We start from the raw sequence: 461,373 nt of genomic DNA on the forward strand, positions 1-461,373 counted from the left end.
GCTTCCCAACCGTTTAGCTCCGCGAATTCGCCTTCTAATTCTGCAGCTCTCATACCATCTTCATCAGAGAAGTCTTCCTTCATATAGATGGCTTCTTTTTCCTGCATTACTTCATATAAACGGGTATGCCCCATAATGACTACTTTTAATACTTCATATTCCTCATATTCGAAGTGGTCCTGTTTTAATACAGCAAGACGCTCTCCAGACCCCATTGATACATGTCCGGTTTGGGATTCGATTTCTCCGGAGAGAATTTTAAGAAAAGTCGATTTTCCTGCTCCGTTTGCTCCGATAAGACCATAGCAATTTCCTGGATTAAACTTTATATTCACGTCTTCGAATAATTTTCTATCCCCAAAACGTAAGCTTACATCTGATACTTGAATCATATATAATACCTCCCAATACTCAATCTAAAAGATTATAACACGCAAAGGGTCTAAAAAGATAGAGGGGAAGTATACACGTGGTTCATTTTCAGGGATACAGGGAATATAGTACAAACATCTTCTATTATATGTATTGTTTTCATTTCATCATTTTCCCCTTGTAATGTAATATGTAAATAAGGATGGTGTATGTATGAAACTCTTGAAACGATTTAAATTTCTAGTTAATGTTCGAAAATCAGTTCCATTTTTAGTGGAATTTTTTCGCTCAAAAGATATATCAATTGTAAAAAAGGTTCTATCGATTGGACTAATACTGGGGTATTTTATCCTGCCACTTGATCTTATCCCGGATGTTTTAGTCTTATTTGGCATTATTGATGATGTAGCTGTATTCGCATTTATTCTACAATTAATCGTAAAGCTCGCACCTGAAAAGTTAAAAGAAAGATATGAAATCAAAAAACTCTGAAGGATTTATTGAAATGTTTAACAAAGGATAGGCCTCTATCATAGTTTGTAAGGACTATGTATAGGAGGAGATTTCTTCATGTATGACCACCGTGCTTTTTATCAATATGAAGAACAAAGACAGCTTGATCCACAATTGAGGCGAGATATTCAAAAAGCGATTAATGACGAATTTACAGCGATTTCTTATTATACTCAGCTTGCTGCAATAGCACCGGATAAATCAGCGAAACAAGCTATACTCAGTATTCGTCAAGATGAAATACGCCATTTTAATGCCTTTTCTCAGTCATTTTTGCAATTAACAGGAAGGTATCCAAAGATAGATATAGTGAATCCTAGGGACTTACCAACAAATTATCGTCAAGGTGTTCGTGAAAGTATAAAGGATGAGTCAGAAACTGTATCTTTTTATTTATCCATTGCGAACAGGTTAACAGATCCCCGTGCTAAGAGAAGATTTACAAGGGCTGCATATGATGAGCAGCGTCATGCAGAAATATTAAGAAAACTATAAATATAATCTATAACCGGAGAAGCCGTAAAATGGGCATATCTTTCGGTTTTTTCTTTTGATTTTTTAATGGAATTCAGCTAAACTAAACATATACGTAAATTCCAATAAGAAAGGTATGAATTAAAGTGGATTCTCATATTTCGAATTCAATCCCGAAGCCTTTAGTTTCTATAAATCAATGGTTTATTGTGATAAGTGTAGTTGTTTCCTGGTTAACAAATATGGAATGGTTATTAATCCTTCCTTTCATTGCCGGCCTTTCAGGACTCTTGTTTAGATTTAATCCCGTAATGCACGTAGGTAAACGATTCTTAAAAAAAGAAATGTCCAGTTATCCTCCTGAGGATTTTGATCAACAACAATTCAATGGTGCCATTGCAGTAGTTTGTTTAGGAAGTGCGTTCATCAGTTCATTAATTGGATGGAGCATTGGCTATTATCTATTTTCTGGCATGGTATTTTTAGCTGCATCTATCGCATTATTAGGTTTTTGTGTAGGGTGCTTTATCAGATTTCAATTTAAGAAATTTCAACACAACCGATCGAAAAGATTGATGAATAGGCCTAATTGACAAACTTTAAAGGAAACATTAAAATAAAGTTGTAACTAAATGAGGAATATTAAGGAGTATGTTGTATGTTAGGTGTCGTTCTTAACTAACCGTTAATAGAATACGGTCATTCATCGGTAAAGCTTAAAAATAGGCTTTCATTATGCTTATTTAAGTATGCCTTCTGAATGAAGTTAAGAACAATGGTCATAGCATACTCATACTTTTTAAAGTAGAGCTGTGTCTTTGTGCACAGCTCTTTTTGTGCATAAAGACATATCTTCCCTCTATTTAATAAGGTGATTTGTATAGTTGTAGTACTGACCACAATGGACATTGTTCGTTGTGGTCTATTTTTATTGGAGGAGATTACATTGAATGAAAAAACGATTCAAATTTTGGAATTTAATAAGATTAAAGAAGAACTAACTCATTTTGCTCTCACTCAAGAAGGAAAAGCAGAACTATTAAAGTTAGTACCTTCAACTCATAAACGTCAAATTGAAATGCGATTAGATGAAGTATCAGAAGCAGTGCTAATTTTAGAAAAAAGTGCCAGTGTACCAATCCATGCCTTAGATGGCGTTGAAAAAATTGTTTCAAATTTAAATAAAGGAGTACCGTTAAAGCCGGAAGGACTTACAAAATTATATTATTTTCTTGATGCTTGTAAGAAGCTGAAAAGTTACATGAATGATAAGCAATGGATTGCTCCAAGGGTTTCTGCATATGTGTATTCAATAGAGGATATTCCAGAAGTTGGGGATGAAATCAATCGATGCATCCGAAATGGAAGAGTAGATGATTATGCAAGTAAAGAATTACTGCGTATTAGAAAACAGGTCTCAATACAGGAAGACAGGTTAAAAGATAAAATTCAATCCATCGTGAAGTCAGCTAAATATAAACCATTTTTACAAGAGGCGATTGTCAGTCAACGTAACGGACGGTATGTAATACCTATAAAGAAAGAATATAAAAGTAAGTTAAAAGGATCTGTCTTAGATGCTTCCGCCTCAGGGTCTACCCTATATATGGAGCCTGAAGAATTGAGTAGTCAACAAGACCAGCTTCTTTTACATCAGATGGAAGAAGAACAAGAGATAGAAAATATACTGTGGACATTGACTGGTCTTGTTCAGGCATATGAGCCACAATTAAAGCTGGCGATTGAAACCATGATTCATTATGATGTCTTATTTGCGAAAGCAAAATACAGCCGATCCATAAATGGAGTAAATCCGATTGTAAATGAAAATCACATTATCAGACTGAATAATGCTATCCATCCATTGTTAGGTAGAAAGGCAGTGCCGTTGTCGTTAACTTTAGGAGATACCTTCCACGCCCTGATTATTACAGGGCCCAATACAGGTGGAAAGACAGTAGCGATAAAAACAGTGGGATTGTTGACTTTAATGGCTCAATGTGGTCTTCACATTCCTGCTGAGAAAGGAAGTGAAATCAGTATATTTCAACAAATCCTACTTGATATTGGTGATGGTCAAAGTCTTGAACAGAATTTAAGTACATTCAGTTCTCATATTACAAACATTATTGAAATTTTAAAAGATACAAATGATCGTACATTAGTTTTATTGGATGAGCTCGGTTCAGGTACTGATCCTTTAGAAGGGATGGGTTTAGCTACCGCCATATTAGGCCAACTGTATGAAAAAGGGGCTACAATGTTGGCTACTACACATTATAGCGAGATTAAAAACTATGCTGATGACCGTGAAGGATTTATTAATGGAAGTATGGAATTCAACCTGGAAACCTTAAAGCCTACTTACAAATTAATGGTAGGGAAAGGAGGAGAAAGTCAGGCTTTCTCTATTGCTTTAAAATTAGGTATGCACCCTTCTATTGTACAAAAAGCTCATCATATTTCTTATCGAGAAGAAAAGGACTACACCGTAGAAGATTTGGATATAACCACAAGAAAAGACCTTGAAAAACAAGTGATTGTAAACAAGCATAAACGTCGAAATCACTCTAAATCTGTTTCGAAGAATGAAAATATGAATTCTTCTATAAAGATATTCACAAAAGGAGACAATGTAAAAATTTCTTCAACGGGTGAATTTGCCATTGTTTATGAAGGTCCAGATGAAAAAGGGGATTATATTGTACAAACGAAAGGAAAAAAAGAAACGATAAACCATAAACGTTTGTCTCTTTATGTAACTGCGAGTGAACTTTATCCAGAAGACTATAATTTCGATATTATATTTAACACAAAGGAAAATCGCAAGAAAGATAAAATAATGGGTAAGAGGTATGTCGAAGGATTAACCATTGATCATGAAGACTAAAGCCTAATACATTCTTAACGTACCTAATAGAGAATTAGGTGCGTTTTTTTGATATTCGCTCTGTTAACAAGTTTGATTGGAGGCAAACAGGAAAGAACTTGCAAGTGCCGCTTTAAAATAGGTTCAACGTCTACCCTGTGAAAGTGTGCTTCCTTTAGCTACAATCAACCACTGCTATTCCAACTTAAATGGCTACAATACTTATGCAAACCGCCATATGATTATAAGTTAGTAAATAAATAAGATAATATGATTCCAAGAGAGGAAATAAATCCTACAATTGGACCTCCTTCTTCAAATGCTTCGGGAAGCATAGTAGATGAGACCATTGATAATAATCCGCCTGCTCCAAATGCACCAATCGCGTATATAAAATCTTGTGAGGCATTCTGCAAGAAGACATATCCACAAAGGGAACTAAGTGAGGATAGAATTACCACACTTCCCCATAAAAAAAGTATTTTCCTTGAGCTATATTCATCAAGTTTTAAACCAATGCTACTCGATAACGATTCAGGCAGGTTGCTTATAAAAATGGCCAAGATAAATACCCATTGAATAGATTGGTTGCCAATAAAGCTTACGCCAATAATGATTGATTCTGGAATGGCATCCATAATGGTCCCTATGTAAATGGCTAAACCTGAATGACCGTGAGGATTTTTTTTAGATCTTTTTCGTTCTTTACCACCTTTTTTTGATATGAAATATTCAAGGACGGTAAACACTAGAGCACCTATTAAAAACAATGCAGTAACTAATAGTAAATTTGCTTCCCCAGTTGATTCTCCTAATAAATCAAAGGTTGCCGAACCAATAATCAATCCTGTTCCAAAAGCCATAAAAGCAACTACTTTTTTAGGAATAGTAAAGAATATGCCCATTAAAGCTCCAATAAATAGAGACAAACTTGCTACTCCACCCCAAAATGCTGCTTGAATCATTTATTCTCACCCCTATATATCTAGTATGGATACAACTTGTCGTTACATTCATTCTAAATGTGATTTCCTCAAGAGGTATTTTTGAATATTTGTTGAATAGATTATTGCTTCAGTGGAGATAGTAAGGGGGAAACTATTTAGGAGGTATTTTTATGAAAAAATACGTGTTCACAGCGTTAATAGGTGTATTGTTTTTAGGAATCGTTTCTGGTTGTGGAACCAACGATAACATGAATGAACAAGGGTTGAATGAAAACAATAGAGATCTTCAGAATGTAAAATACAATAATAATCAAGGGAATCGTGATTATGTGAATTACGATGGAGAGATGGTAGAAGAAAATTATTCTATTTCTGATAAGGCCGCTAACAAGGTAGCTACTCTAAACCAAGTCGAAAGTGCATATGTCCTGACTACCAAAAGAAATGCTTATGTAGCTGCAGTTCTAGAAGACAGATATAATGGGGAAATCAACAACGAGTTAGAAAAGAAAATAGCCGATAGTGTTAGAAGTGTTGATCCAGGAATACAAAATGTTTATGTATCTACAAACCCTGACTTTATTGATTCTATGAGAGATTATGCTAACAAAGCAGATCAAGGTAAACCAATTAAAGGTCTTGGAGAAGAAATGGCGGATATGTTGAAGCGGGTATTCCCAAATAGAAAATGATTTTTTCAGTAACACCTATTAAAAGTCGGTGGAAATCTTTCATCGGCTTTTTTGTATGTTTGTAATCAGATCTGTATTTAATTGGATCTTTTGGAGAAGATTTTAAAAACGTTTTTGTTTCTATTTAAATAGCGGTGTATGATAGATTTAGATTAGTATTCATTATTTTCAAAATTAATGATTTATTTTAAAATGACTTCACACTCTATACATAAGCAGTGAAAAAAGATATATTTAGTGAATACAAACGTTGAGAAGTGAGAGAATTAAGCATAAAAAGCTTCACTTTAATAGGAGGAAATAGAATAATGTCTTCATTAAAACCAGGAACGGTAGTGGATTTATTTGTTGATCATGAAGTACCATATGGTTTCTTTTTAACAGATGAAACAGAGGATCGAGTTTTACTTCACCATTCTGAAATAACAGAAGAAATTTTTGAAGGAGATACTGTGAAAGTATTTCTTTATCATGATAAAGAAGTTAGGCTTACTGCAACCATGCGAATTCCAAAAGTACAGGTTGGGACTTACGGTTGGGCTGAAGTAGTAGATAAAAGAGAAGATTTAGGAGTTTTTGTAAATATAGGATTACCGAAAGATATCCTGGTATCAGCGGATGACCTTCCAAAGTTTCTTGAACTTTGGCCCAATCCAGGCGACCAGCTTTTCCTAACTTTAAATAGAGATAAACAAGACCGATTGTATGGACGTCTAGCAACTGAAAACATTATTGAACAAGTTTCAAGACGAGCACCTAGTGAAATGATAAAGGCCCAAGTTCAAGGTAGAGTTTATCGCCTATTAAGAGTAGGAACCTTCTTCTTATCCGAACAAGGATACAGATGCTTCGTTCATGAAAATGAACGAAAAGAAGAACCGCGTTTAGGAGAATTAGTTACGGGAAGAGTAATTGATGTAAAGGATGATGGGAACCTGAATGTATCGTTCCTTCCATTAAAACAAGACAAAATGGGAGAAGATGCGGAGGTAATCTTAGATTATTTAAATCAACGGAATGGGGCTATTCCTTATTGGGATAAAAGTCTACCAGATGAAATAAAAGACCGTTTTAACATGAGTAAGGCTTCTTTCAAGAGGGCTCTTGGTAAACTTATGAAAGAAAATCTTGTTTATCAAGAAGAGGGTTGGACCTATTTAAAAAAATAAAGAAGGGGAGTGCTGACCATTATAGGTTTGCACTCCTTCTTTTTAATTCTGTTATAACATGCTACCTTTACTGTCAGGTAGGATGACTTGTTTCTTCAAGGCTCTTATAGGAAGTAATGTCCCAATTAGCGCGATCAAACTACATCCGATCAATACATTCGAATACCCTGTTAGAGCTATTGTTGATAATAATCCAAAAACAATAAGATCCAAGCCTGAATCCACAATTGAAAGTAAGGAGATGGTCGTTGCCCTTACTTTAGAGGGGATCAGGTCATTACTTAGTTGTGAGTATATGGGATAGCGGAGAGCTCTTACCAGACGTAAGACAAAAAATGCACCAATAATCATCCACAGGGATGAAGCGAATATAGCTGAAACTATTAATCCGATAACGGCTAACATTCCTGAGAAGTTCATGAGTAGAACTCTTGAGAAATGAGCAGTCAACCAGCCAATCGAATGAGAAGCAATAAAACCTACACAAGCTGAAATTGCATATAGAATTCCTATTAAATACACTGGTAAACCGGCACCTTTTAATAAGGGTTGATCAAAATATCCATACACAGCACCAGCGGGAATAAATACTAACGTCACATTTAAAAACATAAGTAATAATTGAGGTGCTTGTTGAATAACACGAATACCACTTTTTAATTGCAAAAATGGATTTTTTTTAGTGAAAGAATCATTACCAGGTTGTTTTATTTTTAGAATTAAGAAAAATTCAATTATATGAAAAAATAATCCTAATATTATCAGAAGATTAAATTGTTGATTTGTCAAATCTTTAGCGAGTAATGATCCAAGAACAACAGCGATGAGCATGCTCACAAATGTAGCAGATTGAATTTTACCCATTGCCGAGTCCATGCGGTTTTCTTCTCCTGATTCTTTTAAAGAATCATAGATTAATGCTTCGTCTGCACCTGAAAAAAACGTAACAGAAAAGCCGTTAATAAAGCTATATAAGAAGAACATCCAAGGCTCATAAGTGAAAAGAAGCATTACCATACTTATGGTTTTTAAAACGGAGCCTACAAGAAAAGAAATTTTGGCACTGAAGCGATCGGCGAAAATTCCAGTAGGAACCTCACCTATTAAGACGGCACCGCTCCAAAACATTAAGACTATCAATATCTCAGATGAGTTTAATCCTCTCTCCATATAAAATAACGTTAATACAGGCTGTAAAAAGCTTATTGTACCAAAAAAAGATACCCAAAATAATATTCGTACATTATGACTTGCCAGTGATAGTTGATTGTTCATTATTTCTCCTACTTCCTTTATTTAATGAATATAAGAAGAAGGAGCCGCGTTTCATGTTAATATATAAGTAACTTAAACGTTCACTCCTCCTTGAGATGGTAAGAAAGCGATAGAGATTTTTTGCATAATATTTCCTCCTCAAATTAAGATACTCTTAGTTTACCAAAAGACATGTTCATAAGTAAGAGCTTTATATTCTCATTTTTTCTAAGCTGAATCTAAAAGCATAGAGGATTTTGGTAAATAAGTGACAAGTATAAGAAAATACTTTACATAATACTCTCAGGAGAATCTCTGTCGGTCCCATGAAAAGGGGAGACCTGGAATGGAATTCTTTGATTCTCAACATTTTTTATTAGCAACAATCATTATGAAAAGAGCTTTATAAAAGAACAGGTGGATTAACCAGTTTCTAATGAATGAAGGGGGATAAAAGGAATGTTCTTTCAGCTGAACAATCAACGATTTACCGTAAAGAAAGCTACTTTAGAAAACTTAGATAGTATTGAAAATTTACTGATTGAGGCTTCAAAATGGATTGAGTCAAAAGGGCTGTCCCAATGGAAATATTATTTGACGAATATGGAAGGGAATAGAAATGAAATTGTAGATTCCATAGAAAGGGGAGATACCTTTGTGCTTGCTTTTCAAGGTGAAGTGATAGGGACGTTAACATTAAGCGATTCTCCTACAGATTGGGATGTTGACATATGGGGAGACGAGGTGTGGGAAGAAGAGAGCGTTTACTTACACCGTGTTGTAATTAGTAGGAGGTTCAAGGGAAAGGGAGTTGGTCAAGCGTTTCTTCATTGGGCGGAATCCTTTTGTAAACGTAAGGGTGTAAAGAAAATTCGTTTCGATTGTTTATATAACAATAAAAATCTAAACAGCTATTATCAAAAAAGATACCCTCTAAAGGATATCGTCAATAAGTTTGGCCAACATAGTATATATGAAAAAATATTATAAGAAGAGGAACCGAGAAAGTCAGGCGATTGATGGCTATCTTGGTGGAGGACTTTCTCGGCTCTTCTTCTTAAATTGTACAAATTTTATAAATCTATTCACTATATGATTTTAAATAGCCCAATAGATGAAAAAACTAGTTTTGTTCAGACAGATGTAGATTTTTCTCCAGTAATGCTTTTTTTACAAGGCATTTTTTTCATTTCCTTTATCTTTGTTACTCTTAAGCGATTGTATCTTTGAATCAGCACTAGGGGAACGTTAAATGCAAATGCATATAGAAACATACTCCAAGCAATAACTCCTTCATTCACCCATAAAAATAATGGTGCAGGAACTATTTGAAGCCAATGAGAAATTTCCGCGCGATTCGTTTCCAAAAGGAATTTTTCTCGTCCAACCTCGGTATTTAGTCCAATCTTTTCTTTAGATATTCCATTTTGAAACCAACCACCAGCATCTGGTATATACTTCTTCCATTTCTTAACTTTTAAAATTTGATATAGCTTTACTGATTCAATGCTATGGATAGGGTGAAGGACCACAGACAACTTTTGAATTTGTTGGGATGTTAATCGGGAAGTGATGATTGAAAACGAAAGATGAATACATACCCATCCTATGATATTCAGTAGGATAATCACTTCATTTTTTCATCCTTCCCCTTTTCCACCAATACATATCGATCCTTCCACATTACCTTTTTTGTAATAAAACGTTGAATAAACGAATATGTGAATGTGAAAATAAAAAACAGTAAATGAAGGGGAAACAACAATGTATCGAAAAAGCTGAAGTTTCCAATCCTTCTCAACACAAAATATAAGTAAGATGATAGAAGTAAATATTGAAATAAAAACACATACGTATCTGTCCAGAGTAGAGTAGGAAAGTGTATGACAAAAGAGGTCATCAAACTAATCCATATTGACGTGAGTAAGAAGAGCATTACATTTGTCGTTTTTGCACCAGAAGCAATACTTTTTGACCAACCATGAATTAAATCCTTAAACCCCATTGAGTACATCCTCATTAAGATGGCACCTTTTCCACTAGCTGCTTCCACAGGTTCACCGAGTTTCTTGGCTCTCTTCATTAATGCGAAATGCTCTACCATATGTTCCTTTATTGCATAATGTCCTCCGACACGATAATAAGCACTTCTTGAACAAAGCATGCATTGACCAAAACCGCCTGAGGGTGTAAAAAATAAGGAAAGAAAGTGAGTAATTCCTGTTGAAGCAAAAATAATTAAGTGGAAAAACATAGAAAATGTTTCGTAGCCATCTTTCATTTTATGATAAGGGTGAATACTTAAAAACCCTTGGTTTAGCTGGTTCTTAAATGTTTCACAAATTCGTAGTAAACCCGTTGTTTCAAACCACGTGTCTGCATCTACAAATAATAACATTTCTCCTTCAGAAGCCTTCACTCCATTCCAGCAAGCCCATGACTTCCCGTTCCACCCTATAGGCAGTGGAGGGTTATCAACAACTCTCGCTCCATTTAATAGAGCGATTTCTTTTGTGTGGTCTGTACTGGAATCATCCACAACAATTACTTCTAACGGTTGAATTAGTTGGTTCTTGATACTTGTTAATAATTTTTCTATATTTTCTTGTTCATTTCTAGCCGGGATAATAATTGAACATTTCTTAACAAGATAGCTATTCTGTACATGAATCGTTTTTCTGACGGAAGATATTCTTGTAAATAGAAGAACTGTAAAAACAAAAGCACTTAGCCATATGAACATCTTTTCACCTGCTTCAATAATAGTATATGTAACGACATTTTAACCATTATTGTTGAGGAGAATACGTGTTGACTATTAATTAGCTAAGGATTCTTGGCAACTATACGTTCCTGGTTTTTATATTAAACATGAAAACCAGGGTTTGAAAAAGAATAGATTGGGCAGACTGAAATGCTGAAAAGATATTAATCAATCAATTCCAATATTAATAAATTCTCTTAAATAGGAGGCGAGGAAATTGAAAAAGAAAGTGTTGATTGTTGGTGGAGGATTAGGTGGAATGTCTACTGCAATCCGCCTTGCATCTGAAGGCTTTCAGGTAACCATTTTGGAAAAAGGTGATAGACTCGGTGGGAAATTAAATAAACGTGGAGGTAAAGGCTTTTCATTTGATACAGGACCTTCCATTCTTACGATGCCTTGGGTATTAGAGAAAGTGTTTGCCCATGCAAATCGGGATATAAATGATTACCTTGATATCGTTCGTGTGGAACCAGGATGGAGAACGTTTTTCGAGGATGGCAAAACATTAGATGTATCATCAGATTTACCTACTATGTTAAATGAAATGAAGAAGACCTCTCATGAAGATGCAAATAATCTATTTAATTATTTAAGCTATTGTGGGAAAATGTATGAACTGACAATGAAAAGCTTCTATAAAAAGAGTATTAATGGATTACAAGACTTACGATCTATGCATCCTGTGAAGGAATTACTTCAAATGGATCCTATGAAGTCAATGGATGCCGCTACTCGCCGATTTATTAAGGATAAACATCTACAACAATTATTTAATTTTCTTGTGATGTATATTGGATCTTCACCATACCATGCTCCTGCTATCATGTCACAGCTTACTCATGTTCAATTAGGCTTAGGCGTTCATTATGTTAAAGGTGGCATGTACAAAATAGCCGAAGCGATGGCAAAGGTGTTAGAAGAATTAGATGTTGAGGTGCGTTTGAATTGTGAGGTTGAAGACATCATAACGTCCAACAGTAGGGCAGAAGGAGTTCGGACAAAGATAGGGGAAGAGATTAAAGGTGATTTGGTTGTTTCAAATTTAGAAGCCATTCCTTGTTATAAATCTCTATTAAAGGAACATCATGAATCTTTTAAAGAAGTCCATGAGCTAAATAAATATGCACCCACAGTTTCAGGATTAGTTTTATTACTAGGGGTTGACCGCACTTATGATCAGTTAGCACATCACAATTTCTTCTTTAGCAAGGACCCGCGTAAAGAATTCAAACAAATTTTTGATGAAAAGAAATTAGCGGATGATCCAACAGTGTATATAGGGGTTTCTTCTAAAACCGATGAAACTCAAGCACCTGAAGGTAAGGAGAATCTATTTGTGTTAACCCATGTCCCACCTTTAAAAGAAGGAGAAGACTGGAGTATATACAAGGACAACTATCGAGAGAAGATAATAACAAAGCTAGAAAGAATGGGTGTATCAGATTTAAAGAAACATATTGAATATGAGTATACCTTTACACCAAATGATTTGGAAAATCTATACGGTGCGAACGGGGGATCCATTTATGGAACGGTTACAGACCGTAAGCTAAATGGAGGATTCAAAATACCAAATAAAAGTAGGATTCTTTCAAATATGTACTTTGTAGGGGGTTCTACCCATCCTGGTGGTGGTGTACCAATGGTTACATTATCAGGACAGCTAACAGCAGAATTAATAATGGAAGAACAAGTAAAAGTAAATCGTTTTATTGGATGAGAAAAAAGTGATCGCTTTCAGACAAGCGATCACTTTTTAAATTATTTTTATTCCTTTTTATTATCTGGTAAAGAATTTACGACATCTGAATTCGTAAGTTTCTCTGTTTCTTCATCAGGCACAGGATCAAAAAAGTTGACGGCTTTGCCTGGACCTTCATATCCCATAACTTGTTCTCTATCAGTAGAATTTGTTTTTTTCTTCATAAGAACACCATCCTTATCCAGTAGTGTGTCAGAAGGAGGTGATATTCATTCAACTATTTTTAATGATTCCAGTGACTAAGGATAAACTCATCCCTGCCTGATTTAGCACGATCCGATTTGTATTCATTTGGATTTTTTTTGTAAAATTTTTGATGGTATTCTTCTGCTGGATAAAAGACAGATGCAGGAAGAATTTCTGTTACGATAGGCTTTTTGAAGCGACTACTCGCGACAATTTCTTTTTTTGTATTTTCAGCAAGAATTTTTTGTTTTTCATTATGATAAAAGATGGCCGTGCGGTATTGATTCCCTCTATCATGGAATTGTCCGTTTTCATCAGTAGGGTCAATCTGGGGCCAGTATAATTCTAATAATTTCTCATATGGAAATAGGCTAGGATTAAAAGTGATTTGTACCACTTCATAATGTCCACTAGTACCTGATTTAACATCTTTATATGTTGGGTGTTCGATATGACCACCTGAATAGCCTGAGACAACATCGATTATTCCGGGCAATTCATCAAAAGGCTTTACCATGCACCAAAAACAACCGCCTGCAAAGGTTGCTAGTTCTAAATCATTATTCATGTGGGAAACCTCCTGTATAGCACCTATGCTACTCTAATGGATTAAAGAGATAAATAACATGAGAAGATTTTATCATTAATACGCAGATTTTGACAATCAAAAAAAACAATGTAACAACTATTTTTTATTTCTTTTAGATTATACCTATACTCATATTCCAAAAAGGTGTGATAGGTTAAATGGCATAAATAAAAAAGGTTGTATTAGATATGAAGATACTCCTCAATCTAAAACAACCTTTAATTATTTAATTTGGTATCTTACTGATCTCATTTATGGCCCAATCACACCATTCAATATACATTTTTGCGTAGCGTATCCCAAACTCTGCAGTTAGATAATCGCCAATGTGGTCGTAAGGAGGCGGGGCTGTTTGAAAAGATTGATCCTTCCAGAGCTGAGTTCCTTGGACGATGTTTTGATTGTGTTTTTTCATTTTACGGACAAGTGTAATGGCCTCTTCTTTAGAAATAACATGAAAGGCAGAGGCTCTGATAAGGAATTCGTCTTTAATCTTTGCTGGTTTGGATTCCTCGTGAATCAGCCATTGTATTAATTGACGTTCTCCTTTAGGTGTAATGGTGTATATTTTCTTATTCGGACTGCCTTCTTGGTAAACAACATCAAAGGTCGTTAAATCATCTTCTTCCATTTTACCAAGTTCTTTATACACTTGAGAATGAGTGGAACTCCAAAAATATATATGCTGTGTTTTAAAAGTATGAAATAGATCATAACCTGTTTGTGGTTTTTTTGCTAGTAACCCTAACAAAGCGTAACGAATTGACATGGTGAAAACTCCTTATGAATTATCGATCAATTTCTAAGAAACGGTTATTGAACTCGCCCGATAAACTTTATTATTTTTAGTATACCATGTAGAGAGTAACTGAGAGTAGCTCATTAAGAATAGAATTCACCTTGAGAACAAAGAATGATCTTAAAAAATCATTCCAAATAAATAGAAACTTATGTATAATGCAAATGAACGGAAAATTACATACTTTTGAGATTAGGTGAAGTGGAATTTGTATTTACAAACTCCTCTGCTTCATAATAGGGAAGTTGGTGAAAATCCAACGCGGTCCCGCCACTGTAAATGGAAGTGAGCTGTATAAAACCACTGTACTGTATTGAGTATGGGAAGGGTGCAGCACGCAATGACCATGAGCCAGGAGACCTGCCTAATGTCTTTAGCACCAGTACTACGCGGATAGGAAGGTGTAACATGCATACGGTTTTTTTGGTTGCATTTTACACAACATCTCTTACTGCTAGAGATGTTTTTTATTTGTCTAAATTCATACATTTAGATAATTTTTAAGTTTACATGTAGGATAAAAATTGATTTAGGGGGAAGTAAAATGAAACAGTCAGTTAACGTATTATTCGCCTTTTTATTATCTATTAGTTTATTGGCAGCATGCGGAAGTAATGAAAATGGTATGAAGGAGAAGGAACAAAAAAATGGAGAAGTAAATCAGGAACAATCATCTGAATCTGTAACTCTTAAAGACGCCTTAGATAACGAGGTTACCTTGGAAAAAAGACCGGAAAAAATCGTCTCACTAATTCCAAGTAACACTGAAATTTTATTTAACTTGGGGTTAGATAAAGAAGTAGTCGGTGTAACAGATTTTGATAATTATCCTGAAGAAGCAACAAAGAAAGAAAAGGTAGGAGGTATGGAATTTAATGTTGAAAAAATAATAAGCTTAAAACCGGATTTGGTATTGGCGCATGAGTCATCAGCAAAAAGTGCTGAAGAAGGACTGAATCAATTACGAAATGCAGGAGTAACTGTTTATATTGTACGGGACGCTGCGAACTTCGAAAAACTCTTTACTACAATTGAAAATATAGGAGTTCTTGTTGGGAAGAAAGAAGATGCAAATAAGACAGTTTCAGAAATGAAGTCCAAGCTGGAGGATATAAAAGAAAAAACCAGTACCGTGTCAGAGAAGAAAAAGGTGTATGTAGAGGTTTCTCCTGCCCCTGAAATATATACAACTGGGAAAAACACATTCATTGATGAAATTCTTTCACTTGTAAACGCTGAAAATGTTGTGACAGAAGAAGGATGGGTTCAAACAAACCAGGAATCTGTTATTCAATCCAATCCGGATGTGATCATTACTACTTATGGATATTATAGTGAAAACCCAAAAGAACAAGTAATGAGTCGAGAAGGATGGCAAGGTATTGCTGCTGTGAAACATGGAAATGTCTATGATGTTCATTCAGATTTAGTGACTAGAACCGGACCAAGATTAGGAGAGGGAGTAGAAGAAATTGCCAAATCGATTTATCCAGAGTTATTTACAGAATAAAATATGGATAATTTATGGAATGGCATGTGTTTTTCTATTGCTTTCACTTCTGGCAGGTATTTCAATTGGCACAATTTCCGTTCCTATTCGTGATATTTTCATGATTATTAGTGCGAAAATATTCCGCTCTGAATTACCACAAACGATAGATTCGATGTACACAAATATTGTTTTCTCTATACGTTTACCTCGTGTTTTATTAGCATTATTAGTTGGAAGCTCCTTAGCTATTGCAGGAGCTTCTTTTCAAGGTTTGTTGAGAAACCCGTTAGCTGACCCTTATACACTTGGTGTTTCCTCTGGGGCATCAGTGGGAGCCGTTATCACTCTGTTTTTTAATTTGAGTTTACCCGTAGTAGGTAAATTTTCTTTACCATTTTTAAGTATTATCTTTTCTATTTTAACTGTATTTCTTGTCCTATGGTTTGCCCAAAAAGTTGAAAAAACAATGAAGGTTGAAACAATTATCTTAACGGGAATCATCTTTAGTTCCTTCTTGGGTTCATTACTCTCATTAATGATTGCATTGACTGGTGAAGAACTCAGACAAATCATCGGTTGGTTATTAGGAAGTGTGTCCATGAGAGGGTGGGATTACCTATTGATTATTATCCCTTTCTTTTTAATTGGTGTCATACTCTTACTCTTCAATAGTAAAGAACTAAATGGGATGAGCTTTGGTGAAGAGCAGGCACAGCATATTGGGATTTCTGTTCAAAGAAGAAAGCTTGTTATCCTGATATCTGGAAGTGTTTTAACAGGTGCAGCTGTCGCTGTTTCTGGAACAATAGGATTTGTTGGACTTGTTATTCCACACTTCTTGAGACGGATTGCAGGACACGACCATCGTCATTTACTTCCTTTATCACTCATTGTGGGTGGTGGATTTTTGGTATTAGCTGATCTTCTTTCAAGAACAATCATTGCCCCTACTGAGCTTCCAATCGGTGTAATTACAGCATTAATTGGAGCACCTATGTTTGCGTATATTCTTTTAAAAAGAAGAGGTGTTTCATAATGTTAGATATAAAACATGTATCCGTGGGATATGACGACAAAAAAATAATCGACGATATGAATTTTCAGATTAAAAAGGGAGAATTTTTTGGTATTTTAGGACCAAATGGAAGTGGGAAAACTACATTACTTAAAGCTATGACGGGAATCCTTCCTCTGATTGAAGGAGAAATTTTTCTAAACAATAAAAACATACATCACTTCTCTTCAAAAGGTCTGGCAACTCATATGGCTGTTCTTCCACAGATTACATCAGAATCATTTTCTTATAAGGTTAAAGATACTGTTTTACTTGGGAGGTATGCTCATCAAAAAGGTTTCCTAAGGGGGATAAATGTAAGAGATAATGAAATTGTAGAAAACGTAATGAAGCAAACGGGCATTTTCTCTTTTCAACATCGCTATCTTCATGAGCTATCAGGTGGAGAAAGACAGCGTGTATTCCTTGCCCAGGCATTAGCTCAAGAGCCTAAACTCCTCCTTTTGGATGAACCGACAAATCATCTGGACTTATCCTTTCAAAAAAACTTGTTGGATTTGTTGAAAAATCAGACTATATATGAAGAATTAACAGTCATTGGGATCTTTCACGATTTGAACCTGGCAAGCTTATACTGTGATCGGTTACTGTTATTAGAAGAAGGAAAAACAAGATTGATACATCACCCTGAAGAGGTTTTAAAAGAAGAGCATATTGAAGCAGTTTATAAAACAAAGGTTCAAAAACATGCACATCCTATGATTGCAAAGCCCCAAATGGTGATTATTCCAGATGATAACGAAAAAGAAGATGTTCTTCTAAATGAAAAATACCTTCAAATAAATGAAGAGTATCTCTTTTACCATGCACCTAGTCCATTAAAATGCATGTCTTCTGGAATTATTGGAGCTGGAATTGGATGGTTTAGAAATTTTGTGAATCGACGTGTTCCATCTGAGTACGATTGTTCAGATTATCAAGAGGATATGAAAGCTTTTCTAAATCAACAACAAATAGATCCAACGTTTTCAGTTGGTATGATGACTGCATTGGATATTAAGGATGTGGTTTTCAAGCGTTTTCAATTAGATCATCTATCCATTTTTGTCATCGTAACTGCAGGAGTGGGAAATGCAATTGATGTTGCCACAAGCTATCAATACGATTCAAAGGCAAATCCAGGAACTATCAATACTTGGGTCTTTATAAATGGAAATCTTTCTGATGAAGCATATATCGAAGCACTTGTCACTTCAACTGAAGCTAAAGTCAGGGCACTTCAAGATATGAACATTAGAGATAGGAGAACGGGTAATTTAGCTACGGGTACACCAACTGACAGTATCCTTATTGCTTCTTCACAAAAAGGGCAGCTGGAACCCTTTGCAGGTCCAATAACAACCATTGGTAAGTTAATAGGAAGAGGTGTATATGAAGTAACAAAGGAAGCGATTGAAAGATACTTAAATAAAAGTTCATGACCAACATGCCTCTATCTTAATATGAAATCTACCTTCATAACAAATCAATACATTTTATCAGTTATATGATAAAATAACTTTCAAATAGTAAAATCATTTGAGAATTATGGTAGTTTAACCAAAAGAATAGGATTGCCAATGTCACCAATCTGTATTACTATTTCATACTATCATCATAGTTCTTGAATGACATAAAGAAGGTGAAGGAATGGTTTCACGTTTAGATCGTAAAGTGAAGAAGAAAAAACGCGGTAGAAAAATTGTGTTGGTTTTATTATTAATGATTATCAGTTTATTAGGATATTCAGCTTTTCAATTTTATCAAGGGTTTAAATTGGCTGATAAAGGTCAAGCCATGGAAGATTATAAATTTAATGGGGTGAAAGATGAAAATGGCAAAATTAACGTTCTGTTAATGGGAGTCGATAGTAGGGGAGAAGAGAAATCCCGAACAGATACTATGATGCTTGCTCAAGTAGACCCTAAAACAAACGAAACTAAGCTTGTTTCGTTTATGAGAGATATTTATGTTGAAATTCCAGGATACAAAAATTACAAATTAAACACAGCTTTTTATTTAGGTGGTCCAGAGTTATTAAGACAAACAATTAAACAAAACTTTGATATAGATATTCAATATTTTATGATGGTAGACTTTAAGGGCTTTGAACAGTCAGTTGATATTTTAGCACCAAAGGGTATTGAAATGGATGTAGAAAAAGCTATGTCTAAAAATATTGGTGTTTCTCTTGATCCAGGTGTTCAAAGCTTAAATGGAAAAGAACTTCTAGGTTATGCAAGATTTCGTGCAGACGAACAAGGAGATTTTGGTCGCGTAGAAAGACAACAAAAAGTCATAGCGGCTTTAAAAGAAGAAGTCTTAACAATCGATGGTGTGACCAAATTGCCTAAGCTTGCTGGATCGATCCAACCATATATTGAAACGAATATGAGTAAGCTTGATCAAATTTCATTGTTAAAAGATGTATTATTAAGTAATAGTGATGAAATTGATAAGCTAACGATTCCTGTTGAAGGAACATATGATTTTAATAGTTATAGTGGAGTCGGTTCCGTCATTGAGTTGAATTTTAATGAAAATATACAGGCACTAAAAGATTTCTTGAACGGAAAAAAAGAAGAAGCTCCAACTGAATAAGAATAAAGAAAGCCCATAAGATATTTGATGTCTTGTGGGTTTTTTTTGATGGCTCTTTTCGCAAAGATTGTTGTTTTTTACATGAGTTCTGCCCTGGCTTTGTCAATCAGTGTGTGCTGGATGGTGGGGGAAACTGCTCCGCTTTCCGCGGAAAGCGAGCATCCTGGAGTGGAAATCAACTACTACTCTCTTCTTTAAAATATCCTTTTGATAGAAGTATTAAATCCCTACCATATTATTTTCGAGTGCTGTACCTAAAAGCCACTTCTGATAGTGCAATAAATTCAATACAAGAAAGTACGACATGATCATCAGTAATAATGGAATTTCATGAAACCTCTAATGAATGAACCAAGATATCCTTCCAAGTATGCAAACTCTCAACGTTTTATCCTTAATCTTCCCGATGGTTTTCACCTTAACCTGGTTTATAAATAGAAGGGAAAATTCTGATTATAAGGGCTGAGAGCCAATATAAGGCCTTTAGAAGGAATCTGAATAACTGAAATGGTAATGATAGCGCTTCCACTAACTATTTCGACGATTTCCTTACTACTTCCTTTGATTCTCTTGATATCATTCATCAGCATGTTACGATTAATAACGTTGTGAACAAAAGGCGCAGCAACAATACATTTTTTATAAATCATCTATTAAATAATGAATAAATTTTAAAACTAATTTTATATGAAATGATGACATTGAAGTTAAACTAACAGGAGTGGATTTGATTGTTGAAAAATAAAACGATTGCTTTTCTAGGTGCAGGAAATATGGCGGAAGCAATGATTTCTGGTACTGTACAAAGCGGGAAAATACCTTCAAACCAAATAATAGTTTCTAATCGAAGTAATGAAGGTAGACTTCAAGAGATGAAAGCAAAATATAACATTACGGCAATGACAAAAGATAAGTTAAATTTTAATGAAATAGATATGTTAATCCTTGCAATGAAACCTAAGGATATCGATAAAGCTTTAGATTCAATAAACCATTTAGTAAGAAAAGATACAGTAATTATGTCAGTTCTTGCTGGAATAACGACATCTCATATGGAAGAACAGCTTCCAGGAGGTCAATCAGTTATTCGAGTAATGCCAAACACTTCAAGTATGCTTAAAGAATCTGCAACTGCCATTAGTGCAGGTAGATTTACTTCTGAAGAAGATATGAATAATGCAAAAGAGTTACTATCTACAATTGGTGAAGTATTTATTATAGAAGAAACTCAAATGGATATATTCACAGGAATTGCCGGTAGTGGTCCAGCTTATTTCTACTATTTAATGGAGCACATCGAAAAAACGGGTGCAGAAGCGGGATTAGATCCAAAGCTAGCTCGGAAAATTGGTGCACAAACAATATTTGGTGCTGCAAAAATGATGTTAGAGCGTGAAGAAACACCAACACAACTTAGAGAAAATGTAACATCCCCTAATGGAACAACAGCTGCAGGACTTGATGCACTAGCCGAGTTCGGCGGAGGTAAAGCCATCTCAGAAGCTGTAAAAGGAGCAGAAAAAAGATCTAAAGAAATCAGCTCTTCCTTACAGTCCAAACAGTTAGTAACCAACTAATCAACTAAAAATAACCCATATAAATAACCTCATTAAAACAAACTACCAACAAACAAGAAATACAAGTCCGTCCCTGCAAATGTAGTAGGGGGCGAGGGACGGACCTTTTTACTAGGAGTGATTTAATGTCCCAGAATAGTCAGAAGAAACGTATTGTTATTAAGATAGGAAGTAGTTCATTAACAAGCTTACATGGAGAAATGAGTCGTAGAAAATTAGAACGATTAGTAGATGAAGTTGTACGCTTAAAGGATGACGGTCATGAAGTATTACTTGTTTCATCAGGAGCCGTTGCAGCAGGATACCGTAAACTTGGCTGTCTAACGCGTCCTAGCTCTTTACCAGAGAAGCAAGCAGCTGCAGCTATTGGTCAAGGATTATTAATTGAAGCTTATTCTGATCTATTTATCTCTCATGGATACGTAGCTTCTCAAATTCTGATCACTCGTAGTGATTTTTCTGATGAAGATCGTTATAACAATGCCCGAAACACGATTAATGTATTACTCGAAAGAGGTATTATTCCAATCGTAAATGAAAATGATACTGTAACCATTGATCGCCTTAAATTTGGAGACAATGATACTTTATCTGCTAAAGTTGCAGCATTAGTGGATGCGGACCAATTAATTATTCTATCGGATATTGATGGTTTATATGATTCGGACCCTCGTAAAAATCCAGATGCCGTATTACTGGAAAGTGTTAATGAAATTACAGATAGCATTGAAGATATGGCAGGTGAGCCTGGCAGTTCTGTAGGTACAGGTGGAATGCGTTCGAAAATAGATGCTTTCAAAATAACTATGGCATCAGGAATTCCAGCTTTCCTTGGTAAATCTGGAAATACTGACGTAATCTATGATGCTGTTCAACATACAGCAAAAGGCACGTACTTTGAGTCTAAGGAAGATGCTGTTAACTTAGATTCTAAAAAGCAATGGATTGCATTTAATTCAGGACCTGAAGGCGTTATTACTATTGATTTAGATGCAAAAGAGCGCATTTTAGAACAGAAAGAAAGCTTAACGATTAATGACATCTATACAGTGGAAGGACGTTTTGACAAAGGAGCAGTAGTGAGAATCATTGACAATACTAAGGAAGAAATAGGTCTTGGAATGGTAAACTATCGCTCTGGTCAATTGAAAAATCCAACAGATATTCAAGAGGATCAAATTGCTGTTGAGATTGATCATCTCGTTTGTCATGTTGAGGTTCCAATTCCAGTCGGAGTCTAATAAGGAAATAAGAAGAAGGTAAATTGAATCATATACTTTTTTCCAACTTCCCTTTATAAAAATGATATTTGAAATATAAAATAATCAGGAGGAATTTGATGACTGTAACAATAGAAAAAACAGATGTAAAAAAACAAGCAATGCTGGCGAAGAAAGCTTCGAAAACACTTAGCCTATTAACGACTGAGCAAAAGAACAAAGCACTTCACATTCTTGCGGATCATCTAGAAACAAAGTATCAGTCCATCCTAGATGAAAATGAAAAAGATTTAGAGAGAGGTAGACAAAAGGGCTTTGAAGATGCCTTTATGGATCGTTTATCACTAACAAAAGAACGCGTCCAGGATTTCGCCGACGGACTTCGTCAAGTGGCCGAACTAGAAGATCCAACGGGTAAAGTTGTATCCGATTGGGACCTTGAAAACCAACTTCAGGTACAAAAGGTGACAGTTCCACTAGGCGTTATCGGAATGATTTATGAGGCACGACCAAACGTAACAGTAGATGCAACTGGTTTAGCACTTAAGTCAGGGAATGCTATTGTGTTAAAAGGTGGTTCAAATGCAATAACTTCTAATAAAGCAATTGTAGATGTTATGCATGAAGCTTTAGAGCAGACAGACATTCCAAAAGATGCTGTTCAATTCATTAACACAACTGACCGTGAAGCTACAAGTGAATTATTTACAATGAAAGAACAGATTGATGTATTAATTCCACGAGGTGGTGGTGCATTAATCAATGCCGTTGTGAATAATGCCACTGTACCTGTACTAGAAACAGGCGTTGGAAACTGTCATATTTATATTGATAAAGATGCAGATGTAGAAAAGGCTTTGAATATTCTTATAAATGCTAAGACGGACCGTCCAGCTGTATGTAATGCTGCTGAAACTGTCATCATCCACGAAGATTGGTTTAAAGAAAATAAAGATGCTTTTGTAAATAAATTAGACGAAAGCAATGTTACGATTCATGGTGATGAAAAGGTAGTAGAAGCCATTGCAGACGCGAAATTAGCTGGAGAAGAAGATTGGGCAAATGAATACCTTAGCTTAGATATTGCTGTGAAAATCGTTACATCTCTGGATGAAGCAGTAGATCATATCGAACAATATGGGACGAAGCATTCAGAAGCCATTGTGACTGAAAACAATGAAACAGCCAAGAAGTTCATGATGCTAGTTGATGCAGCTGCCCTTTATCATAATGCCTCTACTCGTTTCACAGATGGTGGAGCATTAGGGTTCGGAGCTGAAATTGGTATTTCCACTCAAAAATTACATGCTAGAGGACCAATGGGGCTACCTGCATTAACAACTGTAAAATATATGATGCATGGAACCGGACAAATCCGATAATTGTAAATGAACTATAACATAAGAAGACTCTTGAGGCTGATCTCAAGAGTCTTCTTTATGTTGGTTTATCCAAATGATTCCTCGTTGATCTTTTCATGTAGTCCACGAATCGTATGGATTTCTTGTTTGTAACAAAGCTTTAAAAGTTTTTCGAAGATTTCAGCCGTCATAATGGCATCATTTAGTGCGTGGTGACGATTACGGTATTCAATATTAAAACGTTGGACGAGATCGTCTAAGTAACAATCATCTCTATCTAGTAATTCATTTGCCAAAGAGAAGCTATCTACATATTCCGGGTCAAAGCTAGGAAGTTCCCATTTATTTACCCGTTTTTGTAAAAAATTGATATCAAAGCTCGCTGGATGAGCTACTAAAATTGTTCCTTTGCAATACTCTAAAAAACGCTCTAAACCAATGGGGAGAGTGGCACCTTTTACAAAATCCTTTCTTCTTAACCCGGTAAACTTCTTTGTACGTCTTGATACGGTTTGAAGGGGGTTTATGACTTGATAGAAGGTGTCTTTACTATAAGTTTTCCCATTGTGAATTTTAACAGCTCCAATTGAAATAATCTCATCACCTACTTCAGGGAAAAATCCAGTTGTTTCAAGATCAAAAATGGTGAATGTACAGTCTGACAAGTGCTTCCTTTGTAAAGTTGGTTTTTCTTCTTCAAACTCCTTAAGTGTTTTAGTTAATTTTTGATAGGAGGGCTTTATTTTCTCGCGTTTCACTTGGATTCTAAAGAAAAACTGCTGCCATAAATAATATTTTAATATTCTGTAGCCTACATTGATTCCGATTTCATTCATTAGACCACCCGGTTCCTATTAAAGCTTATTTCCATCACTTGTTGGAGACGGTTGGCTATTTGTATCGACTCCTTTAACTTTTGACGTTCTTCTTTCGTCAAAGTACGCATATCAATTTCGTTGCTTAATGGTAGTCCCTCGTTAAGCTGATGTAGGTTTTGTTGAGTTCGCATCGATAATAGAATATGCATAGCTGTTTTTACATTTTCAGCATCTCTGGGGTGAAATGCTTGCATATTTTTTAATGCTTGAAGTCTTTTAATGGTATTCACTTCTTTTACCCCGTATTTAACAGATTGGATGCGAACCATATTTACGATTTGAAGGAGCCCGGACTTCTTAATATTAAAAAGGTGGTTCTTAGGTTTGAGATTCACTCTTCCTAATGGCCCTACAGGGAGCTTAAACCGAAGAGCATCTTTTCTCAACAGCTGCTGCATATTCAATGATCGTTTTGATTTTTCAGCCAAGTAACTTCTTATCTCTTCTGCAATTGAATAGTCTCCATAAATTGGTCTGAAATCATAAAACATAGTAATATTTTGAACCTCTTGTGCATCAATTTCATGCAGCCACTGATCTATTGCTCTTTTCCAATCAGTGTAGGAGCGCTTCCATTTTTGCTCTTTAGCCATGATACCGCCTGTACATTCAGGAAAGCCGCAAGCTGCCAGTTTTAGATTCAATTTCTCAGTGAAAGCTTGAAAGTAATGATCAACTTTATCTAAATTTGTTAAGTGATTATAGTCATCTAATATGATTCCATTATCTTGATCTGTATGGAAACCCTGTTCACTACGTCCTTGACTGCCCATTACAATAAAGCAATAATTGATTGGTGCAGATCCATACCCTTCTTGGCGCATTTCTCTTTCGGATAACTGAATAATCTTACGATGTAGTCGATCATTATAATTTGAAATAACTTCACAAATATCGTAGCCCAAGCTATCTTGAAGAAGAAGATCACCGATAAATTGTTGGAAGGTTTTACTCTTTACCGTGGCTAATTTTACGAGCTCATCATTCGTGAGAGCTTTTTGTATTTTATAAGATAAGTCAAGATAGTTGGAATCCTGAATATTAAGGAAAGAGGTACTTGTTAATACACCAACCACAGCATCATTGCGAATGATCGGAACAAAGTCAACTTCTTCATGTTTAAAGTATGAGAGTGCTTCATATGCAAAAGATTCATCACGAATCCAAAATGGTTTTTTCTTCATCCAATCCTTTACCGATTCAGACAGGGGAGAATTTGTGATATAAGATAGAATTTCTCGTTGAGTTAAAATGCCAAGCATTTTATGGTTGTCATCAACGACAACCAAACCATATGTATCTTCATCCTTCATTTTCCTTGCAGCGCTTATGATCGTATCATATTCTTTAATAAATACAGGACGTTCCATAAGAGTGTGAACTTTTGTACGGAATAGTGTAATGTTTTCATCATCTGTTTCAGTAGCAGACTTAGTTTTTATTTCATCATATAAAGTCTTCATTCTATTTCCGATGCTTTCGAAAATGATTTTTGAAAAATCATTATTCCTTGTCATCACATCTAATAAATGATCTTTTCGGATACGGAAAACGTTGCAGTCTTCCATGGCCTGTACAGAAAAGGTCATTTCACCACTTGTCAGCATTATCATAATTCCAATTAAATCCCCTGGATAGTAGAACCTCAAAGAATATTGCTTTCCACTTGAGCGATGGAGAACATTTTTTGCTAAACCAGAAACGATAAAGTAAATATCGAGTTCTTCGACAGTTTCATCCTCATGAAAAAGAAATTCACCCTTTTTAAAAGTAGTGTATTTTGATCCTGAAATAATATCATGTAATTGTTCTTCTGTTAAAACGTCAAAGGGATAATGCCCCTGAATTATTTGAAGCAATTCGGATTGTTTCAAATTGATTCCTCCCGTTCCTACAAGTTCCATAGTACTCTAACATAGATTTCCCTATTTTGAAAACGATAAAACAAGGAATGCGAGGAGGAGGGAAGTCAAAAAAAGAACCCCGATGCGACAAGGCATGGGGGTAAATTCAAATTCGTTTTATGATGCTTTACGAGCTTTTAAATATTGTTTACTCTTATTTCGAAAAGGCATCCACCAGTTCCAATCCCCTAGGAGCTTCATTAAAGAAGGAACTAGGATCATACGAATAATGGTGGCATCTATAAAAATAGCGATGGCAATGCCAATCCCGATTTGTTTCACAGGCATAACACCCGTAAAAGCAAATGCCCCTGTGATAACAATCATAATTAGGGCTGCAGAGGTAATGATTTTACTTGTTGAAGTAAGCCCTTCAATGGTTGACAAAGTATTATCTCCTGTTTCCTGATAAATTTCATGAATTCTAGAGATAAGAAAGACTTCATAGTCCATACTTAATCCAAATACTAAACTAAAAACAAGAACCGGTAACACTAAAGCGATTTCCGATTGTGGTATCCCGAAAAGCCCACCTTGGAATATCCATACGAGAATTCCAAAAGTGGAAGTCAGACTGATCATATTCATTACGATCGCTTTTAAAGGAATAACTAAAGAACGAAAAGCGACCATTAATATAAGGTAAGTAGAGCCTAATATGACGATCAGACATAATCCAACTTTGTTATAAATTTCATCAAAAATTTCTTGGTTAAATTTCACTTGTCCTCCAAACTGCAAGGGGTGAGACCAGTCTTTTTCACTCCAAGCTCGAACAAGTTCTTGAGCTTTGCTCGAAGATGCATCGATTGATAAGTGAACGGGTAGAAGAGCCTTATTTTCTTTAATAAAATAATTTAAGGCTGGTTCTATCTTTTGAGAAGTTTCAGGTTTTTGAAGAGCTAGAAAAAGCTTCTCACTTGATTGTATGTCACTTACAGAAAAAATGGATTCAATTGACGAAACGCTGGATTCTGTTTTAAGTTCTGCGATTAATTGATCCAGCTCTTTAAGGCCTTCTTTGGATGTCCAACCATTTGGTCGTTCAGCTACAACATAAACTATACTGTTTTCATTGGTTTTAAATTCTTTTTGAATGGTATCAATCGCTTGGCGTGATTCAAAGCTTGTAGGGAGTGCCTCTGAATCTGGTATTGATAGCTTCATGGATTGAACAGGCAATATACCAATAGCCAAAACGGATAATGCTAAAACCGCTAACATAATAGGTCGTTTCATGACAAATCCTGAAAATTTTCTCCACTTATTTTGGTTACTATTTTTCTGTTTAATAATCATCCATTTATTTAGAGAGTGTCCAAGGACAAGAAGGACAGATGGAAGTAAGCTCAATGCAGAAATAACAGCTAACAAGACTACGACCATTCCACCAATGGCAATTGTTTGAAAGATATCAATTTGGATGATCAACATGGCACCTAAGCCGATAAAAACACAAACAGCAGAGAAGATAATTGATCGACCAGCTGTGCGTATAGTTGTTTGAATCGCGTCTCTGATAGAGGCCTTTTTTAATTCCTCTCGATAACGATTAATAAATAATAGAGAGAAATCGATACTTAATGCTAAGCCAATCATAGGAACAACATTTAGTAAGAAAACGGATAGTTCCACAGAACCGCCAACCAACGTTAATATGCCAAAAGCAGATACAACAGTAACTACACCAATCAATACCGGAACGATAGAAGCAATCACTGATCCAAAAGCAAATAATAGGACTATCATTGCAACAGGTAATCCAATAAGTTCTGCACGTTTTAAATCATTTTGACTAGCTTTGTTGATATCAGAACTAATGATAGAAGCTCCTGTCAAAGATTGGCCGGGGTTGTCATCAATTAATTGTTCAATCGTTTTGATCTCGTTAGAAATATCTGAATGATCAAATGCAAGGATAGCATAGGCAACATCCTTTTTCTTCAATTCATCGTTTTGAAGAGGGGATTGAATGGAGGCAGTAAGCTCGAGATTTTCAATTTCTTTTATTGTTTGTTGAATGGATTGATTGAAATCCTCCTTATTTTGAGAACTTTCTTTTTCCATTAACAATAGAATGGTTGACTCAGGGAAATCAAATGAGGATGACAGTTCTTCTTGAACAGATTCAAATTCTCCATCAGTTCTAAAACCATCTCCCCCTAAAATAGAAGGTAATTCAGTTGCAAAATAACCAAAGACTCCAGCTACAATTATCCAAAAAGAAATAATCCATTTATAAAAACGAGTAACTCCTTTTCCTAGAACATTCATTTTATCTCACACCTTTAACGTTTTTCTTGTATCAATCACGGGACATAATGTATAGGAAGAATGAATCACTAGTCTAGTTTAATTGGTAATGAGCAGTGGTGCAATAAATAATTGGTGAGCCTATGAAGAAAATGTTCAAATGAGCTGGTGCCCCTATATAATACAGAAGGGATGTATGGTTAATGAGATTAAAGCTTCATGGAGAGTATAAGTGTCCATTAATTTGCAGCTATATAAAATGAGGCTTCCAACAAATTTTTAAATAACTTATCAGCTTGAATAATGTGTCTAGAAGCATCGTCGCTGCATAGTAATATGGTTTTTGTGCCAGCTCTGCTACCAGCCTCTATATCAGTTTCACGATCACCAATCATATAAGAAGAGGACAAGTCTATATCGTATTTTTGGGCTAATTCCAAAAGCATCCCTGGTTCAGGTTTTCTGCAAGCACAGCCTTCATGTGGTTTGTGAATACAGCATGAAATGTCATGAATATTTCCACCTGAAGATTTTATTTCATCCACCATATAATCGTGGATGGATTGGAGCTGATCTATTGAAAGATACCCTAATCCAACTCCGCCTTGATTCGTAACAACAAAAATTAGATAGCCTGCCTGGGATAAAATCTTTATAGCTTCAAGGGAACCTTCTAGGAAATAAAATTGATGAGGCTGATTTACAAACCTTACTCTTGATGTCTTTACTTCGTTAATAACTCCATCACGATCTAAAAAAATAGCCTTATTCAACATTAACACCTCTCATTCGATTTATTTCAACATTTCTCTTAATTAAATGTCACATTATGCGGTTTCCGAGGAAATAATGACAGACTATTCTGTCATTTATCTGTGGGTAAAGGGACGGACCTCCAAATTGGAGGTCCGTCCCTTTCATTACATTTTTTTTATGAATACGACTTTTAGATAGTCAGCTTGTTTGTACTGGTTTATGGTTTTGAAGTCTTCAGGTAAAGTGTGTTCTTCGAGAATTTTGTAGGATTTATTCAATTCATTAAAGGCCTTATCAATGAATCCTTTGAACTTTTTCATATTAAAGGTACTGCAATTGGTTGAAGCTACAATCACGCCTTTATCCTCTGTTATGGAAATGGCTTCTTTCAGCAAGTCTTTATAGTCTTTTGCTGCACTAAACGTATGTTTTTTAGAACGGGCAAAGCTTGGGGGATCCAGAATGACCAAATCAAAGGAAAGTTCTTTTTTCACGGCATATTTAAAGTATTTAAATACATCCTCTACGATAATTTTTTGAGCTTCATAATCAATACCATTCACACTAAATTGTTCAATGGTTTTACTTAAGCTGCGATTAGCTAAGTCAACACTTGTCGTTTCTGTAGCACCGCCAAGTGCTGCAAACACAGAAAAAGCCCCTGTGTAGGAAAAGGTATTAAGTACTTGTTTACCTTCTGAATAGGAATCGCGTATTCGTTTTCTGACTTCTCGTTGATCCAGAAAGACCCCTACCATAGCTCCATCATTTAAGTAGATAGCAAATTGAACCCCATTTTCCTTCACTAATAAAGGGAAGGTAGGGCGATGGCCATCAACAAAATCATCTTCTTCAACGTATTTTCCATCCTCTGCAAATCGTTTTTTCTGATAAATTCCTTTGTAATCGGTTAATTCTTTAAGAGACTGAATGACATCTTCTTTAAATGTATAAGCTCCTTTTGAGTACCATTGAACTAAATAATATCCATCAAAATAGTCAATCGTGATGCCACCAAAACCATCGCCTTCACTATTAAACAAACGGAATGCTGTTGTTTCTTCATTGTAGAAGAAATGAAGTCTCTGATTAATTGCAGCTTGAAGTTTTTTGTAAATGAATTCTTTATTGATTTCTTCTGGTTCCTTCCAACTTAAGAGCCATCCAAGTCCCTTATTTTGCTTACCATAGTAACCTCTTGCAACAAAAAGACCTTTTGAATCAACTAGTTTAATAATTGTTCCTTCTTTTATTTCCTCATTATGTGGAAAAATAACATTTTCCTTATTTATTAAAGGGAAGCCTTTTCGAAATTGACTTATGTATTTAGAAGTAGTTTCTAACTGGATTTCTTTTCCCAAGTGAATCATCCTAACCTGTGGTTTTGTCATGTGTAGTATAGAGGTTAAAGAGAGAATTGGCAACTTTCCATTAAAACGAAAAAAACTTACCCAAAAAGGGTAAGCAATAAAGAGTTAGCTTATCTTCCCCAAAGGAAGTCACCAACATGACGGTCTACTTTAACGGTTTCATGTAATCCACTATGAGAAATAGAAGGATCATAAACAATTTTTGAATGGAACTCATTTTGTTCAAAGAGTTGTTCACTTCCTAAGGCACTTGCTACATTCACAACATCATCACCAGAACCTGCAATGGACAAGACTTGTATATTTGAAGGAATTGTATGACGGTTTATGAATAACTTCTTTAATGCACGTGACTCAGGTTTTAAGTCGATGACAGCGGATCCTGTGTTAATTTGATCATAAGATTCCTTCGTTACTCCTAAGAAGGGAGTGGCAATGGTAATAAATTTATGTGTTCTTGGAACCAACTTTTTATTAAAACTATTCTCTAGATATTTGGTAGAGGCTAAACCTCCCATTGAATGCCCTACGAGATTTATGTTATCAACTTGAAATTGTTGATGTAAAAGCTTCATTGCATTCTCTAACCATATAGCTTGTTTATCTAAAGATGAACGATTATTTTCAAAGATAACCTGAACGAGTGGAGGAGAAGAGGGGTTTTTAGGGATTATTCCCTTATATGAAACGTTTCCTTCTTCAGAAACGTAAATCTCAAGTGTCTTCTGTCCCCAACCATGCTGATTTTCAAAGCGATCAAGCATCGTTTTAAATGAATTATATGTTCCTTTGTAACCGTGTATAAAGACGGTAGGGTACTTCTCCACTGCTGACAAAGTTTTCTCGCTAGATTCTACGTTGGTGGTGCGGAAAATTGTATATATTGAGAGGAGAGTAAAAAGTACAATCCCTCCCCAAAAAAAGGTACGCTTATGTTTGATTGCCAAAATACATCGCTCCTTAAAGAGGTATATCTCTATTGTAAGGGAAATGTTTAGTATTGAACATGTTATAAATGAAATTATTTTGTCATATTACATGCAATTTTTGGCATTTTTAAGGATCAGTTAATACTTCTTGTTGATTTCTGGGGAAATGGGGTTGTAGGTAAATCATCTACTACTTTCTTATCTTTAAGAAAGCTTATAAAAAACCTATATTACAATAGATGTAATATAGGTCAAGGCAAATTAACGATTTAATTTACACCCAATCACCATTTCTGAAAATGGATTCGATGGAACCGTCTTCTTTTTCACCATCAATATTCAAGTCAGCAGAACCAATCATAAAATCTACATGAATCATGCTTTCATTAAATCCTACTTTTCGTAATTGCTCAGGACTCATTTCTTTGCCATTTTCAACACAAACAGATAAAGCTCTTCCAAGTGCAATATGGCAAGATGCATTTTCATCGAATAGTGTGTTGTTAAAAATGATATTCGTATTTGAAATAGGTGAGTTATGCGGAACTAAGGCTACCTCACCAAGATAAGAAGAACCTTCATCAGTTTCTAGAAGATTTTTTAATGTTTCATAGCCCTCTTCTGCTGAGAAATCTACTACCTTACCATTTTTGAAGGTTAAAGAAAAGTTCTTTATTAATGTGCCGCTGTAATTAAGAGGTTTTGTACTTGTAACAACACCGTTTACTCCTGTTTTTACAGGTATCGTAAAAACTTCTTCTGTTGGTAAATTAGGAACGAACGGAATGTTTTGATCATTTGTAAACTGGGCACTAATCCATTTTGTTTGCGGGTCAAATTCAATAGATAAGTCAGTACCAGGTGCTTTATAGTGTAGTTTCTTATATCCCTGCTCGTTTAAACGGCGAGCGTTTTTATTCAGTTCTTCAATATGTCTTTCCCATAAATCAACCGTATTGTCTTGATCAGTTCGTGTTGTATAGAAAATCTTATCCCAGAGCTTTTCTATTGAAGCTTCTTGGTCAAGATCAGGAAATACACTTTGAGCCCACTCAATTGTTGGGTAAGCCGCAATTAACCAGCTTATTTTCCCGCCACCAATATAAGTGGAAAAATCTTTCATTGCTTCGGCTGAAGCTTTGTTTAATATAGCGACTCTCGTTGGATCTGAATCCTTTAGAAGTGATGGATTTGGTGCAGCTAAATTTAGAACTGCAACGTTATTTTCCGCCATTTCAATAAAGCCTTTTGCCTTCCAATGTGGGAAAGCCTTTAATCCTTCTTCAGAAGATTTTTCTAATCTGATTTTTTTAATCTCTTCATCATAATAATCTGTCAGCACGTTTAATGCACCAGCATCATAGGCTTTAGCAGTTACATGACGAACGAACTTATAGGCTGAAATTGGAGCAGAGATTAATAACTCCTGATCTTTTTGTAAATTTAATCCTACGCGAACAATTAAGTCAGCGTATCTCTCTAAATTTTTATCAAATTGTTTAGACAAAGTAAATCCCTCCTTTTATATGTATACAGTTAATACTATATCTCTTTATTCAGAAAATTTCCATTTGTGACTTAAATTCGAAGGTATATTTATTGAATGAATTCAAAGACTAGATACAATAAGTATAAAAGGAAAGGGGGGAGTGGTTTATGGATGTTAGTCTACTTTGGAAAGCAGTAATAATTGTCATTGGAGGGACGCTGCTTTTAAGAATAGCAGGAAGAAAGTCTATTTCTCAAATGTCACTTGCTCAAGTAGTGATTATGATTGGAATTGGTTCTTTATTAGTACAGCCAATTGCAGGGGAAGGTATTTGGTCAACACTTATCGTAGGATTAATGCTCGTTCTCTCATTGATTATCATTGAGTATGCCCAGTTAAAAATAGATTTGTTTGAGAAATTCATTTCCGGAAGAGCAAAGGTTCTAATCAAAAATGGTGAATTACAAGTTGATACACTACGAAAACTTCGCTTTTCTGTGGATCAGTTAGAAATGAAACTAAGACAAAATCAAATTTCTTCTATTAAAGATATCAAGGAAGCGACTCTTGAGCCAAATGGACAGTTAGGGTTTGTCCTTAATCCCAATAAACAACCTGCTTCAAATGAAGATATTCAGCTATTAAGACAGGAAATATTTGCACTGAAACAACTCATCCTTAACCCTTCATGGAAGTCTGCTAATTTATCAGATTTTAAACCTAACCAACCAACAATGTCAGCATTGAACCCCAAAAATGAAAATGATTTGTTTAATGAAATTAGTTCCCAGTCACATTCAGTAGAGCCACCTGAAAATTTACAATAGTATTGAAAAGACTGGCCATTAATTATAACCATTCGAAATATGGATGATGATGGATTATTAGAAATAATGGAACAGTAATAAAAGAAAATGATTAAAGCATTACTGAACTTTAGGGGGCTATTATGAAATAAACGCATCTTAAAAAGAAAAGCTCAGAATTAATAGCTCTGAGCTTTTCTTGTGTGTGAGTTAATCTGAGAGTTCGGATGATATTTAGCTTGTTATTTTAAATTTTCCCCACAGTAACTGAAATACTTACATTATTGTTTACAGTCTTTAATGTGGATTATAATTTACTGCTAAACGGCGGGAAGTCTTCTTCTGGTGAGTTGATGACAACAACTCCCGCTAGTGCCATTGCAGTTAAGCTAGTTACAATCAATAGCTTCTTAAACTTTTTCATTTCATCACCTCCTAAAGTGAAAGCATATCTTCATAAATGGAATTGGCTTCATTTAAATGAAATGCAGCTTTTTTATATTTTCTGGCTTGCTGGTAATAATGTCCGAACAGTTTCGAGTATTCTGCGTAAAGAAGCGAATTCCCATTCTTTTTATAAAATGGTAATGAATAATCCTCCATAAATGATTCAAATCCTTTTGGGAAGTCATTTAAAGCATATTGATAGTATGATAATTGATAGAATTTTTCTGGGTAAACCTCTTTTGAACAAAGTTTAAGCCCCTCCGATAACCATGAGCCAACATGTGAGAAGTGATTTTTTTTATAATATTCTTTTACTAATGATAAGATGGAATTTAGTCTACCTTCAATATCACATTCTTTCAGTTGAATGCTCCGTGTGTAATGTTCAATGGCTTCTTCACTCTTATTCATGCCAGATTTTAAATAGCCCAGATTCTGTTCTACCTTGGCATGTAAACTAGTGTAATGGATAGACTGACTAATCATATTGGACCATTCATAATGCTTTAAAGCCTCTTCGTTATATCGAATTCTTCTAAAACAGATTCCTAACAACAAATGTACCTCAGCGCATCTTTTTTGAAAGTACACACCTTGAAAAATAGACAAGGATTGTTCACCATAATATATAGCGAGTCGATACTGATGAAGTCGGGTTAGGACTAAACTAAACAAATAATACAAATCTGCCCGTTCATCTTCATTAATAACATTACCAAGTACATAATAATTTTCTGCTTCTTTTAATTCATCTCTTGCCTTGTCATGATTTTGAAGTAAATAATAATAATTCCCTTTATATTTATGATAATAAAACTTTAATTTATCAGATAATTCTTTATAATTCGATTGGATTTCCACTATGAATTTAGATGCAAAGTTCATTTCTGAATGAATTAAATGAAATCGAATACAAAGCACTTTGTAAAATAATTGTGGCATCAATTCATCCGTATGTTCTAAACTCTCTTTTATCTTATTATGTATGGATTCTGCTTCTTTAAGATTGTTCCAGAGTAAAGATTGATTCCATTGGTCTAGTTGCTTGCTTAAATCGTTTTGGTTGTGCAGTAAACTAGATACTCCTAACCGAGAACATAGGAGCTGAATAATGTCATTAGAAGGAGTTATTTGATTGTTTTCAAGTTTTGAGAGGTACGATACTGATATAATTCCCTTTGAAAGATCTTCTTGTGTTAACTTTTTTCTAAGACGATGGTAGCGGATTTTTGCACCAATGGTCATTTCCTCTGTCTCCTCTATATGGTGTTACCCTTTATTTCAGTAATTTAATGAAGTAATTAACTAAAATAGTATCACAAAAAAAGGTGAAATGTTTAGAATATTCCTATAATTATATTTTTTGTAGGTATATTGTATTGTGTTTTTGGGGGCGTTCATTACTTTTGACATTTGTTTTGATGATGACCTTATGAGTCAATCCTCATCCACTTCAATCTTCACTCATACTCTAGAGTTTATGAATGCTCTTTTCGCAAAGATTGTTGTTTACAATAACATAATAGAGAGAGCTATGACGAAAAGTTCGTACAAGGATAAAAAATCATAGTTTGTTATACTATGGTCATTATGATTTATTAGAGGAGGTAGAAGAGATGATAGATTTAAGAAGCGATACAGTTACAAAACCTACAGAAGAAATGAGGTTAGCTTCATATCGTGCAGAAGTAGGAGACGACATTTATGGAGAGGATCCAACGGTTCGAAATCTTGAAGAAAAAGCGGCATCTATTTTAGGGAAGGAAGATGCACTGTTCGTTACAAGTGGTACGCAAGGTAATCAAATTGCTGTTTTAACCCATACGAGACCTGGTAATGAAATTCTATTAGAAGAGAACTCTCATATATTTTATTATGAATCCGGGGCTGTTGCAGCTTTGGCCGGTGTTCAAACACGAACACTTCCTGGTGTAAAAGGAGCGATGGATCCAGCAAATGTAGAAGCTTCCATTCGTGTAGAAGATCAGCATTTTCCAGAAACAGGATTAATATGCTTAGAGAACACCCACAATCGCGCAGGAGGAGCAATTATTTCTCCTCAAAATATGGAAGCTATATATTCTATTGGGAAAGAATATTCAATTCCAGTTCATGTAGATGGGGCACGGTTATTTAATGCAGCAAGTGCAAGTGGACGAGATGTTAAAGATTTCACAATTCATTGCGATACAGTGCAAATTTGCTTGTCAAAAGGATTAGGTGCACCTGTTGGCTCTATTATCGCAGGAGATAAAAATTTTATTAAAAGAGCTAGAAAATGGAGAAAGAGGTTAGGCGGAGGCTTAAGACAAGTAGGGATAATTGCAGCCCCGGGACTTGTAGCACTTACAACGATGAGAGAACGGTTGGAAGAAGATCATCAAAAAGCCAAAATTCTACAGGAAGCTCTTCAAAACTGTAAAGGGATCGAAGTCATAAATGATGTAGATACGAATATTGTTGTGGCAGATGTAAAGAACAGGGGAATCTCAGCAGAACAGTTTGTAATTCAACTAAAAGAAATGGGCGTATTGGCTGTTTCGTTTGGTCCAACATCAGTTCGGTTTACAACTCATTATGATGTTTCAATGAATCAAATAAAAGAAGTAGTGAAAATCCTTCAAAAAATGTAATAAATGATTTACATTTAATGATCTGCTTTTATCTATGAAATAAGCAAACTCCTTGGAGAAATAATGAACGATACAGTATTTTTGTGATAGATTTTCGAATGCTTTTAAGAATAGCAATACATAAGGCTCTTTTTTTGTTGCTTTTTAAGGTTAGAGTGGTGGTTGATTGCAGTTCAAGAGAGTTAGAGTGGTGGTCTATTTTTGCTTGATAATTAGAAATCCTGTCTATAAAAAAATGTTTTCTGTCACCATTAAGCACACACTAGTTGACAGAGCCTTATGTAGACCTAACATTTGAAAACAACATTCTTTGCGGTATGAGCCTTATAAAAAAATAAAAGGCTAATCCTACTTCATATAAAGAGGATTAGCCTTTTTGAAAAAATTAGTTGAAGCATTTATCAATAGGTTATTGATTGGAATCTTGTTTCAATTTTCCATGATGTGGATGCCATCTCATCATAAAATCATTTTCCTTTAATTTTTCATGCTTTTTTTCCAGCATTTTTAACATGGTATCACCTTGTTCTTTTGTGAAAACACCATATTCCACATATTTATTAATGAGTTCCTTTTTCGTTGCCAGCATTTCATCATGTAGTTTACTTAACTCTGATTTTTGCTCTTCAGTTAGCTTTACTTGGGGGTTTTGCTGCTCTCCCTCAGCTGTGGCGAAAGACCCTATGCCAAGGCTCATAATAAAGACAACTAAAATGGATAAAAAAACTTTTCGCATGAGTAATCCCTTCCTTTCTAATTTTCTCTGATATTCTTTCCGGATATTTAGCAGAATATGTATGAGTGGACGAATAAGATAGAAACTTGATACCATTATGACAAATCAATGATTGAAAGGTGCTAATAAAATGATAAAACAGTTTTTATCAAGCATTGGAATTGGACATGTAAAAGTGGATACGATTGTTCGTAATCCTAAAATCTCTCAAGGAGATGTGATAGAAGGGGAAGTAGTGTTACAAGGAGGTATGGCAGATCAACCCATCAACAATATACAACTCCTATTACTTCTTAAATATGAGGAAGATAAACAAGATAGCGACTTTTGTTTTCATGAAAGGGAAATTGAAACCATCATCTTAAACAAAATTGGTACAATTCATGCAGGTGAAGAAAAGAAGGTTTCCTTTCAATTTCCTACCCAGCATGACCACCCGCTAACTTCTGATGCAAACCAAACAGTCTTAAGAACAACTGTCGATATTCCACAAGCAGTCGACCCAACTGATGAAGATAGTATTATCGTTCGATAATGCTTGTTTTTACAAATTTATTTATGAACCCTACAGACTGATTCTTTAAGAATCAGTCTGTTTTTATTTTTCATGAATAATAAGTACCTTAGGGTTTTTGATTGAAGATGAGTGAATGTTCTTATTGAAATCAATACCAACGAATTGTAAGATAAAGTAAGCGTGTACATTCAAAATATTCAGAATTCATAAGTTTGTTTTGTGTACAGGCAAAAAAGCTATAGTTAAGGAGGAGTTTTATGGGTGGAATATGGTTGGCTATTATTGGTGGGATTGTGTTCTTTTTAGGATATCGGTATTATTCCAAACTTATTGCGGAACGAGTATACCGATTAGATCCAAATTACGTTACACCTGCTCATCAATATAAAGATGGTGTCGATTTTGTACCAACGAATAAGTTTGTTTTGTGGGGACATCACTTTACATCAGTAGCAGGTGCAGCTCCGATTGTTGGTCCAGCGATAGCAGTATACTGGGGATGGCTCCCAGCCTTCTTATGGGTAATATTAGGTACTGTTTTTGCTGCGGGTGTACATGATTTTGGTACTTTGGTTCTTTCCGTTAGAAATAAGGGGCAATCTGTTGGTTCGTTAGCAAATAAGTTAATTGGGAAAAGGGCAAAAGTTTTATTTCTGTTCATCATCTTAATACTTGTATTAATGGTAAATGCGGTCTTTGCATGGGTTATTGCAAATTTATTTATTACGTTCCCTGCAAGTGTACTTTCTGTCTTTATTCAAATCCCATTAGCTGTATGGATAGGACATGCCGTTTATAAACGGAATGGAAGTATGCTGTTACCTTCAATTGTTGCTCTTGCAGTGATGTATTTATCTGCAATAATTGCTAGTCGTGTAGGATTTCTCCAAATCGATCTAGTTAAATATTTCGGAGGGCAGGATGCAACTGGGGTGTTTGGATTAAGTACGACCAGCATGGCGTTCTTTGTATGGATCATCATTTTAATGATCTACGTATACATAGCTTCTACTTTGCCGGTTTGGAAGCTTCTGCAACCAAGAGATTATATAAATTCTCACCAATTAATTGTTGGACTGGGGTTATTATATTTAGGGCTATTATTTACTAATCCGGAAATTACAGCTCCTATGACCAATAGCTCAGCAGACGTATCCTGGTTCCCACTATTGTTTATCACAATAGCTTGTGGTGCAATTTCAGGATTTCATGGCTTAGTATCGTCAGGAACTTCATCCAAACAGTTAAATAATGAAACAGATGCACGATTTGTTGGGTATTTAGGTGCAGTAGGGGAAGGGGCATTAGCGCTTATTGCGATAATAGCTTGTATTACCTTCTTCCCAAATGTCGAGGAATTTCAAGCCACATATAGTGGATTTGCTGCTGCAAGCGGAGCTGGTTTGGGTGTTTTCATTAAAGGAGCTGGCCAGCTTGCAACGGGCGTTGGAATACCAGCTGATATAGCAGCGACCATTGTATCTGTTATTATCGTAAGTTTTGCAGCAACTACTCTAGATTCTTCCGTGCGATTAATGCGTTACATTATTGCCGAACTTGGTGAAGAGTACAATGTAAAGAAATTGACGAATACCCATGTAGCTACTTCAATTGCAGTAGTTTCCAGTGCTGCTTTAACTTTATTACCTCAAGGACCTAAAGGATTTGGTTCAGGTGGGTATCTGCTTTGGCCATTATTTGGAACTTCAAATCAGTTACTAGCTGGAATAAGTTTGCTTTTAATTACTATTTGGCTTAAACGACAAGGAAGGAATTATATTGCTACGTTGATTCCAATGCTCTTCCTTATGTTTATGACCTTGTGGGCAATGATTCATCAGGTAGTATTCGAGTGGTCAGGTTTCGGGGAGTCCGAAGGTAACATGCTTTTATTTATATTTGGTAGCATTATCTTGATTTTCACCTTATGGATATTGATTACAGCAGCTTCCACTCTTGGAAAGAAGAATGATGATCATACTCAATTTACGGCTTAGGAATTAATGTAATAGGTGACCAAAGTTATCTAAAGGGGCTTTCAACTATTTCATGTATTCTTTGATTGTTGCCGATGAAAAAAAGTGAAGAAGGATATTCCTTCACTTTTTTTCATTTTGTTAAATGAGGGAGGAGTGTCTATATGATAGAAATCATGATGATTCGTTCGGAGCTTGAAGTAGGAATGGGATGATGTGGAGGTATTAGTGGTGACGGGTTCATCACAATGGATCAAGATTTCTCACATCATGACCAGGAAAGAAAATCTCTTGCAAACTTATATTGCGAAACGATAGATAAGTATGAAGAGCACGTTTCAATGATGTATTGTGATCCTAGAAATGTGTTTACCATTCTCTTTTATCTAATTAAACACGTAGTTAATAAAAACATTACAATGTTAAGTGCATTGAAGAATCTCTTGTTTTGCATAAAGAGACAATCGGTATTCATAAACGGTTTATATATTGAAGAGTTAAAAGATTACCATTCTACTATTCAGAATTTGATAGAAGGGAGGAGATAGAATTGGATTCATCTTTGAAGAATAAACTGAAAAGGATAATCGAACTGTATGATGATATGATTCGACTTCCTCACAAAACGGAGATTGCAAGAGAACTTAGAGATGAAGATGATTTATTTTTACTACTGTTATACTCTGAAATGATTGGATTACCAAACCCTGTTTTCTATTATACTTTAGAGCTTTATCCTTATATGATTGAAAAATTCCATGAATGGCATCTAAGGATGGGTATGGAACATTCTCCTTTGGATGGAATGAGATGCTGTTAATGAAGAATCGAAAAAGGCGGTTTTAAAATGCTTGAACTAGAACACTCCATTATTTTTGTAGGTGGGAAGGGGGGAGTGGGTAAATCCACAACTGCTTCTGCACTTGCATTAATGTATGCAAAAATGGGAAAGAAAACTCTTATCATTTCAACCGATCCAGCTCACAACCTAGGAGATATATTTCATCAAGAATTAAATGGGAAGAAAACATTATTACTTGAAAACTTATGGGGGATTGAAATTAACCCTGAATCAGAAACAAAACAATATATTAAAGAAGTAAAGAGTAATTTAAAGGGGATGATAAAATCCAAAATGGTTGATGAAGTTCATCGCCAAATAGACATGGCTTCTTCAGCACCAGGGGCCGAGGAAGCTGCATTATTTGATCGAATGGTTTCAATCATATTAGAAGAAAATCTGCATTTTGATAAAATGATCTTTGATACAGCACCAACCGGCCACACTATTCGACTCTTGACCTTACCAGAGTTAATGGGAGTATGGATGGATGGGATGCTTGAAAGAAGAAAGAAAACCAACCATAACTATACACAACTATTAAATGATGGTGAACCTGTTGAAGACCCAATCTATGAAGTTCTTCAAAAAAGGAGAGAGAGATTTGCAAAGGTGCGCAGTATTCTCTTAAATAAAAAAGAGACGAGGTTTCTGTTCGTATTAATTCCTGAGCGACTCCCTATCCTGGAAACGGAAAAAGCAGTAGAGTTAATGTCCAAACATGGATTAGATATCCAAAGTCTAATAGTAAATAAAGTCCTTCCCGATGAAGCGGATGGTTTATTCCTCAAAAAAAGAAAAGAGCAAGAAAAGGATTACATACAGTTAATGGAAAAGAAATTCAAGAAGCAAGAATTGTATAAGGTACCTTTATTAGAGGAAGATATATGTTCAATGAAGCATTTAGAATCCATTGTTCACTATTTGAAAAAGGAAGTGCTAGGAGGGGTATAAGTGAGAGGAAATATTAATAGTGTGGATTTACCTTCCATTTTACCTTTGAAAAAGAGGGAAGAAACTCAAAATCGTTGGTTATTTCATCGTCTAAATACTTTATTACCCCAATTAATGAAGAAGAATAATCTTCATATGTGGATTGTAGTGGGAAGAGAATATAACGAAGACCCTGTATTAAAAACTCTGTATCCTTCATCCATCGATGGTTCAAGAAGACTAACCATTCTTGTATTTTATTTAAATGAAGATGATCACTTGAAACGATGCGTTATCCATCCTAATCCAAGTTTCGAACCTTTTTATGAGCGCATATGGGAACAAGAATACGACCAATGGGAGTCATTAAGAAGAGTAGTCGAAAAGGTGAACCCTAATTCAATTGGGTTAAATTACTCACACTCTCTTGCAGCTTGTGATGGATTAAGTCATTCCCACTTTGAACATTTGAGTATGGTGTTAGATGAGTTTACTGACAAATTTGTTAGTGCCCAAAATGTAATAATCGATTGGCTTTCGATTAGAAGTAGAAAAGAAATGATTGCTTATCCAATGATTGCAGAATTAGCAAGGGGGCTAGCTGAAGAAGCTTTATCAAATGCAGTTATACATCCAGGTATATCAACAACTGAAGATGTTGTAGATTGGATTCGTCAGAGAGTGCTCGATTTAGGAATTGAAACCTCCTTTTTCCCAACCGTTGATATTCAAAGAAGGGGTTCTGATAGGGACAGATTAGAAGGGGAAATCATTAGACAAGGTGATATCATTCATCTCGATTTTGGGATCCAGTATTTAGGACTCTCCACAGATACACAACAGTTGGCCTATGTTTTAGAGACTGGTGAAAAGGAACCCCCAGCAGGAATTCAAGATGCATTTAAAACGGCATTACGATTCGAAGATCTTCTATCAAATGAGATGAAAGCCGGTAGAACAGGAAACGAAGTATTTAAAAGAGCAAAGGCGAAAGCAAGAGAAGAAGAGATAGAGGCTATGATTTATTCTCATCCTCTAGGAGTTCATTGTCACGAAACTGGAGCAGTAATCGGTTTATATGATCATCAAGATGAAGTTCCCATTCGAGGAGATCTACCTTTAACATCGAATACTATTTATGCCATGGAATTTAATATTAAGCAATTTATTCCAGAATGGAACCAATTTGTCCCCATATATTTAGAAGAACCTGTGGCATTAATAAATGACAAAGTAGAATTTATGGCAAAAAGACAAACCACATTTTATCTTATTTAGTGATTATGTTTACAGTGGGGTATAAAAGAGTACAGTAGATGTCTTGATTCTCACTTACTCTTTTATATTGGCTTTCGGAAATTTTGTTGCTTTTGATATAGCGAATAGTGGCTGATTGTTATTGCATCGTGGCGTGAATTGGTCCTCCTTTGTCCTGCGGGGTCTCACTATCTAGCACCGGGCCTTAAGGCTCGTAGTCATAAGTCAATTCTGCCAAATAGGGAAAGCGCCTTTCCGACAGAATCGGCGTATGCTTGTCGACCCTGGTCAAAGCCCTCGTGCCGAAGCGAAGTATTCACCCTCACCATCTAGGACATATTTGTTGAACCATTAATAGACAACATGCTTTGCTAAAAGAGTCTTCATATTAGACTAAGGGAAATATATACGAAAAGAAATTTTAAAATACCCCTTGACTTAATACCTAGTAGGGTATATTATTGTGAATGTAGCAAGAAAACAACAGCCAATTGGAGGTGTCTTTATGGAATACAATACTCAAGTTAAGAATCGAATAAAACGTGTTGAAGGGCAGCTCCGAGGAATATTAAGAATGATGGAGCAAGGAGAAGATTGTAAAGATGTGATCTCCCAGCTATCAGCTGCAAAAACCGCTCTTGACCGTTCCGTAGGCTTAATTGTTAGTTTAAATCTTGTTGAATGCGTAAAAGATTCAAGAGAATCGGGAGAAAATACCGAGGAATTAGTAAAGGAAGCGGTAAATTTATTAGTGAAAAGTAGATAACTAAAAGTATTGACAACTTTTTTTATATCCTTTAGTATACCCTTATAGGTATTTTATTGATACTAACTATTTAGGAGGAATTATAAATGAACGCAGATAAAATTTTAGACGCAAAAGGGCTAGCTTGTCCGATGCCAATCGTTAAAACACGAAAAGCAATTAAGGAAATTGAAGCAGGACAAATTCTTGAAGTACAAACAACTGATAAAGGTGCCAAAAGTGATTTAACAGCATGGGCAAAATCAACAGGACATGAATTGATTGACTCAACAGAAGAAAATAACGTATTTACATTCTGGATTAAAAAAGGCTAAATTTTTTTGAGGGGAAACATACCCCTTATAGTATATAGGAGGAGAAAAACTAATGTCAGAAACAAAATCAACTAATATTATTCTTTTTAGCGGAGATTACGATAAAGCCATGGCAGCTTATATTATTGCAAATGGTGCTGCGGCATATGATCATGAAGTAACCATTTTTCACACTTTCTGGGGACTAAATGCTTTAAGAAAAGAAGAAATGGTCCCAGTGAAAAAAGGATTTATGGAAAAAATGTTCGGGAAAATGATGCCACGTGGCGCAGATAAACTAGGTCTATCAAACATGAACTTCATGGGAATGGGTCCTAAAATGATTAAAGGTGTAATGAAAAAACACAATGCAATGCCTTTGCCAGATTTGATTGAAATGGCTAAAGAACAAGATGTGAAGTTAGTAGCATGTACAATGACGATGGATTTACTAGGACTTGATAAAGATGAATTGCATGATGAAATAGAATATGCAGGAGTAGCTGCATATTTAGCAGATGCTGAAAATGGAAATGTAAACTTATTCATCTAAATTTTTTTAAATGAAAATATACCCTATGTGGTAATCGGAGGTATTTGAATGAATACTATTGAATCAAATTTCTTATTAGATGCAAAAGGATTAGCATGTCCAATGCCAATCGTAAAAACAAAAAAAGCAATCAATAACTTAGAAGCAGGTCAAGTGATCGAAATTCAGGCAACGGATAAAGGTTCTAAAGCTGACCTTGAAGCTTGGGCAAGAAGTGCAGGGCATGATTATCTAGGAACAGTTGAAGAAGGCGATGTGTTAAAGCATTTTATTCGCAAATCAAGTGGCGAAGATACAGCAGAAAGAAAACATGAAGCAGTAATAGATAATGATGAACTAGCCAGCAAACTTAATGATGATCAAGTAATTGTTTTAGATGTAAGGGAAAAAGCAGAATATGCCTTTAAACATATTCCAGGTGCTGTTTCTATTCCATTAGGAGAGCTTGAAAGTCGTTCAAATGAACTTGATAAAGATAAGAACATTTATGTAGTCTGTCGTACAGGTAATCGCAGTGATATGGCAGCTCAGCAATTAGCTGAAAAAGGATTTTCCAACGTCATCAATGTCGTTCCAGGCATGAGTGAATGGTCTTTTGATGTTGAATCGGATGTTAAGTAATTTAGTGAAAAAATGATTACAAATCGGAGGTTAGAGTTATGGCAGTTAGACCAATGAAGTCAAAAGAAGTAGCACAAAAAGTAACGAAAAAAGAAAGTCTATTTATTTTAGATGTTCGAAATGAAGATGCATTTCAGGATTGGAAAATTGAAGGAGAAAACTTCAACTATTTAAACATTCCGTACTTTGATCTTTTGGATGGAGTAGAAGAAATTTTAGATCAGCTACCAAACGATAAAGAGATTCTTGTTGTTTGTGCTAAGGAAGGATCATCTATCATGGTAGCAGAGATGCTTTCTGATGAAGGAAAAGATGTATCCTATCTTGAAGGCGGAATGAAATCTTGGAGCGAACACTTAGAGCCTGTTAAGGTTGGGGATTTGACCAATGGTGGAGAACTGTATCAGTTTGTAAGATTAGGAAAAGGATGCCTATCTTACATGGTTGTATCTGAAGGAGAAGCGGCTATTGTAGATGCGACTCGTATGACAGATGTATTTGTTAATTTTGCAAAAGAAAAAGATGTAAAAATTACACATGTATTCGATACTCACTTGCATGCTGATCACATTTCTGGAGGAAGAAAAATCTCAGAAGTGACAAATGCAACCTATTGGCTACCACCAAAAGATGCTGAGGAAGTTACGTTTAAATATTCAGCTTTAGAGGATGGAAATAATGTGAAGGTAGGGAACACAACAATCGATATTAATGCCTTATATTCACCTGGACATACGATTGGTTCTACATCCTTTGTTGTTGATGAAAAATATTTATTATCAGGTGATATATTATTTATCGATAGTATTGGCCGCCCGGATTTAGCTGGAAAAGCTGAAGACTGGGTAGCAGATTTAAGAGAAAGTTTATATTCACGCTACAAAAAGCTGTCAATGGAACTAGTTGTCCTTCCGGCTCACTTTATGATAATGGATGAGCTAAATGATGATGGTTCTGTTGGTGAAAAACTAGGAAAACTATTTGATAAAAATCACGGTTTAAATATTGATAACGAAGAAGAGTTTAGAAAGCTTGTTTCTGAAAACTTACCTCCACAACCGAATGCATATCAAGAAATCCGTGAAACAAACATGGGTAAAATCACTCCTGATGAAGAGAAACAACGTGAAATGGAAATTGGACCTAATCGTTGTGCCGTGCGTTAAGAGGAGTTGTAAGAAAAAATAGAGCATTTAACAAAATGGGAACCTATGAAATTGGTTCCCATTTTCATAGAAGGGGGAGTTAACAAATGGATTTGGCTTTTATTATAACCATTTTTCTCATCGGATTTATTGGATCTTATATATCAGGAATGGTGGGTATCGGAGGTAGCATCATTAAATATCCAATGTTACTTTATATCCCGCCATTGTTAGGAGTAGCCACTTTTTCTGCACATGAAGTATCTGGTATTAGTGCAGTTCAAGTATTCTTTGCTACACTTGGTGGCGTATGGGCATACCGTAAAGGTGGCTACCTAAATAAGAAACTTATCACTTACATGGGTGTAAGTATTTTAATAGGTAGTTTCGTCGGAGGATATGGATCTAAGTTTATGAGTGAAGCTGGAATAAATATTGTTTATGGTATTCTTGCGCTAATTGCAGCAATCATGATGTTTATTCCTAAAAAAGGTATTGACGACATTAAATTAGATGAAGTTTCGTTTAATAAATGGTTAGCAGCAGGACTTGCTTTAATTGTTGGTGTAGGTGCTGGTATTGTAGGAGCAGCCGGTGCTTTCCTATTAGTACCGATTATGCTTGTAGTACTGAAGATTCCAACACGAATGACAATTGCCTCTTCACTTGCTATCACATTGATATCGTCGATCGGCTCAACTATAGGGAAAATTACAACTGGGCAAGTAGATTATTTGCCTGCCATGATTATGGTAGTAGCGAGTCTAATTGCTTCGCCACTAGGAGCAATGGCAGGGAAGAAAATGAATACGAAAATATTACAAATGATTCTTGCGATTTTAATTTTAGGTACAGCTATAAAGATCTGGATCGACATTTTGTAAAAATCTAAAATGAAGGAAAGTGCTTGGCTATCTTTTCCTATCTAAGACTCTAGTTTTCTTTAATAAGAACAGTAGAGAACCTGGATGGAGGTGGTAGCTAAGCACTTTTTTGATTAGACTTTTATAAAAATTTTTGAATTATAGCCGATAAAATAAAGAAATTTCTGATTTTTTAAAAAGTCTTATGCAAAATAGTGAATTTTATGTAGAATAGTATATAAAGGTAATTTTAGTACTTTGGTAGGGAGGAGAGAAAACATTGTCTGATGAAGCTCAACGGAAGAAATGTCAATTATATGAATATATAAACCAAAAGCTTCAATCTAATCAAATCTCATTTACAAGTAATGCTGATGGTTTATTTGTTTTTGATCTAGATGGAACAATTATTTATACAAATGAATCGTGTCAACAGATCTCAGGACTTACTCCAAGCCAATTACAACACAAAAACTTCAAAGAGTTCTTACCCCAAAGGTTTTTACCCTCCACCATCAATCATTTTTCACAAGTTACAGAAGGAAGTATTCAAAATTTTGACTTGAAAATATATCATAAAGCAGGATATCCAGTTGAATTAAATATGACGCTATTCCCTGTTGAAGCTTGCAATGAAATTATTGGAGTTTATGGAATTGCTAAAAATATTTCTTCCATTAAATCAAACGAAGAACAACTAAAAAATAAAGAAGAGCTATATAGAAGAATGGTTGAACTATCTCCCGATACAGTAATGATTAATCGTAATGGAGTTTGCCTATACATTAATGACACAGGAGTAAAACTATTAAAGGCGAAGGATAAAAACGAGGTTATCAATAGAAATCTCTTGGATTTTATTCATCCTGATTTTAAAGATCAAGTATTGAAAAGGATAAACGTTTTAAATAAGGGGGAGTCTGTTTTACCACAAGCAGAAAAGCTAATTTGTTTGGATGGTACCGAAGTGGATGTAGAAGTAAAGGCCATTCCTACATATTTTGAAAATAAGCTGGCTTCCCATGTGATCATTCGTGATTTATCCGAAAGAAAAATAACAGAGGAACTGATGATTAGATCAGAGAAATTGTCTGTGGCTGGTCAACTAGCAGCAGGAATTGCCCATGAAATTAGAAATCCTATCACATCTATAAAAGGATTTATTCAATTAATGAAGCATGAGAGTTCCCCTAAGGAGTATTACTTTGATGTCATCACTTCTGAAATGAGCAGAATTGAACTGATCTTAAATGAATTACTTGCTTTGGCAAAACCTAAAGTGTCAGACATGAAGGAAATTGATTTATTAGTATTGATTCAACATGTTGTCACTTTGATTAATACAGATGCCATAATGAAGAACATTGAGATTATTTATAAATATGAAAAGCATACCTGTATCATCATTTGTGACGAAAACCAAATGAAGCAAGTATTTATTAACTTTATTAAAAATGCACTTGAAGCGATGGACGTCGGTGGAAAAGTAATGATTGAACTAGAAGAGGTTAACAATGAAATCTTCATCCGTTTCATTGATGAAGGTAGTGGAATTCCAAAAGAGGTATTAAGTCGGATTGGAGAACCTTTTTTTACAACCAAATCGAATGGTACAGGATTAGGTATTATGGTTAGTAAGCAAATTGTCGAAAATCATTTTGGGAAGGTAAATATTTCTAGTAATTCAAATGGTACATGTGTAGAAGTAGTGTTACCTCTTCCAGTATTAAGTCGATAAAGCTAAGGTAGGTAATGTACCTTCAGTTTTATGTTTTTATTCTGATTAGAATATAGAAACTCATTTTGATATAATAGTGAAAAGGTTAAGGTTATGTGACGCATGCAAATTTTTTTCGTCTAATAGTATAATAGAAAAAGTTCATGCATTCTACTATAATGTTTTTTGTGTGGACTTTTTAATGGTTCGTCTTTAATGATAAAACAAAAGGGAGTTCGACTATGAAAAAAAACTTAAGTATAATCATGCTTTTTTCACTATTGTTTAGCATCTTTACAGGATCAAATGTTTATGCATCGGATCACGATAGTATAAACGAAAAGTTCGGCTTACCAATTGTAGTGTACGGTGAGACACTTTCAGCTGATCAGAAAGAAAAAGTACAAGAAAAATTAGACATTCATCCAGGTGATCAAGTTGAAGAATTTACTGCCACAGGAGAAGACCTTGTAAATTATATTGAAGGTGAGAACAGAAATGCCAGAATGTTTTCTTCTGCAAAAATAACCAGACATGAAAAAGGAGAAGGCTTAACAGTAGACATTGTAACACCTGAAAATATTACAGAAGTGACCAATTCAATGTATGCAAATGCTTTATTAACAGCAGGTGTAGAAAATGCAACCGTAGAAGTCGCTTCCCCGGTCAAAGTGAGTGGACACTCCGCTTTAGTAGGGATTTATAAAGCATATGATGTAAGTGGAGAGAAGCTTGATACAGTTCGGATGGAAGTAGCAAATGAAGAACTAAATGTAGCTACTGAACTTGCAAAAGAAGCAGGGATTGACAAAGAGAAGGTCAGTGAATTATTAACAGAAATTAAGAAGGAAATTGCTGAGCAAAATCCTGCTACTAAAGAAGAAGTAGAAAAGATTGTAGAAGAAAAGTTGAAAAGCATGAATATTGAATTAAGTCCCGAGGATAGACAACTTTTAATTGATTTATTTGAGAAGATGAGATCACTGGATATTAATTTTGATAACGTTCAACAGCAACTTGAAGATTTAACAAAAGATATTCAAACAACGATAAAAAACCTTGTAAATGATGAAGGTTTTGGGCAAAAGGTATCGGATTTCTTTAGTGGATTATTAGAAGCAATAGCTAATTTCTTTAAAGCGATAAAAAATTTATTCTCCTAAATAAAAATCCTGAGACAGCATGCTGTCTCAGGATTTTTTATTCGAATAATGGAAATGAAAGATAGACCGTTGTTCCTTTTCCCTCTGTACTATCTAATTTCAAAGTGCCATTGTGTTTGTTCATGATTTCTTTCGCTATGGATAAACCTAGTCCATAACCGCCAGTATCTCTTGTTCTTGAAAGGTCTGATCGATAAAACCTTTCGCCAATTTGTGATAATGACTTAGCTGGGATTCCAATTCCCTTATCCTGAATTTCCACAACAGCTTGCCTGTTTGATTCATAGGTTTGTATATGGATCCTACTGTTTGTGCTGGAGTATTTTATTGCATTATCTAATACATTATAAAAAACCTGTAAAATACGGTTCGGGTCACCATCGATAATCAATTCCTCATCAAGCTTATGATGAAGCTGAATGCTCTTTGACTGTGCAAGTGGATTCATTAGGGTGATAGAATCCATAATGAGCTGCGATAAAACAACCGGTTCCTTTTCTAATGAGAAGGAGGAGTCTTCAAGCTTGTTTAACTCTAACAATTCAGTAATTAATTTTTGCATTCGCACAGCTTCATTTTGAATGAGGTGTAAACTCTCCTCTATTTCACTGGGATTGGTTTGAATTTTATCTGTTAATGCTCTTGCATAGCCGCCAATATAAGTAAGGGGTGTACGTAACTCATGTGCTACATTGGAAAGGAATTGCCTCTTACGAATCTCCTGATGTTGAAGGGAATCCACCATGCTATTAAAAGTTATAGCCAACTCTTCCATTTCGTCATCCGTTTTGACATTCAGTCTTTCACTAAAATCACCACGAGCTACTTTATTAGAAAACATTTGCATTTCTGCTACTGGCTTAAAAAGGGACCGTAAGGATGTATGAATGATAATATAAAGAATAAAATAGAAAATCAGCCCAGTTAGAACTAAAATAGGTATTCCTTTACTAAATACTTCAGTCATTTCTGCTAAGGGGGTGTAAATGAATAAATACCCCATATTCTTTTCTTCGTTCATAAGTGGAAAAATAGCTCCGATTACATTCCGATTAAATTCATTTACATAGCCTTCTTTTATTACATAATGACCTTCAGCTAATTGAGTTCTATCAGACTTAGTTAGGAAAGTTTGATGATTAATGTCATAAGGAAAACTATTAACTAATTCTTCAAGATTATCGTTTACAGTTACCTCGTAAGGAGATATGACATTATACCAAAGAATCTTATCTTTTACATTTCCACTAACATCACCATAGTGATAATGATCTGCTGTCCGTTGCCCTTGGTAGAGAAGGGATTGTTTTACAGTTCCAATATAAAGGTCCTTGTAAAGAAAATGAATAAACAGAAACGAAAAAACAATAGTGAAAAATAGAGTAATCAATAATAGTAGGGATACTTTCTTCCGTAACGAATAATTTCGAATCTTCATGACTTATCCTCAAATTTATACCCGAGGCCCCATACAGTTTCAATTAAATTTCCATGGTTCTTTAATTTAATACGTAAAGTTTTTATGTGTGTATCAACTGTTCGGTCGCTACCGGTATAATCATTCCCCCAAATTTGGTTTAAAAGCTGTTCCCGTGTATAGACCCTTCCTTTATTACGAGCTAGAAAAAGAAATAATTCGTATTCTTTCAAAGTTAATCGTAATGAAATGTCATGAATGCTAACCGTTCTGGAAGAAAGGTTGAACGTAACTGGTCCAAACTCTTCAGTCATGGACTGTTGTTCTTTTGGTAAGCCATATGACCTTCTTAGAATCCCTTCAACCCTAGCTAATAGCTCATCAGGATTAAAAGGCTTGACCATATAATCATCACTTCCAAGCTTTAGACCAGTCACTTTATCGTAATCATCACCTTTTGCTGATAAGAATATAAAAGGGGTATCACTTGTTTGACGAACTTCTTTGAGCAACTGAAAACCGTCCATGAAAGGCATCATAATATCAACAATCATTAAATCAACTTGCATTTTACTATGAATTTCAAGGGCTTTTATTCCATTTTCAGCCTGGAGGCAAACATAGTTTTCTTTATTTAAGTAAAGGGATAACAATCGTCTCATTTCCGGCTCATCATCTACTATGAGTACGCGCCACGTTTTCATATTCATACTCTCCTAACAATCAGTCTTAAATGTGTATTTTGACTATATTATAATGGATAAACGTGAAGTTTTTGTGTAGAAATGAATTTACCAAAAAAAATTCAACAGATACACAACCATATCTGAAGGAAATATAAACGTTGACAAAATACCCATATAGGTATATATTGAGGGTAACAGATTTTTTAAAAGAGGTGCTTAGATTTGGAATTTTTAGGATTGATCATTCTTGCCGTTTTTATACTTTTATATGTAATGAAAATGAAGCCAGGAAAGAATAGCAATCAAATATCAACAACTGAATTAAGAAAACTATTAGGAGATCCCAACATACAATTTATTGATGTGAGAACACAAGGTGAATTTAAACAAAATCATATAAAAGGTTTTAAAAATATCCCTCTACAAACTATTTCTAGGGGCTCTGAAAAATTATCCAAAGAAAAAGACGTTATCGTTATTTGTCAAAGTGGAATGAGAAGTGCGCAAGCTAGTAAAATTTTAACAAAGTCAGGATTTTCCTCAGTAATAAACGTAAAAGGTGGAATGAACTCCTGGAACTAACAAAGAATATGCAAAGTGTTAGGAGAGAGAGCAATGAAAACAGTCACAGTAAATGAAGTTAATGAAAAGCTACTTTTAGGTGAATCTCTAAATATTTTAGATGTAAGAGAAGTGGCTGAAGTGCAAAAAGAAAAGATTCCTTCTGCAGTGAATATTCCACTAAGATTATTGGAGTTTCGAATGAATGAATTGGACAAAAAGAAGCAGTATTATGTGATTTGTCAATCTGGTGGTAGAAGCAGTCAAGCCGTTCAATTTCTTGAGTATCAAGGGTATAATGTTATAAATATTAATGGTGGAATGCTTGATTGGAATGGAAGCATTGAATAAATAAAAAAGGGAACAGTACACTTGTATTGTTCCTTTTGATTTAGATGGGAAAAAAGACTCAATTTAGATACCCCTATCCCTATGTGGTTTGAAATTTGATTTTAAGGATAATGTACATTAATAAGGAAAAAATATTTCTAGGAGGTTTTTATAATGAATAACAGTTTCAAAGAAATAACTGCCAAGGAGCTTACAAAGAAAATCATCAGAGGTGAATCACTTTTTATTCTAGATGTTAGACCGAAAGATGCGTTTGATGATTGGAAAGTAGAGGGGAAAAATGTAAAAATCATTAATGAACCATTTTCAAAATTGAAGGAAGACATTTCTACTATTAAAACAAAATTACCTCAGAATGATGAGATATATGTAATTTGTGCAAAGGGGAATTCCTCCACCAAAACAGCTCAAATGTTAGTAGATGCTGGAATGGAGAATATTTACTCTGTTGATGGGGGAATGGAAGCTTGGAGTGAATACCTAGAGCCCGTGAAAATTGGAGACGTTCAAGGAGGGTCACTATACCAATTTGTTCGAATAGGTAAAGGGTGTTTATCATATGCTATCGTTTCAAAAGGAGAAATTGTATTTGTAGATTCCAGTAGAATCACTGATCAATACAAAGAATTTGTTCGTACAAATAATGGAACGGTTACGGCTATACTAGATACTCACTTGCATGCCGATCATATATCTGGAGGCCCCAAACTAGCTCAGGAATATAACGTCCCTTATTATCTATCACCTAAAGATGCTGAAGAGGTACAATTCCCATATGAAAAGCTAACGAATGAGACAGAGATTAAAGTTGGAGAGACTTCAATAAAAGCAATCTATTCTCCTGGTCACACAATTGGAAGTACATCTTTTATTGTAGACGATCAATATCTACTAACTGGTGATATATTATTTATCGACTCAATCGGTCGTCCTGACTTAGCAGGGAAGGCAGAAGACTGGGTAGGGGATCTTCGTAAAACTTTATATTCCACATACAAAACCTTAAGAGAAGAATTATTGGTTTTACCGGCTCATTTTATGAGTATGAAGGAAATGAATAAAGATGGAAGTATCTCACACAAACTTGGTGATTTATATAAAGAAAATCATGGTTTAAATATTGAGGATAATAATGAATTCCGAAAAACTGTAACAGAAAATCTTCCTCCTCAACCAAATAGTTACGAGAAAATCAGAGAAACGAATATGGGGAAAATGATACCTGAAGAAGAAGAGAAACGAGAAATGGAAACGGGTCCTAACCGCTGTGCAGTCAGGTAAATGAGGGCCTTAGCTTAAATAAATGTGGAAATATATTTTGAAATGTTAATTGTTGGCCACGACTTTCAAAAGTCGTGGCCAATCAATAGAAATAATCTTCTTACAGAGCAATAAAGCAAGGAAGTGGAAACAGTATGAATGATACAAGTGAATTTAAATACATTCAGCAGCATTTAGCAAATGAACGAACTTTTTTAGCCTGGATTCGAACGGCAATTGCAATTATAGGAATTGGTTTTTTAACCACAAGCTTACATTATAATTCTCCTCAAAGTAATCCATTACAAGATAAAATATCCCTTGCCATTAGTGGAGTAAGTCTTATTATTGGTTTATCGGTAATTATAGGATCTACTATGAATTACTACCGGACAAGAAAACATATCAATTCTCAGACCTATACATCAGCAGATAAATTTGTGAAAATGGTTGCAGCTGTTGCCACCATCATATTACTATTTGTGACCATCTATTTTTTATCAATGAAATAAATGACTCTTTTTTGCTACTTTTTATGATCAAGATAGAAGTGAATAGTAGTGAACAGAGATGCTAATAGATAAATTTAGATTAAAAAAAATCCACTTGAGAAAAAGCCATATAAAAAAGGCTGAACATTAGAACGTTCTAGTGTTCAGCCTTTTTTAGTATCTTAGCTTTGTTTTTGTTCGTTATAATATTGAACAGAAGTCATTGCGCCTTCACTTACCATAGAGTTGTCTTCAATATTTGAGGGATCTGGATTTCCACCCTTCTCAACAGGTAAATCCTCTTTCTTTCTCTTTTTTAATTTTGTTACGACGCCTTCCTTCATGTTGTGTAAATGGTTTCTATTTTCTTTTGATGATAATATCAATCCTAGAGATCCGGCAGTTACTGTTGCTGCACTGACTAATAAAGTTTTATTCATTTTCATTTCTTATTCCTCCTATCATTTCATTACGATGACTCAGTTTGAATATTTCTTTGTTAGTACGTTATTTTCCCGGAGTACAAAAAATTAAACATGTAGATATATCTAAATATTGGAAATGGATGTATGAAGGAGCTCAGGAGAAAGAGAGATGATAATGGACAAAATCCTGCATCTAGTTGAAAATATATCTACGAAGAAAAGGAGGATGGATACTTTGACGAAATTTAAAGATGAAAAAGCAGTCATAGGTTTCATTGGAACTGGTGTAATGGGGAAAAGCATGGTCAGACATTTGCTCCTTGGAGGATACGAGGTGGTCATTTATAATCGAACAAAGAAAAAGGCCGAGGATTTACTAAAAGAAGGTGCAAATTGGGGGAGTACACCTAAGGATGTTGCAGAACGTTCACATATCATAATCACAATGGTAGGATATCCTTCAGATGTAGAGAATCTTTACCTTGGAGAGGAAGGAATCATACATAATTGCAAAACAGGTTGTATATTAATTGATATGACAACCTCATCTCCAACACTGGCTAGGAAAATACATAAAATCGGTTCAGAGAGAGGGATATTCACTTTAGATGCACCAGTATCAGGAGGAGATATAGGTGCTAGAGAAGGTAAGCTTTCCATTATGGTTGGAGGAGAACTTGAGCAATTTGAAAAAGTAAAACCACTTCTTAACCTGTTAGGTACAAACGTCATATATCAAGGGGAGTCGGGGGCTGGCCAACATACGAAGATGTGTAACCAAATCACCATTGCTTCCAATATGATTGGTGTGAGTGAAGCACTCGTATATGCTAAGAAGTCGGGATTGAATCCAGATACTGTATTAAAGAGTATTACTTCCGGGGCTGCTGGAAGCTGGTCTCTCTCTAATCTTGTACCAAGAATGATTCAAGAAGATTTCACTCCTGGTTTTTATGTTAAACATTTTATTAAAGACCTCAAAATTGCCTTGGAATCTGCTAAGGAAATGGGAATTAAAACTCCGGGATTAGAATTAGCCCTTTCTATGTATGAAGAGCTGGCTCTAAAAGGTGAAGAAAATAGTGGGACTCAAGCCATCATTAAACTCTTAGAAGAGTAATATAAAACCAGGACCAATTTATTTATTGGTTCCTGGTTTTATATTTTTCCTATTAAATCGGGATCCTTTTTTATTCCTGACTGATTTGGTAACCAGTTTGCAGGGATACCTGTTCCTGTTTGCCTGGCAAATTGAATCCCTTGTAAAATCCTTACTATTTCAAAGATATTCCTACCCATTTCAGGTGGATTGATCCACCTTGATGATATCATTCCATCTGGATCAATGATGATAGTAGCTCTAAATGTCGCACCAGTACGTTCGTTTAAAACATGGTAGGCTTTACTAATTTTATGATTTCTATCACTAATTAAAGGGAAAACGATTTTGGAAGCCGAGGGAGAAACTTCAGTAAATACTTTGTGTGAATAAACACTATCGGTGCTAATGGCAAGTACTTGGGCTTGTAGAGTTTGAAATTGAGAATAAATAGCAGCGACCGCTGCCAATTCAGTAGGTCAAACAAAAGTAAAATCACTCGAATAAAAAAATAACACAACCCAACTTCCTTTGTATTGATCTAAACTGACCCTTCCAATTTTATTCGATTGATTAAAATAAGCTTCCGCAGTAAAGGAAGGAGCAACATCATTTGTCTGGGCACAAAAAGGCAAAGCACAGACCGCTTCACATGAATGACAATGTATCCCACTTGAATCACCCATCAAATCACCTCTCTTTCTAAAAAAAATAATGCAACCATAACAATTCAGCATATGCAGATCGTTTAAGAGTTATGTATGAGGGACGGACCTCTATTATTGTTTGATTTACACATGTATTCATAGTTCTTATAGATATTGGAATAATAGAAGTAGGATGAAAAAAAACAATAGAATACGACTATATAGAGGTAAGGTGAGCTCCATGAAAAAAATATCATCTAAACAAATACAAGGCATAATATATTTGATGGGATCGTTCATGACAGTTGTTGCAATCGTTGTCTCATACTTTCAAACACAAACGATTATCAAAGCAATCAAAAAGTACAGTCCCTATAACTAAGTTAATTAGTTGCATTATTTGAACTAACCTTAGACAATGAACATTAGGAACAACAAACTAAGGAGTGAAAAAATGAAACTAAAAGATAAGAAGATTATTCAGCTTGTCAGTGGTGATTTCGAAGACTTAGAATTGTGGTACCCTGTGTTACGACTTCGTGAAGAAGGTGCAACAGTACATATTGTAGGGGAGAAGGCAGAGGAAGAGTATATTGGTAAATATGGTGTTCCTATAACATCTGAATATTCCTTTAAGGATATAAACCCTGAAGATTATGACGCCATTTTAGTACCTGGTGGATGGTCGCCAGATAAGTTACGTCGTTATGAAGATGTGATAAAATTGGTACAGTCTATGAATAAAGATAAGAAACCGATTGGACAGATTTGCCATGCTGGTTGGGTGCTTATCTCAGCTAAAATACTTGATGGAGTAAAAGTGACAAGTACTCCTGGTATCAAAGACGATATGGAAAATGCAGGAGCATCTTGGATAAATGAGCCAGTGGTAGTGGATGGTCATATTGTCTCTAGTCGTCGTCCCCCGGATCTACCTGATTATATGAGAGAATTCATCGACGTAATGGAGAAATCCTAAATGTAGGAGGACTGTATAGGAAGATGCTTTGGGAATTGCTCCCTGGAAAGGGAGTAAACAAGGCATCTTTTTTTTTAGTCTATTTTCTTCAAAATCTATTCTTCTCCTTTTTTAGGATCGTTTACTCTAGAAAAAAAAGTTTGTTTGATTGATTGATGGGTTGTTATAGCTGCGCCAGTCGCGATGAACCCATTGGCAATTCCATTAAGGTCAAACCCTAAATGCCATACACTTGCAGCTACCCCTACAAGGAGTAGAATCCATATTATCAACCAATCAGGAATACGAGGCGTTTTCTTTAAAACAAATCCCAATACCCATAGAGCTGGAACTAAAATGGTCAGTTGAGGATGTATCGCAATACCATTAAGCATTTCACCAATCATAGTGTTACCTCCTATCATGTACATTTTTTAAATCATTTATCTGTATTAGTATATGAAGGGAAGAGGAAAGGTGAATGGACAAGTGTATACAATCTGAAAAATCACATCAATATAGCTAAAATATGAAAGTTTGTTGTGTGAATAAAGTGACATTAGAAATGTACAATGATATTATATTGTTTGACCTTATTATGAAGAGGAGTGTTAAGTATGGCGAAAAAAGGATACATACAATTCCAAACAGGTGAAAAAATTGAATTTGATTTATTTCCAAATGAAGCACCTGGAACGGTTGAAAACTTCGAAAAATTAGCAAAAGAAGGCTTCTATGACGGACTTAACTTTCACCGTGTTATTCCGGGGTTTGTAAGTCAGGGTGGATGCCCAAATGGAAGTGGAATGGGTGGACCTGGATATACAATCAAGTGTGAAACTGAAGGAAATCCACATAAACATGAAGCTGGATCTCTATCAATGGCACATGCAGGAAAAGATACAGGCGGAAGTCAGTTCTTTATCGTACATGATCCACAGCCTCATCTAAACGGAGTTCATACTGTTTTCGGAAAAGTAACTTCTGGAATGGATATAGTTAATTCCATGCGTAATGGTGATGTAATGGAAAAAGTAGAAGTATTTGACGCATAAAATCAGTCATGAGAGAGGACGGACCTTTGTTAAAGGTCCGTCCCTCTTCACTTGAAATTGTTTAGAAGATGTTGTATTATACTAAATACAGGCTGCGTTGTACGTAATCATAACGAAGTTTTAACCTTTAAACTGTAATAGGGAGTTTTACATCGAAGTTGGAATGTCAAGCCTCCTCGATTGAGGACGACAGGAATACTTCTGCAAACACCCACTTTGAGGAGTGGTGGTTTAAAACTTTCTTATCTCAAATTACGGCAACTGTGGCTCTAAAAATGTTATTTAAGTCAGTACCATTGATGGTGCTGACTTTTTATCATTAAATAGTAAAAAACAGCGGTGAAAAGGGAAAGTGTCCTTTTACCGCTGTTTTTTTATTGAATTCAAGGCCCTTCCCGTCCGTACATGGTTAAGTGTCCCGCAACAAGCGAATGTTCGAGAAGGGCATAAATAAGTGTATCATGAGATGATCTTTTCTCCAAATCATGCTCTTAATACAACAACGAATTACCATAATATTATTATGTAAACTTATTTACTTGAGAAACATCCTAGATATAGGATGCTTCCTCTTATTTTTTCATACTCTTCATAAATTCTTTCAAAACATTAGGTGTTTGCTTTACTTCATTGATTGTATTTGTAATTGCCAACTTTTTATCTTCAATGTCCTCTTGTATTTCTACTTGAGTAGCTTGTAGTTGATTGGCTTCTGAATTAATTCCATCTATACTGTTTTGGATGTTTAGTACAGTTTGATTCATATTGTTGATCATTGGTCTCGTTGTTTTTAATGTTTGAATCAGCGTGAAACTTAATATGATAATACTGATCACCACTAACCCGATACTCGCATAGACAATCCACATATTCATCATCTCCTTTTTAAACTGTTTTATTTTTATTTTCCCTAAAATTCAATAAAATAACGACAAGAGCAAATTTTGTTTACTATTAAATACATTACTAGTAACCTTATTGTAAGCAATTGATTTTGGTACTAAGTGAAAGGGGAGGACTTGATGATTAAAGGAATATTCTTTGATTTAGATGACACACTATTATGGGATTCCAGAAGTATTGCTGAAGCGTTTCAATCCACATGCCTCTACGCAAGTGAAAAGGTAGATTTGGATCCAGAACAACTGGAAATAAATGTTCGCATAAGAGCCAGGGAACTGTATTCTTCTTATGAAACATACAAATTCACGAAAATGATAGGAATTAATCCGTTTGAAGGTTTATGGGGAGATTTTGATGATGATCATCATGAGCAATTTAGTAAATTGAAAGAATTGGTACCTTCTTACAGGGAAGAAGCATGGACACAAGGACTCACCTCCATAGGAATCAATGATAGACAGTTAGGAAAGGAATTAGCTGAATATTTCCGTAAAGAAAGAAAAAAACGTCCTTACGTATATGAAGATACATTCTATATTTTAGACGCCTTAAAGGACAAGTATGACCTTATGCTATTAACCAATGGATCGCCTCAACTGCAGAACACAAAACTCGGTATAACTCCGGAACTCCAACCATATTTTAAAGAAATTATTATTTCAGGAAAAGTCGGAAGAGGGAAGCCAGAGACAGAAATGTTTCAACAAGCTCTTGAAAGCATCTCCTTACAGAATGATGAAGTCATAATGGTTGGTGATAATTTAATGACTGATATTCTCGGAGCATCCAGAATGGGGATAAAAACGGTATGGGTTAATCGGGAAAATAAAAAGCTGGACAAAGTCATCCCTGATTATGAAATCAGTCAGTTACGTGAATTGTTGCCATTAATCTCCCAATGGAAATAAAGAAAATCTTCACTTCATGAAGTGAAGATTTTTACTGCTTATATCATTCGCATTGCAAGTCTACGTACCCTTGCTTCTAACTCTCTAATATTAAATGGCTTTGTTAAATAATCATCTGCTCCAAGTTCTAATGCTTTAATAATATCTTTTTCGTTTTTTCGTGCAGTGAGCATGATAATCATGACGTTTCGATGAGGGAAATCACGACGAATTCTTTTTAATACTTCATATCCGTCCATCCTTGGCATAATGCCATCCAGTAATATAATAAAATTTCCTTCCTGCTTGAACCACTCATCTGTAAAAAAGGATTCACCTTCTCTAAAAGTTCGAATGTCAATAGAGAACCCATCAAAAGAAAATCGATTGAAGTAATCTTTTAGTACTTGCTGTATAACGGGATCATCATCAATAATTCCGATATGTAGAACTTTAGTCGTCGATTTAGATAAACGATTCCTTTTTTTTATTGTCCCAGCTGGGTCTTTATATGACTGTAATTGGTATTGCTCTACTATTGTGATTTTATTGTTAATCCTTATGAAAAGCTCTTCATCATCGATTGAGGACTGTAAATAGTCCACTATTCCAGATGAATAGGCTTGCTTTCTAAAAGTAGATGAATCAGGTCCGTTTATTAGAAAAATCGGCGTAATGGAATGATAAGCTTCTTTTTTTATATTCTCTATATTTATTTGTTTATTTTTAAAGGTGTGAAAATCAATCACAATACAATCAGGGTGATGATCCTTCAGTTTTTGGCTAATCTCTTCGCTATTATTGACAACATATACAACCCAACCATCGGATTCAAATAGACATTTCCCATGAGTTAGGGTGGATGTATTCTCGTCTATTAATACCATCAACTTACTTGTATTATTTCTTGTTGAAATCTCATTTGATTTGTCATTTTCCATTTGTCCTTGATTCTCAAAGAAGGAGAGAAGGGGCAAGGTGAATTTTTTCCATTTTTCCTTTTCCCATGTGCTACGTGAATTTTCGTCTAGATATCCTAGGAGTTCGTCTGCAATATTACTAAAATCAACTAGGCCAATAGTAGAAGCTGTTCCTCTAATGGAGTGTAGTAAACGGTAAAGTTCTGGACTAGAAATATATTCTCTTTCTTGCCAATTCAAGAGTGTACTCTTAATTTTCTGTATAAATAGTTGTTGGTATTTGTCCATCCTGTTTCACCTCTATGAAGTAAACTGAAATTATTTAGAAATTCCCTTTCGCGTCATTTCTCCCCAACCTTGCTGCTTGGTTAACACTTGCATAAACCCTTGTGCCCTCCACAAAACAGTAAGAGGACGATACCAAAACGTTTCAGATAATGCATAAAAGAATAGTTTGATAATATGGCTTACTTTTGGGTATTTCCTCAAACTCCACTCTTCTAGAAGAACGGCACTTATTGAAAGAATGGATCCATACAAAAATGCTAGAGAAAATAAAAGAATAGCAAGATCAATGTGAATGAAAGAAAATAACATGCCAAATATCAGAATAATGTAACCTAATAATTCAATAAATACACTAAAAAACTCAATGATAACAAAGTATGGCATCGAAACCATTCCCACTAAACCATACTTCGGATTAAAAATCATGGATTTATGAGTCCAAATAACTTCAAACAACCCCCTATGCCATCTATTTCGTTGTTTCTTTAAAGTCGAAATGTTCTCTGGGGCTTCTGTCCAGCAAACAGGATCAGGGACGTAGACAATTTTCTTTTTCTGTTTTTTTTCTTTTATAAGTCGGTGAAGACGAACGACTAAATCCATATCTTCGCCTACGGTATTCCTTCGATATCCACCAATGCTCAATAAAGATTCCTTATGAAAAATGCCAAATGCACCAGAAATAATTAACAACAAGTTGTGTCTGCTCAAACCAATTCTGCCCATAAGGAAAGCACGTAGATATTCTATTACCTGCATGGTTACAAATGGGTTTTTGGATAACCCAATCTCCATTACTTCCCCACGCTCAATCGTACATCCATTGGCAATTCGAATGCTGCCACCAACAGCTATTACTTCACCATTCGTATCAATGATTGGCTTCATAACTTTTAAAAAAGCATCTTGTTCTAATATTGAATCACCATCCAATGAACATATATAAGGATAATGAGAGAAGTTTATTCCTGCATTTAATGCATCTGCCTTCCCACCATTTTCCTTATCAACGAGAAACACATTCTCATAAAGGGAAGATTGATAAGTAGCTTTCACATCTTTTGTATCTAAAATTTTTCTTACTACTTTTTTTATTGGAGTCATTTCAAAATTCTCTATCATTACATTGACAGTATTATCCTTTGAACCGTCATTTACAACGACAATCTCAAATTGAGGATAATTAACACTTAATAGAGAGCGAACACTATTATAAATGCCAACTTCCTCGTTGTAGGCAGGCACAATAATAGTTATTGGCTTTGTATCAATTGAGTTTTCAATATCCTCATAAGGTTCCTTAGAATTTAGTTCATATTGACTTCGTAATTGTTTCGCTGAAATGATGAACATCACTATATAAAAAAGAAAGACCATACTCATATACCCTATAAATATCCAGGATAAGACTCCCATTAGTTGAACTATCATTCTTTATCCTCACTTCTTTCTAGCCATTGTAATGCCATATCCTTTGCAAAGGGATCTTGATGAGATTGAACAATATGTGTGAGAATGTAGTTCCCATCATTATATTGCGAGAGTGCTTCTCCGGCAGCATTGCGTACAAACCAACTCTCATCTTCTAATAACTGAATGAGAGTTGACTTTGAGCGTTCTTTCTTTATAGAGCCACAAAGTCTGGCAAAAATCATTCTTTCTTCCCAATTGGTCGATTTTGATAGTGGTAAAATTTTATTATAGTCATTCATATATCCTAATGAAGATAGGGTTTTCATAGTGGATAAACGCATCTCTAATGAAGGGTTATTTACTTGAGCTTCAACAAAAGGTAAATAATGTATGTCGTTTTGTTCTCCTATAAATTCAATTAATGCAATTTGAAAAGGCTCATAAAGCTTAGAAAAAGAGTCGATAAATGATATTAATACATTATCGTTCAATCTTCGTAATACTTCTTTATACTCAACTTTAGAAAAGGGATGTGGCGATACTAATAAAAATGATATTAATTTATGGTCTTGAAGTGATGCTAATGTTTTGATAATTTGCATTCTTTCAATAGCATCATTGTTACTTAATTCTTCAAAACGATTCCAAAGGTTAGGACGAAAGGTATCTATTCGGAAATCCTCTATTTGGAATAACGTATTCATACGAATGCTCCAGCGTGGATGTTTCATCCGAACAACATAATACTCTGATAAGAATTCTCTAGCAATAACCTGGGTTTTATTCTCCGTTTCTTCACTCTTCATAATCATTCCAAAATGATTCAACAGGTCTTCTAGTACCTCAAAAAAGAGGGGATCATTTTGTAGAATCCTGGTTTTGAATTCTACATTATGTAAAAAATGGTTCTGAAGATAAGGACTTAGTTTAGACTTTAATATTTCTTTCCTTCTTAATCGTCGGTTGTATTTCTTCTTTCTCAAGATTAAATAAAGAAGAAGTCCTGTAAGAATTGAAATCAGTAAAATATTCAATAAAATAATAAATAAAAATAAAAACTTCTCCATAACTCACGTCAACTTTCATACTCACATCATTGTTTTCATTACATATATACTTTATCAAATTTATTCCGATTTAGATAACCTCTATTCTCTAAAGAATAAAAATTCTTAAAGAATCATACTATTGGACCGATGTGAAAAAATTGACTGATGGAGGTAATCAAATGGGAGAAGCATTCCATACAATTTCAGTTCATGCACCTCAAGAAGAGGTCTGGAATTTCGTATGTGATATGAGTAGTTGGGCACCACAAGTACCAGGATACATTAGTCATTCTGTAATAAATACCTCAATATCCATTTGGGTTTTTACGATTCCCGTTGGATTTGTGCGTAAGAAAGTTCATATACAAGTAGAAATTATCGATTGGAGAGAGCCTTCAGGCATTGAGTTTGTCCTGGAAGAGATAAACGCTAAATTTTCAGGGAAAGGTTTTTTTCAAACTGAAAGGTTAGATTCAGATCAAACAAAAATAATAGGTTATTTACAAATAGACCCTAAAGGTTCCAGAAGAACATTATATGAACCATTTTTAGTGAAAGTACTTCCTCAACTAACGAAGGAATTAACTGAAAATGTTGGGACGGCAATTCAAAATAAATCAAATAGAAAAATAAATAGGAGTGATTCGAATATATAGCAGAACAGAAATTCTTATGTTTGTGCTATTATGAATAATTAGTGAGTATGGCAGTTGTTCATAATGACATACACTAGGAATACATACAACCATTAAGGCTATATATTTAAAGGGGTTTTACAATGAAGAAGCTTCACATACTACGAGAAGAAGCCGTTGAAGAAACGAAACGAAAAATAGAAGAAGATGTGAATTCTTATTTAGAAAGACATGAAGAATGTCCATCGTATGAAAACTATTTGTCAGAAAGAATCCATTTCTTTCAGCAAATGTGGACAAATGTATGGTTAAACAAAGTGACAAATGATGTTCTTCGCAGTCATAAAAAAGCATTTCTTCGAGAGAAAGGCTACGATGTTGAAGGAACAGATAAAAAGTTATTAAATAAATTATTTCGTAATGAAATAAGAAATTTTGAACCTTTTCAAATTGTTGATTGGATTAGGGAGAATTCACCTACTAGTGATGAGTGGCAGGAACGTCATCATATAGTGAGACAGCAATACATCGGCAGAGAGAGAGAAAAGCGTAAAGCTTCTATTCAAAAGCAAACACAAAAAAGAATCGTTGCATTTATGGAACAGTTCTTAGACGGAATGGAACTTTCCTTTTATCTTGAACTAAGATATCTATTTGCAAAGAAGCTTGTACATGATTTACAAACAAAGCATAAGTTCCGACATATCGAACCTTATATGCTAGAGGAAAAACTAGAGGAAGATGGACTGCTTAAAGAGGAGGATTTCAAGAACGTTTCTGATGTTTTTAAGGAATACACAGGAGCTATTCACAAAAAAAGTGAATATTGGCAAGGACAGGTATGGGAATATGAAACGTATTTTTATCCTTATGAACGATTCCTTAACTACCACACTGAGGACATTGTAAATAGACGTATTTTGGAAAACATACCCCATGATCTCTTCCAAGCATATAAAAGAGAATTCCATGAAGATTTTTCCATTGAAAAGCTGAATAAATGGAGTAATCCATTTATTCTTTTATTACAAACCGATTATTTAAATATGATTAAAGAAGAGTATGTAGAAGACTTACAGGTACTTATCGAAGTACCTTTTGACCCAAAGCTTCATTTGGTGATTTACAAAGAGGATGTTGCTAAGAGAGAGAGAAGAAAGGAAGAGGAATTAGCAGAATTAAAAAGAAAGCAACAAGAAGAAGAACGGATGATCGATGATATATTTGGTCGTGAATATAGTCCATTATTTAGAGGGGATATTCAATATATACTCCATATAGGGGAAACAAACACAGGGAAGACTCATCAGGCGATAAGCCGCATGAAGCGTGCAAAAAGTGGAATGTATTTAGCGCCTCTTCGCCTTCTAGCACTTGAAGTGTACGATAACCTAAATAATGAGGGTGTTCCATGTAATTTAAAAACAGGGGAAGAAGAAAAAGAAACCCCTTCTGCCAATCATGTTTCTTGTACAGTTGAAATGTTTCGGGAAGATGAAGAATATGAGGTCATTGTCGTTGATGAGGCACAAATGCTGGCAGATCAAGACAGAGGATTTTCGTGGTATAAAGCGATAACGAAAGCTAAAGCAAAAGAGGTTCATATTATAGGAAGTGAAAATGTACGTCAACTCCTTTTAGAATTAGTAGGAGAAGGTAACTTTCAGCTTCATCGATATAAAAGGGATATTCCATTAAAGGTAGAAGCGAAGGAATTTCAACTGCGACATACAAGGCAAGGAGATGCCATTGTTTGTTTTTCAAGAAAGAAAGTACTTGATACAGCATCAAGACTACAAAATTATGGGCATAAGGTAAGTATGATTTACGGAAGCATGCCCCCAGAAACAAGAAAAAAGCAGATGATGCAATTTATAAATGGAAAAACAAAGGTTATTGTTGCAACAGATGCCATCGGAATGGGACTGAACTTACCTATACGTAGAATTGTTTTTTTAGAAAACGATAAATTTGATGGAACTAGGAGGAGAAGACTTACTTCTCAAGAGATTAAACAAATTGCAGGCAGAGCTGGCAGAAAAGGAATCTATGATGAAGGTAAGGTAGCCTTTACGAAAGAAATTAGGGCAATGAAACAGCTTTTAGAACAGGATGACCAACCTTTAAAGACCTTTGCAATTGCCCCAACAAGTGGAATATTTGAACGTTTCCAACGGTATTACCATGATTTAGAGCGGTTTTTCCAATTATGGGACAAATTTGATAGCCCATACGGTACAGAAAAAGCCTCCCTCTTTGAAGAAAGAGAGCTGTATGAACTTATTCGAGGGACGGACATCGAAGCAAAACTTTCATTAAATGATCTTTACGGCTTTTTACACCTTCCTTTTTCAAAGAAAGAGAAGCAGTTAACTGAGCAATGGTTAGAGTATATGCATGCCATTGTCGATGGTGAAGAATTACCGGAGCCACAAGTAAAGAATAAAAACCTTGAGCAGAAGGAAGTCTCTTATAAAGCCGTTGGACTTCATCTTTTAATGCTCTATCGATTAGGGAGGCAGACGGAAGCGTTTTATTGGGAGCGAGTGAGGGAGGACATAGCAAATGGTGTTCAAGAGAGCTTACGAACAGAGGTTACAAGCATGACACGTACATGCAAACAATGCGGTAAGAAGCTGCCACCAACGTTTGGGTTTCCAATTTGTGATCGATGTCATGCCACAAGGGTAAAAAGACGTACAAGAAGATGACGATAAGCATATTAGAAGATAGACCAAGCTCTATTATGATAAAATCGGAGATGTAAATACTTATGATGAGGTGTTATCATTGAAAATTGAAGTATGGTCAGACTATGTATGTCCATTCTGTTTTATAGGAAAGCGTCGATTGGAAGAAGCCCTAAACAGTTTTCCTCATAAAGAAAACGTAGAAGTTGAGTATAAAAGCTTTGAGTTAGATCCTAATGCTGAGGTTCATTCACATTCATCCATATATGAACGTTTAGCAAAAAAATATGGAACCACTGTTGAGCAAGCGAAAGGCATGACTAAAAATGTAGCAGATCAAGCAGCAACCGTAGGGTTAACATTTAATTTTGACACAAATGTACCAACTAATACGTTTGATGCCCATAGATTGACAAAATATGCAAAGACTGTTGGGAAGGATGCTGAGCTGACTGAAAAGTTACTGCATGCTCATTTTACTGATTCAAAACACATTGGAGATAAGAATATACTTCTTAATATAGCGGAAAGCATTGGTTTAAATCGTCAGCAAGCTGAAAGTGTATTAAAAAGTAATGATTTCTCGGAAGACGTGCGTTTAGATGAAGAAGAAGCAAGACAGATTGGAGTGCAAGGCGTTCCGTTCTTTGTTATTAATCGCAAGTATGCTATTTCAGGCGCACAGCCTTCAGAAGTATTTTTAAACTCCCTCCAAAAGGTGTGGGAGGAAGAGAATGAATCATCTCCATTGCAATCTTTAGCACCAAGCAATGGGTTGAATTGCGATGAAAACGGTTGTGAAATACCCAAGAAATAAAGAAAAAAAGCAGGAGGAAGTTTCTTTTCCCCTGCTTTTTTGTCTTTAATTACTATAAAAGTTCTCGGTGAAATACGGCTGAGATTTTTCATTAAACGCTACACCTATTCCTAGATGTTCATATGTTTGCTGAAGGATGTTTTCTCGATGTCCTTTTGAATTCATTAAACCTTCATGAGCAAATATAGAACTTATCTGTCCGTAAGCTAAATTTTCTCCAGCTGTCCGAAAGGCAACTTGATCTTCTTCCATACGATTAAATGGTGATTGACCTTCTAAATTAGTATGACTGAAATAATTTTGTTCTGCCATATCAAGACTATGCTTTCGTGCGGTATCACGAACATGCTCGTTCCAGGAAAGGACATTCAAGCCGTGTTGAACTCGTGTAGCATTCGTAAGGTCGAATAGTTGAAATTCAAAGCCTTCCTTTAGCTCAGGACTAGAAGAGGTATAGAATGATTTCTTATTTTCCTCCAAGCTGTCTTTTAAAATTTGAATTGCTGTCACGGTATCATTTTCATGTTTATCATAAAAGATGGTTACATAGTTTCCATCTACTTTGTATAATTCATGTTCACCATTATTTTGCAGTTCATAAAAAGTCAGTCCTTTTCTAATTTTACTTAAGGGACGCCCAAGCTCATTTTGAACCGCTTCTTTTGAAACACCAAGCTTTATTCCTGATGAAGAAGAAAGAAGCTCCTGATTTGTATAAAGTCCATTCACTTGATCTTGTTCGTCATAAGAAACCATGAAAAAATTTTGGTAGTTTTCATGATAGGTGTACCAGGAGACTCCGTACTCATTTTTTGAAATTCTCTTAGAAGCGCCTACTTCTTTTTCAACGTCCTTTTTCGAATCTCCAAGTTCAACATTATAAACGGAAAACGTTTGATTACTTGGTGTGGACAAAGTAGGTTTTTCTATTTCATCGATTTCTTTTGAAGGTTTATTTTCCAAATTCCTAAAAGATTCGTCAATCTTTATTAGAAGTAAACTCACTTCATGGTACAATTGATCAAAAGCGTGTTGAACCTTCGGGTTGTTTTTTACTTCTTCTATCTTGGAGAGAACTGAATCAAATCCAGTTGCTTCTACCTTTTCCTCCCATATGGGTTTGGATATATAGGCAATGATAATGATCATTGTCAGTAATAATAGTCGTCTCAATATTTTAACACTCCATTCTATCATCCATTTTACCCAAAAAAGAATAGAAGTAAAAAGTGATATGTTTATTTAATTATGAAGTACCCAAATCCATACCTCTTCAATCAAAAGTTCTGTTTTAGTATGGAATTCAATGGGTAACATAAATAAATGAATAGATAAACTTCCAATACACTAAATTTACATATAAGGGGAAATGCAGAAATGAAACTATCTCATGAAGAAAGAATTCAACTACATGAATTTAATAACCTTACAAAATCATTAAGTTTTAATATGTATGATATATGCTATACAAAAACCCGTGAAGAAAGGGAAGCTTATATCGAATATATAGATGAACAATATAATGCGGATCGTCTTACCAAAATACTCACACATGTATCGGATATAATCGGTGCTCATGTTTTAAATGTTTCAAAACAAGATTATGTACCTCAAGGAGCTAGCGTTACCATTCTAGTGTCTGAGGGTCCTATTGTGGAAGTACCAACAGAGCATTTTGATGAATCACCGGGTCCACTTCCATCGACGGTTACTATGCATCTTGATAAAAGTCATATTACTGTTCATACTTACCCTGAATACCATCCCCATGAAGGGATTAGCACATTCCGAGCAGATATTGATGTTTCTACATGTGGAGAAATTTCCCCACTAAAAGCATTAAATTATCTTATTCACTCCTTCGATACAGACATCATGACGATGGATTATCGAGTTCGCGGATTTACACGTGACATTAATGGACGTAAATTATTTATTGATCATGATATTAACTCTATTCAAAATTACATCCCGGAAGAAATTAAAGATGAATACGACATGATTGATGTTAATGTCTATCCACAAAACATTTTTCATACAAAATGTAAATTAAAAGATTTCGATTTAAATAACTATTTATTTGGTTATACAAAGGACCGGTTGGCAGACGGAGAAGAAGAAGAAATTACGAATAAAGTTAAGATGGAAATGGATGAAATTTTTTATGGGAAGAACATGAATCGTTTGTAATCAATGATTAGAATGCACTGACATATTTCTTTATGTCAGTGCATTTTTATATTTTGATTATCATCTTGTAGAAGGGAAAGGTATATGAAATGAAGAATAGATAAGTATACCTAAATTCGAAGGAGGAAATAGAATTGAATTCACATGAAATTGAATATAAATTGCATGGAGATGACATGCAATTTGTTGAAATAGAGCTAGATCCAGGAGAAAGTGCCGTTGCTGAAGCAGGTGGAATGATGATGATGGAAGATGGTATTGGGATGGAAACCATTTTTGGAGATGGCTCTCAAGGAAAAGGTAATGGTGGCTTTTTAGGCAAATTGGTTGGAGCAGGTAAACGCGTACTAACGGGAGAAAGCTTGTTTATGACGGTCTTTACTAATGGAGGAATGGGTAAGAAACACGTTTCCTTTGCTGCTCCTTATCCTGGAAAAATCATTCCAGTTGATTTAAGTGAATTAGGGGGGAAAGTAATCTGTCAAAAGGACTCATTCCTTTGTGCTGCAAAAGGTGTTTCGGTTGGTATTGACTTCCAAAAGAAATTAGGGACAGGTTTCTTTGGTGGTGAAGGGTTCATAATGCAGAAACTTGAAGGAGACGGATTAGCCTTTTTGCATGCAGGAGGAACAATCCATAAAAAAGAGCTGCAACCTGGAGAAGTATTACGTGTAGACACAGGCTGCCTCGTTGCTATGACAAAAGAAGTGGATTACAACATTGAGTACGTTGGTAAGATTAAATCTGCATTTTTAGGTGGAGAGGGTTTATTCTTTGCCACTGTTCGTGGTCCGGGAACAGTTTGGATTCAATCACTTCCTTTCAGTCGATTAGCTGAAAGGATTTATGCGAGTGCTCCACAAGGTGGGGGTCGTCATACTGGTGAAGGAAGTTTACTAGGAGGACTTGGTGACTTTTTAAACGGAGACGATTAAGTTATTTATGTATAAGACAGCAGAGAGACATGCGCTGCTGTCTTTATTATCGACTTAAAACTAAAACTTAGGGGGAAATGAAGTGAATGAATTCAAGGTAGGACAAATCATTTGGCGAGACCTCACTGTTCAAAATGCGAGTGAAATTAAAGATTTTTATTCAGAAGTGATTGGATGGAAAGCTGAAAAACATGATATGGGAGGTTATCATGATTATGATATTAAAACTCAAGATCAAGATGAGGTAGTAACAGGTATTTGTCATGCCCGCAACTCAAATGAGAGACTTCCTCCCCAATGGTTGATGTATGTATATGTTGAGGATGTGAAAGAAAGCTCGAATAAATGTGTTAACCTTGGAGGGAAAATCGTTGATGGACCAAGGAAAATGGGAGATAGTGATTTTTGTGTGATTGAAGATCCAGCTGGTGCTGTTATTGGGTTGATGTCTTTAAGCACAGGCGATTGATTATTGCTTTTTGCAGCTAACCTTAACCTTAAGAGAATTTCATATTTGATTCATGTTTACGAGGGATTGTTTTTATTTGTCGCATAACTTTGGTTACGACAACTGGATTTCGCCTCTTTTTGTTCTCCTTACCACTTAAAAGTACGTAAACATTTTTGATTTCACACTAGAATGCCGCTTCATTGAGAAATCCTCCTTTTAAAAAACTATAGGTTGTTGATAAAAAGTATCAAAAGTTGATAATAAGTCTATGTTGTAGATAATACCCTCGATTAGTTGATCATATCTTTCCATAGTTCAGGGAAGTTGAAAATAAAAGTTCAAAAGTTAATAATAAACGTTGAAAATTTAATAATAAAAGTTCAAAAGTTGATAATATTTATTTAATGAGAGGTGTATTGCCTTGCAAAATTACATGTTTTTGGAGAAATATGACCTCATTAGGAATTGTGAACGTTGAACTTTATGCAAATTAGCGTTAAGATTGTGCTTTTTGTATGAATTTTGGTGTGGATTTGTCAATCAGTGCAGTGCAATGATGAGGAGAACTGTTTTGCTTGCAGCTATCGTTCGGCGGATTCGCTTCATTGTGCTGCACAACCTTACTTCATCAGGAGTCTGTTCAGTTCTCATCACCATCTATTAAAGCTTTCCTGAAAAGTTAAAAGCAGCAACAGGTTTTCGATAGTATAGAACCGGAAATCAACGACTATTAAAAAGGGTCCGTTTACTGGATCCTTTTTTATAATGGGATTAAACAGTGCTGTATTATAAATAAATAAAAACATAAGATAAATCAATATAATACCATGTCTTAATAAAAGTCCCTTGCTATTTTCACATCAAAGCTTCACTATAATAAACGAGTATTCATTCAAGAACGCAATAATAGAAAGTAGGAATTTTCATTGAACTCATTTTTAACTTTAGGTATTTCGGATAAGGTCAACAAAATATTGAAAAAAAGCGGAATTAACACTCCAACACCTATACAAGAAAAAGTCATTCCAACTCTCCTTAAAGGGAAGGATGTAATTGCAAAGGCCCAAACAGGTACTGGAAAAACATATGCGTATGTATTGCCGATGCTGGAGAAAGCTCAAAAGAATCGTCATCATATCCAAGGATTAATACTAACTCCTACGAGAGAGTTGGCGATTCAAATTACAAATGAGATTAAAAAAATAACAAAAGATATGAAGGGTTTCGAAGTTCTTTCGATATATGGTGGCAAGAGTCATGAAGATGAAATTGTGCAACTCCAACAAAATGCCAGTATTGTAGTAGGAACACCGGGTCGCCTTTTAGATCACATAAAAAGAGGAAATCTCCAATTATCCCAACTTACATTTTGTGTTATTGATGAAGCGGACCAAATGCTTCAGATAGGATTTTTGAATAAAGTAGAAGAGATAGTGAGAGAAACTCCACCTCAACGACAGACAATGTTATTTTCAGCAACTATACCATCAGAAATTAAAAAGTTGGCAACCAAGTATTTGAATAAACCTGAGTTTATTGAAATAGAGGGGGCTCAAGTTTCAACCTTAGTTAATCAATTTGCGATTTTTACCGTTGATCGGGCAAAGCAGGACACAGTCATTCAATTGATTGATGCCTTTCAACCAGAGAAGTCGGTGGTTTTTTGTCGAACAAAACGTAGAGTGTCAAAGCTCTATCAGGTTCTAAAATCCAAGGGTTATAAAGTTGATGAGCTTCACGGAGATATACCTCAGGAAAAACGAGAAGAAGTAATGGAACGTTTCAGAAAAGGTCAAGTACCGATTCTCATCGCTACTGATGTTGCTTCAAGAGGACTCGATATTGAAGGAGTAACCCATGTATTTAATTATGATATGCCGGAAAATGCCGAGAGTTATACTCATCGGATTGGACGTACAGGAAGAGCAGGTGCCGCAGGTGTAGCGTACACTTTGTATTCAAGCGAAGAAAGACCGTTATTGGATAAGATAGAAAATGCGCTGAATAGTCGCATTCAAAAACAAAATTTAGGTAATACCATCCCACTTAAAGATAAAGCCTCATCAAAAAGAAATAACAAGGGAAGAACTAAGAAAAATCCACCAAACACAAAAATAGTTTCAAAAAAGGCAGTGGATAAGAATAAAGCTTCTACCTATGTAAAAGAAGAAAAAACACCTTCGAGAGTAACCGAAGGAATAAAGCAGAACCCATCCTCCAGTACTAAAAAAAGAGATGGGAGAGGATTGAAAAGTCCCTCAGACGCTAAAGGTAAAATGAATAGAAAAAAATCAGTCCGTCAACAACAAGGTCGTAAAAAATAAATTTTTAAAAGCATGTGCTAATGAAGCACATGCTTTTATTTTACGATAATAAAAGCTACCCTTCAGTACTATTTTAAAATAATAACGGTTTTTTATACTGTTATTTCAATATAACAATAACCTAAAACCCCTTTTATGTTAGTATAACTATGGGTTATTTTTTATATAAAAAGGAGTTTTCGAGAATAAAATGAAGCTAGTATCATGGAATGTAAACGGAATTAGAGCTTGCGTGAAGAAAGGCTTTTTAGATTTTTTTCATGAAATAGATGCCGATATCTTTTGTATACAAGAATCAAAGCTACAAGAAGGCCAGATTCATCTGGATTTAAAGGGATACCATCAATATTGGAATTATGCCCTAAAAAAAGGCTATTCAGGTACAGCAGTATTTACGAAAAAGAAGCCTTTATCTGTTTCCTATGGTATAGAGAATGAAAATGAGCCTGAGGGTAGAATTATCACTTGCGAATATGATGCATTTTTTTTAGTAAATGTGTATACACCAAATTCCAAAAGAGATTTATCCAGGCTTAAAGAGCGTCTACAATGGGAAGATAGAATAAGAGAATATGTAGTAACATTAAATTCTCAAAAACCTGTTATTTTATGTGGAGATCTGAATGTGGCCCATCAAGAGATAGATTTGAAAAATGATCGATCTAACCGAGGGAATTCAGGATTTACAGAAGAGGAACGTGAGAAAATGACCGTTCTACTTAATAGTGGATTTATAGACAGTTTTCGGTATATGTATCCAACAAAGGACGATTCTTATACTTGGTGGTCCTATATGAGTAAAGTTCGAGAACGGAATATTGGTTGGAGAATTGATTATTTCATTGTTTCGTTGCAATTGAATGATCGTATACAAGAATCGATTATTCACTCAGATATTTTGGGAAGTGATCACTGCCCTGTATACTTAGAGTTGGACATGTAAATCAATAAAGATAATATAGAGTTATAAATATAGAAGAGGGTGTACAAATGTTAAAAAAACAAATGATCTTATTTATTGAGGAAGCTCGGGATCATAATCCTAATGGGGCTGTAAAATTGTTTCAAGAAGAGCGAGAATATGCTTTAAAGCATGAACTGATTAAATCTGAAGAAATAAATGAAGAGGGTGGGACTTCTCGATTTCAAGATGCTACGATCGAAAGGTGCAGTAAAGAAACAGAAGAGCTTTTAGGGAGAGAATCAGGAGAGTTTTTGGAGAAGCCTCTTACATACTTGAAGGAAAACAAAAACGAATTTGTTTATTTGGAATCACGATGGTTTAATGTCATTGGAGTGGAAGCTGTTTCTTTAGAAATGGATGATGTGTTTGGTACTTATGACGTGATGCTAGGGTTAAAGCTTCAAAAAAAATACTGTAATGCAATTGAACAATACCTAGATCAATCACTTCAAGGAGACTCTTCCACCTATGATTTATTGTTTAATGGTGAAGATGGACTATGGGATTTTAATTTCACATTAAATAATCATCCTGATTTTAAGGAAGACCTTAGCATGATTGAAGCCTATGAGATGATTTATCGCTTTCTATTTCAACTTGCAGAGAGCGTGGAAGCTAAGTAATACTTTATCCTGATAACCCGTTCGGTTGAGGGGAAATAAAGTGTAGTTCACGATCTAACCTGGTAATTAGCAGGCCTATTAGTAGGCCTGTTTTTTTATTGTATATTGGAATTATTTAACTATTAAATGTTATAATAAAGTGCAAAATTAAAATGATGTACTAACCTATGGGTTAGTAACAACAGACAGGGATAGTTGAATAAAGGGTATATTGCAATTTTTGCTTTTACAACGTTAAAAAAAGACCATTAGATCCACTCTGAAGTGAGAGGAACAATTAAATGAATTATTTTTGCTGGTTAAATATTTTTTCGATAGTTTGGATTTTATGGGCTATCCCTAGCTTTATTTACTTTCGGTACAAACATAGTGTTTTAATTAAGAGAACTAGAAAAAAATATCTATTATTCTATATTTTTTCATATGTCTTTTCTTTAGTCATAAGTACAATAATGTACTTTCTGCTTTTAAATGGTTTGGGTGAGAATCAATTGAATATGATGTCTTCCGCAGTACCAGTCTTGTTGATGATTGTCATAGTTATTTTAACATTTATGGTTTCTTATTATGCCTACCTTCAGTTTTCTGAGAATTTTGAAGGACATTCAATAAATAAACTATTCTTCTACTACATATTACTAATAACTTCATTTACCAGCTTATACGGAATTATTTTTGTGGTTGCTTTTGGATGACAACATTAAGAATAAATAGATTCATTTTAAATTCCATAATTGAAGTTCATGATTTTATATATAGAATTAACGAGAGAGTTGTTTAACAGGAAGATGCTCCATCCTGCTTTCTAGCCTACACCTCACCAATCTTTCTCCATATCATTTGTTATTATTTTGACTTTATGTAGTAACAAGAGAAAGGAAGAGGGACGGACCTCACTGAGGTCCGTCCCTCTTCCTTTACTAAGATAGTTTGCGTTTTTTTATTTCTTCTGTGACGACGAAGGCTAAATCGTCATTTCCGAATAAGGAAAGAACTCCGAGTAGAGTTGTATCTGGAATGTGTTCAGATTCTTCCTTGGAGACAGTTAAGTCAATTCCTTGTTTTAAAGCGGGATTTTCTTCTTGATTAGGGTAGGCATCTTTATAGAGCGTAAGAGGGTCAAGGTCATTATTCACACACCATTGAGCAAAAACAAGAATCATCATATTCTCATCTCTTTGATAATTTTCAATCATTTGTTCTTCCATGTTTTTACGATTCATTTCACTCGCTCCTTGTTCATTCATCATCCTCTTATTATATCGAATTTGTAACTCTATTCCTATGAATATGATAGAAAGGCAAAAAGAAAGAGGTTTGTTTTTAACTTTCACACATGTAGGTGTATAATAGAGAGAGGTTACATAAAAAGAAACCTCATTGTTGAAAGGAAGTATATGAATGAATATTATGAGCCACACTGCCGAGGAGCTTAAGGATCCTACGGGGATTTTACCTGGAGACCGTTATGAAGTACTTCTAACCGTCGAAGTACCTGAAGATGACGAATTATACTCTGAACAAGGTCTATATATAAAAGCTATTTTTCTCCGCGATGAAAATGTGAATCGCATAGTTCAATATCAGCTAGTAGAAAGAGGAACGGAAGCGCATCTTGATTTTGCTCTGGAGGAAGATGAGGAAGCTTTGCTTCTTACTTATTGCCAAGAAAACATTAAATGAAACTAAAACCCTTTGTATTCGTAGATATAAGAAAACGAATATAGAGGGTGTTTTTTATGAAAGAATTATTCTTTTCAGATAATTTTTTCTCAGCAGGGAAAACAGACATTTATAATGGTCAAAAAGAGATTGTCGGAGAATTGGATTTGCAGAGTGCACTTTCTTCAAGTCTTCAAGTGTTAGACGCTGAAGGTAGGAAAATGGTCGGTGGGAAATTCACTTTTTTCGGAAATAAGTGGATCATTAGCAATGAAGAGAGTGAAGAACTTGGATATTTAAAGATGAACCTTTCTTTCTTTACGAAGAAGTATCAGTATATAACCAATCATCGAGGGAATTACTCGATTGAATCGGAGATGTTTTCCAAACAATATGACATCTATGATGAAGTTAAAAACATAATAGCAACCTTTCACAAAGTTAGCGGCTTTTTTTCAACACCAGCTTTTCAATTACTGAATCATTCTCACAGCTTATCTTCTTTTGAATTAATTGGAATTGTAATGGGAATTAACGCCATTCAAAAAGCGAATAATGGAAGTGGTTAAATGAAGACCTTGGCTTAACGCTAAGGTCTTTTTTAGTGAGAATATACCAATAATTCGGTGATAGTATATGCTATACTTAAGTTAGCAATATGCTAGCAGATGATATCACTTTGATAAAGGAGGTCTCAAAACGTGTCTAAATCAGGAAGAATTCAACTTAATGTAAGGATTGATCATGAAACTTCAAAAAAATTGGATGAAATTGTAGACTACTATCAAAAAAATACAAAAATTGGTAGGGTGTACAAAGGAGACGTCCTTTCTGACATTATTCATAAGTCATATGAAATTATGGAAAAGCAAAAAGCGATCCAAAGCAGAAAGTATTAAAATTAAATTTTCAGTAAAATTAATTCTATAAATAATTTAAGGGCATTTCTTCCATTATATGAAGAGATGCTTTTTTAATGGAGTAAATTTTCTTCCCAAGCAACAAAGCTTTGAATTCAATTTTTATCGTTTATTTATCCAATTAGAAATCAAAATGAAGGGGTAACTGGTATGTCTACACTAAAACATTTACGGAATCAAATCGCATCCTATGAAAAATCTAATTTAAAAAGCAGTATTTGGCAGATCATCAATACCCTAGGACCATTCGTTTTTCTATGGTTTCTCGCCTACAAAAGCCTTTGGATATCATATTTTCTAACTCTCGCCATTTGCATGATTGCGGCAGCGTTTTTAATACGTACTTTCATAATTTTTCATGATTGCTGTCATCAATCCTTTTTTACTAATAAAAAAGCAAATGTCATTTTAGGTACAATAACAGGTGTATTAACATTAGTTCCCTTTGAGCAGTGGAAACACAGTCACTCCATTCATCATGCGACCAGTGGGAATTTGGATAAACGGGGTACTGGAGATGTTTGGGCGATGACCGTAAATGAATACAAGGAAGCTTCATCCATCACAAAGTTCTTGTATCGTTTATATCGAAATCCCTTTGTTATGTTTGTCTTGGGGCCCATATATATTTTTTTAATCGCTTATCGATTTAACACGAAGAATGCTCGTAAAAAAGAGCGAATGAATACATATCTGACAAACTTCTTGATTGTTGGACTGGTTGGGATTTTATGTTTAGTAATTAGGTGGAAAAACTTCTTGCTCATTCAAGGTCCTATTTTTCTAATTTCAGGATCTCTTGGGATTTGGCTATTCTATGTTCAACATCAATTTGAAGATTCCTATTTTGAGCCACAGAAAGAATGGAAATATATCAAAGCTGCCTTAGAAGGAAGTTCTTATTATAAGCTTCCAAAGATTCTTCAGTGGATAACCGGTAATATTGGATTTCATCATATTCACCATTTAAGTCCAAGAGTTCCCAATTATTATCTTGAAGATGTGTATAAAAATCATGCACCTTTACAAAAAGTTCCTACAATCACCCTCAGTACCAGTCTAGAATCACTAAAGTTCCGTCTTTGGAACGAAGAAAGTAAGACTTTTGTTAGTTTCAATGATGCGAAACGATTAGAAAGAGAAAAAAGTAAGGAAACAGAGCTCACTTCTCCATTAAAAACTGAATCTTAATAAACGAAGCGTATGAGGGGTGAGTGCCCTTATACGCTTTTTTGTAAGATTTTCAACAAATTATGTGATAAAATAATGAAAAAGTTAAGTCTGAAAATGAGGGTTTTATTTTGCAAATGCCAAAGAAATTTATCAATATTCAAAGGAATTCAGGAATATCTCCATATATCTGGAGTATCATCAGCATCTTGCCTTTTTATTTTATTTTCCAATCTTCTTCAACTATAGAAATTATTGTGGGGATTTCATTAACGATTCTATTTTTCATATCGCTACGCTTAGCTTTTCTTTCTAAAGAATGGCCGGTGTATTTATGGACATCTATACTAATTGCTATATCCATCACCATGACCATTCAGTTTGACTTTATATATTTTGCCTTTTATATTGCCTACTATAATGGAAATATAAAAAATCGCATTGCTTTCTTAACTCTTTATATCATTCATTTAGTGTTAACTACCGCTTCCATTAATTTTAATTTCGTCATTCAAGATGATTTATTTATGTCTCAGCTTCCCTTCATTTTAATTATTTGGATTAGTGTTATTCTTCTTCCATTTAATATTTATAATCGTAATAAACAGGGACAATTGGAGGAGCAATTAGAAGATGCAAACAAGCGAATTTCTGAGTTAGTAAAGCAAGAAGAGCGTCAAAGAATTGCCAGGGACCTACATGATACTCTAGGGCAGAAATTATCCCTTATTGGTTTAAAGAGTGATTTGGCAAGAAAATTAGTCTATAAAGATCCAGAACAAGCTAGAAATGAATTGAAAGATGTCCAACAAACGGCACGAACTGCTTTAAGTGAAGTAAGAACCATGGTTTCTCAAATGCGTGGGATTCGTTTAAAAGATGAGATTGTTCGCATAGAGCAATTATTGAAAGCAGCGGAAATTGAATTCATTACTGATAAAGAAGTAACTTTACCATATGCATCCCTGTTTTTAGAAAATATTTTAAGTATGTGTTTGAAAGAAGCCGTTACGAATGTGGTCAAGCATAGCCAAGCATCCTTTTGCAAAATATCCATCGATGAATCCGATAAAGAAATGACTATTATGGTAAAGGATGACGGGGTTGGGTTAGTAGATGATTATAAAAATTCGAGGGGCAGTGGACTCATCGGAATGAGAGAGCGATTAGAGTTTGTAAATGGAAGCCTCGATATTCAGTCTGATGAGGGTACAACACTGATCATGAGAGTTCCTAAAGTAATAAAACAAATGGATGGGGAGGGAATGAAATGATTTCTATTGTCATTGCCGAAGATCAAGGGATGTTACTAGGTGCACTAGGATCCCTGTTAAGCTTAGAAGATGATATGGAAGTAGTTGGAAAGGCGAGTAATGGGGAGGAAGCAGTTGCCCTTGTAGAACGCCTAAAACCTGATATTTGTATAATGGATATTGAAATGCCTAAAAAGACAGGACTAGAAGCAGCTGAAGAGATTAAGGGGAGAGGCTGTAAAGTAATCATTCTTACGACGTTTGCCCGCTCTGGCTATTTTCAACGTGCGTTAAAAGCAGGGGTAAAAGGATATTTGTTAAAAGATAGTCCAAGTGATGAATTAGCCAGTTCCATTCGGTTAGTTATGGATGGAAAGCGGATATATGCACCAGAGCTAATGGATGATGTTTACAGCGAATCGAACCCTTTAACTGAACGGGAAAGAGAAGTATTAGAACTTGTGGCCGATGGAATGAATACGAAGGAAATTGCCGATGAGTTAAGCCTCAAAACAGGAACCGTTCGAAACTACATTTCAACGATTTTAGATAAATTAGAAGTGAAAAACCGAATCGAAGCCATCACACAATCAAAAGAAAAGGGATGGTTTAAATAAAAGAGGATGTCTCCATTTGATCACTTGGGGACATCCTTTTTTGTCCCTTCCTTCTATTTTGACAACACCATAACAGTTATACTCTTAAAATATAAAAGAATTACTCTTTCAATCTACATATCTTTGTACACTTCATCATAATATACAGTAGACCTCGGTCTACTTTGCTTGAACACCAAAGAAAAGGGAGGGGAAAAAATGAACGTTTGGTTTGTCCTTTTAAACATTTTGATTTTTCTTGTACTCATTGGTGTCTTACTTATTTTGCAAAGAAAGAATGTTTCGTTTTCAAAGCGTGTTTTTGTTGCCTTAGGGTTGGGGATATTGTTTGGTCTGGGTCTTCAGTGGATTTACTCAGCAACAGATGAAAGCTTAGTCCAGTCAATAGAATGGTATAACATCGTGGGAACCGGTTATATTAAACTACTGCAAATGATTGTTATGCCGTTAGTTTTTGTTTCTATATTATCAGCTTTTACAAAATTAAGGAGATCACATAACTTAGGCAAGATTTCAGTCCTTATTATTGGCTTACTTGTTGGTACCACTGCTATCGCTGCAGCAGTTGGGATTGCCACAACATTAGGATTTGACTTAGAAGCCATACAAATAGAACAAGGGGATGCAGAGATTTCCCGTGGTGTGCAGTTAGAAGAACGTGCTGGAGCCCTTGAAGGCCAGAGCTATCCACAGAAGATTCTAGAATTACTTCCTGCCAATCCGTTTTTAGACTTTACAGGTGAAAGGGCTACCTCCACCATTGCAGTCGTTATTTTTGCAGCATTTATTGGCATTGCTTATTTGGGGGTACAGCGAAAAGAGCCTGAGGCAGCCGAGTTTTTTAAGAAAATTGTTGATGCTATTTATGCTGTAGTGATGAGGATTGTTACACTTGTTCTCCGTCTTACACCTTATGGAGTTTTAGCTATTATGGCAAAGACCGTTGCTCTCAGTAACTTTGATGCAATCATGAAACTGGGAGAATTTGTTGGTGCATCATATATTGCTCTTATCATAATGTTTGCTATCCACTTAATCATGCTTACCATTGCTGGATTAAACCCAGTTACGTATATAAAGAAAGTATTCCCAGTACTAGCCTTTGCATTTACATCTAGATCCAGCGCAGGAACGCTACCTCTTAACATTCATACTCAAACCAAGAAGTTAGGTGTTTCTGAAGGAATTGCTAATTTTTCAGGATCCTTTGGTTTATCAATAGGTCAAAATGGCTGTGCAGGAGTTTATCCAGCTATGCTTGCTGTCATGATTGCCCCAACTGTCGGAATTAACCCATTATCACCTTCTTTTATTCTGACGTTGATACTAGTTGTAGCCATTAGTTCCTTTGGAGTGGCGGGAGTCGGAGGAGGAGCTACCTTTGCTGCTATCCTCGTCCTTTCAGCTATGGATCTACCTGTTGCTTTAGCAGGGTTATTAATCTCAGTAGAACCACTTATTGATATGGGGCGAACGGCAGTTAATGTAAGTGGAGCTATGACATCAGGAATAATCACAAGTAAAGTGACTGGTGAATTGGACTCTGAAACGTATGATGGGGAACAGGAAGTAGAGGCATAATGAGCTTCAAAAGTAGATGGAAAATAGAATGATAGAAAAAGATAATATTATTTGGGAAGAGGCATTCGCAGTCACCTACTCTCTTGGTTAATTGAAGAGGGTAGGTGTATTCTTTCGTTTCAGCACCCTTGGGTGGAAAGTAAGCGAAATTCCTACTAATCAAGCTCCAAAAAAAAATTAATACGTAAATAAGAATGTAAACTTCAGAATTATCAGATAATTAAAAGGAGAAATGTAGTTCTTTCTAGAACATAATTAAATAGAGTTTAAAAATATTATGTTCACAATGTAAAGATAAAGTGACAAACCAAGGAGGAAAGATATGTACGCTACTACTGGAACAATATTTGATCAAACGGTAGAGAAATTTCGAAACAAAGAAGCTATATATGAAGAAAAAACTGGTAGACGTTTGACATATGGACAGTGGCAACAGGAGGTTCATCGAACAGGCAATGCTTTGATTGCTGCAGGAGTGAAAAAAGGTGACCGGGTTTCTACTTATCTGTTCAATACGTTAGAGTTGGCTACTCTTTATTTTGCTTGTGGAAAAATTGGGGCTGTTTTAAATCCTATTAACTTCAGATTAAAGGCAAAAGAAGTTGCTTATATTCTTCATGACGCGCAACCTAAGGTAGTTGTATCTGAAGAAGATTTATCAGAACAATTACAAAATATTGCTAGTGAATTTCCTCATATGATGTTCTGGTTTATTGGAGAGAATCGCCCTTCTTTTGGAGCAAATTTTAACGAAAAGATCCGTGAATATTCAACTGAATTACCTTCAATCGAAGTGAATGAAAATGACAGCTATGCCATTATGTATACGAGTGGGACAACAGGTAGACCAAAGGGAGTATTACACCGTCATCGAGATGTAGCCGAGCAAAGCTTAATTTGCTTATCCGTAATGAGTATACATCCAAATGATGTAGGTTTGGTAACAGCTCCCATGTTCCACTGTGCAGAGCTCCATTGTTGTTTTTTACCTCGGGTACAGGCTGGTGCTAAAAATGTGATTCTTCATCAATTTCAACCTCAAAAAGTATTATCAACAATTGAACAAGAAAATGTGACAACCTTTTTTGCAGCTCCTACTATGTGGAATATGATTTTGCAAGAGGGAGTTGAGAAATATAATACATCGTCCTTACGTGTAGGGTTGTATGGTGCAGCACCTATGCCTCCTGTTCTTGTAAAGGAGATTGACGAAAAATTGGCAATCGATTTAATACAAGCGTATGGTCAGACTGAAATGGGACCTGCCGTTACATTCCTCCTTCAGGATGAACAAATATCAAAGGCTGGTTCTGCTGGAAGAGCGGCATATAATCATGAAATCCGTGTAGTGAAACCAAATGAATACGGTCCATCTGATCCAGGTGATATTTGCCAACCGGGTGAAGTTGGAGAAATTATTGTTCGTGGTTCCTGTACGATGGAAGGGTATTTCAAACGAGAAGAAGAAACGAAAAGAGCTTTGTATAAAGGCTGGTATCATTCAAGTGATTTAGGGTATTTAGATGAAGATGGATATTTATATATTGCAGACAGAGTGAACGACATGGTTATATCTGGAGGGGAAAACATCTATCCCCGTGAAGTAGAAGATGCCCTGCACGCTCATAAAGATGTAGTAGACGTTGCAGTATTGGGTGAGCCTAGTGAAAAATGGGGGGAACAAGTGATTGCTGTTATTGTGTCCAAAACGTCATCCCTCACAGCAATAGAATTGGACTCATTCTTAAAACAAGGAGAGTTGTTAGCGGATTATAAGCGTCCAAAAGAGTATTATTTCGTAAACGAGCTTCCTCGAAATGCGAGTGGTAAAATTCAGAAATTCTTAATCAGAGAAGATTTAAAAGAAAAAAGACAGAGGGTATAATGAATGAAATTAAGTTTCTGATATTAAGTAAGTGAAATTTGCTATTGGATAGAAATTGAATGAATTTCTATAGTAAAGGGATCAATCAATAAGATAGAATCCCTTTTTTAGAGAAACAGTAAGCAATAGTAAAGTTTCATTTAAGATTCTTTCCAGCAAATTTGCATACCTTTCACTCATATTAGACAATATCGAATAATTTGTAGATAAATGGAAAGTATAAGTAATAGATAAAGATAATGAAGGAGGAATGAAAATGGAAACAAGTATGAGCGTGGATGAAGTGATGAACCAAATTGCCCAATTGATGGAAAAAGAAGGTCAACCCCTTCGTAAGAAACAAGTAAAAAAATCCAATCCAGAACTAATGAAAAATGCTTTGTACTATTTTCCAAATTGGGAATCCGCAATTGAACAAAGCAGTTAAATTTCATTGTACATAATGAAGGAGTCACTTTAAAAGAATTGAACATGCATGAATGAAGAAACCTCAAAAATTCCCTGGTAAGAAAGGGAGGATTTTTGAGGTTTTTTGTTGTCAATTTTAATTTTAATAGAGGACATTCTTTAAATAATCAAAGAATAACTTAGTAATAGAGTCAATCAAAATGAGTGATAAAAAATGAAGTGGAATGTTAACAGTATTTAAAGAGGGCGACACATGTTTTTCACATAGATAATCCTGCACTACGAATGGGAGAGATCGTGATGGATCTATTTAATAAAGCGAAAAGCGAAGTGGAGAAGATGAAAGAAGAGGTTGGGATTCCTCTCTCCATTTCATCTTACATGTTAAATGAAATCATCAAAAAAACAGACAAGATAAAAGAGACAAAAGTTCGAATTGCCAGAGGGTATATCATTATCACGGGAAAAGCTGAAATTGAAAAAATGTTTATTAAGAAAGAAATCTCCTTTCTTATTAAGTTAAAGCCTATACTAATGAAAAATAGGGAAATACAGTTCGAAATAATAAAATTCAAACCAATCAATCTAAATTTTCTAAACAGCTATATTTTTAATCAATCACCTCATATTCACTACCAACATATGAATATTTTTATTGATTTTAATAGTTGGGATATTGTGAAGAAGGTTCCAATTGGCAATATTAAAAAATACGAATTAAAAGAAGGGGAAATTATAATTACTTTAGGGATATAAATAATTGATTATAGAAAGATAAGTGAACGAAACCGTCAAAAAGTTTCGTTCTTTTCAATTGAAACTCAATGACCATTTTAAAAAAACTAGTTAAGTTCTGTTTTGGTTGTAATAAATGCATTACGATTTCAACATGCTTAGCTTAGTGTAGAAAAGATAATGAATCGGTGGATTCCATTGGTCTATTTTGATTGTGCCTTGTGTTTAGGTGGTGATAATCTAACATTCTTTTTAATTTAATAAGATTGCATTACGTCTTTTTTTTTGAAATAATTGGAATAATCGTATGAATAGGAGTTTTTTAAGAAGGAGTAAAGAATGATAAGCAATAAAAATCCAAATGGATAAACATTTCAGAATCATAGCATATCTGTTTATAAAACTTAAACAAGAGTTACGACTAACTGTAATAACAGTTACATAGAAAAGGAGACATTAATGAAACAATGGACTGACCAAATAAAACAAATAACAGAATATATTAATGAAATGATGAAAAGTCACCAGGGAGTTGGATTAAGCGTTGCCATCGTGAAAGACTCGGATTTTATCTATTCTAATGGCTTTGGATCTTCTCAAACCCATCCTGTAAACCAGCCTATGGATGGAAATACTTTGATGAGCATTCAAAGTGTATCTAAGAATTTTATGGCACTTTCGATTATGCAGCTTGTTGAAAAGAACCTGCTTTCATTAGATGATTACGTTGTAGATTATTTGCCATACTTCCGAACAAAAAATAAACTACATAGTGATACGATTACGATTCGGCACTTGTTATCACATACGGCAGGATTTTCTTCTAACTTAGGAATTGCCAATATGATTGCTCCAAATGTTAGAGAAATTTTTTCAGATACACCGACAGAATATCAAGAAGCATTAAATTATTATAATCTAACTGAAGAAGAGACTAGTAGAATCCAAACTCGAGAGGATATAACGAAGTGGTTTGGAAAGGTAGAGTTGGAGTATCCAGTAGGGAAGGGATGGAATTATTGTACAGATTCGTATGTAATCCTTGCCGACTTATTTGAAAAAGTGTCCGGTTACAAGTGGGAAACTTATCTAAATGATGAAATCCTGACTCCATTGAACATGAATCGAACAACAAGTTATTCACGTATAGTTGAAGAAGATAAGAATAGTGCAAGGTATTATTTAGGCAAGGATAAAATAGAAACGCCTTTTCCGAAAAACCAAATTTCTGCTCCAATTGGTTATTTATACTCTACGGCCAATGATTTAGGGGAATATTTACGATTTCATTTAAACAAGGAACAAAATATCTTAAGCTCAGATTTAATTGAAGAAATGCAAAATTCCATTCATTTAGTTAGTGAAGAGTGGCGATTTGGAAGTAAAGTTAGAAGCTACGGACTCGCATGGTTTATAGACAAATATCGAGGATTTAGAATTGTCGAACATGGAGGAGGGCAAATGGCTGTAAGATCACTGATGACAATGGTACCTGAACTGAATCTGGGTGTGGTGGTTTTATTGAATTTCGACGGGACTTTGCATCATGATATTTGTGATAAGGTTATAGATGTTTTTATAGACTCCCATTGATAAATAGTATTTTTTAGTAAGTTATTCCTAAAATGTTGTTTAACAATCAAGTGCGAATTAAAACATTCTATTGTAAATTGAATGACATTCGCATACACCTTGAAACTCCTTTAAAATATATATAAGGAAGGATGATTGAAATGAGAGAAAAAGATTTTAGTAGTGCAATTACTTTAAAAGAAAGAGCAGTGTCGTTTCTACAACTGGTAGCAGCCGGAAATGTACGCGAAGCATTCCAAAGATATACGGTTCCTGAATTTTACCACCACAATCCCTACTTTCGTGGAGATGCAGAATCACTTATGACAGCAATGGAAGAGAACGCAGCAGAGAACCCTAACAAGATTTTTGAGGTCAAACACGCTTTAGAAGAGGGAGAAATCGTTGCAATTCACTCCCTAGTGAAACAGAATAAAGAGGATATTGGAGCGGTTGTTGTTCACATCTGTCGTTTCCAAGATGAACGCATTGTTGAAATGTGGGATGTAGGTCAACCTATACCGGAGAATTCTCCTAATGAGAATGGTGTTTTTTAAATTCATAATATAATCTGATTGAGTGCGTGCCCCCTAAAGCGTTAAAGCTTCACGTGGGTTAGGCACTTTTTTCGGAATTTCGTATGTAGAAAGATTAATGTAGTGAAATTAGGACATTGAGAGCTTAATATATTTCATAAGCAACTGGTAGCAGGTCTATCCCTTCTTGTGGCCATCAAGTATAACCTAAATTAAGACTTTGGGGATTTTGAAGGTTAAAAGGGAATAAGATAAAAGGTTTGAAACTTCTTTTCCTTACTGCCGTATGTATTTGAAGGATAAAGTTCTAGGGGGAAGTAATGAGTTATTTTGAAAGGGTTAAAGAAATTCAGCAACTTCAGTGGGAGTTATTTATCGATTATTGGTATGTACAAATGGGTCTTCTTTTATTGGGAATAGCTTTACTTGTAGTTTGGGTTATAAAGAAATAAGTTTTTGGATTTCTCTTTAATCGATATCGGATTGTTGTGGAAGGAAGAGCCCCCATTAATAAATTTATCCTTGGAGGATTATTATGATAGTACTATTACTTATTGTTTTTAATGGGTTTATTGGATTTTTATTTATTCAATATTTAATAGACGCAATAAAAAGTGATGACAAAGAAGAATTTAAGACAAAAAAACTTAATGCTAGTATAAATTTTGTTTTATGGTCATTCACAACGATCTTTTTGATTGTCTTAGGAATAAGTGGATGAAAAAATAATAAGCTAATGAGAGCTCATCCAGAACTAGAAAAGCTTCTTTTTTGGCTCTTCTTTTTTATCGCCTGCCCCTTTAAAGAGAGAATTTTATAGCGGAAATCAATTACTATTTGTTTCTCTGAAGAGCCTTTTATTATGACAATTCCCTAACGTCAAATACATACATTTGAAATGATTGGAACTATTCCAACAGGTAATATCCTTGAGGAGGATTCTAAATGGAAATGAATTTAAGAGACAACCAGAAAGTAATTGTTCTTCCTTTCGAGGATAGGTACTTTAGCAAAATACAACAATTAAATAAAGAAGAAGGATGGACAAATTTAGTAGAAAATAATCTTAATACACTGAATGCATGGAGAAATTCTAATGTAGCATTAGTTGTAGTAAGGGAAGATGGTGAAATTATTGGCTATATTAGAGGCTTTACAGATGCCCATATAAGTTTATTTATTTGCGAAATGTTAGTTGATAAAAACTATCGTGGATATGGGATAGGAAAACAATTAATAACATACGTACACAATCTATATCCCAAAACAAGGATTGAAATGCTAGCCAATCGTTCATCTCGTACCTTTTATGAAAGACAAGGTTTTCGTGGTTTTTATGGTTTTAGGAAAACTCTAGGAGAATAATAAGAAAGTTCTCAATTAATAGGTTCGGGTACTATTGCTTAAGATTAATATATTGAAGCTTTATAGGTTTTCAATTAGAAATTGTTTCAAATGAAATTTAAGGTATTGTTGGAGGTGGTTAATATGGGAGCTTTAAAAGGAAAAATTGCCGTTGTCGCAGGTGGAACCAGAGGAGCAGGGAGAGGGATTTCTGTGAAATTAGGAGAAGCTGGAGCAACCGTTTATGTTACGGGAAGAACAACAAGAAAGAGTCAATCTCCAATGGGAAGGAAGGAAACAATAGAAGAGACAGCTGAACTAGTAACAAAGGCAGGTGGAATTGGGATACCTGTAAAGGTCGATCATACAGTTGAAGCAGAAGTCATCGGATTGTTTGATAAAATAAGAAAGGAAAATGGAAGACTCGATATTTTAGTTAATGATGTCTGGGGTGGAGATCCTCTTACAGAATGGGGTCTGCCGATTGGTGAACACAATTTACATAAGGGACTTCAAATGCAAAAACAGGCAGTAGAATCACATATCATGACTGCTCATTATAGTATACCGTTATTCAAAGAAAATAATGGTGGTCTTATTATTGAAATAACCGACGGAGTCGACTATAAGCCGAGAGGTAATTTTTACTATAGCCTAGCAAAAATTTCGAATATACATATCGCCCAAGCTATGGCAGAAGATCTAAAGGATAGTCGTATTACTTCTCTTGCTGTAACACCAGGATTTTTAAGGTCAGAAGCAATGCTAGAACTGTTTGGGGTTACAGAGGAAAACTGGAAAGAGGGGGCAAAAGTGGATCCTCACTTTATTGCATCTGAATCTCCTTATTACATAGGTGAAGCCATTCGTTGTTTAGCTTCGGATCCAGAAATATTTAATAAGACTGGAGGAGTATATAGTACCTGGGAACTATCGGAATTATACGGGTTTAAGGATATTGACGGTACACAACCCCACTGGGGAAATTACTTTAAAGAGAATGTTAAGGTGTAATTCTCAGTCATCTTCAATTAAGGGAGCTTATCCGGAACAGGTAAGCTTCTTTTTTACGGAAAATAGTTATTGAGTTCGTTAAAGTTATTTGAAATAATTGGAATTAAGAAACAGACAGTTTGTAAAAGAATTTAATAGAAAAGAGGAAGTCAAATGGAGCAAAGCACACAAAATGTTTATACCCCACCAAAACATATCGTATCAGCAGCTACTATTGTCATCAATGATCAAAATGAGATTTTATTGATTAAGAGTCCTAGAAATGGTTGGGAAATGCCGGGTGGACAGGTGGAGGAAGGTGAGTCTTTGAAGGACGGTGCCATTCGAGAAACCAAAGAAGAGTCAGGTATTGATGTTGAAATATTGAAATTCTGTGGGATTTTTCAAAACGTAAGCCAATCAATCTGCAACACGTTGTTCTTAGCAAAACCGGTTGGTGGAGAATTTGCAACCTCCTCTGAAAGTGTAGAAGTCGGATATTTTTCTATTGAAGAGGCCTTAGATATGGTAACGTTTAATAATTTCAGGGAAAGAATAGAATATTGCTTGAATGAAAAGACTCACCCTTTTTATATAGAATTTTAATCGTTTGAATATACCCTTCTTTATCATTGAGAATAAACACCTTTTAACAAAGGAGAATCCTTTTGAAACATTTAGAACAAAGATTGGTAAATAAAGATTTGAGCTTCTCAAAAAGGAGATCCTTAGCGGTACTCATGCAGGAAACATTTATAAAATTGAAGTTCTGGATGTAGATAATCAAAGTTTCAATTTAATATATAAAGAATTTGCAGCTGATCGAAAGAATGAAATGGAGATTTATACGAAGTTACATCACTTAATTAAGCCATTTAGTAAAGTGATTTCAGTCTGGGATTCTTCTCCACAAGCGATTCTCATGAATGATTTAAAATCAACACTAAAAGAAGATATTAGATATCAATCCGAAAAGGATAAGAGAACTCTTATTAAAAAAGTATTAAGGAGGTTAGCAGTTTTACATAGTACAAGTTTTAGTGAGACTGCTATAGATTTACCAAATTACCAAATAACCTCTCAATGGCACGAATGGTGTTCAGACCAATTGATTCGGCTATGCTCAAGAAATCATTGGGCAAATTCAAATTGGATTAAGGTAATAGATTATGCTTACGACCAATTAGATTTAACAAATTATAAGCAAAGTAGCCCTCAAGTCCTAACTCATGAAGACCCCCATTTTGAAAACATTTTTTATCGGGATGAGTGGGTTTGGTTTATTGATTGGGAGTGGGCAGCTATCGCTTCACCATTAAGAGACATAACGATACTTTGTCAAGATTTATATGATATAGGTTTAATTCAATTCGTAAGGGAATCTTATCAGGAAATTCTAAAGAATAACAAACTCCATATTCCTAGCGTAGATTACCTGCGAGATTTTAATTACCTATACATTCACCATACAACCATGATGTTAGCATGGGAAATCGAAAAGTATTTTCAAGGCCATACCACCGAAGAGCAGGTTCAAGTAATGATCAATTTTAAGATTAGAGAAATTAAAAGGATAACTAATGAAACATTAATTTTTTACCATTGAAAACAAGATGCTAATAATAGTGAATTTACAAGAAAAGAAGTGTGACAGCTGTGGATTATATTTTGATAAAAATGATTCTGTTATTATCTTTTTATTGGTTAATAATATATTTGTTTAATAGCGTAATGAGAAAGTGGCTTAATGTTGAAAAGAAGAAATGGTTTTCATATAACCATTTGAATGAAAAGCATAAGAAATTAGATTGGATGATTAGAATTACTTTTCTTCTTCTCCTCCTTATTAGCTTTTTTTATAATGTCACCCAAGATCCATTTGATAGAATCTGGTATTTAGAAACACATATCCTTCTTTTTGTATTCATTATTGCATCTGAAACGGTTAGAGCTGTTATGGAGAAGAGATATGCCGATAATAGAAATGATTATAAATTTACGATTTCTCAGTTAGCTTTTATTGCACTGTCGATCCTTCTATTTTATACAACTAATTTTTTTGGATTGTTAAATTAACAATAATTTCTGACAGAATTATCAACTTTAAGGTGGAGGATGAATGACTCTTTCGGGAATAGTCATAGCAGAGTTCGATGAGGAATGGACTGTGAAATTTCAATTAATAAAGCAAGTCTTAAACAGCTCATTAAATGATTTAATTATTGGCATTGAGCACGTAGGTAGTACTTCAGTACAAGGGCTTGGGGGAAAACCAATATTGGATATAGACATTGTAATAGAAAATTATGATGGTTTCCCTCAAGTTGTTAAAGAGCTGGAACTAATAGGCTACTATCACCAAAAAGAATGGAGCTTTCAAGGTAGAGAGGCATTCGGGAGAAAGGATAACACTACTCCTTGGGATGGGAAAGGTACACAGTGGGTGGAACATCACCTTTACGTCTGTAACAAATACAGTAAAGAACTTGCAAGACACATAGCCTTTAGAGATTATTTGCGAAGTAATCCACAAGCAATCAGTGAGTATGAAACAATAAAAATGAAATTAGTAAATACAGCAAAAGAAAGGACTTCTTATACTGAAGGTAAAAGTGAATTTATAAATAATGTATTACGTAAATTAATGGATTAATACAAGGTTACTTTTCTCTTACTGATTAAAGGGGAACGGTTATTTTTTTCCTGAAATCAAATTGTCGATTCTTCACTGATTAGTTCACGGCAAGTAATTTCCATGTGTGATGTATTACCTACTTAGGCCATTAAAGGCTTCTTTTTTTGTTCAAAAAAATTTTTATTGTAACTTTTGATTAAGTAAAGAGTCATTAATTATTGAGGGAGAGGGGGATGAAATGGCGGATCCGTTCAGTCAATTGTACGAAACGTATAAAAAGGATATTTTCTCATACTTATTAAAAAACACCAGAAACCCCCATATAGCAGAAGAATTGACTCATGATACATTCACTAAAGCCTTCAAATCACTTAAGAAATTCCGTGGGGAAAGCTCTTTGAAAAGTTGGTTGTTTACGATTGCCAGGAATACATATTTAAGCTATTACAAGAAAAATTCAACAAGGTTTGAATTAAGCCATGAACTTATTGATGAGCAATGGATGGGTAAGGGCGATGATTATAAGTCATTAGAGGAACAAGATAGTATTTCAGCCATTTTATCAAAGCTCTCTGAAAAGGAAAGAACGTTTCTCCTGCTAAGAGATCAACAGGGGATGTCGTATAGGGAAATTGCAAAAATAACAGACGACACAGAAGGGGCAGTTAAGGTCGGGATTTATAGAGCGAGGAAGAAGTTCAGAGAAAAATATAATAAAGAGTTTGGAGGTGTGTGATGTTGAAATATTCATGTGAACTTGTTCAGGATCTATATCCACTTTACGAAGCTGGTGATCTCAGCCCTTCGGTAAAAGAAGAAGTAGAAAAGCATTTACAAGAATGTGAAAAATGCAAATCAATTTATATGTCGGGTATAGGATTTAATGATGGTATTTCATTAAACGAAATAGAGTCCACAATTCCTGAATCTTTGGATAACCGCATACGTTTATCGATGAAGTTGAGAAGGATGAGAATTTACCTTATGGTACTAATTAGCGTACTCGTATTAATCATTGTGAATGTATATCAAAATCATCGCTATGAAGTGTCTTCTGCGTATCAAAATGTATACAGCGGAGCTGAAGAACTTAATCATATCATTCATTCTGTTCCTGAAACGTCCGTGGAAGAGCTGAGTTTCTTAAAAGACATGTATTCTGAAGGAATGTATGAAGGAGTCGGGAAATTAACCGATTCCTTGAATTGGTTTGAAGAAATAAAGCTTAAAGGTTCCACTTTATTTATTGAACAACAATCCTTTTATACAACACTGGATAACCTGTATTTAAGGAAAACGGATGGTAGATGGGATGATGTCGACCAAAAGACACATGACTTATTGATTCAATATGCGGAAGAATATATGCATGAAGTGGAAGAAGACTACGAGAAGTTTAACCACGGTTCCAGGTCCTATTTTGAAACTGTAGATGTGGAGGGCCTTAGTAGTCCCTTAGAAGAAATCAACGGGATTACTTACACTTACAATCGGTTTCACAAGCTACCATCTCAAGTTCAACCATTAGAAGAGAATGAATTGAAAAAGAGGATTGCCTTTGTAACTCAAGCTGATATTGAAGATGTAGCTTTAGAAAAGGGTCAAGAATATAGTTATAGATTTAATGTGAAGAATAAGAGTATAAGTGGAGAGGTGGATGCCTTTTCAGGTTATCCGACAGATTTAGATTACATTACTTCTCCACAAACAGAGGGGGAGCTTTTAAAAGTTGATCAGGTTCAAGAGAAAGTAACCCCATTACTAAAGAGGATTTATGGGAAAGAAAGGCAGTTTTTCGTCGAATACCTCGGTGAAAATGTGAACTATTCTAGTAACATTGATGATAAGTACTACACATTTGGATTTATGCCTATGTTTAAATCATTGCCTGTATACGCGTTTTCTGACAATACTAACATGATATATTTCGATGCAAGATCTGGAGAATTTATGATGATGAATAGTCTTGATGTTATACCGTTATCGTTAAATTTTGATACAAATGTTATCGGAAATATTTCACCAGAAGACGGTTTAAAGGAATTAAACAAAAAAGTAGAGATTGAAGATAAAAAGCTGGCAGAAAAACGACAATATACATTTATGGATACATTTGTGATCTATTCTTCAACCTCAGGCGGACTTGTCCCTGTTCATGCTTATGGACTAAGTGATCATGATTGGACTTGGAGGTATATCAATATCGAAACTGGGAAAGAAGAGCTACTCTATTTTGAACACTGAATTCTTTATTGAACAGTGAAAACAATACGTTATTTGAAGTAAAACTGTATAATAATAAATTAAGAGGTTTTGACGTGATGTCGAAACCTTTTTTTGGTATTTTGGAGGAATTTTACATTAATTGTCGAAATATTTACTAGTTGTCGGATGATTTATATTTATTTAAGATTTTTGGAATGTATGAAAGTAATTTACCACTAAATGAAACTATTTTGGATAAATATCTACTAGGATAAAAAGGTTGGTGTAGAATGATAGAATATTTTATAGATGGATCAACTAAAAACAACATGATTGGTGCAGGGGTTGTAAAGGTCAATGAATTCGGCTTTATTGAAAAGTACCACTTCAATGTAGAGCACCAAAAGCCTTCTTCACATATTGCTGAGGGCTACTCTCTTGAAAAAGCTTTAGAAATGATATTGGAGAAAGATGTAGATAGCAATGAATTAATTAATATTTACACTGATAATCAAAATTTACATCGCGCATTGGTATATAACGAAAACACAGATTTCAATAGTAGTGATTTTTTTGCTAAGCAAGTGACCAATAATTATTATCATCATTTAAGAAAATTATACTTAAAATTAATTTCAAGATACACCAATTCACCAATTTATCATTGTAATAAAACAAAAGAATCTAGACCGAAAATCAAAATATATTTTAAAGATTCACTCGAAGATAAGAGGTATTTACAGGATGCTCATCTCTTAAGCAGGGAGTATATAAATGAAGAAGTGAATTCCCTGAATGCACAATTAAAAGCAATTAGAAAAAACAATAAGTGGTATATACATAAAGATAATAAAGGTGTTATTGCTGTAAACAAAAGACCATTAATTGCTTTATCAATGGCATTAGAAACGATTGATAACAATATTAAAGATATTAAGTTGTGTGAAAAACTACAAACACTTATCAAAACTACTAATAAAAATAAACTTTCCAGTGGTTCAATGAAATCAGCAGTAAAAATAATAGAAAAGCATATTAATTAAGTGTGAATTTATTTATATTCTCATACAATCCGTACCAATGTTAGCTCTGGTACGGTTTTTATTTAACCAATTTCATTGTATGAACGGTTATGGAATGTAAGCAATAAATTACCACCGCCTGACCTCCACCTTATTTGTTACAATTTATATGGTATTATTACGGAGGTTAGTGATAAATGAAGAAAAAAGTTCAGATTCTATTTATGATTTCTATCATCTTTGTAGGCGGTTTTACAGCAGGAACTTTATTTGCAAAAAATAGTGCTAACTATGAGTCTGCAAAAATGGTAAAAACTGCAGAACAATCAACTAAAAAACCTTTTCAAAAAAACTTTCCTGAATTATCAGAAGCCCCATCAAAGGTGCTGATTGGCTACGTCCAGGATTATCGTGATCCAGATGCTATTGATTATTCAAAATTAACACATGTTATCTTTTCCTTTGTCCATCCTGAAAAAGATGGAAGTCTTTCTTTTAATGGTGAGGCTGCGTCAAGTAATTTGCGACGTATGGTTTCCAATGCACAGAAACATGATGCAAAAGCGTTTTTGGCAGTAGGAGGTTGGTTCCATATAAATGGTGGGGAATCCTATGAATATTTTAAATCAGCTATAGAAAGCCTATCTTCTAGGGAAAAGCTTGTGAAAGAGCTTGTTAGCGTAGCTGAAAGGGAAAATCTTGATGGAATTGATGTTGATTTTGAGCATCCCCGTTCTAAGAAAGATGCCCAGTATCTTGCCGCTTTTATAAATGATTTGAGTAATAAGCTTCATGCTGCGAATAAAGAGCTTTCAGTTGCGGTTCATTCGAAGATTCATAGTGTTACAGGCACTGTGACTGACTTTGTCGTTTACGATCCTTCCATGTTTAAGCAAGTAGATTTTGTTAATATCATGGCTTATGACGGACAGTGGGATGGCGGTTATAACGCGGCAAACTTATCCCCGTTTCCTTTTACAAAGAAAATTGTAAACTATTGGTCGTATCTCTTTGATGCTCATAGTATTTCAAGAGATAAACTGGTACTTGGAGTTCCCTTATATGGGCAGCCTGAAAATCCAGCAATTAAGCAGGTGTCCTATGAAGCTATAATTAATAACCGAAATCCGGAATATGCAGTCAAAGACAAGATAAGTATGAATGGTACAACATACTACTATAATGGTGAAGAAACGATGGAAAAGAAAACAAAACTGGCTTTAACCAACAGATTTGGAGGTATGATGATCTGGGAGGTTGGCCTGGATGCAAAAGGACCTTACAGCCTTTCAGGAGCGATTGCTCAAGCACTTGATAACGCAAAAACAAAACCTGAAAAGTACTATTCAGTTAAAAGTTCTGATTAACTGTTTGGCCTGACCATATTATCTTGTATCCCCTCCTTTTTTGTGAATTTGGAAAAAGGGGGGATAAATAATTGTTACATTAAGAAAATCAAGGTGATTCATACGGAGTCACCTCAGGTTGAGAAAAGCCGGTAATCTTCGAGATTACTGGCTTTGTTGTTGGAGAGACTGAGCTGAAACGATGTAATTGTATTATAAGGAGATTTGGGGCAAAAGGGACGGGTACATAAAAGGAGTCTCTTTTCCTTATTAACACACCGCCACCTGATTCCGTCCATTTCGTTTCGCTCTATACAGTTGCTCATCTGCTAACTGAATCATCTCGTCAATCGTGAGTAAGCTGAATGGGTGGCTGCTATAGAACCCAATACTCACCGTTAAATAAATGGAAGCTCCGCTATCAAGATGTAAACCTTCACGTCGAAATGCTTCTAGTAAGAGATCGGCCCATTCCAAAGCGTGGTCTTGATTGGTTTTTTCTAAGAATACGATGAATTCTTCTCCGCCGAATCGTCCCACAATTCCTAATCCCATTAGGACCTTCTTGATGAGATTTCCTGCAAACACAATTGCCTGGTCTCCGATTAAATGACCATATGTATCATTGATTCTCTTAAAGTGATCGATATCAATCAACAAGAGAGAAGCGGGTTCGCTCTCTATATACAACTCGGTTGCTTTCTCCAGGAAGTATCTCCGGTTTAACATTTTCGTTAAGTGATCATGCATAGCAGAACTCTTGAGCGATTGGAAGTCGTCTTTCTGAACGATTAATGCTGTGAACTGTTCAATGAATGCTGGGAGGAAGCTTTCCATTAATGAAAGATCGGCTTCTTCCAGAGGACTCCAGATTACGAACCTTCCAGTGTGTGATTGACATGAAATGGGGACAGTTAACGTAGAATCGTCCAGGATGTTAAAACCTGGAGAGCACCCATCCTGTATAGAGACATACTGCTCTACATAGAACTTCTCTAATTCGGCTGGCAAATTCACGCTCGAAATCACTCTCCACTTGTTGCCATCCTTAGATAGGTAAAAGCCTTTCTCAAAATGGGTGATTTCCATCAAACACGTTATCCCTTGTTTTGATAATGGTTCCAGCTCGTCCATGACTGACATCTGTTTGAAAGCATTTTGCAGCAGGGTTTGGGCATAATATTTTTTGGTTTCATGCTCTTTTTCCTTTCTCATCCTCTTGATTTTATCAGCCAGACCGAGAGAAAGCACCAATACTTCTACTACGGCTCCTACCTTAGGAGCAAATAATGTCAGGTTCGTTAGGGGAACTATTTTGAAAGCTGCCAAAATGTTGAGAAGAACTCCTATAAAGAGGAGAGCCCAAGCCGAAAGATAGAACTTTGCTTCTCTTGTTCTTAGTCTGACCTTAATGGCAATCGCTATCAGAAATAGTACGAATATCGTAGCCATGACAGTGCTGATCATGGTCATCGTACCAATCTTGAGGAAAAAGGGAAGAACCAAGCATAGTGCACAAAGCGTATTAAAGATTGTGACAATCTTATTGAGAACTGGAGCATTTATTTTTAGCTGTAAGAAATATTTTGCGAATAGAAGAGCGAACAGGGATGACCATATGATAAAGAAGGAATTCGATCTAAGGGCCCACCAGGGAAAATTCCCCCACACAAACTGAAAGGCAACTCCATCCCAGATTGCCTGCATCATCGTAAATCCAGACACAAATAGTATGTAATATAGGTAGCTTTTCTCCTTAAGAGAGAAGAACAAGAACGTATTATAAATTATCATGGCAAACATGATACCGTAGAAGATGCCGAGGATCGATTGATTCATATAATTGGCTTCCGAGAATGCAATAGGTTCCCAGAGAGATACTGGTGCTTGAAAGAAACTATCGGTCTCAATTTTCAAAAAATGGGCCGTGGAAGCTTTCGGCTGAAGATGCAGTGTGAAAACTAGATTACGATGTTTGTAGTTTCTTATATCAAATGGATAGCGATAACCGATTGTATCCTCTTCCACAAGTCGATCATCCTTGAGTGTGTACAATGTCACCGAGCTTAGGTGGGGCTTCTTGATTTCAAGGAGAAGCTTTCTTGAATCAACAGAGGCATTGGTCAGATCCATTTTCAGCCAATAGATTGTACCTGAGATATCGCCTGATGGATTCGTATTGGATAATGGAACAAATTCATAACTCTTTTGTAGGATTTGTTCTTCGGTTAACCCATCCTGATCGAAAAACACCTCTAACCTGTTGGACAGATCCAATTCTTCCATGTTTTCAGGAATGATGATCTTGTCCTTTGCATTTGCAGGAAGAACTGGTGCAAATATCATGGTAATAGTAACTGCTAAGAATAGCAGGGTAGTGTATTTTTTCATAAAAAAGCTCCTAATTTTACTTAATACTGTATGATTATAGCACAGACTTTTTATGAGAAAATTGAAAAAAGGAGAAAAAAATAATAAATTCACAAACTTTATTCCAAGGCTGATTGAAATGTTCCGTCATGATAGATAAAAAAACACCCATCCGATTCCGGATGGGTACATCAATACTCTTTATTACTTAATATTCTCGTCTGCATTTATGACAATTGCACTTATGTTGATGATGCTGAATCTTTTGATGGCAGCCACAGTGGTGTTCACGCTTTTTAAAGCATCCGCAATCACTATGATGGTGAGTTTTTTTATGACATCCACAGTCATGTTTGTCCTTAATTTTAAAGCATCTCACTTCTGCATCAGATTCTCTTCTTCCTTGTTTACCGCAATCTTCATAATCGCATGAACAGTGGGCGAACATCAAGTTGTCCCAAAAACGAAAACGTCGATGATGATCTGTTCTATCTCTTTCACACCAATTAAAAAATGGGAACCACATTTTAAATCCCCCAATCTTCTATAAAATTGTCGAAGGTAAACCTCGACTCTCTATATACTATGTAGCTTTGTCCAAGTCGATTGGGCAGAGGCCCCATTTTCTATGCGTTTTTATTAGAAAAAGAGAATTCAGATATTCATTATGACTTCAATAGAATACTATTAATATCCTAAGGGGTTTCTTAAAACGATTAAAGAGGATAATCGACTTTGTTCATTTGAAGCGCCATTTGGAGTTAATATAGTTTGAGGTTCAAGTTGGAATAGAAAGTAAAAGAGGGAGAATTTAATGCTTTTAAAGTAGTATCTATATATTTAGGTTGTCTTCGAAAACTTTGCTATGTGCATTTAGAGGAATTTATTGCCTTATATTACAAATTTTGAAATAATTAGAAAAAACGATTGGGAGAATTGTTTCTTCAATTTTTTCATTATCCAAAGGAGTGGGAAAATGGTTAATTTACAAGCTAAATACTTGAAAAGGAAATATTTAAGCGTTCTTATTCTGACTTTGTTATTTGTATCTTCTAGTTGTTGGTCTTCGGAAGTTAAAAATGATCGATTGACTGAGAACTCCATCAAGCAATTTATTTCAGAAAAAGGTCTAGAAGAACCCTTAGGAACAAATTTAATCAGTGACGATAGGGCAGTAGTAATATATATAGGGTATTTGTTTGAAGTATGGAAGAGAAACGATGATATACGAAGCAGAAAGGTTTCTTACACTAATAATAATGAAGTATCAATAGTAGGAAGTGCAGAAGGAAATCCATACATAGCAATTACTATATTAGATGAAAAAATCTTAAAAAAAGCAGAAAGAGTCTCTATACATTTTGAAGATGGATATGAGTTGAGTAGAGAAATAGAAGATAAGAAAGCCTTTGCAATTTCATATGATAAAAAACATAGTGAACAATATGTGGTTGAGTTTTATGATTCAAAGGGAGAGATTATATACTCAATATAATATTCTAGAGCTGGAAGAAAAGAAGATCTAATTGAAAGAAATGTCTTCAGTGAAGGAGTTTTTGATGAGCTTTCCTTATAATATAACAGGACGGATTTTGGACAAATCCGTCCCGACTTCATCTACTTTTCATTTGGATAATCACAATATTCAATGATCGTTCCTTCCGTATCAGCTGGATTTAAATAGATCAGTCTTCTGCCATGCTTGTTGATTCGAAGACTATCAGGTAAAGTACGTATTCCCTTTTGTTCCAGCTCCTCTAAAGCGCGATCCAAGTTATCCACCCGATATGCGATATGATGAACACCTTTTCCTTTTTGCTTGATAAACCGAGCGATAGGGGAAGTGACATTATTGGTTGGTGCCAGTAATTCTGTTCGGGCTTCATCCACCTCCATAATCGCAATTTCGCTCTCGACTCCCTTGGCATCACTTCTGTATCGGTCAATCAACTTCGCTCCAAGAACATCAGTATAGAACTGAATGGTATCTTCTAGGTTTCGAACAGCCACGCCGATATGGTCGATTGTCTTTTTCATGATCATTCTCCTTACTTAATGGGTGTGTTTATCTTAACATATCTTTTCTAAACAGAGAGAAGGAAAGACATTGAATCATTTTATCCCATAGTAAATAAAAGATTGTGAAAACTGTAATTTTTTGAAATAATTGGAATTGTATAAGGGGATATCAATAGTTAAGTACTTCATGATAAAAAAGTAGTCAGTCGGAGGTGAAATTAAGTGGTAAGAAGTAAAGTAGCACTCATTAGCTCATTCATTATTTTCCTTATATGTATGTATTTATATTTTCCTTATCCAAGTAATGAAATGATAGACGCGCGAATTATCTTTATGTCATTTCCAATCAGTAATCAAGATGGGTATAACACGCTTGGTATAGTTGGATCTGTATTGTTTATCATCGCCATGATTCTACTTGTCAGAGGCATCAATAAATACCATTTTCGAATCTTCCTAATCACTTTATTTAGCTACTCTTTTTTACCAGTATTAATCATTTTTATGTACCAGGAAACGATTGCTGGTGGAATATCAGCAATTTCTTACGATGGAAAGGGTACATGTGATTTTGAGCAGGTGAGTGAAGACGAATTATATGGGGAATGTAATCTCCGCATACATAACCGCAGTGGTAAAACAGTGTCATTTGAGTTAGAATTCCTGGATTCTTTATTAATGGAAAATGATACACGATTGGAGTCCCTCATGAATGTAAATGGGCCTCATCGTATAACAATAGAAGCCAATCGTGAAAAGACTATCCAGTTGAAGGAAATACTCAACTTATCGGATGTTCCAAATCATATTACTGGAGGAGGATCATCGATGATTCATATTAAATTAATTGATTCGGATGCTATTCGCATTTTGTAATAGACCTATTCCCTACCAAATTTAGTTTAAGCTAAACTGTAATGAATTATTACCTATACATACAATAAAGCTAGATAAGTATTTTTAAGGAGATAAGGTCCATGTTTAAGACTTTAAGAATTATTTTAGCACTAACCGTTATTTCTATGGGAGCTTTTACTTTACTCACAGATAATCATTGGCTGCAGCCATATATGTTCTTCATTCTTTGTTTAATGTTATTGGTTATGGGATTAGAAGAACTTCAAAAAGGAAGGAAAGCTTATGGCTATCTTAGCTTTTTTGTTTCTATGTTTCTAGTTATCGTATTATTCATCATTAAATGAGGCTATTCTGAATTTTTAACTCAGCTACCATGCGAAGGGAATTTTTGAAAACCACCATTTTTTCTTTCGAAAAATATGTGGAAAAACTGGTTTGGAATTTTTAAGTAAGGTGAATTGGAGGGCAAAGGAGAGATAGTGTGCTTTATACATTATTTACTGTTTTAATCACATTAGTTTTAGGTTTCATATTGTATCAAATTCCTTTAATACATAGTATCTTTGAACATCAAGACCTTTTTGGGATGGTTCAGATCTCAAACTTCATTATTTTGATTGTTATTTTATATTTGTTATTGAAAAGGACAGAGAAATAAAAAAATACTTAGATATGTATTGTTTATTTTGCGTATTAGCAGCTTTAACTTTCTTTTTTATCTTTAAAATTTAAGGAGATGAGCAATCATGAAGAATAAGAAGAAAATATTCCTTGTTATAATTGTTTCCCTGACCATAATTATTTCTCTTATTATATCAAAGCCATCCAATACTATGTTTGACGACTGGATCGTAGATGAATACCAAATAGAATGCAAAGGTCAAGAGTGCATATTAAACTCTAACAGATATAAGATTGCAATCAGAGAAGATCAAAATTATTTATTATTCAACAAAAAAGCCTCAAGTTAGAAAGAAGAGATGGATCTTTTCTGTTTGTAGAAGGTATTGGTATTTTAGGTACTTTTATTCTACAAACATTTAAACCATTATATTGAAATGGTAATGTATGTTTAACGGGCTGGAGTAAAAAGCTTTTGTACTAAGCTTCAAGGTTTAACGAGTACGAACTTGAAATAAGAGGTGAAAAAAGTGGAGAAGTTTGTGTTTATCTTCGGACCACAAGCAGTTGGGAAAATGACAGTTGGACAAGAGCTTTGCAAGATAACAGATTTAACATTATTTCACAACCATATGACGATCGATTTGCTTCATCCCCTTTTTGGATTCAGTTCTGAAATGTGGAGATTAGCAAAACTATTTAGAAATGAAGTTTTTGAAAGCTTTTCAAAGAGTGATTCATACGGATTAATCTTTACGAAAGTTTGGGATTTTAGTTCTGAACAGGAGTGGGAAGGAATCGAAAGAATGTGTAAGATTTTTGAGTCAAAAGGAATTGAAGTCTACTTTATTGAATTGGAAGCTGACACGAATGAAAGGTTAATCCGAAATAAATCGCCTCATAGGTTAGAGCATAAACCAACCAAGAAAAATTTACAGGAATCTGAAGAACATCTTCTATTAACCTTGGAAAATCTAAGGTTAAATTCATATGAAGGTGAAATCAGCAAGGCAAATTACTTAAGAATAAATAATACACACTTAAGTGCCAGTGCAGTTGCTGAAAAGATAAAAATGAAATTTAAGTTTTAGTGCATTTTCAGCAAAGTTAAGAGAGGGACAAAGCTGAAGATCAAATGTAATCTCAGCTATTGTCTCATTCAAATAGCAGCTGTTTAATCGGAAACCTAAAATTAGAATGAAATACTAATAATCTAAAATTTTTCTTGTGGACTTAATAGGTAATAGCCATTTAACGAAATTAACTTTAAATCTAATTAAAATATCTATATTACTGCTGACTTAGAATCATTATTTGAACTACCTAATTTTATTAAAAAGTCTTCTATTTCTTGTGTATCAACAGGATGAAACATGTGGGATGAATTTTCAAACCAGTACATTTCTTTATCCAAAGTTGTTTCAACCTCTTCAAGAAATCTCTTAACGGGTTTTCCGTCAACATGAAAATCATGTGTTCCATGTAAAAAATAGAGAGGGACCTCTATCTTTTTTATTAAATTTAAATTAACATTAGCAAAATCATTTATTAAAGTTTGGGTATATGTTAGTTGATAGGCTCGATAAAATGTATTAAAAATATCTTTTAAGGTGTAGTCAGACGAATTCAAAAAAAGTTTAAGTCCACCGAGCATTCCAGGGTGTTTCACAGTTTCATTTTCATAAATCATTGATTTATACTTCATTAGAATTGTACGAAATGATGTCCATTGCTTTACGTTCTTTACATAGGGGGGCTTTCCTATTTGCTCTAATTTCCTAAGTGTTTTTGTGTCATTTGATTTCTCTGCTTTATTCTTAACCCAGTCATAACAATGGGTATCATTTTCAGTCCAACTTAATAGTTGTGAAATTCCTATGTAAGCATGTAGTTGTTCAGGATACCTAGAAGCGATCGATAATCCAATCATAGAGCCCCATGAGTGAGCGGCAAGATAAATCTTTTCTTTAGTGAATTTCTCTTTTAAAATACCAATTAACTCATTACCGTCACTGATAAACTGTTCTACTCTTATTGTTTGGGGAGGGATAGTATGGCTATATGACTTTCCTGCCCCTCTCTGATCCCAGAAGACTAATACAAAATGTTCAACTAATTTTTTTGTGTTAGTTGCGATGGCATAATCTTGTCCGCGTGAAACCACACCAGGAACTGGCATACAAGGTCCGCCGTGAATAAATAACAATACAGGATTACTGGGGTCGACAGCTTGAATAAGTATAGACTGTTCGACTCCACCCAAATTAATTTTCTCAACAGTATCAATCCCTGTTGAAGGAATAATAAAATCCTTTTTCTTGAAAAACAGTCCCATTTTATCCCTCCTCTTTGAAATAATTATATATTATTTCATACTTTATTAGTTTAAATCTAAAAAATATATTTAATGATTAGAGTGGTGGGAATAGGAGGATAAACGTAAAGATATTTGGTGAGTTTCTATAGATAATTGAAGAGGAAAGATAAAAAATATTTTGAAGCAGTTGAAATTTCCTCTTTGCACCAAATCGGATAAGTGGCTGTTAACCGTCTTACTAAAGTTGGCAACGAAAGTAAATGTCAATCATGTTATTTATATCCAAAAAAGGGATTTTTAAGGTAGATGACGAATTCATTCAATTGAACATATAAAGGAGTGAAAACATTGGCTACTTGGGTTACCCACTTTAGGATTGCTGAAGAACTAATAAAAAAAGAAATTCCTGTCTCAAAAATAGAATTTTTGGTTGGAAACATTGGCCCTGATTGTGGGCTTATTGGAGAAAACGGTAAACCTACACCTCCTAAAGAGATTACACATTTTAAGGTTGAAGGTAAAATTAGCGCAAATTCTTTTTATTTACAATATCTCTTGGATGCAAATAAAAGATTATCTCATAAATTTTCTTATTATCTAGGATATTACATTCATTTAGTGACTGATGAGGAATGGATTAAACTCCTTGAGAAAAAGAAAAAGGAAAAAGTGTACCAGGATATACTGAATACCTCTGAATACGCTAAACTTGTGAAGAAAGATTGGTATGGGCTGGATTTTTTATATCTTAAAAATCATACCAATAGTATTTTCTGGACGGATTTTCAACACATAACTGACTTCCCAGAGTACCTGGATTTCTTTCGAACTGGTCAAACATTAGAACAGATTAAAAATATCACAAAGTTTTATCAAACTAGTACAATTTCAGAAGAACACGAGTTTATTTATCTTACAGCAGCTGAGGTTGATCAATTTGTAGAAGAAACTTTACATAAAGTCATGGAAATTTTAAAGTCTTTGGGTATTCAATCAGAGCATAAAACTTCAATTAGAATGCATTTTTAAATGAATAACATAGAAAGAACAAGCTTCAGGTGGATTGGAAATATTCATAGTGAATGTAGAAGGAGCTATTTATCGTAATGGTAAATGGCTCTTAATTTGGAGAAGTGAAAAAGAAGACCGAACTATTTGAATAAGAAGTACAACGAAAGAGGTAATTATGGCTAGAAAATATAATTTGTGGTCATTTTCTTTATGCTTATTAACTATATTGTTTTTATTGAACTTGATTTTTTCTGATTGGATAATATCTCCGCCTCCCTATATTCTTTGTTTACTTTCTGTAATCGCCTTTATACTAGGGATATTTGGTTTTAAAGATAAAACGAATAAGATATCGAAGTTTAGAAGTTGGTTTACTATTTTTCTTTCACCATTGCTTTCAATGGTTTTCTTTCTTGGAGTTCTCCGTTTTCTTTTTGTTTCAGAGGATTTATTTAAAACAACATATTCTCCTAAAAATAATTATAAAATAGAGTTTTATCTTAAAAATGGGGGAGCTACTACATCGTTTGCAGTAATAGGTAAATTAGATGGTCCTCTATGGTTTGAAATAACTATTTATGAAGACTACCGAATGGACCACGCTAATGTTGAATGGATAGATGAACATACTGTTTCGATAAATAATCATATATTGGATTTAAGAAAAGGGGAAACATATTCTGATTAAAGAATAGAATAATTCCCCATAACCTGTTAAAGGTATAATTGCTGAATATAGCAGTATTGAGCATATTAAAAAAGATTAATAATGTAGGAGGATACGTATGGGTTTCTTATGGGTAGGTTTGGGTATTGTCATAGCAGGTTATCTGATTGGTGATGGGTTGAAAAATGTAAACAACCCTAATGCAAAAAATATTTTAGAATCGTTAAATGAAAATGACGATCATGAATTGATTAAAGAGAGCGATGTGCATCATTTTATAGGTGTTACTAAGGAAGATGCAAAAAACATGATTAGTGAACACCCTGGTATTCCACACATTGTGTTAAACAATAAAGTGTATTTTCCGAAAGGTAAATTACGTGAATGGTTATTAAAGATTGGTAGTTAAACCTATCCCATCCAAGCGGATGAAAGGTTTGAATGAGATTGAGTAGTAGGGGAGAGATCTATTGCTGATTTTATTTGCATTATTTATTTTTTTAGTTGGGTGGTTTATGTTTGTTAATAATAAGCAAAATGAAAAGTCAAATTGGATTCTGTGCTCTTTAATGCTTTTAAGTCCGGTTTTGTTTCATATGATTGGACTTGCTTATGCAGGTTATCTTCATGACCAAGGGCAAGCATTTGGTTCAGCATATTTAGCTTTGTTATTGCTATTCAATAGCTTTTTAATGTTAGTAGTAAACATTATTATAACGATTAATAATAAGAGACGTACAAAAAATAGTTGAATACGATTATATTAAATACAGGTTTTTCTATTATGAATTGTTGTATTTTACCAGATGAAAAACTAAAATAATGGTAGAGATGTATTGAAAGGGGAATTAAGATTCTACATGTGGCAAATTCTGTAATGAATCATAATAAATAGATAGCTTTGTACCCTTAGGAGGGAAGAGTGTGTCTATTTATTTGAATAATAATCATTCCAGGGATGCAAGGTGTGGAGTTATATAATATCCATTAACTAGGAATATACTATTAGTGGGTATGTATCCTTTTCTATGAGGATCTAACTATCTACTAGCCATATCATCCCTATAATATGGGGGTTAAAATCATGAGTCATTCTCAAAATAAAATTGCACTAATTACAGGTGCAAGCATTCAAAATGATATTGGTACAGCTATTTGTCGTAAGTTAGCCTCACAGGGCATAAATATTTTCTTTACTCACTGGAATTCTGATTCTGAGTGGATAGAAGAATTTCAACAGGAAATTTTACGGATGGACGTCCGTTGTGAGGAAATAAAAATTGATTTATCAGATGCAAATGCTGCATTAACTATATATGAAGAAATGTCGGGTAAATTAGGATATCCTTCAATCTTAATTAATAATGGAGCTCATTCCACAAGTAATGATTATGTAACACTGGAAGCCAAAACGCTTGATGATCATTATGCGGTTAATATGAGGTCAACTTTTCTTCTTTGTGTTGAATTTGCTCGTCGTTTTAAAAAATCTAAATTAGAATCAGGAAGAATAATCAATATGACATCTGGGCAGGATTTAGGTCCTATGCCTGGGGAGTTAGCTTATGCAGCAACGAAAGGAGCTATTTCAGCTTTTAGTAGGTCGTTATCACAAGAACTTGCACCTTTAGGAATCACTGTTAATGCAGTAAACCCAGGTCCAACAGACTCTACATGGATGACGAATGAAATAAGAAATTTTCTTCTACCTAAATTTCCAATGGGTCGCATTGGTACACCTGATGACGTGGCACGAATCATTGCATTTCTGGCAAGCGATGAAGCTGAATGGATAACCGGACAAATAATTCATTCAGAAGGTGGATTTATTCGAGGATAGTTTAGATAAAACAAAATAACAAACTAAAATATGTACCAATGTATACACTGGTACATATTTTTTATCGATTTTGACCCAAATATAATAAACGTATTGGTGTATCAAGCTGAAAATAATGGGGGGGTGAAATAAGTGAATGTAGAAGTGATGAGTTTTAACGAGAGGCCAATAAATGCTACTGAACTTATCAAGCTTTATAGTAATGCAGGTTGGTGGGAGGAAAGAAAAGAGAGAGAGATTGAAGAAATGTTAAAAAGAGTTATTTCCGTTGGTGTATGGAAAAATAACGTTCTTATCGGGTTTGCCAGGGCGGTATCGGATGATAAATTTAGAGCTTACATAGAAGACGTTGTAGTACATAAAGACTTCCAAAAATTAGGAATAGGAACAAAGCTTGTCTCTCGATTATTAGGTGAACTTTCACACATTGATGTTATTAGCTTGTTCTGTGATGAAGATTTAATACCATATTATGAGAAAAGTGGCTTTAAAATTAGCAAGTCACAATTTGTAATGCATAAATAGGGAAGAATTAAATTTATCAAAAAATAAGCAAATTGCTGATAGTAAAGTAAAAACAACTAATAATCAACTTGAAATAATGTTGTTAAATTAAGGGGTTACCATAGTAATTTTAGAGTTACCAATAAAACTTAATAAATTGGAGTGACTTTGACATTGAGTATGAAAAAGAGGTTTGTTACACGTCTATATATCTCTATTGGAAGCTATATCGTAGTTGCTATCCTCTTATTTATATTTTTGATTAAAGTAAATCAGCAAGATAGTAATTTAAATATTCACGAACAGGTAAAAGAAATTGAAATCGTTACTTGGGAAACAGAGGAAAACGTCGGAATGATTGATGACAAGCAGTTTATCAACGAACTTATTGATGATTTAAATAATGCTGATACGCTCTCAACAAATGGATTAAAACTTAGTGGCTATCCGCCCTACAAACTATTATTTAAAAACAATGATGGACAAATTCTTCATAGATTGGGCTATTTCAAGTCATCAGTCTTAATGGGAATATCAGGACAGTATTGGGAAGCTAATAAGATCTACGGACTAGAAAAAGAAATCCCTTTTGAGTTCTCTGATTAAAGAGGTGGGGGCAGGATGGTTAAATAACCTGATGCAATCGAATGAAGTTATGGGAGTGCATTTATTATATCCAAGCCTTATTTACTTATCGTTTATAAGATCAATAAACAATTAGTTAGATAGAAATGCGATTTCAAGACTAAAAAGCAAAAATTAAGATATTGAGAGAATTAGAAGTAATTAACGGATACTTATCCATAATGAATAAATAGAATCTAATATAATAAATAGAGGGTTTAAGTGAAGTGATGAAATTACTAAAAAGAATGTATGTTGTTATGACCATAATGGTATTTGTAACTTTGACAAGTGAATATATATTGAAAGGTGAGTATTCAGTCATTGCAACCTAGCTTGTAGTTTTTCTATTTTCCATTGGGACTGTATTTTTTATTAATGCAAGAAATTATTTATCCAAGCGATAGTTTATGGAATCAAAAGCGGAAGTTCATTATTAATGTTTGTTAAAATTATCTTTAAATAGAGTCAGAAGGTACGTGTTTGGGTGTAAAGATATGTGGCGAGGGACAATTATGCATTGGTATTTGTATTTACTTATAGATATATGAAAATCCTGTTGTATCATAGCAACAGGATTTTTATGTTCAATATAAAGAATAGTGCGTATTTTTTGAATTGAATAAGAAGAAAATGTAGTATTCGTATATCTTACGAGTTGCTGCGGGAACTTTTTCAACTAATGGTGTAGGCTTTGATGGGGTTTCATGAATAATAAAAGGTGAAGCAAAATAGTATTATTAAAAGACTCATTGTACAAGACAGATTGTTGAAATGAGATTACTACTAAAGCTCTTGATGGGGGGCTGATTTATGTATAGGAATAAAAATGTGAATTTAGTCATTATATTGCTTATTTGCTTACTTATCATTAATATTGTTAGTGTAATTCTCCACGCTAGAATTCACATAGTATACAGTATGGGTATGGGCCATGTTTTCTTAATAGGACTAATCATTTTCCTTATTGTTTTTCTATATTTTAAAGGTTAGTTGAGCAAAGCCTAATTATATAAAGGTTCTAAATTTACTATGATATCGTATTTCACGCTTTAATAAGAACAAGTCCACTTTTGTTTATTATTTGAACTCGGCCTTTTTTATTTGTCATTCTCATTTATTCAAGGAAAGAAAAACTCCCAACCATTATGATCATCAAATCCATAAAGATTGTTCTCTTCTTAAAACCCAAAGAGCAGGTGAATGGAATAAGTGAACCCTTAAATTTGAGGGTTCTTTTTTTAGTAATGAAAGTTTTGTGACAACTGAAAATATTTACAGGTAATTTCCAATATCTTGTAGAAAAAGTAGGTATTAGAATTAACTATATGGGGTGTTTATATTTGCATCAGGTGAGCTTTTCACTAAAAAAAAATTCATATATATTACTATTTGGATTGGGCATATCAACCTTAGGAGACTTTATTTACCTCGTTGCCATTAATGTTTTTGTTTTAAAACTAACTGGCTCAGCTGCTGCGGTAGCTGGTTTATGGATTATAGGACCTATCGCATCGGTGTTAACGAAGTTTTGGTCCGGGAGCATGATAGATCGTTTAAACATTCGAAAAATAATGATTGTAACGGACATCATTCGCGCGATTTTGGTAGCAATTATTCCATTCCTCAGCTCTATTTGGCATATATATATATGTCTGTTCTTTCTCTCTATTTCAAAAGCTTTCTTTGAACCCGCAGCAATTACATATATAACGAATATTGTTCCTGAGAAAGGAAGAAAACATTTTAACTCTTTTAGAAGTTTGATTTCTTCAGGTGCCTTTTTAATCGGTCCTGCTATTTCTGGAGTATTAATTCTCATTAGCTCTCTGAATATATCAATATGGATAAATGCTATTTCTTTTGTTATTTCAGCTATTATGGTGTATTTACTACCAAACGTGGATACGTATTCTGATAAATCAGTACGAATAATTAGTTTGGACATATTAAAAAATGATTGGAAGGAAGTAATTAATTTCAGTCAAAGCAATTTCTTTATTGTGAAAGTGTACTTCTTAGCTCAACTTTTCATGGTTATCGCACTTGGAATGGATGCTCAAGAAGTTGTCTTCACTCAAAAGGTATTAAATTTATCTGAGACAGAATACGGGATACTCATAAGTTTAACAGGAGTTGGTTCAATTTTAGGAGCAACAACTGTTTCGATAGTTGCCAACAAGTTGTCTATAAAAGCTCTAATATCCCTTGGTTATTTTATGGTATCAGTTGGCTATCTGATCTATGCTTTCTCATTTTCATTTTGGACAGTAGCAATTGGATTTATGGTATTGGGTTTTTTCAATTCATTTTCCGGCACTGGATTTATGACTTTTTACCAAAATAACGTTCCAATTAAAATGATGGGGAGAATTTCTAGCATATACGGTATTCTTCAAAGTTTTCTTCAGGTACTTTTCATTTTATTGATTGGTTTTACAGGTGACATTATTCCGGTTCGGTACAGTATTATTGCTGCATCAACATTAATGCTAACGTTAAGTATTTGGCTTATTAGGTTAGTTCTTTTGACAAGCAATTCCGGGTATTTTGCAGAAGAAACAGAACGGTTCAAGAAGACTTTTAAACTTAGTTCATTTAAAAAATAATCTTATATTGGAGGATTGAAAAGGTTGATAAACAAATTAAAGTTAAGCATTTTATCTTTATTATTTGGAGCAGTATTTTTAGCTGGGTGTAATGAGAATGAAGCTAATATAATAGAAGGAGATAAACATATAACTACGGAGATGGATGAAGTCATTTCTAATTTTATTATTCAAAAAAACTCCACCTCATATTTTGGTACAGAAAAGCAATTTGAAGTACATAAAATATATGGGACGAGTGAATCAAATGGGGTCCTCAGTGTCTATATGTGGTCTTATTATGGTGGTTTTAATAAATCTACGGGAATAGAAAACCAAGCAGGTCATTCATTACCTGCCGTCATTCGGTTAAGTAAAAAAGAAGGAAATTATTCTGTTATTGAATATAAAGAACCTCAAGATGGTAGTTTGTATAATGCCTCATTAGAAAAAATGTTTCCAAACAAATACTTGAAATTCGCTAAACAAGACAGTGGAAATATAGGCGGTTTACAAAAAGCGATGGATAAAAAGGTGGGGAGATGGTTAGAGGAGCAGGAGGAATTGTGAGTGGGATAAGAAATTCTATAGTTACACAAACGTAGCAAAAGCTGGAAATCAGTCAGGGGAATCTTCAGTTTTTTCTTTATTCCGGTAATGAATAGTCAATTATGTGATTAGTTTTTCTGAATGCCCATTACGGAAATCGAAAGAATAGATTGTATATTGAAAATTGTAAAGGATGCTTACACCTGGATGGTAGTAGGTAACACCAAGAAAAAAAGCGGTGCATTAATTTGCGCCGCTTTTTACAAAGGAAGCTGAATTTTATAACGGAGGAAGATCAAACTTCCCTTCCTCAAACAACTCTTTTAACATATGCTTCGTATAACCTGCGGCTTGCGAAAATTGGATTTTCGCTGGCATTGGAGCTTCTTCTGCATCTACGACTACATCGATTATGCATGGCTTCTTTTGTTGGACGGCCTTTTGGAGAGCAGGCAGGATATCCTCTGGACGTTCTACACGGTATCCGACTCCACCACACGCTTCTGCATATTTTGCGAAGTCAGGGTTCTGAAGGTTTGTCCCGAATTCAATATTCCCCATCACTTCCTGCTCGAACTTGATCATGGCAATCTTATGATTGTTCAGTACTACGACGATGACCGGTAAGTCATACTTGACCGCTGTTACGAAGTCAGCCATCGTCATGGCGAATCCTCCGTCCCCGCAAATCGCAAAGACTTGTTTTTTCGGATAGGCGATTTGACCGGCAATGGCACCAGGTAGACCACAGCCAAGGGTAGCAAGCCAACTTGAAATGATGAAGGATTGATTGGTGATTGGGAAATGCCTGGCCATCCAGACGGTTACATTCCCCACGTCCACAGACAAAATGGCGTCATCGGAAGCAACTTCTTTCAGTGCATGGATCAGTCGCTGTGGCTTGATTGGAACCGATCCATTCTCTTCTTGATTCTCTAATTTTTCCCACCATTTGTTCGTTCTTTCTTGGTTCTTTTCCAGGAATGCTCGATTTTCGTTCCTTGAAACATGTTCGGTCAGCCACTTAAGGGATGTTCCGGCATCTCCTGCCAAACCCACATCAACTGGATAGCGCTTCCCAATCTGGGTAGGATCGATGTCAATCTGAATAGTTTTTGCTTTATCCGGCAGAAACCCTGTAAAAGGGAACGATGTCCCGATCATCATAAGCATGTCTGCTTCCTGCATCGCTTCATAAGAAGGCTTTGTCCCGATCAGCCCAAGACCCCCTAAACAATAAGGGTGCTTATCAGGAATGACTCCTTTACCAGGCAGGGTTAGCACGATAGGTGCTCCCACTCTTTCAGCAAAGGATAATAATGCCTCCCGTTGCCCGTGAACGCCATTTCCGGCAAGGATAATCGGCTTTTCTGCATTTTCGATTATGTTCTTCGCTCTTTGCAAATCTTGAGTAAGTGGTGAAATATCCTGCTTTACTGAAAAATGAGCCGTAACTCGAACTTCATTTCCGACTTCAAAGCGTGGAATGTCATCCGGGATGGTTAGAACAGATACCCCTTTTTTGGCATAGGCGGTCCGAATCGCTTGGTTCACAACAGCCGGCATCTGCTCAGCAGACATGATACGCTGATTATAAACAGAGACATCATCAAACATCCGCTCAAGGTTCACCTCTTGAAAGGAATCAGTCCCGAGTAGGTCCGATTCTACTTGTCCTGTAATCGCTAAAACTGGAGCTTTATCCAGCTTTGCATCATACAATCCATTCAGAAGATGAATGGCCCCTGGACCGGCAATCGCCGTACAAACACCCAGTTTCCCGGTTAATTTAGCATACGCCGCAGCCGCCAATGCCCCTGCCTCTTCATGTCTGACTTGAATGAACTTAATTTTGTCCTGAGCTTTTCGCAATGGCTCAATAATAGAATTTATGGAGTCCCCTGGCATTCCATAAATATGGTCGACACCCCATTCAATCAATAGTTCAATTAATTTTTCCCCGGCAGTTTGCTTAAACATCATACAGTCTCCTCTCAACAATCGGATATTCCTATTTTGGTACTTGTCGACCTAAATTACTCAATATTTCTAATTAATAATGTACATACTGAAAAAAACGACCTGGAGTGATGACGGTGAAGAAGCTTGTTTTGATTCGGCATGGCGAAAGTCTCTATAATCTTGAAAATCGATTTACCGGCTGGAAGGACGTCGATTTAACCGACGATGGCTATAACGAGGCAAGAAAAGCGGGAGCTATCCTGAAGAAGCACGGATTTATTTTTGATGTTGCCCACACATCTGTTTTAAAACGGGCAATCAGAACGCTGTGGATCACCCTGCATGAAATGGATCTCGTCTGGATTCCCGTACATAAATCATGGAGATTAAACGAACGGCATTATGGTGGGTTGCAAGGGTTGAATAAGGATGAAGTAACAGAAAAATTTGGTGAAGATCAGGTACATGAATGGAGGCGTTCAGCTGATATCAGACCACCGGAAATCTCAGAAGAAGTGCATCTGAATGAACTATCGAATCCAAAATACGCATCAGTAGGGGAAGGAAATATTCCTTTTTCAGAAAGTCTCCTTGACACTGAACGACGTGTCCTCGTTTATTGGCATGAAGAAATAGTGCCAAGCATTCAACATAATCAACGTGTCATCATCTCGGCACACGGAAATACACTACGGGCACTCGTAAAATATCTTGACAACATTCCAGATGACGGGGTTGTCAGTCTCAATATCCCTAACAGCATACCTCTTGTTTATGAATTGGATGATTACTTAAAGCCGATTAGGCATTATTATTTGGATGAGGAAGGGGAGCTTCCTCATGGTAAGATTCCTCGACATATGGATTTGGATGATCCTGAAAATTGGGATTGGATGGGGTGAGGGTCTATTATTGTTTTAATCTTGTTTGAATTCATCTATCTGAAGCTTGTATTGCAATAATAAAAAAGTAGACGCTTTTCTATATAAATTTTAGAAAAGCGTCTTGAGATTATAGATGTACATGGAGAAAAGCTTCTGAAAATAATTTCAAATTGGTCAATGAATACCTAAGAATTGTAATTTAAATGAAGTGCAAGTTTAAATATTATTTGGAGACAGAGGATTGTCTCCAATCAACGACCTTTTATTTTCTTTTCTGCTTTTTCTGGTTTCTGTATCATGGCATAGGCAACATATCCTATTAAGCCAATGAATACCCCGTTTCCACCAAAAATATAAATAATCGTGAATACTTTTCCGAATGTTGTTTGTGGTTCAAAACTGGGATGTCCAATTGTACTAAGGGTCACAACACAAAAATAAAGAGCGTCAATCACTGATAGCCCCTCTTGTTTAACATAGAAGGTTGTGCCTGATACTAACAATATCAAAACCAATGCAAAAAGAACTTGGAAGTTCTTTAATTTAAAGGCTTGCCATAATGCTTTTACCAATCGTTTTAAAGTGAGAAAAAATGAAATCATTCCAGTATGATACTCCTTTGTAATTCTTAGATAATGATTCTACTATACATAATAGCATAACAGAGTTATATAAAAGTTCATGTGTCCCAATTAAGAAACTCAACGTAATATGATGCCTGACTATTCGTTAAAGGGCCATTTAATTGAACAACTACTTTAGAAAAATTGAATAATTATGTTGGTATTTGATGAGACTGAAGGAATGTACATATTTTTTTTTGAAAATTAGGAAAATAATACTTGTCTATTCACTGAATTTCGTGTTAAAATACATTAATTTGTGTATTAGGCGATGAATCGCACGACAATGACAATACATATTAGGATTTTTACTAGAAATAAGTAAAAAAAGAAGTAGATTGGGAGATGTTTCGATGGAATTCAGAGGAGCTAGTGTTTATGATCAAACGGATTTTTTTTCAAATTATATAAAAAGAAGAAATAGACAAGACAGTCCAAATAATGCCATTGAAGGTCCAATTATTTATGAATTAATTGGAAGTATTCAAAATAAAAGCATCTTAGATTTAGGGTGTGGGGATGCCTTGTTCGGAAAAGAACTCATACTTCAAGGGGCAAAAAACTATACAGGAGTAGAAGGTTCAGAACAAATGGTAGAAGCTGCTCGCTTTAACTTACTTGAACAAAACGGAACAATATACAATGAAACAATGGAATCGTATGATTATCCGAAAAAGGCATTTGATCTTGTAACATCTCGGTTTGCTTTCCATTATGTTTCAGACATTAACCGCCTGTTTCAAGTTATTCATAAAACACTGAAAGAAAAAGGTAGATTTGTTTTTAGTATACAGCATCCCCTTACAACTTCTTCATTTGATAGTAAGCATACTGGGGATAAACGTGGTAATTGGATTGTCGATGATTATTTCCATGATGGTGAAAGAAGAGAGCCTTGGATTGATCAAGTAGTGGTTAAGTATCATCGCACAATTGAACAATATTTTCTAGCACTTAGACAAGCTGGTTTTACAGTATTGGATTTACGTGAAGGTACACCAAAACGGGAGCATTTTAGTAGTAAAGAAGAATTTGTTAGAAGACAGCGGATTCCAGTCGTATTGGCTTTTTCTTGTATGAAGTAAACGAATTCTAAACGCGAACTAATATAGATAAAGCTGAAGATCACGAATGATCTATGGCTATTTTCTTTATTCCGTTAAATGGCAGGAATATTGAAGAAAGCATGTTATATTAGAAGCAAAGATAAAGCATTTGAATTCTTTATATAGGGAGATAGAGAGAAAATTTTATGTGGAAAATAAAGGCTTGGGCGAAAAGATTAAAACAACAAATCTATGTACTATACTTATCTTATAAAGATGAAAGAGTACCTTGGTATGCTAAAATATTTACTGCTTGTGTAGTGGCGTATGCGTTTAGTCCGATTGATTTGATACCTGATTTCATACCGATACTTGGTTATTTAGACGATGTTATTATCGTTCCAATAGGTATAATGGTTGCATTAAAGATGATACCTAAAGAAGTAATATCAGAATGTGATGATAAAGCAAAAAACATGATGAAAAATGGTAAACCGAAAAATTGGGTAGTAGGCTCACTCATAATTTTGTTATGGAGTATCATTATGTTGTGGGTTATTTTAAAGGCTTATCAGATATTCAGCTAAAGGGGGCGTTGATCTAATAAAGGATTAACGCTCTTTTTTTTATCTATTGTATAGAATGGTTTCTTCACCTTCTTAAACAAAAAAATCATTATAAGGAAACATCGTCGTAGGAAGACTAGGACAAGACAAAAAGACTGTAAAATATTATGGAGTGATTGGATAAGTTTCTTTTTTATGTGGAATTAATCATTGAATAAACGAGATATAGATGACCTTGAGCAGATTGAGCTTATTTTTCCTATCAAGAAAAAATCAATGAGCTAATGGTGAACAATTAGTCTTCAGCAAACGGGGGCGTTTACTTGAACAAGCAGTCGCCCTTTGTTCAAGTAAAGGGCAGGATTGTTGAACAAGAACCTCTTTTTTCACAAACTGCTGGGTAAGCTCTTTTTTGTAAAAATTGTCTTGAGTAAATGGTTGTATTTTGAAATAATTGGTATTAAGTTAAAGGGCAGGTTAGTTCAATAAGGTTCTTGTTTCATTCAACAAGAATATATATAATATCGACCTGAAACTAATATGAGGTGGATTAAAGTGGATAAAAGAGTGTTATTTGACTTTGAACTTGAGTTTACTAATGGCGGTGGATTACAGGGACAGGATTTTCGACTTGATATTAGTGGTGATGACATTACCGATGAAGAGTTAGCGAAGTACATCGTAGAGGATATGAGATTGCTAATGGTTAGAGAAGTTAGGATACTTAACAAAAAAATTATTAATGAAAAACACAAACGAAAATCTATTGATAAATAGTTATCTTTATAACTCCCACCAATATGGAATTAAACTTTTCGATCCAGCTGCCAATAGGCGGCTATTTTTCTTACTTAACTAACGGTGCAGATTAGTTGAACAACACAAGACTATTTCTGCTTATTAATTAAGCGATTAGGATAAATGTTAGCAATTGAAAATGGGGGAATTAATGATGATTAATCTTAAGGAAGTTACGGTGAAATGTGTTACAAGTACGGAATCTAGAATTCTTTAATATTTACTCTGGAACATCTCAACAATATATCTAGGACCAAAGATTTGCAATTTTTCGAGCTAGAATCTTTACCTGAAATGACTTTAAATAGTCAGATAATCTTAGATGATCTAAAGAAAACTATATTTAGCTAATATCTTTAGTGATATTCCGAAATCAAGTCTTCAAGAATCTAGAGCGTTTACTTGAACAAGAAGTCGCCCTTTGTTCAAGTAAAGGGCTGGATAATTTAATAAGACGTTATTTAAAATCGAATCCAAAAAGGATGGTAATAAATGAATATAGTAACATTAAAAGTCTTACCTCAAGATAAGATTAAGGAGTTCTTTAAATTGCATTGGGGTAGTCCAAAGATGGTCATTTCTAGTGGAGTTTTTGATTGTTCAACTTTAGATGGTTTTACAATTATTAATGAGGAAGACCAAATTATTGGATTAATAACATACATAATTAAAGATAATGAATGTGAGATTATTTCATTAGACAGTTTAGAAGAAGGCAAAGGCATTGGTACTTTCCTAGTTCAAAAAGTAGAAAGTGTTGCTTTTCAAAACAAATGTAAACTTGTAAAGCTTATCACTACAAATGATAATTTGTCAGCCTTGAAATTCTACCAAAAGAGAGGGTTTCGATTATCACAAATTCATAAAAATTCGGTTAATAGAGCAAGAGAAATTAAGCCTGAAATACCATTGATTGGTAATGATGGTATTCCGTTAAGAGATGAGATTGAATTGGAAAAGTTATTAAGCTAAAGGGGGCAATAGCTGAAGATTATACAAATGTTGTCTTGAGTAAGTTGCTTGAATTTGAAATAATTGGTATTAAGTTAAAGGGCAGTTTAATTTGAGTAAATAAACGAATGGAGAGATAAAATGATTAAGTCATAAATCATCACTTCTGATTCTTCTAAGGTTTGCTCCATTATTAAATTGAAATTTTTAATAATTTCATTAGAATTATCACGAATCACGTTTTAATTAATAAAATCGTCTATCTGATTCGAAAAGTTTTATTTTTATACCAGAAAAGGGGGGCAATAACTGAAGAATAGCTATATGATCCGGTATTGTCTTTCTTCAATTAATTGGGCTGGTTAGTAAAAAAAGGATACCTACATACTAATAACCAATTGTTGATGAACAGAGTAAAGAAGCATAGTGATAAAAATGAAAATCAGACCGAGTATAGACATTCAATAGTGACAAATTATATTTGTAGGGTGATAAGTCGATGATAGGAATAAGCATAGCAACGAAGTGGGAATACGAAGCAACATTGGAATACTTTAGCATAAAAGATAACGAACGTTTCTGTTATCCATATGGCGAGTATTTCATAAGAACATTTAATGATACTGAACTTGTTTTTTATAGTACAGGTGTAAGAAAAGTAAATGGTGTTGGTGGTAATCAGTATATGATTTCTAAATTTAATTTAACTAAAGTAATCGTTGCTGGAACATGTGCAGGAATAGATGAAAAGTTTAGTAATTTAGATATTTTTGTACCCGATAAAGCCGTTCAATATGATTGCACAGTAAAAGAAATTGAGCCTCTTATTAAACAATCCTTCATAGTTAATATTGATCTATCAAAGTATGGAAATGATTTTTATAAAGGAACAATTGGCACCGCTGATAAAGCAGTAGTTATGTGGAATGACTATTTAGAACTAAAAAAAAACGAAATAACAATAGCCGATACAGAAGCGGGTGCAATTGCTTATATCTGTAAGAAGAATGATATTGAATGCATTATCATAAAAGGGATATCTGATTTTCCAACAGATGAAAGAAACTCTGATAAATTCAAATCAAACATTGAACAAATGAATGTTTATTTAGAAAACACCCCCAAAGTTATGAATAAAATATTTGGCGAATATTTAAAAAGATTTATTTGAAAAAATGAAGGTAATTAAAACCTGATGATAGGTTGGAATATGGTGCCTTATATAGTGATGAGATAGAATGGATAAAACCATATAAAGAGAATGAAGAAGCGGAACAAATCCTTTTTTGGGGAAAAAAAGTGATATTGGTTACATAAATGAAATGGAAAAAATCACTTGATCATTATTAATAGTTTTTGAAGTAAAGGGGTGCATTAGTTTAATAAAAGACTAATTTAATAATAACAATTAACATTAAACACTATCACAGCGAATAATATTTCGCTGATTAGTTTAGGTTTTTTCTAAACTCTTAGTTTTATAGAAAACCTACAAGAAGGTGATAATGGAATCGCTATACAGTCAAAGATAGTTGCTAATGTTGTGTGGGGTTAGCTCTTTTTATTCCTTCTGTTCATATTTTACATGCATATGACTTCTAAATACACTAATCAACTAAAGGGAGAAATAGCTGAAGATCAGCTATTTAATCAGGCTATTGAATTTCTTCAATTAAATGGCTATTTAATGGAGTAAGTTATTTGGGTTTTTGCGCTAAAATGAAGAGGGAATCGTGAAGAAAAATATACTTAAACTAATGAAGGATCTAAACGGCAAATTCCTCTTACATTTCAAGGAGGGGCAACAACCACTAAAATAAGCCCGGGGGGGTAAAAATATGAAACCATTGGGGACGCTATATTTTTTCTGCGGGAAAATGGGCGCAGGAAAATCAACTAAATCAAAACAATTGGCGATAGATAAACATGCGGTTCTGTTATCTGAGGATGAATGGCTTTCATCTCTTTATCCCAATCAGATCACATCATTTGAGGAATACCTAAAATTCTCAGCGCAGCTCAAGCCGTTGGTGAAAAAGCATGTCCAAAACATATTAAGTGTCGGTACAGATGTAGTGATGGATTTTCCAGCTAATACTCAAAAACTGCGAAAGTGGTTTTTGGATATGGCGTTAGAGATCAATGCAAACCATCAATTAATTTTCATTAATCTAAATAACGATCAATGCTTACGTCAAATTACTCAAAGACGTAACGAACAACCCAATAGAGCAGCTTTTGACACGGAAGCGGTGTTTATTCATGTTACTAAATTTTTTGAAGCACCAAAAGCATCCGAAGGTTTAAATATTTTAGAGTTTAGTGGAAAAGAATAACAACGAGTTCAACACAACGTAAAAACCGAGAAGAAAAATTCGTTTATAACGGGTAATTTAACCTTCTCAATAAACTTTTTCATTCTTCTAAAATATATAATTTTATCAACTTCATCTTCCATTATAGGGGGCGTTTGCTGAACAAGCAGCCGCCCTATGTTCAAATAAAGGGCAGTTTAATGGAGTAGCATTATAAATAATTAAGGTGAAATGATGTATAGATTCTTAAAAATGGGGGTATTCTTATGTGGATTTTTTCAGTACTTATTGTTGTGGGTGTTGGGACAATTGTTGGTTTTTTGAAAGAACAATTTAAACAAAATAAAAGAATTATTGAACTACTTGAAGAGATAAATCAAAACAAAACAAATAATTAGCACAACAAATGGGTGTATTAGCAACAATGGGTATTTGAGGGTGCGTTCCACTTCATGTGCCTTGCAACGACTTCACAATCCAACTTTTGGTTAACTATATGTGGTATTTGTATTCCTCTTTCTATTATTTATCGGAAACAATGCTGAGATTAAGGATGAATTGACTCTTTTGGTTGAAGGGTCCGGTTTTCTGAACCGTCGGAATCCGTCATGATTAGGATTACGCCATTATCAATGATAAACTAACAAATACAACAGCTTAGGGGGGAAAGTCATGGATAAGAAACAAAAAGAGGAAGTAATTGATGATGCGATAGGACAAAGGTCGATTGAGCGGCTTGAGTTCAGGGGTGGAGTCTTTGCTGCCACCATTCCACTTGTATTCTTCATCATTTGGGCGATTACATTAAGTGTAGCGGAACTGGTGACGGAAGAGGCTCTCGTCTTGGGGATGGTCATCGGGATTGCTATCGGACTGTTTTTCTGTAAATCGAAGTGGTCTGATTATGCACAAAGCTTATTTTCCGGCATGGCCCAGCCGATTGGTGTCATCGCGGTCATTGCCTGGTTCTGGGCGGGGATGTTCGCGAAATTATTGTCTGCAGGCGGATTGGTCGATGGTTTGATCTGGTTTGGATTTCAAACGAATCTGGAAGGTGGCCTGTTCGTAGGTTTAACCTTCTTACTGGCTGCATTATTCTCCACAGCAGTTGGAACAGGATATGGAACGGTAGCCACATTTGGGATTTTGATGTATCCTGCAGGGATCATTCTAGGTGCAGATCCTGTGGTATTGCTTGCGGCGGTTCTTAGTGGTGCGGTGTTTGGAGATAATCTTGCTCCTGTTTCTGATACCACGATTGTATCTGCCACCACTCAGGATGCTGATGTACCGGGGGTTGTGCGCTCCAGGTTCAAGTATTCCATTGCTGCCGCGATCCCGGCATTGCTCCTTTTTGTATTATTGGGAGGCGGTGGAGACATGGGAAGTCCTGCTGCTATGGCGCAGCTTCAGGAACAGGTGTCACCAAACGGTCTGCTCTTATTGATTCCTTTTGCGCTTGTTCTGTATTTGGCCTTATCCGGTCACCATTTGCTCACTTCCCTTACTTGGGGAATCGTGGCATCCATTGTATTTATCTTCATTACCGGGACTCCTTTTACAGAAGTCATTCATATTTATAAGAACGATGCAGGTACAGCAGTGGTAGAAGGTGCCTTGATGAACGGGATCGGTGGCTATTTTAATATGGCGATATTGATCTTGTTTATCCTGGCTGCTGCTCATCTGATGGAAGCGGCAGGAACGATGGAAGTCATCAAGAATTTCTTCCTGAAATTGATTAACAATGTGGTACGGAGAGCAGAATTATCGATCTTTGGAATCGTCGCTTTCTTAAACATTTTCATCACGATCAACACGGCTGCGGAAATTGCGGCGGCACCGTTTGTTCGTAAAATCGGGAAAGAGATGAATATACATCCATACCGGAGAGCGAATTTCCTGGATACCGTTTCTTCTTCATTAGGATATATTTTCCCTTGGAGTGGCGGGGTCCTGCTCGCATGGTCGACGATTAAGGGAGCGGCCAAAGACTATGATTTCCTCCCGGTAGTCAGTCCGACGGAAGTGTTTCCCTTTGTATTCCAAGGATGGGGACTTCTAATCGTGATGCTGATTGCCGCATTCACCGGATGGGGACTGCGATACAGCGGTAAAAATGGTGAAGAAATCAAGCCGAAGGATTATCAGTCACACTGATAAGGGGATCAGGTGCGATGAAAATGACAGGGTTGTAGGAAACTAAGTATTTAAAGAAACTTTACGATCCACAGGTCAAAGGTATAAGGAAGGCAGAGTACATTCCCACTGCCTTCCTTATTTTATTAATTTAAATGGAATCTATCAGATTCCATTTATTCGTTAAGAGGAGATTGAAAGTTGAAAAAAAGGTTATTGTATTTGCGATTTTGGTTGTTTGCAATTTGTTTTACATCCTTTTGGCTTTTGTATGGCTGTTTTGTATTTATAAAGAAATTAGTGATAGAAAATAACCTTGATATTCAACCTTTGTATTTAATTCTAGGTATGTTATTACTCTTTTTTCAGTCTAAAAACGAATATAGTAAAGCAAAAAGTTAATCTTCCATTAACGGGGGCTTATCCGGAATAAGGATAAGCTTCTTTTTTGTTTGAAGTTTTTCTTGAGTAAGTTACTCGATTTTGAAATAATTGGTATTAAGTTAAAGGGCATGATAGCGGAATAAAAAATTAAATTTAATTTTAAGGGGAGAGACTAATGGAGAAGGATACATTAGAACTAATTAAGGTTGGAAGTTTAGCAGTTATAGCAATTAGTTTGGCTATTATTGCTTGGCGAATGGGCGATGTGGTTAATTATCTATACGATATAGCTTTGTCATAAAACTCTTTTCTGAAAAATATTAACCTTCTTCTTCCATTATAGGGGCGATTGCTGAAGATCGATATGGTGATGTTTTATTCAAGAATCGTGCAGGTATATGAACAAACTATAAAAGTGTGGGTGTAAAATAATAATATTGGGGTGCGTTGGAGTGAGATCTAAATTTAATAATATATTGCTTGGTCTTGTTCTATTCGCTATTATTTTGTATGTTTATCCAATTGGAAAATTAGCATTCACTGATACTCAAGTTACTAAATCCCTACTAGTAGAGGAGTATTATGTAAAAATATCTTCTGATGATTATGACTTCGATGTTTTCCGAGATTATATGGAAAGTAGAGGTTGGAAAGAAAACGGAGATAACCGTATGGGTGGTTTGTATGTTTTTGAAATGAACGGTGAAAGAAAAGAAATAATAAACACTCAAATAAAAACAATTTTTGTTAATGGTAAACTAAATTTTTAATGCCCTGTTTAGCTAACGGGAGCATAGCAATACCTATTTACCAGAATATCGATACCTTTACCATAAATGAGTTATTTAAATCCATCGGTTACACATTGTATGAAGCAGAAACCATCAATTCAGTTATTGGATTAGCTCAAATTCTTGTAATGGTTCCTGTATAACTTGCAACAGCATTTGGGATGTCTTTAATACCAAGCATAACCTCAGCATTTATTAGTGAAAGAATGATAGAACTAAATAACAAGATTAGTCAAACTATCCAAATTCTATTGTTCTTAACTCTCCCGGCTGTTTTTGCATTGTATACTGTAACTGCTGCTATAATGCAAGGGATTAACAGGCAGAAGACATTGATCACAGGAATCTTGTTAGGAGTTATTTTCAAAATAGTTTTAAATTTTCTATTTGTAACATTTTTAGTTGAAAAATGGCTGCCTATTTTAGCTACATACGTTGGTTTTGCTGTATCCTTTTTTATAACGTATTGATTATTAAAAATACGATTCACTTTAAGATATGTCCACTACTAAAGACCTTAAATGCAGTTTTCTTGTTGGTAATTGTAATGTCATGCACTGTTTGGTCTGTTAAATTTCTTTCTGAAAGCTGGTTACCTGAAACTTTAAGTTTATATTCTCGTTCTCTACTTATATCTATAATATCAATTTTCATAGGTTTGGTTGTTTTTCTTGGTATAGGTATGAGACTAACTCAAGTAAAGAACCTTTTGCCAATAAGTAAAAATTTTAAAAGGCATTAGTTTCTATATTTCAATAAAAACTGGGAGCACCAGTAGCAATAACAAGGTCGGCTAACTCTTTATTCAATTAAAGGGCAGGTTAACGGAAGAGCGTTGTTTAACTTGTGTTCAACAATCGATCCTTATTGAGAGTATTTTGTTAGTGATAAGAAAACAGAATGAGTGACTCAAGGAATAAATGGTTTTTACACTTTGCTATGGGGGTACTTATGAAAACTCACTATTATTTAGGTTGGTTTAACAATTTCTTTCCAGAGAATCTGGGCAGGCTGTTACAGGAGGATATAACTGATAGAAAATCGCTTGCTATGATTAGCTCGAATCCATCTATTTATTACGATGATGGTGCTACTGAACGCTCGTGGCTTGACCAGGCTGGCATTATGTTTGATGAATATCATTTAATTAATTATCGCGTACAGAAGGAAGTGGCCCAAACGATAATTCAAAATGCTTCAGTCATTTTATTGTTGGGAGGGGATATTCTTAAACTAAATAATTTTTTGAAGGAATATGAATTATCGGATTTGATAAAAAAAAGCAGCGCCGTTGTGATGGGAGCAAGCGCTGGTGCAATCAATATGTCCGCTAAATGGTTAAGCTCAAAAAACTTTGGAGATAAAGTTGAGATGAACTCTGTTTATGACGGAATCGGTCTTGACAATTTTTCCGTCCTGTCTCATTTTGATCTTGAAAATAACATGGCTCTGGTTCAAAGCGAACTATCTCTCCTATCGGAAGAAATAGATATTTATGCATCGAACAAAGATTGTGCTTTACGTGTAAAGGGAGACAAAATCGACGTTATAGGCAATGTTTATTTGCTTTCCCATTCAAAGATTCAGAAATTGGATGAGACGATCTAGTTTTAGTGAATGGCTATGGTTTAATTGAATTTATTTCTTTATTCAAAGCCTTTATTATAAATTTAGTGAAGGGGAATTAGATAAAATAGTATTGTCCGAAAAGCATAGATGTGCAGAACGGTCTACTGCAATCTGGTTGAATTTGCGTCTCTTTTTTCTTTTTCAACTAAAGGGGGCAATAACTGAAGATCAGCTAATTGTTCAGTATATTGACCTTCTTCATTTATCAGGCAGGTTAGTTGAATAATTAAAAAATATTATTCGGTAAAAAATAGAAATTTTAAATAGTGTAGGGGGATTTATGGTGGCAATTATACCAACGTTATTAATACTATTGATTTTAGGTGGCTTAATCTATGTTGTTGCAAGAAAAACTGATAAATCAGGGTTAAAGTTTATGCTACTTGGATTAAGTATAATTTTATTTGGAGGAATTATTGTAGTTGATAGTAATTCAGATTTAGGAAGTTTTGAATACTTAATTGTATTTACTGGTCTAATATTATCTGTTGTGGGTTTCGGAAAAAAGAATTAAAAACTATTCAATTAATGTGAGCTTATCCAGAACAGGGTAAGCTTTTTTTGCGAGAAATTATCTTGAGTAAATTGTTGTATTTTGAAATAATTGGTATTAAGTTAAAGGATCAGCTTAATACAATAAGGGTTCAATCATGATAAATATAAAAAATACATAAAGGAGAGTGCGAAACATGATTTATTGAAGAAAAATGTACAAAGGCGCTCCAAGTATCTTAGAAGATTTTAACGAGCATTTTAATAAAACGCTTTTACCAACTATTTTTACAATTTTTATTATATTGCAGTTCTTTTTTTAATGTGGTTAATTAAAAAACTTAACTCTTAAGGTGGAGTATTATGGCAAAACGTGAAATGCATTTTGCAAGAATTGATTTTGATAAGTTAAATGCTTAAGAGTAAAGTCCATACAAAAGAAATCTAATGATTTACTTATTAAGGATACTCTTCTATATATGAAAGTGAGGGATTTGTATTAAATATATATTGGATAGAGCCTATGCAAATGATGTATTATCCTGGGCGTATCAACAAAACCCAGGACCTTGGTACAATCATTCTTTGAATGTCGCTAAGGCTACAGAAAAAATCATCTTGGAGTTAAACAAAAATGGGCATGACCTTAATAGTACTCTTGCATACAATGCAGCTCTTCTGCACGATATAGGGCGATTTAAAGGCTTTACTGAATCTGTTATACACTCTTATGATGGTTATATGTTTATGAAGGAATTAGGGTATATGGGTAACGCGATTATTTGTGTAACACACTCTTTTCCTTGCCGAAATGAAAATATAGAGAACGCGGCAAATTGGAGTCTTATTCCTGATTATATGAAAAAGCAATTACTTGAAATACTTGAAGAAAATCACGACTATGATTTATACAATAAAGTAATCACGTTATGCGATGCTCTTGCAGATGCAGAGGGATTTAGTATTCTTGAAAAGAGATTAATATCAGTGGGTTTACGTCACGGAACAAATCTAAACACTACTTCTCATTGGAAAGGATTTTATAAAATAAAAAAAGAATTAGAAGACTTGATTGGAAGGAGTATCTATTCTCTATTACCGGAAATTGAAAAGTCAATATATACAAATATTGATTATTAACCTTATTCTTTACTAAAGGAGTGTTAGATATAAAAGCTATTATCTTTGATTTTGACGGGACACTTGCTGATACATTGCCTGTATGCTTCTATGCTTTCCAATCTGTTTTCAAAGAGTTTGATGATAGAAAAGTTGATGTAGAGGAAATAAAAGCTATGTTTGGACCTTCAGAAACAGGAATCATTCGAGCGAATTTATTAAATAACAATCATAACCAGGCAATAGAACATTACTATGAAAAATACGATGAAATGCACCATCATTTTGTCCCTAGTAACGAGGAGATAAAAAGTTTATTAAGAAAGTTAAAAAAACAGGGCTTTAAGCTAGGGATTGTAACAGGAAAAGCAAGGAGAAGTTTAGATATTTCTTTAACCTTATTAAGAATGAACAACTTGTTTGACGTAATTATTACCGGTGATGATGTTAAGTTTCCTAAACCGCATCCAGAAGGAATTATCAAGGCATTAGATCAGTTGGATATAGATAATTCTAATGCTGTTTTCATAGGGGACAGTGATGCCGATATTTTGGCTGGAAAAGGAGCAAATGTATATACCATTGGAGTACAGTGGCTTCCAAACTATCAGTCTGTGGAATTTGAGGTTCAACCAGACCGAATTTTAAAGAGAGTGAAAGAGTTAAAGACTTTTGGATTAAACTAAAAATGAATTATTGTGAATCTTTTTCTATTGTTTTCGTATTTTTTTATATGTTGATTACACTTAATTTAGGTTCAAGATACTGTTAATTAACTAAATTTTGGATTAATTATTGGAACATTGGTTTTTGAAATTAAAGAAAGTTACAGATAAGTTGGAGTAAAATTCGGTTAGATGTAATGTGAGAGAGTTTACCAATGGAGGAGCAAAAATGAAACCATTACAAGGGAAGATTGCTGTTGTAACAGGTGCATCTCGTGGAGCGGGTAGGGGAATTGCTTTCGAATTAGGCAGTGCAGGGGCAACGGTGTATGTGACAGGTCGGAGTGTAAAGGGGGAAACAACCGATAATCGACCAGAAACCATTGAGGAAACTGCCGCTGGTGTCACTTCACGAGGTGGCAAGGGCATAGCAATACGATGTGATCATACAAGCGACAAGGATGTAAAAAAACTGTTTAAACAAATAGAAAGGGAATACGGTCGGATCGATATTCTAGTCAATAGTGTATTTGGTGGTTCCGAAAGTTCTCTACCCTCAGGAGATGGACGACATTTTTGGGAACGACCACTGGAGCATTGGGATGCTATGATGGTTGCTGGACCTCAAGCGTATCTCCTAACTACTCGATACGCTGTACCTCTGATGAAGCAACACCATAATGGGTTAATTGTAAATATCACATTTTTTATCAAGGACAAAATTTCAGGTAATTTATATTATGATCTAGCTATGAATGCTATCAATCGAATGACAATAGGAATGTCAAAGGAATTAAATGACTTCAACGTTTCAACCGTTGCTGTTTGCCCAGGTTGGATGAGAACAGAAAGAGTTATAAATTCAGGTTATAGACCAGAAGATGGAACAACGGAAACAACAGCATATGTAGGCCGTGCAGTTGTAGCATTGGCAACAGACTCCAAGGTATCAAAGTTTTCTGGCGACGCAATAATGGTGGCTGAACTAGCGAGAAAATATGGCTTTACCGATGTAGATGGAACTCAACCTTTGCCATTTGAAGGATAATCAGCTTCCTGTACAATATAATCTCCAGCTTTATCAATCTTCCTTTATAGGGCGGGTTAGTGAAATTATTGCATTATACAAAACTGTATTTTAAGGTCATGACAATCTGTACTATTTGAAAAGCTACTTATTGTTGAATAGTTAATAAGAAAAATAATATTAAAAGTGAGGATTCATATGAAGCAATTAACATTCCATGAGTTACAGAACTACCTAGTACTAAAATACAAAGAAGGACGCACTTCATCGGCTTTGTTTATGAAACTAGTAGAAGAAATTGGTGAGGTAGCAGAGGTACTAAACCAGTTAGAAGGTCGAAAAGAAAATTCAGGAAATACTTCTTTAGAAAAAGAGTTAGTTGATGTTATACATTACGCAGTGGCCATTGCGAGCATAAATGATATTGATTTAACAACGTCTATTATTAAAAAGGATAAACAAGCTGCAATTAAATATAATCAATCTCCAAATTTAGAAGAATTTTTAGAAGTACAAAATAAATAACATTAGCATAGAAAATAGGGGATATTTAAAACTATTTAACTGACAGGAGAATTAACTGAAGATCAGCTAATTATTTTCAAGATATTAAAGATTACGAGTTACTTAAGAAAAATCTTGCAGCAATATCCCCTAACAATGAACGTTCTTATACAGATGAAAAGAATGAGTTAGTTAATGATATATTGCATAAAATGTCATTTTCACCTCTAGCAAACGGGGAAATCTGTAAGTGATTTTTAATTTAAACTACGGCATGAATCTTCCTATTCCTCTTTGCTTTTTAAATCAAAGGCATTTGAAAATCTTGGTTTTAATTTTGCCTGGTGAAAAGAAATATGAATACACCATTCTAACAAAACTTCGAGGTATTGCTTTTGTCCTGCTATTTCCATGCATCTCCATTCTGACAATATTACCGATCTAGAAAAGGTAAGTTGTCCCTAGGTAATGATGAAAGTTGACTTTTCTAATAATACATTTCACGAAAGGCATTTCCCCTGTATCTTTCACATAACAATTCCTTAAACTTTATATTTGTAATTTCAACCTATACTTTGCTCTGTTATTGTCCAATAGGGGAATATTTGCCCTTTTCACTGCTATCGTACATATATTTATGAATTTGGAACATAATGTAAACAAATTTGAAAATAAGGAGAGATTCTATAAATAGACCTAAAAGATTTTTTAGGGGTGGATGAAATAAGCAAGCATAATAAATGAAGAATGTTTGGAAAAGTGCTTTCTAAACCCAATTATTTAAAAGCATTTTCATGGGAATGAGGTGTATGTATCAATCAATTTAGATAGAATTCGGTCCCTTAGTTAAAGAGTTTTAAATCCAATCACTGAGTATGAGGTGCTCATTTATATAAGGAAAAAGGCTGTCATGTTTTCGGGAATTTGGTTTCGGAATATTTTTTGTAATTCTAAAAAATAAATATTTACGAAAGGTAGTATTAATGTGCATTTTGGACAAATAACTATAGAACTTCTTGTTGGCCTTCTTGCTTTATTATGCGTGACTAGAATATTAGGGAAAACACAGATTGATCAACTTACTCCCTTTGACTTTATTTCAGCTCTGGTTTTAGGAGAACTTGTAGGAAATGCCGTTTATGACTCTGAAGTAAAAATATGGTCTACTCTATACGCAATAACTGTGTGGACTATTTTAATTTATATTATTGAAATATTAACACAAAAATGGAGGGGCACTCGAAGCTTTTTTGAAGGCAATCCATCCATTATCATACGAAATGGACATATTGATAGGCAACAGTTAAAGAAGAATCACTTAGACATCGATGAGTTACAGCAAATGCTTAGGCAGCAGAAAGATATTTTTTCGTTACGTGAAGTGGAATATGCGATATTAGAGCCTAACGGTAAAATAAGCGCCATAAGGAAACCGAAATATGCATCGCCTACAATTGAAGATTTAAGTTTAAAACAAAAGGCTGTATATATGCCTATTTCGTTGATCAGTGATGGTTATGTGGATAAAGATAATTTAAAGAAAGCTGGATATGATGAAAATTGGCTTCTTAAACAACTCACAAAATGGGATATAACAGAATTTGAAGATGTTATGTATGCTGATTGGAAAGCAGATGAAGGATTTTTTTGCTTAAAAATGAATAAAGAGGTCAATAAAGTTTAATAACGAATATAAATATGAATCGATAAAAATAATGGGATATGGTTCAATTATACGGCGCTTTAGTTGAACAAAGGGGGCTGCTGCAGCATACCCTTTTGTTTTTCAACATACGGGTATTGTAAATAGAAACAAAGTCTACAAAAACAGCCTTTGAATAATGTAGAATGAGTTCCAAAGAATACAATAGTAAAAAATTCAAGAAACCTGATCTCCCTATGTCATACATTACTAATGTATCATCGACAAATGATGAGGCTATTTTCATTGGCTAATATAATTTGTCCAATTTGCAGAGAACAAAACAACTGTATGGCAAGAAAAGTAGAGCAGGACAACTGCTGGTGTGATAAAGAAGTAGGATTTCCAAAGGGGTATTTGAGTTAGTTCCTAGAGAAAAGAGGAAAGCAATGTATTTGTAAAAAATATTTAGATAAATTTAGGCAAGAAATGGGAACCGTAAAATAGTTACTAGTTATAAACCTTCAATCTTCAAGATTAGTAAATACATACAACATTATATTAAATATTGGGTTAACGAATCAGGATGGTTGATTAAGATGTAAGTCTAATAGAATTGGAGAGAGGAGAAAATAAAAGTACCTGTATACGTGATACACAACTTAATGCTAGTGAGGAACATAAATATCCATATTTAACTGGATGGTTTGGTTTCCTTACCATAAAAATTAGTTACATTTATAACTCGACCTTGGGATTAGGGTGGAAGATAAAGAAGATTATCCTGATGGTCCAGCACATTATCGTCAAGTTGTGTAGGCCAACTTGCAAATAATGTTTATTAGAGTTTAGGATTACTAGTTATGTTCATTTATTGATCGTAACTGTTTTTTTTATGGCTAATTTAAAGGATTTTTAAACACATAATTTGAGATGTTGATGTTTATACATAATGCTGATCTCTTTAACTCTTAATAATAATTCAATGTGTTGTTGCATTAAAGGGCCAGTTAATTGAAGATAGTCATTGCCTTAGGTTTGAATATTTGAAATAATTGGTAGTAATTAATAATTTTTGGAGTGAATAAAGTATGCCGCCTTAATAAAATTGAGAGAAAGGATAAATTTGATCCATATGAGGAATGCCCTTTTTGTTATATATCCGATTTGTTGGGAGTGATTGTTAAATGAAATATCAACAAAAGGATTTCACAGAAGAACTAAAGAAAAAGATTAAAAATACTGAATCGGCATTAAAAAAGCATATCGGAAAATTGTTAAATGAGAATAAATCTGTTTTTGCTAAGAAGAACTTAGAATTTGATGCAGATTTCGATAAAGAAGGCGATGACCCTTTTGTGCCAGGTTACAGTTCCTCAGTTGCAATAGGTATTTCTCTTAAAACTGACAAAAAGGGAGACCCAATTGACTTACATATTATAAAAATATGGGAGTGTGAACGCACTCTCTTAGGTATTCCAGTCTCAAAAAACATACCAGGAAGTAGGATTAGCGGTGAGCTACTTGAAGAATCATTTGAAGAAATTATAGAGGAATTAAAGGATTATATTGAGGATGTATTACAAGAAGTAAATTAACGTACTCCTTCAACAAACGAGGGCAATAGCTGAAGATTATCATCTGATCTTCAGCTATTCGTTTATTCGATTAAAGGGCAGGTTAATGCAATAAGAGCTCAATCATAAATAAATAAAAAACACATAAAGGAGAGAGTGAAACATGATTTATCGAAGAAAAATGTACAAAGTCGCTCCAAGTATCTTAGATGATTTTAACGAGCATTTTAATAAAACGCTTCTACCACCCCAGCTTAATTATGGTGCAAGGTTAGTTGGCAGATGGATGACTAGAGAGAATGATGGTGTTATAGATATTTTTGCAATATGGGAATATGATAGCTATGAAGAATATGAAATTATTGAAAATAAAGTTAAAAGTGATGAAGAACACGTTAAGCGTGTCCAGAATTGGTTTCAAAAAATGGGCGGACGAGAAAAATTAAAAGAAGTATTTTTTAATATTGAACAAGATTTTATAGAAACAACTGTTCCTTTAGATAAAACTATCATGTCTCAGATGTAATTATGCTTGTTACTCTAAGTGGGCGTTTGTTGAACATGCAGCCGCGCACCTTGTTCAAATAAAGGGCAGGTTAATTGAAGAAGAAATGAGGTGTGGTAAAAATTAAAAGACTATTTTTAGGTCTAACAATCCTTGTGTTTATATTGTGTGGCTGTTCGAATAGTGAGCAGGTTAAAGAAATAGAGATTAAAGATAAAGCGGGTTCATTATTTATTCAAAAAGTAGAAAACGATACATCTTCTGAAGAGTTGACTAAGGTAGTGGATGATAAGCAACTAATAGAACAGGTATTGGCTATGATAGAAGGTCTTGAAGTCAAAAAAATCAGCTCGGAAGAAGCAGTGGAAAAGATGAAAGGATCTAACACGTATATGTTTGCTTTTTTAGAAGGCAAGGAAATAGAATCGGGTAAATAAGCACCGTTCGCTTTTTATGCCTTGGAAAATGGAACCTTCATTTTCCCGTACAGTGATTTTAATTCCCCACAAGAACCCCTTATTACAGTCGAAAGTCAGAAGGGATTATTAGATGATATTAAGCAGTTGTTTGAGCTTACATTTTAGAGCATTATTAAACAAACGGGGGCGTTTGCCGAACAAGCAGTCGACACTTTATTGTTAAATTATTGGGCAGAATAGCAGAAGAAGGATTTATGAAATTTCAAGATGTGATGACTTTGATTAGAGTAATTTTAGAATTATTTTGTATAATAGCTATATTTTTAATTTTGGGAGCAATTTTAGGGGGAATCCTTAATTTAATTTATAGTAGTATAGGAGTAAATGTGGAAAATACAAACGGAGGTTGGTTAGCAAGGATTTCCATTTTTATATTTCTCTTTGTATTGTATAGAAATAAACTCCAATTCTCTGGATTTTATAAGGGAGAAAAACAAGTGAAACTCCCGAGGAAGGTAAGTGTTCCTCTTGTTTTTTGTTCCATTCTGATGATTATTATTGCTCCGATCTTCCGCTAAAGGGGGCGTTTGCTTAACAAGAATCCGCATCCCTTCAGTTAGATCAGCAAACTTTTGGATCTTCGGGTAACGGGCAGGATAATTTAAGAGTAAAGAGAAGATAAAAATTAGCTTTAAGGTGATTATTATTGGTGAGATAACCCGAAAACAATTGACTGATTGCTTGAAGCTTGTACTAAAAAAGCAAGGTTTTAAGAAAACCAAAACAACTTGGCGGAAAACAACAGATGACTTGATATATGTCCTTAATATACAGGGTTCACAGTGGAGTGAAGAGGACTACTATATAAATGTGGCTTTGTATATAAAGGCTATTGGAGAAGAAGAAAATCCACCTGAATATCGTTGTCATATTAGAGGTCAGATTGAGAACGAGGTGTACGTCTGTTCTTCAATTTACGAAGAAGTTTCGAATTGGTTTGAAAAATATGGTGACATTGAAAGACTTAGAACACTTTGGCGAAAAAGTGAATTACCCTTAATGGTTACCGTTAATGCTCAGAATTATCTTAATGAAAGTTAACTAACACGAGCTGCTACAGCTGAAACTCAGATAACTTGTCTGCGGCACTTCTTTTGTTCCATTATAGGGGGCGTTAGTTGAAGATGAGATTAAAATAAAACCTACCATTTTAGATATGTCTAATATGTATGTTTCTTTTAATACCAATCGTTAAAGTCCTATAACCTAAATATAACATTGACTCTATAAATATATGGACGATCGAGATGGTGATGGACTAGTAGGGGAGTGAACATTTGCTGCGTAGTAAAAATATAATGTTGAAAATTAAGGAGACGATTACTTATTAAGTAATCGTCTTCTCTTTATATATAACTAAATACTGTCAACTATTACTGTAATTTTAGAAATATAAATAACAATTCGTTATCTTCTGTTATGATTTAGTTAGAAGATATGTGATATTGTGAAGCTTTTCACTTAAACTAAAGGGCGGCTAAAGGGCAGATATATTGAAGAAGAATTTATATAGATATAATCAGTTTCAAGGGGGAAAAAAATGATTTATAATAATACGGAAAAAACACTAGAAACGAATAGGTTGGTTCTAGGACTATTTAATGAAACTGACGCACAAGAGGTTACTAGGCTTTGCAATAATTACAATCTTTATAAAAATACTCTATATTTGCCGTATCCCTATTCAATAGACGATGCTTTATCCTGGATAAAAAATCATCTTGTTAATTTTAATGATAATAAGTATTTTGAATTTGCTATTACAGATAAGGCTACGGGAAAGTTATACGGAGCAATAGCATTATCAAACAATCAAAAATACCAAAACGGTGAACTTGCTTATTGGGTTGGAGAAGAATATTGGGGAAATGGTTATGCAACAGAAGCATCAAAAGCAATCCTAGAATTTGCTTTTGATGAAAAACATTACCATAAAGTTTTCGCTCGATACTTTCATTCAAATTCAGCTTCAGGGAAGGTTATTGAAAAAATAGGTATGAAAAAAGAAGGTGTTTTAAGAGAACACGTAATTAAAGAAAACGAATATATAGACCTAGTTTATTATGGTATCCTAAAAAATGAATTTATAATATAAAGCCAAAAGAATATTGGGTTATTGTACAAAAGGGCGCACTTGCTTAACAAGAAGCCACCTCCCTTTTATTACATAAGCAAGCGTGAGCATCTTCGGCTAACGGGCAGGATAGTTGAATAAACAAAAAATATTATTCTATAAAAAATAGAAATTTTTAAAAATTGTTTAGGGGGATTTATGGTGGCAGTTATACCAACGTTATTATTACTATTGGTTTTGGGTGGTTTAATCTATGTTGTTGCAAGAAAAACTGATAAATCAGGGTTAAAGTTTATGCTACTTGGATTAAGTATAATTATATTTGGAGGAATTATTGTAGTTGATAGTAATGCAGACTTAGGAAGATTTGAATACTTAATTGTATTTACAGGGCTATTATTATCTGTTGTGGGTTTCGGAAAAAAGAATTAAAAACTATTCAATTAATGTGAGCTTATCCAGAACAGGGTAAGCTCTTTTTTGCGAAAAATTATCTTGAGTAAATTGTTATATTTTGAAATAATTGGTATTAAGTTAAAGGGGCAGTTTAACAGAATAACTGAATTTCGAAACCTTATCCTTATTCCCATTATCAAACCTTCATAGAAACCACAGGGGGATTTAATTCTATTTACTCGGACAATCAGACAAATATTAAGGGTTTATAACAAATTGATAGGAGAGGAAGAAGTGAAAAAAAAGAGAGTAATAATATTTACACTTCTATTAGGGGCGATAACTGTATTATTGGTAGGCTGGTCAGTTTCAAGAGGAAAGATGTATGATTATAACTATTCAGAAGTAGCTGAAAAGATGGAAAGTACACCATTTAACGCAAGATTTCCCACTAAAGTACCTTTTGAGGAAATGCGTCTTTACGATTTTGGTTCTAAAAATCAGGAAGTTGAATTTACCCTATTCAATGTGGACAAAGAGTTCCTAACAATTAAAATCACTAAAGATGAGATTGAGTACCCAGAAGGAATAAAGAAAGAGAATATCAAAATAGGAAGTGATTTGAAAGGTAAGTATATCCCAGAACACTATGGTAGTAGAATCATCTTTTGGGAAGACGAAGAACTCTCTTACGAAATTACCTTTAGGTATAAATTCACTCCAATTGAGGTTAGTAAAGAGCAGTTAATCAAAATGGCGGAATCATTTAAGTGAAAACCACTTTATGCATTTAGCTATTTCTGGCTTAATTGCTCTACATCTATATTCACAGTCTTCAATTATAGGGGGGCGTTAACTAAAGAGCCTGCTAATGATCCGCATAGATTTCCAACAAATAGTAAATTATTTGTTTTATAGAGGCGACTTCTTAAAGGAAGCGTCTTTTTTATTTTACAGAAATTCGGAAGCGAAATGGATATATATGTTAAAATATAATAATGGGGTTTGAAGTTACATTTAAATAGAAAGAACAGAATAATTAGTTGAGGTGTTTTAGTGGACAGTAAATTTATAAGAGGAACTTTCTTGTTAACCGCAGCAACCTTAATATCAAAAATTTTAGGTTTTATTTATATAATTCCTTTCACTGCTCTGGTAGGCACTCAAGGATACGCATTATACAAATATGCTTATGGTCCCTATACAATTCTGTTGAGTATTTCAACAGTAGGTCTTCCACTTGCTGTTTCGAAGTTTGTTTCGAAATACAATGAATTAGGAAACTATAAGGTTGGATTAACTTTATTAAGATTTGGGATGTACTTAATGGTAATAAGCGGCATTATTACTTTCGCGGCCTTGTATTTATCAGCTCCTTTTCTAGCAGGAATCATAATTGATCCCACTGATCCAACTGGTAATTCGCAAGAAGATGTTCAGTTTGTAATACGTCTTGTTAGTTTTGCTTTGTTAATTATCCCGGCAATGAGTATTCTTAGAGGATATTTTCAAGGAAGTCAATCTATGGGGCCTTCAGCTTTAAGTACAGTAGTTGAGCAGGTTGTTAGAATTATATTTATCTTAGTTGGTGCATATGTAGCTATTCCCATACTGAAGAGTTCTCTTAAGAATGCGGTCGGAATTGCAACCTTCGCCGCATTTATAGGTGGAATAGCAGGGTTTACTGTGTTAATTTTTGTTTTCTATAAAAGAAGAAAATTGATAAAGGAACAGAAGGATCAAAGTCCAAATAATGAGAACTTGAATATTGTTTCAATGTTTAAAGAACTAATCGGTTATGCTTTTCCCTTTGTCGTAACCGGTTTAGCTATTCCGATTTATCAGAATATCGATACCTATACTATAAATGGAATATTTCAGTCTGTTGGCTACAGCTTGGATGAAGCAGAGGATATAAACGCAGTAATTGGACTGGTCCAAATCCTTGTGATGGTGCCTTTGTCTTTAGCAACAGCATTTAGTATGTCCTTGATTCCTGGTATAACTTCAGCATACATAAGCGGAAGAATGATAGATGTTAAAAATAAGATAAATCAGACCGTTCAGGTGCTAATATTCTTTACACTGCCGGCAGCAATGGGTTTATGCCTCCTTGGAGAACCCATCTATATTATGATTTTCGGATTAGAAAACAGTCCTCAACTTGGTGGTGGCTTGCTACAGTGGTACTCTTTAGCTGCCGTAGTTTTTTCTTTGTATATTGTAACTGCTGCTATTATTCAAGGAATTAACAAACAAAATACATTGTTCATAGGAATCTTGTTGGGAATCTTTTTTAAGATAGTTTTAAATTATCTCTTGGTACCCTACTTTAAAGAAATAGGGCCTATATTGGCCACTTACGCTGGTTTTATTGTCTCCTGTGTTTATAATGTAGTAATTATTAAAAAAACTATTAGCTATAGGGTATGGCCATTACTAAAGACATTAAAAGAAATTTACGTGCTTGTCATAGTAATGTCCTTGGCTGTTTGGGCTGTTAGATCCCTGTCTGAGAGTTGGCTGCCTAAAAACCTAAGTTTATATTCCAGTTCTCTTCTTATTTCTACAATATCAATCTTTACAGGTATAGCAATTTATGTAGGTATAGGTTTGCGTCTAAGGATAGTAAAAGGTATTTTACCGATGAATAAAAAGCATAAAAGTTATTAGTTACTTCGCTAAATACACTGCAGGGGAACAATAACTGAAGTACTGCCGCCTGATCGGTGGCCATTGCGTTCTTCAATTATTGGGGCAGTTATGCTTAACAAGGGTTGTTTTACTTTAATAAGTGGAGTATTAATTTGTATTTAAGGCAGGGGGATTTTATGGGGAAAGTTTTTGGTGGATTTTTATTGTTAATGTTTATTAATGTCCTTCTATTTATGGGCTTATCAAGTTTTTTTATGAGTGATATTCAATATGAAACACCAATTTACACACTTAGTACAATAATAATTATATTGTTATCTGTACTAATATCTTTACTTATATATTTAATCAACTTATTGAAAGAGAAGTTGTAGTTTTCATTAAACTTGGGCGTTTGCTGAACAATCAGTCGCCCTTTGTTCAAGTAAAGGGCAGGTTAATTGAATAACCCGAAACTATGTTGAATGCCTATTCGTCTAATTACTAAAGTGTTAATCATAAAGAATAACTGAATAAAAGAATTCTATAAGAAGGAGTGAGGAAATTGAAAAAGTTCTCTTGGTTAAGCTACTGGTCTTTAATATTAAGCGTTTTACCAATACCATTTTTTCTTTGCAATGCTTTATGGACTAATAAGGATTAACGGCTATTTCGGGTTATCTCTCATCGCCTTGTCCATCATTTTATCTTTGGTTTTTGGGATTTTGGCTTTAGTTAAAAAAAACAGAAAAAAATATACTTGCTGGAATAGCCATTTATATTGCGCTATTCAGTGCGGGAGTTGTGGTCATTATTTTAATGATGGGACAAATGGGTAACTCACCAAATGCAAAATATTCTCCCAAATATCCTTGGACTTTCGGTTCATAATAACTGAAGAAAAAAACAGTCCTAATTACTAACAACCTTTTTTTTTGAAAATTACATTAAAATTTTTTATATTCGATAGGAGGTAAATATGCGATATTCACTGTTTTTTGCCTTATGTATTTTATTAGTTGGCTGTTCAACAAATGAAGTTCTTGAAATTTCACAGGTGGAGGAGCAAACACTTACTAAAGATCAAATAGAAATCAGCACTACAAAAATTGAGAATAATGATGATATCAAACAAGTAAAAGAGCTATTTGACGATTTAGAAGTCGCAGCAAAACCAGACTATATAGACAAAAAACAACCTGACCTTTTGGTTAATATAGGAGAAAACTTTGGGGCGAATGTTTGGGTGGAAGTTGATAGAAGTGCAATAATTCTGAAGGAAGATAATAATTATTATGCTATTTCAAAGGAAAAGGTTGATTTCATTAAATCGCTTTTAGACTAACTTAATATGTTTGAATTTTTTATTCTTGCTATCTTTTTTAGTAACCCCAGATTTACTAAAAATAACTAAAAAAAGAAAAAGTTCTTATCCAAATGCAGGGGGGATTTTGCTGAGCTAGCAGCCACCCATTGTGTAAGTACAGGGCAGGTTAATGGAGCAAGGTGTTTAATAAAAAATCGCTAAAAGGGGAAAGAAAAATGGGCTGGTTAATCATTGCTGCTGTTGCATATCTTCCAATTATATATCGTATTCATCGTCGTTTAGATTACTTAGAAAAAGAAGTGAAAAGGTTAAATGGGGAAAATGATGTTAACTAATTAAGAGTTATTATTGTATATTAACGCTCTCTGATTTATTCAAGTAAAGGGCAGGTTAATTGAACATCCTTTTTTCAACTAACATAAATAAACTCATAATTTAATTGTAAATAAACCCCTTTAGTGTATAATTACACTAAAGGGGTTTTGGTTTTTACAAAGGGGGAAGAAACAATGCCTAAGAATATCAAAAACAGAAAAGTTATACTTGCAATCCCATTGGTTGTAATTTTACTTTCTTATTTTTCATATATCGTCTATGTAGATGTAGGTGAAGAAAGACGATATGATGAAATACTTACACATTTGACAATAGATAAAGAATATGAAGAAAATGAGATAAAAGAAATTCAAATCGACCATTCTATAACCAATGTTTTATTATCGTATAGACCCTGGGTGATGTATGTGGTATTTAAAGATGAACCAAATGCTATTTATTATTATCATTATGACAACGGGGTAATTAGTCAAGGTGGAATTTCAGGTTATACTGAAAATGAAATATATACACATTCTGAAGGAACTAATGGACCGTTAGATAAAAGTAAATAAGTTCTTCCGTTAACGGGGGCAATAACTGAAGATCAGTTACTGAGAACAAGGGTATTGCTCGTATTCAATTATCGGGCAGTTTAGTTGAATAAGTATTTTTTATGTGAATATTATTGCAAGGGGGAGCGAGCTTGAAGAGAAAGCTACCGATTATAAGTTTTGTTATGGTGGTTTTATTCGGAATAATATTGATGTTCTATCAAACTGAAAAAATGGAACAAGTAAGAACTCTAGAAGAAAACAGGCAAGAGGTATTGGACAAATTAGCAAATGATTTAAGCCATTTTAATCCTGTTCTTGATGCTTTTGTTGATGGTGATTACAAAACTACAATCGCTTCTAAAGTTAGTTCGGAAGGTATAGTCGAATTTGATAGAAGGTTGGCAAAAAATAAATCTCCTTTAGGGAATTATAAAATTAGATTTGATTTAAATAATATGGAGATTGTTTCTGAAGAAATAGAAATAACTAATCCCGATTACTCTGAAGAGTGGCAAGAAATTCAAAATGAAAACAAAAAGTGATTTTTTACTAACGGAGAGCATTTGCTGAACAAGCAACTCCCGATTGTACAATTAAAGGGGTCGATTATTCAATAAGAATAGTCGCCTTTTTTTGAGAATTTTAGGGAGGGAATGTGAAATGCGTGCTTGCAGAGTAATCTATTCTGCTTTTTTACTTATACAAATAAAAGAGGAAAAAATATCCTTTTGAAGAAGTGCTTATATAGAAGCAAAAAATATTACTCAAAGGAGATTAAGAATGATGGAAAAAATGAATTCTATAACTTTAGAAGGTGTAAAGGAATTTCCAAAGAAGAAGTTAGTTGGATTTCGAGTAGTTTGCGAAGATATGAGGGGTTATGGTAAACAGATCCCTGAGGCTTACATGTCATTAGAACGACGTAAATCTGAGATTAAACAACTTGTTGAGCCAGTTAAACTTATTGGAGCTTTTAAAGCTCAAGAGAGTTCAGAAGAAGACGATGGATACTGGGTCTGTTTCGAGGTTCATGAATTTGAAAATATTCCTGAGGGTATGGTTAGTTTAGTTGTGCCAGCACAGAAGTATGCAGTTCTGAATTTTAAAGGGCATGCTTCAGAAATTTTCCAAGTATATACTCATTTGCACAAATGGATTAGTGAGAATGGATATGAGAGAGTACCAGGAAAGTGGTCATTAGAAATTTATTCAAAATGGACGGAAAGTGAAGATAAAGTGGATCTATGTGATCCGGTAATTTAGTCGATATCGAAAATTGTAATAGTGGAGTAGTGAGGAAGTAAATTAAATTATTGTTCAATCCTATTCCAGTATAGGGGCTATTCTTTAAAAGGGTTAAGAGTCTCTCTTAAATAAATATGCACAATTTAAAGCACGAAATTGAATATAGTACAGGGAGGAAGCAAGCTGTGATAAGTGTTGAAAAAAGACAAGTCGCTGAAAAATGGTTCAAAGAATATTTTACTAAAGGGAATTTAGAAATCTTGGATGAACTTACAACTGAAGACTTTGTTTACCACTCCCACCAAGGTGAACATACAAAAGAAAAGATGAAGGAATTTATGGAATGGTATCAATCAGTTTTTCAAGAGGATGAATGGGAGATTAATGACCTAATAGAGCAGAAACAAAAGCTGGCGGTTCGTTATACTGGCTGGATGACTTATAAAGGTGGATGGTTTGATATACCATCGGAAAATCAACGGGTTAAGGAAACAGGTATTATGATTTTTTATTTTAAAGGTGACAAGGTTGATGAACTATGGTGCGAAAACAGTGATGCAGCTATCTTATTTGATTTAGGTGCTTTGCAAAAAAATACTCATAATGTTTTCTAGGGAGCATCATGAAAAGAGAAAATGACTTTGTATCTCAAATTCAAGTCTTCAACTAACAGGGGCGATAGCTTAAGATCGGCGAGCTGGTCTTAAGTTTTTCTTTATTCAGTTAAAGGGCAGGTTAATTAAAGAAGGTGTTTAATAAAGAGTTGTTAAAAGGGGGAATAAAAATGGGCTGGTTAATCATTGCTGCGGTTGCATATCTTCCAATAATATATCGTATTCATCGACGTTTAGATTAACTAGAAAAAGAAGTGAAAAGGTTAAACGACGAAAATGATGTTAGCTAATTAAGAGTTATTACTGTATACAAAAGCTCTCAAATACTATTCAATTAAAGGGCAGAATAGATGAATAAGGATTTTTAGGTTCAGCTCATCCTTGGGTTATAAGAACGGGCGCTCTCATAAAATAAAGTAAGGTGCCATTTTTTATAGTAAAAAAATAAAATTGGAACTTTTTGTAATCAATTTAACAAAATTGGCTATATGTATCGGGTGAATTATCCGAATTTTGAAACTAAACATCTTTCTATTCGTATTTATATTTAGAGAAGGAAATCTTAAGATGATCTGCTGAATTATATAAAATTCAAGGAGGAGAATTTTATGGCTGAAGGTATGTTTTTATTAATGATTGTGTTAATAACTGTTGTAATCATAGGTAAAAGAAAAAAGAAAAAGTAATAAGGAAAATTGACTAATGAAATTAGGATGGAGGTAATTCAAAAAAACCATAAGGACTTTAAAAATATTGATAAAGTATGTACAGTACATGAAGTTTCAGATGGTGAACTTGTTCAACAAAAGGGGGGCTTATCCGGAACAGGGTGAGCTTTTTTTTAGTATCAAATTTTTCTTGAGTTAGCTGCTCGATTTTGAAATAATTGGTATTAAGTTAGAGGGCAGTTTAGTTAAATAATCGATTAATAAAACTAATATATATAAAATTCACATCAGAAAAATGGGGGTTTACAAATGTTTGATAAGTTTAATTTTAACTTAATTTATCGTGATAGAAATGATTTAACCCCTTTAGTGGTAATGATGTGTGGGATTGCAGGTTCTGGGAAAACCACGTTCTCACAATTATTAGAACAGGAAGGGTTTGTACGTCTTTCAGTTGATGAAGAAATATGGGCTACACATGGTCGCTGGGGGATTGATTTTCCAATGGAAAAGTTTGATGAATATAGGAAAAATGCAGAAAGCAAATTACGTAACCGCTTAATAAAGTTAATTCACGATAAACAACAGGTGGTTATTGATTTTAGTTTTTGGGACCGTGTTAGAAGGAACCAGTATAAAAAACTTATTGAGGATTCTGGTGGTAAATGGAAACTTATTTACTTAAAAGTTCATCCAAATGATTTGCGTGAACGACTTAAGTTACGTAATAAAAGTTTTGATGCAAATTCGTTTCCTATTTCAGAAGAACGTTTAAATTCATACCTTGTTGGTTTTGAAATACCAAAAGGTGAAGGAGAAATTGTAATTGAAAATTAAATTAGACCTATCACAATAGGTAAAGCATAATTACCTACTACAACATTTTTTTCTTGATTATAAGCTTCTTCACTTATCCATTATGGGTCTGCAATATGAAATATCGTTGTTTCTCATTAATAGTGGAATTGACGTGAATATGACAAACAATGATGGTCAAACAGCTTTACACCTAATTAGTGTGCATCCTAATATAGATGTAGGAAGAGAAATCCTTAATAACGGCGGGGGATATTAACCAAAGGGACAAATATGGAAACAGTCCGTTATGGACAGCAGTTTTCAACTGTAAAGGCAGGTACTACGATATGGTGAAATTACTATTACAGTATAACCCATATTCAGTAACCAAAAATAAAGCAGGCAGGTCGCCATTGGACTTTGCAAAACAGGTAGGTAATGAAAAATTGATTAGTTGGTTAAATAGATAATCACTATTCAACAAACGGGGGCTTTAATCAATGATCATATACTCTTATACAAGTTATCTCGACTTCAAGTCTTCATGAATCGGGCGAGATAGCTGCACATTGGCTATCGTTTATTGTGCTAACGGACCAGGTTAAAATTAGTGATTACGGTCTGGTTATCTTTCAACAATCATTCTAAATTTTATTGAAAAATAGAAGGAACTCCATTGTTAATGTAGAAATGATTCACTACGCAATTTAATGTATTTGCAGTTTATTGATTGAAATGTTGACAGATGTATGTGGGTAGTATTCTTTCATTTTTGGAGGGGAAAGGTGATATTTATGAAAACAACCCAGTCAAAAGACGGCACAACCTTGGCGTACGATGTCTACGGTAATGGTCCACCTCTAATTTACATAACAGGAGCAAGCTGCCATCGCTCATTCAAGCCTATTGTGCTAGATGCCAAAATATTTTCATCTGAGTTCACTGTTTACAATTACGACCGTCGTGGACGTGGAGATAGTGGTAACACACTGCCTTATTCTATAGAACGTGAAATCGATGATATCGAAGCTATGATTGATGCGGCAGGCGGCAAGGCTCATTTGTATGGCCATTCTTCTGGTGCTGTTATCGCACTTGAGGCAGCAATTCGCCTTGGTAATAAAGTGCAAAAAGTAACTATGTATGATGCGCCATATGTACGTGACGAGAATGAAAAAGCCGAATACAAACAATTAAGCCAAAAAATACACAAACTTCTCGAAAACGAGAAAAATGCAGAAGCAATGCTTACCTTTTTAAAGGAGATTGGCATGCCCAAGTTATTTGTTTTATTATTGCCGTTTTTTCCTGGCTGGAGAACTACAAAAGCTCTAGCTCCGACCCTTGCTTATGATATTACTCTAACTAAGGATATGCCCCCGGTTGAACGAGCTACTCAAATTTCAATACCTATGCAAATAATCGTTGGCGAAAAAAGTCCAGCTTCAATAAATGATGTTGGTCGTCAACTAACAAAGGCAATTCCGAGCGCAAGGTTTGTACAACTTGCAAAGCAAGACCATATGGTTAACGGAAAAAAACTGCTGCCAATACTTTCGGGCTTTCACAAGTAATAATGTCTTATCAACTACATCTATTTTTTACAATTCGGTCAATAAGCGAAATAACCGGGTTATCAGAAGAAATAGTCTTAGAAATTTTAGATAAAAAAAGGGGAAAAGTTCATACAAAAATCCGAAGTTCAGAAAAATTCATTCAAAAGATATGGTTAAGTGATTAAAGAACTAACAAACTTATAAATAATTTTTATTCGGTTTTTTTGAAGTTTAGCGTTAAAGACTGAGGCGTGGTTTTATAATATCGCGCCTTTATAACGCTAAAAAAATATATAAGAGTTGAGTATCTTAAGAATTACCACAAATATAATCTGTGCTTTTGAGTCATTTTGTCTCTAAATTTGCGTCATAACAAGCTAAGGATTAAATGTTATAAAATTTCTCTATTATTGATTTATTTTACCATCGAAAAGAAATTCAAAATTGAACGATAAGGGGAAGACTCCTGACTTTTGTGTCGCTCGTCAGTAAGGGGGGTAGTGACTAACTTTATCATTTACTCAACGTTTATTTCTAGTTTACATAATATATATTATAGGAAGTTAAATTAAAAACTCGAATCCAGTCTCGTATCACAAGTATACTATTTATAATGAGACAAAATTGAAAATTTTAATTCGTTTTTTTTATTTACTTATTAATTGATCATTAACTCTTAAATTGTATTAAAAATTTCATTAGTATTTTCATTTTCATCAGCTAGATATTTAATTTCGAAAACCCAGCATTCATTATGTATTGAAATTCGACTTTAGTTCCTGGTTGAATTTCAAATCAATATTCATATTATTGTCAGACAACTTCTTTGTGTGATTTCTATTATCTTATAACAATTTAGATTTCAGCTTTTAATAGTTAGTTTACATAATATAGATAGCATCCCTTACAAATTTCCATTCAATAGCTTTGCTTAAATAAAAAAGCATAAAAAGCTTTCTCGCTTTTTATGCTTCAGAATTACTTCATTATATATTGTCTAGGAGTTCCAAAATAAAGAATTTGATTAAACTCTGGAAATATGGAGTCAAAGTAAATATAAATTGGAGCATCAAGTAACCATGGATAATACATGTAAAATCCCTTATCTCCGTTTACAATAGCAGATAATGCTAACGGAAGCTCCTTTTTGAAAACCATAAAACGAACGTTTGAGAGCTTTTCATCAAATTCACCATTGCTTATATAGACCGTTCCACAAAGGGTATATTGACCTTGCTCCCTCCTCCACTCTCCTAATACTTCGTCTCTCATGTTGAGATTAATGTTTTCTAATTCGTATTGACAACCGATACTAAGAAACAATTCTCCTGTGGAATCAGAATGAGTTAATGTGTATTTGCGATGATCTATGGGATTAAAAATGGACGCTGGTGGCAAATAAGTAACAGAAAGTTTATCTGGATTGAATTCACTCATGTATAAGCCTCCCTTTAAAATTGGGCTTACATCATGGTATGAAAATCCCCTGAAAATGGTTCCCTTACTTTAATGGTTTCCAGTCGATATTCATTAGTGTCCATTTATCATTATCATAATACCAGTAAGAGATGACATTGCCTATTCCATCAGCATTATAGGCACCATTAATTCGCTGATAGGCTTTTAATCCCTTTCCGGGCTTTCCTTTGATGTTTGTTGGTTCAAAGAATGCATAGGGAACAACCATCAATTCTGTAGGTTCGTTCAATTTACCATCCGTATAGATACCTAATCTTTCATACTCCTCTTTGCGATCTTTAAGGTCTACAGTATAAGACTGATTGGTATCAACAAATGTTATGGTGGCCATGTAGTTATCTTCAAATTGAGCTTGTATGTTTAATGGATCTGGTAATCCTATATCAATAAGCTTATTGTCTGCTAATGTATGTAGGGCAACATTGTACAAGCCACCGCTTCCTCCAGTTGCAGACGAATAAAGCATATCTTTAATTTTGTCATGATTCAAATCAACAAACTGAATTTTCGGTTCATATCCAGCCTCGTAATCAATACGAACCTTGCTCCCTCTAGAGGTTGTGATGTCAGCCCAAATTTCTTTTAAAAAGAGAGCATCAGGGGAAAATGGAATGGCTTTTAATTGAATGTTATCCTTTTTGCCATCTCCAGTGACATCTTTTTTGTATGTTTTGATAGTAAATTCATTTGTCTGTTTTTGTTCATTCGATACTTCTGCATCATTACCTGCAATGGCATGTAGGGACATAAAGAAAAAGGCCCCAAATGCAAATAAAAGTTCTTTTCGCATGATTTTCTCTCCTCGATGAAAACATATTCACTCTTACTTTCACCAAAAAAAGGGAAATCTATGTAAATTTTAATTCTTTTTCTCTAGAAAAGAAGTAATTATGATCTGGTTAGAACTCGACGCAAAAAAGAGACCAACTCTATACATGAGTTGGTCAATGACAATTATTTATTTTGTGATGATTGTTCCGGCTTTTTCTCCCAGCTTTCAATTCCGTTTAAACCTTTAATAGAATTTGAATAAAATACTGGATCTTTTCCTTGTTTTTTCTGTTCACGGTAATCCTTTAGGGCAGCAATAGCGATTTTTGCAAGAAGAGTAATGGCTATCAGGTTAATGATCGCCATGAGTCCCATGAATAAATCGGCTAAACTCCAAACAATATCAAGCTTTACAACTGCACCGAAAACGACCATTCCAAGAACAGCGATTCGATAAATAAATAAGGTAACTGGGCTGTATTTAATAAATTCAATATTCGTTTCACCATAATAATAGTTTCCAATAATGGAACTAAAGGCAAATAAGAAAATCGCAACAGCCACAAATGTGTCTGCCCATGGTCCTACATGGAAGCTTAAGGCTGCTTGAGTTAATTGAATTCCATCAATGCCAGTTGTATATTCATTTGATAATATAATCATAAAAGCGGTTGCTGTACAAATAATTAAAGTGTCGGTGAATACCCCTAATGTTTGAATTAATCCCTGTTTAACTGGATGCGTTACTCCAGCAGTTGCAGCTGCGTTTGGTGCACTTCCCATCCCTGCTTCGTTAGAGAACAATCCGCGTTTGATTCCCATCATAATCGCAGCACCTACACCACCACTAGCTACTTCGCGAATACCAAAAGCATTTTCAAAAATAACCACAAACATATCAGGGAGCAGTGTAATATTGGTTATTAAGATATAAAGAGCTAGAATGATATAAAGAATAGCCATTATCGGCACAACAATTTGGGTAACATTAGCAATTCGTTTTACTCCGCCGAAAATAATAACAGCGGTTAAAGCAGCTAAAGTAAGACCAATTGTCATTCGATCAAAGGAATATGCTTCTTCCATCGCTAGTGAAATCGTATTGGATTGAACGGAGTTAAAGACTAAACCAAAACAAAATGTAATGATAATAGCAAATAATATCCCCATCCATCGTGCATTCAGCCCTTTTTCCATGTAATAAGCAGGACCGCCTCGATATCCATCTTTACCGTCCTTCACTTTATAAATTTGAGCTAATGTACTTTCTACAAAGCTTGTAGCTCCACCTAATAACGCGATAATCCACATCCAAAAGACGGCTCCAGGACCACCACCCGCAATAGCTGTAGCAACTCCAGCAAGATTTCCTGTTCCTACACGTGAAGCTGTACTGATCGTAAAGGCTTGAAAGGAAGAAATTCCTCTTTTACCCTCCGTTGAAATGGTCGTTTTATCTGTTAGTAATCTTCCCATTTCTCCTAGATAGCGGAATTGAGCAAATTTTGTTCGTAAAGAAAAATATAGTCCTAGACCAATAAGTGCAGCAATTAGAATATAAGACCACATATAATCATTTAAAGTACCAACTATACTTGTTAATAAATCCATTCATGTTCCTCCTTGATGTATAAATACAAAGTTAACCTATGAACCAATGGATGTTTACCCACTAACACATCTTTTTAATCTATCAAAAAAAGGATTGAAAATCAATGAAAAATTCATGAAGCTGAAAGAATATGAAATATTTTGCAAATTTTTACGGGGGTAATAAAAACATTTTGAATAAATATACGAATTCTATTCAAATCACATTACAGAAAAGCCTTTAATTCCCTAAATATTGGTTAAGGAGTAAAGGCTCTTTCCTCTTGGAAAGATAGATCTGCTACTATGGCGTGAGCTTCACCTAAAACAGTTAATTCTTTTTTCAGTGTTGTCCACTTTTTCATGAGTTCGACCATTTATGATCACCTTTGCTCCTTCTTCAAGTAATGTTTTCGCTGTTTCCTTTCCAATTCCACTTGTCTATCCTGTTACGAGGACAAGTTTATTTTCTAATTGTAATGTTTTTTTCTCTAAGAAATGTGCTTAAATAAAAAACGACTAACAGGAGTGTACCTTTATTAGTCGTTTTTTATTTGTGATTATTCTTTTGTAGGTTTCTCGATTGATTCTGACCAGCTTTCAATTAATGATCCACTTTCGCCTTCATCAATGACAAAGGACCCATTTGAATAGCGATCATTCGGTCTCAAATCAGACACGGACACTTTATCTGTTTTCCCTTTATTCGTAAGCAGCCATACTTTATCTGTATCCTTTACGACTTCAATTTTGACAACTCGATGAGGATTTGATTTCAACTCTCTTAGCATAATCACGCCTCGCTTGGCCCTTGAAGTCTTTTCGAATTCTGTTAGTTTCATTTTCTTAACAGCACCACGCTGAGTAGCGAGGAAGACATATTCTTTCATTGGGTCAGTAACAACTTTACCTGCAACCACGTAGTCACCATCTTTTAAGTTGATGCCTTTGACTCCAGCAGCTCTAGGTCCCACAATGTTGACATCTTCTTCAGGGAACCATAAACCGTAGCTGTAATGGGTAGCAAGAAACAAGTCTTGAGTTCCATCCGTTAAGTGAACATCAACTAGTTCGTCATCACCTTTAAGGTTGATTCCAACTAATGGACGAGAATAGCGTTGAGCTTTGTATTGAATGAGCTCTGATTTCTTAGTCATACCATTCTTCGTTATGAATAATAAATAATGAGCAGGGTCAAATTCTTTAATTGGTATCGCTTTTAAAACCTGTTCATCACGATCAATTGGGACAATGTTTCCTACGTGCTGTCCAAGATCTTTCCAACGGATATCAGGCAACTCATGAACAGGGCAATAGATATAGTTACCTTTGTTAGTAAACACTAATAGAGTATCCGTAGTATTCATCTCATATTGAGCAAGTAGCCGGTCTGTTTCCTTCATGGCGAGGTCTTGACCGTTAGATGCAGAATATGAACGGAGGCTGGTTCTCTTCATATAACCATCACTCGTTACCGTAACCATCACATCTTCACTTGCAATTAAAACTTCTAGATTTATTTTGATTTCTTCGATTTGATCTTCAATTTTGGTTCTACGAGCATCAGCAAACTTCTTTTTAATCGCTTTAAGTTCTTTCTTAATAACGCTGTATAGCTTGCTTTCGCTATCTAGAATAGAAGTTAATTCTGCTACTGTATTTGCGAGTTCTTCCGCTTCTGCCTGAAGGGCTGTTATATCCGTATTCGTTAAACGGTAAAGCTGAAGGCTGACAATCGCCTCCGATTGAGCTTCAGTAAATTGGAATTTTTGAATTAAATTGTTTTTTGCATCTCGTTTATCCTTGGAAGCACGAATGGTTGTAATCACCTGATCTAAAATCGAAAGTGCTTTCATCAACCCTTCAACAATATGTTGACGATCCTTCGCTTTTTTTAAATCATGATTCGTTCGATTGATTACGACTTCCTTTTGGTGACCGATATACGAATCTAGAAGCTCTCTTAGACCGAGCAATTTTGGGCGGCGATTTTGAATAGCTACCATATTAAAGTTAAAGGCGATTTGCAGATCACTGTTCTTGTATAAATAGTTTAAAACCCCGGTAGAATCAGCATCCTTCTTTAATTCAATGACAATACGAAGTCCTTCACGATCCGTTTCATCACGTACTTCGGCAATACCCTCTACTTTACGGTCTAAGCGGAATTCATCCATTTTCTTTACCAAGTTGGCTTTATTTACTTCAAATGGCACTTCCGTAATTACAATTTGTTGTTTACTGCCACGAATGTTTTCGATTTCTGCTTTTCCACGTACGACTATTTTACCTTTTCCAGTCTCATACGCTTTTTTGATGCCGTCAACACCCTGGATGATTCCTCCTGTAGGAAAATCAGGACCTTTCATGACAGTCATCAATTGATCTACTGTACTCTCTGGATTCTCAATACGCATAATGGTTGCATCAATGACCTCACCTAAATGATGGGGTGGAATTTCAGTTGCATATCCAGCAGAAATCCCCGTTGAACCGTTTACCAAAAGGTTGGGGAAACGAGAAGGCAATACAGTCGGTTCACTAGACGTATCATCAAAGTTCGGGATGAATTCAACGGTATTTTTATCAATATCACGTAATAACTCCATAGAAATAGCTGATAAACGTGCTTCGGTATAACGCATAGCAGCAGGGGGATCTCCGTCGATGCTTCCGTTATTTCCGTGCATTTCTACTAAATAGTTTCGTACCTTCCAGTCTTGACTCATACGAACCATAGCGTCATATACAGACGTATCACCGTGGGGATGGTAATTACCAATTACGTTACCAACGGTTTTAGCAGACTTACGAAACCCTTTTTCTTGTGTATTTCCATCTACGTACATAGCGTAAAGGATACGTCTTTGTACAGGCTTTAATCCATCTCGAGCATCGGGTAATGCACGCTCTTGAATAATATATTTACTGTAACGTCCGAACCGGTCGCCTAGCACCTCTTCTAAAGGTAAATCTTGATATCTTTCTACGGTTGTCATGAATTACCCTCCTCTGCGACCGAAATGTTTTCATTTTCTAAAATACTTCCATCTTCCTCTAATCCAAAAGCAACGTTGCTTTCTATCCACTTCCGTCGCGGCTCAACTTTGTCTCCCATTAGGGTCGTTACACGACGCTCAGCACGGGCAGCATCATCGATTCGAACGCGAATAAGGGCTCTAGTTTCAGGATCCATCGTGGTTTCCCATAACTGATCTGCATTCATTTCTCCAAGACCTTTATAGCGCTGAATCATGTAACCCTTCCCTATTTTTGAAATAGCACCTTGCAGTTCATCATCTGTCCACGCATATTCGATTTTTTCTTTCTTGCCTGTCCCCTTACTTACTTTGAAAAGTGGAGGGAGGGCAATATAGATTTTCCCAGCTTCAAGAAGTGGCTTCATGTAACGGTAAAAGAAGGTAAGAAGGAGAACCTGAATATGGGCTCCATCTGTATCTGCATCGGTCATTATAATGATTTTATCGTAATTGATGTCCTCGACGTTGAATTCAGGGCCGACTCCACCACCAATGGCATGAATAATCGTGTTGATTTCTTCATTTTTAAAGATATCTTGAAGTTTTGCCTTTTCCGTGTTAATTACCTTACCTCTCAAAGGAAGGATTGCCTGGAACTTTCGGTCTCTTCCTTGTTTGGCGGAACCTCCAGCAGAATCACCCTCCACAAGATATATCTCATTTCTCTGGGGATTTCTTGATTGAGCAGGTGTCAATTTCCCTGATAGAACGGTTTCAGAGCGTTTCCGCTTTTTTCCATTACGAGCATCTTCACGTGCTTTTCGAGCAGCTTCACGAGCCTGAGCGGCTTTAATGGATTTTTTGATTAAAAGTGAACTGGTCTCTGGGTTTTCTTCTAAGAAATACAGAAGATGCTCTGATACTACGGAATCAACAGCTGAACGGGCTTCACTTGTTCCTAGCTTCCCTTTGGTTTGCCCTTCGAATTGTAGTAGGTCTTCAGGTATACGTACCGAAACAATAGCCGCTAAGCCTTCCCGTATATCGGTTCCTTCTAAATTTTTATCCCGTTCTTTTAAGATGCCAGCTTTACGAGCATATTCATTAAATACACGAGTCATTGCGGTTTTTGCACCTGCTTCGTGAGTTCCACCATCTTTTGTACGAACATTGTTTACGAATGAAAGAATGTTTTCTGAGAATCCATCATTGAATTGAAAAGAAAATTCCACTTCGATGGTATGGTGTTCTCCTTCAAAGAACGCAACAGTATGAAGGGGGTCTTTCTCTTCGTTTAAATATTGAACAAATGCTTCAATTCCGCTTTCGTAATGGTAAACCTCTTTTTGATCATTACGCTCATCGGATATTTCAATCTTTAGCCCTTTTAAAAGAAAAGCAGATTCTCTTAAACGTTCACAAAGAGTATCGTAATTGTAAGTTGTGTTACTGAAAATTTCTGGATCTGGCTTAAAATGTATTCGTGTTCCAGACTTTTTGGTTTTTCCTATTTTTTCAAGTGTGGTTTGTGGTTTACCACCCTTAGCGAAGCGTTGTTCATATTTCATCCCATCTCGTTCAATGGTGACCACTAACCACTCTGAAAGAGCATTCACAACGGAAGCTCCAACTCCGTGAAGACCTCCACTTGTTTTATAGCCACCTTGTCCAAACTTTCCACCTGCGTGAAGGATCGTCAATATGACTTCAGGAGTTGGTTTTCCTAGTTTATGCATCCCTGTTGGCATTCCTCGACCTTTATCCTGTACAGAAATGCTATTATCTTTATGTATCGTCACGAGAATCTCATTTCCGAAGCCAGCAAGTGCTTCATCAACGGAATTATCAACAATTTCGTATACTAAATGATGCAAACCTCTAGAGTCAGTAGAGCCTATATACATTCCAGGTCTCTTACGTACGGCTTCTAAGCCTTCTAAAACTTGAATCGCATCATCATTGTAATCCATGGTCTTTTTCTGGTTGGCCACGAACATTCCCCTTTCAAACTTCTCTACCCGTTAGGTAATCCCTTTACGGTATTATTGGTTATGTATGTTCTTACTATAACACAAGAACGTGTGTTCGTTTACCGTTTATCTACTTTTTAAGGTAAACCACTATGCTATATTGTAGCGTTTTATTTGATTTTCGCAAATGAAATTTCCAGGATTCGCTTCTCTACATCTTGTTTTTTCTTAAAAAACCATTGAGGGATTGGGAAAGTTAACATTATTTGAGTGTCAAAATGGATTGGTTAATCTCCCTTGTATTTTTCGAAAAAAAACAAGCGGTAGACCCGCTTGTTACTAGTGAGAATTATTTGGTTAAAGCATGTTCAACCTTTATACAGCGATCCATGATAACTGTATACCCACGTTCCTTTAAAAAGCGAAAAGCCTCTTCATTCATTACACCAAGCTGAGCCCAAAATACTTTTGCGTTAATCTCATCAAATTCCTTTGCAATGTCAGGTAGGAATTCAGAACGTCGAAAGACATTAACAATATCTACTTCGCCCTCTATTTCCTGTAAAGTTCCAACCGCTTTTACACCAAGTGCTGATTCAATGGTTGGATTGACAGGAATAATCTCAAAACCGCTATCTTGCATAGCTTTAGATACCATATAAGAAGTACGCTCAGGATTATCACTTAATCCTATAACAGCAATACGTTTTGAATCTTGCAGGATTTGTCCTATCTCATTTCGAGATGGGTTTTCTATCATAGTTCAATTCAACTCCTTTATCTTTCTACGTTGACCATATGAACATTTTCCATACTATTCCTTAAGTCCTATTATTCATTTATACCATAATTTCGACTATTTTTTCAAAATTATATTTATTTCAGTAAATAATTTATGAAAAATATTAAAAAATGTCAGAATAACACAAGAAAAAGAGCTGCTTTCTAACCATAGACTCCCTTACTTGTGTTTCCTGACACTTTGTTTGCCATTATTCTTTAATTAGTCCTTTAGATACTAAAAATTCTCTTGCAACCTCTTTGGGATCTTGTTTGTCTATATCTACCTTGGCGTTCATTTCGCTCATTTCTTCTTCAGTAATTTGATCTGCTAATTCGTTTAAAACATCTTCTACTTCTGGATGTTCTTTAAGTACTTCCTGACGAATAATGGGAGCAGCATGGTAAGGAGGGAAGAATCCTTTATCATCCTTCGTAGATTTTAAATTGTATCGCTCAATTCTTCCGTCTGTTGTAAAAGCAGGAATAACGTCTACATCTCCGTTTTTCACAGCCTCGTACATTATATTCGGATCGAAGCTTTCTTTTGCTTTAAATTCAAAGCCATAAGCTTCTGAAAATGCATCGTAACCGTCGCCTTCACGCTCATAAAACTGGTGAGGGGCCCCAAAGCTTAAATCCTTTGAAAGAGGAACTAGCTCAGAGAAGGTTTTTGCATCAAAATCTTGATCCTGTGTATAGGCAAGTGTATACGTATTTTCAAATCCAAGTGGCTTTAACCAAGTAACATTAAATTTCTCTTCATAGCCTTTACGAACTTGCTCTAAAATCTCGTCTCCAGTTGCGCCTTCCTTGGCCTGCTCTTTTAATACGGCTTCTAATCCAGTACCTGTATATTCAATATAAACATCGATATCTCCCTTTTCTAGTGCTGGAGTCAGAATAGAGACTTCACCTAATCCTTCTTCTACTTTAACATCTAAATCTGTCTTTTCTTTTAGAAGCTCTGCCATCATTTGAGTAAGAATGAATTGTTCTGTCCACATCTTTCCTGATACGGTTATAGTATTATCTTTTTTATCACCATTCCCGCAGCCTGCAATCATGATGGATAAAACTAAAAGTATAATGAATGAGCTAAATTTATTTTTCATGTTATTTCTCCTTTATATATGTTTTATTTTCTTGCTTTTAATCCTTTTGGTGTAGTCACTTTTTCTAATTGCTTTAATAAGAAATCAAAGAATAGAGCTAATAGAGCAGCTGGAATCGCACCAGCTAATACTAATGAGTGATTCCATGTTGACAAGCCTCGATAAATCAGATCACCTAAACCACCACCACCTACAAAAGTTGCCAGAGTGGCTACTCCTACCGTTAAAACCGTAGCAGTACGAATCCCTGCCATAATAAACGGTAACGCTAGTGGTAACTCCACTTTAAAGAGTAGTTGTGAGCTTGTCATTCCCATTCCTTTACCTGCTTCTATAACCCCCTCATCTACCCCGACAATGCCCGTATAAGTGTTACGAAGAATAGGTAAAAGGGCATAAACTGTTAACGCGATAATCGCCGTCGCACTACCTGTTCCCAATAATGGAATCAGAAAGCCAAATAAAGCTAAACTGGGAATGGTTTGAAAAACAGCCGTAATTCCTATATAAAATTCAGCAATTTGTTTTTTACGAGATATGTAAACCCCAAGTGGTAACGAGATTATAATCGCAATAAAAATAGAAACAAAGGATAAATACAGGTGCTCTGTCAATCCGGTTATAATAGCATCGGATCGATTCGTAATCGTTTGTATAAACATCAATGAGAAGGTGTTCATGATGTAGATTGTGCCTCCTTCCTACCTTCTGAAGCAACAGCTCGCAAAACTCCTGTTCTCGTCACACTTCCAATGGACTTTTCGTTTCTTATGACAAGAAGATAAGGTTTATCAGATGTGACTAACAAATGAGCTGCGTCAGAAATTGATGCATCATATGGAATAATTTCATATTCTGTTTCGTTATAAAGTATGTAGTTTGTGTTGTTTTCCATGATGTCAGATACACAGATCCTGGACTTCTGCCCTTTTAGCCTCTCCTCGCCGATAAACGAGCGTACAAAGTCATTTGCAGGTGCTGAGAGAAGTTCATTCGGTGTGGCAATTTGTTCTATCTTCCCGTCTTTCATGACAGCAATTTCATCGGCGATTTTTAATGCTTCGTCAATGTCGTGGGTAACAAAAATAATCGTTTTATGTATCGTGTTTTGAATCCCTTTTAATTCATCCTGAAGCTGTTCCCGGCTTATTGGATCGAGAGCACTAAACGGTTCATCCATTAATATAATCGGTGGCTCAGCAGCAAGTGCACGAATAACTCCGACTCGTTGCTGTTGACCTCCACTTAATTCTAATGGGTATCTTTTTCGGAAAATATGGGGTTCCAGTCCAACGAGATTCAATAATTCATCTACGCGATTTTCGTATTGATCTTTTTTCCATCCTTTTAGTTTCGGTATTAAACTAATATTATCTTCAATTGTCATATGAGGAAGTAACCCAATTCGTTGAATGACGTAGCCGATATTCCTTCGTAGTTCAACCTCATCTTGATTAGAGATATCCTTTCCATTTATGAAGATCGAACCACTTGAAGGAGTAATGAGCTTATTAATCATTTTCATCGTTGTTGTTTTTCCACATCCGCTAGGTCCAATTAACGCTACGAGTTTACCTTCTGGGATGGTTAAGTCTATTCCTTTTATTGCTTCTGTACCATCTTCATATACTTTCGTTACGTTCTTAAATTCAATCATTTTACCACCTGCTTTTTAAACTGAGAAATTTTTCTAAACATAGAAGGGATACCCTCATTATACAAAAGCTAAACTTATAGTCCAAAGAATAGACTTTTGTAATAGTCTAATTAGTAGTTTATGTTGAATTAGTGAGAGGCATACAGGTGTAACAGCAAATCGTAAACTTTGTTGCTATTGAAAAAGCGAGTAGTAGTTGATTTCCTACAGGTGCTCGCTTTCCGCGGGGCGTGAGTCGAACACTCTGTCTCGGACTTACTTATGGATGGTGAAGGTAACTGCGTAAACTCCTGCGGAAAACGGAGCAGTTCCCTTCACCATTCAGCACACACTGGTTAACAGAGCCATGCAAGATCTGTTAAAAAATTTACAACAATCTTTGTGGAAAGAGCATTTTAAAAAGAGCCTAATAGAAAAAACCAGTAACAATTACTGGTTTTTAGAAGATAACGTTCGATTTTGTTTGAATATACTATATTGTTCAACCATGATTCCAATAACAGTTCCAAGAATTAATCCATTGTTTAGGATCGAGGCTACAACAATCGGAAGATCACTAAAAGCAGAAGCTGGAACAAACATAGCACCTACTCCTACAATGAGGGCGATACCAGCAACAAAATGAGTTCGTTCTACATTTTTTTCTTTTCGGTATTCTCCTAGAGCAAGTCCTACCATTTTAATAAATATAACAGTTGTAACCGCATAGCCAACTGGAGCAGGCAAACTGGCAAAGAGATTCATAATTTTAGGAATGAGACTGATAATAATGATACATCCGCTACCAATAATGAATGGAATAACAGAATACATTCTAGTTGCTGTCACAAAACCGGCTGCACCAGAAATAGGAACGGACCCTATGCTAGAGAATATACCACCCAGAAGTTGATTAACCCCAGCTGCAAATCCGCTTTTTGAATAACGCTCGTAGGTTGGCTCTCCCTTCGCTTTCATAACTTCTTCCATAACACGGATGGACGCTATCATATTCGTTGTTAAAAGGAACGTAATAAAGATAGATGTTACAATTACCCCAGTATCAAATACTGGTGCACCAAACACCAGTACCTTAGGAAAAGAAAACCAACTGCTTGAAACAGCTGTATTTGTCCCTAACCCCATTAATAAAAAGATCAGCCATCCCACAATTAAAGCAAGAATAATCGAATACTGTTGAACCCATTTTTGTTTATGATGAGTAAAATAAAGAGCAACAAGTATCGTTAAGACACTTCCAACCAATACTAATGGCTCAAGCGGTTGTCCTTCTTGTTGAATCCCGAACATGCCTTTAATAAAAGATCCGCTCAATTGTAAAATCAACAACATTAAATAAATAAATGTAATTGTAGGCGTGAATAGAGAGGTTAATTTTCTAAGTATTCCCGTTGCAGATAAAAGAAAGAAAATGATTCCACTAACAATCATACCGCCTTGCAATACAGTGAGGACTTCTTCGTGACTGCTATAAAGCGTTCCGGCAAATCCAGCATAAATAGCGAAGACTCCCCACCATAAACCAGCTGGCCCTTCATTTATAGGTAGTTTATGCCCGAATAGAGCTTGAATAAGACTTGCTGCACCTAAAACGAAAATGGTTCTTTGTATAAAGCCTGCCGTGTCTGATGGAGACAATTGAAATAAATCGGCAATAGCGATTGGAGCTGCAATCGAGCCTGCTACCATAAAAGACACCCATTGTAAGGCTGCCAACAATAAATGCATATTTGTTCACCTTCGTTTCTTCTTTGTAAAGTGTGTTTATTTTAACATATATCTAGGTGTCCTTTTCATTTTAATAGAAAAACTCTTTGAATCTAATATGTAGCATTTCGTTACAGTGGGTTCGCCTACATTCTAAACATTCAATCTTATATTACGTATATTATATCTACCTTTAAGAACTGGTCCTAAAAAAAATCCTTATTTTCTCCCTTTGTGTTCAAAAACATGTTAAAATAAAGAACGCATTAGTTTAATAAAAGGAGCAGTGAAAATGATTTTTGCCCTTATTCTTGTTTTATCTTATTTAATAGGCTCCATCCCTTCCGGCTTAATTGTTGGGAAGAAATTTTATGGAATTGATATTCGTGAACATGGAAGTGGAAATCTTGGAGGGACAAATACGTTTAGAACCCTCGGTGTGAAAGCTGGTATGATTGTCTCGATAATGGATATCTTAAAGGGAACGTTGGCTACCCTCTTACCTTTTTTAATCACATCTGATGTACATATGTTACTTGCTGGTGTATTTGCTGTTATTGGTCATATGTATCCAGTATTTGCGAATTTTAGAGGCGGAAAGGCCGTTGCTACCTCAGCCGGTGTCCTATTAGGCTATGCTCCTCTTTTGTTTCTCATATTACTAGGAGTGTTTTTCTTAGCCCTGTATATTTCAAAATACGTTTCTCTTTCTTCTATGATTGCCGCACTTGTTGCCTTCACGTATACGTTATTTACAGGTGATATTGCCCTCATAATTGTTGTAGGCGTTTTGGCACTTTTTGTAGTGTATAGGCACCGGTCGAATATCGTTAGAATAAAAAATAAGACAGAACCTAAAATTAAATGGTTATAGATTCACTTTAAAAGCACCTAGCCTTAATCGGTTTAGGTGCTTTTTGTATCCCCCCATTTCTTACAAAACACAAATCAAAAGAATTTTAATAGGAAAAGGACATATTACACATAAAATGATAATAATTTTCAAAATCTATTAAAAATTCCCCTATTTTCTTGTTTTATTTTGTAAAATAGAAATGAAAGATGATTCGTTAATGAAGGATGTTGATCATGAATAAAAAGATGATGACTGTTTTTCTAGGAATAAGTATTCCATTAATCATCATAATTGCTTATTTAGGAAAGGCTCAATATAGTGAGTGGGCTACTTCTAAAGAAGCTGAAATGATAAAAAGAGAAATACCTACTATATTTCATTCAACCAGAGAAGTTAAAGCTGAGGGCAAATCTTTGAAGTCTACTGCAACACTTGCAGCGATTGGAGATATTCTTCTTCATAATACTGTTTACAATGATGCACAACACGGAGAAAAATACGATTTCTCCCCTATGTTTAATCCTGTTAAAGAAATGCTGGGAGAACCGGACTTTCTTATCGCGAATCAAGAATCCACCCCAGGCGGTGTGGAGTTAGGTTTATCTAGCTATCCCCTATTTAATAGTCCTAAAGAGATCGTAAAGTCCCTGCAGGAGGTAGGCGTTGATGCAGTTACTACTGCCAATAATCACTCTTTAGATCAAGGGGTAAATGGACTTCTAAGTGCCATTGATTATTATGAGTCCATATCGATGCCTTACGTCGGAGCTTTTAAAAGTAAAGAAGATCAAAATGAAATTCGTACCTTTAACATTAATGGAATTAACTTTGCTCTTCTCTCCTACACTTATGGTACAAATGGAATTCCTGTTCCTAAAGGAAAAGAATATCTAGTCAACCTTATTGATGAGACGAAAATGATAGAAGAAGTAGGAAAAGCAAAGTCAATGGGTGTTGACTTAGTAGTATTAAGTCTCCATTGGGGAAATGAATACCAACGTTTCCCTACAGAAGATCAACAAAGACTTGCAAAAGTACTAACTGAAAATGGTGTTGATATTATCTTTGGTCACCACCCTCATGTTCTTCAACCGATCGAAACTTATCAAACAGGTGATGGTCGAAAGGCTGTAGTTGTATATTCATTAGGAAATTTCCTTTCTGGTCAAAAAGATGACTATAAAGACATTGGTGGAATGGTAACGGTTCAAGTAGAAAAAACGATGAGTCCTAAGGGAGCTATTATTAAATATCCTACCATAGGTTTTCAACCAACATTTGTGGATGAAAATAAGTACAATAACTATCGCATTTACCCTCTAGAATTCGCCCATAAAAATGGGCTAATTCCCAACTCAGAAGAAGAACTCGTGTCCCATATGATGAGTGGATTACCTCAATAACCAACAAAGAGCAGCTCTATTCTAAATAGAGCTGCTCTTTGTTTCATTTAGTGTCCCCCAAATAAGAAACTATTAAAGAAAATTCCACCAAGGACAACAATTGCAAGTGCGAGGTTTACTATAAGAAACGTTTTACGACTTCCTTTAAAGTAAAGAGTAATCATACCGTAATATAAGAGAGCCGTAATTACAATAAAGGTTCCTGCTTCCATTTGGTAACTTGCTTTATGTAGCTGAACAAAGGTTAATATCCCTAGCCCTGTAAAAATAAAGGCTCCAATATAATATAGTAGTGCTTGTGTTTTCATTATGCTCATCCTTTAAACGAAATAGTAGATGTTATTCTGTGTCTATGTATATAATAATGAATGAAGTCATCATTTGTCCAATCTCCTGTTGGGATGTAGACAATGCACGGAAAGGAGACTGAGAGATGGAAATTCATATTTCAAATGAAGCACTAATTTGGTTTAAAGATGAAATGCTTGTAGAGGATGGTCAATATGTGCGCTTTTATGTGCGTTACGGGGGATCTAGTCCTCTTCATGACAGCTTCTCCTTAGGGGTTTCCAAAGAAGATCCTGTTGATGTTGGAGAGCTTACTGAAAGAGAAAATCGTAAATTCTTTGTAGAAGAAAGAGATTTATGGTTCTTTGATGGTCATGACTTGTATGTAGAATTTGATCAAATCCTTGAAGAACCCTCTTATGAATATAAAAAGTAAAATAAAAGGACAACAGACAGGTGCACACCACCCATGTTGTCCTTTTTATTATTGTTTGCGATTAATGCTCCACAGTGTTTGGAGTATCAGTTTAGAAAGCTGACTTGGAGAATAAGGTTTGACCAAATATCCTTTTGCACCTAACCCAAGCCCTTTTTCTTTTTCATCAAGTGCTGATGAAACGAAAATCGGGATATGTTTTAATTCATTGTTTGTTTTAAGTTCTTCTAAAATATTCCATCCGTCAATATCTGAGTGTTCGAGCATGATGTCAAGAACAATAGCATCAGGTAATTCTCTCTTTATTGCTTCGAGTGCTTTATGACCATCATCATAAGTAGTAATTTTAAATCCAGAGTCATTTAACTCTGAAGTCAATAAGGCTGCTAAATTTTGATCATCCTCTACAATTAACACATTACCTCCCTTTCCTTCACATGCTTCATCAAAGGACCCATCTTCTTGGATGTAATCTGCTACTTTGGGAAGAAATACTGTAAATGTACTTCCTATACCTTGTTGAGAATGGATGGTAATATCTCCTCCATGGGCTTTCATTATTTCTTTTGCGATTGAAAGACCTAATCCAGTTCCACCAATCTTTCGTCTGTCTGTGTTATCCACTCGATAAAACTTAGCAAACAAGTTAGGAATCGCTTCTGCTGGAATCCCTAACCCTTCATCTGTAATTGAAACAAGGAAATTTTTTTGATCGCTATCGAGAACGACGTTAATGTTTCCTCCGTCAGGAGAGTACTTTACAGCATTATGAAGGAGATTTTGGAATACTTGTCCTAATTTATCTTTATCAGCAAGGACGGTGTCCTGTTCAACTTTTCTAGCAAATTGAATCGTGTGTGCCGTTGTTTGAACTTGTTCTCTTTCAATAACATCACGGATAACTGGTGTTATGGAGTCGTATTTCATTTCATATACTTGTTTTCCGGATTCCATTCTTTGTACATCCAAGAAATCGTTTATCAGATTGGTCAATCTCTTGGCTTCACCATAAATAGTAGATAAATATTTCTTTTGCCGTTCTTCCTTTAGTTCCTTCGTAATTAATAACTCCGTAAAACCAAGAACACTTGCTAAAGGTGTTCTTAATTCATGGGAAACCGTACTCACTAATTCATTTTTCATTTGATCTGCTTCAGATTCCTTTGTTCTGTCACGGTGAACGATTACCCATCCAACCTTCACATTGTTTCGATAAAGGGGTTCTGCGTATACTTGGATGACTCTATAAACAGGGTGTTGAATGATATATTGTATTTTTTCAATGACTGTATTCTCTGAATCAATCAGGTCAGTTATAAAAGTTTCAAACGTTTTTGGTTCTTCCATCTTATCGGTAAAAGCTTTTAACCAGGTGGTATATGGAGTATGAACAAACTTTTGAAGTTCTCTGTTGTCAAAAAGCTCATAGAATTTTTCGTTCAAATGAAGTGTATCACCCTCTGTATTAATGAGTTGAATTCCTTCTTGAATCGTATTAAGAATATCTTGATTCATTCGTCGATCCACTTCGGATGCCTCAAAAATACTTATTTTATCCAATGATAGAGAAATCTGCTTGCTTAATGAAGAAAATTCTTCGATTTCTTGTTCGTTAAATCCATAACCGAAACGAGTATATACCATTATTGCTTCTACATCGTAGGAAGAATTAAGGACAGGAAGAAATAAGTCATAGCAGCTTTGTCCTTCCGTATGATACCCTTTTTCACCTTCAGTAAGCGAGCGCATGGTTACAAGAGGCTTTTTATCAACTAAAATTCGTTCATTTAATCCGTTAAAGATATATTGTATAAATTGCTGTGCTCCCGATTCAGATATTCCCCACGTTGCATGTGAGAATTCCTTGTCTAATAAGACAATCATACCCCGGTCTGCATTAATGATGGAGGAGAATCCTTTCACAATACTTGTTAGTATTTCATTCTTATTTAAAGAATTAGATAGGGAGTTAATGAGTTCATTTTGATTACTTAACCTATTTTCTCTCTCTTCCATTTGTCCAACTAATTTTTCAAGCTCTAATTGCTGTGCCTGAAGTTCTTCCTGTTGATGAAGAAGCTCATCGTTGGTGTCTATAAAATGCTGTTCATTTTCTTTAATAGACTGAACCATCTTTGTGAAGCTCCTGGTTAAAACAGCAATTTCATCTTTTTGGGAATCCTTTACCTTTGGAAGGCTAGTCTCTTTACCTTGAATTATTTTTTCAGCAGAGGCTGCTAATTCACGAATGGGACGTCCAATACGATTTAAACTAAGTCGAGTGAGTATTAATAAGATAATCAGCATAACAAGTACAAAAATAAACATCGCCCATTGTGTCATTTGTTGTAGATGATTCAGCAAGTCATACCTGTTGTTAATTTCTTCCCGAAGAGACCTTCGATAGTCATCAACCGTTTGTTGAAATTTTTTAATTTCACCTGTTACATTTGAATTGGCTTGTTCTGATACCAGTTCTTTACGATTGTTTTCAAAATTATTTAATGCTTTTGGTAATTGATCTATAAAATAATAGTTTAAAAACCTGTTCATTTCATTAAAAAATCTTGAATCATCCTCAGTACTGATATACGTCTTGTGTCTGCGTAATAAGTATTCAATTGCGGGCTTCTGATCTAAAGCATTATTTTTGAGATCCATATTGGAATAGGCAAAGTACCCCCTAAAATCCAAAAAAGCCTGTGTAAATGCATCATCGATATTTTTAGTGATATCTTCTTTTTTTTCCAGGGCTTTAATTTCTTTTAAATGTTGATTTTGAGTGTTTAATTGAGTGTAAATAAGAATAGAAGATCCGATAAGGAATAAGACGATAAAACTGATCATTAAGACACCGAATCGTCTTGAAATGCTTTGCTTATAATAGTTCTTCATTTACTCTACAATCTCCCTAACTTTTTCAGCAAGTTCCATAGGACTGAAAGGTTTTGTGAAAAAGTAATTGGCTCCTGCATCCATTGCGGCTTTTTGGTCAGATTGCTGACTTTTAGCTGTAAGCATCATAACGTTGGTTTGCTTATTCATTTCATTTTCTCTAATAGATACAATGACTTCTAACCCTGTTTTTCCAGGCATCATGTAATCTAATAAAATAAGATCATATTTTGAGTGCTTTGCTAATTCTTCTGCCTCTTCCCCATCAGCTGCCTCATCAATTTGAAATCCTTCGTCTTCAAGCGTGTCGACAATCAACATTCTTAATACATCTTCATCTTCTGCCAGTAGTATGCGTGTCATTATGGTGTTATCTCCTTAATCAAAGAATTCAAGGTAAAATTTAAGCTTCTGTTCCATGGTGCTAATTTTAAATGGTTTCTTTACATAGTCGTTAATTCCAGCCGCTATTGCCTTTTCCATTTGCTTGCTTAAAGACTGTGCAGAGAGCATCAGAACCATGAATCTGCTCAAATCTACTTTTTCAAGAGTTTCAATGCCATTTATCCCTTCCATATTCATGTTCAGTAGAACAATTCCTTCGTTGTTTCGTACTGTCCATTCACTTTCAATAAAATCCTCTCCACTTTTATATCGTTCAATATGTACTAACTTTTTACTATCAGAGGAAATTTGTTTTAAAAGATTCATTAATAGTAACTGCATAATAATGTCATCTTCTACAATGGCGATGGAAACAGCTTTTTCAGGAAGCAATTGTTGTTGACTGTATATGGTTAACTTATTCCTTCCTAACTCCTTTGATGTATATAGAGCAATATCAGCCAAATCGAGCCAATAGGCAGGGGATGTCGATACTGCGCTATCAATTTCCACTATTCCTCCCGAGAAGGATACAGAAAATTGATGATGTGAATTAGTGAAAATTTCTTTATGAAAGTCAGATTGAATAACTGCAAGTTTTTCCTGTACACTTTCAGCTCTTTGGTTAGGGAACAGTATGAGAAATTCTTCACCACCGAAACGAATAAAAATATCTTTCGTCTCAAGTTTACTGCTTACAAATTGACTAAACTTCTTTAACACGGTATCTCCAATCAAATGACCATGTTGATCATTTATTTTCTTGAAATGATCTAAATCAAGAAAAGCAATAGATAATCTCTCATTATCATGATCCGCTTCCCACTGTTTCGAGCAATACTGGTTAAAGACTTGGGCAAAATATTTTCGATTATATAATTTCGTTAATTCATCCATTAAAATTAATTCATCAACAAATTGCTTCCTTTGAATTTGTCGAGTTAATCGAATTTCTAACTCTTTTAATTTAAAGGGTTTGAGTAGAAAGTCATCTGCCCCTTTTTCATAGGAAGTCATTCTAACAACATCTGAGGAGTCTCCACTCATCATCATAATGGGTACGTATTGGCGTTGTACCATTTGAGTAATGTGCTCAAGAGTTTGTAAGCCATTTTCATCTTCTAAAAAGATATCTAATAAAATGCAATCAGGCTTTATATCATAAAGGGCAGATAAAGCTTTTTCGCTATTTCTAAATGCAAAAACCTGAAATCCCTGCTTCTCTAAAAAGTCCTTTAAAATCATTAGAATCGTCACATCATCATCTATAATAAAAACAACCTGTGTATGCAAGGAGTTTTCTTGGTTCATTGGAAGCTCTAATTCATGATTATTTTCATACTGGTAACAAATCGTTAAAATAGGAGCGACAAGCTCTTGAACCTCTCTATTGAGCCACTCTTTATGGCCCAGCTCCTTTACATGTTCATGTAGATTACGGGCTAATTTACCCAACTCATCTAATTCAATAGTCGGTGCAGTTCCAGTAATTGAATGCAGGAAACGCTCTATTTCCATTTGTTTGATGGGTGTAGAAAGAGTAAACCATGTAGATAATTGTTTGCGTATGTTTTCTATCAATTTTTTCTGATAGATTAGTAAATTTGCCATAATTGTATGTACTCACTCCATATTAATATCCCTGCTTACTAGAAAGTACTATTATAATAGTCTGGTGTCAATCACCTATAAAGGAAAATTATTCATGTTCCATAAATCGTTGGATATGTTCTGATAGACCTTCTTCGTGTAGAATTTCCTTCTGTATATCTCCCATTAAATCGAAGTGAGGAAATCCATCTTTTCGATAATGAATCCATTCTCCCTTTAAACCGTGCTTAGAGCCCCAATTTAATAAGGTTTCTACATTGGAACAGCCAACTTTTGTTACAGATCGTACATTTGGAAATCGATCATCTAACCAATAATGAGTAAGAAAAGCAACCTCACCTCTCAATACAGCTTTCTTCCACTGTATTAGTTCCTCTTTGTTTATTCCATAAGCCATGGGTAACTTCATTCCTTTCTTTGGTGATAACCACCTTTTTAAAGTGGGCTTATTTTCTCTATGCTTGTTCATATTATTTCAGGATTTTTTTAAGGAGGGTGAAAGAGGAGTCAATAAGATAGGAATCTTACATGAGGCAAAACAATCATGTTTTGCCTCATACGGAAATTATTTTTGTTTTTTTACTTTTTCGTAAGCGATATGCCATTCTGGAAACATTCTTTTTATTGAAATAGGTCGAAAGCTATCTTTTTTTACACAAACATGTTTTGATTGCCCTATTATAGCTAATTGGTTTTGTCCATTATAAATTTCATAAGCATATGTAATTCTTAATCCGTCGTATTCTTCTACCCAAGTCTTTACAAGGGCATTTTCACCATAGCGAACGGGTGTCTTATATTGAATGTTTAAGTCTATTACAGGAGACAGTATGCCTCCTTTTTCAATTTGAGCATAGACAAATCCCAGATCCTCAATTAGCTTAGTTCGTCCTAATTCCATCCATACAAGATAATTGGCGTGATAGACAACGCCCATTTGATCAGTTTCTGCATATCTAACTTGAATTGTTGTTTCTGCTACATGCACGTCGTTTACCTCTCCTCTTTTTAAGCTCTTCTTTTTTTGATTTATTAATGGTAAATAATCTCTTTCCCAATCCCTCAGACAAACCATCCTGCCTCTAACTTCTCAAAGCGGGAACTGTTCAGCTGATTTCATATAAAAACAGGGACAGATTTAATTTCCTTTTTCAACTAAGAGCATGTTATTATGTAATTTTATCATAAATGAAAGAGGCATTGAACTTATTAAATGTAGAAGGAAATAAACCCAAACATGATACTTTCATGTTTGGGTTCGTTGGAAAGATCGTTATTCTTGATTGTTTTGCTTGGCTTCATCTTTAATTTCACTACGGAAAGCTTGAAGACTTTCACGACGGCGCTCATTTTTTGCTTTAATCGATTGAAGCTGCTCTTCGCTATCCGTAAACGCCATAGACTCTTCAGCTTTTTCCATATTCTCAATCGTATGATGCACCATCCCCTGAAGCTTCTCCACATTATCGCTACGATCATCCGGATTCGGTTTATCCCAGGCCATCCTACATTCCTCCTAATAATAAATGAGGGACGGACCTCTCTAATAAGACCATCCCTATATTATTTTTCATCTGATTGAAAACCTTTATTCACCCTTCGTTTGGATCACTTGGGCATGTTTGCCTGATTTGTCTTGCATTTGCTTTCCTTTGTTACCACCTGCTGCTCGTGATTGTGTGCCAATATGATTCGGTGCAAAATGATTCGGACTTCCTTTTGAATTACTCATAAACTTCCCCCCTTACTATTATCATTACCAACTTAAAGAGGAAATGCAGGTGAAATAATTGGCAAGTACATTTTTTTTTCAAAAAAAATAAGCCTCGTAATTATTTACTCGGCTTTGCCCATAGGACGTTTAATTTCAAGTCTTGCATCAATTCTCTCTTCAATGGCATCAATGGCGTCTTGATCTAAAAGTAATTGTTTTTTATTTTCTTTCACTAGATCTGCAAACGATTTTTTTCTTGGTCTACGCACGTTGTATCGCCTTCCTTCCTATATCAGTTTGTATAAATAGTATATCCAACTTTCAGATAGTTTAAACAAAGTGAAAATAGAGAGTATTCAAAGGAGCGTCCCTCACTCAAGTAAAGGGGTAAAGGATTTGAGAGCACCGATTTGTTTGTGGGTGATGATGCCTTTTTCGTTGATGATGAAGGTAGTGGGTACAGACAAGATATCGTAGGCCTTGTTTATTTTGTCGTCTTTGTCTAATAGAATGGGGAATGTTAGGCTCAGGGATTCTGTGTATTGCTTTACATTGTATTGTGGGTCAATATTAATGGCTAAAATCTCAACGGTATCCTTGTGTTTTTTATAAAGCTCCTCCAAAATAGGCATCTCTTCTCGACAAGGTGGACACCACGTTGCCCAAAAATTAAGAATGACTTTTTTACCTTTCAATGATGAAAGCGTGATCTCATTACCGGACAGGGTCTCTAGTTTAAAATCAATCGCTTGATCTCCTACATTTGGTCCAGGGTAGTGGTCTACCGGTGTAGATTCAGAAACCTCCCCCTCCTCTATATCAATTAGTTGATTATAGGATTGACTTTGATTGGAATTTTGGAGAAATGTCTCCTCAGAATATAATGTGGAATCAGACTTATTTTCAACGTAGATTGTGAATAGTAATGAACTGACAAGCACTATACCAAAGAAAGTTTTCAAATGAGAGTCCCTCCTCTCTCTTAATAAGAGATGTTTTTCTATCATCATATGTTAGCTTGTCTACTTTTAGTCATTTTTTCACGATAGAAAAAACAGTGAGGGTGAAAAAAATCAGAAAGAAAAACCCTGGGATGAATCCCAGGGTTTTTCATATCATTATGCTTTTAATTTGTCACGAAGTACCATTTGAAGGATTCCACCATGACGGTAGTAATCTACTTCTACATCAGAATCAAAGCGAGCAAGCACTTCAAATTCAGTTGTTGTTCCATCTTCAGCAACTGCTGTTACAGTTAAGATGTCACGTGGCTTCACATCGTTTGTTACATTAACAGAAATCGTTTCTTTACCAGTTAAGCCAAGAGATTCCGCACTATCACCTTTTTTGAACTGAAGTGGAAGTACACCCATCATCACAAGGTTTGAACGGTGAATACGCTCATAGCTTTCAGCAATAACTGTTTTAATTCCAAGTAAATTTGTACCTTTTGCTGCCCAGTCACGAGAAGATCCCATACCGTAATCTTTACCTGCTAAGACAACTAATCCAGTACCATTTTCTTGATACTTCATGCAAGCATCATACATTGGCATAATTTCATTCTCTGGCCAGTAAGTCGTGAATCCTCCCTCTGTACCAGGCGCGATTTGGTTACGGATACGAATATTGGCAAACGTACCGCGCATCATTACTTCATGGTTACCACGACGTGAACCATAAGAGTTGAAATCACGTGGTTCTACATTGTTAGCACGTAGATATTTTCCAGCTGGTGTATCTTTACCAATGGCACCTGCAGGTGAAATGTGGTCAGTCGTTACTGAGTCACCAAATTTACCTACAACACGAAGTCCATTTAATCCTTGAATATCTTCCGGAGTAGTTGCTAATCCAGTGAAGAAAGAAGGGTTTTGGATGTATGTTGATTTGTCATCAAAGCTATAAAGTGGCTCGTTACTAGTTTTGATTTCGTTCCAACGCTCATTTTCTGAGAACACATGCTCATATTCTCTACGGAATAATTCTGGAGTTACTGTTGATTTCACAGCATCTTTGACTTCATCTTGTGAAGGCCAGATGTCTCTAAAGAATACATCATTTCCATCTTTATCTTTACCTAGAGAATCTTTTTGAAGATCAATGTCTACTGTTCCAGCTAATGCATAAGCAACAACCAGTGGTGGTGAAGCAAGATAGTTAGCTTTCACAAGCGGATGAATACGGCCTTCGAAGTTACGGTTTCCTGATAGCACAGAAGTTAATAATAAATCGGCATCTGATACTGCCTTCTCAATCTCCGGACGTAATGGGCCAGAGTTACCGATACACGTCGTACAACCATACCCTACAAGGTTAAATCCGATATCCTCAAGGTAAGATAGTAAGCCTGAATCTCTAAGGTAACCAGTAACAACTTTTGATCCTGGAGCTAGAGATGTTTTTACGTAATCAGGAACGTTCATTCCAAGTTCTACTGCTTTTTTCGCTACTAAACCAGCACCTAGCATAACATATGGATTTGATGTATTTGTACAAGATGTAATGGCAGCGATACCAATCGCCCCAGTAGGCATAACAACATCTTTACCATCTTCCGTTGTATACTTTGCTGTTTTATTAATTTCAGACGCATCTAAACCGAAGCCTTGAACGCCTTCTTTTGCTGTAATGGATTTATTGAATGACTCTTTCATGTCTGAAAGTGGAATTAAATCCTGTGGACGTTTAGGTCCAGAAAGGTTAGGCTCCACTACAGATAGGTCAATTTCTACTACATCGGTATATGTCGGTTCTTCTTTTTCAGGTGTGAAGAACATGTCATTTTTCTTTAAGTATTCCTCAACCATTTTGATATGGTCTTCGTCACGCCCCGTTAAACGAAGGTAGTCTAAAGACTCTGAATCAACTGGGAAGAAACCACAAGTAGCACCGTATTCAGGAGCCATGTTTGCAATTGTTGCACGGTCAGCAAGTGGTAATGTTGCTACTCCAGTTCCAAAGTACTCAACAAATTTTCCAACTACACCTTTTTGACGAAGTACTTGTGTAACTTTAAGAGCTAAGTCAGTTGCTGTTGCTCCATTAGGAAGCTCACCTGTTAGTTTTACTCCAATAACTTCTGGGATTGGGAAGTATGATGGTTGACCAAGCATTCCTGCTTCTGCTTCAATTCCACCTACACCCCAGCCTAACACGCCGATACCGTTAATCATTGTAGTATGAGAATCTGTACCAACTAGTGTATCTGGATATGTTTCAAAATCACCATCTGTTGTTTCAACAGCGTGAACGACATTCGCTAAATACTCTAAGTTAACTTGGTGTACAATACCTGTTGCTGGTGGTACAGCACGATAGTTTTCAAATGCTTTTTGTGCCCAGCTTAGGAATTGATAACGCTCAGCATTGCGTTCAAACTCGAGATCCATATTTGCCTGTAAAGCACCAGCTGTACCGTATTTATCTACTTGTACAGAGTGGTCAATAACAAGGTCAACTGGAATTTCAGGATTGATTTTTTGTGGGTCTCCACCAATGTCAGCCATTGCTTTACGAAGTGATGCTAAGTCAACGACAGCTGGTACACCTGTAAAGTCCTGAAGAATTACACGAGAAGGTTTGAAAGGAACTTCTGCGTCCTTCACCTCAGTTGATCCCCAGTTAGCTAAGTTTTCAACGTGATCCTTATTGATTACACGTCCATCAAATTGTCGAAGTACAGATTCTAGTAGTACCTTCACACTGTAAGGTAAACGATTAATCTTTGTTACTCCTGCTTCTTCAAGCGCTTTTAAACGATAGTAATGATAACGTTTTCCTTCTAGTTCAAAAGAAGATCGTGCATTAAATACATCGTTCTTTGCCATTTCGATTCCCCCTCTAACTACATAAACACATTAAGTCGAAAAGTCTTCGTTCTAAAACTAACGAACTTTTCTCACATTTACATCTTAATACAAGCGATTACATAAGTAAATAACAATAAAGTTATTGTTTTTGATAAGTTTTTCTTATCTAAAATAATAAACAACTTTTGTTTTTTAAGGGAACATTGATATGCCAACATTCCCCCCTATGTCAGATCGTGTCATTTTCCTGAATATATTATTGTGAAAAAACAAAAATACATGTAAGTCATTTCCTCTAATAGGAAATATGACGTGGTGGTATTCTAATCACATGGAGGTGTTTACATTGGCAAAACGTAAAGCAAACCATGTGATAAATGGGATGAATGCAGCGAAAGCACAAGGAAAAGGTGTAGGTTACAATGAAGAATTTTCGAATGAACCTCTAACTGAAGCACAGCGACAGTTTAATAAAAAGCGTAAAACCAATCAATAGGCATGAGGTGACCTGGTGTCGGTTCATATTGGAACCCACAGCAGGTCATTTTTTTATGTAATCACTACAAAACTTCCTATTTAATCCCATTATTTCACTACCCTTTAATTCCTGGATTAAACCTTCATAGAAAAAACTCTGCAAAATAGTTGCAGAGTTTTTAGCCTGTTGTAAATTCTCTAGATGTTCCCATTTACTTCATTGACAATAGAGGTTAAATCTGATTTAAATTGTTGCAGTTGAGCTTTTTGAGTATCCGAAGCTACTTCAAGTGCATTTTCAATTTGCTGGTAGGCTTCATTCACTTCATTTTTTAAATGTGCAAGCTGTGAGCCGTAGCTACCACCATCTAATACAAGTTCATTTACTGTATTTTGCACTTCTGTAACTCCCTGTTGTGCTGCTTGAAATGCTTGCTGTTTATTTTTATGGTAAGGCATGGGGCATCATCTCTCCTAATTGTAAAATAGCCTTTTTATTATAGCCAAAAAAGATCAATGATATACCTATGAATAATCTCCTTTGCAAGAATCCATTCTAATGATGAGGAGGGATGAATGATGAATAAAAATGATAGTAAAGATATGCGAAAAAATGCGCCGAAGCAATCCGGTCAACCAGAGCCATTAAGCGGTTCTCATAAAGTAAAGAATCAAAATCACACACGCCAGAAAAATAATAAGAGTCACGATATGTAATCCAAGGATAGATGGTGTCTTCACCATCTATCCTTTGTCAAGTTGTACAAGTCTTTCTAATACAGTTACTTGTTCATCTTCAGAGACAGTTCTTAAATCAAGTAAAAATTGATCCTTTTGTACTCTTCCAACCACAGATGGTTTTCCTGCTCTAAGTGCCTGATGAAGTTCCTGGCAAGGTAAAAATGGGTGTTTAATCCTGATTAGATATGTATCCAAATCGACCTCAGGCATCGTACCTCCTCCGATTTGACTGCTGCCCGCAATTATATCTAAATGGTATTTGGTATCTAAATGAGTAAATTCATTAACAAAACGTCTAGCTTGATCCAATATTTCTTCTTTAGATCGAATAATGTCTTTAATCGTTGGATTTCTCTCTGATGCTTCCCCATTAATATAGTGAAGAAGAGTCATTTCTAATGCAGCTAAGGTCATTTTATCTACTCGTAGAACACGAGAGAGCTGATGTTGCTTTAATGTATGAATAAGTTCCTTCTTTCCAGCGATAATCCCAGCTTGGGGGCCCCCCAATAATTTATCCCCACTAAATGAAACAAGGTCTACCCCTTTTTCTATCACTTCTCGTATAACGGGCTCATTACCTATTCCTGCCTGTGAAAAATTGAATAAGGCTCCACTTCCTAAATCTTCATAATATATTACCCCTGGATGCTTCTTAACTAGAGTTACTAAGTTTTTTGAAGGAACTTCCGATGTAAATCCTTTAATAACGAAATTACTCTGGTGAACCTTCATAACCATTGACGTTTCTTCTGTCATGGATTCACTATAGTCAGACAAATGGGTTTTATTTGTTGTTCCAACCTCTACCAGTCGAGCACCACTTTCTTCCATAATAGAAGAGATACGAAAAGAACCTCCTATTTCAACGAGCTCTCCCCTGGAAACGATAACCTGTTTGTTTCTAGCAAAAGCAGAAAGGATCATATATACAGCGGCAGCATTATTGTTGACGACCATTGCTGCTTCAGCTCCTGTTAATTCACAAATGAACTTCTCAGCGTGAGAATGTCTAGAACCACGGGTTCCTTTTTCCAAGTCATACTCCAAGGTACTATACCCACCTGCAACCTTCATGACATGTTCCATGATATCTTTGCCTAATCTTGCACGTCCCAAATTAGTATGTAAAATGGTTCCACTCGCATTAATTACACTTTGTAAGGAGAATGAGTGGGTTTCATTTACTAAATCTTCAGCATCTAAAAACATTTTTTCAATGAATGCAAATGTTGACGGGTTAGGTCCCCTCCACTCCCCTTCTATTACTTGATTTCGAAAGGATGCAATGACCTTTTTTATAAGGTCCGTCCCTCTTTCAGTTGAAAGGTTATGGGTTTGAATAAATTTTTTGAATTTAGTTGATTGTTGGATTTCGTGGATAGGCGGTATTTGCCTGAGCTGGTGCATGGTTGTCCTCCTTAATTTCTTTTTTATAGTATAACACCCTCACCATTTAAATTAGAAAGAATACAATGTGGAAAAGACGAAGTTGGGGGTCAGAATGTTTATGGAAAAGGATCAGGGGGATTTCTATCTGGAGAATTGGGAAGAGGACATGAAAGATTGGTTATTAGATCCTCAGACTTTTCAGCTTGATGAACAAGAATTTCGTGTCGATTTTCTTGATACAACAGAAGCCTTCATTGTTGAAATTGAAACGGAAACGATTTGTCCAGACGAATTAATCATGATGAAAAAGGACAATACCTTAATCATTTCAATTAAAATGAAAAATGAATTAAAGGCAAGATGCCGTACCATCCATTTTCCCTTTTGTTTAACTCATCGGAGGATTACCTATACCTTTGAGCACCATACAATAGAAGTGAAAATTCAAAAAAAAGAAAGCTCATCGCCTTCATCATTAGTGATAAGAGTACAAGGATTGTAATATATGAAGAAAAAAGGCTGATTACGTATTATCAGCCTTTTTCTTGTTAGAGCTGTGCTTCAATAGAAGAAATGATATCTTCTATCTTTGGAAAAACACCCTTTTCTAGCTTTGAATAAATCTTTTTATCTCCAACGATAATTTCGAAAGCTCCTCCAGAAGATGGAACCAACTGTAGTTGTTGAAGATCAGTTCTAAAATGTGTAAATAGCTCTTCCGCGAAACTCGCGGCTTTAGGTGCATAGTTTCATCGCATACAAAATTCAATTGTAATATGACAATTTTTCATGTTAGTGAGATACCTCCCTTTTCAGAAAGCGTTTTCATAATTATTTTAATATAGAGAACTTTTAAAGGCAACTTTCCTGTTTATATTATCTTTTGATGTTATCTACTTGTTTTATTCAAGGAATTTATGCTATTCCCTTTGCTCCTTTCTTAGTTTTTCTTGTACAATTAATATAATTAGACAAAAAGGGGTGATTGATTTGAGTAAAGAAGACATCTTTCGTTTAACTTCACTATCTACAAAAGCTGGCTGAGGATGCAAAATTAGTCCTAGTGACTTGACGCAGGTCTTGCGTCAGCTACCACCACAACCCTATAGTAAAGAATTATTACTTGGAAATGAATCATCTGATGACGGAGGGATATTTCAGTTAACTGAAGATCTTGCCATGGTTCAAACGTTAGATTATTTTACCCCTATCGTTGATGACCCGTATTCATTTGGCCAAATTGCGGCAGCAAATGCTCTAAGTGACGTTTACGCAATGGGTGGAAACCCTAAAACCGTATTAAATATAGTCGGGTACCCAATCAAGAAGCTTGGAAGTGAAACCTTAGTTCAAATCTTGCTAGGTGCTCAGAATAAAGTGTTAGAAGCTGGAGCTGTAACAGTAGGTGGTCACTCTATCGATGATCAAGAGCCCAAGTTTGGCTTAAGTGTAACAGGGGTTGTTCACCCTAAGAAATATTGGGCAAATAAGGGAGCAATAGCAGGGGATGTTCTTGTACTAACAAAGCCAATCGGTGTTGGTATTATGACTACCGGTATTAAGAGACAGGTAGTCTCAATTGAACAAGAAAGAAGCGTTATTTCAGTAATGAGCTCATTAAATAAACTAGCGGCAGAAGTGCTTCATTCTTATCAACCCCATGCAGTTACAGATGTGACCGGGTTCGGTCTTATGGGACATGCCTATGAAATGGCGAAGGGCAGCAATGTTTCCATCGATTTTTCATTTGAGTCCATTCCACTGCTACCTGGGACGATGGAACTAGCGAACCAAGGAGTGATACCGGGTGGTTCCAAGTCAAATCATGATTGGCTCAAGGATAAAGTATCGTATGACTCTTCCCTTTCAATTCAGCAACAATTAATAGTATGTGACGCCATAACTTCTGGAGGATTGTTAATCAGTCTTTCCTCTGATGAGGCGCATAAATATATTGAAGAGTTGAAGAGCCATTCCATTCAAGCTCATATTATCGGTGAAGTAAAAGAGAAAAAAAGTGATTATATTTATGTTAGAAATTAATAAAGTGGCGACTGATAGGGTCGCCACTTTATTTGTTTAAAAACATACATTTTCTCTCAATATCGGATAAAAATCCAAAATAAAAAGGTTGCTCCATTTTCTTTCCTATTATAAATTAGGGTATAAATGGAGGAAAGAATACAAAATGGAAATGTTTTCTCTTAATTATGGGCTTTATAGAATTTTATTTACAGTTCTACTCGCTTTTATAGGGTGTTATACAGCTTATTTATCTCTAATCCATGTTTATTTAAGAAAACCCTAGAAATATTTTCTAGGGTTTTCAGTTATTCTTGTATCATTTTCATAAATTGCTGATATATTTTTTTAGATAGAATTCTGATATGAAACGGAAATCTTTTTCCATGTCCTTCAGAAACGGTATTAATCCATAGAACTTTTTGATCTAGAGCGATAAAAGGGACTGGGGTGGTAGTAACTTGAACTTTAACATGTGACAGAGATTTAAGTATTTTAGTTTGTTTACATAATATAGTTACTGTTATCTTAGATTGAAGTTCTATAAGAGCTTCTAATATTGAAGTTGGAATATCCTCAATGTTATTTACATTTATGGTTATTTCTTTTTTACACGCGTAGAAGTCTTTGATTAACTTACGATAATCATGTACTGAAAACCACCTCATTTTTTTTGAAAGTTCCCCCTTCTCACTAGTAAATAATGACGAGCTGTTTTCTATTCTTGCTTGTTTTTTAAGAAATTGGAGAAGTTGATGTATGGGTTTGTTATTGACGGTATTTTTTATTAAAAAATTGTCATCCCCAATGCAGATGAACTTACCGCGTGCTCGGGTGACAGCAACATTAATGAGTCGTTCGCTCCCATTTCGTGTCAAAAGAGCACCTGGTTTCTCATGTCGAGCACCATCAACTACATCAAACACAATCATGTCATTTTCAGAACCTTGAAACCCATGAACAGTCGATGCATACAAATTCAAGTCTTGATTAGAGTATGGTACCAGTTCATCAAGCAATAGATTATACCACTTTGCTTGTATTCGGTATGGCGTAACAATTCCAATCGACTTCATCCCATTTTGGATACCGATGAGGGCTAAATAAATAGTAACTAAACTTGAAAGGAGATTCCATCGAGAACCCTTTTCGGTTCCTACCCATCTTGTTCCTTCCTGTAAGGAAAAAAGAATCGCGCCTTGCTGTGCAAATGGTTGCAGGTTTGCAATTGGCTGCCTACTTTCCTTTATTGAAGGATGATCCCCTACTTTTGAGTGATAAATATATTGATTTGTAAAGGATGAAATATCTGGGTGCATCCTCCGTTGCTCAGGAAGTAGTAATAATTGTGGATGGTCTGTCCCTCTTTCAACTGACTTTGCTACATGCGAAATGTGAAAGATGTCTTCTTTTAGCCATTTGTTCACCAGTGGATGATAGGATGTGGCGATTGGTGGAAGTTGTTTAAAGTCTCCACATATAACCACTTTTTTTCCTAGTGCTGAGGCAAATGCAATTTGCGGGACATAGGCCATGCTGGCCTCATCTACTATAACTAAGTCAAATTCATCCTCGTATATGCCTGGGTCAATGGCTGCTTTAGACAATGTCGTCCCAATGACCTTCGCTTCTTTTAAGAGCACCCCTTCTCTACTTTTAAATGTCTCCTTAATCTTTTGATAATGAACTTCTAATTTAGATAAACGTTCCGCATCATATTGGGAATGGCTTTTGGATAGTTTTTTTCTTAATCGTTTTCGATATGTTTCTACTTTATGCTTTTCTTCTGCCAATCGTGGATCTCCGTATTCCAACAACTGAAGAACACTTAAATCATTAATGGTCGAAGAATATTCTTTTTTACTATTCCCGTATCGGATGACTTCTCCCCGTTTCCATCGGTTATGATCTGTAAGAAAATGATGCATTTCCTCTATTAATACATCTACAGCAGCATTACTATGAGACAGTAGCAATACTTTTTTCTCTTCAGAATAGTGATAAGCAGCTATCCTTGCAAGGGTATAAGTTTTTCCCGTTCCAGGAGGTCCCCACAAGAAAGTAACAGGGTTGTATTTACTTCTAAGATAAGCCTCATGTAGTGGATTCTTGTAATCACCCTTTGGATGCTGCGAATGAATTAAGGGATGTACTACATCTTTTATTCGTTGTGCTTTCCCGTTTCGTTCTTTTGCTTCATCTAAACGATCCATTAATTTTTCAAGTAACTCCCAGGGCTCATAAACAATATGACCAAATGTAATGTTCTCCCCAAGGAATTGGTCAAACTCGATGATACATTCGCGTTCATCTGAGCTAATAACAATACCGGAATAAGATTTTTGATGAACTTTATATATAATCGTTCCGCCTTCAGGAAGAGAAATAGGATACGACAATGTAAACCAATAGATAAATGTATGATCTTTATGCCGAATACATTTGCCTTCATCGATGAGAATACCGGTTGTTTCGCGTTTTTTTAATTGAATTATTTCCATGTTTAGAGCGATATTCCACTCTTTCATTATGTTTGAAATGTTCATATTGATCACCTAATCCAGTGTTTCAGTTAAAAATTTAACGACCCTCATCATAGCAATTTTTGTAGATTGTGTGAAGAATACCAACTTATTTATTCCCCAAAAAGGGTAGCATTTGTCACAGAATTAATTGATATACTCTGCCTGAGTTTAAGGTAGAATATGGGAGTTTGCTCATTTATTATTGGAGTTTGTATTTCAAGCATGTATGAGAAATAATCTAGACTTTTCAAATTAAGAAGAAAATGTTGAAAAGCTTTAAAGAGATTAAAGATGTATCTTCTTAAATGAATCGTACAACTAAACATCTGAGCAAATTTTACTCAGTCAACTAAAAGAGAACATGTAAAGTAGATACATGTTCTCTTTTAGTATTTTACTATAATTCTGTTGTTAAATCGCTTAATTGATCAGCTGAACTGGCTAATTGAGAAATGGCATTTGAGATTTCCTCCACAGCACACTCGATTTCTTTCATTTCTCCATCAACTTTTTCACTTTTGTTCTTAGCAGAAGAAATAGAACCTACTATCTCTTCAAAAAAGACATGTGCTTCATTAGTTGAATTCATTCCTGTTTTCGCTAATCCTTCTACTGAATTAATATAAGTAGATAGTTTATCAACTTGTTCTTTTGTACCTGAAATTAAACCGGAAACATTTGCAACAGAACTTTTTGTTTGATCAGAGAGCTTTCGTACTTCTTCAGCTACAACGGCAAATCCCTTACCATGTTCCCCTGCCCTCGCAGCTTCAATACTTGCATTTAGTGACAATAAATTTGTTTGCTCTGCTATGGTTTGAACGATTGAAACAATATCAAAAATTTGGTTTGAAATCAATTGAAGTTCGCGAACTTCTTTCAGCATTTCTCTCATATCACGAAGAATGTTTTTCATGTCTTCCTTCTGAACACCCATCTTTGCTTTCCCTTCAATGGAAAATTGACTGACCTTCTCAATTGCAACCGTACTCTCTGTTGTCAACGAGCTTACTTCACCCATTCTGTAGGTAATGGATTCAATTGAGGCCATTGATTCTTCAGATATAGCGGCTAATCCTGTAGAAGCTCCGCGGACTTTCACAACTACTAACTCTTTTAATTTTTCTGACTCAGTTCTAATTTCATCGATTTTTTCCTCATAGGCTTCTAAAACTAATTGTTGTTCAAGGTTCAATATTTTTGTAACTGCGTGAGTGACTTTATGATAGTCTTGAATGTCCGTTATATAACGATAAAGTACTGTAAACAGTGTTGATTGTAAATTTTGAAATGATGCAATATACCATTTCGTTGGTAATCCGATATGTATATGCATATGAGCTATTTTACGGCGTTTTTCTATGAACTTTGAATCAATTCTTCCATTCATCATTTCAGCAATATGAATAGATAGAGTTTGCTTTAATCGGTCAATGGTACTGTACTTTTCGACTATTTGCACAAGAGTAGGATTTTCTTGAATTGGATGATAAAAGCTATCAATAATCTCTTGAATGTTTTCTTCAATAATAGGTTGAATAGAGCATAGTAGCGCTAAATCGATTTCTTTAAGCTGTATCATATTTAATTGTTTTTCAATGGGCTGTGAAACGTTAATACTCACTTTGTTGAAATGAGTTTCTTCATTTAATCTGAAATCAACTTTATTTCGTCTCTTTTTTAACAACACGATAACCCCTCTTTTGTCTATATTCAATTTTAGATCAGTAATACCAGGAAAAATAGATTTTCCAAATTATCCTTATATTAATATAACAAAAAAATACATTAATGGGTATGGATGTTTTTTATTAAAGCTTTTTTATTATAAATCCCTTTGTTAACAATGTTGCTAATTTAGAATAGAACGTAGTAATTAATTACTACAGAAGATAACTACCGTCCTTCTATTTCCCCCCAGAAGTAGGGCAAATTCAGCTAAAACCATCTTTCACAGCATGAGTTTTTTATAAAATACAATATAGGTAGGTATTGAAAACAACCTTTAAAATAAATATACTACACTGAACTTTTTTAGCTTCTTATTCATCTTTTATATAACGCTTAGCATAATAAAGAATATCCTCTACATATTCTTCACTGTGATTATAAGCAAATACAGCTTGTTCAATTTTTCCTTCTGCTGCCCCATTTGAGGCTAAATAATTTGCAGCACTAAATACGGCGTCTTCAATCTGAAATGGATCCGCAACACCATCGCCATTAGCATCTACTCCGTATCCACCGTATTTTGCAATTACATCTGGATTCGTTTTTTGGCTTTTCGGGATATTTCCTTTTCCTAAGCCGGAGCAGCTCGGATGGGACCAGCCGACAAAAGTACAAGGCATAAATTGCATATGTCCTTCGGCTCCCACAGGTGAAATGAGGGTTTTCATCTTTGAAAACTTTGTTTCCACTCGATGATGTGCAGCCAGTAAATTCCAGGGAACTCCGTATTCTTCTTCGGCAGCTTTATAAATTGGCATATATTCCGATGGTACTTCTTCCTTTCCAAACGGTGATAGATGATATGATGTATCAGGTTTGTAGACTATGTAATACAATGCCAAAATCACGAATGGAATAAGTAGCATTTTAATTGGAGATGCTTGTTTTTTTGATGTTGGACGTCTTTTTCTGACAGCCTTCTTTGGCATAAATCATTCGACCCTTTTCTAAAAAAGATAACCTAATCCCTCTTGTATTTTAATACGTTAATCACATTAATACAATCATAGATTACATCACAAAAAAAAGATGACCCAGATTCCGGGTCATTTCATTTTCTTCACTAAGAAACCTTAGCTATTAAATGTTAAGACCAATTGTTTTGGGTCATCCCATAATCATCTTTTTATTATTAACAAACAAACGCTGCTCCCACGATAATTAATAGGATGAATAGAACTACGATTAAAGCAAATCCACCAGCGTAACCGCCACCACCGTAGCCATATCCAGGGTATCCGTATCCATACATCATCAGTCACCTCCACATTTCTTACTACGTTATTACTGTATGTAAGGGACAACTTGTAGGTTAATGGAATTCATATCAATTTTCGAGGATTTCCAATAAGAATCACTCTTTTATAGGGAGTAGAGCCAAAAATGATGAAAGTGTCTAGAAGCGAAACTGGAGTATAACAAAAAAACGCCTAGAATGTCCTAGGCGTTTTTTCAATGTTTATAGTTGTTCTTTTGTTTCTTTCGTTTTTCTAGGCTTAGGTTTTATGAATAACCCAAGCTCTTTCTTTTCTTTCATGAGTGATTTATAAAGGGAGAGCATCATTAATGCCATAATAATCGAGAATGGCAATGCAGCTACAATTAACGCATTTTGAAGTGCTTGTAAACCACCACTGTAAAGTAGAATTAAGGCAACCGTTGATTGGGCAATCCCCCAAGTTAATTTCACGTAGTTAGGAGGTGTTAAAGACCCATATGTTGTTTGCATCCCTAATACAAATGTAGCTGAATCAGCTGATGTAATAAAGAATGTTCCAATCAATGTAATGGCGATAACTGATAAAATAGTTGACCATTCATATCCGTTAAATACAGCAAATAGCATTTCTTCTGTTGCAAATTGTGTTAAATCTGTTCCAGCCTTCTGAATTTCAGTAGCAGCTGTTCCGAACGTCGCAAACCAGATAAAGCTTACAAGAGCTGGTAGTAATAATACTCCAATTAAAAATTCGCGAATCGTACGCCCACGTGAAACACGTGCAATAAAGATTCCAACGAATGGAGACCAAGAAATCCACCATGCCCAATAGAAAATCGTCCAGCCATTGATCCATGAACGATGATCCTCGTTTAATGGAGCAATTCTAAAGCTCATGGCTGCAATATTTTGAATATATGCTCCAATCGTATCTGTGAACATATTCAGGATTAATAATGTCGGTCCAATAAAGAACATAAGAATAAACAATCCAATAGCTAAAACCATATTGGTGTTTGATAGATATTTAATTCCTTTACTTAATCCAGACCAAGCAGAAATCATAAATAAGACTGTTACGACAGCAATGATAATGAATTGAACGGTAAAGTTATTTGGAATGCCTAATAAGTAAGACAGTCCTCCATTAATTTGTGCTGCTCCAAAACCAAGTGTGGTAGCAACCCCAACAACCGTCGCAAAAACTGCCAGTACATCAATCACTGTACCAAGTGGGCCGTACACTTTGTCGCCAAATATTGGCTTCAAGGTAGCAGAGATTAGTCCAGGTTCATCTTTACGGAATTTGAAGTAGGCAAGTGCTAATGCCACAATGGCATATATTCCCCAGGCATGTACACCCCAGTGGAAGAATGCATAACGCATTGATTCTTTAATTGCTTGATTTGTTCCACCTTCAGCAAGAGGAGGTGTCATATAGTGAGACAGTGGTTCCGCTGCTCCCCAGAATACTAAACCGATTCCCATCCCTGCACTAAATAACATGGCAAACCATGTTCCTTTTGTGTACTCAGGTTTTTCATCTGGTTTCCCTAATCGAATCGTCCCTACTGGACTAAAGATCAAGAACACGCAGAAAATCACAATTACTGTAACTAAAATAAGATAATACCAACCAAATGTGGAAGTAATAAATGTTTGCATTTTTGCCGTTACAGATTCAAAGGATTTTGGAGCGATCACTCCGTACCCAACTGAAATAGCAACTAATGCGAGTGTAAACCAAAAGACATTGGATATTCTTTTCATAAAATTCTCCTTCCTTATTGTTGAATAATTCTCAAACGAAGCTAATCTCTTCATCCAATCAATTGTATAAATACATTGTCCATTTAAATAAATAAATGTGAATGATTAACATACATACAATTGCTGACCTCTTTAATGCAGATGGGAAAATGTGCATTCTGAAGAATGGTAGGGATATGTACTTTTTACCTATTCCCTCAATGCATTCTTATAAAACCAACATTTGTTACCCTATCAGAAATTCGATCCCAAATGCAAGTAATAACTATTATGTTTTTTGTAGTGTTTGTCATTTTTTTATTTTCATTCCTACACATTGAAGAATATTCATTTGTGAAGAAATCGCTTACAAAACTAATGATAATTTCGCAAAAAAAATACACCTCTAGTAAAAAGGTGCAATTTCATTCAATTCATTACTGCAAGAACAGTACTAATAATTGTTATTACAGCAAAGAAAATTCCTATTATGATACTTATTATCATTGAATTACGGGAAAATCCTTTCAACTCACCTGTACTTTTTTTATCAATTTTCCGGTTATTTAAATATAACCCTAAATTGATAAAGATTAAGATACCAAAAATGAGAATGAAAACACTAGCCCAATCTAGTCCAAACGAAATGATCAAGCTCTTAGGTGTAATCCATGTTAAAAATAAAAATATGCATACTAATATAACTCTCGTGACGTTTACAAACTTCATTTGTATCTGCCACTCGTTCCCCATTTTATCTTTCTCATACTGTGACAACCTCTTCATTTTAGTAGAAAATGAAGTGATAAGAGGGTACTTCAACTTCATTTCTATCACTACAGATAAAATTAAAATAAATGCCACTATAAGATAGAAATATCTTTGAGGAAGTTGTAAATGAAAGTATAAGAACAATAAAGGCAATGCGCATAAAAAAAAGATATTTAGTATGATAAATTGGAATTTTCTAAGTTGACCTAACTCTTTCTTTTCCATCTAGTCCCCCCTTTTTTTCACTATACATATCTTAATACGTTCTAAGTACACAATAGTTTCATTTCTTGTGAAATACAGTAAAATTAACATCTATTTTCCTAAAAAAGAAACCCCACAAATGCTGAATCATATAAATAATATGACACGATTTAGAAGTGATCTTTTGTAAAAAGCGCAAAGCTTTTTGGTTATCACCATTATGGTAGCTATAAAGTAATGAATGTGAGTGAAAGAATGACTCTACTAAAGAAAGACGACTTTAAGTTGATGCAGATTGTGGTAAAAGATTATGCTTATAGCGATGAGTATGAATAAACGCAGTTTGGAGATTCCCCTTGGTACTCAATACATTGTTTCTACCTTTTTCATGAATTAAAACATTTGCTGAAATAGATTATTTTTTCTCCTTACCATCCTACTTACAAAAAGAAGAAATCTTTCTTTGAACAGATAAAGAAAAAGGACGTTTCTAATTAAGAAACGTCCTTTCTACTCTTTATTCTTCAATAATTTTAACCGTAACATCTCGTACTCCATATTTCAGAGCATCTTTTTCTTTTTCCATATAAATATCAATACGGTTTCCTTTAATGGCTCCACCTGTGTCTTCTGCACGTGCGTAACCAAACCCTTCAACATAAACCTTTGAACCTAATGGAATCACGCTAGGATCCACGGCAATGACTCTGGCATCGGGATTAGCCAGTAAATCTACACCAGTCTTCGTAATACCTATACACCCTTCACAATAAGCTGTATAAGCGGTAGCAGTGACATCCACTTCTTTGATGACATTATCTTTTTCATTTCCTTGTGCCTCTTCTGTTTTTGCAGCTTTGACATTTTGCTCTTCTTTTTGATTGTTCACAGAATAGCCCTCTTCAAGTAGTTGCTTACGTGTACCTACTTCGTCAATTGAAACATGATAACGGTTCGCGATTTCCCAAAGGATGTCGCCTTTCTCTATATTATGATATTCATTCATTGTCACTTGTTTATCATCGTTTGCTTCAGCAGTAGAAGCAAGTCCAATTAAAAGAACTACTGTGAAGGAAAAAATGGAAATTAATACTTTTTTCATATTGTAAAATTCCTCCTTTTGTGGCTTCTCTTTTAAAACCAACAAAAGCCATAGTAACATAGACTTACATCATGTGCATAACAAACTGTTTATAAACCAATAACAATTCAATGACATGCTTGTAATATTACTTGTTTTAAATGGTATTGGTACAAGTAAATAGTAGGGATGGGAAAGATAAGTAAAGAAGGAAAACATAACGGACAGAATTGTATAGTTCCAGTAGGTTGGGAGGAATAATATTTTTGTATTTATAATATAAGCCTTTTATGATCTTTTTAAGAAAACTGACTTTTGAAATGACGACATAAAAAACCCCTATTGGATTTAATCCAATAGGGGTTTAACTTATGACTATTCAATAATTTTTACGTTAACTGTTTTTCTACCCCAGTCCTTAGCTTGATCTTGAGATGGGATAAATACGTCAATCTTATTTCCTTGGATTGCTCCACCTGTATCTTCAGCTGTTGCATACCCATATCCTTCAACATATACTTTTGAACCTAGTGGAATCACATTTGGATCAACAGCAATAACTTTAGCATCTGGATTTTCTAATAGATTGACTCCAGTGGCCGTTGTACCTGAGCAACCTGCACAATTCGCTGTATAGGCTGTTGCTTCTACAGTAAGTTCCTTAGCAACTGTTTCTTCATCTGCTGCAGGCTCTGCTTGAGCAGCTGCTTCTTCAGCTTCTGGAGCTACTTCTGCTGTTTCTTCTGTAGTTGTTGCCTTCTCAGAAGTATTTGCAGTAGCTGAAGGTCCTTTTTTATCATCTAAATTAATTAATAATTCTTGTCCTGGTACAATAAGGTCACTTTCTAATGCGTTCCAACCTTTAAGGCTGTCCACAGTAATTCCATAATGAGAAGAAATCGCCCATAATGAGTCACCTTTTTTTACTGTATAATACTCCTTAGAGGATACGGTGAGTTCCTGATCAGGATAAATTAAATGTGTATCTAGGTTATTCCAAGTTTTAAGTTGGTCTACGGTAGTACCGTACTCCTGTGCAATCCCCCATAATGTATCGCCTTTTTTAACTTCAATTCCTTGTGCTGAAGCGCTAGCTCCACCAGCAACTGCAAGTGTAGTAAATGCAGCTACAGAAATAATCGACTTTTTTAATTTCATAGAAAAATTCCTCCTTATGTAGCTAGCGAATATTATTTTTGCTAACAGGGAAAATACTAACATAGTAAAATCTCAATACAATAACAAGAAAGTTATAATCGTGCGTCAAGAATATTTCACCGATGTAATATAAAGCCCTTTCTTTCATGTTATTTCTTAAGAAGGAATATTTATCTATTTTAAAAGGTTAATACTAGATTTAATGGATAATTTTAGTTGAAAATTGATTGGTAAGTTAAATAAGCAGAAACTGATTTCCTTATAAAGACAACCTAAGAATGCTTATGGAACTGTTGAAAAAATAGTACTTAACAAGCTAATAGATTCAACTTATACTATATAATAGAAGAAAAATGGTGAAGTAGGTGAAAGTGAATGGATACAAAGGAAGAACGAGTGGTCCTATATAAGGATGAACCCGATGAGCATAGTGGTCGATGTGAGTGTGGCAATAATATCTTTCATTCTCGCGTTTTAGAAGGAAAGTTCTATCGTAAATGTCAAGAGTGTGGCAAGACGAAAATCGTATAGAGGGAAAAAGGAAAACCGTTCATTAACACATGGTTTTCTTTTTTTATTCATTCATTTGTAAATGGTGGTAGAAGGAAACTGGACGAGTACATCTGTTGTTTCATTAATGGGACGAATGTCCACGACAATAGAATTTAATGCTAACTGACTTTGTTAAAATATACCTAAATGCTTTTCCATTTCCATTGTCATAATTCCGTTTTTTACAAAAGTTTTAAAAAGAGGGACGGACCTTTCAACGATCGTTGAAAGGTCCGTCCCTCTTGCTTTATTGTGTTAAAATGATTGGTTCGTTTTTGGTGATGACGATGGTGTGTTCGATTTGTGCGACTAGGCTTTTGTCTGGAGTAATGTAGGTCCAACCATCGCCTTTTTCGATGACGCTTTCTGCTTTTGTTGATACAAATGGTTCAAAGGCGATGACCATTCCTTCTTTTAGAAGTTCAATATCCCAAGGATCAAAATAGTTTAAGATATGATCAGGTTTTTCATGAAGCGAACGGCCTACACCGTGTCCAGTTAAATTCATAATTACTGTATAACCATTCTTTTTTGCTTCAACATGAACGGCCTTTCCGATGCCATTTTTTTTCGAACCAGCTCGTGCTTTTTTTAAGCCTGCCAAAAATGACTTTTCGGCTGCTTCACATAATTGAGTAAGCTCCGGCTTCCCGTCTCCTACTACAAACGAGATACCTGTATCTGAATAATAGCCATTTTTCGAGCCTGAAACATCAATGTTTACAAGATCACCTTCATTAATGACACGGTCACCGGGAATACCATGCGCCACTTCTTCATTGACGCTGATACAAGTGTAACCAGGAAAATCATATTCCCCTTTAGGTCCAGAAATAGCTCCGTTTTCTTCAAACATCTTTCCAGCCATTTCATCAAGCTCTTTTGTAGTCACACCCGGTACAGTTTTACTTTTTAATTCATCGCGAATCATTGCGACGATTCGTCCGATTTCTTTTAATGCTTGTAAATCTTCATCTGTTTTAACAATCATACTATCTTCCTTCTCTATATGAATTTCATCTTCTTACTATACCGAACTACACGAGTTTTTTAAAGGAATAGCTTTTGTTTACTTGTTACTCCTTTTTCCTATTATAATGATCTTTTGTTTCTATACTTGTATCTGGCTTTAATTGATCAATCTTTTCGTTTAGATAAAATAGATCCCACTCCTGCATCTCTTCTTTATCTATACCATGAATCAAATATTTATGAAAATCATAAACAACATGCTTTCTCTCTGAATCTACTTCACGATAGATCATGATTAACGCGTCCAATATTGATAATATCACTGAGATATCTCCTTTTCCATAATGAACAATCTGATAAAATGTTTTATACAATATATGGTTAAATGAGAAGAGATTAATCAATAATCTTGGATGGCCGTTATCATCATTCATGGTAAGTACACCATCTTGAATATCATGGGTTTCACTAAGAATAAGACCGATATATTTAATACAGTCACGAGCAGTATTTGGATCATTAATTCCGGGTGAAATGGCCCTTAGTGCCACTTCCACAATTTTTTGAAGAGAATAAGCTAAATCGTATTCCCCCATTCTTTCTCTTCCCATAAATATAAAAGAATGATAATTTTCTTGTTCTTCATGATATCCATGAATTCGATATAGAGTGTCTCCTTCTTTAATAAATTCACCGACATTTTTAACAAACTCAACCATAGTTCCATCTTCAAGTGCTTTTGTCTTTACCCCTGAAAAGTCTATATATTGTAAAAACCCAGATTTATGGGCAGGTATATCTTTAATAACCTGATAGTGTACGGGAATTTGTTTAAAGGGCTGTACATCCTGATTAGCTTGGATCTTTTTATAAAAGTCAACAACCTTTAACGCTTCTTGCTCTAATCCTTGTATTAATCTGCTGATTTGAATTGATGTAGCAATGTGATGGATGAAATACGCAAAGAACGCCAGGCACACAATTGCATAAAGAACACCTACAAAAGCAGACGATACCAAGTGCTCTTCAAGGCTTTGTCTCATAAATAATAATGAAATAATGGAATAGATAAATCCTCCAAGAAAAATCCCGAGTCCTCTCATAGTCGTTTTATCTTTCACAAAGTTTTGAAGAGTTCTAGGAGAAAATTGTGAAGAATATGTAGTCAGAACGACCATGACTGTAGAAAATGTAAAGGTTGTCATGGTAAGTAAAGAAGAAGCTATAGCACTTAATACGGTTTGTGCTAAGTCTATACTCGTTAACATCATGACCGGCAGAAATGGTTCAACTGTGTGAATCCAATAGGTATCAAGGGATACTGTGAAAATGGCCAGTCCTAAGGATGCCACACTGTAAATGGCTGGAACGACCCATATTCCTTTTCTTATCTTCATTAATAATCGTTTCACAATTTAATTCTCCTTTGAAAAGTAGAAAGGGCAAAAGATAGGATAAGCCTATTTTCCCCAATTCAACTATGACTATAACCATATAAATAGAATCGGAATGATAAACGACATGATTGTGGCTGTTAATGCCATTGCAGCACCGCTAACGGCTCCCTCCTCTTCCCCTTCTTTTATCGCTTGAGCCGTTCCAACACCATGTGAAATAACACCAAAAGGAAGTCCCTTCGCAATTGAATGGTTGACCTTTAACCATTTTAATAACGTTGGAATGGTCATGGCCCCGAATATACCTGTTAAGATAACAACTGTTGGAATGACTTCGATTTTGCTATCAATCACTTTTCCAATATCAACTGCAACGGGTGTAGTAATAGTTTTCAACATTATAGATCGATTCCATGCTGATGGAATCCCCATCCATTTGCTTAAGTAATAAGAGCTGACCATGGATACTCCGCTTCCTACAAAAATCCCCATTAGAATTGGTTGCAAGTGTTTCAGGAGAAGTTGTCTATGTTGATAGAGAGGGTAAGCTAAAGCAACCGTTGCGGGACCTAATAAATAAGTAATAATAGATGTGAATTGAGCATACCTCTCGTACGATACGTCAATCACTAGTAACGTAATGACGATTGCTATTGAACTAATAAAAATTGGAATAGTTAGTGGACTAGGTTTCCATCGATAAATTTTTACAGCAAGAAAAAAATAAAATAATGTTAACCCCATAGCGATTAATGAATTAATGAGATGGGTCATGACTTTTATTCTCCTTTAAATTGATCAAGCCTTGCGCTGAAAGGGAGGTTGCTGTAAAACCACCAAGTGCACTTATGATTATGATGATCAATAATTTCCAGCCATACTGTAATATATATGGACCTAATACCATGACGCTTACAGACAAAGGTAGAAAAAAGAACGAGAAATGTTTTAAGAAAAAGCTGGCACCTTCTAAGAACAAACGTTCTTTCACAACGCCAGTTTGTAATAAAACGAATAATAGCAACATTCCAATAATGCTACCGGGAATCGGCAATTGAAAGAAATCTGCACACCATTTTCCTATCTCATAAAAGAAACACAATATTACGATTTGAACCGTGATTCGTATAAACGCCATCCCTATCTCCTCTCCCGTTTACTTCTTCCACTGATTTTACCATATATTAAACCATGAGATGACAATTCAAATGCTTTTAAGGGTCGATTCTCCACAGGGGGAATGTCGAGGAGGATCGGAGCTTGCCCCGGAGAAAGTTTCGGTCCGATCAACGCCTACTTTCTTCTGTAGTATAGCTACAAATTTTGCGAATAAAGCCTAAAAAAAGACAGATCCTTTTAAGGATCTGTCTCATTCTATTAAGATAAAGCTTTTACAAAAGCTTCTGCTGCTGACTGACTAGATTGTGGATTTTGCCCGGTTATAAATTTCCCATCAGTAATAACATGGTCACTCCATGCTTCCGACTTTTCAAATTGAGCACCTTGTTCCCGTAATTTGGTTTCTAGTAGGAAAGGCATTAAAGAATCTAACCCTGTTTGTTGTTCTTCTTCATTTGTGAACGCTGTTAAGCTTTTCCCTTCAACTAGCCATTTGCCATTTGAAAGTTTTGTTCCAACGAAGCCTGCTGGTCCGTGACAAACAGAGCCAATCGCTTTATTATTCTCTGCAAAATGAGCTAATGCTTTTTGGAGTTCTGGACTTTCCGGTAAATCAAACATGGTTCCATGACCACCTGGCAAGAATATTCCTACATATTCATTCACATTTAGTTGAGAAAGGACCATGGTTTGATCAAGCTCTTTTGTGACCCCTTTCCACTTTTCAACAAGTTCATCATCTAAGCTATTCGGATCTAATGGAATTCTTCCACCTTTTAAACTGGCAACATCTACTTCAAAACCTTGATTTTTAAATTCTGAATAAGGTTCTGCAAACTCAGATAACCATAAGCCTGTCTCATGTTCCTCATCAATTTTACTTTCATTTGTTAACACCATTAAAATTTTCTTCAATGTATACCCTCCATTAATATCTGTTAGTTGTCTACAACTATGTTTTATCCACTTTTCAATAAAATAAACTTACTCTTTGAAATTTGTGAGGGTATAGGACTGAAATACAGTTCTCTCTTTTTAAAGAATTTCGAGAGAGTAGTGTTCTTTAATCGAGTGTATATAGGAAATTAATGGCCAACACAATGTATGAAATTCTTAAATTAATAAAATTGAGAGAATTACACGAAGAAATAATTTATTAAGGAGATTCATTTATAGGAAAGAATATTTGCACCTCTGTTCCAATACCTTTTTCAGAGCGAAAAGTTATTTTGCCCCCATGATTTTCTATTATTTTATTTGATATGAGCAAGCCTAAACCTGTTCCTTTTTCTTTAGTTGAATAAAATGGTTCTCCTAAATGAGGAAGTATTTCACACGGAATTCCTATTCCATTATCCTTAATCGAAATTCTCAAGTAATCCGAAACTTTTCCTACTGTGACTGTGATCGAGCCGCCTACTTCAATGGCATCAATTGCATTTTGTAATATATTGAGAAACACTTGCTTTAAATCATTTTCATTTCCACGTATTAAAAAACTTTGAGATTCTGAAGAGATATAGTATGACCCAGATTTTTCTTTGATTTGGGCTCCTACAAGAGTTATTACTTCTGAAATGAGGTTGTTTATATTAACTATTTCATTACTACTCTCCTGAGGTTTTGCTAAATGAAGAAAATCTGTAATAATATCTTCCATTCGATTAATCTCAGTAATAACAATATCTAAGTAGTTTTCATTATATTGTTTCTTATCGCTGCATAGTTGAAGAAATCCCTTAATAGGCGTTAAAGGATTTCGAATTTCATGCGCAACCGCTGCAGCCATTTGTCCTAGGACAGCCAACTTATCAGATCTTTTTAAATGTTCTTCAGCTTCTAAGCGGGCTTCAATGTCTCTTGAAACGGAAACGATATTTGCTATTTCATTCGTTTCTTTGTTTAATATTGCTTTTAATACACTTTCAAACCATAAATACTCACCAGACGTATTTCTAGCTCTATAGGTAATTAACACTGCTTGATTTTCTTGATAGATGGAATTAAATTTTTCCTCAATCATTGGAATATCCTCAGGATGTATAATTTCATTGGGGTGTACGCCAATCAAACTACTAGGTTCGTATCCAAGTGTTGACTCAATGGAAGGGGATAAGTATAAATAGGTACCATCAGGCTCATGAAGATTAATAATGTCTGAGGAATATTCGGCGAGTAGCCGGTATTTCCTTTCACTTTCTTGCGTGGTTTCCTCCATTACTTTTTTTTCTGTAATATCAATTACCTGTCCTAATAAATAAGGGGTTTCCCCTTCTTTAATGAGGGAAACATGAAGATCCCCTGTTCTTATTTGCCCGTCCCTAGAGATAAAGCGTTTCTCCATTTGATATTCTAAGCAATCTCCCTTGATTACCTGCTCAAAGTATTGGAAGTTAATGAGAGAATCTTCTGGGTGAGAAAATTCCTCTATTGGTTTCGATATCCATTCCTTTTCAGTGTATCCCATAAAATGCATAAATGCAGGATTATACATTATTTTGTGTTGATTTAATGTCATGATAAATTGTGGTATTCTGGATTGATAAAAGACTTCTTTAAATACACTTTCTTCAAACAATATCTTCACACCTTTTGCAATTTATACTGATTCTTTCAAATCGAATTGAAATTGAATCTTTTTTTGATTGGAATCCCAACTAAGATAAGCAGAAAACTCCTTTTCACCCTTTTTGAAACCATCAATAATATCAGATTTCCCGTCCTTTAAGACTTTTTTTACGATGGTTTGAGTAATTTTTTTAGATAAAATGACCTTTGAAATCGTAAAACTGCATTTCGTTTTCTGGTAATTTGAACATCCATAGAATTTGCCTTTGTCAATCACCTTTCCACCACACTTTAGACAAGTACCCAGACTAGTTTTAGAACTTTTTTTTCCTTTAAACCCATTTGCTCGTTGAATGGATGCTGTATCCAAGTCTTGAAAATCCCATGAGTTAGAATCTTTTAGAGCATGCTGAACAAGCTTTTCACTTAGTTTTTTTACTTGTTCCATAAACTCAGGTGCAGAAGCTTTTCCTTTTCCAATCTCTTGTAGGCGCTGTTCCCACTTTGCTGTCATTTCTGCAGAAGACAACACATTTTCCCCGATTGCTCGAATAAGCACTTTTCCTTTGTCAGTTGGAAATACGATGTTTTTTTGAATTTCAATGTATTGTCGGTCTTTTAACATTGTGATGATTCCAGCTCTTGTTGCTTCTGTTCCCAGGCCTTCAGTTTGCTTAAGGACTTTTTCTAAGGTGTCATTTTCAATATACTTACCAGCAGTTTTCATTAAAGTTATGAGTTGACCTTCTGTAAATCGTTTAGGAGGCTGCGTTTTTCCTTCTTTTATATGTATTTCTTTTACTTTTCCTTGATCAGCTTGTTCTACTATCGGAAGAAGAGGCTCTTCCTCTTTTTCATTTTCTAAGAGGACCTTTCTCCAACCCTCCTGAAGTATTTGCTTCCCCTTTGAAACAAATTCCGCTCTTCCATCAACTAATGTTGTAATAGTTGTATAATTAATAAGGGCTTTGTCGTGATGGGCAGCAATAAAGCGCTTCACAACCACGTCATATATTTTCTTCTCATCTCCAGATAGTTTAGTAGGATCTGTTACTTGCTCAGTTGGGATGATGGCATAGTGATCAGAAACTTTCGCATCGTTTACAAATCGCTTATTGTTAATAAGACTGGCGTGTGGAGCGGGAATCCACTTATCATATGGACTAAAATTTTTCAGCTTGGAGAGTATCTCCGGAAACGTTTCTGCTTCTCCTTTAGTCACATATTGTGAGTCTGAACGGGGATAGGAAACGATTCCTTTTTGATAAAGCTTTTGTAAAATATCTAAGGTTTTCTTAGGTGAAAACTTGAACATTTTATTCACAGTAGCTTGCAGTCCGGAAAGATTAAATAATAAGGGTGGTACAAATTCTTTTTTCTCTGTCTTTACATCATGTATCGTCGTATCTTTTCCTTCACAAAAAGAGGCGATTTTTTTTGCCAATTCTTCGGTTTGAATTCGTGATTCTCCGTCTTTTTGCCAAGTTCCTTCAAATGTATTTCCCCCAAATTGGAATGTGCCTTTCACTTCCCAAAAGGGGTCGCTATTAAAACGTTCTATTTCTTCTTCTCTTCTTACAATAAGAGCTAGAGTTGGCGTTTGAACTCTTCCCGCTGAGAAAACATCTGACATCCCCTGTTGCTTTAATAGAATGCTATATGCTCTTGAGGCATTCATGCCCACTAACCAATCAGCACATGCCCTTGAATATGCTTCATAAAATAAGTTGCGCATTTCACTTTCTTCTTTTAAATTATTAAACCCTTGTATAATGGCTTTTTCTGTTAAAGAAGAAATCCATAATCTTTTCATTTGTTTTTGCACCCGAGACATCGATATAATGTTTCGAATGATTAATTCTCCTTCACGACCAGCATCCCCCGCATGAATAATTTCTGTTACCTCTTTTTTGCTTAGGAGCTGTTTAATGATGGTGAATTGCTTAGCTTTTGCCCGTTGGAGCTCGTATTGAAAACGTATCGGGATGATGGGGAGATCATCTAAACTCCACTTTTTCCACTTGCTTTCATATTTTTCCGGCGCTTGTAATTGAAAGAGATGTCCGACGGCCCATGTAACATAAGCACCCTTAGGAAAGATGTCATTTGGCTTTATTTCTATGAATCCTGGTTTCTTTTGGTGAGAAAAAGGTTTGGCAAGAGTAGCACCTTGATCCGGCTTTTCTGCGATTATTACTTTCATGACATTCTCCTGTTCACATTATTCTTTTAGTTTATTACACAATAATGAACGTACGTTCCCCATTAATTATAGTTATAGTCCTTCATTATTATCGGTCAAAATAGTGTATATTGAAGTGAATATTGAATTTCCTAACTGAAAAGGTGTTACAAATAAGTCATACTCATCTGTAACACCTACCCATTATTGTACTAGATTTTCTAGGTTTCATTTAACATTTTGCGGTTTTGAAATCTGAACTTCTTCCTTCTCTTATTCTACTAATGCAGGTTCATTTCCTGCTAAAGCCTTGTTCTTATATCCTTCCATTTTTTGGTCAATGATACTCTGGCGTTAACTCGTAATTTTTTTAATCAGCTTAAAGTTTAACGATCTTTGTGAAAAGATTTATTTAAAAAGAAGGCTATCGTTTATTGATAACCTTCTTTTTAATTTATTCTATAATCTGTAATTCTTTAGGATATGCTGTTAAGGTTTCATAACCATCCTTTGTAATCAGAACATCGTCCTCAATTCTTACTCCGCCAATTTCAGGTACATAAATCCCAGGCTCAATCGTATAGGTCATTCCTTCTTTAAGAATACCGTTATTTAAATGGCTCATGGATGGAAATTCATGTACGTTAATTCCCAAACCATGACCAATACGATGAGGGAAGTAATCTCCATATCCAGCATCTGTAATGATATCTCTCGCAATTTGGTCTAAGTCTCCAATCCGATTGCCAGGCTTGCTTGCCTCTAAGGAAGCTAGTTCTGCCTTAAGAACCGTCTCATAGATTTCCCTTTGTTTATCTGAAATTGTTTTGTAGGCAAAGGTACGGGTAATATCTGAGGTATATCCTTCTAAGACAACTCCTAAATCAAATAAAACAAAGTCACCGGCTTTAAGAGTACGATCACCGGGATTACCATGAGGGTCACCAGCTTTCTCACCAAATAGAACCATAGTAGAGAAGGACATTTCTCGGATCCCTTTTTTCTTTAGTTCATATTCAATTTTAGCAAGAACTTCCATTTCTGTTATACCTTCTTTAAGGGCGTTCACTCCTACTTCAACTCCGAAGTCAGCCATTTTGGCAGCTCTGCGCATAATTTCGAGTTCAGTTTCATCTTTTACTACGCGCATTTCGTTTAATTTGTCTTCTACATTCAAGATTTGAGGGCTGTTAAAAAGGCTTAAGAAGTTCTCGCTGCGTCTGTATGTAACGACTTCTTTTTCAAAGGCAACGGTGTTCCCTTCAATGTTACGTTTGTTTATTGATTGTTGGATAAACTCCCACGGATTTTCATGGTCAGAATAGCCAATGACTTCATAATTCCAGCCTGCGCCTTTCACTTGGCGAGCTTCCATTCCTGGAACAACCACAAAAGGCTCGGCATCTGGAAATACAAATAACCCCATCAAGCGCTCGTGTGGGTCTGTATGGAAGTTAGTTAAATAAAAAACGTTTTCAGTAGAGTTAATAAATGCTGCAGCAATGGATTCTTCTTTCAACCATTGCTTGAGAATGTCTAGTCGTTGATTCATATTCAGTTTCCTCCTCTGACTTCATATTGATTATGTAGTGGATATGATAAGCAATATATATGCTAACACATTTTCCAAAGAGATTAAAATGATGGTGTCAAGGTTGGTGTTTTTTTGGTAGGGTTAGGCTTTTCCTACCTCTTGCCTATAAAGGAAAAGAGTCAGTTGTGATATAATTTTTCTTACACAGTGAATGTTGGGTGGGAGTGGCCACTTCCTTACAGAAGGAGGTGATGCCTATAGTGACAACATATGAGGCTTTAACACTTATGATTTCATTTAGCTCTCTAATTGTCTCGATTATTGTTATTTCTAATCATAACAATAAAAAATAACCCCACCCTCATGAAGCGCCTAAACTTTGAAGGGTAGAGTTATTTCCTTTCTCTATTGGGCCACTGCTTTCCTTGCAGTTTGCTGTGTAGCAAGAGACATTGGTTGCCGCCAGTGTCTCTTGTTTTAGTTATGCTCTACTTTTAAAATAGTATAAAAAATGATTAAAATCAAGGTCCTTGAAAAGGAAATTACCTAGTTGATACAAATTACTTTTACATTACTGGGTCAACGACTTTAGTCTTACGAACGAATGCCATAATACCTGCAATTAAGAAAAGAAGTCCAGGAACGAAACCAATACCTACGGTTCCTACCCCAATAACTAACGCTGCTATGATGAACATGATTCCTGATAAAATCGGTTTTTTATTTTTCTTTATTGCCAAGACAGCGATAATCCCAAAAATACTAGCTATGATTCCCAGTACAATTAAATACCAACCCATTGCCTCAGCAAATCCAATTATGAATGTTGAATCTTCTGTTGTGATAGTGGGATCACTTTCGATTCCACTCATCATTTCAGATACTATTTCAGGATCACTTAATCCCATATTCATTAAAAAACCTAGAATTGAAAATCCAGCACTTAATATGATACCTATGATTCCCATCACAATTTCTCCTGTACGTTTGACCATTCATACCTCTCCTTTTAAAATATAGTCACCTTTTTCTTTCCCCTTGCTTTCCTTCAACTAAACAACTTTTATAAGACCTAAGCACCTCTACTACGTTATAAATTCTTTATTTTGACAAATTTCTCCTTCTCTTTTGTCTGATTTTATCTTTTCTGATTATTCAATATCATCTCTTATGTATAAAGAGTCTATCATAATGCCTTTTATTCCTTTTTATTTTTAATATCGTTTTTTTATTCCTAATTTTTTCAATACTATCCTTTCGACCCATTTCCAAGGCATGATGAATTTAAGCACTAACGTAAAACGAACTCCCTTCCCAATGGGGTTTCGAAAGGTATTCTTTTTTCCTTCAGCCAGGTCTTGAACTAATTGGGCGATTTCCTGTGGATTTCCTAATTGACCTTGCCCTCTTTCTAATTCTTCGTTGATTTTATTCATATAACTGGAGTAAGGAGAATGTTCATTGAGAGATTTAGAAGCTACTTTCATTCCTGTTGTCCAAATATTTGTCTGATAGGATCCGGGTTCAATGAGATAAACATCTATTCCATAGGGTTTTAGTTCCAATCGTAGACTTTCACTGTACCCTTCAAGTGCATGTTTAGAGGCAACATATGGACTTAAGCCGGGAAAACCAAACCTACCACTGATACTGCTCATATTTATGATTTTGCCTGCTCCCTGTTTTCTCATTAGAGGTATTACTGCCTGTGTAACACCTATGACTCCAAATACGTTAGTCTCAAATTGAAGGCGATACTCTTCAATGGTTACTTCCTCTGCAAATCCCCCTAGTGCAAAACCTGCATTATTTAATAAGAGATCAATTTTTTCTTCTCTTTTAAGCATGTCTGCGAATTGACGTATGGATTGAGCTGAGGTTACATCTAATGGATGTATATGGATAAGCTGTTCAACTTCCATTTTCTTTGCCATCTCTAAGAGCTGCTTTCCTTTCTGCACATCTCTCATCGTAGCAATGACTCTATATCCAAGATTAGCGAGCTCAAGTGAACATAGCAGACCAAATCCACTATTGGAACCAGTTACAATAGCCGTTTTTCCATTCATTGAACATCCTCCAATTCAATTCTTTCTAATAAGTATAGCAAGGATGTTCAGTATATTTGTAACTTTTTTCTTTATATATTCGCCTAATGGTGTAAGTTTAGGAGGACTGGAAATGAAAAACAGAAACAGATCATTTATCTAAAATATGAGTGAACACAAAAAAAGGATGGCTTCATCCCATTGAAGCCATCCTTTATACGAGGAAGTCGTGTCAATTTCTACTTACAATCTACATGAACAGCCTTTTCCATTCAAACGGGATGAGAAGGGATAATCTCTTCTCTCATGAAATGTAAGGTTATGTTTAGAACTTTTGAGGTTAAAATCATCATTTTATATAATTTTAAGCATAATTGTAAGTTTTATTAGTAGGTAGAGCCTACGATGGTTCCATTATCTTTATAATAATTGATTGAAGGAACAGGAAAATGACGATTTTGATAGGTTTGAATTTGAATGAAGTATCTTTCTTCGGTTAAATTAACCCTTTTAAAACGATCATCTTTTCGATATGTATAATAATCTGCGTTTAATTTCACTCTGTCACCATATACAATAAACTGACCATTATTCAAATAATCCGATCCAACAGATTGTTGTTCAGTATGACCATATCGTTCCAATTCATAAAGTGGCAGTAAGGTCATTTTTTTGTAGTGTACAATCCCTAATTGCTGGTCTTCATATTTATTTTCAAATGTATAAAGCAATAAATATTTATCACCAACTTCATTCTGAAGGACAACTTTTACATTTTTCTTTTTAGCTGTCTCTTTTAATTCTTCAAAATGAGCACTAATATTTTTTTCTTGAGTGATGTACTCACCATTTTGAAAAGTTGTAACAATTGTATAGCTAATCATGAAAAATAACATATATAGGATGAAGCTTCTAAGTTTCTTCCAAGGTATGTTCAAACCTCTCCCTCCTATTAAATCTCCTTGAATACATATTCTCTGTAAAGTGTAAATCCATGTTTACGATAAAATTTTTGAGCCAATGAATTGTTCGCCCAGTAGTCGAGCTCCACCTTAGATATTCCCTTTTGTTCAGCAATGAGGTAGATTTCATTCATTAAATAGCTTCCATACCCTTTAGCACGATGGAACTCAATAATATTTAATTGGTGAACAATGATAGACTGATAGGCTTTTTTAAAAGGATTTTCCTTGTAATGTTTATGTTCAATCCAGGCATAGCCTTTTGGTTCGTTCTCTTCTTCAATCAATAAAAATACACAGTTTTCATTTTCAATATTTGCTTTATAGAAGTCTTTTATCGATTCATAATCATATTCTTTGAAATACTCAGGATATTCCTTTACATGAATATCCTGGACCCCTTTATTTAATTTAGCGATCAGTTCATAATTTTTGGTTGTCGTGATCTTCATTCCTGTTCCTCAACTTTCGTTATTTCCTTGTTTTCCCATTATAACAAATATCCAGGAAGAAAGTGTTTGAACTTTCTTTATTCTAAAACGCTATTTATCCAGTTTATTGTATCTTTGTATACTTCATCCTTATTGGTTTCATTTAGCATCTCATGTCTGCCTTCAGGATAGATCTTTGTTTGAATGTGATTCATCCCAATTGATTTATATTCTGTAGCAACAGATTGAACTCCTGCTCCATTTTTTCCAACCGGATCCTTTGAACCGCTGTAAAGATAAATAGGCAGATTTTTACGTGTTCTTTCAATTTCACTTCTTTGATGAATGGTTTGCAGTCCGGAGAACAAATCATAGAAGAAGCCGGAAGTTGAAATTCGTCCACATAAGGGGTCTTCAATATACTTTTCCACTTCCTTTGGATCTCGTGAAAGCCAATCAAAAGCAGTATTTGCTGGTTTGAAACTTTTATTGAAATTTCCAAAACTTAGTTTGTCCAATAACGGACTTTCCGTTTTATTCCCTTTTTTTCTTATTTCTCTTTTCGCCAGGAAAATTCCCACTTTTCCAAGGAAGCCAGGATTTCCACCTGTACCAGATAAAATAACAGCTTTTATCGATGTATCATAGAGTTGGATGTATCTTCGGGCTAGAAATGAGCCCATGCTATGACCAAATAGAATGATAGGTGTATGAGGATGTTGTTCATGAATCCACTGATTAATCTCATATATATCTTCTACGGCACGTTCAAATCCATTGTTTTCAGAGAAAAAACCAACCGTTCCATTTTTCTCTGCTGTTTGACCGTGCCCTCTATGATCATGGCCAATAACGATAAAACCTTGTGCCACGGCATACTCTGCGAAATCAGAATATCTCAGAATATGTTCAGCCATACCATGAGAAAGTTGAATAACTCCTTTTGGTCTACCTTCATCTAAACCCCATTCTATTGTAAATATTTTATGTTGATCTGACATGGAAAGATAATTTGATTTCATTGTTACCCTCTTTTCGTAATATATGCTAAAAATACCTATGGATTTATGTGAATGCTTTTGTATTGTTAGTATTCTAGATTCGATGGGTTTATCCTTCTAAATGTTGTCTTATAATGATTTATCAGTGAAATATATAGTTTAATCCGTAAAAAGGGGTCATTTACCCGTGAAAATACACTAGTTTTCCGTATAATAGTGAAAATTTGTAATCCTTCTAAATTTATTTTCAACTTTGAAAGATTGCTCAGCCCATACAAATAAAAAACCCAGGAATGCTATATATAGCATTCCTGGGTTTCACTCATTGTTGAAAGCCACTCTTCAGATGTTACTCCTGATCCACAGGTATCACAGCATTTCTCAGTTCAGTCTTTAATTCTTGTTTATATTTTAATTTCGTTTCCACCTTCCAGTTTAGAAGATTCGCCATATGCTCGATGACTGGATCCTGCCACTTCAACACCCATTGCCTGTCAAAGAAAAGTGCACCCGTTCTTCGAACAAAGAAATCAAGAGGAGTCACCACCATTTCCTCCTGAATACCATAGATCAATTGTGCATAAAGCTTTGGAGGGACGGACCTTTGTTCGGCAGCTCCACTATATGCATGAGCAAGCTTGTAAAGTTGATCAACATTTGACCCATACATTTCGGCTAATTTTCTTCCTTCTTTCTCCGTTAATCCATAGTGAACAGCTTCACAAGCTTTTTTCTCTACAAAAGCTTGAAAATGCTTGGATCCTCCTACATGTCCGCCTGAGATGGGCATATTCTTAGTCGTTGATGCTGGGAACTTCTTGTTTTCTTCCTCTTTTAACCGCTTAGCTAATAGGTCAACTACAGTTTCTGCCATTTTTCTATAGCCAGTAAGTTTTCCTCCAGCTATGGTAATCAATCCGCTATCTGCTTCCCAAATTTCATCCTTACGTGAGATCTCAGAAGGATCTTTTCCTTTTTCAAAAATCAACGGGCGAATTCCTGCCCAGCTTGATTCCACGTCTTCTTTTGTGACGTTTACCTCAGGAAACATATAATGAATCGATTCAAGAATATAATCTCTATCCTCTGATGTCATATGAGGATTGGCTTTTTCACTTTCGTAAATCGTATCTGTTGTTCCAACATAGGCTTTACCATCACGGGGAATAGCAAACACCATTCGTCCATCAGGTGTGTCAAAGTAAACAGCTTGCTGTAAAGGGAATTTACTTTGGTCGATAACAATGTGAACTCCTTTTGTGAGGCGAAGCTGTTTGTTATTTGTGCTATAATCTTTCCCTCTAACATCATCTACCCATGGTCCTGCAGCATTGACGATTTTATTTCCTCGTATTTGGATAGTTTCACCGGATAAAAGATCATCTGCTTCGATACCTACGACTTTTTTATTTTCATATAGAAAACGTTGAGACTTCATATAATTTAAGGCTGTTACACCATAAGATACAGCTTCTTTCATAACCTCAATTGTTAACCGGGCATCATCGGTGCGGTACTCAACGTAATACCCCCCTCCTTTTAGCCCTTCTTTCTTTATAAGGGGTTCCTTAGTGAGCGTTTCTGAAACAGATAGCATAGAGCGACGTTCATGTTTCTTTACTCCCGCTAAAAAATCATATACTTTCAAACCAATGGAAGTGCTGAAATTCCCAAACGTTCCTCCCTTATGTAGAGGAAGGAGCATCCATTCCGGAGTAGTCACATGAGGTCCGTTTTCATATACAACTTCACGTTCCTTTCCAACTTCTGAAACCATCTTCACCTCAAACTGTTTTAAATAACGTAATCCCCCATGTACTAGTTTGGTTGAACGACTTGATGTACCTGCTGCAAAATCTTGCATTTCAACTAACGCAACTTTCATTCCGCGTTTCGCGGCATCAAGGGCAATTCCTGCTCCTGTAATCCCCCCACCAATGATAATTAAATCAAAAGTATTAGATTTTAATGTTTGAGATAATTCTGAACGTGATGTGCTTGAAAAAGTCATGATTTACTCCTCCTATAATGATTTATTCTATTTTTACTATTTAGAAGAAAAAAAGAGACCAAAACTAGCATTATGGCGTAATGTTCCATAATGTAGATTGGTCTCTCTAGGGCTCTTACCGATTTATTAACTTGTATTTAGTGTAGCATATATAAGAATTATTTAAAAGCCATAGCTGCATTAACAGCTTTTTTCCACCCATTATAAAGTTCGCCTTGAGTTGTCAAGGACATCGATGGTTCAAATTGTTTCTCTTTATTCCACTGTTTTGAAATTTCTTTCTGGTCTTTCCAAAACCCTACGGCTAATCCAGCTAAGTACGCTGCTCCTAAGGCAGTCGTTTCATTGACAACCGGTCTTTCAACAGGTACAGAAAGAATATCACTCTGGAACTGCATTAAGAAGTCATTTTTCACTGCTCCTCCATCTACTCGTAATTTTTTTAAGGATATGCCAGAGTCTGCCTCCATTGCTGTTAATACATCCTTTGTTTGGTATGCAAGTGACTCTAATGTGGCTCTTATGAAATGCTCCTTTGAAGTTCCTCGTGTGACACCAAATACTGCTCCTCGGACATCACTATCCCAATATGGAGTCCCAAGACCGACAAATGCTGGAACTACATATACACCATCTGTAGATTGTACCTTTTCTGCATACTCTTGACTGTCTTTAGCATCTTTAATCATCCTTAAACCGTCCCTAAGCCATTGAATAGCAGACCCAGCTACAAAGATACTTCCTTCAAGTGCATATTCAACCTTACCGTCAACCCCCCATGCCAATGTAGTAAGAAGACCATTCTCGGATTTAACTGCCTTTTCCCCAGTATTCATAAGCATAAAGCAACCTGTGCCATACGTATTCTTTGCCATTCCTTCCTCATAACAAGCTTGTCCAAACAACGCTGCTTGTTGGTCACCAGCTGCACCAGCAATTGGAATCTCTTTTCCAAAGAAGTGGTATGGTACCGTTTTTGCGTACACTTCTGAAGAGGGACGGACCTCTGGTAACATATTTTCAGGTATCTCAAGAATTTCTAAAAGCTCTTTATCCCATGTTAGTTCATGAATATTGTATAGGAGAGTACGTGATGCATTGGAATAATCAGTGACATGAGCTTTACCACCAGACATTTTCCAAATTAACCATGTATCGATCGTTCCAAACATTAGTTTTCCATTATCAGCTTTCTCTCTTGCTCCTTCAACATTATCTAAAATCCACTTTACTTTAGTTCCTGAGAAGTATGCATCGATTAGCAAACCTGTTTTATCTCGAAAGATATCATTATAACCTTTTGCACTTAACTCATCACAAATGGAAGCCGTTTGTCTCGATTGCCACACAATCGCATTATATACAGGTTCACCTGTTTCTCTATCCCAAACAACCGTAGTTTCACGTTGATTGGTTATCCCGATTCCTTCTATTTGGTCTGGTTTAATACTAGATTCAGATAAAACGCTTGCAATTACAGCTAAAACAGAGCCCCAGATTTCGTTAGCACTATGCTCTACCCAACCTGGCTTCGGAAAATGCTGTGTAAATTCCTTTTGTGACGAATGAACAATTTCTCCTTTTTTATTAAATAGAATTGCTCTTGAACTTGTTGTACCTTGGTCTAAAGAAAGAATATATGTTTCCATGTTATAACCTCCAAGAATTAGTTTTCCGTTGATAATTGATTGACTTTTTGGGATAAGCTAATTTTTCTATCACTAGTAAACGCCAGTCCTAACACAGCCACTGTAACAGTTAGAACAATCCAAAAACTTACAGAAACTTGTCCAGTAAAGACAGCTTTATAAAAAACTCCACCAAAGGATCCCCCTAATACTGGTCCTAGAACAGGGATCCAAGAATAACCCCAATTTGAAGGTCCTTTACCTGGGATTGGCAGAAAAAAATGAGCGATTCTTGGACCTAAATCTCTTGCTGGGTTTATGGCATATCCTGTCGTTCCTCCAAGAGAAATTCCTATTGCTATAATTAAGAACCCTACAATAAACGGATTTAATCCATCTGTAAAAGTATTCGCTCCTATTGACAATAATCCTACTACTAATACAAAAGTTCCAATGATTTCACTTAATAAATTTGAAAAATAGTGTGGGATTGCAGGACCCGTAGCAAATACCCCTAATTTCACCCCTGGATCCTTTGTAGCGTGCCAGTGTGGTAAAAAGTGTAAATAGATGATTGTTGCTCCGATAGCAGCCCCGATCATTTGAGCAAGAATATACTGCGGTACATTGCTCCATGGAAAATCACCATTAAAAGCTAATCCCAATGTTACAGCAGGATTTAAATGTGCACCACTAAATTGTCCAACAGCATACACACTCATGGCAACACCCAATCCCCAACCAAATGTGATGACAATCCAACCTGAATTATATGCAAATGATTTTTTTAAATTCACATTGGCACATACTCCGGCTCCAAATATAATCAACATAGCTGTTCCAATCACTTCTCCTAAAAATGCTGACATGTTTGATCACTCCCTCATTTCATATGTTGTAATATGCAGAAAAAACAAAAAGATTCACGGAAGTATCCCAATAAAAGGATATTCGCGTGAATCTCTTCGTCTCTTTCACAAAATATTAACTTGTGAATTATCCTACTCCAAGATGAAAGCGTTGTCAACCTATTCCCAAAAATATCATTAAGAATCAAAATGTTTCCACAATACATGATCTGAAGTGGTAATGGCTGTTGCCCCAGCATTGATGGCTTCTTCCACTTCTTCAACTGTTTCAATTAATCCTCCAGCAAAAATAGGTTTGCCTGTTTTCTCTTTAATTTCTTTAATAATTTTTGGTACAACTCCAGGTAGTACTTCAATATAATCTGGGTTTGTTTTCTTAATTAACTCTATACTTCGATTCATAGCACTGGAGTCGATGACAAAGATTCGTTGTGTGGCATATACACCTTTTTGTCGTGCTTTTTTGATAACACTACCTTTTGTAGAGATAATCCCGTATGGTTTTATTTCCTGACAGATGAATTCAGTTGCATATTCATCACTAGATAAACCATGAATTAAATCTAAATGAAGAAACATTTTTTTGTTTTGTTGACGAGCATAATTGAAAACACTTTTAAGCATCCCAGCATGAAGATCAAGAAACACACCATATTCAAAAGATGTTTGAAGCATTTTGTCAAAATCTTTCATAGATCGAATTGCAGGTAATATATTCTGGTCTTGAAAACTCATATCTGCCACCTTCTATTTAATGGATTTTTCTGTACAAGCACATAGTTCAATTGGAAATTATAACATACATGTCCATAATTCGAGCAATTAATCAAGGATTAATAATCATTTCAATTGATTGCTTACCAATATCTAGTTGCTATTTAGAAAAACAAATGTGTATATAATATAACCCTTTTAATTTTCAAAAAAAAAAACCAAACACTTAAGATGCTTGGTTTTCTTGTGTATAAAATATCAATTAACTAGCTTCACGGGATGTGAACTTTTCAACGCGATTTCGTCCCCGTTCCTTAGCTTGATATAAAGCTTTGTCTGCTAATTTGATAATATTCTGTGAGCTCGAGGAATCAGTAGGGAAATGTGCCATGCCAATAGATATCGTACACGAAATGTGTTCTCCATTTGTTAATGTAAATGCATGGTGTTCTACGACTTCCCTAATATTTTCAGCTAAGGTCCGTCCCTCTTCAGATGTAATGTTGGGGAGGAGTACAACAAATTCTTCGCCGCCTTTTCTTGCAACAAGGTCTCTTTTTCGAACATTCTCTTTGATTAAAATGCTTAGTTGCTTTAAGACTTGATCACCGTTGTCATGTCCATATTGATCGTTCACTCGTTTAAAGTGATCAATGTCGATGTATAAGAGTGCTAATGGGTTCATGCGGTCACTTGCTTTTTGAGCCATTTCATTGAATGTTTCATCAAAGTAACGCACATTATACACACCAGTTAAAAAATCGATAGTGGACTTTTCCTTATATTTTGTAAAGAGATCGTTCGCCGCTCTTAGATAGCTCACAACATATACAGAAATAATTCCACAAACGAAGGAAACAGCCCAATAAATAGGAACAAGAACCCTTAACGCATCAATATCAAATACAATCATTGATATAATAATTGTGAATGCAATATTCGCATAAATAAGCATAAACAATGCTTTATGTATAATACTCTTTTTCATCATACTAATAAAATAGAAACCTATAAAAAGTAACAACATCAATACTAAAGAAGCAATTGATGATGAGTTAACGCCGTAAAGGAATCTTCCTCCTATGATAAGAACACTTGCTAAAAAAGCAGGTGACCACCCTACAAATAACATTAGTAAAAATACTGGAATAAAACGTAGATCTACAATCGTATTTTCAGTAACAGTTATCGAAAAAAACATTAGAAGATTACCTAAAAACCCACCAAATAGCCCATGTAACCAGTTATTTGACAATCGCAAATGCCCGTAAAATACTTGCATGTAAATAAACAAAGTGGATATAAGTATACACGTGTTAAAATATAACTCTTCTAAAAACATAGTTCACCTCTTGATAATTCCTTGAAAAATTTAACTCTTAATTTACTCTTTTATTATATAGATTAAATAAGAAAAATCTACCAAAATCTCGAATCACCAAGGTTAAATATAAAAGAAATCCCTGTTAGTTAATAATATTTTAATCATCTTCGTAAGCATAAATCGTTTTCACTTCACTAGAACGGATTAATTCGAGCTTTTCTTCTGAATCTTCTCTATCGGTAATAAGTAGATCAAGTTTTGATAATGAATGCATTTTTATAAATAGGTCCTCCCCTATTTTTGTATGTTCCATTAGAGCGATGACTTTCGTGGAGTTTTCAATGATTGTTTTGTGAAATAATGCTACTTCAGGTGATGTTGTACTTAGGCCTTTAGGAGAAATTCCCCCAGCGGTTATGAAACTTAAATCCAGAGTGAATTGCTTAATAAAATCATTTGCTAATGCATCCGTTATGTTTCCTGATTCTTTTACTTTTCCACCTATTAAATACGTATCAATATTCATCATGTCTCTCAGATGATAAGCAATTTCTAATGAGTTCGTGACAACCGTGTACGATATTAATTTTGGGAGGTATTTTAACATGGCAAAGTGTATGGCTGCTCCACCAATAAAAATAGTATTTCCTTCCTGAATAAAATCGATTGCTTTTCTTGCAATAGCGTTCTGGTATTCATTACTATCCCCATATCTTGTTAAATGATGTTGAGGTTTTTGACGTACATTTGGTTGGGAGATCGCACCGCCATGTGTCCTTTTTATTAATCCCTCTTCCTCCATTATTGAGAGATCTCTCCGAATGGAGTCAATAGAAACATTAAATTCTTCTGCTAAATCTTTAGCGAGTATCCGACCTAACTTCTCTATTTTCTCATAAATTAGTTCTCTTCTTTCTTCAGAAAACATAGGCCCTCCTTAAAACGTTTTATTATTCAAATTCCTTCCTATTGTTTCCTGTTTCTTACGTATTTGTCAATGATATTACTGGTTTTAAAATGCATTCTTCCGATAATCATAATAAATTTTAAATAGTTAACAAAACAACAGCCCAATTTCTTGTTGAATTGGGCTGTTAATTAATCAAAAATCAATATTCTATTTCTTCATAATCTTTTGGTTGTGGCATAGGCTGACCATTTCCATTTTGCGGTGGCGTATTTTTTTGCTTAGAAGACTTATCTTTTCTTTTCGGGTTCTCTTGTTTTTTCATGGTAAACCTCCTTCATTTAAGATTAATATGTGCTAATAGAATACTTTTCAACCAAACAAAGAGGATTCTACTATTGGTTTTATGTTATTAGGATGGAATGTTCCACTCGAACCATTTTCCGTGACCTTCTGTTTCTCCCACAGTATGTTGATATTCTTCTCCATCTAAATAAAAGTCTAAGTGAAGCTTTCTGTCCCACATATTATTGTATAAATGACAGACATTTCGTTTCAATCCAAGTTCTTTTATTTTTCTCATTAGCTCCTGCTTTGACTCCTCTGGAATTTGATTCGCCACGTGAGTATGGAAAATACAAACAAGTTGACTCTCAGGTATCTCCTCTACTTTCTGTACAAAAAGTTCAACTCCGTCTCCTTCAATGAGCTCTAGGTCAATGTCACGGAGAGATTTCACTGCTTGATCAAATAATGCTCTTCTCTCTTCATGCTCTGGCCAAATTAGCGCTTTTAGCCAAGGATGATCAGCTTTATTGTTTATATGTAAATCAAATCCTGTTCTGGAAGTGACGGGTGGACTGGTCTCAATGATATTAGGTTGGTGAGCTCCACGAATTGTGGATGAAATCAGCAATTGAGACTCAAGGTTTCCAAAGCGTTCATTATTTTCGTTGTAAGAATATTGGTATTGATCCCAAAGTAATTGCAAACCTCCACTTGTTCCGATTTCAATTAAGGCTAAGGGCATTTTGGTCTTTTCATAGATAAAGGAGAAGGCAGGATATAAATAAGCACACCTACGTACTTCATTTGTTTGAACTAATTTACTTTGAAGCAAACTGATAATTTCATCTGTATTTTCTTCGCAAAAGTCTCTGAAATATGGAAAGGCATCTTGAGGTGACTTTGGATGATTAACAATACTCATATAGAAATCTTTAAGAGGATGAGATTGCTGCTCAAATAAAAGAAGGTGTACTGCACCGAAAAGTAAATTTGGCACTGGTTGTCCAGGTCTTGCGTGGGAGCTTAATTCTAGAAGCTCTATATCTTCTGCTAATTGGAGAGACAAGTGTTCATAAAGAGGACTAGAATCACGACACTCTATTTCTGCAAAGTTCCGAAACCGTTTTGATAACTCGTCAAGATACATATTCTCTACCCCTTTACTCCCAAGATAGTTTCAATTCTTTGTTTCATCTCGTCTTGATTATGATATTGAAACAAACCAATTCCGTTCCCCCAGGGATCTGAGAATGTAGCCCATTTAACAGGCACCTCTTCTCTTGAGTGAATAACAAATTCATCAACTTTCAAGACGTTCATCAATTTAAGTCGTTCAGCGTCTAAATCTTTGACGCCTAGACGGATTGGACCACTATTAACAAGAGGAATTCCTTCAGCAACTTGTAGCCAACAACCAGGAATAAGCTCCCATTCAGCAAATCCTTCATGTGGAACAAAATCGGGATCCCTGTTTAAGAGGATTTTATACCATTCTTGACCCTTTTTCATATCTGAGACACGAACTTGTACTGTCATTTCATAAATCATGTAATGGCTCCTTTTTAGTAAGAATGAAATTACTAGTTCCTTTTACTAGATTACCATATTTTTCATTTTATGAGAATGAATGTAGTTTTCAACCTTTTTAAAGTAAAAACAACCCAAATCTAAGATCTGAGTTGTCTTTTTACTTATTTTAAAATGCCCAGCTACCATCTCTGAATATAGCGACTTTGCTTCCGTCTTCACATACTCCATCTATACTCATGTCAGCTGACCCAATCATAAAATCTTCATGCACGACACTTTCATTTAGCCCTTTTTCTTCTCGCTCTTCATCAGATAAAATATCTCCATCCTTTATGCAGACAGGATATGATGAACCGATAGCTAAATGATTTGATGCATTTTCATCAAATAAAGTGTTAAAAAAGAGAACCTTTGAATTTGAAATGGGTGATTTATGTGGGACCAGGGCAACCTCTCCAATGTAAGAAGCACCTTCGTCTGTTTGAATTAATTTTTTCAGCATTGCTTCCCCTTCTTGGGCAACTACCTTTGTAATTTTTCCATCTTCAAAGGTTAAAGTAAAGTCTTCAATAACATTACCGTTATAAGCAAGAGGTTTAGTGCTTGAAACAGTACCGTTAATACCGGCTTTAATTGGCACAGTGTAAACTTCTTCTGTTGGCATATTGGCGATAAAGGCTATTCCTTTGGGTGTTTCGCTTCCTCCTGTTAACCAAAGATGGTCAGGGTGCAACTGAATGGTTAGGTCCGTCCCTCTAGATTGATAGTGAAGGGTTCTTAGATTTAGGTTATTTAGTTGGGTAGCTTTTTGTTCTAGTGTTTTGATATGGGTATGCCATTCTCTTATTGGATCTTCACGGTCGATACGTACAGAAGTAAAGATTTGGTCCCAAAGGGCATCGACTCTTTCATTTTCAGGCAGATCAGGGAAAACTTTATTTGCCCATTTTTGTGAAGGAATGGCAAGAATTGACCAACTAATCTGGTCTCTTTCAATCGCACCATAAAAAAGGTCTAGTGCGTCTCCAGTAGCTTTTTCAAAGTTAAGAATACGATCAGGATCAATTCCTTTAAGTAAATCTGGATCGTTTGCTTCAATTTGAAGAAATGCTCCGTTCTGACCAACTACGAATTCATGCGCTTCTTTTAGCCAGTGTGGATATTCATTAAAACTCTCATCAGGTGCCATTTCATAATGAATCCTCATGATTTCTTCGTCGTACCATTGAACATGCACATTTCTGGCTCCTGCAAGATAAGCTTGTTTCACCACGATTCGAACAAATTCTTCTGTTCCTAGTGGGGCTGAAATCCAAAGCAGCTGATCGTTTTGGATGTTAACACCTACTTTAACTGCCAGTTCTGCAAACTGATTTAATTTCTCATGAAAACCTTTATGTACAGTCATCGTTATCTCACCTTTTCTATTTCTCTATCAATATAGTTTTTTAATTTTTTTTGCGTTATGACTAAAGATTCTTCGGCTACTCTTGTTTCTGCCAGAACTTCGTCATAAAAGGATTCACCGAAGTTTTCTCCTTCGTATCGTGGTACAACATGCATATGATAATGGGTAAGATCATTGAAGACTCCCCCATTTTGACAAATCGTAATTCCGTCCGGTTGAAACACAGCATTGACGGCTTTTGCAATAAGTTTTGAAGCTTCCATAATAGCAATATACTCTTCTTGGCCTAACTCTACTACTTCAATTTTATGCTTTTTTGGCAGTATTAACGTATGTCCTGAATGGTATGGTGCATGATCTAAAATGCAGCAAACAGAATCATTTTCATAGACGATCAATACTTGTTCTTCTTTATTTGCTAATCGACAGCCAAGACATTCGCTCATCAATATACCACTCCTATAAAAATAAAGGAATCATGTTCCTCATGTCGAATTATGAATACTATCATATCATGGAATGAAAGGAAGTTCAGAAAATAATGGAATTAAAACTACTTCAGGAACAAGATGCAGAGTCATACTGGGAACTTCGTTTAGAAATGCTTCAACAAAACCCTGAAGCGTTTGGCAGTAGCTATGAAGAAGCACTAGAAAGAGAAGATCCTATTCAAAGGGTTGCTAAAAATCTAACTCGTCAAGGAAGTTATACTTTTGGTTATCTTGATGAAAAGAAATTGATAGGTACTGTGACTTTAGTTATTGAAAATGGTCTAAAAACCCAACATAAGGCATCACTATTTGCAATGTATGTCACCCCTTCAATCAGAGGGAAAGGAATAGCACGTAAGCTCGTAAGGGCTGCTATTCAAAAAGCGGAGAGTATAGATGAGATAGAGCAAGTGATGTTAACAGTTGTTACTACAAACCTTACTGCCAAAGCTTTGTATCAATCATTTGGATTTAATACGTATGGTACAGAAAAACGAGCACTCAAATACAAAGGGGAATACTTTGATGAAGATCTGATGGTATTGTTCCTTTAACCTAAAAAGGAGGAAAACCATTAGGTTTTTCTCCTTTTTAATGAACATGATAGTCAAAGCTGAAAAAATAAAAGGCTACTATAAAAAGAGACAGCACTATTGCATGAGCAGGCTTACGATGATGTAATTGCAGCAATGGATACATAATGGAATAAAACAAAATTGTCCACTTTAGGTTCCAACCTTCAAAGTATTCAATGGAATGAAATTTACTTGCCAACCACTCGATTATAATGGAAATCCCTATGTACTTTACATAATAGAAAATAATGCTGCGTTTATCCTGTGGAAAATGACTTAAAAACAATACAACAAGAGCAGGATATGCAATCATTGTATAAATGGTGTCTGTTAAGAACATATTTACAAAAAAATTCTTTAGCTCCCATACAGGTTTAATAGAAAAGCTAATGTATTGATAAAACATGTTAAAGAATGCAAAATAATAGATGGTAGGCAAAAATTCTCTCCATCTACTCCAAGTTCCCCACTTTATAGAGCTTAAAACAACTAGAAGAATGACAATGATATGAAACATGGGCTCCCCCCATAGACTTATTTCATTTGACATTCATTAGTGTTTCCTAAAAGATGGAAATCAATTCCCGGAGTGTACTAAGAAAAAACATCTACTACCTTATTACCAAATTCCTTTAAATAGTGAAGGTAGTTCCCTTCCCCATAGTTATTCCGTTTGTTATACATTTTAGATACGACAAGATTGAGTTGAGGGATAACAAGAATGGTTGGACCTGTAACCCCTAAAATCTGATATGAACCTTGTGGAACCCTTTCACCTATTTCACTTCTTTTCCTTGGTTTGCCTTGAACATACCAAAAGAGTCCGTTCTCAGGGAAAGAATTATTTGAATAACTTGGACTATGAATTGTAGTTGCATAGTCTATTACTTCACTTGGGACGATCTGAATGTTATTAAAAACACCTCGGTTTAAGTGCAGCTGCCCCCACTTGGCAAATTCTCGAGTTGATACAAAAAGATTTTTCTCTGTGCCGTCACTTAATTTACCTAAAGCAGAAAGCGGGGGTTCATTCACCTCTCTAATGACTTTCACTAGATTTTCATGTGGTTTTGTTCTCCATCCTGTTTCAGTGAAGCCCATTGGTTTGAATACACGCTCGTTTAAAAGTTCAGGAAACCCTTTGTTGTAAAGAGAATTTACTAATTCAGCAATCATCCCATCCCCTACATTATGATACGCCCATCTCTTCCCTGCTTTAAATTCACGATAGATCGTCCCATCAGGTTTCCTGTCCAACCCATGAGAATTGGTAGCGAGGTGGCGAATGGTTGTACCCTTAAATAATTCTACGTCACAATGCTTAAAATATTTGGTAACAGGATCATCCAAACTGGAAATCAATCCATCATATAATGCATAGGAAAGAGCTAAGCCTAAGTAGCTTTTTCTGGCAGAAGCAATATTAAACTGAGATTTAGGTGATACTTGTGGGGCATCCTTTGAATATGAGTGGTACCCGCTGTAATGATCTAATAGAACCTTGTTATCCTTTATAATGTATAAAGAAGCTGCCGAACTGTGGTTTTTTTCTTTAATATCTTCAACCCAGTTTATTAGTTCCCTTATTGAAGTAGTTCTTTGCATGTTTATAACTTCTTCCATTCGCTAGCCAGCATCCCATAAGTAATGTGATCTACGTAATGATCATTAATCCATTCGGCTTGCCGAAGCCTGCCCTCTTCCTTAAACCCTATTCGTTGGGGAATACTTCGACTTTTATGGTTGAATTCAGCGGCAGTAATATCAACCTTATTCATCTTAAGAGTGTTAATAGCATAGTCGGTTAACCCTCGAGCAACCTCAGTCATAATTCCATTTCCTTGATACCCTTCTCCTAGCCAATATCCGATGTATGCAATTTTGTTCGACCAATCTAGCTGATTATACCCTGCTACACCTACAATTTCATTCTTATATAATATAGCCGTTGTTAGACTCTTATTCTCAGAAAAGCCTTGTCGAGTGCTCTTAATAAAGCCTTTTGTGTCTTCAAGAGTTTTTGTAAAATCAACCCAGGGAAGCCATTCTCGCAAATATCTCCGTGACTCCTGAGTAATTGTGAAAATACGTTCTGCATCTTGTATTTCTAGTAATTTTAATTCTATTTCATTATTTATTTTATGTGTAAACATTTGTATTTCTCTCCTCTTTCAGTTGAAAATGTTATCCCTTAACCATAAACAACTTTTCTTTATAGGGACCTAATCTTCTCTTTACTTTAGGCATATCTACCTTTTTATATCGTAAGTTCCACTGGTACATCTTTTTTAACATAACAAAGGTTTGCGGGTAATTGCCTTGTTTAAATCCAAGCCTCTCTTCGAAAAATCTTTTTAATATGCGGAAGTTTCGCTTGTATATGGGTGTATCTAGGAAAACAATTGTATCCGCATATTCTAGACTTTCGTTAATCCATTCTTCGTAATGAACTCCTTCAATAATCCATGAATCCATTAAAACAATGGAATGGAGAATATCTTTTCTCTCTTCGACATTGCGACGAGAGTCACCAAGTGGATCCCTTTTCCACATGATGTTATCTAATTCAAAATAAGGTATCCCTTTTTGAGATGAAAGCTTTCGTGCAAAAGTTGATTTTCCGCTAGCCACTGATCCGATTATATGTATACGGTTCGCCTTATGTAACATTTTGAATGGACTGTAAAGGAATAAAATTGATGATTACATCCCGAAAACGATCTGCTTCCTCATAATGTGGAGTATGGCCGCTCTTTTCAAAATGAAAAATAGATCCATTTTGAGCCTCTCTAATAAACACTTCCACATGTTTTTCACAAGTTGCAGGATCGTATTCTCCTGTCATTAGAAGCATTGGATTTTCAACATGTTTAATTTCATCTAATAAACTCGTAAAAATCATTCCCTCTTCACGTAGTAGATTATAGTGAATGTCCGAACGATCGTATAGTTTATCCCATTCTTCCTCAGTATAAGCAGCATAATAATCAGTTGGATTATCAAAACTAAACGTATAGATTTCCATTCGATTTTCTCCAAGCTTATCACTAAGCTCCATATACATTTCAGTAAATTCTCGTGGAGAAAAGTTTTGATTGATTAAACTTAGAGCTTTTTCTTTTAATTCATGTTGATTATATTTATCAAAAAGATAGGCGGTTTTCTTTAGTAAGCTTTTGGAGGTTAGGGTAAAGTCGAATGTAGGACATTCAAATAAAACGCAATCAATTGAATTGGGGTACTGGGATACATAAGCCAGAGCTAAAAAACCTCCAAAAGAATGCCCCAAAACAGACCACCGATTGATATTCAGCTTCAATCTAAGCGCTTCACAGTCTTCTACTAAATCTTGAAACCCAAAAGCTTCATTTTCTGAAATAACTTCAGAACGGCACACGCCTCTTTGGTCGATACAAATTAAATAAAAATGATCCTTTAAACGATTTCGCTGGTGAAAGGAAAAATCATAGCAGCTTTCTCCCGGTCCACCATGTAAATAGAGTAGAGCCGGATTTTCTTTTGATCCATATATTTCAACATGAATCCCCTTCCCTCGAACCATTATTTTGTTTTCTTTCATGATAAAACACCTCAATTGTAAAAATTCTCCTTTACTAGTTTTCGTGATGTACATATAAAACTCCTTTTTAAAATTGGAATTTGTTGGGCTGATGGAATGAAGTTTGTTATAATACGGTTGATTGGGGTGTATAAAATGGAAAAAACAAAACAAAATTTACTTATCTTTTATCTATTTTCCTTTACTTTTCTCATTAATCTAATTGTATATATTCTTGATCCATCTGAGTTTACCTACCTTTTCATTAGCTTGATTTTTTTCTTGAATGCTTGTGTATTTTTTATTAACAGTAGAAAAGTTGATGGAGGATATTGGTTACGATGGAGTAAAATTCGTCAGAAAGGAAAGCTGTACTTTTCGAGTATATATGGGGCATTGATCCTCGGGTTCATTTTTACAGCTTTATTGATTGTAATATGGAAGGAACCTATCTGGTGGCTCTTACTCTGCTGTATCGGCGGAGGATTCCTTTGGGGGTTCATAATGTGGACACTTAATGAAAAACGATACAAGGTACTAATGAAGAATGGCCCTCACTAAATAAGGACCATTCTTTGTTTTACATAAAACGATTTCTATGGTTAAACTCAAAGCTTGTTGAATCTATCGAAGTTGTTCTTTTTTCATTGTGTTCAGCTGAAGCCGTTTTTATTGAAGAGTTATTCTCTTTTCCTTCTAGTGCTTTTTCTAATGATTTGGCTATTCCATTTAATAAGAGAATGGTTAAAACAAAGAAGAGCATAGGACCTATGAAAATCCACCATGCATTGTAGAGTTCATGATAATTTGTTCCCATGAGACTTGACCATTCATGGACAAATGGTTTAGGAGGATCACAAAATGGGGCATAGCAAACATCAGTGCCTCCAAAAAACAGAGTAAAAAAACCTAAATGAGCAATAATCAATAAAATTTGAATAACAATCTTTGGATAAATAACAAATAACCGCGTTTTCAAATGAGGCATGAGATGTTTATAAAAAATAAAAAAAGAACTTCCTCCAAGAACTCTAGCTGACGTAATAAATTCCTCTTTAAGTATTTGTTCTGTTTCATTGCCAATAAGGATGGCTGTTGTTGGAGCACAAATCACTGCAAGCACGATCATTTCAATAATCAATCTTTCACTGAGAGAAGTTGTAAAACCATCTATTGGTTCCCACAACAAAGGATACAGTATATTATAAGCAATAATCGATTGAGGAATAAAGTAGAACGAAGTAAGTATTCTTTTAGAAAGCAGAGTGAATTTAAAATTTGAAAACCCTCCAACTATTCCAAATACAAAGGCAATGAGGAAGCATAATAGAGAGATGACAACTCCTGCTCCTAACGTATATTGTGCCCCTCCAATGATTTTATGTAAAATATGATACCCTTCCCGGTCTGTTCCCAACGGAAACTGGAAAGAAGGTGGAAACGGTGCAGCCCCAATAATCTTCCCTTCATGATTAAATTGAATCAGAGTTTGTGGAATGCTTCCATTATAATTAAGATTAAAAAGAAAACTTCCTATTATGAGAATAAGTAAAATGCCCGAAAAGAAAATAGTTGAAAACCAATATCGGGTACGTTTTTTCATAAACTCATCTCCTTACCAATCACTTTCCTAATAACAAATTGTAGACATTTTAACAGTAAATACAGTGGTACAAACAATGAAATTGAAGTAATTGCAAAAATCACTGGCGTATTATAAGAAAACAAAAATGAGGTGACGCCAAAGACATTAAATAGATATTCCAGGATCAATAGATTGGAAAGCATCATCCAGGAAATTTGTTTTCCATGGTAGGTTAAACTGATGAACACGTTTCGGATAGTATGAAAAAAGAGAATTTTATATTTCCCCAAACCTTTACTCTTTGCCAATTCTACATATGGTTTCCCCTCTTCTTCTCTTATGAATTCAACAAGATTGCTAAAAAAGAAGAAACTCGGAAGTATACTGAGAGTAATAGCTGGAAGGATAACGACTTGATTCTGCCCCACCGATGCAAAATCAATAAGAAGTGTACCTGTTTGTTTAAAGAACCATACAATGGCGAGTTGAAACAGTATAATAACAAAAATGTCAGGCAAAGCTCCGATGGAAAAAGAAAGTCCCTTCAACCCTTTTTTTATAGTTTTTCCACTAGAATAATAGAGTATTAATAGAATGATAGCGGTTAGTAATGAGATGCACAAAGCTAAAAAGAAAATTCGAGCACTACTCCAATAAGCAAGGAGAAAAATGGGAAACAGACTTCTTTCTATACCAGAAATAGGATTTATATATACGATATCGGTAGGAGATAAAAGTTCCCTGCCTATTTCTAATAGAGCTAAGCTATATGAAGAGAAAGAAAAGCTTTGGTTTACAAATAATGCCGAGGTAGCACTTACCAAAAGAATTCCAAGAAGAATCAAGCTAAGCTCAGACATTGTTTTTATCATTAATTTCAGCATTTTAATAAACTCCTATGTCAATTATTAGAGAGTACCATCTTCTTTAATGGTAACATTTTACTTTTTTATCGCAATGTTTTTTTGAGAAATTATGGCATTTTTACTTAGCGATATTCGATACAATCTTTTTAAGGTTTGTGTGTTAAAATAGTTTGGTTGTGAAATAGTGTGTTGGAGGTTTGATCATTGAAGAAACGTATGTTGAAAAGAGTTGTACCAATAACCATGATTTCTTTTCTCTCACTATCACCTTTTCAAAGTGTGGTATATGGTGAAGGAAAGATTGATATAGAAGCAGATGCCGCAATATTAGTAGATGCAGATACTGGAGAAATCCTTTATAAAGAAAATGAAGATGAACTCCTTGGTATTGCAAGTATGACTAAAATGATGACAGAATACCTTGTCCTTGAGGCGATACATGATGGGAAAATCAAGTGGGATCAAACCTATAAAGTAAGCGACAAAGTGTTTTTATTAGCCAATGCTCCAGGTCTTAGTAATGTTCATTTACTTGAGAATGAATCTTATACTGTAAGGGAATTGTATGATGCTATGGTCATTAAATCGGGTAATGGTGCTGCCATTGCTCTTTCAGAAGTTGTAGCTGGAACAGAAGGTGAATTTGTAAAGCGCATGAACCAGAAGGCAAAGGAATTAGGAATGGAACATTATCAATTTGTTAATTCTTCTGGCCTTAGTAATTATGATATGTTTGGCTACCATCCTGAAGGTACCGGTGTGAACGATGAAAACATGGTTTCTGCTGAAGATATGGCAACTTTAGCCTATCACCTTCTTAAAGACTTTCCAGAAGTCCTTGATACTTCAAAGCTTCCGTATAAGTATTTTAGAAAAGGCACATCTGAAGAATTGCTGATGAAAAACACCAATGCTCTTTTAAAAGATCGTTCCTCTTATTATAAAGGAGCTGACGGTTTGAAAACAGGTACCACGCCTTTCGCTGGTTCAACGTTTACGGGTACAGCTGAAAGAGATGATACTCGTTTTATTACTGTGATCCTAGATGCGAAGGATGAATATGGACAACCTAGTAGCGCTGCTCGTTTCATTCAGACGGTGGAACTCCTTGATTATGGATTTAATGAATTTAAAACATTTGAGTACTCATTAGATGACGTAGATAAGAAAAAAGAGCATCTTCTCCCTGTTGCTGACGGAGTAGAATCAGAAGTGAAAATCAACCTGGCCAAGCCTATAAAGATGAGACTAAATCAGAATAAAAAAAATAAAATCAAAGTTTTATTCAAGCCGGATTCGAAAAAGCTGAATGATAAAGGTGAACTTCAAGCTCCTATTGAAAAGGGTGAAAAAATCGGAGAATTAATCATCGACAATCCTCCCAAATATGAGTATATAGTAAACAAAAAACGAACAGAAACTAAAGTGGATGTTTATGCTTCAGCAACAGTCGAAAAAGCTAACTGGTTCGTTCGAAGTGCACGAAAGATTGAAGAGTTTATTGGGAAATTGTTTTAACAATGCCTGTATTTCAAGTGGGATATTGATGATTTTTATCTGATAACCTATTGTTTTTCAGTTGCTTTTCTCCCTAAATAGTGTCAAGCTTACTAAGTTAAAGGATTTAGAAAGAAGGTGGCATAAATGATTGAAGTAAAACTATCTTCACTAAGTGACGGTGATCTCAATCGTGGTGTTTTTGCAAAGAGAGATATTGCTAAAGGTGAGCTTGTTCATGAGGCTCCGGTTATTCCTTATCCAAATGAGGAACATGAACATATTGAGAAAACCTTTTTAGCTGATTATGTATTTGAATATGGAATAAACCATACAGCACTTCTATTAGGTTATGGAATGCTGTTTAACCATTCATATACACCAAATACGGTATATGATATTAATTTTGATAACCATACCTTCGATTTCTATGCTTATAAAGATATAAAAGCTGGAGAAGAACTGTTGATTAATTACAATGGTGAAGTGGATAACGACGATCCCCTTTGGTTTAACAAAGAAGACAATGAAGAAGAATAGATTTATCATGATAAAGAGAGACCCAAAGAGCTTATATCTCTGAGAGTCTCTCTTTTTCTTTCCAATAAGACCATGCTTGAATGTACTGCTCTAAATCATCCGGGTGGTGACGGAGGCATGTACCGATGCGGATGTATAGAATGACCATTAATTCTTTGTACACCTTTTTCCTTTCTTTCTGTACAAATTTCATCTCTGAAACGACTGAATGTAATGTTTCGACGGTTAAGTCCTTTGGGCATGAACAAAATGCGTAAAGAAAATCATAAAGAGGACTTGCATAAATGGGTGTTGGGTCAATTACACCCGTAAGTTCCTCCTTTTCACAAATAAAATTATGCACTCCACAATCACCGTGAGAAAGATATGCATATTTTTCTTCTTCTATGCTTGCTAGAATTTGATCAACATACTCTTCGTCTTCTACAGGCAGGACTCCTTTTAATGTCAGTTTCGCATTCTCTGTTCTTTCTCTTAAAAATTCTTTCCAAGTACGAACGGATTGGTCTGTCCATCCCCATGTTTCTTTTTCAGATGATTCTTTATAATGGTTGAGTACTGAGTATACTAATTTGAGTAGGTTTTCCTTCATATTCCCTACAGATTTGGTATCCCCTTTTAGAAATGTATAAACAAAATACTGAAAGGTTGAATCATAATAAATGACGTTAGGAAAATAGGAAATCGATTTATAAAACAGTAGAAATTTAACTTCTTCTCTTAGTATGAAAGGTTCGTTTTGTTTAATTACCAACTCTTCTCCACCTTCACACTCTAAGTAATAGACTGTACTGGATGATCCACCTTTCAGTGATTTTATCAGTTGTATGTTTGAGGGGATCACCCCCTTAGTAGTTAAATGTTGAATGATTGCATCTATCTTCATAAGTACCTCCAACGATTACCTTCGATAGTGTTTCAATTTTGATTCTGGATGTTCCCATCTATCCAACACATCTTCTATTTTAACTAGTTGCCATGGATTAAATATAGTTTGGCCATTCTTATTAAATACAAAGTTTTCATTTAAGACGTAAGCTGCATGAATGGGGATAGAATGAGTATTAAACCAGACAAGAACATCTCCCTCTTTAAATGCTCTGCCATTCTTTTGAGAATAGTATCCTTCTTTAAGTAAAATGTTTAAAAAATCACTAGCTTGCATCCACTCTTGAAGATAGGAAACGTTATGTAAAATCGCGGCAGATACTGCAGAAAAACAGTTCGGTCCGTTATTTGATGAGAATGTATCAAAGAAAGAATGCAAATGATGAAATTGTGATTGAAGAATATTTTTTTCATTCTCGGATATCTGATTCCATTGAGATTCTTCGCTTATCCAAAATTTTGAATAGTTTTTTAGAAAGTTCTGTTTCTTCTTAATATCAAAAGAATCCCATAACAATCGATGCAATAATACAACTTCATCCCCTTCATCTAATTGAAAAGACGGAAATTCACCCATTGTACATTCTAATAAGCCCTTTAAATCTTCTTTCTTAAAAACAAGTCCTCTATCTAACTCCCATTGTTGCTTCACAATTTTGTGCTGTATCTGTGGTGATAATGAGAGAAAAGCTTCAGGAGTTTGTTTTGAGATGTATCTAGCTTTCTTTTTAATCCCCCAAGTAACATAAGAAGTTCTTATGTCTAAAGGTGGATTCAGTTCTTCAAATACATTCGTAGAAAGTGTCTCTATCGGTTGATATAAGTAAAACCACTCTTCATTAGGAATAATTTTGTCATCCCATTTTAAAAGTGTTTCATTAGTTAGATTATAACCATATACATTCATTTTAGTTAGTCGCTCCTTAGATGAATTTAGTATATAGAGGTTAGGTTCTGGGTTCCTGTCTCCTATTTCATCTTAGGAATAAGAAAGTAATTTGCTAGTGCGCCAACCACAAAGGACATCCCCAAGGTGAGAAGCCCAAGAAAGAATAACTTACCCCCATTTGTTGTCGATGAAAATAAAAGAAACTTCCTATAACTAACTTGGACCCAATGAAAACTAAATAAATAGTAAATACATTGCTACGCGATTTTAGAATAGAGTGAAAAGTTATTGTCAGGAGGTAAAGTCTACTGACGACCATTAGTAGCGGAAATACTGGTGCAAATTTTGCTGCATACACAAAGAAATCAAGATCCGAAATAAATTCACGATTTAAAGTACTGCCATGTATCCATACACTAAAAGGAGCAATAATTCCATTCCCATGGATCATCCAATAATCCACTGCCCTCATACCAGGATGCTAACGCCACAAACTAAAACACCATCACACCAGCAACCAACTGCATCAAATACTTATAACTCATTTTATCTGCTCCCTTCTAAGGGACGGACCTCAAAATATCAATTAAAACCTCAACCTACAAAGCCTTCTCAACCCATGTTTTTACCACTGCAAAATATTCTCTAATAACATAATTCACTGTAATAAACATCGGAGATTGACTGCCTAATAATTCGGTCTTTAAGTCAAGCTCTTCACTGAGTATCTTCGCCCTGTAAACATGATAGTCACTTGTTACGATCAAAACCTTAGCTTTATCCATGTTCATTCTTTTTAAGATCATTTGAGAGTTTTTAAGATTTTCAAACGTTGTAGTGGATGTTTTGTCATAGAAGATTCGACTTTCATTAATACCATTTCCGATTAAATATCTCCCCATGGCTTCCGCTTCCGGAATATCTTCTCCTTCTCCCTGTCCTCCAGATACGATAACAGGTACGTTTTTATTCTCTAAGAGAAAGTCTCTCCCTTTTTCAACTCTTTCCTCCAAGGTCATAGAAAGCTCTTCTCCCCTTAACCCGGCTCCTAAAATGATGACCACATCTACCTCATCCATTCTTTTGGCTTCATGTGATTTCACCATAGAATTGATGAGAATGCCTTGAACTAGAATAAAGCTTACAAAGAAGACTCCGAATAAAATATTTCCTACTACCATTGCTTTTTTATATGTTACATTTCCACTTTGTTTATAGCGCTTATATAAAAAAATCAGAAAAAGAAAGATTTGTACGATGCCTATTATAAATATAAGACCAAATGTAATCCCAAATAGGAATAGAAGAAATCCTATAATTAGGATGAAAAGTATTTCAAAAATTAAAATATTATTCATTTTTCTCCCCTATCGTTTTATACCATTACCTTTGAAAAATATTCAGCTTTCACGTGAAGCATAGATCGAATATACCTTCACCTTTGGCCATTTGCTTTTCCAATCTTTTTGTTTGAGTCTTGCTTCATATATCTCAACAAGTTCTTTTTTCATTGTGAAAGGAGGTGTTGGTTTTATTTGAAGGGATAGAAGGTCTTCAATTCCCCAGGGCGTAACTAAAATTAACTGGGTATGTTGATCTAATTTCACTGCAATACTCGTTGCGGTTTCAGGAAATCTTGAAATTGCGTCTACTGTTGATTCATAAGGTTTTTCACCATTCACCACATGCATTCTTGCTTGGTTTTTCACAGACCATGGTTCACTTGGAAGAATAATTTTCAATCGGTTTTCTAACCGTTTTTCCTCTTCCTCTTTTATGTTGGATTTATCAAAGTAAACAACATCAATATCTGCTAATGGCGTGTTAACATTATGACTGTGAAGAGTATCCCATACCTTCGTTCGAACAAACCCGGCACATACCCAACAATCTGGAAGATTCAACGATTGAACCACCTGTAATATTTCCATCATCCAAGAATCTGCTTCTATAAGTCTAAGAATATCTTGTTCTGTTGATAACATTAATCTCCCCCCTTCCTTTTCCACCTCACTTTGCTTCGGTGGAGAAATAATAACTTGAACTTTGTTTATACCAATTCGCATGTATCATATCCATGTATGTGTCAATATTAAAGTAATTTAATTTACGTAACCTAGAATTATTTTACCATTAAATGGTGTTTCATAGTGATAGGATTAAGTTAAAATAGCGAGGACTCTTTTTTATTTACAAATTCAAAATCTCCTACACTCTCATTTTTGTTGATATGTAAATGTACTTTTGACGTTATTTCTCTAGATGACGTACGATTCATTACACTAATAAGCCCCATAAGCATCATCTTTACTCCAAGCATGACAAGAGTGAAAAAGAACACGGGAATAAATGCAATCCAAGGGTAAGTAGTCCAAAGAAAGCTCCACCAATTTCCTAATAAACCGGACCATTCATGAGATAATGACACAAATACATTACGGTCAAACACATCTGTCGCTTGTTGTGCTCCTCCAATAAAAATACCTAAAACTCCTAGGTGAGAGATTAGGAGCATTACAGATATAAACTCCCTTAACATGATAATCACTACTTGAGGAACGAGAAAAGGCTTTAGATGAGTAAATATGAGATGTCTTTTACCCCCGCCTAACGTTTTTGCATTTACGATAAACTCTTTGTTCATAATATACCCTGTTTCATTTGCTATTAGTATAGATAAGGAAGGCACTGAAATAAGGATTAAAATAAATACGTAGAATAGGACTTTTTCCATAAACCCATATGGGAAATGAAGTGGATCGTAAAGAGGACCCTCAAGGATCATCCAATTCAAAAGTAAAAAAGCTAGAAGAGTTGTAGGAAAGTAATTAATGGCATCCACGATTGACACGAGAATTTTTTTGAATCTACCTAATAAAAAGTGAATGGATAATCCAAATAGTACTGATATCATAACCCTTCCTATACTAATGATCATTGCTGCCCCTATCGTATACTTCGATCCTACTAACATTAATAATAGTATATTACGTCCGAAATTATCCGTCCCAAGCGGTGGGTATTCTATTGGTGAAAATGGATGATTGATTAAGTTACCTTCCTCATCATGTACGAGTCCCAGTTTGGGAACATAATCTTGATTCAGCAAATAATAACCGAAACTCAATACTATTATACTTGTCAATAGAATGAAGCCACTTAAAAAGAAAGGATTTTTCCAAAGTTTTGTGCTTATGTTCATCATATTTTGACCTCCTCCCCTGTCACTCTTTGCAACCAAATAGAGGCAATCAAAAAGAGAAGAAAGATTGGTAGGTAAAACATCATTAAACTAAATGCAATCACTTCCATTTGAGAAAACGAGAAGATGAAATGAGTAATACCATAAATGTTAAAAAGGCGTTCAAAAATGATGAGACTTGATAATAAAAAGAGAATAATGGTTTTCATATGATTTACAAAACTATTGGCTATATTACGAAGAATGTGGTGAAAAAAAATAGGGGTGATGCTGTAACCCTTACTCCTTGCTAATTCTACGTACGGCTCCTTTAACTCATCATGGATAAGAAGAAGAGCGAGACGATAAATGAACAAAGACGGTAAAATTGATAACGTCACAATGGGAAGAAAATAGACTGGCTCCGATGCACCTGCAATTGGAAATAATAGAATCCCCGTTTTCTTAAATAAAAAAATCACTGAAAATTGAATAACAATAATGATAAATATATCTGGTACCACTTCGAGTAGCTCCGTTAACCGGAGAATCCACGCATTTACTCTTTGTGGTAATAATATCGTGAGGTAACTTAGGAACAGGCCAACTATGATAGCTAATGATAAGGAAAATAAGAAAACAATAAGGGAATAATAATAATAACTCCAAAAGGTCGGAAAAAGTGGGTATTCATTTAGGCTGGTATTTTGAATGGTCATTTCACTGGGATGAAACAAATAACTAATAATTTTAAATAGATTATGAATCAAAAGACTCAAACTCATGTTTATACCATCAGTAAACAAACCGATACCACTTGATAAAAAAATGATTCCAAGGGATACAAGTACAAAACGTTGCAATGATTGAGATATTGCTTTGATTGTCATGGTTGGTCCTCCTTTTTCTACTTCATATGTAACGGAGGAATCTTGCAAATTGTTTCAGTATTCACGTCAAAAAAATGAAAAAAGATGTTTGGTTATTAAACCAAGCATCTACTTTACTCCCATAATTATTGTCCACCAGTAAACCAACTGTTTGCTTTCGCACGATCCTCTTCCTGTATAATTCGATCATTTTTGTTCATTTCATCATATGAATGACTGCCTAATTTACGACGTAATATACTGCTAAATACACTAAATACAATCGCGATTCCAATGATCCACCAAAGCATGGGAATGACCTCACTTTCATTTTTGTGTTTCTTTCTATTATATACGAATAAAACATAAAAAAGTTTCAATTTTACAGAATTTTCTAATTCATTTATTAATGAAGGAAGAGTGAATCTGATATAGTTATGGATATACATAATTCATTTAAAGCAGGTGACCTAAATGCCAAATCGTTTTCATTATGCTTGGACTGTTTTGATTTTAACTTTTATTGCGCTTCTCTCTGCTCAGGGGGTGCGTCTTTCATTTGGAGCATTCATGAATCCTTGGGAAAGAGAATTTGCAACAAACAGAGGTATGATTTCTTTCATTGCCTTCATTAGTTATGCTGTATTTGGATTGTCACAGCCCTATATTGGCAAATTAATTGATAAAGCAGGAGTTCGTAAAGTACTCTCATTCAGTATTCTTCTTATTGGTATTATGACCATGTTTAGTTTTTTTGCAAACAGCCTTTGGCAACTGATGATTATATATGGGGTACTTGCATCCATAGGTTTTGGTGGTGCTTCTAATGTTGCAGGAAGTGTAGCGGTTGCAAATTGGTTTAGTCAAAAAAGAGGGTTCGCCCTTGGATTAATGTCTGCCGGTACGGCTGCTGGTCAGTTGATCCTTGTTCCACTATCTCTCTTTTTGATTGAAGGCTTTGGATGGCAACAAACCGTACTCTTACTTGGAGTTTTTTTGACATTTATTGTGTTTCCACTTGTGTTTATATTGATTCGGTCTTTTCCTGAAGAAAAAGGGATACACCCCTATGGTGGAGAAGAATTAGGGAGAGTCTTGAGTTTTGACAAGCAGGTTGAGAAGAAAAAGACACTGTCCATGAAACACCTACTACACAAGAAATCCTTTCTTTTTTTACTTTTACCATTCTTTGTATGCGGATTCACTACGAGTGGTTTAATTGATACACATCTTATTCCTTTTGCTCAAATTTGTGGCTTCTCCAATACCGTTACAGGAGCAGCGGTAAGCTTTCTGGCAGGATTCAATATAATTGGAACTATTTATTCAGGTTATTTAGCTGACCGCTGGAGTTGCCAAAAGATACTTGGTTTTTTATATGGGACTAGAGCTCTTACAATTGTTGTATTAATTGCGATTCTTCAAGATATGAACCTTTTTGGATTCTTTATTGAACGCTCTCATTTACTAATACTTTTTGCTATTTCTTTTGGGATTGTGGACTTTGCTACTGTAGCACCGACTGTGAAATTAGCTACTGAATACTTTCAACATATGTCTGTTGGTGTTGTCATCGGTTGGTTATTTTTGAGTCATCAAATGGGGGCAGCAATTGGTTCCTTTATTCCAGGACTGCTATTTGATTGGACTGGAAGCTATATGATTTCTTTTGGTTTAGCTATTGTTCTTTTAATAGCAGCAGCTGCTATGAGTCTGTCCCTTCCTACTGTAAAAAAAATAGAGATTCATAAAGATGTAGCCATTTAAAAAAGCACAAACCTATTGTACAGGTTTGTGCTTTTTTATAGGTTATTATTCCGCTTCTCTCTCTTCCGTTTGCTCTTGTTCCGCCTCACTAACTTCTTCATTAACGGAAGCGTCAAAATATCCTTCTTTTTCATATGCCTTCTTTAATTCAAAATATTTATCCATTACTCTCTTTCCAATCGTTTTGCTCACGTATGGATCTTGGTCCTGGTGTGAAAAAGGAACAACCACTGAGAATGCGATTTCTGGATTGTCAAAAGGGGCATACCCTATCAAAGTGGTGTTATTTGTTTCTAAATTTTTACCTGTTTTGGGATTATAGTAGAAAGCTTCTGCTGTACCGGACTTCCCGGCTGCATCATAAGGAGCGTCCTTAAATTGAGTATAAGCCGTTCCTCTGCTTCCATGTGTCACTTGGTAGAATCCTAATTGTACCTGTCTCATTTCTCTTTCTGATACATTAATCCTGTTCAATACTTTAGGTTCGTTTACATACTTTATTGGGCCAAGTTTCCCTTTTTCATGGTCAGGCTTTCGAATCTCCTTCATGATATGAGGTTCCATTCTGTATCCTCCATTGGCAATAGTGGAGACGTACTGGACCATTTGTAAGGGAGTATATAAGTCGTACTGGCCGATTGAAAAGTCCATTAATTTACCAGGTATCGTTTCTGATCCAACATATCCATCTACTTCTCCTGGCAGGTCTATACCTGTTTTCACACCTAAACCAAATTGATGAAAATGATTTCTCATTACATCAAATGCTTCGATATCTATATCAATAGTTGCTGCATTTGGAATATAGGTAGCATTAGCAATTTTTAAAGCTGTTTTTATCATATATCCATTTGAAGAAATTTCCAGAGCCTGAATATCATTTAGGTACATTTCTCCTTTGGATTTAATGAACCACGAGCTCTTTTCTAAACCGCCAGTTTTAATCACTTCATCATAAATTACTTCTCCAACTCTTAATTTATCAGTCATATATCCTGTTAATACCGTTGCTCCTTTTACTATTGAACCCATGCCATAGAAAGACGTATAGGTTCCAAGGGCATAATCCTGCAATTCTCTCTTTCCTTCAGCATTTTCCCCATATTTTTTCCCTACCATGGAAAGTATTTCTCCTGTATGTGGATCCATCATCACTACAAAGGCTCGGTCTAGATATGGTGAGTCCCAATATTTTGCTGCTTGTTTACTGAGCTCTTCTGAAACAATTTTCTCAATTTCCTTTTGAAGTTTCACATCAATTGTTAGAACCACATCGTTTCCACTGTGGCCTTCACTTATAAGTCGTGTATCTAGTACACTCCCATTTTTCGTGACATATTCAACCTTTTCTTTCTGTCCTCTTAAGTCATTTTCATATTGAGATTCAAAATAGGTAGTCCCCACTCGATCATTTAAGGAATACCCTCTGGATGTTAGGTCCGATACTTGTTCCTTAGGAAGTCCCTGTTGAGAAGTGGATACTTTACCTAAAATGGATTTTAATGTTGAATCACCTACATTGACTCTCTCCCAATCGGTGGTGACATTTACTCCTGGTAATGTGTATAAATGTTCATTAACCCTGGCCATTTCTGCTACTGAGACACCTTTATTTTTGATGATCTGCGGTGACAATGCATATCCAGTATTAAACTCTCTGAAAATAGCAAGGATCTCTAACTCTTTTTCATCAAATGATTGTATATCTTTTTCCGTAATACGCTCCAGTTGCATTGCATAAACCTTTTTATTTACATCTTCTTCAGTAAGGTCATCGTTATCCTCTAGTTTCTTTATTTCCTCCCTTGAAACTAATTTTGCTGCTTCTTTTGAGTGTGTAAGTAACCAATAATCTTTCCGATCCCGATCGGTTATCTTGTCTGGTTTCATTTCGATCAATGCAGCTAAACGTTCAGCCACTTCCAGCATTTCTTCTGTCTTAGTATTTTGTGTTCTTGTATAGGTAATCGCATTTAACGGAACGTTGTCTACAATTACATTCCGATACCGATCATAAATTTTGCCTCTTGGAGGTGTTCCATTATTCGCAATTACATTCTCTGTTCGTTGTACTTCTGCCTCATATTGTTTCCCTTTAACTATTTGGACAACACCAAGGCGGAGAATTAAGATTGAGAATAGAAAAAAGACAGTAATAAATAACAAATTCATTCTCAAAGGAACATGAGTTTTTTTCTTCTTTTTCTTTACATTCACCTTTAGAACCCCTTCTTAAGCTAGTTTTTACCAATTTTTGTTTCTAACTCTATTTTATAGGAGATTATCTTGCATTTCTACCTCTATTTTCCTTTAATTCCAATCATTTTACTAATCTAGTATTCGCAGAAAATGTCGAATATGCTATCTAGACAGGATGATTCTTTTCTTTTAAAATATAGACGTATGAAATCAACGTATTCGTAACGAAAGTGAAACGAAAGCTTTCCTTTTTACGTAGAATTGGTAACTAGATGAATGAGAGGTTGAAGGCTTTTATGTTTAATAAACTGATGTGTAGGTTCGGTATTGGGGCATCAAAGATTGATTTGGTATTAAACAAGTCTGAGTTTCGTCCAGGAGACGTCATTCAAGGTGAGTATGAACTCATTGGGGGCAGAATTGATCAGAAGCTGAAGAGGATTGAAACAGATCTTCTGCAATACGATCAAAATAATGATCGTTCGGCCATTCTTCACCAAAATACTATATTAAGTTCATCGACTATGAAGGCGAAGGAACAACGAACGATTCGCTTTTCATGTAGGCTTTCAGATTCATTTCCTCCTAGCAGTGAGACAATCTCTTACAAATTTGTCACTCGTGTCGTATTCGACGATGGAGTAAACAGCGTGGATCACGACGAGTTTCAGATTTTAATTTAATTTAAATGTAGACTTTCATGTACCCTTCTTCCTTTGTGGAGAGGGGTATTTTTGATGGAGAGTTATTGACTTAGGGAAAAATGGAAAACGGTAAGTGCGTATTTCTAAACAGAGAAAATACACTCAAAATAGCAGAGCTAAATAGAATCGAGTAACCGTGTGAATTAGAGTGCCCACTTTCTTGTTACTTGCTATGTCATTTAAAGAGAAGATTCAAAAGTTGATATACAAAAAGCTTGAGATTTAATAAATTTGCCTCAAGCTTTTTAGTTGCCTATTATATTGTTGTTTAGGAATTTCTCCTTGTTATCGAAACTAAGTAAGAATTAACAGACCTCTTTAATTAATTTCCACCAATGTATCTCTTAACTTCTCTCTTACAGACTCAAAACTACTTTGATTGTCAAGTTCTTTACTGTTCCACCCAAACTCGTCATTCACATACCTAGGAAATATGTGTAAATGATAGTGTCCAAAATCAGTAAATTTGCCACCATTTTGCATGATTGTATATCCATCAGGGTGAAAGGCTTTTTTCATTACTTTTGTCATTTTTCTAGATAGTTTCGTAATTCTTATGAAAGTTTCTTCTTCTAACTCATCAACGTCATGACAATGTTTTTTAGGTACTATTAAGACATGACCTTCATTAATTGGATCGATATCTAAAAAACAGCACACCAGGTCATCTTCAAAAATAATATTTCCAGGTGCATCCTTACCTACTATACTGCAAAAGGCACAGTCTTTTTTTAGCATTTTTTTCACTCCTGTTAATGTTCTAAAAGATTATATTTCCTTCCCCATTGAAAATCCAGCAAAATACCGGCCACCATGCTGTTCAAGTACTCTATCAGTTAATTCAATGATAAATTTTTTATCTCCATGAGAATAAAATTCATCAAAAGCTTGTACAAATTCTTGTGTAAACTTTTCATCAAATTGCTTTAATGCTCGAACGATCCATTTAGAAGCTCCAATCCATTGACCGTTTGTTCGTAACACAAATTCATGAATCGCTTCACCTAGTGCTCCTGCGATAAAAATGCTTTCAGCTCTAATGTTAGAACCAATGAAATCATCCAATAGATCCGTAAGAAAATACCTCTTCATTTGAGTAGTTTTGTCGTCCCAAATTGGAGGTCCGTCCCTCAAAAGTTTGGTGGCTTCTGATTTCAATGAGGGAATGATGTGGTGATTGTCTTTGATGATGACTCCTTCTGAGACAAGGCGAGGTAGAGATGGACGGGCTCTTTTGCAATCGATTTCAAAGAAGTCTTTTATTGTTGATTGATTGTGTACGAAAACCTCAATGGGCCATTTTTCAAAATACATGGATTCTCGGTAGGCACTGTTCAGTTCCTCATTAAGAATAATAATGTCCAAATCAGATGTAGCAGTAGCTTCTCCCCTTACAACGCTTCCCCCTAGTATAGCTGCTTGGCTTGTTGGAAAATAGGTTTGTACAAAACTATTTGCTGTCTCAAATGCTGCTTTCCGTTCCATGACATTCTCCTTTTCTTTCTTCCAATCCCTTAAAAAAATCTTTCAGTAACTCATTGAAAATATGAGGCTTATCTATATTTGGTGTGTGCCCTGTATTTGGAATTAATCCTAGATGGAGATCTCCCTTTTGCTTTTTCATCCAAGCACTTCCCTCTACTTCATGAAGTTCATTAGAGCCATTTAATAGGAGTGTTGGAACCATCAGTTCACTCATTTGATCTCCAGTCACTTCCGGATATTGATAGGTCATGCAATGAAGTACCTTTTGAATTGTATCCCTCCACCTTTCACCATGTAAATCCTTGAAATGTGCAGCAATTTCTTTATCATTGTTTTCTATATTAAGAAAATAGTTGTACTGATTTTCTAATAGACTTTTCATTTGTTTAGGTACAAAAGGTGTGTATCCCGTTAAAATTATCCCATTTACTAAACTTGGTTCTCTTATTGCTGTATGTATGGCAATGGATGCTCCAAGAGACAACCCTAATAAGTAACCTGATCCAGTTTCCTTCAAGTGACCTATTAACCAGTTGATTGTTTCTTCCACATAATCTTCGGCAGCTCCATAATCTGATTCTCCATGGCCAGGTAGGTCTAGGGCGACAATGTGATAAGACTCTTTTAAAAAAGAGATTTGATTTGAAAAGTGCGTCTTTGCCGTGCCCATAAATCCGTGTAATACATAAAGTGTGTCCATCCATTGACCTCCGTATATTTAGGTTAATAGTAGTTTACCATATAAATATAGAATATTTTGGAATAAATCATTATCTATTATACTCACGCCCTTGTTTCCACATGAAAATGTTATACGTTATGCTTGTAGCCATCATGATCATGGATGTTCCATATATCCATACTGGATAGTTTAAGATTAATATCATTAATAAAAAAATGATCATTAGCATAACTAACTTAGCTGCTCTATCTTTATAAGTTATATCTGTATATAATTTCATGCTTACCCTCTCTCCTGTTTTATTTTCGTATCATACCACTATAGATTTCAGATTAATAAATATATTCAAAGAAATAAGACATTAACTTCAAGTGTTTGCATCTCTCAAAATAAGGAGATAATTTCTACTATTAACAAAGGAGGGATTACCATTAAAAACAATCTGAAATGGACGACTATCTTTATAGCAATTTTCTTGGTAACAGCTTGTGGAGTAAATCGAGAGCAAACAAAAAATATGAATGAACCAAGTGGAACTCTTTCACTAGAAGACGCTGAACCTACTTTAGCTGAAAATAATCCAATTAGTTTGAAAGAAGGAATAGAAAGTTCAAAAAGCTCTATTGAAGAGTTAAAATCAATTCTTAAGAATGAATCAAGTGACACAAAGAAAATAAATGATCAAGGTACAGTGGTTGAAGAACAATGGGATAAAATTGAAGATATGGTGGAGGAAAAGTACCCTGAAGAATATGTAAGCATAGAAGAAAGTCTCTATCCTTTAATAGCAGAAGCAAAAAAAGCTGAACCCGGCATAGAACAATTAAAAAGCCTGGTGGAAGACACTATGAAAAAAATGACAACATTCCAAGAAAAGCTAGATACTGATTGATCAATAATTAAGGACGCAAGAGAGTATACATATCAACCTCTTGCGTTTTTCATTCCTGTCCTTTTGCATATTACTATACGCTTTTTTTTCTTTTCGTTTCTTTCATCCTTTTTAAGGTTAGTATAAGTGAAGGTACTCCAACTGCCATACTTACCATAAAACTCCACTGTAGATATCTCCACTCATTTGTATAAATTGAAACCCCAATAAAGAAAAGAAGCTGCCCAATCAAAGAAAATATGGATGCAATGAGAGCAAGGATTAAATTTTCTTTCACTTTCATACCTCCTTATATTTTAAATCGGTTACACTTATTACAGTGTAATTTGGTTTGTATTCCTTCGGAGGCTCCAGTTCGTTTGGGTTTACCCATGCAGTATGAAGATCAGCAGACGCCGCACCTAGAATGTCTGTATAATAATTGTCTCCTACAAACAATGTTTTCTCTGAAGTGGCTTGAAATTGATCAAGAGCATGGTAGAAGATTTCATTATTAGGCTTTGAAAAACCAACCTCTTCTGAAATCACTACACTATCGTTAGGAAAGAGTTTAGATAATCCTAAACGTTCCACTTTCTTATGAGCATTAAAGCTGGTCCCATTCGTAACAATGCCCATTTTGTGCTCCCGACTCATTTCTATTAACCACTTTATTATTTCCTCATTTTTTTCGATACTCATAAGATATTCATGTTGAAAAGCTTCTACCATGTTCTTTGCTTCTTCTTTTTTTACTGATATAGAAAAAGAGTCAAGGGTGTTTTCCATGCGTATTAACGAAAATTCTTGGAAGGTCAGCTTATTTGTTGAAAATAATGGCCAAAGCAAATGATTGTAATGTAAAAACATTTGGTAAAATGTATGAGGGGCAATGTCTTCTAAACAATTGAATTTCAGTAATGTATTCTTAATTCCTTTTTCATAGCTCAATGAATGTGGAAATAAAGTATCATCTAAGTCAAATAATAGTAGATCATACGTTTGAAGTATAATGATCCCCCCTTTATTCTTAATACTTATGTTTTTTCAAATAAAAAGTACCACCAAGGTAGCTGCAATACAAAGTGCTTTTGGTGTAAAACTGTCTGATTTCTTAATAAAATCCAATAAGATTTAATACCCCTACTCCAATTAAGGTAGTGAGCGTTCCAGAAATAATCGCTACCCACAGGGTTCTTCTTTCTTTTGTTTCAACCCAAATGGTTGCTGCCACAATAAGAGTACCGATTACGCCAAGTAGTATGGCAGCGTAAGGATTAGAAGGTGCTAAAAAATCGTTCCAATTTAACCAGTTCATATTGGTCCTCCCTTAATAATTGGAATTTTCTTCTATATCTATGTTTAGATTTCCATCTTCATCTACTTCTTGTAAAGTAATGATTGATTCTACTTGATAGCCTTTATTAAAATGATCAATCCCTGTTACTCTATGAGTATCTTCGTTTGCATCATCATAGTAAATCACCATGGAGTATTCCCCAAACTCTTCTGTTGGTGTTATTTTAATTAGTTGTTTTGATGTGCTTCAAACTGAAGCATTTTAATGTCTGATGAGATAGTATGGTAGCTGAGATATGTACGAATTCCTTTTCAGTCATGTAAGATCAGGCACAGTTTTATTTAATGACAAAGTTTACGAACACCACACATATTAGGTTTCATTTAGTTAGATTGTATTTTGGCACAAATCGATTTTACTTCACTTGAAAAAAAACACGTGTAAAAATTTCCAAGGATTCCTTAGATAAATTTAGTATACTAAATATAAACCATATTATGGTATAAATTCCTTATATTGAATAATCCTCTTCTAGTAATAATTACTAGTTCCTTCTAAACCGGTCTTAACGCCTACATGGCAACAACTACCTGTTTAAGAAATTACAGAATTATTATTTAATAGATTTATGAAAACAACTAAACTTTTAACGTCATCCATTATTTTAACTGTCACTCTAGTTTTTGGGATCCATTCATCTTCTTTGGCTTCAGCAGCTTCTTCTCACGTTGTGACCTATGGAGATACGATGTGGAAAATTGCAGTAAAGTATCAAGTTGGTGTTTCTGAGCTAATAAACGCTAATCCTCAGCTCAGCAATCCCAATATGATTTATCCGTTTCAAACAATCTCTATTCCTGATGGCGATATAACTGCTCAATCTTATACATACGAAGTGGTTAAATTGGTTAATCAAGAAAGAGCAAAAACTGGGTTATCCCCTTTAAAAGAAAATTGGGAGCTTTCAAGGGTAGCTCGATACAAATCTGAGGATATGGCAGCGAAGAACTACTTTAGTCACACCTCTCCGACCTATGGTTCTCCTTTCCAAATGATCAAAGATTTCGGAATATCCTACAGAGCAGCAGGTGAAAACATTGCTGCAGGACAGAAAACTCCAGCTGAAGTAGTGAAAGCATGGATGAATAGTGAAGGTCATCGTAAAAACATCATGTCCAACACCTTTACTGAAATAGGAGTGGGATATGTTAAAGGTGGGTCTTACGGTCATTATTGGACACAAATGTTCACAAAAAAATAATATGGAGATAAGAAAAAAGGAATGATCATAAACTTGATCCTTCCTTTTTTCTTATCTCGATATCGTTCCTTGGTGAAAGCACATCTGCCATCTTTCATCGATCCATTTCCATATAGAGCTTCTAAGTGTACTCAGATGTCTTGTTTCATCTCTAACTCGATAAGTAGCGAGAACGACTCCGTCAGACAATAAACGGATATCAAAGTCATACATGGTCATGTTTCGAATAGATAGACCTTCTTCACTAATCGTATCTTTCTTTACCCAAATGTTGCCGGAACTACCGAATTCAAAAAAACCGTCTGCTAAAAGTGTATTGATTTTTTTAGGGTTTGACCTTGTTTCAGGATTTAATAACTGCAATTCCAAGTCATGAATGGTTCTTCTTAGGTTCACTGTTTTCACCTATACCCTCTTATCAATCTTATTAGTACATAATCTGTCATCTTTCCAGCTTTTTGTTCACTGTCATTTTCCAACGGATTGAAGTCTAATAAACTAAAATTCACATAAAAAAATGTGTATTCTACTCCTTTTTTTCATTTAAATATTGTTCATATGCTTGTCTGACACGATTTGGTTTTTCAATAACGGTGCTGATTCGATTCTGTATATCTCTTACAGCATTTAGAATTCGAAATAATACAGCAAGGATAGTAAGTAATATCAAAAGATGAATCATAGTTAATATAAAAAACATATTAATCCCCTTACTTTGTCTAGTTAGTGTTTATTTCCAGCGGTGTCGAATCTCCTTAATGACTACCTCAGGTTTATCCCAATGAAGCAAATGGGTTGTTTCAGGAATAAACTTTATAATGCCTTGTGCTTTTTCTTCAAAAAGGGAAGCTAATTTTCTTCTACTGGTATCTCGTGAATGTGGTAATGTGGCACCTAGTAAGATGATTTTCTTTGGTAGAAATGGATAAATATCTTCTGGTTCATCTTTATGCATTGCCCTTATGATGTGACCTGCTGTTTCACCCCTCGCATGCCAATAATATCGATCCTTTACTTGTAAGGATAGATCTTTCGCAGCAATTTCCTTTAATGGAGTCCAGTTGAGTGTTTCACTATTTACAAGTTCTAAAAATTGTTCCCATGTCTCAACATAGTCTTCGAAATCATTCTCATAATATGCTACTTCCTCATCCACTGATTGTTCACCATGTCGCTTCCCTTGATAACCCCCATCAATCAGTATGGTACCTTTCACTTTGTCTGGATAGTCTTTAATAAAAAATAAGGAAACGAAACTGCCCCATGAGTGTGATAAGAAATAGAATTCTTTAACTTCAAGTTTATTGATAACTTGATATAGCCAAGAAGCTATCTTAGGCATTTCATAATCTTCATACTTGGTCCCCACATCTTTCCAGGTAAGCCTGTTGTTTCTGTGAATATATCCAGTAGCTTATATGCAACCTCTCTTTTTGGGGGATTTTCAACACTCTCGATAAATTCTATGAACTATGCTCGTTTTCTTTGGTTTTGAGTTCGTAGGTCATAAGAGTTCCTCCCCTAACTCAAATGATAATCTTGCCTAACTCCTATATAATTTTTTCATCCATTTTTCTATGTATGGAGTGTCTTCGGGGTAAGCATGTTTTAAAGTGAGAAATTCTGAGATTGACACCCACTTAGCTTCAGCAATCGTTTTGTCAGGATCATTTATCCCTAAGCTTCCTCCTTTCACTTCTGTCTTAAAATAATATGTAGTGACTTTAATTTCTTGGATCTTTGTTTTTTTTGTATGGAGATGGTCTACTACCTTTACATCATATCCCGTTTCTTCCTTCACTTCTCTTTCACAGCACTGTTCTGGTGTTTCCCCAATCTCAATGCCACCGGAAGGGACCTCCCATCCTGGAGAATCATATCCTCTTACTACTAATATCTCATCTTGCTCGTTCAAACAAACCGCAGCTGCCCCCAGCCATTCCTTCATTTGATAGTGCCTCCTTTCCCCTTTTTCTTTTTAAAAATCACCTTACTAAACTTCCTAGAGTAAACATAAGAATAAAATCCCAGCGAATCTCCTTTTGATTCCAAATATCGATGGTATCAATGGCGATGACAGCACCTATGGAAAAAGAAGATCAGTAAAAAATGGAGCCACATTCGCAGCTCCGTTTACTTTACTTATTATTTATTAATCTACAATATCAGCTGAGAAACTAGGAGAAGTTAGGCCTGTCGCCTCATAAATATTTGACATTTTTTCTTCAAATGATGCGAATAAATCATCTGATTCTTTGTACTCTGCATTTGCTTCATCAGATAGATTAGCTGCTCTAGTTTCATAGGATTTAGCCAGTTCTTCTAAGCCAGCTTCAATTTCTTCTTTTTGGGATTCTAGTTCAGCCGGTACTTCTAATGTTCGGATATCTTCAGCAATTGTCGTAGCTGCTGATTCTGCATCACTCTTCATGGTAGCCAATTCTTCATCAGAAGGCTTGTCTTCCTCTTTTGCCTTAGCACTTTCAAAGTCGTATATGGCAGAGTCATGTTCATTTACTGTTTTAATCACATTCATTTGTAAATCAAGAAGAGCACCATTCACTGCCATTTCATCTACTTCTGTAGATTCAGTTGTTTCTTTGTTTGTGTCCATTTCTTCTTTTTCAGTGTTGCTTTTTTCATTGTTGCAAGCAGCCATGAATAAACTCATCAACAACATAAAAGGCAATAACTTTTTCATACAATATCCCCCTTAAAATTGGTATTATCTTACAAATACATATTTTACCTTATTGATAGATAATTGTAAACAAATGGTTATTAAAATGAATTATTTGTAATATAAGATGCTACCTCTTACTCTATGTTTTTATTAAAATTGATAATAGAATTTACCTGCGATTTTCAATTTACTAATTGTCTTTACAAAAAACTAACCTCCCCTCTAATAGGTCTTAAAGTTCCTATGCTACGTTGGAATGGATAAAAGCATAGGGAGGTTTTTCAATGTCTTGCAATAAACTGACATTACTTGGTTTTGTTATGACGATTTACTTCATCGGCGCATCCTTTTCTTTGGATTCAAGTGATAACAAGCAGTTCATTCCTGTACAGCTTTTAGGTGTTAATGATTTTCATGGACAACTAGAAACGTATCGAACAGTGGATGGAAAGATTACAGGTGGAGCTGAATACCTTTCTGCTTATTTAAAGAAATATAGGAAAAATAACGAACACAGTTTACTCGTCCATTCTGGGGATATGGTTGGCGCCAGCTCTCCTGTATCAGCACTTATGCAAGATGAGCCAACTGTAGAATTTATGAATAAGGTAGGTTTTGATGTAGGAACGGTTGGAAATCATGAATTCGATGAAGGCGTGGACGAAATGAAGCGCTTATTGTATGGTGGAAAACATGATAAAACAGGTAATTTTAAAGGTGCCTCCTTTCCTTATACCGCTGCAAATGTTGTTGATAAAGAAACAAAGGACCCCCTTTTACCTCCTTATGTAATTAAAAAAGTAGAAGATATTCCCATAGGTTTTATTGGAATCGTTACAACCGAAACAAGTGATATTGTCCTGCCTAGTGGAATTAAAAATATAGAATTTATAAATGAAGTGGAAGCGATTAATAAAGCAGTTGAAGAATTAAAAAGGCAAGGAGTAAAATCCATCGTTGTTCTGGCGCATGTTTCTGCATCATCTCATAAGGACGGAAGCAAACCTGCAAAGGAGGTTGTGGAATTCGCACCCGAAATAAATGATGAAGTTGACGTTATTTTTGGAGGTCATAACCACACATTTGCTAATACAGTAGTGGATGGAAAACTTATTGTAGAATCCTACTCTTATGGCACAGCATTTTCAGATGTTGACTTACTCATAGATCCAAAAACCATGGATATAGTTGATAAAAAGGCAAAAATTGTTCGTACTATTCACGATGGGATAGAGCATGATAGAGAGATAAAAGAAATGGTGAATCATTACAAAAATGAAAAACAGGAGCTGCTTAGTAAAGTTATAGGTTATACGAATGATCCAATTACAAAGAAACGTACGGAAAGTGGTGAGCGAACAATTGGGAACACGGTTGCAGATTCCCACCGAAAAGCCATGGGGACAGACCTTGCTTTTATGAACCCAGGAGGTATTCGATCAGATCTTGACCCCGGCAAAATTACTTGGGGAGAATTATACACCATGCTACCATTTGGTTTTCATCTAGAGAAGCTTTCATTAACAGGCGCACAAATAAGAGATGTTCTCGAGGAGCAATGGAAAGGAAAGTTTAAAACCGTTCTTCAAACTTCAGGCTTGCACTATTCCTGGAATAAAAATGCACCTGTAGGAGAAAGAATTGTTAGTATGACAGATTCTTTTGGAAATCCCATCCTTCTTGAAAAAACTTATACAGTTGCAGTAACAGAGTATTTGGCACAAGGCGGGGACGGGTTTACTAGTTTCAAAGAAGGTTCAGATCATGAATCTGGCCCCCTTGCCTTAGATGCTTTCATTTCCTATATCAATCAACAAGATGGGGTGCTTACTCCTTCTTCAATGAACCGAATTCGCTTGGAATTATATCTTATTTGGAGCACACCCCAAATTTTCACATAAAAATGATTCCTACTTTATAGTCATAAATCAGGCTCTTTTTTCAATTTAAATCGAGAATGGATGACTTATTTGTTTTCCTATAAAGTTGATAAAAAACTGTCCGGAAATATTGAAGTTGATACTAAAGATGTGAAAGTTGATAATAAACGATCACCTATACTCTTATTAATGACGATTTCCCCTTCATTTTACATTTTAAAACACTCACTGATTTTTTAAAAAAAGTTATAAACCATACCATTTTAGGCAATATACACAATTAATCAAACTTTCCAATTGGTTAGCCACCTGCCTATTCATCATTGCTTTAAATTCATATACATAGAAGGAATGCCCTTATAAAGGGCATTCCTTCAAACTTTTAATTTATCCATTAAATGCTTCTGAATATTTCACAATACCGTTTACATTTTTTAATGCTTTCGGAACAAGCTCCAGAACCATAAAAGCTTCGTCTGATACTTCAAATGGGGCACTGATTCCGTGATCACTTGCCTTTTTAAAGCCAAATTTAGGATAATAATCAGCATGCCCCAATACCACAACCGATGTAAATCCACGTTCTTTTGCAACTTTAATACCCTGTTGAATTAATAATGATCCAATCCCCCTTCCTTGATGTTGAGGAAGCACCGCCACTGGCGCAAGGGCTATGGATGGATAAGAATCAATAGTTATATGACTAAACAGAATGTGGCCAACAATTATAGTTTTATTTAAGACAGCAACAAGTGAAAGCTCCGGTATATATGCTTCCGATTGTCGGATTTTGGTGATTAGTAGGGATTCTGCCTTCTGCTTAAAAGCTAAGTCGTTTACTTTCTTTATTTTAGTGAAGTCTTCTGGTTGTTCTTCTCTTATTGAAATCAAGGTCCGTCCCTCCAAAGTATATTTACAACTGAATTGGTTACCATTATAGTAGCAAACGCGCTAGATGGAGGTGAAAGAATGGTTAGAAAGGAATGTTCTTGTAATCGTTGTTCGTGTAAAACGAAAAAAGAATGCGACTGCCCATGTTGTTGTGAGAAGTAATACAAGAAACCCTTATGCTTAGAATATGCATAGGGGTTTCTGAGGTTATACAGATACGTTCTCTCCTACTATCTCATCAAAATATTTGACTGCTTTCATTTCATCATTAATCCAATCATCGCTCCACGTTTTTTCAATAAAGATTTCTGCCAACATTCTCTTTCTGTCTCCACCTTGAAGATGAGCATCTTTTAAGCTAATGATGCTTTCAAAGATATTTGCCATGAGTTCAGCAATTCTTTTTGCGTGAAAGGTTTGTATGTCAGGTGCGGCATTTTCTACTTTTCTAGTTAATTGTTGTAACGTTCGTATTCCATCCTTAATTGGAATGACTAAACTCAGTAAAGAATCTGGTAGATTAAGAAGCTCATTGTTCATTTCTTCTATAAATAGCTCGTGAGCTTTATGCTTACCCATCAGTCTGAGAACTTCTAGACCAAGAATATTTGCTGTTCCTTCCCAAACAGTCAGCACTTGTGCATCACGGAGTAAACGTGGGAGGACAAAGTCTTCTATATAGCCATTTCCTCCATGCATTTCAATGCTTTCATGACAGAAGTGAATGGCTTGCTCAGCAGATTCTTTTTTCAATATTGCGATCAGCAATCGAGTAAGAACCGCTTCGTTTTCATTGGTAGGTGAATCTTCAGACATTACACGATCATACAAATGGACGAGATAAAAAATTGCGCTCGTTTCAACTTCCTGCTTTGCCGCTAGATGGGACAGCGTTTCCTTTACCATTGAATAATTAGCAAGGGACTGGCCAAATGCTTCACGGTGATAAGCATAATTTCGAGCTTCTAAATAAGCTCTTCTCATAATCCCAATCGAAGCGACGCTATTGCATATCCTGGATAAATTCAGTGCTTCCATCATGTAATAGATTCCTTTATTCGGTTGACCGACAAGATAGCCTGTGGCTCCTTGAAACTCCACTTCCGCTGAAGGGACAGCGCGTACACCAAGCTTATCCTTAAGACGACGAATATGAATACCGTTAAGGGAATTATCATCCTTTCGCCAAGGTACTGCAAATAAACTAAGACCTTTAGTACCTTCACCCGATCCTTCTATTCGTGCCAGTACCATGGTCACCCCACACATACCTGAATTTGAGGCGAAATATTTTTCTCCAAAAAGCTGGTAGGTGTCACCAGTAGGAATTGCTTTGGTATCATTCGCCCCTACATCACTCCCACCTTGCCTTTCAGTTAAAAAGGTAGCTCCTTCATATAAATCAACTTCTCCTGTTGAAAGAACATGAGGTAAGAACCGTTCCTTCACCTCGTCAGATGCATATTTTTCCAATAGCAGGGCTGTGGCCATAGTCAGCGTGACTGGACAGTAAAAACCAGCTTCAGTTTGAGATAATAGATATCCTTGTGCAAATGAATACATATAATTCCCTTTATGACCTAAAGCAGGAATCTCCTTATGAATATATCCAACAATTCCTTTTTTGTAAGTTTGATCTACTGTTTTCTTATAGCCATCATTCACCCAAATTTCAGAGATTTCTTCCCCGTGCCGATTGTATTTAATGAGTCGAGGCTGTCCTTCTCGATCAGTATGGACAGCTCTTTCATCAATTTCCCCAGCACTCATTTCTCCAAATTCTGTTAATTCTTCTTCTGCCCAAGAAAAGAAATCATCCTTCAAATACATCTTCATTAAAGATTGTAGATGAGGATCCTCTAAATAAAAATTATTAATATTTTTCATGAAGTCACCTCGTTTGATTTTTTATCGAAGTACTTGTATTAGCAACTTTCCATTTGTATGTCAAAAGGAAGTCTTTTAAGAAGACTTTTGTATTCATCTTAAATGTTCAGTATTCGCTGGCTCGTGAACTGTATCTATTCTCGTATTAAGAAAATATTCAGCTACTTCTCCCCTAACTCATTTAATTTTTCTTGAAATTCATTTCGGAGTTTCTCCATTTCCTTTTTCATTTCTTGAAGCTCCTCGATAAAGGTACCCACCTCCTCTATGCGTTTCGTTCCATATTCTATCGTACGTTCCAACTGCTTTCTCCCGCTGCGATCCTGATCAAAAAGAAGTACCATTTCTTTGATTTCGTCCAGGGAAAATCCAAATCTTTTTCCTCTTAAAATTAATTTAAGCTTCGTAATATCTTTCTTTGTGTATACTCTTCTGCCCGATTCAGTCCTTGCAGGATGAAGGAGATGTAACTCTTCATAGTAACGAATTGTTCTTGTGGTAACATTAAACGATTGAGCAAGTTGGGTAATGGTCAAGTTCATTTTTATCATCCTGTTATTAGAATATTTCGATATTTTTATTTTAACATTTACGTTAACGTAAAGTTCAATTCATTTTTAAAATAAAAAACTTTTGGAGGTGAATAAGTTTGAAGTTGGGGGGTATATGTTTTTCTTATAAAAGGATTTTAGAATGATATATATGTTGTAAATAATTATAAAAAGCTGATAATAAACGTGTGAATTTGAAAATATTTAGTTCAGTGTAATAAATAAAGACTACGATTTTTTGAAGTTGAAAATAATATTCCTATTATTGAAAATAAAACCCGAAAAATTGAAAATCAAAGTTTAAATGTTGATAATAAACTTTTATTTTGAGTTCATTTATAAAGAAAAGTTTCTTTTTATTCTTCTAATCAACGCTATTATTTAATCAAATCCTATCTTCAGCTTAAAAATCATTAAAATAACCCTTGAATTAACAATTCAAGGGTTATTTTTCATAAATTTTTGCACACTAACACGGTGTTAATTCTTTCTGTCAGAATAGCTTACAAGCAATTATTAAAGGTTTTCAATAAATAATCGAACCACATCTGCCCCACCGATAAACGTCCCTAATGAACTACCTAGGTTTGCTAAAACAACAATCAGGAGAATTCGAGTAACTTTGTTACGCCAAAATCCCTTTATACTTAACACGTCATCAGCGAGAGAGTCAAAATCACCTACATTTGGTCTTTTGAAATAGGCTTGAACGAAACCTGCGAACCAGCCTGCTGCCAAAAGTGGATTTAATGAAGTGATTGGTGCTGCAACGAATGCGGTTAAAATGGCTAATGGATGACCTAATCCAATCGCCACACCTAGTGCCGAGAAACACCCATTCCATAAAATCCAACTGATGGATTGTTGTATACCTGCATCCGGGTTATTAATAAACGTAAAAGCTATCACGGTAAGAATCATTAACGGAATGGCCCACCCGATAATCTTTGGAATCTTTGATTTAGGTGGACGTTCATTTAGTTTCGCTAAATTATGTTCATTGTGAATTTCTTGAGTAATACCTGGGACATGAGCTGCACCTAAAACAGCGACGATCTTCTGTCCTGGAGCTTCTTTAATTTTCTGAGCTAGATACTGATCACGCTCATCAATTAATGGAGTCTTCAATTTTGGAAAAACTTGCGTGAATTCATTAAGCATGGAATCAAGCATATCCTGAGACTTTATTCTCTCGAGCTCCTCTTCAGTAATGGTTTCATTACTAAAGATACTCATAATGATTTGGGTAAGAAGCTTTGCTTTCCCTGTAAACCCTACACTACTCCAAATACGGGAAAAGGTGATTTGAATATTTCGGTCAGCAAGGACGAGCTCTGCACCTGTATCTTTCGCTGATTCAATTCCTTGAATCATCTCCTGCCCTGGTTTAATGCCAAACTGCTTCGCCATTCTTCGTTGGAAAGAACCAATGGCTAGATTCATCAAAAGCAAGGTGGCTTTCCGATCTTTAATAACCTTAAAAATGTCCGTATCTTTCCACTTGTCACCATCTACAATGGATTGGTATCGTTGTTCATCAAGTTCTATACAAACAGTATCGGGATGTTCAGCTTCTATCACTTCTTTTACCTGCTCTGCACTTTGCTTTGATACATGAGCTGTTCCGATGAGGATGAGTTCTTTCCCATCCATATGTATTCTTGTAATATTCTTTTCAGTTTCTGTTAACATTGAGTACCTTCCTTTAAGTCCAATGACTTCCATTTCATTCTACTATACAATGATAAACTAGTTTTTAAGAAAAGTTAAATAAATTCTGCTAAGTATCATTTTTTCATAAAAGAACATCCCGAAATTATAAGATAATTTCGGGATGTTTAAAATTATTTATCGTAGCTTATTCTTTTTTCTGATACAGCCTCACATGCTTTCTCGTACATTGAACCTACTCCTTCACTAGAAGCAACGAAGTTATAGGCATTATTCATGTCAATTCCGATACTATCCGCTTCTTTAGCAGCATCAATGTTGGCACCTAGGAAAATGAATTCCCAATTGTATTTCTCCTTCTGATGATTGATGAGATCTTTCACTTTTTCATAAGTGAATTCAACGCTGGCATTCTCCATACCGTCTGTTGTAATGACGAAGATTACCTTGCCAGGTTGATCTTCTTCATTCAATTTCGATAATCGATATCCAACATCTAAAATTGTTTTTCCTACTGCATCAAGTAGCGCTGTACTGCCTTTTACATAATATTCTTTGTCAGATAACCTGGCATGATTTGCTTCTACACCATTCCATAGAAGTTCATACTCTCCATCAAATAAAACCGTTGTCACTAATGTCTTACCATCCAACCCACTCTGCCTGTCAATAAATGCATTAAATCCACCAATTGTGTCCTCTTCAAGACCTGACATAGAGCCACTTCTGTCTACAAGAAAGATAATTTCCGTTACATCTTTATTCATATTTTCAACTTCCTTTCATTTAGGTTCTGATATAATAATATCTATATTCACACTGCATTTGGTCGCCTGGTAAGCGTCATTTATAGAGGGGTGTCAGCACATGTTAAATGAAAAGATATTATTAGAGTTACAGAGATACATAGAAAACAACATTTCCTTACACATTTATGAAATTCAAGAACAAGAAAAATTTCATTCAGAGGATATTTATTCGAGTGAATTGGAGGAGTTTATCAATAGCCGTCGTCAGTTAACCTTTTCTGAAATCTTACTAAAGATGATTGATGAAAAAGGGCATAGTGATACTGATATATACAAGAAAGCCAGAATTGACCGTCGCCATTTCTCTAAGATACGTTCTAATGCAAACTACCAAATTGGAAAACAAAAAGCGATTGCTCTGGCTCTAGCCCTTGAACTAAGCAAAAAAGAAGCCGACTATCTTTTAGGATCTGCCGGCTTCTCTTTATCAGATAGTGAAACATTTGATTTAGTCATTCAATTTTGTATCGAAAAAAATATCTATGACTTAGATGATGTTAATCAAGCATTGGATTATTTTAGTTTAAAGACAATGTTTTAACGTTAGATTTATATATTCAAAGCTAAAAGTGTCTTTATATTTGCCTTAGAGCAGCCCCTTCTTTTGTTGATAAAAAGCGCTTTCTTACTATGTATTTATTATAATATCAGCTTTACTTAATGGATTAACATGGTCTAAGTAATAATTTTCTGCTTTCCAGTATCTATTTTTAAATTTTTCAATATTTTGTTTTGTTGTTTCAGCTTCTCGACTAAACCTCCTTTCTCTAGAACAGTTCAGATAAACTACTGTATCGTAAATCTCTCTCCATTTTTCTCTTTGAAGAAAAACACCCTCAACAATAATCAAACCCTTCTTAGGTAAAGTTACCTGACGAAATTCTTGTGATTCGGTTTTCTCATCATAAAAAGGAAGCTTTAATTGATTTTCTTTCCTTAGTTTTTTTAGCAGATTCATTTTTAGCCATTCAATGTCCCATTGTAATTGATAGTATTCGTACCACTCTTCGTGTCCAGTATGATATCTTTTTTCCCTTCCCACAATGTGATCATCTATATGAAAAATATGAAATGGAATATTTTGTTTTTTGAGTATGTTACTAAATTGATTAACAAATGTGGTTTTTCCAGAACGGCTTAACCAGTCTATTCCTAATATATGCCTTTGTTCGCTTTTTTCAACCGCATTAATTAATTCTTTTAAATCTATACTGATTTCCATTCTACTCTCCCCTAATTTAAAGTGTTTTTATTGCTCCACACTCCATAAGTTAATGGACCTCAACTGTCTTCATTGTATCAAATCCAAAATATCCCAAATAGAAAATTATTGTTTTAAGAGTAAATAAAGCAGATTACTCCCACAATAAGGAGGCTTCACGTATTCACTACATAAAAAGGAGATGATCTATTGAAATTATCTTTAATTAAATTAACAATAATGCTTCTATCCCTTTCATTGATATTCTCAACAACTGAAGTTGCGGCAAAAGAACATGAAAGCAATCCAGATCTTTGTAAAAGCAAGTCTATGGTACAACTAAAAGGTGATTTAAGAAAATTGTGGATTGACCATACAATTTGGACTAGAAATTACATCGTAAGTGCAATAGCCGAGTTAGAAGACACTGATGAAGTACTAGCAAGATTATTGAAAAACCAGGAGGATATAGGGAATGCTATAAAACCGTTTTATGGAGAAGATGCTGGAAACAAGTTGGCGGATTTGTTAACAGACCACATACTTATTGCAGGGAAAATAGTTGAAGCAGCTAAAAGCGATAATCAGGCTGAATTAAAAAATTATAATTCTGATTGGTATCGCAACGCAGATGACATTGCCCATTTTCTTAGCAATGCAAATCCAAACTGGTCAAATAAACAATTAACAGATTTATTATATATGCATTTAAAGTTGGTTACTGAGGATGTTGTAGCAAGATTGAAAAAGGATTGGGAAGCAGATATTATTGCCTTTGATAAAGGTGAAGCTCATATTATTGAGATTGCTGACGTACTTACAGATGGAATTATCAAACAATTCCCAAATCAATTTTAAGAAGGTATAAATATAATTATATACTTTGACTAAACAATAATTCTCCTCATGGAAATCAAATAAAAAGCTCAGAGATTCTAATCTCTGAGCTTTAAAACTAATATAATTTTTGAAGGGATTCTTTATCAAAAGGTAATAAATCATTCGCTTTACCTTCTCGCACTTTTTTGACCCACTCAGGATCCATTAGTAAAGAACGACCGATGGCAACCAAGTCGAACTCTTCATTATCGACCTTTTCAATTAATCCATCCAAACTAGTTGTGTTGGCGCCAGAGAAACTTGTGAACTCTCCATCTAGTCCAACAGATCCAACAGATATGACAGGCTTACCTGTTAACCTCTTTGTCCAGCCTGCGAGATTTAAATCAGAACCTTTAAATTCAGGCTCCCAAAACCGACGTGTAGAACAATGGAAAATATCTACTCCAGCATTTACTAGAGGCTTTAATAAAAGCTCCAATTCTTCAGGTGTATTAGCAAGTTTAGCCTGGAAATCATTCATTTTCCACTGAGAAAATCGGAAAATAATAGGGAAATCGGGCCCAACTTCCCTTCTGCAAGCTTTCACCACTTCAACAGCAAATTGTGTTCTGCCTACGATATCCCCACCGTACTTATCTGTACGTTTATTCGTGTTTTCCCAGAAAAATTGATCGATTAAGTAACCATGTGCCCCGTGGATTTCAATTGCATCAAAGCCAATACGCTTTGCATCTGCTGCCCCTTGAGCGTATGCTTCTACCATTTTATTTATCTCATTCTGAGACATTGGTTCACTTACTTTATCACCTGACAAATTAAGGCCTGATGGTCCTACAGGTAATGCATCCTCATTTGGGAGATCTCCTTTTTTACGGGTCGTCCCAACATGCCAAAGCTGAGGTGCTATTTTACCGCCGACTTTATGAACTTCATTTACTACATTAGACCAGCCATTTAATGCTTCTTTCCCAAAGAAAACTGGAATGCTAGCACCTGAAACGGATGCCGGATGATTAATTCCTGTACCTTCTGTAATAATTAAGCCTACACCATTTTCAGCTCTTCGACGGTAATACGCTGCTACATCTTCTCCAGGTACTCCCTCTGGTGAAAATCCTCGTGTCATTGGCGCCATTACTGTACGATTAGACAAGCTTATCTTTTGTGTGGTGAATGGTTGAAATAATGGTTTTGTAGATAGATTTGTATTATTCATTTTTAAACCTCCTCTTTTCTAAATGCTAGCGTTATTATTTCAAACTGCATCAAAAAAGAAAAGAAATCTGTTTGAGCGTTGTTGATAGTTCATATGATTCAATAGTTAGATGAAGTCTAACTCAGTAACTGTTTTCGAGTCCACTTTATCCCCTGTATTTATGGTGGTCTTTGGTTCAAATAAAAGCACATGAACCTCCTCCTTGGCAACTGGTTTATGCTCTATCCCCTTTGGAATGATAGTGAATTCCCCTTCCTCTAAGAAAAGGTCTCTGTCTCTGAATTTAATAAGTAAGCTGCCTTTGACGACAAGAAACATCTCATCTTCCTGTTCATGTTGATGCCAGACAAACTCCCCTTTTAATTTCACTAGTTTGACATGTGACTCATTCACTTCACCCACAACTTTTGGACTCCAGTACTCGTTAAACTGGGAGAACTTTTCATTAATATTCACTTTTCCCATATTAATTCTACCTCTCATACCAAATATTCTTCAATCTTCAACCTCTATAAGAAAGATTTTTTTCTGAAACCCTCCTCTATTTTCAGCCTTTTTTTTTCGTACTCTTTCTACTTCCTCTATTGAACTACCGTGTGTGGCAGCAAGTGCATTCATGACTTCTAATAAATCAGCTAATTCTTCTATTGCATCTTGCTTCTTACCTGCTTTACAGTATTCCTTTAACTCTTCAAATCCTTTTTCTTTTAGAAATTGTATGTATTCCTTCTCACTTAGTATCCTAGTCGTAAATCTCATACCCGTTTTATCAATAATAGACGGGATATTGTCACGAACTAATTTATTGTAGGCAGTCATGTATGAATCCTCCTTTTTGTAGGATGTATATCATTTAGTTTAGCACCTATTTTCATTTTCACAAAAAAATAGAGTGCACAACATGCACTCTTGACCAAGCCTAGTAATCTATTTAATATTTCTTCTCAATTCTTTCATGTAACGAATCAATTCTTTCTGGTAGCACAAATAAGTATTCAATAAGACCTTCTAACAACTCCATGATCAATCCGGCTGTTTCATCATCAATTTCACGTTCGAGTTCAAGCATTTTGTAAAATTGACTGTCAGGATGTACAAGGTGGCTAAGAACCTGAATGGGTTTCGATAGATCAACATTTTTTGGAAGATGTTCAAATTGCTCCGCTAAAGTCTGCCCATTCATTTTGTCCCCATTGAAATTTTTCAAGACACTTTCTAGTACTCTTTTTGCCATAACAGCTGTGGCAGAATGGTCTTTTGATTGACTCACATTTAAGGCAGATCGATAGGATCGAACGAGGTCTTGAGGTATACGTTTCTTTCCCTGAATTTCATCTAATGGCCCGTTTGTTGCTAATGGATCATAAATGTATACCCTTGGTTCATCCCCGTTATTGATAGAATCATCATTAAGCATAATGACAAAAACGGATGGTTTCTTACATAAAGAACATGAACCTTCTGCAAATAGTCCTGTTTTATTCACTTGATAAAAATTGGCCTTCAACAAAAATTCTCCTGATTTGGAGCAACTTGGACACTGACTTTTAATTTTTTTTGGCACTTTTAAATAACCATACTGAATATGTGATAGTACAGATCCTGGCACGATTTCTCTCATTTGAACCTCCTAAAATCGTCTACTTTCATACCAAAATTATACCTTTACTAGAAACCATTACAAGGTAAAATTTATGGAAATAATTAAAAGTAATAGGGGTATTTCGAATGATTTCGAGGAAAATTGATTGTATCAAAGTGTTCGAATAACAATGAAGATAGGAGTATATCTTTTTCATCACTTGTAAATAATCTATTTTTGTTGGAGGATTATAAGTACTATTTTGAACAATTAAAAACAAGTATAAGGAGCTTCATCATATGAATATAATAGAAACAAATCGATTAATTCTTCGCTGGGTAGAGGTAAGCGACGCTGCATATATTCTCAAACTTTTAAATGAACCCGGTTGGATCCAATTCATAGGTGACAAAGGTATTAGAACTTTGGATGATGCAAGGAGCTACATTACTTCAGGGCCACGAACTATGTATAAAAAAATAGGATTTGGTCTTTTTTTAACTGAGCTGAAAGAAGACCATACGCCAATCGGATTGTGTGGATTAATAAAACGAGAAGGTCTTGAGGACGTGGATATTGGCTTTGCTTTTTCTGAAGATTATCATGGGCAGGGATATGCTTTGGAAGCAGCACAAGGTACGATGAAATTCGCTAAAGAATTAGGTCTAAAAAAAGTTGTAGCGATAACCTCGCATAATAATCATTCTTCCTCTAAATTGCTTGAGAAGATTGGAATGAAGTTTGAAGGTTTCATATCCTTGCCTGGAGATTCTGAAGAATTGAAGTATTATAAGTTACACTTTTAAAAGGTGTGTATTTAATGTATGTGAAAACTTTATTAAGTTCCCTACATATAGCTCTAACTCGTAAATACTTTTATGAATTCACTTCTTCTTTAATATCGGATTAGCGTTTGATCCGGTTCTACTAAGGTACCTCTTCTAATAAGTATAACTATAAACTTTTGTTGGTCTATACTTAGGAGGTACTCTAGTGAACACAATCATCAATACTATTAAGCTAAATGAAGTCATAGAATATGAAGATCTGTTTCAAAAGAATGATACTTCGCTAAAAGCAGGACAAGTTACAAAGATTATTTATTGGATTAATTTAGACAAGAAATTCATTACCTACGATATTCAATGTGGTGACAAAAAGTATGTAAATATTGATGATGAACCTACTCCAGCAGCAATTAAAAGAGTTGATACTCCAGTTGTAAGGTTATTTGAATTATATGAGAAAGTTGAAATTGAAGTTGCCGGTATCAAGAGACCCGGGATTATAGAAGGTATAGTTTATGAATGGGAGGGTAAACAGCACAAGGTAACATATGGTGTAACAGATCAGACCAATACTACACATTACGGGATTCTTGAGAAGCAATTATTGAAATGGAATCAATAAAAAAGGTGGCAGCTTCTATTTCATGAAGCACCACCCTTTTTCATTATTTATAAAACACTTTATCCACATTATATTTCGCTTGAAGCTCATTGATCATATATGTTTCGTATATTTCACGTTCCATAGCATCATCAACAATGCTAACGTCGATACGATAAACTTCATCACGATGATTCTTGATCGGTGAAACTGTATCTTCAAGATGCTTTTTCACTCGTTGTCTTAACTTTCTTGCTTTACCCACGAAAAGAAGCTCATCATTGATATTATAGAACAAGATCATGCCACCCTTGTCTCTAGGAATCTTGTGAAGATCGATGAATCCTTCGATGGATTTGATTTTTGGTTCTTCTGAATCATGTGCTTGTTTTCTCTCTGTAATGGAGATATCCGCATTAGGGATTGTAATTTTTATCATGAATAGTCACGTCCTTTTTATGCTATAAAAAATAATGGTATCATATGTTAGGTACAATTACTATCATTCTTATTATTTGTAAAGAGTATTCTCCATTATTCTCAATTTGATTTCTTATTTCACCTAACATTTATTTCATTATGAAATAGACCTTTCATGGTATAACTCCAATACCCTCTCAACAATCGTTTCAGCCATGTTCTCTTCCGGAGGCATCCATAGACTTGTAATGGGACCATAAACCACCGGGTTCAACTCTACCTCATATCCACCTAAGGGATAAGCCTCTTTCGTAGGCAAATAGCCTAGATATCCATTTGTGAAGCCTCCAAAAAAAGCAAGTTGGCTATGTAGTCTGCCTTGAATTTCTAATGCTGTTTCGGAAAAAGGCTCCATTGGAATTCCTGAGAATACACCTTCATTTAATTGAAGTAATTGAATTTCTAAATCAATATTACAATTCTTTTCGTTTCTTCTATGTTTATCCATAAGAGTAGCTGCCCACTTATCAGTGTTCACTCCCCATTGTTCTTGTGCAAGTCGTGCCATCGCTTTAATATCTTTAGGATTTGGAATTTGTTTTAACTCCAAAGGAATTGTAGTAGATTTCATTTTTAATGTAAAAATGGATTCATATGTTAAATACGGTATCATGGTGATAACACTATTACTTAGCAAAGTGGCCATTTTTTGCAGTGCTTTCTCCGAGCCGCGATACCTTGCATTTACGTTTCCAGAAGCCCCTTGAATGATGGCGACGGGACAGTTAAACTTATGTTCAAGAATCTCCCTGGCTCGTCCAGGATAGTCTGCTGATAAACGATCACTATCTCCTTTTAAAACATTTGGATGGGCTGTGCAAAACACAATGATCCCTTGCATATTCCCCTTTGAAGGATGTTTCATTCCTAACACACCAATCCGGTTATCCACTACTCCATTTTCGTTTGTGCCCATAATAACTTTTCCACTAGAAGATATTTCTCGTCTATTAACCCCAATTTGACCATGTGTAACATCCCACCCAATCCCAGATGAGTCCATGTTTTCACTGGCTTTAACAGCCGCTTTGACAGTATTTTTAATTAGACTCTCTTTATAGGATACAACGACTTGACTGTTATTTGCGGTGGCAGGACCAGAATGGGTATGTGTGTAAGTAACCATTATATGTTCTAGTGGAAGCTTTAATTTCTCTCGAATTTGATTGCGAATGTTCAGCGTATCTTCTATTAATAATCCAATATTATCTATACTTACTAGCACAGTCTTTGTTTCATTGCTTTCGAATACAAACACTGTTGTATATATCTTCTCTTCAATGTTCTGTATGCCCGAAGGTCTATGGTATCCAATAAAGTCGATACCAAGGGGTGGTGTGATATCGAGTTTACACACTCCTACTTTACTCATAATGAACAACTCCAATTATTAATGTCTTTCTGGATATTTTTAACCTCCTAATCAAAGCATTTAAGGATTTAAAATGGATACCACTAAATTTCCAAATGTTTGAATGTCATCAAGATAATTATATTCTTCTATCGGAGGAGTATATAAGCTGTTATTCATTCTCACTGCAACAGCATTGTATTTTGGTATAACGGTACAAGAACAATTGGAAGCTCCAAGAATTTGAAAAGATCCTTCAGGTAATCGGGAGGCTAACTCATTGTAATCACAAGCAGTTTCATGATCCTTTATCCACCAAAGAAAACCAAATTTAGGGCATTCCTTAGGAAGGCTACTCGGACTCTGAGTGGTAGTAGTCAGTTCAAATACTTCTTTAGGTAAAATCTGCTTATCATTGAACATGCCCTTGTTTAAGTGTAATTTCCCCCAATATGCTAATTCTCTAGCACTTATGTATAAATTTCTTTCATCCCCTGCGTTTGATCCCAACCTTAATGTTGGGTAATCTAGTGGGGAATGAATGTCACTAACCAATGTGCTTTTTCCTTCAGTCATCCAATCTGTGTGTTTCCATTGAAGGGGTTTAAACACCTTTTCTGTTAAATGTTCTGAAACGGTTTTCCCTGTTGCCTTTACTAAAATTTTTGCCAATAAATCTGGTCGTTTCCCTTCTATATTCGTACCCGAGTCAAAAATTCGCCAAGCCTGATCTTCTTCAATTCTTAAACCAGTACATCGTGTTAAGAGGTGACGTATCGTCGTTTCTCCAAGGGCTTCTTTATCCAGTTCATTAAAATAATCACTTAATCGATCTTCTAAATTCAAATAACCTTCATAGATGGCAAGGGCAACAGCTAATCCAATATACGTTACCCTCGTGGAATATACATTAAATTGAGAAGAACGATCAATTTTTCTGGCACCTTCGCCAAAGTGATGAGTACCCGAATACCACTCGTGGATTATTTTATTATCCTTCATAAGAACGAATGCAGCACCTGATGATGAGTTTAGATGTTTCATACGTTCATTGTAATTATCAATAGCATTAAATCGAATATTTTTACTTTTTGTCGTCACCTTCAAACACCTTCTTGTTTAGAATCCATTTATGCATTTTAGGTTCTCTATTTATTTTTCCTTATCATTTTATTTGAAAATTCCTGGGATTTCCCTTTAGGTATACTAAGACATTCCCAGTTTTCACCCATTAATTGCTTACCAATAAAAACGATTTGACCGATATGTGCAGCATAATGAGCCAATTGCCTTTCTATTGCTTCAAGGACCGAATGCCTTTCACCACGAATATAAATATCTTTTAATAAATCCTGTTCATGGATTACATGTAATGTTTCAAGAAGTGTCTGCCAGCCCTTTTCCCAAACGTTCATTAAATCCTGTTTAGATGAAATAGTGTTCTCAAATTCTTTATCACGATTTCTATCAGGTTTTTCACCATCAGTGGTAAGTGGCTCTGTCCATCTTGAAACCATATTTCCACTAACATGTTTAACTATGACAGCGACACTGTTTGAAGATTCATTAAATACCCAATGGATATTTTCTTCAGACAGCTGACTGATCGCTCTCTCTCCCTGTCTTTTAATTGCAAGAAACCTTTCCCTAATTACTTTTAAGTACTCATTTTCAACATTCATAATATTCCTCCTTAGTTATTAGGGATAAATCTTTTTTAACAACGAAAATTTAAATAAAAATGATTTTTCATATACACTATTTCTGTCTAAAATTATGTCAATACCAATTATTCCAAAATTTAGTATTTTACACAATCATTAAGTCACATTGTTTCTCTATCCCAGCTAAAACCTATATATAAATAAAGTTATATCAGGCCCTAGTAATATGTGCAGTCTAGAATCGATAAAAATAAAGAGCCATTACTTATAAAGTAATGGCCCTTTAGGATTGAATATTTTAAATACTTATCTATTATACGTTGTCTAGAACTTGTTTGATATCTAGCTCAGTCATTCTTTTGGCATCTTTAAATGTGTAGATGTTATTTGTTAACCACAAATTATATAGTTTCGTTAAATACATTCGATTATAAACTTTACCTGCAAATGTTTTATAAAAATAAATTAAAAGGACATTTACTACTTCCGCAGGTAACTCATTTCGTTTCTCTATTCCTCTTAATGAAAGAGTTTCGAGTCCTCTTAATTCACCATTCACTAATACTTTAGTCATTTCTAATGGACTCGCTGTATAGCATAATTCAATTAACTCAGGTTCTATATCATCAAATTTCAAAGAACATTTCTCCTCATTCTAGTCCATCTATGTTTCATTTATTCAATTATACAACAATCTCTAATCATTGAACATTTATTTCAAATAAATTAGTAAAATGTTATACAAATCCACTAGAATGTCTATAAATTTTCCTAAATCATAGCATATATTTACCTTAACTTCCTTCCAACAAAATCCTATTTTCCTTGTTCGCTTAATCGTAAATTTAAATTACTTTCAATTATTTACCACTAATTGCATTACGATAATAAATCAGATGATCAGTCCATTCACCAAGCTCATATAAAAAGCCCTTTCTCTTACATTCAAACTCCATTCCCACACTCTCTGCCAACTTTATAGATGGTGTATTGTCTAAATTGATATGAGCTTCAATTCGATGAAAATCAAGGTAATTGAAAGCCAGATTTAATGCTTCCTTTACAGCTTCTTTTCCATATCCCTGATTCCAATATTGATTATGTATCGTGTAGCCTAACCTTCCCCATTGAAAATTTTCTCGTTGTAATGTTGAGAAATCTACTATACCTACATGTTTTGTATCTGATTTTCTAAACACTCCGAATATATGAGAAGTGTCATTGATGGCTAATTCTTGATGTTTGTCTACTAAATTAGAAAACCATTCCTTTGTACATTCACTCATATCCATTTTCCCTATATCATATTTATGCTGAGATGGCAGTCTCTTTTCAAACTCATTTAGCCAATTGTGATAGTCAGATTTTTTAAATGGTCTAATTAATAATCTTTCTGTTTCTGAATGCGTTTCAAAGTTCTTCAAATAAACACCTCATTAATCTCCCAATAGTAGCTAAAATTTCATTTTAACACATTCTACCAATTTAACATGTTGATATTTTCAATAATATTACTTAAAGGATGTAAATTGAGGATATTTTGGAAAATAGATTGATTACTTCAGATATCGAACCGTATTGCAAGAAAATTGGATTGATTTTTCGTTAAAATGCATCGAATTGATAAAGAGTGATAATGGTTTGATTATTCTACTGGTTGGAATTTACATAAACATTCCTATAAATAAGCTGTAGATACCCATAAAAAAAAAGCTTGGATTTCATATAGAAATCCAAGCTCCCTACTTATTAAGACATTTATTTTGGCTACTAAAAAAATCATTGTAATATGTTTCCAACACCTAACTACAACACAATTGATTCGTCACTCTACTCTTTTGGAACAAAAATCTCAAGGTGTTTTTCAAGGTTCTCCACTGTGATAGGTAGTGGATCTCCTTCATCACCATCGACATTGGCAATCATGTTTTCTTTTGAGAACGCTTCAATTTTTGTCGTTTTCTTGTAGTAGACATGTTCACTTTCAGTCAACTTACCTGATAATACTTTAGGCAGCAGTAGAAGAAATTCTGAAAGGGCTATGTCTTCAATAATCATTACATGAAGCTTTCCATCGTTTACTTCTGCTTCAGGTGTAATGGTTTCGAACCCTCCCACAGAATTCGTTAGAGCAACAAGCATGAGCAATGCATCTCCTTCCCAAGCACCAGATTCTGATTCTACTCTTAGGTGGAAGGGCTGCTTTTCCTTCATTTTTTTCATGCTTTCTACTATATAAGCAAGGGGTCCCAGCTTAGTTTTTTGCTCAACCGGTGTGGAAAATGAAGCTTCTGCTAACGCACCAACAGCAATAATATTCATAAAATATGAATCATTCATTTTTCCGATATCCGTCTTAACCGTGTGAAGATCCTCAAAGATTGTGATAGCTTCCTTCGGGTCCATTGGGATATTCAATGCTCTTGCAAAGTCATTGACTGTTCCAAGAGGAATTAATCCAAAAACAGGGCGATGCTCTTGTTCGGCTAAACCATTGATGACCTCATTCATCGTACCGTCTCCACCCATTGCAGCTACAAAATCAAGGTGCTGCTCACAGGCTTCCCGAGCAAAATCTGTGGCATCTCCTTCCCCTTTTGTTTCTCTTAAATCTATATCATAATTTAATTTTTTCATCATATTTATTGCATATTCCACATATTCAGAAGCTTTCTCCTTCCCAGATGAAGGATTGACGATTAACATTGCTTTCTTCACATTAAAACCTCCATATTCTTCCTTAACTAACAATTTACTTTACCCATTTAGTTGTAGTCCTAATCACAAGTTAAATCTTTTGGTTTTTAATTTTTTAAATTTTACAAATATATTGTTAAAGATTATAATTATAGGAATATCATATTATTTCCAGTTTTTATTTTAAAGAATTTATATTTGAAATTGGGAAAGAGTATAGTAATTTGCCAGACAAGGCAACGCTATTCTCAAGATACATAAATATGGAGGTTATTTTGTTGGCCAAATACGATATTAATGTGAACGGATCTTTATTCGATTGGGATTTAGAAAAGGGTGATATTCTCTTTGAAAATGATGAAGTCGTTTTATTTTGGGTAAATACGGCTTTCAAAACACTCTTTGATTCCATAGAAGAAATTGCTGGTGAGCAAGAAACGAAATTAGTCTTGGAAACAGCCGGTTATCGAACAGGAAAAATAGTAAGTAACTTTTATTTGGAGTCTATCGGCGATTTAAAGGAGATCCTGTCAAAATTACCGAACACTTATGTTACAGCGGGTTGGGGAATCACTGAAATCAATTATTTCTCGTTAGAACAAAAAAAAGCTGTCATTACGGTAAAAAACGGATGGGAGTATAAAGTGAATTTAGCTCAACAGAAGAACGACGAAGGTACTTTCTTACCTGGTCACTGGGCAGGCGTACTGACAGGGTTGTTTGGTTCTCAAGTATGGTATAGAGTGGTAAAAAGTCAAATAATGGGTGATGAATATAGCCAATATGAATTTTTCCCTTCATCTATTACGCCCTCTTTAAATGTAACTGCACATTTAGAGGAACAGTCACTAGCTGCTCAAGAGGAAATGGCAAGAGTCACTGAGAAACGAACTCAATTTTTATCAGAAATCATCAAAGAAATTTCTTCACCTATTATACCCGTATTGGATTCTGTATTAGTCGTGCCATTAATTGGTCGCTATAATGAGTTAAGGGCAGAAGAGCTCCTCAATCGAACTTTACTCAACCTTCCACATTATAAGGCAAACTTCCTCATCATTGATTTTACTGGTTTAAGTGGAGTAGATGAGTACACAATTGATTTTATACAGAAATTTGTAAGTTCTGCTAGATTACTAGGAACAAACTGTTTATTAGTAGGAATTTCGACAGAACTCAGTATTCAAATCACACAAACTGGAATCAAAATAAATCATATTCCTTGTTTTACTTTACTTCAACAAGGCGTGAGCTATGCATTGGAGCAACAAGGCTTGGAGATTACTAAAAAACAATAGTTAGACAGGTGTAGAACTATGTTCTATGCCTTTTTTGTCAATCGAAGAATTTTAGTGCTTTTGAAAAGAGATTCATTCCACTTATCTCACCCACCTAAAAAAAGCCTGATTCTCATATAAAGAATCAGGCTTTTTTATTATTACTTATCCAACCTTTCGCTAATGAACTCTGCTGTTTTCTTACCATTCTGAATACAGGCACCTATACCGACTCCATAATAAGAAGCACCAGCAAGAAAAACATTTGGAAATTGTGAGGTTAAGCTTTCCTCTAATGCTTCAACAGATTGACTATGCCCTAAGTGATAGTTTGGCATTAAATCCTTCCAATTCGTCACTTCTACAGAAACGGGAACGCCTTTAATTCCCAGGCTTTGTTTCACATCCTCAAGGGCTACCCTTGTTAACTCTTCTTCGTTCATTTGCTTTAGTTCATAGTATCTAGGATTGGTGCTTTTATAAAAAAGTCTTACTAAAAGGTTTTGGTTCTTAGATGTGTGCTTCCACTTTCTGCTTGTCCAAGTACAGGCTTCACATGTAACGTCACTTCCTTTTGAAACAATAAATCCCGTCCCATCAGCTGGAAGTTCTGAATCTGGAATTGTAAAACCCATATAAATGCTGATCAAAGAGGAGTTCTTTAATTGATTAAACTCTCGGTTAAGCCCTTCATGATTCAGGATTTTCTGCGTAACATCATGTGGTGTAGCAAACACAACGTAATCAGCTTTGATACTCTCATGATTCGAAAAAGTAAGCTTATAATTTTCATCGTTTTTCACTAAACCTATTGTTTCCATTCCTTTTAAAATCATTACATTTGTTAACTTTTCTTCTAAACGATCTATGATTTGACTCAAACCTTGTTGGAATGAAATGAATTTTTTATCAGATGCGCCTTTAAATTTTTGCTTGTTTTCAGAAAGGCCTTTCATAATACTTCCGTATTTGTTCTTATAGTCCAGTAGGTATGGAAGTGTCGTTGCCATTGTTAGTTCATTCAGATTTCCTGAGTACACTCCTGATAAAACTGGTGCTATTTGATTTTCAACAAGTTCTTTTCCCAAAAATTCTTCTAAAAACTCACCTATGGAGCTTTCTTTTGTATACTTGGTGTTTTCTGATTCTAAGTCTCTTAATGCAGCAGCTTTTCCTTCCTCTGAAACAAGAGTACTATCAAAAAGAGCTTCTACACTCATTGGAATTCCAAAAATAGTATCCGCTGGAATCTTATGTAGTACTCTGTTTGTGTACAGATAAGAAGTTCCCGTTTCGTTGTAAACAAGGTTTTCCATAAGATTCAAGTCTTCTACCAGGGATAATACACCTTCATGACGAGCCACAATAGAGTCTGCTCCCGATTCAATAATGAAATCATCTTTGGTTACGGTTTTGATTTTACCACCGAGTTTATCATCCCTTTCGACAATCCGAAGGTCTAAATCTAAGTTTTGTTCTCTATTTATTTTTTGAAGATAGTACATGGTGGTTAAGCCTGTAATTCCCCCACCTACAACCACTACTGTTTTCATCCGAATTCACTCCAATCCGTCCGCTTATGTATACAGGTTATCACTTTTTTAAGATAATAGAAAAAAAAATTAGGACAGATTTGTGACTGTTTCGTAAATTGATGAGATTTAAACCAAGTTGACAACTTGGGATACTACACTTTATACTTATAATAATTAAATCATTACTTATCAAGAGAGGTAGAGGGAATGGCCCAATGAAACCTCAGCAGCAGATTCTATTCATGGAACACTGTGCTAATTCCACAAGCCGAGTGCTTGAGAGATAAGATGAAGTTTTGAACGTTAAAGCTTTCTTCTTATTTTCAAAGAAGAAAGCTTTTTAATTTTGAATGGAGGGAATAAAGATGGGACAAATTTCACAAGAAGCAGTTGAGAAACGTCGTCAAGAGTTAATCAATAAACTTCTTATATACAATGTATATAAAAAAGAAGATAGGCAGTTGTTTGAGTTAACTCTTCTGGAATTAGAAACTGAATACAAGTTGAGACAAAAGCAACAGCATCCTCATAGCGATTATGGATCCATACAATGGAGAACCTGCAAGAAGGAAACGAGTTAACATAAAACACCAATCAAAAGAATGATTGGTGTTTTAACTGTCATTTAATCCCCGTTTACTTTCTCGGCATCCTTACGGTAATAATCTTCAAATGTGTCTGCAAATGCCTCTATGGAATTGTAAAGTTCCACTAAATTGTTCTCAACCCCACCAAATTCAAGAAGAATAGCTCGTTCTGTTAAGTCCTGATTGTAAACTCCATTCCCTTCTGCTTTCGTTTTAACAAATACTCCACGACTAATGCCTGGATAATTTTTTTCAAGCTCTGCATTCAGTTCTTTGGCAATAGCGAGATTATTATCATAATTTACGTTTTCTCTTCCCACGATAAAAAACAAACGAGCATAGTCTTTTCCCTTTATGTTTTTTGTCGTAATCGCTTTTGGTTGGGAATCTCTATGAATATCAATTAAATAGTTTAAGTTTTGATTTTGTGAAATAGCGGTTTGAACCTGCTCACGAGATAGCTTATAGGATTCATTGTACGACCAATTCTTTTCTTTTAATGCTTGAGTGGTGTCCGTTTTATCTTGCAGTGCCCCTATCCCTCTCTTCTCTAATTCTTGTTTAAGTTTTGCCCCTACCGCAATGACATTGACTTTTTCATTCGTACTGGCAGGGTTATCAGAATCATTGTTTTTTATTAATGGACTAAAGGCTTCCCAGCTATGAGAATGGTAAATATATACTGATTTCTTTTCAATTTCATCAATTCCCTCTCCTGTATCTCCATTAGCTTGGTCAATTTGATTATGGTCAAATTCTTGATCTTTTAATTGTTCATCTGTAGGAGCTGGAGACTCCATCGGGAGGTTGGTAATATCTGTTCCACTTCCTGCTACAGCGATTTGAGTATGATAACTTTCAATCCCGGGTATTTCTCTTCCAAACAAACTCCTCGTATCAAACAAAGATACATTTGTGACACTTTCGAGCCAATCGATCTCAAAGTTTGAAATTTCTTCATTAGTAACTCTTAATGGAGTCATTTCCTCTGAAAGAAGTATTAGTAGAGATTCCTTTGGTACAAGATCTGAAATAGTTGTGTAAAACAGGCTGTCAACTCGAAGCTGAATAGTGGTTGATGTAATGAACCAAATGGACAAATAGATAACCACTATGCCGATCATTAATGCTCTAATACATACTTTTAAGGTTGCTAATACGAGAGCCATTAGCGTTTTGTTTCTTTTATTAAAGGACATTTACGGACTCCTAAGGTTTTATTTTGGTACTTAACCTTATGCTTCAGGAGTTAGATATAGAATGACGAATTTCTTTTACAGAAATGTCGAACGATTCTAAACAATAATTGGAATTAAAGGAGAACAGGTGTATCTATAATTAGTTAAGCATGTTATAATATAAAATGTAATTGGGTCTACGAGACTGTATTTAGTCAATCCCTCTGCTTCATAGAAGGGAGACATGTTATATGTCATTTAAAAATATCGTAACCATGTTAGAAACGCTTATGGAATTTAAAGAAAGTGAAATTGTTCACTCCTTCAACAGTGCCGATCAAACGCAATTGTTCACTGTCACTTATATAGAAGACACTAGTTCATTTGAGCTTATAAACACTGAAACCAATCAAAAAGAGCAATATTCAAATATCCACGACTTAGCTGTTTATATTGACAATATCATACATTTAACTCCTGTTAATTAATCTTTAAATACAAGCCATTACGTTAATCGTAATGGCTTTTTTATGGTATTAAAATTCTTTTCGTAGATTTTTGTTTTTTTTCAGAGAAGAAGGTAATAGTTGATTCCTTCATCATGATACTCGCTTTCCGCTCGGCGGGAGGTGAGCCTAACCTTCTAGCACACACTGTTTGACATAGTTCTTACAGATTAACAATCTTAAGGAGAAGAGTCTTAAATTAACATATTAAATGGATAAATCTAAGACAAAAACAGATTAGCACTCTTCCTCTTAAATCGTCCATCTTATGGATTATTACTCTTTAAAAACTCTATTAATTTTTCTTCATTTTCCGTTTGAAAGACAGCTTCTTTCGTATTAAAAACGATAAAAATAGGTGAATTGTCTATTTCTAAAAATTTATATTCTTCTCGGGTTTGTTCTAATGAAGTACGGCCATGAACCGATTTGACGTTACCAATTTCATTTTGTTCCTGCCATTCATTGCCCATTTCGTATGTTCCAGTTTCATCAATAACTAGAAGGGAGTAGTTATTTTTATCATTTGAAAGCATGGGATGTAATGGCACTTTTTCAGCATCAGACAGATTAGAACACCCCATTATAAGTACAACTGAAAAACAGATCAGACAAATCATTTTATTCATTTCATTTATCCCCTTTGTAAAAATTAGTGAAATCTTTAACCATACATAAATGATGTAGATTTATTGGAAGTGAATTTTGTGTAGCCTATTCTACTTTCCATCCTTATGTATTTTAAAAGGAATAGACCATGCAATCGAACTAAAAATGTCTCCAATCAGAGAAAACAGGGCGCACAAATGATGTACAATCTCTCTATAATTTAATAGCTTTTGTAGTAATAAAAGATTTAAAATATTGATCTACCAATCTAGATCCAGCAAAGTCGCTTTCGTAAAATCCTCCAATAACGAATCCAGCTTCTATTTGCCCTTGAATTTGGTCTTCAAGTGTATGACCAAACTCAAAGGTTTGATTATTGTAAACACACTTTTGAATTTCTTCTTCTGTTAAACTTTTATAGGGAGAGTATGGTATAGAGTGTTTCACCTCTAATATTCCTTTGTCTTCTTGTTCATCATCGAAAAGATAAAGAATTGGGTTAGTAAATCCAGCAATAAGAATTCCTCCTTGCTTCAATACTCTATATGCTTCTTTCCAGACAGGTAGAACGTTTTCCACAAACACATTTGATACGGGGTTTATTATCAAATCAAATGAAGCATCTTCAAAAAAGTGGAGGTCCGTCATAGATCCTTGAATGGTTTTTAAACACAAGTTATCTCGTTTTGCTACCATTTGATCTTGAATTAATTGTTGCTCTGATATATCTACTACTGTCACATCTGCTCCTGCTGCTGCCAATATAGGGCCCTGTTGACCTCCACCAGATGCTAGACAAAGAATTTTTAATCCCTCGATGGAAACCGGAAACCAATTTCTTGGAACTGCTTTATCTGTTGTAACACTAATATTCCATTTACCGTTTTTCGCTCTTTCTGTCATTTCCTTGTTAACTGGCTTTGTATATATGGCTCCATCTTCTACTTTTTTATCCCATGCTTGACTGTTATGTTTTGTAGTATCCATTTTCAACCACATCCTTTTTAAAATTGGCTCTTTTGCAAAGATTGTTGTTCTATAACATGAGTCTCTTAAAGACTCTGTCAACCATTATTGTGTTAGATGGTGAGGGGAACCACTTCGCTTTCCGCGGATGTTCGACCGAGCCTCCTCAGCTTCGCTTCCGGGGTCTCGGCACGCCCATACTTCCGCAGGAGTTTACGAAGTTCCCCTCACCACCTGTAAAGAAAATACCTGACAGAGCTTAATAGTGACAATAAACAATCTACATAAGTATTTTTACATACAAGCAAAAATCGACTACTGTACATATTATTTAAGACTGTTTTGAAACGTATATATTAGTCTTTAATAAGAAACTTATACTTAGAAAATTGATTCTCGTTGCAGGTGCTCGACTCCTGCGGGAATTGCGGGAAAGTACGAAAAGCGCAAGGGCTTTGTTCAAGGGCGACAAGCATAAGGCGATTCTGCCGGAAATGCGCTTTTTGCCTTTTTGGCAGAATTGACTTATGACCTCGATCCCCTAAGCCCCGGAGCTAGACTGTGAGACCCCGGAAGGCTAAGCCTGAGTAGGCTCAACTCCCGCCCCGTGGAAAACGAGCACCGTTCGCTGCAATCAACCACTACTCGCCATTTCAAAAGCAACGAACTTTACGAAAACAGCCTTAAAATTAAGTAATTCCTAATCTGAATTTCTTTATTAACTTTTGCTGGACTTCATCCTCCTACCATATTGGCAGGGACATCGTAAATACTACTCTCTTTTGTATCTAATAAACTTCATCAACAGCCACCAAAAAAAGACGGTTATTAAAGCGCTTTCACAAGCGCTACTAACTAGAACAAATAAAAGTGTTCCGTAATGTTCCAGTTCAGTAAACCGATATTTTTGGAGTTCCCAGCCATAAAAAATGTTTTGAATACTAATTAACGTCATGCTCAAAGGAAAAATGGTCCAGAAAAATCGATCAATTTCTTTTGGCAATCTTAGCTCCATGTATATTTTCTCTCCTTCTACTTCAGAGTCCTTTCGTGGTTACATCTGAAGAGATTCAATGTAAATTTAGTCATTAACTGTTTCTTCTTTTCCCATCTTCCATTTTTCACAATTTCAAGAACGAAGACATACCCTTTTGATCCTACTGTTTGTATTGTTATGAATCGATACGCGATTCTTTTGAAAGAACATCAACAAATTGCCGAACTCCTTTTATATTGTCCCGATTACTTGCACTGTTGATGACCCTGTACCACGTTATCCGTAATGTTTACAGCACCTGGTCTAGATAATCGCAAGGCCTATTTTTAGTAGTAAGGTTTATTAATTTTATCTGCATGAATAAAAACAAAGTCAACTGGAGAGTACCTTTTTTCTTCAAAAGTTGGGAGTGGAGTGTGTCCAGCGCAGCACCGAAAAGTATATCTATTTTATGATTTACACCAGCTTGTTTCATACCTAAATCGTATCCAATAGTTCAACATCAATATTTTCAACATCTTCCCAGGAATGAAAAATTTCAAGGTGCCATGAATCTAGTGACCTCTTTAAATTTTGGATCTCCATCCATTTATGTAATTCCTTATATGCATTTTGAATATGTTCATTAGAGCCTTGAAAATTAGCCGTTGCATATGTTTGAGCAGGGATGGTAAGGCATACCATATCACTTGGTATATCATTAAAACTTTCTACTTCCATCGTAATCCATTATCCATCCTCATCTTGAGATGATTCCTCTACAAAAAGGCACCCACTTGCCGATTCGAATTTTATATACTTTTAATTTCAGAAGCGCGTCTTTTTAAAAGTAGGGATGCTTTTTGTATTTCACTCGCGTACTGACCCCCTGAACATAGAACACGAATTCCGACTAGCTTTAGTTCTCCTAGTGCTATAATCTTTTTTTCTTGTAAAAATTTATATGACATTATTTCTGACCCCCTTTATGTGAAATCTCATTCCATTCCTTTTTAAGAATGCTGTAAATACATGAATCTCGCCAACCATCTTTAAGCATTATTACTTCTCGAAGTGTACCTTCTTTTATCAATCCAATTTTTTCTAACACCTTGGCAGAACCAAGATTTTGTGGGTCACATGTTGCGTATAAACGATGAAGTTGTAAAGTAGTGAAACCGAATTGAATGACTTTTTTTGCAGCTTCTGTCCCGTACCCTTTGCCCCAATAATCAGGATGAATAATGTACCCGATTTCACCACTTTGATTTTCAATATCTCGCACGTTGATTTCGCAAGCTCCAATGAGCCTATTACTTTCTTTTTCTATTAGAGCAAACATGTATCTACTTCTTGGGTTAAGTTTACTATCTTCAATTACCTGCTTAACAAAGTTAATTGTTTCTTCTTCTGTGTTTGGTCCCCATGGTTGATATTGACAAACAATGGATTGGGATGCGTATAGGTGAATCTCTTTCCAATCATTATTCTTAATTTCCCTTAATAGTAATCTTTCAGATTCCATTTGTGTATTCATTGAATGAACAGGTCTCCTTTCTCTTTACCTACCATACAGTTTATACACTCGTAAACGATCTTTCTCTATACAACCATTTGACTTAAATGTTTTAAGCATTGGAATATTGTTAGTGCTTGTGGAACCTATATAATAAGACGCCTCAAAGAAGTTCTTTAACAATGACATTGTATCTCGATGAACCCATTTACTCTTCCCCATTCCACGCTCACTAGGGATCAGACCAAAATAATACATTCTTCCTTCTTCCACTTTACCAGGCTCAATATGAGGCATGGTCACTCCAATAGGACAACCTTTTTCATAAACAAGCATGCAAGAGTTTTTAAAGTGTTCACCTAATTCAAGTTGTACACTTCTCATAAGCTCCTCCATTGATAGTGAAGATGGTGCATTTAAAGAATATTCCATGGATTTTGACCATATACTAATGAATTCTTCATTTGATATGTTATGTAATGATTTATAGGTAAAAGCATAATTTGATTGATCTATGTTCTTTAAATCGTGATAGAATATTATTCTTTCATCAATCAATTCAAACATTTTCTTACTTAAATAATCATGAACATCTTCAGAAAGCTTTAAGTTTAAAAGTATGGAGATATTAGGTATGTTTTGAAATGATGGGTCCTTGATAATTTTATTGACAAGGTCCAACGTTTGAATTGAAGTCAAACAATTTGTATCTTCAATTGTGATATAGTTATCACCTTTATTCATCGTTACTTTCTCGTATAAATGGGACATTATTAACGCTCCCCCTTAATTTTAGTAACCTTAAAAGTATAAATGTATAGACTACATCTAAAAAATTATCAAGTAATAATATATTACCATAAAAAACCAAATGTTTTAAAGAATATTCAAAATACAAAAAAGCTTGAGACTCTATGTTCTCAAGCTTTTTTGTATTTTATTTGTGTGTTAGAAGCATCGCTTTCCTTCGTCTGTTCATTCATAAGAGCCCTTAACGACCACTTTCTACTGCCTGTTAAGGACAACATGACGGAAAGACCTAACAGAGCTAGAGGAAATTCATATCCTCCAATCAAACCCATCTTAAACTTAACTAAAACGATTGCAGCTGCCATGGTTAGTGCTAATAATATGGAGGATGGTACAACATAGAATCCAATTAATACAGTTAAACCTGCAACAGCCTCAATAATTGAAGCAGCATACGCAAATACAGGAGGCAACCCAATTTGGTCAAACATGGCAATGGTTTGTTCCATTCCAATAATCTTTTGAAAACCATGTGCCATCATAATGACGCCTAATATTACTCGGCCAATCAAGAATGCCCATTCCATTCTTTTATTCATCTTTATCACTCCTCTCACAAAGACTAACGATTCTTTTTTGGAAACGGATCACATTTTGTGAAGATTACTGGTGATGAATAGGATTGCTTCTTTCAATTGATTGTCTCAATTTTAACCAGAAACTAGTTTGAACCAGTGTGAAAAGGGAAAACTATTCCATATCTATTCATAGAAAGGAAATATTCCCAACATGTTCAAAAAAATGCTTCCCTCATCCATAAGAAAATACATGCTTATGTCAAAACGGCAACGGAAGCATGAAATTCAGTTAACTATTTGGTATATGCCACTTATGTACATATGCCTAGCCATTCTTCTTGTTGCATTAACTTTGTTTTTAGATTTATATGTGGAAGTGTCCCAGTACACTTTTGAGTTTCTGAGTATGGATGCTGAAATAACCCGATTGCTCGTTAGTACCCTTATCGGTGGAATTCTTACTCTTAGTGCTTTCACTCTCAACTCATTACTCGTTGTCCTGACAACATTTAGCGGGCAATTTTCACCTAGAATGCTGTTGAATTTCATTTCAGATAAACAAACTCAACACGCTCTAGGAATTTTTAATGGGAGTTTTATTTATGTTCTACTCGTCTTTTTGTTTATTGGAAATTCTAAAAAAGAAATGTTTGCTGCAACACCTACGATTACAATTGGCCTTGCATTTCTATCTGCTATCACATTTATCTTCTTTATTAATCATGCCACCACTTGGATGCAAGTTCACAATATAACATATAGTATGAAAGAGATATCAGAAACGATGATCTATCAAACATTAAGAAAAGATTTAGAAACTCATCGCTCCGAAGAACAAGGGGACACAATGGAGGAAGAAAAGAAAAACATTAAACATGTAGCGTGTAATGCATCAGGTTACGTTCAATTAATAGAATATCAAACCATGATAGAAGAAGCGAAGCGAGATAATGTCATCATTAAGCTTCATTATAAGGTAGGAGATTTTGTCCTGGTAGGCAATAGACTTTTCAGCTTTTGGGGGCCGGACACAGGTCAAATTCACACAGAAAAATATCATAAAATGATAGAAATTGGTCACAAGGAAACAGAAATCCAGGATCTTCAAATGGGGATGCACAAGCTTTCAGAGTTAGCAATCAAAGCCGTTGGAAATGATGATCCGAAAACGGCTGCGAATACGATACACCAAATGGCTGATCTTATGTTAACAGTCGCTACTTATATTACCTTTACTCCATATTTAATAGATCATGATAAACAAGTACGGGTCATTCTTCAATCTGAAGAATTTGATTATTATATTTACCGTGGATTCGGCTACATTCGTCATTATGCTAAAGGAAACCATTTAATTATTACGGAAATTGTACGAGCTTTAGCTCTAGTAGCAGAATCCATTCATGAATCAAAACATAAATCATTATGGGAGTTCGCCTGTAATACCATTGACCACATAGAACGAGAAGTGATTTACGAATTAGATAAAACATTTCTTCTATATGAAGTCCAAAAACTAGCTAAATTAACTAACCATCTACATGATTATGAAAAAATCGAAATGAAATTTTATCCCAATGCAAATGAAAATACTTGATGAAAAATGACGTGTGGAATCCACACGTCATTTTTATTTTGACTTAAAATAAACAATTTCCGGATCTCCTTCATCTAAGTTCTCAACGACTCCACTTTTAACGAATCCGTTTACGTTAAATACTTCTTTCATCGGTTCATTAGATTGATTAGTTGAAGAAAAAATTTTCTTTGTAGGTGAAATGCTGACAAAATGATTTAATAGTGTGCTGGCGTAACCTTTTCTCCTTTTTGTGGGTGATACGATGATTAACGAAATAAATGCACAATCAAAAAAGTAAGTATGGTAAAGAAGAAATCCGACAATCAAATTTCCTTCTTTTACCACTAAGCACAGTTCATCCTTTATAGCATTGGTTATGTATTCTTTTCTTCTATTATCGCAAACTATGTCATGATCAATATCCATAATTTGATCTAAATCATTTATTTGAGCTTGAATGACATTGTTCATGGCTAATCCTCCGCTTCGTTTTAAAATACACAAACTTTTTAAAAAACTCTACTATACTATTCATTATTTAAAGAAAAAAATATTTATCTTTTTTGACTTATACAGTGCTTATAAAAAAAGAGTACTAAACCGCATGATTTAATACTCTACATCCAACTTTTCAATTAGCCTAATCCTTAGGCTTATCAAGTGCCTGATAAGCTTGTTGATACTTTCCGCCCTCAGCAACCTCTGCGTGGTACAAAGCCTTGAGGGCATAGTTTCTTTCAAGCCCAAGTTCGTCCATTATTTCTTTTAATCGTATTTGTAATTCTCTGTTGTCTTTCATTAGTTCCTTCATTTGTGATTTGATGTATCTCATAGGGTTGCTCCTTTCAATGCTCACGAATCTATCAAGTATATCATGTATCAGAGAAGATGAATGCATGCTTGAACAATTTAAAACATTGAAATTTATCACCAAATATTTTCTTTCTTTAACCAAATCCATTTTCCATCAAAAATATCTCGAAGGCTACTATCTTCATTAAAACCAGCGTTACGATAACTCCTTTGAGCTATTTCATTTTCAGGAGTCACTCGTATGTATATCCAAGGATAATGAATCCTCTGAGCCTCACCTTCAAGCAGTGTAACAAGCTTTTTTCCAAACCCTTGTAGACGATGTGTCGGACTGATAACTAAATGAGCAAACTCTATATCTCTCTCTTCATCATCAACCCATATTTCTCCATATCCAATGGCTTTCCCTTCACTCTCAAGTATGTAACACCATTGGTCATCTGCATTCAACCATCCCGCAAAATCTTCAAATTCAAAAGTGGGTTTATTTGTAGTATTCATACAATCTTCATGATTTTGAAGCCATTTGTGAAGGTAACGATGATCATCGATTCCTGCTTTTCGTAGCAGCATAACATTCACCCCTTCTTTATTTACAAAAGTTCTTATAGACTTATTCTTGGTGTGAGGTGGAAAATCCTTTGAAGTTGGGAAATATGTGATCACCGCAACAAATAAAGGACTTGATAATATCGGAGTATGTCATATATGCAACCAATTCCCTTAAACTTTAGTAGTATTATAGATGTTTGAAAGCTTTCTAATTTTTGTTACGAGTTTACCTTCATAATCTCCTTCAAGACTTATGCTATCAGTTGCCAAAATTGAAAGTTTATCATGGCGACCTACCATAACCGAGTATTTTGCTTTTTCAAACATTGGTATATCATTTGAATCATTCCCAAATACAATAAATTCTTGCTCTTTCACCCCTAAACTCGATAGGGCACTCCACTTGTTAATATTCTTAGGACTAATGTCCAAAACATTTTCTTTTTTATGTTCATTAACAACCACATCAAGTGACTTTAATTCCCTAGACAATTCTTTAAAATCAAATGATGTTAGTATTAAAACTTTAACAATCGTCTGAAGTTCGGTAATGGACTTTGATTGCGCAAGTTGCCCCGGGTCAAGATTGTTTTTAATTGGATGATTTTGAGGTCCTGTATAAGAATAGTCCCAATCACTATCAATTAAATAAGTCCCATTATATTTACCTATGAGAGATAATATCTCATCTAATTCATTATTATTAAATGGAGTTGAACAAATCAACTTTCCTCTACAATAAATTAGGGAACCATTTCCCCCTATTAACGTACATTCATGAAAACGTTTATCTAACACAGGTAGCATGTCACGTATAGGTCTCGCTGAGGCAAAAATGACTTCGTTTCCACTTTTAATCAGTTCCAAAAGACAATCTACCATTTTTGTAGATAAGGGTTTTCCTTTGAAACAAATCGTACCATCTAGATCAAACACAAAATGCATAACGATTCTCCTCTGAACTCTTTATTCTTTAATTATGAAGGAATCAATGGGGAATTGCGTAAAATCAAAGGAATTTCCAATAAATCATCCACCACATAATCTGCTGCGTTATCCTCGTTCCAATAGAGATCACGCTTCCAAATGCCCTTCATTCCAACGTTTTGAGCAGCTTTCACATCATTTTCCGGGTGATCACCTACAAATATACAATCTTTTGGAGATACATTAAGCTTCTCTACTGCTCTATAAAAAATTCTAGGATCCGGTTTTTTCATCCCCTCCCATTCAGATATCAAGATTTCATCAAAATAGGTTGCGATTTCTAAAGCCCTGATATTATCCATTTGAAATTGCCCAAACCCATTTGTGATCATTCCAAGTAGAAGTCCGTCCCTCTTTAATTCTTCTAACATTTTTATCAGATTAGAAAATGCCACACAACTTTGTTTGAATTCTGAGATATAGTCCTGAAGTAGTTCTTCCCAAGTAATCAATTCCAAATGAAACTCAGAAACTAATTGTTGATATACTTTATCTTTCCACACATACCCACGACTATCCAATTCTATAAATCTTGTTGTGAATTTTTCTTTTCTAATATGCCCAAGGTGACAATGAAATCGATCATATTGTCCATCAATAAATAACTTTACAGATTCATTTCTATTTAATAACGTACCGTCTAAATCAAATATTACGGCCTTCACCATAAGTATTTTTCACCTACCTAGTATGTAGTTTTGAGTTTAAAAGTCTTTTTAAAATAGGTAGTGGATTCTTCATATCCTATTGCTTTATAAAAGTCATGAGCTCTTCTCGTTGCTAAAGCAACCAGATTAGCCCCACGTTCTTGTGATTAACTTTCTATTATTGCCATCAATCCTTTACCGATTCCTTGCCCTCTATACCCATCCAATACAAATAATTCTTCTACCCAAGTAACATCTCCATTGGCTTAGAATGCAGGATGGTGAAAGGCTAAAATGTATCCTACAAGTTTTTGCCCTTTTTCAGCAATAAAAATATCAACAATTGAATCAAGGAGTACTTTGTTCATTGCTCGCTGAAAATCTTCCTTATTAGGCATAAAACTAGTAGTTAGCTAAACATGCAACTAGAGTGAATAAATCATTCATTTTACGAAATTCAGTCATTCTATAATGAATATTCATGTTACCTTCTTCTTCAGGATTAGTCACTTTTGAACTAACGAGCTAAAATAAGGAGTAATCGATCCGACTTACTACAAAATCAAGCCAGATTCTTCATAAATCGAGCCGAATTCATTAAAAATTGATCCAAAAGAAGAATAAATCAATCCGTTTTACAATATTAACCAAATTAATTATCTTAGCAAAATCTCTCGTATCTCCCCTATTTCAGACACAACGCCTAACGGAATATGAGAAGTTGGTTGAGAAACACCTTTCCGGTTCACCCATATGGCCTCCATTCCAACATCTATCGGTCCTACTACATCATGAATCCAAGAATCACCTATAAAGATTGTCTCACATGGTTTTTTATTAAAATGTTCTAAGGCAACGTGATAGATTTCCGGGTCTGGTTTTCTGTAACCTAATTCTTCTGCTTGAAAAATAATTTCACTGGGAAAAATGTTCGATAATCCCATACGTGAAATTTTTAGTCTTGCATCATACAAAGCATTGGTGATGATGCCTACTTGATAGTGATTACTAACATCATGTAATAATCGTGTAATAGCTGGATTTTCTCTTATAAAAGACATACCTGTTTTTAAAAATAGGTCATCTATCTCATCAATAACATCTACACCTGGAAACAATTGAAAATTAGCAAAAGCATGCTTCCATCTCTCTCTTCTGAAATTTTTTGGAGTAATATCCCTCCTTTTAAACTGTTCTATTAAACAAGTAGGAACGTGTAATTTCTTCTCGAGAAATAATGGTGCATCCAGGATTTTCGTAAGAGGATGAGATTTCAAAGTATGTTTGAGCCCTTCTTCAAACCAAGGTGAGCAAAGTAAAGTATCGTCTAAATCAAATAATAATAAGCTGTGATTACTCATTTATCTCACCCATTAGTAAATCATTTAAATAAGGTTCTATGTAACTCCGGTATTCTTCCGTCAATCCATCAGGTAAGTTCTCAAGCTGTAAGTATGCAAGATTAAAAGACTCCTTAGTATCTATTTCAACTGTTCCCTTCGCTTCTCTTGTTAAATAGACTGCGGTTACAGAATATATTTCATCTCCATTGGCTATTTTAAAATAATATTTCTCTCCAGAATGTATACCTAGTAATTTCAGTTGACCAATCTCAAGACCTGTCTCTTCTTTCACTTCTCGTCTAGCAGTATCCTCTAAACTTTCACCCAGTTCCATTAAGCCACCAGGCAGGCCCCACCCTCCATCTTTTCTATGTTGTAAAAGTAATTCATTTTTTTCATTTACTATTAAAACAACTGAACCAGCTAATATTAATGGTCTGGAACCGACTAGTGCTCTTAACTCCTTTACATAATCCATATGATTGCTCCTTCTAATCAGAGAACTTCCTTCCTTTAAAACAATCCAAAATTCTTCCTCTTTGCTTCTCACTAGGAGATATTATATTTCTCTTTAAATTCAGGACTTAATTCACTCCATACATCAAATTTATTCCCATCCAAATCGCAAAAAACAAAGTTCCTACCAGCATGACCCCTGTCTTCAATTTCACCAACTTTCATTTTCTTCTCTCTGAATTCTTGATGAATCGCTTCCAAAGCACTTGATCCATTCACTTCAAAGGTTAATGTAAAACGTTCTTCACCGTAAGCATCATAGAAGTTAGCGCTTTGATTTTCTTTCGATTTAACTAGAAATATACTTTGATTGGCAATGTTAAGTATGGCTTTATCATCATCCTTATAATTTAACTCTGCCCCAAGTTTGCTTACATACCATTCGGATGAAAGTTCTACATTTGTTACTGGTAAATAGGTAGTCCCAACTCTTAATAATGTTTCACTCATTGAACTCAACTCCATTTATTCGGTTTATTAACTTATTCTTCAGTAAGTATTGAATTTCCTTTTTAATTCCAAATCCATACTTTCTCCATAAATATAATTGCTTCAATTATCCACACGATAAATGCATGAAATCGTTAATTAAGTTGACACTTAATTAAGTGTATGCTAAATTAATGTCATGATGATTCAACAAGCTATTCATTCCATATCTGTACCTACTCGTAGACGCATATTAGAAATTTTACGTGATAAGGAGCTTACTTCTACTGAAATAGCATCTCAGTTTGAACTCTCAGCCCCTGCAATATCCCAGCATTTAAAGGTTTTAGAACAATCAGGCCTTGTTGTTGTCCGAAAGGAAGGAACAAAACGCTATTATCGAATTAGAAGGGAAGGTTTTTCTGACTTAAGACAATTCATTGATCAATTCTGGGAAGACAGCTTGCTTCGTTTAAAAGAAGCTGCTGAAAAGGAAGAAAGGAGAAAACATGAGTCAAATGACTGAAACTCTTAGAAAAGAAATATTTATTGAATGCAGCCCTGAAACACTTTTTTCTTACTTTATTGATCCCGATAAAATGATTCGATGGATGGGGAAGCAGATTTTACTAGAACCTAAGATCGGGGGCAAATATCGAATAAACATTAATGATGAAAACATTGCCCTAGGTCAATATAAAGAAATCATACAAAATAAAAAGGTTGTAATGACTTGGGGGTGGGAAGGATCAGAAATTATGCCTCCTGGTTCGAGCTCAGTGGAGTTTATTCTTACTCCTATGGAAAATGGAACCCTTTTACAGTTAAACCACTATGACATTCCAATTGATAAAGTCCCTTCAAATAATAATGGCTGGACTCATTATATGGAACGCATCAAGCTTTTAGGAGAAGGAATCAAAATTGGAATTGACCCTTGGTCTATTAAAAAATAATGAATTTGGAGGATATAAAAAATGACTATTGCCATTCATGAAGAAATTACATTTAATGCAAGCCCCGAACAACTATACGGAGTACTAACGAATTCTAATCAATTTAGTGATATGACCGGTGGAGCTCCCACTGATATTTCAAAAGAAGAAGGCGGTACATTTTCTTGCTTCGGTGGAATGATTGAAGGACGGATGATTGAGTTAGTTTCAAATGAAAGAATCGTTCAGGCATGGCGTGCAGGTAATTGGGAAGCAGGTGTTTACTCCCTTGTGAAATTTGAGTTTAAAAAAGAAGGAGATGAAACTCTCCTAGTGTTTGATCATGTAGGATTTCCTGATGGACAAGCAGAGCATTTAAAAAACGGTTGGACTGAAAACTATTTTGAACCTTTAAAGAAATATATAAGTGAGTAATGTAAAGGGCTGGCGAAATTGTCAGCCCTTTTTAGTATCTGAGTAGGAATATACTATAATCGATCCAACAATAGAAAGAATCAATTCATCTTCCAAAAAGACCAATTCTACCTCACTTCTCTTCCTTCATTTCAACGATTTTCACAGCACAGCAATCCTTTTCTTTTTTCTCACCAAACAATTTTTTCAGCCAATTCATTCTACTCACCTCCTTTTTATATTAAATAAAATAAGAAACCAGACAGTGTTGACATCAATAGAACGGATCCTACAAAGGCGAACACTAATTTTTTCTTAAAAATGCTATGGAGCAAGGTGACTTCTGGGAGACTCGCTCCAGCTGAAGCAATCATCAATGCCATTACTGGTCCAAGAGCCATGCCTTTTGCGATGAGAATTTGTGAAATGGGAATCATGGTTGATAAGCGAATATATAATGGTATTCCAATAATGGCGGCTAATGGCACAAGCCATATATTCTCTCCTCCAAGAAAGGTGGAAATCCATTGGGTTGGTATTGTTCCATGAATAATAGCTCCGATTCCTGCTCCCATAATTAGAAATGGATAGACAGTTTTCATGAGGGACATGGTTTCCTTTAAAGTTCTATTAATATTAAAATTTCCCTTTGACTCTGGGTATGAGAAATTTTCCAGTATGACATTTCTTAGTGATTTTTGAAACCCAAGTGCACTTAACGTGAATCCAATGATGATAGATAAGATTGTGGTGATAATAATATAGACAAGTGATACTTTCCATCCAAGTACATAAGTCATTAAAGACATAATGGTAATATCCAGTACCGGTGAAGCAAATAAGAAGATCATCACAATCGAGAAGCGCACATGATTTCGTAATAGGTTGACCACGATAGGAATGGTGGAACATGAACAAAAAGGTGTTACAAATGCAAATAAAACAGCAATAATAGCACTAATTATTGGGTGGCTTTTATTCATAATCGACTCGATTTTTCTATATGGAATAAAACCTTGGATGATATTAATCATAAAAGACACCAAGACAAATAATACCGTTAACTCTAATGCAATACTGATGAAGTCATTTAAAATATTGATCAATTTTTTCCCCTCCTAGATTTTATAAATCAACTTTTTTTGATTAATCGAACACAAAAAATAAATCAATTTTTTTTGATTAATTGCACAAAAATTATTCACGCCTAAATAGACAACAAAGCTCTTCAGATAGTATATAATTCATTTCAATATGATTCAAGGTGTAATAGCTCCACGTTCCCCTCGTGTCTTTTTTGATCAATTGTGCATTTACTAAAATCTTTAAATGGTATGAAAGTTTAGACTGAGGAATTTCTAGTTTTTCAGATAGATCACACACGCAAACTTCTCCATGCTCAGTGATTTGGTGGAGGATGTGAAGTCGTTTATGATCAGCTAATGCTTTAAATTTTTGTTCATATTTTTTAAAGGCACTATCAAGGGAGATATCAGTTAAGGGGATTTCATTTTTCATGGTCAGAACTCCTTACATCAATTTTTTTTGATTTAATATTACTATATTCTGGTTTTTCAGAAATGTCAACATTAAATCAAATAAATTTGATATAATGTATTTTCCCGAGTTGCAGACTCTTTTAATCCCTACCCATATCCACCAGTTTAGAAATGGTCTTCCAATTCCGGATCGTCACGGGATCTTCTATTTTTTGCAGTTGATTTGAGAGTTTAGAATTCCGAATACTTTGGCTAAATAATAGGTAAACCTCTCTACCAACTATTCCTAATTTCTCTCCTTCCTTCTTTACTCCATGGAGTCCATCAATCTCTAAAGAGGAAAGCTTCTTATTCTTTAAAGCGACATATAAACTTTCTCCAGCTGCTGTTTTTCCCGCTTCTTTAATTTCTTTTTCAGAGAAAGGGCACGCTTTCACTAATTGTTCCATTTCACTGAGACTTCTAACAACAACTGGTATCCTTAAACCAAATTCACTCTCTATCTCCTTTTCAATCCTCCTACACACTATTTCTTCATTCTCATTTGATTGAAACAAAGCATTCCCACTCTGTATATATGTTTTAGGGTGTTTAAATCCAATCTTTTCAAGCATCGCTCTCAGCTCAGACATTTTAAGTTTATTATTCCCACCAACGTTAATTCCTCTTAAAAATGCAATATAGGCACTCAATCTTTCACTCCGTTCTTTGCAATTTGTGTGATTTTTAAAACAAAGTCTGTCTTTTTTTCGGTATACTCTTCTCGATTATTCTTGTACATTTTCGATAAATGTACCTTTAGATGTTCATATTTCTTTGCTATCGATACATGCTCTCTCAAATAATCTCTAAAATACAAGCGATCCCATAAAAAATCTTGGTTACTTGGTGCCATATGTATATGAAAAGACTCCTCCTCTAAACCTGTGGGAGTGTACCCTTTTACAAACATGGAATGCTTTTTCTGTTCCTTCATATGAATATAATTGTGTTTGGTCATCTCTTTTAAGATGAAGTTATCCACTTCTTCTCCCTCTGGAATCTCAACTAATAAATCAACTGTAGGCTTTGCAGATAATCCTGGTACTGCTGTACTTCCTATATGTTCAATTCTTAAAGCTATGTCAGATCCAAGAATAGATAGGATTTCTTGTTTTTCATTTTCAAACAGAAAAGGCCATTTTTCATTGTAAGGATAGATTGTGATAGGATATAATCTTCCAAGTTCTTCTTTTTTCACTTCATCTCCTCCGTTTTTCTTCTCTTTATATTTTCACTTTTGGAGCTGCTATTTCCTTCTTCATATAATAAAAACTCCTCAGGAAAACTGAAGAGCTTTTATTAAGAATCTTTTCGTAAACTTTGTTGCATTTGAAAAAGCAAGTAAGTAATGTTGATTTCTGCTCCAGGCGCTCGCTTTCCGCGGGCATGAGTTGAGACTCCTCGGCCTTTGCCCTGTGGGTCCCGCAGAGGTCGAGCACCTTCCGCTCTAATCACCTTTCTAAGTGAGAATTTCCAAAAAAGAATATATAGGTACTTTCACGTTTAAAAACCAGTATTTTTTAATTCAGCGATTGATTGTATCTAAGCTTTTAGACATCCATATTTTATCATACTAATGTAATCATCAATTTCAGGCAGGACTTTTTCTTGCATTTCAGTAAACGTAAGCTGTTGAGTTTGATATAAATGTAAGTACTTTTTTGTTACGTTTTCAAGTGCTATGAGAGTTAAATTCATTACTTTTTCAGGAGAGGCATAATTTTGCAATAAGCTATCATCGATCATTTTCCCTAGAAAAGGGTCACTATATTGGTCGACGTTTTTTTGGAGTAATGATTTAACGTCATCTTCCAAACCAATAGGTGGATGAAGTAATGCATTTGTCACTAATTCCGTTTCAGTTTGGTATGTTAACTGAATCTTTTGTTTCTTTAAAACTACTTCTTTAATTCGATGAAAAAAATCCTCTTCCTTTACTTTTTGTACTTCTTCCATAATTTTGTCCCCAAGCAGCCTTCGACAATAATCAATCATATATAGAAAAAGATTCTTCTTATTCTTAAAATAATGAAACAGTATTCCCTTTGAAATTCCAGCAGCATTGGCTATGGTATCCGTAGACGTTTTTTCATATCCTGTTTTACTAAATTCTTCAATACATACTGTAATAATGTGCTGCTTCTTTTCTTCAGGTAATCTTTCAAAAGCAGAGTACAATGTGCTTACCTCCGTTTTCTATTTTACGCAATATCTTTTCTTCTATATAACCAGAAGGTGAGGCAAATACTTAAAGCAGTTATCCCTAGCATAATAACCAAATACACCGGTTGAATAGCATTCTCCGATATGAGATCTGCAGCATCGACATACTTAAAAAAACTAATATATTTTACTCCTTCAAGTCCTTCTGAAATTCCAGCTACCACACTAAAGAAATAAGATATTAGAACAAGTCCTAATGAAATAGATGTAATCGTTCTTGTTTTCTTCATAACTGATGATAATAGAAAAGCTATCGAAGCAAAAGTAATATGCAAAAGGGTTGTTGCAAAAATTAAAACACTAAAGGTTTTCATTGAAACATCTTCATCTGCAAATTGAAACCCAATAAGGCAAATGATTACAATGAAGAGATTCAATAGGCAGATGTTTGTCATTACTGCAAATAACTTTTCCATTACAATACGCGATCTACTCAGCGGCTTTGATAAAAGAAATTCTATCGTCTTTTCATTTTCCTCTTTTGCCATCATATTTGAAGCCAACATCACAGCATAAATACTACCTATTAATGTAGTCATAAAATGAATTTCCATTCCATAAAACCCTAATAGTGTACCAATATCCAATCGATCCATTCCAAACGCTTCTTTAAAAGAATCAGGATAAGCACTTAATAAATTGTTCAGGGTTTCTTGATCCTGTGTAAATTGAGGATATATGCTAAGAGTCATTAATATTATTCCACCTAATATGATACTCCATATGATTAAGGACTTGGCATTTTTAGTGAATTCTCGTTTAAATATCATTTATTTTTCTCTCCTTCCTATTCGTAATAATGCATAAACACTTCTTCTAAAGACGGTTCTTCAATTAATAAATCCTGGATTTCGATTGTTGATAAATGATTTAAAAGGAGCTTCATATCACCGTTATATAAAAATTTCACTCCATGAAGGGTCCTTTCCTGATTGACTATCCCTTCTAAAGATAAAGGAATATCCACACCTGAATGTGCCGAAATACTTATTTTCTTTAAATTATTCTTCGTTAACGTCTCGACTCTCTCAACTGTTACAAGTTTTCCTTCTTTAATAATCGCTACTCTGTCACACATTTTTTGAACTTCACTTAATATGTGTGAGGAAAAGAAAATGGTAGCTCCTTTTTCTCGTTCCACTTTTATTAATTCAAAAAATACATTTTGCATTAGAGGATCTAGACCACCTGTGGGCTCATCTAATATTAATAACTTCGGCTCGTGTAATAAGGCTTGAATAATTCCAACTTTCTTTCGATTACCAAATGATAAATCCTCTATTTTCTTGTTCATATCTAATTGTAATTTTTCAGCTAGATCAAACATACGTTTCTTGTTTGCGTACTGATGAAATTTGGCTGAATACATTAATAAATCTATTGCCTTCATATCATCATAATAATTGACTTCAGAAGGAAGGTAGCCAACTAACTGGCGTATTTCTTTTGAGTGAGTCACAATATTTTTCCCAAATATCTCAGCACTTCCTTCTGTAGGATAAATGAAGTTTAAAAGGGTGCGAATGGTTGTGCTTTTCCCTGCTCCATTTGGACCTATAAAGCCAAAAATTTCTCCTTCATCGATTGAAAATGAAATATTTTCAATCCCACGATTTTTTTTATAATACTTTGTCAAGTTACTCATCTCTATGGCTTTCATACCTTTCCTCCTCCAAAATGAAAAATAAAATTGACTCACTAGTCAATTTTATTTTATTCTTTGTTGACTCATTAGTCAATTTGTTTTTTGTTTATCATATGACTTCTTTTATGAATTAGAACACATCGAGTATGGACATTTTTAATTTCCAATTATAATGTGAGACTTCCTATACGTATAATGGTATATTCATATAAAAGGAATACTTTTTAGAAGTAAGGGTATAGAATAGTAATCTACTATCGTCTAGTACCTCTTGCTAAGATTTCTATTTCTGAATTTCCATAAAGGAAATTTTGGTGGGAGGTGATTAGATGAGAAAAATCAATGGAATAAAAAGTTTAATGGTTTACCTTCGATCCGTAGATTATCCATTACAGGAAGAGGAAATTATTCTTTTACTAGAAAAAAAACAAATCCCTCATCTGAGACCAATGAAGAACTTAATTGTCTTTAACTTAGATCATATCGATTGGTGGATAAGTGAGCGAAGAGGAAATTAATTAGACCTCTGATTAAAGCCCTACAATATTGTAGGGCTTTATTTATGAGTTTCCTGATGGTTTAGTGTATACCGATCGTTGATTATTTCACCAATTTTCCTTAACCCTGCTTCTAAATGGCTCCAACTTACTTGCACATGAGTTGTTTTGATAAATCCAGCGATTATTATTGGTCTATCTTCTATTATTAAATACCCTACATCATTACACACTCCTTCAAGACCACCTGTCATATGCAACCACTGACCTTGAAATCGAAAGCCATCCGGGTCCTTTTGTGTACGCAATGCTTCTAAAATATTTTTAGTATTTTCGTGATTTAAAAGTTCTTCATCTATTAAGTATTTAAGAAACGTAGCAACCCCTTCAGGAGTTCCTATATTGTGAATTTTATCTTGATTTTCTTTATGTACCATTACATCTAAATTTAATTCATGTAATCTATCATTTATTTCTTTATCAGAAATAATAGTATTTAATTTCTGATAAGATTCCGAATCGTGATGACTAATCGATTTTTGAACACTCTCTAATGGGGCGTTTCTATTTAGTGAAAATACAGATGTGATGAACTTAGCTATGCTAGCCAAAGGGAAATATTCATTTTCATTTATTTTTATTGCATCACATGTTTTAGTATCAAAAATGAAAAGTCCTAATTCAATATTTTCAGGGATGGTGGATCTGATTCTAGTTGAAAACTCAACAGTATCTGTCATTTATTTGACTCCATTCTTTCTTTGATAGGATATAGTGATTGTAGATTTGTTTATCTAATTCAATTTTACAATCGAAAGAAAACCCACATTTTCCAATGACTTTGTTTGATGCGAAATTATGAGGAAGAGCAAGAGCGATAATATGATCCATATTCGTTTTCTCAAACAAATATGTAATCAACCCCTTTGTAGCTTTTGTAGCTATTGCCATATCGTTCGGAAAAAGCATACATAACTTCACGATTCGGAGGAGTCAGTTCTTCCTTTATTTCTGAACAGCACCAACCAATACATTTATTTGATTCTTTTAAAATGATTGCCAATTTTAAGGTTTGTTCCTGTATCTTTCCTGGTACCGTATTTAAAAATTCATTGTTTGCTGGTATTTCATAGTTTCTCACCCAATCTAATCGTTGCTCCTTCGTTGACTTCCAATCTGGAAGAAATCTAGAAACCATGTGTTGGTGGCTTATTGTATATATCCTCTACGTCATCTATTCTAAATTCTCGTAAATAAATTTCCCCACAATCAATCATGATACTTCCATTACTTTGATTAATTAAACCGGTTTGTGAATTCATTCCGATAACTCCTTAGTTTATTTTATTGTTATTTTAACATACATATTTTTCCTTTCAGTTTAGTTTTTTGATTTTCCCCCTTGTATGTCTTTTATTCCTTGAAAACTATTGTAGAGTTGGGTATCCTTAAATCTACAACTATTGTCGTAAGGGTGTGTTTTACATGCGTATTAATAAATATATTAGTGAAGCGGGAAAAACCTCAAGGCGAGGTGCAGATAAACTCATAACTGAAGGTCGTGTAACAGTAAACGGAAAAGTTGCAAAGATTGGTATCCAAGTAGAGCCTGGAGATGACGTCCGGGTCAGTGGAAATCCTGTCCGCCTTGCACGAAATAATGTTTATATTGCCTTGAATAAACCAGTCGGAATCACGTGCACAACGGAAAAAAAGGTGAAAGGAAATATTATTGATTTAGTTAATCATCCATTAAGAATTTTTAATATTGGACGACTTGATAAAGATTCAGATGGATTGATCCTTTTAACAAATGACGGAGATATCGTAAATGAAATACTCCGTTCAGAAAATAAACATGAAAAAGAATACATTGTTTCCGTTGATAAACCAATCACACCAGAATTCGTCCAAAAAATGTCAGAAGGCGTTCAGATTTTAGATACAAAAACCCTTCCTTGTGAAGTAAAGCAGCTTTCTAAATATGATTTTCAAATCACCTTAACACAAGGGTTAAATCGTCAAATCAGACGAATGTGTATTGAGCTGGGGTATGATGTTTTCAGACTTCAACGAACTCGTATCATGAACATTCAATTAGGAAACCTACCTGTTGGCCAATGGAGAGACCTTTCCAAGAAAGAACGTAATCAATTATTCAATGAGTTGGATTATGAGCCTAGGGAATGGTAGGAATTTGTTTGAATTTGAAAAAGAGTATCACATTTTTGTGACACTCTTTTTTTGATTTCTTTATTGGGTAAGCTTGATAGAGAAGCCAACTGCATATTATCCTTTTGAACTATATCCTTCAAAAATCAATCCACCAACAGGCTCATACATCTTATGTACAAAATCCACAAAAACATCTTTATTTCCATTCTTATAAAAATCATTAAGTGAATAAAAAAAATCGCGATACATTTTCTCGTCATAAGAATGGAGAGCTCTCGTTAACCCTTTCCCTCTTCCTGACCATTGATTATGTAATCTGAGAACAAAATCAGGCACTTGCAATGATAGATTGTTGAGAGTGATTAATGCTTCTTCGTAATTTTTTGAATCTACGAAGTCATCAAGTAGGTCACCAATAAAATACCTCGAGGCAAGAATATATTCCTTCGTAAGAGGCGTCGGACCCGCTGAAACGTGTACAATTACATTTTTTCTTATTTGATCATATTGAGGACTGTACTTGATGACTTTTCCTTCAGAAATCATATTTCCTAAAATTGGTCTTCCTTTTTCTCTTTCTCGTTCAAACTCATCCAGGTATGATTGGTAATTATGAACAAATACCTCAATTCTCCAGTCATACTTAAAAAGACTTTCACGATAACTTTCAGATTCATTTTGGAACACAACGATGTCCAGATCAGATGAATCGGTTTCTTCTCCTCTGGATGCACTTCCTGCTAATATAGCAAATTCGCATTTTGGAAAGCTCTCAGTAACAAAACAGGCTGCAGCTTCGTGGGGTGTGTTTTGCAAGTTTATCTCACTCCTTAATAAAAAGCGGCTATTTTAACCGAGAATTCAACCGAAAAGCAATATTTTCTTTAAATTAAATTCTCTATCAGTTATTTTTGGCTAAAATGATTAGAAAAGTATACATATGTAAGAATTAAAACTGGTAGAGAATGATATATTATCAACTTTTGAGATTTTATTTTTAACTTTTTAGAATTTATTTTCAACTTTCGTGAGTTTATTATCAACTTTAACAATCCTGACGAATTATTTTTTAACAAAGGTGAGTTTTTATCATTCAAAAGACTTTATTATCAACTTTTATACTATATTATCAACCCAAAACCACTATTATGTGAAAAATAATTTAATTGCCATAATCAAAACGGATACGACCAATATACGCTGGATCCATTTTTCTCCACCTTTTACTGCAAACTTACTACCTACCACAGCGCCAATACTCGTGCCGACTGCTAAAGTCAAACCGTATCCCCAATGAATCTGGTTGTTCACAATAAACACTATTAGAGCTGATCCTGTATAGATAGCCACTACAAAAACTTTAATACTATTTATTTTCACAAGTGATAGACCGGAAACGAGAGTTAATGCTGCAATAATAATAAATCCAACTCCTGCCTGAATAAATCCACCATACACGCCAATGAAGAAGAATATCACTATAAGAACCATTTTTCTCGAAAATGTTTCAGGACTTGAAGAATTCAAAATCATTTTATGAGGATTCCAAATAATAACAGCAAGTACGATGAGCATGACAATAGACAGAATACGATTAAATAGTTGATCAGGAAGAGAAATAGCAAATCTCGCTCCGATTAATGATCCAAATAAGGCTGGTACTGCTAACATTGTGCTAAACTTCCAGTCAAAGTAACCTTCCTTTCTAAAGGAAGCAATGGCAACAACATTTTGAGCCATCAACGCAATTCGGTTTGTTCCATTGGCTACCGAGGAAGGTAACCCAAAAAAAATTAACATAGGCATTGTAAGTAATGAGCCTCCACCTGCTAATACATTTATAAATCCTGCTCCAATACCTACAAATAAAATTAATATAAAAGATAACATAATTAATGGGTTCCTTCCTTCTGTCTATAGATGCTGATTTCCATGGAAAATACGAAGTAAGGTCTCTCTGGCTGGAACCTGAAGACGATCGTAATCTAGTAGAAATTTTTTGTTATCATAAGACACTTCTTTAATGGAACATTCAATACATCCATCTTCTTTTATAGTAATTGTTGAATATACCGCCGTTGGCTTAGTATGACATCCAAGAGCACCCGGGTTAAGATAGATTCTTTGATTTGAACGGAAGTGATGAAGAATGTGATGGTGACCAAAGCAGATCAAATCATACTTCTTTCCTTCATATATTTTATCCAGTTCTGTGGCAGTTGGTTGAGAATTAATTGGGAAAAAACGCCCCTGTTCATTCAAGTGATAATGGACAAATAAACATTGCTTATTTCCTATCATGCATTCAATCCGGTTCGGTAAAGTGGATAAAAAGGGCAGAAATTTCACATCCAGGTTGTCTGCAATCCACTCGTGATGCAATCGTTCCTCTCCCTCACTTCCAATTTCATTGTCCACTAGAAGTTGGACGATTGCTTCGTCATGATTTCCCATAACACAGGATATGTCTTCCCGAAGATACAGTTGTTCCAATACTTCATTTGATTCATGCCCAATAGCTATCATATCTCCTAAACAATAGATATGTTGTATGTCAGGGTCATTTTCGATTTCGTTCAGGACTGCTTTAAGAGCTGAGCTGTTGCCATGAATATCGGTTATGACGGCTATTTTACTTTTCATGTTGATAAATCCTCCAAATTCCTACTTGTTCATCATTTCTTCTCTTCTAACACTTTGTCTAGCTTTTCTTCTATATACTTTAATCGCTTGTTTCGTTTATTTAATAATACAACCAAGTATATAATGAACGTCGGAACACAGATTAACATAACAAGCATGATAAGTTGAAAGATCATATCTCCCACATTAAGTTGAGCTTGTCCTAATACGAATAAGTTCATCATGGATTCACCTCTTCCCCTACAGTTAGCCGAAAATATGAGTATGTAATAACAAGCTATCCTCTCCTTTTTTTGTATTGATCATTAATCAGGAAACCCTTAATTTACTGAGATTTGGTGAAAAATAACCATTTCACACAATCAGCTTGATATATTTTCGTGTGATTGATTAATAAGTGTCTTTTCATTTTCTATTTCTTTTTGGATTGGGCCAGAACCTAACTGTATTGGGCCACTATTCACCATAATTGGGCCACCTTCAGAAGCTATTGGGCCAGAAATAGACACTATTAAGCAAATTAGTGAACTTTCTTCAAACCAAAAGCCCTAGAGAACTTCCATCAATAATTTCTTTGAAAAGACAACTGGCGCACCTACACATTTCCCATGGTCATATTGCAATTCAATTAGGGCTATCTCCTTAATGATTCCAGATAGTATTTTAGAATGGCTAGAACAGTAGTTAAATGCCTCTAATAGTTTCAACTGAGTTAATCGATTAGCAATGGTACAATGGGGAATCCATTTTCCAGGTGAATATAGTGAATCTTCCTTACCATCTAAATTGAAGAATTGGTGATGCTGAAGATGGAGATTCATTAGTTCTTCCGTCACTACTGGTGAGAGAAATAAAGTTCCTGAATTGATAAATGTTCCCAGTAATTGGAAGGAAAGTGGAATAGCTGGCTTATTTTCATAGTACGTATCCATTAGTTCCATAAACCGTTCTTTATTTAAATCTTCATAGCTTGCAAGCGTTAGATGAGGCTGTCGATTTTCGACTTCATAGGCATAGGAAGTAATCTTTTCATCATGTAGTCCTTCCCATAAGTTCTTAATGTTTTGTTCTGTCTTCTCATCGAAAATAGCGATTACACCAAACATCTATTTAAACTCCCTAAAAATGAGATCACTTGAAACCGGCTTTTCACCTAGTTCTCTAGCCCAAATAGACAACTGTCCTATATGATGAATTTCATGGGCAATGATATGCTGCAAAATTTTCTTAAACGTAAAGCTAATCATTTCACCATTTTTTCTCTTTTTCCTTATTTCCTTTTGCTCTATTTCAATATTCCAACCCACTAAAAAGCTATTGGTTAGAAGCTTTGTATTATTAGAATAGTCAACAACCTCTTGAAGAGCGGTTATCAAATGAATATCCTTTACTTCTACTGGTCGGTCTCTAATCTGATTGATCCATATCTGTTCACAATCTATAACATGAAACAAGGTCTTAAGTATGCTGCCCATTCCTCCAATCCTCTCTTTTACAAGTTCATCGTATGGAATGTTTTCACACCATTTAATCCAATCTTCTCTTACCTGCCAATTATACTTGAACATTTCTATCATCTTTTTTCTCCTTTAAATAGATATCTAATCTTATATGTTTCTAGATTTTCCCTATAAATTCCTTTTTTTCATTAAAAAAGAACCCAAGACACTCATGATCACTTGGGTTCTACTATTTAGTACTAAGAATTTGAACAGTTACAAGAAGGCATCCCCTGTAGCACTCCACTAGAAGGAGATAACCTCTTTTGACGGCATTGTTCTTCAAGTGCAGAGAATAACAGACCTTTTACGATCATGGATTCGTTTGAAGCGTTTGTCGAATGAGTGTTTGGTTCCTTTTCCCCCAATATCCTTCTCCTCCTCCAGATGAATGAATTTATAACATTTCTAATTGATTATACGTTTGCGTATATTTAATCATTCATAGTAAAAGAGGAAAGTGCATCGTTCAAGTTGTATAAAAAATGTTGTAAAAGTAAAGAGATATCCTTTTATGGATATCTCGGGTATATTTCTTACTATTGAGTTTCTTTCGTGTATTGGTAGAACTTATAATTCTTCCCCCTTTTTGCAGCGATGATATTGGTAGATTCTTTCACGCTAAACAAAAGGGTTCCTTTAGGTAACCTTTAGGTAAAAAAGAAGCATCCCCATCCTGAATAGTTAACCCACGATAAGAACTAAGCTCGGAAATATTTCTCTTTACCATTCCTATTCGCTTACTAACCTTTACATTTTTCACTTTGTCTGTATTTAAAACTTCTTCATACAAGTATTCATTTACAATGACAAAGTCAACAAAATCAATTTCATTTCCATCAATATTTGGTTGAAAGCCTATAAGATTTGTTTTTTGTTTTTCATGGGCACAGGAAACTGACAAGAATACTGTAAAAAACATTATAATCAGCAAAAGCTTAAAACTAGTCCTCACTCTTCTTTCTCCTTCATTGATAAAGCCAAGTGTTTTCCAAGATAGATGCCGCTTGCTGCCGCTTGAGAAAGTGAATGTGTCTCTCCAGAGCAATCTCCAACTAAAAACAAGTTTTTTACCTCAGTTTCAAATTCTTCATTTGTTTGAAGTTTTGGTTCATAAAACTTCGCATCGATTCCATAAAGTAAACTATCTTTATGAATAGGCTCCTGGATTAACCCCTCTAAAGATGTAAGAAAACCTTCTAAGGCTTCTGTATATAATAAAGGCACCTCATTTTTCACATCACCACAATCAGCATGGAGAGTTGGGATAATTTCATTCTCTTCCAGGCTCGTGGTTTGTCTATTCAATTTAAAATCTTCAAACCTCTGCACAACAATTCGATCTCTATCCTGATTAATACCTCCAATAACAACCTGGGCATATTTTGCTGCCTTTTCATAACTAGAAAAATACTGTGGCACAAATAAAGTGAAATTCAAATTAGCACTTGGCGTTTCTTCTTCACGTGCATTTTGACCATCCGGCATTACCAGTCCATGCTGATGCTTTCTGATGATTCTTCCCTTTGGGTTCATGCAATAGGTGGTAGCACTAAACCCTTCTCCTATAAACTTAAGCTTTGTTTCGAAAGTATTTTGAAGAATGGAATGAAGTTGATCCCCTTTCATCTCCACACGAATCCCAAGATCTAATCTCGTTTCTCCTGGAAATAAACCTAAGGATTGTGTTTGTGTTTCAAACCACTTACTTCCACTCATTCCTGTACCAATGACCAGCTTTTTTGTCGTATATTCGCCATTATTAGTGTTTAGTTGGAACCCTCGTTCAAGTGTATCTATGCTCTCAACACTTGTCTGAAAGCTAAAAGTTACACCCTCTTTTAATTCTTCATACATTTCTTGAAAAACCTTTTGTGCGAGGCGTGTTCCCAGGTGACGAACCTCCGTGGAGAGAACCTGAAGGTGATGTTTTCCTGCTAGTTTCTCAAGTTCTGTATTTTTTGTAGAGTATGATTCTACTAGATGACCACCGTAAGAACATAGAATCGCATCAACTTCTTGCATAAGCTTTAACGTTTTTTCTCTCCCTATTTTTTTATAAAGGTCACCGCCAAAATCATTCGTATAATTAAATTTCCCTTCTGATTTCCCTAACCCAGCAAAACCCACATATTTATTGCAAATACCTTCACAATCACAATCTCCACCCATATCCAGACCACAGGTTCTGTTGCTAAGCTCATTACCGATATCAATCATATGTATGGTTAATTCTTTATTTTCCTTTAATAACGTATAGGCAAGAAAAACGTTACTAACGCCTGCTCCGATTAACGTGATGTCAAACATTCAACCGCCTCTTTCTTTGGCTACAATCCAATTTTATGCCATTTTTCTAATTCTTCTACTATATGTTGCCGTATTTCTTTTCCAACATGAAGAAACTCCAGTCTAAAATAAAGAGTTTTCATGAAGTTAGTGACATTGGTTTTTTTTCTGTAAAAATATAATGAATATCCTTCTTTATCATATAAATCTTTTAGTGTATTAGATACACCAAAGATCCACCTTTCTAATGACTCTTCATCCATCCCTTTATCTAAAAGTGCTTCAATAGCAAAAATGATTCTTCCATCTTCATCATCACAATACAGAGCTTCTTTAAATAGACACTCTTTTATAACCGAAAGACAACGTTCAGTGAATTGGAAAGCAGGGTGTTTTATACAAGCAACGAGATAGTCTGCTCCATGAGCTATACTATGAGCCCACCCTTTACCTTCAACATAACCTCGTGTATCTAATTCCTTCTCTAAATATTGCATACTGCTTTCTATTGTTTTTTGGGCAAGTTCCTCTGTCAAGAAAGGTTTGACTCTATCCTTATCAATCAGTAGAGCAAGAACAAGTGAGGAAAACGAACGAGTAAAAACGGAATCCTCTTTTATTTGACCAATCTTATAGAATAAATAACTCTCCTCTAAACAAGCTTCCAATAGAAAATTCATCTGCCTGGAACTCAAGAAATCTTCACTTATTAATTGATAGAAGGTAGTATAGATAAGTTTATCACGTAATTCAGGATCAGTTGAGCCTATGTTTTCCAGCATCTGTTTTATAAGCCAGTCGAAATCTACTTTTATGTTTTTTTGTAAATCTAGTTGTTTTAATTCGGACTTAAGAACATTTTCAGATCCCCGGCCTAGTCTTATCTCCATTTTTCTAGATTGAGCTTGCATTCCCATACTTTCATAGAACCCGATGGCATTTTGATTAAATTCCCATACTCCTAGCTCCAAGGTCATTATTCCTAATTCTTTGGTAAATGCCACAACCTCTTCGAAGAGTAATTTGCCTAGACCCATCCCTCTAAAAGCCTCGTCCACTCCAAAGTCTTCGATAAAAACGGACTCACTCTGTATTACTGTATTTAGACGTGGAGATTGGCTTTTTCGGATAATTGTAAAGGCCACAACCTTCTGATTTTCTTCAATGATAAAAACTCTGCCATTATCATTTTCTACTGTTTCTTTAAAGTATTCATAATCTAATGTATCATCAGTTGTTTTATACTTATCCGGCCTCCCTTTTACATGAAGGTCATGAACCTCCTTATGTAGAGGTTTTAATTTATCATAATCTTCCAATCTCGCAATTTTCACAGATTTGTTCAATATACCTCATCCTTTTTGCTCATTTATAAATTTTGATATGCTTGAAAAACCATAAAACTTAAAAAGAAAAAATAAGAAGATAAAAATGCAAATACCAAGGTATGCTTTTTGATAAATACGATATACATGAAATAAGCAACCACACCCATAATCACAATATCCCAACACATCAGAAACAGTGTTGGCTGCTGCTTTTTTAGAACATCTACGTAGTAGAATGCAACTATATCATGGAATGCAAAAGATAAAAGAAAAAGAAATGCCAGGAACCAGTGAAGGGTTTCTTTTATAGGAATAAAGTAAGTTGTCTTTGGCAAAAACATTTGTATCCCCCCTGACTATATTTGAATGCTCTTTATTACTCTAACATAAAATCCCATTTTGCTTTTACAATAATTTTCCTTTTCATGCTAATCTAACATTGTGATGAAATATATGAGTTAGGGGATATAAGATGAAAAAAATATCTTACTTTTTTATTACTATATTTATTGGTTTAGGCATTATCAGTTGGAAAGTTGGACAGGTTGATAAACTCAATAGAATTGATGTGCAAGAGATTCATGAGGAGGGAAGTGTTAATGATGTAGGAATGGTGATAGAAGAGGCAGATTTGAGAAGCATAAGTTTTTTACTAGAACAAGTAAACTGGGAAAATGATTCCCTCGCAGTTAATGAAAGCACTCCTCATTTCTCGGCCACCTTCTTCTATCAAAAAGACAAAAACATGCCTGAAAGATTAATAGAATACAGCATTTGGTTTGACCTTCAAAATGGACAAACAATCCTAAAGAAAACAGACGGCGTCGAAACATATGGTGTACTTGAAAAAGAACATGCAGTTAAATTACATAACTATTTTAATGTTTGGGATTAAGAGGTGCGTCCCTCAGTGGGGGGACGCACCTCTTATGGTGTTCATTTATGTAATTAAATGGAAAACAGATCGATTCCTTTGTGAATTGGATTGATTTCGACATTTTCCGGATTGTTTCTGCTAGAAAGCGGATCGATTTTATACTATTTCCGATCGATTCCACTCTAAAATGGATTTATTCTCCTAAAAAAAGTCGAATTCCTAACTCCCCCTATTCCAAAATCCATTAAAATTTTCACTTATCCTTCAAAGAAGGATGCAAATATAGAAAAGAGGATACTGTTGAAACCACTCCTCCTATGATAATCGTGTTATTTGATCCAATTACTCCAGCCAAGATTCCTGCTAATAAAGCAGCAAGGGGCATCAGCATCCATGTCATAAATCGACTTGTTGCCTGCACACGACCCATTAAAGCATCCGGAGTTAATGTCTGGCGGATGGTAATAATGCACGGGCTCTTCATGGAGGCACAAAGGGTACCAAGTCCATTACAGAAAATCAACAAAAGGTATGAATCAAATAGTCCAAACAACACAATGGAACTTCCACCTATTAAGGATGCTGAAAACAGGATCCTTCGATAAGAAAATTTTTTTTTTAAATGGCTCGTCACCAATGCCCCAACAATTGCCGCCCCCCCTCCAAAAGATAATAACCATCCTATTTGAGAAGCATCCAATCCAATCGTATCCTTTAAATGAAAAACCATCAAAGTAAGAAAAAGAGTTGTTCCAAACACCGATGAAATCATGGCTAGATTGGTATAGAGAATTGGTTTTGTTTTAATCACGAAAGAAAATCCTTCTTTCATATCTTTCCAAAAACTTTTGTGACTGCCCTTCCCCTGGGTTTGTCCCTTCATATGGATGCTCCGAATAGCAAGAAAAGAAACAAAAAAGCTAAAGCTATTCACAAGCAACGCGTATCCAGGGTTATAAAAAGAGATGATCAAACCGCCTATACCAGGAGCAATAAATACTGCACTATTAAATGTTCCTGAGTTTAATGAATTTACAGCCTGTAAATCCTCTTTACGAACCAAATTAGGAACTGTAGCAAATTGTGATGTGTTATAAACTTGGCTAAGGAACCCGACGATTAAGGCACATACATACAGTGCCCACATATTCAATAGTTCAAAAATAAACAACAGACCAATTATCCCTACTATGACTCCTCTTCCTAAGTCACAAATTAGGAGTAATTTCTTTCGATTAAATCTGTCTGCTAGTATGCCTGTTATCGGTTGTAGTAGAATTGGTACTCTTTCTAAAGCAGCCACAATCCCCATGCTAACAGGGGACCCAGTAAGAGCTAAAACCATCAGCGGAATGGCAATTAAGTAGATTTGATCTCCGAAGAAGGAAATAAGGTTTCCTCCCATAAACCGAAAAGCTGAATAATTTCTTCTTAAAGGTGGAAAGTCATGGTGATTTTTGTGTAACTCTATGGGTTCTCCCATTCAAATGTCCCCTTTTACTCTCCAAATAAATATTGATGTAATTCCTTTGATAAAGACGTTACTCCATTTTCTTTCAAAATATATTTCCCTTGGTGGACTTCTACTAGCCTAGCGGAACGGAGGATTTTTAAATGATGATGAATGGTTGATTTTCCGAGTTCTAAAACGTTTGTAATGTCTTGTAAAGTAAGATCAGACCTGGAAAGTAACTTCATAATTCTTAGCCTCACTTCGTCGCCCAGCGCTTTATGCTTATGAACCAAAAAATAATTCGGTGTATCTTTGTCTTCTGGACTTATGCTTTCATTTGCAATCGGATAATAAAAAATTTTCGTTCCTTCAATATCTCCTTCAACATTCCATGGTCGATAAATAGATTGTGGAATAAGCAACACATTTAGAACACTTGGTTCAGGTAAATAGGTGATACCCCCTGTCGCCCATTCAACCAATTCCTCTGGATTCAATTTTTCTCTCATGTCAATTTTGGATTTGCGATCTCTTTCAAGAATGGCTTTTAGATCCTCTGCTTCTGGTTCAATTACTTCTTGGTACCACCTATACATAACTTCTTCAAGGTGTTTCTTTAAAGGTTCAATAGGGGTGAAACAAATATATTCAATATATTTTGGATAAAATGGGTTTTCACTTGTCAACTTCTTTAACTGCTCAATCGAAGAAGAATCTCCTTTTGATGCAAGTAACCTAGTTTCTCCATGTTTATAACTAGTAAAAGGAAGTCCGTGATATCTTAGTTGTTGTTCATCAAGTTCTTTAAGGTAGGTACTAAACTCTGAAAGATCATTTAACTCTTTTTGATGCAAAAGCATTAATAAAGTCTTCCACGTATTGTGTTTTCCCACATAATTCAATTCATGAGTTAGTTCCTTTGATAGGGAGTTTTTGATTGGTTTTAAAGGTTTTTCAAGTGTACTTAATAATTTTGAATTCGTCACTGCTGCAATGCCTAATGCACATTCCCATAATAGACCTGCTTTAATGTGAACTGAATACGTCTCTCTTTTTCTGCTACTTGTGTGTAGTATATCCATGATAAACCCCTCTCTAATTCCTACGACTACATTCTACACTTATAGAATTATTTATTCAATATTTTTAGAATTCTCACTCAAAAAAAGGCAGTATTAGTTAAATAAGTAGTTCATATAATTTGGAGAAAACTTAAAATCGCAAATCAAATAACATACGGTTTCGTAACGTAAATAACAAGTGAGTTAACAATATAATTAACGCACAAAAAATCTTGGGACATCCCAAGATTTTTGTTATTAAATATGTTGTTCTTGTTCCATTAAAGCCCCCCGTTAACTTGAATAACGCTTTGTGATAATATAGTTAATAATCAGCACCCCAAAACTTGTCCTTTTTCATATACTTTATCAACGGAATGAAAATTAGTGGATATCAAAATTAATGTTTGTGCCAGTTTTTTATTCTCTACTATATGTTCATCGTGATAATTGTTATGTTTATTCAAACCCAATAAAAATCCAGCTACAAATGCAACGATAGTTATCTGCGAATCAGCGAGTATGCACGAGAAAGACTTATATTTCTGAAGGAGTAGTTCTGGAAGCCGCCAATGCAGTTAAAGCCTTCTCAATATAACTATATACTTCTTCTGCAATCCCCAGAAATTCTTCAACATCTACATTACTATCCAAGTAACACGCATACAGATAGTCAACTAAAGCTGAATCAATATTGCAATAGTCTGATATGGCACTCTTCATCTTAGTAATGTCATCTTGCCAAACCCCTGTCTCTTCTAAAACCAAAGAGTATAATGCACGAATTAATCTCTTTGAGTAACCTTTGGTATATCTAGATTTCAGTGTGTCATCATTGGCATTAGATAGAAAACCGCGAACGCGATCCACTGCCTCTTGAGTGTCTGAATTCAAGTCTAATATGAACTCAGGTGAAATAAGAATAGGCGGTACTTCTTCGCCAATATCAGTACCATGTATACAAACACAGATTATCTTGATCCAAAATCCCCATTCATTGGGTTTATTTCTTACATCATCCAGTGAACAAATAACCGTATCAACCTTAGTTACTAATCGATATTTTTGTAAAATCTGGTCCTTCAGACATGATACTCTATCATAATCTATATCTTCTGGTCTTTCGCATACTATTGTAAAATCTGCATCAGACTTAAATGGCTTAGCAGTACCTTTAGGAATTGAGCCACACATATAAATACTGTGAATCTTCCCACTGAACTCTGAAAGCAAGCTAGCTGTATACTCCTCTACAAAAGTCTTGTACTCACTCTGAATACTGATCTTCTTTATAACCTTCCCCAGAACCATATCTGGTCTCCTTTTATCTTCTAAAATCATTTTATCTCCCCTTGTTTAAAAGTATATCATTTTATAAATTTTTCTCTTATTGCTTTTTCACTATCCTGAAGAAGGACAAAGCCGAAGGTCTATTGGCTACTCTTCATTTTTGCTTAACGAAAATCACTTTTTGTTTTCCTTTTGAAAATCTCGCCACTCTTCAGAGTAATCGGGATTAGTAACTTTAATTTCTTCAGAAACAACTTCCAAATTATTTAAATCATATATAACAATATAATTCCCGAAAGGAGATTCATTTTTTGCCAATCCTCTATCGTATTCGACTATACCTTCGGAACTGATTTTAGAAGCACTTGTAGTTTTGTAATTAGTATCAACAAAAGCATCAAGAACAGGATTAAAATGGCTTAAATTATTTGCTAATGTATCCATAACCTCTTGTCTTTTTTCTTCTAAGGTCCTTGATTGTTTCATTTTTTCTGTTTGATAGAACATCAATATTATTCCTAATAAAACAATTAAAACAATACTAAAAGTCGGAAGCATTCTCTTCAAGTTAACTCCCCCTTACCAAAAAGATACATAATAAACAAAAAGTCCTTCTTCAATTAACCTGCCCGTTAATTGAATAACTAAATTTTCATAATCTTTAAGTAAATTTTACCACATAATGTTATAAATCCTTGAGTTTTCTTGGAACAGATTAATATTGCATCTCATATAACAAGTAAAATAGCACCCTAATTCGTATGATGACAATATCCATTGTCATGACGTTACTTGGGGTGCTATTTGCTATGCTACTTTATTGTTAATATCTTATAAAACGTTGATAAATCAAAAAACAACTATTCGATTTACTGTGTTATAAGGGATGCTAATTCATATGCCATTTACATTGTTTCTCCACGAAAACTGAAATACTTATTAGTTAAACTACACTTTTATCTTTCTCCATCAATTTCTTCAGCCGTTTTGCCTTCTATTGAATAAAGTGCTCCAACTAAATCATTCTTCTCACTATAAGGAAATGACGTACCACCAATGATTTTCCCATTGAAAAGAAAGGCAGTTATGATTACTTTAGAGTTTGTTAATGGATGATTTGTTACGATAAACGTTTCTTTTTTAATATTCCTGTTTATATATTTATAAGGGTTTTTTTTTTGGACTGCCCAAATATCTTTATTTGGAGTTTCCTGCAAATCTTCTTTAGAGAATGTGTAGACTCCGTTTCCTTCATATGATTCTATTACATACCCTTTTTCTCAAGATACTTTTTAACTACCTTTCCATTTTCACTAATGGATTCCTCACAAGCAGATAATAAAATCAGAATGATACATAATACACCAAATTTTTTTATAGAAATCACCCACCCTTTTTTTCTATTTTTAACATATCCACTCCAATAAAAAACACGAATCCAGAAGGAGGATTCGTGTTTTATTACTCTACGTACGAACTTTATCTTTATCTTTCTTTATCTGCTTACTTCTTAGCTGACCACATGCCGCATCAATGTCAGTACCCTGTTCCACACGTACTCCACAATTGATACCGTGTTCGAGTAAAGTACCATAGAATTCTACAATGGCATCTTTTGTACTTCGTTGATACTGATTGTGCTCATCAACAGGATTATAAGGGATTAAGTTAACATATGAAAGATGTCGTTTGTTTTTTAGAAGCTTGGCTAGTTGAATAGCTTCTTCTTTATGATCGTTCACATCACTTAGCAAGATATACTCGAATGTGATTCGTCTATTCGTTTTTTCTAAATAATAGTCTATGGCTGGCATTAATTTTTCTAATGGATAGGCACGATTGATTTTCATAATCTTTGTACGTAATTCATTATTCGGTGCATGTAAAGAGACAGCAAGGTTAATTTGAATGTTTTCATCGGCAAATTTATAAATCTTGTCTGCTAGTCCGCTTGTAGACACTGTGATATGACGGGCACCGATTGAAAGACCTTTTTGATCATTCACAACGCGGAAGAAATCCATCATGTTATCATAGTTATCAAATGGCTCTCCAATCCCCATGACAACGATATGACTTACACGCTCTCCATCGCCGGCAGCATCAAGGTGATGTTGAACATTCATAATCTGTTCTACAATTTCTCCGCTAGATAGATCACGATTCTTCTTCAATAGTCCACTTGCACAGAATGTACAACCGATATTACAGCCTACTTGAGTTGTAACACAAACAGATAAGCCATAATTAAAACGCATTAGTACTGTTTCAATCAAGTTCCCATCCTCAAGCTTAAACAAGAACTTAATTGTTCCGTCCTTTGATTCTTGCTTAATTTCTTGTGTTAAGGTTTGGATATAAAAATGTTCTTCTAGTAATTGAACACATTCCGCATTCACATTTTTCATTTGAGAGAATTCAGTCACTCTCTTTTTATATAACCAATCCCACACTTGAGCCGCGCGGAACTTTTTTTGACCGTGTTCGACTAACCATGCCGTTAGTTGATCTAATGTTAATCCATATATGGATATTTTCTCCATTTAAAACCCTCATTTCAAAACTCTACAATTTTCTACTTATCTATACTACTTAAAGTATGCCAATGTTTCAAGCCATTTATCACGATTGTGAAATGTTGGTATTCCGTAAGTTCGTAAAAAAGAGGTCAAAATTAATATTTTCGCCTTTCCCCTCTACCTTCAGGTTGGTAATAATATTCTGTTCACAAAGATTAAATTATTTTAAAATAATATTAAAAACATAAATTTCTTTACTTTATTTTAAAAATCAAATTTTTCTGCCATTAATTTTAATAATGAAAATTATGCTTACATAATATTTTCTATTGCATACTGACGTTTTTTTATGTAAATTAGTCAAGTATGTTTAATAGGAGGTATCATCATGAATCAAACTCAAACAACACAACGAGTTCAAATGACAACAGCTGACCCTTCCGCTCTAGGACTATTCGGTTTAGCAATGGTGACGCTAGTGGCTTCTTCTGCAAAACTTGGATGGACGGACGGAGTTTCCTTTGTATTACCGTGGGCAATTTTCCTAGGGGGAATAGCTCAATTAATGGCTAGTTTTGGAGATGCGAAGCACAATAACACATTTGGTACAACAGCATTCGGTGCATTTGGATTATTTTGGCTGGGTGTAGGAACATCATGGCTTATTCAATATGGCGTTTTTGGAGAGGCAGCTGCAGCGGCCGTTGATCCCCACCAATTAGGAATTGCTTTTATCGGCTATTTAATCTTCAGTCTATTTATGACGGTTGGTGCTATGGAGACACACAAAGTATTATTCATTATTTTTGTCTTGATTGACTTTCTTTTTATTGGTCTTTCCCTATCAACATTAGGAATTGCCCCTGAAGCGATGCATATGCTGGCAGCCGTTTCAGAATTTCTCATTGCTCTTTTCAGCTTTTATGGTTCTGCTGCAAGTGTCTTAAACACTCACTTCGGGAAAGTTACTCTTCCTGTTGGAAAACCATTCGGGATATTCAAATAAGAAAATCATCCCTTATCCGTTGTTTTTAGTGGATAAGGGATGGTTTTTTATTACTTCAGATTAAACAGATTCTTTTTATTAATTTACCTACTGTTTAATCAGGATTTTTTAAGAACACAACCAAGATATTTTCAACTTTAAAGATTTTATTATCAACTTTTGAAATAAAGTGAAACATATCATTAACTAAAGAAGCTTCCTTAGGGCGGTTATTATCAACTCACTACTACTTATGAACCGTTTTCAATTCAAGAACGTACTCTTGCATAAATACATGTATCGGTTAAACGTTCACCATCTACAGAGAGGTCTTCATTGCGTAAGATCCCTTCTAGTTCATATCCTACTCTTTCTGGAATGGCTCTACTTTTTCTATTTTTAGATTCACATCTTATTTCTACTCTTTTCCCACCTAATTCTTCTAATGCCAAATGAGTTAATCGATCGATAGCTTCAACCATATACCCCTGACCGCTCATTCTCGTATCAATCCAATAACCTATTTCAAATTTTGGTACATCCCAGTCAATGTTATGAAAACCAGTACTTCCAACAAATTCATTTGTATCTCTTTTAAAGATGAGATATCTGAGGTTTTCACGACTTAAAAATTTAACGTGAGCTTGGCGTGTATTGATTTCCGTATCCTCTTCTGTTGGCTCCGTTTGTACAAATCCCAGCCAGGGCTTTAACTCATTTAAAGAAGCTTTAATGGCCCCGTTCACTACCTTTCCGTCTCCAGGCATAGGCATTCGAAGAGTCAGTCTTTCTGTCTGTATAGTTGTTGGTACTTCTAACAAAATTGGATTCATAGGTCCCACCCTTTATTGGTAAAAATTATCATAATTATAATTTACTAGAGAAACCCCTGTCAATTTTTACTATCAAATAAAGGCAAGCCTCCTATTATTCTATACTTCTTAATGAGAATAAACTATAATTGAATAAAATAATTCTATGGGAGTATCACTATGACATTAATAAAAGAGTTCACCGATATTGGAGAGCAAGTTACAGTAAGAAAAAAAGATATTGCTGAAAGAATTTATACAGAACTCTCTATTGCATATCCTTCAGACTATACTGAAGATAGTAAGGGGCTTCGCATTCCTTTCTTTGAGCAGCTTGTAGACCTGATTGGAAAAGGTTTGCTTAAAGAAGAAGCATGGGAAGAAAATACTTATAGATGGGGGCTGGAAGTTGGATATTTGGCTACTTCAAATGGAACTCCATTAAATACGACTCTACAAAAAACAACCTTATATAAAAAAGTTATCATAGAGGATATCCTTAAACATGTTCAGAAGAATTTGGTACAAGACCTTTTACTCGAACTCACTTTCGATATCGATCTAGCCATTAATAATATGGTAACTGGTTTTTGCCAGGCATATAAAGATTATGACCAACAGCAGTTAAAAGAATCTGAAGAGAAATTTTTGTCCCTCTCTACACCAGTCGTACCTATTTTTGCTGAATTAGCCGTATTGCCTTTGGTTGGTCAAGTGGACGAAACCCGTGCTGAAGTGATGGCTGAGCATGTATTAATAGAGTGTAAAAGACTCTCTATTAATAAATTAATCGTTGATTTATCCGGGGTTTATGAAATAAATCCCTTATTCCAACAAGGAATTATGAAACTACTTGATAGTCTTAAGCTTTTGGGAATTAAACCGATTTTATCAGGTATGCGACCTGAAATGAGTATAGAGTTTGTCCAATTGGGAATCAACCTCTCTGGAATTCATATTTATCAATCCTTGAGCAAAGCAGTAGAAAACCATCAGTAATTTCATTCAAAAGAACATTAAAAGACTTCACATTTGTGAAGTCTTTTTTCAATTACATTATTACGTTTACTGCCTCCTCACCATCAACATACATACTTTAGTGCAGTATTAATGATGTTCACTGTGATGATCTTCTCCTTCAGATTCGTCTGCTTTCATTTCTTCAGCACTCACTTCTCCAACAACAAATTGTTTCTTAGGCATAACATGCATGTCCCTGGCTGTAACATGTGTTTGAACATAATATATCCCTTCCTCTTTGAAGGTCTTTTTAATTGTGTAAATTCCATTTCCCATATTTATAGCTTCAATCATTTCACTTTTTTTTCACTATCATTTTTCCAGATTTCAAAATTCACTTCATCAGCATCTGTAACATCGGTATCTCCTTGAAAAACCTTCACTTTCAAGCTAGTTTCTTCATTTATAGATATTTCTTCTGGAAGCTGAATATTCACCTCCACTTTTTTGGGCCCTTCCATTTCATTAGATGAACAGGCTGCAACTGTAATCATTAATAAAATAATCATTAGAGTAAAACTTATTTTTTTCATCTTTCTTCCCCCAGTGTTTTTAATTTTCGATATCCCCAAGCTAAGTGGCATAAGGTTTACCACACCTGACATTAAAACAAAGTACCGTATGGCTTATCTTATCCAAAATTTATCTTACTCAATTTTTGTGAAGAAAAAATGAAATAAATAAAAAAAGAGCAAAGAATCAGAGATCCTTGCCCTTATTACATTTTTTTGATTTTAGTAGGATAAAAGATGGTCTTCTATGTTCATTTCTTAATTTAGGCATTTCCCTTAATCCATCTTGTGTTGGCTCGGGTTCAATGATTTTTTGAAGTGTTAACCCATTTTCAACCAAAGTATTGATTAAAGTTGATAATGTTCTATGGTATTTAATCACTCCCTCGACGTACCAAAACTGCTCCCTTTTCCCTTCTTCATGGTAGTGATCAACTGCCCAATGTAACTTGGTACCCTCTTCATCCTTAACCCAATTATTCATGCCTTTTCTAGCCGTTACCACCGGATGCTCTGTTGAAATTATTAATTCCCCGTTTTGTTTTAGAAGTCGAGCTAATTTTTTTATTAAACTTTCGTAATTTTCTATGTAGTGGATGGCAAGAGAGCTGACAATTAAGTCAAAAGAATTATATGGTAAAACCATATCTTCCATAGACATACATTGGTAATCAATACAGGGATGATGAGTTTCTGAATTCGCTTTTTCAATCATCTTCATAGATATATCAACACCTAGCACATGTGCTGCCCCGTTTTCTAAACAGAACCTGGAAAATTGTCCTGTACCACAACCTAGATCTAACACTCTCATACCTTTTAATTTTGGTAATAAAGAAATCATGGCTGGCTGTTCAATAAAATCATTGTATGTCTGTCCAGTATTTCTCAGTTTCATATATTCATTAAAAAAATTTGGATTATCATAGATATTTTGTTTCATTCATTACCTCCTGAATAATTTCTGTTATTAATCAATTAACGTGTTGGAATATGCATGACTACTCCTATATCCATTGATCGCTTATCCTCTAAATTAAACTCCCAGGCTGGTTTATCCCCACACACTGTAACTTGTCCATCCTGAAGGATTAATCCAGTTTCTTCATACAGAGCGAGTACTGGCTTATTTGTTTTCCTGATGAATTCTTTTATCATAAAACCCTCAGATGCTTCATAATGACACCAAATGGCAACCTCATTTATTAATGATAAACCTTCAAAAGATGAAAGGTGTACATCATTTGAGTCCACGTGAGCACAAGTAAGAATGTTACTTCCTATGATGATCGCTCCTGCACTTCCTCCATACACTATTCCTCCTTCTGTGACAAATTCATACAACACGGAATCAAATCCGGATACTTGTAACTCTTTTAATAGTTTGAATGTATTTCCTCCACCAATATAGACTGCTGAAAATGCTCTAAGATCCGCCAGTGTTTTACCCTTTAGGTTAGTCCACATGGTTATTTCCTCGATGCCCAGAGGATTGAAAACGTTGTTTATCCATTCAAAACAAGATTCAAAGGAGATTGAATATTTATTCATAGCAATTGGAATATATAGTAAAGGTTTCGTTTTCGTAATGTTTTGTGCAAAGAGTTTATCAAAGGTTTGAGTTTGTTCTTTATCTCCACCACCTGAAAGGTAAAGGGGTCCCATTTAATGTGCCTCCATTTTGCATTAATTTTTTTAAAAAAGCTTATTGAACTTTATCATCCGACACAATATGAAAATGTAGATGCTTGGAGTCTTGATAGTTACCTAGATTTGTAATGACGCGACATGCTCCATACTCTTGTTCAATTCGTTTTGGAACTTCTCTTATGGTTTTCATTAATTCATCGAATATCTTTTCTTCATTTTCCTTAATTCTTGTTAAAGATGGAATGTGTATTTTAGGAATTGCTACTAGTGTATCTGATAAAAAGGCTTCGTATGATAATAGACTAATGTATGTTCAGTCTCATAAATTTTTTCGACCTGTGTTTTGCCACTTAGCACTTCATCACAATAAAAATCATTTGTCACTTTAGTTTTCCTCCTCAAAAAAACAATTTCACTAGTATATTTTAACATAAATTCCCAAATTATGATTTTAAAAATAATTTCTCATAAACTTCCTTTACAATGAAAATTTTCCTCAGAATACAGGTTCCATCTACTTTTATTCTACTAAAATAGTCCCTAACTTTCTCAATACACAAATAGATTTTATCATGATAATCTAATTTTGACAGAATATTTTGATAAAAATGGAGGAGATCTTTTGAAGAAGAAAAAGTTAATTAGCATGAGTTTATCTGTTGGTTTGTTTTCTGGAATGGTGGTTACAAGTTCATTCGCAGCAGGAAATGATGACTCAATAATTCATATGAACAAAAGTATGGGTACGCCTGAATTTGTTTCCGGTCAACTTTCCCCTCCATCAAATGAATCGGCAGAATCTATAGTGCTTTCTTATTTAGAAAATCACAAAAAAACATTCAAACTTACAGATGAGAAAGCAAATCAACAATTTAAAATTTTATCTGTAGAAAATGACAATCTTGGAAATACCGTTGTTAAATTTCAACAAATGTATCATGGAATATCAGTTTGGGGCTCTACTCAATCAGCAGTCGTTAGTAAAGACGGAATATTAATCGCATTGTCTGGTTCTGTAGTTGCAGACTTAGATAGAAAATATCTAAAGAAAAAAGCTAAAAAGTTACTTAATGAAGAAAGAGCCATTTCTATTGCCATTAACGATCTTGATATAAATCCTGAATTAGAAAAAGATATCCAACCAGAAATGGTTGTTTATACAGAGGGAAACAAGGCTACGTACGCATATTTCATCAACCTCAATTATCTTGAACCTGCTCCTGGGAATTGGAACTACTTTATAGATGCAAGCTCAGGAGAAATTGTAAACAAATACAATGACATGCACGAAGTAAATGGTACAAACCAAATAGGAACTGGTATTGGCGTTTTAGGTGACTCCAAACCTTTGAATACGACTTTATCAAACGGAAGTTACTACCTCCAAGATAATACTCGTGGAAATGGAATTTTTACGTATAACATGAATAATCGCACCTTTTTCCCTCAATTCTTCCTACCAGGGACCCTTTGGTCTGACAGTGATAATGTTTTGAACAATACTTATGATGCACCTGCAGTGGATGCTCATTATTTTGCTGGTGTTACATATGATTATTACAAAAATAATTTCAACCGTAATTCATATGATAATCAAGGTGCTGCATTAAAATCCTCTGTACATTATAGTAGTGGATATAATAATGCGTTTTGGAATGGTTCACAAATGGTGTATGGTGACGGTGATGGATCAACATTCGCACCATTATCTGGAGGGATCGATGTTGTTGCACATGAGTTAACCCACGCCGTAACAGACTTCACTTCAGATCTTGTCTACCAAAATGAGTCTGGGGCATTGAATGAAGCCATATCTGATATATTTGGTACATTAGTAGAATACGAGGCAGGGATAAATCCTGACTTTGAAATCGGAGAAGATATTTATACGCCTGGTACATCAGGAGATGCCCTTCGCTCAATGAGTAATCCAGCAAAATTCGGTGATCCTGATCACTATTCCAAACGATACACCGGTACAGGAGATAATGGCGGCGTTCATACTAATAGTGGAATCATTAACAAGCAAGCCTATCTATTAAGTGAAGGTGGTAGTCACTTTGGAGTAACTGTCCCTGGTATCGGACGCAAAAAGCTAGGGGATATCTACTATCGAATGAATACGGTATATCTGACAGCCTCTTCTACCTTTAGTCAAGCAAGGGCAGCGGCCGTTCAATCTGCAACAGATTTATATGGGAGTAATTCTACTGAAGTAAATGCTGTAAAATTATCCTTTGATGCAGTCGGAATAAATTAAATCGTTTTCAAACCAGTAAGGGCTCTTTGGTCTTTACTGGTTTTTCATTTGGCTCTAAAAGGAGAATTATAGGAATAACGCAATAATCAATTGGAATGCGGCCAATTTAATTAGACATCTACTTATTTTGCAGCTTTTTAAACAGAGCTAATAAAAAATCCTTGGTCTCTATCGACCAAGGATTTTCATTTAGTGGTTAACGGCTTTATCAAGTCCACCAGGCTTGTTATGAACAGCCAATTTATCAATTAATTTATTACTTTCTGCATTTAATCCAATTAAGTTTACTTTCACACCATTTTGATGATACTTAATCACAATTTTATCAATTGCGCCAACGGCAGAATCATCCCATAAATGTGTTTGAGTTAAATCTAACGTTACTTCTTTCACATCTTCCGTAAAATCAAAGCTTTCAACAAATTCAGTTACAGATGCAAAGAATAATTGCCCTGATACCTTGTATACTTTTTTATGTGTTTGTTCAGAACCTAATGTCGTAATACTCACTTTAGAAATTTTAGAAGCAAAGAAAATAGCACTCAAGATAATCCCAACCAGGACACCTTTTGATAAGTCATGAGTAAACAGAACTGTTACTACTGTTGCTAACATAACAAGGTTATCTGTAATCGGTGTTTTGTGTGCATTTTTGATGGAAGACCAGTCAAAGGTACCAATTGATACCATGATCATAACACCCACTAATGCTGCCATTGGGATTTGAACTAAGAAATCATTTAACAATAAGATTAAGATCATAAGGAATGTTCCCGCAACAAATGCTGACAGACGTCCACGTCCCCCGGATTTCACATTGATAACAGATTGTCCAATCATTGCACACCCTGCCATTCCTCCGAATAATCCTGAAACGATATTCGCAATCCCTTGTCCTTTAGCTTCTTTATTCTTGTCACTCGTTGTATCAGTCATATCATCCACAATAGAAGCGGTTAGTAAAGACTCTACTAATCCAACGATGGCAATGGATAAAGAATAAGGAAAGATAATTTGTAACGTCTCAAAGTTTAATGGAATTTCGGGTAGTAAGAACACAGGTAGTGCTTGAGTTAACTCTCCCATGTCTCCTACTGTACGAACTCCACTTCCTGTTAACACAGCAAAAATGGTTACTGCAATAATAGCCACTAAAGGTGAAGGGACAGCCTTTGTAAAGCGTGGTAAAATATAGATAATTGCTAAAGCGCCTGCTACCATTGCGTACATAATCCATTTTTCACCTACAAAGTGTGGCAACTGAGAAGTGAAAATTAAAATAGCAAGAGCATTCACAAAGCCAACCATAACGGATCGTGGTACAAATTTCATTAGACGGCCTAATTTAAGGACACCCATGACAATTTGAATCACTCCCGTTAAGATCGTTGCTGCAAGCAAGTATTGCAAACCATAATCCGCAACTAACGTTACCATGACTAAAGCAGTAGCACCTGTAGCGGCAGAAATCATTCCTGGTCTTCCACCTACAAACGCTATTACAACAGCAATACAGAAGGAAGCATATAATCCAACCATTGGATCTACACCGGCAATGATAGAAAACGCAATCGCTTCAGGGATTAACGCCATAGCAACAACTAATCCAGCAAGTACATCTCCTCTCACATTTCCAAACCATTCATATTTTATTTTTGAACTTAAATTCATAATGCACCTCTTCCTATATCATTTTGACTTTCAACTCTCATGAAAGTCGGGTCCGTTAAACACAAGGGACATTATATAATGGAATGGTCATTTTGTGAAACACCTATGTAAACACTTACATTAATTACTTTCTTTATAATACTCTTTTTTACTCTTACATCCACCTATCATCATAATTATGTAAAAAAAACATAAAACAAAAAAGGAAATGTATGCAATAAATAGAATGTTATAATAACAGCGTTTTCAAAGACTGGAGGGAATACGATGTTCAAAAAAATCCTTCTTGCAACAGATGGATCAGAGCATTCATTAAGGGCTGGAGAAAGAGCCATAGATCTTGCAAAGTGTAATATACACTCAAAAATACATATTGTTTATGTAATAGATAGCAAACAATCTAAAGATGATGTTTTGGAACACTGGGGATTGGATGCAACAGATAAACGAAAACAGAAACTGCAGATGATTGAGCAGAAAGCAAAACAAGCCTCTGTTGCTATTGAAGTGATTTTTTTACACGGTGAACCTGGTCCAACTATTGTTGAGTATGCAAATAAAAATGAATTCGATACAGTTGTTATTGGGAGCCGAGGCTTAAATGTATTTCAAGAAATGGTTCTTGGCAGCGTCAGTCATAAAGTAGCCAAAAGAGCAAAGTGCCCTGTCATGATTGTAAAATAGGAAAAAGCTTAAGGGAGTTCCCTTAAGCTTTCTCTTTAGTTTAGATCTTCCTTCTATTAGAATCCCAAAAGGATAAAACAAACTTCACTTGTAAAGAAACTATTTATATAAATAGGAAAAGATTTGAGGAACTCTTTTACTCCATGCAATTTCATTATGTTCAGCGTCCTTAACAATTTCAAACTTACAATTGTCTATTTTTTCTTTTAATAGATGATATACCTTTCGACTGGATTCTATATATTTTTGGCAGTCTATACTGTCTGTTGCTTCATTCGAGCCAATATCCATATAAAATCGCTCAATCTGAGACAAATCACTCAAATTAATTAGCTCTTCTATGTTCTCTTGGTTGAACCAATAAGCAGGTGAAACCGAAGCTATTCTTTTAAAAGTATCTGGATATATACAAGCTGCATAAGTGGAAATCAGTCCTCCCATGGAACTTCCAGCCATACTTGTTTCTTCTGGGTTTGTTCGGTATTTTTGGTCAACAAGTGGTTTTAACTCATGTACAATATAATCTATGTAAACTTTCCCTTCTCCTCCAATAGTATGACGGTCAGCTGAAAAGATATCTGTCATCTCTTTGCTTTGCCATGGTCCATATTCATCTAAACGATATAATCCTTCATTGCAGTCGATCCCTACTACAATAAGATCTAAATTACTCTTATCAAGATATTCTCCTATTTTCCAAGACATACCATAGCCTGCATCCTCGTTCTTATAAAGATTTTGTCCGTCATGCATATATAATACGGGGTAGGTTTTCGTTTCTTGTTGATAATCATTTGGTAAATAAACTCTCACAAGTCTCTTTCTATTTAAAGGGGTTATCTTCACTTCAAAATGTTCGTACATGGGGAATCTCCTCGCTACTCTTTTTTTAAGTAAAAGTTTATCATGATTAAGTGGAAATAGGTGGATAATTTAAAGTCTTTATACATGACTATTTACGCGAATTTTGTTGTTTTCAACTTGAGTTCTACCTGTGTTCTGGATGGTGGAGGGAACTGCTTCACTCCCCGCTGTAAGCGAGCGTCCTCGGCTGCAATCAACTACTATGTTACTTCTTTAAAATAGCAACAAACTTTACGAAAAGGTCCTTATAAAAAAAGCACCTCCCTCAGGAAGTGCTTTAGCTAAACGTTCTATTCACTTTCACTCCGATTATAAGAGCTTTCAGGCAAAGTATCCCAGAAAGAAGGATCAGCCTCTTCAATGGATCCGTCTGCAATTGCATTAGCTGTTGCTTCCAAACCAATAACTGCTTGCTTTATGAGATAGCCATTACTCTTTTGACCCAGAACGTAGTCGTCACGATAATGGTCAGCCATCCCTCTCATCTCAAATAGTAGCGTAGCAATTCCGTATTCAGCAGCGAGTCCATTTCTGCTTATCGTTTGTGCTGAACCTCCAACATACTTAGATAGAGTACCAAAACCACGACTTTCCACTGTATTATAAAGAACGGCTCCCAGCTTCTTGGACCTTTCTACTACTTCTGGATTCACTTCTTCATTGGTAGGATAAAGAATTGATCCTGATACCAATTCGTCTGTATCACCAAGAGTCGTTTCAGCTCCTTGGTGATGTAGGTCAATCATGTAATCTGGAGAGTATTTTTGCAAAACATTTTCATGTAGAGCTCTTGTTTCCGGCTGATTTCGATCAACATGATCTCGGTTTAAATCCACTTCATTTGCATTATAACGAGTATGGGATCCACTTACATACTCGTCCAATGAAAAGTTTACATCTCCTTCAGCTCCATCAACATTTAAACGGGGTGCTATAAGAATATTTACATTTTCAAGCATTTCTTTTGTTTCTTTTGAATTTGCGGTTAAATGCTTAATGAACTGAAGTGCGCCTTCAGTCGTCAACGCTTCGTTTCCATGCTGCTGGGTTAAATATAGAACGGTAGGATTGTCTTTATTGTTTCCAAACTTGGCAAGGTAAAGATCTCGACCTTTCACTGATTGACCATATACCTCCAGCGTTAATGCATCCGATTTTGAATCAAGTTGCTCAAGCATTTTCACCATTTCCTCATAACTATGTAAGCGTTGATTCATAATCGTTTCATTCCCGTTATAATCTGGACCTTCTGCTAGAACAGTTGATACCGGTAACGAATAGGCTAAGCTTGATGTAACCAATATACCTGTAAGTGCCCCAACCAATAAATTCTTCTTCATTTTTAACTCCTCCTTTTTTTCGTCTTTCTCATTTAAATTTGATAAAAATAAACAGAAACCCTTTTAGATTTTTGAAAATGAAACATTAGAACTTAATTACGGAATACAGTTTGGATATATATCCCTACTTGTTTAATAATTAGTTGATCATTGTCTAACTATTGAAACACGACTATATGTTTAGATGATTTTCTATTAAATTACACAAAAAAAGAGAAGCTCATTAAACATAAGCTCCTCTCATTAACATATTATTGTTTCTCTAGTTACCAAATACCTTTCCTGAAGCATCTACATAAACCGTTTTAATGAATGTTCGATTAAACTTATTTTTATCTATTGCTCCTTCAACATCAATTGTCACATTATATACTCCTTCTCCAAGCTTTGGTATCGTTAATGAATCATTCTTAGCTTTTACTTTACTATGCTTAAGTTTTCCATCTTTGTAGTATTCAATGGTCATGTCATGTTTCAGTTTTAGCTTAGTGTCTTTTGCTTTTAAGATGATTTTATCTTGAACAATATTCAAACTCATTACATCATTAACAGATGAATGACCAAAGGAGACTTGGAGAAGGTACTGATCCTTAAAATGAGACAATGCTTCTACCGTCCACTCCCCGGGTGTAGGGTCTTGAATAGTTACTGTGTGGTGATATGCTCCGTTAAAGTATTCACTTTCATCTTCTTTTATTTTGAAGGTTGAAATGTCTTTAGAAGAAGGGTCTTTTAATGAAAGGGATGGCGATGGGTTGCTACTTATCCAATCAAATGTAACAGACTCAACTCCTTTTTCAATTAGGACCTTTTCATCTTTAAATCCATTGTATTCTCCACCTCTTACTAAAGAGCCAGCATCTTCAGCTGAATTTAATTCCATTACACTTTGCGCCTGAAAACCAGAAGTAGTATTCGTACTTTCATTTAAATAGTTTTTGAACAAATGAAAGGTTGAGGAACCTTCTTTTATCGTAGAGTGATTCCAATCTCCTACCTTTAATTCAGTAGCATAGGGAAGTCTGGAACTATTTACTGTTACGGCTCCATCATTACTTCCATAAGCTCTTAGATATAACCCTCCCCAGTAAAGAGAGCTTCCAAAGCTTCCCCATTTCGTACCTCCGAAGGTATAAATAGGGGTCCTATTCCAATTACTGTGCTGATCTGTTTCAGAACGGAAATAACTCATATAGCCTGTTTGCAAAGAATAGGTGGCATCATTCTTGCTTCCAAGAATCCCTGTAAGCCACCCTGCCCAGCTACTATAAGCAAGGTCTGCTAATTGCGAACCATGGTGTGGAGTAGAGAGGGTAATGACTCTAGCCACATAAGGGTATGCGCCATAGTGAACAAGTGCAGATTGGGTATCGATTCCCCCTTTACTATGTGCTACAACAACTACTTTCTCACCATAATAATTGTAGATATCATGAATTTTCTGAGCTAAGAGCGCACCGTTATCCCACATGTTTTTTGTTGGATAGAGATCAATAAAGGATGTTTCGTAGCCGTTCTGATAAGCTGTTTCGTACATATTGTTTTCATTCCACCAAGTGTTAGAAGAACTATTTAGCCCATGAACAAATAAAATAGGATGTTTCGAAGTGTCAATACTTGAAGGAGTTGTACCAACGTACCATTGACCAGGAACTCCAGAAGGATCATCCTTCCCAAATGAACCGGCTTGACTCCATGATGGCAACAGTAGAAATAGTACAAGAACAGTCACACAAATCTTTTTAATCATTCCCTCTCTCCTTTACCTTTTTAATAAACCTATAAAGTATATCGGTACAAATAAAAGGTTATGACTAGGCTTTATTGAATTGAGTATATAGAACTAGCTCTTGTTGAAGGTCTGTCCCAAAAAAGGTGAATGAAAGCAGATTCTCATCTTAATCCCCTTAATTTACTGTTAAAATGTTCTTATAAAACATGTTTTGGGGAGGAAAGTATTATGCCAGATTGGTCTTACCATGGAATTTTTCAACCTATATTATCCAAACTTCCAGACCATATTTCAAGAGAGTTTATACATAGAGGAATGAGCTTGATAGCTTCATTCCCACTTGGTCCTCATATTATTAATTTTTTAGGAAGAGAGGAATGTTCTTTACGCTTACAAAAAGAGATTCAGCAAATAAAATTCCCCAACCCAATTGGCTTATCAGGTAAAATCGATCCCTTACTAACAGGAACGAAAGCATTTACGAATCTAGGGTTTGGTTTAATTGAAATAGGTCCTGTTTCCATCAATCCTTCAATTGAATCATCTCATCCAACACTAAATATGCAAGAAAATCGGATCGATTTCCCTGATCTACCTGAGTCGGTTGGATTAGAACAAACGATTAAAAAATTATCAAAGATAAGAAAAAAACAACCTTTAATCATACGCCTATCCGGTTCGGAAAAAGACTTACCAATGTTGATGGAAACATTACACAACTTTGCTGATGGATACATCCTAGATCCAAGTTATTTACATTTAAACTTACAAACTACCAAACCCTTATTTATTACATTAAAATCTACAAATCACATTATTAACCTTGACTTAGAAAAAATTTCTGGAATTGTCCTTGAAGATGAAGCATCGGAATGTTTACTTGAATCTGTTCGATATTATAAAAAAGAGTTTCCTAGTCTCTCAATCATCACTTCTGGAGGTGTTCATGAACCAGAAGAAGCTTTGTTACTATTAAGTGAAGGTGCCGACTTGATTTTACTCTCAGATGGATATGTCTTTTCTGGTCCGGGATTACCAAAAAGGATAAACGAGGCAATGTTAGATAGAATAAATCATAGTCAAGCTCATCAAAACGGATGGCTACCATACTGGTTATTTGGCTTGTTTATCTTTCTAGGTGGTTTATTAGCACTCTTTTTCAGTCTTACGTGGGTCATTCTCCCGTACGATGAGCATTATTTAGGAATAAATAGAGAGCTTATCGTGAAATTTAACGAACGAATCCTCCAATTCATGGCACATGATCGAATGACCTTAGCAGGTACAATGATTTCGGGTGGGATTGTTTATATGAATCTCGCATTTCATGGGGTTAAAAGAGGGTTACGATGGTCTAAACAAGCAATAGATATTGGGGCTATTTCAGGTTTTCTAGGGATCTTTTTATCTATTGGGTACGGTTATTTTGACTGGCTACACCTTTTATTTTGGCTTGTTCTTTTCCCTTTCTATCTATATGGATATATTCTTACTAAAGGGATAACCGGAACACCCGTCTCTTCAAACAGAAAGAACCATAGCATATGGTTACACTCTCTATACGGACAATTGGCTTTTGTACTATTAGGTTTTTCTTTTGTTCTCGGAGGTCTCGTTATTTCCTACATGGGGATAACCTCTGTTTTTGTGCCTACTGACCTTCTCTACTTATGTATGCCACAAGAACTTCTTAATCAGTTCAATCAAAACCTCATTCCTGTCATTGCACATGACCGTGCTGGTTTTGGAAGTGCTTTATTCAGTGTTGGGTTGCTCGTATTAACCTTATCTCTATGGGGGTTTCAGCAAGGGAATTCCTGGGTATGGTGGACTCTACTAATCGGTGGACTTCCTGCATTCATTGCTGGAGTTTATATTCATTTTGCCATCGGCTACACAACATTTATTCACCTCCTGCCCGCCTACACTGCTATGGGTCTATTTATATACGGATTATGGAGAACATACAATTTTTTTCATAAAGAAATAGATACATAATTCTGTGTGTAGCACATTCTTTTAAACCAAGGAAACTCTTCTAAGAATGTCTATAGTATTTTCACTATACGACTTTTGAAGTCGACCTGGAGGACGAAAAATATAAAAATGAGCCAGGGAGTGATCCCAAGCTCATTTTTTACCTTTTTATAAAACGATAGGCTAAATACGCAATATACAATGGTGTAGCAATATAAATCAAATACGGAAATTGTTCATAAGTGCCTTTATAAATCACATATAACAAGGCACCAATAAAAATGGTTACGATGGTACCGTATTTAGGAAGAGGAACTTCCTTTAAACTCGGTATTCTTATCCGACTTACCATTAAAAAGCACATGGCAGTAAATATGACTGTCGTTAGGATATTTGGAATTCTGTCTCCAAACAATGTAAGAATAGCTAATATTCCACCTGCGGCAGTAATGGGAACACCAATAAAGTAATGTAAGGATGATTTAGGCGGACTTGTATTAAAACGTGCAAGTCGGTATGCACCGAATAAAGGAAATACTCCTGCTACGATAAAGCCCAGCAAACCAAACTGAAAGAAATATGTATAATACACTAGAAATGAAGGTGCTACTCCGAAGGTAACAATATCCGCTAAGGAATCTAGTTCCTTTCCTAACGAGCTATCAGCTTTTAACATTCTAGCCAATCTACCGTCCATACTATCGAGCATCATACCAATGATAATTAAAATGGCAGCGTTCTTAAATTGTCCGTTTGCGGCAAATCCAATCGAAAGGAATCCGCAATATAAGTTCCCCAATGTAACCATATTAGGTATTTTCTTTGTGAATCTCATATATCTTCCTCACTCTATAAAAAATTCTATTTCTACTAGGATACCATGATTTCCCCTATAATGAAGAAGAAGAATAAAAAAAAAGCCAAATCCCTAAATTATTTTATAAATTCAGGGAAATCAGTTTTACACTTCAACCTAATCGTTATATTATTAATAGATGAGTGCGAAAGTTTCTATTAGTTGGTGAAAAAATGATAAAGAAAAAATTAAGAGAGATTAAATTTCTCTTGTTAAAACTTCTAAGAATAAAAGATAATTCGCATAGTATCGCCTTAGGCTTTACCCTTGGATTATTGATTAATTTTGTTCCTTCCTTTGGAATGGGACCTGTCATTTCTACAGCATGTGCCAAATTATTTAAGGGAAATCCATTTGCTGGGCTAGTCGGTGGTGTATTTTTAATATGGGCATTTCCTTTTTTCTTCTATTTAAATTATCTTGTTGGCCACATCTTCTTTTCTCCTGATATCGCTCAAGCTGTAACAACCATTGATGCCTCAGAAGAAACAGTAGAAGTGGGTTTTCAAATAGGTAAAGCATTTATTATTGGTATGCTGATTAATTTGATTTTCTTTGGCATACTTATCTACTCATTCATGAATTCAATCGTCAAAAGGCATCGAAATTCTATGCTTACGTTTATACATAAAAGGTGGAATATTTAAAAAGTTCCGCTTACTACTCTTACCTATATTTGTTATAATTTAACTATATTATGTTAAACATTATGCTTGGTTCTACTCGATTAGTATAAACAAGGAGGAGCGATATGACAGGAACTATTGCTGTTGTTATGATTTTTTCAATTCCCATTATCGCAATCGTAACAGATCATTTTCAAAAACAAACAAAATTAAAACAGAAGATGATTCACGATGAACTTGAACTAGAAAAACTAAAACACGAAAATTTTGTCATTGAAACACAAAAGATGAGACTTGAGCTGGAGCAAATGAAGCTTGAGGATCCGAAAGATAAGGCACAACTACTATAAACGATGTATTATAAACAGGCTCGGACAGTGTCCGAGCCTGACTTTTGTATTTACAAGTGATTTAAAATCAAACCAAATGTATCTACCTTCAAATGTTCTCATCCTCATTCGTCACTCATTTAAATCCTCTTTTATTCTCACCATAGCCTCACCTATTTCAAATACTCCAACATTTCCTTTTTTTCGTTTTCTTAGAGCTATACTATTGCTTTTCATCTCTCTATCCCCAATCACCATCATATAGGGGATTTTTTGGAGCTCAGCTTCTCTAATCTTTAGGCCTATTTTTTCAATTCGTTCATCTACATCTACTCTAATACCCTCTAACTCTAATTGGCCTTTTAATTCATAAGCAAATTTTTGATGAGCCTCACCTATAGGAAGGACCTTCACTTGAACCGGAGCTAACCAAAATGGAAAATCCCCACCATAATGTTCAATCAAAATTGCCATTAACCGTTCGATTGACCCGTAAATAGCTCGATGGATCAAAATGGGACGGCGGGCTTTGTTATCTTCTCCTATATATTCACAATCAAATTTTTCCGGCATTTGAAAATCGAGCTGAACAGTTCCACATTGCCAGCTTCTCCCTAAAGAATCGAGAATGTGAAAATCAATTTTCGGACCATAAAAGGCCCCATCTCCAGAATTGATTTGAAAATCGACTTTCCTTTCTAGTAGAACTGATTCTAAATCCCCTTCAGCTTTTTCCCAAAGTTCAACAGATCCCATAAAGTTCTCTGGTCGAGTTGATAGTTCAACTTTATATTGGAAACCGAATTTTCTATAAAAAAGATGAATTAAATCCAGGACCTTTTGAAGCTCTGAGTGTATTTGGTCTTCTCTTACGAAAATATGAGCATCATCCTGAGTAAAGGATCGAACTCTGAGTAAACCACTTAACGATCCTGAGAGTTCGTGTCGATGGACTAACCCAAGTTCTCCGTAACGAATAGGTAGCTCACGATAACTTCTTCGTTTACTTTTATAAATGAGCAGGGCTCCTGGACAATTCATTGGCTTGATTGCATATTTCTGCTCATCTACATTTGAGAAATACATATTCTCATGATAATGATCCCAATGACCTGATTGTTCCCATAAATCCTGTTTCATCATAAGAGGTGTTCTAATTTCATAATACCCAGCCTTTTGATGCTCTTTTTTCCAAAATGCTTCTAACTCATTTCGGAGTACCATTCCTTTTGGAAGAAAAAATGGCATTCCGGGTGCTTCCTCCATGGATACAAATAACTCTAACTCTTGACCTAATTTCCGGTGATTTTTTTCAATTTCATTTTGAACTGACATTAAAATCCCTCCTATTTATATGAATAAAAAAGACCACATTCACCCCTATACAAGGGACGAATGTGGTCGTGGTACCACCCTATTTCCGAAGAGACACTTACATTCTCTTCGCTCAAAGAAAGATAACGGTTTTCCCGATTATGGTTACTTCCTTTCCCCATAATAGCTCCGAGGGGGTAAATCATTTCTTTTCTTAGAGGGCTCTCAGCCTTGACCCTGTTCTCTGTTTAAGAAAGTAGAAAATGATTCATGTCCTCATCAACACTCTTTATATAAATAAAAAACCGCACTCATCCCAATACAAGGGACGTGTGCGGTCGTGGTTCCACCCTAATTCCGAAGTGCCTTCTGGCAACACTTCGCTTAAAAACAAGATAACGGATTTCCCGATTATGGTTACTTATGTTTCTCCATAACAGCTCCGAGGTGGTTATTCAATCTCTTTTCATCAGGGCTCTCAGCCATAGACCCTGTTCTCTGATTAATGAAAGGCAAGAAGAATCATGTCCTCATCATTGCTTTGTCGTTAGTATATTCATTTTCTTTACTTTTGTTAATGAGATTATATGGTAGAATTTTCTAACTGTCAAGATTATCTATTTCATTATTTTGAATTTATCTAAAACACGAATAAAAATGAGAAAAAATGAAATTAATTATTGTTCAAAACAGCATAAAACGGTAATATAATGAAAAAGGAGGAAAAATATGGTGTTTAGAATTCGTACTTATCACATAAAACCAACCAAACTTAAAGAATTTAATGATTTTTTTCATGAGTATTTATTGCCAAATCAAATTCGATTTGGTGCAGCTTTGATTGGTAGATGGGTAAATAAAGAAAAATCCACTATTATTGCTATATGGAGATATGAAAGCATTTCCCATTATCATCAAATTGAAGAGCAAATTAAAAGTTCAAAACTGCATACACAAGCACAGAATAGAAAAAAAGAATTAGATCCTCTATACATTTCAACCACACAAGAATTTTGGAATGCAACCGGAGACTATGAAGGGGTGAGAGCATGAAAGTAAAACCAATTTTATCGAAGGAACCACACTTCCCTGAAATGGATACTCATCAAATCTCTTGGTTGACACAATTAACATTTGGAAACAAGACTACTCCTTCACCATGCGATGCCATCTTTATTTTTAGTGGTACTCACCCCGGTCATTGGGAAAAAGCAATTGAAGCTTTTCAATTAAATCTATCTTCAACTTTTATCGTTACCGGTGGAAGAAGTCTTACAGGAGCAGCCCATTTAAACTGGAAAGGAAATGCAGATAAGACACTTTCAGAAGCCAGTGTGATTATCTCATATTTGCGTAATGCAGGAGTGCCACAGGAGCAAATCGTTTTTGAAGAGAGTTCTACAAATTCTTTAGAAAATGTTTTATGTGCAAAGGAAGTATTTGACTTTACTAAAGTTAGCTCCTTATTAGTCATTTGTAAAAGTCATGTGGCAGGCAGGCAAATTCGAACTTTAAAGAAGCATCTACCAACAAATATTGATTTTGTACCTTATACATTCAATACCATTTATCATGACAAGGAAATTTCACGTGAAAATTGGATGTTACATGACATCGGTAAAAAGAGGGTATGGGGAGAATATTTGAGGATTTCATACTATGGAGAGTTAGGACATCTCGAACCGATAAAAGAAGGATAACATCCACAAGAGAGTTACCACCTATCTTGTAAATGGTGGCTCTCTTGTGTTAATGTATATCCATCTTTTTGAACCTTCCTCCCCTTACTTCAGCAATATCAGCAATGGCTAAAAAGGCGGAAGAATCATGTTCAGTGACAATATCTTTTAACTTAGCCTCTTCAAGTCTTGTAATCACACAAAAAATAACTTTTTTATCGTCACCAGAAAATGCCCCTTCCCCATTTAAATATGTAACTCCTCTACCTAAACGATGGAGCAAAGCATCACCAATCTCATTGTAATTTTCACTAATGATCCATACAGATTTCGATTCGTCTAACCCCTTTATCGTAATATCAATCACTTTAAACGCAAGGTAGTACGCTAATAAAGAATACATGGCTCGGTCCCAGCTAAATACAAACCCAGCACTTGCCAGTATAAATAAATTTACAAACATTATGATTTCCCCAACTGAAAATGGAAGTTTCTTACTTGATAATATCGCCAATATTTCAGTTCCATCTAAGGAACCACCATAACGTATGACTAAACCAACACCAATACCGAGTACAATGCCTCCAAATAATGAAGCTAAGAGGATATCTTGAGTAAAAGCAGGGACAGGGTGAAGAAAAGTAGTGGAAACGGATAATACAATGATTCCATAAAGAGTAGAAAATGCGAAGGTTTTCCCAATTTGTTTATAGCCTATAAAGAAAAATGGAATATTTAGTACGAAAATGAAAAGACCTAATTTAAAGCCTGTTAAATGAGAAAGAATAATTGAAATTCCGACAATTCCACCATCTATAACATGATTGGGGACTAAAAATATCTCTAATCCGACAGCCATAATGATGGCCCCAATCGTGATTAAGATGGCTCTTTTCACAACCTGTTTAAGAGGAATTTTTTTATGTTTCACTTGAACTTTTTGCATAAAATTGGCTGCTTGACCTTCACTCAATGGTCTTTCCTCCTTTATTTACAAGTGATTATGTAAGTAACGGATTAAATTCATCTTCATATATATTGTTAGCTAAGTACCAATTACTAGCTTGTATTATTTATATATTCGATACTTTCAGCTAAAATACCTGCAATAATTAAGTAGAGGGACGGACCTCAGAAATTCTGAGGTCCGTCCCTCTACTTCAAAACTTATTACCTTTTACTAGATTTCATTGGTGTTTATGCAAGAAATAAGGCAGGTTCCACTTGTACATACTAGTGTTTTTTGGTATATTATGAAGGTTTAGTCAGCCTATTATAGGTGTATTTTATAATTTTTCTTATTTTAATACTTGGAGGCTTTTGTTTGTTTACGTTGATTAAGACGCTGTTGGTCAATATTACAATTTTGTTATCTTTTACATATAACGCTAATATCTTTTTTCCTTTTAAAGTTAAACAGTCTCTTTCACTAAAGCATAAAATAACGTATGGTTTCATCGCTTCTTTTGGAGCTTTATTATGCATGATGTACCCATTGGAAACACTTGGTGAAACTAATTTCGACTTGAGAATGATCGCCATATTGATTATCACCCTATACGCTGGACCACTCTCTGGATTAATCGTCCTTATATGCGTTAGTTTGTTTCGATATTTCATAGGGGGACCTTATGTATTTGTGGGTATCCTTGTCTCTTTATTAGCTTATTTTATCGGGCTATTATTTCGTAAGGTTTTCCAGAAATCTCAAAAGAAATGGTTGAATAGTACAATCATTCTATTCATTTACACAAGCCTGTATATTGTCATTATCAAAAATACTATTCCTATTTTACATCCTCAATTTTATTGGACTTATTTTACGACTTTTTATCTAACATTTATTTCTATTGTTTTTATTATTGAGCATTTGATTCGAACCAATAAGCAAATAGAGGAAATGGTCTATCTTGATAAATTAAATATGGTAGGTCAGATGGCTGCTTCTATTGCTCATGAAATTCGAAACCCCCTGTCCACTGTAAGGGGATTCATTCAACATCTAAGTGAAGGTACAAATGATGAAGAACTTAAAAAATTCTCCCCTCTTATTTTAAATGAATTGGATCGTACGAATAAAATTATTACAGATTATTTAAGTGTAGCAAAGCCTGGTGATTTTAAACTGGCAGTAATTAACCTAGAACAAATTATTCAAGATTGTGTTGATTTATTATGCCCATTTGCATCTTACTCAAATACTTCCATAGTCTTTCAATCAAATGGACTTCACCATATTCAAGGTGATGAGCATCACATGAAACAAGCCATCATGAATGTGATAAAAAATGGGATTGAATCCATTATCGAAAAAGGCGAAGTAACGATTGAAATAAAGGAAGACGAAATGTCGAAAAATGTTGAAGTGAGAATTAGGGATAATGGAAAAGGTATGACACAAGAGGAAGTCAAGAAGATTGGGTTACCCTTCTATACGACGAAAACAAAAGGAACTGGCCTTGGAAGCATGGTAACGAACAAAATTATTCGTGAAATGAATGGGATGATAGAGTATGAAAGTACTTTAAATGTCGGCACGATTGTTAAAATCCACTTTCCATTGTATACGAAAAATTGAATCTCTTATTTTATTAGGCTGTTTTCGAAAAGAGTAGTATAACATGAGTTCTATCAGTGGCTCAGTTAACTATATGGGAAAGAACTTCGCTTCCCCAGGAGCGCTGCGACGAGGATGCTCACCTCCTCCCCCTGCCCCTTGGCGTAAATCAACTACTACTTTCTTCTCGGGAAGAGCAATAATCTTTCAGAAAAGAGCGTTACTAAAAAACAAGAGCCTAAAAAGAACTTAGGCTCTTGTTTTTTTATTTATTCCAACATTCAAGTTTACATAATGTAATTATATTAAACTAAAATTCAGTTTTGTCAAAATGTGATTCCAGTATCATTTACTCCAAAAATCTTAATAAGTCACCATATACAATATCATCGGACATTCCTAATTCTTTTCTTGCAATGTCTTTATACGGTTCGCAATGAGATTCTTCTGCCACTTCCCCATTTTCCACTTTAAAGCATACGTTATCCTTTAATAAGTATTCATCTGTGACAAAGTCTCCATCTCTAAAGATGACTGGATGATTTTCAAGTCGTGTGAACAGATTATGCCCAAAGGAAAGATTTTCCTTGGATTGAATACCAAGTAAGTGAAGAATCGTAGGACGAATATCAATCTCTCCCCCAATTGTGGAAATGGTCATCCCTTCTTCGCCAGGCACATGGATGATTAAAGGAATTTGTTGAAGTTTGACATGATTTATAGGTGTATTCTCTTTTCCAAGTAATTCAAAAACACCTTGTTCATACTTCTCTGATATCCCATAATGATCTCCGTAAAGGACAAACATTGTGTTTTTATACATACCCTTCTTCTTTAGTTCGGAAAATAGTGTTTTGATTGCTTCATCTTGATAGCGGACTGTTGTTATATATCGATTGACTACGTTCTCACTTGTAGCAGCTTCAGGAATCATCTTATCCCCTTCTTCTAGTAAAAAAGGAAAATGATTCGTCAAAGTAATTAAACGTGCATAATAAGGTTCTGGTAATTCTTTTAGATATGAAATAGATTGTTTAAAAAAAGGAATATCTTTTATCCCATAATTAACCGAATTTTCCTCAGTAACATCAAAATCTCTTTTTGAAAAATAGCGGTCATATCCTAAGGAGTCATACATCATTTCTCTGTTCCAAAATGTACGGTCGTTTCCATGGAATACCGTCGTATAATAATCTTCATTATTTTTTAAGATATGAGGAAAACTTTTATATTTATTTTCTGTTTTTCTTACGAATGCAGAGCCGCTGTCTAATGGATACAACCCTGTATCGATCAGAAATTCAGCATCTGATGTTTTTCCCTGGGCAGTTTGATCATAAATCGAATTAAAATAAATACTATCCTTGATCAGTGAATTTAAAAAAGGTGTGATTTCCTTCCCATTCACTTTTTTATTAATGACAAAATCCTGTGTTGATTCCATACTAATTAAGATAATGTTTTTTCCTTTTGCCACACCGAATAGATCAGATGCTTTATTTGCTCTTGATTTTGTGTATTCGAGAGATACATCCGTATCTGATTCAGTTGCTAAGGTGCGATTAAACGGCTCTACAAGAGCAATTCCTAAATCAACTAAATGGTAATTAAATGGTCCGATGGTTTTCACCATCTGCTCACGATCATATGATTCTGCGAATAAATACGGAGACTTAATTAATCCTAAAGAAATCGTAATGACCAATAATATGCCACTTAATATCAAATATGTTTTTTTCTCTATACTTGTAACGGATATGGTTCTAATCCATTTTTTCTTTAGTAAAACACCTATAATAATAAAATCAAATAATAACAATAGATCCCAAGGGCTCATTAATTCAAAGGTACTCGGACCTAACCCTCCTACGTTTTTAAATTGAAAGAGTATAGGTACTGTTACAAAATCCGAATAAAAGCGAAAATACAACAAGTTTCCATACAGAACTCCTGTTACCAACACCATCATCATGACTACAATGAACTTATGTATCTTGTTACTAAAGTAAAAACTGAATCCGAGTAGAATCATCAAAGACCCAATTGGATTAAATAAAATTAGGAGAATATCAAGCAATGAATCAATATGAATATTAAACCCAGTCAATAAAATAACTACAGTCTTTAACCAGAGAGAAAATAAGGTAACTCCTATGAGCTTAGGTGGTAAATGTTCTAAATGTAGTTTTCTCATTAGATATCCCTAATTTCAGTGAACATTGGATCGTGGTGTATAGAATGAATTAAGCAGTTCAAAACTTCATTTATGTAATAGTGGAGTTTATTGAATTGTTGAAACTCTAGTGGTTCAAGTGTAATCTTAAAAATTAGAGAAAGGAAACCCATTCCCATACCTCCTAGGATGTTAGTGTTCTAGTTCTTTTATGCACTAAAGCGACAATCATAAATAAAATGAATAGCCCTAAAGATAAAATGATCGAATCTTCAATTAAATATGCTGTAATTGGAATCATGAACATAGAAATAAACCCTGCCAACGTATATCGACGAAGCAAAGAATATAGGATTCCCATAATAATCGAAAAAATACCAAGAGTTATTGGAGAAAGATAGAAGGCAGAGGTTAAAAATACTACGACTCCTTTACCTCCTTGAAAACGTAATTGGAAAGGAAAAAGATGTCCAATGATTAAGAAAAGGCTACTAAAAATTAAAAACATCTCGTCTCCATTAGTTAAAAACGCTGTAAAAGATAGGGAAATGATTACCTTGAACACATCAATCAGTAAAGTAAAAAGAAACCCCGTTTTCCCAAGGAGCCGCCCTGCATTTGTAGCTCCAACATTCCCACTTCCTACTGTCCGAATATCTCTTTTCGTTAGACCCTTCACTACATAATAGGCCCCCGTTACACTGCCTAAAATGTATGAATAGATAACAATTATAAAGAAAAGGGTAATTGGACTCATCAGCTACACACCTTACGTATCTATGATTATAGACGAATAAATCTAGGAAAAGTTTCATATTTTTACATTTTATCACTTTTTCTATTGATTAAAAACGGTAAATACAAAAGGTAAAACAGGGTGAAAGCAACCCCTTCAAGTGATAGCAAATAATAGGGATACGGTCCTAAATAATCAATAGGGCTTGGGTTATATGGTTTATGTACAAGAAACATATAGTTTGCGTTAACCATTTTATTTATGAAAAATACGAAAACAGCTATACCATTTAATGCAATTAGAGCTCTAATTAATGAGGCAAAGGTTAAGGTATATCCTTCAATTAAAACCATATATAAGCATGATAAAACAATAGTTAAATGCGCAAGGAAAAACTGAAAATATCGAAAATGAGGAAATCCAAAAAACAATTCGGGTGTGATGATAGCAATAAATGCACCTGTCATGCTGGCGAAAAATGTAACTTCAAATACACGATAATTTTTCGTTAGTAACATAAACGTACAAAGATACAAAGAGATGGAGCATAATTGAAGTGGTAGATTAACCTCCACTTCCCATTGACCGTGTAAGTAATACCATAACTGAAAAGTTATTTCACTAAAAACTAATAATACAATCAGTCCATATTTTAATGGAGTCTTCCCTTTTGTACGAATCCAATCTCTAAACACAAATAACACAAATATCGCACCAATCGAAAACGTAATAGCGAAGACGTGGGACAAAGAAAAAAGCTCAAAAGTAAACTCTTCATTCCTAAAACCCCAAACCCCCATCATCCTCCCCCCTCACCCTTAAAAAAACTAAACTTCCATCCATATATATTCTCCTAACTCTCTATACTTTCCTTTATTGAGGGACGGACCTCTAATATCCACAATTTTCGTCCCTTAAAGTACTATACCCTTTCCCCTATAAAAAAAGCCTGGGTTTACCAAGCTATCTTATCTCAATCTTTCTCATTGGTGTTAATACAAGAGGTAAAGCTATTTCCACCTTTTACTTTTGAGGGATACATGTTTTCATCCGCTTGCTAAAAGATAGACTCATTCCGGTTAATAGATATGCTAACATCAACGCTTACTGATACTGACAACAAGCTCTTCTCTTCTGATATTTTGATAGGAACAGACAGAACTGCAAGTACATTTTCTACAAAATGAGTAAGAGTCTTATTCTCCGTCTCATTTATCAGAATAATAAATTCATCACCAGAAAGTTGTACAAGTATAGGTTTTTTAATGAATTTATTCCCAATTTGTTTAATTTCTATTTAAGGTTCAACTCATCAAAAAAAAATCTCCCATTTTAAGTAAATGGGAAAGGTTTAATAGATTTATTGAACTTTTCGTAAAGGGACATCTTGATTTTGAAACAAAAAGTCGAGAGCTAATTGGTTAAATATTTTTGGTTTTTCTACATTACAAACGTGTCCACAATCAGGAATGAAAACCCTTTTAGCAGATGGATCGTTTTTTGTATCACGTTTTAGTGAATCAACAAACAGATGATCTTCTTTTCCGGATATATAAAGTTTTGGCACGTGGGAGGCTTTTTCTTGTACACATTCGTAAGTAGACCTCACAATAGGAGTTAAGCTGTACCACCCTAGAAAATCGTTCCGCTTCATTTTTTTTGCTTCTCTAATGAAAAGCATTCTTGAAATTTTATGATTGTTTTTCGGCATCATAATGTACGCAAAGGTTTTATACAACCACATAAAAGGGATAAATCTCTTTATTGTGTCTCCTGCCAAAAGCAAAGATTTTGTGAAAAATGTGAATCTGGTAATACACCCTCCCAGCACAGCACTCTTAACTCTATTTGGAGCTATTTGAAGAATAGCATGTATAAGAACAGAACCTAATGAAATCCCTACAAAATGGGCACGTTCTATCTTTATATGGTCTAATACCTTTAGTACTTCCTTTACAATTAGTTCAATTGTAAATTCTTCATTATATGATTGAATGCTTGGAGATTGTCCATGTCCTGGCAAATGGATCGTTACCACATTATAATTCTTATTAAATACAGGAAGCTGCTTACCAAAAATATTCGAAGTCCCTCCAATTCCATGAAGAAAGACTACATATTCTTTGCCGACTCCTTGTTGTACTTTATACTCTAACATCTATTCTCTCCTTATATAGCTTAACTATAAAGAAATGGTGTGATCCATGATGACAATAGGACAATCATGCGACAAACCAAACTCTTGAAGCCTTACCGTAGTTTTAACTACCATTCTATCTTATATTGATGTGTTTTGTCATAATAGAAAAGTAAAAATAACGAACATTTTGTGATAATCATGTCAATAAGTGAATTTCTTTCCTATTTAGTTAAGTCTAATGGTGGTATTCCTGCTTCAATATAGCTTCGAATGAGTTTCCACTTACTTGAATGAGTCTCTTTTTTAAAACTGTCAAAGAAGAGATGACCTGAATCCTTCATTTCTTCTCCTATTTTTATAGTAGCCCAGAATACTACCATCACTTCATTCTCTCGTAATGGTATAATTTTTTCTCCTAGAAACACCCACTCTCCTTGATGCTTCTTAACATATTCAAATCCTTGCTCCCATCCCTTAAGGGACTCTTCATATCCAAAATCAACGATCTCTGATGATCCTGTCACTTCTCTTGCTTTATACTCTTTAGAGATTAATTTTTCCATTTCCTCGATGGATGAACGCTTCCAGGCAGTTTGAAATCCAGAAAAAAATCGATTAAAATCAGTCAACATCAAAAATCCCCCCTCCAAATAAATTCAATTTGATAAAACTGGTGAAATAAGCTGAATACAAGATGTGTCTTCCATCCCTTTTAGAATAATCGGTTTTAAATTCCCATCAAAACCCATTCGAATTTGCTTTTCCACGTGAACTTTTAAGGCCTCCTCCATAAACTTCCCATCAAATGTGATGGACAGTTCTTTTTCTCCAGAAACCTCCACTACTCGTTGTTTTTCTTTTATCTCGCCCATCTCTGAAGGAGCAGAAGATATCTCAACTTGCCCATCTCCAACGATAACTAGTGTAACATTATGATTTTTCCATTGAGCCGCTAACAGATTTGCTCTTTCAATCCCTTTTAAAAATTGATCTCGATTTACAATGATTTCAGTTTTTGATTCTGTTGGGATAATCTTTTTAATATCAGGGTAATGCCCTGTAAGTAAACGAGTATAGAACTCTATTTGCCCCACCACTAATACAATAAACTGATCAGATAGATATAATTCAACTTTCGCTTCTAAATCTATTAAAGGAAGCATTTCATTTAAACTGGTAGATGGTACGATATAGGAACCGTTTATGCTTTCTTGGATCATAATGGTTTTCATAGATAGTCTTTGTGAGTTCGTTGCAATAGCGGTTAAAAGACTGCTTTCAAATAACCAATGGACTCCAGTCAGCACTGGCTGAGAATGGTTGGTAGATGCGGCAAATCTCGTTTGCTTTATTAATTCTTTTATGTCATGTGAAGTAATAACAAGAGCTTCTATTGCTTCTATTTCTGGGAGCTTTGGATAATCCTCCCCATGAAGACCACTCAGTCTCGTTACAACTTCATCTGAAATTATTGTCATTTTGTGATTTTTGTCCGTTTTAATATGTATGTCACCTGGAAGCTTTTTTACAACCTCTAACAAGTATTGTGAAGGGGCAACGACTGAACCCACCTCTAGCACTTCATAATTATTCTCCTCATGAGTAATACTGAATTTCATCATGAATTCACCATTACTACCTGTTAACATTATCCGATCTGAAGTAGCCTCTATTTTCACTCCTGTAAGAATTGGCATTAGAGACTTTTTTGATACTGCTTTCCCAACAGACATCAGTGCTTTCTGAAAATATTCCCTTTTTACTTTGAATTCCATAGAAGTCTCCCTTCGTGTTATTTACTTTTTCTTATTAAGTATGTTTTTTATTACATATGTTCTGTTGCTAGTTCTGGTCAGCAGTATGTACTAAAAGGTTTTGGGAACCTCTCCTTTTGGACTTCATTAGGATGAAGATGCTCAACCCATTTTTCGAAATAGACGAGCATCCTGCAAGTTAACCCCATGTACCCACTATCTACTAAAATAGCAACAATTTTTGTAAGATTCCAACTTTACCGATCTTCTAAAGTTCCTTCACCATCATCACATCTTTTGTTATTTCCCCTAAACCCAATTCTTTTTGTATTTCTATCTCTGTAATGTCTGAGCCGTGAAAACCAATTACCTTGCCACCACGAGCTTCCACCTCTTTTATTACTTGTTTTAACATACTTTCTTTATAAATATTGTAATCTTGTAAAATGCCAAGAGCTAACACTTCACTATATTTGGTATCCTCTCTTATGGTGACACCCATTATACCTATAGTTTGTTCTTCAATGCTAAATGCCATTGCAAAGCTAAAGTCCACTGACGAATAGTATTCCTCCATCATATCCAATTGAGCTTGTGTGGCTTCTTCATTTCTTTCCATTATTTCTTTCCATTCATTAAATGGAAAATCAGAACATCGATTTGTTTCATAATCCATTTTGGATAAATGAAAGTCATTCTTTACTTCTCGACCCAATATTTCTGACTCGTTAGTAATTTCAAACCCCTTCGATTCGAAATATAGAATTTGATTTTCCCATTGACTTCTAAATCGTTGAGCTAATATTTTTCCACCGTACTCCTCACTTGTAGAGAAGTCATAAACACGACGAAATAGTTCATCCTGTATATTTTCATATCCATTTTGCACCCAAGGGTACCCTAAGGAAACGAAATCTCCTTTTCCTGTGAAACTCATATATCCTACGAGATCCTCTCCGTTAAATGCAAAGCAGCGAGATTTAGGGTGAAATTCTTGTTGATTTTTAAAATGAATGGGGGATTTGGTTGGTTTCCATGCATAAGGAAGCGTAGAAGTAGCTTTTATCCAGAAGGAATATTGTAATGCTATATCCTGTTCACCTTGAAAATACCTATATGTAATCGTCATAAAATCACTCACTTTCATAAATTGATAATGTAGGCGCTTTCCTCATTTTAACCTAATTCCCTCACCAGGAATATGAAATTACTTATAGAACTCCAACTTATTCATACATTTTATCTGCCATATCTTTTAGACAGTAGGAGAGTTTCTTGCTAAACCGTCCACGCTCTCTCTATCGCAATCTCATACAAGGCTGTCTTTACAACACTCTTATTCGTGAATAAGTCTTGGGACTGTAGTGACGCTATGAAATAATTGTCATTTTCATTATCTCCATGACAAACTAATCCTGGAATGGTGTCTTCCTTTACACTTTTTTAATTCATTTTTTGGGTGTGTTAAATCAGCTATATACTCAGCTACTTTAAGTGTATCTCCATTACACATTGTATTAGTAAATCCACTTTCCTTATACATACTTGAACCATTAAATAGAGATACAGAAATTTTATTATACGTTTTTTCTTGATTACTTTTTTTAAAAATATCATCATGAACATTCCTCATGAAATTTTCATAGCAGATTGAATTCTTCCACATGGATATAATACAAGCTTCCAAAGGATTCTCTTTATTCCATCCACCTATTTGTCCAATGAACCCTTCTGTTTTTTTTAAGGTACTCCATGCTTCCTGACCTTTTGAAAATAGAAGTTTATTTTCTTTCTTGACTCCACACCTAATCCATTTTATTAACACCTAACCACCTCTTTTACCTTCTATTCTTTCATACTTGCGTCTTTCGTTACAGTCCCTTCATCCTACTTGAAATATCCCCTTAATAGGAAATTGACAGAGTCATTACAAAACCCCCATCCCTCCTTCATATTAAAATCCTATTCTTAAATAGAATTAAAATTTGAGAGGAGATTTTCAAGTGAAAAAATTTATGAAAACAATTTGTTTATCAGCTGCTATTATAGGTGTGGGTACAAGTACGGCTCTCCCATCCTTCGCAATGTCAAATACTCATCCCCAATTAAATAGTAACAAAATATTAAATATCGCTCACCGAGGTGCTTCCGCATATGCTCCAGAACATACGATGCCTTCTTATGAATTAGGAGATCAAATGAAAGGTGATTACATAGAGCTTGATCTACAAATGACAAAAGACGGGCAACTTATCGCAATGCATGATGAAACACTTGATCGAACAACAAATGGTACGGGGCTCGTAAAAGAATACACTTTGGAAGAAATAAAAAGGCTGGATGCAGGTTCTTGGTTTAACAAAAAATATCCTGAAAAAGCAAAAGAGGAATTTGAAGGACTTCAAGTACAGACACTCGAAGAAATCATTGAACACTTTGGTCAAAGTAAAAATTATTATATAGAAACGAAATCACCAGAAGTTTATCCTGGGATGGAAGAAAAATTATTAGATATTTTAGAGAAGCACAATTTAACACGACAAAATGGTCCTTCTAGTAAAGTGATCATCCAATCTTTTAGTGAAGAAAGCCTTAAAAAAATACACAATATAAATGAAGATATTCCACTTGTACAATTGATAGATTACACTACATCAGCAACAATTTCTGAAAAAGAGCTCAATGATTATGAAGAGTATGCTGTTGGTCTTGGTATGAGCTTTAAGAAAATTGATGAAAATTATGTATCTAAAGTCCGAGAACATGATTTGCTTATCCATCCATATACAGTGGTAGAAAAAGAGGATATGGAACGACTACTGGATTGGGGTGTAACTGGAATGTTCACGAATAACCCAGACTCCTTAGAGGAAGTATTAAAAGAACGATAGGAAGAGTTTTAAATATGGCTACATGCGATGATGAGACAAGCTGTCCATTATAGGGGTAACACCTAACCTATTATAAGAGAATGAATAACAAAAAGAGTCACTTTTAATGGTGACTCTTTTTGTTATTTGCTCAACTTCTTCTTTTTTGACTCATACTTAACAAAGAAAGGAAGAATTAATGAAATGAGATAAGCTAGTACAACAATAATTGCAAATGTGACAGGTTTTGATAATCCTAGATTAGGCGACATAATTAAGCCGAAAATTACGGATGGAATGATAATTAAAAATATCACTAAATATTTTGAACCAAAGGTAATGGTATGCTTTCTCCCGCATTGACTGCATTCTATTGGTTTATATGATTTCCATATTGAAAATAGGATGTCTTTCCATTGAAATTGACTCTTACACGCTTCACAATTCTGCATGTTGCTTTCCCTCCTATGATTCTTTCTCTACCTCTATACTACCATGTATTAACACCATCATAATAAAAATAATTCGTCAAACCTAGTGTCTAGGTGCATAGAGTATGACAGATATCCCTATTAAGCAAATAAAGGCTCCAATCCAATCGTAAATATCCGGTGTTTTTTGATCAACGCCCCATCCCCATAAGAGTGCCAGGATAATAAAGATTCCACCATAGGCTGCATAAACTCTTCCGAAATCAGGGAACTTCTGAAGAGTGGGAATGATACCGTAAATGACTAATACCAAAGCTCCACTTATACCGTATCCAAAATGTTTCTCTTCTCTCAGCCACAGCCAAATAAGGTATCCTCCCCCAATTTCTGCAATACCTGCTAGAATGAATAAAAGGATTGTCATTTATATTTGTCACTTCCTTCTAACAAATTTACTTCTAATTTTACACGTTGTTCGTACAATTCAAAAGGATGTTGAAATGTTCAGTTAACATCTGTGACTTCATATGATAAATTCTAATTCAATTAAAATAAAGAAGGAATCTCTTTACTTCATTACGAATTATATTAATATAACACTTTGAAGGGGTTACATAATTTGATTAATTCTTTTAAATTTAACGTTCAAACTTTAAGGCAAACAATGACTGTTTATATTTTTTTAGTTGATGATGTATTAATCGATACAGGGCCTTTTAGTATGAGAAATGAGGTAGTGAATATCGTCAAGGAGCTCCCGATTAATCGTGTTATTCACACTCATCATCATGAAGATCATACTGGAAACAGTTCTTGGATTGAAAGGAACCTTCACATCCCTCAACTGATTCATCCTTTAGGAGTTGAGCATTGCAAAAAGAGCACCAGGCTTCCACTATACCGGGCAGTTTTTTGGAATAACCGAGGTGCCTTTCATCCAACTCCATTTGAAAACCGGTTCATTTCAACAGATAATTATTCATTTGAAATCGTTCATACACCAGGACATGCAGAAGATCACATCGTTTTAATAGATGAAGAAAAAGGGATTTGTTTCTCCGGGGACCTGTATTTATTTCATTCTCCTACCTCAAACTTTTCATTTGAATCTGTACCGGAATTGATTCGATCACTTGATAAGACGCTGAAGTATTCTTTTGAAGATATTTATTGTTCTCACCGTGGATATTTAAAAAACGGAAAAAAACTACTAGAAAGAAAAAGAGACTACCTTCTTCAGCTCCAACAAAACGTTACACATGCCTTTGAGCAAGGAAAAACATCAAAGGAAATCCGCAAAGAGCTATTGCCAAAAAACAAACTGTTTCAATACATCTCATTTTTTGAAAACTCACCAAACCATACGGTGAATTCCATTCTTAAGGAGCTTCCTAAAGAATATAGTTCCGAAGTTTAAAAGGTGCGTCCCTCGACACTAGAGTCGAGGGACGCACCTTATTTATTCACCATTGCAAGGTAAATAAAGGTTAGCTGTTCTTAATAGTCATGAATCGACTTGGTGTTTGGAGGTTATACATGATGTCAACTATTTTAGTTGCGATAAATTGACATATGACTGCATATAATATGATTTTCCAATCAACTATGAGACCTGTTAATAGCAATACGCTTCCATTGATGTAAAATAAGGTCCTACCAGGAGTCGTTCCTCGTAGTCTCGAAATAATTAGGGCTAAAATATCCATACCACCTGATGATGCTCCTAGCCTGAATAAGATTCCAATCCCAATTCCAAACAAAATTGCCCCAATCATCAAGTCAATGAAAACATATGAAACAGGCTCCGTTACATGAACGCTAACGATGTCTACAAAGACAGAAGTAACAGTCACACAAAACATTGTCCATAATGCGTTCTCTTTACCAAGCCATTTCCATGCAGCCATCAGCAAGGCTGCATTTAATACCCATAGGGTGGTAGCAAATGGTGTATGTAGAATGAAATTTGTTAAAACGCTTATACTTGCTGCACCACCTGAAGGAATCAAATGGGGAAAGAGGAAAGTAGCCATACTTACTCCTTGAATCATGGCGCCAGTTCCAAGAAATGTTCCTTTTTTTATAAAATTCATTGGTGAATTGCTCCTAATTCTTAGAAGTATTTATATCCATAGTCTAGTAATCTATTATAAAAATAGCAAATGCAAAAACAGAGACTTATTTTGCGACTACAACAAACTCCTCACATACTACGATCATTTCTTCATCAAACTCTTTGTTCAACAGGGCTAATTCTTTAGTAAAAAAGTCGGTATGAACTTTTCTCCAGTACTCTAAGGATAAATCGCCTTCTCCTTCCTTCCTGGCAAATTCACAATCTACTTTTTTAAAAGGTAGTACATTTACGTTAATAGTTTTTGTGATGGTTTGTGCAACCCCTTTATAGTTAGTGATGATATTATAGTCGCCAACAGTAGGCAAAGGTTCATTTTCCAAATCATAGAGTATGTGTAGAGAAGAAGTTGCCGTTTTTACGCCTCTTTTAACGAGCTGAGCCAGGTTATTAGCATCCTCCTCATCTATACAAAAATGCCAAGGTGAAAAGGAGGCATCTTGATCAACATCTTCATTCATAGAAACAAACTGATTCCACATTTTCATAACAGATGGATGAATCATACTAAACTCTCCTTATTCCGAGCTAATCAACGAATATATTATTCCGACACTTGGTCGGAGAAAAAAAGATTATGTATTAGAACCATTCTCATTATTCACACTGCAAAGAATAAATCAGTACTTTTCACGCATAAAGAGATGAAGTTGACGAATAAATGTCGGACTCTCACGCATAAATCAAATTTCCCACGAATAAACCGAGCTAACCAACGAATAATAGAAGCATACCTCTAGCAAATGCATGTCTTCCTTTTCGCGCCTACCCTGTTCTTTTCTTCAATTTTTTTGATATAGTCAGTCGCCATAGGAACTTTACAAGCTGTATTTCCAACATCAACGTGTACCTTACCAATACTGGTGGCTACCTTTTTTGCTTCCTCTAATAAGGGTATTACATGAGCACCAACTGAAATAACAAAGCCATTCATTGTATAGCGGACTCTATTTCGTTCTTGGTGAATATTTTCTTCAATTTGGTGAAGATAAGTCTTGATTTCCTCTAAATATAATTCATCATCTGAAGTAATACTGATGTAACCTGCATAGGCACTCCACCCCGCTGATGCTATATTTTCTTTATCAGATTGAATCCATTCTCTAGCTAGCTCTAATGGGTAATTACTTTCAGCAGTCACGTTGGCAACTGTGTATTCAGATAACATGTACCAATTGGCTTTCTCGACCCATTCCTGAAGGGTTTCCTTTTTCATTTTTTTAGGATCAATTGACAAACCTGCTAAATACATTGCATCATGATTTCCAGAATTATATAGGGTAATAGCAAGATTCTGATCTTTTTTAACATGTTTTACAAGCTTTTTCATATCCCCGATTTTCACCCCGAAAAAAGGTTCTTGAGCCCCATGCCGAAGATATATATTTTTCGTTTGTTCATTTCCCATATGTTCAAGGGCTTCCATTACTTCTTCATACGTCAAACCATATCATCTCAGATAATAATCTTCCTGAATAAATAGTTTTTTCTCTTCTACTCTATCCTCTTGCTTTCATGCTCTATCAGCCACTTTTTTCGACTTAGTCCCCCGGCGTAACCTGCTAGATCACCGTTCACCCGAATTACACGATGACAAGGAATGATTATTGCCAGCTGGTTAGATCCATTTGCTCTCGCGACTGCTCTGACAGCGGAAGAATTACCAATAGAAGTTGCAATATCAGTGTAAGAACGTGTGACACCATAAGGTATACTAAGTAACTCTTGCCAAACCCTTTTCTGAAAAGGTGTTCCAAGAAGATGAACGGGTGTCTTAAAAATTGTTAATTCTCCCTTAAAAAACGCTTGTAATTCTTTTTCAATGGATTGTAATGGTCCAGTCGTTCCAGGTATTATGGCAGACTTGGTTTTTTCCCTAAGGCGCTTTACTTCAAGTTCTAATCCTCTACGATCTACAAATTCTAACAGAAATAAAGCTTTTTCATCTGCAATCCCAATCATGGGTCCCAGTTTCGTATCAATCCATGCTGCAGTTAGAACAGAATTCCCCCCTGATGAAGAAGGGGGACTACCCATGATGCGTGAAAATGCATCTCTAAATCCACTTCCCGATTCATATCCTGTGGAAAGTTGAGCATCTAATACCTTCTCCCCCGCTCTGATTTGCTTCAAAGCAATTCCCATTCGTCTTGCTCTTGCATATTCGACGAAAGTCATTCCAAACCGCTTTTTAAATTGCCGACGTGCAGTCGAAGCATCAATGGATAGTGCTTGGAAGTCTTTATCCTTCCATCGCTTTTCTGGATTATCCTCAACTGCTTTTACTAATGTTCTGACAACCTCTGACACACTATTTGGATGAGAGAGGGGTTTACACCTTTTACACGGACGAAATGAAGCAAGCAGTGCTTGTTGTGGAGTCTGATAAAATTCACAGTTTTTAAACTTCGGTTTTCTTGCAGGACAGGTTGGTCTACAGAACACCCCAGTTGTTTTTACCCTACATAAAATACTCCCTCGTAATCCACTCTTTTTTCAATCAATGCTTGATAGAACTCCTCTTTTAATTGATGTGATATCACTAACACCCCTCCTATGTATTTCGTATTGAGTTCATTATATCCCTTATTGAAAGAAGAGGGCGTCGAAAATCAGGCACTGATTTTTAATAACTTTCATTAAAATCGAGAAAGGACTATAAGAAAAACGTTTTATCTACTCTCAATCCATTTGAATGAATGCAGGTAGCGACTATCTATTCTTCAACCTTAAACACGATTTCTCCGATGGTTTCATTGTTATTTTTAACTATAACCTTCCAAATCCCTGCTTCTTCAAAATAGAGAGACACTGGTGCAGTATACGTATTGTTATTAAATGGAGTTAGCTCCCCTTCAATTCCGGTTTGAAATCCTTGTTTTTCTTCATTTCCTTTTTTAATCACCGTTAACTTTATATTTTCATAGTTCTTCCATAACAACAAAGAAGAATCGTATTTAGCCTTAGCTTTTGGTTGTTCATTAAATGCCATTGCAGCTTCATTCTTTTTCCCCTGAAACAATTCTATTTCTCCTTGATCATTCTCTATTTGAATAATGGCATTTTCTCTCCAGATTTCATTTCTCTCAACAAAATAATTTAAAGTAAACATCAATCCGGCAACGACTATTAAACTAACGACTAAATTTCTAAAAGAATTTCCTTTTGTAAATGAATTCATAAATTCTGATTGAGGTGCCACTTTTTTCGCGATAAGAAATATTGCTACTACCCCTAGCAGCACACAACCTATAATAAAAAACATTCATATTCCTCCTAAGAATAACCTTTCTACTATGTACGAATAAGCCATGAAAAAGTTTCATCCATCTCTAGAGGTCCGTCCCTCTATAATGTTTGTGCTATTTATGGTAAAATTATGTATATTGTTCTTTATTTCATGGTAGGTTAATGATTTAATTCTATAAATCTTCTAATTATCTATACATATTTTCAAGATCAATGGGGGCCTGATTTATGAAACTTTCAACCATTCAATGGGATAAGGTAAAAACGTATATTATTCATCATGCTCGACCTTTAGAACAAAATTTATTTGCTTATTTATTCGAAAGTGGTGCCAAAGAAAATGTCATCACAGAGTTAGCTCGATTTCAAAATTCAGATGGCGGATTTGGGCAAAGTATTGAGCCTGATTTCCGTTTAACTATATCATCACCTTTAGCCACAACGATTGGATTACAAATTGCAAAGACGATAGATCTTTCAAAAAACCATCAAATTGTCATCAACGCCATGAATTATCTTAGTCAAACCTATGATGAAAAGCTAAGAGGCTGGAATGCTGTTCCACCGGAAGTTAATGATGTTCCTCATGCACCATGGTGGCATTTTGATCATGACCAAGGACATTGTGGGGTACAATCAACTTGGGCTAATCCAAATGCTGAAATCGTAGGATACTTTCATTACTACCAACCTGAAGAACCTAGATTAAAATCATGGACTCAAACAGCACTTACCGAACTTAAGGATCTTTCTTTTCCGTATGGTATGCATGACTTCCTATGTTATCAACGATTGTTAGACTGTATAACGGGAGATCTTCGACAGAGTATTTTAGACCTTTTATCCCTATCTGTTCGAAATACAGTTTGTACTGACCCGAACCAGTGGAATGAATACGTGGCAAAGCCATTGCAATTTGCAAGCAGCCCTACCTCGCCATTCTATCCATTATTAAAAGAAGAAGTTGAACTTCAATTAAATGTGGAAATACAAAATGTGCATGAAGATGGGTACTGGCAGCCTAACTGGTCGTGGTTTGGACAATATAATGAGACGTGGGAAATTGCAGAGAAAGAATGGCGGGGAATCGTAACCTTAGAAATGTTAAGAGTTTTAAACCGGTTTGATAAAATAGCTTTAAGGGACAATTAGGAATTCCAGCTAAGCTTCTTAAAACAAAAAAGGAGATTCAGAAAATTATTGTTTTCTGAATCTCCTTTTGGATATTGCTAATTAAAATTCTTTTCAAACCATTCTTTAGCAGCATCTACTTCTTCCTTGCGTAATTCATGTCCTCCATCAGTCCAAAAATCTGTAACTGGTGAATTGGCCTCTTGGAGATTTCTCACTAGCTCTTCAGTTTCTGGTAAGGGAATTAATGGATCACGTTTACCAGCTCCTATAAATACAGGAACACCACTTAAATCAGGGATTTCAACACCACGTCGTGGAACCATTGCATGAAATAGAATTCCACCCCTTAATGCACTTTCATGATGATACATAAGACTTGCAGCGATATTTGCACCATTTGAATAACCCAGTGCGACTACATTTTTCCGATCAAACCCATATTTCACAGCACTTTCATCAATAAACGAATTCAATTCTCCTGTACGAAATACTAAATCCTCCTCATCGAAAACACCTTCACGGAGTCTGGCAAAAAATCGTGCCATTCCTTTTTCATTTACATTACCTTTAACGCTCAAAACCGATGCATGTGGTTGAATCATGTCAGCCAATGCTAATAGGTCCCGCTCATCTCCTCCTGTTCCGTGAAGGAGAAGTAAGGTCGGTAAATGGGGTTCTTTGCCTTCTTTATAAATATGTTTCAATTTGAAATCCTCCTTTCTACATTTATTCCTTTGTATCTAATGGTTTTAATTTTGCTTCTATCGACTCTCTTTGACTTTCAAAAAAAGGTGGTAAAGAAAGGTTTTCACCTAAGGTTTCAAAATTTTCATCCGTTTCAAATCCAGGTCCGTCTGTGGCAAGCTCAAATAGAATTCCGTTTGGGTCACGGAAGTATAGTGAACGAAAATAGAATCTCTCTACAAAACCAGAATTCGGTAAACGGTTGTCCGTTACCCACTCAACCCATTGACGTAATTCCTTTTCATCTTCAACACGGAAGGCAACATGATGGACACTTCCTCTTCCGGGACGTTCTTGGGGAAGATCCTTTCGCTCTTCTAAATGAACTTCTCCACCTGTTCCACCTTCACCCGTTTCAAATACACGGACATCTGGTTGTCCATCAACATGAGAAGGAAAACTTCTAGTTTCTCGAAAACCTAATACATTCTTTAGTATTGTTCCAGTATAATCACTACGTGCTACAGTTAATGTAATGGGTCCTAATCCCACAATACCATGCTGTACCGGAACGGGACTCTTATCCCAAGGCTTACCTCCAGAAACACCAGAATTATTTTCATCTGAAACCAGCATTAGTCTCTGTCCTTCAAAATCACGGAAGCCTAATGCAGCTCTTCCCGTTCGATGGGATATTTCATCATGTTCGACTTCTAATTCTTGAAATCGTTTTTTCCAATACTCTAATGACTCATCACTGTTCACCCGAAGAGATGTTAAGGAAATGCTGTTTGTGCCTTCATACGTATTTCCAGCATGTGGAATCTCAAAAAACGTGAGGTCCGTCCCTGGATTTCCTCTTTCATCAGCGTAGAAAAGGTGGTAGACGGAGGTGTCGTCTTGATTTATAGATTTTTTGACTAAGCGGAGTCCCAGTGTTTTTGTATAAAATTCATAGTTTTTCTTTGCATTGGCAGTTATGGCAGATACGTGATGCTGCCCTTTTAGTGGTTTGAGGTTCATAATAATATTTCACTCCTAAGAAAGAGATTCTTTTTTAATCTAGTTTAAAGTATACAGAACAAATATCTTTAATTCAAGATATTCAAATCTGAAATTTATGTATTTCCTTACGTTGTGTGTTTACCCTTCAATAACAAACATAAACTGTATTGATATCAGTAAACTCGATAGAAGGTTTTCGACGCTCTTTGCTTAGCTTCATCATATTTTTCCTATTTCTCACAAGTTGTCAAAATAGTCATGAAAAGCAGAAATCAGATCTGCCTTCACAGGAAGACATTATCATGACTCGATCCAAATCGATACTAAAAGCTCTAATTAATCAAGACTTTTTAGCTCTCTCCACCTATGTTCATCCTGATAAAGGGGCAATTTTTTCTCCTTATACCTATATTACCAAGGATGTACATTCCTTTTCACCCCCACAAGTTAAGGCTCTGCTAAATGATTCAACTATATACACCTGGGGATACTACGCAGGAAGCGGCGAGGAGATTTCTTTACGAGCCAAACCATTCTTGGATGAATTTTTTCATGAAAAAATTCTTCTTTCCAAACAAGCTATTTACAATAACCCCACTCAAAGAGGTAACAAAGTTAATAATATTAAAAATGCATTTACCAATTCAATTATTGTAGAATACCATTTTACAGGGGCAGAAGAAAACAACAACATGGATTGGAGAAGCGTAATACTTGTATTTGAACAATGGAAAAAAGATGAGTGGAAAATCGTTGCCATTATCAATGATCAATGGACCATTTAAATAAAAAAATTAAAAGAGGAAAGAATTTGTTTCTTTCCTCTTTTATTACCTAAAATTAATCACTATACTTTTAAAATTGTCTTCTAAAAGTTCTTTTGCTGTTATCTTAGATAAAAATCACGCTGAGAAAAATGAAATTCATTAAAACTAACTACTTTCTACTCTAATATATCAACAATACGAAAGAACTATTTAAGAGCCTCTCTTTTCTAATTCTTTCACCGTTTTACTTGTTTCTACTTCCTTTTCATTTTTTAGTGTACCAAATAAAACATCAACAAATGGTGTAGATACTCCGTACCAATAGTTTTCATTTTTAAAATGATGTAGAACATGCACTTTTTTTACCCACCTGCCAAATTTTGTTCTAGGCTTAATAGGACGGTGAGCTACATAATGCTTCCATTCATACATGAGTAGCATTGATATCAGACCACCCCCAAAGGCTAAAGCGTATTCTGCATTCTGAAAAATGACATAAAAAAGGCTACAAAGGATAATAAAATTAGGTAAACTGTACCAAATAGGTAAAAAAAGCAGATGTAAATCATGTGGATCCTTATGATGATCATAATGAATACGCTTTAAAAAATTTAACATCATTTGATTTTTAGGTGGTTTTAAATGGAACAAAAAGCGATGAGTAAGGTATTCACTAAAACTAAAGAAAATTAAACCCATTATAAACGTAATGACAGTTATGAAAGTGACCCTTTGCCATATAAGAACTCCGCATATACTAAATAATACAAAAAACATGATCAGTACATCTGGAAAAAAGAAAAAATCTCTATACACTTTTTTCATCATTCGTCCTCCTTTACTTGATTTAGTATTAATTTCCCCCACCTTATGAAGCTGTTTTTCATTTCGTTCCTCACAATTATTTCAGCTTTCTCACTATCGCCTTCTAATGCTGCCTGTAACAGCTCTTGATAATAATGTAAAGAAGCTTCTCTAAATGATTTGTGCAGGAAATAGTTTTGAGCAATCTCTTCATAAACATCATCAAAGCTATTTAATGTTAATAGATACAATGGATTGGGCGATAAATTAGCCAATTGTTTTTGAAGATTCCAATCAAATTTTGAAAATACTTTTTCATTGTCTTCAATACTTTCCAATGAAGCTAGTAGACTAATTACTTTAACCTGTTGGTGCTGAACTGCATCTTTAACATAAACAGGAGAAAATGAGATTCTCCAGTCTAAAAAGTGCTGAATCATTTCATTTGGTATCTCTTCGGCATACCTCATAATGGACACAATTGTAGAAAGATTCCCTTTTTTTAAGTAATCCATTATCTGTGACGGCTGACCTTTTTTTGATTGAATCCAACCTCCTTTTTCTAATCTTTGTAAAGCTTCTCTAACCGTCGGACGACCAACCTGAAAGTCCTTTGCCAATTCTCTCTCAGGCTTTAATACACTGTGTACAGGATAGGTTTCATCCAATATCCCTTTAATAATCTTCATTTCTATAACGTCTGAAGATTTATCTTTTGCCATCCATTGTATCCCCTTTGGTAAGACCAATTATTTTTAGTGGTATTACCAATTATATTATTATAATCTTCTGAAAATAAATACTCATAATTTTCGACAAAAAAAGCATCCGCTTTTGTAAGCGAATGCCCTCTTATTAAATAGATTGATGGTTTTTAATTGTTAATGCCTGTGAAAGTGTTGAGGTAATGGTTAAATTGTCAAAACTTAATCCAAGCTGAACAGCTGTTTGGGCAATTTCAGGTCGTAAGCCCGATAGAATTGGTTTCACTCCTATTAACTGAAGAGCATCTATTAACTGAAAAATTTGGTGAGCCACCATTGTATCGATTAATACTACGCCAGACAAGTCAATAAATAAGTGAGATACTTCTTTATCTACACACTGCTCTAAAGCATTTTCCAATATTAACCCTGCTCTAGTTGGGTCGATATTCCCTACTAATGGTAGTAGGGCCGTGTCTTCGTTTAATGAAATAATTGGTGAGCTCAATTCATTAATAATTTCTTGCTGAGATTGAATTTGTTGTTCGATCACTTCACTTTGTAACTCAGTATAACGAATCATAGCTTTATCAAAGGCTTCAATTAAAACCTCATTCCAAAGTTTATAAAGGTCAAAAATATTCTCATCCTCTTGGGTTTCAACAAATTGTTTAATGAAGCCTAAGTATTGATTTCGAACTCTCATAAACTCTCTTAAAATATAATGGTTGGGCGTTTCTAAGTGTTCTTTATCCTTAGCTACATCTAATACCCATTCATCTAATTCTTTATTAAAGCTCTCTCTATCCTTCACAAATACGTTACATAAGATTGCATGAAACGTAAAGTTTTGATTCTTTAATGTTTCAATTACACTAGGATCATTTGAAGAATATACTCCTGTTGGATCACTTTTATCAAGGGATTCATACCAATCGTCCGTTAATTTATGTGCTTTACTGATTAGAAAATCGTATAATTCTTTATTTCTATGCAAATAAATTCCTCCTGTTTAATATCATTCAATATCATTCATTACATTAATTAATCCTTTTGTTTGTAATTAAGGAATTTGTGGAAAGGTGGTACTGATAAAATAAAATTCAATCAGAAGGATACCAATTTTAGGATTTCTTAATCAACTTAATTCTAACTCTAACAAAATTCTTTGTGTTATTCTACTTTTAACATAAAGATTGCTTCATTTAATTCCTCTTTTAGTCGCTTCACGAATCTCTCATTTATAAATGAATTTATATTTGATAAAATTCTTCTATTTTCCTCAAATTACCTAATACTCTTTTCCTGAATACAAGAATTAATCAAAATATAGTAGATTATCTTATTTATGTAAATTTTATACAATTAAATGCATATTTATTAAAGAATATTCGAATTTTTTGTAAATTTACCTCTACAAATATCGATTTTAAGTATATAATATAATTATTAGTAAGAATAATCTAATAATTAATACATGGTATTTTATTACTTTTTACCAATTAATTATAATACAAAATTTCTGATTGAGTTTGTTACCATTATACTAGATTTACCTATTATTCATTTTTACATAATACATGTTTACACCTAGGTAGTGTGTCTAATATTGTTGGGGAGCTGGTAAAAATGAAAAAAAAACTTTCAAGAAAATGCATAGAAATATTAGCTATACAAAATGCAATTACCTTTTGTCACAGAATTGGTATCTTGGCTAGTTCCTTCAATATTTCCATGATTACTGGGTTCTCTGAAGAAAAAATCATCGAAGTTCTAGATACCCAGTTTATTGGAGAGGATGCAATGAAAACACCCTGCATACGTGGAAGATAACGATTTTGACAAAAGAAGCCAATGCCTGTAGTGGCATTGGCTTCTTTCATTCAGTGAATTCCTCTATTACGATTCAAAGGACATTGAAATACCGCGCTTCTGGATGAGCAAATACCATTGCTGTGACGGATGCCTCTGGCTCCATCATACACCCATCTGTCAATTCTATCCCAATTCTTTCAGGTTGAATTAATTTGAATAACTTTTTCTGATCTTCAAGCTCTGGACATGCTGGATAGCCGAATGAAAATCGTTGACCTTGATATTTTGTTCTGAATTTATCTTGTATTGTAGAATCCACAGGATCAGGAAATCCCCAACGACCTCTCATTATTTCATGTACTCTCTCTGCTAATCCTTCTGCTGTTTCTAAAGCTAAAGCTTGAATGGCATGACTTTCGAGAAATCTTCCTTGCTCTTTTAATGTTTTTGCCCACTCTCTAATTTGATATCCAGCGGTGGCTGCAAAGAAACCTACATAATCCACTTCTCCGCTCTCTACTGATTGAATGTAATCAGCCAGGCATAAGTGCTGATTTTTCATTTGCCTAGGGAAAGAAAAGCGTTCAATGTGTTTTGATGCATCATTTGGGTCATAAATGATAATATCATTTCCATCTGATTGTGCAGGGAAAAATTGATACATGGCTGAAGCACGAATGATTCCTTTATTTTTTGCTTTTTCAAACAGTTCATCTGTCATGGTTTTCAGCTGTATAGTTTTTGCATCTTTTTCTTCTAGTAATCTAGAAATCTTCCCTTTTAAACCCAGGTGATGACCTAAAAGCATTTGTTGATTTATATATGGTTGAACCTGGTCTAAGGAGAATTCTTTGATGATATGTGGTTTTAAATCGATTGGAGTAAACACTTCAGTATCACTTGATACAGAAGATCGTACTTTTACTGCAACTGAAGAATGGATTGTCGGTACATCTTCAATTTCTGGAGTTTCTAACTGCTTTAGTTGATTTTCCTTTACCAACTTTTCTCTGGCTTCTTTATTTTGAATATCTCTCATTATTCTTAGACCATCCATGGCATCCTTTGCATACATCACCAGCCCATCATATTCTCGAGCTATTTTTGTAGTAGTGAATTTTCTTGTAAGAGCAGCTCCTCCTACAACAATAGGGACATTGATAAACGATTGCTTTAAGTCTTGTGCAGTTAAAACCATTTGTTGGGCAGATTTCACAAGCAGACCCGATAAGCCTACTATGTCTGGTTTTTCCTTACGTATCACTTCAATTAATTCTTGAGGAGTTACTTTAATCCCTAAATCAATTACTTTGTAGCCATTGTTACTTAAAATGATTTCTACAAGATTCTTCCCGATATCATGAACGTCACCCTTTACTGTGGCCAATAACACTTTCCCTCTCGTAGAAGTACTGTCGGATTGTTCCATATAAGGTTCTAGATAAGCTACTGCCGCCTTCATTACCTCAGCACTTTGTAATACCTCTGCGACAATTAACTGGTTATCATTAAACAACCTCCCCACTTCTCCCATACCATTCATCAACGGACCGTTTATAATCGATAATGGTGTAGGGTATTTCCTAAGGGCTATTTCGAGATCATGTAATAATCCTTCCTTTGTCCCTTCCACTATATAATGAGACAAACGTTCTTCTAAAGTCATCGTATTAACAGGAGCTTTCACATCTTTTTTCTTTCCTCTGTAAAACTCTGTGAACTCTGCAAGGCTTTCATTTGTTGTTTCGAATAACAGCCTTTCTCCTAAGGCTACTTCATCTTTTGGAATGGAAGCAAAGCGTTCCAGCCTTTCTGTATTTACAATTGCATAATCGAGACCCGCTTTTGTACAGTGATATAAATATATCGCATTTAATATTTCTCTTCCTACTGGAGGAAGTCCAAATGAAACATTACTAACTCCAAGTATCTGCGGGCATTTTGGATAAGTCTGTTTTATTCTTTTTATTCCTTCTATCGTTGCTTTAGCAGAACCTATATATTGCTTGTCACCGGTGCCAACAGGAAACACTAATGGATCGAAGATAATATCTTCAGATTTAATTCCATATTTCTCGGTTAATAGCTTGTGTGAGCGAATAGCTATTTCAACTTTTCGATCAGCAGTTACGCCCATCCCTTTCTCATCGATTGTCCCTACCACAACAGCAGCCCCATATTTTTTCATTAACTGAGCTACTACTTCGAATTTTTCTTCTCCATCTTCTAAATTAATAGAATTGATAATTACTTTCCCTTGTATGTATTTAAGGGAACTCTCTAGTACAGCTTGATCTGTCGAATCTATAATAAGTGGAACTTTAACTTTCTTTACTACTTGTTGAATAAAGCTATCCATGTCTTCTCGTTCTTCCCGATCGGGATCAGCAAGACAAATATCAATCACTTGTGCCCCATTTTTCACCTGTGCCCTAGCAATCTCAGATGCTTCCTCTATTTTATTTTCAGCTATCAACCTTTTGAATTTCCTTGAACCAATGACATTCGTCCTTTCACCAACTAGTATAGGTCTTGAATCCTCATTTTCATAAACAATTGGTTCAATTCCAGAAATTGCATGAGGATGAGAATGCTTTGGACTCCGAGGTTTTATTCCTTTCACTACATTTGAGAGAGCCTGAATATGATCAGGCGTCGTGCCACAGCAACCTCCAACGATATTTAACCACCCTTTTTCAGCAAATCCTTTTATTTTCTCTGCAAGGGAATTGGGTGTTTCACTATAATTACCCTCTTCATCAGGTAAACCTGCATTCGGGTAACAGCTAACATAAGTTGTCGCCAAGTTAGCCAAGGTCCTTATGTGGTCACGCATAAATTCAGGTCCAGTTGCACAATTCAGACCTACTACTAAAGGTTTTAAATGTTCCAAAGACAAATAAAAGGCCTCTATGTTTTGACCTCCGAGAGTCGTACCCATTGGTTCAATCGTACCCGATAACAAAATAGGGATCTCCCTGCCACATAGGCGAAAAGCTTCTTTTATTCCAAGGTTAGCTGCTTTGACATTCAACGCATCCTGACTAGTCTCTAGAAGTAGGAGATCCACTCCTCCGTCTAAAAGACCTTGTGCTTGAATACGGTAATTCTCAATCAACTCATTGAAGGTTACTCCTCCTGTTACAGATAATGTTTTTGTTGTCGGTCCCATTGAACCTGCTACAAACCGTGGCCATTCTGATGTTGAGAGACGCTCTTTTGCATTGATTGCAATATTGGCTGCAACTTTGTTTATCTCATATGCCTTTGACCCTAAACCATATTCATCTAGAACGATTGGCGTAGCACCAAAGGTGTTGGTCTCGATAATATCAGCACCAGCTTGTAAATATTCTAGATGAATATTGTAAATGACATCAGGAACAGTAAAGACTAAATGTTCATTACAGCCGTCTAACTCTTCTCCACCAAAATCCAAAGCAGTTAGATTTGCTTGTTGAAGCATAGTTCCCATTGCCCCATCAAGGACTAATATTTTTTTCTTAAGCTGTTCTTCAAATAATGTGATGGTCATAGGGAACCTCCCTTTCTGAATGTACTTTCTCATTAATATATTGAATCAATTCAATGGACATGTCATAGCGAACAAACGGAGTAATCAGATAAATTCCATTAAATAATTCCAAAGCAGTATCTAATAGCTCCTTAGCGATTTCCATCCCAACTGCTCTTGCTCTCACAGGATCTCTTCCAGCATTTTTCATTCTTAATCGCGTCGAATGGGGAACGTTAATACCAGGAACCTCATAATGAAGAAATTCAGCATTTCTACTACTTAATAATGGCATGACTCCAATAAATATCGGTGTATTTATATGTTTAGTAGCTTCATATATTTGAATCATTTCATCTCTTCCGAATATTGGTTGAGAAATGAAATAATCAGCACCAGCGTCTCTTTTTCTTTCTAACCTTTTTACTGATGCATCTAAATGACGAAATTTCGGATTAAAAGCGGCACCAACTGAAAATTGAGTTCGCTCTCTTAATGATTTACCAGAGAAGGATATTCCTTCATTGTTTTGCTTAATTAATTCGATTAACTCAATGGAAGATAAATCATACACTGATGCAGCACCTGGAAAATCTCCTATTTTGGCAGGATCACCTGTAATCGCAAGGATGTTATGAATACCTAAAGTGTGTAACCCCATAAGGTGAGATTGAAGTCCAATGAGGTTACGATCACGGCAGGTAAGATGGACTAAAGGAGTTAAATTGAATTTGGACTTTATTATACTTCCGATTGCATCATTACTTATTCTAGGAGATGCTAAAGGATTATCGGCAAGGGTTAGTGCATCTATTCCAACATTTTTTAACGCTTTAGCTCCCTGAAAAAACAAACGGGTATCCAAATGTTTAGGTGGATCTAGTTCCACGATAACCGTCTTTTTATCTTTTACTTCTTCATGCAATAGCTTTCCAGTAATTGGTGTAGAAGCTAGACTCACCTTCTGTTTCATTTTTACAACTTTTTCGTTCACGGGTTCCCTGTTATTTAAACGCTTTGTAACGGCACGTATATGTTCAGGAGTGGTTCCACAACATCCACCAATAATCCTGGCTCCCTGTGCTCTTAACTCATTACTCATGTCACCAAAATACTCAGGTTCTGCAGAATAATAAAACCTTCCTTCTTCATAATTAGGTAAACTCGCGTTTGGATATACAGATAAAAAAGCGGACTTAGGTAGAGGTACTTCTTGTAGTGAATTTACCATATGAAATGGACCCATTCGACAATTAATCCCTACCACATCTGCTCCAATCATTTCTAATTGTTGTAAAGCCTCCCCCACATTCATTCCGTTTTGAAGAACTCCAGGTTCATGATGAGATACTTGGGCAATCACTGGAATATCTGTTTCACGCTTTGCAATCCCTAAAACTGTAGATAATTCTTCAAAGTCATAAAAGGTTTCTAAAAGAATCCCATCCACCCCTTCTAAAAGCAAGCAATAAAGCTGTTCACGAAAACTTCGCTTAATTTCTTCTAATGATATGTTCTGTTTTAAAGATCTTATCCCCCCGATAGTCCCTAATATATAAGTAGATTTTCCTGCTGCCTTTTTAGCTAATCGTACTGCCGTTGTATTAATCAATTTAACTGAGTCTTCTAATCCGTATCTTGAAAGTTTTTCGTAATTGGCTCCATACGTATTGGTTTGTATAATGTCAGCTCCAGCTTGAATATAATCCCTGTGAACCTTCACTACTTCATTTGGGTGGGAGAGATTTAATTCTTCAAAACATCTGTCTACACCATATGAATACAACAAGGTTCCAATAGCACCATCAGCAATAAGGATTCTATCTTTTAATTCTTCTATTAATGGTCTCATTACACCACCTCCATTTATAAGTTGATTACATCTTTTTGGGAATTAGATTTGATTTTTAGTAAGCCTTGTTCTATATCGTTAATTAAATCCTCTGTATTTTCTAATCCCACTGATAATCGAAGTAAGCCGTCTGTAATCCCCCTTTTTTCTCGCTCTTTTTTTGGCATGGAAGAATGGGACATCCGGCAAGGGTATGAGAGGATCGACTCCACAGCTCCTAGGCTAACAGCGAATACAGGGATTTTAACTGTTTTAATGAACTGCCTCACATCTTCTTCACTTCGTAAACGAAAGGAAAGTACTGCACCAGGCCCTTCAGCTTGGCGAACCTGTATTTCATGACCAAGATGACTTCTTAATCCTGGGTAAAAGACTTCTTCTACTTCATTTCTAGACTCTAGAAACCTCGCAATCTTATAGGCTGATTCAGACGACTCTTTCAATCTGACATGTAACGTCTTCAAACCCCTTAACAATAACCAGCAATCTTGTACTCCTAAAACGGCTCCAAATGAATTTTGAAGGAACGTTAATTTTCTAGCAATTTCTTCATTTCCTGTTACGGCTAAACCTGCTAATACATCACTATGGCCAGCAAGGAACTTCGTGGCGCTGTGTAAAACGACGTCTACTCCTAGGCATAAAGGTCGTTGAAGTAAAGGCGTCATAAAAGTATTATCCAGAAACGTTAAGCAATGATTTGCTTTCGCAAGCTTAACCACTCCTTCAATGTCTGTAATATTTAAAAGTGGGTTTGATGGGGTTTCCATATAGATTACCTTAGTGTTCGATTTAATCGCACATGCCACTTCGTTTAAATCCTGCATGTTCACAAAAGAGTACTCTATCCCAAATTTAGTCAACACTTCTGTAATCATTCTATACGTACCGCCATACACTTCCTCAGAAACAACTACGTGATCTCCACTCGATAGTAATAAAAAGCTTGTAGAAATAGCAGCCATCCCTGAAGCAAAGGCGAATCCCTTAATTCCCCCTTCAAGCTCGGCAATGATTTCTTCTAATGTTTGGCGTGTTGGATTCCCAGAACGTGTGTAATCATAGGGGCCATACTTGTCAAAATCTTGTTGATGGAACGTTGTAGTGTGATGAACAGGGGTACTTACAGCACCTGTTTTCCCATCAATTCCATGAGAATGAATGATTGAAGTTTGACTAGAAAATGGCCGGTTATTCATGAGTTTCCACCCCATTTCCTATCTGCTGAAATATCCTCTCTAAATCTCCAATCAAATCTTCTACATTCTCAATCCCTACTGAAAAACGTAATAGACGATTACAGATTCCAAGTTGGAATCGAGTTTCTTCAGGAATATCCCCATGAGTTTGTAAAGCAGGATAAGTAATAAAACTCTCAACACCCCCTAGGCTTTCTGCAAAGGTGATAATCTGTAAATATTTTAAAAAGGGAGGAATCCATTCTTCTTTTTGAATTCGAAAGGATAACATGCCTCCTTTCCCTGGATAAAAAACTTCTTCTACACTGGGATGGCGATACAGGTATTCTACGATTCTCTTTGCATTTTTTTCATGTTGAGCCATTCTAAGGTGAAGAGTTTTCAAACCTCTAAGTAACAGCCAACAATCGAATGGTCCCAATACAGCACCACTTGAATTCTGTATGGTACAAAGTTGTTCTGCTATCATTTCGTCTTTCGCAACCACAAGACCAGCTAATACATCATTATGGCCTCCTAAATATTTCGTGGCACTATGGACAACAATATCTGCACCTTCAACAATTGGCTTCTGAAGGACTGGAGTAAAAAATGTATTATCGACAATGAGAAGAATATTTTTCTCTCTAGTTATTTTTGCTACATTCGTAATACTGGTTTCATTCATCATTGGGTTGGTTGGGGTTTCTAGAATAATCCCTTTGGTAGAAGGAGTAATGCTATTCTCTAATGCATTCGTATCTCTCGTATCAATAAAATGAAATGTTAAACCATATTGCTTTTCCCATTGAACAAATAGTCTGTAACTCCCACCGTATAAATCTTCTGATACAATCAGTTCATCTCCAGTGGAAAAAAGAGTTAAAACCGCTGTAATAGCAGCCATGCCTGAGCTAAAGGCAAATCCCTTATACCCCTCCTCTAATTCAGAGATGACATCCTCTAACACGGACCGGGTAGGGTTCCCTGTTCGTGAATAATCATATCCTGATGATTGACCAATCCCTTTATGCTCAAATGCTGTCGATAAATAAATCGGAAGGCTAACTGAACCTGTTCTTTCGTCCCTCCGGTTCCCTCCCTGAACAAGTAATGTTTCAATATGGTTTTTCACATTATCTCTCTCCTTTTCCTTCGAAATGACGAAAAGGGGACTAAAACAAAAAACCTTCTTATTTGTATATAAGAAGGTTTAGATATTTCGTTCTCCCTCTTATCGTTCAAGTTGAAATCAACTTGCTGGAATTAGCACCATACCTGATTTTGGCTGGTTGCTGAGGTGTCATAGGGCCAGTCCCTCTACCTCTCTAGATAAGAAACTATTTAATTTTTTCAAATAATCATTTTTCTCCACGCACGGTGAATTGAAAATAAAAAACTTTCTAATAATTTATAACATACGAAATGCTTTGTCAACGTGTATTTTTTATCTTTAAATGCGTGATGACCGATGGATCCCGATTGTCTGTTTGACCTCTTCAAGGAAAGGAATTGTCTTTGCTCTTGCTTTTAAGGCTCCCTGTTCCAATATTTCATCCAACAATTTTGGTGAGGACATCAGTTCATAATATTTTTCACGAGGTTCTTCTAAATAGGCATTCATTACATGGAATAACTCTTTCTTAGCTTCCCCCCAGCCTATTCCCGAATGAAACTTCTCCTTCAAATCTTCTATTTGTACTGAAGTGGCAAATTCCTTATACAATGAAAAAATAATTGAAGAATTGGGATCTTTTGGTTCCTTGGGAAGAGAGGAGTCCGTTTTAATTTTATTTATTAATTTTTGAAGTTTTTTGGGTTCTTCAAATATTGGAATGGTATTCTGATAGCTTTTACTCATCTTTCTCCCATCAAGTCCCGGAAGTACTGCAGACTCTTCTTGAATAACGTAATCCGGGATATGAAAAACTTCCCCGTATTGTTTATTGAAATTTCCAGCTATGTCCCTGGCAATTTCTACATGTTGCACTTGATCTTTACCCACAGGCACTAAATCCGTTTGAAAAAGGAGAATATCAGCAGCCATTAGAATTGGATAAGTAAATAATCCCATATTGACTCCTGTATCTAAATCTTTACCAATTTGTTGATTACTTTCAACAATGGATTTATATGCATGTGCTCGATTCATCAATCCTTTTGGAGCAAAACAAGAAAGAATCCAACTTAATTCAAAGATTTCCGGCACATCTGATTGTCTATAAAAGATAGCCTTTTCATGGTCTAATCCTAGTGCTAACCAGGTTGCTGCAATACAGTAAGATAACTCTTTCATTTCTTCACAACTATGAATTTGAGTAAGTCCGTGATAGTCCGCTACAAAATATGCTGTTTCACTATATTCATTTTGAGCTAAATCTAATGCAGGTTTAATTGCTCCAATATAATTACCTAAATGCACTCGTCCAGTCGGCTTTATTCCTGTAAGAACTTGCTTTTTCATTTCTTTCTCCTCCTTACCAATCAATAAAATTAAACACAAAAAGGGTTTCTCTTCCCCTAAAAAGGACGAGAAACCCGTGGTGCCACCTTCATTCGCTTACAAAAAATAAACGCACTTATATGTACAGAAGTCATTGCTTCGATACAGTGTCTCTTTTATCGGTGAGACTCTCCGCCAAACCTACTCTTTCATTTCAGTTTGGTTGCTCAGAAGCCCATTCAACAATTTTCTCACACTGATTCCCACCAACCATCAGCTCTCTTTAGTGGTCTTAATGTCTACTTTTCTCCATCATCGCAAAAATATATCAATTTCCATTATTTTAATATAATGTAAAATGATGGTCAAGTATTTTTATTTATACCTCTTTTGAGGTAAATGGCAGAAACAATTTTATCCCTCTTTTATTGAATGGGAGAAATTTCATATCTCCAAAGAGGTGACTAGCATACCCAATCATGCATGCCTCAAAAACACCTTCTATCATGAGAGATGCTTCTAAATAATAAGCCATTACCCCGAAATAGACTATTCCGAGTATAGAATGTGTATAGGTTCGATGAGATACAATAGACGCAGTCAAAATATAAATTCCAAGTAGCCATAACCATTTCTCATCAAGCTGCCACCCGCAGGCAGTAACTCCTATGCCTGTAATTGTAAGCATTCTTCTTTGAGTGATAAAGGTTGAAAGAATAATCATACCAGCTCCATACCCAATTCCTAACCATTGTTCTTTTCCATTTCCTTCAAGATAACTGTACACCATCATTAATACACCAATCATTTGGGCAACTGCTTTCATCATTTTAGAAGAAACAGTCACTTTATTTGCCAGCTTCCCATCAATATCCATGTCCGGCATTAATCCAGATACTCCACCTATAACCACAAGAGATGCGGTTATCCCTGGAGTAGAACCAAGTGAATTGGCGACGATAAACCCTGATGCTGCCCCTGCTGTCATATGTGCTGTGCCGTTCAATTGAATCCTCCACTCCCATACTATCTAATAAATACTGCTAGATTTACCATGATAAGGCTTTTTACTAGATAAGAACATGGGAATCTTGAATCATATTAAGGTTCTTGAATTAACACCTTTTTTATTCGTTTTATAACTTCCAATAAGTACTCAATATTATGTGGAACAAAATCCTCTAAAGAGACCTCTCTTTTTACAGACTCTTTTTTTTCTTGATTGTTCAAGACGAACCCTTCAATAGAGATTTTCTCCTTATGCCGTAGAACTAATTTTTCAAAATCTTCTAATGTAGCCATGAAGATCCCAGATACCTCATCGTTTCCAATGTCAAAATCGTCGAAGGATACTGCATCTGGGTATAAAAATACATGTGCCATTTCTCTGTCTATGAAGGATGGTTGAAATAATTCATCCTTTATCATTCCGAGGGAAATTACTTCCTGAATGGAAACTTTCAGGCCCAGTTCTTCTTCTACTTCCCTTATACCATCCTCAATCACTTCTTCTGAAAGAAGATGACCAGCCGCTGTAATATCTAGTAAGCTTGGAAAATCCTTTTTCTTATCACTTCTTAGTTGAAAATAGACATGGATACGGTTGCTGTCTTTGTCATAATTTCCTAACCAACAATGAAATGTTTCATGCCAATAGCCTTTACTATGTACTTCAGATCGATTTTCTACCCCAACTTTACGACCATCTTCATCAAAGATTGAAAGCACTTCATCTAAATGATTCTGAGTATTGAGCTCTATACCTTCTTGAAGAATCATTTCATAAAAATCAGACCATTTAGGGTAATACTCACTAACCTCACTCGGGTTAATGAAGATTCGTTGATTAGATTCAAATGAACCTAGAAATGGATGAATTGTATGGACATCCATTCTATAAAAGACTTGATACCCTACTTTTGGGTATTGGCTATCTTGAGACCAATTTTTATTTTCACTGTGGTCCACGATGATATAGCCAATTTGGGTTAAATGTCCCTCTACATAAGCCTCTTCCATTACTTCTCTATTTATGACTTCTTCTGGGGTTTCATTTTTTTCTCTATGCCCCCCAGGAAAATCCCATCCTCTATGGGGTAAGTTTACAAGTAAAAGATCGTCATTTTTGAAACAAAGTCCATGTACACTTGTAATTTTTTCGATTGGAGGCAAGTACTGACTCTTTCTCCATGAAAGTTTTACTTTGGAACCTCCCCAATCCACATATGTATTCATTTTCTCATCCTCATTTCTTTTATCTCACAATGGGTGGTTTGTGTATGAATCCTCATTGCGAAACAACACAAACCATATTAAATACATTCAAGTATTGGATTTCTATCTAATTGTTCATTTATGAGCATAGTAAACACATCTTCAATAGAAAGGTCCGTATCGTTTAATTTGTTAGTATCGCTCCAATCTCGTGCAATGTCCACTGCCATTGGATATTCGTCTTCCATCATTTCATGAACCGGATGACCTTTTGTATAATTTATGAGTAAATCGAAATATACCGTTAATACAATGGATAAATGCTCTAAATACGGGAGTGGCCCTTCAAGTTGAATGGGCTTTCTACTAAGGTAAGGAGTTGTATGCAGTAAATTCGTACTTCCACCATACTTGTCCGTTGCTGCAAAAGACAGTCTGCGTATGCCGCTCATATAAAATGCACTAAAACACAAAGGACATGGCTCTAAGGTTGAATATAGAGTATATTCATTCACTTCTCGATGAATACGATTATCTAATTTTAATAATGCATTTATTTCTGCATGAGCTAATTCATCTGGGAGATAACACTGTCTGAAAGATTCTTAAATGTTGCACTCTTTCCTCTAGCAACAATGTCACCTACTCCATTCACAATGATTGATCCTACTGGTCGGGAGCCTTCCTGAAAAGAAGTCCACGCTTCCTGAAAGCATTCCTGCCAAACATAGGGTACTTCAGACCATTTCATTTTTTCACTTCCTTAAGTAGAATGGTTTATTGTATAATTCTTACTAATTATACCATTAGTACCTTTTTTAACCACATTCATCTTTCTTTTATCAGTTCCAGAAACTCACGAATTTCCATTAAATCATTTACGACTACATCAGCTTGAGCCAGCTCTTCCATTTTAGAGAAGTCAAATTTACATCCTATTGACAAGAGGTCATTCATTTCAGCCCCTTGAAAATCGGACAGCCTATCTCCAACTACCGCCCCATACATAAGTTGATTATCATTCTTAACTTTACGTATCAGGTCACCTTTTTCTTTAGACTCGATTTCTTGAATGCTATAGCATTTAGAAATCCATTTATCAAGTTGATAATAGCTAATAATGCTCTCTAAATAATGAGGGCAACCATTACTTGCTACAAAAATTGGATAGCCCCGATTTGATAAATAAGCTAAAAGTTCCTTTGCATGAGGATAAAGATCACCTTTTCCAGCTTTGATATTTTTTATTAATTTTTCATGAAAAACTTCATTTGCTTTTATGTGAATGGGTGATTGATGCTGTGGCAACAAGGTTTCCCATACGACTGATAATGGTACTCCCATAATTTCACGATACATCTCTAGTGGAGTTTCTCCCCTCCATAACTCTAACTCTCTAAGCATTTCAAATGTATCTTCAAGAGAAGTTTGAAGTATTTTATTTGTTTGAAACAACGTTCCATCCATGTCAAAAATCATTGCTTTCTTCATTTTTTTCTCCTTTATTTCATACAATTCATATCATTTTTAAGAAGTACAACCATTGATTCAAAGTAAAAATCTGCATTCATAACAGAAAAAAACACATGAGAAAAATCCCATGTGATAATTAACCTATACTAAATTATGAAGCATTAGGCAGATAAAAAAGGACCGTCACCATCATGCCAATCACAGAAAATATAACGATACTTACTGCTATGGATTTATGATTTTTAGAAATATGTTTCTTCTTTACAACGTTAAAAAACTTAAAAGCCATTAACGAAAGAATAAACAGAGACACAAATAAGAGTTCGCTCATGAACAATCCCTTTCTTAGTCAAAATTAAAACAAATCTAATAATTTATATGAGAATACTTTACCATATTTTCCTTTACAACAAAAATATTTATTGAATCAGAAATAATAATATACCCATTGAGGAGTTTTTCTTAACCATTTCTCCCATGAAGGTAATTTTTTAAATTCTTTCAGGGTAAGTTTTTTACTCTCTTCAATATCTCCTTCTAACAGCTTTTCTAATTCCTTAACGACTTCTCTATCTTCTATAATACAGTTACTCTCATCGTTTAAGTAAAAACTTCGAGGGTCCCAATTGGCTGTTCCAACATCTGCCCACTTATGATCAATGATGATTACTTTTCCATGGAAAAATCCTTTTTGATACAGGTACATATTCACTCCTGATTTTAACAATTTTTTTTCTATACGGTAACTAGGAGGCTTTGTAAACCATGCATCAGTATCGTCTGGAACAATAATATTAATCTCTACCCCTCTTTTAACAGCTTTTTTAAGCGCATCTACAAGAGAAGTATTGGGTATAAAATAGGGAGTCGTTATGGTTATACTCGATTTTGCACCATTTATCCACTCAACAGTCTTATCTACAATCCCATCACCTGTTGAGAAGATATAATAATAGGAACTTTGATTTTCTTTAATTGAATGATACGACTTGGATATGGGGTTTAATCTCTCGCCACCATCTTCATCCCAATCCTTTTTAAATTGATTTGCTAGCTCTCTTCCATCCTCACCCTCTATTCGGAGGTGATAATCCCGCCAGTAACCGAGTTTAGGATCTTTACCCAAGTATTCATCCCCCATATTGAATCCCCCAATATAGGATATAGATCCATCGATTGAAATGAGCCTTCGATGATTTCGATGATGGAGAGAATAGAAAACATTTTTCAGAGAAATAGGTCTGCTTTTTACAATGTGAACACCCGATTTCTTCATGTCATTCATTGATTCTGAGGAAATATCCGATCCTAAAAAATCCACAGATAACCGGACATCAAGTCCGTCCCTCGCTCTTTGTTTCAGTAAGTTAAAGAATTGGTTTGAAATATTGTCGTCTCGAGTAATAAAGAAATGTATCCAAATAGATTTTTCAGCTGATTGTATATCATTAAATAGTGAATGGTAAAAGTCTTCCCCTTCATTTAGAACATTGATCTTTCCTTGCAGCATACCTGTTTCAACCATGGGGTGAGACTTTTTGTAGGTCTCTGCTCCATGTTTCACATCCCAATTCATTATGAGGAAGATAACAATAAGAAGAGACAAAAGGAACAGAAACCCTTTCAATATTTTCTTCAACAAAAATTCCACCCCTTTTTACCGTTAGCATTTCTTTGAAAGATAAGACTATACATTACCAATTGAAAAAGAGTACTAACACAATGTTAGTACTCTTATTTCTTACGTCTATTAAGTTGAAAAATTTTATACATATATCGACTAATTACAAATAGTATTCCACCGATGAATGCACCCAATGTATTCATAATCCAATCATCAATATCTGTTGCTCTCCCCAATGGAAGATAAAACTGAGCTAATTCAATGAGAAATGAGAAGAGAGCCCCAAGAAATGTTACCTTCAGTACAATTCCCTTCTGATTTCGTATCCACCATCCGGTAAAATAAGCAAATGGCACAAAAAGTAAAATATTTGCTATTAGATTTCGAATAGGAACATCTAAATGCTTTCGATAAATTAAATTTAGTTTTAAATTAGAGAAGGGATCAAAATTGGTTGTACTTTCTGAATATCCTCCGCCCATGAAAGGAGACAGGGTGATTAAACAAATCCCACCAAGCGTAATTGCAGTAAATAAGACAGGAAGTAGATTCATCCATCTTCCCTTCGCCTTTTTCCTTTTCCAAATGGAGACAGCGAAGATCATTGTAAAGGTTACAACAGCAATAATTGGAATGACCCAACCAAATGCACTCCATAGTTCTTCCATGATTACGATCCTACTTTCTATCACTTAGAAAATGTGCCTTGTTCATTTGAGTAGTTCTCGACTAACAAAAAGAAATAATGTTTACCTGTGCAGATTTAGGGTCTTCTCCATCCCAGGAAGTATGGATTTCAAAGGTTCCGTCTTCAAAAAAAAGTGGAAGCTTCCTTTTGAAAAATGGCTGCATCGGTAAATCAAGTACATCCTTTTTCTTTACCCAAACTAATTCACCTTCGGGAGGACTCTCGATGAGCTGCCCAGAGGTTTCATAGGCTAAATAATTGTAAACGATATAACGATATGCCTTGTCTGGTACAACATATTCGTCCAATCCTTTATACCTCATTTTTTCAACTTGTAAACCAGTTTCTTCTCTTACTTCACGAATTGCTCCCTCTGCAGGACTTTCTGGAAAGTCAATTTTTCCACCTGGAGATATAAATCCAGGATATTTCTTAAATTCCGGCCGATTTAATAATAAAAGCTTATCATTTCTTTCAATCATCACAAGAGTATACATTTCGGTTTGAACAATCATACTTGTTCCTCCCCTTGTTCATTTCTTTTCTATCCATTTTCTTATTTGATTGTTTCTAACAGTCAAACCTTCTTTATCTAATTTTTCCAAGAATGGAATGATGTATTTTCGGGATAAACCAAGAATTTCTTTTGCCTCACCGACTTCAAATTCTTTTCCCGTTTTTCCTTTTAACTGTTGAATTGCTAAATGATAAACATGAAATGCATAGGCTTTCTTTTCATCTAGAGGTACAATCTTTCTTTCCTGTACAAAAAACAAATAGAAATCAGTCTGCAATTTCTTTGGAATACCCACTTGTTCAAAATACTCATCCATATCCTTAACATTTCTTCCATCCTCTTCTAAAAGTAAAAGAAGTTGTGAACACCTTTTTTCCCATTGAGTAGGCAGGTGGGGGGTAAAAGCCCTTACTTTAACGTAACCCGATTCTTGCTTCCAAAGTCCTTCTTCCTGGATATTTAAATCAATGACGAAATATAGTATATCCTTTGGGTACTGTTGTAATGATTGATGTATTTCTCCTCGATTTATCCCTTTTAACAGTGGATGTTTTTTATGGTATTCCGTTAGGAGTTGATGAATTGCTCTTAAGGTCTCTTCAATAATCTTATCATGAGTTATGGCTGATGAAGGTAATACAACCCAACCATCATTGTTTAGCAATTCCTTGAGTTCTTCATTAGTTGTAGAAATTTCTTTAATGATTGAGGACTCGCTTAAAGACTTGTACTGTTCTAGAGCCCTCATCAACCTCTCTTCGGTCTTTCCTTTTTCCATAGATCGTAATTTAGAAATGGTTGCTTCTCCAAAGCGGTACTTTTTCCCTTTTGGATTAATAATCCACCCTCCACCTATGGTTTCAGTAGGCGTGGGACGCCTTACAATAAAACGATCGCCTCTTTTTACAACGATGGATTCTTCAAGCCTGATTTGACATAGAATAGACTGCTGCACTAACGTGACTTCGTTTCGATCAAAGAACACTATTTTTCCCATTACTTCAGATGTTCCTATATGTACTTTTACCTGCATACGTTGCTTAATTGGGGTATTTAAATTATCAAGTGGACTAAAAGATACATCAATAGTATCCGTTACGGTAAAGTAATGAGATGAAACCAATACATTCCCTCGCTTGAGTTCTTGATAATCGACCCCTGATAAGTTAATGGCTGTTCTTTGACCGGCGTTTGCACATTCCGCCTTCTTATGATGAACCTGTATTTGTCTCGCTCTTGTTTGAAGACCTTGTGGTAAAACCGTTAGCTCCGAACCTGTCTGTATTTTACCTTCATAAACTGTTCCTCTTACAACCGTTCCTTGTCCCTTTACCGTAAAGACTTGATCAATGGGTAATCGAAAATCTCCCGTAGCATTTCTTGAAGACTGTTGTTTTAGTAATAAAATTATTTGTTCCTTTAGTTTTGTAATGCCTTCTCCAGATATACTATCCACTGATAGGACGGGTGCATGGTCAAAGACCGTTCCCCTTAATTCCTCTTCCACTTCTTCCAGGGCTAGCTCTCTTAGCTCTTCCTCCACCTTAGTGATTTTTGAAAGGACTACAATTCCATTTTCAACCCCTAACAGAGACAAGATGTCAAGATGTTCACGAGTTTGTGGCATAACCCCTTCATCTGCAGCTACAACCAAAACAACAAGGTCAATACCAGCAACTCCCGCAATCATTTGCCGAATGAAACGTTCATGACCTGGAACATCGACGACTGAAATTTCCAGTTCTTCATCATGGTAAAGGGGGGCAAATCCCAACTCAATTGAAATATTACGCTCTTTTTCTTCTTTAAAACGATCTGTATCGACATTGGTCAATGCTTTTGTGAGAGTGGTTTTTCCATGATCTATATGTCCAGCCATCCCAATTGTAAAGTACTGTTTATTCACCCTCTCACCCTCTTTCTATCTCTTTTTTCTAAAACGAAAATACAATACCCCTGCCATAATCGCAAAACATGCGGCAAACAAGATTCCTTTTACCATTTCTCTTTCTGCAAACGACTTAAGCATCCATAACATTATGAAAATTGATATGGTGATGTCAAATATAAGAAGTCCTTTTGATTTTTTAATCTGTATTCACCTTCTCTTTTAAATAATTCTACAATGTCTATCCTTTACGTACTCTTCACTTTATCATATTAGGGAGAAACCTCGTCATATAGAAATCCCCTTGTGCTTTATTTAAATCATTATCCTATATATATCCTTAATTTGGAATAGTTTTTATAACTGAAGCAATTTACTTTCCCTGTCAAACAACCTTATTTCTAAAGAATTTTTTCTCAAGACCTATACGAGAACACTATATAAATCACATCATAAAAAAAGGGCACATTTTCATGCGACCTTTTTTATACATTATTTATTCGATTCTTTGATTAACGTCTTCATGTCTAAAGCAATTTCATCGTATGGAACATCACTATTTCCACTATACGTTTTCACCACGACCCCTTCTTCGTTAACCAGATAAAACCTTGTACCATGAATCATTTGATCAGAGTTTGGATCATTGGCTACAATTGATTTAAAGGAATGTTCAGCAAGATCTTTTACTTCATCAAATTTGTACCCCGTTAACAATTCCCACTTACTTGTGTCCGCTTCAAAGTTGGAGATATATTCTTTCAAAGCTTTCGGTGTATCATTTTCAGGGTCTACACTAAAGGAAACAATCTTATAATCCTCTACGCCTTCTTCTTTTAACTTCTTTTGCAGCTTTGTAAGATTAAATGTCATAGGGGGGCAAACTGTTTCACAGTTAGTAAATATGAAATCGGCAATCCATACCTGTCCTTTTAAATCTTTTAAACTCACTTCTTTATTGTTTTGATTTGTATAGGTAAAGTCTTTTACTTCGTAATTTGTTTCTGCTTGAAAGTCACTATTGCTGCAACCTGCAAGGAGAATACCAATAATGCTTACTATGAGCATAAGTGTTTTATATTTTGACACCTTTATCTCCTCCGACTTCATCTTTCTCTTCTACTCTTATGTTAGTAAAAAGAAGACAGGAATACAATGATGACATTGATCTTTCATTGTCTATTTTGTGAATATCCCCTTCATATGGTGTCTCCATTCTTCGTTCCAAGTAGATAGGCGCCCAAACTACCGGTATATGCCCCTTTATCTAAAAAAACAGGGGTATAGGATAACAGATCTTTAAATTGTGAAAGATCCTCCTTTAATGGTGAATGGGCTTCTAAAGTGCTTCCTACAAATACAAGATGTGTCATTTGATGTGCATTAGCCATTTGCGACGAAAGCAAGATAATGGTTTCTGCAATCAAGTTTGAGAGGGCTCGTAATTGATCAGATTTGTCAGAAGGAGTGCTATTTACTTTAGCAAAATTCGCAGCTGTTAGATAGCCTGGAACAGGTGGATCACTATGTTCATAAATATCCTTTACCAGTAAATCAACCTTTTCTCGATCACCTTTAGTCGTTAGGTTTACGAGTTCATGAAAATTGGATTCTTCTGCAATCAGAGAACCTAACCCCATAAATGTCCCGCCTCCAATACCACTACCAAGAAGTCTCTTAAACTCCCCTTTTTCGACTTTAAAGAAAGAGGTACCAGTACCTATATTAATTAGAATGAAACGTTCTATTTCTTGTTTCTCTTCTTGTAATAGAAAGGATGCCCCATGGCAAACCGCTTCGAATTCAGGAAAAACCCGACCTTTCCATTCCCCTGCTTTTCCACCTGTCACGAAAAGTTTTGCATGGGGTGCAAGGAAGTGAAGCCATTGGGCAATCTGACTATGATTTTCACTTAAAAAAGACTTGTAATGAAGTCTGCCTTTTTCTTCATAGACTATTTTGGTTAAAGTACCTCCTGCATCAATTCCGATATTTTTCATTTTTCACGCTCCATCATTTTCTTTTTAGAAAATAAATAATGGAGAATAAACCCATGAATAACCATGATTGTTAAAAATGCTAAAAAATAATAAAAGACACCCATTACTCCATGAGAAAAGTCCTCGGTTAAAACCCACCATACTGAGGCAATGAGGAGGAAAAAAAATTGAAGAGCCACCCCTTCCAGGAATGGTTTTTTATAACTATTAAAATCTAATAACCTTTTCCAACTCCAACCAATTGCCACTACGGCTGAAATTAATAATATTAATATGTATATACTTATTTTCATTTCTCAACCAACCTCTCTGTATCTTTCTCTCTATGTTATTCAATTACAAAGGAAAATAAAAGAGTAAATGGGTAAAAGAACCAATCTCTCTCTATTTTCCATTTCTTACTTCAAATGTTCTTTATTTCTTTCCGTAGCGATAAGCATTGAAATGAGTAATTTTTGCTGTCACCTCCACTCTTTCTAATGAATCCTGTTTTAAATAAAAGTAAGGAGCTTCTTCGATATCTTTATACCTATTCGGGTGGTACCTATACCATTTCTTACCTACATTTAGTAAATCTACACCCTTATCTAGTCCAGTACTATATACCCTATTTATTTCTTTTTTCAACGCTACTTCTAACTCTTTCTTAGCCTCTTCATAAGGAACATCTTTAATTTTCTCTATTAATTCAGCTTGAACATGAACCTCAATAGAGAAATTAGGGAACTCTGTCTCCGATTTTTTATATGTTATTTTAGGTTTCTTCGAAGTTATACTATAAGTTGAAATCAATTTGCCATCATGATATAAGGGATAATTCAATTGAGTATTTTTATTAAAGAGCCAATCCACCATAATCGACTCTTTTGATGAAAGATCTCCTTTGAATTCAGAGTGTTGAAATACACTATAACCGTCAAGGTAAAGAGAAGGATAAGGTACATCTGATTGCCAATAGTTATTGTTGATTTTAATAATTGGAATAAGTGCACTTCCCATTGGTTCATAATACTCTCTTAAAAATTCCATTAAACTAACAGCTCCAATTTCGTCTTTGAGAGATTCAGTTGTTTTTTCTGTTAGAAGTACTGTATAAACAGGAGGATAATTAAATAATCCTTTCACTTTAAAAATTTCTTCAATATTCTCATCCGTTGTAAATACTTGAAGAGTTGGTCTTAATGAACGATTTCTACCGATATCCTCCAAAACTTCTTTATATTTATATTTCAACACGTTTTTAGAGACAACGAGGGATTTTGTATGTCCAAAAAACAAAGATGGTCTCGATGCTTTATAGAGCTTTTTAACAGCTAAATTTAATGTTTCCCCCTTAGCAGAACCAATAAACGTAGGAATTGGTTCTGATGGTTTATTCCCTTCTTGCTTTGCAACGTTCGCAAAATTCAGCCCTTGAAGATAGGCTGTGTATTCCTCATTTTCTTCATTATAATCTATCCCAATTGTCACAATATAAGTTAGATCTTGAATATTTTTTGAGCCTGTACATCCAGTGAGAAAAAGGAATAATATAAATATGAGCAGATTACTTACTTTGTCTTTCATGTTTAGATAATCCTTTCCTTGTGCTGTCATCTGGGCTAGTTGATTCGGTTCGTTCATTATAAAATTGAATCGGAATTCTTAAAAACGAGCGTATTGCTTCTTTCAAACTTAATGGGGCCACACTTCCAAGAAAAGGATTACCAAATGAGGATTTTGTAGCTAAATAAATGACCGTCAATATAAAACTCATTACAACACCGTACAATCCAAAAAATGTACTAACGAGCAACACAATGAACCTCAATATGGTTGTTCCGTATTTCAATGTTTGATTCACGAGTGTAAAAGAGGATATATATGTAATAGCACCTATAACAAGCATTGTAGGAGATGTTAATCCCGCACGTATGGCTGCATCCCCTACAATGAGACCCCCAAGTACGGATACCGTTTGCCCTATGGCTCTAGGAAGTCGGACCCCCGCTTCATTAAAGAATTCAAATAAAAAAAGTACGATAAACATTTCTACCGGTGCAGATAAGGGCAATCCAAACCTAGACATAGATATAGTGGCTACGAGTAAATATGGAATTTGTTCAATGTTATAAGCAGAGAAGGCAACCCATAGGCCTGGCAAAAAGGTTGAAATCAAAATGCCAACCATCCGGATGATTCTTTCAAGTGAAACATATATATAATTAATGCTTGCATCCTCTGGTGATTTTGTTTGTAATAGCAAATTGATTGGAGCTACGGAAACCGTTGGGAACCCATCCACAAGGAGGGCAAATCTTCCTTGAGTTAAAGAGTCAATGATAAAATCAGGTCTCCCTGTGTAATCAAAGGTGGTAAAAATCGAATAAGGATTATCATCTAAAAGGGATTCAAGCTGTTGGTTACTTGTTAATACATCTATATCTACTTTATCTAAACGAATATGAAGCTCTTCAAGAACTCGTTTGTCGATGACATCATCTAAATACATTATGGCAATATTTGTACGACTACGAGTTCCTACTTTATATTTCTCTACACAAAGAGAGGGAGTGAATAGTCTTCTTCTAATCAAGGAAATGTTTGTATTCAAATCTTCAACAAAACCATCTTTTGGTCCACGAATCGATGTTTCTAATGATGATTCTTCTGGTTGCCTTTTAGGAAGATTACCTGCATGAATAGAAAGTATTTCATCATCAATAAAAAAAAGTATATATCCATTCAATAAGGATGCAGAAAGTTCTTCACTGGATTTCACTGTGACATTCACTACCTGGAAGGACCCTTCCATTTTTTTTATATATGATGCGACAGGAACTTCTTCTAGCTTTGAAAGAATAAATTCATCTAGATAATGCCGATCGACCAAGCTTTCAAAGTATACTAGTGTCACTTTTTTTCCAATAAAAAAATGATGACTGATGAGTAAATCTTGACTCTTTGAAAATAACCTTTTCAGATCCTCCAAAGAGCTTTCTTTTTCTATTTCTTGCTGCTTTTCTTTAGAAGTCTTCTTCATGGAAAACATCCTTTGCTTTATGGCTCTGTTAAATAATGCTTTTAAAAGCGGTACAAAGAAATCCGTGAGACACCAGCTGAAAACGGACAGAAAAGACCCCATAACGAGATGAAAATGAAAAAGTTTCCCGCTATACTCAAAACAAGGGAACGAACTCCCTCACATTACTTCACAGAAAATATACAATAAACTTTAACAGGACCTACTTTAAAATTCGGAGAATTACTGCGGAAACAATGATTTGAATGCTAAATAGAATGACGGTAGCTGGAAAAAAGATTTTATATAAGAGCATATAGAAGTTATAAGTATCAACATCTATAAGCAAGAGTACCAATAGAACCGTGAATAAAGGAATGATTACTTTTATTGATATTCGATATTGATCTTTTTTTTTCGTAAAAAACGCACTAAGGAGAAACATAAATAAACTAATTCGAATAAGTGCTCCACTTAACCATTGATAAAGAGCAAAAAAGTCTAAATGTGTAATAAACTCCCCGATAGATAATATCCTCCACTGCTCATAGGCCGGATACCTCATGTTGACTGATTCTACTTGACCAAACTCCATAACCGATGCTGTTAGTGGTCCAAACATTAAGCCCATTAAAATAAGTCCAAGAATGATTAGATGATGAAATTTAATCTGTCCCTCACTATATGGTTGTAATAACACAATGATATATATTTCAAGTAAACCACTTAAAACATATATCATTCCTTTTAGAACAGGATCAAATCCGTCACTTAGAATCGGTAGTAATAAACTTGGATCCTTCATATTTGTATTTGTAAAGGCTATAAAAAAACCAAAAATCATCACAAGTGGAAGCAAGAACCCACTAGCTATGGCCATGTATTTAATACCTGTCCAAGTGATGATAAAGCAAATAATAAATAAGCTACCTAAAATTAAGGATGGAGGTACTTCTGCTAAGAAATAGGTACTTAACCATATTATTAAGTCCACAAAGGTTATATATGCACTGGACAGTAAAAATAAGCACATAGGTATTGAGAAGAGAAATGCTATCCAGCGGTTCCACTTCTGATTAAGAAGATGAAAGAATCCCTTTTGAGGTGAATTTTTAATTATGTAAAATATTAGCAATGTCATTATAAATAAGACTGGATACGAAATCAAAATACTAATCCAACCATCTCGTCCTGAAGCGTTAAGAATACTAGGAATAAGCATGACATGATTTAATAGTCCAGTTGAAAGAATGAGTACTAAAATGAGTTGTCGTGGTATTAGAATTCGGTGAATACTTTTCATTAGATATCTCCATATGAAAATTGTTTTACCTCTAATTATGTCCTACATTATACAAATCAAACCAATTAGGACAAATTGGTTTGATTTGTATAATGTAGAATCTTTTCGCGTAGGTTGTTGTTTTACATATCTCTGTTAACCAATATGCCCTAGATGGTTATGGGAACCACATTGCCTACTCCACCTGGAGTTTTCAAAAAATTCGTAACTGTGCTTAAAATAATTAAACAATTAAATGCATCAGCAGAATTCGACGGCTGATTTACTTGAAAATAATTGAGACTTACATTTGTAGCAGGAATTAAAAAATTTCACTGTCTCTATTGCACTTGACCTATTAAAAAAAGACCAAGGAGTGAACTCCTTGATCTTTTCCTTCAAATTGTTTTCTTTCCTTTATGCTAAAAACTGAAATTCTGTTCTACTACCATTTTGTGATGAAATAACCTCTAAACGAGCATCGATTCTTTCTTTTAGTTCGGGAACATGCGAAATTAATCCTACTAGTCTTCCACTATTCTGAATATCCATAAGGGCTTCAATTGCATGATCAAGGGATTCAGGATCCAGTGTTCCAAACCCTTCGTCGATAAACATGGTCTCTAAGGATACACCGCCTGCATATTGCTGGACAACATCAGCTAACCCCAGAGCTAAAGCTAATGAAGCTTTAAAGCTTTCTCCCCCTGATAAAGTTTTGACATGTCGTTCTTGACCAGTATATTGATCAAAAACAAGCAGTTCTAGTCCACTTTGAACATTCCCTTTACTCCGATCTGCTTTTCGAATCAATTGATAACGACCAGAAGTCATTTTGATTAATCGCTCGTTTGCGATATGGAGAATATCTTCAAGAAATGAAGCTAACACATATCTTTCAAACGTAATTCTGTTTGCATTTTGTCCCCTTGCCACTTCAGCTAAGTGACCTACCATTTGATAGTTTTCTTCTAACTCTTTTATCCCCTGATTAATATCTGTTACCTTTTTATAAATTAGTTTGTTTTCCTTTGTATTAACAACATTACTATTTAGACGATCGTTTGCAATTTGAAGTTCTTCAGTTATCGTTTTAATTCTTTCTTCTATTGTTGATAATTGTGGGTGTTCTTTATTTTCTAAAACCTTTTGAATATCTAGTAAGCGATCTGAAACAGAACGTAGATCCTCACCGTATTTCTTTACTTTGTCTTGGAGGATAGTTATCTCTGATTCTGTTTTTTTAGCTCGTTGAAAGGCTTTATAATCAGGAAACCCTTGTTCAGTGAGAAGGGATAAAAAGGCTTCTCTTTCCTCTTTCATTTCCTTCGTCACTTGTTCCATTAGATGTTTTTTATCTTTCACTTGAGATTCTTTTACACTATAAAGATTTTCAAGTTCATAATACTGTGTTTGTGCTCGTTCAAAAGCAGCTTTTAGATCTTCATGAGTTTGTTTTGTTTCTCTTAATTCTTTTGTAAAATGATCCTTTGATCTAAGCTCTTTTGGTATGGCTTCTTTCACTTTATCTAATGTGGTATTTTTCGTTAAAAATTGGGTATGGAGTTCTTGAAGCTTCTGACTATTTGTTTCACGTAATCGTTCTAATTCTTCAAGCTTTTCACGTCCTTTTTTCACTTCCTCCTTCATTACATTTATTTCTTCCATCGCTTTTCTCATTTCAGCAATCTCAGAATGCAAAGATTGAATGGATTGTTTGAAGTTTTGAATAGTTTCATCTATATTTTCTACCATAAAGTCTTGATGAATGTCTTTAATTTTAATAACTGTATCTTCAATCTGCGCTTCAATTCCCTGAATCTTCGTTTCCTCTTGAGCCAGGGAAACATTCACCTGTTTTTCTTCATGATCTAGTTTTTGTTGTTCTTCTTTTGCCGCATTCAGATCTTCCTCAGAAGGCACCGAAGCCACCTGGTCAGCTGGATGAGGATGATGTTTTGATCCGCATACAGGACATGGTTGTTCATTATGAAGTCCTGTTGCTAATATGGCTGCTTGTGCAGAATGCCACTTACCTTCAAGGTACGTTACTGTTTCAGCTGCGTCTTCAGATTTCTTTTCCAGAACTGCCTGCTGTTTTTGTAGAGATTCGTATGTTTTTTGATAATCCTCACGTTTCACATTCATTTCTTGAATATGTTTCATTTGATCAAGTATTATTTTTTTCTCTTGGACATCTTTTTCTAACTGGAAAAACTCTGTTTGACTTCTTTCTTCCTTTTCAATTCGCTTATCACGCTCTTTAATTCCTTCTTGTAGAAAGGTGATTTGTTCTGTTTGCTTGTTGGTTATCTCTTGTTGTTTTACATACTTTTCTTTGATTTCCTTTGTATCCTTCATTAAGGAATCTAAGGAGTCTATTTCTTTTTCCATAGCTTCAAGCTGATTGATTTTTTTGGATACATTGTTTCGAATCGATTCTTTATTTTTTTCTTCATCAAGTAGCTCTTTAGCTTTATTCCATTTTTCATTTAAACTCATTTTATCTTTCATAAGTCTATCTAAGTCAACCTTTAAGCCATTCAACTTATTATTTAGCTTATGACAGTATTCATCTTGCTGAACTAACAAGGAAGCTCTTTGAGCTAATTGTATTTCTTGACTGATTGTATCCATTTCAGGCTTGATCATTTCTAACCTCTGTTTTTCGACGGTTAGTTTTTCTTTGAGCTGAAATTGTTCCACTAAGTTTTTAGCTTGGACCAGCTGCTGTTGAAGATCATCCCTATTATGTTGAATGCTTTGATAGTGTCTTTCCATTTCTTTACCAGCAATCTCCATTTTCTCAATATGAGAAGGAAGAATGTGAAGAATTTGTTTGTCATTAAGTGGATTTTCTAGTAATAATGATTTCAGTTCCTCATTATCTTCAAAATGAATTCTAAGCAATTCTCTTGTGCGTTCTTCAACAGATAATTCCACATTCTGCTTCAAGTTATCCGCTTCTGTCTTTAATTTTTCTTGAATCACTTTGTACAACTCTGTATGAAAGAGACGTTGTAAAATAACTTCTTTATCTTTACTCTCAGAGATTAAGAGTTTACGGAATTCACCTTGGGGAATCATGAGAATTTGCCTAAATTGGTTGGCATCTAATTGAATCAAACTTTTAACCTTCTCATCTACATCTCTAACATTGGCAGCAAGTATCTGTTCTTCTCCATTTTCGTTTATTATATAAAGTTCTGATCTGGCATTGATGGTAGTAAAACCTTCTCCTCTTGATTTTTTCTTATCTTGTTGAGGAGAGCGCCAAATCCGATACGTTTTACCACGCAAGCTGAAGGTAAGTTCAACTTCAGTAACGTCATCCTCATTAGCGAATTGACTTCTTAATTCACTTGGACTTCGATCTTCCCCACTGGCTTTTCCATAAATTCCGTATGATATTCCATCAAAGATGGTCGTCTTCCCAGATCCGGTTTTTCCTGATATAACAAACATCGTCCTGTTCCCTAAAGAACGAAAATCTATTTCTTCTCTTTCTGCGTATGGGCCAAAAGCTTGCATCACTAATTTAAGGGGCTTCATACCTCTTCAACCTCCTTCCTTGCTTCTTCAATTACATTTTGAAGAACTGCTTCTTTGTCCCTGGTAAATTCTCCTGTTGTCATATCAGAATAAAACTCTTTAAATAAATCTAATTCTGATCTTTTTTTGTCCTCAATTATGCGAAACATATTTTTCTTTTTTGCATCTGTCTTATCAATTTGCCGTTCTAGATGTAGTACATTCGGATAGACTTGGCGTAATTTATTAATGGGATCTATAAGTGTCCCTTCATCATGTAACGTGATTTTAAGATAGTCATCTACTTTCTGAGTTTGGTAGAAACCTGGATCGAGTAATTCTTCCATATATCCTTGAAGTTCTCTCATATCCTGTTTTGGTTGAAGTACTTCCTCTCGTAAAGTGAATGACCCGTCCTTTTCCATGTCAATGATGGTGACTGATTTTCTTTGATTCGATTCAGAGAAAGAGTATTTTAACAGTGAGCCTGAATAGCGTATCGTCTCATGTTTAATAGCATCAGGGCTATGAAGATGCCCTAGAGCTGTGTAATGAAACGGGTCGAATAGATCTGCACCTACGCAGCCTGATCCCCCAACAGATAAAGTTCTCTCAGAATCGGTTGTCTTTCCTCCCAAAACAAAGGCATGTCCAACAAATACATGTGGCTCATTTGGTATCATATGTGATTTCATTTGATCCACAATCCCTTTCATAGCATCATGGTGAGAGTGGATAGAATCATCTTGTAAAATTTGTCTTACATTCCCAGGCTCAGCATAAGGAGCACAGTGAAAATGAACCCCCTTGATGGTTACCGGGGTAAAATCAGATGTTAATTTTCCTTTTAAATAAAACTGACTATGTTTGTACCAAGAGGAACCAAAGGATAAACGTTCTGCACTATCATGATTTCCAGAAACAGCAACTATTGGGATGTTTAACTCTACATTAATTCGGAATAATATTTCATCTAATAGCTCCACAGCTTCTGTCGGTGGAACAGAACGGTCATACAAATCACCTGCAATCACAACTGCATCAGGCTTCTCTTTTTCTACAAGGTCAACGAATTGCTCTAATATGTATCTTTGTTCTTCCGTCATATAAATACCATGAACTAATTTACCTAAATGCCAATCAGCTGTATGAATAAATTTCATGTTAAATACTCCTCTCCGATCCATCTTATTCTTCAAATTATATCAAACTATGAAGTTTTTCGTGAAAGGAATTGTTCCCATGGAAATTCTCTGTTTTTATATATTCTCATTCTTTAATTGACTCATTAGGCATATTACAAACAAAACTTTCGTTCAACAAAGTGCATTCAATAAGAGGAGGCCATGTACATTGGCCTCCTCTTCCTTATCCTTTCATCTTCTCTGGAAGGGTTTGAATAGACGTAACGACTGCATCTAACTTTGTCTCAATTCGATAAAGTAAATACATTGTTACGATAATTGGAAACCCTACCTCTGACACAAACGGAATAATGGCTTCCAAACTTTTTCCTCCTTTATGTTCTGTCTTATAAGAAAAGCTGGAACGAAGGGGCTGCCCTTGTTGTTCCAGCTACTTCTCCTTAATCTGCAATCACATAATCCGTTACATTTCGTTCTAGAAGTCTTGCTCCTTTCACAGTTATGAACCTGCCTTTTGAGCTTTGAAAAACATTAGATGAGATTATATTGGTCATAACACTTTTTACAGCAGCAGAGTCAATCGGTTCTTTAGGGTGATCTATAGAAACTGTTGCAACTTTTCCCGTTTCCGTTGAGAATTGTAATTCTAGTGTTTTAGTCATGATTTCACCCCCTTCTTCATCAAATTAAGAAGTTTATGCGTTGATATCGTAAACTTCGTTTTTCTCTATGTCATAGAGAGGTTTAGATGATAGACTGGCAATCTCTTCACACGATTGAAGAATTTCATTCGGAGTAGCTAACATATTAATGTAGCTATACGTTTTATATTCAAATTGGGGATTACCTTCAAGATCTACTCCGTTTTCAAACACTAGTCTAATTTTTAAGTCCTTTAAATCTGCAGTCGCCATTTCCTTTCACCTCCTTTCACCTTTTATATAGGTGCAGTTGGAGGTAAAGGACACCTTACTGAAATAATAATGTAAGGTTTTTTTCGCAAAAATTGTTGTGGCTAAATATAAAGAGCTTGTAATTTGTGAACCACCGTTAAGGATTATTGCACAACTATTTTCCACGCGAGCTGAAAAAATTGCCCCACAAAACAACTATATGCGTAGAATTAGTAAAACAAAAAGACGAATCCTTTAGTATTGTAAGGATTCGTCTTTTTCGTATATATGAAACATCGAGCACTATATTTTTTTAAATTCAAGATACTGAGGCTAGCTTTACCAGTTATCCGTTAAGATCGCTGATCAGGCTTGAGCTTACTAATCCTGCTTCTTCTAGAAGGGTTTTGATTTGGTTTTCAGCGTCGTTTAATTTTTCATCAGCTGAAGTTAAATCTGCTTTTCCTTCTTTTTTAAGCTCTTCAGCTTTCATTGAGTAAGATTCAGTTAAAGTTGACTTAAATTCTTCCACTTTTTCCTTATGATCGCCAAGTCCTTCAGGGACCTCAAGGTTTTCTACTGCCTTTGCACTCTCTGAAGCTGATGCAGCAGCTGCTTCCTTCAGTTTAGTCAAATCGTCACCTGTTGGAGGCTCTTCAGCACCCATTGCTTCTTCATATCCATTTAAATCAATATCAACACCATTTACGGTTGTAGTTAAATTTAGATAAAACTCCATTAAATCTCCAGCAACATTGGTATTTTCTTCAGTTGCCTTACTTGACTCTTCTTTATTTCCTTCAGAACCTGAATCAGAACACCCTACTAATGCTAAAGATAAACCTAATCCTAAGAACCATAATTTTTTCATACTTGATTTCCCCCTATGTCTGTATCAAAATGTTCAATATTTAAAGGTATAGCTACAGTCTAAGAAATCGCTTTCTTCAACCGATACTAACCAGCAAAAAGTATCATATCATGGGGATAAAGGCTTGGTAAAGAAGTATTTTCTACTTTCACTAAAGTTTAAATGTTACAAATATTTGAAATAAATTGTATTTTTTTGAAGTTCTCTATTACGATATACAGTTCTTAATATATAAGCCCGTCTATTAAATCACTATTTAAACAAAAACGTTGAATAACTCTATATCACATGTTATAAATTAGATAGCATTCATTTACGGGGCTGATTGTTTAGCTGGTGCTTGCCTAGGTCTTCAAAACCTCTTGGGAGGCGCGTGCCGTCTCCGCTGGGTTCGATTCCCAGGCAGTCCCGCCACTTTGAGATTTTAATAATAAAATGATCATACTTAAAACCCCCTTCTGGGATACATCCAAGAAGGGGGTTTTTTTATTGATTATGAACGTATTCACGTTTTTTTCGTTCGATCCCTTGAGCAGCATCAAAATGGATATGAAAGCTAGTTCCTTCTCCTTGTTCACTTTGAACTCTTATGTCAGCTGAATGATCTCGAAGGATACGTAAGCATATGGTCAAACCAAGTCCGGTTCCTTTTGTTTTTGTCGTGAAGAAAGGCTCTCCTAGCTTCTCAAGAACTTCCTTCTTCATGCCTATTCCTTCATCTTTAAATGTAACTTCCACTTTATTATCCTGGTTTAAGGTAGCTTTAATCGTAATATTTCCTCCATGAGGCATGGCTTCAATGGCATTTTTAATGATGTTAATAAACACTTGCTTTAATTGATTCTCATCCCCTCGAATGTACAATTCTTTCTTTTGAAAATGAGTTTGTATATCTATGTTATAAAGAATGGCGTTGGTGTTTAATAATTTTGAAACGTGATCAAGGGTCTCAACAATATTTATTCTCTTGTATGTAACGGATTGCGGCTTGGCCAATATTAACAATTCACTAAGTACCAGTTCGATTCTCTTAATTTCTGAGAACACAATTTCTAAGTAGTCCTTTGTTTTTTCGTCTGCTTCATCTCTCATTAATTGCAGGAAGCCATTTATTGAAGTAAGCGGGTTTCTTACCTCGTGGGCAATTCCTGCTGCTAATTGACCAGCTACAGATAATTTTTGAGATTCGATAGCCAACGTTTCATTCATTTCCATGAGCTCTTCTTCATTATGTACTCTCTCAGTAATATCAGATATGGTTCCAACCGTGCCGATTAACATTCCTGCACTATTGTAATTAAGCTTGATATTGACTTCTCCCCATCGATATTGGCCATCCCTCTTTTGATAGGAAATATCAATTTTCATTTTTTCTCTTTTCTTATCAATACTACTTCGCAGTAAACGTTGAATTTCATGACGTTCATTTAATGAGATAAAATGGAGTGCCGTTTTATTTAGACTCTCATTCACTGTATAGCCAGTATAATCCTCCCATGACTTATTTAAAAATTGGAATTCTCCCACTGAATTGGTGTGGAACACTACTTCATCAATGCTTTGAAGCACATGCTGCATTTCTTCATTTAGAAGATTCACTTTTTCCTCGCTCTTTCGAAAAGCATTTAACATTTCATCGCTACGGTCATAATATTTCCCCATATAATATCCTATAAAAAGAATCATCAATGTGAAAACTAAATCTACTTTAATATGAATTGGATAATCTAAAACGAAATAATAGATAAAATCCCAAGTTATCACGATTAATAGACATATTAATACGGAAATAATTCTACCCCTAAATTTCATCAATTGAATCCCCCTAAATCCACAATGCGAAAAAGTAATGATTTTATCGAAACTGAAAGAATATTCACGTTATTTGTAATATAAGTATATCATTTCTTATTGAGAACAGTATAGACTTCAATTGTATTTTATACGATATTCTTGTCACATCCTCTTACCTTGTCTATAATGAATACGAAACATTCCCTTTTGAAAAATTGAGGTGAAAGCATGCTTGAAGGTTGGTTTTTATATTTTATTATGTTTTGGGTTGTATTCTTAGTGGTTTCCTTTGCCATCGGAGGATTTTTCATGTTTCGTAAATTCTTAAAAAGATTTCCGAAAGAAGATGGTAAATCAGATATGGATTGGGAAGAATTTTATGTAAACGAATCCATACATCTATGGAATGACGAAGAAAAGAAAATGCTCAATGAATTGGTTACGCCTGTTCCTGAAATATTTAGAGATGTTGCAAAGCATAAAATTGCCGGAAAAATTGGTGAGATTGCGATAACTGAAAAAGCACCCAGAATTTCTGAAGAATTAGTAATCAGAGGGTATATCTTGGCAACACCGAAACGAGATCATAAGTTTCTAAGGAAAAAATTAGATGATATGCAAATAGATGTAAAACCTTATGAACACTTATTCTAAATTTCACATGAGAGGGTGAAGTGTTTATGGGATCCATCTTAATCATTCCAATCGTATTATATTTGATTTTTTTCCTAGGTGCAGCCTTTCTATTTTATAAATGGAAAAACGCTAAAAAAAGGTAAACGATTTTCGTTTACCTTTTTTATATTTCTTTTTATAATGTTGCTATATAAAAGAGAAGACCCTCTTTTTTGATTTTTTATTGAAGGAGATATTCCAATTCTTAAACTTTACCTTATCATCCATATCCAAAAGATTTCACCCTTAAAACCAATGGATTAATCAATTGGATCCTCTGCTTTCCCAAACCGAATAACATCTAATATAGCTTGTCCATCACTTGGTTTTCCTTCTCCATTCCTAAAAGGAAATAAAGAAAAAAAGATAAAATATACTGAGAAATATACAAATTGATAGAAAAAAATATGAACAGGGAAAACTCCTTCATAAATTAAAAAGTTGATTAATAAAATGACGATTAAATTATAAATACTCCCTGACAAATAAATAAGAACGTGCACCCATACTTTATTGTACTTTAGTTCAGTATACTGACACCATCCTTCCATAAAATACATTCTTTTTACTTCCAGTGGGCCGATGTGAAATAAAGTTCTCCCTGTACCAATGGCAAACTGAATCTTTGCTCCAAAAATTCTAGCTGTTAGTACATGACCTGCTTCATGTACAACCGTCACAATTGGTAACGTTAAGAAAAACGCTAAAAAAAACGTCCATATATCCCCTAGTGTGAACAAAGTATTACCTCCTGCTTGATTTCATATACTTCCTACTTTGCCCGTAATTTTCGTTCTTATTCTTTTTTTCTAGCATTGTAATAAAATTGTAATCTCATTACAATTAAGGAGGTCCGTCCCTCGAGATCTTCTTTCTATCTTTTCATTTTTGCTTCTTTTACTGCTCTTTCGGCTAATATTTCAAGTGGGTCTATTTTTTCACATGAGGGGAGGTGTGGTAGGAGTATAGATATTTCAGTACAGCCTGCGATGATTGTTCTTGTTCCATTTCTATTATATTTTTCTATTATGTTCGCCATATCTTGAATGGCTTTATTCCCAACAACTTGTCCAGCCTTAACTTCATTAATTGCTAGATTGATGACCTCCTGTTCGTCTTGGTTAGGGATAGTAATTTCTCGATTATGTTTATGAAACTCTTTTTCATATAATCCTACTTTAATGGACGCTTCTGTTCCTAATAGTAATACTGAACCTGATTGAAAATGATTCACTACGTATTTAGTAGTCTCCTCAATAATATTTAGAACAGGTATTTTAACTGAGAGACAAATATCCTTATACCAGTAATGAGCGGTATTACAGGGTATAATAATAAAATCCGCTCCAGCTTTTTCTAAAATTTGTGCTGATTTTTCCAATTCTAGTTGTGGACTTTCCGAATTCTTTATTATGGAATCAATGCGAGACGGGATCTTTGCATTATTATAAATAATCATTCGCAGATGCTCCTGATCATTCTTTGCTGGTGTTTTCTCAATGATTTTTTCAGCTAGAGTTATCGTAGTAAGAGGCCCCATTCCGCCTAAGATCCCAATTGTTTTATCCTCCAAGACTCACTTCACACCCTTTTATTATTAAGTTTCTATCTTTATATAGAGTATGACTTTACTAATAATATGTTCTTTTAAAAAGAGTGAGTATATGGAGATTAGGTACATTCATCAAAAGGAAATGTGGAACTCAAAGAATGACAAAAATCGCCCTTTTTATCCAATTTAGGCTTTTCCGTTATACCTTTTTTTCGTTTAAGAATATTCTATATATAGTATGGTGAAGATTACTGTTGGGGGGGTGAATAGAATGACGTTAATAAAAATTAGTGAGGGTTTAGTAGAAAACAAGATTCACTTACATGAACAAACGTTAGAAAAATACAATATCTTATCACCTACATTAACCGTACACTTCGGAATGATAGAACAGAAAATGGATATTCATATTGATAATAATCTATGTTTAGGAACCATCCTTCTTCCCAAAAAAATAAATGCATATCTAGAAATCCCATCCTTACCATATGAATGCAAATTCGCTGGTGAACATTTATACCTTGGTCCTGTGATCGGGTTTATTCCAGCTAAGCATTTATATGCTAAACCAGAAAAATTACTCATGCGATTTCAACAATATGAAAAGATTAAAGGACTTATTTTCATTTTTTTGCAAGAAGAGATTAATACAAATAATTTAACGATACCTGGTTTTTATTTTAATCCGGATACAAAAACTTTTATTAAAGGAACCTTCCCCTATCCAAATGCAATATTTAGTAGAGATTATTTAAAGACAGCAACATATCAACATTTATCAGAGCATATTGGAAATAAAATCTTCAATCATCCTTTCAGCTTAGATAAGCGGACTTTTTGGAAAATCATGAATCGATCTCCACTCCTCTCTCAGCATATACCTCAAACAGCCGCGTTAACAGATTACAATATATTATTTGAAATGATAAATCAGTTTGATTCTATCTACCTCAAGCCTTTCAATTTATCCAGGGGCAGAGGGATTCTCCATATTAAAAAAGGAGAAAACGGTAGTTTTTTACTTACAAATGAAGATTCCGAGATGAAAAAGATTTCAAATATGGAAGATTTGATTGTGATTTTAGAAAAACAAAAAAATCAACGCTACCTTATTCAACAAGACATACCGATTAAAATTAAATCCCAAAAAGTCGATTTCAGGGTGTATTTCCATAAAAACCATATTGGAGAATGGATATGTTCAGGCATAGAAACGAAAATTGCTAAACGAGATAGTATTATTTCAAATTATAAAAATAGGGAGAAAACCTTGTCAGGAAATGAGGGTTTTCAAGCTCTCTTTCATTTACCCCCTCAAAAAATTATAGATATCACACAATACATTAATAGATTAGGTATACATTCACTTCAATTGATTGAAGAAAATAATTACCATTTAGGGGAAGCTGCTATTGATTTAATTATTGATGAGAATTTAAAAGTATGGCTGTTAGAGGTTCAAATAAATTTTGCTGCTGAAAAAAAACTGGCTAGAAAAGAGGGTAGTGAAGCCATCCTTCCGGACATTCTAACAGCACCATTATTTTACGCTAAATGGCTAGCTGATTTACCTCTCAACGCGCCGGAGTAAAATATCATCCGAATCAAAAACAGAACGACTGAATATCAGTCGTTCTGTTTTAATGAAAGAATTATATTGAATTGGTAGTTAAGTCTTTATTCTCTTGATGCATCTTTCGATATTGAAGATACATTGTGACCCTCCAAGGCACAATCATCCCAAAAGCAAGTATCCAAAACATTCCACTAAGTTCCCCATAATCGATTGAGGCACTTAGAATTGACTTCGCCACAATGCGAATTAAAAGAAGTCCGATTAATATAAAAGCAAATGCCTTAGAACGTTTTAAATAAATATCATTATTACGAATTTCAAATTTGGAAGTCTTTATTAACAAAATTGAAAAAAGCATACCTACAGTGATTGCTTCTAAAAACTCCCCTAAGGACACTCGAAAAGAAGGAAAAAGAAACATTAATGCACCTGTACTCATAAATAACGGTGGTAAAATAATTTTCTTCGCATTCACTGGCTTTTTTTGTGCTCTCATACGAATAAACAAAACAAGAAACCCCATACATATCGCAATAATGGATGAAGCGATCATCATAAATCATCATCCTTTTTAAAAGTTGATTCATTTTCCCATCTATTATATCCTATTTATCTTCAAAACGAAAATACAAAAAAGAGAGGCAGAAAAAGGCTGACCTTCTTTCCACGCTCTCTTTTATTATAAACCTAGCACTCTTTTAATTGATTCTTCTACGCGAACTTCATCAAATGGTTTTACAATAAAGTCTTTTGCACCTGCTTCAATGGCTTCAACTACTACTTTCTGTTGCCCCATTGCGGAACACATAATGATTTTAGCATGGGGATGTTCAACTAAAATACTTTTAACAGCTTCTAATCCATTCACTTCAGGCATAGTAATATCCATTGTAACGAGATCAGGTTGAAGCTCACGATACTTCTCAATGGCTACTCTTCCATTTTCTGCTTCCCCTATTACTTCGTGACCACTTGATGTAAGCATGTTACCCAATGTCATTCTCATAAACTTCGCATCATCCACTACAAGTATCGTTGCCACAGGTGTCCCTCCTCGTAAAAGCTACCGATGTAAATCTCTTCTCTTTTTACCTAATTAATCCATCTACAACTATACCATTAAACGTAATAAAAATTCAATTTAAAAAGAAAGAACAGATTCACCATCAAAATCAAAAGCCAGTAAACCCTCCAAATATTGAAGTGAAATAAGCAAGAAGAATAGTCATCCAATCAAAGAATAGCATGATTCCTACTACAATCATGATGTATCCCCCAACCTTTACAATTTTCCCGCTATTGCGTCGAATCCACTGCATTCTCCCAATAAAGAAAGAAAGGATTAAAAAGGGAATGGCAAACCCTAATACATAAGATGTCATATATAAAACACCAGAACCAGGATTTGTTGCAGCTAATGCTAAAACAGATGCAAGAATGGGACCGGTACAAGGTGTCCAACCTGCTGCAAAAGCCATACCAATTAAACCAGAACCGACATATCCTGCTGGTCTATTCTTAAATTCAAAGCGGCGATCCTTCATCAACATTTCTGGAGTAAATATTCCTACTACTACCAAACCAAAAATTACGATAAAGATAGCACCAAGTTGTCGTATCAAATCCTTATATTCTAAAAAGAACTCTCCAATAAACGAAGTTCCAAATCCAATCGCAATAAAAATGCTTGAGAATCCTATTAAAAAGAATATCGTATGTAATAAACTTCTTCTTTGTAGCATAGCATTGTCTGTCTTAAGTTCATTCACGCTCATCCCAGTAATATAGGATAGAAACGCAGGATATAATGGCAGGCAACAGGGGGAAATAAAACTTAAAAAACCTGCTCCAAATGCTAAAAAAATATTAATATCAGACATTTTCACATCTCCTACAAATTTTATTATATCTCTATTCTATCAAATATCAGGTAAGACCATGAGGATTGATTATGTGAAAGATTTGTGACCATCTCTTTACAATTACATTTTACAATTTCAAATGTATTAAACTGACATATCTTTTTATTAAAAACATCATTTTTGCTTTGAAAAATGTTTTCATTTTCGTTATACTAAAAAAAGTTACAATTATTACTAGTTTTGTATTCCTTCTGTAATTGGATACAAAAGAAAGGAAACAGCCGTGTCTAAACAAGAGCTTCTCGAACGAATTGAAAAAAAGCGTGCTCAATTAATTGATATTGTTGCTGAAAACGGACTTACATCTCCTCAAGCCATTCAATTTAGTCAGGAACTTGATCGTCTGTTAAATAGCTATAACTCGAAATACATAAAAAAGTATTCCCCTCAAATGAGCTAGTTTTTTCCTAATAATCTTTTGAAATTATAATATTAACGATATAATGATTGTTTTTTAAATAAAAAGTGGGCAGACATCCTAATTTATGAATGTCTGCCTTTTCTATTGTTTCTTTTCCTTATTCTTTTGCAATGGCAGCTTCCATTCCTTCAACTAATCCATTTTGCAACAGATACATCTTATGATATATCCCTCTTTTTGAAAGTAATTCCTGATGACTTCCACGTTCTACTACTTCGCCTTGATGAAGAACCAAGATTAAATTTGCATCTTGTATCGTCGAAAGGCGATGTGCGATAGCAATTGTTGTTCTTCCTTCCCGCATCTTTGATAATGCAGCTTGAATCGCTTCTTCCGTCTCTGTATCAATGTTTGCTGTTGCTTCATCTAGTACTAGGATTTTAGGTTTAGTAGCAATGGTTCGAGCGAAAGCAAGGAGTTGTCTTTGTCCACCTGATAGCGTTGAACCACGTTCAACTACTTTGTGTGAGTATCCTCCAGGTAATTTATCAATAAATGAGTGAGCTTGAACAAAGGTAGCAGCTTCTTCTACTTCTCTATCAGATATATGGTCATGATGAAGCCTTATATTCTCTTTAATGGTACCATAAAAGAGAAATGGATCCTGCAATACCAGTCCCATCTTTTGTCTTAACTCTTCCATGTGATAGGATTTAATATTTTGACCATCTATCAATATTTCTCCGCGATTGTACTCATAAAACCTCATTAATAAATTGATGATTGAACTTTTTCCACTTCCCGTATGCCCCACTAAAGCAACGGTTTCACCGGGCTTCACCGAAAATGAAATATTCTTTAATACATCCTTCTGTCCATCATAAGAAAAAGAAACATTCTTAAATGTAACTTCACCTTCATTAATTTTATTTGAATTATGATTCATTACAATTTGTGAAGGGGCCATTTCTTCTTCATCCAGTAGTTTGAACACTCTTGAAGATGCAATAATTGCCTGCTGAAACAGTGATAATCTCATCATTATTTGATTGACCGGCTCAAAGAAACGATCCAAATAATTTACAAAAGCATAGAGAACACCGATTTCAACAGGCTGATTAATGGAGGTAATACCAAAAAAACTTAAAACGAGGATAAGTGCAGCAACGTAAACGAGGTCAATCGCTGGTCTTAGTAAGAGCCCATCTACTTTTATATTTTTCATGCCTGCTAAGTAATGTTTTTTATTTATATGTCCAAATTCTTCTCTAAGTCGTTTTTCCTGTCTGAATACTTGTATGATTGACATCCCTTGTAGGGATTCACTTAACTTTGCATTTAATTCACTTAGTCGCTCCCGCATATCTTGATAAAAAAGAGAGCTGTATTTTCTGTATAATTTCATTATCATAAAAATGATTGGTAATATAAATAAACAAAAGAGAGCAAGTCGAGAATTTAACGCAAACATAGCAATAAATATTCCTGTAAGCAAAAATGTTCCTTGAATAAAAGAAACCAGTACACTTACAAACATATCTTTTATTGCTTCCGTATCATTTGTCACTCTTGAGACGATACTTCCAGCAGGAGTTTTATCAAAATATTTCATACCTAGTCCCTGTACCTTTGTAAAAACATCTACACGGATTTGTTGAATAATTTTTAAGGCTATTTCTTGAAATTTTAATAATTGAAAGTATGAAATCACGACATTCACTATTTGTATCATCAAGTATGCGAACCCTAAACTAACAAGAGGCCAATATGAAAAAAGCCGCGGAGTTAGATAATCATCAATAAACACCTTAATAATTATTGGGCCAAGCACATCACCAATAGTCGTCAATAACAACAATGAAAATGCATAAAGAATGGTCTTTTTATGAGGTTGTGCAAATTTCATTAGTCTGAAAAAGATCTTACGTTGATCTTTATATGTTAGTGTAGGTAATTTATCCATACTTATCCTCCATGCTCCACAAGTTCTTCTAATTGCTGGCGAAGATACATCTCTTTGTACCAACCCTTTTCTTTCATAAGCTCTTGGTGAGTTCCCCTCTCGACAATCCTCCCATTCTCCAACACAATAATGAAGTCAGCATGCTGAATCGCACTTAACCTGTGCGCTGTAATGATCGTCGTCTTCCCTTCTCTATTTTCACGGAGTGATGATAATATAGCTTCCTCCGTTTTAGCGTCAACAGCTGACAATGAATCATCTAAAATTAATAACTCCGGGTCCATTAACAATGCCCTGGCTATTGAAATCCTTTGCTTTTGCCCACCTGATAATGATACTCCTCTTTCTCCAACTACTGTTCCATATCCATGGGTAAAACCTTCAATATCCTGATGAATATGAGCAAGTTTCGCTGCTGATTCGACCTCTTCCTTATGTGTTAATGGGTTCGTGAAGGCGATATTTTCTAGTATTGTTGCAGAGAATAAGAAATGATCTTGTGGGACATAACCAATTGCTTCCCTTAAGCTATTTAGCTTATAGTCTTTAATGGAATGACCACCAAATGTAACCTCACCAGAATACCCCTCAAACTCTCTCATAAGAACCTTCAATAAAGTCGTCTTTCCTGCACCAGTCTTTCCTACAACCCCCACCGTTTTTCCCTTCTCTAATAAAAAATCAATCCCCTCTAAAGCAACAACCGACTCCCCTGGATAATAAAATTTCTCAATTCTATATTGAATATCTCCCGAGGGACGGACCTCAATTGCATCAACCTTATCCTTCACTTCCACTACTTCATCAAGAAGATCAGATACTCGATCATAAGACGCTCTCCCTCTTTCAACAATGTTAAACAACCACCCAAAAGCAAGCATTGGCCAAATAAGAAGACCAAGGTATGCCGTAAACGAAATAAGCTCGCCTATTGTCAACTCTCCACTCACTACAAATTTAGAGCCAAAGACGATTGACAAGAAAAATGATACCCCAACAATAATCGAAATCGTCGGATCAAATAATGAATCCACTTTCGCAACAGCCATGTTTTTTTGCACAACTTCTTCTGATTGCTTTCGAAAAGATTCAATATCTTCTCTTTCCTGACCAAATGTCTTTAATACTTTAATGCCTGATACACTCTCTTGAGTTTTATCATTTAAAGAAGAAAATGCCTCTTGTGCATTGTGAAATCGTTTATGTAAGAGTGTTCCATAATAGTTTGTTAAAAGAGCCATAATAGGCATAGGGATGAGAGCAATAAGCGTTAACTTCCAACTAATCGTAAACGCCATTGCAAGAATGACGAATCCACCCGTTGCCAACGAATCTACGAGGGTTAAAACACCAACCCCTGCCGTTTGTTGAATGGCTTGTAAATCATTTGTAGCATGGGCCATGAGATCTCCAACTCGTCTTTTTTGGTAAAATGACGGAGACATATTAGTAAAATGATGGTACAAACGATTGCGAAGTAAGCGTGAAAGTTTTGTAGCCGATCCAAATATTTTAATTCTCCAAACAAATCGTAAACCGTACATAGAAAGAGCTGTTCCTAAAAGAATCCCAATCCATTTGAGCATATCTTTAAGTGTAAGAGTATTACTTTTAATACTATCTACGACTACTCCAACAATCTTTGGTGGAATCAGTTGCAAGAATGCAACAAGTAAGAGCAGTATTGTCCCGGTTATATACGACTTTTTTTCTTGTAAAAAGAACCATCTCAAATCTATGAAGACCCTCATCTTATATCCTCCGTATCTTAATTAAATAGACTCTTTATTTTACCAAATTTCAAAAAAATGAGAAATATTTTTTTATGGAAGCTTCTTTTCTTTCGGCTCTTTCACAATGATTGATATTTATTCCATTTATTCTGCCATTGCCTCGGTCAAGCATTATGTTCTAGATGGTGAGGGATTCGTTCCTTACTTTCCACCAAGACTCCTCCATCTCTGATGAGTTATTCCAACACGATTTTTCGTATAAGTGGCTAAATTATTATATAAATGCAATCAACTAACAAGAATTAAACTAAAAAAAGAGCAGTACCTATGAAAGGTCTGCTCTAATTGTATGAAGTTCTGGTATTACTCATGAATTTGAACAAATGGCTCTTGGTCAACCTCTTTTACAATGGTTGCTTTAATGCCTTTAGGCGTTTTCACATAAAGATAAACAGGAGTATGTGGAAAGTAATCGACAATTTCCGGTCCAATTGCTTGAGAAAACCCAATGAGCTCTGATTCCTTGACCATTCCTGTATGCACATCAATAACAAGCTTGTTTAGATTGTCCTTTTTATACAATCCTTTTCCCACAAATTCAATGTCTTGATGAGAAAAATACTTCGATACATAATCTTCTAGGTCTCTAATTCGATTATGTAGATCACGATCTTTTTCTTCACCAGCATTACTTGGGAAGTAAAAATAGTTCTCAGACACATCTTGCCATTTTTTTATCCCTTTATCATTTTCATCAAGAAAACTTGATGTGAAATAGTTTCCAGGGATGACACTATTTAATGGCTGAAGTTTAAAAATTGAAATAAGAATAGGAACATTCTTTAATTCTTTGTTCCCTCTTACACGACTTACTATTATTTTAGCCGCCTTCTTCCCATACTCTTCCAAAGTCTTATCATCAATTTTAACTTCATCAAAATGCATTAAGCTATTTGCATCCTTTACACGAATGTAATCGATTGAATTCATAGCTAGCCCTAAGGAAATACCTTGAATTTTCCCCTTAGAATCAACAAAGTTCTGTTCATGAACGTAAGCAAGATACATAGGATTCTTTTTTTCAATTTCCATCCGCTTCTTCCAGTCCATATTTTCACTGACTTCAATCGCTGGATTCAAGCCTAATTCATTTGATTCGGATTCTCTCCTTAACCATAAATCAAGATCCTCTAAATACTGCCCTTCTTCATACACATATTTTTCAGGAGAAAAATGTTCCGTCGATAAAGACATCAGCCCTGTCTCGATTTCGTCCATGTCTGCTCGATTATTAATCGTCATCGTAATGAGCCCTCGATTTACAGACTTCTTCTCTTTATTAACGTTATAATTTAAATATTCACGTGCCTCACTTGCTGCACTATTTTGCTTTTCAAGTGTTTCTTCATCTATCACTTCTTGAGGTTTCGTATTATTACAACCTGAAATAAGGATTACTAGTGAAAGTGAAGCAATCATCCATTTTTTCATATGACTCCCTCCGCACTTCATTCTATCATAAAATCATTTTTAACTTGAAAGATTATCCTTAAGTTTTTTCCTATTCTCCCAAAATCCTCGTTTATACCTATAATTAATCATCTACTATCTCTCATGTCATCGGTAGCCCGAAATGACACCACAAAGAAAGAGCACTCATAACCTGAGTGCTCCCACTTATTACTTCATGTTCTTATTCATTGCGTTCATCATTTGATTAATCTTCTTTTGAGATGGTTTTTGACCCATTTGCATCATCATCATGCGAAGCATTTGTTCATTAATTGGTGGATTTTTCTTTAGGTAGCTCATCATATATTTACGAGCAATGAAAAATCCTAGTGCAATTCCAGCAAGTAGTGCTAGAACTCCAACTAGAATAAGTAGCCAAGTCGTTGACATATTCTTACTTCCTCCTTCATGTTGTCCTTTTAAAAGTGTACTAAACCAAGAAACATTATACAATATTTCTGTCACAATTTCTTAATTAATATATAAATTTTCTTTGTTTTATAGGTTTTAGCCAACCAAAACGTTCATTTTTTATATCAATGGCTAGTAATTGTCCCATATTTCTTCTTAAAATTTCAAAGAAAACATACTCTGAATCATCTTTTCCCCAAGCATGAATCGTTATGCATTTTTCATGCAGCACCAAGGAAGCTCCTGATTTAGGATTTTCAAGCTTAGCAGCGGAGTTTTCCCATTTCGCTCCATCTACCTTTGCTATTTCATGTTGCAGAAGTCTCTGGGTGGGAAGATATGGTATGGGCTTTGTAATATACTCAACTTGTTTGGCTATGATATCAGACATCTCTCCATTACTTGTTTCCCATTCAGAAAAAAGTTGAAAGAACATTCTTTCTCGACCGTAATAGTGCTGAACAAACATTTCTTCAATCCAATAGATATGATAGTTTCGCACCTTTTCTCCCCCCTACTTCTTTTATTAAGTATAATTGAAAGAATAGGGAGTAATTGTCAAAATTTGTTGAAAAATAACACTAGTTTTGTCGAAAACTCTATTTATCAATCTTTTTCTCTAACATCACCATATCGTAGGCTCTCAAGCCGTTTTCAATGATTGGATGGGGATAGGATAAGAAAAAGTCCTTCTCTACTGCATTCATTCGAAAACCACACTTCTGATAAAAAATAAGATTGCCGATGCTTGAATTTGCTGTTCCAACAATCATTTTTTTATATTCTTTTCCTTTGAGGTAATCGGTTATTAACTCTAGAGCTCTTTTCCCCATCCCTTTCCCTCGAAATTCTTCAAGAATCCCTAAATTTTTAATTTCAATTGTCTGTGCATCTTTCTCAATAAGAAGGATTATTCCAATTCGTTTCTCTTTAGTCCAAACTGTATGAAGTGTTCCAGAGTGGATATATTTTGATATCATCTCTTTTGATTCATCCGCTAAATTTAGTAACGGGAAAAACTTAGACCTATCCTCTTTAGCTTCCTGTACGAGCTTCACTGAATCCAAAACCTCCTATCAAAAAAGACTAACTCCTAAAAGCTTTAGGAGTTAGTCCAAAAGATGTTACTGAAGTAATGCTTTAATTCTTGAAACAACATTATCAGGAGTAAAGCCATATTCTTCAATGACCCTTCCTCCAGGAGCTGAAGCACCGTATCCATCAATTGCTAGGATGTCTCCTTCATCCCCAACATACCGATCCCATCCAAATGGTGAACCCATTTCAATTGCCAAGCGCTTCTTCACACTCTTCGGTAATATAGATTCTTTATATTCTTTTGATTGCTTCTCAAAACGATCAAATGAAGGCATACTCACAACAGAAACACTAATTCCATCTTTTTCAAGTGCGTTTTGTGCTTCAACAGCTAAGCTGACTTCTGAACCAGAAGCAATTAGCAATGCATCTGGTTGATCTTTACCGGACGCTGAAACGACATATGCACCTTTTTCTACACCATTATAAGCTTTATCTGCTGTACCTTTTAGAGTAGGTAAATCTTGGCGTGATAACACTAACATTGTTGGCTGATCTTTTGACTGTAATGAAAGTCTCCAAGCAGCTGCTACCTCATTCCCATCAGCCGGTCTAATGACGCATAGATTTGGCATGGCACGTAGTGATGCAAGCTGTTCCACAGGCTCATGGGTTGGACCATCTTCACCAACAGCAATACTATCATGAGTAAATACATACGTTACTGGTAACCCCATTAATGCAGCTAATCGGATAGCTGGTCTCAGGTAATCACTAAATACAAAGAATGTACCGCCGAATACATGTAAACCACCGTGCAACGCCATACCATTCATGGCACCACCCATTCCAAATTCACGTACACCAAACCAAATATTTCTGCCCTCATAGGATTCTGGACTGAAATCAACTTCCCCTTTAATCATGGTTTTGTTTGATCCTGCTAAATCAGCTGAACCACCAATGAACGATGGAAGTTTTTGTGCAATTGCATTTAATACTTCACCGGATGAAGCACGACTTGCCAGGGCTTTACCTTCTTCATAAACAGGAATTTCACTATCCCATCCTTCAGGCAGTTCTCCTTTAATGGCTGCTTCTAATTGAACAGCAAGTTCAGGATATTCATCTTTATATTTAATGAATAATTCAGCCCATTTTTCTTCTGCTTCTGAGCCTGCTTTTTGAATTTTATCTTCAAAACGACTGTACACCTCATCAGGAACATGGAAATCTTGTTCGAATGTCCATTGATAAGCTTCTTTTGTAAGCTTCATCTCATCTTCTCCAAGTGGAGCACCGTGGACAGCAGACTTACCTGATTTATTCGGAGCACCGTATCCAATAACTGTTTTCACTTCTATCATTGTAGGTCGCGTCGTATCTCCTTGAGCCTTTTCGATGGCTTTAGAGATCTCTTCTAAATCATTTCCATCTTCTACACGGATATACTGCCAACCATATGATTCAAATCGGCCTTCAACACTTTCAGAAAACGACTTATCTAAATCCCCGTCAAGCGAAATATCATTAGAATCATAAAGTACTACAAGTCGACCTAACTTTAAATGTGCAGCTAATGAAGCCGCTTCAGAGGATACACCCTCCATTAAATCTCCATCTCCGCAAATTGAGTATGTATAGTGATCAACAAGATTGTATTTATCTTTATTATAAGTTGACGCCAAATGTCTCTCGGCTAATGCCATACCCACTGCCATAGCAATCCCTTGTCCTAGAGGACCAGTTGTCGCTTCTACTCCTGGTGTATGAAGATATTCAGGGTGTCCAGGTGTTTTACTGCCCCATTGACGAAAATCTTTTAGGTCATCCATGGAAACGTCATAACCTGAAAGGTGTAGTAGGCTATATAATAGCATTGATCCATGACCGGCTGATAAAACGAAACGGTCACGATTAAACCATTGAGGATTTTTTGGATTATGATTCATAAAGCGCGTCCAAAGAGCATAAGCCATTGGAGCGGCTCCCATAGGCATTCCCGGGTGACCCGAACCTGCTTTTTCAATTGCATCAATAGATAATGTACGAATTGTATTAACTGCTAAATGATCTGTATTATCAAACATTTGTCAGACATCCTTCCTTTTCAATCTTCATTCTTAATATTAATCTTCTTTGATAGTTTATACAACTATCTTGAATGATAACATGACTTTTATATGGTTAAAAACAAAAAATCTTTCTGACCTTCTAAAAACAAAAAAGCCATCATTAGATTCCAGACCTAATTGATAGCTTAGTTTGAAAACGATACACTATTAGTGCATTTTTTTCTTGTTTTGAATATCTTGTATTTTCTTAGGTGTCACTTCATTGCCTGAAGGATCAAATATTCTTGTATTTTCAATTGTGCCCTTCATAGATTGACGAAAGGTTTCCAGGTACTCTTTTCTTAGTTTGGATTGTTCCTTTGCTTCATCCTGTGTTAGTCCTTGAGATTTCGACTTTTTAGCCAGCTCATTTATACGATTCATTTTTTTCTTTGAAAGCATCTATAAAAACTCCTTTATTGCGTAATCAATAATAGTACAAGGAAATACTATCGTCATGTTACTAAATTAAAGGAGATAAAACAAGAATTATGTTTTATTCATTGAATCGGTATATTCCTTAAAACGTCTATGGACAGTTGCCTTTGATATATCGTAGCCAAAGCCCCTTAAGGTGGCTGCAATTTCTGCAAAAGTCAGCTCATTTCTTCGTAAACGAACAATTTCTTCAACAGGAACTTCTATCCGTTCTCTACCTTCGAGGTTCCCTTTGTTCTTTAAATTTTTATGAGGGCGAAAACCATTATCAACTGCTCTTCTCATACCACGTTTAATTTTTAAATTATGAAGTTTCCGCTGATATTCCTCTACCATACTAACGATATTAATAACCATAGAATCAGATTCAGACAAATATAGCTCTCCACTATGAGTTAAACTAATAATCTTAACCTCTTCTTTAAGCAAACAATGAATAAGAGCAATCTTTGCATTTCCTCTTCCAATTCTCGTTTCATCTTGAATAAACACAGCTTCAATGGAATCCTCTTTAATTCTGTCTAACAATTCTAAGACTCCCGGACGATCCAGTTCAAAACCACTTGCTTGATCTTTAATAATGGAATGAACTTCATAATGGTGACTCTCGGCTAGTTTCACCAGTTCTTCTTCTTGTCTTTCTAATGATGTCTCCTGTGTGTCTTTTTTTGTACTCACTCTACAATAAATGACAGCCTTCATATAAAATCCCTCTATTCTTCATTCATTACAAGTTGATAATCTGTTTGAGTTGATAGGGTTGGATTTTCAATGGGTAAAACAATCGATTCTCCAGGTTGGATGGAAAATGATGTTAAATTATTTTCTTCCCCTACCCACGCAATAAATTCTTCTACCGTCATAGAGTATTCTTCATTGTACTCTTTGGCAATAGTCCAAAGGGTGTCTCCTTCTTTGATTGTAATACTTTGATAAGAAGGCTGATTTGCCTGGTTTAACAATAAATACCCCGTTGATAAAAATCCTAAAATAAAGAGAATAATAATATAAGAGAAACGATTCCAAATGTTTGTTAGCATATAATTAACCCTCCATGCGAATGTCTGTTCTGTTTTGTTAACTTTATTGTAATACGAACATTCGTTTGGTGTCAACTAAAATTCGAACTTATGTTTGTATCATGTAAATTCCCATGCTATAATGGGAACATAAGATCGATAATAGAGGTGCGTGAATATGACAAAATTATCTAAAAGACAGCAAGACATACTAGAATATATTAAAACAGCAGTAAGGGATAAGGGCTATCCACCTTCTGTAAGAGAAATCGGGGAAGCAGTTGGACTTGCTTCCAGTTCCACCGTACACGGGCATTTAGCTAGATTAGAAAGCAAAGGATTAATTCGCCGAGACCCTACCAAACCTAGAGCCATAGAGATATTGAACCTTGATGAGGATACCATTCCACGTCAAAGAGTCGTGAATGTACCCTTAATTGGTAAAGTTACTGCCGGTCAACCTATAACAGCTGTTGAAAATGTGGAGGAGTTTTTCCCTCTGCCTGAGCGTATGGCACCTTCTGATGAACAGGTGTTTATGCTAGAAATTATGGGTGATAGTATGATAGAAGCTGGTATTTTGGATGGAGATTTTGTTATTGTACGTCAGCAGCAAACAGCTAATAATGGAGATATTGTCGTAGCGATGACAGAAGAAGATGAAGCAACGGTAAAACGCTTCTTTAAAGAAAAAGATTTCGTGAGATTACAACCGGAAAATTCAACGATGTCTCCTATTATTTTACGAAATGTATCTATTCTAGGAAAAGTTGTTGGAGTATATCGACAGGTGCATTAATGATGAAAAAAGGGGCAATGCATATGCATTGCCTTTTTTTCATGTAGCCTAATTAGAATAGAAAAAAAACCAAGTCCGATCATCTAACGGACTTGGTTTTTTATGACTGAATTCAGTTCATTTACTATCTTAATACATCTGAATGTATTGCTCGCGCTCCCAAGGATGTACTTGTGTACGGAACATATCCCACTCGATTTCCTTCGCTTCTACGAAATGTTCGAAGATGTGTTCTCCTAGTGATTTCACAATCACTTCATTTGATTTAAGGTTTTCTAATGCAGCATGTAATGTTGCTGGAAGATCAACAATTCCTGCTTCTTCACGCTCTTTTTTATCCATAACATAGATGTTACGATCAATTGGTTTTGGCGCAGGAAGGTTGTTTTTAATTCCGTCTAAACCAGCAGCTAATAATACAGCCATCGCTAAGTATGGATTTGCAGCAGGGTCTACACTACGTACTTCTACACGTGTGCTTAGTCCGCGTGATGCCGGAATACGGATTAATGGGCTACGGTTACGAGCTGACCACGCTACATAACAAGGAGCTTCATAGCCTGGAACTAATCGTTTATATGAGTTTACAGTTGGATTCGTGATTGCAGTGAAATCTGTTGCATGCTTGATAATTCCAGCTAGGAATTGACGTGCAGTATCACTTAACTGTAAATCACCTTTTTCATCAAAGAATGAATTCACACCATCTTTGAATAAAGACATGTTACAGTGCATTCCTGAACCATTAACTCCAAATAGTGGTTTTGGCATGAATGTTGCATGCAACCCATGCTTACGAGCAATCGTCTTGACAACAAGCTTGAATGTTTGGATATCATCACAAGCTCTTAGAGCGTTTGCATATTTAAAATCAATTTCATGCTGTCCAGGAGCTACTTCATGGTGAGAAGCTTCAATTTCAAATCCCATTTCTTCAAGTTCTAATGCAATATCTCGACGGCAGTTTTCACCTAAATCTGTTGGGGCAAGGTCAAAGTAACCACCATTATCATTTAATTCAAGAGTTGGCTCACCATTTACATCTAATTTAAAGAGGAAGAATTCCGGCTCTGGCCCAAGATTGAAATCAGTAAAACCTAGATCTTCCATTTCTTTTAGAATACGCTTTAAGTTGTTACGGGGATCTCCTTCGAATGGAGTTCCATCTGGATTATAAATATCACAGATTAAACGAGCAACCTTTCCTTTTTCGGCTGTCCAAGGAAATACAAGCCATGTATCTAAGTCCGGGAATAAATACATATCCGATTCTTCGATACGAACAAATCCTTCAATGGAAGAACCATCGAACATCATTTTGTTATCTAGTGCTTTTTCAAGCTGACTTAGTGGAATCTCAACATTCTTGATTGTTCCTAAAATGTCAGTGAATTGAAGACGTATGAATTTCACACCTTCTTCATTAGCTAATTTTAAAATATCTTCTCGGGTAAACTTTGCCATTTGCGTAATTCCTCCTCAAGTTTATTAAAGCTTATTTATTAATGAAAAAAGCGAGACATGTCACCTTGACGTAATGAAGCCCGTTTAAATCGTCCAGAATGCATTAATTCATTGCGAAGCAATTTCCGCAGCTCATCGTCAGATAGATCTTGTCGTGCTTTTTCTTCCTTTTCACTACTTACGTCAGATACTACTTTGTTTTCATTATGAACAGATACAGAGAATATCTTCTTAATACCTGCCATATTTACACCTTGATCTAACAGATCCTTCACTTCTAATAACTTATCAATGTCATTCAAGGAAAAGAGCCTGCGATTTCCCTCTGTTCGTGCAGGAGTTATCAGTTGATGCTCTTCGTAGTACCGAATCTGACGAGCTGTTAAGTCCGTAAGCTGCATGACAATGCTTATTGGAAATAATGCCATGGTTCGACGAATTTCACTTCCACTCATCTCGATTCCTCCTTTTCTTTTCCTTCATGCTCTTATTATATGTAATGTCAGGAGTTCTGTCAATCAAATGTTAGAAAATCTAACATAAATAATCAAAAGAAAAGGATAGTCGATTTTAGACTATCCAATTAGTATTATATTATCCGTTCCTAATCTTGATTAAACCTTTTTCTATTAAATTATCTAAAGCCGTACAAACAGCAATTTTTACATGTGAATAGGTTAATCCGCCTTGAACATACGCCACGTATGGTGGTCTTATCGGTCCATCCGCTGATAGTTCTATGCTTGAACCTTGGATAAATGTACCCGCAGCCATAATTACATCGTCTTCGTATCCAGGCATATAATTGGGATACGGGGTAAAGTGCGAATTTATTGGGGATGAAAATTGTATAGACTGACAAAATGCAATCATTTTTTCCTTGTCATCAAATTGAATGGACTGAATTAAATCTGTTCTAGTAGCATCCGGTTTAGGATTTGTGTTCATTCCAAGTTCCGTTAATAACGCAGATGTGAAAACTGCCCCCTTTAATGATTGTGAGACAACATGAGGGGCAAGAAAGAACCCTTGATACATTTCTTGTAAGCTGTAAAGTGATGCACCGGCTTCGGCTCCAATGCCAGGAGACGTCATCCGATAGGAGCAAGCCTCAACCAGTTTTTTCTTCCCTACTATATAGCCACCGGTTTTGGCTAAGCCACCGCCTGGATTTTTAATCAGAGAGCCTGCGATTAAATCTGCTCCTACGTGGCAAGGTTCTAAACCTTCCACAAATTCACCGTAACAATTATCAACAAAAACAACTATTTCCGGATTTATTTCTTTAACAAATGAAATCATTTCTCTAATTTCTTCTATTGTAAATGAGGGACGATTGGCATATCCTTTTGAACGTTGAATTCCAATCATTTTGGTTTTTGAGGAAATCACCTTTCCTACTTCGTCAAAATCGACTTTACCACTCGCGTTTAAATCCACACTTTGATACTCAATTTGAAAGTCTTTTAACGAACCTGTTCCATTCCCTCGTAACCCTACAATTTCTTCTAACGTATCGTATGGCTTTCCAGTTATGTAGACCAACTCATCTCCAGGTCTTAGTACACCAAATAAAGCAATCGAGATGGCGTGGGTTCCTGATATAATTTGAGGTCTCACTAAACCAGCTTCCCCTCCAAAAACATCTGCATAAATACTTTCCAGCGTATCCCTCCCGATGTCATCATACCCATACCCTGTTGATGGAATGAAATGGGAATCACTTACACGATGATTTTGAAAGGACTTTAATACCTTAAATTGATTACTTTCTGCTCGCTCGTCTATTTGTTGGTGTAATGGACGAATACTACTCTCTACTTTTTTAACTAATGGCTTTAATTCTTCTCCATGTACCAGTTGTTCAAACATATTCTCATGTTTCCTTTCTACGGTTGAAATTTCTTGATGCTTCCTGCGATCGGATGATCCTCTAAGTTATACCCTGTCAATTCGTATTGTTGTGCTTCTTCTATAAATTCAAGCTTTGTTAAAATGGTTTCTTGCTTTAATTGTGAAAGAAGCTTTCCTTCATGTGCAGGAATCAGGACATGATAGATAGACATTTGACGCTTCACAATTTCTTCAATCTTTTGAAGAAGCCTGTTTCGATCATTGTCATTTAAGGCACTAATAATGATCCGTTCTGAATCACTATCTGGAACAAATTCATGGTGAATTAAATCACTTTTATTGTAAACGGTAAGCTGTGGCATTCCTATCATATCTAAATCCTTCAATAATGATTGAACTGTTTCTTCATGCTGCTTGTAATCAGGATTTGAGCTATCCACTATATGTAATAAAAGGTCTGCTTCCTTAACTTCTTCCAAAGTAGATCGAAAAGCAGCTACTAAAGATGTAGGTAAATCTTGAATGAACCCTACTGTATCTGTAAGTAATGTGGTATATCCACTCGGAATGACCATTTTTCTGGTCATAGGGTCTAATGTAGCAAAAAGCTGATTTTCTTCAAAAGAATCCGCAATCGAAATACGGTTAAATAAAGTAGACTTCCCAGCGTTTGTGTATCCTACAAGAGCAACTTGAAATGTTTTATTACGCTTTCTTCTTTCTCGATATCGTTCACGATGCTCAACAATCGTTTGTAGCTGACCCTTGATATCATCGATTCTTCTACGGATATGGCGTCGATCACTCTCTAATTTTGTTTCACCAGGTCCTCTTGTACCAATACCTCCTCCAAGTCTTGATAAGGAAGCTCCTTGACCAATTAACCTAGGAAGCAAATATTGAAGTTGAGCCAGTTCCACTTGCAATTTCCCTTCTCTTGAACGCGCACGCTGGGCAAATATATCTAATATTAATTGAGTTCGGTCAATTACTCTTGCATCCAAGTCCTTTGATAAATTCCGAATCTGACTTGGTGATAATTCATCATTAAATATGATGATATCAGGCTCTAATTGCTCCTCTAAAAGAACCAATTCTTCTACTTTTCCTTTTCCTATATATGTACTGGGATGTATTCGATCTCGCTTTTGAAAAAGAGTTGCTACGACTTTCCCTTGAGCTGTTTCAGTCAACTCTTTTAATTCCCCCAAGCTATATTGAAAACGCAAGTCATCCTCTTCAAGCTGACACCCAACAAGTATGACTTTTTCTCTGGAATCGTTCTTCACTCAACATCCTTCTTTCTTTGGATTTCATTATATTCTTCATCATATCAAAATTACCTTGTAAACTCTATGTAAAAAGAAACCGAAAATGGTTGCAATTGATTATATTCGTGTTAAAATCAGTATGTTTGATTAAAGAACTTCACACATTCAGCATCCTACATATAGTAATGTAGCAGATTGTAACGGGTTAGGAGGAATGTATATGACGTGGGAAGTATTAAGTATTATTGGAACCATTGCTTTTGCCGTTTCAGGAGCTATCATTGCTATGGAAGAGGAATATGATATTTTAGGTGTTTATATATTAGGGATTGTGACCGCTTTTGGTGGAGGTGCCATTAGAAACTTGTTGATTGGAGTACCTATCTCTGCACTTTGGGAGCAAGGGATGCTATTTCAAATTGCCCTTCTTTCCATCACAGCTGTTTTCCTTTTCCCAAATAATCTTTTAAAGCATTGGAGAAAATGGGGAAACTTTTTCGATGCCATTGGTCTATCAGCTTTTGCCATACAAGGAGCTCTTTATGCATCTGAAATGAATCATCCAATTAGTGCAATCATTGTGGCAGCTGTTCTAACTGGAAGTGGCGGAGGAATCGTACGCGACCTTCTTGCAGGAAGAAAACCGCTTGTCCTTCGTTCAGAGATTTATGCTGTTTGGGCCATCATGTGTGGTGCTGCTATAGGATTAGGTTTAGTTCATTCGGCCTTTGAACTTTATGCTTTGTTTATTATTTCAACTACTTTACGCGTACTTTCGTTCCTATATAAATGGAGATTACCAAATAGAAGTTTAAGAGCACATGTTTAATGACTGTTTTTTCAAAGAATGAGCCTTCTCGTATATTACTGTTAACCCTTTTCATTTATACTTCTTAAAGAAATTTATGCACTAGTTTAATATCAAGTATATTTAATGAAATAAAAAATGCATTCATATATGAATGCATTTTTTATTTCATCTATTATATATCGTGGCATACACCATTGCATGATTGACAATGTAGTGTATATAAGTATGTTCATTCAGAATTCCCTTTAGAAAAATTAAGGTCATTGCTTCGAATAGTTAATAAATCATGCCGATTATAACAATTTTCCATTAACAGCCTCATTGCTTGTGCTCGGATAGATTTTTCCAATACATTTCTTACATACCTTCCGTTAGAAAATGCCATTGGTGATAAACTAGTTTTTGCTATATGAAGATGTTCCCTTATCTTCCGTTCAGCATCATGACTTAATATATACTCCTTTTCATCCAACATTCTTTTTCCTATTTCCATAAGTTGATCTACTGAATAATCTGGAAAATGAAAAACCAGTGGAAATCGGGATTGCAATCCTGGATTTAAGGTTAAAAAATGTTCCATTTCTCTCGAATACCCTGCGAGAATTAAAATAAAATCATGCTGTTTATCTTCCATATGTTTTACTAAAGTATCGATTGCTTCTTTTCCAAAGTCCTTCTCTCCACCACGACCTAAAGAATAGGCTTCATCAATAAACAATATACCTCCTAAAGCTTTTTTAATAAGATCTCTTGTTTTCTGAGCTGTATGACCAATATATTCCCCTACCAGATCAGCTCTCTCTGCTTCAATTAAATGCCCCTTCGATAAAACATTCATCTTCAGGAATAGTTTTCCAATGATTCTGGCAACGGTGGTTTTCCCTGTACCTGGATTCCCTTTGAACATCATATGAAGGGCCTGTTTACCCGCTTTAAGCCCCATCGCTTCCCGTTTCTTATTCACATAAATCCATGCATAGATTTCCTTAACCATTTTTTTCATTTCTTCCATTCCAACTAAACTCCCTAACTCCTCTTCTATTTCCTTTAAGGCCATATGCTCAAGAGGAAACGTTTGAGGAATGGCTTCAGTCCTTAACGTATCTCGGATGGACGTTCGCTTCTGAGAGTTTAATACAATACTAATTTGTCCGTTATTTTTCATTCTCATTGGTTGATCCAAAGGTATCACCTCGCTATTCTACAGACAGTATACGCATCGAAGGTGTTTGCGTGACAAACGCCTATATTTCATCATTTCATTTTTCGACAATTAGGGAGGATTCTGTCAATTCATGCGCTTTCCCGAGAAATAATTCAATTATAGACACGGTAATTTGGAGTTCCACATGCATGATTTGTGAATTTTCGAGGCTTTATGATTTCCCCCATATATCCTCCTTTACCGCTCCCTTTAAGTGCTGCAATAAGTCTCTCATATCATCCTATTCAACTAGTAAGCTTTTCATTAATTAATTCTCATAGATCTAGCTTCCATTCCTTATAAATATAGGGAGGGAAAATAAAAAAAGCTGCCCGTTGGGCAGCCTTTATTAACTTACTTATTAGTGGAACTATGCTTCTTGATTTTCAAAGTTTATCTGAACATTTCGCTGTGGAGCGAAAGTAGAAATAGCGTGCTTATAAACGAGCTGCTGCTTCCCTTCAGTTTCAAATAACACTGTAAAGTTGTCAAAACCTTTCACTTGACCACGAATTTGGAAACCATTTAAAAGGAACACCGTTACTAATGAATTGTCTTTCCGTAATTGATTAAGGAACTGATCTTGGATATTAATGGATTGTTTCATATTTAGTCCTCCTCTTCTCTCTCTACTTTTACTTATTCGACTTTAAGTGAAGCTTTCCTGCAATAAAATCAGAAATCTCTTTAATAATTTTAGGATGTTCCTCTTTATTCGTCATATCATACCAAGTGACATCCATCTTGTTTCGAAACCATGTGAGCTGACGCTTGGCATACCTTCTAGAATTTTGCTTTAAATTTTCTATGGCCCGCTCTAAACTGACTTCTCCGTCTAGGTACTCAAAAAGTTCTTTATAGCCAATGGCTTGTACAGATTGAGCTGATTTTAGTCCTTCATCATAAAGAGATTTTACTTCTTCTAATAACCCTTGGTTCATCATTAAATCTACACGATCATTGATTCTCCCATAAAGCAAATCTCGGTCCATTGTTAACCCGATTAAAGCGATATCATATAAAAGCTCTTGTTTTTGTTCTGCTTGGAATTCAGACATCTTTTTACCTGTACAATGATAAATCTCCAAAGCCCTAATAACTCTCCTAACATTATTAGGATGTATACTCTTTCCAGCTTCGGAATCTGTTTCTAAAAGTTTGGTATGAAGCCATTCATTCCCATACCTCTTGACTTCTTCTTCAAGGTGAATACGATACTCCTCATCTCCAGGTGTCTCTGTAAATTGATAATCGTACAGCACAGATTGAATATAAAGTCCCGTTCCTCCAACAATTATTGGAATATGACCTTTTGAATGAATTTCAGTAATCTTCTTTCTTACAAGTTGCTGAAATTCGGCTACTGAAAATGATTCTTGTGGTTCCTTTATATCCAATAAATGATGTGGAATATTGTTCATTTCTTCCTTTGTGATTTTAGCTGTCCCAATATCCATCCTTCTATAAATTTGCATGGAGTCACCGCTAATGATTTCTCCATCAAATTGTTCGGCAAGTTGGATACTTGTATTTGTTTTTCCAACAGCGGTTGGACCAATAAGTACAATAACCTTTTCTTTCGATTCATTTGACATACGTTCACTGCTTTCTATGTAAATCATTCAACACCATTACATATTATCGTACCATAATATTAACCGTTGATAAATCACATCTTGTCAGTATGTCCAAATGTTTGATGATTATTCATGAAAGTAGTGTTCTTAATAATTTGAAAATAGTTGCCATAAGATATTCCTTTAAAATGTCGACATGACTAGGCAGTTTATTTTTCTGTGGAAACAGTCACTTAGATGCCACTTTACCCAAATGATTGTCCTATAAAACTCGCCAATTTCTCAATGCATTCATACTGATAAAATTTTATATTTTTTTCATAGCAACCTTTTTGATAGAAAGTAATAAACCTGCTTGATTAATATCAAGCAGGTTTATTATCGAAACTATTCTATAGCTTTTAAAATGAGGCTATCTTTTTCAGGTTGATCACCAATGGACGTTTTGTGATAAGTACCGTTTACCCATGCCTCAATTTGATTGTCATACCATGTACTTTTGTAATGTCCAGATTGACCAGGACCAACAATATGATATCCATTAGTCATATCCTCAGTGTCCATCACGAATCTCCATGATGCACCGTGATTCACAATTCCGTTCTTATTATAGCTTGCAGCCTCAACGGTTACCCTGCTGCCACCAACAGGAATTGGTTCTTTATTGTTAAAAAACCATTTTAATACGGGAGATGCACCTGATAATGGGTGTTCAAAGTACACCTTGTGATAGTCTCCCCATTTCCAGGAATCCATCGAAGATCCGTATGCCTCTTCTAACTCACCAATCGCTTGTGAAAATGTTGATGTTAAAAATTCTTCATACCCTCCACGGTCCGCAAACCATTGAGATGGCTCCCCATTATGGGCATTGCGAATTAATTCATCTACTACACTTTGCCTTCCTTCAAAGAGCTTCATCATTTCATCCGGTATTTCATCTTTAAAGAGTTCACTTGAGATCTCATTCATCCATTGATGAAATAGAAGAGGAGCCGTTTGTTCTTTATCATCTTGATAGTTCCACTGTTCTATAACCTTCAGTACGTCCTTTTCTATTGATGAAAGGCCACTTTCATTAAGATCTTCTAATAAAATCGGGACGAATTCTCTTGCATGTAAGTTTAGTTGGTCCATTTGAAGACTTTGCATATCTTCAATAGTTAAGTCATTTCGATCTTCCAAGAATTCTGCGATTCTCATGTATCGATAAGGTTGTGCCCAGTGATGACTGATGTGATAAGGATATTCGTCAGTAACAACTTTGTTATTAGCGGTTGCTACAAAGCCAGATTTGGGATTAACAATTGTAGGAAGTTCATCGAATGGAATAAACCCTTGCCATTCATAGTCAGGATCCCAGCCTGGCACTGGTAGTAGTCCATCTCCCTTTTTTCGAATGGGAATTTTTCCATTCGCTTTGTATGCAATGGTCCCATCTTTACTTGCAAATACGAAATTTTGGGTAGGAACATGGAAATCCTTTAACGCTTCTTCAAACTCACCCCAATCCTTTGCTTTGTTGATGTTAATAATGGCTAGGAGCTCAAGGCTTGGATCAAGGGCAGTCCACCTCATGGAAAGAACCTTTTCACTATCATTTTGATGTGCGAATTCTGAAATAACCGGACCATGTCTTGTTATTGTTACTTCATATGGAATAGTTTTTTCGTCCTTTATATTGATTGGTTCCGATATAATAGTAGCCTTCTCCCAATTTTCATTGTACAGAAACAGGGAAGAGTCTTCTGGATTTTGTTTTTCCACGTATAAATCTTGTACATCCGGACCTGTATTGGTTACGCCCCATGCTATTTGTTCGTTATGACCTAAAATAATTCCAGGAATCCCTGCAAAGATAACTCCACTTACATTTACTTCAGGGGATTCCAGATGCATTTGATACCAAATGGAAGGTGTGCCTAAAGAGAGATGTGGGTCATCTGCAAGCAATGGTTTCCCACTGGTTGTTTTATCTCCACTGACGACCCAATTATTACTCCCATTAAATTCCGGTGGAATAATAGCACTTGCAAATGATTGACCGAGGTCTATTTCAAGTCCACCAATATCGGAAAGAATGGTAGGTGCACCTTTTGGATATGTTGGGAATACATCATATGCTTTTTCTTCAGAAAGATTTTCTAAAGCCCAGTATCTAAAGGCCTGTCCTTGCCAATGTCCACCTAAATCAAAGGCCATATACTTTCCAATTGTAAGGGAGTCTACTGGTGACCATTTTGTAGGCTTATATCCTAATAGCGTAAATTCAATTGGCAATCTTCCTTCTTTCCTTGCCTCTTCCATGTATGCATTCACACCATCTGCATACCATTGTAATAGTTGTTTACCTTCTTCAGGATAAGCAATGTACGAGACCTCAGCAGCTCTTCTTAAACCTAATGTTCGGAAGAATTTATCCCTTTCCACTGTTTTCTCACCAACCACTTCACTGAGCTCTCCAGAAGCTTGTCTTCTACTTAGATCCATTTGAAATAATCGATCTTGAGCTTGTACATACCCCTGTGCGATGTAAAGATCTCTTTGATTTTCAGCTAGTATATGGGGAACCCCATCCCTGTCACGAATAACTTCAACATCTTCTGATAACCCTGATAATGAAATGGTTCCAGACGTAACAGGTAATGAACGCTCTATGTAAAAGTTTGCTGTCATTAGGATCCCAAGCATTGTAAAAATGGTGATACCTGCAGCCCATAACGTGATTTTAAGCCTCTTTTTTCTTTTTTGTTGTTGAAGCTCTAACCCTCCAGTCATTATTTATCCCCCTGTTTTATTAATGGAATTTTCTGAAAACATCTTCTTGTTTAATATTAGCCTTTTCTACCAAGAATTCCTTCTTTCTTACCAAATAAGGTTAAGGGGGGACATCTATCCTTATCTGATACAAATTGAAAATCCAACTAACTTTCCTTTGCTACAGATTGATTGAACATTGAACCATGGTGGACTAGTATTAATCCACTCAAAAGAAAAAAGATTGAACAACCATAAAAGATGATGGTTATGGTAAAATAATCGATTAAAAATCCAGTTCCCATTACAGCTGCACTTGCCAGCAGAGAGGTACAAAAATGATAGTTTCCAATTATGACACCTTTCTTTTTCCTTTCGGTTACATCACTAATGACGATTTTTTCACTAGTTTTTTGCAACGCACCCAAGAGGCCGAGAACTACTTGAATTATGTATACTTCAATAATAGAATCCATTACAGGAATAAATAAAAATAATAGGCTCATACCAAAGGAGTATACGACAAGAAGTTTTCCTCCTCCGATTCTGTCTGCTAATCTCCCAATAAACAAGTGACATACGGCAGCACTTAATGTAAACAAGCCATAAGCAAATCCAAAACTAGTAAATGATCTTCCTATATTTTGTATAAACAGCAAATAGAATGGAAAGGACACACTTGCAGCCATCATGGCAAAACTTTGAGACCATATAAACCATTTCATATACCATACTCCTCATAAAATTCATTCACAAACCTCTCATTTGGATCAAAATTTCTTTTTTTGTTAAAAAATTCTTCCGAGTATGGATAAGCTTTGATCATTTGGTCTTTAGCAGGATATTCATAGTAAGGAAGGTAATAGCTCCCCCCATACTTTAATGTGATATCAATCATTCCTCGTATACAATCTCCTGTTTCCAATTTAGCCTCTTCACTCATATCTTGATTAATTAGAAGTACAAGAGCAAACATATCTTCCTTTGCAAAAGACATTAACGCATCTTCGTTGTGATCTACATAACGAACGGTTATATTCATTAAATTAATGTTTTCGTCTTCAAGGTACACTCTCAACTCATCAATATATTCTTCAAATTGATCGATGGGAATAAAATATTCTTGGAGAATATCAGTATCGCTCTTCCCTTCATATTCTAAAAACTCTGATTCTGAACGCATTACATTGTTTCTTGTTTCCAGATAACCGTCCTTATCACGAAAATAGGATTTTTGCATATTCCAAAATGCATCTTTCCCCCAATCGAAATCTCTGGAAAGTCCAAGCAAAAATTTTGTTAAAAACGTCATACTATCTTCTTTAAGTTCTTGATTATATGGTTCTAATTCTTTTTGATCCGTTATGAGGTAATCTGTGGAATACATTTCTGAAAGAAATGTATCAGGCGCAGTTGACAAACGGGCTAAGTGCATTTTCACTTTCTCGTTCCCTAACACGTTCTCTTTAAAATATCCTTCGTATTCATCATACTTAAATTCCTCTGTTTTCAATGAATAGAGTTCATCATCCGTAAGTTGAAGCTCGACGTCGAGGATGACTCCAAATAACCCATAGCCACCAATGACTAATGGAAAATACTCACTATTTTTCTCCCTGGATACTTTTATCACTTCTCCGTCAGGCTTTAGTAAACGAAACCAGTTAACTGTTTCAATGAGTGAGCCATTACGAATATCACGCCCATGCACATTAACGGAAAGAGATCCCCCTACGGTAAAAATATTTTGAGACTGCATCACCTTCACAGCAAGGTGATGAGGATTTACAGCTTTTTGAATATCATCCCATGTCGCTCCACTTTGAACATGAACCGTTTTTTGCTCTGTATCTACCTTCAAAATTTTGTTGAATTCCGTCATATCCAGTACGACTCCATCTCGATAATACGTGTGACCACCTTGACTATGTCTTTTTCCAGCAATTGATATTTTCATATTTTTTTCATTGGCTTCATGTATTGTTTTCACTATACTATTTTCTTCATTTCCTTTAACTATTTTCTTAATCTTAGTTGGCATGAGTTTACCTACATCTGTTATAACATTTTCTGACTCTTTCGATTGATAGCTAAAAATAAAGAACAAGGAATAAGAGAATATGATACAAAAAATGAACCACAACCTTAACTTTTTTGTTTTTGCTAACTCCATTTCCAAATCACCCAACTTTATCCTTTTTGTGTAATTTTACACTAAAATAGATGATTTTCAATATGTTTTTTAAAACTTTGTTTTCATTTCAAAAAAAAAGCTTTCAATTGGTTATAACCAATCGAAAGCTTTTCCTATTAACGAGCTTTTCCAATTATTCCATTATGAACTTTAATGAATCCATGCTTTAGAATATCTACTCCATTTTCATATAAATACATGCCCATTTGTTCAATCGTCATTAGCTCTCTGTAAGTATGATTCATAACATCAGCCATTACTTCATAATAAATTTTCGATTTAACTTGAGCTCTTGGAGTCGTTAAAATCATGTACCCATTAGGTTTTAAAAATTTACGGTGCCACTCCACGACTTCAGGTTTGTATTCATCAGGAAAATGTTCAAGAAGTCCAACGCTAAGGACAATATCGAATTCTTTTCCAAAGGATAAATTTCGTATATCCTCGACAACGTATGATGTGGGAAAGTCATTTTTATAATATACTTTATAGCTGCTTGTTGAAGGATTTTCTCCTAGGAATGGATACGTTTCAGGGAAGTCTTTGTATCGAGTATCCCGACAGAATGGATCATAATCTACCATCACAATCTCACTCCCCGGGTACATAGCAGCAAGCTGCATGGCTTCATAACCTTCTGCTGCACCTAGGAATAATATTTTAGGCTTCGTTACATCTAAGCCACTAAATAATGCTCTCTTTCCGCGAGGATCCCAGACCCCATCTTGAATTCTATGAACATAATTCCATAAATGCAGACGTAAATGATCTCCCAAAGCCGACTTCGTTTCCTTCATATTTAATTTCAAGGCACTGCTCAAAAATCGACTCCTGCTCTCGTTTAATTCAGCTGGAACGTCCTTTACAAACCATTCATGAAAAGAGCGATTGAACATTTCCCATGAAGTATGAACAGGAAGAGAGCTTCCATGTTCAGATTCCCATTCTTTTTTCTCTTTAGAAAAGCTCCTTACTTCGTAAGGCTTTCCTACCTCTTTCCAGGTTAAGGTCGACCAATCCCTTACTCCATTCAATGTAACAAATTTATTGTATTCTTTCTCTGTGAACTGTCTTTTATCTACACGATAGGATGGTTTAAGATATGTTTCTTCTACTACATCATTTTTTACCGATGTTTCAAGTTCAATCACATTCATCATCCTTCCAAAAAATAAAACGCTTACATTCTCTTATTATATAAATTAAACAATTTGTGGAAAATCCCTTTATCTATCACCAATTAATTCTTAGTTTACATAATGATATTACTGTCTATTAATTTAAAAAAATGATATAAACGAACATAATTCCTCCATCAGCAAGACTATGACTCAGAATACTCGTTGAAATACTATTAAATTTTAATCGAAAATAAGCCCAGATCACTCCGCCTAAAAATACAGGGATGACAGCAAATATATTGAGTGGCCAATTCATTAAAGGGATTAATGTTAATAAATGATATAAACAATAAAAAAATGATGTTATGAGTACCACTTTCCTCATACTAATGGTTACTCTTAACTTATTTAACATATAATCACGCCAGTAGATCTCTTCAAAAATAGGGTTTAATACAATTAAAAAGACAACAAGGTACCAATTATAATGACCTGAAAAACCCCAATCATTTAGTAATTGTTTCACAGATTGCACTTCAAAAAAATGATTTAATAGGAAAAAAGCACTTCCGAATATCAGAATAAATGCGACTAGCCCACTCATTAACCCTACAACCATTTGTTCTCGTTTCAATTCTAATAGTGTTGGTATATACGTTTTTCTCATTATCTCTATCATAGGAAAAAACGCTAACCAGCCATAAAACAGTATAAAAGTTAAAGGTACATTCTGATAGATTTGAATACCAAGGAAAATCATTATGGTTGGACCTAGCAAAAGAGATATTCGTTTTACCATAGACCACATTCCTTTTTCAACATTCTTTCTATAAGTATATCAAATTTAGATTTATTCCTATTTAGTTTTTCGAAAAAAGCCTAAATAAAAAAAGCAGATTGAATTCTTTTCAATCTGCTTTTTTTCTATTTGATTACATGATTCGTTTAAACATTTTTTCCATTTCATAGGTAGAGTAATGAATAATGATTGGTCTACCATGAGGACATGTAAATGGGTCTGTAGTTCTTCTAAGTTCATCGAGTAAGGCAAGCATCTCTTCATTACGTAAATGATGATTCGCTTTTATTGAGCCTTTACAGCTCATCATGATGGCTGCCTCTTCTCTAAGTTTTTTAATATCTACTCGATTCATTTTTAATACCTGTTGTATCATATCTTCAATCGTCTCTTGTTCTTCTCCACTTGGAAACCATTGTGGATGAGCACGCACAATAAAACTGTTATGCCCAAACTCTTCAAGAAATACACCAACGTCTTCAAGTAGGCCCCGATGTTCATTGATTTTTATATACTCATCTGTTGAAAACTCCAGAGTTAAAGGCACTAATAATTCTTGAAGTTCCTTTGCAACGTCTCCTACTTTCTCTTTGAAAAACTCATATTTTATACGTTCTTGTGCTGCATGTTGGTCAATAATGTAAAGACCACGATCATTTTGAGCAAGAATATAGGTCCCATGCATTTGTCCAACCGGATAAAGAGGTGGAACCCGAGTCGGGTTCTTTTCATCCTCTGTTTCTTCATAATCAGAATGAGTAGAAGATTCATCGGTTTTCGTGTTTTCAATTTGGTAACCACTACTAGGTGTAGAGAACTCATCCAGTGTATAGCGAGCTTCTCCACTACGATCATTTTCTTCCACATCTTCCTCAGTTACATATATCCTTTTCATATCTTCTTTTGGCAGCAATGGTTCTTTCACTGACGAAAAGGAATGTGTGAAATTTTGCTTAGCTTTGGGTTCTGATAATGCTGAATGATCCAAGCTCATAAAGGTCTGTTCTGATTTTGTCTGCAGCGCTTTAGGTGTCGTTGCACCTGAGGGAATAAGTTCCTTCCCTTTAAATATCTTCTTGATTCCATCCGTTACTAACGTATTTAATTCGTTTTCCTTACTAATCCGCACTTCCATTTTTGAAGGGTGAACATTCACATCCACAAGTATTGGGTCCATTTCAATATTTAACAATACGATTGGATGTCTCCCTATTGGAAGAAGGGTATGGTATCCCTCTCCAATGGCTTTTGCTAAAGAATAGTTTTTGATAAATCGGCCATTGATCATCGTTGAGATATAATTTCTAGAAGCACGCGTTATTTCAGGCAATGAAATGTATCCTTTCACTTTAAAATCTAGCGAAGTCATTTCAATTGGCACCATTTTTTTTGCAATTCCAACACCGTAGATCGCAGCAAGTACTTGAAGAACATCTCCGTTCCCATTTGTATGAAGAAGAGATTTGCCATTATGCAGTAATTTGATTGATACGGTTGGATGGGCTAAGGCAATCCGATTGACGACATCGGTTATGTTCCCTAGCTCAGTATGAATTGTTTTCATATATTTCAAACGAGCAGGTGTATTGAAAAACAGCTGTGAAACTGTGATATCCGTCCCTTTTCGAGAGGATGTATGTTCAAACGTGTTAATTACCCCACCTTCAAGTTCTATCCAAGTCCCAGGTCCGTCCCCCGTACTCGACTTTAAAGTGAAATGGGAAACAGAAGCTATACTAGGAAGTGCTTCTCCTCTAAATCCTAACGTTCGTATTCGAAAGAGATCATTTTCATCTTTAATTTTACTAGTAGCATGGCGTTTAAAGGCTGTTTTTACATCTTCTTCCTCAATACCATCTCCGTTGTCAATAATTCGAATGGAATTTAAACCTGCTTCTTCTATGTGAATTTCGATAACAGTTCCATTGGCATCTATACTATTTTCCAGTAGCTCTTTTACTACAGATGCAGGTCTTTCTACAACCTCACCTGCTGCAATCTTATTGGAAAGAGAATCGTCAAGTTGAAATATTTTCACCACAGTTTCACCTCCTTTAATACTTTAATTTTTTTTGTATCCCGTAGAGAATATTCATTGCATCTAGTGGAGTCATTTCTAAAATATCAAGCTGTTTAAATTCTTCTACTACTTTTCTCTCTTTAGCCGACAGGGAGGTTCCCTTTGTTTCTTTTTGATCAGAAGCAAAGAATGATAGCTGAGCTATTTCGTCCCGAGAGTGGTCTACCATTTGACTGGATTTTTTAGTTTCCGGTACTTTTTTAGAAACTACAGGTTCTTCCTTTTTCTCAAGTTGTAATAGGATTTCATTGGCTCTGTTAATAAGAGATTTTGGTAGTTGTGCTAATTCTGCTACATGAATTCCATAGCTCTTATCAGCAGCACCTTCTTTTATTTTATGAAGGAAAACGAGTTTACCATTTTGCTCCATTGCGCTAACATGTACATTTTTCAATCTTAGAAGCTCTTCTTCAAGGACTGTTAACTCATGATAATGGGTAGAGAAAAGAGTTTTGGCTCCAATATGTTCATGTATATATTCTATTATCGCTTGAGCTAAAGCCATTCCATCGTAAGTTGACGTCCCACGTCCAATTTCATCAAATAAAATTAGGCTTGATTGTGTTGCATTTACTATGGCATTTTTTGCTTCAAGCATTTCAACCATGAATGTGCTTTGGCCAGAAATAAGGTCATCCGCTGCACCAATACGAGTGAAGACCTGATCAAAGATTGGTAAGTTGGCTTCACTTGCAGGAACATAGCAGCCGATTTGAGCAAGGATGCTCGTTAATGCTACTTGTCTCATATAAGTACTTTTACCAGACATGTTTGGACCCGTAACGAGTAAGATTTCTCTTTCTGCATCCATATAACATTCATTTGGTACATACTCCTGTGCTCCCATTACCTTTTCTACTACTGGGTGGCGCCCTTCCTTCAATACGATGCGTCTTTCTTCATTAAAGGATGGTCTGGAGTAATGTCGGTTTTCACTTACAGTAGCAAAACATTGAAGGACATCAAGTTCACTTACCAACTTAGCAAGCTTTTGGAGTCTTGGTATATACTCCTTAACTCTTTCACGGATTTCACTAAATAACTCATATTCTAAGTCGACACTTTTCTCATCTGCTTGAAGAATAAGGGATTCCTTTTCTTTTAATTCAGGAGTGATAAAGCGCTCAGCATTCGTTAAGGTTTGTTTTCTTTCATAACGACCCTCTTCAAGGTGCTGAAGGTTCGCTCTTGTTACCTCGATATAATAACCAAATACACGGTTAAATCCTACTTTTAATGATCGAATACCCGTTCGTTCTCTTTCATCTCGCTCAAGCTGTGCAATCCATGACTTTCCATTCCTGCTTGCATCACGGAATTGATCCAGTTCTTCGTGATAACCATCTCTAATGAGACTGCCTTCTTTTATCGTAAGAGGTGGATTATCCACTAAAGCTTGTTCCAGTATATCGGTTAGATCTTCACAGGGATCTAACTTTTCCAACAGTTCATTCATTGCATCATTTTCAAGGGTTGCAACTAGATGCTTTAAAACAGGAACTTGCTGCAATGATTTTTTAAGTTGAATAAGATCTCTTGCGTTAACATTACCGAAGGCAACACGTCCCGCAAGTCTCTCCAAATCATAAACTTCTTTTAGATGCTCTCTTAGATCTTGTCGCTCAAAATATCGTTGAAGGAGTACTTCTACCACTTTTTGTCGTTTTTCAATTGCTTCTTTTTGTATTAATGGTCGATCTACCCATTGTTTTAAAAGACGGGCCCCCATGGCCGTCATAGTCTCATCCAGTAACCATAGAAGGGAGCCTTTTTTACCTTTTGAACGAATGGTTTCAGTAAGCTCTAAATTTCGTTTTGAATAGTAATCCATCTTCATAAATTCATGGATTTCATACGTATCTACTGCTTGTAAATGATCTAAACTTCTCTTTTGAGTACGAAATAAATAATGCAAGAGTTGGGCTGACGTTTTTTTAAGCTTTTCTTGAGAAAGAGCTGATACTAAATGTAAAAACTCATGGGCAATTGTACTTTCTTTTTCAAATGAAAGAGTGATATCGTTTCGTTCATTCAGTTTCACTTGGAATTCTTCTTCAAGATCAGGGTGAATGACAACTTCTTTTGCCCCAATCGTGGATAATTCGTTTAATAAAGAGGTGAGTCCTCCTGTAATAAGAGTAACCTTTGTTTCACCAGTTGTTAAATCGCTATAAGCCAGTCCATACGTTTGATCTTCAAAATTTGAAATGGAAGCAATATAGTTATTTTCTTTATCATTTAACCCTTTCCCATCCATTACAGTACCTGGAGTAATAAGTTGAACAACCTCTCGTCGAACAACTCCCTTTGCTTGTTTAGGATCCTCGGTTTGCTCGCAAATTGCTACTTTATAGCCTTTATCAATTAATTGCTCTATGTAATTAGGAGCTGAATGATAGGGAACACCACACATAGGAATACGTTCTTTCCCACCACCATCACGGCTCGTTAAAGTTATTTCAAGTTCTTGAGACGCTCGAATGGCATCATCAAAGAACATTTCATAAAAATCTCCTAAACGAAAAAATAAAAAGGCATCCTGGTATTCTGCCTTTACCTGAAGATATTGCTTTATCATTGGAGTATATTGAGTCATGGGTTATAATCAAACCTTTCCACGGAAATCTACTAATCTCGACTATTCATTATATCATAACAAAACCTTGTGAAGCATTTAGTAGATTGAGGAAAGTAGTGTGAAATAGATTGAACTGAGGGTTTTCAATATGAAAGCCAAAGAAGGTCCGTCCCTCATAATTCTAGGAACGAACCTGACCAGATAGTATGTTTTCAAGATCATTTAGTAGTTGGTGTATTTCATGTGATTGAATGGGGATGAGCATTTGGTCATTTAGTGTTATTACTTGACCTTGTTCATCCTGATCGTGATTTTTCAAATAGTGACAAAGGGCGTGTAATTGCTTCTCTCCTAAAATCGTTTCCGTTTGAAAATGTTTTATTTCTTGTACCGTAAAGACATTGTCTTCTTGAAACAAACCTTTTAGAATTTCACCTTGATAATATGTCATAAAAAGATACCTCCTCTTTTGAGATATCTTTTACGAAAGAAATCATTTTTATCATTTTTTCTTTTATTTTGTTTGTTTTACTAAAGAGCCTGCATCTTTAAGACAACTGTTTTTACCATCGTTTTCAACGTCTTCTTCTTTTTTCTTGTATACATATTTATAAACTAAATAGCCAACCAAAATGACACCTAAACCAACTATTAAATATGTTTGGATATTACTCATTAGTGATTGCACTGATTTTAGATTTCCGTTCTTACCGACAACTAGCATCGCGAAGGTTACAGGGAAAATACCGATGAAGGTTAGTGCTCCAAACTTCCACATGTTTACTTTACTTATACCTGCTACATATGATACGTAATTACCGATTCCTAAAGGTCTAGTTATGGCAATACTCCATAAACCACATTTACGAAACCATTTTTGTCCTTTTGCAATCTTCTTGGAGCTCGTCTTTTCTTTCAGTTTATCTTTTAGTTTGTATCCAATTCCATATGGAATGTAGCTAAAAACCGTATAAATTAAACTACTTGAAACCGCTAAGATAATTAGTTTTGACCATGATGGATCCAAAAGGTAGCCATATGTCAACGTAACAAGAGCTCCTGGGAATGGTAAGGAAGAAGCTTCGATTGCATTTCCCGCAAATAATCCCCACATTCCAAGTTCTTTAATTAATTTAATTACAACCTCAAACATCGGTTATGTTCCCTCCACGATTCATTTATCTATCATTTTCCCTGTTCCAAAAGAAAAAAACATATTATAAATATTTCTTTTCTCCACTTGAGGTAAATAATGTTAGAAATGATCGTGAAAGATTCAATTTTGTTTATCTAGACTATGAAGCAAGGCATGACCATCGATCTTCCATTGATCCTCTGGAGTGTCTCTGCGAATGAACAATACTACATCATTTCTTTTAACCTGATGATCATGAACCCATGTCATCTTAGCTTTAACCTCAATTCCGAAATACGCGTATATATCCTCTGATGGGAGTAAAGACCGATAAGTTATTTCAACATGATCCATTTCCTTTAAGATTTTCTTAGATAGTCCTTTACGACTAATCATAACTTGCGAGAGAAGTTTTTCTTCTCTCTGATTAATGGCCACTTCCATCACTTTTACTAATTCATAAGGATCCATTCCATACAAATACCGATGCAATTCCCCTCCAGCTTTGAGGATCATGATTTTATGAGCAAGATCAGGTATAGGAGTCTTATGAGTTGTACTTCCATAAAAATGAACACAGAAATGACCAGGAAATCCATTATCTAATGCTCCTGCCCCATGAGGCATCCCATTCATCGATGCAGATATTAATTGATCATTGAATTTTACGAGTATTGCTCTCCGATCCCAGCTCCATTTCCCTCCAAAAATTTTCTTCATGATTTCTGTATCCTTCTCCGTAACAGGCTGTACATCTGCATGTTTACTGCCTGCCCTTCTTTGAACATCAAATTGTAAACCAGTTTCAACATCAATGATCGTAAAATAGGTTTTATTGGGAATCATTTCGTTAACCGTGCTCCAAGGTATTATTTCTATTGAAAAACTTGGCCTTGGAGCATTCTCTCTCGCTTTTATACCTCCTTCCACTTCACCTAAAAAAGCGATAAGAACACAAGAGATTGTAATCAGGATTTTCTTTTTCATAAACACATTCAATCAAACCTCTTTTTCCCTTAGTTTCTGAATTATTTAGTAATACATAACCCTCAATTTTTGGTAATGTGATATTTATCTTTTATTACATGAAAGATCATTAGAAACCTTATACTAGCTCTGAAGGGAGGATATTCATATGCTTTGGTTAAAACTCGGTTTTTTGTGTCTTCTTTCAATACCTACCCTTAAAAGCAGTTCAGATCAATTACATATTCTGTTAGATGAAGAAAACATCATTTCGGTAGAGAAGAAGGATTTAATGATTGAGTTAGTGGATATTCCAATACTTCATCATGATCAAGTTGAGTCATTAACTTCTGAAATCAGTCATCAAGTATATACGCCTCCAAAAAATGCCTATATAGATGATCGAAATCAAATAAAATCTGAAGTAGTTGGATACAAACTCCATCATCACAAGTTTATGGAACATCTAAATGACTTTTTCTACTCAAAAGGGTCAAAAGTAGTGAAGGTTCCACTTCTAATGGTGTACCCACAAGTAGATAGTGAACTCCTTGCCAATATTTCAACAGTCAAAATTGGTCAATACCGTACTTACTTTAACAATCATAACGAGGAACGCTCACAAAACATTGAACTAGCTACCAAAAAAATTAATAATACAGTGGTTTTTCCAGGTGAAGTTTTCTCGTTTAATAAGGTTGTCGGGAAACGAACCAAAGCAAAAGGATATATGAAGGCACCTGTCATTGTAAAAGGGGAACTTTCTGAAGATATAGGAGGAGGAATTTGTCAAGTATCTTCAACTTTATATAATGCAGTTGATCATGCTGGAGTAGAAATCGTGGAACTTTATCATCATTCAAAAGGAGTACATTATGTACCAAAAGGTAGAGATGCAACAGTAAGCTGGTATGGACCTGACTTTACTTTTCGAAACTCTTACAACCAGCCATTACTTATTCGAGGAAGAGTTTTAGGAGGTCAAGTATTGATTTCCATTTATTCTTCTGATTTTCTGGAATACAAGAATAGGCAAGTTCCAATGGCATCAAGTGATCTTCCTGAAGAATCTCCAATTGAAGATCATGTGAATCATCCAATTAGAGATTGATCATTTTTAGATGGAACCTCATGCACATAAAGGTTTTATAGAAAGTGCATGAGGTACATTTTCATTATTGAAACTCTAAAAATTCAATTCGATTGCCAAAAGGGTCCGATACAAAAAAACGATCTCTTCCTTTAATGGGAGTATCCTCTTTAACCTCCACACCCATTCCAACCAGCCTTTCTCGAAGCTCTTCCAGATTAGAAACGAGTAAACCCGGATGAGCCTTCGTTGCTGGAACAAAGTCTTTTTGTACTCCAACATGAATTTCCTGAGAACCAAATTGAAACCAACACCCTCCCCTTCCTTGTAAGTTTTCAGGCTTTGCAATTTCTTCTAATCCAAGAATTTCATTATAAAATTTTCTTGCTTCTTCTTCACATCCCTTTGGTCCTGCAAGTTGAATGTGATCAATCCCTTTAAATACGATTGACATGAAAATTCCACCTTTTCTATGTGTGTTTTCGTTTATTTTTGATTATTTATGAGGAATGTCCCTCAGAAGCTGTCAAGAATATAGAGGAATCTTCTTCAATAATCAAAAGGAGCAATTAACAAAATATTTTCTTAATGTTGCATTGATAATATTCTATATATTGGATGGTTTATCCTTTTTTTTTAAAGGCTCTTTTCGCAAAGATGGTTGTTTTTAACATGATATATCAAAAAAAATCAGGCCAAATTCGCATACGAATTTGGCCTGATTTTATTAATTTTCTCTCCTAAAACGGTACAATTACAAGACTTAATAGGTGTTTTAATTTAAATGGCTAATACCTTCTACAACCGACTTTAATAACAATTCTATATCCTCCACCTCAATGTTTAATGGAGGTGAGAGAGTTAATACATTGTTATATCCAGCAACTGTCGCCCCATTTTTTCCTATGATAACACCCTTTTGCTTACAATAATGTATGACTTCATTCACTTTGTTTACATCCAGTGGTTCTTTCGTACTTTTATCTTTTACTAGTTCGATTCCGATTAGCAGACCCTTTCCACGTACATCTCCAACATATGGGTGCTTTTGCAATTTATTTTTCAATGTATTAATTGCTTGTTCACCTAGCTCTTTTGAACGGTCAAAAAGCTTCTCATTTTCCATGATCTCAATGTTCTTTAACGCTAGAGCACAAGCAGCAGGATTTCCTCCAAAAGTATTTATATGACGTAAATAATCATATTCCTCCGTTCCTTTAAAAGCTTCATATATCTCCCTTTTAACTGCTGTTGCTGATAAAGGAAGGTAGGCACTTGTGATTCCTTTAGCCATGGTTATGATATCTGGCTTTACATCATAATTCATAAATCCAAACGGCTTTCCTGTTCGACCAAATCCACAGATGACCTCATCAACAATCATTAAAGCTCCATGTTTTTCACAAATTTCTTTAGCAGCTTTCATATAATCTTCTTGTGGAACGAGTATCCCACCACCTGTAATGATCGGTTCTAAAATCATTGCAGCCACTGTTTCACTAAGCTCCCAAGTCATCGTTCTATCAATTGCTTGAACTCCAGGAAGATCATAAGCTCCCTTGCCTTCAGAATGATCTCGATACGAATCAGGTGGAGGGATGTGAACAAATCCAGGTGCTAATGGTTCGTATTTGTATTTACGCTGAGCTTGGCCTGTAGCGGCAAGTGCCCCCATCGAGTTACCATGATAGGCCCTATACCTTGATATGATTTTATAACGGCTATGCTCACCTTTTTGTTGATGATACTGTCTGGCAATTTTAAAAGCAGTCTCATTGGCCTCTGATCCACTATTGGAGAAGAAAAAGACATACTCTTCACCAAGAATTTCATTTAACTTTTCCGCAAGTAGTATGGCAGGCTGATGGCTTTGAGTTAGAGGGAAATATGCCATTTTTTTAAGCTGGTCATAGGCAGCTTCAGCCAATTCCTCTCGACCGTAACCAACATTCACACACCATAACCCAGCCATTCCATCTAAAAATTTATTACCATCTTTATCCGTTATCCAAGATCCCTTAGATTCAGTCACAACCATAGTTCCTTCTGGATTATAGGGCTTCATAGAATGCCAAATTAATTGTTCATCCTGCTTCAACCAGCTATCCTGCGTATGTTCTGTTTTCATTATGCCCTCTCCTTCTAAACTATTTTTCTTAGAAATCAAAACGAGAAGTAATCATTTTCTTTCTGGTATAGAAATTCACTCCATCCTTACCGTTAACATGCATATCTCCATAAAAGGAATCCTTCCATCCTGAGAAAGGGAAAAATGCCATAGTAGCTGGAACTCCAACATTAATTCCCAACATACCTGCATCGGCTTCTTCTCTGAACTGTCTTACTGCCTTTGCATCCTTTGTATAAATGGTGGCTCCATTTCCATATCTGGATTGACGAATGTATTCCAATCCTTCATCAAGATCCCTGGCTCGTAGAAGACTTAATACAGGAGCAAAAATCTCCTCTTTTGCAATCGTCATACTTGGAGAAACATGGTCAAAGATTGTCGCGCCTAAGAAATTTCCATCTTTAAAGGTTTCCATTTCTTTACGTCCATCTCTTATAAGGGATGCACCTTCTTCGACTCCTTTTTCTATATAAGAAAGAGTTTTATTTCGGTGCTCCTTTCGAATTACAGGTGTTAGAAGAACTTCTTCATCCATACCATTTCCTATACATAATTCATCTGCTTTTTTATTTAATGCTTGAATAAATGGTTCATTCTCTCCTACCACAACGACTGCACTACAAGCCATACACCTTTGTCCTGCACTACCAAATGCAGAACTAACAATATGATCGGCAGCTTTATTAACATCTGCATCGGGCATGACAACATGATGATTTTTAGCCCCTGAAAGTGCTTGAACTCTCTTTCCATGGGATGCAGCTTGTTCATATACATATTTAGCCACTGGCTGTGAACCAACAAATGATACCGCTGCTATGTCTTTATGTTGAAGAATTCCATTTACTACATCATGTGCTCCATGAACAATATTTAAGACCCCATTAGGAAGACCTGCTTCGGTAATTAATTCTGCAAGGCGGTTTGCAAGAAGCGGCGTTCTTTCGGAAGGTTTTAGAATAAACGTATTTCCACATGCGATTGCCAGAGGAAACATCCAAAGTGGAACCATCATCGGAAAATTAAATGGTGTAATACCAGCAACAACTCCAAGTGGATAACGATACATTTCAGAGTCAATTTCTTCAGCTATTCCACTGAGCGTTTCCCCCATCATTAAAGTTGGAGCTCCACATGCAAATTCGACACATTCCAGCCCTCTCTGTACTTCTCCATATGCTTCTTTAAACGATTTACCATTCTCTTCAACAACTAACTTTGCCAATTGTTCATGGTTTTCAGATAGTATTGAGTGATATTTATATAAGATGCGTGCTCTCTTTGGAACAGGGATTTTCTTCCACGTTTTCGATGCTTCTTTTGCTGCCACTACTGCCATTTCAACATCTTCCTTTGTTGAAATGGGAACTCTAGCAATCTCTTCATTTGAAGCGGGATTTAACACTTCTAGGGACTGGGAACTAATAGATTCGATCCATTTCCCATTAATAAAATTCTTTATTGCTTCTACATCTTTTTTTATAATTGTCATCATGTATCCTCCTTTTAATCTTCAATGATTCACTTCCTAAATTCTTTCTCCTTACTGATTGTCATACTTCAATTATGATGAGTAATGATAAGGCTTTCATTAGACAATGTGTAAAAAATACAAGTCATTCATTAGACAGTTTACAATTTTATGGGATCACACCTTTCACCTTAGTACACCCCTGAAAGTTTAAAGACTGTTTATATTCATGTGCTGCTAACATAAATTCAAGAGCGATCCTTTTTTCTGGAGTCATATAATGTTCACCAAGGAGTTCTTCAATTTTTTTTAATCGATGGTACAAAGTTTGCCTTACGATAAATAACCGTTTGGCTGTTTCTTGTTTAGAGCCTTGACAGCTTAAGTAGACTTTTAGCGTTTGTAATAAATTTCCATCGTGTTCTTTATCATAATCGAGAATTGGGTGTATACATTCTTCTAACATTTCTGCTAAATCACCGTTTTTTTGCACAATAGATATTAAACGGAACAGATGTAAGTCGTCATAGAAATAATATCCTTTATGATCTTTTATTTTAGATCGATATAAAATACTCTCCTTTGCTGTTTGATAGCTATTATGAATATTCATTAATTCTTTTTGATATTTACCCGTAGAGAAAATGATGTCACTATTACATTGGAAAAGATCAGAATCACGTATTCTTTCATATGCATGTACAATTCTTGGTTTCCAGTCTTTGTTTAGGCGTGTATCAAGCAAAATGAAAATTAGATCATTCCCCTCCCTTTCAGATAAGACTTGAAAACCTTGTTGTTCAAAAATACTTCTAGCCACTAAGTTAAAGTATGTTAAATCAAGTGTTTCATTTTCATTTGTCCTTTTTAATTGACAGATACTGACAACTCCACCTTGAATATTTATCTTTAAATCAGATAAGTATGTTTCTATCCTGTCAAAGGAATGTTCACCTTTTATCCAAGACATAATCCATTTGGACTCTTCTATCCTTTTCTTCTCCTCAAAATAAAGTTCTCTCATGAGAAATTGAGCTAGTGCAGTTGATGTTCTGTCCAGTAACAATAATTCATATTCACTAAAAGGAAGACTACTCCGATAGATTGAAAGTTCAGCGTACTCTTGTTCAAAGAGAATGAGCTTAGTGGAAGCAAATTGAGCGTCTATGCTTTTTTTATGGCGCAGATAACACATCCTAAGCCTTTGCTCTTCAGGACGACGAAAGGGGGGGTATATTTCTACATTTTGTTCCTTTAATTCAAGAAAAACAGGTACATCTAACTCTTTATGTAAAACATGGAGAATTTCGCGAAAATGGTTCACATTTAGAAGTTTTTTATTTAACTGTTGAGCATAAGAATCTAATTGTTTAACCATTTCATATTGGTAGTGAATGAGAACAGAGTGAATATCTTGAGTGATGCTTACAAAAGGAACTTCTTTTTCAAAAACGATTATCGGAAAATCATTTGCATCAGCGCAACGTATTACTGAATTAGGAATAGTTGAGATATTGGTATCCAGCTCTATACAAATGGCAGCTGCTTGGCAATCAACCAATTGGTTAATAAGTGAAAGAAACGTACCTTCTTCCTTTAAAGCTAATCCAGTAGAAAGAATAAGTTCGTTTCCATTTAAAAGGTTTCTTATTGCTGTCACTTCCACTACATGTACCCACTTTACTTTGCGCTTAAGTCCTTTATGTCCTGCAATTACCTTTGCGTGTTCAAAATGCTTCCGAGTTAGAATATCTTCTACTGAAAAATAATAATTACTTTTCATAAGTCTCTCCTCGTCATCCGCCTTAGTACCTTTTAGAATTGATAAAAGGATTGGAAAACCCAACCCTTTATTTTTCTTTTATTTTCGGGATCAAAAGTTGAACTTCCTCATTGAACAAATACATCATTTCTTCATCTGTCACACTTTCTGAAGTTAAGAATGATAGTACCCATTCTACCAATTCCTCAGATGATTGAATGTCCTTCTGTATATCATCATGGCTCCTATTTTCATCAAAGTGGTTACCCTTTAGGAAATTCTTCACTTTAACCCCCCCATTCATTGCTTATGTGTAAACAAGAGATTGGAGAAGTACTTTCTCGCATTGGCTGTTTTAACATGAAGTGTGGCACTTCTCTTATTCTCAGTATGCTTAAATTGAACAAACGCACCGCTAAGGTTCTCTGTTACCTTTTCAATTTTGAACCCCTTTTGAATGAGGAAATCAATCTTATCTCTTTCACTTAGGAATTCTTGATATTCTGACATCTAAACCCCTCCTTATTTCCTTTTTCACATTAAACATAAGACCTTTATGTTAATCGACTAAACATAAAGGTCTTCGATACAAATAAATGAGCTTTGTTTATCTCTAAGTAAGACTTGTTCCCGTTGGCACTTCATCAACGGCTACTTCAGGTTCTATATCAATCTCCCAATCTCTTCCTACTGACAGTCCTAGATATTTTTCATCACTAGGATCAAGTAGCTCAGCCTGTTCATATTTCTTAAACCACCAATATTTTGCCAACACATAATAGCAAAGAGCTCCCAAACCAAATCCAACTAGAAAAGAATAATTTGGTACATAATAGGATGCAACGCCACCTATTATCCAGGATATGAACCCAGCTAAATTTACACCGTTCATATAGTTATATTGACCATTGTCTTCGTAAAGATCCGGTACGTTTACTCTCCGCTTCCTAATAAAGTAATAGTCAGCTATTAAAATACCAACGATAGCAGATAGAATACCCCCTACAAACAAAAGAACAGGAATGATGACACCGAATAACTCCCAAGGTTGAACAATGGTCCCAACAATCCCAGCTGTTATAACCCCTGCCCAGAATGGAAATTTAGGTCCACCTACATTAGAGAAAATTGTTGCGGCTGGCACAATGTTTGCTGCGATATTCGTAGACCACTGAGCTAACACAATCATGAGGAGAAGAATACCTAGAATGAGACCACCTGCTGCTTCCTGAAGGGCTACAACTGGATCATAATTTAGGACAGCAATATATGATATCCCTCCAATTAATACCATAAACGCTTGGGTGATAGGAAGTGCAACAAGATTCCCAATTAATGAACTACGATTTCTCTTAAACCAATTTCTTTCGTTTTTAGGAGCTTTCATAAAACGGGAAATAGATGGAATATCTGCAGAAAGTGTAGCCCAAAACCCCATATTGCTAAAGACTACAACTAAAAATGCTGTAAACGCTGCGCCACCTGTCACGGGACTTTCAACCCAGCTCCATATGTCTCTTCCTTGAGTTGCTGCAGATTCGGATAAGGAAGAATACATCCAGACAGATATCAAAATAATAACTGGTGCTGCAAGATCAGCAAAACGTTCCACTGCTTTAATTCCTAATGCTGTATTCACTAATTGAAGAACAGCAAATATTAGAAAGCATATAAACCAATTATCAAAACCAAAGAGGATATTTAAAATTCCATTCATGGCAGTTGCGCCAAAATACGTATTTATTCCAAACCACATAGAGGCTGCCAGTCCACGAACAATGGACGGTATATGGGTACCAAGAGTTCCAAAAGGTGCTCTCATATAGACAGGAAAAGATAGTCCATGTTCGATTCCGATATCCCCTGTTAATGTAATAAATAGTCCAATAGCTAAAGATCCGATAATTGTGGCAAGGACAACTAGAGGTAGAGGTAGAGACATCACCCCGGCTCCTCCAATGGCAAAAGTGGCAAGGACAACAACCATTCCAACCCACATAAACGAATATCCTAATTTCGTAATTTTTCTTTCACTTTCCTTAATTGGTAATAAATCTGGTGACTTTAAATAGCTTCTTTTCAAATGGAACACTCCTTTTTGTTTGCTTCAAATGGCAAAACCAAACTAATTACAAGAGAGGCAAGCTAGTGAAAAAGGGACATTTCTCCTTTCTCACTATGCTTGCAGGAGTTGTTCTAGGTTTTAGCTGGATAGAGTAGGAGTTTACTAGGATTTAGAGGCTTGAAGTGCTTCTACACTCTCTTCTATTGAAAGTTGCTTCCCGTATTTCGCTCTCTTAATATACTTCCCATTCCCCAATTTGCCGACGAATTGCTTATCTTTAATTACATATTCTCCTCTTGATAAAACGGAAACAGGTTCTCCTTTAATTTTCATCCCTTCAAATGGATTATAGTCTGCTGCCATATGATGGGTTTGTTCTGAAATAACCCTCTCTGTTTTCGGATCAAAGATGACCAGGTCAGCATCAGAGCCGACTGCAATGGTTCCTTTTTGAGGATATAACCCAAATAATTTAGCACTTCGTGTAGACATAATATCGACAAACTGATTCAGGGTAATTCTTCCTTTATCCACTCCTTCTGAGAATAATATAGATACACGGTCCTCAATGATTGGTCCGCCATTCGGAATTTTAGTGAAATCATTTCTTCCAAGATCTTTTTGTCCATTGAAATCAAATGAACATTGATCAGAACCTAATGTTTGTAGTTGCCCACTCTTCAACGCATTCCAAAGGACATCTTGATTCCATTTTTCGCGTAGGGGAGGAGACCATACATATTTTGCACCTTCAAAATTCGGTCTTTCTAGATAGGATTGATCCAACACTAAATATTGAGGACATGTCTCGCCCCAAACATTTAATCCTTTACTTCTCGCTTCAGCTATTTGCTCAACCGCTTCAGCACAGGAAACATGAACAACATAAAGTTGTGAATCAGCAAGACCGGTTAGTTTCGCAGCTCTCCCTGTTGCTTCTCCTTCAAGTTCAGGTGGTCTTGTTTTAGCATGATAGATAGGCTCTGTATTTCCTTCTTTTAGAGCTTTTTCCGTTAAGTATTCGATGACGTCTCCATTTTCTGCATGTACCATGACAAGAGCACCGAGTTCTTTTGCCGCTACTAATGTGCGGAAAAGAGTTTCATCATCTGCTTGAAAAACATTTTTATATGCCATAAAGACCTTGAATGAGGTGATACCTTCTTTCTCAATAACTTTTGGAAGTTGTAATAGGACTTCTTGATTGATTTCCCCAATCATTAAATGGAAGCTATAATCAATAACAGCTTTATCCTTTGATTTCGCATGCCAAGTATCAATAGCGTTTTGAAGGGGCTCTCCTTTGTTCGTTAAACAAAAGTCAATTAGAGTCGTTGTTCCACCAAAAGCTGCAGCAATAGTGCCTGTTTCAAAATCGTCCTTTGAAACTGTCCCCCCAAAAGGCATTTCAAGATGGGTGTGAGGATCGATTCCACCGGGAAATATGTACTTCCCCTTTGCATCAATGATTTCAGCATTTTCTGCTTCAAAATCTTTACCAACTGCAGAAATCACACCATCTTTAATAAGAATATCTCCACTATATGTGTCTGTTGCTGTAACAATGATTCCATCTTTAATAATCTTTATCATTTTCTTCCCTCCTGATTTATTTGATTACATCCATCTTTGAAGCTGCTAATTTCCCTACTACTGCCTGTCGCTCATTCCATGTCATGGGCATGTGTCCACTCGGAACTTCAATCATGTCGATGGCACCGTCTACAGGACATACAATGCTGCAAAGGTTGCAACCAACACAATCCTCTTCTCTCACCTTTAGGAAAGGATTACCATGAGGATCTTTTAACATGTCAATACATTGGTGAGAAGTATCTTCACAAGCAATATGACACTTATTACAATTAATGCACACATCTGTATTAATTTTAGCTACAACACTATAATTCAAATCAAGATTTCCCCAATCAGAAAACTTCGGAACTGATTTTCCTACAATATCTTCTACTGATGATATCCCTTTACCATCAAGATAATTATTTAATCCATCGATCATATCCTCAACAATTCTAAAGCCATGATGCATAGCAGCCGTGCAGACCTGAACACCTGACGCACCCATGAGCATAAACTCAACAGCGTCCTGCCAGTTAGATACTCCACCCATTCCTGAAATTGGCACATTAATACGTGGATTTCTTGCACATTCTGCTACCATATTTAAGGAAATTGGTTTAACTGCAGGACCACAATAACCACCATGTGCTCCTTTACCACCTACATGAGGGATAGTATTCCAAGAATCCAAATCAACTCCAGCAAGACTGTTTATTGTATTGATCATACTGACTGCATCGGCTCCACCACGAACTGCTGCTTCAGCTGTTACCGTAATATCCGTTATATTAGGTGTTAATTTAACAATCACGGGTGTTTTTGCCATTTCTTTAGCCCAATACGTTTGTTTTTCAACTAATTCAGGCACTTGTCCGGATGCAGAACCCATTCCTCGCTCTGCCATACCGTGGGGACATCCAAAATTAAGCTCCAAACCGTCTACTCCAACGTCTTCTACTTTTTTTACGATTTCGTGCCATTTCTCCTGCTTAGGCTCTACCATCAAAGATGCAATGATAGCATGATTTGGAAAACGTTTCTTTGTTTCATATATTTCTTTTAAGTTCACTTCTAACGGTCGATCTGTAATTAACTCAATATTGTTAAAGCCAGCCACTCTCTGACCATTAAAACTTACTGCCGCAAACCTTGAAGATACATTAATAATTGGTTCTCCAAGTGTCTTCCATACCGCTCCACCCCAACCAGCTTCAAATGCTCTTTGCACCTGATACCCTGAATTCGTTGGAGGTGCAGAAGCCAACCAAAAAGGATTGGGTGATTTTATTCCTGCTAAATCAATCGATAAATTTGCCATTGGTTTCCCCCCTAGAACATTCTTTCATTGGTCTGCAATTCTGAGTACTGTGCATGCAAATGATAGGCAGCTCTCTTACCTTGTTCAGCTGCTGTCACAACCATTGCCTCACCAATCCCCTTCCCAAAAACGACATCTCCACAAGCATAAACCTTTGAGTTTGATGTTTGGAAGGTCTCAGCATTCACCTGCACAACTCCGCCATTATGCTGAAGTCCAAATTGTTCTATCAAAGAAAGATGACGTGTCTGACCGATTGCCTTAATCACAACATCTACAGGTAAATTAAATTCTGAGCCTTCAATTGGGATCGGTCTCCTGCGCCCATCCTCACCAGACTCTCCTAACTTCATTTTGATACATTCTATAGCTGTCACTTTTCCTTCTTCATCCCCAATAATTCTTTTTGGTGCTGTAAGCCACCTGAACTCAACTCCGTCTTGCTTTGCAAAATCATATTCAAAATCATAGGCTGTCATTTCATCCTTTGTTCTTCTATATAAAATCTTCACGTTCTCTGCACCTAATCGAACGGAGCAGGTAGCCCCATCAATAGCTGTATTTCCGGCACCAATAACGACTACATTTTTCCCGGCGTATTGTTCAGAAAGAACTCCGCTTTTGGTTGCCTTTACAAACTCAATAGCATCATGAACTCCCTTCAACTCTTCTCCTTCAATCTTTAAGTTTGGAACATTTCCCATTCCGATTGCTAGAATGATATAATCGTGACGATCCATAAGCTCATCTACTGAAATATCTTTCCCCACTACTGTATTCGTTGTAATTTTCACATTTAATTTTTTTACTTGATCTACTTCCCAGTATGAGATGCTTTGTGGAAGCCGGAATGAAACGATCCCATACGTATTTAACCCTCCTGCTTCCTTCTCTGCTTCATAAATAGTCACTTCATACCCAAGTCGGGCCAATTCCCTGGCAGCAGATAAACCGGCAGGTCCCCCACCTACAACCCCTACTTTAAATCCATTAGGTTTCCCTGCTTGAAACAATGTAGCATCATTATGTCGAGCCCAATCTGTTGCATAGCGTTGTAGATCTCCAATCATAATTGGTTTAGTTGAATGATTTAAAACGCACGCACCTTCACAGAGTTCTTCTGTTGGGCACACTCTTGAACAACTAGCCCCTACTGGATTAGCCGACATGATCGTTTTAGCTGATCCATACAGATTACCTGATGCTATTTTCTTAATAAATGATGGTATATCGATTCCAGTCGGACACGCTTGAATACAAGGCGCATCATAGCAATATAAGCATCGATTAGCTTCCTCTTCGGCTTCTCGATTCATTAACCCTTTATGTGCTTCTTTGAAATTCTCTTCAAGATTCAACTTTAATAGAGTGTTAGACAAATTTTATTCCCCCTCTTCCCTTAATAGAAAGATTCTTTTCTACCTCATTGTTCCTGTTACGAAGATGATTTGTTAGAAATAAGTTTGGCTGACGATGAATACTATCTAAAACGTATCAATGTCAGCCATTTCAGTTATTAAGGAAGTAATGCCGTCATATCGTTATACGTTTCAGGTCTTCGGTCACGATAGAACTGCCATGTATCCCGCACTTCCCGTATAAGCTTTTTATTCATTTCACCAATAATCACTTCATCTTGATCTCTACTTCCAATAGAAACAAAGCTTCCCCTTGGATCTACTAGGTAAGATTGACCATAGAATTCTCCCATATTCCAAGGACCTTCATATCCAACCCGATTTATCGCACCTAAGTAGTAACCATTTGCAACAGCATGGGCAGGTTGTTCTAATTTCCATAGGTATTCTGAGAGTCCAGCTACTGTCGCTGAAGGATTAAAGACTATTTCCGCTCCTTTTAAACCTAATAGTCTTGCACCTTCTGGGAAATGTCGATCATAGCAAATGTAAACTCCTACTTTAGCGTACGCCGTATCGAATACTGGATACCCAAGATTTCCCGGCTTAAAATAATATTTCTCCCAGAAACCGTAACCATTTTCGCCAACTCCAACATGAGGGATATGTTGTTTACGATATTTACCTAAATAGGTACCATCTGCATCGATGACCGCTGCAGTATTATAGTATGTAGCAATGCCCTCTCTTTCATAGATTGGTAGAACTATTACTACTTTAAGTTCCTTTGCTAACTCTTGAAACCGTTTTGTAGTTGGACCGTTAGGAATTTCTTCAGCTGATTCATACCATTTAGAATTTTGCTCTGAGCAAAAATAAGGTCCGTAGAATATTTCTTGCAAACAAATAATTTGAGCTCCCTTTGTTGCTGCATCTCTCACAAGTTTGATGTGCTTGTTTATTCCTTTCTCTTTGTGGACTTCCACTGGTTCACTACCATCCACATCATGAGAGGCCTGAATCAACCCTATTTTCACCATATCTGACATTGTTATTCCTCCTATACTAATAGAATTATCAAAAAAGTAAGCGTTTACATATCTTTTGTATTAACTAGCAAACACCTACTTAATTCCACATGATTCCTACTTATTCAGAATATTTAGTATTTTCACTTCATTCTAACTCCTACTTATTTTTATTGCACTATACACAATGTAAAACGAACTCCTCCCACCGTTTGTCATTATGTAAATTCTATTTAAAAATAGATGCAAATCTCTATTTTCTTATACGTTAGCACAGTTATACTGCGAAATTTGTAAAATAGCACCTTTAAAATATTGAATATTCTAACTATTTATCGACAATTTTCTACTCCCCTACTAAAAAGACAGACTTTTCAGCTGAAAAGTCTGTCAAATACTACCTATTAATTTATAGATTTCACGTTCATTACTTCTCGATAGATCGGTTTATATTTTATCAGTTGAAAAATAAACCAAAGGAATATTACTCCCCATAGAATCGCTCCTAAAATCATTGACGTATTATAAGGTAGACTGAGCCCTTCTGGTGCATAAAAAATATAAGAACTAACCACTCCTGTCATAAATAAGGCAGGAACACTACATATCCAATGAAACTTACCATTTTGTAGTAAATAGATAGTTGCTGTCCATAACATTACGGTTGCAACTACTTGATTGGACCACCCTACATATCGCCATAAGAATGTATAGTCAATCTGAGTAAGAAAAAAAGTTGGTAATGCAACGGGGATTACGAGTAACATGGAAGTCCATCTCCCATTCTCTTTTTTCTTGTTTACACCTTTTAATAGATCTGCCAGCATCATTCTGGACGATCTTAGAGCGGTGTCCCCGGTTGTGATTGGAAGAATAATCACTCCTAGTACAGCTAATACACCACCAAAAGAACCTAGGGTGGATTTACTAATTTCATTTACTACTCCTGCAGGACCTCCTGATGCTAATGCTTCTTGAAGTCCGTGGGTACCATTAAAAAATGCCATTCCAGCTGCTGCCCAAATAAGTGCAATAATTCCTTCCGCCACCATTGCACCAAAGAAGACTTTCCGACCTTCACTTTCTTTCTTTAATGTTCTAGCAAGAATCGGACTTTGTGTGGAATGGAACCCTGAAATTGCTCCGCAGGATACAGTTACCATTAGTAATGGCCAAAGGGGTAATTCCTGAGGATGCAAGTTAGTAAACGTTAGGTTTGGAACCGGATTGTCAAAGAAAAATAACCCTCCTCCAATTGCTAATGCCATAAAGATTAAGATGGCTCCGAAAAATGGATATACCTTACCAATAAATTTATTGATGGGCAGCACTGTTGCTATTAAAAAATATGTAAAAATTATTATTAACGATGTCATAAATGAAAGGGGTGTTACTTCAGCCATTAACTGAGCAGGGCCTGAAGTAAAAGCAGCTGCCACAAGAATCATTAAAATTATGGATAAAATATTCATGACTGACTGAACTGGTTTTCCAAGGTATTTTCCGACAAGAGTTGGAAATTGAACACCATTATGTCGGAGCGACAGCATTCCCGAGAAATAATCATGAACCGCCCCTGCAAATAAGGTACCAACCACAATCCAGATAAACGCCACCGGTCCATATAAAGCTCCTAAAATGGCTCCGAAGATTGGACCTAACCCCGCAATGTTTAATAATTGAATAAGACTTGCTCTCCACCAGCTCATGGGCATATAGTCATAATTATCTTTACTTTTGTATGCTGGAGTTACATTGTCGTCATCGATAACAAAAATCTTCTCTACCACCTTTGAATAAATAAAATAACCTAATAGTAAGATCATGATGGATGCAAGGAATGTAAGCATCACGAACGTCCTCCCTTCAATTTTGAAATTAACGTTCATTCTAATACGTTAAACGACAAAAAACAACAGAATTTTCTAAAAATATTATTTTTTCAGATAAAAATTAACGAAGACTAAAAGAATGATTCCTTTTTATTCAGTCATGTAAACGCATACACTCTCAGTGAAAAAATTTTTTGTTTTAATAGCAAAAGAGAACCTCAAATTTTGAGATTCTCTTTTCGTTTGCGATTCCTCACACACTTCATTACTTTTATTTTTTATTGATCTAATTTTAATTTAGCTAAAGCGTCTGCTAAAGCTGTGTTCACTGGTTCTTCTTTTTCCTGAGTTTTTAAATACTTATGAACGTCTCGTTTTGTTGCTTTAGTGTCTTTTTCTTTTTTTCTTCGATTGTTAAACGTTGATAGCTTCTCTTTATGTCCACATGTACATACGAAAACTTGACCTTCTCCCTGGCCACGTAATTCTAGTTTTTTATGGCAGTTTGGACAACGGGCATTCGTTTTTTTACTTATATTTTTTCTGTGTCCGCATTCACGATCTTGACAAACTAGTTTTTTCCCATGCTTATTTTTTATCTCCAACATTAAGTTACCGCAATCCGGACATTTTGTTCCAGTAAGATTATCATGAGTGAATTTCTTCGTGGAATTTTTGATCTCTGAAACAGATTTTTTCGTATACTCCTTTATTTCTTTGAGGAATTCAGTTTTACTTAGAGATCCATTAGCGATTTTTTCGAGTTTTTGCTCCCATTCAGCCGTCAGGGCGGGGGATTGTAATTCAATAGGTACCAGCTCTAATAATTGCTTTCCTTTTGAAGTGATGTAGATTTCTTTCCCTTTTTGCTCAATAACCCCTGAATTAAACAATTTTTCAATAATATCAGCACGAGTGGCTACTGTTCCGAGACCCCCAGCTTCATTAATTGTCTCCAGGAGATTTTTATTACTTTCCTTCATGAACGTTTTTGGGTTTTCCATTGCTGATAATAAGGTACCTTCGTTGAAACGACTGGGTGGATTTGTTTTTCCTTCACTTTCAGAAATAGATTGGATAGATATGTTTTTACCTTCCTCCATCTTTGATAATACTTGGTCTTCTTCATTATCAAAGTTATAAATCTCTTTCCAGCCTATTTCAACGATTCTTTTTCCTTTTGTTTGAAAACTCTCTCCCCCAATTGAAGCCTTAACGGTTGTTTGCTCAAATTCATAGGGTGGATAAAAAACAGATATAAATCTCTTAACAATTAAATCATATACCTTTAACTCTCTATTTTGTAATCGTTGTAAAGAAGGTGTCTCTTCTGTTGGAATAATGGCATGATGATCAGATACCTTACGATCATCTACATACGCTTTTGAAAGAGTTAGTGAACCTTTCACCGCTTTATTTACAAACGTTCGATACGGTTGTACATTGATTGCATCAAGTCTGTCTTTTAGCGTGCTTACCATATCTGAAGATAAGTGCTTACTATCTGTTCTTGGATAAGTAACTAGTTTATGTTGTTCGTACAGTTTCTGCATGATAGATAGTGTTTCTTTAGCAGAAAATCCATAGAGTTTATGTGCATCCCTTTGTAATTCAGTCAAGTCGTATAGTGAAGGGGCATAATTTTTCTTAAACGTACTATTAACTTTATGAATTGTAGCTGTTTTTTCATTTTTTAAACTGTTAAAAACGGTTGAAATCATTTCCTTAGAAAAGGTTTTTGTATCTTGGTTCTTAGAATTTATCCAAACAAAATTACCCTTCTCAGTCGAAGCCTTCAATCCATAAAACGGTTGAGGACTAAACTCTTTAATCTCTTTTTCCCTTGCTGCGATTATACTAAGGGTGGGTGTTTGTACACGACCACATGATAATTGTGCATTGTGTTTCGTAGTGAGTGCACGTGTGGCATTCATACCTACATACCAATCCGCTTCTGACCTCGCTTCTGCGGCTTCGTATAAACGGATATAACTTTTGGCATCAGACAGTTTACTAAATCCATCGCTAATCGCTTTGTCTGTTACGGAAGAAATCCATAATCGTTTTAATGGTTTCTTTACTCTTGCCTTTTCTATAATCCAACGAGCCACCAGCTCACCTTCTCGTCCAGCGTCTGTTGCTATAATAATTTCCTTTACATCCTGTCGATTCATTAAGGTTTTAACTGAGTTGAATTGTTTCCCTGTTTTCTTTATAACGACAAGTTTTAATGAGTCGGGGAGCATTGGCAGATCTTCCAGGTTCCAGGTTTTATACCGCTCATCATAACTTTCTGGCTCAGCTAATGTAACTAAATGACCAAGAGCCCATGTAACAATATATTCATTTCCTTCTAGAAATCCGTTCCCTTTTTTAGTACACTGAAGTACTCGTGCAATATCTCGACCAACAGAAGGTTTTTCTGCCAGAACTAATGTTTTTATCATAAGTCAAAATCCTTTCACTTCTAGGTGTTTATTTCGTACATCTGTTTATTCTAACATAATAAATGAATTCAGATATTTAACGAACGTTCTCGATTTTAAGAATTTGTATTATACTTATTGGTAGATTTTTTAAAAAGGAGCTAACACACATTGCAACAAGACGTATTCATTCATAAAAAATCAGATCCTGCATTGCCAAAATTAATTTGGGGAGTCCTTCTAGTCGTTATCATAAGTTTCATTTCTAAGGGATTGGGGACTTTGTTTCCTTTGGTAGGGAACCTCTTATTTGCCATCTTAATTGGAGTCATTCTTCAAAATGCCTTTCCACTTTCGTCTAAAATTAATCCTGGTATTCAATTCACCCTGAAAAAAATATTAAAAATATCCATTGTATTACTGGGCGTGAGTTTAAGCTTATTCGATATACTAGAGATTGGACAAAGAGCCTTATGGATTATTTCACTATCTGTTTCAATTGGGATTGGCGTGACCTATTTAGTAGGGAAAATGCTTAACATCGATAAAAGACTAAGTTTATTAATTGGGATTGGTACAAGCATATGTGGTGCCACCGCAATCTCAGCAGTAAAAGGGATTGTCGGGGCAAAGGAAAATGAAACAGCCTATGCCTTATCCACCATTGTTTTTTTCAATCTTATTGCCTTTGTTACATACCCACTGGTTGGCCAAGTTCTTCAGATGTCTGATCTTTCATTTGGAATTTGGGCTGGAACTGCTGTACACGATACATCTTCAGCCGTTGCAGTAGGCTATGTATATGGAGATAAGGCAGGAGAAGTTGCTACTACTGTAAAATTAGCAAGAACTTTATTTCTCATACCCATTATGTTTTGTCTGCCTTTCTTTGTGAAAACAAACAGCAAAGATTCAAGGAAGACCAATTATAAAGACGTTTTCCCTTGGTTTATTTTTTTATTTCTTGGCGTATCACTTCTTCATACTTTTGAAATTATTCCAACCGTATTAGAAACATATATGAAGACATCTTCTAAATTTATGATTGTAATGGTTATGGCTGCTGTTGGCTTACAAGTAAGAGTTAAAGACATTGGAAAGCTAGGATTTAAACCTTTACTAACAGGCTTTATTTCCTCCTTAACCTGTGCGGTGATTAGCTTGCTTTTACTCATGTAAAATATACAATTCATAAAGCTCTTTTTCTATTGCTCTTTTGCAAACTATAATCTTTCTGAAAAGAATCTATATTTAACATTGTGGGCAATAGAAAAAAGAGCATCATTAGACGCCCTTAATTCAAAGATTTGTAAGTAACAAATAATATATAATTCAGTATACTTCTTTAAGTCTTCTGATAAAAGAGAGTTACACTGTTTACTAACCTAGAAGAAAAAACTAGGAAGAGGCCGTCTTCCTAGTAACCGTTATTCTTCTACTCCTTCTAAGAAGTCAGGATCTAGCTCTTCGAATTCTTCATCGTCTAATTCGCAATCCCAGTCATCATCGTCACAGCCTTCTGGGTTTACAAGAACACAAACTTTAGTTTCTCCGATAACTTCAACTAGGAATTCACGTTCAACATGAACAATGATTTTGTTACCGTTTGGTGAAATCACCGCTTCGCAGCAATTTGGCTGTTGTAGTACGCGTGCACATACTTCAATGTCGTCCAGGCAATCCGGGTCACGATATTTCAGCTTAATGACATCTGTGTAATCCACTCTTTCAGTCACAACAGATGTTTTTGTGTTGTCACTATGTGAGTACCAAACGTTGATATCATAAGAACCGTGTACCTCAACCTTCTTACCAACTTTGTGTGCTTCATACTGATGATTAATTATCCAGCAGCCTAATATGCTCGATGGATCTTGCGGCGGGCAAATCGTATGATGAGACTGTGTAAATTTACGTCCCTTCGCTACGACTGCTTTAGTAATAATCTCTCTATATTCTGCCATTCGAGCGAACCTCCTCATTCATTTTCAATTCATCTTATGCGACTATCTAGGTGTTTGTGCGAGAAAATTTCATTACGTAATAGGATTGTTGCGAGATAATGTATTGTATGCGAATACCCATTGAATGTTCTTAAAATCATCCTACTGACAATAATGTGATAACCTAGGTGATGTAGATGTAAAAGAGGTCTACGTTTACTTAATTAGAGGAGTGAATTGGCAGTGGCTAAAAGCAGAGCAAAAAAAAGACGAGAACATCACTTAAGAAATACCCGAAGAGATGTTACCCAATCTAGAGGTCATCATCCTGACTTTTCTACTTTTGAGAGAAAAACGAAAAGCAGGCTTGATATGGTTATTAAAGAACAAACAAAACATAAAAAGCGATCACTATTTGAAAGGGAAGTCCCTTTAAATAGCGATCGCTTTTTTCATTCATTATAATAGGTTTTGTTCATTAAATATGTGCTGCTACATACGCAACTATCTATTATGAACAGCTTCCAGGTGTAGAGTTTTCTACTTGTGATCCTGTTTCACCACGGAGTAAATCTCCTCCAGTGGTTTCAATAATATGATCTGTAACATTGTTTGAAATGACAGATGCAACAATTTGCAATAAGTCATTCACGTCAGTTTGAGATTCCTTAAATTGTTGAACAACAGGAATTGCATCGATTTCTTTTTCAAGATTCTCTATTTTCTCTTCAACCATTTTTAAAGCTTCAATTTTCCCATAATGTTGAAAGTTAACAGCTTGTTTTTGCAAGCTCTTAATACTTGCAATCATTTCACGAACTTTTTGGTTTTCATGAATTTGTGCTTCTGCTCGCTTAAAGAAATCCACTTCTTCTGTTTCAGCAATCATTGTTGCAAGTTCTTCTGCTCGTTTCATAATGTCATCTTTAGTATATTTAGCCATATTAATTCACCTCTACTGGTTCTTGAAATTCTGTTCCAATACTGCCTTCTTCAATAAACTCTCCATCTAAAGACCATGATTTTGCTTCAATAATTTTTACTTTTACAATCTTCCCAATCATAGAATTTGGAGCTTTGAAGTTTACAAGCTTACTTCGTCGCGTATAACCTGCTAAAACATCAGGGTTCTTCTTGCTTTCTCCATCTACAAGAACCTCAACGACTTGACCTTGATATTTTTTCATGGCTTCTGCAGAAAATTCTTTAACAAGGGCATTTAAGCGTTGAAGACGTTCTTTTTTCACTTCCATCGGTACATTGTCATTCATTTTCGCAGCTGGTGTACCTTCTCTTGGAGAGTAAATATAAGTGTATGCTGATTCAAACCCGACTTCTCTGTATAGAGAAAGCGTCTCTTCAAATTGCTCGTTCGTTTCGTTTGGGTACCCAACAATAATATCTGTTGTAAGGGATACATCAGGCATCGCTAACTTAATTTTACGTACCAATTCCAAGAATTGTTCTCGACTATATTTTCGAGCCATAATCTTTAAAACATCTGTTGAGCCCGATTGAACCGGTAAGTGTATATGTTCTACAAGGTTCCCTTTTTTCGCCAGAACTTCAATTAAATGATCATCGAAGTCTCTTGGGTGGCTTGTTGTAAAACGAATTCGAGGGATATCAATTTTTCGTAATTCATCCATCAAGTCACCAAGACCATATTGTTCCAAGTCCTCGATATCTTTCCCATATGCATTTACGTTTTGACCCAGGAGTGTAATTTCTTGATAACCTTGCGCTGCTAAATGGCGTACTTCCTGAATAATTTCCTCTGGACGGCGACTACGCTCTTTTCCTCGAGTGTATGGAACAATACAATAGGTACAGAACTTATCACATCCGTACATGATATTAACCCATGCTTTAATATTACCACGTCTGACCTTTGGAAGGTTCTCAATGACATCACCTTCTTTAGACCAAACCTCTACCACCATGGCCTTAGACATATACGCATCTGAAAGAATTTTTGGCAGGCGATGAATATTGTGAGTACCAAAAATCATATCGACCTGTTGATATGTTTTTAATATCTTATTTACTACAGATTCCTCTTGAGACATACAGCCACAAACACCGATTAATAACTCAGGCTTTTCTCGTTTTAAATGCTTTAGATGACCTAATTCACCAAATACTTTGTTTTCTGCGTTTTCACGAATTGCACAAGTGTTTAACAGAATAACATCTGCATCCTCTGTCGTATTTGTTGCTTCATAGCCTAAAGCCATAAAAATTCCAGCCATAACCTCAGTGTCATGTTCATTCATTTGACATCCATACGTACGAATGTAGAATTTTTTCCCGTTCCCGAGGCCCCTATATTGATCTTCAATCGTAAAGTCACTATGGTAGCTTATTTCTTCTTTTCCGCGCTTCTTAGCATCCTTTAAGGATGGTGGAACATATACGCTTTGGAAGTATTTACTGTAATCCTTTTCGGATTTTTGGTCCGATGGAGTAGCTGACTTTGATTGTTGTCCGTGTTTGCGTTGTTCTTCGTTCATGAAAAAACCCCTTTCTAACTCTATAACAATACGATATTTCAATCGTTTTCTTCTATTATAAAATTGATAATAAAAACAAAAATACATTCTTACACATTATTATAGTATAAAGGTTTTTGGGCTTACATACAATAGAGGCGCATAAGTGTTGAAAAATGGACGAATTTATTAAGAAGACTCCCAAATCCTTTTTTTCACAATTGGGCTTAGGCGAAAGTAACGGTGTGTTAAATAGGTGAATAACGTGAAGTAAGGAAAAGACCCACAAAGGAGATTGATTTAACGATGGAAGAGAATAAGAGCCCATTATATCATTTAGATAACCAGGAATTGATTTATATGAAATCTCAACTCCAAACCTATGAAAAGAGAATTCATAAGCTTAAAAGAAGTAGCTTATTCGCAGAAAATGAGTACTTAAGAAATGAGTTATTACAAACTTCTACAGAATTAAAACAAATGGTCGAACACATTCAGATCCAAGATTCCCTTGAAGAAGATTTGATAAAAGATCGAAATACATTCCGAGAAAAATACGAGGAAGCGGAAGGTGAACTAAAGCTGGCCACCTCAAAAATGTACGATCATCAAAAACAAATCAACCTGGTTGAACAGGCTAAAAATGAGGTGGCTCAAGAACTATCTAATGTAAAGATCGAAAAAAAACAAGTTGAAAAAGAACTTCGACTTTTAAAGAAAGAATGTAATAAATTAAAAAAAGAAAATAAAGATCTTGCTGAAACGAATGATATCTTCTCCGAACAAGACCATAAAAACCAACTCACTATATCTGCCCTCAAAGCTGAAGTAAATACCCTTCAAAAAAATGTAAAGGATTTAAAAAACACACTGTATCAGTCTGAAGAAACGAAGAAAGAAATTTTCAGAGATTTACTCATAAAAGCAGAAAAACTTGAAGGAATATTAGTAGAAAGAAAGAGTCTTATTGAACGATTTAATGAAGCGAAGAAACAATTAATACAAGCGGAAAAAATGAAAAAAGAATTCTTTCTTGAAATCATTTCCTCTTATAAACGACAATTAGAGGAGCAAGATGCTTGGTTAAGTGGTCAGTTTGCAGATATTGATCGAGTGGCAAATGATCATAATCATAAATTAAATACCCTAACAAAGGAACAAAAAAATGCAAGTGATGAAATAAATGAGTATGTAGAAACCACTTCATCAAAATTTGAACATGTCGAAGAAAAGCTTTCATATTTCTTAAATGAACTCTCAGAACTTCATGAACACCAGAACACTTTAACGGACAAATTAGCCTCAATCAAAGAGATAGTATTATCCAATGATAAAATTCAAACAGATTCCTCTTCCGATAAAGAAAGATTAGAGGAGACCAAATTAAATTAGGCATAGAATACGACTGAACAAAAAAAGAAACAGAGGAAAGGATATTCCCTTCCCTCTGTTTCTTCGTTTCATTACATAAATTCTTTTAGTAATTGATCAAATGTACCTTCATCCAGCTTTAAATCATGAGTGCTAAGAGGCTCTTCAGAATATCCAGCGACAAGCTCTTGATAAGAAGGCTGCTCTTTATTTTGATAGATTAAGCCTGTTACTAGGCCCTGGTTCTCCATTAGGGTACTCATGGCTTGTTCACGATTGGAAGAATCATAATTTTCCATTTCACTTAACTTTGTTAAATTCTCCTTAAACCAATCATACGTATTTATTTTGTTATACGTTACACATGGACTAAATACATTAATCAATGAAAATCCTTTATGATTAAGCCCAGCTTCAATTAATGCTGTCAATTCTTTCAAATCTGAAGAAAAGCTTTGGGCTACAAACGTTGCCCCTGCCGTTAATGCCATTTCCATTGGTGCCAAAGCTGGTTCAATGGAACCTTGAGGTGTGGACTTTGTTTTAAAGCCAGTGGAAGAACGTGGAGACGTTTGTCCTTTCGTTAATCCATATATCTGGTTATCCATTACAATGTATGTCACATCGACATTACGACGAATGGCATGAATCGTATGACCGAGACCAATGGCAAATCCATCTCCATCTCCACCTGATGCAATAACGGTTAAATCTTTATTAGCCATCTTCAACCCTTGAGCAATCGGTAGAGAGCGTCCATGGATACCATGAAAGCCGTATGAATTAATGTACCCGGAAATACGTCCTGAACAACCAATACCCGAGACAACGGCTAAGTTTTCAGGATCCAGACCTACATTGGCAGCTGCACGTTGAATAGCTGCCTGTACAGAGAAGTCTCCACACCCTGGACACCAGTTAGGTTTAACATTGTTTCTAAAGTCTTTAAAGGTTGCCATGGATTAGATCAACTCCTTACACTTCGTATGAATTTCATGTGGTAAGTATGGAGTACCATCATATTTTGTAAGATTTTTTATCTTATTACCATACCCAACATTCATTTTTATTATATTAGACAATTGTCCAGTAGCATTATGTTCAATCACTACTACTTTCTTTGCTTTTTCCATTAATGGTTGTAGTTCATCAGCTGGGAATGGATGAACCAACCGAACATGAGCATGATTGACTTTTATGCCATCGGCTTCTAATCGATTCATTGCTTCCTCTATTACTCCACGGGTTGAATTAAATCCAACCAATAATAAGTCAGCCTCTTCATGAGGTGCATGGACATGAATGGGTTGATTAAAACGAATCTTTTCAATTTTCCGCATACGCTTGTCCATTTGTGCTTGTCTATTCACTGGAGATTCTGATGGTTTTCCTGTTTCATCATGCTCTACTCCTGTAACGTGATGGATTCCATTTTTCATTCCTGGAATTACACGTGGAGAAGTACCATCTTCTGTTACCTCATAACGTTTAAAATACTTTTTAGGCTCAAGTTCCTCCAGGTTTGATGCGTCTCCTACAAGCTTTCCTCTACGAATCTCCACTTTACTGTAATCAAGGGGTTCAACCGTTTGCTTACCTAATGAAAGCTGAAGGTCTGAAAGAATTATAACAGGACACTGATATTCCTCAGCCAGATTAAATGCTTCAACCGTATCATAAAATGCTTCCTGTACTGTACTTGGAGCGAGAACAATCTTTGGAATCTCACCATGAGTACCATAAATCATTGCCATTAAATCAGATTGTTCTTGTTTCGTGGGTAAACCTGTTGAAGGACCACCACGCTGAGTATCTACCACCACAAGAGGTTGTTCTGTCATTCCTGATAAACCTATGGCTTCCATCATTAAGGATAAGCCAGGTCCGGCAGATGCAGTAAACGAACGGATACCACCATAGTTGGCTCCAATTGCCATTGTTGCAGCGGCAATTTCATCCTCTGTTTGAATAACGGTTCCTCCTACCATTGGTAGCTTCTTAATTAAGTATTCCATGATTTCAGAAGCAGGTGTGATTGGATAAGCCGCCATTAAACGGACTCCACCAGCAAGAGCTCCTAAAGCAATGGCATCATTACCAATCATAAACATACGCTTATTTCCGTCAGCTTCTTTTAATTGTAGAGAACCTACCTTTTCACCAAGTTCAGCTTTCATAGCTTCGAATCCTTGCTTAATGGCTTCCATATTTTTCTCTACCACTGCGTCGCCTTTACGGCCAAAAATTTCTTCAACTACTTCTTTAAAAACGTTTGGATTTAAGTTTAATACAGCGCAAGTAGCTCCGACGGCCACCATGTTTTTCATGAGAGACGTCCCTAGTTCTGAGGCAATCTCAGTAAAAGGAATAATGTAAAGGGATGCATTCGTTTCTTCAGGTTTTTCAGGCTTAAACTTTGCATCTGCTATCATAACTCCATTGCCATGAAGTTCTTTATAATTCACATCGATTGTTTCTTGATCAAAAGCTACTAAAATATCTAAATCATCTGCTATTGCTCGTACTTGGGAAGTACTCACACGGATTTTATTATTTGTATGTCCTCCCTTAATTCGAGAGGAGAAATGACGGTAGCCATATAGATAATATCCAAGGCGGTTTAGAGCCATAGAGAAAATTTCACCAGTACTCTCTATCCCTTCACCTTGTTGGCCACCAACTTTCCAAGAAAGTTGTTCTTTCATTTATGACACTCCTTCTTACACGCCCTATTTTACTAAACAGTATCTTATACGAAACTAAAGACTATTAATAATACATTGTTTTTACTGTTATATTCAAATAAACTCACTCTATCAGTTTATCACTTTTCTATATAAATCACTACTGTCTTAGTGAGTTAATCGCCTATTATTAAATGATAGGTACCCTTGATTATGTATAAACGATGTCATCAAATACATTTTATTGTATCGCACTAGGTAGCCGATTAAAAAAGTTCTCATATAAAAACTTCTCTACTTGTTTTTCACTGTAATATCGTTGAAGAATATCTATTAGATTCTCGTACTGACTGAAAGAAGATAGACCCAGAACTGTGTCATCTATTCCGTCAAAATCCGAGCCGAAACCTATGTGATTTTCTCCTCCTAAGCTACAGATATGCTCTATATGTCTAATTATATCGGAAATTTCCGCAATCCCTTTTTTATTTAAAAACGGAGGAACAAACGTAATTCCCATAACACTATCTTTTTCTATAAGAGCCACTATTTGTTCATTTTTCAGATTACGAGGATGTGGACAAATAGAAAAAGCATTGGAATGAGAAGCGATGGGATAATCAGCCACATCAATCGTATCCCAAAATGCCTTTTCGCATAAATGTGAGACATCTGTCCACATTTTTTTATTGTTCAAAAAAGAGATGACTTCATGACCAAAATTTGTTAGTCCTGCGCCTCTAGGTTCTAGAGCACCATCAGCAACTGCATTTGCCCAATTCCAGGTTAATCCTACTGAACGAACGCCTAATCGATATAAAATTTCAAGCTTTGTCATATCCTCCTCGATTGCTTCTGCACCTTCTAAAGTTAGCATGGCTCCAATTTCATCTTCCTCCAAAAGATCAACCTCTTCTTTAGATGTAACAAGTTGAAGTTTCGGATTTGGCTTTAGGATTTGATTGTGAAAAAGGTTCACCATTTCAAGTGCCGCTTGAAAACGTTCACCAGGCTTTAAATAAGAAGGAAGGTAAATAGCAAATAATTGCAACTTACTCCCGTTTTTTTCTAGTTGGGGATATGTAATATGTAAATCACTCTTTGTTTGAAAGGCTTGTGCTTTTGGATCTAAGTAAAGCTTTAATAATACATCACAATGAGCATCTAATATCATTTCACTTCACTCCTTCAACATATTCTATCTGTAATACTAGTGAAAAATAGAAAGGCTGTCCACTAAAGGTTAATCCTTAATGAACAGCCTGCATTCTTTTATCTTGGTTCTACTATTAGCTTTATCGCTGTACGTTCTTCTCCATCAATCAGTATATCTGTGAAAGCCGGAATACAAATTAAATCCAGACCACTAGGAGCAACAAACCCTCTTGCAATGGCAACGGCTTTCACAGCTTGATTTAAAGCTCCTGCACCTATTGCTTGAATCTCAGCTCCTCCTCTCTCACGAAGAACACCGGCGAGTGCACCAGCTACAGAATTAGGATTAGATTTTGCTGAAACTTTTAATATTTCCATTCCTTTTCCTCCTTGTCATTTCCCCCATACCGTATGTCCGTGGTAAAGAACAAACTTGGTATAAATGATTCCACTGATACTATATTCAGGAAATGGACAATTCATTCCCGTATAAGGAAAAAAGGAAGGAACAATTAATATTCAGCCATAAATGGATGGTCTTCGTTGATTAGAATTCGCTCGATTTTTTTCGCTTTTCCTGTTTTGTTGTCGATATCGATTAGGCAGGCACTTAGAATTTTCCGACCTGACTTGGGTACCTCAAACCTTACCGGTAAACTAGTTTGGAATCTCTTAAGTACTGAATCTTTGTTCATGCCTAACACTTCATCGTATGGACCCGTCATCCCTACGTCACACATAAAAGCTGTTCCGTTGGGTAGTATTCGATTATCAGCGGTCTGCACATGAGTATGTGTTCCGATTACAGCCGAAACACGTCCATCTAAAAACCAACCCATCGCTTGCTTTTCACTTGTAGCTTCACCATGAAAGTCAACAAAGATAATCGACGTTCTTTTCTTAGCCTCATCAACTAACTCATCGATCACGTAAAAAGGATCGTCTAATGGAGCCATAAAGGTCCTGGCTTGTGCATTAATGACGGCAATTTCTTTACCATATACTTCTGCGAACACCAAGCCTGAACCAGGAGTGCCTTCTGGAAAATTAGCTGGTCGAACTAATTGTTTTGAAGTATCAATAAAGTTAAAAATATCTTTATTATCCCAAGCATGATTACCAAGCGTCACCATATTGGCTCCTTCTTGAATAAATTGCTTGTATATTTTTTCAGTAATTCCTCTTCCTGATGCAGCATTCTCACCATTTACTATTGTAAAGTCAGGCTCATGCTTTTTCTTTAATTTTGGTAAATACTCTGTTATCATTTCGCGCCCTAAAGAGCCTACTACATCTCCGACAAATAAAATTTTCATGAAATTTCCCTTCTCTATATGTATTTATTTCGATGATGACAATCATTTATGTAGTTATTGTATCACATTTCTCTTTTCTTCTATTCACAGGTGTTCCAAAATTACTTTTTTCTTTGGGGGCGAAAGCTTGTTTTAGTTATCGAAGCAACGATGAAGAGAGTGGTAGTAAACAACAATCATAATTCACCAGATGAAAAATAAGCTATAACAAAAAAGCTGACCCGGAAGGAAGCATCCTTCTCGAGTCAACTTTTTATTTTGCGTATTCAACAGCTCGTGTTTCACGGATAACTGTTACTTTAATATGACCAGGGTAATCTAGTTCATCTTCAATTCGTTTACGAATATCTCTCGCTAAACGATGGGATTCTAAATCATCTATTGCTTCTGGCCTTACCATAATGCGCACTTCACGTCCTGCTTGAATAGCAAATGATTTTTCAACGCCTTCATAAGACTCAGAAATTTCTTCAAGCTTTTCAAGTCGACGAATATAGTTTTCTAACGTCTCACTTCTAGCTCCTGGTCTAGCAGCTGAAAGTGCATCTGCTGCTGCTACAAGAACAGCTATGATTGACGTTGGTTCAGTATCTCCATGGTGAGAAGCAATACTGTTAATGACAACAGGATGCTCTTTATACTTTGTTGCTAATTCAACACCAATTTCCACGTGACTTCCTTCTACTTCATGATCAATCGCTTTTCCGATATCATGGAGTAAGCCTGCACGTTTAGCCAGTCTTTCGTCTTCGCCAAGCTCGGCTGCAAGAAGTCCTGACAAGTATGCCACTTCCATTGAATGTTTCAATACGTTTTGACCGTAACTTGTACGATATTTTAAACGTCCTAAGATTTTAATTAAATCCGGGTGAAGTCCGTGAACGCCAACTTCAAATGTTGTTTGTTCACCAATTTCACGGATATATTCATCCACTTCACGTCGAGATTTATCCACCATCTCTTCAATTCGCGCAGGGTGGATTCGTCCATCCTGTACTAATTTCTCTAATGCAATTCGAGCCGTTTCTCTACGAATCGGATCAAAACCAGAAAGAATAACTGCTTCAGGAGTATCATCAATAATTAGATCTATTCCTGTTAATGTTTCTAGCGTACGAATGTTACGTCCTTCTCGCCCAATAATTCGACCTTTCATCTCATCATTCGGTAAGTTCACAACACTAACTGTTGTTTCTGCAACATGTTCTGCTGCACAACGCTGTATAGCTAGTGAAAGGACTTCTTTCGCTTTCTTATCTGATTCTTCTTTTGCACGTGTTTCATGTTCTCTAACCATAATAGCTATATCATGGGAGAGCTCATTCTCAACGCGTTCAAGAATAATTCCTTTCGCTTCATCACGAGTTAAGCTCGAGATACGCTCTAGCTCAGTTTGCTGTGATCGTACCATCTCGTCCACTTTGCTTTCCATCTCTTCAATATGTTGTTGTCTTTCGTTAAGAGTTCCCTCTTTCCTTTCAAGTAAAGCTTCACGCTTATCAAGCGTATCGTCTTTTCGATCGAGGTTTTCCTCTTTTTGCATTAAACGATTTTCTTGTTTTTGCAATTCATTTCTTCGTTCACGAAGTTCATTTTCCATTTCTGTGCGAAGTTTATGATTTTCATCCTTTGCTTCTAAAAGTGCTTCTTTCTTCAGAGCATCTGCCTCGCGCTTTGCATCTTCTAAAATATGCTCCGCTGAACCTTTAGCACCAGCAATCTTTGCTTCAGCAATGGACTTACGAATTAGGTATCCAACAACTACACCGACGATAAGGCCAAGCAAAATGGAGATGATTGTAATAGTAGGTTGCATTATTTCACCTCCTCTTGCTATGAACTGTCATCATGTCTTTTACATGTCGGCTTGTACATTGCTCACTATGAACTCAACATACAGCGCTAGGCTTTCAAATATTCATTCGAAAAATTTGTAAAATATACATGTTAATTTTAAATCTCTGAAAATTTATTGTCAAGGGGTTGACCCTTGTAGAACTAGATTTCTAAAGGATTTCTTCCTTTTCGACAAAAATCGATATAGAAATTGTTGTTTTTAAATCCTTTTTTGTAATTGGTGATCTGACTAGTTTAGACACAAACCCCATTTATGCATAATAAAGAGAAGCAAACGATAACAGGTTTGCTTCTCTTCTATGGACTCTTAATCTTCTAAAAGACCTAGTTCAGCTTGATCTTCTGTTTCTGCACGACCAGTATCCAATCCGTAATGCTCACGAATCTTCAACATAATCTCACTTCGCATTTCAGGGTTTTCCTTAAGGAAAATCTTAGCGTTTTCACGGCCTTGACCAAGACGTTCATCATTGTAAGAATACCAAGCACCGCTTTTTTGAACGATATCCAATTCAGATCCAAGATCAACAATTTCTCCTTCTTTGGATATCCCTTCTCCGTACATGATATCAACTTCAGCTACACGGAAGGGTGGAGCAACTTTATTTTTTACTACTTTAATTTTGGTCTTATTACCAACCATTTCGTTACCCTGTTTAAGAGTTTCTGCACGACGCACTTCTAAACGGACAGACGAATAGAATTTCAACGCACGTCCGCCGGGAGTTGTTTCAGGATTTCCGAACATTACTCCGACTTTTTCACGAATTTGGTTGATGAAAATCGCAATTGTTTTAGATTTATTAATGGCACCCGATAGCTTACGCAGGGCTTGTGACATCAAACGAGCTTGAAGACCAACATGAGCGTCACCCATCTCTCCCTCAATCTCTGCTTTAGGTACTAAAGCAGCAACTGAGTCAATAACAATAGCATCTACGGCACCACTTCGTACTAATGCTTCTGCAATCTCTAATGCTTGTTCTCCTGTATCAGGCTGAGAAAGCAATAATTCATCTATGTTTACTCCAAGCTTTTGTGCATATTCAGGGTCAAGAGCATGCTCAGCATCGATAAATGCCGCTTGTCCACCTTGAGCTTGAACTTCTGCAATAGCATGAAGAGCTACAGTTGTTTTACCGGAAGATTCTGGACCATATACTTCAATGATTCTTCCACGTGGATACCCGCCAACTCCAAGAGCTGCGTCCAAGGCTAATGAGCCACTAGGACATGTTACTATTTTTCTATCAGTTTGTTCTCCAAGCTTCATGATGGAACCTTTACCAAACTGTTTTTCTATTTGTTTTAGCGCCATATCTAAGGCAGCTTTACGATCGCTCACAAATCTTCCTCCTTTAATTTCTTAACTAAATGAAAACAACCTATAAGTTTGTCTCAAATCCAACCTATCTATACTATAAACGTTTTTATTCAAGAAAACAAGATAAAAATCGAACATTCATTCGGTTTTTTTCTACGCCTGTTTTTTTAAACTTTGTTGCTTATAAAAAGTCTCTTTTCGTAAAAATTGTTTTTTTACAACATAAAATTCTCCATTTGCTATGTCAACTAGTGTGTACTAGATGACATAGCCATTCCACATCAAAAAAGCTGCCCTCTAAATAGTAGAAGACAGCCATACTGTTATGTTAGTCTTTCAATTCCTTGATCAGATAATGCCAGCCATATTTCGCGGTTCTCATTCGATTGTCATTGCGTCCTCCACCGAGATTCAATAGAAAGGTTTTTGTTGGTTGTTGTTTCACCGATAATCCAATCCAAACGGTTCCCGCAGGCTTTCCATTATGATCCCCTGGTCCAGCAACACCTGTGAAGCTGATTCCAACGTCAGAATGAAAGAGATCCCTTACATTCTCAGCTAATTCCACTGCACACTGTTCACTCACAGCTGAATAATTCTTCAGCGTACTCTTTTTCACCTGAAGAACTTTTTCCTTAATATCATCCTGATAGCAGACTACCCCGCCATTTAGGATATCCGAAGCTCCAGACAAAGAGGTAAGCTGTCCTTGAAAAAGTCCACCAGTCAAGCTCTCTGCACAGGAGAGGGTTAACCCTTTTTCTTTCAGGAGCTTGAACCCTACTTCTATAAGTGAAGCTTGACTATAACCGTAGAAATAGTCTCCGACAATATTCATAATCTCTGCTTCTAATTTATCAAGAAGCGCTTCCGCTACTTCCTTTGATTCGTGTTTTGCAGTTAACCTTAACGTAACCTCCCCCTCTGAAGCTAATGGAGCTATGGTAGGGTTTGTCTGCTTATCAATAATGGCTTCAAGCTCTGTTTCTAGCTGAGCTTCACCTATACCAAAAAAACGAAGGACGCGTGAATGAATTGTTTCTTTTCTATTTAAGATGGCTAAAATAGCTTTTTTTCCATATTTACTAAACATGGGCTTCATTTCTGATGGTGGCCCTGGGAGTAGCATATAGGCTTTAGTATCTTTTTTCATAAACATCCCTGGAGCCATGCCGTGCTCATTCTTTAATGGAGAAGACCCATCTAAAATGAGAGCCTGCTTTTCGTTATTAGGCGTCATGCTCAGATTGGTTACTTCAAAATACTTTTTTATTGATTCTAGAGCCGCTTTATCCATCGTTAAATGAGTACCTAAAGTCCTCGCAATCGTTTCTTTCGTTAAATCATCTTTCGTGGGCCCAAGCCCACCGGTGAAGATTAGCAAATCAGCACGGCCTTCTGCTGTTGCAATTGCCTGTTCTAAACGTTCAGTATTATCACCTACAGTCGTATGATAATATACATTTACACCTAATTCAGCTAATTGCTCGGAAATGAATTGAGCATTTGTATTCGCAATTTGACCAAGTAATAATTCTGATCCAACCGCAATAATTTCTGCGTTCAAATGGATTCCCTCCTATCTAATATAAAGAAAGGGATGATTCAAATACGAATCAACCCTTTCTATCTTATTTTGAATTTACAAACGCTTTTTTGTTATGGTAAAAATAATCCCATCCTGACCATACTGTAAAGAACATAGCTACCCAGAGAGAAAGTGTAGCAAATGGAAGATTGATGAGTTCAAAAATTGCATTGTGAAGAAGAAGTGCGGAAATGGCAATAATTTGAGCCCACGTTTTAATCTTTCCAAGCTGACCAGCCGCCACTACCTCTCCTGAACCTGCCAGTACAAGACGAAGACCTGTTACAGCAAACTCTCGGCTTATGATAATGATGACTATCCAAGAAGGAGCAAGTCCCAGCTCTACAAGTACAATTAATGCTGCCGACACAAGTAGCTTATCTGCTAAAGGATCTAAAAACTTCCCTAAGTTCGTCACTAGGTCCAGCTTTCGAGCATAATAGCCGTCAATCCAATCTGTTGTTGAAGCTATAATAAAGATTAGTGCCCCAACAAAATGCTTGACTGGTAAGTTAGCACCAAGAAAGGTCATTTCTCCCCAATTTAATGGAGCCAGCATAATAATTAAAAATAATGGAATTAAAAAGATCCTTGAAACTGTAATTTTATTAGGTAAGTTCACCTTACTACCTCCAATACATAAAAACACATTAAACTCTATTGTATGTAAGAAAAAGGAGTCATCCAAACTCCTTTCATCTTAGATTACTGTGATGCCGGCTGAGTATAGTTAATGATAATATCCTGCCTGACAACATCTGTTGCTATTTTATATTCTAATGAATTACCATTAACTAAAATATTTGTATTTGCTGCATTTCCAATTACTAAATAAGCTTGTTTATCAGAAGAAAGATCAAAGCTTTGTTTGTCTTTATCTTTAAGTAAACCTTCGAATAATACCTCATCTTTTGAATTAAACACCTTGACCCAAGTATCTCCTTTAGCCAAAAGTTCTAATTGAAATTTGTCAGTATTCTTTAATTCATAAGTAGTTTTATACCCTGAACTATTAGTGGCTTCCAAAGACTGCTCTTCTTTTTGATCTTTGGATTCTCCAGATGAATCATCTTCAGCTTGTTTGTCTTCAGATTTTTCATCCTCATCATTGTTATCTTCTGAAGATTTTTCTTCGTCAATCTTTTCAGAAGGAGCTGGGTCCTTTTGATCTACTGCAACCTGTTCTTGATTGCTTGAATCACTCGAATCGGCATTGCTCCCAACTTTACTTTGCACAAATGCCCATAAAGCAATTAATGCCCCAATCACAAACACAGCAATTAGTAACTTCGGAAGAATATCAAATACCTTAGATGAGCTTTCTGATACTCTCTTACTTGTTTGAACACGTGAAAGAGAAAGAGGTATTTCACCTTCCTGTGTTGTTGGGATTTCATCCTTATGCTCTTCAAAAATTAATTCCGATGGAAGTCCTACTGCATCACAATATTGTTTAATAAATGCTCGCACATAAAACTTTCCAGGCATCATATCATATGAGCCTTCCTCTATACCAATTAAATATCGCTTTTGAATCTTTGTAATTCTTTGTAAGTCATCAAGGCTATAACCTTTAGCTTCTCGGGCTTCCTTTAAACGATTTCCTAAATCCGTCACTACTTAACACCTTCCAATATTAAAAATCAAATCCACCAAAATCAGAATTTTGAAACAGATTATTTTTTTCTACCAAATCATATGTAATCTCTTCATCAGGATCGTTTCTCAGTTCGATAATATAGTCAAAATCTTCTAGTGAATATTCAGAGTTTTGAACAAAAATGTCAGGGTGCTCAATTACCTTCACTGCAGATAAACGCATAATTTCCCTCACTAGCTGCCAATGCTTTTCACTTGCTCTACGAGTTGAAACGATTCCGTCGATTATAAAGAGATTTTCTGAAGAATACTCATCTTCAATTAATTTACTTCTTATTGTTTGCTTCAATAGAGTAGAAGATACAAAAAGCCATTTCTTATTGGCGCAAACACTAGAAGCAACTACTGATTCCGTTTTCCCAACTCGAGGCATCCCCCTAATACCGACAAGCTTATGCCCATCCTGTTTAAAAAGTTCCGCCATAAAATCCACGAGTAAACCTAGTTCATCACGTACAAATCGAAACGTTTTTTTATCATCTGCATCACGTTGAATATAACGACCATGTCTAACTGCCAGACGATCTCTTAATTTCGGTTCTCTTAACTTGGTAACATTAATCGTATCCATTGTTTGTAATATAGATTCAAGTCTTGTTATCTGTTCATGACTATTGGCAAGGAGAAGCATGCCCCTTCGTCCTTCATCAACACCATTTATCGTCACTATATTAATCGATAGCATTCCTAATAATGAGGAAATATCACCTAAGAGCCCTGGACGATTTTTTTGAATTTCATATTCTAAATACCATTCTTTTCTCTCCATTGGGTACCTCCTAAATAAAAGGTGACTATTAATTCGACAAAATTCGAAAGAAAACTCAAACATCTAGCTTTTATAATAAATGATTTTCCTCTAATAGAAAAGGAAAACATACATAAATATGTACAATTTCCGGATTTTGAATGAATTAAGCATGAAATATATTTATATTATCAAAAAAAAAGGCTCTTTTCGTAAACTTTGTTGCTTATACAAAGCGAGTAGTGGTTGATTTTAGCTTGTATAAATAGAAATATTCTTTCTTTTGTGCAGAGACCCTGGAAGCGAAGCTGAGGATGCTCGGCCGAACGCTAACTGCAAGGGAAGCAGTTCCCCTCACCGCCTATCACAAACAGATTGACAGAGCCATTAAGAGACTTAAGTTATAAAACAACTTCCCTTGAAAAATAGCCTAAAAAGAAAAGGAGAGGAAAAATCCCTCTCCTTAACGAGTACCATTGTTATTAACAAGTTTGACCATCATGTTCGCAATAGTATGTTGCTCTTCAGGAGAAGCGACAGACCACAAATCAGCCAACACTTTTTCTTGATCATTCTTAGGCTCTACCTGTTGAGCTAAGTACTCACCTATTTGATAAGCTAAATCAGAAACTGTTTCATTCTCCATTCCACCATGCTGAGCCTGGTGAAGACGATCACCTAAGAAGTTTTTCCAATCTGACCAATTATCTAACACAGACATTTGTCATGACCTCCTTTATTGAAATACAATATTAGTTTGTATCCAGGAGGAAAAAATATTCGTTATCGGGAAGTTCTAAAAAAATTTTCATGTGTGCCAGCCACCATTAATAGGAATTGTTTGACCAGTAATATAAGAAGCGCTGATTGATAAAAGAAACAGAATCGTTTGTGCGATTTCATCAGGCTGACCAAGGCGCCCCATTGGTATTTCCTCTATAAGACTGTTTACTTCCTCTTCTGAGAAAGATACTAGCATGTTGGTGTCTATCGCCCCTGGTGCAACTGCATTTACTCTTATTCCACTTAGAGCTAATTCCTTACTTAATGATTTTACAAAAGAGATTTGTGCGCCTTTTACAGTAGAGTATGTTACTTCACATGCAGCACCAACCTGCCCCCAAATAGAGCTCACGATGATAATATTGCCTCTTTGCCGAATTAATTTACTAAGGAGCTTCTGAATAAGGATCATAGGACTTTTCACATGAACATTTATCATCTTATCAATGCTTTCTTCTGATTGTTCCTGAAATAAACCCCATTCTGAATGTCCGCTGCTATAAATAATGGCATCTAGCTGAAAAATGGATGAAACGATTTTTTTTACACCTTCACCAGAAGAAAGATCCGCTCCAATAGGAATGATTTCAATATTATACTTGCTGATTTTTTGTATCAATTCATCTACTGCTTCTTTATTTTTATTGTAGTGTAAATATAAATGCCACCCTTCTTTTGCTAATTGCAATGCGGTACTTCTTCCAATTCCACCTGAAGCACCTGTTATCAATGCGTATTTCATTTCCTCACCCTCTAACGCTTCCTTAAATTAATTGATTAAATTGAAATGAGCTTCATTTAATCTTTGTGTACGTATTCAAGAACAAGAACTACTCTTTTAAAGAGTAGTTCTTTTCTTTAGGTTATTTTTTTGGTACCACTTGGCAAACCGTGAAACGCTCTTGTGCAATAATTGAACTTGCTACGGATTGGATATCTTCATATGTTAATGATTCTAGAGTAGGGACTACATCAAATAAATCCATTTCGTTAAATGCGTAACGAGTGAATTGATTGGCAATGAATTCAGGCGAATTAATTGCTCTTAAAAAGGCTCCTATCTTCTTCTTTTTCGTTCTTTCCAATCCTTCTTTTGTAAATAAAGATTCTTGTTTTGCTTTTAATAACAGCTGTTGAAGTTTTTGGGCTAATTCGTCCGGTTTTTCCGTATCTCCACCGACAGTAACAAATCCAAAGCCGTTTTCTTGTGTGTAGTCATAATGGAATGTTTCATCGATTAAGCCTTCATTATACAAGTCAAAATAATAGGCTGAACTCTTACCGAATAAAAGGTCTAAGAAAACATTCATGGATAGTTCTTGTTTAAGCATTTCCTTTCCTTGTTGATAAGGTTCCGGAGCTTTAAGCCCAACTAAACATTTAGGACTTTGAACATTCATTTCAAGTACTGTCTTCTTCTCTGCTACCGTCTCAGGTTCATCATCAAATTTACGTTGTATTTCAGGCATTTTCTCATAATCTTTCTTCTCTTGATTACTTCGAATTTGATTCATTACTTTTTCCGGTTCAACTGATCCTACAACAAACAAAAGCATATTGCTTGGATGATAGAAGGTATTGTAGCATTGATAAAGCATATCTTTTGTAATAGGAGTAATCGATTTTATGGTCCCAGCAATATCAATTTTCACTGGATGGTTTTTATACATATTTTGAATAACCCCAAAGTACAACCGCCAATCTGGATTATCATCGTACATTGTTATTTCTTGACCGATAATTCCTTTTTCTTTCTCTACTGTTTTTTCAGTGAAATAAGGTTCCTGAACGAAATCAATGAGGGTTTCTAGGTTTTTTTCAACATTGGTAGTGCTTGAAAAAAGATATGCTGTTCTAGTGAAAGAAGTAAATGCGT

The 461,373-nt window shown here is 35.3% G+C and carries 474 protein-coding genes, 1 tRNA gene, 1 other RNA gene, 8 pseudogenes, 3 riboswitches and 3 other annotated features (2 of these 490 running past the window's edge); of the genes and pseudogenes, 177 read left to right on the top strand and 307 right to left on the bottom strand.

Features of this window, described 5'->3' with window-relative positions:
* On the bottom strand, positions 1–392 hold the start of the coding sequence (locus IQI_RS13800) for an ABC-F family ATP-binding cassette domain-containing protein (RefSeq protein WP_064093241.1). It extends 1,210 nt beyond the left edge of the window; the window shows 392 of its 1,602 coding nt (coding positions 1–392); its start codon is at positions 390–392; its stop codon lies off the left edge, out of view.
* Between the two features lie 193 nt (positions 393–585).
* On the opposite strand from IQI_RS13800, the gene IQI_RS13805 reads away from it, so the two are divergent.
* The 4 genes from IQI_RS13805 (at position 586) to IQI_RS13820 (ending at position 4,249) form a co-directional block, all read left to right on the top strand.
* Positions 586–864: a YkvA family protein gene (locus IQI_RS13805; protein WP_064093242.1), complete on the top strand. Its 279-nt coding sequence runs from the start codon at positions 586–588 to the stop codon at positions 862–864.
* A gap of 78 nt (positions 865–942) precedes the next feature.
* Complete coding sequence (locus IQI_RS13810; RefSeq protein ID WP_064093243.1) at positions 943–1,380, top strand: ferritin-like domain-containing protein; 438 nt, start codon at positions 943–945, stop codon at positions 1,378–1,380.
* 125 nt (positions 1,381–1,505) lie between these two features.
* On the top strand, positions 1,506–1,952 hold the full coding sequence (locus IQI_RS13815; RefSeq protein ID WP_082892722.1) for a DUF4395 domain-containing protein: 447 nt from the start codon (positions 1,506–1,508) through the stop codon (positions 1,950–1,952).
* 353 nt (positions 1,953–2,305) lie between these two features.
* On the top strand, positions 2,306–4,249 hold the full coding sequence (locus tag IQI_RS13820) for an endonuclease MutS2 (RefSeq protein ID WP_064093244.1): 1,944 nt from the start codon (positions 2,306–2,308) through the stop codon (positions 4,247–4,249).
* 221 nt (positions 4,250–4,470) lie between these two features.
* Here IQI_RS13820 and IQI_RS13825 read toward each other — a convergent pair whose 3' ends face one another.
* Positions 4,471–5,193, bottom strand: a complete 723-nt coding sequence (locus IQI_RS13825) for a ZIP family metal transporter (protein WP_064093245.1) — start codon at positions 5,191–5,193, stop codon at positions 4,471–4,473.
* Positions 5,194–5,345: 152 nt separating this feature from the next.
* Here IQI_RS13825 and IQI_RS13830 point away from each other — a divergent pair, with 152 nt between their 5' ends.
* Positions 5,346–5,867 (top strand): YhcN/YlaJ family sporulation lipoprotein, encoded by a 522-nt coding sequence (locus IQI_RS13830; RefSeq protein WP_082892723.1) that lies wholly within the window; start codon positions 5,346–5,348, stop codon positions 5,865–5,867.
* 308 nt (positions 5,868–6,175) lie between these two features.
* Positions 6,176–7,036 carry a CvfB family protein gene (locus IQI_RS13835; RefSeq protein WP_064093247.1) on the top strand — a complete coding sequence of 287 codons (861 nt, stop codon included), beginning with the start codon at positions 6,176–6,178 and terminating at the stop codon, positions 7,034–7,036.
* A 51-nt stretch (positions 7,037–7,087) separates the two neighbouring features.
* On the opposite strand, the gene IQI_RS13840 is transcribed toward IQI_RS13835, so the two are convergent.
* Complete coding sequence (locus IQI_RS13840) at positions 7,088–8,311, bottom strand: MFS transporter (RefSeq protein WP_064093248.1); 1,224 nt, start codon at positions 8,309–8,311, stop codon at positions 7,088–7,090.
* Positions 8,312–8,749: 438 nt separating this feature from the next.
* On the opposite strand from IQI_RS13840, the gene IQI_RS13845 reads away from it, so the two are divergent.
* Positions 8,750–9,280 (top strand): GNAT family N-acetyltransferase, encoded by a 531-nt coding sequence (locus tag IQI_RS13845; RefSeq protein WP_064093249.1) that lies wholly within the window; start codon positions 8,750–8,752, stop codon positions 9,278–9,280.
* A 143-nt stretch (positions 9,281–9,423) separates the two neighbouring features.
* Here the strand turns inward: IQI_RS13845 and IQI_RS13850 are convergent, their stop codons facing one another.
* The gene (locus IQI_RS13850) at positions 9,424–9,921 is read right to left on the bottom strand and encodes a glycosyl-4,4'-diaponeurosporenoate acyltransferase CrtO family protein (protein WP_064093250.1); all 498 of its coding nucleotides are present in this window, start codon (positions 9,919–9,921) and stop codon (positions 9,424–9,426) included.
* A complete protein-coding gene (locus IQI_RS13855) occupies positions 9,918–11,033 on the bottom strand; it encodes a glycosyltransferase (protein ID WP_064093251.1) in 1,116 nt (371 codons plus the stop codon). Before IQI_RS13855 ends, IQI_RS13850 begins: the two co-directional genes overlap by 4 nt.
* Before the next feature lie 238 nt (positions 11,034–11,271).
* Between IQI_RS13855 and IQI_RS13860 the strand changes: the two genes are divergently transcribed.
* A complete protein-coding gene (locus IQI_RS13860) occupies positions 11,272–12,777 on the top strand; it encodes a phytoene desaturase family protein (RefSeq protein WP_064093252.1) in 1,506 nt (501 codons plus the stop codon).
* A 47-nt stretch (positions 12,778–12,824) separates the two neighbouring features.
* Here IQI_RS13860 and IQI_RS20665 read toward each other — a convergent pair whose 3' ends face one another.
* The 3 genes from IQI_RS20665 to IQI_RS13870 all read right to left on the bottom strand — a co-directional run bounded on the left by IQI_RS20665 (position 12,825) and on the right by IQI_RS13870 (position 14,363).
* Positions 12,825–12,983: a hypothetical protein gene (locus tag IQI_RS20665; RefSeq protein ID WP_156509912.1), complete on the bottom strand. Its 159-nt coding sequence runs from the start codon at positions 12,981–12,983 to the stop codon at positions 12,825–12,827.
* Positions 12,984–13,042: 59 nt separating this feature from the next.
* A complete protein-coding gene (gene msrA, locus IQI_RS13865; RefSeq protein ID WP_064093253.1) occupies positions 13,043–13,573 on the bottom strand; it encodes a peptide-methionine (S)-S-oxide reductase MsrA in 531 nt (176 codons plus the stop codon).
* A gap of 247 nt (positions 13,574–13,820) precedes the next feature.
* Positions 13,821–14,363: a PadR family transcriptional regulator gene (locus IQI_RS13870; RefSeq protein ID WP_064093254.1), complete on the bottom strand. Its 543-nt coding sequence runs from the start codon at positions 14,361–14,363 to the stop codon at positions 13,821–13,823.
* 207 nt (positions 14,364–14,570) lie between these two features.
* Positions 14,571–14,775, top strand: a riboswitch (cobalamin riboswitch).
* A 162-nt stretch (positions 14,776–14,937) separates the two neighbouring features.
* On the opposite strand from IQI_RS13870, the gene IQI_RS13875 reads away from it, so the two are divergent.
* The 7 genes from IQI_RS13875 (at position 14,938) to IQI_RS13905 (ending at position 23,719) form a co-directional block, all read left to right on the top strand.
* Positions 14,938–15,903: an ABC transporter substrate-binding protein gene (locus IQI_RS13875; RefSeq protein ID WP_064093255.1), complete on the top strand. Its 966-nt coding sequence runs from the start codon at positions 14,938–14,940 to the stop codon at positions 15,901–15,903.
* Positions 15,866–16,921, top strand: a complete 1,056-nt coding sequence (locus tag IQI_RS13880) for a FecCD family ABC transporter permease (protein ID WP_156509913.1) — start codon at positions 15,866–15,868, stop codon at positions 16,919–16,921. Before IQI_RS13875 ends, IQI_RS13880 begins: the two co-directional genes overlap by 38 nt.
* Complete coding sequence (locus IQI_RS13885; RefSeq protein WP_064093256.1) at positions 16,921–18,381, top strand: adenosylcobinamide amidohydrolase; 1,461 nt, start codon at positions 16,921–16,923, stop codon at positions 18,379–18,381. The genes IQI_RS13880 and IQI_RS13885 overlap by 1 nt, the downstream gene beginning before the upstream one ends.
* 208 nt (positions 18,382–18,589) lie before the next feature.
* The gene (locus tag IQI_RS13890) at positions 18,590–19,540 is read left to right on the top strand and encodes an LCP family protein (RefSeq protein ID WP_064093257.1); all 951 of its coding nucleotides are present in this window, start codon (positions 18,590–18,592) and stop codon (positions 19,538–19,540) included.
* A 734-nt stretch (positions 19,541–20,274) separates the two neighbouring features.
* Positions 20,275–21,117, top strand: a complete 843-nt coding sequence (proC, locus tag IQI_RS13895) for a pyrroline-5-carboxylate reductase (RefSeq protein WP_408007763.1) — start codon at positions 20,275–20,277, stop codon at positions 21,115–21,117.
* Between the two features lie 125 nt (positions 21,118–21,242).
* Complete coding sequence (gene proB, locus IQI_RS13900; protein WP_064093259.1) at positions 21,243–22,358, top strand: glutamate 5-kinase; 1,116 nt, start codon at positions 21,243–21,245, stop codon at positions 22,356–22,358.
* Between the two features lie 98 nt (positions 22,359–22,456).
* Positions 22,457–23,719 carry a glutamate-5-semialdehyde dehydrogenase gene (locus IQI_RS13905; protein ID WP_064093260.1) on the top strand — a complete coding sequence of 421 codons (1,263 nt, stop codon included), beginning with the start codon at positions 22,457–22,459 and terminating at the stop codon, positions 23,717–23,719.
* 65 nt (positions 23,720–23,784) lie between these two features.
* On the opposite strand, the gene IQI_RS13910 is transcribed toward IQI_RS13905, so the two are convergent.
* The 7 genes from IQI_RS13910 to IQI_RS13940 all read right to left on the bottom strand — a co-directional run bounded on the left by IQI_RS13910 (position 23,785) and on the right by IQI_RS13940 (position 33,295).
* Complete coding sequence (locus IQI_RS13910; RefSeq protein WP_064093261.1) at positions 23,785–24,534, bottom strand: 3'-5' exonuclease; 750 nt, start codon at positions 24,532–24,534, stop codon at positions 23,785–23,787.
* Complete coding sequence (locus IQI_RS13915) at positions 24,534–26,450, bottom strand: DUF294 nucleotidyltransferase-like domain-containing protein (protein WP_082892724.1); 1,917 nt, start codon at positions 26,448–26,450, stop codon at positions 24,534–24,536. Before IQI_RS13915 ends, IQI_RS13910 begins: the two co-directional genes overlap by 1 nt.
* 147 nt (positions 26,451–26,597) lie before the next feature.
* A complete protein-coding gene (locus IQI_RS13920) occupies positions 26,598–28,754 on the bottom strand; it encodes an MMPL family transporter (RefSeq protein ID WP_064093263.1) in 2,157 nt (718 codons plus the stop codon).
* Positions 28,755–28,972: 218 nt separating this feature from the next.
* Positions 28,973–29,506, bottom strand: coding sequence for a D-glycero-alpha-D-manno-heptose-1,7-bisphosphate 7-phosphatase (locus IQI_RS13925; protein WP_064093869.1), 534 nt, complete (start codon positions 29,504–29,506; stop codon positions 28,973–28,975).
* 147 nt (positions 29,507–29,653) lie between these two features.
* Positions 29,654–30,850: a class I SAM-dependent rRNA methyltransferase gene (locus IQI_RS13930; protein WP_156509914.1), complete on the bottom strand. Its 1,197-nt coding sequence runs from the start codon at positions 30,848–30,850 to the stop codon at positions 29,654–29,656.
* Between the two features lie 119 nt (positions 30,851–30,969).
* The gene (locus IQI_RS13935) at positions 30,970–31,806 is read right to left on the bottom strand and encodes an alpha/beta hydrolase (RefSeq protein ID WP_064093264.1); all 837 of its coding nucleotides are present in this window, start codon (positions 31,804–31,806) and stop codon (positions 30,970–30,972) included.
* Between the two features lie 256 nt (positions 31,807–32,062).
* Complete coding sequence (locus IQI_RS13940) at positions 32,063–33,295, bottom strand: aminopeptidase (RefSeq protein WP_064093265.1); 1,233 nt, start codon at positions 33,293–33,295, stop codon at positions 32,063–32,065.
* 149 nt (positions 33,296–33,444) lie between these two features.
* Here IQI_RS13940 and IQI_RS13945 point away from each other — a divergent pair, with 149 nt between their 5' ends.
* Positions 33,445–34,104 (top strand): DUF421 domain-containing protein, encoded by a 660-nt coding sequence (locus IQI_RS13945; protein WP_064093266.1) that lies wholly within the window; start codon positions 33,445–33,447, stop codon positions 34,102–34,104.
* 414 nt (positions 34,105–34,518) lie between these two features.
* Here the strand turns inward: IQI_RS13945 and IQI_RS13950 are convergent, their stop codons facing one another.
* Positions 34,519–35,775, bottom strand: coding sequence for a helix-turn-helix domain-containing protein (locus IQI_RS13950; protein WP_064093267.1), 1,257 nt, complete (start codon positions 35,773–35,775; stop codon positions 34,519–34,521).
* A gap of 371 nt (positions 35,776–36,146) precedes the next feature.
* Between IQI_RS13950 and IQI_RS13955 the strand changes: the two genes are divergently transcribed.
* On the top strand, positions 36,147–37,163 hold the full coding sequence (locus tag IQI_RS13955; protein WP_064093268.1) for a threonine aldolase family protein: 1,017 nt from the start codon (positions 36,147–36,149) through the stop codon (positions 37,161–37,163).
* A gap of 409 nt (positions 37,164–37,572) precedes the next feature.
* On the opposite strand, the gene IQI_RS13960 is transcribed toward IQI_RS13955, so the two are convergent.
* Complete coding sequence (locus tag IQI_RS13960) at positions 37,573–37,899, bottom strand: YckD family protein (RefSeq protein WP_197489755.1); 327 nt, start codon at positions 37,897–37,899, stop codon at positions 37,573–37,575.
* Positions 37,900–38,029: 130 nt separating this feature from the next.
* On the opposite strand from IQI_RS13960, the gene IQI_RS13965 reads away from it, so the two are divergent.
* The 13 genes from IQI_RS13965 (at position 38,030) to IQI_RS14030 (ending at position 50,544) form a co-directional block, all read left to right on the top strand.
* Entirely contained in the window at positions 38,030–38,434 is a 405-nt protein-coding gene (locus IQI_RS13965) for a sporulation protein (RefSeq protein WP_064093269.1), read from the top strand.
* 239 nt (positions 38,435–38,673) lie between these two features.
* Positions 38,674–40,413 (top strand): carbon starvation CstA family protein, encoded by a 1,740-nt coding sequence (locus IQI_RS13970; RefSeq protein ID WP_064093270.1) that lies wholly within the window; start codon positions 38,674–38,676, stop codon positions 40,411–40,413.
* A 541-nt stretch (positions 40,414–40,954) separates the two neighbouring features.
* Complete coding sequence (locus tag IQI_RS13980) at positions 40,955–41,212, top strand: cory-CC-star protein (RefSeq protein ID WP_156509936.1); 258 nt, start codon at positions 40,955–40,957, stop codon at positions 41,210–41,212.
* Between the two features lie 27 nt (positions 41,213–41,239).
* Positions 41,240–42,187 carry an ArsA family ATPase gene (locus IQI_RS13985; RefSeq protein ID WP_064093272.1) on the top strand — a complete coding sequence of 316 codons (948 nt, stop codon included), beginning with the start codon at positions 41,240–41,242 and terminating at the stop codon, positions 42,185–42,187.
* Positions 42,188–43,444 carry a M24 family metallopeptidase gene (locus tag IQI_RS13990; RefSeq protein WP_064093273.1) on the top strand — a complete coding sequence of 419 codons (1,257 nt, stop codon included), beginning with the start codon at positions 42,188–42,190 and terminating at the stop codon, positions 43,442–43,444.
* Positions 43,445–43,928: 484 nt separating this feature from the next.
* The gene (locus IQI_RS13995) at positions 43,929–44,189 is read left to right on the top strand and encodes a metal-sensitive transcriptional regulator (protein WP_064093274.1); all 261 of its coding nucleotides are present in this window, start codon (positions 43,929–43,931) and stop codon (positions 44,187–44,189) included.
* A gap of 86 nt (positions 44,190–44,275) precedes the next feature.
* A complete protein-coding gene (locus tag IQI_RS14000) occupies positions 44,276–44,503 on the top strand; it encodes a sulfurtransferase TusA family protein (protein ID WP_064093275.1) in 228 nt (75 codons plus the stop codon).
* 52 nt (positions 44,504–44,555) lie between these two features.
* Positions 44,556–45,035, top strand: a complete 480-nt coding sequence (locus IQI_RS14005; protein ID WP_064093276.1) for a DsrE/DsrF/DrsH-like family protein — start codon at positions 44,556–44,558, stop codon at positions 45,033–45,035.
* Between the two features lie 48 nt (positions 45,036–45,083).
* A complete protein-coding gene (locus tag IQI_RS14010; protein WP_064093277.1) occupies positions 45,084–45,656 on the top strand; it encodes a sulfurtransferase TusA family protein in 573 nt (190 codons plus the stop codon).
* 38 nt (positions 45,657–45,694) lie between these two features.
* The gene (locus tag IQI_RS14015; RefSeq protein WP_064093278.1) at positions 45,695–46,822 is read left to right on the top strand and encodes an MBL fold metallo-hydrolase; all 1,128 of its coding nucleotides are present in this window, start codon (positions 45,695–45,697) and stop codon (positions 46,820–46,822) included.
* An 86-nt stretch (positions 46,823–46,908) separates the two neighbouring features.
* Positions 46,909–47,685 (top strand): sulfite exporter TauE/SafE family protein, encoded by a 777-nt coding sequence (locus IQI_RS14020; protein ID WP_064093279.1) that lies wholly within the window; start codon positions 46,909–46,911, stop codon positions 47,683–47,685.
* A gap of 259 nt (positions 47,686–47,944) precedes the next feature.
* Positions 47,945–49,402, top strand: coding sequence for a PAS domain-containing sensor histidine kinase (locus IQI_RS14025; RefSeq protein WP_064093280.1), 1,458 nt, complete (start codon positions 47,945–47,947; stop codon positions 49,400–49,402).
* Positions 49,403–49,623: 221 nt separating this feature from the next.
* Entirely contained in the window at positions 49,624–50,544 is a 921-nt protein-coding gene (locus IQI_RS14030; protein WP_064093281.1) for a DUF1002 domain-containing protein, read from the top strand.
* A 37-nt stretch (positions 50,545–50,581) separates the two neighbouring features.
* On the opposite strand, the gene IQI_RS14035 is transcribed toward IQI_RS14030, so the two are convergent.
* Positions 50,582–51,982: a sensor histidine kinase gene (locus IQI_RS14035; RefSeq protein WP_064093282.1), complete on the bottom strand. Its 1,401-nt coding sequence runs from the start codon at positions 51,980–51,982 to the stop codon at positions 50,582–50,584.
* Complete coding sequence (locus IQI_RS14040) at positions 51,979–52,665, bottom strand: response regulator transcription factor (protein ID WP_064093283.1); 687 nt, start codon at positions 52,663–52,665, stop codon at positions 51,979–51,981. The genes IQI_RS14035 and IQI_RS14040 overlap by 4 nt, the downstream gene beginning before the upstream one ends.
* Positions 52,666–52,869: 204 nt before the next feature.
* On the opposite strand from IQI_RS14040, the gene IQI_RS14045 reads away from it, so the two are divergent.
* The 4 genes from IQI_RS14045 to IQI_RS14060 all read left to right on the top strand — a co-directional run bounded on the left by IQI_RS14045 (position 52,870) and on the right by IQI_RS14060 (position 55,331).
* Positions 52,870–53,229: a rhodanese-like domain-containing protein gene (locus tag IQI_RS14045; protein ID WP_064093284.1), complete on the top strand. Its 360-nt coding sequence runs from the start codon at positions 52,870–52,872 to the stop codon at positions 53,227–53,229.
* Between the two features lie 33 nt (positions 53,230–53,262).
* Entirely contained in the window at positions 53,263–53,559 is a 297-nt protein-coding gene (locus IQI_RS14050; protein WP_064093285.1) for a rhodanese-like domain-containing protein, read from the top strand.
* Between the two features lie 153 nt (positions 53,560–53,712).
* Positions 53,713–54,840, top strand: coding sequence for an MBL fold metallo-hydrolase (locus tag IQI_RS14055; RefSeq protein WP_064093286.1), 1,128 nt, complete (start codon positions 53,713–53,715; stop codon positions 54,838–54,840).
* A gap of 134 nt (positions 54,841–54,974) precedes the next feature.
* Positions 54,975–55,331: a YidH family protein gene (locus IQI_RS14060; RefSeq protein ID WP_064093287.1), complete on the top strand. Its 357-nt coding sequence runs from the start codon at positions 54,975–54,977 to the stop codon at positions 55,329–55,331.
* A 161-nt stretch (positions 55,332–55,492) separates the two neighbouring features.
* Here IQI_RS14060 and IQI_RS14065 read toward each other — a convergent pair whose 3' ends face one another.
* Positions 55,493–55,756 (bottom strand): hypothetical protein, encoded by a 264-nt coding sequence (locus IQI_RS14065; RefSeq protein WP_231893427.1) that lies wholly within the window; start codon positions 55,754–55,756, stop codon positions 55,493–55,495.
* A 214-nt stretch (positions 55,757–55,970) separates the two neighbouring features.
* On the opposite strand from IQI_RS14065, the gene IQI_RS14070 reads away from it, so the two are divergent.
* The gene (locus IQI_RS14070) at positions 55,971–56,855 is read left to right on the top strand and encodes an NAD(P)-dependent oxidoreductase (protein ID WP_064093288.1); all 885 of its coding nucleotides are present in this window, start codon (positions 55,971–55,973) and stop codon (positions 56,853–56,855) included.
* Between the two features lie 38 nt (positions 56,856–56,893).
* Here the strand turns inward: IQI_RS14070 and IQI_RS14075 are convergent, their stop codons facing one another.
* Positions 56,894–57,520, bottom strand: coding sequence for a peroxiredoxin (locus tag IQI_RS14075; protein ID WP_082892727.1), 627 nt, complete (start codon positions 57,518–57,520; stop codon positions 56,894–56,896).
* 415 nt (positions 57,521–57,935) lie between these two features.
* Between IQI_RS14075 and IQI_RS14085 the strand changes: the two genes are divergently transcribed.
* A complete protein-coding gene (locus tag IQI_RS14085; RefSeq protein ID WP_064093291.1) occupies positions 57,936–58,460 on the top strand; it encodes a type 1 glutamine amidotransferase domain-containing protein in 525 nt (174 codons plus the stop codon).
* 95 nt (positions 58,461–58,555) lie between these two features.
* Here IQI_RS14085 and IQI_RS14090 read toward each other — a convergent pair whose 3' ends face one another.
* Positions 58,556–58,846, bottom strand: a complete 291-nt coding sequence (locus tag IQI_RS14090) for a phage holin family protein (RefSeq protein ID WP_231893428.1) — start codon at positions 58,844–58,846, stop codon at positions 58,556–58,558.
* A gap of 210 nt (positions 58,847–59,056) precedes the next feature.
* Here IQI_RS14090 and IQI_RS14095 point away from each other — a divergent pair, with 210 nt between their 5' ends.
* Together IQI_RS14095 and ssrS are read left to right on the top strand one after the other, a co-directional pair.
* Complete coding sequence (locus tag IQI_RS14095; RefSeq protein WP_064093292.1) at positions 59,057–59,494, top strand: peptidylprolyl isomerase; 438 nt, start codon at positions 59,057–59,059, stop codon at positions 59,492–59,494.
* A gap of 86 nt (positions 59,495–59,580) precedes the next feature.
* A non-coding RNA gene (ssrS, locus tag IQI_RS14100) (6S RNA) lies at positions 59,581–59,768 on the top strand.
* 298 nt (positions 59,769–60,066) lie between these two features.
* Here ssrS and IQI_RS14105 read toward each other — a convergent pair.
* The gene (locus tag IQI_RS14105) at positions 60,067–60,363 is read right to left on the bottom strand and encodes a DUF948 domain-containing protein (protein WP_064093293.1); all 297 of its coding nucleotides are present in this window, start codon (positions 60,361–60,363) and stop codon (positions 60,067–60,069) included.
* Positions 60,364–60,516: 153 nt separating this feature from the next.
* Here IQI_RS14105 and IQI_RS14110 point away from each other — a divergent pair, with 153 nt between their 5' ends.
* Entirely contained in the window at positions 60,517–61,305 is a 789-nt protein-coding gene (locus tag IQI_RS14110; RefSeq protein WP_064093294.1) for an HAD family hydrolase, read from the top strand.
* 38 nt (positions 61,306–61,343) lie between these two features.
* On the opposite strand, the gene IQI_RS14115 is transcribed toward IQI_RS14110, so the two are convergent.
* Genes IQI_RS14115 through IQI_RS14125 form a run of 3 tightly spaced genes read right to left on the bottom strand, consistent with a single transcriptional unit; the run spans position 61,344 to position 64,972 of the window.
* Positions 61,344–62,492, bottom strand: coding sequence for a response regulator (locus IQI_RS14115; protein ID WP_064093295.1), 1,149 nt, complete (start codon positions 62,490–62,492; stop codon positions 61,344–61,346).
* Between the two features lie 30 nt (positions 62,493–62,522).
* Positions 62,523–63,923, bottom strand: a complete 1,401-nt coding sequence (locus IQI_RS14120) for a glycosyltransferase family 2 protein (RefSeq protein WP_408007567.1) — start codon at positions 63,921–63,923, stop codon at positions 62,523–62,525.
* Complete coding sequence (locus IQI_RS14125; RefSeq protein WP_064093296.1) at positions 63,920–64,972, bottom strand: HEAT repeat domain-containing protein; 1,053 nt, start codon at positions 64,970–64,972, stop codon at positions 63,920–63,922. The genes IQI_RS14120 and IQI_RS14125 overlap by 4 nt, the downstream gene beginning before the upstream one ends.
* Positions 64,973–65,133: 161 nt before the next feature.
* Between IQI_RS14125 and IQI_RS14130 the strand changes: the two genes are divergently transcribed.
* The 3 genes from IQI_RS14130 to IQI_RS14140 all read left to right on the top strand — a co-directional run bounded on the left by IQI_RS14130 (position 65,134) and on the right by IQI_RS14140 (position 69,096).
* Positions 65,134–65,610: a CoxG family protein gene (locus tag IQI_RS14130; protein WP_064093297.1), complete on the top strand. Its 477-nt coding sequence runs from the start codon at positions 65,134–65,136 to the stop codon at positions 65,608–65,610.
* Positions 65,611–65,732: 122 nt separating this feature from the next.
* On the top strand, positions 65,733–68,300 hold the full coding sequence (locus IQI_RS14135; protein WP_064093298.1) for a helicase-related protein: 2,568 nt from the start codon (positions 65,733–65,735) through the stop codon (positions 68,298–68,300).
* Positions 68,301–68,379: 79 nt separating this feature from the next.
* Positions 68,380–69,096, top strand: coding sequence for a DsbA family oxidoreductase (locus tag IQI_RS14140; protein ID WP_064093299.1), 717 nt, complete (start codon positions 68,380–68,382; stop codon positions 69,094–69,096).
* A gap of 45 nt (positions 69,097–69,141) precedes the next feature.
* On the opposite strand, the gene IQI_RS14145 is transcribed toward IQI_RS14140, so the two are convergent.
* Positions 69,142–70,269, bottom strand: coding sequence for a CAP domain-containing protein (locus IQI_RS14145; protein WP_231893429.1), 1,128 nt, complete (start codon positions 70,267–70,269; stop codon positions 69,142–69,144).
* A 204-nt stretch (positions 70,270–70,473) separates the two neighbouring features.
* Between IQI_RS14145 and speD the strand changes: the two genes are divergently transcribed.
* From speD to IQI_RS14175, 6 genes are all read left to right on the top strand, one after another.
* Positions 70,474–71,286: an adenosylmethionine decarboxylase gene (speD, locus tag IQI_RS14150; protein ID WP_064093301.1), complete on the top strand. Its 813-nt coding sequence runs from the start codon at positions 70,474–70,476 to the stop codon at positions 71,284–71,286.
* 134 nt (positions 71,287–71,420) lie between these two features.
* On the top strand, positions 71,421–72,221 hold the full coding sequence (locus IQI_RS14155) for a TIGR00266 family protein (RefSeq protein WP_064093302.1): 801 nt from the start codon (positions 71,421–71,423) through the stop codon (positions 72,219–72,221).
* A gap of 82 nt (positions 72,222–72,303) precedes the next feature.
* Complete coding sequence (locus tag IQI_RS14160) at positions 72,304–72,690, top strand: VOC family protein (protein WP_064093303.1); 387 nt, start codon at positions 72,304–72,306, stop codon at positions 72,688–72,690.
* 908 nt (positions 72,691–73,598) lie between these two features.
* Positions 73,599–74,996 carry a DEAD/DEAH box helicase gene (locus IQI_RS14165; protein WP_064093304.1) on the top strand — a complete coding sequence of 466 codons (1,398 nt, stop codon included), beginning with the start codon at positions 73,599–73,601 and terminating at the stop codon, positions 74,994–74,996.
* A gap of 190 nt (positions 74,997–75,186) precedes the next feature.
* Positions 75,187–75,939 carry an exodeoxyribonuclease III gene (locus IQI_RS14170; protein ID WP_064093305.1) on the top strand — a complete coding sequence of 251 codons (753 nt, stop codon included), beginning with the start codon at positions 75,187–75,189 and terminating at the stop codon, positions 75,937–75,939.
* A gap of 47 nt (positions 75,940–75,986) precedes the next feature.
* A complete protein-coding gene (locus IQI_RS14175; RefSeq protein WP_064093306.1) occupies positions 75,987–76,583 on the top strand; it encodes a hypothetical protein in 597 nt (198 codons plus the stop codon).
* A gap of 920 nt (positions 76,584–77,503) precedes the next feature.
* Here the strand turns inward: IQI_RS14175 and IQI_RS14185 are convergent.
* Positions 77,504–77,806: a hypothetical protein gene (locus tag IQI_RS14185; RefSeq protein ID WP_064093876.1), complete on the bottom strand. Its 303-nt coding sequence runs from the start codon at positions 77,804–77,806 to the stop codon at positions 77,504–77,506.
* Positions 77,807–77,984: 178 nt separating this feature from the next.
* On the opposite strand from IQI_RS14185, the gene IQI_RS14190 reads away from it, so the two are divergent.
* The 24 genes from IQI_RS14190 (at position 77,985) to IQI_RS14295 (ending at position 98,488) form a co-directional block, all read left to right on the top strand.
* Complete coding sequence (locus IQI_RS14190; RefSeq protein WP_064093308.1) at positions 77,985–78,266, top strand: DUF6509 family protein; 282 nt, start codon at positions 77,985–77,987, stop codon at positions 78,264–78,266.
* 56 nt (positions 78,267–78,322) lie between these two features.
* Positions 78,323–78,814, top strand: coding sequence for a hypothetical protein (locus tag IQI_RS14195; RefSeq protein ID WP_064093309.1), 492 nt, complete (start codon positions 78,323–78,325; stop codon positions 78,812–78,814).
* Positions 78,815–78,946: 132 nt separating this feature from the next.
* On the top strand, positions 78,947–79,144 hold the full coding sequence (locus tag IQI_RS14200) for a hypothetical protein (protein ID WP_064093310.1): 198 nt from the start codon (positions 78,947–78,949) through the stop codon (positions 79,142–79,144).
* Positions 79,145–79,315: 171 nt separating this feature from the next.
* Positions 79,316–80,356, top strand: a complete 1,041-nt coding sequence (locus IQI_RS14205) for a fatty acid desaturase (protein WP_064093311.1) — start codon at positions 79,316–79,318, stop codon at positions 80,354–80,356.
* Between the two features lie 116 nt (positions 80,357–80,472).
* Positions 80,473–81,609, top strand: a complete 1,137-nt coding sequence (locus tag IQI_RS14210) for a sensor histidine kinase (protein WP_064093877.1) — start codon at positions 80,473–80,475, stop codon at positions 81,607–81,609.
* Positions 81,606–82,205: a response regulator transcription factor gene (locus IQI_RS14215; protein WP_064093312.1), complete on the top strand. Its 600-nt coding sequence runs from the start codon at positions 81,606–81,608 to the stop codon at positions 82,203–82,205. Before IQI_RS14210 ends, IQI_RS14215 begins: the two co-directional genes overlap by 4 nt.
* A gap of 198 nt (positions 82,206–82,403) precedes the next feature.
* Positions 82,404–83,786 carry an L-cystine transporter gene (locus tag IQI_RS14220; protein ID WP_064093313.1) on the top strand — a complete coding sequence of 461 codons (1,383 nt, stop codon included), beginning with the start codon at positions 82,404–82,406 and terminating at the stop codon, positions 83,784–83,786.
* A 322-nt stretch (positions 83,787–84,108) separates the two neighbouring features.
* Positions 84,109–85,671, top strand: a complete 1,563-nt coding sequence (locus tag IQI_RS14225) for a fatty acid--CoA ligase (protein WP_064093314.1) — start codon at positions 84,109–84,111, stop codon at positions 85,669–85,671.
* A 256-nt stretch (positions 85,672–85,927) separates the two neighbouring features.
* Positions 85,928–86,098 (top strand): hypothetical protein, encoded by a 171-nt coding sequence (locus IQI_RS20900; protein ID WP_197489756.1) that lies wholly within the window; start codon positions 85,928–85,930, stop codon positions 86,096–86,098.
* Between the two features lie 281 nt (positions 86,099–86,379).
* On the top strand, positions 86,380–86,835 hold the full coding sequence (locus IQI_RS14230; RefSeq protein WP_064093315.1) for a hypothetical protein: 456 nt from the start codon (positions 86,380–86,382) through the stop codon (positions 86,833–86,835).
* Between the two features lie 438 nt (positions 86,836–87,273).
* Complete coding sequence (locus tag IQI_RS14235) at positions 87,274–88,407, top strand: serine hydrolase domain-containing protein (protein ID WP_064093316.1); 1,134 nt, start codon at positions 87,274–87,276, stop codon at positions 88,405–88,407.
* Positions 88,408–88,538: 131 nt separating this feature from the next.
* Positions 88,539–88,943, top strand: a complete 405-nt coding sequence (locus IQI_RS14240) for a nuclear transport factor 2 family protein (protein ID WP_156509916.1) — start codon at positions 88,539–88,541, stop codon at positions 88,941–88,943.
* A gap of 299 nt (positions 88,944–89,242) precedes the next feature.
* The gene (locus IQI_RS21200) at positions 89,243–89,374 is read left to right on the top strand and encodes a hypothetical protein (protein WP_268874498.1); all 132 of its coding nucleotides are present in this window, start codon (positions 89,243–89,245) and stop codon (positions 89,372–89,374) included.
* A gap of 83 nt (positions 89,375–89,457) precedes the next feature.
* A complete protein-coding gene (locus tag IQI_RS14245) occupies positions 89,458–89,643 on the top strand; it encodes a hypothetical protein (protein ID WP_064093318.1) in 186 nt (61 codons plus the stop codon).
* Positions 89,644–89,867: 224 nt separating this feature from the next.
* Entirely contained in the window at positions 89,868–90,287 is a 420-nt protein-coding gene (locus IQI_RS14250; protein WP_064093319.1) for a GNAT family N-acetyltransferase, read from the top strand.
* Positions 90,288–90,410: 123 nt separating this feature from the next.
* Complete coding sequence (locus IQI_RS14255; RefSeq protein ID WP_064093320.1) at positions 90,411–91,280, top strand: SDR family oxidoreductase; 870 nt, start codon at positions 90,411–90,413, stop codon at positions 91,278–91,280.
* Positions 91,281–91,433: 153 nt separating this feature from the next.
* Positions 91,434–91,865, top strand: a complete 432-nt coding sequence (locus tag IQI_RS14260) for an NUDIX hydrolase (protein WP_064093321.1) — start codon at positions 91,434–91,436, stop codon at positions 91,863–91,865.
* A gap of 193 nt (positions 91,866–92,058) precedes the next feature.
* Complete coding sequence (locus IQI_RS14265) at positions 92,059–92,865, top strand: phosphotransferase family protein (RefSeq protein WP_328585747.1); 807 nt, start codon at positions 92,059–92,061, stop codon at positions 92,863–92,865.
* A gap of 50 nt (positions 92,866–92,915) precedes the next feature.
* Positions 92,916–93,335 carry a DUF4181 domain-containing protein gene (locus tag IQI_RS14270; RefSeq protein WP_231893430.1) on the top strand — a complete coding sequence of 140 codons (420 nt, stop codon included), beginning with the start codon at positions 92,916–92,918 and terminating at the stop codon, positions 93,333–93,335.
* A 43-nt stretch (positions 93,336–93,378) separates the two neighbouring features.
* Positions 93,379–93,912, top strand: a complete 534-nt coding sequence (locus IQI_RS14275; protein WP_064093323.1) for a GrpB family protein — start codon at positions 93,379–93,381, stop codon at positions 93,910–93,912.
* Positions 93,913–94,132: 220 nt separating this feature from the next.
* On the top strand, positions 94,133–94,630 hold the full coding sequence (locus IQI_RS14280; protein ID WP_064093324.1) for an RNA polymerase sigma factor: 498 nt from the start codon (positions 94,133–94,135) through the stop codon (positions 94,628–94,630).
* Positions 94,630–96,138: a zf-HC2 domain-containing protein gene (locus IQI_RS14285; RefSeq protein WP_064093325.1), complete on the top strand. Its 1,509-nt coding sequence runs from the start codon at positions 94,630–94,632 to the stop codon at positions 96,136–96,138. The genes IQI_RS14280 and IQI_RS14285 overlap by 1 nt, the downstream gene beginning before the upstream one ends.
* Before the next feature lie 251 nt (positions 96,139–96,389).
* On the top strand, positions 96,390–97,142 hold the full coding sequence (locus tag IQI_RS14290; protein WP_064093326.1) for a ribonuclease H family protein: 753 nt from the start codon (positions 96,390–96,392) through the stop codon (positions 97,140–97,142).
* 176 nt (positions 97,143–97,318) lie between these two features.
* Positions 97,319–98,488: a glycoside hydrolase family 18 protein gene (locus IQI_RS14295; RefSeq protein ID WP_064093327.1), complete on the top strand. Its 1,170-nt coding sequence runs from the start codon at positions 97,319–97,321 to the stop codon at positions 98,486–98,488.
* 249 nt (positions 98,489–98,737) lie between these two features.
* Here IQI_RS14295 and IQI_RS14300 read toward each other — a convergent pair whose 3' ends face one another.
* Entirely contained in the window at positions 98,738–100,858 is a 2,121-nt protein-coding gene (locus IQI_RS14300) for a diguanylate cyclase (protein ID WP_064093328.1), read from the bottom strand.
* 955 nt (positions 100,859–101,813) lie between these two features.
* Between IQI_RS14300 and IQI_RS14305 the strand changes: the two genes are divergently transcribed.
* On the top strand, positions 101,814–102,332 hold the full coding sequence (locus tag IQI_RS14305; protein ID WP_064093329.1) for a hypothetical protein: 519 nt from the start codon (positions 101,814–101,816) through the stop codon (positions 102,330–102,332).
* A 122-nt stretch (positions 102,333–102,454) separates the two neighbouring features.
* Here IQI_RS14305 and mce read toward each other — a convergent pair whose 3' ends face one another.
* On the bottom strand, positions 102,455–102,874 hold the full coding sequence (gene mce / locus IQI_RS14310) for a methylmalonyl-CoA epimerase (protein ID WP_064093330.1): 420 nt from the start codon (positions 102,872–102,874) through the stop codon (positions 102,455–102,457).
* Between the two features lie 204 nt (positions 102,875–103,078).
* On the opposite strand from mce, the gene IQI_RS14315 reads away from it, so the two are divergent.
* From IQI_RS14315 to IQI_RS14330, 3 genes are all read left to right on the top strand, one after another.
* Positions 103,079–103,732: a hypothetical protein gene (locus IQI_RS14315; protein ID WP_064093331.1), complete on the top strand. Its 654-nt coding sequence runs from the start codon at positions 103,079–103,081 to the stop codon at positions 103,730–103,732.
* 101 nt (positions 103,733–103,833) lie between these two features.
* Positions 103,834–104,058 (top strand): DUF3953 domain-containing protein, encoded by a 225-nt coding sequence (locus tag IQI_RS14320; protein ID WP_064093332.1) that lies wholly within the window; start codon positions 103,834–103,836, stop codon positions 104,056–104,058.
* An 852-nt stretch (positions 104,059–104,910) separates the two neighbouring features.
* The gene (locus tag IQI_RS14330) at positions 104,911–105,426 is read left to right on the top strand and encodes a shikimate kinase (protein WP_328585748.1); all 516 of its coding nucleotides are present in this window, start codon (positions 104,911–104,913) and stop codon (positions 105,424–105,426) included.
* 194 nt (positions 105,427–105,620) lie between these two features.
* Here the strand turns inward: IQI_RS14330 and IQI_RS14335 are convergent, their stop codons facing one another.
* Positions 105,621–106,670: an alpha/beta hydrolase gene (locus IQI_RS14335; RefSeq protein WP_064093335.1), complete on the bottom strand. Its 1,050-nt coding sequence runs from the start codon at positions 106,668–106,670 to the stop codon at positions 105,621–105,623.
* A 330-nt stretch (positions 106,671–107,000) separates the two neighbouring features.
* Between IQI_RS14335 and IQI_RS14340 the strand changes: the two genes are divergently transcribed.
* The 9 genes from IQI_RS14340 to IQI_RS14385 all read left to right on the top strand — a co-directional run bounded on the left by IQI_RS14340 (position 107,001) and on the right by IQI_RS14385 (position 114,456).
* A complete protein-coding gene (locus tag IQI_RS14340; protein WP_064093336.1) occupies positions 107,001–107,681 on the top strand; it encodes a zinc dependent phospholipase C family protein in 681 nt (226 codons plus the stop codon).
* A 157-nt stretch (positions 107,682–107,838) separates the two neighbouring features.
* On the top strand, positions 107,839–108,351 hold the full coding sequence (locus IQI_RS20905) for a DUF5412 family protein (protein WP_064093337.1): 513 nt from the start codon (positions 107,839–107,841) through the stop codon (positions 108,349–108,351).
* Between the two features lie 97 nt (positions 108,352–108,448).
* Complete coding sequence (locus IQI_RS14350; protein WP_064093338.1) at positions 108,449–108,739, top strand: hypothetical protein; 291 nt, start codon at positions 108,449–108,451, stop codon at positions 108,737–108,739.
* A 61-nt stretch (positions 108,740–108,800) separates the two neighbouring features.
* On the top strand, positions 108,801–109,082 hold the full coding sequence (locus IQI_RS14355) for a hypothetical protein (RefSeq protein ID WP_064093339.1): 282 nt from the start codon (positions 108,801–108,803) through the stop codon (positions 109,080–109,082).
* Positions 109,083–109,414: 332 nt separating this feature from the next.
* On the top strand, positions 109,415–110,170 hold the full coding sequence (locus IQI_RS14360) for an SDR family oxidoreductase (RefSeq protein ID WP_064093340.1): 756 nt from the start codon (positions 109,415–109,417) through the stop codon (positions 110,168–110,170).
* Between the two features lie 147 nt (positions 110,171–110,317).
* A complete protein-coding gene (locus IQI_RS14365) occupies positions 110,318–110,695 on the top strand; it encodes a GNAT family N-acetyltransferase (protein WP_156509937.1) in 378 nt (125 codons plus the stop codon).
* Positions 110,696–110,842: 147 nt separating this feature from the next.
* Complete coding sequence (locus IQI_RS14370) at positions 110,843–111,280, top strand: hypothetical protein (RefSeq protein WP_156509917.1); 438 nt, start codon at positions 110,843–110,845, stop codon at positions 111,278–111,280.
* A 1,370-nt stretch (positions 111,281–112,650) separates the two neighbouring features.
* Positions 112,651–113,907, top strand: a complete 1,257-nt coding sequence (locus IQI_RS14380) for an MFS transporter (protein WP_231893444.1) — start codon at positions 112,651–112,653, stop codon at positions 113,905–113,907.
* Positions 113,908–113,931: 24 nt separating this feature from the next.
* On the top strand, positions 113,932–114,456 hold the full coding sequence (locus tag IQI_RS14385; protein ID WP_064093344.1) for a hypothetical protein: 525 nt from the start codon (positions 113,932–113,934) through the stop codon (positions 114,454–114,456).
* 258 nt (positions 114,457–114,714) lie between these two features.
* Here IQI_RS14385 and IQI_RS14390 read toward each other — a convergent pair whose 3' ends face one another.
* Entirely contained in the window at positions 114,715–116,415 is a 1,701-nt protein-coding gene (locus tag IQI_RS14390) for a pyruvate oxidase (RefSeq protein ID WP_064093345.1), read from the bottom strand.
* Positions 116,416–116,531: 116 nt separating this feature from the next.
* Here IQI_RS14390 and gpmA point away from each other — a divergent pair, with 116 nt between their 5' ends.
* Complete coding sequence (gpmA, locus tag IQI_RS14395) at positions 116,532–117,299, top strand: 2,3-diphosphoglycerate-dependent phosphoglycerate mutase (RefSeq protein ID WP_064093346.1); 768 nt, start codon at positions 116,532–116,534, stop codon at positions 117,297–117,299.
* 233 nt (positions 117,300–117,532) lie between these two features.
* On the opposite strand, the gene IQI_RS14400 is transcribed toward gpmA, so the two are convergent.
* Complete coding sequence (locus IQI_RS14400) at positions 117,533–117,883, bottom strand: potassium channel family protein (RefSeq protein ID WP_064093347.1); 351 nt, start codon at positions 117,881–117,883, stop codon at positions 117,533–117,535.
* Between the two features lie 374 nt (positions 117,884–118,257).
* Here IQI_RS14400 and IQI_RS14405 point away from each other — a divergent pair, with 374 nt between their 5' ends.
* The 34 genes from IQI_RS14405 (at position 118,258) to IQI_RS14570 (ending at position 148,735) form a co-directional block, all read left to right on the top strand.
* A complete protein-coding gene (locus tag IQI_RS14405) occupies positions 118,258–118,989 on the top strand; it encodes a class I SAM-dependent methyltransferase (protein ID WP_064093348.1) in 732 nt (243 codons plus the stop codon).
* 167 nt (positions 118,990–119,156) lie between these two features.
* A complete protein-coding gene (locus IQI_RS14410; RefSeq protein WP_064093349.1) occupies positions 119,157–119,537 on the top strand; it encodes a YkvA family protein in 381 nt (126 codons plus the stop codon).
* A 534-nt stretch (positions 119,538–120,071) separates the two neighbouring features.
* Positions 120,072–120,293, top strand: a complete 222-nt coding sequence (locus tag IQI_RS14415) for a hypothetical protein (protein ID WP_064093350.1) — start codon at positions 120,072–120,074, stop codon at positions 120,291–120,293.
* A gap of 513 nt (positions 120,294–120,806) precedes the next feature.
* Positions 120,807–121,286 carry a GNAT family N-acetyltransferase gene (locus tag IQI_RS14420; RefSeq protein ID WP_064093351.1) on the top strand — a complete coding sequence of 160 codons (480 nt, stop codon included), beginning with the start codon at positions 120,807–120,809 and terminating at the stop codon, positions 121,284–121,286.
* A gap of 478 nt (positions 121,287–121,764) precedes the next feature.
* Complete coding sequence (locus tag IQI_RS14425; protein ID WP_064093352.1) at positions 121,765–122,436, top strand: 5'-methylthioadenosine/S-adenosylhomocysteine nucleosidase family protein; 672 nt, start codon at positions 121,765–121,767, stop codon at positions 122,434–122,436.
* Positions 122,437–123,103: 667 nt separating this feature from the next.
* Positions 123,104–123,601 (top strand): AAA family ATPase, encoded by a 498-nt coding sequence (locus IQI_RS14430; protein ID WP_064093353.1) that lies wholly within the window; start codon positions 123,104–123,106, stop codon positions 123,599–123,601.
* A 245-nt stretch (positions 123,602–123,846) separates the two neighbouring features.
* A complete protein-coding gene (locus tag IQI_RS21205; RefSeq protein WP_268874499.1) occupies positions 123,847–123,978 on the top strand; it encodes a hypothetical protein in 132 nt (43 codons plus the stop codon).
* Between the two features lie 274 nt (positions 123,979–124,252).
* Entirely contained in the window at positions 124,253–125,740 is a 1,488-nt protein-coding gene (locus IQI_RS14435) for a Na+/H+ antiporter NhaC family protein (RefSeq protein WP_064093354.1), read from the top strand.
* 538 nt (positions 125,741–126,278) lie between these two features.
* A complete protein-coding gene (locus tag IQI_RS21210; protein ID WP_268874500.1) occupies positions 126,279–126,404 on the top strand; it encodes a hypothetical protein in 126 nt (41 codons plus the stop codon).
* A 151-nt stretch (positions 126,405–126,555) separates the two neighbouring features.
* Positions 126,556–126,873: a hypothetical protein gene (locus IQI_RS14445; RefSeq protein WP_064093356.1), complete on the top strand. Its 318-nt coding sequence runs from the start codon at positions 126,556–126,558 to the stop codon at positions 126,871–126,873.
* Between the two features lie 972 nt (positions 126,874–127,845).
* Positions 127,846–128,502, top strand: a complete 657-nt coding sequence (locus IQI_RS14455; RefSeq protein WP_064093358.1) for a Type 1 glutamine amidotransferase-like domain-containing protein — start codon at positions 127,846–127,848, stop codon at positions 128,500–128,502.
* Between the two features lie 304 nt (positions 128,503–128,806).
* Complete coding sequence (locus IQI_RS14460; RefSeq protein ID WP_082892728.1) at positions 128,807–129,037, top strand: hypothetical protein; 231 nt, start codon at positions 128,807–128,809, stop codon at positions 129,035–129,037.
* A 476-nt stretch (positions 129,038–129,513) separates the two neighbouring features.
* The gene (locus IQI_RS14465) at positions 129,514–130,155 is read left to right on the top strand and encodes an HD domain-containing protein (protein WP_064093360.1); all 642 of its coding nucleotides are present in this window, start codon (positions 129,514–129,516) and stop codon (positions 130,153–130,155) included.
* Positions 130,156–130,184: 29 nt separating this feature from the next.
* Complete coding sequence (locus tag IQI_RS14470) at positions 130,185–130,820, top strand: HAD family hydrolase (RefSeq protein WP_064093880.1); 636 nt, start codon at positions 130,185–130,187, stop codon at positions 130,818–130,820.
* 208 nt (positions 130,821–131,028) lie between these two features.
* Positions 131,029–131,847, top strand: a complete 819-nt coding sequence (locus tag IQI_RS14475; RefSeq protein WP_064093361.1) for an SDR family NAD(P)-dependent oxidoreductase — start codon at positions 131,029–131,031, stop codon at positions 131,845–131,847.
* Between the two features lie 177 nt (positions 131,848–132,024).
* Positions 132,025–132,351, top strand: coding sequence for a MazG nucleotide pyrophosphohydrolase domain-containing protein (locus IQI_RS14480; RefSeq protein WP_064093362.1), 327 nt, complete (start codon positions 132,025–132,027; stop codon positions 132,349–132,351).
* A 964-nt stretch (positions 132,352–133,315) separates the two neighbouring features.
* Entirely contained in the window at positions 133,316–134,014 is a 699-nt protein-coding gene (locus tag IQI_RS14485) for a YetF domain-containing protein (RefSeq protein ID WP_408007589.1), read from the top strand.
* A 1,145-nt stretch (positions 134,015–135,159) separates the two neighbouring features.
* Positions 135,160–135,570, top strand: a complete 411-nt coding sequence (locus IQI_RS14490) for a hypothetical protein (RefSeq protein WP_064093364.1) — start codon at positions 135,160–135,162, stop codon at positions 135,568–135,570.
* A 142-nt stretch (positions 135,571–135,712) separates the two neighbouring features.
* The gene (locus tag IQI_RS14495; RefSeq protein WP_064093365.1) at positions 135,713–136,075 is read left to right on the top strand and encodes an NIPSNAP family protein; all 363 of its coding nucleotides are present in this window, start codon (positions 135,713–135,715) and stop codon (positions 136,073–136,075) included.
* A 92-nt stretch (positions 136,076–136,167) separates the two neighbouring features.
* On the top strand, positions 136,168–136,491 hold the full coding sequence (locus tag IQI_RS14500; RefSeq protein WP_064093366.1) for a hypothetical protein: 324 nt from the start codon (positions 136,168–136,170) through the stop codon (positions 136,489–136,491).
* A 236-nt stretch (positions 136,492–136,727) separates the two neighbouring features.
* Entirely contained in the window at positions 136,728–137,051 is a 324-nt protein-coding gene (locus IQI_RS14505) for a hypothetical protein (RefSeq protein ID WP_231893431.1), read from the top strand.
* A 163-nt stretch (positions 137,052–137,214) separates the two neighbouring features.
* Positions 137,215–137,574, top strand: a complete 360-nt coding sequence (locus IQI_RS14510; protein ID WP_197489757.1) for a DUF4304 domain-containing protein — start codon at positions 137,215–137,217, stop codon at positions 137,572–137,574.
* A 499-nt stretch (positions 137,575–138,073) separates the two neighbouring features.
* Positions 138,074–138,628: a GNAT family N-acetyltransferase gene (locus IQI_RS14515; protein ID WP_064093368.1), complete on the top strand. Its 555-nt coding sequence runs from the start codon at positions 138,074–138,076 to the stop codon at positions 138,626–138,628.
* Between the two features lie 180 nt (positions 138,629–138,808).
* A complete protein-coding gene (locus IQI_RS14520) occupies positions 138,809–139,039 on the top strand; it encodes a hypothetical protein (RefSeq protein WP_082892730.1) in 231 nt (76 codons plus the stop codon).
* 258 nt (positions 139,040–139,297) lie between these two features.
* The gene (locus IQI_RS14525) at positions 139,298–139,777 is read left to right on the top strand and encodes a DUF4367 domain-containing protein (RefSeq protein WP_064093370.1); all 480 of its coding nucleotides are present in this window, start codon (positions 139,298–139,300) and stop codon (positions 139,775–139,777) included.
* 282 nt (positions 139,778–140,059) lie between these two features.
* Positions 140,060–141,676, top strand: coding sequence for a putative polysaccharide biosynthesis protein (locus IQI_RS14530; RefSeq protein ID WP_064093371.1), 1,617 nt, complete (start codon positions 140,060–140,062; stop codon positions 141,674–141,676).
* A 940-nt stretch (positions 141,677–142,616) separates the two neighbouring features.
* Positions 142,617–142,982, top strand: coding sequence for a putative periplasmic lipoprotein (locus tag IQI_RS14540; protein ID WP_064093373.1), 366 nt, complete (start codon positions 142,617–142,619; stop codon positions 142,980–142,982).
* A 491-nt stretch (positions 142,983–143,473) separates the two neighbouring features.
* Positions 143,474–143,854, top strand: a complete 381-nt coding sequence (locus tag IQI_RS14545) for a DUF3139 domain-containing protein (RefSeq protein ID WP_064091096.1) — start codon at positions 143,474–143,476, stop codon at positions 143,852–143,854.
* Between the two features lie 131 nt (positions 143,855–143,985).
* Positions 143,986–144,378, top strand: a complete 393-nt coding sequence (locus IQI_RS14550) for a hypothetical protein (RefSeq protein ID WP_064093374.1) — start codon at positions 143,986–143,988, stop codon at positions 144,376–144,378.
* A 238-nt stretch (positions 144,379–144,616) separates the two neighbouring features.
* Positions 144,617–145,099 carry a GyrI-like domain-containing protein gene (locus IQI_RS14555; RefSeq protein ID WP_231893367.1) on the top strand — a complete coding sequence of 161 codons (483 nt, stop codon included), beginning with the start codon at positions 144,617–144,619 and terminating at the stop codon, positions 145,097–145,099.
* A gap of 167 nt (positions 145,100–145,266) precedes the next feature.
* Positions 145,267–145,695, top strand: a complete 429-nt coding sequence (locus IQI_RS14560) for an ester cyclase (RefSeq protein ID WP_064091097.1) — start codon at positions 145,267–145,269, stop codon at positions 145,693–145,695.
* Positions 145,696–146,672: 977 nt separating this feature from the next.
* Entirely contained in the window at positions 146,673–147,200 is a 528-nt protein-coding gene (locus IQI_RS14565) for an AAA family ATPase (protein WP_064093375.1), read from the top strand.
* A gap of 218 nt (positions 147,201–147,418) precedes the next feature.
* Positions 147,419–147,631, top strand: a complete 213-nt coding sequence (locus tag IQI_RS21345) for a hypothetical protein (RefSeq protein WP_408007767.1) — start codon at positions 147,419–147,421, stop codon at positions 147,629–147,631.
* A 324-nt stretch (positions 147,632–147,955) separates the two neighbouring features.
* On the top strand, positions 147,956–148,735 hold the full coding sequence (locus tag IQI_RS14570; RefSeq protein WP_064093882.1) for an alpha/beta fold hydrolase: 780 nt from the start codon (positions 147,956–147,958) through the stop codon (positions 148,733–148,735).
* A gap of 960 nt (positions 148,736–149,695) precedes the next feature.
* On the opposite strand, the gene IQI_RS14575 is transcribed toward IQI_RS14570, so the two are convergent.
* The 11 genes and pseudogenes from IQI_RS14575 to IQI_RS14620 all read right to left on the bottom strand — a co-directional run bounded on the left by IQI_RS14575 (position 149,696) and on the right by IQI_RS14620 (position 162,788).
* Entirely contained in the window at positions 149,696–150,154 is a 459-nt protein-coding gene (locus IQI_RS14575) for a staygreen family protein (RefSeq protein ID WP_064093376.1), read from the bottom strand.
* 64 nt (positions 150,155–150,218) lie between these two features.
* Positions 150,219–150,986 (bottom strand): hypothetical protein, encoded by a 768-nt coding sequence (locus tag IQI_RS14580; RefSeq protein ID WP_064093377.1) that lies wholly within the window; start codon positions 150,984–150,986, stop codon positions 150,219–150,221.
* 164 nt (positions 150,987–151,150) lie between these two features.
* Positions 151,151–152,578, bottom strand: coding sequence for an alanine/glycine:cation symporter family protein (locus IQI_RS14585; protein WP_064093378.1), 1,428 nt, complete (start codon positions 152,576–152,578; stop codon positions 151,151–151,153).
* A gap of 324 nt (positions 152,579–152,902) precedes the next feature.
* Positions 152,903–152,989 (bottom strand): annotated as a pseudogene (locus IQI_RS21350) (oxidoreductase); the annotation flags it as partial.
* A 128-nt stretch (positions 152,990–153,117) separates the two neighbouring features.
* Positions 153,118–155,556 (bottom strand): DNA topoisomerase IV subunit A, encoded by a 2,439-nt coding sequence (parC, locus tag IQI_RS14590; RefSeq protein WP_064093379.1) that lies wholly within the window; start codon positions 155,554–155,556, stop codon positions 153,118–153,120.
* A complete protein-coding gene (gene parE / locus IQI_RS14595; protein WP_064093380.1) occupies positions 155,553–157,529 on the bottom strand; it encodes a DNA topoisomerase IV subunit B in 1,977 nt (658 codons plus the stop codon). Before parE ends, parC begins: the two co-directional genes overlap by 4 nt.
* Before the next feature lie 328 nt (positions 157,530–157,857).
* The gene (locus IQI_RS14600; protein ID WP_064093883.1) at positions 157,858–158,265 is read right to left on the bottom strand and encodes a CoA-binding protein; all 408 of its coding nucleotides are present in this window, start codon (positions 158,263–158,265) and stop codon (positions 157,858–157,860) included.
* Positions 158,266–158,500: 235 nt separating this feature from the next.
* Positions 158,501–159,403 carry a glycine betaine ABC transporter substrate-binding protein gene (locus tag IQI_RS14605; RefSeq protein ID WP_064093381.1) on the bottom strand — a complete coding sequence of 301 codons (903 nt, stop codon included), beginning with the start codon at positions 159,401–159,403 and terminating at the stop codon, positions 158,501–158,503.
* 23 nt (positions 159,404–159,426) lie between these two features.
* Positions 159,427–160,083: an ABC transporter permease gene (locus tag IQI_RS14610; protein WP_231893432.1), complete on the bottom strand. Its 657-nt coding sequence runs from the start codon at positions 160,081–160,083 to the stop codon at positions 159,427–159,429.
* Positions 160,080–161,060: an ABC transporter ATP-binding protein gene (locus tag IQI_RS14615; RefSeq protein ID WP_064093382.1), complete on the bottom strand. Its 981-nt coding sequence runs from the start codon at positions 161,058–161,060 to the stop codon at positions 160,080–160,082. Before IQI_RS14615 ends, IQI_RS14610 begins: the two co-directional genes overlap by 4 nt.
* Positions 161,061–161,489: 429 nt before the next feature.
* On the bottom strand, positions 161,490–162,788 hold the full coding sequence (locus tag IQI_RS14620) for a purine/pyrimidine permease (RefSeq protein WP_064093383.1): 1,299 nt from the start codon (positions 162,786–162,788) through the stop codon (positions 161,490–161,492).
* Positions 162,789–163,059: 271 nt separating this feature from the next.
* On the opposite strand from IQI_RS14620, the gene plsY reads away from it, so the two are divergent.
* Complete coding sequence (plsY, locus tag IQI_RS14625; RefSeq protein WP_064093384.1) at positions 163,060–163,641, top strand: glycerol-3-phosphate 1-O-acyltransferase PlsY; 582 nt, start codon at positions 163,060–163,062, stop codon at positions 163,639–163,641.
* A 215-nt stretch (positions 163,642–163,856) separates the two neighbouring features.
* Entirely contained in the window at positions 163,857–165,026 is a 1,170-nt protein-coding gene (locus IQI_RS14630; RefSeq protein ID WP_064093385.1) for a CapA family protein, read from the top strand.
* Between the two features lie 47 nt (positions 165,027–165,073).
* On the opposite strand, the gene IQI_RS14635 is transcribed toward IQI_RS14630, so the two are convergent.
* On the bottom strand, positions 165,074–165,334 hold the full coding sequence (locus IQI_RS14635) for a hypothetical protein (protein WP_064093386.1): 261 nt from the start codon (positions 165,332–165,334) through the stop codon (positions 165,074–165,076).
* 125 nt (positions 165,335–165,459) lie between these two features.
* On the opposite strand from IQI_RS14635, the gene IQI_RS14640 reads away from it, so the two are divergent.
* On the top strand, positions 165,460–165,750 hold the full coding sequence (locus IQI_RS14640) for a HesB/YadR/YfhF family protein (protein WP_064093387.1): 291 nt from the start codon (positions 165,460–165,462) through the stop codon (positions 165,748–165,750).
* 48 nt (positions 165,751–165,798) lie between these two features.
* Here the strand turns inward: IQI_RS14640 and IQI_RS14645 are convergent, their stop codons facing one another.
* The 10 genes from IQI_RS14645 to acnA form a co-directional block, all read right to left on the bottom strand.
* Positions 165,799–168,645: an ATP-binding protein gene (locus tag IQI_RS14645; RefSeq protein ID WP_064093388.1), complete on the bottom strand. Its 2,847-nt coding sequence runs from the start codon at positions 168,643–168,645 to the stop codon at positions 165,799–165,801.
* Entirely contained in the window at positions 168,646–169,008 is a 363-nt protein-coding gene (locus tag IQI_RS14650; RefSeq protein WP_064093389.1) for a response regulator transcription factor, read from the bottom strand.
* Between the two features lie 15 nt (positions 169,009–169,023).
* A complete protein-coding gene (locus IQI_RS14655) occupies positions 169,024–170,640 on the bottom strand; it encodes a response regulator (RefSeq protein WP_064093390.1) in 1,617 nt (538 codons plus the stop codon).
* Positions 170,641–170,728: 88 nt separating this feature from the next.
* Entirely contained in the window at positions 170,729–171,037 is a 309-nt protein-coding gene (locus IQI_RS14660; RefSeq protein WP_064093885.1) for a hypothetical protein, read from the bottom strand.
* 168 nt (positions 171,038–171,205) lie between these two features.
* On the bottom strand, positions 171,206–171,628 hold the full coding sequence (locus tag IQI_RS14665; protein WP_064093886.1) for an acyl-CoA thioesterase: 423 nt from the start codon (positions 171,626–171,628) through the stop codon (positions 171,206–171,208).
* A gap of 285 nt (positions 171,629–171,913) precedes the next feature.
* The gene (gene tlp / locus IQI_RS14670; RefSeq protein ID WP_064093391.1) at positions 171,914–172,144 is read right to left on the bottom strand and encodes a small acid-soluble spore protein Tlp; all 231 of its coding nucleotides are present in this window, start codon (positions 172,142–172,144) and stop codon (positions 171,914–171,916) included.
* 84 nt (positions 172,145–172,228) lie between these two features.
* Positions 172,229–172,372, bottom strand: a complete 144-nt coding sequence (locus IQI_RS14675) for an acid-soluble spore protein N (protein ID WP_044336998.1) — start codon at positions 172,370–172,372, stop codon at positions 172,229–172,231.
* A 104-nt stretch (positions 172,373–172,476) separates the two neighbouring features.
* Entirely contained in the window at positions 172,477–172,623 is a 147-nt protein-coding gene (locus tag IQI_RS20365) for an FbpB family small basic protein (protein WP_082892732.1), read from the bottom strand.
* Positions 172,624–172,725: 102 nt separating this feature from the next.
* Positions 172,726–173,316 (bottom strand): peroxiredoxin family protein, encoded by a 591-nt coding sequence (locus IQI_RS14680; protein ID WP_197489760.1) that lies wholly within the window; start codon positions 173,314–173,316, stop codon positions 172,726–172,728.
* 156 nt (positions 173,317–173,472) lie between these two features.
* The gene (gene acnA, locus IQI_RS14685; RefSeq protein ID WP_064093392.1) at positions 173,473–176,184 is read right to left on the bottom strand and encodes an aconitate hydratase AcnA; all 2,712 of its coding nucleotides are present in this window, start codon (positions 176,182–176,184) and stop codon (positions 173,473–173,475) included.
* A 328-nt stretch (positions 176,185–176,512) separates the two neighbouring features.
* Here acnA and sspO point away from each other — a divergent pair, with 328 nt between their 5' ends.
* Complete coding sequence (gene sspO, locus IQI_RS14690) at positions 176,513–176,662, top strand: small acid-soluble spore protein O (RefSeq protein WP_064093393.1); 150 nt, start codon at positions 176,513–176,515, stop codon at positions 176,660–176,662.
* Between the two features lie 179 nt (positions 176,663–176,841).
* On the opposite strand, the gene IQI_RS14695 is transcribed toward sspO, so the two are convergent.
* Entirely contained in the window at positions 176,842–177,102 is a 261-nt protein-coding gene (locus IQI_RS14695) for a hypothetical protein (protein WP_064093394.1), read from the bottom strand.
* 117 nt (positions 177,103–177,219) lie between these two features.
* On the opposite strand from IQI_RS14695, the gene IQI_RS14700 reads away from it, so the two are divergent.
* On the top strand, positions 177,220–177,360 hold the full coding sequence (locus IQI_RS14700) for a small acid-soluble spore protein P (protein WP_064093395.1): 141 nt from the start codon (positions 177,220–177,222) through the stop codon (positions 177,358–177,360).
* A 27-nt stretch (positions 177,361–177,387) separates the two neighbouring features.
* Here IQI_RS14700 and selA read toward each other — a convergent pair whose 3' ends face one another.
* On the bottom strand, positions 177,388–178,794 hold the full coding sequence (gene selA, locus IQI_RS14705; RefSeq protein WP_064093396.1) for an L-seryl-tRNA(Sec) selenium transferase: 1,407 nt from the start codon (positions 178,792–178,794) through the stop codon (positions 177,388–177,390).
* A 100-nt stretch (positions 178,795–178,894) separates the two neighbouring features.
* Between selA and IQI_RS14710 the strand changes: the two genes are divergently transcribed.
* Positions 178,895–179,278: an Hsp20/alpha crystallin family protein gene (locus tag IQI_RS14710; RefSeq protein ID WP_156509921.1), complete on the top strand. Its 384-nt coding sequence runs from the start codon at positions 178,895–178,897 to the stop codon at positions 179,276–179,278.
* Between the two features lie 46 nt (positions 179,279–179,324).
* Here IQI_RS14710 and IQI_RS21355 read toward each other — a convergent pair.
* A pseudogene (locus IQI_RS21355) lies at positions 179,325–179,513 on the bottom strand (Rdx family protein); the annotation flags it as partial.
* A 316-nt stretch (positions 179,514–179,829) separates the two neighbouring features.
* On the opposite strand from IQI_RS21355, the gene selD reads away from it, so the two are divergent.
* Positions 179,830–180,819, top strand: a complete 990-nt coding sequence (selD, locus tag IQI_RS14715; protein WP_408007769.1) for a selenide, water dikinase SelD — start codon at positions 179,830–179,832, stop codon at positions 180,817–180,819.
* A gap of 287 nt (positions 180,820–181,106) precedes the next feature.
* On the opposite strand, the gene IQI_RS14720 is transcribed toward selD, so the two are convergent.
* The 8 genes from IQI_RS14720 to IQI_RS14750 all read right to left on the bottom strand — a co-directional run bounded on the left by IQI_RS14720 (position 181,107) and on the right by IQI_RS14750 (position 191,236).
* Entirely contained in the window at positions 181,107–183,344 is a 2,238-nt protein-coding gene (locus tag IQI_RS14720) for an AAA domain-containing protein (protein WP_064093399.1), read from the bottom strand.
* Positions 183,345–183,720: 376 nt separating this feature from the next.
* Positions 183,721–185,010, bottom strand: a complete 1,290-nt coding sequence (locus tag IQI_RS14725; RefSeq protein WP_064093400.1) for a globin-coupled sensor protein — start codon at positions 185,008–185,010, stop codon at positions 183,721–183,723.
* A gap of 355 nt (positions 185,011–185,365) precedes the next feature.
* Positions 185,366–185,983, bottom strand: a complete 618-nt coding sequence (locus IQI_RS14730; RefSeq protein ID WP_082892734.1) for a lytic transglycosylase domain-containing protein — start codon at positions 185,981–185,983, stop codon at positions 185,366–185,368.
* 203 nt (positions 185,984–186,186) lie between these two features.
* Positions 186,187–186,306 (bottom strand): YjcZ family sporulation protein, encoded by a 120-nt coding sequence (locus tag IQI_RS20375; RefSeq protein WP_231893445.1) that lies wholly within the window; start codon positions 186,304–186,306, stop codon positions 186,187–186,189.
* Between the two features lie 207 nt (positions 186,307–186,513).
* Positions 186,514–188,043, bottom strand: coding sequence for a glycine betaine uptake BCCT transporter (locus IQI_RS14735; protein ID WP_064093401.1), 1,530 nt, complete (start codon positions 188,041–188,043; stop codon positions 186,514–186,516).
* Positions 188,044–188,451: 408 nt separating this feature from the next.
* Complete coding sequence (locus IQI_RS14740; protein ID WP_064093402.1) at positions 188,452–189,018, bottom strand: hypothetical protein; 567 nt, start codon at positions 189,016–189,018, stop codon at positions 188,452–188,454.
* A 496-nt stretch (positions 189,019–189,514) separates the two neighbouring features.
* Entirely contained in the window at positions 189,515–190,099 is a 585-nt protein-coding gene (locus tag IQI_RS14745) for a 3D domain-containing protein (RefSeq protein ID WP_064093403.1), read from the bottom strand.
* A 354-nt stretch (positions 190,100–190,453) separates the two neighbouring features.
* Positions 190,454–191,236, bottom strand: a complete 783-nt coding sequence (locus IQI_RS14750; protein ID WP_064093404.1) for a 3D domain-containing protein — start codon at positions 191,234–191,236, stop codon at positions 190,454–190,456.
* Positions 191,237–191,611: 375 nt separating this feature from the next.
* On the opposite strand from IQI_RS14750, the gene IQI_RS20915 reads away from it, so the two are divergent.
* Positions 191,612–191,767: a hypothetical protein gene (locus IQI_RS20915; RefSeq protein WP_197489762.1), complete on the top strand. Its 156-nt coding sequence runs from the start codon at positions 191,612–191,614 to the stop codon at positions 191,765–191,767.
* A 268-nt stretch (positions 191,768–192,035) separates the two neighbouring features.
* Here IQI_RS20915 and map read toward each other — a convergent pair whose 3' ends face one another.
* From map to IQI_RS14790, 8 genes are all read right to left on the bottom strand, one after another.
* Positions 192,036–192,779, bottom strand: coding sequence for a type I methionyl aminopeptidase (map, locus tag IQI_RS14755; RefSeq protein ID WP_064093405.1), 744 nt, complete (start codon positions 192,777–192,779; stop codon positions 192,036–192,038).
* 85 nt (positions 192,780–192,864) lie between these two features.
* Positions 192,865–194,172, bottom strand: coding sequence for a DUF2254 domain-containing protein (locus IQI_RS14760; protein ID WP_064093406.1), 1,308 nt, complete (start codon positions 194,170–194,172; stop codon positions 192,865–192,867).
* 72 nt (positions 194,173–194,244) lie between these two features.
* Entirely contained in the window at positions 194,245–194,931 is a 687-nt protein-coding gene (locus IQI_RS14765; RefSeq protein ID WP_064093407.1) for an LrgB family protein, read from the bottom strand.
* Entirely contained in the window at positions 194,915–195,295 is a 381-nt protein-coding gene (locus IQI_RS14770) for a CidA/LrgA family protein (protein ID WP_064093408.1), read from the bottom strand. Before IQI_RS14770 ends, IQI_RS14765 begins: the two co-directional genes overlap by 17 nt.
* A gap of 239 nt (positions 195,296–195,534) precedes the next feature.
* On the bottom strand, positions 195,535–196,191 hold the full coding sequence (locus IQI_RS14775) for a type 1 glutamine amidotransferase domain-containing protein (RefSeq protein WP_328585743.1): 657 nt from the start codon (positions 196,189–196,191) through the stop codon (positions 195,535–195,537).
* A gap of 241 nt (positions 196,192–196,432) precedes the next feature.
* Entirely contained in the window at positions 196,433–197,854 is a 1,422-nt protein-coding gene (locus IQI_RS14780; protein ID WP_064093409.1) for a PAS domain-containing sensor histidine kinase, read from the bottom strand.
* A gap of 21 nt (positions 197,855–197,875) precedes the next feature.
* Positions 197,876–200,047: a DNA topoisomerase III gene (locus IQI_RS14785; RefSeq protein ID WP_064093410.1), complete on the bottom strand. Its 2,172-nt coding sequence runs from the start codon at positions 200,045–200,047 to the stop codon at positions 197,876–197,878.
* A gap of 433 nt (positions 200,048–200,480) precedes the next feature.
* Positions 200,481–201,578: a M24 family metallopeptidase gene (locus tag IQI_RS14790; RefSeq protein WP_064093411.1), complete on the bottom strand. Its 1,098-nt coding sequence runs from the start codon at positions 201,576–201,578 to the stop codon at positions 200,481–200,483.
* A 233-nt stretch (positions 201,579–201,811) separates the two neighbouring features.
* On the opposite strand from IQI_RS14790, the gene IQI_RS21360 reads away from it, so the two are divergent.
* A complete protein-coding gene (locus tag IQI_RS21360) occupies positions 201,812–201,913 on the top strand; it encodes a putative holin-like toxin (RefSeq protein WP_408007607.1) in 102 nt (33 codons plus the stop codon).
* A 213-nt stretch (positions 201,914–202,126) separates the two neighbouring features.
* On the opposite strand, the gene IQI_RS14795 is transcribed toward IQI_RS21360, so the two are convergent.
* The 16 genes from IQI_RS14795 to IQI_RS14865 form a co-directional block, all read right to left on the bottom strand.
* Positions 202,127–202,555 (bottom strand): DUF4064 domain-containing protein, encoded by a 429-nt coding sequence (locus tag IQI_RS14795; RefSeq protein ID WP_082892738.1) that lies wholly within the window; start codon positions 202,553–202,555, stop codon positions 202,127–202,129.
* Between the two features lie 219 nt (positions 202,556–202,774).
* Complete coding sequence (locus IQI_RS14800) at positions 202,775–203,629, bottom strand: oxidoreductase (protein WP_064093412.1); 855 nt, start codon at positions 203,627–203,629, stop codon at positions 202,775–202,777.
* A 365-nt stretch (positions 203,630–203,994) separates the two neighbouring features.
* Positions 203,995–204,546 carry a hypothetical protein gene (locus IQI_RS14805; protein ID WP_064093413.1) on the bottom strand — a complete coding sequence of 184 codons (552 nt, stop codon included), beginning with the start codon at positions 204,544–204,546 and terminating at the stop codon, positions 203,995–203,997.
* Between the two features lie 14 nt (positions 204,547–204,560).
* Positions 204,561–205,022, bottom strand: coding sequence for a GNAT family N-acetyltransferase (locus IQI_RS14810; RefSeq protein WP_064093414.1), 462 nt, complete (start codon positions 205,020–205,022; stop codon positions 204,561–204,563).
* A gap of 77 nt (positions 205,023–205,099) precedes the next feature.
* Positions 205,100–206,023 (bottom strand): alpha/beta hydrolase, encoded by a 924-nt coding sequence (locus IQI_RS14815; protein ID WP_064093415.1) that lies wholly within the window; start codon positions 206,021–206,023, stop codon positions 205,100–205,102.
* Between the two features lie 328 nt (positions 206,024–206,351).
* A complete protein-coding gene (locus tag IQI_RS14820) occupies positions 206,352–208,013 on the bottom strand; it encodes a glycerol-3-phosphate dehydrogenase/oxidase (protein WP_156509922.1) in 1,662 nt (553 codons plus the stop codon).
* A gap of 158 nt (positions 208,014–208,171) precedes the next feature.
* Positions 208,172–209,662, bottom strand: coding sequence for a glycerol kinase GlpK (gene glpK, locus IQI_RS14825; RefSeq protein ID WP_064093417.1), 1,491 nt, complete (start codon positions 209,660–209,662; stop codon positions 208,172–208,174).
* A 17-nt stretch (positions 209,663–209,679) separates the two neighbouring features.
* Entirely contained in the window at positions 209,680–210,510 is an 831-nt protein-coding gene (locus tag IQI_RS14830) for an MIP/aquaporin family protein (protein WP_064093418.1), read from the bottom strand.
* A 177-nt stretch (positions 210,511–210,687) separates the two neighbouring features.
* Positions 210,688–211,245 (bottom strand): glycerol-3-phosphate responsive antiterminator, encoded by a 558-nt coding sequence (locus tag IQI_RS14835; protein WP_064093419.1) that lies wholly within the window; start codon positions 211,243–211,245, stop codon positions 210,688–210,690.
* Positions 211,246–211,486: 241 nt separating this feature from the next.
* Positions 211,487–212,566, bottom strand: coding sequence for a GGDEF domain-containing protein (locus tag IQI_RS14840; protein ID WP_064093420.1), 1,080 nt, complete (start codon positions 212,564–212,566; stop codon positions 211,487–211,489).
* A 139-nt stretch (positions 212,567–212,705) separates the two neighbouring features.
* Positions 212,706–213,476: a DeoR/GlpR family DNA-binding transcription regulator gene (locus IQI_RS14845; RefSeq protein WP_064093421.1), complete on the bottom strand. Its 771-nt coding sequence runs from the start codon at positions 213,474–213,476 to the stop codon at positions 212,706–212,708.
* Positions 213,477–213,657: 181 nt separating this feature from the next.
* Entirely contained in the window at positions 213,658–213,780 is a 123-nt protein-coding gene (locus IQI_RS21215; protein ID WP_268874501.1) for a hypothetical protein, read from the bottom strand.
* An 87-nt stretch (positions 213,781–213,867) separates the two neighbouring features.
* On the bottom strand, positions 213,868–214,890 hold the full coding sequence (locus IQI_RS14850; RefSeq protein ID WP_064093422.1) for a DUF2332 domain-containing protein: 1,023 nt from the start codon (positions 214,888–214,890) through the stop codon (positions 213,868–213,870).
* A gap of 5 nt (positions 214,891–214,895) precedes the next feature.
* On the bottom strand, positions 214,896–215,291 hold the full coding sequence (locus IQI_RS14855; RefSeq protein ID WP_064093423.1) for a VOC family protein: 396 nt from the start codon (positions 215,289–215,291) through the stop codon (positions 214,896–214,898).
* Positions 215,292–215,439: 148 nt separating this feature from the next.
* Entirely contained in the window at positions 215,440–216,681 is a 1,242-nt protein-coding gene (locus IQI_RS14860; protein ID WP_064093424.1) for an aminopeptidase, read from the bottom strand.
* 2 nt (positions 216,682–216,683) lie between these two features.
* Positions 216,684–217,127: an HIT family protein gene (locus IQI_RS14865; protein ID WP_064093425.1), complete on the bottom strand. Its 444-nt coding sequence runs from the start codon at positions 217,125–217,127 to the stop codon at positions 216,684–216,686.
* Positions 217,128–217,222: 95 nt separating this feature from the next.
* Here IQI_RS14865 and IQI_RS14870 point away from each other — a divergent pair, with 95 nt between their 5' ends.
* Positions 217,223–217,726 (top strand): GNAT family N-acetyltransferase, encoded by a 504-nt coding sequence (locus tag IQI_RS14870; RefSeq protein ID WP_064093426.1) that lies wholly within the window; start codon positions 217,223–217,225, stop codon positions 217,724–217,726.
* Between the two features lie 37 nt (positions 217,727–217,763).
* Here the strand turns inward: IQI_RS14870 and IQI_RS14875 are convergent, their stop codons facing one another.
* The 5 genes from IQI_RS14875 to IQI_RS14895 all read right to left on the bottom strand — a co-directional run bounded on the left by IQI_RS14875 (position 217,764) and on the right by IQI_RS14895 (position 221,327).
* Positions 217,764–218,264, bottom strand: coding sequence for a CBO0543 family protein (locus IQI_RS14875; RefSeq protein WP_064093427.1), 501 nt, complete (start codon positions 218,262–218,264; stop codon positions 217,764–217,766).
* 77 nt (positions 218,265–218,341) lie between these two features.
* Positions 218,342–219,352 carry a serine hydrolase domain-containing protein gene (locus IQI_RS14880; protein WP_064093891.1) on the bottom strand — a complete coding sequence of 337 codons (1,011 nt, stop codon included), beginning with the start codon at positions 219,350–219,352 and terminating at the stop codon, positions 218,342–218,344.
* A 2-nt stretch (positions 219,353–219,354) separates the two neighbouring features.
* Complete coding sequence (locus IQI_RS14885) at positions 219,355–219,900, bottom strand: GNAT family N-acetyltransferase (protein WP_064093428.1); 546 nt, start codon at positions 219,898–219,900, stop codon at positions 219,355–219,357.
* A 31-nt stretch (positions 219,901–219,931) separates the two neighbouring features.
* Positions 219,932–220,417, bottom strand: a complete 486-nt coding sequence (locus tag IQI_RS14890) for a P-loop NTPase family protein (RefSeq protein WP_064093429.1) — start codon at positions 220,415–220,417, stop codon at positions 219,932–219,934.
* Complete coding sequence (locus IQI_RS14895; RefSeq protein ID WP_064093892.1) at positions 220,407–221,327, bottom strand: alpha/beta fold hydrolase; 921 nt, start codon at positions 221,325–221,327, stop codon at positions 220,407–220,409. Before IQI_RS14895 ends, IQI_RS14890 begins: the two co-directional genes overlap by 11 nt.
* 135 nt (positions 221,328–221,462) lie before the next feature.
* Here IQI_RS14895 and IQI_RS14900 point away from each other — a divergent pair, with 135 nt between their 5' ends.
* Complete coding sequence (locus IQI_RS14900; RefSeq protein WP_064093430.1) at positions 221,463–221,867, top strand: hypothetical protein; 405 nt, start codon at positions 221,463–221,465, stop codon at positions 221,865–221,867.
* A gap of 19 nt (positions 221,868–221,886) precedes the next feature.
* On the opposite strand, the gene IQI_RS14905 is transcribed toward IQI_RS14900, so the two are convergent.
* Both IQI_RS14905 and IQI_RS14910 read right to left on the bottom strand, forming a co-directional pair.
* Positions 221,887–222,909, bottom strand: a complete 1,023-nt coding sequence (locus IQI_RS14905) for an ABC transporter permease (RefSeq protein WP_064093431.1) — start codon at positions 222,907–222,909, stop codon at positions 221,887–221,889.
* Positions 222,906–223,775, bottom strand: a complete 870-nt coding sequence (locus tag IQI_RS14910; protein WP_064093432.1) for an ABC transporter permease subunit — start codon at positions 223,773–223,775, stop codon at positions 222,906–222,908. The genes IQI_RS14905 and IQI_RS14910 overlap by 4 nt, the downstream gene beginning before the upstream one ends.
* 186 nt (positions 223,776–223,961) lie before the next feature.
* Here IQI_RS14910 and IQI_RS14915 point away from each other — a divergent pair, with 186 nt between their 5' ends.
* On the top strand, positions 223,962–225,275 hold the full coding sequence (locus IQI_RS14915) for a D-alanyl-D-alanine carboxypeptidase family protein (RefSeq protein ID WP_156509923.1): 1,314 nt from the start codon (positions 223,962–223,964) through the stop codon (positions 225,273–225,275).
* 126 nt (positions 225,276–225,401) lie between these two features.
* Positions 225,402–225,794: an SET domain-containing protein gene (locus IQI_RS14920; RefSeq protein WP_064093433.1), complete on the top strand. Its 393-nt coding sequence runs from the start codon at positions 225,402–225,404 to the stop codon at positions 225,792–225,794.
* Positions 225,795–225,825: 31 nt separating this feature from the next.
* On the opposite strand, the gene IQI_RS14925 is transcribed toward IQI_RS14920, so the two are convergent.
* From IQI_RS14925 to IQI_RS20685, 8 genes are all read right to left on the bottom strand, one after another.
* On the bottom strand, positions 225,826–226,680 hold the full coding sequence (locus IQI_RS14925; protein WP_064093434.1) for a phosphotransferase: 855 nt from the start codon (positions 226,678–226,680) through the stop codon (positions 225,826–225,828).
* Between the two features lie 15 nt (positions 226,681–226,695).
* On the bottom strand, positions 226,696–227,589 hold the full coding sequence (locus IQI_RS14930; protein WP_064093435.1) for a hypothetical protein: 894 nt from the start codon (positions 227,587–227,589) through the stop codon (positions 226,696–226,698).
* Positions 227,590–227,683: 94 nt separating this feature from the next.
* A complete protein-coding gene (locus IQI_RS20380; RefSeq protein WP_082892739.1) occupies positions 227,684–228,043 on the bottom strand; it encodes a DUF4306 domain-containing protein in 360 nt (119 codons plus the stop codon).
* A 127-nt stretch (positions 228,044–228,170) separates the two neighbouring features.
* Entirely contained in the window at positions 228,171–228,929 is a 759-nt protein-coding gene (locus tag IQI_RS14935; RefSeq protein ID WP_082892740.1) for a YdcF family protein, read from the bottom strand.
* Positions 228,930–228,971: 42 nt separating this feature from the next.
* Positions 228,972–229,556: a nucleotidyltransferase family protein gene (locus IQI_RS14940; protein ID WP_064093895.1), complete on the bottom strand. Its 585-nt coding sequence runs from the start codon at positions 229,554–229,556 to the stop codon at positions 228,972–228,974.
* Positions 229,557–229,735: 179 nt separating this feature from the next.
* Positions 229,736–230,776 (bottom strand): ABC transporter permease, encoded by a 1,041-nt coding sequence (locus tag IQI_RS14945; RefSeq protein ID WP_156509924.1) that lies wholly within the window; start codon positions 230,774–230,776, stop codon positions 229,736–229,738.
* Positions 230,773–231,642, bottom strand: a complete 870-nt coding sequence (locus tag IQI_RS14950) for an ABC transporter permease subunit (protein WP_064093436.1) — start codon at positions 231,640–231,642, stop codon at positions 230,773–230,775. The genes IQI_RS14945 and IQI_RS14950 overlap by 4 nt, the downstream gene beginning before the upstream one ends.
* Before the next feature lie 125 nt (positions 231,643–231,767).
* Positions 231,768–231,932, bottom strand: a complete 165-nt coding sequence (locus tag IQI_RS20685; protein ID WP_156509925.1) for a hypothetical protein — start codon at positions 231,930–231,932, stop codon at positions 231,768–231,770.
* Positions 231,933–232,095: 163 nt separating this feature from the next.
* Between IQI_RS20685 and IQI_RS14955 the strand changes: the two genes are divergently transcribed.
* Positions 232,096–233,388, top strand: a complete 1,293-nt coding sequence (locus IQI_RS14955) for an MFS transporter (RefSeq protein WP_064093437.1) — start codon at positions 232,096–232,098, stop codon at positions 233,386–233,388.
* 45 nt (positions 233,389–233,433) lie between these two features.
* Here IQI_RS14955 and IQI_RS14960 read toward each other — a convergent pair whose 3' ends face one another.
* Positions 233,434–235,560 (bottom strand): peptidoglycan D,D-transpeptidase FtsI family protein, encoded by a 2,127-nt coding sequence (locus IQI_RS14960; protein WP_064093897.1) that lies wholly within the window; start codon positions 235,558–235,560, stop codon positions 233,434–233,436.
* 323 nt (positions 235,561–235,883) lie between these two features.
* Between IQI_RS14960 and IQI_RS14965 the strand changes: the two genes are divergently transcribed.
* Positions 235,884–236,270, top strand: a complete 387-nt coding sequence (locus IQI_RS14965; RefSeq protein ID WP_064093438.1) for a sporulation protein — start codon at positions 235,884–235,886, stop codon at positions 236,268–236,270.
* Between the two features lie 339 nt (positions 236,271–236,609).
* On the opposite strand, the gene IQI_RS14970 is transcribed toward IQI_RS14965, so the two are convergent.
* The 4 genes from IQI_RS14970 to IQI_RS14985 all read right to left on the bottom strand — a co-directional run bounded on the left by IQI_RS14970 (position 236,610) and on the right by IQI_RS14985 (position 238,738).
* Entirely contained in the window at positions 236,610–237,029 is a 420-nt protein-coding gene (locus tag IQI_RS14970; RefSeq protein ID WP_064093439.1) for an HIT family protein, read from the bottom strand.
* Positions 237,030–237,059: 30 nt separating this feature from the next.
* Positions 237,060–237,776, bottom strand: coding sequence for a nucleotidyltransferase domain-containing protein (locus IQI_RS14975; protein ID WP_064093440.1), 717 nt, complete (start codon positions 237,774–237,776; stop codon positions 237,060–237,062).
* On the bottom strand, positions 237,754–238,476 hold the full coding sequence (locus IQI_RS14980) for an alpha/beta fold hydrolase (RefSeq protein WP_064093441.1): 723 nt from the start codon (positions 238,474–238,476) through the stop codon (positions 237,754–237,756). Before IQI_RS14980 ends, IQI_RS14975 begins: the two co-directional genes overlap by 23 nt.
* Positions 238,477–238,546: 70 nt before the next feature.
* Positions 238,547–238,738: a hypothetical protein gene (locus tag IQI_RS14985; RefSeq protein WP_064093442.1), complete on the bottom strand. Its 192-nt coding sequence runs from the start codon at positions 238,736–238,738 to the stop codon at positions 238,547–238,549.
* Positions 238,739–238,975: 237 nt separating this feature from the next.
* Between IQI_RS14985 and IQI_RS14990 the strand changes: the two genes are divergently transcribed.
* On the top strand, positions 238,976–239,350 hold the full coding sequence (locus IQI_RS14990; protein WP_064093443.1) for a hypothetical protein: 375 nt from the start codon (positions 238,976–238,978) through the stop codon (positions 239,348–239,350).
* Between the two features lie 73 nt (positions 239,351–239,423).
* Here IQI_RS14990 and IQI_RS14995 read toward each other — a convergent pair whose 3' ends face one another.
* From IQI_RS14995 to IQI_RS20690, 4 genes are all read right to left on the bottom strand, one after another.
* Complete coding sequence (locus IQI_RS14995) at positions 239,424–239,627, bottom strand: hypothetical protein (RefSeq protein ID WP_064093444.1); 204 nt, start codon at positions 239,625–239,627, stop codon at positions 239,424–239,426.
* Between the two features lie 2 nt (positions 239,628–239,629).
* Entirely contained in the window at positions 239,630–240,370 is a 741-nt protein-coding gene (locus tag IQI_RS15000) for an HAD family hydrolase (RefSeq protein ID WP_082892742.1), read from the bottom strand.
* Positions 240,371–240,443: 73 nt separating this feature from the next.
* Positions 240,444–240,647, bottom strand: coding sequence for a hypothetical protein (locus IQI_RS15005; protein WP_064093446.1), 204 nt, complete (start codon positions 240,645–240,647; stop codon positions 240,444–240,446).
* A gap of 12 nt (positions 240,648–240,659) precedes the next feature.
* A complete protein-coding gene (locus IQI_RS20690) occupies positions 240,660–240,818 on the bottom strand; it encodes a hypothetical protein (protein ID WP_156509926.1) in 159 nt (52 codons plus the stop codon).
* Positions 240,819–241,257: 439 nt separating this feature from the next.
* Between IQI_RS20690 and safA the strand changes: the two genes are divergently transcribed.
* Positions 241,258–241,890 carry a SafA/ExsA family spore coat assembly protein gene (safA, locus tag IQI_RS15010; RefSeq protein ID WP_082892743.1) on the top strand — a complete coding sequence of 211 codons (633 nt, stop codon included), beginning with the start codon at positions 241,258–241,260 and terminating at the stop codon, positions 241,888–241,890.
* 51 nt (positions 241,891–241,941) lie between these two features.
* On the opposite strand, the gene IQI_RS15015 is transcribed toward safA, so the two are convergent.
* The 6 genes and pseudogenes from IQI_RS15015 to IQI_RS15030 form a co-directional block, all read right to left on the bottom strand.
* A complete protein-coding gene (locus IQI_RS15015; RefSeq protein ID WP_064093447.1) occupies positions 241,942–242,295 on the bottom strand; it encodes a nuclear transport factor 2 family protein in 354 nt (117 codons plus the stop codon).
* 121 nt (positions 242,296–242,416) lie between these two features.
* Entirely contained in the window at positions 242,417–242,590 is a 174-nt protein-coding gene (locus tag IQI_RS20695) for a hypothetical protein (protein WP_156509927.1), read from the bottom strand.
* A 30-nt stretch (positions 242,591–242,620) separates the two neighbouring features.
* A complete protein-coding gene (locus IQI_RS15020) occupies positions 242,621–243,232 on the bottom strand; it encodes an alpha/beta fold hydrolase (protein WP_064093448.1) in 612 nt (203 codons plus the stop codon).
* Between the two features lie 11 nt (positions 243,233–243,243).
* Positions 243,244–243,398, bottom strand: a pseudogene (locus tag IQI_RS21080) (DUF1801 domain-containing protein); the annotation flags it as partial.
* 35 nt (positions 243,399–243,433) lie between these two features.
* Positions 243,434–243,838, bottom strand: a complete 405-nt coding sequence (locus tag IQI_RS15025; RefSeq protein WP_064093449.1) for an NUDIX hydrolase — start codon at positions 243,836–243,838, stop codon at positions 243,434–243,436.
* A gap of 204 nt (positions 243,839–244,042) precedes the next feature.
* Positions 244,043–244,591: a hypothetical protein gene (locus IQI_RS15030; RefSeq protein WP_064093450.1), complete on the bottom strand. Its 549-nt coding sequence runs from the start codon at positions 244,589–244,591 to the stop codon at positions 244,043–244,045.
* Positions 244,592–244,857: 266 nt separating this feature from the next.
* Here IQI_RS15030 and IQI_RS15035 point away from each other — a divergent pair, with 266 nt between their 5' ends.
* Positions 244,858–246,474: a bifunctional metallophosphatase/5'-nucleotidase gene (locus tag IQI_RS15035; protein ID WP_064093451.1), complete on the top strand. Its 1,617-nt coding sequence runs from the start codon at positions 244,858–244,860 to the stop codon at positions 246,472–246,474.
* 366 nt (positions 246,475–246,840) lie between these two features.
* Here the strand turns inward: IQI_RS15035 and IQI_RS15040 are convergent, their stop codons facing one another.
* From IQI_RS15040 to IQI_RS15060, 5 genes are all read right to left on the bottom strand, one after another.
* Positions 246,841–247,344, bottom strand: coding sequence for a GNAT family N-acetyltransferase (locus IQI_RS15040; protein ID WP_064093452.1), 504 nt, complete (start codon positions 247,342–247,344; stop codon positions 246,841–246,843).
* A 207-nt stretch (positions 247,345–247,551) separates the two neighbouring features.
* Positions 247,552–249,231, bottom strand: coding sequence for an acyl-CoA dehydrogenase family protein (locus IQI_RS15045; protein WP_064093453.1), 1,680 nt, complete (start codon positions 249,229–249,231; stop codon positions 247,552–247,554).
* A 161-nt stretch (positions 249,232–249,392) separates the two neighbouring features.
* The gene (locus IQI_RS15050; RefSeq protein ID WP_064093454.1) at positions 249,393–249,773 is read right to left on the bottom strand and encodes a MerR family transcriptional regulator; all 381 of its coding nucleotides are present in this window, start codon (positions 249,771–249,773) and stop codon (positions 249,393–249,395) included.
* Positions 249,774–250,298: 525 nt separating this feature from the next.
* Positions 250,299–251,474 (bottom strand): TraB/GumN family protein, encoded by a 1,176-nt coding sequence (locus IQI_RS15055; protein ID WP_064093455.1) that lies wholly within the window; start codon positions 251,472–251,474, stop codon positions 250,299–250,301.
* A 152-nt stretch (positions 251,475–251,626) separates the two neighbouring features.
* Complete coding sequence (locus IQI_RS15060; protein WP_064093456.1) at positions 251,627–252,220, bottom strand: vWA domain-containing protein; 594 nt, start codon at positions 252,218–252,220, stop codon at positions 251,627–251,629.
* A gap of 100 nt (positions 252,221–252,320) precedes the next feature.
* On the opposite strand from IQI_RS15060, the gene IQI_RS15065 reads away from it, so the two are divergent.
* Positions 252,321–252,803, top strand: a complete 483-nt coding sequence (locus IQI_RS15065) for a hypothetical protein (RefSeq protein ID WP_064093457.1) — start codon at positions 252,321–252,323, stop codon at positions 252,801–252,803.
* 87 nt (positions 252,804–252,890) lie between these two features.
* Here IQI_RS15065 and IQI_RS15070 read toward each other — a convergent pair whose 3' ends face one another.
* A complete protein-coding gene (locus IQI_RS15070; protein WP_156509938.1) occupies positions 252,891–253,472 on the bottom strand; it encodes a kinase in 582 nt (193 codons plus the stop codon).
* 231 nt (positions 253,473–253,703) lie between these two features.
* Here IQI_RS15070 and IQI_RS15075 point away from each other — a divergent pair, with 231 nt between their 5' ends.
* Positions 253,704–254,321: a hypothetical protein gene (locus tag IQI_RS15075; RefSeq protein ID WP_064093899.1), complete on the top strand. Its 618-nt coding sequence runs from the start codon at positions 253,704–253,706 to the stop codon at positions 254,319–254,321.
* A gap of 97 nt (positions 254,322–254,418) precedes the next feature.
* Here the strand turns inward: IQI_RS15075 and IQI_RS15080 are convergent, their stop codons facing one another.
* The 4 genes from IQI_RS15080 to IQI_RS15095 all read right to left on the bottom strand — a co-directional run bounded on the left by IQI_RS15080 (position 254,419) and on the right by IQI_RS15095 (position 257,143).
* A complete protein-coding gene (locus IQI_RS15080) occupies positions 254,419–255,522 on the bottom strand; it encodes an NADH:flavin oxidoreductase (protein ID WP_064093459.1) in 1,104 nt (367 codons plus the stop codon).
* A 105-nt stretch (positions 255,523–255,627) separates the two neighbouring features.
* Positions 255,628–255,987 (bottom strand): cupin domain-containing protein, encoded by a 360-nt coding sequence (locus IQI_RS15085; protein WP_064093460.1) that lies wholly within the window; start codon positions 255,985–255,987, stop codon positions 255,628–255,630.
* A gap of 30 nt (positions 255,988–256,017) precedes the next feature.
* Entirely contained in the window at positions 256,018–256,341 is a 324-nt protein-coding gene (locus IQI_RS15090) for a nucleoside triphosphate pyrophosphohydrolase (protein ID WP_064093461.1), read from the bottom strand.
* A gap of 112 nt (positions 256,342–256,453) precedes the next feature.
* Positions 256,454–257,143 carry a hypothetical protein gene (locus IQI_RS15095; protein ID WP_064093462.1) on the bottom strand — a complete coding sequence of 230 codons (690 nt, stop codon included), beginning with the start codon at positions 257,141–257,143 and terminating at the stop codon, positions 256,454–256,456.
* 260 nt (positions 257,144–257,403) lie between these two features.
* On the opposite strand from IQI_RS15095, the gene IQI_RS15100 reads away from it, so the two are divergent.
* On the top strand, positions 257,404–257,910 hold the full coding sequence (locus IQI_RS15100) for a GNAT family N-acetyltransferase (RefSeq protein ID WP_064093463.1): 507 nt from the start codon (positions 257,404–257,406) through the stop codon (positions 257,908–257,910).
* Positions 257,911–258,097: 187 nt separating this feature from the next.
* Complete coding sequence (locus tag IQI_RS15105; protein WP_064093464.1) at positions 258,098–258,514, top strand: hypothetical protein; 417 nt, start codon at positions 258,098–258,100, stop codon at positions 258,512–258,514.
* A 43-nt stretch (positions 258,515–258,557) separates the two neighbouring features.
* Here the strand turns inward: IQI_RS15105 and IQI_RS15110 are convergent, their stop codons facing one another.
* From IQI_RS15110 to IQI_RS15140, 7 genes are all read right to left on the bottom strand, one after another.
* On the bottom strand, positions 258,558–258,932 hold the full coding sequence (locus IQI_RS15110) for a nucleotide excision repair endonuclease (RefSeq protein ID WP_064093465.1): 375 nt from the start codon (positions 258,930–258,932) through the stop codon (positions 258,558–258,560).
* 138 nt (positions 258,933–259,070) lie between these two features.
* Entirely contained in the window at positions 259,071–260,345 is a 1,275-nt protein-coding gene (locus tag IQI_RS15115) for a neutral/alkaline non-lysosomal ceramidase N-terminal domain-containing protein (RefSeq protein ID WP_064093466.1), read from the bottom strand.
* A 60-nt stretch (positions 260,346–260,405) separates the two neighbouring features.
* Positions 260,406–261,425: a serine hydrolase domain-containing protein gene (locus tag IQI_RS15120; RefSeq protein ID WP_231893434.1), complete on the bottom strand. Its 1,020-nt coding sequence runs from the start codon at positions 261,423–261,425 to the stop codon at positions 260,406–260,408.
* 47 nt (positions 261,426–261,472) lie between these two features.
* Positions 261,473–262,006: a DUF1572 family protein gene (locus IQI_RS15125; protein WP_064093467.1), complete on the bottom strand. Its 534-nt coding sequence runs from the start codon at positions 262,004–262,006 to the stop codon at positions 261,473–261,475.
* Between the two features lie 295 nt (positions 262,007–262,301).
* Positions 262,302–262,625 (bottom strand): hypothetical protein, encoded by a 324-nt coding sequence (locus IQI_RS15130; RefSeq protein WP_064093468.1) that lies wholly within the window; start codon positions 262,623–262,625, stop codon positions 262,302–262,304.
* A gap of 223 nt (positions 262,626–262,848) precedes the next feature.
* Entirely contained in the window at positions 262,849–263,412 is a 564-nt protein-coding gene (locus tag IQI_RS15135) for a GNAT family N-acetyltransferase (protein WP_064093469.1), read from the bottom strand.
* A gap of 406 nt (positions 263,413–263,818) precedes the next feature.
* A complete protein-coding gene (locus IQI_RS15140) occupies positions 263,819–264,706 on the bottom strand; it encodes a diacylglycerol/lipid kinase family protein (protein ID WP_064093470.1) in 888 nt (295 codons plus the stop codon).
* 257 nt (positions 264,707–264,963) lie between these two features.
* Between IQI_RS15140 and IQI_RS15145 the strand changes: the two genes are divergently transcribed.
* Positions 264,964–265,983: an STAS domain-containing protein gene (locus tag IQI_RS15145; protein ID WP_231893435.1), complete on the top strand. Its 1,020-nt coding sequence runs from the start codon at positions 264,964–264,966 to the stop codon at positions 265,981–265,983.
* Between the two features lie 140 nt (positions 265,984–266,123).
* On the opposite strand, the gene IQI_RS15150 is transcribed toward IQI_RS15145, so the two are convergent.
* Positions 266,124–267,515 (bottom strand): protoporphyrinogen oxidase, encoded by a 1,392-nt coding sequence (locus IQI_RS15150; RefSeq protein WP_064093471.1) that lies wholly within the window; start codon positions 267,513–267,515, stop codon positions 266,124–266,126.
* 165 nt (positions 267,516–267,680) lie between these two features.
* A riboswitch (SAM riboswitch) is annotated at positions 267,681–267,787 on the top strand.
* A gap of 75 nt (positions 267,788–267,862) precedes the next feature.
* Between IQI_RS15150 and fbpA the strand changes: the two genes are divergently transcribed.
* Positions 267,863–268,078 (top strand): Fur-regulated basic protein FbpA, encoded by a 216-nt coding sequence (gene fbpA, locus IQI_RS15155; protein WP_064093472.1) that lies wholly within the window; start codon positions 267,863–267,865, stop codon positions 268,076–268,078.
* 44 nt (positions 268,079–268,122) lie between these two features.
* On the opposite strand, the gene spoIIP is transcribed toward fbpA, so the two are convergent.
* Positions 268,123–269,283, bottom strand: a complete 1,161-nt coding sequence (spoIIP, locus tag IQI_RS15160) for a stage II sporulation protein P (protein WP_156509928.1) — start codon at positions 269,281–269,283, stop codon at positions 268,123–268,125.
* A gap of 230 nt (positions 269,284–269,513) precedes the next feature.
* Between spoIIP and IQI_RS15165 the strand changes: the two genes are divergently transcribed.
* Entirely contained in the window at positions 269,514–269,750 is a 237-nt protein-coding gene (locus IQI_RS15165) for a hypothetical protein (RefSeq protein WP_064093473.1), read from the top strand.
* 284 nt (positions 269,751–270,034) lie between these two features.
* On the opposite strand, the gene IQI_RS15170 is transcribed toward IQI_RS15165, so the two are convergent.
* From IQI_RS15170 to IQI_RS15205, 8 genes are all read right to left on the bottom strand, one after another.
* The gene (locus IQI_RS15170; protein ID WP_064093474.1) at positions 270,035–270,397 is read right to left on the bottom strand and encodes a hypothetical protein; all 363 of its coding nucleotides are present in this window, start codon (positions 270,395–270,397) and stop codon (positions 270,035–270,037) included.
* Positions 270,398–270,590: 193 nt separating this feature from the next.
* Positions 270,591–271,364 carry a class I SAM-dependent methyltransferase gene (locus IQI_RS15175; RefSeq protein WP_064093475.1) on the bottom strand — a complete coding sequence of 258 codons (774 nt, stop codon included), beginning with the start codon at positions 271,362–271,364 and terminating at the stop codon, positions 270,591–270,593.
* Between the two features lie 751 nt (positions 271,365–272,115).
* On the bottom strand, positions 272,116–272,358 hold the full coding sequence (locus tag IQI_RS15180) for a hypothetical protein (protein ID WP_064093476.1): 243 nt from the start codon (positions 272,356–272,358) through the stop codon (positions 272,116–272,118).
* Between the two features lie 459 nt (positions 272,359–272,817).
* Positions 272,818–273,060, bottom strand: coding sequence for a GyrI-like domain-containing protein (locus IQI_RS21085; RefSeq protein ID WP_231893436.1), 243 nt, complete (start codon positions 273,058–273,060; stop codon positions 272,818–272,820).
* Positions 273,061–273,131: 71 nt separating this feature from the next.
* A complete protein-coding gene (locus tag IQI_RS21090) occupies positions 273,132–273,290 on the bottom strand; it encodes a hypothetical protein (RefSeq protein ID WP_231893437.1) in 159 nt (52 codons plus the stop codon).
* Complete coding sequence (locus tag IQI_RS15195; protein ID WP_064093478.1) at positions 273,290–273,856, bottom strand: GNAT family N-acetyltransferase; 567 nt, start codon at positions 273,854–273,856, stop codon at positions 273,290–273,292. Before IQI_RS15195 ends, IQI_RS21090 begins: the two co-directional genes overlap by 1 nt.
* A 24-nt stretch (positions 273,857–273,880) precedes the next feature.
* The gene (locus tag IQI_RS15200; protein ID WP_064093479.1) at positions 273,881–274,606 is read right to left on the bottom strand and encodes a hypothetical protein; all 726 of its coding nucleotides are present in this window, start codon (positions 274,604–274,606) and stop codon (positions 273,881–273,883) included.
* A 149-nt stretch (positions 274,607–274,755) separates the two neighbouring features.
* The gene (locus tag IQI_RS15205) at positions 274,756–275,184 is read right to left on the bottom strand and encodes a DoxX family protein (protein ID WP_064093480.1); all 429 of its coding nucleotides are present in this window, start codon (positions 275,182–275,184) and stop codon (positions 274,756–274,758) included.
* A 235-nt stretch (positions 275,185–275,419) separates the two neighbouring features.
* On the opposite strand from IQI_RS15205, the gene IQI_RS15210 reads away from it, so the two are divergent.
* A complete protein-coding gene (locus IQI_RS15210; RefSeq protein WP_231893438.1) occupies positions 275,420–276,760 on the top strand; it encodes a DUF2254 domain-containing protein in 1,341 nt (446 codons plus the stop codon).
* Between the two features lie 33 nt (positions 276,761–276,793).
* Here the strand turns inward: IQI_RS15210 and IQI_RS15215 are convergent, their stop codons facing one another.
* The 9 genes and pseudogenes from IQI_RS15215 to IQI_RS15250 form a co-directional block, all read right to left on the bottom strand.
* The gene (locus IQI_RS15215) at positions 276,794–277,213 is read right to left on the bottom strand and encodes a GNAT family N-acetyltransferase (RefSeq protein WP_064093482.1); all 420 of its coding nucleotides are present in this window, start codon (positions 277,211–277,213) and stop codon (positions 276,794–276,796) included.
* A 169-nt stretch (positions 277,214–277,382) separates the two neighbouring features.
* Positions 277,383–277,574, bottom strand: coding sequence for a hypothetical protein (locus IQI_RS15220; RefSeq protein ID WP_064093483.1), 192 nt, complete (start codon positions 277,572–277,574; stop codon positions 277,383–277,385).
* A gap of 95 nt (positions 277,575–277,669) precedes the next feature.
* Complete coding sequence (locus IQI_RS15225) at positions 277,670–278,128, bottom strand: GNAT family N-acetyltransferase (protein WP_064093484.1); 459 nt, start codon at positions 278,126–278,128, stop codon at positions 277,670–277,672.
* Between the two features lie 150 nt (positions 278,129–278,278).
* Entirely contained in the window at positions 278,279–279,052 is a 774-nt protein-coding gene (locus IQI_RS15230) for an HAD-IIB family hydrolase (RefSeq protein WP_064093485.1), read from the bottom strand.
* Positions 279,053–279,084: 32 nt separating this feature from the next.
* Positions 279,085–279,762 (bottom strand): HAD family hydrolase, encoded by a 678-nt coding sequence (locus tag IQI_RS15235; protein ID WP_064093486.1) that lies wholly within the window; start codon positions 279,760–279,762, stop codon positions 279,085–279,087.
* Between the two features lie 146 nt (positions 279,763–279,908).
* Positions 279,909–279,989 (bottom strand): annotated as a pseudogene (locus IQI_RS21365) (hypothetical protein); the annotation flags it as partial.
* A 408-nt stretch (positions 279,990–280,397) separates the two neighbouring features.
* Positions 280,398–281,102, bottom strand: a complete 705-nt coding sequence (locus IQI_RS15240; protein WP_082892746.1) for an HAD family hydrolase — start codon at positions 281,100–281,102, stop codon at positions 280,398–280,400.
* The gene (locus IQI_RS15245; RefSeq protein ID WP_064093487.1) at positions 281,095–281,562 is read right to left on the bottom strand and encodes an NUDIX hydrolase; all 468 of its coding nucleotides are present in this window, start codon (positions 281,560–281,562) and stop codon (positions 281,095–281,097) included. The genes IQI_RS15240 and IQI_RS15245 overlap by 8 nt, the downstream gene beginning before the upstream one ends.
* Positions 281,563–281,633: 71 nt before the next feature.
* Entirely contained in the window at positions 281,634–282,050 is a 417-nt protein-coding gene (locus IQI_RS15250; protein ID WP_064093488.1) for a VOC family protein, read from the bottom strand.
* A 178-nt stretch (positions 282,051–282,228) separates the two neighbouring features.
* On the opposite strand from IQI_RS15250, the gene IQI_RS15255 reads away from it, so the two are divergent.
* From IQI_RS15255 to IQI_RS15265, 3 genes are read left to right on the top strand one after another with little or no spacing between them, the layout of a single operon-like run.
* Positions 282,229–282,555, top strand: coding sequence for an ArsR/SmtB family transcription factor (locus tag IQI_RS15255; protein ID WP_064093489.1), 327 nt, complete (start codon positions 282,229–282,231; stop codon positions 282,553–282,555).
* Positions 282,539–282,985, top strand: coding sequence for an SRPBCC family protein (locus tag IQI_RS15260; RefSeq protein WP_082892747.1), 447 nt, complete (start codon positions 282,539–282,541; stop codon positions 282,983–282,985). Before IQI_RS15255 ends, IQI_RS15260 begins: the two co-directional genes overlap by 17 nt.
* Before the next feature lie 21 nt (positions 282,986–283,006).
* Positions 283,007–283,399 (top strand): SRPBCC family protein, encoded by a 393-nt coding sequence (locus tag IQI_RS15265; protein WP_064093490.1) that lies wholly within the window; start codon positions 283,007–283,009, stop codon positions 283,397–283,399.
* Between the two features lie 215 nt (positions 283,400–283,614).
* On the opposite strand, the gene IQI_RS15270 is transcribed toward IQI_RS15265, so the two are convergent.
* The 7 genes from IQI_RS15270 to IQI_RS15300 form a co-directional block, all read right to left on the bottom strand.
* On the bottom strand, positions 283,615–284,481 hold the full coding sequence (locus tag IQI_RS15270; protein WP_064093905.1) for a permease: 867 nt from the start codon (positions 284,479–284,481) through the stop codon (positions 283,615–283,617).
* Positions 284,482–284,575: 94 nt separating this feature from the next.
* Positions 284,576–284,896 (bottom strand): ArsR/SmtB family transcription factor, encoded by a 321-nt coding sequence (locus tag IQI_RS15275; RefSeq protein ID WP_064093491.1) that lies wholly within the window; start codon positions 284,894–284,896, stop codon positions 284,576–284,578.
* A 121-nt stretch (positions 284,897–285,017) separates the two neighbouring features.
* The gene (locus tag IQI_RS15280) at positions 285,018–285,569 is read right to left on the bottom strand and encodes a DUF1697 domain-containing protein (protein ID WP_064093492.1); all 552 of its coding nucleotides are present in this window, start codon (positions 285,567–285,569) and stop codon (positions 285,018–285,020) included.
* Entirely contained in the window at positions 285,566–286,117 is a 552-nt protein-coding gene (locus tag IQI_RS15285) for a GrpB family protein (protein WP_064093493.1), read from the bottom strand. The genes IQI_RS15280 and IQI_RS15285 overlap by 4 nt, the downstream gene beginning before the upstream one ends.
* Before the next feature lie 344 nt (positions 286,118–286,461).
* Positions 286,462–287,097, bottom strand: a complete 636-nt coding sequence (locus IQI_RS15290) for a TetR/AcrR family transcriptional regulator (RefSeq protein WP_064093494.1) — start codon at positions 287,095–287,097, stop codon at positions 286,462–286,464.
* Between the two features lie 23 nt (positions 287,098–287,120).
* The gene (locus IQI_RS15295; protein WP_064093495.1) at positions 287,121–287,912 is read right to left on the bottom strand and encodes an ABC transporter permease subunit; all 792 of its coding nucleotides are present in this window, start codon (positions 287,910–287,912) and stop codon (positions 287,121–287,123) included.
* Positions 287,913–287,929: 17 nt separating this feature from the next.
* On the bottom strand, positions 287,930–288,802 hold the full coding sequence (locus tag IQI_RS15300) for an ABC transporter ATP-binding protein (RefSeq protein ID WP_064093496.1): 873 nt from the start codon (positions 288,800–288,802) through the stop codon (positions 287,930–287,932).
* Positions 288,803–289,116: 314 nt separating this feature from the next.
* Here IQI_RS15300 and IQI_RS15305 point away from each other — a divergent pair, with 314 nt between their 5' ends.
* Positions 289,117–289,305: a hypothetical protein gene (locus IQI_RS15305; RefSeq protein WP_064093497.1), complete on the top strand. Its 189-nt coding sequence runs from the start codon at positions 289,117–289,119 to the stop codon at positions 289,303–289,305.
* A gap of 38 nt (positions 289,306–289,343) precedes the next feature.
* Here IQI_RS15305 and IQI_RS15310 read toward each other — a convergent pair whose 3' ends face one another.
* Both IQI_RS15310 and IQI_RS15315 read right to left on the bottom strand, forming a co-directional pair.
* Complete coding sequence (locus IQI_RS15310) at positions 289,344–290,024, bottom strand: serine hydrolase (protein ID WP_064093498.1); 681 nt, start codon at positions 290,022–290,024, stop codon at positions 289,344–289,346.
* Positions 290,008–290,612 (bottom strand): annotated as a pseudogene (locus IQI_RS15315) (GNAT family N-acetyltransferase). The gene IQI_RS15310 and the pseudogene IQI_RS15315 overlap by 17 nt, the downstream one beginning before the upstream one ends.
* Positions 290,613–290,769: 157 nt before the next feature.
* Here IQI_RS15315 and IQI_RS15320 point away from each other — a divergent pair.
* Positions 290,770–291,477 carry a pseudouridine synthase gene (locus IQI_RS15320; protein ID WP_064093499.1) on the top strand — a complete coding sequence of 236 codons (708 nt, stop codon included), beginning with the start codon at positions 290,770–290,772 and terminating at the stop codon, positions 291,475–291,477.
* A 96-nt stretch (positions 291,478–291,573) separates the two neighbouring features.
* On the opposite strand, the gene IQI_RS15325 is transcribed toward IQI_RS15320, so the two are convergent.
* The 11 genes from IQI_RS15325 to IQI_RS15370 all read right to left on the bottom strand — a co-directional run bounded on the left by IQI_RS15325 (position 291,574) and on the right by IQI_RS15370 (position 299,559).
* Positions 291,574–292,275, bottom strand: coding sequence for a nucleotidyltransferase domain-containing protein (locus tag IQI_RS15325; protein WP_082892748.1), 702 nt, complete (start codon positions 292,273–292,275; stop codon positions 291,574–291,576).
* 330 nt (positions 292,276–292,605) lie between these two features.
* A complete protein-coding gene (locus IQI_RS15330) occupies positions 292,606–293,349 on the bottom strand; it encodes a sulfite exporter TauE/SafE family protein (RefSeq protein ID WP_064093501.1) in 744 nt (247 codons plus the stop codon).
* 24 nt (positions 293,350–293,373) lie between these two features.
* The gene (locus IQI_RS15335) at positions 293,374–294,102 is read right to left on the bottom strand and encodes a metallophosphoesterase family protein (protein WP_064093502.1); all 729 of its coding nucleotides are present in this window, start codon (positions 294,100–294,102) and stop codon (positions 293,374–293,376) included.
* 32 nt (positions 294,103–294,134) lie between these two features.
* A complete protein-coding gene (locus IQI_RS15340) occupies positions 294,135–294,326 on the bottom strand; it encodes a hypothetical protein (RefSeq protein ID WP_082892749.1) in 192 nt (63 codons plus the stop codon).
* A 324-nt stretch (positions 294,327–294,650) separates the two neighbouring features.
* Positions 294,651–295,208 (bottom strand): 2'-5' RNA ligase family protein, encoded by a 558-nt coding sequence (locus IQI_RS15345; protein ID WP_064093503.1) that lies wholly within the window; start codon positions 295,206–295,208, stop codon positions 294,651–294,653.
* Positions 295,209–295,679 carry a DinB family protein gene (locus tag IQI_RS15350; protein WP_064093504.1) on the bottom strand — a complete coding sequence of 157 codons (471 nt, stop codon included), beginning with the start codon at positions 295,677–295,679 and terminating at the stop codon, positions 295,209–295,211. It abuts the gene before it with no gap.
* Positions 295,680–295,801: 122 nt separating this feature from the next.
* A complete protein-coding gene (locus IQI_RS20705; protein ID WP_156509929.1) occupies positions 295,802–295,969 on the bottom strand; it encodes a hypothetical protein in 168 nt (55 codons plus the stop codon).
* Positions 295,970–296,217: 248 nt separating this feature from the next.
* A complete protein-coding gene (locus IQI_RS15355) occupies positions 296,218–296,556 on the bottom strand; it encodes a hypothetical protein (protein WP_064093505.1) in 339 nt (112 codons plus the stop codon).
* Positions 296,553–297,911: a hypothetical protein gene (locus IQI_RS15360; protein WP_064093506.1), complete on the bottom strand. Its 1,359-nt coding sequence runs from the start codon at positions 297,909–297,911 to the stop codon at positions 296,553–296,555. The genes IQI_RS15355 and IQI_RS15360 overlap by 4 nt, the downstream gene beginning before the upstream one ends.
* 20 nt (positions 297,912–297,931) lie before the next feature.
* The gene (locus IQI_RS15365; protein WP_064093507.1) at positions 297,932–299,236 is read right to left on the bottom strand and encodes a GNAT family N-acetyltransferase; all 1,305 of its coding nucleotides are present in this window, start codon (positions 299,234–299,236) and stop codon (positions 297,932–297,934) included.
* Between the two features lie 23 nt (positions 299,237–299,259).
* The gene (locus IQI_RS15370) at positions 299,260–299,559 is read right to left on the bottom strand and encodes a hypothetical protein (protein WP_064093508.1); all 300 of its coding nucleotides are present in this window, start codon (positions 299,557–299,559) and stop codon (positions 299,260–299,262) included.
* A 131-nt stretch (positions 299,560–299,690) separates the two neighbouring features.
* Between IQI_RS15370 and IQI_RS15375 the strand changes: the two genes are divergently transcribed.
* Positions 299,691–300,113 carry a hypothetical protein gene (locus IQI_RS15375; protein ID WP_064093509.1) on the top strand — a complete coding sequence of 141 codons (423 nt, stop codon included), beginning with the start codon at positions 299,691–299,693 and terminating at the stop codon, positions 300,111–300,113.
* 235 nt (positions 300,114–300,348) lie between these two features.
* On the opposite strand, the gene IQI_RS15380 is transcribed toward IQI_RS15375, so the two are convergent.
* From IQI_RS15380 to rlmN, 6 genes are all read right to left on the bottom strand, one after another.
* Entirely contained in the window at positions 300,349–301,578 is a 1,230-nt protein-coding gene (locus tag IQI_RS15380; protein WP_064093510.1) for an MFS transporter, read from the bottom strand.
* 14 nt (positions 301,579–301,592) lie between these two features.
* Positions 301,593–302,630, bottom strand: a complete 1,038-nt coding sequence (locus IQI_RS15385; protein ID WP_064093511.1) for an ArsR/SmtB family transcription factor — start codon at positions 302,628–302,630, stop codon at positions 301,593–301,595.
* Positions 302,631–303,146: 516 nt separating this feature from the next.
* Positions 303,147–303,920 carry a nucleotidyltransferase domain-containing protein gene (locus tag IQI_RS15390; protein WP_064093907.1) on the bottom strand — a complete coding sequence of 258 codons (774 nt, stop codon included), beginning with the start codon at positions 303,918–303,920 and terminating at the stop codon, positions 303,147–303,149.
* 153 nt (positions 303,921–304,073) lie between these two features.
* The gene (locus tag IQI_RS15395) at positions 304,074–304,466 is read right to left on the bottom strand and encodes a hypothetical protein (protein ID WP_064093512.1); all 393 of its coding nucleotides are present in this window, start codon (positions 304,464–304,466) and stop codon (positions 304,074–304,076) included.
* Between the two features lie 389 nt (positions 304,467–304,855).
* A complete protein-coding gene (locus tag IQI_RS15400; protein ID WP_064093513.1) occupies positions 304,856–305,116 on the bottom strand; it encodes a hypothetical protein in 261 nt (86 codons plus the stop codon).
* 249 nt (positions 305,117–305,365) lie between these two features.
* Positions 305,366–306,442: a 23S rRNA (adenine(2503)-C(2))-methyltransferase RlmN gene (gene rlmN / locus IQI_RS15405; protein WP_064093514.1), complete on the bottom strand. Its 1,077-nt coding sequence runs from the start codon at positions 306,440–306,442 to the stop codon at positions 305,366–305,368.
* A 364-nt stretch (positions 306,443–306,806) separates the two neighbouring features.
* Between rlmN and IQI_RS15410 the strand changes: the two genes are divergently transcribed.
* Complete coding sequence (locus tag IQI_RS15410) at positions 306,807–307,424, top strand: acetate uptake transporter (RefSeq protein WP_408007646.1); 618 nt, start codon at positions 306,807–306,809, stop codon at positions 307,422–307,424.
* 248 nt (positions 307,425–307,672) lie between these two features.
* On the opposite strand, the gene IQI_RS15415 is transcribed toward IQI_RS15410, so the two are convergent.
* Positions 307,673–308,236 (bottom strand): GNAT family N-acetyltransferase, encoded by a 564-nt coding sequence (locus IQI_RS15415; RefSeq protein ID WP_064093516.1) that lies wholly within the window; start codon positions 308,234–308,236, stop codon positions 307,673–307,675.
* A gap of 159 nt (positions 308,237–308,395) precedes the next feature.
* Here IQI_RS15415 and IQI_RS15420 point away from each other — a divergent pair, with 159 nt between their 5' ends.
* Positions 308,396–309,214: an STAS domain-containing protein gene (locus tag IQI_RS15420; RefSeq protein ID WP_064093517.1), complete on the top strand. Its 819-nt coding sequence runs from the start codon at positions 308,396–308,398 to the stop codon at positions 309,212–309,214.
* A gap of 108 nt (positions 309,215–309,322) precedes the next feature.
* On the opposite strand, the gene IQI_RS20385 is transcribed toward IQI_RS15420, so the two are convergent.
* The 5 genes and pseudogenes from IQI_RS20385 to IQI_RS15440 all read right to left on the bottom strand — a co-directional run bounded on the left by IQI_RS20385 (position 309,323) and on the right by IQI_RS15440 (position 311,829).
* The gene (locus IQI_RS20385) at positions 309,323–309,511 is read right to left on the bottom strand and encodes a hypothetical protein (protein ID WP_156509930.1); all 189 of its coding nucleotides are present in this window, start codon (positions 309,509–309,511) and stop codon (positions 309,323–309,325) included.
* A 14-nt stretch (positions 309,512–309,525) separates the two neighbouring features.
* Positions 309,526–309,768, bottom strand: a complete 243-nt coding sequence (locus IQI_RS20390) for a FixH family protein (protein WP_082892751.1) — start codon at positions 309,766–309,768, stop codon at positions 309,526–309,528.
* 166 nt (positions 309,769–309,934) lie between these two features.
* Positions 309,935–310,690, bottom strand: a complete 756-nt coding sequence (locus IQI_RS15430; RefSeq protein WP_064093518.1) for a class I SAM-dependent methyltransferase — start codon at positions 310,688–310,690, stop codon at positions 309,935–309,937.
* Positions 310,691–310,725: 35 nt separating this feature from the next.
* Complete coding sequence (locus tag IQI_RS15435) at positions 310,726–311,412, bottom strand: Type 1 glutamine amidotransferase-like domain-containing protein (protein WP_064093519.1); 687 nt, start codon at positions 311,410–311,412, stop codon at positions 310,726–310,728.
* 40 nt (positions 311,413–311,452) lie between these two features.
* Positions 311,453–311,829: pseudogene (locus IQI_RS15440) on the bottom strand (HIT family protein).
* A 190-nt stretch (positions 311,830–312,019) separates the two neighbouring features.
* Between IQI_RS15440 and IQI_RS15445 the strand changes: the two are divergent.
* Positions 312,020–313,657, top strand: coding sequence for a M4 family metallopeptidase (locus IQI_RS15445; RefSeq protein ID WP_064093520.1), 1,638 nt, complete (start codon positions 312,020–312,022; stop codon positions 313,655–313,657).
* Positions 313,658–313,846: 189 nt separating this feature from the next.
* On the opposite strand, the gene IQI_RS15450 is transcribed toward IQI_RS15445, so the two are convergent.
* A complete protein-coding gene (locus tag IQI_RS15450; protein ID WP_064093521.1) occupies positions 313,847–315,328 on the bottom strand; it encodes a SulP family inorganic anion transporter in 1,482 nt (493 codons plus the stop codon).
* Between the two features lie 267 nt (positions 315,329–315,595).
* Between IQI_RS15450 and IQI_RS15455 the strand changes: the two genes are divergently transcribed.
* On the top strand, positions 315,596–316,012 hold the full coding sequence (locus tag IQI_RS15455; protein ID WP_064093522.1) for a universal stress protein: 417 nt from the start codon (positions 315,596–315,598) through the stop codon (positions 316,010–316,012).
* Positions 316,013–316,111: 99 nt separating this feature from the next.
* Here the strand turns inward: IQI_RS15455 and IQI_RS15460 are convergent, their stop codons facing one another.
* The 3 genes from IQI_RS15460 to IQI_RS15470 all read right to left on the bottom strand — a co-directional run bounded on the left by IQI_RS15460 (position 316,112) and on the right by IQI_RS15470 (position 319,966).
* The gene (locus IQI_RS15460) at positions 316,112–316,876 is read right to left on the bottom strand and encodes an alpha/beta hydrolase (protein ID WP_064093523.1); all 765 of its coding nucleotides are present in this window, start codon (positions 316,874–316,876) and stop codon (positions 316,112–316,114) included.
* A 290-nt stretch (positions 316,877–317,166) separates the two neighbouring features.
* Entirely contained in the window at positions 317,167–318,216 is a 1,050-nt protein-coding gene (locus IQI_RS15465) for a M14 family metallopeptidase (RefSeq protein WP_064093524.1), read from the bottom strand.
* 262 nt (positions 318,217–318,478) lie between these two features.
* The gene (locus IQI_RS15470) at positions 318,479–319,966 is read right to left on the bottom strand and encodes a lipase family alpha/beta hydrolase (RefSeq protein WP_064093525.1); all 1,488 of its coding nucleotides are present in this window, start codon (positions 319,964–319,966) and stop codon (positions 318,479–318,481) included.
* 210 nt (positions 319,967–320,176) lie between these two features.
* Between IQI_RS15470 and IQI_RS15475 the strand changes: the two genes are divergently transcribed.
* Positions 320,177–321,946, top strand: coding sequence for a dihydroorotate dehydrogenase (locus tag IQI_RS15475; RefSeq protein ID WP_064093526.1), 1,770 nt, complete (start codon positions 320,177–320,179; stop codon positions 321,944–321,946).
* Positions 321,947–322,085: 139 nt separating this feature from the next.
* Here the strand turns inward: IQI_RS15475 and pssA are convergent, their stop codons facing one another.
* A complete protein-coding gene (pssA, locus tag IQI_RS15480) occupies positions 322,086–322,760 on the bottom strand; it encodes a CDP-diacylglycerol--serine O-phosphatidyltransferase (RefSeq protein WP_064093527.1) in 675 nt (224 codons plus the stop codon).
* 194 nt (positions 322,761–322,954) lie between these two features.
* Between pssA and IQI_RS15485 the strand changes: the two genes are divergently transcribed.
* Together IQI_RS15485 and IQI_RS15490 are read left to right on the top strand one after the other, a co-directional pair.
* Positions 322,955–323,428, top strand: coding sequence for a DUF2062 domain-containing protein (locus IQI_RS15485; RefSeq protein WP_064093528.1), 474 nt, complete (start codon positions 322,955–322,957; stop codon positions 323,426–323,428).
* A gap of 104 nt (positions 323,429–323,532) precedes the next feature.
* Positions 323,533–323,757 (top strand): hypothetical protein, encoded by a 225-nt coding sequence (locus IQI_RS15490; protein ID WP_064093529.1) that lies wholly within the window; start codon positions 323,533–323,535, stop codon positions 323,755–323,757.
* A 111-nt stretch (positions 323,758–323,868) separates the two neighbouring features.
* Here IQI_RS15490 and thrS read toward each other — a convergent pair whose 3' ends face one another.
* Positions 323,869–325,071: a threonine--tRNA ligase gene (thrS, locus tag IQI_RS15495; RefSeq protein ID WP_064093530.1), complete on the bottom strand. Its 1,203-nt coding sequence runs from the start codon at positions 325,069–325,071 to the stop codon at positions 323,869–323,871.
* Between the two features lie 49 nt (positions 325,072–325,120).
* Positions 325,121–325,342, bottom strand: a binding site (T-box leader).
* A 29-nt stretch (positions 325,343–325,371) separates the two neighbouring features.
* Positions 325,372–325,596: a binding site (T-box leader), on the bottom strand.
* A 183-nt stretch (positions 325,597–325,779) separates the two neighbouring features.
* Here thrS and IQI_RS15500 point away from each other — a divergent pair.
* Positions 325,780–326,103, top strand: a complete 324-nt coding sequence (locus IQI_RS15500; RefSeq protein WP_064093531.1) for an NIPSNAP family protein — start codon at positions 325,780–325,782, stop codon at positions 326,101–326,103.
* A complete protein-coding gene (locus tag IQI_RS15505) occupies positions 326,100–326,750 on the top strand; it encodes a YdcF family protein (RefSeq protein WP_064093532.1) in 651 nt (216 codons plus the stop codon). Before IQI_RS15500 ends, IQI_RS15505 begins: the two co-directional genes overlap by 4 nt.
* A 49-nt stretch (positions 326,751–326,799) precedes the next feature.
* On the opposite strand, the gene IQI_RS15510 is transcribed toward IQI_RS15505, so the two are convergent.
* Positions 326,800–327,675: a YitT family protein gene (locus IQI_RS15510; protein WP_064093908.1), complete on the bottom strand. Its 876-nt coding sequence runs from the start codon at positions 327,673–327,675 to the stop codon at positions 326,800–326,802.
* Positions 327,676–328,053: 378 nt separating this feature from the next.
* Between IQI_RS15510 and IQI_RS15515 the strand changes: the two genes are divergently transcribed.
* Positions 328,054–329,307, top strand: a complete 1,254-nt coding sequence (locus IQI_RS15515) for an ATP-binding protein (RefSeq protein WP_064093533.1) — start codon at positions 328,054–328,056, stop codon at positions 329,305–329,307.
* Between the two features lie 328 nt (positions 329,308–329,635).
* Here IQI_RS15515 and IQI_RS15520 read toward each other — a convergent pair whose 3' ends face one another.
* The 9 genes from IQI_RS15520 to IQI_RS15555 form a co-directional block, all read right to left on the bottom strand.
* Positions 329,636–331,480 carry an LTA synthase family protein gene (locus IQI_RS15520; RefSeq protein ID WP_064093534.1) on the bottom strand — a complete coding sequence of 615 codons (1,845 nt, stop codon included), beginning with the start codon at positions 331,478–331,480 and terminating at the stop codon, positions 329,636–329,638.
* A gap of 163 nt (positions 331,481–331,643) precedes the next feature.
* On the bottom strand, positions 331,644–332,216 hold the full coding sequence (locus IQI_RS15525; RefSeq protein ID WP_064093535.1) for a glycerol-3-phosphate acyltransferase: 573 nt from the start codon (positions 332,214–332,216) through the stop codon (positions 331,644–331,646).
* Between the two features lie 62 nt (positions 332,217–332,278).
* Positions 332,279–332,995 (bottom strand): YwaF family protein, encoded by a 717-nt coding sequence (locus IQI_RS15530; protein WP_231893440.1) that lies wholly within the window; start codon positions 332,993–332,995, stop codon positions 332,279–332,281.
* Positions 332,996–333,252: 257 nt separating this feature from the next.
* Complete coding sequence (locus IQI_RS21370; protein WP_156509940.1) at positions 333,253–333,492, bottom strand: diguanylate cyclase domain-containing protein; 240 nt, start codon at positions 333,490–333,492, stop codon at positions 333,253–333,255.
* 63 nt (positions 333,493–333,555) lie between these two features.
* Positions 333,556–334,353, bottom strand: coding sequence for an alpha/beta fold hydrolase (locus IQI_RS15535; RefSeq protein WP_064093537.1), 798 nt, complete (start codon positions 334,351–334,353; stop codon positions 333,556–333,558).
* 203 nt (positions 334,354–334,556) lie between these two features.
* A complete protein-coding gene (locus tag IQI_RS15540; protein WP_064093538.1) occupies positions 334,557–334,967 on the bottom strand; it encodes a hypothetical protein in 411 nt (136 codons plus the stop codon).
* Between the two features lie 24 nt (positions 334,968–334,991).
* Positions 334,992–336,110 (bottom strand): DNA polymerase III subunit beta, encoded by a 1,119-nt coding sequence (gene dnaN, locus IQI_RS15545; protein ID WP_064093539.1) that lies wholly within the window; start codon positions 336,108–336,110, stop codon positions 334,992–334,994.
* A gap of 247 nt (positions 336,111–336,357) precedes the next feature.
* Positions 336,358–337,218, bottom strand: a complete 861-nt coding sequence (locus tag IQI_RS15550) for a hypothetical protein (protein WP_064093540.1) — start codon at positions 337,216–337,218, stop codon at positions 336,358–336,360.
* Between the two features lie 264 nt (positions 337,219–337,482).
* A complete protein-coding gene (locus IQI_RS15555; RefSeq protein ID WP_064093541.1) occupies positions 337,483–337,914 on the bottom strand; it encodes a YdbC family protein in 432 nt (143 codons plus the stop codon).
* A 178-nt stretch (positions 337,915–338,092) separates the two neighbouring features.
* Between IQI_RS15555 and IQI_RS15560 the strand changes: the two genes are divergently transcribed.
* On the top strand, positions 338,093–338,980 hold the full coding sequence (locus IQI_RS15560) for a glycerophosphodiester phosphodiesterase (RefSeq protein WP_064093542.1): 888 nt from the start codon (positions 338,093–338,095) through the stop codon (positions 338,978–338,980).
* A gap of 122 nt (positions 338,981–339,102) precedes the next feature.
* Here the strand turns inward: IQI_RS15560 and IQI_RS15565 are convergent, their stop codons facing one another.
* Positions 339,103–339,411, bottom strand: a complete 309-nt coding sequence (locus IQI_RS15565) for a TIGR04104 family putative zinc finger protein (protein ID WP_064093543.1) — start codon at positions 339,409–339,411, stop codon at positions 339,103–339,105.
* 82 nt (positions 339,412–339,493) lie between these two features.
* Positions 339,494–339,814 (bottom strand): YnfA family protein, encoded by a 321-nt coding sequence (locus IQI_RS15570; protein WP_064093544.1) that lies wholly within the window; start codon positions 339,812–339,814, stop codon positions 339,494–339,496.
* A 195-nt stretch (positions 339,815–340,009) separates the two neighbouring features.
* On the opposite strand from IQI_RS15570, the gene IQI_RS15575 reads away from it, so the two are divergent.
* Complete coding sequence (locus IQI_RS15575; RefSeq protein WP_064093545.1) at positions 340,010–340,807, top strand: MBL fold metallo-hydrolase; 798 nt, start codon at positions 340,010–340,012, stop codon at positions 340,805–340,807.
* A 70-nt stretch (positions 340,808–340,877) separates the two neighbouring features.
* On the opposite strand, the gene IQI_RS15580 is transcribed toward IQI_RS15575, so the two are convergent.
* The 5 genes and pseudogenes from IQI_RS15580 to IQI_RS15600 form a co-directional block, all read right to left on the bottom strand.
* Positions 340,878–341,483: a YitT family protein gene (locus IQI_RS15580; protein ID WP_064093546.1), complete on the bottom strand. Its 606-nt coding sequence runs from the start codon at positions 341,481–341,483 to the stop codon at positions 340,878–340,880.
* A gap of 85 nt (positions 341,484–341,568) precedes the next feature.
* Positions 341,569–342,030 carry an ASCH domain-containing protein gene (locus tag IQI_RS15585; protein WP_064093547.1) on the bottom strand — a complete coding sequence of 154 codons (462 nt, stop codon included), beginning with the start codon at positions 342,028–342,030 and terminating at the stop codon, positions 341,569–341,571.
* Between the two features lie 230 nt (positions 342,031–342,260).
* The gene (locus IQI_RS15590; protein WP_064093548.1) at positions 342,261–342,968 is read right to left on the bottom strand and encodes a DNA alkylation repair protein; all 708 of its coding nucleotides are present in this window, start codon (positions 342,966–342,968) and stop codon (positions 342,261–342,263) included.
* Positions 342,969–343,018: 50 nt separating this feature from the next.
* Positions 343,019–344,067 (bottom strand): annotated as a pseudogene (locus IQI_RS15595) (bifunctional transcriptional activator/DNA repair enzyme AdaA).
* A gap of 173 nt (positions 344,068–344,240) precedes the next feature.
* Positions 344,241–344,789: a hypothetical protein gene (locus IQI_RS15600; RefSeq protein WP_064093549.1), complete on the bottom strand. Its 549-nt coding sequence runs from the start codon at positions 344,787–344,789 to the stop codon at positions 344,241–344,243.
* Between the two features lie 212 nt (positions 344,790–345,001).
* Here IQI_RS15600 and IQI_RS15605 point away from each other — a divergent pair, with 212 nt between their 5' ends.
* Entirely contained in the window at positions 345,002–345,925 is a 924-nt protein-coding gene (locus tag IQI_RS15605; protein ID WP_064093550.1) for a hypothetical protein, read from the top strand.
* Positions 345,926–346,002: 77 nt separating this feature from the next.
* Here IQI_RS15605 and IQI_RS15610 read toward each other — a convergent pair whose 3' ends face one another.
* Positions 346,003–346,611 (bottom strand): alpha/beta hydrolase, encoded by a 609-nt coding sequence (locus tag IQI_RS15610; RefSeq protein ID WP_064093551.1) that lies wholly within the window; start codon positions 346,609–346,611, stop codon positions 346,003–346,005.
* A gap of 22 nt (positions 346,612–346,633) precedes the next feature.
* A complete protein-coding gene (locus tag IQI_RS15615; RefSeq protein WP_064093552.1) occupies positions 346,634–347,614 on the bottom strand; it encodes a ring-cleaving dioxygenase in 981 nt (326 codons plus the stop codon).
* Positions 347,615–347,898: 284 nt separating this feature from the next.
* Here IQI_RS15615 and IQI_RS15620 point away from each other — a divergent pair, with 284 nt between their 5' ends.
* Entirely contained in the window at positions 347,899–348,381 is a 483-nt protein-coding gene (locus IQI_RS15620) for a hypothetical protein (protein ID WP_064093553.1), read from the top strand.
* Positions 348,382–348,573: 192 nt separating this feature from the next.
* On the opposite strand, the gene IQI_RS15625 is transcribed toward IQI_RS15620, so the two are convergent.
* The 3 genes from IQI_RS15625 to IQI_RS15635 form a co-directional block, all read right to left on the bottom strand.
* The gene (locus IQI_RS15625) at positions 348,574–349,188 is read right to left on the bottom strand and encodes a sterol desaturase family protein (RefSeq protein WP_064093554.1); all 615 of its coding nucleotides are present in this window, start codon (positions 349,186–349,188) and stop codon (positions 348,574–348,576) included.
* Positions 349,188–349,889: a GntR family transcriptional regulator gene (locus IQI_RS15630; protein WP_064093555.1), complete on the bottom strand. Its 702-nt coding sequence runs from the start codon at positions 349,887–349,889 to the stop codon at positions 349,188–349,190. Before IQI_RS15630 ends, IQI_RS15625 begins: the two co-directional genes overlap by 1 nt.
* A 133-nt stretch (positions 349,890–350,022) precedes the next feature.
* Complete coding sequence (locus tag IQI_RS15635) at positions 350,023–350,868, bottom strand: STAS domain-containing protein (RefSeq protein ID WP_064093556.1); 846 nt, start codon at positions 350,866–350,868, stop codon at positions 350,023–350,025.
* Positions 350,869–351,500: 632 nt separating this feature from the next.
* Between IQI_RS15635 and IQI_RS15640 the strand changes: the two genes are divergently transcribed.
* Positions 351,501–351,704: a hypothetical protein gene (locus IQI_RS15640; protein WP_064093557.1), complete on the top strand. Its 204-nt coding sequence runs from the start codon at positions 351,501–351,503 to the stop codon at positions 351,702–351,704.
* A 73-nt stretch (positions 351,705–351,777) separates the two neighbouring features.
* Here the strand turns inward: IQI_RS15640 and metH are convergent, their stop codons facing one another.
* The 28 genes and pseudogenes from metH to IQI_RS15775 form a co-directional block, all read right to left on the bottom strand.
* Positions 351,778–355,221, bottom strand: coding sequence for a methionine synthase (gene metH, locus IQI_RS15645; RefSeq protein ID WP_064093558.1), 3,444 nt, complete (start codon positions 355,219–355,221; stop codon positions 351,778–351,780).
* Positions 355,202–357,052: a bifunctional homocysteine S-methyltransferase/methylenetetrahydrofolate reductase gene (locus IQI_RS15650; RefSeq protein ID WP_064093559.1), complete on the bottom strand. Its 1,851-nt coding sequence runs from the start codon at positions 357,050–357,052 to the stop codon at positions 355,202–355,204. Before IQI_RS15650 ends, metH begins: the two co-directional genes overlap by 20 nt.
* A gap of 14 nt (positions 357,053–357,066) precedes the next feature.
* Positions 357,067–358,251, bottom strand: a complete 1,185-nt coding sequence (gene metC, locus IQI_RS15655) for a cystathionine beta-lyase (RefSeq protein WP_064093560.1) — start codon at positions 358,249–358,251, stop codon at positions 357,067–357,069.
* Positions 358,244–359,365 (bottom strand): methionine biosynthesis PLP-dependent protein, encoded by a 1,122-nt coding sequence (locus tag IQI_RS15660; RefSeq protein WP_064093561.1) that lies wholly within the window; start codon positions 359,363–359,365, stop codon positions 358,244–358,246. The genes metC and IQI_RS15660 overlap by 8 nt, the downstream gene beginning before the upstream one ends.
* Before the next feature lie 96 nt (positions 359,366–359,461).
* Positions 359,462–359,569, bottom strand: a riboswitch (SAM riboswitch).
* 114 nt (positions 359,570–359,683) lie between these two features.
* Positions 359,684–360,694 (bottom strand): tryptophan--tRNA ligase, encoded by a 1,011-nt coding sequence (locus IQI_RS15665; RefSeq protein ID WP_064093562.1) that lies wholly within the window; start codon positions 360,692–360,694, stop codon positions 359,684–359,686.
* A 58-nt stretch (positions 360,695–360,752) separates the two neighbouring features.
* Positions 360,753–360,998 (bottom strand) — a binding site (T-box leader).
* A gap of 54 nt (positions 360,999–361,052) precedes the next feature.
* The gene (locus tag IQI_RS15670) at positions 361,053–361,679 is read right to left on the bottom strand and encodes a metal-dependent hydrolase (protein WP_064093563.1); all 627 of its coding nucleotides are present in this window, start codon (positions 361,677–361,679) and stop codon (positions 361,053–361,055) included.
* Between the two features lie 95 nt (positions 361,680–361,774).
* Complete coding sequence (locus IQI_RS21270; protein WP_328585744.1) at positions 361,775–362,908, bottom strand: NUDIX domain-containing protein; 1,134 nt, start codon at positions 362,906–362,908, stop codon at positions 361,775–361,777.
* Positions 362,909–362,985: 77 nt separating this feature from the next.
* Complete coding sequence (locus IQI_RS15680; protein WP_064093564.1) at positions 362,986–363,339, bottom strand: hypothetical protein; 354 nt, start codon at positions 363,337–363,339, stop codon at positions 362,986–362,988.
* Between the two features lie 6 nt (positions 363,340–363,345).
* Positions 363,346–363,402: pseudogene (locus IQI_RS21375) on the bottom strand (hypothetical protein); the annotation flags it as partial.
* Between the two features lie 53 nt (positions 363,403–363,455).
* Positions 363,456–363,638, bottom strand: coding sequence for a hypothetical protein (locus IQI_RS15685; protein WP_064093565.1), 183 nt, complete (start codon positions 363,636–363,638; stop codon positions 363,456–363,458).
* Between the two features lie 77 nt (positions 363,639–363,715).
* Positions 363,716–364,378 carry an HAD hydrolase-like protein gene (locus IQI_RS15690; RefSeq protein ID WP_064093566.1) on the bottom strand — a complete coding sequence of 221 codons (663 nt, stop codon included), beginning with the start codon at positions 364,376–364,378 and terminating at the stop codon, positions 363,716–363,718.
* Between the two features lie 133 nt (positions 364,379–364,511).
* Positions 364,512–364,691, bottom strand: coding sequence for a hypothetical protein (locus IQI_RS15695; RefSeq protein ID WP_064093567.1), 180 nt, complete (start codon positions 364,689–364,691; stop codon positions 364,512–364,514).
* A 96-nt stretch (positions 364,692–364,787) separates the two neighbouring features.
* Positions 364,788–365,999 carry a cardiolipin synthase gene (cls, locus tag IQI_RS15700; RefSeq protein ID WP_156509931.1) on the bottom strand — a complete coding sequence of 404 codons (1,212 nt, stop codon included), beginning with the start codon at positions 365,997–365,999 and terminating at the stop codon, positions 364,788–364,790.
* 95 nt (positions 366,000–366,094) lie between these two features.
* A complete protein-coding gene (locus tag IQI_RS15705) occupies positions 366,095–366,652 on the bottom strand; it encodes a VanZ family protein (protein WP_064093568.1) in 558 nt (185 codons plus the stop codon).
* A gap of 61 nt (positions 366,653–366,713) precedes the next feature.
* Complete coding sequence (locus tag IQI_RS15710) at positions 366,714–367,187, bottom strand: NUDIX domain-containing protein (protein WP_064093569.1); 474 nt, start codon at positions 367,185–367,187, stop codon at positions 366,714–366,716.
* Between the two features lie 18 nt (positions 367,188–367,205).
* Positions 367,206–369,095, bottom strand: a complete 1,890-nt coding sequence (gene selB, locus IQI_RS15715) for a selenocysteine-specific translation elongation factor (RefSeq protein WP_064093570.1) — start codon at positions 369,093–369,095, stop codon at positions 367,206–367,208.
* A 474-nt stretch (positions 369,096–369,569) separates the two neighbouring features.
* Positions 369,570–370,166: an SCO family protein gene (locus IQI_RS15720; RefSeq protein WP_064093571.1), complete on the bottom strand. Its 597-nt coding sequence runs from the start codon at positions 370,164–370,166 to the stop codon at positions 369,570–369,572.
* Positions 370,167–370,276: 110 nt separating this feature from the next.
* A complete protein-coding gene (gene coaW / locus IQI_RS15725; protein ID WP_064093572.1) occupies positions 370,277–371,077 on the bottom strand; it encodes a type II pantothenate kinase in 801 nt (266 codons plus the stop codon).
* Entirely contained in the window at positions 371,074–371,370 is a 297-nt protein-coding gene (locus IQI_RS15730; RefSeq protein WP_064093573.1) for a hypothetical protein, read from the bottom strand. Before IQI_RS15730 ends, coaW begins: the two co-directional genes overlap by 4 nt.
* A gap of 121 nt (positions 371,371–371,491) precedes the next feature.
* Entirely contained in the window at positions 371,492–372,643 is a 1,152-nt protein-coding gene (locus IQI_RS15735) for a Ger(x)C family spore germination protein (RefSeq protein WP_064093574.1), read from the bottom strand.
* Entirely contained in the window at positions 372,624–374,099 is a 1,476-nt protein-coding gene (locus IQI_RS15740; protein WP_064093575.1) for a spore germination protein, read from the bottom strand. Before IQI_RS15740 ends, IQI_RS15735 begins: the two co-directional genes overlap by 20 nt.
* A 202-nt stretch (positions 374,100–374,301) precedes the next feature.
* Positions 374,302–375,381, bottom strand: coding sequence for an endospore germination permease (locus IQI_RS15745; protein ID WP_064093576.1), 1,080 nt, complete (start codon positions 375,379–375,381; stop codon positions 374,302–374,304).
* 396 nt (positions 375,382–375,777) lie between these two features.
* On the bottom strand, positions 375,778–378,912 hold the full coding sequence (locus tag IQI_RS15750; protein ID WP_064093577.1) for an AAA family ATPase: 3,135 nt from the start codon (positions 378,910–378,912) through the stop codon (positions 375,778–375,780).
* Positions 378,909–380,054, bottom strand: coding sequence for an exonuclease SbcCD subunit D (locus tag IQI_RS15755; protein ID WP_064093578.1), 1,146 nt, complete (start codon positions 380,052–380,054; stop codon positions 378,909–378,911). Before IQI_RS15755 ends, IQI_RS15750 begins: the two co-directional genes overlap by 4 nt.
* A 205-nt stretch (positions 380,055–380,259) precedes the next feature.
* A complete protein-coding gene (locus IQI_RS15760; protein WP_064093579.1) occupies positions 380,260–380,397 on the bottom strand; it encodes a YvrJ family protein in 138 nt (45 codons plus the stop codon).
* Positions 380,398–380,476: 79 nt separating this feature from the next.
* Positions 380,477–380,698, bottom strand: a complete 222-nt coding sequence (locus IQI_RS15765; protein ID WP_064093580.1) for a DUF2922 domain-containing protein — start codon at positions 380,696–380,698, stop codon at positions 380,477–380,479.
* Positions 380,699–380,731: 33 nt separating this feature from the next.
* The gene (locus IQI_RS15770) at positions 380,732–380,950 is read right to left on the bottom strand and encodes a DUF1659 domain-containing protein (RefSeq protein ID WP_064093581.1); all 219 of its coding nucleotides are present in this window, start codon (positions 380,948–380,950) and stop codon (positions 380,732–380,734) included.
* Positions 380,951–381,275: 325 nt separating this feature from the next.
* Complete coding sequence (locus tag IQI_RS15775) at positions 381,276–381,800, bottom strand: hypothetical protein (RefSeq protein ID WP_064093582.1); 525 nt, start codon at positions 381,798–381,800, stop codon at positions 381,276–381,278.
* Positions 381,801–382,117: 317 nt separating this feature from the next.
* Here IQI_RS15775 and IQI_RS20720 point away from each other — a divergent pair.
* Positions 382,118–382,214, top strand: a tRNA-Sec gene (locus IQI_RS20720).
* Between the two features lie 72 nt (positions 382,215–382,286).
* Here the strand turns inward: IQI_RS20720 and IQI_RS15780 are convergent.
* Positions 382,287–383,612 (bottom strand): ATP-binding protein, encoded by a 1,326-nt coding sequence (locus IQI_RS15780; protein WP_082892755.1) that lies wholly within the window; start codon positions 383,610–383,612, stop codon positions 382,287–382,289.
* A gap of 210 nt (positions 383,613–383,822) precedes the next feature.
* Here IQI_RS15780 and IQI_RS15785 point away from each other — a divergent pair, with 210 nt between their 5' ends.
* Positions 383,823–384,248 carry a DUF2621 domain-containing protein gene (locus IQI_RS15785; protein WP_064093584.1) on the top strand — a complete coding sequence of 142 codons (426 nt, stop codon included), beginning with the start codon at positions 383,823–383,825 and terminating at the stop codon, positions 384,246–384,248.
* 281 nt (positions 384,249–384,529) lie between these two features.
* On the opposite strand, the gene IQI_RS15790 is transcribed toward IQI_RS15785, so the two are convergent.
* Both IQI_RS15790 and cuyB read right to left on the bottom strand, forming a co-directional pair.
* A complete protein-coding gene (locus IQI_RS15790) occupies positions 384,530–385,009 on the bottom strand; it encodes a site-2 protease family protein (protein ID WP_064093585.1) in 480 nt (159 codons plus the stop codon).
* A gap of 134 nt (positions 385,010–385,143) precedes the next feature.
* Positions 385,144–385,842 carry a cysteate racemase gene (gene cuyB, locus IQI_RS15795; RefSeq protein WP_082892756.1) on the bottom strand — a complete coding sequence of 233 codons (699 nt, stop codon included), beginning with the start codon at positions 385,840–385,842 and terminating at the stop codon, positions 385,144–385,146.
* A 376-nt stretch (positions 385,843–386,218) separates the two neighbouring features.
* Here cuyB and IQI_RS15800 point away from each other — a divergent pair, with 376 nt between their 5' ends.
* The gene (locus IQI_RS15800; RefSeq protein ID WP_197489764.1) at positions 386,219–387,412 is read left to right on the top strand and encodes a YheC/YheD family protein; all 1,194 of its coding nucleotides are present in this window, start codon (positions 386,219–386,221) and stop codon (positions 387,410–387,412) included.
* A 61-nt stretch (positions 387,413–387,473) separates the two neighbouring features.
* On the opposite strand, the gene IQI_RS15805 is transcribed toward IQI_RS15800, so the two are convergent.
* From IQI_RS15805 to IQI_RS15815, 3 genes are all read right to left on the bottom strand, one after another.
* Positions 387,474–387,953: a CcdC family protein gene (locus tag IQI_RS15805; protein ID WP_064093587.1), complete on the bottom strand. Its 480-nt coding sequence runs from the start codon at positions 387,951–387,953 to the stop codon at positions 387,474–387,476.
* 123 nt (positions 387,954–388,076) lie between these two features.
* Entirely contained in the window at positions 388,077–388,439 is a 363-nt protein-coding gene (locus IQI_RS15810; protein WP_064093588.1) for a response regulator, read from the bottom strand.
* A 130-nt stretch (positions 388,440–388,569) separates the two neighbouring features.
* On the bottom strand, positions 388,570–389,277 hold the full coding sequence (locus tag IQI_RS15815) for a cytochrome c biogenesis CcdA family protein (protein WP_064093589.1): 708 nt from the start codon (positions 389,275–389,277) through the stop codon (positions 388,570–388,572).
* A gap of 265 nt (positions 389,278–389,542) precedes the next feature.
* On the opposite strand from IQI_RS15815, the gene IQI_RS15820 reads away from it, so the two are divergent.
* Entirely contained in the window at positions 389,543–389,719 is a 177-nt protein-coding gene (locus IQI_RS15820; protein ID WP_064093590.1) for an aspartyl-phosphate phosphatase Spo0E family protein, read from the top strand.
* 118 nt (positions 389,720–389,837) lie between these two features.
* Here the strand turns inward: IQI_RS15820 and IQI_RS15825 are convergent, their stop codons facing one another.
* The 10 genes from IQI_RS15825 to yneA form a co-directional block, all read right to left on the bottom strand.
* Positions 389,838–391,643: an ABC transporter ATP-binding protein gene (locus tag IQI_RS15825; RefSeq protein WP_064093591.1), complete on the bottom strand. Its 1,806-nt coding sequence runs from the start codon at positions 391,641–391,643 to the stop codon at positions 389,838–389,840.
* A gap of 2 nt (positions 391,644–391,645) precedes the next feature.
* Positions 391,646–393,394: an ABC transporter transmembrane domain-containing protein gene (locus IQI_RS15830; RefSeq protein WP_064093592.1), complete on the bottom strand. Its 1,749-nt coding sequence runs from the start codon at positions 393,392–393,394 to the stop codon at positions 391,646–391,648.
* Between the two features lie 345 nt (positions 393,395–393,739).
* On the bottom strand, positions 393,740–394,867 hold the full coding sequence (locus IQI_RS15835) for a CamS family sex pheromone protein (protein WP_064093593.1): 1,128 nt from the start codon (positions 394,865–394,867) through the stop codon (positions 393,740–393,742).
* Between the two features lie 189 nt (positions 394,868–395,056).
* Entirely contained in the window at positions 395,057–395,278 is a 222-nt protein-coding gene (locus IQI_RS15840) for a YneF family protein (RefSeq protein ID WP_064093594.1), read from the bottom strand.
* Between the two features lie 85 nt (positions 395,279–395,363).
* The gene (gene sirA, locus IQI_RS15845; RefSeq protein ID WP_064093595.1) at positions 395,364–395,801 is read right to left on the bottom strand and encodes a sporulation inhibitor of replication protein SirA; all 438 of its coding nucleotides are present in this window, start codon (positions 395,799–395,801) and stop codon (positions 395,364–395,366) included.
* 97 nt (positions 395,802–395,898) lie between these two features.
* On the bottom strand, positions 395,899–396,357 hold the full coding sequence (locus IQI_RS15850; RefSeq protein WP_082892759.1) for a GNAT family N-acetyltransferase: 459 nt from the start codon (positions 396,355–396,357) through the stop codon (positions 395,899–395,901).
* Positions 396,358–396,423: 66 nt separating this feature from the next.
* Positions 396,424–398,427: a transketolase gene (gene tkt / locus IQI_RS15855; protein ID WP_064093597.1), complete on the bottom strand. Its 2,004-nt coding sequence runs from the start codon at positions 398,425–398,427 to the stop codon at positions 396,424–396,426.
* 192 nt (positions 398,428–398,619) lie between these two features.
* The gene (locus IQI_RS15860) at positions 398,620–398,853 is read right to left on the bottom strand and encodes a DUF896 domain-containing protein (RefSeq protein WP_064093598.1); all 234 of its coding nucleotides are present in this window, start codon (positions 398,851–398,853) and stop codon (positions 398,620–398,622) included.
* An 87-nt stretch (positions 398,854–398,940) separates the two neighbouring features.
* Complete coding sequence (locus tag IQI_RS15865) at positions 398,941–399,591, bottom strand: YneB family resolvase-like protein (protein ID WP_064093599.1); 651 nt, start codon at positions 399,589–399,591, stop codon at positions 398,941–398,943.
* An 11-nt stretch (positions 399,592–399,602) separates the two neighbouring features.
* Positions 399,603–399,929 carry a cell division suppressor protein YneA gene (gene yneA / locus IQI_RS15870; RefSeq protein ID WP_064093600.1) on the bottom strand — a complete coding sequence of 109 codons (327 nt, stop codon included), beginning with the start codon at positions 399,927–399,929 and terminating at the stop codon, positions 399,603–399,605.
* Positions 399,930–400,086: 157 nt separating this feature from the next.
* Between yneA and lexA the strand changes: the two genes are divergently transcribed.
* Positions 400,087–400,707, top strand: coding sequence for a transcriptional repressor LexA (gene lexA / locus IQI_RS15875; RefSeq protein ID WP_064093601.1), 621 nt, complete (start codon positions 400,087–400,089; stop codon positions 400,705–400,707).
* A 129-nt stretch (positions 400,708–400,836) separates the two neighbouring features.
* Here the strand turns inward: lexA and glnA are convergent, their stop codons facing one another.
* From glnA to hflX, 4 genes are all read right to left on the bottom strand, one after another.
* A complete protein-coding gene (gene glnA, locus IQI_RS15880; RefSeq protein ID WP_064093602.1) occupies positions 400,837–402,171 on the bottom strand; it encodes a type I glutamate--ammonia ligase in 1,335 nt (444 codons plus the stop codon).
* A 38-nt stretch (positions 402,172–402,209) separates the two neighbouring features.
* Complete coding sequence (locus tag IQI_RS15885) at positions 402,210–402,626, bottom strand: MerR family transcriptional regulator (protein WP_064093603.1); 417 nt, start codon at positions 402,624–402,626, stop codon at positions 402,210–402,212.
* Between the two features lie 139 nt (positions 402,627–402,765).
* Complete coding sequence (locus IQI_RS15890; protein WP_064093604.1) at positions 402,766–404,043, bottom strand: methionine gamma-lyase family protein; 1,278 nt, start codon at positions 404,041–404,043, stop codon at positions 402,766–402,768.
* Positions 404,044–404,060: 17 nt separating this feature from the next.
* Positions 404,061–405,314 carry a GTPase HflX gene (hflX, locus tag IQI_RS15895; RefSeq protein WP_064093605.1) on the bottom strand — a complete coding sequence of 418 codons (1,254 nt, stop codon included), beginning with the start codon at positions 405,312–405,314 and terminating at the stop codon, positions 404,061–404,063.
* Between the two features lie 202 nt (positions 405,315–405,516).
* Here hflX and IQI_RS15900 point away from each other — a divergent pair, with 202 nt between their 5' ends.
* Entirely contained in the window at positions 405,517–406,125 is a 609-nt protein-coding gene (locus IQI_RS15900) for a trimeric intracellular cation channel family protein (protein WP_064093606.1), read from the top strand.
* A gap of 211 nt (positions 406,126–406,336) precedes the next feature.
* On the opposite strand, the gene spoVK is transcribed toward IQI_RS15900, so the two are convergent.
* From spoVK to IQI_RS15965, 13 genes are all read right to left on the bottom strand, one after another.
* On the bottom strand, positions 406,337–407,290 hold the full coding sequence (spoVK, locus tag IQI_RS15905; RefSeq protein ID WP_064093607.1) for a stage V sporulation protein K: 954 nt from the start codon (positions 407,288–407,290) through the stop codon (positions 406,337–406,339).
* 391 nt (positions 407,291–407,681) lie between these two features.
* On the bottom strand, positions 407,682–407,918 hold the full coding sequence (gene hfq, locus IQI_RS15910) for an RNA chaperone Hfq (RefSeq protein WP_064093608.1): 237 nt from the start codon (positions 407,916–407,918) through the stop codon (positions 407,682–407,684).
* A gap of 28 nt (positions 407,919–407,946) precedes the next feature.
* Positions 407,947–408,906, bottom strand: coding sequence for a tRNA (adenosine(37)-N6)-dimethylallyltransferase MiaA (gene miaA / locus IQI_RS15915; protein ID WP_064093912.1), 960 nt, complete (start codon positions 408,904–408,906; stop codon positions 407,947–407,949).
* A 369-nt stretch (positions 408,907–409,275) separates the two neighbouring features.
* Positions 409,276–411,666, bottom strand: coding sequence for a penicillin acylase family protein (locus IQI_RS15920; RefSeq protein ID WP_064093609.1), 2,391 nt, complete (start codon positions 411,664–411,666; stop codon positions 409,276–409,278).
* Between the two features lie 146 nt (positions 411,667–411,812).
* Positions 411,813–412,370, bottom strand: a complete 558-nt coding sequence (locus IQI_RS15925; protein WP_064093610.1) for an MFS transporter — start codon at positions 412,368–412,370, stop codon at positions 411,813–411,815.
* The gene (locus tag IQI_RS15930) at positions 412,367–413,818 is read right to left on the bottom strand and encodes an FAD-binding oxidoreductase (RefSeq protein WP_064093611.1); all 1,452 of its coding nucleotides are present in this window, start codon (positions 413,816–413,818) and stop codon (positions 412,367–412,369) included. Before IQI_RS15930 ends, IQI_RS15925 begins: the two co-directional genes overlap by 4 nt.
* 137 nt (positions 413,819–413,955) lie before the next feature.
* Positions 413,956–414,990 (bottom strand): class I SAM-dependent methyltransferase, encoded by a 1,035-nt coding sequence (locus tag IQI_RS15935; RefSeq protein ID WP_231893442.1) that lies wholly within the window; start codon positions 414,988–414,990, stop codon positions 413,956–413,958.
* 124 nt (positions 414,991–415,114) lie between these two features.
* Positions 415,115–415,759 (bottom strand): CPBP family intramembrane glutamic endopeptidase, encoded by a 645-nt coding sequence (locus tag IQI_RS15940; protein WP_064093613.1) that lies wholly within the window; start codon positions 415,757–415,759, stop codon positions 415,115–415,117.
* Positions 415,760–415,892: 133 nt separating this feature from the next.
* Positions 415,893–417,800: a DNA mismatch repair endonuclease MutL gene (gene mutL, locus IQI_RS15945; RefSeq protein WP_064093614.1), complete on the bottom strand. Its 1,908-nt coding sequence runs from the start codon at positions 417,798–417,800 to the stop codon at positions 415,893–415,895.
* Positions 417,801–417,813: 13 nt separating this feature from the next.
* Positions 417,814–420,435: a DNA mismatch repair protein MutS gene (gene mutS / locus IQI_RS15950; RefSeq protein ID WP_064093615.1), complete on the bottom strand. Its 2,622-nt coding sequence runs from the start codon at positions 420,433–420,435 to the stop codon at positions 417,814–417,816.
* A 163-nt stretch (positions 420,436–420,598) separates the two neighbouring features.
* Entirely contained in the window at positions 420,599–420,868 is a 270-nt protein-coding gene (locus IQI_RS15955) for a hypothetical protein (RefSeq protein ID WP_064093616.1), read from the bottom strand.
* Positions 420,869–420,931: 63 nt separating this feature from the next.
* Positions 420,932–421,570: a DedA family protein gene (locus IQI_RS15960; protein ID WP_064093617.1), complete on the bottom strand. Its 639-nt coding sequence runs from the start codon at positions 421,568–421,570 to the stop codon at positions 420,932–420,934.
* A 123-nt stretch (positions 421,571–421,693) separates the two neighbouring features.
* Positions 421,694–422,551 carry a hypothetical protein gene (locus tag IQI_RS15965; RefSeq protein WP_082892761.1) on the bottom strand — a complete coding sequence of 286 codons (858 nt, stop codon included), beginning with the start codon at positions 422,549–422,551 and terminating at the stop codon, positions 421,694–421,696.
* A 136-nt stretch (positions 422,552–422,687) separates the two neighbouring features.
* Between IQI_RS15965 and IQI_RS15970 the strand changes: the two genes are divergently transcribed.
* A complete protein-coding gene (locus IQI_RS15970; RefSeq protein ID WP_064093618.1) occupies positions 422,688–423,629 on the top strand; it encodes a VanW family protein in 942 nt (313 codons plus the stop codon).
* Positions 423,630–423,693: 64 nt separating this feature from the next.
* Here IQI_RS15970 and IQI_RS15975 read toward each other — a convergent pair whose 3' ends face one another.
* The 13 genes from IQI_RS15975 to IQI_RS16035 form a co-directional block, all read right to left on the bottom strand.
* Positions 423,694–424,062 (bottom strand): VOC family protein, encoded by a 369-nt coding sequence (locus IQI_RS15975; protein ID WP_064093619.1) that lies wholly within the window; start codon positions 424,060–424,062, stop codon positions 423,694–423,696.
* A 321-nt stretch (positions 424,063–424,383) separates the two neighbouring features.
* Positions 424,384–425,736, bottom strand: coding sequence for an aspartate aminotransferase family protein (locus IQI_RS15980; protein ID WP_064093620.1), 1,353 nt, complete (start codon positions 425,734–425,736; stop codon positions 424,384–424,386).
* 28 nt (positions 425,737–425,764) lie between these two features.
* On the bottom strand, positions 425,765–427,231 hold the full coding sequence (locus tag IQI_RS15985; RefSeq protein WP_064093621.1) for a CoA-acylating methylmalonate-semialdehyde dehydrogenase: 1,467 nt from the start codon (positions 427,229–427,231) through the stop codon (positions 425,765–425,767).
* Positions 427,232–427,379: 148 nt separating this feature from the next.
* The gene (locus tag IQI_RS15990) at positions 427,380–428,993 is read right to left on the bottom strand and encodes a PucR family transcriptional regulator (RefSeq protein ID WP_064093622.1); all 1,614 of its coding nucleotides are present in this window, start codon (positions 428,991–428,993) and stop codon (positions 427,380–427,382) included.
* 67 nt (positions 428,994–429,060) lie between these two features.
* Positions 429,061–429,258: a hypothetical protein gene (locus tag IQI_RS15995; RefSeq protein WP_064093623.1), complete on the bottom strand. Its 198-nt coding sequence runs from the start codon at positions 429,256–429,258 to the stop codon at positions 429,061–429,063.
* Between the two features lie 14 nt (positions 429,259–429,272).
* Positions 429,273–429,482 carry a hypothetical protein gene (locus IQI_RS16000; RefSeq protein ID WP_064093624.1) on the bottom strand — a complete coding sequence of 70 codons (210 nt, stop codon included), beginning with the start codon at positions 429,480–429,482 and terminating at the stop codon, positions 429,273–429,275.
* A gap of 103 nt (positions 429,483–429,585) precedes the next feature.
* Positions 429,586–431,055 carry an NCS1 family transporter gene (locus tag IQI_RS16005; protein ID WP_064093625.1) on the bottom strand — a complete coding sequence of 490 codons (1,470 nt, stop codon included), beginning with the start codon at positions 431,053–431,055 and terminating at the stop codon, positions 429,586–429,588.
* A 144-nt stretch (positions 431,056–431,199) separates the two neighbouring features.
* Positions 431,200–432,630: a dihydropyrimidinase gene (gene hydA / locus IQI_RS16010; RefSeq protein WP_064093626.1), complete on the bottom strand. Its 1,431-nt coding sequence runs from the start codon at positions 432,628–432,630 to the stop codon at positions 431,200–431,202.
* 16 nt (positions 432,631–432,646) lie between these two features.
* Positions 432,647–433,933, bottom strand: a complete 1,287-nt coding sequence (gene preA / locus IQI_RS16015; RefSeq protein WP_064093627.1) for an NAD-dependent dihydropyrimidine dehydrogenase subunit PreA — start codon at positions 433,931–433,933, stop codon at positions 432,647–432,649.
* Positions 433,934–433,944: 11 nt separating this feature from the next.
* Positions 433,945–435,312, bottom strand: a complete 1,368-nt coding sequence (locus tag IQI_RS16020; RefSeq protein ID WP_064093628.1) for an NAD(P)-dependent oxidoreductase — start codon at positions 435,310–435,312, stop codon at positions 433,945–433,947.
* A gap of 137 nt (positions 435,313–435,449) precedes the next feature.
* The gene (locus IQI_RS16025; protein ID WP_064093629.1) at positions 435,450–436,340 is read right to left on the bottom strand and encodes a nitrilase-related carbon-nitrogen hydrolase; all 891 of its coding nucleotides are present in this window, start codon (positions 436,338–436,340) and stop codon (positions 435,450–435,452) included.
* A gap of 383 nt (positions 436,341–436,723) precedes the next feature.
* Complete coding sequence (locus tag IQI_RS16030) at positions 436,724–438,169, bottom strand: carbon starvation CstA family protein (protein WP_064093630.1); 1,446 nt, start codon at positions 438,167–438,169, stop codon at positions 436,724–436,726.
* Between the two features lie 260 nt (positions 438,170–438,429).
* Complete coding sequence (locus IQI_RS16035; RefSeq protein WP_064093631.1) at positions 438,430–440,598, bottom strand: DNA topoisomerase III; 2,169 nt, start codon at positions 440,596–440,598, stop codon at positions 438,430–438,432.
* A gap of 150 nt (positions 440,599–440,748) precedes the next feature.
* Between IQI_RS16035 and IQI_RS16040 the strand changes: the two genes are divergently transcribed.
* Entirely contained in the window at positions 440,749–441,756 is a 1,008-nt protein-coding gene (locus IQI_RS16040) for a YeiH family protein (RefSeq protein ID WP_082892762.1), read from the top strand.
* Between the two features lie 248 nt (positions 441,757–442,004).
* Here the strand turns inward: IQI_RS16040 and IQI_RS16045 are convergent, their stop codons facing one another.
* The gene (locus IQI_RS16045) at positions 442,005–442,541 is read right to left on the bottom strand and encodes an outer spore coat protein CotE (protein WP_064093632.1); all 537 of its coding nucleotides are present in this window, start codon (positions 442,539–442,541) and stop codon (positions 442,005–442,007) included.
* A 222-nt stretch (positions 442,542–442,763) separates the two neighbouring features.
* Between IQI_RS16045 and IQI_RS16050 the strand changes: the two genes are divergently transcribed.
* Positions 442,764–442,985: a hypothetical protein gene (locus IQI_RS16050; protein ID WP_064093633.1), complete on the top strand. Its 222-nt coding sequence runs from the start codon at positions 442,764–442,766 to the stop codon at positions 442,983–442,985.
* Between the two features lie 46 nt (positions 442,986–443,031).
* Here the strand turns inward: IQI_RS16050 and IQI_RS16055 are convergent, their stop codons facing one another.
* Complete coding sequence (locus IQI_RS16055) at positions 443,032–443,463, bottom strand: RicAFT regulatory complex protein RicA family protein (protein ID WP_064093634.1); 432 nt, start codon at positions 443,461–443,463, stop codon at positions 443,032–443,034.
* Position 443,464: 1 nt separating this feature from the next.
* On the bottom strand, positions 443,465–445,033 hold the full coding sequence (gene miaB, locus IQI_RS16060) for a tRNA (N6-isopentenyl adenosine(37)-C2)-methylthiotransferase MiaB (protein WP_064093635.1): 1,569 nt from the start codon (positions 445,031–445,033) through the stop codon (positions 443,465–443,467).
* A 285-nt stretch (positions 445,034–445,318) separates the two neighbouring features.
* Between miaB and IQI_RS16065 the strand changes: the two genes are divergently transcribed.
* Positions 445,319–446,404: a coiled-coil domain-containing protein gene (locus IQI_RS16065; RefSeq protein WP_064093636.1), complete on the top strand. Its 1,086-nt coding sequence runs from the start codon at positions 445,319–445,321 to the stop codon at positions 446,402–446,404.
* A 71-nt stretch (positions 446,405–446,475) separates the two neighbouring features.
* Here IQI_RS16065 and IQI_RS16070 read toward each other — a convergent pair whose 3' ends face one another.
* The 14 genes from IQI_RS16070 to yfmH form a co-directional block, all read right to left on the bottom strand.
* Positions 446,476–447,342 carry a 2-oxoacid:ferredoxin oxidoreductase subunit beta gene (locus IQI_RS16070; protein ID WP_064093637.1) on the bottom strand — a complete coding sequence of 289 codons (867 nt, stop codon included), beginning with the start codon at positions 447,340–447,342 and terminating at the stop codon, positions 446,476–446,478.
* Between the two features lie 3 nt (positions 447,343–447,345).
* Positions 447,346–449,088: a 2-oxoacid:acceptor oxidoreductase subunit alpha gene (locus IQI_RS16075; protein WP_064093638.1), complete on the bottom strand. Its 1,743-nt coding sequence runs from the start codon at positions 449,086–449,088 to the stop codon at positions 447,346–447,348.
* A gap of 220 nt (positions 449,089–449,308) precedes the next feature.
* Positions 449,309–450,241 (bottom strand): dipeptidase, encoded by a 933-nt coding sequence (locus IQI_RS16080; protein ID WP_064093639.1) that lies wholly within the window; start codon positions 450,239–450,241, stop codon positions 449,309–449,311.
* 98 nt (positions 450,242–450,339) lie between these two features.
* On the bottom strand, positions 450,340–450,600 hold the full coding sequence (gene spoVS, locus IQI_RS16085; protein ID WP_034760060.1) for a stage V sporulation protein SpoVS: 261 nt from the start codon (positions 450,598–450,600) through the stop codon (positions 450,340–450,342).
* 134 nt (positions 450,601–450,734) lie between these two features.
* Positions 450,735–451,538, bottom strand: coding sequence for a TIGR00282 family metallophosphoesterase (locus IQI_RS16090; protein ID WP_064093640.1), 804 nt, complete (start codon positions 451,536–451,538; stop codon positions 450,735–450,737).
* Between the two features lie 253 nt (positions 451,539–451,791).
* The gene (rny, locus tag IQI_RS16095) at positions 451,792–453,354 is read right to left on the bottom strand and encodes a ribonuclease Y (RefSeq protein ID WP_064093641.1); all 1,563 of its coding nucleotides are present in this window, start codon (positions 453,352–453,354) and stop codon (positions 451,792–451,794) included.
* A 348-nt stretch (positions 453,355–453,702) separates the two neighbouring features.
* On the bottom strand, positions 453,703–454,740 hold the full coding sequence (gene recA, locus IQI_RS16100; RefSeq protein WP_064093642.1) for a recombinase RecA: 1,038 nt from the start codon (positions 454,738–454,740) through the stop codon (positions 453,703–453,705).
* Positions 454,741–455,047: 307 nt separating this feature from the next.
* Positions 455,048–456,286: a competence/damage-inducible protein A gene (locus tag IQI_RS16105; RefSeq protein ID WP_064093643.1), complete on the bottom strand. Its 1,239-nt coding sequence runs from the start codon at positions 456,284–456,286 to the stop codon at positions 455,048–455,050.
* 64 nt (positions 456,287–456,350) lie between these two features.
* Entirely contained in the window at positions 456,351–456,929 is a 579-nt protein-coding gene (gene pgsA / locus IQI_RS16110) for a CDP-diacylglycerol--glycerol-3-phosphate 3-phosphatidyltransferase (RefSeq protein ID WP_064093644.1), read from the bottom strand.
* Positions 456,930–457,012: 83 nt separating this feature from the next.
* Positions 457,013–457,924 carry a helix-turn-helix domain-containing protein gene (locus IQI_RS16115; protein ID WP_064093645.1) on the bottom strand — a complete coding sequence of 304 codons (912 nt, stop codon included), beginning with the start codon at positions 457,922–457,924 and terminating at the stop codon, positions 457,013–457,015.
* A gap of 19 nt (positions 457,925–457,943) precedes the next feature.
* Complete coding sequence (locus IQI_RS16120; protein WP_064093646.1) at positions 457,944–458,735, bottom strand: DUF3388 domain-containing protein; 792 nt, start codon at positions 458,733–458,735, stop codon at positions 457,944–457,946.
* A gap of 442 nt (positions 458,736–459,177) precedes the next feature.
* On the bottom strand, positions 459,178–459,435 hold the full coding sequence (locus tag IQI_RS16125) for a DUF3243 domain-containing protein (RefSeq protein WP_064093647.1): 258 nt from the start codon (positions 459,433–459,435) through the stop codon (positions 459,178–459,180).
* A gap of 87 nt (positions 459,436–459,522) precedes the next feature.
* The gene (ymfI, locus tag IQI_RS16130) at positions 459,523–460,239 is read right to left on the bottom strand and encodes an elongation factor P 5-aminopentanone reductase (RefSeq protein ID WP_064093648.1); all 717 of its coding nucleotides are present in this window, start codon (positions 460,237–460,239) and stop codon (positions 459,523–459,525) included.
* Between the two features lie 121 nt (positions 460,240–460,360).
* On the bottom strand, positions 460,361–461,373 hold the 3' portion of the coding sequence (yfmH, locus tag IQI_RS16135; RefSeq protein WP_064093649.1) for an EF-P 5-aminopentanol modification-associated protein YfmH. It continues 277 nt past the right edge of the window; only the last 1,013 of its 1,290 coding nucleotides appear in the window; its start codon lies beyond the right edge, outside the window; it ends in the stop codon at positions 460,361–460,363.

The sequence above is a fragment of the Rossellomorea aquimaris TF-12 genome (assembly GCF_001648555.1).
In the GTDB taxonomy this organism is placed as follows: Bacteria; Bacillota; Bacilli; order Bacillales; family Bacillaceae_B; genus Rossellomorea; species Rossellomorea aquimaris.

Excerpts from the sequence above, each read along its gene's own strand:
- IQI_RS13805 (WP_064093242.1), top strand. The coding sequence starts at position 586 with ATGAAACTCTTGAAACGATTTAAATTTCTAGTTAATGTTCGAAAATCA.
- IQI_RS13810 (WP_064093243.1), top strand. The coding sequence starts at position 943 with ATGTATGACCACCGTGCTTTTTATCAATATGAAGAACAAAGACAGCTT.
- IQI_RS13825 (WP_064093245.1), bottom strand. The coding sequence starts at position 5,193 with ATGATTCAAGCAGCATTTTGGGGTGGAGTAGCAAGTTTGTCTCTATTT.
- IQI_RS13830 (WP_082892723.1), top strand. The coding sequence starts at position 5,346 with ATGAAAAAATACGTGTTCACAGCGTTAATAGGTGTATTGTTTTTAGGA.
- IQI_RS13835 (WP_064093247.1), top strand. The coding sequence starts at position 6,176 with ATGTCTTCATTAAAACCAGGAACGGTAGTGGATTTATTTGTTGATCAT.
- IQI_RS13840 (WP_064093248.1), bottom strand. The coding sequence starts at position 8,311 with ATGAACAATCAACTATCACTGGCAAGTCATAATGTACGAATATTATTT.
- IQI_RS13845 (WP_064093249.1), top strand. The coding sequence starts at position 8,750 with ATGTTCTTTCAGCTGAACAATCAACGATTTACCGTAAAGAAAGCTACT.
- IQI_RS13855 (WP_064093251.1), bottom strand. The coding sequence starts at position 11,033 with ATGTTCATATGGCTAAGTGCTTTTGTTTTTACAGTTCTTCTATTTACA.
- IQI_RS20665 (WP_156509912.1), bottom strand. The coding sequence starts at position 12,983 with ATGAAGAAAAAAACAAATTCTACTGATAGAGAACAAGTTATGGGATAT.
- msrA (WP_064093253.1), bottom strand. The coding sequence starts at position 13,573 with ATGAATAATGATTTAGAACTAGCAACCTTTGCAGGCGGTTGTTTTTGG.
- IQI_RS13870 (WP_064093254.1), bottom strand. The coding sequence starts at position 14,363 with ATGTCAATTCGTTACGCTTTGTTAGGGTTACTAGCAAAAAAACCACAA.
- IQI_RS13875 (WP_064093255.1), top strand. The coding sequence starts at position 14,938 with ATGAAACAGTCAGTTAACGTATTATTCGCCTTTTTATTATCTATTAGT.
- IQI_RS13885 (WP_064093256.1), top strand. The coding sequence starts at position 16,921 with ATGTTAGATATAAAACATGTATCCGTGGGATATGACGACAAAAAAATA.
- IQI_RS13890 (WP_064093257.1), top strand. The coding sequence starts at position 18,590 with ATGGTTTCACGTTTAGATCGTAAAGTGAAGAAGAAAAAACGCGGTAGA.
- proB (WP_064093259.1), top strand. The coding sequence starts at position 21,243 with ATGTCCCAGAATAGTCAGAAGAAACGTATTGTTATTAAGATAGGAAGT.
- IQI_RS13905 (WP_064093260.1), top strand. The coding sequence starts at position 22,457 with ATGACTGTAACAATAGAAAAAACAGATGTAAAAAAACAAGCAATGCTG.
- IQI_RS13910 (WP_064093261.1), bottom strand. The coding sequence starts at position 24,534 with ATGAATGAAATCGGAATCAATGTAGGCTACAGAATATTAAAATATTAT.
- IQI_RS13920 (WP_064093263.1), bottom strand. The coding sequence starts at position 28,754 with ATGAATGTTCTAGGAAAAGGAGTTACTCGTTTTTATAAATGGATTATT.
- IQI_RS13945 (WP_064093266.1), top strand. The coding sequence starts at position 33,445 with ATGGATGTTAGTCTACTTTGGAAAGCAGTAATAATTGTCATTGGAGGG.
- IQI_RS13950 (WP_064093267.1), bottom strand. The coding sequence starts at position 35,775 with ATGACCATTGGTGCAAAAATCCGCTACCATCGTCTTAGAAAAAAGTTA.
- IQI_RS13955 (WP_064093268.1), top strand. The coding sequence starts at position 36,147 with ATGATAGATTTAAGAAGCGATACAGTTACAAAACCTACAGAAGAAATG.
- IQI_RS13960 (WP_197489755.1), bottom strand. The coding sequence starts at position 37,899 with ATGCGAAAAGTTTTTTTATCCATTTTAGTTGTCTTTATTATGAGCCTT.
- IQI_RS13965 (WP_064093269.1), top strand. The coding sequence starts at position 38,030 with ATGATAAAACAGTTTTTATCAAGCATTGGAATTGGACATGTAAAAGTG.
- IQI_RS13970 (WP_064093270.1), top strand. The coding sequence starts at position 38,674 with ATGGGTGGAATATGGTTGGCTATTATTGGTGGGATTGTGTTCTTTTTA.
- IQI_RS13985 (WP_064093272.1), top strand. The coding sequence starts at position 41,240 with ATGCTTGAACTAGAACACTCCATTATTTTTGTAGGTGGGAAGGGGGGA.
- IQI_RS13995 (WP_064093274.1), top strand. The coding sequence starts at position 43,929 with ATGGAATACAATACTCAAGTTAAGAATCGAATAAAACGTGTTGAAGGG.
- IQI_RS14000 (WP_064093275.1), top strand. The coding sequence starts at position 44,276 with ATGAACGCAGATAAAATTTTAGACGCAAAAGGGCTAGCTTGTCCGATG.
- IQI_RS14005 (WP_064093276.1), top strand. The coding sequence starts at position 44,556 with ATGTCAGAAACAAAATCAACTAATATTATTCTTTTTAGCGGAGATTAC.
- IQI_RS14010 (WP_064093277.1), top strand. The coding sequence starts at position 45,084 with ATGAATACTATTGAATCAAATTTCTTATTAGATGCAAAAGGATTAGCA.
- IQI_RS14015 (WP_064093278.1), top strand. The coding sequence starts at position 45,695 with ATGGCAGTTAGACCAATGAAGTCAAAAGAAGTAGCACAAAAAGTAACG.
- IQI_RS14020 (WP_064093279.1), top strand. The coding sequence starts at position 46,909 with ATGGATTTGGCTTTTATTATAACCATTTTTCTCATCGGATTTATTGGA.
- IQI_RS14030 (WP_064093281.1), top strand. The coding sequence starts at position 49,624 with ATGAAAAAAAACTTAAGTATAATCATGCTTTTTTCACTATTGTTTAGC.
- IQI_RS14035 (WP_064093282.1), bottom strand. The coding sequence starts at position 51,982 with ATGAAGATTCGAAATTATTCGTTACGGAAGAAAGTATCCCTACTATTA.
- IQI_RS14040 (WP_064093283.1), bottom strand. The coding sequence starts at position 52,665 with ATGAAAACGTGGCGCGTACTCATAGTAGATGATGAGCCGGAAATGAGA.
- IQI_RS14050 (WP_064093285.1), top strand. The coding sequence starts at position 53,263 with ATGAAAACAGTCACAGTAAATGAAGTTAATGAAAAGCTACTTTTAGGT.
- IQI_RS14055 (WP_064093286.1), top strand. The coding sequence starts at position 53,713 with ATGAATAACAGTTTCAAAGAAATAACTGCCAAGGAGCTTACAAAGAAA.
- IQI_RS14060 (WP_064093287.1), top strand. The coding sequence starts at position 54,975 with ATGAATGATACAAGTGAATTTAAATACATTCAGCAGCATTTAGCAAAT.
- IQI_RS14065 (WP_231893427.1), bottom strand. The coding sequence starts at position 55,756 with ATGAAAATGAATAAAACTTTATTAGTCAGTGCAGCAACAGTAACTGCC.
- IQI_RS14085 (WP_064093291.1), top strand. The coding sequence starts at position 57,936 with ATGAAACTAAAAGATAAGAAGATTATTCAGCTTGTCAGTGGTGATTTC.
- IQI_RS14090 (WP_231893428.1), bottom strand. The coding sequence starts at position 58,846 with ATGATTGGTGAAATGCTTAATGGTATTGCGATACATCCTCAACTGACC.
- IQI_RS14095 (WP_064093292.1), top strand. The coding sequence starts at position 59,057 with ATGGCGAAAAAAGGATACATACAATTCCAAACAGGTGAAAAAATTGAA.
- IQI_RS14105 (WP_064093293.1), bottom strand. The coding sequence starts at position 60,363 with ATGTGGATTGTCTATGCGAGTATCGGGTTAGTGGTGATCAGTATTATC.
- IQI_RS14110 (WP_064093294.1), top strand. The coding sequence starts at position 60,517 with ATGATTAAAGGAATATTCTTTGATTTAGATGACACACTATTATGGGAT.
- IQI_RS14115 (WP_064093295.1), bottom strand. The coding sequence starts at position 62,492 with ATGGACAAATACCAACAACTATTTATACAGAAAATTAAGAGTACACTC.
- IQI_RS14120 (WP_408007567.1), bottom strand. The coding sequence starts at position 63,923 with ATGATAGTTCAACTAATGGGAGTCTTATCCTGGATATTTATAGGGTAT.
- IQI_RS14125 (WP_064093296.1), bottom strand. The coding sequence starts at position 64,972 with ATGGAGAAGTTTTTATTTTTATTTATTATTTTATTGAATATTTTACTG.
- IQI_RS14130 (WP_064093297.1), top strand. The coding sequence starts at position 65,134 with ATGGGAGAAGCATTCCATACAATTTCAGTTCATGCACCTCAAGAAGAG.
- IQI_RS14135 (WP_064093298.1), top strand. The coding sequence starts at position 65,733 with ATGAAGAAGCTTCACATACTACGAGAAGAAGCCGTTGAAGAAACGAAA.
- speD (WP_064093301.1), top strand. The coding sequence starts at position 70,474 with ATGAAACTATCTCATGAAGAAAGAATTCAACTACATGAATTTAATAAC.
- IQI_RS14170 (WP_064093305.1), top strand. The coding sequence starts at position 75,187 with ATGAAGCTAGTATCATGGAATGTAAACGGAATTAGAGCTTGCGTGAAG.
- IQI_RS14175 (WP_064093306.1), top strand. The coding sequence starts at position 75,987 with ATGTTAAAAAAACAAATGATCTTATTTATTGAGGAAGCTCGGGATCAT.
- IQI_RS14185 (WP_064093876.1), bottom strand. The coding sequence starts at position 77,806 with ATGAATCGTAAAAACATGGAAGAACAAATGATTGAAAATTATCAAAGA.
- IQI_RS14190 (WP_064093308.1), top strand. The coding sequence starts at position 77,985 with ATGAATATTATGAGCCACACTGCCGAGGAGCTTAAGGATCCTACGGGG.
- IQI_RS14195 (WP_064093309.1), top strand. The coding sequence starts at position 78,323 with ATGAAAGAATTATTCTTTTCAGATAATTTTTTCTCAGCAGGGAAAACA.
- IQI_RS14205 (WP_064093311.1), top strand. The coding sequence starts at position 79,316 with ATGTCTACACTAAAACATTTACGGAATCAAATCGCATCCTATGAAAAA.
- IQI_RS14210 (WP_064093877.1), top strand. The coding sequence starts at position 80,473 with ATGCCAAAGAAATTTATCAATATTCAAAGGAATTCAGGAATATCTCCA.
- IQI_RS14215 (WP_064093312.1), top strand. The coding sequence starts at position 81,606 with ATGATTTCTATTGTCATTGCCGAAGATCAAGGGATGTTACTAGGTGCA.
- IQI_RS14220 (WP_064093313.1), top strand. The coding sequence starts at position 82,404 with ATGAACGTTTGGTTTGTCCTTTTAAACATTTTGATTTTTCTTGTACTC.
- IQI_RS14225 (WP_064093314.1), top strand. The coding sequence starts at position 84,109 with ATGTACGCTACTACTGGAACAATATTTGATCAAACGGTAGAGAAATTT.
- IQI_RS20900 (WP_197489756.1), top strand. The coding sequence starts at position 85,928 with ATGGAAACAAGTATGAGCGTGGATGAAGTGATGAACCAAATTGCCCAA.
- IQI_RS14230 (WP_064093315.1), top strand. The coding sequence starts at position 86,380 with ATGGATCTATTTAATAAAGCGAAAAGCGAAGTGGAGAAGATGAAAGAA.
- IQI_RS14235 (WP_064093316.1), top strand. The coding sequence starts at position 87,274 with ATGAAACAATGGACTGACCAAATAAAACAAATAACAGAATATATTAAT.
- IQI_RS14240 (WP_156509916.1), top strand. The coding sequence starts at position 88,539 with ATGATTGAAATGAGAGAAAAAGATTTTAGTAGTGCAATTACTTTAAAA.
- IQI_RS21200 (WP_268874498.1), top strand. The coding sequence starts at position 89,243 with ATGAGTTATTTTGAAAGGGTTAAAGAAATTCAGCAACTTCAGTGGGAG.
- IQI_RS14245 (WP_064093318.1), top strand. The coding sequence starts at position 89,458 with ATGATAGTACTATTACTTATTGTTTTTAATGGGTTTATTGGATTTTTA.
- IQI_RS14250 (WP_064093319.1), top strand. The coding sequence starts at position 89,868 with ATGGAAATGAATTTAAGAGACAACCAGAAAGTAATTGTTCTTCCTTTC.
- IQI_RS14255 (WP_064093320.1), top strand. The coding sequence starts at position 90,411 with ATGGGAGCTTTAAAAGGAAAAATTGCCGTTGTCGCAGGTGGAACCAGA.
- IQI_RS14260 (WP_064093321.1), top strand. The coding sequence starts at position 91,434 with ATGGAGCAAAGCACACAAAATGTTTATACCCCACCAAAACATATCGTA.
- IQI_RS14275 (WP_064093323.1), top strand. The coding sequence starts at position 93,379 with ATGACTCTTTCGGGAATAGTCATAGCAGAGTTCGATGAGGAATGGACT.
- IQI_RS14280 (WP_064093324.1), top strand. The coding sequence starts at position 94,133 with ATGGCGGATCCGTTCAGTCAATTGTACGAAACGTATAAAAAGGATATT.
- IQI_RS14285 (WP_064093325.1), top strand. The coding sequence starts at position 94,630 with ATGTTGAAATATTCATGTGAACTTGTTCAGGATCTATATCCACTTTAC.
- IQI_RS14290 (WP_064093326.1), top strand. The coding sequence starts at position 96,390 with ATGATAGAATATTTTATAGATGGATCAACTAAAAACAACATGATTGGT.
- IQI_RS14295 (WP_064093327.1), top strand. The coding sequence starts at position 97,319 with ATGAAGAAAAAAGTTCAGATTCTATTTATGATTTCTATCATCTTTGTA.
- IQI_RS14300 (WP_064093328.1), bottom strand. The coding sequence starts at position 100,858 with ATGAAAAAATACACTACCCTGCTATTCTTAGCAGTTACTATTACCATG.
- IQI_RS14305 (WP_064093329.1), top strand. The coding sequence starts at position 101,814 with ATGGTTAATTTACAAGCTAAATACTTGAAAAGGAAATATTTAAGCGTT.
- mce (WP_064093330.1), bottom strand. The coding sequence starts at position 102,874 with ATGAAAAAGACAATCGACCATATCGGCGTGGCTGTTCGAAACCTAGAA.
- IQI_RS14320 (WP_064093332.1), top strand. The coding sequence starts at position 103,834 with ATGTTTAAGACTTTAAGAATTATTTTAGCACTAACCGTTATTTCTATG.
- IQI_RS14330 (WP_328585748.1), top strand. The coding sequence starts at position 104,911 with ATGACAGTTGGACAAGAGCTTTGCAAGATAACAGATTTAACATTATTT.
- IQI_RS14335 (WP_064093335.1), bottom strand. The coding sequence starts at position 106,670 with ATGGGACTGTTTTTCAAGAAAAAGGATTTTATTATTCCTTCAACAGGG.
- IQI_RS20905 (WP_064093337.1), top strand. The coding sequence starts at position 107,839 with ATGGCTAGAAAATATAATTTGTGGTCATTTTCTTTATGCTTATTAACT.
- IQI_RS14350 (WP_064093338.1), top strand. The coding sequence starts at position 108,449 with ATGGGTTTCTTATGGGTAGGTTTGGGTATTGTCATAGCAGGTTATCTG.
- IQI_RS14360 (WP_064093340.1), top strand. The coding sequence starts at position 109,415 with ATGAGTCATTCTCAAAATAAAATTGCACTAATTACAGGTGCAAGCATT.
- IQI_RS14365 (WP_156509937.1), top strand. The coding sequence starts at position 110,318 with ATGAGTTTTAACGAGAGGCCAATAAATGCTACTGAACTTATCAAGCTT.
- IQI_RS14390 (WP_064093345.1), bottom strand. The coding sequence starts at position 116,415 with ATGTTTAAGCAAACTGCCGGGGAAAAATTAATTGAACTATTGATTGAA.
- IQI_RS14400 (WP_064093347.1), bottom strand. The coding sequence starts at position 117,883 with ATGATTTCATTTTTTCTCACTTTAAAACGATTGGTAAAAGCATTATGG.
- IQI_RS14405 (WP_064093348.1), top strand. The coding sequence starts at position 118,258 with ATGGAATTCAGAGGAGCTAGTGTTTATGATCAAACGGATTTTTTTTCA.
- IQI_RS14410 (WP_064093349.1), top strand. The coding sequence starts at position 119,157 with ATGTGGAAAATAAAGGCTTGGGCGAAAAGATTAAAACAACAAATCTAT.
- IQI_RS14420 (WP_064093351.1), top strand. The coding sequence starts at position 120,807 with ATGAATATAGTAACATTAAAAGTCTTACCTCAAGATAAGATTAAGGAG.
- IQI_RS14425 (WP_064093352.1), top strand. The coding sequence starts at position 121,765 with ATGATAGGAATAAGCATAGCAACGAAGTGGGAATACGAAGCAACATTG.
- IQI_RS14430 (WP_064093353.1), top strand. The coding sequence starts at position 123,104 with ATGAAACCATTGGGGACGCTATATTTTTTCTGCGGGAAAATGGGCGCA.
- IQI_RS21205 (WP_268874499.1), top strand. The coding sequence starts at position 123,847 with ATGTGGATTTTTTCAGTACTTATTGTTGTGGGTGTTGGGACAATTGTT.
- IQI_RS14435 (WP_064093354.1), top strand. The coding sequence starts at position 124,253 with ATGGATAAGAAACAAAAAGAGGAAGTAATTGATGATGCGATAGGACAA.
- IQI_RS21210 (WP_268874500.1), top strand. The coding sequence starts at position 126,279 with ATGGAGAAGGATACATTAGAACTAATTAAGGTTGGAAGTTTAGCAGTT.
- IQI_RS14455 (WP_064093358.1), top strand. The coding sequence starts at position 127,846 with ATGAAAACTCACTATTATTTAGGTTGGTTTAACAATTTCTTTCCAGAG.
- IQI_RS14475 (WP_064093361.1), top strand. The coding sequence starts at position 131,029 with ATGAAACCATTACAAGGGAAGATTGCTGTTGTAACAGGTGCATCTCGT.
- IQI_RS14480 (WP_064093362.1), top strand. The coding sequence starts at position 132,025 with ATGAAGCAATTAACATTCCATGAGTTACAGAACTACCTAGTACTAAAA.
- IQI_RS14490 (WP_064093364.1), top strand. The coding sequence starts at position 135,160 with ATGAAATATCAACAAAAGGATTTCACAGAAGAACTAAAGAAAAAGATT.
- IQI_RS14495 (WP_064093365.1), top strand. The coding sequence starts at position 135,713 with ATGATTTATCGAAGAAAAATGTACAAAGTCGCTCCAAGTATCTTAGAT.
- IQI_RS14505 (WP_231893431.1), top strand. The coding sequence starts at position 136,728 with ATGAAATTTCAAGATGTGATGACTTTGATTAGAGTAATTTTAGAATTA.
- IQI_RS14515 (WP_064093368.1), top strand. The coding sequence starts at position 138,074 with ATGATTTATAATAATACGGAAAAAACACTAGAAACGAATAGGTTGGTT.
- IQI_RS14540 (WP_064093373.1), top strand. The coding sequence starts at position 142,617 with ATGCGATATTCACTGTTTTTTGCCTTATGTATTTTATTAGTTGGCTGT.
- IQI_RS14545 (WP_064091096.1), top strand. The coding sequence starts at position 143,474 with ATGCCTAAGAATATCAAAAACAGAAAAGTTATACTTGCAATCCCATTG.
- IQI_RS14555 (WP_231893367.1), top strand. The coding sequence starts at position 144,617 with ATGATGGAAAAAATGAATTCTATAACTTTAGAAGGTGTAAAGGAATTT.
- IQI_RS14565 (WP_064093375.1), top strand. The coding sequence starts at position 146,673 with ATGTTTGATAAGTTTAATTTTAACTTAATTTATCGTGATAGAAATGAT.
- IQI_RS14570 (WP_064093882.1), top strand. The coding sequence starts at position 147,956 with ATGAAAACAACCCAGTCAAAAGACGGCACAACCTTGGCGTACGATGTC.
- IQI_RS14575 (WP_064093376.1), bottom strand. The coding sequence starts at position 150,154 with ATGAGTGAATTCAATCCAGATAAACTTTCTGTTACTTATTTGCCACCA.
- IQI_RS14580 (WP_064093377.1), bottom strand. The coding sequence starts at position 150,986 with ATGCGAAAAGAACTTTTATTTGCATTTGGGGCCTTTTTCTTTATGTCC.
- IQI_RS14585 (WP_064093378.1), bottom strand. The coding sequence starts at position 152,578 with ATGGATTTATTAACAAGTATAGTTGGTACTTTAAATGATTATATGTGG.
- parC (WP_064093379.1), bottom strand. The coding sequence starts at position 155,556 with ATGACAACCGTAGAAAGATATCAAGATTTACCTTTAGAAGAGGTGCTA.
- IQI_RS14605 (WP_064093381.1), bottom strand. The coding sequence starts at position 159,403 with ATGAAAAATAAATTTAGCTCATTCATTATACTTTTAGTTTTATCCATC.
- IQI_RS14610 (WP_231893432.1), bottom strand. The coding sequence starts at position 160,083 with ATGAACACCTTCTCATTGATGTTTATACAAACGATTACGAATCGATCC.
- IQI_RS14615 (WP_064093382.1), bottom strand. The coding sequence starts at position 161,060 with ATGATTGAATTTAAGAACGTAACGAAAGTATATGAAGATGGTACAGAA.
- IQI_RS14620 (WP_064093383.1), bottom strand. The coding sequence starts at position 162,788 with ATGCATTTATTGTTGGCAGCCTTACAATGGGTGTCTTTTATGGTAGCA.
- plsY (WP_064093384.1), top strand. The coding sequence starts at position 163,060 with ATGATTTTTGCCCTTATTCTTGTTTTATCTTATTTAATAGGCTCCATC.
- IQI_RS14630 (WP_064093385.1), top strand. The coding sequence starts at position 163,857 with ATGAATAAAAAGATGATGACTGTTTTTCTAGGAATAAGTATTCCATTA.
- IQI_RS14635 (WP_064093386.1), bottom strand. The coding sequence starts at position 165,334 with ATGAAAACACAAGCACTACTATATTATATTGGAGCCTTTATTTTTACA.
- IQI_RS14640 (WP_064093387.1), top strand. The coding sequence starts at position 165,460 with ATGGAAATTCATATTTCAAATGAAGCACTAATTTGGTTTAAAGATGAA.
- IQI_RS14645 (WP_064093388.1), bottom strand. The coding sequence starts at position 168,645 with ATGAAGAACTATTATAAGCAAAGCATTTCAAGACGATTCGGTGTCTTA.
- IQI_RS14650 (WP_064093389.1), bottom strand. The coding sequence starts at position 169,008 with ATGACACGCATACTACTGGCAGAAGATGAAGATGTATTAAGAATGTTG.
- IQI_RS14655 (WP_064093390.1), bottom strand. The coding sequence starts at position 170,640 with ATGGCAAATTTACTAATCTATCAGAAAAAATTGATAGAAAACATACGC.
- IQI_RS14660 (WP_064093885.1), bottom strand. The coding sequence starts at position 171,037 with ATGGCTTATGGAATAAACAAAGAGGAACTAATACAGTGGAAGAAAGCT.
- tlp (WP_064093391.1), bottom strand. The coding sequence starts at position 172,144 with ATGGCCTGGGATAAACCGAATCCGGATGATCGTAGCGATAATGTGGAG.
- IQI_RS14675 (WP_044336998.1), bottom strand. The coding sequence starts at position 172,372 with ATGAGTAATTCAAAAGGAAGTCCGAATCATTTTGCACCGAATCATATT.
- acnA (WP_064093392.1), bottom strand. The coding sequence starts at position 176,184 with ATGGCAAAGAACGATGTATTTAATGCACGATCTTCTTTTGAACTAGAA.
- IQI_RS14695 (WP_064093394.1), bottom strand. The coding sequence starts at position 177,102 with ATGCCTTACCATAAAAATAAACAGCAAGCATTTCAAGCAGCACAACAG.
- IQI_RS14700 (WP_064093395.1), top strand. The coding sequence starts at position 177,220 with ATGATGAATAAAAATGATAGTAAAGATATGCGAAAAAATGCGCCGAAG.
- selA (WP_064093396.1), bottom strand. The coding sequence starts at position 178,794 with ATGCACCAGCTCAGGCAAATACCGCCTATCCACGAAATCCAACAATCA.
- IQI_RS14710 (WP_156509921.1), top strand. The coding sequence starts at position 178,895 with ATGGAAAAGGATCAGGGGGATTTCTATCTGGAGAATTGGGAAGAGGAC.
- IQI_RS14720 (WP_064093399.1), bottom strand. The coding sequence starts at position 183,344 with ATGAACATTTCAAACATAATGAAAGAGTGGAATATCGCTCTAAACATG.
- IQI_RS14730 (WP_082892734.1), bottom strand. The coding sequence starts at position 185,983 with ATGCCAAAGAAGGCTGTCAGAAAAAGACGTCCAACATCAAAAAAACAA.
- IQI_RS20375 (WP_231893445.1), bottom strand. The coding sequence starts at position 186,306 with ATGTATGGATACGGATACCCTGGATATGGCTACGGTGGTGGCGGTTAC.
- IQI_RS14735 (WP_064093401.1), bottom strand. The coding sequence starts at position 188,043 with ATGAAAAGAATATCCAATGTCTTTTGGTTTACACTCGCATTAGTTGCT.
- IQI_RS14740 (WP_064093402.1), bottom strand. The coding sequence starts at position 189,018 with ATGGAAAAGAAAGAGTTAGGTCAACTTAGAAAATTCCAATTTATCATA.
- IQI_RS14745 (WP_064093403.1), bottom strand. The coding sequence starts at position 190,099 with ATGAAAAAAGTATTAATTTCCATTTTTTCCTTCACAGTAGTTCTTTTA.
- IQI_RS14750 (WP_064093404.1), bottom strand. The coding sequence starts at position 191,236 with ATGAAATTAAAAAAGTCGATTATTTCTGTAGCTGCATTTACTACACTT.
- IQI_RS20915 (WP_197489762.1), top strand. The coding sequence starts at position 191,612 with ATGGATACAAAGGAAGAACGAGTGGTCCTATATAAGGATGAACCCGAT.
- map (WP_064093405.1), bottom strand. The coding sequence starts at position 192,779 with ATGATTGTTAAAACAGATGAAGATTTACAAGCATTAAAAGAAATCGGA.
- IQI_RS14765 (WP_064093407.1), bottom strand. The coding sequence starts at position 194,931 with ATGACCCATCTCATTAATTCATTAATCGCTATGGGGTTAACATTATTT.
- IQI_RS14770 (WP_064093408.1), bottom strand. The coding sequence starts at position 195,295 with ATGGCGTTTATACGAATCACGGTTCAAATCGTAATATTGTGTTTCTTT.
- IQI_RS14785 (WP_064093410.1), bottom strand. The coding sequence starts at position 200,047 with ATGAAAGTAATAATCGCAGAAAAGCCGGATCAAGGTGCTACTCTTGCC.
- IQI_RS14790 (WP_064093411.1), bottom strand. The coding sequence starts at position 201,578 with ATGAATCAACGACTAGACATTCTCAAGCAATGGTTGAAAGAAGAATCC.
- IQI_RS21360 (WP_408007607.1), top strand. The coding sequence starts at position 201,812 with ATGCCTATAGTGACAACATATGAGGCTTTAACACTTATGATTTCATTT.
- IQI_RS14795 (WP_082892738.1), bottom strand. The coding sequence starts at position 202,555 with ATGGTCAAACGTACAGGAGAAATTGTGATGGGAATCATAGGTATCATA.
- IQI_RS14800 (WP_064093412.1), bottom strand. The coding sequence starts at position 203,629 with ATGAATGGAAAAACGGCTATTGTAACTGGTTCCAATAGTGGATTTGGT.
- IQI_RS14810 (WP_064093414.1), bottom strand. The coding sequence starts at position 205,022 with ATGAAGATCACGACAACCAAAAATTATGAACTGATCGCTAAATTAAAT.
- IQI_RS14815 (WP_064093415.1), bottom strand. The coding sequence starts at position 206,023 with ATGAAATCAAATTATCTTTCCATGTCAGATCAACATAAAATATTTACA.
- IQI_RS14820 (WP_156509922.1), bottom strand. The coding sequence starts at position 208,013 with ATGACTTTTTCAAGCACATCACGTTCAGAATTATCTCAAACATTAAAA.
- glpK (WP_064093417.1), bottom strand. The coding sequence starts at position 209,662 with ATGGAAACATATATTCTTTCTTTAGACCAAGGTACAACAAGTTCAAGA.
- IQI_RS14830 (WP_064093418.1), bottom strand. The coding sequence starts at position 210,510 with ATGTCAGCATTTTTAGGAGAAGTGATTGGAACAGCTATGTTGATTATA.
- IQI_RS14835 (WP_064093419.1), bottom strand. The coding sequence starts at position 211,245 with ATGAGTTTTCAAGACCAGAATATATTACCTGCAATTCGATCTATGAAA.
- IQI_RS14840 (WP_064093420.1), bottom strand. The coding sequence starts at position 212,566 with ATGTTTTTAGAAGAGTTATATTTTAACACGTGTATACTTATATCCACT.
- IQI_RS14845 (WP_064093421.1), bottom strand. The coding sequence starts at position 213,476 with ATGTTTTCTGAAGAAAGAAGAGAACTAATTTATGAGAAAATAGAGAAG.
- IQI_RS21215 (WP_268874501.1), bottom strand. The coding sequence starts at position 213,780 with ATGAAAAAACAAGAGAACCCGAAAAGAAAAGATAAGTCTTCTAAGCAA.
- IQI_RS14850 (WP_064093422.1), bottom strand. The coding sequence starts at position 214,890 with ATGTATCTTGACGAGTTATCAAAACGGTTTCGGAACTTTGCAGAAATA.
- IQI_RS14855 (WP_064093423.1), bottom strand. The coding sequence starts at position 215,291 with ATGATTTATGAAATGACAGTACAAGTTCGTGTCTCAGATATGAAAAAG.
- IQI_RS14860 (WP_064093424.1), bottom strand. The coding sequence starts at position 216,681 with ATGACTGTACATAAAGGTTTTCATGAGAAATTAAATCAGTTTGCAGAA.
- IQI_RS14865 (WP_064093425.1), bottom strand. The coding sequence starts at position 217,127 with ATGAGCGAATGTCTTGGCTGTCGATTAGCAAATAAAGAAGAACAAGTA.
- IQI_RS14870 (WP_064093426.1), top strand. The coding sequence starts at position 217,223 with ATGGAATTAAAACTACTTCAGGAACAAGATGCAGAGTCATACTGGGAA.
- IQI_RS14875 (WP_064093427.1), bottom strand. The coding sequence starts at position 218,264 with ATGTTTCATATCATTGTCATTCTTCTAGTTGTTTTAAGCTCTATAAAG.
- IQI_RS14880 (WP_064093891.1), bottom strand. The coding sequence starts at position 219,352 with ATGCAAAGAACTACTTCAATAAGGGAACTAATAAACTGGGTTGAAGAT.
- IQI_RS14885 (WP_064093428.1), bottom strand. The coding sequence starts at position 219,900 with ATGTTTACACATAAAATAAATAATGAAATAGAATTAAAATTACTAGAA.
- IQI_RS14890 (WP_064093429.1), bottom strand. The coding sequence starts at position 220,417 with ATGTTACATAAGGCGAACCGTATACATATAATCGGATCAGTGGCTAGC.
- IQI_RS14895 (WP_064093892.1), bottom strand. The coding sequence starts at position 221,327 with ATGAAAGAAAACAAAATAATGGTTCGAGGGAAGGGGATTCATGTTGAA.
- IQI_RS14900 (WP_064093430.1), top strand. The coding sequence starts at position 221,463 with ATGGAAAAAACAAAACAAAATTTACTTATCTTTTATCTATTTTCCTTT.
- IQI_RS14905 (WP_064093431.1), bottom strand. The coding sequence starts at position 222,909 with ATGAAAAAACGTACCCGATATTGGTTTTCAACTATTTTCTTTTCGGGC.
- IQI_RS14910 (WP_064093432.1), bottom strand. The coding sequence starts at position 223,775 with ATGCTGAAATTAATGATAAAAACAATGTCTGAGCTTAGCTTGATTCTT.
- IQI_RS14920 (WP_064093433.1), top strand. The coding sequence starts at position 225,402 with ATGATTGAAGTAAAACTATCTTCACTAAGTGACGGTGATCTCAATCGT.
- IQI_RS14925 (WP_064093434.1), bottom strand. The coding sequence starts at position 226,680 with ATGAAGATAGATGCAATCATTCAACATTTAACTACTAAGGGGGTGATC.
- IQI_RS14930 (WP_064093435.1), bottom strand. The coding sequence starts at position 227,589 with ATGAATGTATATGGTTATAATCTAACTAATGAAACACTTTTAAAATGG.
- IQI_RS20380 (WP_082892739.1), bottom strand. The coding sequence starts at position 228,043 with ATGAGGGCAGTGGATTATTGGATGATCCATGGGAATGGAATTATTGCT.
- IQI_RS14935 (WP_082892740.1), bottom strand. The coding sequence starts at position 228,929 with ATGAATAATATTTTAATTTTTGAAATACTTTTCATCCTAATTATAGGA.
- IQI_RS14940 (WP_064093895.1), bottom strand. The coding sequence starts at position 229,556 with ATGTTATCAACAGAACAAGATATTCTTAGACTTATAGAAGCAGATTCT.
- IQI_RS14945 (WP_156509924.1), bottom strand. The coding sequence starts at position 230,776 with ATGATGAACATAAGCACAAAACTTTGGAAAAATCCTTTCTTTTTAAGT.
- IQI_RS14950 (WP_064093436.1), bottom strand. The coding sequence starts at position 231,642 with ATGACAATCAAAGCAATATCTCAATCATTGCAACGTTTTGTACTTGTA.
- IQI_RS20685 (WP_156509925.1), bottom strand. The coding sequence starts at position 231,932 with ATGCTTTGGTGGATCATTGGAATCGCGATTGTATTTAGTGTATTTAGC.
- IQI_RS14955 (WP_064093437.1), top strand. The coding sequence starts at position 232,096 with ATGCCAAATCGTTTTCATTATGCTTGGACTGTTTTGATTTTAACTTTT.
- IQI_RS14960 (WP_064093897.1), bottom strand. The coding sequence starts at position 235,560 with ATGAATTTGTTATTTATTACTGTCTTTTTTCTATTCTCAATCTTAATT.
- IQI_RS14965 (WP_064093438.1), top strand. The coding sequence starts at position 235,884 with ATGTTTAATAAACTGATGTGTAGGTTCGGTATTGGGGCATCAAAGATT.
- IQI_RS14970 (WP_064093439.1), bottom strand. The coding sequence starts at position 237,029 with ATGCTAAAAAAAGACTGTGCCTTTTGCAGTATAGTAGGTAAGGATGCA.
- IQI_RS14975 (WP_064093440.1), bottom strand. The coding sequence starts at position 237,776 with ATGGAACGGAAAGCAGCATTTGAGACAGCAAATAGTTTTGTACAAACC.
- IQI_RS14980 (WP_064093441.1), bottom strand. The coding sequence starts at position 238,476 with ATGGACACACTTTATGTATTACACGGATTTATGGGCACGGCAAAGACG.
- IQI_RS14985 (WP_064093442.1), bottom strand. The coding sequence starts at position 238,738 with ATGAAATTATATACAGATATAACTTATAAAGATAGAGCAGCTAAGTTA.
- IQI_RS14990 (WP_064093443.1), top strand. The coding sequence starts at position 238,976 with ATGAATGAACCAAGTGGAACTCTTTCACTAGAAGACGCTGAACCTACT.
- IQI_RS15005 (WP_064093446.1), bottom strand. The coding sequence starts at position 240,647 with ATGAACTGGTTAAATTGGAACGATTTTTTAGCACCTTCTAATCCTTAC.
- IQI_RS20690 (WP_156509926.1), bottom strand. The coding sequence starts at position 240,818 with ATGGTGATTTACTATGATGATGCAAACGAAGATACTCATAGAGTAACA.
- safA (WP_082892743.1), top strand. The coding sequence starts at position 241,258 with ATGAAAACAACTAAACTTTTAACGTCATCCATTATTTTAACTGTCACT.
- IQI_RS20695 (WP_156509927.1), bottom strand. The coding sequence starts at position 242,590 with ATGTTTTTTATATTAACTATGATTCATCTTTTGATATTACTTACTATC.
- IQI_RS15020 (WP_064093448.1), bottom strand. The coding sequence starts at position 243,232 with ATGCCTAAGATAGCTTCTTGGCTATATCAAGTTATCAATAAACTTGAA.
- IQI_RS15025 (WP_064093449.1), bottom strand. The coding sequence starts at position 243,838 with ATGAAGGAATGGCTGGGGGCAGCTGCGGTTTGTTTGAACGAGCAAGAT.
- IQI_RS15030 (WP_064093450.1), bottom strand. The coding sequence starts at position 244,591 with ATGAAAAAGTTATTGCCTTTTATGTTGTTGATGAGTTTATTCATGGCT.
- IQI_RS15035 (WP_064093451.1), top strand. The coding sequence starts at position 244,858 with ATGTCTTGCAATAAACTGACATTACTTGGTTTTGTTATGACGATTTAC.
- IQI_RS15045 (WP_064093453.1), bottom strand. The coding sequence starts at position 249,231 with ATGAAAAATATTAATAATTTTTATTTAGAGGATCCTCATCTACAATCT.
- IQI_RS15050 (WP_064093454.1), bottom strand. The coding sequence starts at position 249,773 with ATGAACTTGACCATTACCCAACTTGCTCAATCGTTTAATGTTACCACA.
- IQI_RS15055 (WP_064093455.1), bottom strand. The coding sequence starts at position 251,474 with ATGTTAACAGAAACTGAAAAGAATATTACAAGAATACATATGGATGGG.
- IQI_RS15060 (WP_064093456.1), bottom strand. The coding sequence starts at position 252,220 with ATGAATAAAGATGTAACGGAAATTATCTTTCTTGTAGACAGAAGTGGC.
- IQI_RS15065 (WP_064093457.1), top strand. The coding sequence starts at position 252,321 with ATGTTAAATGAAAAGATATTATTAGAGTTACAGAGATACATAGAAAAC.
- IQI_RS15075 (WP_064093899.1), top strand. The coding sequence starts at position 253,704 with ATGCTTCTATCCCTTTCATTGATATTCTCAACAACTGAAGTTGCGGCA.
- IQI_RS15080 (WP_064093459.1), bottom strand. The coding sequence starts at position 255,522 with ATGAATAATACAAATCTATCTACAAAACCATTATTTCAACCATTCACC.
- IQI_RS15085 (WP_064093460.1), bottom strand. The coding sequence starts at position 255,987 with ATGGGAAAAGTGAATATTAATGAAAAGTTCTCCCAGTTTAACGAGTAC.
- IQI_RS15090 (WP_064093461.1), bottom strand. The coding sequence starts at position 256,341 with ATGACTGCCTACAATAAATTAGTTCGTGACAATATCCCGTCTATTATT.
- IQI_RS15095 (WP_064093462.1), bottom strand. The coding sequence starts at position 257,143 with ATGAGAGAAATCGTGCCAGGATCTGTACTATCACATATTCAGTATGGT.
- IQI_RS15100 (WP_064093463.1), top strand. The coding sequence starts at position 257,404 with ATGAATATAATAGAAACAAATCGATTAATTCTTCGCTGGGTAGAGGTA.
- IQI_RS15110 (WP_064093465.1), bottom strand. The coding sequence starts at position 258,932 with ATGATAAAAATTACAATCCCTAATGCGGATATCTCCATTACAGAGAGA.
- IQI_RS15115 (WP_064093466.1), bottom strand. The coding sequence starts at position 260,345 with ATGAGTAAAGTAGGAGTGTGTAAACTCGATATCACACCACCCCTTGGT.
- IQI_RS15125 (WP_064093467.1), bottom strand. The coding sequence starts at position 262,006 with ATGAATGTTGAAAATGAGTACTTAAAAGTAATTAGGGAAAGGTTTCTT.
- IQI_RS15150 (WP_064093471.1), bottom strand. The coding sequence starts at position 267,515 with ATGAAAACAGTAGTGGTTGTAGGTGGGGGAATTACAGGCTTAACCACC.
- fbpA (WP_064093472.1), top strand. The coding sequence starts at position 267,863 with ATGGGACAAATTTCACAAGAAGCAGTTGAGAAACGTCGTCAAGAGTTA.
- spoIIP (WP_156509928.1), bottom strand. The coding sequence starts at position 269,283 with ATGTCCTTTAATAAAAGAAACAAAACGCTAATGGCTCTCGTATTAGCA.
- IQI_RS15165 (WP_064093473.1), top strand. The coding sequence starts at position 269,514 with ATGTCATTTAAAAATATCGTAACCATGTTAGAAACGCTTATGGAATTT.
- IQI_RS15170 (WP_064093474.1), bottom strand. The coding sequence starts at position 270,397 with ATGAATAAAATGATTTGTCTGATCTGTTTTTCAGTTGTACTTATAATG.
- IQI_RS15175 (WP_064093475.1), bottom strand. The coding sequence starts at position 271,364 with ATGGATACTACAAAACATAACAGTCAAGCATGGGATAAAAAAGTAGAA.
- IQI_RS15180 (WP_064093476.1), bottom strand. The coding sequence starts at position 272,358 with ATGGAGCTAAGATTGCCAAAAGAAATTGATCGATTTTTCTGGACCATT.
- IQI_RS21085 (WP_231893436.1), bottom strand. The coding sequence starts at position 273,060 with ATGGAAGTAGAAAGTTTTAATGATATACCAAGTGATATGGTATGCCTT.
- IQI_RS21090 (WP_231893437.1), bottom strand. The coding sequence starts at position 273,290 with ATGTCATATAAATTTTTACAAGAAAAAAAGATTATAGCACTAGGAGAA.
- IQI_RS15195 (WP_064093478.1), bottom strand. The coding sequence starts at position 273,856 with ATGAATACACAAATGGAATCTGAAAGATTACTATTAAGGGAAATTAAG.
- IQI_RS15200 (WP_064093479.1), bottom strand. The coding sequence starts at position 274,606 with ATGTCCCATTTATACGAGAAAGTAACGATGAATAAAGGTGATAACTAT.
- IQI_RS15205 (WP_064093480.1), bottom strand. The coding sequence starts at position 275,184 with ATGAATAAAAGAATGGAATGGGCATTCTTGATTGGCCGAGTAATATTA.
- IQI_RS15210 (WP_231893438.1), top strand. The coding sequence starts at position 275,420 with ATGTCAAAACGGCAACGGAAGCATGAAATTCAGTTAACTATTTGGTAT.
- IQI_RS15215 (WP_064093482.1), bottom strand. The coding sequence starts at position 277,213 with ATGAACAATGTCATTCAAGCTCAAATAAATGATTTAGATCAAATTATG.
- IQI_RS15220 (WP_064093483.1), bottom strand. The coding sequence starts at position 277,574 with ATGAGATACATCAAATCACAAATGAAGGAACTAATGAAAGACAACAGA.
- IQI_RS15225 (WP_064093484.1), bottom strand. The coding sequence starts at position 278,128 with ATGCTGCTACGAAAAGCAGGAATCGATGATCATCGTTACCTTCACAAA.
- IQI_RS15230 (WP_064093485.1), bottom strand. The coding sequence starts at position 279,052 with ATGCATTTTGTGTTTGATCTAGATGGTACGATTTGTTTCAAAGGAAAA.
- IQI_RS15235 (WP_064093486.1), bottom strand. The coding sequence starts at position 279,762 with ATGGTGAAGGCCGTAATATTTGATTTAGACGGTACGTTATTAAATAGA.
- IQI_RS15240 (WP_082892746.1), bottom strand. The coding sequence starts at position 281,102 with ATGAGTAATCACAGCTTATTATTATTTGATTTAGACGATACTTTACTT.
- IQI_RS15245 (WP_064093487.1), bottom strand. The coding sequence starts at position 281,562 with ATGGATTATGTAAAGGAGTTAAGAGCACTAGTCGGTTCCAGACCATTA.
- IQI_RS15250 (WP_064093488.1), bottom strand. The coding sequence starts at position 282,050 with ATGAGTGAAACATTATTAAGAGTTGGGACTACCTATTTACCAGTAACA.
- IQI_RS15255 (WP_064093489.1), top strand. The coding sequence starts at position 282,229 with ATGATGATTCAACAAGCTATTCATTCCATATCTGTACCTACTCGTAGA.
- IQI_RS15260 (WP_082892747.1), top strand. The coding sequence starts at position 282,539 with ATGAGTCAAATGACTGAAACTCTTAGAAAAGAAATATTTATTGAATGC.
- IQI_RS15265 (WP_064093490.1), top strand. The coding sequence starts at position 283,007 with ATGACTATTGCCATTCATGAAGAAATTACATTTAATGCAAGCCCCGAA.
- IQI_RS15275 (WP_064093491.1), bottom strand. The coding sequence starts at position 284,896 with ATGAAAAATGAAATCCCCTTAACTGATATCTCCCTTGATAGTGCCTTT.
- IQI_RS15295 (WP_064093495.1), bottom strand. The coding sequence starts at position 287,912 with ATGATATTTAAACGAGAATTCACTAAAAATGCCAAGTCCTTAATCATA.
- IQI_RS15300 (WP_064093496.1), bottom strand. The coding sequence starts at position 288,802 with ATGAAAGCCATAGAGATGAGTAACTTGACAAAGTATTATAAAAAAAAT.
- IQI_RS15305 (WP_064093497.1), top strand. The coding sequence starts at position 289,117 with ATGAGAAAAATCAATGGAATAAAAAGTTTAATGGTTTACCTTCGATCC.
- IQI_RS15310 (WP_064093498.1), bottom strand. The coding sequence starts at position 290,024 with ATGACAGATACTGTTGAGTTTTCAACTAGAATCAGATCCACCATCCCT.
- IQI_RS15320 (WP_064093499.1), top strand. The coding sequence starts at position 290,770 with ATGCGTATTAATAAATATATTAGTGAAGCGGGAAAAACCTCAAGGCGA.
- IQI_RS15330 (WP_064093501.1), bottom strand. The coding sequence starts at position 293,349 with ATGTTATCTTTTATATTAATTTTATTTGTAGGTATTGGAGCAGGATTT.
- IQI_RS15335 (WP_064093502.1), bottom strand. The coding sequence starts at position 294,102 with ATGAAAAGTAAAATAGCCGTCATAACCGATATTCATGGCAACAGCTCA.
- IQI_RS15340 (WP_082892749.1), bottom strand. The coding sequence starts at position 294,326 with ATGATGAACTTATTCGTATTAGGACAAGCTCAACTTAATGTGGGAGAT.
- IQI_RS15345 (WP_064093503.1), bottom strand. The coding sequence starts at position 295,208 with ATGTTTGGTGTAATCGCTATTTTCGATGAGAAGACAGAACAAAACATT.
- IQI_RS15350 (WP_064093504.1), bottom strand. The coding sequence starts at position 295,679 with ATGATAGAAATGTTCAAGTATAATTGGCAGGTAAGAGAAGATTGGATT.
- IQI_RS15360 (WP_064093506.1), bottom strand. The coding sequence starts at position 297,911 with ATGTTTGACATCACGTTAATCGGAGCAGGCGTTAGTAACGTTTTTCTT.
- IQI_RS15370 (WP_064093508.1), bottom strand. The coding sequence starts at position 299,559 with ATGTTTTTGCCAAAGACAACTTACTTTATTCCTATAAAAGAAACCCTT.
- IQI_RS15375 (WP_064093509.1), top strand. The coding sequence starts at position 299,691 with ATGAAAAAAATATCTTACTTTTTTATTACTATATTTATTGGTTTAGGC.
- IQI_RS15380 (WP_064093510.1), bottom strand. The coding sequence starts at position 301,578 with ATGGGAGAACCCATAGAGTTACACAAAAATCACCATGACTTTCCACCT.
- IQI_RS15385 (WP_064093511.1), bottom strand. The coding sequence starts at position 302,630 with ATGGATATACTACACACAAGTAGCAGAAAAAGAGAGACGTATTCAGTT.
- IQI_RS15390 (WP_064093907.1), bottom strand. The coding sequence starts at position 303,920 with ATGGTTCTGGGGAAGGTTATAAAGAAGATCAGTATTCAGAGTGAGTAC.
- rlmN (WP_064093514.1), bottom strand. The coding sequence starts at position 306,442 with ATGGAGAAAATATCCATATATGGATTAACATTAGATCAACTAACGGCA.
- IQI_RS15410 (WP_408007646.1), top strand. The coding sequence starts at position 306,807 with ATGAATCAAACTCAAACAACACAACGAGTTCAAATGACAACAGCTGAC.
- IQI_RS15415 (WP_064093516.1), bottom strand. The coding sequence starts at position 308,236 with ATGAATCCAATTTTGTTAGAAGTACCAACAACTATACAGACAGAAAGA.
- IQI_RS15420 (WP_064093517.1), top strand. The coding sequence starts at position 308,396 with ATGACATTAATAAAAGAGTTCACCGATATTGGAGAGCAAGTTACAGTA.
- IQI_RS20385 (WP_156509930.1), bottom strand. The coding sequence starts at position 309,511 with ATGGGAAATGGAATTTACACAATTAAAAAGACCTTCAAAGAGGAAGGG.
- IQI_RS20390 (WP_082892751.1), bottom strand. The coding sequence starts at position 309,768 with ATGAAAAAAATAAGTTTTACTCTAATGATTATTTTATTAATGATTACA.
- IQI_RS15430 (WP_064093518.1), bottom strand. The coding sequence starts at position 310,690 with ATGAAACAAAATATCTATGATAATCCAAATTTTTTTAATGAATATATG.
- IQI_RS15435 (WP_064093519.1), bottom strand. The coding sequence starts at position 311,412 with ATGGGACCCCTTTACCTTTCAGGTGGTGGAGATAAAGAACAAACTCAA.
- IQI_RS15450 (WP_064093521.1), bottom strand. The coding sequence starts at position 315,328 with ATGAATTTAAGTTCAAAAATAAAATATGAATGGTTTGGAAATGTGAGA.
- IQI_RS15455 (WP_064093522.1), top strand. The coding sequence starts at position 315,596 with ATGTTCAAAAAAATCCTTCTTGCAACAGATGGATCAGAGCATTCATTA.
- IQI_RS15460 (WP_064093523.1), bottom strand. The coding sequence starts at position 316,876 with ATGTACGAACATTTTGAAGTGAAGATAACCCCTTTAAATAGAAAGAGA.
- IQI_RS15465 (WP_064093524.1), bottom strand. The coding sequence starts at position 318,216 with ATGAAGAAGAATTTATTGGTTGGGGCACTTACAGGTATATTGGTTACA.
- IQI_RS15470 (WP_064093525.1), bottom strand. The coding sequence starts at position 319,966 with ATGATTAAAAAGATTTGTGTGACTGTTCTTGTACTATTTCTACTGTTG.
- IQI_RS15475 (WP_064093526.1), top strand. The coding sequence starts at position 320,177 with ATGCCAGATTGGTCTTACCATGGAATTTTTCAACCTATATTATCCAAA.
- pssA (WP_064093527.1), bottom strand. The coding sequence starts at position 322,760 with ATGAGATTCACAAAGAAAATACCTAATATGGTTACATTGGGGAACTTA.
- IQI_RS15485 (WP_064093528.1), top strand. The coding sequence starts at position 322,955 with ATGATAAAGAAAAAATTAAGAGAGATTAAATTTCTCTTGTTAAAACTT.
- IQI_RS15490 (WP_064093529.1), top strand. The coding sequence starts at position 323,533 with ATGACAGGAACTATTGCTGTTGTTATGATTTTTTCAATTCCCATTATC.
- thrS (WP_064093530.1), bottom strand. The coding sequence starts at position 325,071 with ATGTCAGTTCAAAATGAAATTGAAAAAAATCACCGGAAATTAGGTCAA.
- IQI_RS15500 (WP_064093531.1), top strand. The coding sequence starts at position 325,780 with ATGGTGTTTAGAATTCGTACTTATCACATAAAACCAACCAAACTTAAA.
- IQI_RS15505 (WP_064093532.1), top strand. The coding sequence starts at position 326,100 with ATGAAAGTAAAACCAATTTTATCGAAGGAACCACACTTCCCTGAAATG.
- IQI_RS15510 (WP_064093908.1), bottom strand. The coding sequence starts at position 327,675 with ATGCAAAAAGTTCAAGTGAAACATAAAAAAATTCCTCTTAAACAGGTT.
- IQI_RS15520 (WP_064093534.1), bottom strand. The coding sequence starts at position 331,480 with ATGAGAAAACTACATTTAGAACATTTACCACCTAAGCTCATAGGAGTT.
- IQI_RS15525 (WP_064093535.1), bottom strand. The coding sequence starts at position 332,216 with ATGAGTCCAATTACCCTTTTCTTTATAATTGTTATCTATTCATACATT.
- IQI_RS15530 (WP_231893440.1), bottom strand. The coding sequence starts at position 332,995 with ATGGGGGTTTGGGGTTTTAGGAATGAAGAGTTTACTTTTGAGCTTTTT.
- IQI_RS15535 (WP_064093537.1), bottom strand. The coding sequence starts at position 334,353 with ATGTTAGAGTATAAAGTACAACAAGGAGTCGGCAAAGAATATGTAGTC.
- IQI_RS15540 (WP_064093538.1), bottom strand. The coding sequence starts at position 334,967 with ATGTTGACTGATTTTAATCGATTTTTTTCTGGATTTCAAACTGCCTGG.
- dnaN (WP_064093539.1), bottom strand. The coding sequence starts at position 336,110 with ATGGAATTCAAAGTAAAAAGGGAATATTTTCAGAAAGCACTGATGTCT.
- IQI_RS15550 (WP_064093540.1), bottom strand. The coding sequence starts at position 337,218 with ATGACGATTACATATAGGTATTTTCAAGGTGAACAGGATATAGCATTA.
- IQI_RS15565 (WP_064093543.1), bottom strand. The coding sequence starts at position 339,411 with ATGCAGAATTGTGAAGCGTGTAAGAGTCAATTTCAATGGAAAGACATC.
- IQI_RS15570 (WP_064093544.1), bottom strand. The coding sequence starts at position 339,814 with ATGACAATCCTTTTATTCATTCTAGCAGGTATTGCAGAAATTGGGGGA.
- IQI_RS15580 (WP_064093546.1), bottom strand. The coding sequence starts at position 341,483 with ATGAATTTTATAAAAAAAGGAACATTTCTTGGAACTGGCGCCATGATT.
- IQI_RS15585 (WP_064093547.1), bottom strand. The coding sequence starts at position 342,030 with ATGATTCATCCATCTGTTATGAAAATGTGGAATCAGTTTGTTTCTATG.
- IQI_RS15600 (WP_064093549.1), bottom strand. The coding sequence starts at position 344,789 with ATGTTTTTTATTATAGGTTGTGTGCTGCTAGGGGTAGTAGCAATATTT.
- IQI_RS15605 (WP_064093550.1), top strand. The coding sequence starts at position 345,002 with ATGAAACTTTCAACCATTCAATGGGATAAGGTAAAAACGTATATTATT.
- IQI_RS15615 (WP_064093552.1), bottom strand. The coding sequence starts at position 347,614 with ATGAACCTCAAACCACTAAAAGGGCAGCATCACGTATCTGCCATAACT.
- IQI_RS15620 (WP_064093553.1), top strand. The coding sequence starts at position 347,899 with ATGACTCGATCCAAATCGATACTAAAAGCTCTAATTAATCAAGACTTT.
- IQI_RS15625 (WP_064093554.1), bottom strand. The coding sequence starts at position 349,188 with ATGAAAAAAGTGTATAGAGATTTTTTCTTTTTTCCAGATGTACTGATC.
- IQI_RS15630 (WP_064093555.1), bottom strand. The coding sequence starts at position 349,889 with ATGGCAAAAGATAAATCTTCAGACGTTATAGAAATGAAGATTATTAAA.
- IQI_RS15640 (WP_064093557.1), top strand. The coding sequence starts at position 351,501 with ATGAAAAAAAAACTTTCAAGAAAATGCATAGAAATATTAGCTATACAA.
- metH (WP_064093558.1), bottom strand. The coding sequence starts at position 355,221 with ATGACCATCACATTATTTGAAGAACAGCTTAAGAAAAAAATATTAGTC.
- IQI_RS15650 (WP_064093559.1), bottom strand. The coding sequence starts at position 357,052 with ATGAGACCATTAATAGAAGAATTAAAAGATAGAATCCTTATTGCTGAT.
- metC (WP_064093560.1), bottom strand. The coding sequence starts at position 358,251 with ATGAATAACCGGCCATTTTCTAGTCAAACTTCAATCATTCATTCTCAT.
- IQI_RS15665 (WP_064093562.1), bottom strand. The coding sequence starts at position 360,694 with ATGAAAAAGCAAGTTCTTACAGGAATAAAGCCGACTGGACGAGTGCAT.
- IQI_RS21270 (WP_328585744.1), bottom strand. The coding sequence starts at position 362,908 with ATGAATACATATGTGGATTGGGGAGGTTCCAAAGTAAAACTTTCATGG.
- IQI_RS15680 (WP_064093564.1), bottom strand. The coding sequence starts at position 363,339 with ATGAGCGGCATACGCAGACTGTCTTTTGCAGCAACGGACAAGTATGGT.
- IQI_RS15685 (WP_064093565.1), bottom strand. The coding sequence starts at position 363,638 with ATGAAATGGTCTGAAGTACCCTATGTTTGGCAGGAATGCTTTCAGGAA.
- IQI_RS15690 (WP_064093566.1), bottom strand. The coding sequence starts at position 364,378 with ATGAAGAAAGCAATGATTTTTGACATGGATGGAACGTTGTTTCAAACA.
- IQI_RS15695 (WP_064093567.1), bottom strand. The coding sequence starts at position 364,691 with ATGAGCGAACTCTTATTTGTGTCTCTGTTTATTCTTTCGTTAATGGCT.
- IQI_RS15705 (WP_064093568.1), bottom strand. The coding sequence starts at position 366,652 with ATGGAAGAACTATGGAGTGCATTTGGTTGGGTCATTCCAATTATTGCT.
- IQI_RS15710 (WP_064093569.1), bottom strand. The coding sequence starts at position 367,187 with ATGATTGTTCAAACCGAAATGTATACTCTTGTGATGATTGAAAGAAAT.
- coaW (WP_064093572.1), bottom strand. The coding sequence starts at position 371,077 with ATGAAAAATATCGGAATTGATGCAGGAGGTACTTTAACCAAAATAGTC.
- IQI_RS15730 (WP_064093573.1), bottom strand. The coding sequence starts at position 371,370 with ATGAAAATAAGTATATACATATTAATATTATTAATTTCAGCCGTAGTG.
- IQI_RS15735 (WP_064093574.1), bottom strand. The coding sequence starts at position 372,643 with ATGAAAGACAAAGTAAGTAATCTGCTCATATTTATATTATTCCTTTTT.
- IQI_RS15740 (WP_064093575.1), bottom strand. The coding sequence starts at position 374,099 with ATGAAGAAGACTTCTAAAGAAAAGCAGCAAGAAATAGAAAAAGAAAGC.
- IQI_RS15745 (WP_064093576.1), bottom strand. The coding sequence starts at position 375,381 with ATGAAAAGTATTCACCGAATTCTAATACCACGACAACTCATTTTAGTA.
- IQI_RS15750 (WP_064093577.1), bottom strand. The coding sequence starts at position 378,912 with ATGAAGCCCCTTAAATTAGTGATGCAAGCTTTTGGCCCATACGCAGAA.
- IQI_RS15755 (WP_064093578.1), bottom strand. The coding sequence starts at position 380,054 with ATGAAATTTATTCATACAGCTGATTGGCATTTAGGTAAATTAGTTCAT.
- IQI_RS15765 (WP_064093580.1), bottom strand. The coding sequence starts at position 380,698 with ATGACTAAAACACTAGAATTACAATTCTCAACGGAAACGGGAAAAGTT.
- IQI_RS15770 (WP_064093581.1), bottom strand. The coding sequence starts at position 380,950 with ATGGCGACTGCAGATTTAAAGGACTTAAAAATTAGACTAGTGTTTGAA.
- IQI_RS15775 (WP_064093582.1), bottom strand. The coding sequence starts at position 381,800 with ATGAAAAAATTATGGTTCTTAGGATTAGGTTTATCTTTAGCATTAGTA.
- IQI_RS15780 (WP_082892755.1), bottom strand. The coding sequence starts at position 383,612 with ATGAAATTTAGGGGTAGAATTATTTCCGTATTAATATGTCTATTAATC.
- IQI_RS15785 (WP_064093584.1), top strand. The coding sequence starts at position 383,823 with ATGCTTGAAGGTTGGTTTTTATATTTTATTATGTTTTGGGTTGTATTC.
- IQI_RS15800 (WP_197489764.1), top strand. The coding sequence starts at position 386,219 with ATGGATATTCATATTGATAATAATCTATGTTTAGGAACCATCCTTCTT.
- IQI_RS15805 (WP_064093587.1), bottom strand. The coding sequence starts at position 387,953 with ATGATGATCGCTTCATCCATTATTGCGATATGTATGGGGTTTCTTGTT.
- IQI_RS15815 (WP_064093589.1), bottom strand. The coding sequence starts at position 389,277 with ATGTCTGATATTAATATTTTTTTAGCATTTGGAGCAGGTTTTTTAAGT.
- IQI_RS15825 (WP_064093591.1), bottom strand. The coding sequence starts at position 391,643 with ATGGATAAATTACCTACACTAACATATAAAGATCAACGTAAGATCTTT.
- IQI_RS15830 (WP_064093592.1), bottom strand. The coding sequence starts at position 393,394 with ATGAGGGTCTTCATAGATTTGAGATGGTTCTTTTTACAAGAAAAAAAG.
- IQI_RS15835 (WP_064093593.1), bottom strand. The coding sequence starts at position 394,867 with ATGAAAAAATGGATGATTGCTTCACTTTCACTAGTAATCCTTATTTCA.
- IQI_RS15840 (WP_064093594.1), bottom strand. The coding sequence starts at position 395,278 with ATGTCAACGACTTGGCTACTTATTCTAGTTGGAGTTCTAGCACTACTT.
- tkt (WP_064093597.1), bottom strand. The coding sequence starts at position 398,427 with ATGTTTGATAATACAGATCATTTAGCAGTTAATACAATTCGTACATTA.
- IQI_RS15860 (WP_064093598.1), bottom strand. The coding sequence starts at position 398,853 with ATGCTTTCAAAGAAAAAAATGAATCGTATAAATGAGCTGGCTAAAAAG.
- IQI_RS15865 (WP_064093599.1), bottom strand. The coding sequence starts at position 399,591 with ATGAAGGCTGTCATTTATTGTAGAGTGAGTACAAAAAAAGACACACAG.
- yneA (WP_064093600.1), bottom strand. The coding sequence starts at position 399,929 with ATGCTAACAAACATTTGGAATCGTTTCTCTTATATTATTATTCTCTTT.
- lexA (WP_064093601.1), top strand. The coding sequence starts at position 400,087 with ATGACAAAATTATCTAAAAGACAGCAAGACATACTAGAATATATTAAA.
- glnA (WP_064093602.1), bottom strand. The coding sequence starts at position 402,171 with ATGGCAAAGTTTACCCGAGAAGATATTTTAAAATTAGCTAATGAAGAA.
- IQI_RS15885 (WP_064093603.1), bottom strand. The coding sequence starts at position 402,626 with ATGAGTGGAAGTGAAATTCGTCGAACCATGGCATTATTTCCAATAAGC.
- IQI_RS15890 (WP_064093604.1), bottom strand. The coding sequence starts at position 404,043 with ATGTTTGAACAACTGGTACATGGAGAAGAATTAAAGCCATTAGTTAAA.
- IQI_RS15900 (WP_064093606.1), top strand. The coding sequence starts at position 405,517 with ATGACGTGGGAAGTATTAAGTATTATTGGAACCATTGCTTTTGCCGTT.
- hfq (WP_064093608.1), bottom strand. The coding sequence starts at position 407,918 with ATGAAACAATCCATTAATATCCAAGATCAGTTCCTTAATCAATTACGG.
- miaA (WP_064093912.1), bottom strand. The coding sequence starts at position 408,906 with ATGTCAAATGAATCGAAAGAAAAGGTTATTGTACTTATTGGTCCAACC.
- IQI_RS15920 (WP_064093609.1), bottom strand. The coding sequence starts at position 411,666 with ATGACTGGAGGGTTAGAGCTTCAACAACAAAAAAGAAAAAAGAGGCTT.
- IQI_RS15925 (WP_064093610.1), bottom strand. The coding sequence starts at position 412,370 with ATGAAATGGTTTATATGGTCTCAAAGTTTTGCCATGATGGCTGCAAGT.
- IQI_RS15930 (WP_064093611.1), bottom strand. The coding sequence starts at position 413,818 with ATGGAGTTAGCAAAAACAAAAAAGTTAAGGTTGTGGTTCATTTTTTGT.
- IQI_RS15940 (WP_064093613.1), bottom strand. The coding sequence starts at position 415,759 with ATGGTAAAACGAATATCTCTTTTGCTAGGTCCAACCATAATGATTTTC.
- mutS (WP_064093615.1), bottom strand. The coding sequence starts at position 420,435 with ATGACTCAATATACTCCAATGATAAAGCAATATCTTCAGGTAAAGGCA.
- IQI_RS15955 (WP_064093616.1), bottom strand. The coding sequence starts at position 420,868 with ATGACATATTATCAAGGTGAAATTCTAAAAGGTTTGTTTCAAGAAGAC.
- IQI_RS15960 (WP_064093617.1), bottom strand. The coding sequence starts at position 421,570 with ATGTTTGAGGTTGTAATTAAATTAATTAAAGAACTTGGAATGTGGGGA.
- IQI_RS15970 (WP_064093618.1), top strand. The coding sequence starts at position 422,688 with ATGCTTTGGTTAAAACTCGGTTTTTTGTGTCTTCTTTCAATACCTACC.
- IQI_RS15975 (WP_064093619.1), bottom strand. The coding sequence starts at position 424,062 with ATGTCAATCGTATTTAAAGGGATTGATCACATTCAACTTGCAGGACCA.
- IQI_RS15980 (WP_064093620.1), bottom strand. The coding sequence starts at position 425,736 with ATGAAAACAGAACATACGCAGGATAGCTGGTTGAAGCAGGATGAACAA.
- IQI_RS15985 (WP_064093621.1), bottom strand. The coding sequence starts at position 427,231 with ATGACAATTATAAAAAAAGATGTAGAAGCAATAAAGAATTTTATTAAT.
- IQI_RS15990 (WP_064093622.1), bottom strand. The coding sequence starts at position 428,993 with ATGAAAAGTAATTATTATTTTTCAGTAGAAGATATTCTAACTCGGAAG.
- IQI_RS16000 (WP_064093624.1), bottom strand. The coding sequence starts at position 429,482 with ATGTCAGAATATCAAGAATTCCTAAGTGAAAGAGATAAGATTGATTTC.
- hydA (WP_064093626.1), bottom strand. The coding sequence starts at position 432,630 with ATGATAAAGATTATTAAAGATGGAATCATTGTTACAGCAACAGACACA.
- preA (WP_064093627.1), bottom strand. The coding sequence starts at position 433,933 with ATGGCAAATTTATCGATTGATTTAGCAGGAATAAAATCACCCAATCCT.
- IQI_RS16025 (WP_064093629.1), bottom strand. The coding sequence starts at position 436,340 with ATGTCAGATATGGTGAAAATAGGGTTGATTCAGGCCTCTCATGATGTG.
- IQI_RS16030 (WP_064093630.1), bottom strand. The coding sequence starts at position 438,169 with ATGCTTACATTCCTTGCATCCATCATGATCTTACTATTAGGTTATTTT.
- IQI_RS16035 (WP_064093631.1), bottom strand. The coding sequence starts at position 440,598 with ATGATAAAAACATTAGTTCTGGCAGAAAAACCTTCTGTTGGTCGAGAT.
- IQI_RS16045 (WP_064093632.1), bottom strand. The coding sequence starts at position 442,541 with ATGGCAGAATATAGAGAGATTATTACTAAAGCAGTCGTAGCGAAGGGA.
- IQI_RS16055 (WP_064093634.1), bottom strand. The coding sequence starts at position 443,463 with ATGGCTAAATATACTAAAGATGACATTATGAAACGAGCAGAAGAACTT.
- miaB (WP_064093635.1), bottom strand. The coding sequence starts at position 445,033 with ATGAACGAAGAACAACGCAAACACGGACAACAATCAAAGTCAGCTACT.
- IQI_RS16065 (WP_064093636.1), top strand. The coding sequence starts at position 445,319 with ATGGAAGAGAATAAGAGCCCATTATATCATTTAGATAACCAGGAATTG.
- IQI_RS16070 (WP_064093637.1), bottom strand. The coding sequence starts at position 447,342 with ATGGCAACCTTTAAAGACTTTAGAAACAATGTTAAACCTAACTGGTGT.
- IQI_RS16075 (WP_064093638.1), bottom strand. The coding sequence starts at position 449,088 with ATGAAAGAACAACTTTCTTGGAAAGTTGGTGGCCAACAAGGTGAAGGG.
- IQI_RS16080 (WP_064093639.1), bottom strand. The coding sequence starts at position 450,241 with ATGATATTAGATGCTCATTGTGATGTATTATTAAAGCTTTACTTAGAT.
- spoVS (WP_034760060.1), bottom strand. The coding sequence starts at position 450,600 with ATGGAAATATTAAAAGTTTCAGCAAAATCTAATCCTAATTCTGTAGCT.
- IQI_RS16090 (WP_064093640.1), bottom strand. The coding sequence starts at position 451,538 with ATGAAAATTTTATTTGTCGGAGATGTAGTAGGCTCTTTAGGGCGCGAA.
- rny (WP_064093641.1), bottom strand. The coding sequence starts at position 453,354 with ATGCAACCTACTATTACAATCATCTCCATTTTGCTTGGCCTTATCGTC.
- IQI_RS16120 (WP_064093646.1), bottom strand. The coding sequence starts at position 458,735 with ATGGAGAGAAAAGAATGGTATTTAGAATATGAAATTCAAAAAAATCGT.
- IQI_RS16125 (WP_064093647.1), bottom strand. The coding sequence starts at position 459,435 with ATGTCTGTGTTAGATAATTGGTCAGATTGGAAAAACTTCTTAGGTGAT.
- ymfI (WP_064093648.1), bottom strand. The coding sequence starts at position 460,239 with ATGAAATACGCATTGATAACAGGTGCTTCAGGTGGAATTGGAAGAAGT.